Here is a 461,373-nt window from a genome sequence, read left to right as displayed (position 1 = left end):
AGGCATTTTTATCACACCTCGTAGTTATTCGTAACATTTAGCCCGCATACGCATCTTGTGTGTTATTTTTAGCGACAAATTGTGTGTAAATGTTAATTTCAATATTTATACCTGAATTAACATGTTAATTAAATTATTTTTAGAATATATAACTGAACCACAACTCGAAATATTAGTTAAGCTACATATAAAAAACATAACCTATTGATATCAATTGAAAATAACAATTTTAAAACTATTTAAAAACCCTAAAAATGGATTTTTCACCGGTTTGACAACCTATATGAGTAGAATTAATATTATCCACGAACTCTGGTAGACAAGAGTTAATTAAATAGACATGAAGATATTTTAAAGTTAAGTTTTTACTTATAAGCTAGTTTAATTTTCATTAAATGGCCGAATAAATATATTTATTTGTTTGGGTTTAATAATGAGATAAATCATATTAAATCTACATTAATAAAATAAAAACTTAATCTGTAATTCTAAAATTTATATACCCATTAATTTAATCTTTAAATTAAGGCGTTCTCACATACTTAGGAATGATTATTATGAAATTGAATAAACTTGCTTTAGTTGGTGCATTCGCGGTTGCTACTCTTTCTTCTCAAGCTTTTGCTGCACAAGATGCAACTGTTAACTTTAATGCACGTTTAGTTGCTGCAACAACTTGTGATATCAGCGCTTCTAAAGATTTAGTTAGCTTAGGTACACACTCAACTGAAAACCTAGACACTACTAAAGCATTATCTGAAGCAAACTTTAACTTAGTTTTAAATAACTGTACTAAAGTTTATGACGATTCTACAAACCAAACTGCTGATGCAACGACTGTTTCTATCTTAGCAACTGGTGAAGCATTAACTGGTCACTCAGATATGTTTGCTGACGCTCAAGCATCACAAATCGGTGTTAAATTAGCTGCTGGTAAAGCAAAAACTGAAGTTAAACCTTAAACCTAACATCGCAACTGAAATTACTGACCTGAAAGTAACCGGTAAAAATGACTACGTCATCCCAGTTGTTGCTGGTCTGTACGCAACGGCTTCTGATGCTGTCGCACAAAACTTAAATGTGCCAGTAACATTCAGCGTAGCATACGACTAATCACCGTCGTGCGTTAATTTAGCTAGTAAAGCAGGCAGTAATTTATTGCTGCCTGCAAATTATAAGAGAAAAAAAGAATGCTAAAATTAAAATCCTTACTTTTTATCTTATTTGCTTTTTCGTTTTCTTCTCAAGCGGGTGTCGGTTTAAGTCAAACGCGTATTGTTATTGATGAAGCAACAAACTCTGCTGCAATTACTGCACGAAATGAAGACAGTAAATCGTATTTAGTCGCCAGTTTTATTACACAAAAATTAGACAGCAAAACACCTTCTGAAGGTTACTTTGTCATTACACCTTCTATTTTTAAATTAGCGCCAAAACAACGTAATATTATTAAAATAAAAGCGCTCACACACAAGTTTCCAAAAGATCGTGAAAGTATGTATTACTTTCACTCAAGAAATGTCCCTGAATCCGATAAAGCGGATGGGGTAAAAGTCGGATTAGAAAGTGTTATTAAAATTTTCTATCGACCGGCTAATCTGCCGATGCAGCAAGAAGAAGCATTTAAAGGCATCAAAACTAAAAGTACCTCCAATGGCGTTAAGGTAGTCAATAACTCGCCTTACTATATCAATTTGGCTGGTTTATCTGTTAATAACAAAGCGATTAAGCTTAATAAACAAAATAATGTTATTGCCCCATTTGCTGAAATGAACTTTGTTTCTCAATCAAAAGTGGGCGCTGTTAAGTGGGCTGTTATCAACGACCTTGGAGGATACAATGAATATCATGGGACTGTTGAGTAAAGGGATATTAGCGCTAAGTGTCATTGTATTCTCAGGCTCAATTATTGCTCAGAATGGGCAAATACAGTTCAAAACCAAAATCATAAAAGGAAACTTGTGAGTTTGATGATAACAGTGAGTTAGATAAATATATTGATTTTAATAAAAGTGGAATGCTAACAGCATCTGATGTTGACGAAAGCCCAATTAATCAACCGATAAAAACTGAAAGTTTTTCTTATACCATTACTTGTCAGAATTTCCCGGCAGGTACTGAAAAGAAAATTAAAATAAAATCTAAATCGGCCGCATCAACAACATTTAATAATGGTATTTTTTTTGGATTAGCAGATACAACTAAAACGGGTTTTTTACTTGAATCCTGCGACAATAACAACCAAAATTGTCAGGCGGTGAAAGATGAAGGGATTTCCACATTTCCTTCCACAACCAGCGATTCAATTGTTGTGAATTACCAAGTTAGCCTTGTCAAACGAGAGAATAACGTTAAGCCAGGCGATGCTAATGCTGCGGTTACTTTTGAATATTATCAGGATTAAGAGCCATGAAAAAAATAAAACAGGGGTTACTGACTTTTTTAATGCTCCTCATGCATTACCCCGTGATGGCGGCAGATGATTACAAAGTAGAATACCAATTTTCTGTTTTATTTTTAGCTAAGACCTGTGAAATCGATGTCCCAAATGAAATTATATTTGGTAATGCATCTGGTGTCACAACCGTCAGTGAAATTAAAAAGGATACAGTGGCAAAGAATTTCTCGATTGGTTTAAGAAATTGTACTACGACGGATCAAAAAACGGCGGCGGTTTATTTAGCATCAGGTAATACATTAAATGGCAGCAAAAACTTCTTCAATGATGACCCAAATGGTGTCATCGGTGTTCAGTTATTAGAAGGAAATCGGGTTATTGATGTTAATCAGAGCTCATTATTAAAGCCAGATGCAGCCTCAATAATTTGGGATAATATTCAAAGTGTCAGTGAAACAAAAATGGTGACAGCCAAATTACGTTGCGCTGAAAGCAATTGTAACCCTAGCGATGGTGATTTCTCTGCAACATTAACTATTGGCTATTATGCCGATTGATATATAGATAATATTTATTGAACATAACCATTTATAATTATATTTCATTATAAATTTCCATTAAGAAATAATCTTGTTATTGATAATAAATTAAAATAGAAAATAGATTTCAACTCGCTATTAATTTCTATTTTAAATATCTATATCGCCTTAAATCGATTAAATAAACAAAAAACTATTTAGCGAAACAAATGAAGTTCACTCGCAAACTGGAAAAATCGAATGGCGATTTACCGATGAATATTTAATGGAGTTACCTCCTCAATCCATAGAATAAACATCGATTGAAACATAAATAACAAGAATAAATAACGAAAGGTGATGCAGTGAAAGGGATGAAAATAAAATTAATTGCATTAGAGGTCTTTATTTGTTGCTATGCAATGGCCCCCTCTTTTATGCATGCCGAATCGTATTTTGACCCCGGCCTATTAATGCACGGCAGTGGGATAGACGTTTCTCAACTCGATTTAAATGACTTTGCGGATAACAATACATTAACGCCCGGCGTCTATGACGTGGTCGTTAATGTTAACATGATCCCGTCAGGGGAATTTAATCTCGCATTTGAAAAACAGCAAGATGGTCATGTTGCCCCCGTCTTTACAGTCGGCGAACTGAAAAAACTGGGTGTTAATACGGCATCTCTGCCCAAGTTAAGAGATTTGAGTGAAGACACGAAGATTGAAAATTTATCCAGTTACATTGCCGATGCTGCCATCACCTTTGATGTACAAACGTTGACGGTGAATTTATCCGTTCCTCAAATTGCCATGGTGCCAAACTTTGCTGGCTATGTACCGCCTGAATTACGCGATGATGGTGTTACCGCGTTAGTGATGGACTATGTCTTTAACTACAGTAATAACCGCCAACTGGGCAAATATCACCAAAAAGCAGGTACCAGTGATTCTCTGTTTAGTAATATCAATGCAGGGATCAACATGGGGCCATGGCGCCTAAGAACGAGCTATTTATATAACTACAGTAAAAGCAGTGGGGTCTTCCAGCACAAGTGACTCCAACTTTTCCAATACTTATATCTATCGCACCATTAATGCGATTAAATCAACGCTAAAAGCCGGGGAAATCTCGACAGGCGGGAATATTTTTGACGCCATTCCTATGAAAGGCGCCACGCTAAAATCAAACCCTCAGCTTGACCCTAGCAGCATGCAAGGGTTTGCACCTATAGTGGAAGGGGTGGCGAACACCAATGCGACTGTCACTGTGCGCCAGAACGGCAGTGTGGTCTACCAAACTTTTGTGGCGCCAGGGCGTTTTATTATTCGTGACATCCCTGCCAGCGGCTTAGCCGGGGATATGGAAGTCACGGTTGAAGAAGAAAATGGCAAACAAACTGTTTTCACTCAGGCTTATTCCTCGCTGCCAATGATGGAGCGCCAAGGCGCTTATAATTATGAAATTTCCGCGGGTCGTTACAATGGCGGAATTGCCGTGGACTCTGAGCGAAAAAACTTTACGCTTGGTTCCTTCAGCATCGGGCTACCACATAACATCACCACCTATGGTGGGGTGTTAGTTTCTAATGGGTATAACTCCTTTGTGGGTGGGGTCGGCTTATCGTTGGGTGTATTAGGGGCGTTATCTACCGATATTACCCACTCGGATGCTCGGTTTTCAGGGAAAAGCCTCAAAGGGCAATCCTATCGTATCCGTTACTCAAAAAGTTTGTTGTCAACGGGGACCTCATTTGACTTAACGGCATTACGTTATACCTCTGAGAACTTCTATTCGTTCTCAGATTACAATAATGCCGGTTATGCAATTAAAGATGACTTAGCGCCTTGGACGGGAGCGCGTCAACGTTATAGTTTCCAAACCTCAATTAACCAATCTTTTGACTCTTATGGTTCCCTTTCTTTAAGAGCGTCAAAAAATACTTATTGGGGCGGCCAAAACTCAAATACCTCGGTTGGGGTGTCTTATAACAATAACTATAAAGGGGTTTCTTATAGTCTCAGTTATATGGTTGACCGCGTGAAGAGCTATAACAATACTTGGCCTGAGAACCGCGTGGTTTCCTTTGATGTGTCTGTGCCGCTCAGCTTATTGACGAACAGTGAAATGGCACAAACCATGAGCGCGCGTTATGGGGTCAGTGTAGATCAGCACGGTGAAACTCGTCATCAAGCAGGGTTAACTGGTAGCGCGATGAAGAGTCGCTTTAGTTATGGTATCTACCAGAACTATGACAGTTACAATAACAACTACGGGGGAAGCCTGAATGGGACTTACTCCGCGAACAACGCAACATTATCAGCCGGTTACAGCTATTCAGATATGAGCCGCTCAATGAACGGTACCCTAAGTGGCGGTGTAGTTGCGCATTCAGATGGGGTCACATTGTCGCCAAACGTGGGGGATACGATTGCGATTATCACCGCAGAGGGGGCAAAAGGGGCGTCATTATCCTCTGGCGCGCAATTTGACCGCTTTGGGAATGCCATTATTCCTCAGTTATCCAGTAACACGGCTAACCAAATTGCGGTTAATGTGAACACATTACCGGATGATACGACCTTTAAAGACACCTCGATGATGGTATATCCAACGGAAGGGGCGGTTATTAAGCGTAAGTTTAAAACCAAAATTGGTTATCAAGCGATTATTAATCTGAAAGCCACGGGGAAAATCCCACCTTTTGGGGCGATCGCGACGTTAGTATCAGAAGACGATGAAAACGATATCAATACCGGAATTGTGGGTTCAAATGGCCAACTTTACATGAGTGGGTTACCAAATACTGGTCGTATTAACGTTAAATGGGGTGGTCAATCGGGTCAGTGTACCATTAACTATTCTGCATTAGACACGATTGCAGTTACTGCAGATTCGCCAGTAAGAACTTTAACGGCGGAATGCCAGTAGTCGCCTAAAATAAAAAAGTATAACCTAATGCAACAATTAAATTCTTTTTTAAAATTATGCAGGTACCGTCATATTAGTGCAAGCTTATGACTTATACCATTTATCAGAGAGATAACCACTGCTGCTTTACAACAAAATTTTTCCTTGAATAACCCTTCGTTATCATTTTAATTCTTAATAGTTAAAAGCTCATTCATATAATGTGAATGAGCTCTTTTTATTAGAAATCAACCTGATACTTTAACTTTATCAGCCGCAGTCTTAGCCATTTCCAATGCTTGTTCAATAGAATCAGCAACAGCTAAAGCAACCCCGAGTCGACGAGTTCCTGCTATTTCAGGTTTACCAAATAAACGTAACTGGATATCCGACCCAAATGCAGTATCAATATGACCAAATACTACATCGCTGCTATGCAATTCAGGTAAAATAACCGCAGAAGCACTTGGCCCATATTGACGAATTGCGCCTATTGGGTACCCTAGGAAAGCCCGAACATGTAAGGCAAATTCAGATAAATTTTGTGAAATTAACGTCACCATTCCTGTATCGTGAGGGCGAGGTGAGACTTCATTAAAAATGATCTCATCTGCGCACACAAATAACTCAACACCAAATACCCCATAGCCTCCCAATGCGCTAACTATTTTTTGGGCAACCTCTTGTGCTTTCCTCAATGCAATATCACTCATTTGTTGCGGTTGCCAAGACTCACGATAATCCCCTTTCTCTTGGCGATGACCAACAGGAGCACAAAAATGAATGCCATCAACTGCACTGACTGTTAACAAGGTGATCTCAAAATCAAAATTAACCATTTTTTCAACAATAACGCGGCCCTGTCCCGTGCGCCCACCTTGTTGAGAATATTCCCATGCTTGTTCTAATTCTGCTGCCGAGCGGATAACACTCTGCCCTTTTCCTGACGAACTCATGACTGGTTTTACAATACAAGGAAAACCGATTTTCTCTGCTGCAGTAATAAAATCCGCTTTATTTTCAACAAATCGGTAATCAGAGGTCGGTAAATGAAGCGTTTCCGCTGCCAAGCGACGTATCCCTTCTCTGTCCATGGTAAGAAAAACGGCTTTCGCAGATGGCACGACTCTTTGCCCTTGTTCTTCCAGTTCAACTAAGGTTTTTGTCGCAATAGCTTCAATTTCAGGGACAATAAAATCAGGTTTTTCTAAGGCAACAAGCTGTTTTAATGCTTCGCCATTAAGCATGTTAATTGTGTAACTGCGGTGAGCAATGTGCATAGCTGGCGCATTATCGTATCTATCAACAGCAATCACCTCAATGCCTAAACGTTGGCATTCAATAGCGACTTCCTTACCCAGTTCACCCGCCCCAAGCAACATGACTTTGGTTGCTGAAGCGCACAGCGCAGTACCCAATTGATTCATGATTAATGACCTTATCCGCAAAAATAATAAATGTGATTATATACGCAATCGTTTGCTTTTACTATCAGAGGAAACAAAGTTCATGAATGCTGAGCCTAGTATCTAGCCTAATGGTGTCTTATCACGCCCAGTAATAAAGGGATCTTTATGAGAGAACTTAGTATATTGCTTGCGCAAAATCGCTAAAATACAGAACATCAAACCAATCCATATTAATGAGAAGCTGACACCTTTTACCCAATCAAATAGCTCATTAAATAAAAATACCGCAAGTAAAAATTGGATTGTGGGTTCTATATACTGTGCTAAACCAATTACAGTCAATGAAGTTCTTTTAATTGCAGCCGTGAAAAATAGCAATGGGATAATCGTTACCGGAGCCGCTAGCATATAAAGAATTTTAACTTGCCAATCCCCTTCTGCTACCGCACTTAAACCATTTGAGTTTAACCACCAAGTTATTCCTATTGCTATTGGCAATAACCAAAGAGCTTCTAAAAATAAAGAAGTAATGACATCAAACCGAATAAATTTACGTATTAATCCATATATCGCAAATGCGCTCCCCATCACTAACGCTAGAATAGGTAGTTCGCCATACTGCCATATTTGATAACCGACACCAGCACATATAAAAATAACGGCCATTTTTTCAGAAAATACAAGTCGCTCTCTGAGAAAGATAACCCCGAGTAAAATTGAAAATAAAGGGTTAATAAAATAGCCCAAACTTGCCGCTAGAACTTGCCCATGAGTTAACGCATAAGTGAATGCAGTCCATGAAATAGCCATAATCGATGAGCTAAAGAAACATAAAACAATTGATTTTTTGTCAGCCCAGACTTGGCTCCATAAAGATTTATTCTTAATAATTAAACGAATAAAAAAAAGTATTGGTACTGACCAAATAAGACGTTCAGCAAGTAGTTCTAAAGGTTCGGCGCCAGGAAGTAAACGGTAAAATAACGGTGTTATACCCCATAGAATATAAGAAAAAATGGCAAGAGCCACTCCTGAACGCAGCAACATAGTTTACCCGCAATAAAAACTAATTAAGTGAAATTAGCTTCGTATCATACGCCAAAATATAGAAAATAAAACTGATTGCACCTCCAATATTGGTCGATTTATATCGAAGTAAATATAAATAAAAGAGGATTAGACAACCATCTTCTATTTACCTTCCATATAGATACTTTTCAAAGGATTTCTCTTTGGGATAATAGTGGTTGCTGTTGTATAAATTCGATTAATTCTTGTTGCGTTGGCGCTGCTGAAATCGCCCCTTTTTTAGTCGTTGCCAAAGCTCCACAAGCTGACGCTTGAGAAATAATTTTCATTAAGCTGTCGCCAGTATTTGACAAACCATATTGAGAAACTCCCGCAAGTAAACCCGCCATAAAAGCATCGCCAGCCCCTGTTGTATCAATGCTATCAACTAAATAGGCACTAACCGCTATAGATGTGTAGGACGTAAATACTTGGCAACCTTTAGCGCCTTGAGTGACTATTTTTAAACTGGCAGGATACTTTTGTAATTTAGAAATCGCATCATCAAAACAGCTCTCCTTTGTTAGCCACAATAATTCATCATCCGATAGTTTTAAAATATCTGCTTGCGTTGCAAAAGTATCGATAACACAATGCATTTCATCGGGATCAGCCCACATTTGTGGGCGAATATTGATATCAAAACTCAGTAATCCCCCTGTTTGCTGTATATTTTTTATTGCTGTTGATAACGATGCCCGACAGGTTTCATGTACCAATGCTAATGAGCAAAAGTGCAAAATATCATTACCAAATTTAGGTAAGTTTTTTGCAGTTAAAAATTGATCTGCTGAAGGGGAAACTAAAAAAGAAAATTCACGTTCACCATTTTCATGTAATGAGACTAAAACGGTACTCGTTTTATATTTGTCATCAAACTCCATCGCACTGGTATCCACTCCTAGTTCAAATAAGGTTTTCTGCATAAAATGCCCAAAAGCCTCTTCCCCTACCCTGCCAATAAAACCACTGTTTTGCCCTAAACGTGCAACGCCAGCGGCGACATTAACGGGGGCTCCACCAGCACAAGCTTCATATTGCATCCCTTTAAGGGGGAGCAAATCAATTACTGCATCGCCTAAAGCCCAGACTTTCATCATATCTCCTTTACTGACTACGTGTTTTTATTATCTATTAATGAATATATACATTACCTACTAATGAAATTTTCACTAGCAAACTGTTAACGTTAACATTAGTATAAATATATCATTAAAGAAACGCACGAGTTATCTCATCTTATTTATCCATTTCGGTATGGGGAAATAACTAAGGAAGCACAATGAAAAATCAACTTGAATTAGCGAATAACACCATTCAAACATCAAGAAAAAACCTAGATTTTCAATTCTATCCTCAATATCATCTCGCTCCTTTTGCTGGCTGGATGAATGACCCAAATGGGTTGATTTATCACCAAGGTCAATATCATGCTTTTTATCAACATCATCCATTTAGCGCTAGCTGGGGGCCTATGCATTGGGGGCATGCAACAAGTACTGATATGGTCCACTGGCAGCACCAACCTATTGCATTAGCACCTAGTGAAGAGTATGACCGTGATGGCTGTTTTTCGGGTTCCGCAGTTAGCCATAACGGTGAACTCTATCTGTTCTACACGGGTCATATTTGGTTGGGTAATCAAGGTGATGACAGCCAAATTATTCAGTCTCAATGCGTTGCGATTAGTACAGATGGTATTCATTTTGAAAAAAAAGGAGTTGTCATTCCGCCAATTGAAGGGTTTATGCATTTCCGTGATCCAAAAGTTTGGCAGCAAAACAATAAGTGGTGGATGGTGGTCGGTGCAAGAGATCCCCATAATCATGGTCAAATACTCTTATTTAGCACTTCAGACTTATTAAATTGGGATCAAAACTACCAAGTGCTGGCTAAAACTGATGATAAGGGTGTTTATATGTGGGAATGCCCTGATTTTTTTCCTCTAGGGAAACATTTTATTGCTTTATTTTCACCTCAAGGGAAAAAAGCTGAAAAGTACCAATATCGTAATCTTTTTCAAAATGGTTATTTAGTCGGGAATTGGTCACCAAACTCCCCTTATACAATTACTCACCAATTTACCGAATTAGATTTTGGGCAGGATTTTTACGCACCACAAACTTTTTTATCGAAAGATGGTCGCCGTATTGCAATAGCTTGGATGGATATGTGGGAAAGTCATATGCCATCCCAAAAAGATGGGTGGTCAGGTTGTTTTACTTTACCCAGAGAGCTTACTCTTAATGAACAAGGCAAAATTATTTCTAGACCTATTGAAGAATTAAAGTCTTTACGGCAATCCACTACGCACTTACCCACAATAAATTTAGAAAAGAACACAACGGTTTTAGTGAATGAAGATGCCTCCAGTTGTGAACTAGAACTTATTTGGGATTTACAACAGAGCCCCGCGGAGAAATTTGGTTTTTGGATTGGTTACGGAGTGCAATTTTATATTGATAACCAAAACCAACGATTAACCTTAATGCGCCATTATCCTGAATATACAATTAGTGATAGCCGCAGTGTTCCATTACCTGAAACCCAGCAGCTAAAAATACATGCTTTTGTTGATCGCTCCAGTCTTGAAATATTCATTAACGATGGTGACGTTAATTTTAGTTGCCGTATCTACCCACATGAAGGGGAGCGAGATTTAAAACTATTTGCAATAAATAACCAAGCAAAGTTAGAAAAAGCAACCTATTGGCATCTCGAAAAAGCTATCGTATAAGTAGAGAAGTTCTGTTGGGAATATTAAGAAGCTGTTACTACACCAGTGGCCAACAACCTCTTGAAATAATTAAATATTCATATATTAAAATGAGTTACGTTCTAACAAGTCGCATGCAACGTATTGAACCCCATCTAACTGGCGTTCTTCTATAATATGTAAAGCGGCTTGTTGCCCCAATTGATAATGCGGTAATACCACAGTGCTTAATGGTGGGTAAAATAATTCCCCAACACCAATCATATTATCATAACCAAGCACCGCAATATCTTGAGGGATGCGTAATCCATGGCTAAGCAACACTTGATATGCTAAGAATGCAATGCGGTCGTTTCCACAAATGACGACATCAAAATCTGGTTTCTTATTTTTAAAGTGACGATTGATTAAATTTATAACATCCAAATAATGTTCATCACCTAGTTCTAAATGATATTGTTTTAAAGATTGTTTAGGTAAATTAGCATTATTCCACGCCGCCTCAACTGCTTCACTGCGAATTTTCCCAGCCAATGTTTCTTGTGGGATATAAAGACACAATGGATGGCGATATCCCTTATCAATTAAACGTTCAACTGCATTATATTGGCCATTAAAATCATCTGGTATGTAGGCCGGAAATTTATTTTCTTTATCTACACAATTAGCTAAAACAAGACGGTTATTATGTAGCGTTTCTGGAATAGAGACTTCTCGAAGCCCCATTGTGGTATAAATAATACCATCAGGACGTTGGGACAATAGTTGGCGAACCGCTCTTTCGCTGTCTTCACTTGATGTGATATTGACAACAAAACTGCTCCAACCAAATTGCCTTGCTGTTTGTTCTATTGAAAGGATCATTTCTACTGAAAATGGAGTTGTCGCTGTGTCGAGCGCTAAAACACCTACTGTAGAAATTTTTGAACTTTTCCCCCTTATCTTCCGAGCAGAAAAATCTGGGACATAATTAAGTGACTCAATAGCTTGTTGAACCTGTTTCAATGTTTCAGGTTTGAGCAAGCCAGGGCTATTAATTGCCCTTGATACCGTCATCAATGAAACATTTGCTAGTCGCGCTACATCTTTTAAAGAAGCCATTAAGTATATTCACTCATTAAAAAAGGTCGAGGATAAATTTTAGCATGTTAGATATAAAAAGCACCCACTGTTAATCAATCTAAAACAAGTATAAATACTTAACAAAACTTCGCTCAGCCCCACATTTTAGACTTTTTATGATTAGCTATTTGCGATATTATTGGAAGAACTTATAAATTTTTTATATATTTTGTTAGGGAAAAAACTCGTTAAACAAGTAAAACCACCTAATATGTTACATAACATTAATCGAATCTTACGCATTGACACAAACTTTAACCATTGTTTCTATTTTTATATTAAATTTAACTAGATGATATTTTTAATATAAATTAAGGTCAGTAATACATTAATAAAAAGAACAACGATCAGTAGAAAATATTACCGTCAAATTCATTTTTCGGTTTATTTATCTACGTATTTTATCAAATTAATATGAATATCAAATCAGTTTAACAGGAGTATGGTGATGAATAACACCATTCACGTAATCATAGATAGTGATAATGTCTTTAAGAATAAGCTGAAATTAATGATGGAATCTTTTGGTTTTATCTTTAAATTTTATAATAACGAAGAAACATTTATGAGTAATTATACCTACCCTTTCGAGAGCAATGTGAAAGAATGTATTTTATTATTCTTAAATAATGATGAGAACCGTATTAATAGATTAAACAATATAAGTAGCAATTTCGGTATTGTGCCATTTATTGTTCTTGCTGAAGAGCCTTCTATCAATCTGTGTCGCGAAAGCTTTAAATCTGGAGCTTTTGATTTTTTCCCTTGTCCTTTCAAAGATATTGAAATTTTGAATGCTATTAGTAATGCAACAGAACTGTTCGTCTCTATGCATGAAGAGCACAAAAAATATACCTACCTATCTGATAAGTTTGCTCGCCTCTCGACTAGAGAAAGAGAAATCATGGATATGATATTAGAAGGTAATACGAGTAAAGAAACGGCAGAAAAACTCTCTTTATCACCTAGAACTGTAGAGGTTCATCGCTCTAATATTTATACAAAACTAGGTATTAAATCACTTCCTCAGCTTATTCAAGAATACGACTATATCAATACCTATCCTAAACATATTTAATCTATATGATATGTTTCCTTTCTTATGTAAATTATTATTTCTGATGGTTTAATATTAAACCATCAGAAATTCTCTCTCTTAAAAATGATTAATCTATATAATCTAAGATAAATATAGATTAAAATCCTGTATATTTAAAAATAATAACTAAAATTCATAAATTACAGAAAAAATATAAATACACTATATTTGACTAAAGAGCCACTTAAGTTAATTAATAATTTCAGTCGTAATGATAACCTTCCGAATTTATCTAATAAGATGATAGAATTAAGCTTTATTAAGCTACTGTTCAAAAATATTTTATATAACATATTTTTATGAAATCTGTTGCTTTTTGCTAACAATTCCTTCGAGCGAAAATATAAAAAAATAAGGCTTTTTACAACATACATACTTCATCTACTTCGTCATAATGAGCTTACTTTTTCATTTCTCTTTATCCCAATACATCTGATAGCAGTACAGAGAGGTAAGCCAAATCTGCCTTTCCATACGACCGATCACAATATTGGCTAATTCTTTTGCGCTTCACTATTTTTATGGCTCATGACTGGCTATAAGAGTAGTCAGAAGCGCACTCTTTTTGGCTTTATGCAATGATACAACTAGGCTATAGATTACTTATATTCTTTAATATTGATCTCATATTGTTTTAGCTTACGCCACAGCGTTGTTCTCCCCATATTGAGCACCTGATGCATCTGTTGGATTTTACCTTTACAGGCTTGCGCGACTTCAATAATCAATTCTTTTTCAACAGATTGAATATCCATGTTAGCAAAACGTTGTTCCCCTTTCGCTTCATACGGTATTTTCTGCAAATAATAGTGACACTTTAGTTTTTCACTTGCTTCTCTAGCAAGAGATTGAGCTAGCGCGAGCAGAAGATTACCGTTATCTCCAACGGTTGAAAAAGCCACGATCAGGAATAGTTCATCGGTAGGCCAATATACAGGGGCTAAATAATAGAATGTACCATGTAACTCAATTGGGCTGGCAAATAACCTTGTTCTCGCACCTTCAGTCATATCCCCTAATAATAGGTTTGCAATTTCAAAAGCGCCTTTCGATTCATTACTTAGCCATAGCGTTTCGCCCCGCGTACTAATGCATGAAACATCGATGTTGAAATTATATAATGGCGATAATCCATCCATGATGGTCCCACTAACAAGGTCCATCATAAAATCATAATCAATTGAATTATAATGATTAAATTTATTCGATATTGCTGTTGGAAATATTAAATGAGCCGACATAGTCATCCTTATTCTTCGATAAGAGTTATTTGATTATGTCAATTTCCCATTTAATTTTTATATTCTAGATCAAGTTATTTATTGATAGTTTTTTCACCATTGATCTACATCAATTTACCACCCGCAATCGAATAGTTCGCCATCAATGAATAAAAATAGCCTGCTTTTTTTATCTTTAAGCAGGCTATAAAATGTACTAATCAATAAGTTATTAATCGGTAACTATCGAGCCCCATAAATCATATTCATCAGCATGTTCGACCTTAACTTTAACAATATCACCGGCCTTAACATTAAACTCACCATTTAGATAAACCATACCATCGATTTCAGGTGCATCTGCCATACTACGCCCAACAGCCCCTTCATCATCAACTTCGTCAATAATCACTAAAATTGTACTGTCAATTTTATCTTGTAAACGCTGCGTTGAAATTTGTTGTTGTAATTGCATAAAACGATGGTAGCGCTCTTCTTTAATTTCTTCAGGTACTTGATCCTCAAGCTCATTCGCTTTCGCACCTTCTACTGGGCTATATTTAAAGCACCCGACTCTATCTAGCTTAGCTTCAGCTAAGAAATCCAATAGCATTTGGAAATCTTCCTCGGTTTCCCCTGGAAAGCCAACAATAAAAGTCGAACGCAACGTTAACTCAGGGCAAACTTCTCGCCAACGCTTAATCCGTTCCAATGTCCTTTCCACTGCCCCAGGACGTTTCATTAATTTGAGGATTTTTGGACTAGCATGTTGCAAAGGTATATCCAAATAAGGTAATACTTTTCCTTCAGCCATCAATGGGATCACGTCATCAACATGTGGATATGGATACACATAATGTAAACGCACCCATACCCCCATAGAAGCAAGTTGTTCACATAAACCAACCATGCTGGTTTTTACTGGCTGCCCATCCCAAAACCCCGTTCTATGTTTAACATCAACACCGTACGCAGAAGTATCTTGTGAAATCACGAGTAATTCTTTTACGCCAGATGCAACTAAACGCTTCGCTTCATTTAATACATCACCAATTGGACGACTATCTAAATCCCCTCTCATTGAAGGAATAATACAAAAAGTACAGCGATGATTGCACCCTTCCGAAATTTTTAAATAAGCATAATGTTTAGGCGTTAGTTTAACCCCTTGTTCGGGAACTAAGCTAAAGAAAGGGTCATGTTCTGGTTTAGGGACATAGTGATGAACATGGTTTAGTACTTGTTCATAGCTATGTGGGCCTGTGATTTCTAAGACTTTTGGATGAACTTCACGAATTTGATTTTCTTTTGCGCCGAGGCACCCAGTCACTATAACTTTGCCGTTTTCGTTTAACGCCTCACCAATCGCCTCTAACGATTCTTGTACTGCGCTATCGATAAAACCACAGGTATTGACGATGACTAAATCTGCATCATCGTAACTTGGCACCACTTGATAGCCATCTGTGCGTAACTCAGTCAAAATACGTTCTGAATCAACTAGGTTTTTCGGGCAACCAAGGGAAACGAAGCCAATTTTAGGCACCGAATTAGTATTTTGCGACATAACTCACTTCTTTTATTATTTTAGAAAAATGGGCGAAATTTTACCTGAAGAAGAAAAGGAATTGTATAAATTTTTAGCGATAATAATGAATTTTTAAAGCTAAAAGAGCCAATCAGAATAGCCCTTTTAACTAGAAAATAAATTGCACTAACGATTGATTGAACGGGCAATTCGCGAGTAAGTATGCCTAACACCACGGATCACAATACCATAATTTAAAATATTTTCTGGTAATGCAATTCCGTTGTAGCCCGAATCGCCAATATGATGTAAATCAGTCCCTGCCATTTTACACATTAACGCAATTTGCCTAATCGTTTGTAAGTCAGCTCCCTCTTGGGAGGTTCCAATTGCTGTCATTGTCATAACCCCTTGAGAATGGCAATAACCAACCATTTTTTGTACAAATTCTAATGAAATCCCAGGGACGGTACCGGGCGCTGGTAATAAAATAATGTCAGCACCACTGGCAATAAATGCCCGAATATCATCTTCCGTAATTAATTGTTCAGCAGAAGCATTCAAAACACCCGCTGCATGCATTTTCCCTGTAATAAGAACAATATCTTCGCCTACCACGGCTTTAAGCTCTTTAAGGCTTTGGTTAATTTCTTCATTAGTAACACCGTTCCCGGGGTTGCCCGTTAGAACAATAATATCAGCCCCCATTTCTTTTAATTTCAGTGCATTTTTTACTGTTGCCAAGCGCCCTTCCGATATTTTCCACTGTGCATCTTGCGTTGGGTTATTAAACCCTGCTGGAACTGGTTCGAGGTTCACACCGATCGCCCGACCCGTTAAATGCTTAAGAGTGCGAATCACCTCCTCAGGAGCCGTTCCTTCTGGTAACCCTTGTAGAATAGGTTGATTAACATCAAAAACATTTAACAGCAAAATATCAGCACCTTGACTCGCGGCTAGCTCCGCATTCGTGACTGTCATTAATACGGGTTGAATAGTGCCAATGGTTTCAGAAACCAATAGCCGCCCCTCACTGGCCTTAATTGACTCTAATAGCGTCTTTTTACTTAGTTTGGCAATCTCTGAGGCTGAACAATCAAGATAACGTTTTTGCATAGTTGCCCCTTTCTTTATCAATCAAAAGAATTTATTAAAAGAACTTTAACTAATTTCATAACAATCAGCGAAATATATCATGTATAAAATTATAAACTGCCTAATAGAACACATTATGAATAAGTTATTTTTTTAAGAATAATAACTTTTTCTAACATATAGATTTTTATAAAAAAAGTGTATTTTTACCCTTTTAATGCCTATTCCATTAAAAATTACTGCTTGTTTTTTACCAATAGTAATGATTATCATTACGACTCAATATTACTTATGGTAAGGACGAAATAATGAAACTCGCATACAAAGCTGCTGTTTCGGGTCTCACGCTATTTTCAATCGCTGCATTCGCTCAAGAATATCCACTTGGCCACCCAGTGATCAAAAATGGAATGGAAATCCAAGGGGTCTATTTACAACCCATCACAATGGATACTGAAGAAGGTCACCATGCAATGTCTCATTTACCCGCAGACAAAGCAGATGTTCATTTGGAAGCTGATATCCATGCTGTTGAAGATAATCCGAATGGCTTCGCCGAAGGCGATTGGGTCCCTTACCTAACAATCGAATATTCCGTTACAAAACTTGGTGATAAACCACAAACGCAAACAGGTACGTTTATGCCAATGGTAGCGAGTGATGGCCCTCACTATGGGGAAAACATCAAATTAGACGGTAATGGTAAATATCGTGTGGTCTACAAAATTTATCCACCTTCACACAATAAAGATGTTGCCTTTGGTCGCCATATTGATAAAGAAACAGGTGTCGCTCCTTGGTTCCAGCCTTTTGAAGTCTCTTGGGACTTTGACTACGCGGGTATTGGTCGTAAAGGTAGTTACTAATTTCTCACCAAATTAGTTAAGGGCTTAACCGGGGAATCTTTCCACGCAAGCCCTTTTTTATTTGCGCTTAAAATGGATAAGCCAAGATGAAAACAATACTGAGCTTTATACTGCTTATTGCTTGCACTATTACGCCACAATATTCACTTGCGGCAGAAAAATTCACAGTCGAATTAGAAATGAAAAATGGAGACCTCATTCCTCGAGTGCTCGAAGTCCCCGCCAAAACAATTATTCGCATTAAAATCACAAATACGGGTACAGAACCTGCTGAATTTGAAAGTATTCAATTGAGAAAAGAAAAAGTTTTAGCGCCAGGCGCAAGTTCTGTTGTTGTCATTGCGCCGCTAAAACCAGGTACTTATAGCTTCTTCGATGACTTTCACCTTTCTCACCCGAAAGGCGAGATCATTGCTAAATAAAAGGATGTAACATGGGGCAAGTTCTCTTTGTTGTGTGGCGAGAAAGTTTTGAAGCGCTTTTAGTTATCGGTATCATCTATGCGTGGATAAAACGTCACCCTGATGCTCGTAATGGCATGAAATACCTATGGGGGGGCGTTGCCCTTGGGCTAGCAATGTCCATATTGCTTGCACTGCTTATCTATGGCGTATTTAACGTCCTCGATGATACAGGCCAATCATTGTTTATGATCTTTATGGAATTACTTGCCTGTGTTCTTATCGTCCAAATGGTTTATTGGATGAATAAACACGGTAGTTCTATGAAAGCAGAAATTGAGTCGGGTATTAACCGCAATGCTGCACACCATAACTGGTGGGGAGCTTCACTCATTATCGCCATCGCAATTGCCCGTGAAGGGAGTGAAATTGTGGTATTCCTTTCTAGTTTTATTATGTCATTAACAACCAATAATGCATCTGAATTCTTTATCGAAGTCGCTGGCGGAATAGCAATTGCTGCCCTGACCCTTTACGCTTTTTTATTGACCAATCGCTTAATCTCTTGGGCTATATTTTTCAAAGTTACAGGGGTGATCCTACTTTTCCTTGCATTATCACTTCTACTAAAAGGGGTGGAAGAAAGTGCTAACCTGCTGATTGAGTATGATTTTGCTATCCCCGAGTTTTTAATTTATCCCGCTTGGGATACTACCGCTTTACTGGATGATTCAGGTATTGCGGGGAATTTTATTTCCTCTTTCTTTGCCTATCGCTCACAACCGATATGGCTAAGTGTAATAACCTTTATTCTCTATTGGGTAATTGTGATACCGCTATTTGCAAGGAGCAAAAAAAATGTGCAGCTTGCTAAGGTATAAATTCAAATGGTTATTTTTTAGCTTAATATTAGGGGTCGTTGTTCCTTCATTAAGTTATGGCAAAGCACTAAGGTCCCCAGTACAGACTGGGGATAACATCATTATTGCTAAAGGGGATATCCCCACTCCAGAGAAATACCAAGATTCAATCCATACCTACATGAATTTTATCACCGCTGAATTAGCAGAAATGGTTATCCAGCTAGAGTTACTACAGCAAAATTTACAACAAGGGAAGCTATCGGCAGCTCAACACGCTTACATCATAGCCCATCAACACTACGAGACTGTTCGTCCAATTATAGTGTTATTCGGTAACACAGATAGAACCATTAACCCTAGGGCAGATTATTTTCTCGATAAAGAAAAAGACTATCGCTTTACTGGGTTTCATCTTGTTGAATACCAATTATTTGCTGCAAAAAATCCAACACAAGCATTAGCGGCTAATGAAGAGTTACTCATTAAAGGGCGCGATTTGCATAAACGAGTCACAACAGAAACTATTGAGATCCCTAAATTAGTACAGGCTTCCGCTGACTTTATTGAAATGATCCTAGAAACAAAATTAGAGGGTAAAGAAAATATCTACAGCTTATCTGATTTAACCGATATTTCTGCTAACTTAAAAGGTTCGCAAGAAATCATCAACGTTATTCAACCTTTTATTGAAAAGAATACACTTAAACAATTACAAGAAAATACTCTACGGATCAATAAAATCATGCAGCCATATTATATGGCTGATAGCACATATCAACCTTATAGCCAGCTAAAACAACAAGACAAAATGGCACTTTATTCATTACTCACTCAACAAGCCGAAACTTTAGCAAAGTTACGGGCTCAGCTCGATGTTGATGTTTACTATAAATATTAAGGCATAAATTTATGCAAGCTAAACCTAGAAGTATTTTGCAAGCAACAGGAATGTCACGAAGAAATGCATTAAAAGCTTTCGCTATTGGTAGCGCGGTTTTAACTATTCCAACTTTAAAAGCTAAAGAAAAATTCGCTGATTGCCAACCCACTTACAATAAAGCGGTTAATTATCTTGGAGAACACCAAGCTGGTGTATTAACACCCGAGCCTAAAAATGCCTCATTTATCGCTTTCAATATTACGTCGAATACTGTTGAAGAACTACAAACTATTTTCGCTTTGTTAACCGAGCGCATTGCATACCTTACCCAACCACAAACAATGCCTTCAACAGAAAATGATAAAATGCCTCCAGCTGAGTCCGGTATTCTCGGGACACATTTGCAACCTGACCTACTCACTATCACTGTGGCACTAGGAAACTCCCTTTTTGATAACCGATTTGGTCTCAACAAAATTAAACCTAAATACCTCAGTGAAATGACGAGTTTCCCTAACGATAGGCTAGAGAAAAAATGGTGTGGTGGGGACTTTTTACTACAAATATGTGCCAACAGCCAAGAAAGTGTTATTTATGCATTAAGGGATATTTTACGCCATGTATCTCCCTATTGCTTCCCATTATGGAAAATTGACGGTTTCTTACCTGCACGAGATATCGACAATCACTCGACTCCAATTAACTTGTTCGGTTTTAAGGATGGAACGGGCAATGCCCCCTCTTCTGACACATCATTGATGAATAAACTGATTTGGATAACAGATGGAAGTAAAGAACCTTCTTGGTGTGATGGCGGTACATACCAAGCCGTGCGCTTAATACGCTTCAATCTTGAATTTTGGGATAGAACGCCATTAGAAGATCAAGAAAACGATTTTGGACGTCATAAAGACTCCGGAGCACCAATAGGGATGAAAAATGAACATGATGACCCAGCCTTTGAAAAAGACCCACATGGCGATCGTATATTGTTTGACTCTCATATGCGCCGTGCTGAGCCTCGTAATCCTGAACGTTATACTGCCAAGCTTAGGCGCAGAAGTTACAGCTATTCTTTAGGCTTAACAGAGTCTGGTGCTCTAGATATGGGGCTAATCTTTGTATCTTTTCAACAAAATTTAAAAACGGGTTTTATTGATACTCAAAAACGTCTCAATGGTGAACCCCTAGAGAGATACATAAAGCCTTTCGGTGGTGGGTACTACTTCGTCTTGCCGGGGGTAAAAAATTCACAAGGTTATCTTGCTGAAAAAATGTTTACAGCATTAAAACAAACCAAATAAAGTGATTTAACTCTCCTATCATGCAAAAAGCCCCTCAGTAGTTAGACAATCAATTACTGAGGGGCTTTTACCATTTACAATTAATATTCTTAATCACTAGCCATTGGCTATATCACCTAAATATTATCTATTCATCACTGTTGTTTAGGCTTTACTGCATTTATTATTTTTGGCGTTCCTTCACATCCGCTTCAACTTCCTGTTTCCAATCCTCTGATATTGGTGCAGACATCTGCTTTGATTCAACCGCTTTATTGACAGCACGATAAGCTTTATCATATCCCGTACCATCTTGGACATACCCCGTCGCATTAGCACCTTTAATGCCAATGTTTTCAGCTTCAGAAATTGCGTCAATATTTGCACCTAAGAAAATAAAATCCCATTTATCTTCCGTTTCCGCTGATTTAATCATCGCTTTAATTTTAGCTTGAGAATATTTACGACTGCTATTTTCTTGACCATCCGTAATAATGATAAATAGAACATTATTATTTTTAGTCACTTTTCTATTTTCACGCATTTTTTCGATGCCTTCCCCAATTGCGTCTAATAGTGCGGTATAACCGCCAACTTGGTAATCATCCAGCGTTAAATTAGCTACTTTATCAATAGGTTCCCTATTGTAGAGCAGGTTTGTTTTATCATTAAATAGCAGTGTCGTAATGTAAGTTTTGGCTTTTTTGTCTCTATTTTCAGCAAGAACACTGTTATAGCCGCCAATAGTATCTGATTCGAAACCAGACATTGATCCACTTTTATCGAGAATAAAAACGAGATCTAAAACATCAGGTTCTTTCTTAATTTCGACAACTGATTTGCTACTTGCAACAGTAGTGAACAACAATAAAAATGCTGCTGATATAACAGCAAAAACAGATTGCTTTGATAGGTTCATTGCCGAGTTCCTTGGTATGGTTGATATAAAGACTTCCATATCCAATGTCTCTTTTCCTACTATTATTTCAAATAAGATTACTCTGCTTACTTAATAAGCATTTTCTTAATTAAGAATGAGACGAACCATTACTAAATAATCAGCTCTTATGTGTAGAAATATCACTGTAATTAGAATAAGTTAAATTTACCTTACCCAAATACCATTTTCCCTGAGTAAATTAATTTGTTGGATAAATTCATTATATTTCACATTTTCAGAAACGGTATTAGATGCAGAACTCTGCGCATATTCATGAACTAATTCAGTTGTCGCTTGATAGAATTCTTCATTCAGCTTTTTATGTATATCAGCATCATCAGAATCTTTCAGCTTTCTAACCAATTTTACTAGTTTTTCTGCTTTTAATTGCACATTAGCATTAGCAAAATCAGCGGTGGGTTCTACATACATAAAATCTATATTCACGGAATCTAAAAAACCATGATGATTTTTCTGAGGTAATAGGTTTTTGTTATATTCATTTTTTATATATTGAATTAATTCAAGCTTATCAAAGCACTTAGATTTAATATTCCCATCTAAATTATCGTCATAAAGGGTAATTGACTCAGGAAATGCTTCCCCTACAGGGTAACTACATCTAAATATATTTGCATCAATGATCGTGGCATTTGAGCTTCGAATAGGCATTTCTAACTCATGACCATTAATGGTCACAGGGTAACTAGCAGGCTGAAACCTATTTTCTTTACCATCAACCGCATACACTTCAGATAAAGTATAATAAACAAACTGATTTGGGTTAATAATCCCACCTGAATTATTTTCAAAAACAAAAAAGTCAGTTATATGCCCTTTTTCATCTTCTAAGTGATGTAACCCACTAGAAATTAGAATAACCCCTTTCCCATCCGGTAAAATATCATAACCTTTACCATCTAACTTAAAGGTCATTGTATCTGTACTAGGATTAGTGTAATAGAATTTACCTTTTCCATCTAACGCCTGAAAATCATCACAAGCAGAAATAGATATGACTGCGGCAATAAACCAAATAATTTTTAGGATGATTTTCATAATATTATTTCCAAATGATAATTTTATAGTTATTCTAAATAATCAGAATGTTACACCTGAATGAGGGGGGTTATCTCTCACTTTAAATATTACCAGCAATGCTAACAGTATATTATTAATTGATATTGATAAAAATAACTTTACGATAAGTGCTTTAACTAACTAATTTACTGTTAACTATCTATTTTGTTGCAATCAACACCCTAAAATAGTTTAAATATTATCCATTATGACCACGTAATACTTTTAATAATACTTGATAAACATCCTCCATCATTGGTGTAAGAGGCTGATTATTACGTATTAAAGCGACTGTACGAGTTAATTCAGGTTGCTGAAGTTGTAATACTTTCAGTTCAGGGTCACGTAAATGAACAGTATAAAGTTGAGGTAGGATGGCAATAGCTAGTTTAGAACGAACTAAACCATATAGAGTTTCAATATAATCAACTTGATAACGAATATTTAATTTGAGCCGATGGCTTTCTACTGTTGCAGCAACTAAACGTTGAATATTCCCTTTAGAAAATACAGCAATGTCGCGATTATTCAGTAATTTCCAAGGTAAATGAAATTCATTGTTCGCTAACCTGTCATCATGATGAATAACAGCAACAAAAGGGTCATCTTGTAATGGGGAAATACTCAGCTCTTGTGGAACTGAACTGTCTAGAACCCCTATGCCAAAATCAACTTCATGATTAATTATCTGGTTCACGAGTAAGTCATTAGTTTGATCATAAAACTCGGTTTTTAATCTAGGAAATAATTGGTTTAATTGTTCAGGAACAGATGGAAATACTAATGAACTCACAGAAGGAACAAGCCCTATACGCACTATACCATCACCACCATCCTCGATGATTTTTTGAATATCACTAAATGCACGATGCGACACACTGAGGATTTGCTGTGCATGAGGTAAAATAGCAGCACCTAGTTCCGTTAATGTGACTGATGATGCCGTTCGATTAATTAGCTTTCCACCTAAAACAGATTCAATTTGCCGTAAAGCACTACTAAGTGCAGGCTGACTTACAGCTAAACGATTAGCTGTTTCAGTAAAATGACGCAACTTTGCCAAAGTGACAAAATACTGTAATTGTTTGAGCGTCAGTGCCGGCAGCCGTTGCCAAGGTTCTGTCATAATCGTTAATTGTCTGCAGATTGAATAATCATGGAATATTCATCCTATCATAACCTTCTCTTATAGCCTGATAAATTTTATCATCTTGGCAAACGTTTGCCTTGCTCATAAAGTAGCAACCATAAATCATATAAATGGTATTTTTATGAACATAACAGAGCAAACTCGGCGTAATGCTATTCAAGCCGCAAAAGGCAATATTCCTTTTGACCTTTTACTCACACAAGCCAATATCGTTGATATGGTAACAGGCGAGATACGCTCCGCAGATATCGGTATCGTAGATAATTTGATTGCAAGTGTCCACCCAACAGGTTCACGCACTGATGCAAAAGAAGTTCATGATTTATCGGGTTATTTTATTTCACCTGGGTTAATTGACACTCACGTCCATTTAGAAAGTTCTCACCTTCCACCAGCTCGTTATGCAGAAATCGTTCTAACTCAAGGGACAACTGCCGTCTTTTGGGACCCCCATGAACTTGCTAATGTATTAGGATTAGAGGGAGTCCGCTATGCAATTGACTCTAGTCGTAATTTACCTTTAGACGTTATGGTTGCTGCACCATCATCCGTCCCATCTACGCCAGGGTTGGAAATGTCGGGGGCAGATTTCGCAGGCAAAGAAATGTCAACTATGCTTAGTTGGCCTGAAGTGCGGGGGGTCGCCGAGGTTATGGATATGCATGGCGTACTCAATGGCAGCGAAAAAATGGAGGAAGTGCTGAATGCAGGGCTCCAATCCGGTAAATTAATAGAAGGGCATGCTCGAGGGTTAAAAGGTGCCGAATTACAGGCTTACCTCGCGGCAGGCGTTACTTCAGACCATGAGTTAACTTCCGCAGATGACGCGCTGGAAAAACTCAGAGCGGGCCTTACTTTAGAAATTCGAGGCTCCCATCCCTACTTACTCCCTGACATTGTGAATGCACTGAGATCATTGCCCCATTTATCATCGCAAATCACAGTCTGTACCGACGATGTTCCACCCGATATGCTGATAGAAAAAGGTGGTATTATCGCTTTACTCAACCTATTGATTGAATATGGCATGCCAGCAACTGATGCACTGCGCTTTGCAACACTCAATGCGGCTATTCGCTTACAACGTAATGACCTTGGTTTAATTGCCGCAGGCAGAAAAGCTAACTTCGTACTCTTTGACTCACTGACAACGTTAAAAGCACAAGCCGTTTATGTAGCAGGTAAAAAAATTGCAGAAAAAGGCAAATTAATACATGCCATTAGTTCTCCATCAGATATTTTACCACCTCGAGATACTATGCATCTTTCCCCAATTACCGCGGATGATTGCCAACTTAAAATTGATGGAGTGAATAATGGAATAGCTAGATTGCGGCATATCCATGGCGCCCGCTTTACTCAATGGGGAGAAGTTGATGTGCAAGTTACTAATGGCATAGTACAACTTCCTGATAATTTTAGTTTTATTCGCGTTCAGCACCGCCATGGGCGTCATGATGCACGACCACAGATTGCCCTGCTCGAAGGTTGGGGTGAATTACGCGGCGCCATCGCTACTAGCTATTCACATGACTCTCATAACCTTGTCGTGCTCGGTCGTGACCCACAGGATATGGCGATTGCCGCCAATTTATTGATAGAAAGCAGTGGAGGCATGGCCTTAGTCCAAAATGGACAAATTTTAGCCCATGTAGCTATGCCAATTGCGGGCATGTTATCGGATTTACCCGCCTCAGAACTCGCCGAGCAGTTCCGTCAATTACGTGAGTTAAGCCATAAAATTGCTGACTGGGAACCGCCTTATCGTGTTTTCAAAGCGATAGAAGGAACTTGTCTAGCCTGTAATGCAGGGCCACATTTAACCGACTTAGGATTAACAGATGGAACAACACGTCAACTTGTTGATGCCGTTCTTCATTTTTCCGAGCACTAATGACCTAAAAATACGAATATACCAAAAATAATGACAGGAGAGCCTATTAATGGCTGAAAATTCAATAAATACGCCAACATCAGGGAGTTGGTTAGAAAAACGCTTCGCATTAAAAGAACGCGGAAGTTCAATTAAAACTGAGTGTTTATCGGGTATCACGGGCTTTTTAGCTGCCGCTTATCTATTGGTGGTAATTCCTGGTTTATTAGCCGCGGGTGGAATGGATAAAGGCGCTGCAACAACAGGGACCATTATTGTCTTTGTGCTTGCCAGCTTATTAATGGCTTTTTATGCAAATTTACCTTTTATTGTGGGTCCTGGAATTGGCGGGTCGGTACTCGTTGGTATTACCCTAGCGGGCAGCGAAGGAATAGATTGGCAAATAGGGTTAGGTATTGCGTGCTGGTCTGGTATTTTATTTTTTCTGTTAACCAAATTCGGCTTACGTGAAGTAGTAACTCGTTCAGTACCCCAATCAATTAAACTCGGATTAACTGCATCAATTGGGCTTTTTGTTGCTGTATTAGGCTTTCGCAATGCTGGGCTAGTATTAGCCAATCCAAAAACTAATGCATTAATGTTAGGTGATTTCCTTTCACCGGGTGCTTTAGTTGCCCTTGCAGGTTTTTTTGTCGCTATCGCATTACAAGCGCGTAAAATTCCCGGTGGAATATTATGGGCCATTTTATTTGCGACTATTTTAGGTATTCCATTTGGTGTCACAAAACTACCTGAAAGTTTTATTGGTGTTCCTCATTCTATCGCACCAGTTCTTGGGCAAGTTGATTTAATTGGTGCGTTGAATATTGCATTTTTACCCTTCTTATTTGTCTTTTTTGCTGCTGAATTTTTCTCTACCATGGGAACAACATTAGCCGTTGGCGGCGAAGCAGGTCTATTAGATAAAGAAGGTAATATGCCGAATATAAACCGCCCATTTATCGTTGACTCAATCGCAGCAGCATTAGGACCAATGGTCGGCATTCCAGCTGCAACAGCATTAATAGAGTCGTCGGCAGCCGCTGAAGCGGGTGGTAAAACAGGAATGACAGCTCTTGCCGCAGCATTTATGTTTTTATTAATGTTATTATTTACCCCTATTGCATTAATGATCCCAGCACAAGCCACCGCGCCCGCATTAATTTTGATTGGTCTAAATATGTTTAGTGGTCTACGTAAAGTTGATTTAGGCAACTTTACTGATGGGTTACCTGTTTTAATGATGGTGATGATCACCTTAATTGCCAATAGCTTTGGAACAGGGATTGCTGGCGGGTTGTTATTCTATATTTTAATTAAAGCTGTTGCTGGTAAATGGCGCGAGATCCCTATCAGTTTATGGATTCTAGCAGTCCCTCTCGTGTATTATTTCTCAACACTAGTAAAACACTAATACTCACTGAATGATAAAAAGGCCAGAGTTTAAATAATGACGTGAACCCCAGAAATTGGTTACCCAATGACTGGGGTCAGCTCATAATCAGCGGCCTTTTTAATTAAGCTAACACTAATTTAATACCGCTTGTGCTTCTATTTCTATTAGCCATTCTGGCAATGAAAGGCCTGTCACAATAATCCAAGAAGAGGCGGGAGGCATTTCACCAAACTTTTCTTTTAATACATTTGTAATAGCAAGCTGCTCTTCGTCACTATCATAACCTGCTTTAATATAGATACGTAACATCACGACATGGGATAAATCCCCACCCGCTTCACGTAATACATGCTCAATATTAATCAGTGACTGAACTGTTTGTTCATACATCCCACCAGTTACAGTCTCTTGTTCAGCATTTACACCAACCTGCCCCGATAAAAATAATTGGCGTGTTCCACTCGTTTCTATTGCTTGGCTAAAGCCATACTGCAAAGAGTTAAATACCGTTTTAGGGTTAATTGATTTTTTTGTCATTTTTTATCCGTTTTAAAATATCAACCAACTGTAAATTATAAAGAAAATTCTATTAAAGTATCTAAGTATCAGACAAATTCTATCTGTTGAAACAAATAACGCATTTAAAGCTACATATATTGATAAAGTTTATTTAAAACTATTCATGACACCGAGTTCCATAAACTTTGCTAGCTTCTGTATTTCAATTTTTTTCTTTATCCAATCAGTTGGGATGCCATTTAAGTAAGCCATTTTGGCACCTATTAGGATGGGTTGTAGTTCATCCGGAACCCGGTTTATGACCCAATCAACGGCTTTATCTTTTGTCACAAACTGCCCAGTTTCCATGGTTTTCCACATTCTAGCCAATGTCAGTAAAACATTTCTCTCATCACTGTCTAAAGATGACAATAAATTAGGGAGAGAATCTAACATCGCTTGCTTTATTTGCTGTTCATTAACAACAGGGAGTTGATATTCTTTTGATTGCCATAAACTAACAGCTTCTTGCTGTGCTTGCGCTAACATCAAAGTAAATTCAGGATCGTAAACTTGACCTTCCAACTGCCCTTGCTCAATACTTTGCCGTAACCATTCCCCATACATTAGTTCACATTTTGCTGGGTATGAAAGAGAGGCTAACTCGCCTGAAACAAAAACAGCTATTTCTAATGGCCGACGCCCTTGAGGATCGCTAGGATAAAGCCCAGAAATTACCATAAAATCAGAAACCAGTAGCGTTCTCTGGTCATGAGTCATTTCTTTATCAATGACAACTAATATATCAATATCACTTGCCGGCTTTAAACCGCCAGACACGCCTGAACCATGAAGATAAACGGCAATCAATGAATCACAAAGATGCCGTTGTAAAATCGACAATGTTTGCGCTACCTGATATGAATTTTTCATAACGCTCTAAAAACCTTTTTATAATGTTTTCTAACTCCACATGAGTGACGCTAATTTAGCTATTATTACAATAAAAGATAGGCAAAAATAGCCCCATTCTAGGGACTATTTTTGTTAATTAGATAAGTGGAGGAATAGACGGTAAAATAGGAACTTCAATCACCGTGGGTCCATTACGATTGAATGCTTCTTGGCAGGCTTTTTTGACTTCATCAACGGTTTGAGCCCTTACCGCGCTGCAACCGTATCCTTTACCCAATGCAACTATATCCAGGTTTGGAATATCAAGCCCCGGTACCCCCGGTGTTTTCTCGAGTACCGCAAATGATTTTAAAATCGCATACTCATTATTTTTAGGTATCACAAAAACAATCGGTAAATTATGTTGAGCTGCGCTCCATAAACCCTGAATAGAATATTGCATTGAACCATCACCAATAATTGCCATCACAGGACGATGCCGCCCACTGTCTCTCTCTGCTAGTGCAATACCAACACTCGCGGGTAAATTCCAACCTAACGAACCACTCGCAAATGTATAAAAAGAGTCGGGTAACGTTATCGGCCATTCTTGGTGTAACTCGCCTAAATTAGACGGGGATTCTTCAACAAGTACAGTATCTTCTGGGGAAACCTCTCTCAGAGCGCGGAATAACTGAGAGGCACTTAATATTTCCGAAGTGTTCTGAGTCTCTGCTGTAGAATGAGGAGCCATACCATGCGGTTGCTTAACCACTGTTTTAGCCATTTTTCTTGGCATCACCAATTGGTGCAACCCTTCCAGCGCTAAAACGGCATCACTTAATAAACTATCACCAACAGGGGCTCTCCCCGCCTCAATAGGGTCATCTGTAATATGCAATAAGCGCATACCATCAGGGATATAGCTTCCCGCAACATAAGGGTAGTAGCGAAAAACGGGTGCACCGACCACAATAGCTAAATCATGACCTTTCAGTTTTTCTGATAATGGCTTTGTCGCAAAAGGCAATCCACCAGCATATAAAGGATGATCCTCAGGAAATGGAGGCCGTTCGGATGCAGGAGCAGACCAGACTGGTACATTGATTTTTTCAGCCAATTGAATAGCCACATCCCACCCTTGTCCCCTTGCAATTGCTGAACCGTAAATCAAAACGGGGTTTTCAGCGTTAGATAAAGCAGTTGCAAATTCCTGTAAACGAAGAGGATCATAACCAATACGCTCCGAAACTGAACGAACAGTTGGCATGGTCATTTGTGTCTCTTTATCCCAGTCATCCAGCGGAATTGATAAAAACACAGGCCCTGCGGGTGGTTGCAACGCCATAGCATAAGCCCGCATAAATGCAGCAGGGACATCTTCAGCACGTACAGGCTGATAGCTCCATTTCACCCACGGTTTCGGAAGTGTTTCGGGTTCGATATTTGTCAGCCAAGGTTCCATTAATAACATTTCTCTCGTTTGGTTGCCGGCAGTAATAATCAATGGTGTCCGGTTCATATAGGCGGTTAATATATTACTCATCGCATTACTTAAACCTGCTGATGTATGTACATTCACCATAGCAACCTTACGCATACCTTGAGCATAACCATCAGCTGCGGCAACAGCCGAAGACTCATGTAAAGTTTGGATGTAACGAAAATCACTCGGAAAATCTTTTAAAAATGTTTCTTCTGTTGAGCCTGGATTGCCAAAAACGGTTGTTACACCTAATTTACGTAATAATTCGAATGTTACTTGCCGAATGGTTTTTTTCATTTAAAACACTCCATAAAAATCATCATAACTAAGTGGGCTACCGAGTAATCTTATAAGCCTTGATCAAACTACATTCTCCATTGATTTACATAAGCTTTAGTAATACATCATAGCAAAAATTTTATTCTCACTATATTAAGAAAAAATAAGACTTTAAAATAAAAATGAGTGTCAACAATCTTTTATTAAGATAAAAAACAAATAGTTAAACTATTAACCTATTATGATAATAATAAAAAGATGCTGAAAAACACTAAATAACAATATACAAACAAAATTAAACTGTGATTTTTGTTAATAATAATGTTGTTTATTTAATTCTAAGCCATAAATTTAAAACCGGTATTGTCACTATTTAAAACGCTAATTTTTTGATACAAACCTTATATTATTCATACAGATTACTATTTTGTTTTCTTACTAGTGGCGGTTTTCTTTTATGTCACACATCACACTTCTTATCATTCCTTTCGATTATCTCTTTACCTTTCTCAGATAAAAAAACACCTCATTTACACCATTATCATTACGATATAAAAACGGCACAAAAACAAAAAAAACCATAAAAACAAATAATTAGTGATATTCTCACAAAAATACTCAACGACGAAAAAAACAATATCTAAATAGTGTTATAGATCATGTTTAACTAAAAGTTATAGATACCCAAACAAAACTCATTGTTAAACAAAAGTTAAGCAAAGTAATTTAATTTGTCGCTAATGTTAAATAACAACAGTGAAAGTTCTGGTAAACTAACTTGAGGTAAAATAATGATCCTAGATGCCAGCTACACTTTATTAGTCGCTTGTTTGGCGCTATTGATTGGTATGTTTGTCGTTAAATACACACCATTTCTTCAAAAAAACCATATTCCTGAAGCCGTTGTCGGTGGGTTTATTGTTGCCATAATTTTATTAATCGTTGATAAAACAGTAGGTTATTCATTTACTTTCGATGCTTCACTACAAAGCATTCTAATGATCACCTTCTTCTCATCAATTGGGTTAAGTTCAGATTTTTCTCGATTAATAAAAGGAGGGAAACCTCTCGTTTTATTAACCATCGCAGTAACCATTTTGATTACCATTCAAAATACAGTAGGAATGGGAATGGCGGTTTTATTAAATGAAAGCCCATTTATTGGTTTAATTGCGGGGTCAGTGACGTTAACCGGTGGGCATGGTAATGCAGGAGCTTGGGGGCCAATACTGGCTGATAAATACGGTGTCACAGGTGCAGTTGAATTAGCGATGGCTTGCGCTACCCTCGGTTTAGTCTTAGGTGGGTTAATTGGTGGTCCTGTTGCTCGTCACTTATTGAAAAAAGTCACTATTCCAAAAGCCACTGAACTTGAAAAAGAAACAATTATTGAGGCTTTTGAACAACCTAGCGTTAAGCGGAAAATTAATGCAAATAATGTGATTGAGACCATTTCGATGTTAATTATCTGCATCGTCGCTGGTGGATATATCAGTGAATTATTTAAAGATACCGTGTTGCATTTACCTACTTTTGTGTGGTGTTTATTTGTTGGTATTATTATCCGTAATGTATTAACCCATGTATTTAAGCATGAGGTTTTTGAGCCAACAGTTGATGTATTAGGCAGTGTCGCATTATCACTATTTTTAGCCATGGCATTAATGTCACTCAAATTTGGTCAATTAGCGAGTATGGCTGGGCCTGTTTTAATCATCGTTGCCGTACAAACTATGGTTATGGTGCTATTCGCTTGTTTTGTTACCTTTAAGATGATGGGTAAAGATTATGATGCTGTCGTTATTAGTGCAGGGCATTGTGGCTTTGGTATGGGGGCAACCCCTACAGCTATTGCCAATATGCAAACAGTTACCAAAGCTTTTAGCCCATCACATAAAGCCTTTTTAGTTGTTCCAATGGTTGGAGCCTTTATTGTTGATATTGCAAATAGCATCATAATTAAGATCTTTATTGAAATCGGTACTTACTTTACTTAACACGATAGTATAACTTGCGAGCCTATAACAAAAAGCTATAGGCTCGCTTCTCTGTTTCTTTTCAGTTACCCACGTTTCCCCTCAAAGACTATTGAACTTTACTGGTTCCTTTGCGCTAAGAAAAACTTGATTAGCGAAAAATAGAGTAATCGCTCACATTCATCGTAACAACGTGATGACTTATCCGGATTAATTTAAATGATTTCGCTAACATAGTGATATAGCGAAAAATAGTAGGTTTTATACAATGAAATTAAGGCATCTTGATATTTTTTATGCAGTCATGACCTGTGGGTCTTTAACTCGTGCAGCAGAAGTTTTACATATTTCACAACCAGCAGCCAGTAAAGCCTTAAAACATGCAGAGCAACAACTTGGGCTAGTGTTATTTCAGCGGATAAGAGGGAAATTGCTCCCTACTGATGAAGCCAATTTGCTGTTTGAAGAAGCCAAAGAAGTTTATCACAACTTAGAAAAGCTAAGAATTTTAGCACAAAACTTATCACGTAACCCTCAAGGTAAACTTGCTGTAGGGTGTCTCCCCAGCTTGGGGTTAAACCTCGTTCCCGAAGTAACGGCTCTGTTTATAAAAAAACATCCCAATATTAAACTGACCATAGGAACACATCACACAACAGATATTATGCAGTTATTAACTCAGCAAGACTTAGATATTGGCATAGGCTTCAACCTAAGTATTGAAGGTGGGATCACAATGCTGCCGATTGCTAATATTCCGTTGGTCTATGTAGACAGTAAACCACCATCACACTCACCTGTTTCTCTTATCGATATTGATCAACAGCGTTGGATACACCCTGGCTCAGATTCATTGGCCCAATTATTACAAGAACGCCATGAGTTTTTAGAGTCAAACATTAGCGTTCATACTTATCATATGGCAGCTGAATTCGTCCAAGCTGGGTTGGGGTGTAGCATCACCGATATTTTTTCAGCTGAGCATACCTTACCCGAATCAATGATTTACCCTCTCAAAGAAGATTTACAGCTCGCAGTCTCCGTCTTTCATCGTGCGGATAGACCATTAACGAAAGCGGCACAAAATTACGTCAATACATTGGCGTTAACTTTGGAAAAAAGGAATAAAACAGTTAACCAAAAGTTATACTCTGGTAATGAAAACTCAATTGTTTAGTTAACCTATTCACCGTTAAATAATAACTCCTTAGTGATTATTGGTTATAGAATATTATGGCTAAACATGTGGTGATTATCGGTGCCGGTGTGATTGGACTAAGTACCGCATATGCATTAATTAAAGCGGGGCAAACTGTCACGTTAATTGAGTCTGAAACAGATGTTGGAATGCACACCAGTTTTGCAAATGGTGGTCAGCTTAGTTATCGCTATGTGTCCCCACTCGCCGATGCTGGTGTGCCTTTACAAGGTTTGCGTTGGATGGGGAAAAACGACTCGCCTTTAAATTTAAAGATAACCCCGTCTGTGCACCAATGGTCTTGGTTAGCACAATTCACATTAGCTTGTAACCGAAAAACCAATAGAATCAACGGAGACCATCTTTTACGCTTATCATTATTAAGCAAAAATATGATGAATTTATGGCGTCAAAAAGGTGATTTAGGCGATTTTGCGTGGGAAAAATCAGGCAAACTGATTATCCACCGTGATTCGAAAAGCTTTCTAAAAGCCAACGAAACCGCCGATAAACAATTCCAAAAAACATTAACACCCGCTGAAATCATCGAACTGGAACCCTCTTTAAAACATATACAGTCCCAATTAGTCGGTGCCATCTATGCCCCTGATGATGAAAGTGCTGATTGTTATTTGTTCTGTAAAAATCTCCTGCAATATTTGCAAACTCAACCGCAATTTAATCTTTGTTTACAACAATCAGTCCAATATTTCATTAAACAAGATAACCGTATTACAGGCGTAGCGACACACCAGGGAATAATTCAAGCCGATGATTTTATTGTTTGTGCAGGTAACGGCAGTCGTGAATTATTGAAGTCGCTCAAAATTAATGTGCCAATATTAGGTCTTAAAGGGTATAGCTTAAGTGTGAAATATCCACAAACAGAAAATACAGTACCTAAAATTAACGTGACTGATTACGGAAATAAGATTGTCTATGCCAAACTTAATGACCAACTCCGTATTGCTGCCATGGTCGATATTGGATATGACACGGCTGGCTTACGCGAAAATAGAATAAAAGCGCTCAAAAAAATCATAAAAAAAACCTTTCCAGAGCTACCACAAGTTGATAGCGCCGAAAGTTGGTTTGGTTTACGTCCATCAACACCTAAAGGACCTCCAATTTTAGGAAAAACTGCATACCACAATTTGTGGCTAAATATTGGTCACGGCAGTTTAGGTTTCACACTCGCTGCTGGTAGTGCAGAAATATTAACTAAACTTATTACAGAACAAAAATCACCTATTTCTTTAACTGGATTCACGAGGTAACTATGCCCATTAAACGTAATAACCCAAAACCACGCTTAGCTGATAGTGTTGAACATGCAGGCATTGTTTATTTATCAGGGCAGGTACCGAATGATTTAACTGGCGATATTACGCAACAAACTGAAGAAGTTTTTGCGAAAATAGATGCTTTATTAGCAGCAAGCAACAGTGATAAAACCCGTATTTTATCTGCTCAAGTTTGGATTAAAAATATGGCGAGAGACTTTTCCGCCTTTAATGCAGCATGGGAAAATTGGATGCCTGTAGAAAATAGCCCTGCGCGTGCAGCGGTTGAAGCTAATATGGCTCGTGACCAAGTACTTGTTGAGATTATGGTTATTGCTTCCCAGTCCTAATATACTTTAACTGTATACCTCGCTATCAATAAAAACAGTGAGGCCTAAAATTAAAGGCTCACTGTTTTTTCATCCAAGCCATGGTTAGGAAACTTTAGTTTTCAATATCACATGCTATTTAAGCTGTCGTCATCAACTTTTTCTTATCACATACCTGATTAGACAAATTCACCCCATTTTTATAAGCAACAATATCCGCCATAATAGCTAATGCTATCTCAGGGGGGGTTTTGCTCCCAATAGGAATACCAATAGGTGCATGAATACGCTTAATTTCATCGACTGACATACCGCCCGTCTCAACTAAACGCTCTCTTCGACGAGCGCTTGTTCTTACAGAGCCCATTGCACCAATATAGAATGCATCTGTATTTACCGCTTCCATTAATGTCAAATCATCGATCCGCGGGTCATGAGTTAATGAAACTATTGCACTATTAGGGGAACACCCCTTTTCTTCTAAATAACGGGCAGGAAATACAGGTATGATTTCTATCTGAGAGGGAATCTGCTGCGAAAAACGTGATAACTCATCATTTCTATGATCACAAATAATCACTTCAAAGCCTAAAGTGAGTGCAAAATTAGCACAATAAGCGCCAACTGTTGAAATGCCAGCAATAATCAGTTTTGGGGGAGCTGCAATGTATAATTGAATATCGTGACCATCTCGTTCTATCTGTGTTGAAAACTCAATATCCTTTACCGTATTAATCATTCCGGGCTGCGGCAATGTCACTTTTTTGATAATTGCAGAATAACCCAATAATGCATTTTGAATTTCGATTAGATAATTAAGTGATTTTTCATTATTTGGTAAATATTCTATTAAAACATCTAAACTCCCCTCACAGGGTAAATTTACTTTGGCTTCGATGCCACCTCGCCCATAACGTACGACTTGGCTGCTATCCGTATATTCAGTCTGTTTAATTCGTTGAATAAAGTCTTCCTCAATACAACCTCCAGAAAGCGAGCCTAAATACTGACCATCACTTCTTGCAACCAAAAGAGAGCCAGGGCTTCTAGGTGAAGAGCCATAAGTATTCAATACGGTACATAGCCAGATAGGCCCTTCTTTTATCCAAACAACCGCTTGAGAGATAACAGAAACATCTTCACGCAACATATTTGCTCCCTATTTGTTATCAAAACTTGGATAGTCAATGTCCTTAATAACATTTTTATCATTTATATCCATTTCATAAACAACATTATGGTGTAATAGCGATTTTGCACCTTCATCCCCCGTCAATCTAATTAAATCTAAATAGTATTTAGCAGATATCCCCACAGGATGACCAGGGCACCCCTGATATATAGGTCTTACTAATGAATGATATTTTAATTCATTAGCTACACATACAAATAACTCACTATTTATATATGGCATATCCGCCAAATGAATCAACCACCCATCTAAGTGCCATGTTTCTTTAACACCTAATGCGATAGAATCACCCAGCCCATCACTATTTAACAATGAAAATGAAATGTTAAATTGTAAGCAATTATTAATAACATCAACATTATTTGGGCGAGTAACCACATGAATCGGAAGCCCACTACCCATTGAATTATATAAAGTTTTCTCAAAAACCGTTTGCTTATCAAGCACGAAATTTAATTTACTTCCTTTACCTCCAGCCTTTTGAAAACGTTCACTTTTTCCTGCTGCTAATATTAAAATGCCAATATTCATAGGTTACGTTATGTGTATATATATTTATTGCGTATCTCATAGATAAGGTATATTCAATAAGATAACAAGCTTTAGTTTTCATTAATTTGCTAATTATTAGTAGTTGAACAATAGTTAAATGGATATAGAATAAATATCAATGCAATTATAAAAATAAAAACACTGATACAGTAAAAATAAGTGTAAGGGTGTATTATGAGCAAAAGCAATGTCGAACTCTCCCGCAGACACTTTCTAAAATGTGCCGTTATTGCTGGGATATCTGTTTATTTAGCGCCTTTGTATAGCCGTGCCTTTGACGTGCTATTCGAGGAAAAAATCCTTCAATCTCCAGATTGGAATCCCATAGATAAGCAAATAAAATTTCGAATTGATGGTTTTTCCAAAGTTCAAGGAGAAAAAGTATTTGCTCGAGATATACGCGCTCGCGATATCCCTCACTGGCCCAAAAAACAGGGTCATGCATTTCTACTTCGAGTTACTCAAGCCGATAAAATCTATCAAGGTTTTGACCTCAGTCGTCTTAAAGATGGGTTAATGCCTGATCGCCTTGTGACGGCAGCAGATTTAGAAAAAGATGGTGTCGCCTTCCCTGACTTTTATGGTGATGACATGTTGTTACCTACAGGGAAAACCCCCGCATATCTAGGTCAAGCGGTCGCTTTATTGATTTATCATGACTTCGCTAGATTTAACTTCGCGAAAGAAACGCTAAAATTCCGTGATGATGTCATTCAATATGGCGCTTATACTGGCCCTCTCGAACGCAATCCTTGGGGAACTTACCGCGGTGTAAGAATTGGCGGAGAAACGCCTTATTCACCAGATGTATACTCTAGTCTAAAAGACATGCCAATTTCCCCTATCGGGATGAAAAAACATCTACCAGTTTGGCCCGAAGGGCGTGAAGGCGGAAAACTGGACGAAGAAGGCATGTTTTATGCTGATGAACTCGCCAAGCAGTTAGAAAACCCACCTGAAGATTGGCTAATTATTAAACGTAACTATTTCTCACAATCTATTGATACCGCAGCACTTGAGCCTGATAATGCTAATGGTTGGTATGATGCAAAAAACCAATCATTCCATTTAGTTATTCCAACTCAATCTCCTCAAGAAGTCGCAGCTTCGCTACCTGAGATGTTGGCAAAATCAAAATTTCCGATTAAACAAATTTTCTTACATCCTTGTTTTACCGTGGGTTATGGTTCCAAAGACCATGCACCATTTCCATACTATGGTGCTATGGCAACACTCTATGGTGATGGTGTACCAATTCGGTTAGCCAATGACCGCTATGAGCAATTTCAATCCAGTATTAAACGCCATGCTTTTGATATGGATTACACGTTAGCCGTTAATAAAAAAACCCACAAAATCGAAGCGCTTTCTGCATCATTCATTGGCGATGGTGGCGGGCGCTGTAACTTTACCCCTTCGGTTGTTATGGTCGGGGCAACTGGCGCCCAAGCAATCTACTACGTCCCTCGTAGTGATCTCTCAGCAGTCGGGATTGCGTCAAGGGCTGTAGATGCTGGCTCAGCTCGTGGCTATGGGACTTTGCAAGCAATGGCTGCCACCGATATGTTGATGGAAGAAGCCGCAAAATTACTGAATGCAGACCCTATAGAGTTTCGAATGAAAAACCTGATTAAATCAGGTATGAAAAATACCCAAGGCGCTATCCCTGGCGGCGCAATTCGTGCCGATGAAGTGCTATCCCGTTGCGCTGAGCACCCCATGTGGCTAGAAAGAGCCAAACGTAAAGCCGACTTTGAAGCAAAAAATAGTGGAAAACTATTTGGCACAGGTATTTCATGTGTACAAAAAGACTTTGGTACAGGAGCTGAATCTTCATTTGCCCGCGTCGAGCTAACTCCTGAAGGTAAAATTGCTATCTATCACAGTGGAGCGGAAATTGGCACAGGTATGTCAACCTCTCAGTCGGTGGTTTGCGCTAAATGGCTAGGTAAACCTGCAGAAGAAGCTCATTTTTCTGTCGTTGATTGGTCTGTATTACCGATGGTTTCGAGTGGTAATCCATTCGCTATGTCACAAGAAGAACAGGAACGCTTAGCACAGAACCCTCTTTGGACACCTAATTATTGTTCACCAGCAAGTGCGAGTAATTCCGCTTATTATTTCACTCAAAGTACGAATGAAGCCGCTCGATTAATATTCGAATATGGTTTATGGCCTGCTGCGATGTCTATTTGGCAAGAAGGTATTGGTAATGGACAAGCCGCTCCTCTCGTTGTTCGACGTGAAGATGCGCGTTGGGTTGAAAATGGCTTAACCGCTAATGGATTAGAAGTACTGAGTTTATCTCGCTTAGTTGAACGAACTTTCCAAATGGGTGGGGTTACAGGCGCCGTTTGCCACGTATTTAACCGCTGGCAATGGGCTGAAGCTGACTTCAAAATTAATGGTGAGACACGTCGTTTATACATTGATGGTCTTTCTTTACGCTTTGCAGATCAAGATTACCAAGTTTGGCATCGTGAAAAAGCCTATTATCCTGACACACAACGTAATAATGCAGGTGTCACCTACTACAGTGCTGTTGCTACACTTTCTGAGCTCTCAATTGATAAGGCAACGGGACATGTTGAACTTCTAGATCATCATACTGTTGTTGAATGTGGCAACCTTATTGTACCTCAGCTTGTCTCAGGGCAGATCCAAGGTGGACTCGCGATGGGGATAGGCCACGCATTACACGAATATTTACCTCTCTATGAAGATGGACCGGGTAACGGAACATGGAATTTCAACCGTTATCATATGCCGTTAGCCAGTGATGTTGCCGTCTGGAAGCAGACAAATGAAATCCTACCGGGGCTTTCAGAAACAGATCCCCCTAAAGGTGTCGCAGAGGTCGTAATGATCCCTGTCGTTTCATCCATCGTTAACGCCATTGCTGACGCAACAGGACATCACTTCCTGCGCCTGCCAGTTCGCCCTGAAGACATCATAGAGGTAATATCATGAGCATAAATTTCCTTCCTCTCACCCTAACTATCAATGGCCAATCCTATGGACCGATAGATGTCCCTGCTGGCCTAATGATGATTGATTTCTTACATGAATACCTAGACCTAACGGGCTCAAGGCTCGGCTGTGGGCAAGGTATTTGTCACGCTTGTGTCGTGATATTAGACAACCCATCCGGTACAAGTGAAGAAATACGAACCTGCATCACAGGGGCTCATTTTTTTAATAATAAAAGTATTCGCACAATTGAAGGCGCTGCAACTAAAGAAGAAAACGGCGACATTACTTTATCCCCAGTGCAACAAGCTTTTGTTGAACACTTTAGTTTTCAATGCGGTTATTGCACCCCCGGCTTTGTTAATGCTGCAACTATTTTTATTGAGCAACTGCAGAAAAACCCAATTGCCGAAGAAGATTTAGAAGAAGCGATTAAACAAGCCCTTAATAATCATATCTGCCGCTGTACCGGTTATGTGCGTTATTACGAAGCCGTACGCGATGTGGTCCTCAGTACTCCAGGGTTACTCAAGGAGGCCATAAAATGATTAAACGCATTCTATTATGGCTTATAGCCATCATTGTTATCGTTTGGGCTGTGCTGTATTGGTACGAAAGCCGTACATTAGATGGCCCAGTGCAAAAAGTTACCGCGACAGCACAAGAAATCGAACGAGGCCATTACCTTACCCTTGCGAGTGACTGCGCTGCATGCCATACAAGTGCCAATGGCGCACCACTGGCAGGCGGTTTCCCTCTGGATACGCCATTCGGGACAATTTACAGCAGTAACTTAACGCCATCCGCTGATTTCGGTATTGGTCGTTGGACAAAAGACGAGTTCTATACCGCTTTGACTCAGGGTATTTCTCCCCCTAGCAAGCACCTTTATCCGGCCATGCCTTATACCTCTTATAAAGGAATAACGCGTGAAGATTCTGATGCTATTTACAGCTACCTCATGAGCCAACCTGCTGTCGATGTCGCTCCTCCTGAGAACGAACTGCCCTTTCCACTAAACCAACGTATGGCAATGATTGGCTGGAATTTATTGTTTTTTAACGATAAGCCCCTACCAAATAGTTCACAAGGTAGCTCTCCTGAATGGTTGCGAGGAAAGTATTTAGTCAATGTGTTAGAGCACTGCGCTGAATGTCATACTCCAAGAGGAAAACTTGGTGAAATGGATTTAGATAACTTTATGAAAGGTGGGTCTTTAGGCCGTTTTATGGCGCCAGATATTACACCTGAAGCTCTCGCAGCTCGCGGTTGGACAACAAAGGACTTGCAACAATTTTTTATGACCGGTATCGCTCCGCAAGGGTCTGCTTTCAGTGATATGCACCCGGTGATTTATCTTAGCTCACAACATCTCACACCTGAAGATAACAAAGCCATTGCGACCTATTTAATGGGCGACAACCCACCCGCAACTTCACCATTAAATATAGGTGAGGGTTCTCCACAGGGCCACCAAATTTACTTGGAAACTTGCTCTGGCTGCCATTCATACGATGGAGAAGGAAAACCTAATGTCGCTGTTGCGCTAAAAGGTAATTCAACGCTTCGTGATGTAGATAGTACTAATTTAATTAATACCATTTTGGATGGTTTACCTGAACAACCATTCCCAAATAACCAAAACATGCAAAGTATGCCTGGATTTGCAGGCCAACTTACAGATGAGCAAATCAGTGATTTGGTAAATTTCCTTCGGGTCCAATGGGGGGGACAACCCGCAGATGTCACCCCAGATAAAATTAAAGCATTACGTCAGTAACAACTAAAAAGCAGCTATCGAGCTTGTAGCAATATTAACAAGCTCGATAGTTCGCCACCAAATCAGCGCATAACAACCGATTCTATATCATTAAATACATGTTGATTTTATGTATTTATTAATAATATTTCATTTGATTTAATTAAATCATACCCTGATAAAACTCAGTGACTTTATTCAATACTGTCATATTAAGATGACTCTAACAATATTATTCACTTTCTTGAATAAATCCCTTTACTCATTCTTGATATACCTCTATAGATAACCTTACTATTTACATAATTTCTTATCTAACTTACTGAGCAATCTGATATTAATCATCAATTTTAGAATAGATATCATCGAAACAAAATAATATTACTATTAACAATTAAGATGAATTATTTATCTCCATCACTAATAAAATCTCCTAAGAATATAATCAGGGAGCACTAAATGTCGGGACAAATTTCTAGACGCAATTTTATCAAACTCGGAACCATTGCAGGTATTGCTGTTATGGTCGGTAAATTACCTTTTGCTAGTGCAATGGAGCTTGATTCAGATTCTCCCCCAACAGATTGGATCGGTCAAAATGGTAAAGCTCGTTTTCGTTGGGACGGTGTGGAGAAGGTAACAGGACGTAAAAACTTTGCACGCGATTACCGAGCAAAAGATATTCCTGGCTGGCCTAAAAAACAAAGTTATGCCTTTATGTTAAAAGCAACGGAAGCGAATAAAACCTTTGAAGGCATCGACATTTCAATGCTAGGGCCAAATCTACAACCCGATAAAATTGTTTTGCAAGAAGACCTTATACGAGATGGTTTAAATATTCCTCAAGATACTAGTATGGGGAAAGGGTTCTATGGCACCAATATTTTAGTCCCTCTTGGTGAGACGCCCCCTATTATCGGCCACCCTGTTGCCATCTTAATTTATCAGGATTTTGATCATTTTAGTGCTGCACAACGAATGCTACGGTTTGCAACGAACACGGTAAAATACGGTGCCGTCACCGGCCCCAAACCGCCAGCTAACTATGGAGCAGCCCGTTACGTTCGCATTGGGGGTGAAACACCACTTTCCCCTTCCATTTTTTCTCCTTACCAAGATTCAGGAATTAAAGGCGGTTTTGATGGTAATACCCCCATTTGGCCCCCTTATGACCCTAAACATGCACTAACCATTCCACCTGTCATTCGAAAAGATCGCGGGGGTGGTTTTATTCAAGCCTTACACCAAGCAGAAAAACACCCCGATAAACAAGAAAAAGCCATGGATTACGCACGGCAAATTGAGCAAGAGGTCGAAGCTGCAAAACAGGACCCCAATAAATTTGTCATTGAACGCCACGGTTTTTCTCAGTCTATCGACCCCTGTGCTATGGAGCCAGATAACTGTAACACTTGGTATGATGCACAAACCAAAACACTGCATATTTTAACCGCGACACAATCACCTGCTGGTGTAGTAAATGCAGCAGCAGAGTTATCTAAAAACAATAAACACTTTTCAGTCGAGAATATTGTGCTATTAACTGGCTCTACGGTAGGTTATGGCTCAAAAGACTATTCGGTTTTCCCGTTCTATTCTATGGTGGCAAGTTTCTATGCCGATGGGCTACCAGTACGTATGGCAAACGACCGCTATGAACAATTTCAAATGGGGATGAAACGCCATTCCATTGAAATGGATGTCACCATTGTGGGTGATAAAAAAACGGGTAAATTTGATGTATTAAAAGGTACTTATAACTGTAATGGCGGAGGTCGTGAAAACCTTTCCGTTGCCGTATCTCACGTTGCTGTCCGTGGAGCCCAATCGATTTATTATTTCCCTAAATCGGACTTAACAGCCTTAGCAATGGCGACCCCTGCAGTTGAAGCCGGCTCTATGCGTGGTTTTGGGTCATTACAATCTATGGCGGTCACCGAGTTAATGGTCGATGAAATCGCCCATGATCTTAACATTGACCCTATCGAGTTACGCCGCCGTAACGCTATTTTAGAAGGTTATCCAAATACTCAAGGTGGTGTTATTGCAGGCGATCCTCGCAATGTAGAAATGTTAAACCTAGCAGAAAACCACCCAATTTGGGTCGAACGTAATAAAAATAAAGCAGAATATGAAGCAAAAAACCTGGGGAAACTCTACGGTGTTGGTTTTGCTCAAGTACAACAAGTTTACGGCTCAAGTGGCGTTCCTACTATCCTCTCCCTAGAATTTGACGCCAATGGCAAACTCACCATGCGCCATTGTATGCAAGAAATTGGTACTGGCGGCACAACCGCACAACAAGTGATGGTATGGCAGGCGCTGAGTAAAGCCCCTGATGTTGTCGAGTTTGGCGTCACTGAATTTGAGGAGTTACCCCTTAAAACCAGTTGGGCAGACCAGAAAAAACAAGATGAGTTATCTAAAACTGATCCTTATTGGACGCCCGCTCTTATCCCTGATATGAGCTCATCTAGTGGCGTTTACTACATTGGTTTCGGTACTCGCCAAGCCGGGCATTTTCTATTGGAAAACACACTCTGGCCTGCCGCAAAAAGTATTTGGAGTGAAGGTCCTGGTGGTGGAGCTTTCAATGGCTTAAATGTCGAATTCGCAGATATCCGAGTAGGGCCTGAAGGTATTGGCGGCGGAGGCATGAAACCAATTCCCTTCGACAAACTTGCAAAAAGAGCTCATGAAATGGGGTTAATTACAGGCGTCGCCGTACATGGATACTCAAGCTGGCAATGGGCTCGTGCAGAATTTGATATTCCTACTGTTGGCTTAAAAAACCTCCCTCTTGATGCGATATCTGTACGTTATGGTGATGGTGCATCACAAAAATTGAAAAAACAAATGACAACAGGCGGTTATCATTTCATTAAACGTAATATTGCCTACTACCCGCCGACACAGCGCGCAAAAGCCGACCCGACTACAGTGACGCCCGCATCCTGTTTAGTTGAGCTCAATGTCAATACCATGACTGGCGAAGTCGAGATCATGCGTCACCATATGATTATGGACCCCGGCACTATGATTGTACCTGAATTAGTATCTGGGCAAATCCAAGGTGGCACCGCAATGGGGATTGGTCACGCATTAATGGAAGAGCTCCCGTTATATGAAGATGGCCCCGGTAATGGAACATGGAATTTTAACCGCTATGTTCTGCCTCGAGCTAAAGATGTCGCCGTATGGCAGCAAACCATCGATTACTTACCGCCCCTTTCTGAGACCTCACCACCAAAAGGTATGGCTGAACTTGGAATGATCCCCATCTTACCAGCGACTAGTAATGCATTAACCCACGCTACAGGCAAGCGTTTCTACGAATTCCCGATTACGGTTGATAAAATTAAAAAGGCCCTCTCATGAATATCAAAAATGCCGTTCCGATTATTGAGCGCAAGCCATTAACACTGACCATTAACGGCAAAAAAATTGGTCCTATTGATGTCCCTGTTGGTATGCCAATGATTGAATTTTTACATGAATATTTAGACCTCACTGGTACTCACTTCGGCTGTGGGCAAGGGATCTGCCACGCTTGCACCATCATGGAAATTCAACCCGATGGCTCAACGATTGAAAGCCGCACCTGCATCTTTGGTGCTCATTACTTTAATCATAAAAATATTGTCACCATCGAGGGGCAAGCTAAACTTGATGAACAAGGCAACGTCATTGAATTAACACCAATCCAGCAAGCCTTTATCGAAAACTTCTCTTTCCAATGTGGGTATTGTGCCCCTGGTTTTGTCACTGGCGCGACGGTATTTCTTGATAAGCTCAAGAAACACCCAATTAAACGCGCAGAGCTAGAACATGCAATAGAAGAAGCTCTCAACGAACATATTTGCCGTTGTACCGGCTATGTACGTTATTATGAAGCGGTGAGAAAAGTTGCTCTCGACACCCCCGGCTGTGTAATAGAATAAGGGGAAAGACAATGACTAAATCTAGCTCCATACGTAAAACGTTCTATATCATCATCGTAATATTCATAGCGCTTATGCTTGCTATCCTATTCGGTGCATTTCGAACCTCAAGTATCGCAACTAATATCGATAAACCACTGACCTCAGAAGAAATCGCAAAATTACTGCCTAGAGGCCAAGAATTGGCAACAGCAGGAGACTGTTTTGGTTGTCATTCTTTGCCTGAGGGGCCGCTAGCGGCAGGAGGACGAGCCATTGAAACGCCATTTGGGACCATTTATTCCACCAATATCACCCCCGACAAACAATTCGGCATCGGTAACTATACGCGTGCCGATTTCCATCGAGCATTAAAAGACGGTATTGGCAAAGAAAGAGGGAACCTCTATCCTGCGATGCCTTTTGTCTTTACACATATGACAACCTCAGAAGATATTGATGCCTTATATGCTTATGTGATGTCACTTCCTCCCATGGCGGTGCCAAACAAAGAAAATACGGGGGTTTTTGTCCTCCCAGTTCGTCCGTTTATGAACTTTTGGACACTACTGAACTTCCCGAAACGAAATGCACCACATGACCCGCAACGTTCTGCCGAATGGAACCGCGGTGCTTATCTTGTCGAAGGGTTAGCTCACTGTGGCGCCTGTCATTCACCACGTAACCTTATGATGGGCGTAGAGTTTTCACGTTCACTTCAAGGTGGAGAGGAAGCAGGTTTGGCAATTCCTAATATTACTGCCGCAGCACTGTCTAAGCATGGTTATGATACTGCCTCACTAAGCCAATTTTTACTCACAGGTAACGCACCACAAGGCTCTGCTTTTGCAGATATGAGCACTGTCACACACTTTTCCACTAGTCAGATGAAAAAAAGTGATGTCGATGATATGGCTATTTATTTAATGACCGATAAACAAGGAAAAGTACTTGGCAAAAAAGAGCCGCCAGCTCCACTTCCTGAAGCTAATAGCCAACAAATGGCTGATACCGCAGGGACTATGGAGCAAGGGCGTCTGATGTATATGTCGACCTGCGCAGGCTGTCACGGCATCACAGGGGAAGGCGTTCCTAATGGCATTCCAGCCTTAAAAGGTAACGCTATTTTAGCAATGGATAGCCCCGAGACTTTTATAAGTGTGGTATTAACCGGTATCCCGACAACAACGTTCCCTAATGGCCAACGTATGTACGCCATGCCAAGTTTTGCAGATGATTTAACATCACAAGAGATAGCCGATTTAATTTCATGGGCGCGAGCCGAATGGGGAGAACAAAGTAACCCTGTTACCGTTGAGCAAGTTGAAAAGCTGAAAAAGGCAGCGCGATAACCAACAAAGCCCCTTAATACGAACTTAAGGGGCTCAAATTGCCAGTCATAAGGGTGAATTCCCATATTGGATACATTTCTTATCTTGTTTATCGCAACCATGACGAAAGCAATTTACTGCCATATGCATAAAAAACTTAAGGCACCCCGATAAGAACAACTTTTATGGGTTAAGCGCTTCAATTCGTGAGTAAGTTAGCTGCACTTTACACGCTAGCATTACATCCCCCATTCCGGTTCCACCGAGTAATGCATCTGCCTGACGTTGGCACTCACTAACTCTAAATGCAAGGAAATCATCCTGCGATTTTTTTAATGATGTAATCGCCTGTGTCGTCGCAGATGAATTCAACTGTTTTAGATGTGTTTCATTGTCGGTAAGTGCTTGCTTCATTAGCTCATCGGCTTTATCTAATTTACTTTGCAAACAAGCTTGAACCGCAGTTCGTGGAGCATCTGCAATTTGCTCATAGCATTCTTTGAGAGGGCCCTCTGTGACTTTAGTATCTGGGGTAGCATCAGCATAAGAGAATGCCGGTATAGCAATTGCCGTAGCGATAATTAGCGCTTTTGATGTGCTAAATTTCATGAAAACCTCTCAATTCGTATATGAATTAACTTTTTAACCCATTCTAATATTAAGGTCTACACAAGTACCTGATTTATGGATTAGTCTTAGTTATTTTTGTGAACCTATATTTAAGCGATTCTTCGTAATAAATCCATTCTGGATAAAGGTCAGCGCCCATCCATAACCAGTTGATTAACATTAATAAAAAAATATTAACTGAGATTTATCGTCTACAAATAACCATATACATTAAATTAATTTAGCTAGCAAAGCTAACTCCTTCCTCTAATATAATTCTAAACTAAATTGTTCTTGAATATAAAACAATCATAAGATATTCACCGGATCAACATCCCGAGAGAATACACACATTTCAGAGCTTTTATTTCCCTATACTGTTGCCCCTGCTCATAACCACGTCATACTATAGCGAATTATGCGACATGTACTTTTATCTACACTCATTTATTACGATCTGTGGTATTTTATTACCTGAATACAATCTTCGAATAAACTCACAGAATTTAGTTAACTCAATACGTTAGAACAGACAATATTATGACTGATAAGCAAAGTTTCGAATCCCACACCCCCATGATGCAGCAGTATTTAAAACTAAAAGCACAACATTCAGACATACTGCTGTTTTATCGTATGGGTGATTTTTACGAACTCTTCTTCGATGATGCAAAAAAAGCCTCTCAATTATTGGACATCTCGCTCACTAAACGCGGGCAATCTGCGGGGCAACCTATACCAATGGCTGGGGTTCCTCACCATGCCGCCGAAGGCTACTTAGCCAAATTGGTGCAAATGGGTGAGTCTGTCGCAATTTGCGAACAAATTGGCGACCCAGCAACAAGCAAAGGGCCGGTAGAGCGCCAAGTCGTACGCATTGTCACCCCCGGCACCATTACTGATGAAGCTCTTTTAAATGAGCGGCAAGACAACTTACTGGCCGCGGTTTGGCAAGACCCACAAGGTTTTGGTTATGCCACTTTAGATATTACCTCTGGGCGTTTTATTATTAGCGAAATTGCCGACGAAGAAGCACTGCAAGCTGAACTTCAGCGCACTCGCCCTGCTGAGTTACTGTACCCAGAAGACTTCGCTAGCATGTCACTTATTGAACATAATAAAGGGTTACGTCGTCGCCCATTATGGGAATATGAACTCGATACGGCAAAACAGCAGCTTGGCTTACAGTTTGGTACCAAAGACTTAGTCGGGTTTGGCGTCGAAAATGCCCACAAAGCCCTTCGTGCAGCAGGCTGTTTACTGCAATATGTGAAAGATACACAACGTACTTCGTTACCCCACATTCGCAGTATTGTGATGGAAAAACAAAATGATAATGTCATTTTGGATGCAGCAACTCGTCGAAATTTAGAGATCACACAAAACCTAGCCGGCGGTACAGAAAATACCCTTGCCGCAATTTTAGATATGTGTGTCACCCCAATGGGTAGCCGCATGTTAAAACGCTGGCTGCATACACCTTTAAGAAACATTCAAGTCTTGAATAACCGCCAGCAAGCTATTGGGGCTCTACAGGAATGTGGTTTTGAACTGCAACCTTTTTTACGTCAAATTGGGGATTTAGAACGTGTATTGGCCCGTCTTGCGTTACGTTCTGCACGGCCTCGTGACTTAACGCGCATGCGCCATGCTTTCCAACAATACCAAGATATTCATCAAATCTTGGGGCAATCCAATAGCGCCTACTTGCAAGATTTACAACAACGGATTGGCCAATTTGACGAACTACAAGCGTTACTTGAAAGAGCCATTATCGATGCTCCGCCAGTCTTAGTTCGTGATGGCGGCGTCATCGCCCCAGGGTATAACAGTGAACTCGATGAATGGCGTGCACTCGCAGATGGTGCTACAGATTACCTAGATAAACTGGAAATTCGCGAAAGGGAAAAACTGGGGATAGACACACTTAAAGTTGGTTATAACGCGGTGCACGGGTACTATATCCAAGTCAGCCGAGGTCAAAGCCACCTAACTCCAATCCACTATGTTCGTCGTCAAACCCTAAAAAATGCAGAACGCTATATTATTCCTGAATTAAAAGAATATGAAGATAAAGTACTGACATCAAAAGGGAAAGCGTTAGCAATTGAAAAAGCATTATATGATGAGCTATTTGATATGTTACTTCCTCATCTTGCTGAATTACAAACCAGTGCAGAAGCACTAGCTGAGCTAGACGTATTAGCAAACCTTGCTGAACGCGCAGATACTTTAGGCTATGCTTGCCCACAACTCACTGAAAAAGCAGGTATTCAGATTACTGAAGGCCGCCACCCAGTTGTTGAGCAAGTACTGAGTGAACCCTTTATATCTAACCCTCTATCACTGTCACCGCAGCGTCGCCTACTGATCATCACAGGGCCAAATATGGGTGGTAAAAGTACTTATATGCGCCAAACTGCATTGATCACATTGCTAGCCTATATCGGTAGCTTTGTGCCTGCGAGTAAAGCGGTTATTGGTCCAATTGACCGGATCTTTACCCGTGTTGGGGCTTCTGATGACCTTGCTTCTGGCCGCTCAACCTTCATGGTTGAAATGACTGAAACAGCGAATATTCTCCATAATGCAACTGAACATAGTTTAGTATTAATGGATGAAATAGGACGAGGGACTTCCACCTATGATGGGCTTTCACTCGCTTGGGCTTGTGCTGAAAACTTAGTGAATAAAATCAAAGCAATGACATTATTTGCTACCCACTATTTTGAGTTAACTACACTGCCAGAAAAGCTCGAAGGTGCTGTCAACATCCACCTTGATGCCATTGAACACGGTGATACTATTGCCTTTATGCATAATGTCCAAGATGGTGCCGCCAGTAAAAGTTATGGCCTAGCAGTAGCCTCTCTTGCTGGTGTCCCTAAGGATGTCATCAAGCGAGCTAAACAGAAATTGAAAGAACTTGAGGTTATCTCCAATAATGCCAATACCAGCCATGTTGATAGTGCGCAACTTAGCTTCTTAACCACAGAAGAAGCCGAGCCCTCACCCGCACTAGCGGCATTAGACAGTATTGACCCGGATAAACTCACACCTCGCCAAGCCCTTGATTGGATTTATCGTTTAAAGGACATGAATATATAACATGAATGAGTATCAACAATTACTGGCGCCAATCCGCCAGTTTTTGCAATGTGAAACACCCGATGCTTGGGTGCAAAAAGCATGTTTACCTGAAAGCTTACCCATTATTTTAAAAGACCACCTATTATGCGAACTAAAAGCCGCGCAAAGTGCCATGTTTTTAATTCGCAAATATGCGGTAGATAAGCAAAGTGCTACTGTATTACTTGAATGGTTTAAACCCTATGAAGCATTCGCTTATGATCGAATTGGCGATATATATACGTTAAAAAATAAAAACCAAATTTCCAAGCAAATACTCGCGAAAAAACAATCGCCTTATAGCCAAGACTTAATTGATAAAATGGTATTGCTTATCAAAGAAGAGCTTCACCATTTTTATCAAGTTCTTGAAATTATGCACCAAAGGAATATTCCCTATGATGGAATAACCGCAGGGCGTTATGCAAAAAGCTTATTTAGCTATATTAGCCCTCATGACCCTAAAACCTTGGTTGATAAACTCATTATTGGTGCTTATATTGAAGCCCGTTCATGTGAACGCTTTGCGAAACTGGCACCTTATTTAGATGAGCAACTGGCTAACTTTTATATTTCATTATTGCGTTCTGAGGCACGTCATTACCAAGATTATTTACACTTAGCGCAATTAATTAGCAAACAGGATATCACTGAACGTATTAATTACTTTGGTATTATTGAAGCTGAACTAATTTCTACCCCTGATGATGATTTTAAGTTTCATAGTGGTGTACCAATCACTTTAACTCGTGCATATTGATATAAAAAAATCCCTATAAACTTTCATCTATAGGGATTTTGAATAACTAACCTAGTTAGTGCTCTACATGTTGAATAATGCTTCTAATGTCAGCTCTTCACCATGTAAAATATCTTTTAACCGCCTTAAACCTTCGACTTGGATCTGACGAACCCTTTCTCGAGTGAGCCCAATTTCGCGCCCAACCTCTTCCAGAGTTTCTGCTTCATAACCTAAAAGCCCAAAACGTCGTGCTAAAACCTCCCTTTGTTTTGGGTTCAATTCAAATAACCATTTAACAATATTCTCTTTTAAATCATTATCTTGAATTGTATTTTCTGGACCTGAATCATTATCATCAGACAATACCTCAAGCAAAGATTTTTCTGAATCCCCTGCAATTGGAGTGTCAACAGACGTAATACGTTCATTTAAGCGCAACATCCGGCTGACATCTTCGACAGGTTTATCTAACTGTTCAGCGATTTCTTCAGGGCTTGGCTCATGGTCCAGCTTTTGGGCTAATTCACGTGCAGTACGAAGGTAAATATTGAGTTCTTTAACGATATGAATAGGAAGGCGAATTGTACGAGTTTGGTTCATGATAGCACGTTCTATCGTTTGACGTATCCACCATGTTGCATACGTCGAAAATCGAAACCCTTTTTCAGGATCGAATTTCTCAACAGCACGGATCAACCCAAGATTCCCTTCCTCGATCAAGTCGAGTAAAGCAAGACCTCGATTATTATAACGGCGAGATATTTTTACAACTAAACGAAGATTACTTTCAATCATGCGTTGACGCGACGCAACATCACCGCGCAATGCACGCCTTGCATAAAAGACTTCTTCTTCAGCTGTAAGGAGCGGTGAGAATCCAATTTCACTGAGATAAATTTGGGTGGCATCCAGAACACGTTGGTTTGTGTTCTGGAGTAAATCCATTTCTTCATCCTGCTCTGAAACTAGATCCTCTTCTTTAAACTGACTCTCATCAAATGCATCATCTAAATTGCTTTCGTCGAGGTCATTATATAACTCGTTAACTTTCAGCGAACTTTGGCTCATCAGTGACTCCTACCCTTGATAATGCGGACAGAATGTCAAAGCATTCCGCCCAGTTTATCGCTGCGGCAAATAGCGCAACGGGTTTACTGATTTTCCCTTGTAACGAATTTCAAAGTGTAATCTAACCGAACTTGTTCCAGTACTACCCATGGTGGCTATTTTTTGACCTTCAGTGACATCCTGTTGATCACGCACAAGCAACGTATCGTTGTGTGCATAGGCACTCAAGTAGTCATCGTTATGTTTTATAATTATTAGATTTCCATATCCACGCAAAGCATTACCTGCGTAAACGACTTTTCCTGGAGCAGCAGCAAGTACAGCTTGACCACGAGAACCTGCAATATCTATCCCTTTGTTCCCGCCTTGAGCATCTGAGAAACTTTCAATCATTTTCCCATCTGCCGGCCAACGCCATTTTATTGACGAATTATTTGTACTACTAGCTGCGGTTGAAGCAGTTGTGGTCGTCGGAGCTGTTGCCGTCGTTGAAACTTGCGTTGCAGGTTTCTTATTATTAGGCAACATCTTACCTGTAGTTTGACCACCACTGTTTTCAGGATACGCATTAGTTGTTCGAAGATCAACCGGTTGCTGATGACTATTTGATGAATTTGAGGCTAATTGAGTGCTCGAGTTCACATTTGTGTTACCAATATTAATAACTTGCCCTACATTTAAGCTGTATGGCTCAGGAATATTGTTTCGAGATGCTAACTCACGGAAATCATTACCCGTTATATAAGCAATGTAAAATAGCGTATCACCGCGCTGAACAGTATAACTATTACCGCTATAACTGCCTTTTGGTATATTGCCGTAGTCACGGTTATACACAATACGCCCTTCTCCATTGGTCGTAACAGGCCCTGAAGATGAAGTACGACTAACCGGTTGTGTATTGGTATTACTTGATAAATTTGGGCGTGCAGACGGCATTGCCGTACTCACCCCCGTATTTGATGACGATACGGGTGCCACTCTTTGCGTCGTTGGCTGGCGAGATTGGCTATCATTCACACTGGAAATAGGTGCTGCCGTATGATAAGGCGTGGAACAGCCTGCCAATAGTGCTCCGCTAAATGAAAAGATGACTGCCCATCGAATTCTGCTTATAGGGCTAACAATTTTCATGCTTCTTCTCCCGTGAAGAAAAATCTGACGTGACAATGCAAAATAATGTCAGTAATAGAGATACCATAAAATATTTCACTTATTAAAACAGAAATACAAAATAGTGAACAAGTTAAATATATCAAAAATATAACAATTTGAGATTATGACTCAATAGTTTGAGCCTATTATCCAATTTAAGAGGGTTAAACTATCATATTTAGAATAGTTTTACTGCTATTTGAGTTAATGAAGTATTCGCAATAGTATTTATGTAGACTAATGATACAAAATTACCCAGTGCGGTGATGGATAAATACCATTGCAAATAGATTAAAGAAGGTCACCCGCAACTAATGGAACAAAACGCACTTTCTCGATGACATTAGCATGGTAATCATTACCACGACGGGTAATTAGCTTTAAAGATTGTTCTTTATCTCCAACAGGTAAAACCATCCGCCCACCATCTTTCAATTGCTCCAGTAACATGGTTGGCACTTCAGTCGGCGCAGCTGTCACAATGATAGCATCGAAAGGGCCCTTTGATTGCCACCCTTCCCAACCATCACCATGGCGAGTTGACACATTATGTAAATCAAGCTGTTTTAAACGCCGCTTTGCGGACCATTGCAAACTTTTCACTCGTTCAACAGAGAAAACATGCTCAACTAAATGAGCAAGTACTGCCGTTTGATAGCCAGACCCTGTCCCTATTTCAAGCACCTTGTCATTCGGTGACAAAGACAGCAAGGCGGTCATTTTAGCCACTATGTATGGTTGCGAAATAGTCTGACCATAGCCTATCGGCAATGGAATATTATCGTAGGCTTTATGTGAAAGAGCTTCATCCACAAAGCGTTCTCGAGGCACGAGTGAAATTGCGTCTAATAGGCGCTCATCGTGAATTCCCTGTTGGCGTAATTGAGCCAAAAGATCTTTCATGAGCCCTGTTATCATTTTACTAGCACTCCTGATTTTTCTAGCCATTCTTCCACTAACGTGTGCGTTTTATAGGCTGTTAAGTCAACTTGCAATGGGGTTATCGAAACATAGCCATGTTGTACAGCTTCAAAATCGGTCCCCGGACCAGCATCTCGAATTTCACCAACAGGGCCTAGCCAATACAGCATATTACCTTTCGGGTCTTCTAAGCTATATACCTCAGATGCAGCATGCCGGCTTCCACAGCGAGTCACTTTGATACCTTTAATATCCTCATAAGGAATATCAGGTACGTTGATATTTAAAATATTACCCGCACGCAGAGGGCTCTTTTGCAGCAACATCAAGATATCACATGTTACCCTTGCCGCACTTTCATAATGAGTATCTCCATCTAATGACACGGCAATCGACGGTAAGCCTAAGTGACGCCCCTCAGTAGCCGCAGCGACTGTACCTGAGTAAATCACGTCATCCCCCAAGTTCGGCCCACAATTGATACCTGAGACCACAATATCAGGCCGTGGGCGCACCACTTTATTTACCCCGATATACACACAATCTGTTGGCGTGCCTTCTTGTACCGAAAGGTCACCATTACTTAACGTTTGAATTCTCAAAGGCTTATCTAATGTTAGTGCATTCGACGCACCACTGCGATTGCGGTCTGGGGCAATCACTTGAACATGATAATATTGGCGTAGCGCAGCCGCTAGGGTTTGGATACCCGGTGCATTTACGCCATCGTCATTACTCAATAAAATCTTTAGCATCGACATTATCCTTTGATGTAATTGAAGTTTATTTTTAAGGTCAAGGATATTGTCCTGCCTGTTGTCCTAAAAATTTTTAGTGACCAATAAAATGACACTGAAAAGCATCAGCATCACGTTTATGATATAACACTATTATGTGATTAGGCTAGTTTGCTATTTTATCAGCCCCTCTCATTTTTGCGTCACAATTTCGGCACAGTTATTAGTTAGTATTGGCGACTCTATCCAAATACCAGACAGTATCTGTTTTTGTTAACGTGACTATTGCAGACCTAACGAAAAAATAAGGTCATTCAAGAACTAAATAATCTGATTAATCAGCGTGAATTGCTCAGCACCCTAGCATCTAAAATGACGATATTGGGCAGAGGGGGAAATACTATTTGAATGCGCTTCAAAAAACTTTAACGCTAAATCGTTAGAACTGATTAAATGGCGTAAATAAGGCGGGGAACTACTCTTTTTCGGAAGGAATAAGGGAAATGTACACGTTCTGGAAAGAAAATGCAGCAGGCCAAAACTCATCAACATATTGATACTCGGGGCTATCCAGCCCCTAACATATCACGCGCTGCCTTTACAGGCATAAACAGTCGATTAGGCTGATTCGGCAACGATTTAAAACCATACCCTTCGTACCACTTTTTCGCTTTAGTATTTTTTGCATCAACGATGATCATCGGCACAGGCATGTCCTCAGCTGCCGCTATTATTCTTTTAACAGCATCAATAAGGACGACTCCTCCATACCCCTTATTTTGCTCAGTTAAGTCTACCGCTAAACGGGATATCAAAGCACAATAAACTTCATTTGGGTATAAAGATGCAAGCTTAGGCGGCAATTCAGTTAATGAAACTTTGGTGATAGCCAAAGCGTAAAACCCAACTACTTTGTTTGGTAGAGTTGGGTCACTCAACACAAAAGTTCGAGCCACCTCTTTTTTAGCATGTTGATTTGCCGTCTGACCTAAATAATTATTTAGGTCAGACTCTCCGCAATCAAACGCAGCTCTATTATGAATGTTCTTATCAAGCTTTACTATTTCCATTACTAATTAATTCCTTATGTCTTTTAGCCGCCCTTATGAATTTCTCATTCATTTCTGTTGGCTTATCAAGTAATTCAACGAATGCTATAGCATCGCGTTGACACAACTTTAATAGCGCATTTTCAGCTATTAGTTTCTTGGCCTCATTAGCGGCGGCCATCGCTATAAAACTGCTTAACGAACTAAAACCAGATAGGGCTAACGCCGTATCTAAAAGCTCTTTATTTTCTTTAGGCATTCTTATTGTGATTCTTTCGTTTTCGATTTTTTCTTTACTTATCATTTTATTAGTTCGATTTTTCATTACCTTAGTATTCATTATTTTAACTCCAGTAGGATTAGAAATTTTTTTTCGATTAGTCGTTGTCACCTTCCTTTTCGGTCTTATTCACTTCATAGGTTAAAATTAGCACAAATAATTACCGGCGTCAAAATGACGCCATCAAAAAAGTAAGCCGATCACTTAATTAAAAAACGCGAGCCCCCCAAATAAATAACAATTAAATTTACCCTACAATACGCCCTAATCTAAATTACCAATAAAATACAAGGCGGCCATCGCTATCAGTGACGTTATACGCTTTGTCTTTTGGTTTGTGGGATTTTATTTTTATATCCGTATGAGATATCAGTACGAGCCATAAAAAAACAGGACAACTTAAGGTTGTCCTGTTTTTTATGGCTATCAATGGATACCTATGGATAAAGATTACTCAATAAAATCTTTAGCATCGGCATTATCCTGCCCATTTTGATTGATAATTTCTCTTACTACACTTGTCGCAAAACTACCTGAGTTTAAGAAAAATGTTAGCTTTACTGTCGTGTTATCTAACCATTGCCACTGCAATCCCTGAGGCTTGATAATAACGGCTCTTCTCACCAAAGATGCGCGTTCACTTTTCATTAAAGCCATAAATGGCTGATAATCTTCTAAGCAATGAATTTCAAACCCTAATGCGTCATCTTGCGAACCTAACTCGCCATCACCAGGAAGAGGGGCAGTAATACTTAACTCTGTTGATAACACACGTTCTTGCAGTGTTAATAACTCATCCGAAGTTGCAACAAACCAACTCCCCCGACCCGTTAGTTGTAATGCATCCCCTAATAGCACTTGATGTACCGTATTATTCGCAATACGTTCACTCGCGATATGGTTAAACATTGCACTGCGAGCCGCAGAAAGATAAAAACTGCGTTTATTCCGCTCACGAACATGAATCTCTTGGTTTGCCCAACGTAATGCTTGGGTCAGATTCTGCCCACCACGACCAAAGCGTTGCTCACCAAAATAATTAGGTACTCCAGATAATGCGACTTTTTCTAAGCGTTGTTCAACATCTTTCGCATCTGAAATATCACGCAAAGTGATTTCAAATTGATTTCCTTTCAAGGAACCAATACGTAATTTCCGTTTTTGCCGTGTAGTGGCAAGCACGCGGCATCCTTCAAGCTGCCATGCAGAAAAATCTGGCGTTTCCTTACCCGGCATTTGTAAGCAAAACCACTGCTCAGTCACCGCATGCCTATCTTTTAAACCTGCATAGCTGACAGCTCTAGCTGAAATTTTAGCAAACTTTGCTAATTGCTCAGCAACAAACAGCGTATTACACCCTGTTTTTTCGACACGAACCATGACATGTTCGCCTTCACCATCGAGCTCAAAGCCTAAATCTTCTTTGACAATAAAATCTTCAGGAACACTTTTTAGCGTGCCAGAAGACAACGGCTTACCATGCAGGTACTGAACATTCATTGCTTTCATTACTATTATCTTTGACTAAAAGAACAACCGCGGCGCAGGCAATGCCTTCTTTACGCCCCACAAACCCCAACTGCTCCGTCGTCGTGGCTTTCGCATTAACATCATCCATATGACACTCAAGGTCTTCAGCAATATTGACCCGCATTTGAGCAATATGCGGCAACATTTTAGGCGCCTGAGCCATAATGGTAATATCAATATTACCAATACGATAACCTTTAGCACGTACATGACAAAAGGCTTCCCTTAGTAACACACGGCTATCAGCCCCTTTAAATGCAGGGTCAGTATCTGGAAATAATTTACCGATATCTCCTAACGCAGCAGCACCGAGTACTGCGTCAGTTAGTGCATGCAATACAACATCACCATCTGAGTGCGCGAGTAGGCCTTGCTCGTAAGGGATGCGCACGCCACCAATGATGATAGGGCCTTCACCACCAAATTTGTGTACGTCAAAACCGTGTCCGATTCTCATTTTTTTTCCTTAATTGTTCATTCTTGAAAGATAAAACTCCGCCAAGGTGAGATCTTCTGGGCGTGTCACTTTTAGATTATCTGCGCGCCCCGGAACTAATACCGGTTGATAACCGCAATATTCAAGTGCAGAGGCTTCGTCTGTGATCACTGCATTTTCTTTCAAGGCTTTACTTAGACAGTCCCGTAATAATAATAGCGGGAAAAATTGTGGTGTCAGCGCATGCCATAGAGCCTCACGTTCAACAGTATGGTCGATTAACTGGCTGGCTTTTAAACTGCGTTTCATGGTGTCACGAACAGGCGCCGCGAGTATCCCACCACAGCAGTTTTGTTCTGTTGTTAATTGAATAATTTTATTTAAATCTGACTGGTGGAGGCAAGGACGAGCAGCATCATGGACTAACACCCAACAATTTGAGAGTTCAGGTTGCGCCGCTAAAAAATTGACACCGGCAAGGACCGAATCTGCACGTTCCTTTCCACCAATAACCGCAGTAATTCGAGGGTTTGTTGAAATAGCTAGCTGCTGAAAATATTCATCTTCTGAGCTTAGTGCAATGATAATATGTTTAACATTATTATTTGCTAGCAATGCACTCAGTGTATGTTCAATGATCGTTTTGCCAGCCACCCGTAGATATTGTTTGGGGCAATCGGCATTCATGCGGCTCCCTATCCCTGCCGCAGGAATTAGCGCAACAATTTGAGGGTCATTGTTTTGTAGGGCTCGGGTTTGTGGGGTATTGTCTGGATTTATCATTATTAGATTCTTACATCAGAAATAATCAGGCTAATGGGCATACCATTTTTGCATCGTTATTATTGTGTGGATTTTTGGTTATTACTTTCTTTAACCACCCGATAAAAAGATTCCCCAGGCTTGATCATCCCAAGCTCACTACGAGCTCGTTCTTCAATCGCATCCTGCCCATCATTTAAATCATTAATTTCCGCAAATAGCTGTTCATTACGCATTTTCAAGCGCGAGTTAACAATTTCCTGAGCAGCAACATCATCTTTGACCTGTACGTAATCATGTATGCCGTTCTTACCTAACCATAAGGAATATTGTAACCATGCTAATATCGCGATTAATAGTAGCGTTAATTTACCCATCTTGCCCCCTGAAATGATTTGCTAATCATCCCATAACTCAACGAATGACGCTACTGTGATACTAAAATAGTGATAAAAAGTCAGAATAAGTCTGGTTTAAATGCACTAAATATTCCCTCTTATTTTACCATTTAATAAAAAAGAGGGATATTTAAAGGCAATTAATAATCCACTTGAATGATTTGATTGCGCAATAATAACGCAATAATTTGAGAAAGGGAGTCTGAAATCGGTTGTTGACCATTAAGCTGTAGCTCCGGATATTGCGGGGCTTCATAGGGGGAGTCAACCCCTGTAAACTGCTTGATTTTACCTTCTCGGGCTTGTTGATATAAACCTTTTGGGTCGCGCTGTTCACAAATACTGACAGGAGTATCCACATACAATTCAAAAAATTGGTTCGGCTCAAATAAATCGCGCACCTTTTGCCGATCATGTTGAAACGGGGAAATAAATGCAGTAGCAACAATTAAGCCTGCATCTACCATTAATTTAGCCACTTCCCCGATCCGCCGGATATTTTCTTGCCGATCCGCTTCGCTAAAACCTAAATCACGACATAACCCGTGGCGAACATTATCACCGTCCAATAAATAGGTTTTATTCCCCATTGAAGCTAATTGATGTTCTATCGCCCCTGCAAGGGTAGATTTCCCTGAACCCGATAACCCTGTAAACCACAATACTGCACCTTTGTGCCCATTATTGCTTTCCCGTAGCTGTCGAGTCACAGCATGTTGATGCCAAACTATATTATTTGCTTTTGTCATCATAGTTATTTTCCACCAAGAACATCACGAGCGCCCCAATGCGGAAAATGACGACGAACTAATTTATTTAATTCAATTTCAAATTCACTAAATTCACTAGTTGGCTCAAAAATAGGGGCTTGTGTCTCGCGAACTAGCCCTGCTCCTACGGTGACATTAGTTAACCGGTCAATCAGGATCATACCGCCAGTATCCGCATTACGCTGATAATTTTCTAACAATAGCGGCTCATCAAAAGAAAACTCCACTAAACCTATTCCATTTAGAGGTAACTCTGTGGCAACTTTTTGCGTTAAATTATTCACATCAACTTGATATTGAATATTTTCAACCTTGGCTCGACTACGCTTACCAGCCACTTTTATATCGAGTTGCTGCCCTTGGACTAAAGGCTGCTCAGACATCCACACAACATCAACTGACGCATGTTGTGTCGCTTGTAAGGTTTCATTTTCTGCAACCAATAAATCACCGCGGCTAATATCAATTTCGTCCGCTAAAACGAGCGTGATAGCTTCCCCCGGAATAGCAAACTCTTGTGGACCAGAAAAAGTCACAATCTGTTTAATTTGAGATGTCGCCCCCGACGGTAAGACTTTAATGTTTTGCCCTACCCGTACAATACCTGACGATAACGTTCCACTGTAGCCTCGAAAATCTAAGTTTGGACGATTAACATACTGCACTGGAAAACGCATTGCCTGTTCTACGGCCTTTTGTTCCACTTGAACATTTTCTAAAATCGATAATAGTGTTTCGCCTTGATACCAAGGTAAGTGATGGCTGCTATTCACAATATTGTCGCCATCAAGCGCTGAAATTGGCACAAACCATACATTCAATTCAACGGGTAATTCTGTTGCAAACTGTTGATAATCCTGTTTGATCTTCTCAAATACAGCTTCGCTGTAACCCACCAGATCCATTTTATTTACGGCGACAACAAGATGGCGTATCCCCAACAAAGTACTGATAAAGCTATGGCGTCGAGTTTGCTCTTGTACCCCTTTTCTCGCATCGATCAACAAAATAGAAAGTGAACATGTTGATGCGCCTGTCGCCATATTACGCGTGTATTGCTCATGACCAGGTGTATCGGCAATAATAAATTTGCGTTTTTCCGTGGAAAAATAGCGATAAGCAACGTCGATGGTGATCCCTTGCTCACGCTCTGCTGCGAGCCCATCAACCAATAACGCAAGATCCAGTTTTTCGCCTTGCGTACCTATACGCTTACTATCACTTTGCAGTGTTGAGAGCTGATCTTGATAAATTTGGCGGGTATCATGTAGTAAACGGCCAATTAAAGTACTTTTGCCATCATCTACATTGCCACAAGTTAAAAAACGTAATAACCCTTTTTGCTGCTGAGCCAGTAAATAAGGTTCCACACCACCTTGCTGCTCAATTTGATGTGCAATTGATTCGTTATAAACGGCCTGTGCCATGATTTTTCTCCTGACCTTGCGTATTGACCCTGACGTTATGTATTAACCTTCCCCACAGGCCTTAAAAATAGCCTTGGCGTTTTTTCAGTTCCATCGATGCTGACTGGTCGCTATCGATTAACCGCCCTTGCCGTTCACTGGTAGTAGAAACCAACATTTCTTCAATAATTTCAGGCAGGGTTTGCGCATTTGATGGTACGGCTCCCGTAAGAGGCCAGCAGCCAAGAGTTCGAAAACGTACTGTTTGCTGGCGAATAACTTCCCCCGTTTGTAAATCAATACGGTCATCATCAACCATCAACAAGGCCCCTTCTCGTTGAATAACAGGCCGCTCTTTTGCAAAATACAATGGAACAATATCGATATTTTCCAAATAGATATATTGCCAAATATCGAGTTCAGTCCAATTTGACAGTGGAAATACACGGATACTTTCACCTTTGTTTATTTGCCCATTGTAATTATGCCAAAGTTCTGGGCGTTGGTTTTTCGGGTCCCAACGGTGAGATCGGTCACGAAAAGAATAGATCCGCTCTTTTGCTCGGGATTTTTCCTCGTCTCGTCGTGCCCCTCCAAATGCCGCATCAAAGCCATATTTATCTAAAGCCTGCTTTAGCCCCTCGGTTTTCATGATATCGGTATGTTTTGCACTGCCATGTACAAATGGGTTAATCCCTAATCTTTCCCCTTCAGGGTTACGATACACCAATAATTCAAAACCATATTTCTGTGCTGTTGCATCACGAAACTCATACATTTCGCGAAATTTCCATCCTGTATCTACATGCAACAAAGGAAAAGGTAATTTCCCAGGGTAAAAAGCTTTCCGAGCTAAATGCAGCATGACAGACGAATCTTTTCCAATAGAATACAGCATCACTGGGTTAGCAAATTCGGCGGCAACCTCTCGAATAATATGAATACTTTCTGCCTCTAACTGCTGTAAGTGAGTCAATGTTTTTTCGTACACAAGCGCCTCCTAAATTAAGCCAATTCCAGTACAGCACTACGCCAACTGATATCTTCAGTTTGTGTGCCAAACCATGCTAATTGTTTATGTAATGCCGCAACTTCACCTATCACGATCAAAGCGGGTGATGGTGCTTGCTGTGCCAATGTTTCCAGCTCAGATAAACTACCTGTAACCACTTTTTGCTCACGCCTTGTCCCACAACCTACAACAGCGACAGGGGTATCACTCGCTCGCCCAAATTTAATCAGTTGTTCACTAATATTGGCTGCTTTTACTGTGCCCATATAAATTGCTAAGGTTTGTTGACCACGAGCAAGTGCCTGCCAATCCAAATCAGCGCCATTTTCACGACAATGCCCAGTAATAAATGTAATACTCTGAGAGTATTCCCGATGCGTCAGCGGGATCCCTGCATAAGCAGTTGCACCAATCGCCGCGGTCACCCCTGGTACCACTTGAAATGGGACCCCTGCCTGAACAGCAACTTGTAGCTCTTCACCTCCGCGACCAAAAACAAACGGGTCCCCCCCTTTAAGGCGAACAACTTTTTTGCCTTGCTGAGCAAATTTCACGATCAATGCGTTAGTTTCTTCTTGAGAAACACTGTGATTGCCAGCTCGTTTACCCACACAAATTTTGTCGGCATCACGACGTACCAATTCCAGAATTTCCTCACTAACAAGGTGATCATATAAAACCACCTCGGCACTTTGTAAAACACGCAACCCTTTTAACGTAAGTAACCCCGCATCACCGGGCCCGGCTCCTACAAGAATTAACTCACCATGGTTATCGGGTTCATAAAGTTGGCGTTCTAATTGCAACTCTGCTTCGCTTAATTGGCCTTTTTCAACTAGTGATGCAAAGCGCCCACTAAAACTTTTTTCCCAAAAGCGCTTTCTTTCCCGCATATTGACCAGCGTTTCTTTGACTTTACCGCGCCAACGCCCAGCAATTTCAGCCATTTTCCCCAAAGAAGCAGGAAGCATTGTTTCCAATTTTTCTCTCAATAAACGGGCTAAAACGGGTGCTGTTCCCCCAGAGGAAACCGCCACAATCACCGGAGAACGGTCAATAATTGAAGGAACAATAAACGAGCATAAAGGTTGATCATCTACTACATTGACAAAAATTTTTCGCTCATTAGCATCGTAAAAAACGGTTTCATTAAGTTTCGTGTCATCCGTCGCCGCAATCACTAAAAAAGCGTCATCCAATAAAGAAGAGCGATATTCCTCAGCTAACCAAATAACATGGTTTTGTTGGCACTGAGCTTGTAATTGAGGACATAACGACGGGGAGATAACCACAAGTTGAGCTTGTGCTTTGATGAGCAATTCAGCTTTGCGTGCAGCCACTACGCCACCGCCAATCAACACTACTTTGCGCGTACGCACATCGACAAATAACGGTAAATAATCCATCTTGCTCACCCATCTTTATATAAACTTATTATATGAAATATAAAATTGACTATATGGTGTAAAAGTTAAGGTTTGAAATGCTAAAAAAACATGACTTGTAACTGAAAGGAATAAGCCAAATATTCATTAACTAGCAAAAAATAATGACAAAAAGTATCAAATCAACCAAACTTAACTAAAACTTTATTTTAAATTTAGTTTTATAAAAATTAAGGGATATCTATTTTTAAAATAAAAGTATCCCTTTGTAATTAAACAAATATTTTATTAAATCTATAACTATTTAAACCCTAAACTAAAACCACGAATTGGGTTACGAATAACCCATACTCTAAATAATTCATGTTGTCGCTAGGCGGCAAGTAAATGAGCCGCTAGGAGCATACATAAGTATGTGACTAGTGCGAATGCACGCAGCCAACAACCTTACCGCTTGAATTATGACCAACCCATACTCTAAATAATTCATGTTGTCGCTAGGCGCATGTTGTCGCTAGGCGGCAAGTAAATGAGCCGCTAGGAGCATACATAAGTATGTGACTAGTGCGAATGCACGCAGCCAACAACCTTACCGCTTGAATTATGACCAACCCATACTCTAAATAATTCATGTTGTCGCTAGGCGGCAAGTAAATGAGTCGCTAGGAGCATACATAAGTATGTGACTAGTGCGAATGCACGCAGCCAACAACCTTACCGCTTGAATTATGACCAACCCATACTCTAAATAATTCATGTTGTCGCTAGGCGGCAAGTAAATGAGTCGCTAGGAGCATACATAAGTATGTGACTAGTGCGAATGCACGCAGCCAACAACCCTACCGCTTGAATTAAGACCAACCCATACTCTAAATAATTCATGTTGTCGCTAGGCGGCAAGTAAATGAGTCGCTAGGAGCATACATAAGTATGTGACTAGTGCGAATGCACGCAGCCAACAACCTTACCGCTTGAATTATGACCAACCCATACTCTAAATAATTCATGTTGTCGCTAGGCGGCAAGTAAATGAGTCGCTAGGAGCATACATAAGTATGTGACTAGTGCGAATGCACGCAGCCAACAACGCGACAGCTTGAATTATGACGAGTATGACGAGTATTTAGTTTTCATGAAGCCCACACTCACGCTTTAAACCAAAGAAACGAGTGTCTTCCTCACTCATCCCTTCCTCCCATTTACGGGTTGTATGGGTATCACCGACTGATAGATATCCCTTTTCCCATAATGGATGGTAAGGTAACTTATACTTTATTAAGTATTCATAAACTTGCTTATTATTCCAATCAATGACAGGTAGGATTTTAAAAATGCCTTTACCAACCCCCAACACTGATAAATTGGCTCGGCTCGTTGATTGCTCACGCCTTAACCCGGAAAACCAACTCTGAGCCTGTAATTCATGTAATGCTCTTTCCATCGGTTCAACTTTATTAAGTTGATTATAACGTTCAATCCCTTCAATACCTTGCGTCCAAAGCTGCCCATAAATCGCTTCTTGCCACGCAGGGGTTCGCTGAGCTCGATATACTTGTAAGTTCAAATTTAGTGTACTGCTTAGGTGCTCAATAAATTGATAGGTCTCGGGAAACAAATAGCCTGTATCCGTTAAAATGACAGGGATATCAGGTACAATTTGTGTCACCATATGCAGCGTTAACGCTGCTTGTATTCCAAAACTGGAAGACAACACAAATTCTGCTGGCAAATGTTCAAGCGCCCATTCAATACGCTGTATTGCACTCATTTTTTCTAACTGCACGTTGAAGTCAGATAAATACGCCGTTTGCTGAGCTTTATCTAAACTTAATACTGCCGCTAGTTGAAGCTGACTCATACTGCCTCCTGAACCTCATAAAAATCGACAGCAGAATTTACAACTGGCTTTACAACGTCAGTGCGGACTAAAAAGTCTCCAAAACCTTCTTGAGTTAAGCGGTTTTTCGACCAATTACCAATTAATTCATCCAAAATAGCCAAAATTTCAGCACTGCTGATATTTTCGCGGTACATGCGTGGAATTCGCGTTCCAATACGGTTACCACCCAAGTGTAAATTATACCTATCAAGCGCTTTTCCAACTAACCCCACTTCCGCCAGCATTGCTCGACCACATCCGTTTGGGCAGCCTGTAACGCGCAAAACGATATGCTCATCAGCCACTTGATGTGATGCCATAATATTTTCAACGTGGCTAACAAACTCAGGGAGAAAACGTTCCGCTTCAGCCATCGCTAACGGGCAAGTTGGAAAAGAAACACAAGCCATTGAATTTTCACGCTGTGGCGTGATTGCATCACTCATTAACCCATGGGCTTTCGCTATCGCTTCAATCGCCTCTTTTTCACTTTCAGGCACACCAGCAACGATCAGATTTTGGTTAGCTGTTAAACGAAAATCACCTTGGTGAATACGCGCTATTTCCGCAACCCCAGTTTTTAATGGTTTATCCGCTAAATCAATCAACCGGCCATTTTCAATAAACAACGTTAAGTGCCAACGATTATCAACCCCTTTAAGCCAACCAATTTTGTCACCGCGTTCCGTGAATTGATAAGGTCGGATTGGTTCGAAATCCACGCCGGAGCGCCTTTCAACTTCCGCCTTAAAGGTATCGACCCCCACTCGCTCTAAAGTGTATTTAGTTTTCGCGTTTTTACGGTCAGTCCGATTCCCCCAATCACGCTGAGTTGTCACTATCGCTTCTGCAATGGCCAATGTTTTATCTAATGGAATAAAACCAAATTCACTGGCTAAACGTGGAAAGGTCGCAGTATCACCATGAGTCATAGCTAAACCACCACCAACCAACACATTAAAACCAATGAGCTCATCATTTTCAGCAATGGCGATAAAATTCATATCATTAGCATGTAAATCCACATCATTGAGAGGTGGAATAACCACCGATGTTTTAAACTTTCTTGGTAAATAAGTTTGCCCTAAAATAGGTTCTTCATCGGTTGTCACAATTTTTTCTTTATCTAACCAAATTTCAGCATATGCGCTGGTTCTAGGTAAAAGGTGCTCAGAAATTTTCTTTGCCCATTCATAGGCTTGCTGATGTAACTCCGATTGCACTGGGTTAGATGTGCATAGCACATTACGGTTAACGTCATTTGCCGTTGCTAATGCGTCCAAGCCGACATGGCTTAACATTTGGTGTGCAGGTTTCACATCCCCTTTAAGGATGCCGTGGAACTGAAATGTTTGCCGGTTAGTTATGCGCACACTGCCATACAGCGTGTGCTCAGTAGCAAACTTATCAATATCTAACCATTGTTTTGGGGTGATAATTCCCCCCGGTAAGCGGCAACGCAACATCATTGCATGACGTGGCTCAAGTTTTTGTTCTGCACGCTCTGCTCGAATATCACGGTCATCTTGTTGGTACATGCCATGGAAACGGATCAATAAAAAGTTGTCCCCATTAAAACCACCAGTTAAGCCGTTTTTCAAATCTTCCTTAATGGTACCGCGCAAATAGTTACTGTCTTGCTTCATGCGTTCGCTGTCAGCAAGTTTGCCTTCGACGATTAAGGGTTTTTGTTGTTGTTCATTGCTCATTAATAAACATCCCTCTGATAACGGCGCATTACGCGCAGCTCACTTAAAAATTCATCGGCCTCCTCACTATCCATGTTGCCGTATTGACCGATGATATCCAATAATGCCTGCTCTACATCTTTTGCCATACGATTTGCATCACCGCAGACATACAGGTGTGCACCTTCTTGTAACCATTGCCAAACAGCTTCGCCTTGTTCACGAAGTTTGTCCTGCACGTAAACTTTTTCTTTCTGATCTCGCGACCAAGCTAATGAAATTTGGGTTAATAAACCGTCTTTAACATAACGCTGCCATTCAACTTGATAGAGAAAGTCATCAACAAAGTGAGGGTTACCAAAAAACAACCAGTTTTTACCTGTTGCACCGTCGTTATCCCGTTGCTGTAAAAAAGCGCGGAATGGGGCGATGCCTGTCCCAGGACCAATCATAATCACAGGTGTTGTTGGGTCAGCAGGTAGGCGGAAGTTATCATTGTGCTCAATGAAAATGCGCAGCTCATCCCCTTCTTTGAGTCTATCTGCTAAAAAACCCGACGCCCCACCAGTGCGAGGACGCCCATCGATGTCATAACGAACAACACCAACGGTAGCATGTACTTCGTCTTCTGATTCCGCTTGAGATGAGGAAATTGAGTACAATCGAGGCGTTAGTGGGCGTAGTAAATCAACAAATTCTTGAGCACTTGGCTGCGCTGCGGCTTGGCGCACCATATCAACGATCGGCGTCGTTTGCGCGTATTGCAAAATAGCTTGTTTATCGCTAATTAATGACAGCAACTCATCATCTTTAGATAGTTGTGCATATTTCTCGACAATTACGTGAGTATTTTGTGTCAGTTCTAATTGATAAATCAGTGCATCACGTAAAGAGTGCCGCTGCGAGCCAATAAAGACCTCTTCATCCCCTTGTAACCAAAGTAAAGCCACCAGCTCATCAACTAATTCGGGGTCATTATCAAACCACACCCCCAGTGAATCCCCCGGTAGATAACGTAAACCAGAGTCACCTAAATCAATTTCAATATGACGAACATCTTTTTGTGAATCCCGCCCTGTAATTTTTTGATTACTGAGTAACGTGGCGGTTAAAGGTGCTGTTTTGGTATAAGGCGATGAGTGAATTTCATTCACACTTCCCGCTTGAGCTGTTAATAATTGACTATCAGTTTGTGCCGGAACTCGTGCCTTTAAGATTTGAGTAAGGTTTTCAACCCATTCATCTGCAATGGATTGATATTCGACATCTGCATCGACTCTCTCAATCAATGACGTTGCGCCTAATAATGCCAATTGGGAATCAAAGTCTTTGCCCGCTTGGCAAAATTTTTCATACGATGAATCGCCTAAAGCAAAAACGGCATAACTGGTTTGTGCCAAATTCGGTGCTTTTTTCGAATAAAGGTATTTATATAATGCGACAGCTTCTTCTGCTGGCTCCCCTTCCCCTTGAGTTGATGCCACAACAACCAGCACTTTCTCTTGGTTTATTTGCTTAAACTTATAGTCACCCGCATTCACTAGATTCACGTTAATTTTTTCGCTAATTAAACGTTCTCTGAGTTGCTCTGATAGGCGGCGTGCATTACCCGTTTGTGAGGCTGAAATAATCGTAACGGTTTCCTGCGCAGCGACTGGCGCACTCGTTGACATGTCAACAGGGGCATTTTGATTTACCATCCCCCATAAATAACCGGAAAGCCAAGCGAGTTGATGTGATGAAAAATCATCAACAACTGTCTGCAAACGTGTTAATTGCTCAACAGATATTGGCAGCGCCGCTAATGGCGGCTGTTTTTTTGTCATTATCCTGTAACCCCAGCGTAGTTCATTTTTGAATTTTAAAAAACAATGCTATGTCACTCACCCAGAAAATACCCACAACAGACTGTTCGCTCATTTACCTAAATAATTAAACTAGTAAAGCAAAAAATACCGCTGTACTTAGAATAAGTAGGGTATGCGATTAGGTTATAACAACCATCAATAGCGGGATAAGAAACTATAGCCATAAATAATAACTAAAAAGCCTAAAGCAATTAGCAGATGGATCATATCCATAAAAGCGGTTAGTAATAATTTGGCAAATAAAGACATTTTTAGCTAAAAATACAGTACAATGCGCTGTTTATTAACAATAAGGAATGATATATGAGCACAACAATCTATAAGGATTTTACGTTCGAAGCTGCACACAAACTTCCCCATGTCCCCGCTGGTCATAAGTGTGGTCGTCTGCATGGGCATTCTTTCATGGTGCGTTTAGAAATTACTGGGGAAGTTGATAAACAGAGTGGTTGGATTATTGATTTTGCTGATGTGAAAGCGGTATTTAAGCCTATTTGGGAACAACTAGACCATCATTATTTAAATGAGATCAAAGGGCTAGAAAACCCAACAAGTGAAGTATTAGCACAATGGATTTGGCAACAAACTAAACCACATTTACCTTTATTAAGTGCAGTCACCGTTAAAGAAACTTGCAATGCAGGCTGCGTTTATCGCGGGCAGGCTTAAAAATACAAGTTCTAAAAAGGTAATAGTATTTCCCGTAACTATTTTGATAGCTGGGTAAAAATAAAATTCATTTATATAGGGATACAAGCCCCTCAGGCTGCTGGTTTAGTGGCAAGCCTAATCGGTTTTGAAAATAAATGAGGGGCAAAAATCTCTATATCCTTCTCTTCGACTTATCGCTAATTATGCAGTAAATAATAATCCCCCTCAGATAAAGCACACCCTAACACACCATATGAAAAGCTTTCCAACCGCTATCAAGTGGCAGTGGTTAGTCTGGTATCAAGACCTAAGATTAAGGTAAGAAGAGTTGGCGCTAAAGTATAAGCAAGAAGTGAAGCAACCACGGGCATTTTCTATCTTCGCAAAAAATGAAGTCACTGAAAAGTTTACATTTTTGCAACAATATAAATAAAAAGAGGCCATTGACGGCTATTTTAAGTTTCCTGGCATAAAGAACATAAAAACTTTAATTTGACATAGTGCATCAAATTATAACCTGATCTATTATTTACCATTATTTACTTTTAATAAGGCAGGGAAAATGAATCTATTTCAACAAACACCCAAATCCAGAAGACGTTATGGATTAGCAGCATTTATCGGTTTAATCGCAGGTATTGTCTCATCGTTTGTCAAATGGGGCGCTGAAGTTCCATTACCGCCAAGAAGCCCAACAGATATGTTCAACGCGGCTTGCTCGCCTGAAACTCTGATCCGCGCAGCAGAACAAATTGACTGCTCACGTAATTTTCTAAATCCACCTTATATTTTCTTAAGAGATTGGTTAGGAATTGCAGACCCTAATTCTGCGGTTTACACCTTTGCAGGGCACGTGTTTAATTCAGTGGGTGTTACTCACATCCTATTTTCTATCGTGTTTGCTGTCGGATATTGCATTGTTGCTGAAATATTCCCTAAAATTAAGCTATGGCAAGGGTTATTAGCGGGTGCACTGGCGCAATTATTTGTCCATATGATTTCATTCCCTCTTATGGGGCTCACCCCTCCACTTTTCGACCTTCCATGGTACGAGAATGTTTCAGAAATATTTGGCCATTTAATTTGGTTTTGGTCTATTGAGATTATTCGTCGTGACTTACGTAACCGTATTACTCACGAGCCCGATCCTGAAGTGCCGTTAAACCAACCATTTAGATAATGTTAAAGCCCCCAATGATTGTTTTTCAACTATTGGGGGTCGATGCAAAGTCATCGTTATTTTTTATTATTGAATATCCAAATACTTATGCGTTTGAATCGATAAACGCCAATTACGCTGTATACAAGTGTCAATACACAATTTCGTTGCTGTCGCCTTTTGGCTAATCGGTTGTAATGCAACGATAGGTGGAGCATCCACAGTACGTAATGCTAAAATTCTTTCAAGCGCTTCAATATCTTTTTCTCGCGCAACTGGGTGCTTAATTTCATTAGCCCTATCCACCGCTTGGCTAAGTACTTTCAATCCGCCTTTCATACCTACTTTTGGTGATACCGTCACCCAAGTCTCTTCTGTGCATTGAACTGGGTAAGTCCCACTCGTTTCAATTTGGCATTGATACCCTTGCTTCTCCAAAGCCTCGGTCAATGATGTTAAATCATAAATACAAGGTTCTCCGCCCGTGATCACAATATGTTTCGCGGTAAAACCACTTTTTTGCATCAATTGGACCAACCCATCCGCATCAGACATCGCCCACCAATCACTATCTTGTGTTTTCAATGCAATATCGCCCAAAGTGGTTTCTTTTGCAGGTTCCTTATCCCAAGTTTGTTTAGTGTCACACCAACTGCAACCAACAGGGCAGCCCTGCAAACGAATAAATACTGCTGGGACACCAGTGAAAACACCTTCCCCCTGTATTGTTTGGAAGATTTCATTAATTGGGTACTTCATACTGCTCCTAGAATAATCCATTTAGCGCATATTATATTGCAGATATCTATCTCACGGGCAATGCACTTTGTGATAATGTAATCACCTTGCGTTCAGGAAAGTACATCAATTAAATCAACGAAACCGAAACTATATTCGGTACAATATATTAAAACAAAGTCAATGACAGGAAAAGACATGCAAAGTAGTGAACAAAATCAACTCAGAAAGGGGCTGAGTGTTCGGCACATTCGCTTTATGGCCTTAGGCTCAGCGATTGGTACAGGGCTGTTTTACGGTTCAGCATCAGCCATTCAGGCTGCTGGGCCTGCAGTATTACTTGCCTATATGTTAGGCGGTGCAGCCGTGTTTATGGTAATGCGTGCCCTCGGTGAAATGGCGGTGCATAACCCCGTCCCAGGCTCTTTCTCTCACTATGCAAGTCATTATATGGGCCCTCTAGCTGGCTTTCTCACTGGCTGGAACTATGTATTTGAAATGCTGGTTGTCTGCTTAGCTGATATTACCGCCTTCGGGATGTACATGGGGTTCTGGTTCCCACATGTCGACCAGTGGGTATGGGTATTAAGTATCGTACTATTTATTAGTGCGCTCAATTTATGTCATGTCAAAATCTTTGGCGAAATGGAATTCTGGCTTTCTATCATAAAAGTCAGTGCCATCATTGGTATGATAGTTGGTGGTGCATTCTTAATGTTCTATGGTTTTGGTCAAGAAACCAACCACGAAGTTGGGCTACAAAATCTGTGGGAACACGGTGGTTTCATGCCAAACGGCATTGAGGGGGTCATCGCCTCTTTAGCTATCGTCATGTTTGCGTTTGGCGGTATTGAAGTCATTGGTATTACCGCAAGTGAAGCCCAGAATCCAGAAAAAACCATTCCTAAAGCCATCAATGCTGTACCTATTCGCATATTACTATTTTATGGTTTAACACTATTTATCCTGATGTGTATTTACCCATGGAATCAAATCGGCCAAAACGGTAGTCCATTTGTACAAATTTTCGATAGCTTAGGTATTCAATCAGCAGCCAATATCTTGAATATTGTCGTTATCACCGCCGCAATTTCTGCGATTAACAGTGATATTTTTGGTGCTGGCCGCATGATGTACGGCATGGCTCAAGATGGGCAAGCGCCAAAAGTCTTTACCAAACTAACAAAAAGTGGTGTTCCATGGGTAACTGTACTGGTTATGTCTGTCGTAATGTTATTGGGCGTTTACCTTAACTACCTATTACCAGAAAAAATCTTCGTGATTATTGCATCTATTGCAACCTTCGCGACCGTCTGGGTATGGCTTATGATCTTACTATCTCATGTTGCTATGCGCCGAAAAATGAGCCAAGAAGAAGTAAAACAACTAAAATTTCCAGTACCTTTCTGGCCTGTAGGCCCTGCTCTCACTATTGCATTCATGGTGTTTGTTATCGCATTGCTAGGCTTCTTTAAAGATACTCAGGTCGCATTAATCGTCGGCTTTGTTTGGGTTGCTTTACTCAGTATTGCTTTCTTTATTATGCGTTCTTACCAAAAGCGCTAACCTAAAAATATAATAGCCCTATATTTATTCCATATAGGGCTATTTTTTATTATGACTCAATAGCTTGACGAATATCGTCTATTAACTCATCCACGTTTTCTAAACCAATAGAAAGCCGAATTAACCCATCGCTAATACCATATTTCAACCTTTCTTCTCGAGTATAGGTCGAGTGGGTCATGCTAGCTGGGTGTTGAGCTAATGACTCACAATCTCCCAAACTCACCGCTCTTGAAAATAGCTTGAGGCGGTTCAAAAACAGTTTACCGGCTTCGATTCCGCCTTTTAACTCGCAGGCAATAATCCCCCCAGCTAACTTCATTTGTCTTTGAGCTAATTGGTATTGTTCAAAGTTCGGTAATCCTGGATACATTATTGACTTTATCTGCGGATGAGACTGCAAATATTCAGCAATTTTATGCGTATTTTGAACAATCCGTTCCATGCGAACAGGTAGCGTTTTCACCCCTCTAAGAATTAAATTCGCATCATGAGGAGATAAGCATGCCCCCGTCATGTCTTTCAATCCAACTAACCTTACTTGTTTCGCATACTCTGCGGAAGTCGCTATTGCCCCACCCATTGCATCCCCATGACCATTCATATATTTAGTCAAAGAATGAATAACAATATCAGCACCAAGTGTAATTGGCTTTTGGATATAAGGCGTACAGTATGTATTATCGACAGCCACCAATACTTTTTTTCGATGAGCAATTTCACTCACGGCTGCAATATCAACTAAGCGCATATTTGGGTTAGCCGGTGATTCGAAAAATATTATCCGAGTTTTATCAGTGATCGCTTTAGCCACATTATTTGGATCGCTCATATCAATATGACGTACTTTTACACCAAATCGAGCTAATCCATGATGAAAAAAAGCATAGGTACAACCGTAAACGGTTAAGTCCACTAGTAGTTCATCACCAGGGTTTAACAATGTCCAAAAAGTCGCTGTAATCGCCCCCATACCTGAAGAGAACACAACAGCAGCCTCTGCCTCCTCAAGAGAAGCGATCCTATTTTCTAGTAAAGTTAGCGTCGGGTTATTAATCCGAGTATAAATATACCCCTCTTTTTCACCACTAAAATAGGCACCTCCCTCTTCCACACTTTTAAATACATAAGTTGATGTTTGATAAATGGGTGCTGCTAATGAACCTAAATGTTGGTTTGCATCATAATGGCTATGAATTGCCCGTGTATCAAAAGAACTTTTTATATCTAAACTCATACCACCTCCTAAAAATCACCCTCCTTGGGATTGAGATAATCGAGATCCGACAATTTGCAAAGTCCGTAAAACCGTACTAATTCCACGTAATGTGTCAGGATCTTTTAATAAAGCATACACTGAACGAAAATTTGGGTTTTTACTATCATATACACCTTCCATTTTAGCCATGTTATATGCTGTACCTAATTCCCATACAGGAACCAAAGTATCTTCAAATGAATTTGACAATCTTTCTACTGTACTGTTATCTAAGATATCAATAAGGTCAGAAACTAATGACAGTAAATCAACAATATTATCTAAGCGATTTAATTGTAATAATGGTGCTAATTTTTCAGCAAGATGATTACCTGATTCTGAGCTAAGTAGCTCAACAAGCTTACTTTGAGTTTCATTATTCGACATTTTAAATTCCTCATTAAACTAAGCCACGAATAGCTGCCCAATAGATACCCCTATTGAAGCCATTTCTCAGTAACCCTCCTAATTTAGTTGGAGGAGTCGGAATAACATCGTGTTTATAATCATATTGCAAAGGCATTCCTGCTGTTAACCCCATTTGAGCAACTGCCTGAACTCGTCCATCATATATAGCCGCCGGATAACCATAAATTAATTCACCACAAATGTTATCTGCAATAATTGCAGCTTGGTTATGGCAACTGCCTCCTGCTTTACTAATCGGTAAATCAACGGTATCCCCTATAACATAAACACCGTCTATACCATATACTTGCATAGTTTCATGGTCTGTAGGTAACCATCCCTCACCATTATTGTGTTCACTTAATCCTGTATTAATTACTGCTTCTACTGCGGTGATTGGCGGCGTACTAATCAATAAATCAAAAGGCTGTTCATCCCCTTCTTTTGAGTATGCAATTTTTTTATCGGGATCGACTTTATTTAATGTAAATCCCCTCTGTGCTTGAATATTTTTAATAGTAAATATTTCTGGAATAACTTCACAAACAGGCTGTTGCATAAATAAACAGTTACGTAATAATTGTGACACGGTTGGGTAGGTATAAACTATTTCAATATTATCCCTAACCCGGCGTTTACGTAAGAACTCATCAATCATCAGTGTTGTCTCCATAGGAGCAATGCCACACTGGTGAGGTACATTCGGCGTTTCAGGAAAAGAAACTGTAATAAAAATACGACCTTTTTCAATTTTACTAAGTTGGTCTGCTAATTTACGAGAAGCATCATAGGCATAAAAGTGATTACCAATATCTTTTAGCCCTTCAATTCGTTCAGGTTTAGGTACACAACCTGTCGCAACCACTAAATAATCATAATGGTATTTTTTATTATTTATCGAATATAATTCTTTATCTTTAAAATTAAATGAATCTACTTTATCAATAACTAATTCAATTTCAGGCCTCAATAATTCACGCTCTGGACGACTTAACTCATCTTTAAAAAACATATTGAAAGCCACATACATAAATGCCGGCTTATAATAGTGTATAGGGTTATCTGTTATTAAGGTTATTTTTATTTTTTTCGAAAAAATTTCTTTATTAAGTTTTCTAGCTAAAATATTAGCTAGCATGGTACCACCTGTACCACCACCCACAATAACTATATTTTTCATGGCATTTAATCCTTAAGAAATAAAACAACTCGACAAATAAAATCGCTTATCACCGTGCTTTACACTTAATAAATATAGTTTAATTCCAATAATAACTTATACAATAAATTGCATATAATTTAAAAAATAACAAGAAAAACTAATTACTTTCATATATTAAATAATCTTATCCGATAAATTCAGATGTTATTAATTGATTGTTTATTTAAATAAACAGTCATCAGTGTCACTAACCATTTTATAAAAAGATGCTAATATGAGTAGTGCCCTACAATCTTCCACTTAAATAACACGTCTTCTGCCACTTGCCCATAACCAATATTATGCATTACCAAATACCGTTGGCTATCAGGTAGCTTAATAGTGGTCACAATTCCAATATGCGGTCGACCATCATCTAAACGCCACGAAACAATATCACCTGGAAAGTAATCTTGCCCATTATTGGTAATTTGTTTTACAGTAGCTTTTCGTGTAAAAAAACGTTCTAAATTAGGCACTCGTCGATGATCAATATTTCTATCTGGCTTGCGTAAACCCCAAATACGCTGACTTGGATATTGATTAAAATTAGTTTTAATATCTTCATGTAATAATTTTTGTAAATCAATTCCGATCTTCCGATAACTACGGATAATCACATCAGAACACACCCCATAATTTTCAGGGACATCACCATTAGGATATTCAATCTGACGATAAGCCGGATCATAAATAACCAAACGGGGTAGTAGTTCTGCTTGTTTCGCTAGCTCGATATTATTTTTGCCCATAACATGGTATGCACAAAATAATAAGGCTATAGGTAATAATCGCTTCAATGAACTATCTCCAGCTATAGTTGATAATAAAATCTACAATAGTTTCAGAGATAAATAAGGTGGGAAACTCTTAAAAAGATCTTACTTAAGCAAATCAAATTGAGTGATGATTGGATTATGGTCAGAAGCATCTGTTTGTAACACTCGACTTTCTTTAAGCTTCAAACCTCTATAAAACATAAAATCTAATGGCCGACCAAAAGCTTTTGTCCGTAAATCTAAATTATAGGTAACTTCTTTTAAGCCAACAGAACGAATAAAGCGTTTTAGTGCATTAATTCGCTGACGACTCCATGCGTTAAAATCACCAGCAAGGAGTACCGGCCCCATATGCTTACTAATATGCGTTCCAAGCTTATTTAGTTGCTTAGTGTAGACATCTACCCCAAAACTAAAATTAATTGCGTGCACATTCGCTACCATCAATTGCTTACCATTCGGTAATGGATAAACCGTAATCAAAGCTGATTTTGCTAAACGTAATAAAGGCTCTTTCTCCCTCAATGGGCAGCAATAAATTGGATGTGATGTTGCCAATGTCATTACACCCGCAGGATGAGGAGAAAAAGGTAAAGCAGGGACTTGGTCAGCGATCAATTGATGTGAAGCAGCAAAAGAAATTAACTCTGGGGACATTTGAGCTTCTTGCAGTAAGATTAGTTTTCTATCGACCACTAACTCACGTAGCATTATTTTCCAATTTGGACGCTGCTGTTTATATATGTTCCAAGTAACGACATCTAAGGTTTCCCCAGCAGCAAATAACGGCATACCAATTGGAAGGGATTCCCCTAACATATGTACAGGTGTAGGTTGAATACGTTTTGCAGGTTCACCTGCAATATATCGAACAGAATAAGTTCTTTTCGCCACGTCTCATATCCCTACATTGCAATGAAATAATCAATACCCTATTACAGCTTGATAAGATATCGCCTACCAGTATATCAAATCAGGCGCATCTTATCTTATCAAATTTGTAGTTTGTACTATTGCGAGGGGTCAACTCGAGACTAAACAATAATACTTATCGCAATCAGGCTACACCGCCTACTAGCTCAATCCCTCAGTGGACTACTGATTACCTTATCACCTTTAACGATAAACACACGATGTAGGCCTCTCTCCCTAAATTGCGTGATTTCGGTTTCCCCAAACGCAAAAAAGCCACCCAATGGGTGGCTTTCTCACTAATTTAATGTCTGGCAGTTCCCTACTCTCACATGGGGAGACCCCACACTACCATCGGCGCTACGGCGTTTCACTGCTGAGTTCGGCATGGGGTCAGGTGGGACCACCGCGCTATTGCCGCCAGACAAATTCGGTTTGTTCCCGTTTAGCACATTTCGTCACTAAACCAGAACTGCAATCTTGAACAAGCTGCCATGTCCCTCGCCTCTCGGCTTCTCACGCTCATTGAATCAACCTCATCTCTCAATCTCTAAAACACCTTCGGTGTTGTCAGGTTAAGCCTCACGGTTCATTAGTATTGGTTAGCTCAACATATCGCTATGCTTACACACCCAACCTATCAACGTCTTAGTCTTAAACGTTCCTTTAGGACCCTTAAAGGGTCAGGGAAGACTCATCTCAAGGCAAGTTTCCCGCTTAGATGCTTTCAGCGGTTATCTCTTCCGCACTTAGCTACCGGGCAATGCCATTGGCATGACAACCCGAACACCAGTGGTGCGTCCACCGGTCCTCTCGTACTAGGAGCAGCCCCTTTCAATCTTCCAACGCCCACGGCAGATAGGGACCGAACTGTCTCACGACGTTCTAAACCCAGCTCGCGTACCACTTTAAACGGCGAACAGCCGTACCCTTGGGACCTACTTCAGCCCCAGGATGTGATGAGCCGACATCGAGGTGCCAAACACCGCCGTCGATATGAACTCTTGGGCGGTATCAGCCTGTTATCCCCGGAGTACCTTTTATCCGTTGAGCGATGGCCCTTCCATTCAGAACCACCGGATCACTAAGACCTACTTTCGTACCTGCTCGAGCCGTCACTCTCGCAGTCAAGCTGGCTTATGCCTTTGCACTAACCGCATGATGTCCGACCATGCTTAGCCAACCTTCGTGCTCCTCCGTTACTCTTTGGGAGGAGACCGCCCCAGTCAAACTACCCACCAGACACTGTCCGCACCCCGGATAACGGGGCAACGTTAGAACATCAAACATTAAAGGGTGGTATTTCAAGGTTGGCTCCATGCAGACTGGCGTCCACACTTCAAAGCCTCCCACCTATCCTACACATCAAGGCTCAATGTTCAGTGTCAAGCTATAGTAAAGGTTCACGGGGTCTTTCCGTCTTGCCGCGGGTACACTGCATCTTCACAGCGAGTTCAATTTCACTGAGTCTCGGGTGGAGACAGCCTGGCCATCATTACGCCATTCGTGCAGGTCGGAACTTACCCGACAAGGAATTTCGCTACCTTAGGACCGTTATAGTTACGGCCGCCGTTTACTGGGGCTTCGATCAAGAGCTTCTCCTTACGGATAACCCCATCAATTAACCTTCCAGCACCGGGCAGGCGTCACACCGTATACGTCCACTTTCGTGTTTGCACAGTGCTGTGTTTTTAATAAACAGTTGCAGCCAGCTGGTATCTGCGACTGGCTTCAGCTCCATGGGTAAACCACTTCACCTAACGCCAGCGTGCCTTCTCCCGAAGTTACGGCACCATTTTGCCTAGTTCCTTCACCCGAGTTCTCTCAAGCGCCTGAGTATTCTCTACCTGACCACCTGTGTCGGTTTGGGGTACGATTAGTGATAATCTAGAGCTTAGAGGCTTTTCCTGGAAGCGGGGCATGAGCTACTTCGCCACCGTAGTGACTCGTCATCAGACCTCAGCATGTAGTGAACCGGATTTGCCTAATTCACCTGCCTACATCCTTAAACCGGGACAACCGTCGCCCGGCCAGCCTAGCCTTCTCCGTCCCCCCATCGCAATTATCACCAGTACGGGAATATTAACCCGTTTCCCATCGACTACGCATTTCTGCCTCGCCTTAGGGGTCGACTCACCCTGCCCCGATTAACGTTGGACAGGAACCCTTGGTCTTCCGGCGTGCGGGTTTTTCACCCGCATTATCGTTACTTATGTCAGCATTCGCACTTCTGATACCTCCAGCATACCTCACAGTACACCTTCACAGGCTTACAGAACGCTCCCCTACCCAACAATATTTACATATCGCTGCCGCAGCTTCGGTGCATAGTTTAGCCCCGTTACATCTTCCGCGCAGGCCGACTCGACCAGTGAGCTATTACGCTTTCTTTAAATGATGGCTGCTTCTAAGCCAACATCCTGGCTGTCTGAGCCTTCCCACTTCGTTTCCCACTTAACTATGACTTTGGGACCTTAGCTGGCGGTCTGGGTTGTTTCCCTCTTCACGACGAACGTTAGCACCCGCCGTGTGTCTCCCGTGATAACATTCTTCGGTATTCGTAGTTTGCATCGAGTTGGTAAGTCGGGATGACCCCCTAGTCGAAACAGTGCTCTACCCCCGAAGATGAGTTCACGAGGCGCTACCTAAATAGCTTTCGGGGAGAACCAGCTATCTCCCGGTTTGATTGGCCTTTCACCCCCAGCCACAAGTCATCCGCTAATTTTTCAACATTAGTCGGTTCGGTCCTCCAGTTAGTGTTACCCAACCTTCAACCTGCCCATGGCTAGATCACCGGGTTTCGGGTCTATACCCTGCAACTCATTCGCCCAGTTAAGACTCGGTTTCCCTACGGCTCCCCTATACGGTTAACCTTGCTACAGAATATAAGTCGCTGACCCATTATACAAAAGGTACGCAGTCACCCTGATAAATCAAGGCTCCCACTGCTTGTACGTACACGGTTTCAGGTTCTATTTCACTCCCCTCGCCGGGGTTCTTTTCGCCTTTCCCTCACGGTACTGGTTCACTATCGGTCAATCAGGAGTATTTAGCCTTGGAGGATGGTCCCCCCATATTCAGACAGGATAACACGTGTCCCGCCCTACTCGTCGAGTTCACAACACTAGCATCTTCAGATACGGGGCTATCACCCTTTACTGCCGGACTTTCCAGACCGTTCTCCTGATACTAATGCTGATTAAGACTCTGGGCTGCTCCCCGTTCGCTCGCCGCTACTAGGGGAATCTCGGTTGATTTCTTTTCCTCGGGGTACTGAGATGTTTCAGTTCCCCCGGTTCGCTTCGTTTGACTATGTATTCATCAAACGATAGTGCAACGAATTGCACTGGGTTTCCCCATTCGGAAATCGTCGGGTATAACGGTTCATATCACCTTACCGACGCTTATCGCAGATTAGCACGTCCTTCATCGCCTCTGATTGCCTAGGCATCCACCGTGTACGCTTAGTCGCTTAACCTCACAACCCGAAGGTGTCTTCTTATCAGACGACACTTAACGTCATGGCTGTGCGTGGTGAACTTCTTCGTTGGGTAGTGCTCGCAATGCTCACGTACTATTGTACGCTGCGCTTGCTGTGCGCTAGCCGCCTTGAATTTCACACTGCTCGCTCATGCCACTCGTTTGTGTGTTTGAAAAACACTTCAAGTTGAGATTTTTGAGAGACTCTCACATTGTTTAAGCGATAAACAATGTGCGTTATTTTCAATTTTCAGCTTGTTCCAGATTGTTAAAGAGCATAATTATTCGCAATAGACTATTTGACTAATCTATTCTGAATAATCAGAAAAATTTATGGTGGAGCTAAGCGGGATCGAACCGCTGACCTCCTGCGTGCAAGGCAGGCGCTCTCCCAGCTGAGCTATAGCCCCATAAAGGTAATTTCAGTATCAATCTCAGTCATTAAAATGACAAATCGGATTTAGGCAAGGCATAAATTGGCGACGTTTACTTTTGAGTAAACGAGCTGATTTATAACGCTGCATCAATTCGATTTTGGTAGGCCTGAGTGGACTTGAACCACCGACCTCACCCTTATCAGGGGTGCGCTCTAACCACCTGAGCTACAAGCCTATTGATACTGCTACTCTATTTCATCAGACAATCTGTGTGAGCACTTCACAAAAACACTTCAATGGTAAGGAGGTGATCCAACCGCAGGTTCCCCTACGGTTACCTTGTTACGACTTCACCCCAGTCATGAATCACAAAGTGGTAAGCGCCCTCCCGAAGGTTAAGCTACCTACTTCTTTTGCAACCCACTCCCATGGTGTGACGGGCGGTGTGTACAAGGCCCGGGAACGTATTCACCGTAGCATTCTGATCTACGATTACTAGCGATTCCGACTTCATGGAGTCGAGTTGCAGACTCCAATCCGGACTACGACGTACTTTATGAGTTCCGCTTGCTCTCGCGAGGTCGCTTCTCTTTGTATACGCCATTGTAGCACGTGTGTAGCCCTACTCGTAAGGGCCATGATGACTTGACGTCATCCCCACCTTCCTCCGGTTTATCACCGGCAGTCTCCTTTGAGTTCCCGACCGAATCGCTGGCAACAAAGGATAAGGGTTGCGCTCGTTGCGGGACTTAACCCAACATTTCACAACACGAGCTGACGACAGCCATGCAGCACCTGTCTCAGAGTTCCCGAAGGCACCAAAGCATCTCTGCTAAGTTCTCTGGATGTCAAGAGTAGGTAAGGTTCTTCGCGTTGCATCGAATTAAACCACATGCTCCACCGCTTGTGCGGGCCCCCGTCAATTCATTTGAGTTTTAACCTTTGCGGCCGTACTCCCCAGGCGGTCGATTTAACGCGTTAGCTCCGAAAGCCACTCCTCAAGGGAACAACCTTCAAATCGACATCGTTTACAGCGTGGACTACCAGGGTATCTAATCCTGTTTGCTCCCCACGCTTTCGCACCTGAGCGTCAGTCTTTGTCCAGGGGGCCGCCTTCGCCACCGGTATTCCTCCACATCTCTACGCATTTCACCGCTACACATGGAATTCTACCCCCCTCTACAAGACTCTAGCTGACCAGTCTTAGATGCCATTCCCAGGTTAAGCCCGGGGATTTCACATCTAACTTAATCAACCGCCTGCGTGCGCTTTACGCCCAGTAATTCCGATTAACGCTTGCACCCTCCGTATTACCGCGGCTGCTGGCACGGAGTTAGCCGGTGCTTCTTCTGTCGGTAACGTCAATCGTTGATGATATTAGCATCAACGCCTTCCTCCCGACTGAAAGTACTTTACAACCCTAGGGCCTTCTTCATACACGCGCATGGCTGCATCAGGCTTGCGCCCATTGTGCAATATTCCCCACTGCTGCCTCCCGTAGGAGTCTGGGCCGTGTCTCAGTCCCAGTGTGGCTGATCATCCTCTCAGACCAGCTAGGGATCGTCGCCTAGGTGAGCCATTACCCCACCTACTAGCTAATCCCATATGGGTTCATCCGATAGCGCAAGGACCGAAGTTCCCCTGCTTTGCTCCTAAGAGATTATGCGGTATTAGCCACCGTTTCCAGTGGTTATCCCCCTCTATCGGGCAGATCCCCATACATTACTCACCCGTCCGCCGCTCGTCAGCGGGAAGCAAGCTTCCCCTGTTACCGCTCGACTTGCATGTGTTAGGCCTGCCGCCAGCGTTCAATCTGAGCCATGATCAAACTCTTCAATTAAAAGCGTTTGATGCTCAAAGAATGTTTACTGACCGTAACGTTCTTTTGTTCGGCTAACGTTGTCGGCTTCACATCGCTTCCCCTCGCCGCACCTAAGTACTGTCTCGGGTTATCTCTGCTTGCCTTTGCGTTATCCTTCCAAAATAAGCGTTACTACCTTATTTCATATATATGAATTAACGTGTTAGTCACTCTTCAAGACTTAAAATCAAATATTTTTTTGATAGTGTCCTGTGAGTGCCCACACAGATTGTCTGATAAATTGTTAAAGAGCGTTGCGACTAAATCTGTTTGATTTTCGACTTCGAGGTCGTTGTCGCGAGGAGCCGTATAATACGTTTTCCTCTGTGAGAGTCAAGCAATTTTTTGCTTTTTCTTTTCAGAATCTCTCGCTGCCGTTTCAGTGTTCATCGCGCTTTGCGTTGTCTTGTTCCCAGTCAGTGGTGGCGCATTATAGGGAGTCAGAAAAATCTGGCAAGTGTTTTTTGAAAAAAAAACCTCAAGTGATTATATTTTATACTTTACGCCCAATTCTCAAGCAAAAAACGCGGTTTTATACGTAATTTGATATAAAAAAGGTGGCTAATATTAGCCACCTTTTGATTCTATAATAATATCAATTACTGCTTAGCAACTATCTCGTCATTTTCTACATCTAAAATGACAGGTTTACCCGGTAATAACCTACCTGACAAAATTTCTTGTGCCAGAGGGTTTTCAATTTCTTGTTGAATAGCACGTTTCAATGGCCTTGCACCGAAGATTGGGTCAAAACCTGCCTCACCAATTTTCTCAAGTGCAGCTGGAGTCGCTGTCACTTCATAGCCGTGTTCTTCAAGACGTTTATATAAACGAGCTAACTGAATATTAGCAATATTCGTAATTTGCTCTTTACCTAATGGATGGAATACAACCACTTCGTCAATACGGTTAATAAACTCAGGTCTGAAACTATGGGATACCACTTCCATTACCATATCTTTCATTTCTGAATAACCGATCATGCCAAACCTTTCTTGGATTAAGTCAGAACCCAAGTTAGATGTCATGATAATTACCGTATTACGGAAGTCTACCGTTCTACCTTGACCATCAGTTAAACGCCCATCATCCAGTACTTGCAATAAAATATTGAAGACATCTGGATGCGCTTTTTCAACTTCATCCAATAAAATAACAGAATATGGACGACGTCTAACGGCTTCAGTTAAATAGCCACCTTCCTCGTAACCGACATAACCTGGAGGCGCACCCACTAAACGCGATACCGCATGTTTTTCCATAAATTCAGACATATCGATACGCACCATTGCGTCATCGCTATCAAACATAAAGTTCGCCAGCGCCTTACACAGCTCAGTTTTACCGACCCCTGTAGGCCCTAAGAACATAAATGAACCTATAGGTCTATTTGGATCAGATAAACCTGCGCGACTACGACGAATCGCATTAGATACAGCAACAACCGCTTCATCTTGACCAATAACACGTTGATGTAATTGCTGCTCCATACGTAACAGTTTTTCCCGTTCACTTTCAAGCATTCTTGATACAGGTATCCCAGTCCAACGCGCTAAAATTTCAGCAATTTCAACGTCAGTGACTTTGTTACGTAAAAGCTTCATGCTTTTATTTTCCGCTTTCGTTGCGGCTTCAAGTTGTTTTTCAAGCTCTGGAATGCGGCCATATTGCAATTCAGACATTTTAGCTAAATCGCCCATTCGGCGTGCTTTTTCCATCTCTATACGTGTATTCTCTAGTTCAGCTTTTATATGCTGTGTACCAGTAAGAGATGCTTTTTCTGCTTTCCATTCTTCTTCTAACGCAGAATACTCACGTTCTTTCTCTGTTAGTTCTTCCTCTAACATTTCAAGACGTTTTTTACTTGCGTCATCAGATTCTTTTTTCAGAGCTTGCTGCTCGAGTTTAAGCTGAATAATCCGACGTTCTAGTCTATCTAAGGATTCAGGTTTTGAATCCATCTGCATACGCAAACTTGCACCAGCCTCGTCAATTAAATCAATAGCTTTGTCTGGCAGCATACGATCGGTAATATACCGATGGGATAATGTTGCCGCTGCGACAATTGCTGGGTCAGTAATTTGTACATGGTGATGTAGCTCATAGCGCTCTTTCAAACCACGTAAAATCGCAATAGTGTCTTCAACTGACGGTTCTGCGACATAGACTTTTTGGAAACGGCGTTCCAACGCAGGGTCTTTTTCAATATATTGGCGATATTCATCTAACGTTGTCGCACCAACACAGTGTAATTCACCGCGAGCTAGCGCAGGTTTTAACATGTTGCCGGCATCCATTGCACCGTCAGCTTTACCAGCACCAACCATGGTGTGTAATTCATCAATAAATAGAATGACATTACCTTCTTGCTTTGCAAGGTCATTCAAAACGCCTTTTAAACGTTCTTCAAATTCACCACGGTATTTAGCGCCAGCAATTAGTGCGCCCATATCGAGTGAAAGTACACGTTTGTTTTTTAACCCTTCAGGAATTTCACCATTAACAATACGCTGAGCTAAACCTTCAACAATCGCAGTTTTACCAACACCGGGTTCACCAATAAGCACTGGGTTATTTTTAGTACGGCGCTGCAACACTTGGATCGTACGACGAATTTCTTCATCACGACCAATCACAGGGTCTAATTTACCTTGTTCTGCTCGCTCGGTTAAATCGACAGTATATTTTTTCAAAGCTTGGCGCTGGTCTTCAGCGCTTTGGTCATTCACTTTTTCTCCACCACGCATCTGTTCTATTGCCTTTATTAAGTTATCTTTATTAACACCTGCTGCTTTGAGCATGTCTGCTAATGTTGTATTGGCTTCTAAAGCGGCGATAAGAAATAATTCTGAGGAGATAAATTCATCCCCATGCTTCTGTGCCAATTGGTCACATAAATTCAAATGACGCATTAAGTCACTTGATGGTTGAACATCCCCCGCAACACCTTGCACCTGAGGCAAACGTTCCAATGCATCTTCAATCTTTTGCTTAAACTGCACAGCATTAACGCCTAGCGTTGTCAGTAAAGGACGAACAGTGCCACCGTCTTGATTAAACAAGGCACTTAATAGATGAATTGGTTCGATAAATTGGTTTTCGCGCCCAAGGGCTAATGATTGGGCGTCAGCGAGAGCTTGCTGGAATTTATTAGTTAAACGGTCCAGACGCATAACACCTCCGATAAATGAGATTAAATTTGCTACTGGTTACTAAATGAGGTCTATTTTTAACTATTCAAGTTTTGCATGGGATTATTTTTATTATATTTGTTAATTTAGATTATAACTCTAAAATTAGTTGGATACCCATATTAGAGAGGCCATTCTGCCCGTTTTTCCTTCACGTCTATAGGAAAAAAATCTGTTTTCATCCGTTACTGTACAAAAATCACCACCATAAATGGCATTAATTCCCATCGTACTCAGTTTTTTACGTGCTAATAAATAGATATCGGCTAAATATTTTCCATTATGGGGAGTAAAAGCTGAGGCCAAATCAGACGATTGATTAACAAATGCGTCTTTCACTTCGCCGCCAACTTCAAATTTCTCAGCTCCGATCGCAGGCCCTAACCATGCCATAATTTCATTTGTTGGGCTGACAAATTGGCTCACCGTATTCTCAAGTACACCATTGCATAAACCTCGCCAACCCGCGTGTGCCGCTGCGACTTCACTACCTGCCATATTACAAAAAAGCACGGGTAAACAGTCTGCGGTCATGATTGCACAAACCTGACCTTTTTGATTGGTATATACCGCATCAGCTTGTTTATTCTTGATTTTACTGCCATCAAGATGAAGCACGCGGGTACCGTGTACTTGCTCAAGCCACACCGGTTGTTGCGGTAATTGAGCAAGTTTAACTAAACGTTGGCGATTTTCACTGACGGCCTCAAAGCGATCCTCAACGTGATCACCTAAATTTAAGCTATCAAAAGGTGGTAGGCTCACACCACCAGCACGGGTCGTACTACAGCTTGATACACTTTTAGGCTGTGGCCAGTCAGGGAAAATCAATATGCTCATTACCAGTCCATATCGTCTTTGTGAAGTTCAGTATCTGCCTTTAAGGCATCAATAAGCTTAACCATATCATCCGGTAACGGTGCATGCCACTCCATTTGAATACCTGAAATTGGGTGATACAGGCGCAACATAGTCGCATGCAGCGCTTGCCTATCAAAGCTACGCATGACTTCGAAGAACTCTTCTGTTGCGCCTTTTAATGGACGCGGACGACCGCCATATAAAGGATCTCCAATTAAAGGATGATTAATATGAGCCATATGGACACGGATTTGGTGAGTTCGACCTGTTTCCAAACGTAAACGTAAACGAGTATGAGCTCTAAAATGCTCCATCACACGGTAATGTGTCACCGCAGGTTTCCCCATTGGATGAACAGCCATGTGGGTTCTTTTGGTTGGATGGCGTGAGATTGGCTCTTCCACCATGCCACCAGCAGTCATGCGGCCTACCGCTACGGCTTCATATTCACGCGTAATTTCTCTGCGTTGTAACGCTTCAACTAAATGAGTTTGCGCAGGAACCGTTTTTGCAACAACCATCAAGCCAGTCGTGTCTTTATCTAAACGGTGGACGATACCCGCTCTTGGTACATCGGCAATTTCAGGGTAACGATACAATAATGCGTTAAGGATCGTCCCATCTGGGTTGCCAGCGCCAGGATGAACAACTAAATTACGTGGTTTATTAATAATTAGGATATCTTCATCTTCATAAATAACATTAAGTGGGATATCTTGAGGCTCCCAGCGATTATCTTCTTCGATAAGGGCATCGATTAAAATTTGTTCGCTACCAAAAACTTTTTCTTTTGGCTTATTGATAACTTTGCCATTAACCTGCACTCTATCAGCTAAAATCCATTCTTTTATGCGTGAACGAGAATAATCAGGGAACAATTCGGCTAAAGCCTGATCTAAACGTTGACCAAGCTGTGATTCAGCGATAGTTGCACTAAGTTGTACTTGTTGAGCCATAAATTAATCTACTTTTTTGGTGTTTGTATTTTGACGGCACAGCCGTTTCATTTAAAATATATGCTATTGTAACTCGAATTTTGCCGGGAGCCTTATGGATAGTCTCCCTCGAAACACTCAGAGGATAACCTACACGTGATGATACGTATGAAAAATCTGGTGGCCGCTGCCACGTTAAGTCTGGTCTTAGTCGGCTGCTCCAGTAACAATGAAGTCAGTCCTGATAGCTCCCCAGCTGAAATTTATAGTACGGGTCAGCAAAAATTACAGGACGGCAACTTTAAAGCTGCTATCAAACAATTTGAAGCACTCGATAACCGTTATCCATTTGGTCCATATGCTCAGCAGGTCCAATTAGACCTCATTTACGCATATTATAAATCAGCAGAGCTGCCAATGGCGATAGCTGCGATTGACCGTTTCATGCGTTTGAACCCAACTCACCCAAATATTGACTACGTCCTTTACATGCGTGGTCTTACTGCTATGGCATTAGATGATAGTTTACTGCAAGGGCTCTTTGGTATCGACCGCTCAGATAGAGATCCACAACATGCACGCGTTGCATTTAAGGACTTTAGCCAATTAGTTCGCTACTATCCTAACAGTTTATACTCAAATGATGCGAGTAAGCGTTTAGTCTACTTAAAAGACCGCTTAGCGAAATTCGACCTTTCCGTGGTTGAATACTACAACAAACGCGGGGCTTATGTCGCGGTTGTTAACCGTGTCCAACAGATGCTAAAAGATTACCCAGACACAGAAGCAACACGTAATGCCTTGGCATACATGGAAATTGCTTATAAAGAAATGGGGTTAAATCAAGAAGCGACTAAGGTTGCGAATATTATTGCAGCAAACCCACAATAATATAACCGAGTAATCTTAAACAGCAGCCTTGGCTGCTGTTTTTCTTTGTTTGCTATTTTGAGACTAACAATACTTTCATTGGCTTAATTTTAACCCAAAAAAAGTTCCGACTATTTGCCGTATCGATAGCCAACTTGACCAGTTTGTCTTAATCTACTCATTTTGGCAATGCTTTTTCACCCCTTTTATACGTGAAATCACACTTCAAATGTACCGACTCCCTCCCCTGAATTAGATGTGATCTATATCAATTTTTTATTAGAGATAATAGGTATTCTGGACTCATCAAAGACGGAAACAATGAGAGGTAACTATATGATAGTGAACATTACTAGCAAACAAATGGATATTACCCCAGCAATTCGCGAGCACATTGAGAACCGTCTAACAAAACTTGATAAGTGGCAAGTCTCACTCATTAACACTCACGTAGTGTTATCAAAAGAGCCACAAGGTTTCATGGTTGATGCAAACATAAAAACAGCGACAGGTAAACTGGTCGCAAGCGCCAAACATGAAGATATGTACGTTGCAATTAATGAACTAATTAACAAACTCGAAAGACAACTTAATAAAGTGCAACATAAAGGAGAATCAAGAAGAGCCAACAATAGTGTAAAAGAAGCGAACCTCGTTACGTTATAATTTTATATTATCTATCAACTTATCTTGAACCTTGTAAACGCGCCTACTATAGGCGCGTTTTTTTGTGTTCTTAACCTTTTTTATTGACATCTTATTAAGTATCGGGTCTATTTAATACAGGTCTAATAATAGGTGTTGCAGATGAATCTTAATTTTGTCTTTTTTTTCTTCTTTTTTAGTGACTCTTAAATAAGGGGCTTTTGTCGTTCGAGAAAAAAAGAAGACAAGATTAGAAAGCCCCCAGCTAGGGGGCTTTTTTATATCATGATATTTACAGGGTGGGCAGAATGGATAACAGTAATAATCTACTGAAAGTAAGAGAGAAAATCAGCCAATTGGATAGTGAATTACTTGGCCTTTTGGCAAAACGTCGTGGTTATGCCGTTGAAGTGGCAGAAACAAAGATTGATGATAACCGCCCCATTCGAGATAAAGATCGCGAACGCCAACTCCTTGATGTTTTGATTAATAAAGGCAAACCCCTTGGACTAGACGGGTTTTATATTACTCGTCTATTTCAGATGATTATCGAGGACTCGGTTCTCACACAACAAGCCATTTTACAAAAACATTTAAATCTAACGCCAAGTGATACGGCTAGGTTTGCTTTTTTAGGCCCTAAAGGTTCTTACTCACACATCGCCGCTCGTCAATACTCTGCACGCCATTTTGATCAACTAGTTGAATGTAGTTGTCATAAATTCCAAGATATATTTTCATTGGTTGAAAGTGGGCAAGCTGAATACGGTATTTTACCGATAGAAAACACCAGTTCCGGTGCAATTAATGATGTTTACGATTTACTGCAGAATACAACATTATCAATTGTTGGCGAAATTCGACTACCAATTAACCATTGCCTTTTAACAACGGGCAATACTGATTTAAGCTTAATTGATACGGTGTATAGTCATCCGCAACCATTCCAACAATGTAGTCAATATTTAGCACAATACCCCCACTGGAAGATTAAATATTGCGACAGCACATCCACTGCGATGCAAATGGTAGCAGAACAAAATTTACCTAACGTCGCGGCGCTAGGCAGTGAAGCTGGGGGGGCTTTATATAATTTAAGTGTAATAGAGCATAGCCTTGCCAATCAACAGATAAATATGACCCGTTTTATTGTAGTCGCTCCACAACCGATTGAAGTAACAGAACAAGTTCCTGCTAAAACCACGTTATTAATGACTACAGGTCAACAAGCAGGTGCTTTAGTTGATGCACTGGTTATTCTAAAAAACAATCAGATAATAATGAGTAAATTAGAATCTCGCCCAATTAACGGTAAACCTTGGGAAGAGATGTTTTACGTTGATGTGCACGCTAATTTGCGTTCAGAAAATATGCAACAAGCTTTAAAAGAGCTATCAGCAATTACACGCTCAATAAAAGTATTGGGTTGTTACCCATCAGAGAATGTTGTCCCCGTTGAGCCAGAAAAGATCACACCTTAATTGTCTATATCAAAATACGTTGGCTGCACTGGTAGTTGTGCAGCCTTATCATCAGATTTGCAACGATTCTATTGTACTAATTAATAGCTTTTATTTTAAAGTAATTCACTAGTTCTTTTAAGTGGAATGCCTGCTCATTTAATGAGTCTGCTGCCACAACAGATTCCTCTACCAAGCTAGCGTTTTGCTGCGTTGTTAAATCAAGTTGCCCGACAGCACTATTAATCTGTGCAATCCCATCACTTTGTTCTCGGCTCGCTTGGCCAATTTCTCGTAGTAATGTGTTCATCTCTTTTACACTGTCAATCATTCCATAAATTTGATCAGTGGCTTTTTCAACTAAATCCATACCGTCTTGAGTTTGGGATGAAGAATTTTCAATAAGCTCGCGAATGTCACTAGCTGATGCCGCACTTTTTTGAGCTAGCAGCCTGACTTCGCCAGCGACGACAGCAAAACCACGGCCGTGCTCCCCTGCTCTAGCGGCTTCAACTGAGGCGTTTAATGCCAAAATATTTGTCTGAAATGCAATTGAATCAATCAGATTAATAATTTCTGTCATTTGTAACGATGATGTATTGATAGCCCGCATTTTATTAGTTACTTGACTCATCATATCACCATTGTTTTGTACTATGATTGCGGCTTGATCAGCCAACATACTTGCTTCGTGAGTATGCTCTGTTGTATTTTGGACTGTTGAAGTAATTTGTTCCATTGAGCTCGCGGTTTCTTCAACAGATGCAGCTTGCTCTTCTGTACGAGACGCTAAATTTTGGTTTCCTGCAACAATTTGCCCTGCCGCAGCCGAAATACTCTCCGAACCTTGTTGAACTTCTTGGACAATTTCTAACAAACGCCCCTTCATGTCGTTGAGTGCTTGCAGCAGCACACCAGTTTCATCTTTTGAGGTTACTTGCATATCTTTAGTTAAATCGCCGCTTGCTATGGCTTGAGCAAAATGGACTGCATTTTCTAGAGGGCGAGTAATAATGGTAGTAATAAACCAACCAACTACACAGCCAATCCCAATACTGAAGAGCGACAATACCGCAAGCAGTATCTTATTACTTTCATAGTCAGCATTCACATTACGACCGATCTCTTGCATTTGTAGGTCTTGAATAGCCATTAGCGTCTGAATTTGCTCACGGTATTCGCGTTGAATACTAGAGGTTTTTGTCATCATTTCATCAATTGCAGCTTGGCGATTATTTTGCTGCAAGAATGTATTCATACGGGCTTGTGATGCATGGAATTGCTGACGAATTCCCCGTAGATCGGCCAATATTTCTTTAGAACGATCATCCGTTACACTACTTTCCAGTTTTTCCAGTAACTCCGTTATCTTAAGTGTAATTTTAGAGAGTTCTTCACGACGTTTATCGCTACCTCTATCATCAAGCAAAATAAGCTCTTGTATCCCAATAAAAGAATAAAAGTTATCCATCATTTGCCCTGCGGTCGATGCAATTGGATAGCTTTCATAAAGCACCTGCTTCATTCCTTCGTTTGCACGGTTCATGTTTGCCAAAGAAAATATTGAGCTCAAGATAATAAGCGCAACAAACCCGCCAAATGCTATCGTTAACTTCATACTGATTTTGAGATTCTTAAAAGACATATGTTTACCACACTAGCCATCATTTAATGATTAGTGTTATCGGTAAAGCCAGCCAAACCTTTATCATTTAAATCGATCGATTTATAAATATCAATTTTAAAAATTGATTAATTTAGAATTAAATAGTGGATAACTTGCTTTTTGAGCAGCTAAGGATATTATTCGAGAGAAACTACAGAAGTAAGTACAATTACTTATTTTAAATAAATAATCAGAATTAGATTGTCTAAAATTAGTATTTGTAAGGCATAACAATGCATTCGCAGAAGAAATAAAGCCTCCTACCGCAAGAAATACGATAGAAGGCGAGGAATGATTATTTACGGTTATCGTTCGCTCTTTGCAATAACGACTGACTTTCTTTCATAAAATGGTGGGCATCTTCACCAAACCATTCACTAACATGATTAAATTGGCGAATAAATTCCGCTTTATCTTTGCTTTCAAGTAAGTCAATTGAGTTTCCTAACAACTGATGGTAACGACGGATCAACTCAACATTTTCTTCAGAAGACATAATGATATCTGCGTATAGCTGCGGGTCTTGCGCGAATAACCGCCCAACCATCGCTAATTCTAAGCGATAAATAGGTGACGATAATTCAAGCAATTGCTGCAAGTCGATATTTTCTTTCGCTAAATTTTGCCCATACGTAAAGGTCGTAAAATGACGTAACGCTTGGATAAAGCTCATGTTTTTATCGTGTTCTTTTGCCGAAATTTCTTTCAGTCTAGCTCCCCAAACTAATAGCTGCTCAAGGAACCATTGATAAGATCCAGCACCACGGCCATGACAATAGGCAAAGACCTGCTTTGCAACACTACCAATATCAGGACCAAACATTGGGTGAAGCCCCAATACTGGCCCATCATGAGCCGCTAACATAGCGTCTAGTGGTTGCTGCTTAATAGAAGCGATATCCACTAAGATTGTGTCTTTGTCTAGTTTGGGTAATTTGTTGATCACTTGAACCGTCAAATGAATAGGTACACTCACCATTACTATACTAGCGCCCGCGACAATCGACTCGGCCTTAGACCAATCATTTTCAGTTAATGACTTAACTTGATAGCCCGATAAAGTGAGGAGACGATGAAATAACCGCCCCATTTTTCCATCGCCACCGACAATGACTATCGGCCCTGCTGATGGGTTCAATGTTTTGAACCCTTTATCATTTTCACGAGCATAGGACTCACGCATGACCCGCCGAAGAATATCCTCGATAAGATCAGGAGGGACCCCCATTCGCTCAGCTTCAGCACGACGAGCAGCTAACATGCTTGATTCACGTTCAGGCACGTATATTGGTAACCCATGTAAGCTTTTTACCTCACCGACCTCAGCAACCAATTGCAGCCTTTTTGCCAATAAATCTAATAACGATTTATCAACCTCATCAATTTTTTCCCGTAAATGGGATAATTCAGCAGACATACCAATACCCTGATCAGCTCACTTTACTCAGTTTTTGTGCGCGTTGTTCTAGCACTGGTAGCAGTGCTTGATGCAAATTGCGCAATACAGTTTCTGTTGTTTGCCAATTAATGCAAGCATCTGTCACAGAGACGCCGTATTTCATCATATCACGTGCTTGTTCAGACGTTTGATTACCTTCATTAATATGGCTTTCTAACATAATACCTGTAATTGACTCATTACCATTAACAATTTGTTCAATAATTGAATCAACAACCTGTGGCTGACGGCGGTAGTCTTTATTCGAGTTGCCATGGCTACAATCCACCATTAACGATGGTGCTAAGCCCGCTTTTTTCATTTCAACTTCACAAGCTGCAATATCTTCAGCTTCATAGTTAGGCTTTTTACCGCCACGTAATATAACATGGCCATTACTATTACCTTTTGTGTGTAATAAACACACTTGACCAGATTGGTTAATCCCCATAAAACGGTGAGGCATAGCAGCAGCTTTTAATGCATTGATTGCCGTAGATAAACTACCATCAGTTCCGTTTTTGAAGCCAACAGGCATAGATAAACCAGATGCCATTTCACGGTGAGTCTGAGATTCTGTTGTTCTAGCACCAATTGCAGACCAGCTAAATAAATCCCCTAAGTATTGTGGGTTATTAGGGTCTAATGCTTCAGTTGCTAATGGCAGCCCCATATTGACTAAGCTGGTTAATAAATCACGAGCAATATGTAACCCCTTTTCCATTTCAAAAGAACCGTCCATGAATGGGTCACTAATTAAACCTTTCCAACCTACTGTAGTACGAGGTTTTTCAAAGTACACGCGCATCACAATATATAAGCTATCACTTAATTCTTCGGCTAATTTTTTCAGGCGCTCACCATATTCAATAGCGGCATCCACATCATGGATTGAGCAAGGACCACATACCACGAGTAAGCGAGGGTCACGTTGGTGAATGATGTCGGCAATCACTTGGCGCGATGTCGCAATGGCATGCAGGCTGCTGTGACTCAGAGGATATTTCTGTTTCAGACTCTCAGGAGTAATTAATACCTGCTCATCTTGAATATTCACATTGTTGAGTACATCTTTTTGCATGATCATTTTTTACCTACTTATTAGCTTATATTTGCTTAGTTTATTGTTTACATATTGTGTTTGGGTGTATGGCTAATAACATACCATGCATCGTAAACAATTCAATCCATTTGTGTAAAATATTTCCATATGTGTAAACAATAATTTACATACATTCAATTTATTGATAATTATATTAATTTACATAAAATTAACATTTACAGTATTTAAATCAGAGTTCAATACCAATTTTTAGTAAATATTTATTTACAGATTAAGAGATTAATCTCTCAGCTATATTCTAAATAGTTCGAGGTGTAGCAAGGCGGCAAAGGAATGAGGCGCTAGGAGCATACACAAGTATGTGACTAGTGCGAATAAGTGCTGCCAACACAACTACAACTTAAGATAAACTCTCTCAGCTATATTCTAAATAGTTCGAGGTGTAGCAAGGCGGCAAAGGAATGAGACGCTAGGAGCATACACAAGTATGTGACTAGTGCGAATGAGTGCTGCCAACACAGCTAGGACTTAAGATAAACTCTCTCAGCTATATTCTAAATAGTTCGAGGTGTAGCAAGGCGGCAAAGGAATGAGGCGCTAGGAGCATACACAAGTATGTGACTAGTGCGAATGAGTGCTGCCAACACAGCTACAACTTGAAATATGACGAATATAGTGACAAATATAAAAAGGCCCGCAAATGCGGGCCTCTCTCATAACATAACTTTCGGATGTAGCGAAAGCGTATTACTTGGCGTTCAGACGCTCTTTGATACGAGCTGCCTTACCAGAACGCTCACGCAGGTAGTACAGTTTAGATCTGCGAACAGCACCACGACGTTTAACAGCAATGCTATCTACGACTGGAGAGTGAGTTTGGAATACACGCTCAACACCTTCGCCGTTAGAAATTTTACGAACAGTGAATGCAGAGTGCAGACCGCGGTTACGAATAGCGATAACCACGCCCTCGAATGCCTGCAGACGTTTTTTAGAGCCTTCAACGACCCATACCTTAACTTCCACGGTGTCACCCTGACGGAACGAAGGTACGTCCTGCTTCATTTGCTCGTCTTCAAGTTGTTTAATAATATTGCTCATAATAACTCTCTTACCCTAGGTAAACTGATATGTTTAGACAATTAATTGTCTGGATTCATTTGTTGCTCGGACTGATATTCATTTTGGAATTCAGTCAGCAACATCCTCTGCTCGTCAGTCAGAGCTAGGCTTTCCAGAAGCTCAGGTCTTCTAAGCCAGGTACGACCAAGTGATTGTTTCATGCGCCAACTATCTATTTTGGCATGATTCCCTGAAAGCAGTACCTCAGGAACTTGCATGCCATCTAACACTTCAGGGCGGGTATAATGTGGACAATCTAACAAGCCATCAGCAAAAGAATCTTCTTGTGCAGAAGCTTGATGACCAAGTACCCCCGGAATAAACCGCGAGACTGAGTCTATCAACACCATAGCAGGGAGTTCCCCACCACTGAGAACGTAATCACCAATTGACCATTCTTCGTCAACTTCGGTTTGAATAATACGCTCATCAATACCTTCATAGCGACCACAAACAAGAATTAGCTTCTCATTGGTTGCTAGTTCGCAAACGCCGTCTTGACTTAATTTGCGCCCTTGAGGTGAAAGATAAATAACCTTTGCACCAACACCGGCCTCAGTTCTTGCTGTGTTGATTGCATCCTTTAAAGGTTGAACCATCATCAGCATACCTGGACCACCTCCATAGGGGCGATCATCGACTGTTTTATGCCTATCATGGGTAAAATCCCTAGGATTCCAGCACTCAACAGTCAGCAGGCCATTTTTCACTGCCCGACCAGTTACCCCGTACTCGGTTATTGCGCGGAACATTTCGGGAAACAGGCTAATTACACCAATCCACATAATTTCGTCCCACTTATCAAAACCGTTCAACCGGAGATTTAAAAACCAGGATCCCAATCCACTTCAATAAGTTTGGCATCGAGATCGACTTTCTTGATAACCTGCCCATCAAGAAACGGAACTAACCGCTCCTTGATGCCAAATGCATCTTTTAAATTCGCCTTAATAACTAGTACATCATTTGAACCAGTTTCCATCATGTCAGTAACAATACCAAGGCCATACCCTTGTAACGTAACAACTTGGCAACCCATAAGGTCTTTCCAGTAGTATTCGTTTTCTAACTCAGGAAGTTGGGTTGAATTCACCGCAATTTCAAAGTTAGTCAAGAGTGCTGCTGCGTCGCGGTCATCGACCCCACCCAGCTTAACAATGATATCCTTGTTATGATGTTTCCAATCTTCAATTTCAATGTGTTGCCATTGACCTGAACGTTGGATAAACCAAGGCTGATAATCAAAAATACTTTCAGCATGTTCGGTGGACGAAAAAACTTTGAGCCAACCGCGAATACCGTATGCTGCACCTAATTTGCCCAATACAATTGGGTTTTCAGGTGGCAGTAACTTAGTTTGCTTGCTCATTGTTACCACCGTGACAGATTAAGCTACTTTCTTAGCTTGTTTGACCAGTTGTGCAACACGGTCAGAAATAGTTGCGCCTAAGCCAACCCAATGCTCAACACGGTCCAGATCTAAACGCAGTTCTTCTGCTTGACCTGCTGCGATCGGGTTGAAGAAACCGATACGCTCAATGAAACGACCGTCACGCGCATTGCGGCTATCGGTTACAACGATTTGGTAGAACGGACGTTTTTTAGCGCCGCCACGAGATAAACGAATTGTTACCATAACATCCTCATTAGTTAACAAAACAACCAGACTCCATCGAGGGATAGAGTCCGGCTGTCATATAAAAAGCCCGAAAAGTTTACTCACTTTGACGCAAAAATCAATCAAAAGTACGTTTTGTTTGAGGCTTTATTGTTTAACGCCCCGGAAAACCCGGAGGCATCATACCCTTCATACCGCGCATCATCTTGGCTAAGCCGCCTTTTTTCATTTTCTTCATCATGCGCTGCATATCATCAAATTGTTTTAAGAGGCGGTTCACCTCTTGTACTGTTGTACCAGAACCTGCTGCGATACGACGTTTACGTGAACCTTTAATAATTTCCGGTTTCTCACGCTCTTTACGCGTCATAGAATTAATCATCGCTTCCATTCGAACAGTGATTTTATCATCCATTTGCGATTTGACGGCATCAGGTAATTGGGACATCCCCGGCATTTTACTCATCATACTCGCCATGCCGCCCATATTACGCATTTGCTTTAATTGGCTCAGGAAGTCATTTAAATCAAAGCTATCACCCGTTTTTAGCTTTTTCGCTAATTTTTCAGCTTCATCACGGTCAACTTTATGTTCGATCTCTTCAATCAGAGAAATCACATCCCCCATACCAAGGATACGGGAAGCGACACGCTCAGGGTGAAAAGGCTCTAAGGCATCAGTTTTTTCACCAACCCCTAAGAATTTAATTGGCTTGCCTGTGATAGCACGGATTGACAGTGCCGCACCGCCTCGAGCATCCCCATCAACTTTGGTTAATACAACCCCTGTCAGTGGTAATGCTTCATTAAACGCTTTTGCAGTATTTGCCGCATCTTGACCTGTCATTGCATCAACGACAAATAAGGTTTCAACGGGTTTGATAATGCGGTGAACTTCTTGGATTTCCTCCATCATCGCTTCATCAACGTGTAAACGACCGGCGGTATCCACTAACAACACATCATAGAATTGTAACTGTGCATGTTTTAATGCTTTTTGTACGATGGCTGCGGGTTTTTCCTGTGCATCGGAAGGGAAAAAATCAACCCCAACAGATTGAGCTAATGTTTCTAGCTGTTTGATCGCCGCAGGGCGATAAACGTCAGCTGAGACCACCAGTACCTTTTTCTTTTGTTTTTCTTTTAAATGCTTACCAAGCTTGGCAACACTGGTCGTTTTACCCGCACCTTGCAAGCCGGCCATTAAGACTACCGCAGGCGGTTGCGCAGATAAATTAAGCTGATGGTTTTCATCCCCCATCGACCTAGTCAGTTCATTTTGAACAATTTTAATAAATTCTTGGCCAGGTGTTAGGCTTTTATTAACATCTTGACCAACAGCACTTTCTTTGACTTTTTGAATAAATTCACGGACAACTGGCAAAGCAACGTCTGCTTCCAGTAAGGCCATGCGAACTTCGCGTAATGTGTCTTTAATATTGTCATCAGTAAGGCGTCCCCGCCCACTGATATTGCGCAACGTGCGCGATAGTCTGTCAGTTAAATTATCAAACATATGTCTTAGCTCAATTCTGTTGATGGGCCGATGCTCAGCCTGATCTGGTTGCTAATACAGCTAATTTCAAGTGTATTGGTTATAACGACTTGAATTATAAGTATCAATCCTTTCATAATTATGAAAGAAAAACCAACGCTAAAATAATTCGGGCAAAATAATTATGCTATTGTAACATGCCCATTGTTTTTTCGCTGCCCCCTGTTTGAAACTGATGATACAGGTTATTATGGTTCTAATTTATGGTGATAAATCAAATCAGTTGGCGCATGAAGTGCTATCAACAACGAATATGCTGTGATTAGCCCGTCCAATGGTTGGAGCCTACACCCGTACAAGTTATACTATGTAATAACTTTCCACTAACCAAGAACAACGACACTATACTATGCCCGTATTTGCAGTCATAGCAGTTTGTACATACATGGTCAGTCTGCTACTGATCGTCCCCGGTCAAGTGCGTAAGCAGCCATTCTATCGTCGCCTAGCGATTTTGCTTGCTGTTATTGCGTTAGTGACTCATGCAATAACACTGAAATTACTTATTTTCAGTGAGGCCGAGGGGCAAAATCTCACACTGTTGAATCTAGGTTCTGCGGTTAGCTTGCTTATGTGTGTGATTATGACCGTTGTGGCTTATTGGGGAAAAGCCTGGTACTTAACTCCGATTGTATATAGTTTTGCTATCATTAATTTAATGTTATCCACCATCATGCCCGGTGAGTTTATTACTCATCTAGAAGCGAGCGTCCCTCTATTCGTTCATATCGGCTTAGCTTTATTGAGCTATGCAACGTTGCTCATTGCAGCGTTATATGCTCTCCAAGTGGCGTTGATTGACCACCAATTAAAAAATAAAACCTTAAAATTTAGCCCAGATATGCCACCCATGATGGTTGTAGAACGCAAGATGTTTCATATCACTCAGGTTGGTGTGATTTTGCTTACATTAACCTTATGCACAGGCTTTATTTATATGGATAATATTTTTGGTAAAGAAAATATCCATAAATCAGTATTATCTGTTATTGCTTGGTTTGTTTATATTACTTTGCTTTGGGGGCATTTCCATGGTGGATGGCGGGGTAAACGCGTGTTGTTTTTCCACGTTGGGGGCTCCATTATCTTAACAATGGCTTTTTTTGGTAACCGCCTTATACAGGAATTTATAATATTTTGACAACTAAACCACCATTAGCCTCATATAAGGAACCTTGTTTTGGATGATGTGTCTACCAGTACGCTAATCATCATATTGATTGTTTTAATTTTTATGTCGGCCTATTTCTCTGCTTCCGAAACAGCGATGATGACATTAAACCGCTATCGTTTAAAACATTTAGCAAAACATGGCAATAGCTCTGCGATCCGCGTCGAAAAATTACTCAAGCACCCCGATAAACTCTTAAGTTTAGTGCTTATTGGCAATAATTTGATCAATATTGTCGCCTCTGCATTAGCGACGATTATCGGCATGCGTTTATACGGCAATGCCGGTGTAGCAATGGCGACGGGGATTCTAACATTTGTGATCCTTATATTTGCCGAGGTTATGCCTAAAACACTCGCTGCGCTGTATCCAGAAAAAATTGCGTTTCCTAGCAGCTACCTTTTAAAGCCGCTACAAGTCATTATGATGCCGATTGTGTTGGCATTTAATACCATTTCAGCCTTGTTGTTACGTTGTATAGGTATACGGTCGCTAACTGCCCGTACGGATGCCGTCAACAAGGAAGAATTGCGGACCATTGTTAACGAATCAAAGCATAAAATTAGCCGTCGCAACCAAGACATGCTGATTTCAATATTGGATTTAGACAAAGTCACCGTTGGCGATATTATGTTGCCAAGAAATGAAATTGTGGGCATTGACGTAAATGATGACTGGAAATCAATTATTCGACAGCTAACGCATTCACCTCATGGACGTATAGTGCTTTATCGTGATTCCCTTGATGATTCCATTGGTATTTTGCGTGTTCGAGAAGCCTATCGTTTGATGATGGAAAAACGCGAATTCAACAAGCAAAATCTGATTAAAGCAGCTGATAATATCTATTTCATCCCGAATAGTACGCCACTTAATATTCAACTTGTTAATTTTCAGCATAACAAAGAAAAGCTAGGCATCATTGTTGACGAATATGGTGAAATTCAAGGTCTTATTACTGTCGAAGATATCTTAGAAGAAATTGTAGGGGACTTTACAACATCTATGTCTCCATCACTAGCTGAAGAGGTTTTGCCACAAAGCGACGGTAGCGTACTTGTAGACGGTTCTGCCAATATCCGTGAGCTAAATAAGGCATTCGATTGGAATCTCCCTATTGATGGCCCTAGGACGGTTAATGGCATGGTATTAGAGGTGATAGGTGATATCCCTCAACCTGAAGAGCAAATCGTGGTAGGCCATTACCTTATCGAGGTATTAGTCATGAGCGAAAATATTGTTAAGCAAGTCAGGATAACCCCTCTGGCATTTAGCTCCCAAATCCCAGACCTTTAATTTAAACTGCCACTCTTAGCTCACAACCTAAAAAGAGCCAGATATTGGCTCTTTTGTTTTATATATAGATCAACTAAAAGATAGATAACTAGACGTGCAGTTGCTCTAGTTTGTCTGCTGGTAACGCTAATTCATCATTTTTATTGATACCAATCTCGGAAGCGAGAACATTACGTGCAATTTGTTGCGCTTCTTCTAATGAATGCATTTTATATGTACCACACTGATATACATTCAATTCAGGAATTTTGTTTTGATCTTCAACCTTCAAAACATCTTCCATTGCCGCTTTCCACGCATTAGCAACACGCTGCTCCTCTGGTTGGCCGATTAAGCTCATATAAAAACCTGTACGGCAGCCCATTGGAGAGATATCAATAATTTCTACACCATCACTGTTGAGATGATCACGCATAAAGCCTGCAAATAAGTGCTCTAAAGTATGCGTTCCTTTCTCTGTCATGGCTTCTTCATTTGGCACGGTAAAACGTAAATCAAACACTGTGATAGTATCATCATTCGGTGTTTTCATGGTTTTTGCCACACGTACAGCAGGCGCTGACATGCGAGTATGATCGACAGTAAAGCTATCTAATAATGGCATTTTGTGACCTCCTCAAAAATATAAAAATTATTTCTAAAAATAAATGAAACTATTTTGAAAATGCAGAGTCTGAAATATTGAAAGACGCGCAATTTGTTATCATCCCTAATTCTCTAAGAGATTTTTATTTGGCCACCTAGTGTGGCCATTTCTTTTAGCGTCCTGCATGGATGCGCAGATAGTCTTCAAAGCTTTCAGTTTCACTTTGCTCCATCTTTGCTTGCTTCTCAATTGAAGCTAACCGTGCTTGTTCAAATTGCTCTTCAGTAATCACTTCATAAGGTTCATTAACTAACTGTTCAAAATACTTCTCAGCTAATTCTAGCCCATAACCACCAATGCCTTTTTCCAACATCTCATCCATAACGAGCGCTGAGTATGTCAGTGTTGGATCTTCAAACATGGCAACAAACTGGTGGCAAGCTTCTTGATACCTTTCATCACAGCAAGTATCAAGCACTTCAGCAACCCGAATTAAATCATTAAATAATTGCTGACCAACCTCAACTAATGGTTTGACTTCACTACCACAACCAAAACCAATCACTTGTCCAGGTTTACGCCCTTCAAGGATCACCCTGTTCCAATTTTGGCGACAGCAATCAAGCTCTTGAGCATTCATTTCAGGTGCATCTGCAAGCACACACCATATTAAGAATAGATCAACAAACCGAGCTTGTGTTTCATTTACCCCAATTGCACTGAACGGGTTGATATCCAGTGAACGAACTTCAATATACTCAATACCACCACGCATTAGAGCATCTGAAGGTGATTCATTACCTTTAGGTACACGTTTCGGCCGTATAGGGGCATACAGCTCATTCTCTATCTGTAATACATTCGTATTTAACTGAACATATTCGCCATCTTTTTTTACTCCTAGCTTTTCAAATTCAGCCGAAGGTTTATGAATGGCTTTTTTCAAGTTTTCTATATATTCATCCAGTTTATTGAACGTAATATTTAGATCACTTTGCGACTTATTTGTATAGCCTAGGTCACTCATGCGCAGTGATGTCGCATAAGGTAAGTAATAGGTGCCACAATCTGTTTTATCAAATGATAACGCTGTGTCTCTATCCTTTAAGAAAGAGCCACAAATGGCTGGAGATGCGCCGAATAGATACGGAATAACCCAACCGAAGCGGTAATAATTTCTGATCAGACGTAAATAGCCCTCTGAAATTTTTTCCTTACCGCTTTCTTCATCTTTTACACCAGCCCAAGCCTGCCAAAATTCAATTGGCAAAGAAAAGTTATAATGCACCCCTGCTATCGTTTGCATTAGCGCACCATAACGATTTTTTAAGCCCTCTCGATACAGGGTTTTAAAACGCCCGACATTAGAAGAACCATATTGAGCAAGAGTGATTCTATCTTCACTTTCAATAAAGCACGGCATACTGAGCGGCCACATTCTTTCATTTTTAAGTTGGCGCGCAGTATAACGATGTAAGTCCCGAAGAAAGGCCAAATTATGGCTGATGCTTTTATCTACAGGAGTAATAAATTCGAGTAAGGACTCCGCAAAATCTGTCGTGATCCATTTATGTGTTAAAGCTTTTCCCAGCCCTTCTGGATGCAATGTTTCTGCTATCGCACCTGTTGGGGACACACGCAATGTTTCGCGCTCAATACCACGTTGAATTCCATTTAGTGCTTCTGGGTGCGCCTCTAACCATGAGAGCGCTTTTGATACGTCCGGGATCAAATCGACCTCCCGCCTGTGATGTTAATTTATTTTATTGAGGCAATTACTTTAGCTTAAATCACATAAATTGTCGCTGTCTAGATGTGTGGTTTATCGAGGATTACATACAAAGATATTAGGTGAATGGCATTTTTTCTAATTTTAGGCAAAAAAAAACTCCTCAAAGTGAGGAGTTTCTAATGATGGTGCATCCGGGAGGATTCGAACCTCCGACCGCTCGGTTCGTAGCCGAGTACTCTATCCAGCTGAGCTACGGATGCAAAATTCTTTCGATTATAAATCGATGTTCCAATAACTTTTTATGAATTAGATTAAAATGTATTATTGATATGCTAAATTTAGCAACTAAGAGATGGTGCATCCGGGAGGATTCGAACCTCCGACCGCTCGGTTCGTAGCCGAGTACTCTATCCAGCTGAGCTACGGATGCATGTTTAGTGCAAGACTGATTTTTATCTCAAAATTTTTATCAACTACTAAAAACTAACTTCTAAGTTACTGCATGTTTTGGTTTCCAATATTCTAGAACCAAAACAAAACCCCATCAGATACTCTTATAGGGTTAAATATGGTGCATCCGGGAGGATTCGAACCTCCGACCGCTCGGTTCGTAGCCGAGTACTCTATCCAGCTGAGCTACGGATGCATATCTAAAATGGCGGTGAGGGAGGGATTCGAACCCTCGATGCAGCTTTTGACCGCATACTCCCTTAGCAGGGGAGCGCCTTCAGCCTCTCGGCCACCTCACCATATTTTAGTTACACACGATTTGTTTTTTCAAACATCTCGTTGCTGTGTGGCGCACATATTACTTTCCTAGACTTAGAAGTCAAACAATTTTTCCAAACTTTTTGCATTCCGTAGTCTGTTTGCACATTTCACAAGCAAGATGATTAGTTTAGCACCGAAAAATATCTTTTTCAGCCCTTATCTCACTAAGTTTATAAACAAAAAGCAGGAAAAAAAATGATGATAGCACTCAACAAAAAGTATATTTTTTAGCCAAGTGAAAAATAGACATGCAATAAAAAAATGAATCGAGCATGATGAAAATTAATGCTCAGCAAAATACAGTCGCTAAACACTAAAAAAACTGCATATTAGATTAACAAAAGGGAATAATAGAATAGGAAAGACAAGCGTCCATTCTTGCTGTGTGGTCAATCATTGGACGCTTCTTTTTTATTATTGATTATCTGGTTGAGTTTTTTCAGCCTGGATCCGTTGATAAATTTCTTCACGGTGAACAGAAACTTCTTTTGGGGCGTTAACACCAATACGAACTTGGTTGCCTTTGACACCCAATACAGTAACTGTTACCTCATCGCCTATCATGAGTGTTTCACCAACTCGACGAGTCAGAATAAGCATTCTTTGCTCCTTGAAATATTAAAAGAGTCGGGTCTTTAGGTATCCCCCGCTATTGTCCATCACACACCGTGAAAACGTAAAGCAATGATATTCACCTAAAGCATTGATGCCATCAATGCAAGCATTCTAATTATTTACAAGCAAAATATAACACTACAAGCGATACATTAACAATGCCGCAACAGCTTAAAGTTGCCTCATATTTTAATGAGGCAACTTTGTCGACGCTTATAGCCGTGATTCAACCCATTCTTCGACACTTGCCATCGCAGCAGGTAATGCATTCACGTCAGTACCCCCTGCCTGTGCCATGTCTGGTCGCCCACCACCTTTACCGCCAACCTGCCCTGCAATAAAGGAAATCAAGTCACCTGCTTTAACTTTAGCAGTTAAATCATTAGTCACCCCAACGATCATACTGACTTTATCACCACTTGTTGTTGAAAGCACGATAATCGCAGATTTCAGCTGGTTCTTGAGATCATCTACCATAGTTCTCAGTAGCTTAGGATCAGTATTGCTCAATTGAGTCACTAACAACTTGATGCCTTTCACATCTTTCGCTTTACTACCTATTGAAGCACTTTCTTGCGATGCTTGCTGATCTTTTAGTTGCAAAATTTCTTTCTCGAGCTGACGAGATTTGTCTAATGCAGCTTTAACTTTTTCCACAAGACTATTGGAGTCACCTTTTAATAGGTGAGCAATTGCTGAAAGTTGCTCGGATTGATTGTGAATATTTTCAATCGCCATCGCCCCCGTTGTTGCTTCGATACGACGAACGCCAGCAGCAGTGCCTGATTCGTTAAGAATACGGAATAAACCAATATCCCCAGTTCGACTAGCATGTGTACCACCGCATAATTCAATAGAAAAATCACCCATACTCAAAACGCGTACACGTTCTTCATATTTTTCACCGAATAATGCCATAGCGCCTTTCGCTTTAGCTCCCTCTAAATCCATCAACTCAGTTTCAATTTCTGAGTTTTTTCGGATTTGAGCATTCACAATATCTTCTACCTGACGTAGCTCTTCCTGTGTCATCGCTTCAAAATGGGAGAAATCAAAACGGAGATATTTATCGTTAACCAATGAGCCTTTTTGTGACACATGCTCACCCAATACCTGACGTAATGCAGCATGAAGTAAATGTGTCGCTGAGTGATTTAAGCGGATAGCATCACGCCTCGCGCTATTAATCAAAGCAGTAATACGATGGTTAACAACTAATGTACCTGACTCTACTTTACCTATGTGACCAATCGCTTGGCCGTATTTTTGAGTGTCTGTTACATTAAAGCTTGCACTGTCACTATTTAAATAACCAGTGTCACCCACTTGCCCACCGGACTCTGCATAGAATGCAGTTTTATCTAGGATAACCAACCCTTCTTCACCCTCTTTAAGGGTATCAACAGGTTGACCATCTTTATACAAAGCCGTGATTGTTGCTTGTTGCTCATCGTATTGATAACCAGAGAATTCGCTACGCTTATCAACTTTGATTAATGAGTTATAATCTGCGCCAAAACCGCTCGATTCTCTAGCACGACGACGTTGGTCTTCCATCGCATGCTCAAAACCTTGCTCATCGACTTTAATATTGCGTTCACGGCAAACGTCCGCCGTTAAATCGATAGGGAAGCCATAGGTATCATATAAACGGAATGCAGCCTCACCATCAAGTGTATCGCCTTTTAGGGAAGCAAGTTCTTCGTCTAATAATTGCAAGCCGCGTTCTAAAGTACGAGCAAATTGTTCTTCTTCAGTTTTAAGAACTTTTTCTACCATTGCTTGCTGACGTGCAAGCTCATCCGCAGCAGAGCCCATCACGTTAATTAGTGGAGCAACTAATTTGTAGAAGAAGGTATCCTTTGCACCAAGCATGTAACCGTGACGCACTGCTCGGCGAATAATACGCCGTAAAACATAGCCACGCCCTTCATTTGATGGAATGACACCATCACTAACAAGGAATGCACAAGAACGAATGTGGTCAGCAATAACACGCAATGATTTATTTTCCAAATCAGTTGCCCCTGTTGCTTTCGCAGCAGCAGCAATGAGTTCGCGGAAAATATCAATCTCATAGTTAGAATTTACGTGTTGAAGTACCGCGGAAATGCGTTCTAAACCCATCCCTGTGTCGACTGAAGGTTTTGGCAGTGGCTCCATAGTACCGTCTGATTGACGGTTAAATTGCATGAAGACAAGGTTCCAGATTTCAATATAACGGTCACCATCTTCTTCAGGGCTCCCCGGAGGACCACCCCAAATATGCTCACCATGGTCATAGAAAATCTCTGTACATGGACCACAAGGGCCTGTATCACCCATTTGCCAGAAGTTATCTGACGCATATGGTGCACCTTTATTGTCACCAATACGAATAATACGCTCAGCTGGAACACCAATTTCTTTGTTCCAGATATCATACGCTTCATCATCTGTCGCGTAGACAGTTACCCACAGCCTTTCTTTTGGTAAATTAAACCACTCTTCGCTAGTTAATAGTTCCCAAGCAAAGCGGATAGCATCATGCTTAAAGTAATCACCGAAGCTGAAGTTACCTAGCATTTCAAAAAATGTATGGTGGCGAGCGGTATAACCCACATTTTCTAAGTCGTTATGTTTACCACCTGCTCGAACGCAACGTTGCGCAGTTGTCGCTCGGGAATATGCTCTCTTATCCAGGCCAAGAAATACATCTTTGAACTGGTTCATCCCTGCGTTTGTGAACAGTAGTGTAGGGTCATTATTTGGCACTAGCGAACTGCTGGTGACCACTTGATGACCTTTCGTATGAAAAAAGTCGAGAAACGCTTGACGGATCTCAGCGGTGCTTTTACTCATATTTATCCCGATATCAAGCTGGAAACAGAATTACGAATTGTTGAGATGGTATGTAACATCACCTCTAATCAACTCTCCGATTAAAAAGTGACTGATAAGATAAAGTCTCTTTATGCAGAAGTAAAATATAGATACATCCATTAGCAGCTTTCATTGTAAAGCGTCTAGATATTTTCTGAAAGCATGTTTATACCCCGCGCTGGGGTATTTTTCCACAGAAAAACTGTTCGATAAACTATTAATGTAATAGGCCAAAATAAAAATGGCGCCCCCTTATGAAAGGTGCGCCACTAATTTAGATGATAATCAAATAGTTACACTTGAATTAAATTTCTTCTGGTGTTTCTTCTTCATCAGAACCACTGACGAAATCTTCCGCAGCGCTACTAAATTCACCAGTATGATTTAATAACATTTCGCGTAGTTTCGTATCAATTTCCTGTGCTATTTCAGGATGCTCTTTTAAATAAGTTGTTGAGTTAGCTTTACCTTGACCGATTTTGTCCCCGTTATAGCTATACCAAGCACCCGCTTTTTCAATTAATTTATGTTTTACACCTAAGTCAATAAGCTCACCGAAGGTGTTAATCCCTTCACCATAAAGAATTTGGAATTCAGCTTGTTTAAATGGTGCTGCGACTTTATTTTTCACAACTTTAACACGGGTTTCGCTACCTACAATTTCTTCACCGTTTTTCACCGCACCGATACGGCGAATATCTAAACGGACAGATGCGTAGAATTTCAATGCGTTACCACCTGTAGTGGTTTCCGGATTACCAAACATAACACCAATCTTCATACGAATTTGGTTGATAAAGATCAGTAAGGTATTTGACGTTTTTAAATTCCCCGCCAATTTACGCATTGCTTGGCTCATCATACGGGCTGCTAGGCCCATATGAGAATCACCAATCTCGCCTTCAATTTCAGCTTTAGGTGTTAACGCAGCAACAGAGTCAACGATAATGACATCAACCGCCCCTGAGCGTGTTAATGCATCACAAATTTCAAGAGCTTGTTCACCTGTATCGGGTTGTGAACATAATAAGTTATCAATATCTACGCCTAATTTTTTCGCATAGATAGGGTCTAAGGCGTGCTCTGCATCGATAAATGCGCAAGTTTTACCACTGCGTTGTGCCGCAGCAATAACCTGTAAAGTTAATGTTGTTTTACCCGAAGCTTCAGGACCGTAGATTTCAACAATACGACCTAATGGCAAGCCACCAGCGCCTAATGCAACATCAAGGGATAAGGAGCCTGTTGAAATCGTTTCAACATCCATAGAGCGGTCTTCACCAAGACGCATAATGGAGCCTTTACCAAATTGTTTTTCAATTTGGCCTAATGCTGCTGCAAGTGCTTTTTGTTTGTTTTCATCAATAGCCATGATTACTCCCTAAGTGCAATGGCTTGACCACTGCGAATAAAACGATTGAATTGGGTTTGTTAAAATTAATTATACTGTATAATCATACAGTATCAAGAAAATTTTTCATTTAACAACTTTAAAAGTGTTTCTAGGACATAACCCGTTGATTGTAAACGAACTTGGTTTCTATCCCCTTGGAATACACAGTGCTGTGTTGTTACGGTTATGGTTTTATCAGCCTGTTTTTTAGCAAAACCAAACCAGACTGTCCCAACAGGCTTTTCTATACTACCGCCGTCGGGGCCGGCAATTCCACTGATTGAAACAGCAAAATCGGCCCTCGCTTCCCGCAATGCCCCTAAAGCCATTTCTGCGACAACTTGTTGGCTTACTGCGCCATATTGTTGTAAAGACTCCTCTTTAACACCAATCATTTGGTGTTTGGCTTCATTGCTATAAGTGACGAAGCCACGCTGGAAGTAAGCTGAGCTCCCTGCGATATCGGTCAATACCTTAGCAACCCAGCCACCAGTACAAGATTCAGCAGCGGTGACTGTTTTACCTTGTTCTGTTAGTTTCTGACCAATTTGAATACTCAATATTTCGAGTTGCTTCTCATCTATCATGATGCTACCTACCTTTACTTCATTTTTTTACGAGCGCGATCCCAAACCCACAAACCCGCAATAGCTATCGCAAATACAGCACCAAAACCAATCCCTGCATTCACTACTGACAAACCAGCTTTAATTGCCAAAGAGTACAAGCCTAACATAATTAGCATTGCACTGTTTTCGCCTAAGTTTTGCACAGCAATGGCATTCCCTGCTCCAACAGTCTCTTTCCCCTTTTCTTGAAGTAATGCATTAAGTGGAACCACAAATAAGCCACCAAATACCCCAAGTATTATCAGAATAAAATATGCTGGAATAATATTAGTTTGCAATGAGAGTAAAACCACCATGATACCGATGATAACCCCAGCAGGAGTACAACGATAAACCGTTTTTAAGGTAATAAATTTAGCAGCAAGCCCCGCTCCAACGACAATCCCTATAGCAACCATCGCATTGAGGATTGTTGGGGTTGTATTGTCTTGTAAGCCTAAAGCGACAGGTACCCATGCCACTAATAAAAAACGTAAGGTGACACCCGCCCCCCAAAATAAACTGGTCCCCACAAGTGAGAAGCGACTTTCTTGGTTAGACCATAGAATACGGCAAGCACCGAAAAAATCAGTCACTAATAGTTTAATATTCCAGCCTTTGCCTGGCCGTGCAGCCACTAGCGGTGGGATAAAGAAATTGGCAATAACAGCTAATGCATACAATACAGCACAAGTTCCGAGCGCTAATATAAGGTTAATATCGGAAAGCACCCCACCGACCACTGAGCCCACTAGAATAGCCGCGATTGTCGATGCTTCCATAACTCCATTTGCTTTAACAAGGTTATCTCCCCCTGTTAATTCCCCTAAAATACCGTATTTAGCAGGGGAATAAGATGCAGCGCCTACCCCCACTAGACCATAGCAAAGGAAAGGGTTTAACCCCAAACAAATACCAAGAGCCCCAATAAATTTAAAAATGTTAGAAAACAACATTACGCGCCCTTTTGAGAACCTATCGGCGATTTGCCCTACAAAAGGTGCCAGTACAATATAAGTAAATACAAACACCATTTGCAGAATAGGATGGCTCCATTCAGGGTAAAACTCTGCTTTAAGCTGTGCAAGTATTGCAAATAATAATGCATTATCAGCAAATGCAGAGAGGAATTGAGACGCCAATACGGCTTTCATTCCTCGGCTCATTAATGGCGCATTTTGCATGCTTTCTTGCATATTATTCATCCTTTAACGCCATCTGTTTTAGTGTAACAAAGTCCGTTTTACCACTTCCCAAAACTGGCAGTTCTTTTACTAAACGAATGTCACGCGGGACAGCTAATTCAGTTAAGCCTTTGCTTTTCGCTGCCGCAGACAATGCGCTGCGGTCTAATTCTTTATCTGTCGTGAATAAAACAAGCGCCTCACCCTTACTACTATCAGGCTTAGTGACAACGCCATGATTCTCATTTGGTGAAATACCCGCGACCATTTGTTCAATACTTTCAAGAGAAACCATTTCCCCTGCAAGTTTTGCAAAACGCTTAACACGACCTTTAATAGTACAGAAGTTTTGATTGTCTAAAGTAACGATATCACCCGTGTCATACCAGCCATCTTCTAATTCACCTTGCTCATTTTCCGCTTTAGGCGTTTCTAAGACACCAGGGGCTTCAACACGTAAATACCCCTTCATGATATTTGGCCCTTTTAGCTGTAATTTCCCCCCCTGTTCAATACCTGGGATAGGGATAATCCTCGCCTCCATTTCGGGTAAAATTTGACCTACTGAACCTTCTTTAGCGGCCATTGGTACGTTAATTGAAACGATAGGAGCACATTCAGTCACCCCATACCCTTCAAGGATACGAATACCAAATTTATCAAACCAGATTTTTTTAGTTTTATCAGAGAGCTTTTCAGCGCCAGCAACGACATAGCGCAAACGTGCAAAATCATACTGATGCGCAAAACGCGCATAATTACCTAAAAATGTCGAAGTCCCAAAAAGCACTGTACAATTTTTGTCATAGACCAATTCCGGAATGACTCGATAGTGCAAAGGGCTTGGATAAAGAAACACTCGGCTTCCTGAAAATAGAGGAATGAACAAACCAACAGTTAGACCAAATGCATGGAATAATGGTAATGATGACATAAAACGGTCTCGAGGAGTGAAGTCAGCAATGGTCTTAATTTGCTCAACATTCGCCATTAAGCTCCCGTGGCTATGAACCACCCCTTTCGGTGTTCCCTCTGACCCTGAAGTGAATAGCACGATCGCTTCATCTGTCGTTTTGCGCGGGATAACGGCTTTACGTGGATTAAATAAATGCTTAACAATCCAAAGTTTATCTTGCCATGTCACTGTATCTTTTAAATCTTCAAGGTAAATCCAGTTAGCTTCAGTAACTTGCTCGGGAATATGCGTTAAATGACCTTTTTCTAAAAATTGGCGAGAGGTAAATACGACAGTGGCTGCAGATGCTTTTAATGCATTACTGATCCCATGGCTTCCCGCAGTATAATTCAGCATCGCAGGGACTCGTCCCCTCATTAGGGCCCCAAAAATAGCCGCAGCCGTAACTGTTGTATTTGGCAATAATAAGCCTACACGCTCATTTTCATGGGTATAACGTTCTATAATACGCCCGACTCCCAGAGCTTTTTTCAATAAGCTTTGGTAGGAGTCTTCTTTAAAAGCGATATCTTCAATACAGGGCGTATATCGACCAAACTTATGAACACTTTGAATAAACTCTTCGACCAATGTGACTTGGGGCAAACAAGCCATACGCGCAGATTTCATAATTTGGTACAAATGCTCTCCAGCTAAGGCTCGGCGCTCAACAGCTCGAGGGGCTTGAGGCATAGGAATACTTTGTGCAGGCAAAATATGTAATGTGATTTTTGGGAACCATTTTAATGGAATAATGCCTTTTAACCGACCAAAGTGACTGCGCTCCGCACCTTCAATACGAATAGGAACAACTTTTGCCTCCGACTTTGCAGCAACAAATGCAGCCCCTTCATAGATTTTCATTAAAGAACCATGCACAGTAATACGCCCTTCTGGAAAAATGACGATTGGGCGCCCTTTTTCCACCTCTTTAACAAGGTGACGTATCCCTAAAGGGTTAGCAGGGTCAAGAGGAACAATATCCGCATAAGGTTTAAGACGCTTCACCATTTTTGGTGTCGCAAATGATGAATACACAGCAAATACAGGTTTTACAGGTAAAAAAAGTGCAATCAAAACACCATCAAGGAAAGAAACATGATTGGGTGTAATCAAGCATTTATCTTGATTAAATTCTTTTGCATCACCGGTAACTTGGACGCGAAATAAAAATTTAAGTATTGCCTTGATGATGTTTGCCAACATAATGAATCCCTATATTATGATTATGTTTTATATGCAAATAAGTGAAGTATTTCCGTTATCATACCTATCTTACTTAGCTCTGCTCTTTCTACTAAGCGGTATATTCCGAAAACGTACTTTACTGATACCTAATTAGTTTAAGTCAAATCATTAAGTTGCGCGATAATATCATCAATGGATTGTGTGGCATCAATAACATGGTGTGCCGTCGCACGGTAGATAGGTTCTCTTTGCTGCATAACTTCTTCAATTTCTTCAACTAATGATTTGCCTGTTAAGCTTGGCCGCTGGTCAGCTTGTGGCTCTGCGGCTAGGCGTTTAGCTAAAACGTCAGGCTTAGCATTTAAATAAATCACTGTCCCGTTATCACGCATGATCTTCTGGTTTTCCTCAGCAAGAACCAGCCCGCCCCCTGTTGAAACAATCGTTTTATCTTGAAGAATTGATTTTAACGTTTCCGTTTCTAATTGACGAAAATATTCCCATCCGTACTGTTCAACAATTTCTGCTATCGTTTTACCCGCTCTTTCGAGTATCAATTTATCTGTATCAACAAACTGGTAGCCTTTAGATTCGGCCAATTTTTTACCAATTGTCGTTTTACCCGAACCTCTTGGACCGATAATGTAAAACATTAATTTCCACCCCATCATCATGAATACTAAGCAAAACTGGTTATGTATCTGCTTATGAAAGTTGCCTAATGCGGCAAATAATAAAAAATAAAGCCACACAAGTGTGGCCTATTAATCTATTTTAGTCTTTATGGGCGATTTAAAAAATCGCCATAACCAACCCATTTATAGGTTGTTAAGGCATCTAGCCCCATAGGGCCTCGAGAATGTAATTTCTGAGTGCTAACCGCAACCTCTGCCCCTAAACCAAATTGCCCACCATCTGTGAAGCGAGTACTCGCATTCACATAAACAGCCGCCGAATCGACACACTGTACAAAATAATCTGCTTGGCGGATAGACTCGGTCAAAATAGCATCAGAATGCGCAGTACCATATTGGCGAATATGGTTAATAGCGGCGTCAATGTCATCAACAATCTCTACGTTGAGGTCTAAGGATAACCATTCATCAACCAAATTTTCAGGTTTTACATCAACAACTGTTGCTGGGCCTTGTTCCAATAATGGCATTGCTTTTTCACTAGCGTGCAGTGTGACTTGCTGTTCAGCCATTTTCTCACTTAAAAATGGTAAGAAATTACCCGCAATATCTTTATGAACTAGCAAAGTTTCCAGTGAGTTACAAGCACTTGGGCGCTGTACTTTTGCATTGATGATTACGTTAATCGCTTTATTAAAATCAACTGACTCATCGACAAAGGTGTGGCAAACACCTATACCGCCGGTGATCACAGGGATCGTTGATTGCTCACGACATAATTTATGTAACCCCGCACCACCACGAGGGATCAGCATATCAATATAACGATCTAATTTTAATAATTGAGAAACTAATTCACGATCAGGGTTATTGATAGCTTGTACAGATTCTTCTGGCAACCCACTATTTTTGAGTGCTTTTTGGATAACACTCACCACAGCAAGGTTCGTATTATGGGTTTCTTTACCACCACGTAGAATGACTGCGTTACCGGTTTTTAAACATAACGAAGCCACATCGACAGTGACGTTTGGACGCGCTTCGTAAATCACCCCGACAACACCTAGAGGTACGCGTCGGCGCTGTAAGTTTAAACCGCTATCAAGCTGGCTACCATCAATGATTTGCCCAACAGGGTCAGCAAGCTGACAAACCTTTCTGACATCATCAGCAATGCTTTTCAAGCGTTCTGGAGTCAGCAATAGACGGTCTTGTAAGGCTTCTGCCATACCACTGGCTTTTGCTTGTTCCATATCCTGCTGGTTAGCAGATAATATCACTGCGCTTTCTTTTTCTAGTAATTCAGCAATTTGCAATAGTGCCGAGTTTTTTTGTTTGGTGCTTAGCTGAGCTAATTGCCATGACGCTGCTCGTGCAGCCTTACCCATTGTTTCTAACATAATTAACTCACTATCATATCGTCACGATGAACAGCGACTGAGCCGTGTTCATAGCCAAGTATTCTGCCAATTTCTTGTGAATGATGACCTGCTATCATCCTTAGTGCATCACTATTATAGTGACTAACACCGTGTGCAAGGTCTTTCCCCGCCATATTTAGAATGCGGATCACGGCGCCTCGGGAAAAATCACCTTCAATCTTTTTAATTCCTTTTGGTAACAATGAGCTACCTTTTTCTATAATTGCTAATTGTGCACCATCATCAATATACACATCACCCGCAGCTGGCGCCCCGAAAATCCAACGTTTACGATTTTCCATGGGGTTTTTCTGCCCATAAAAACGAGTCCCCACTGGAATATTTTCAATCACAGCGCTAATGACATCAGGTTTATTACCTGCTGCGATAATAACATCTATCCCTGCGCGGCCAGCAACATCAGCCGCTTGTAGCTTAGTTGCCATGCCCCCCGTACCTAAACCGCTGACACTTCCTCCTGCCATTTGACGAAGCTCGTCGTTGACACCATAGACTTCAGGAATTAATTTCGCATTTGGGTTGCTACGGGGGTCTGCATCATATAGACCTTCTATATCAGTCAGTAGCAACAGTTTATCAGCATCACCAAGAATAGCGGCTAATGCGGATAAATTATCGTTATCACCGACTTTTATTTCTGCTGTCGCAACGGCATCGTTCTCATTAATAACGGGAATAATGCCATTATTCAGTAATGCTTGTAAGGTGTCTCGAGCATTTAGAAAACGCTCACGGTCTTCTAAATCTGCACGTGTTAACAGCATTTGCCCTATGTGGATCCCGTAAATGGAGAACAACCTTTCCCACAACTGAATAAGACGACTTTGGCCGACTGCCGCAAGCAACTGTTTAGATGCAATGGTAGCCGGCAATTCGGGGTAATTTAAGTGTTCGCGACCCGCGGCAATTGCCCCTGATGTCACAATGATAATACGGTGCCCTTTTTCATATTGCTGCGCACACTGCCTGACTAACTCAACAATATGAGCTTGATTCAAACGGCGCGAGCCCCCTGTTAGCACACTGGTTCCTAGCTTAACAACCAGCGTCTGGCTATTTTTCATCATTTTTCTGCCATTAGGATTAAGAAAACAAAAAAGTAGATACCATTTTTATCAGGAGAAGCGCGTTATGCCAACAGGCATAACGCAAAATTCAACAAAAGTTGGTTTAAAACAAATTTATGCGCTTAATTCCAGTTTTAATTCTGCCATTAGTGGCGAAGGGAAGAGGCTTAACTCAAGCTCAAGTAATTGCTTAGTAAGTGCTTGATGAAATGATACTAAATTTTTTTCAACGGCTTCAGTGGTAGCCGCATCTTTGAATGCTTTGACTTGCCAACTACCATGGCTATTATAAATACCAAAATGATAAGTGAACTCAAAGCCTTTTTCAGTTGCAACTAATTTTAACCACCACCCCCAAAATTCACGTTTCTCAGGCGCAATACTCGCATTAATACAAACAACAAGGCTATCGAATATATAACAGCCATTGATACATTGTTTTTCGCGTAAATAAGGCCCCATTGCAGCAAATTTCTTTAAATACTTTCCATTTGAATAATCAGTCGGTAAAGCCATGTTAAGGATCTCCTTCTTGGGTAGACCCCTTTTTAACAAATGGGAAAAAATAAGCAAGATATTAAATATAATTAAAGTATTTTTGCTTTCAGCCAATTAGTAGTTTCACTTAGTGCCTTTTCAAAATTAGCAAAAACAGGCTGACTTGGTAGTATTATTGTATCTGCATCCATTGATGAACGCCGAATTAGATCCGATTCTGCTTTCGGACTATAGATATCATCTTTTAAGCTTACCGATAACATCGGAACTTTGCTTCTTTTTCCTAAAAGGCCCTGATTTTTAAGTGAATAACAACTCAACTCATGGCGTAAAGCGGCACCATCAACCTGATAAATTCCCAAACGACTCGCGAACACATCCAAAACTACCCGAGGAATATCTTGTTGATATTTCTCTTCGTGCAATAAACTATGCACAATTGGACCTATGACAGCGACTGCTTTAATTTTTTCTGGGCACATATAAGCTAATCTTAAGGCTATATTGGCACCAAAGCGCATCCCGACGATACCGAAGCGGGTATGGTCAATCCATGCAATATCCTCAAGCTGGCGAACAATTTGCTCATGCAGTGTTGTTGTTTCTTGTGTCAATTTATGTTTTATCGAATAACCAATAGAAGGCATATCGAGCGTTAGCATCGCAATACCTAATGGTTCGAGATAATCGCGAAAATAGCGACAAAAATCGATTTGTAAGCTGTCTAACATGCCGCAAATCATGACGGTAGGATAAGGCCCCTGACCGTGGGATGGGATATGTAAAAAGCCACAAACTTCTTTCCCATCATCCACTTTGAATGCAACTTTCTTTAACCGATATTCTGAAAATTTGGCAGCATTATCATAGGCTTTACACGCTAATAAAATAGCTTGGTCTGCTAGTTCATCCCCTTTAATAAAAGGGTATGCTGCAATACTGTATAAATTTGCGGCTCGCAACCATGCATTACCCGCGTCCGGCCCTTGCTCGAATTCCAAAGCTTTCTGTTGCCAGCGCATAGCCTGCTGTGACCATTCGAAGCACCAATTCCCACGCCTATTACCAATGACGGTATCCAACTGGGTTTCATTACTGCGTGGCGCATCGGAAACTGCTATTCGGCTAAGTACCTCTTCAATTTCTAGTGCATCAATACCACGCCAAATCCAAATTAGCCGGTTGATCATACGATACCAGCCAACATGATGAGAACCACTTAGAACGCTATGAGCTTTTATCAGAGGAGTCGTTTCTGACGAGTAGGATACAAGTGTCGACGTTTCAACTTGTCTGACTCTAGGTTTGAAAAGTTTTTCTGAAAGGTTTTGCTGAGTCATCCCTATTTCCTTGTCTACCTGAGCTGAATTGTGCCAAAAAACCAAAAATAAGGGGAATGCAAAAATGCACTCCCCCGAGATTATATCGCGTTTGACTCAAAAATTTTAGGTATTTATGTGTTATGCCTATGAGGAAAAAACCCAAAGGCTGTTAATGACAATCTATTACCAGAAAATAAGTTTAACTTCGATTTATTTGTCTTGTTCACACAATGGCTTTATAAAAGCAACGCCCATATCCCAAGGCTGCTCTATCCATGTGTCTTGCGGGATATCAACCACATAGTCATCAACTAATGGACGACCAGCTGGCTTAGCGAAGATAGTAACAAAGTGTGCTTTTGGATACATATCACGAATAGCTTGCGCTGTACCACCGGTATCGACCAAATCGTCAATGACGATATAGCCTTCGCCATCACCTTCAGCGCGCTTTATAATTTTTAATTCGCGTTGATTATCATGGTCATAGCTAGATATACATACGGTATCAACGTTACGAATGCCCAGTTCACGTGCAAGAAGCGCGCCTGGAACAAGACCACCACGGCTAACCGCGATAATACCGGTCCATTGTTCTACTGGTAATAAACGTTGTGCGAGTTTACGGGCATGTATTTGCAACATATCCCACGTTACGACATATTTTTCGCTCATAAAATTCGGGTCCCGACTGCTGAGTAAATCTGAAATGTGTCTTGCGGAAAAAAGGTTGCGCGAGATTATAGTGATTTGGCGCGTTAAAAACCAGTAAAAAGCATCATTCGCCATTAATTATTATCATTTACACTATCCATTCTTCAAAAGAAAGTGTTATCCTGAGATTATAAAAGATGCAGCCTTTAATTCGAAACTTCAGGCTGTTAGGTCATAATTACAGCAATATTCCTTTTAAAAATTGAAGCTGAAATTAACGTTGGTTGCCAATCAGTTCCTACATGGGTTATTCAGGATATTATTCCTAAATAGTTCAATTTGTAGCTAGGCGGCAAATGAGTAAATCCTTTGAGGATACATAAGTATATGCTTGGAGTTTACGAGTGAAGCCAACAATGCTACAGATTGAAATATAAAGGGAAAATAAAAGGAGAGAAACGTGTCTGAACTAGCTACATTATCCCCCCAACCGCTATGGGACATCTTCGCTACCATCTGCTCTATTCCGCACCCTTCATATCATGAAGAAGCTTTAGCTGCGCATATTATCGACTGGTCAAAACAAAAAGGTTTTCATGTAGAACGCGACGAAGTTGGTAATATTTTGATCCGTAAACCTGCAACAACGGGTTACGAAAACCGCAAAGCAGTAGTCTTGCAAGCACACCTAGACATGGTGCCACAAAAAAATAATGACACCGTGCATGACTTTAAAACAGACCCAATCCGCCCATATGTTAATGGTGAATGGGTGACCGCTGAAGGTACAACTTTAGGCGCAGATAACGGTATTGGTTTAGCTTCTGCATTGGCGGTTCTGGCTGATGACAGTGTCGAGCATGGGCCTATGGAAGTTTTACTCACCATGACTGAAGAAGCTGGCATGGAAGGTGCGTTTGGTCTAAAAGCAGGTTGGCTACAGGCGGATATTCTGATTAACACCGACTCTGAAGAAGAAGGTGAGATCTATATGGGTTGTGCTGGAGGGGTTGATTTCACAACAACATTTGATCTACTGCGTGAACCTTTACCACAAGGTTATCAGACGTTTACTTTAACCCTAAAAGGGTTAAAAGGTGGTCACTCCGGTGGTGATGTTCACTTAGGCTTAGGTAATGCGAATAAATTACTCGCACGCTTCCTTGCTGGACATGCGGAAGACTTAAGCCTGAAATTGTTAGAATTTAGAGGCGGTACCGTACGTAATGCTATCCCACGTGAAGCGCATGCAATTATCTCTGTTCCGACAGAAAAAATTGCTGAACTGACAGCATTAAGAGAACGCTACGAAGGTATTTTAAAGAATGAGTTAGCCGTTATAGAACCTAACCTTGTTCTACTCTTAGATGAAACACAAAGTGACTTGAAAGCACTGTCTGATGATTGCCAAAAACGTTTTACGTTCTTCTTAAATGCTGCACCTAATGGCGTAATTCGCATGAGTGATGTCGCTGTAGGTGTCGTAGAAACATCGCTTAATGAGGGCGTTGTTCGCATGACAGAAGACCAAGCGGAGGTTATCTTCCTTGTTCGCTCACTGATTGATAGTGGCAAAAACTATGTTGTTAACATGCTCACTTCTATTAGTAAATTAGCACAAGCACAGTACCGCGCTGAGGGGAGCTACCCAGGTTGGCAACCAGATGCCGATTCAGCCGTAATGCACTTAGTGAGTGAAACTTATAACAAGCTATTTGGTAAAATCCCAAATGTGATGGTGATCCACGCAGGCCTTGAGTGTGGCTTATTCAAAAAGCCTTACCCAGATATGGATATGGTTTCAATTGGGCCAACCATTCGTGGTGCTCACTCTCCTGATGAAAGAGTGCATATTGCAAGTGTTGGTGAATATTGGAAACTGTTGACCGCTGTTTTAAAAGCAATCCCGGTTAAAGGTTAAAACCTGATCATAACTGAAACATCTGCCATTCATTATGGTAGATGTTTTATTTATAGTTCTAATAACAATTGCCTTTCCAATTGAGGGCTTTGTAACATAACATGCAACCCAACTAATCGTACCCCTCGCTGTTCACGTCGATTAACCCAAACTTGTTTTGCCAACTGGACTAAATCTTGCTTATTAAGCATTGGGTAAACATGCTCTTGTGTTGTTTGTTGAAAATCATCAAATTTAAACTTTACGCCTTGGCGCGCAATGCGTAAATCAGGCTTCACTTTAGCTAAACGCGATTGCAGTTCATCATAAAGTTTATCTAATAATAAAAGGCAATCATTCCATTCATGAATATCTTCAGCAAGAGTCCGCTCAACACCAACGGATTTCCTTAGTCTATCTGGGTTTACAGGCCGTTCATCGATACCGTGACAACGCTCCCATAGTACCTGCCCAAACTTCCCCATGCTTTTAATCAGTGTAACAACGTCATAGTTTTGCACATCAGCACAAGTCGTTAGCCCCATATCTGCTAGCTTTTGTGCGGTGACTTTTCCCACTCCCGGAATTTTTCTTAGTGGTAAAGTCAGAATGAATTGATCAATATTTTGCGGGGTGATCACAAATTGCCCATTTGGTTTATTCATATCAGAGGCGATTTTAGCAAGGAACTTGATAGGGGCTATCCCCGCTGAGGCTGTCAATTGTAATTCATCAAAAATTTGCTGACGAATTGCCTCTGCGATTAACGTAGCTGAACCATGTAATTGTGAGCAGTCAGTCACATCAAGATAAGCTTCATCGAGGGAAAGTGGCTCGATTAAATCTGTATATCGCGCAAAAATCTTACGTATATGAATGGACGTTTCTTTATATAACGCCATTCTCCCTGAAACGACTTTAAGTTGAGGGCAAAGCCTTAGAGCAATAGCGGTAGACATGGCACTATGTACGCCATAACGACGGGCTTCATAGTTTGCGGTGCTGATCACACCACGGCGATCGGCACTTCCTCCTACCGCAATAGGGATACTACGCAAGCTTGGGTCATCACGCATTTCGATGGCTGCATAAAAGCAATCCATATCAATATGTATAATTTTACGCACAAGTTAGCCCACACAATCAATCAACTGATTAAATATACAGTATTATTATTAGCCGTGCAATCTGGGCCTATTCGCTGACATCAATTCTAAAATAGCAGATAACCTAATGATAATAAAAATAATTAATATTATTGAAATAATAGTCTGCCACACTATATAACAGCATTTGTTATTTAAAGTTTGTCTTAAAAACAATCGTAAATACTTACTTTACCGTGAAAATGTAATAAAACAGATGCGTCCTTTTCACTCATTATATTTTATAAAAAATTCTTTTATGGATGATACCTATGGCAATTCTATCAACATCAAAATATGTTAAAACTATGGCGTCAGTTATTCTACTTCTTGCAAGTCAAACTGCTTTAGCATTATCACCACAAATTGTTGCACACAGAGCCGGTACTGCTGATGCACCGGAAAATACAATTTATGCAATTGATTTAGCAAAAGAAAATAAAGCCGATGCTATTTGGCTAACAGTACAATTAAGTAAAGATAATCAATTAGTTTTATATCGCCCAAGTGATTTAGACTCGTTAACAGAAAAAAAAGGGCCAGTATCTGCTTATACCGCAGAGCAATTAAGTCATATCAATGCTGCCTATAAGTTTAGTAAAAAACATAACCAACAATTCCCTTTGCAAAAAACAACAATTAATACATTAGAAGCTGTTCTACAGAAATACCCTAATACCACTTTCTATATTGACTTAAAATCCCCTGATGCCGACCCTGCTCAGCAAGCACAAGCTATCCTTACATTATTAAATAAGACTAAGGCATTTAAACAAGTCCGTTTTTATTCAACTAATGATGCCTTTTTAACGGCATTAAAGTCTCTTTCACCTCAATTCCAATTATTTGAAAGCCGTGATGAAACAAGAACAATGCTAGCGAATAGTGTTATGAGTCGCCAATGCCCTATAGAAAATGATAAAGATAATACTCGCTGGTATGGTTTCGAGCTTCATCGTAAAGTTGAAGTTGTTGAAAAGTATACTTTAGGTGAAGCTCGTTCACCTGCAACCTTATCATGGGATAAAAACGCTATCGATTGTTTTAGAAAAAATGGTAAAGCGTATATTATTGTATTTGGTGTTAATAACGAAAAAGACTATCAACTCGCAAAAGAAATTGGTGTTGATGCCGTAATGGTTGATTCCCCAAAAAACTTCAAAAAATAATCTAATAATTAAGCTATTTTATTTTGAATTATGTTTAATCAAATAAATTAGCTTAATTTCCTCACCTAAACTACCTCCTATTTTATTTTTATAACACTTTAATGTTAATCATTATTTACATCTACTTTAAATAAAACCAATATTAAAAAGTGCAATATTTTCTTGAATTCTATTTTTAGAAAAAATTAAAAATACTAGTTTATAATAATACTATTTTTTATTTAAACTACTAATTTAATTTCAATAATCACCTTTAAAAACTAACTAAGCCTATTCTTACAAAATGAACTTTCATTATAAATATCAAGAGGATAAAATGTCAAAATCAAAAGGAACAATCTCTATTGAAAATAAATGGGATGAAGACTTTAAAAAAGTCGAAATTATTTATCAAAGCAGTGAAGATGATGTAGATAAGGCTTTCATTACCTATAATATAAGGGCTCAACAAACGCATAATGATGTATTTGATATCGAATACTCATCCACGGGGAAAAGTTCATGGATAGGGACAGTTACCACTTCTAGCGGCCAAAAATGGAGTAGTGGAAGTCCCCTAAAATGTAATGCAAACAAAGCCGAGAACTGCAAAATTATCATTAAATTTGATGGATACCGTAAAGAAATGGGTGTCATATATACCCCAAAAAATTCATGCCATAAGAAAATGAGTCAACTAAAATCTATATAATAAAATAGAAGAGTAATGCTGTTTAAATATTATTCGAATAGTATATTCGGCTATTATTGCTGTCATTCATACTAGAAATAAAACCGCATTGATATACCTTAACTCCCTTCCGTTATAGCTAGTTATACGACAAAAATGCGGATACCGTTTTAACTGGCTAATGCTATAAAAAAACCTTAGCCATATACTTTATATGGCTAAGGTTTAGAAAACAGATAGATTAAATACTAAAGTATGCGGTTTTTTTCCAGCATCTTTTGGCGAGCTTCTTCACGTGCCATGCGTTTTTTGCGGGCGTCACAAGGCTCAGGGCAATCGCATACTTTATCAACCCCGATACTACTTAAGCCGCCACAACTACCTTGAATACTTTTACGCTTGAAAATATACCCAAGAGACATTCCTAAAAACGCCAGCAAGAACAGTGCAAAGGCGGCAATAAAAATATTTAGCATTCCTTTATCCTCCCCGAATTACTGCTTCTTGGTTAAAAATGGTTCGAATGCTTTAGTATAACGCTCTTCAAAACCTTTATCTGTCTTAACAATCATAAAAACAGGAATATTCATTTTCTCAGCTAAGGCAAAGCCAGCTTCAGGCCCTAGCACATTTAGCCCTGTTGATAGCCCATCGGCACTCATACAGTTATCTGCAATAACCGTAATAGAAACTAGATTATGGGTAATTGGTCGCCCTGATTTTGGGTCAATAGTATGAGAAAAACGAACTCCATCCTGTTCAAAATAGTTACGGTAATCCCCAGAGGTTGCAATTGAGCTATCTCCAGGCTCGATAACTTCTTGCGCTGTTTGGCTTACACCATCTGCCGCAGGTTTTTCAATGGCAATACGCCAAGGCGCCTCTTTACCATTGGTACCTTTAGTACGCACTTCACCACCAATATCAACCATGTAGTTGTTGATACCCGCTGACTCTAAGTATTCAGCAACAACGTCTACACCATAGCCTTTCGCAATTGATGAAAGATCTACATATAGTTCAGGAATGGTTTTGACTAGGTTATTGTCTTGAACGGATAATTTGTCAATCCCTACCCATGCTCTGCGCTTGGCCAATTCTTCATCTGAAGGGGCTTTAGTGACTCTCCCTTCTGGGCCAAACCCCCATAAGTTAACTAAAGGCCCAACAGTTACATCTAAAGAGCCATCTGTGATTTTATTAATCTCAATAGCTTTTTTAACAACTGTTGCAGTTGCTGCGGAGACAGGGAATGGTGTATTTATGTCTTTAGACTGGTTAAAACGACTTAACTCAGAGTCAGGTCGGTAAGTTGACATCTGGTCATTAACTTCTTCTAAGCGCTTATCTATCTCAGCTTGAATCGCTTCAGGTTTTGCCCCTGAAGAATCCGTAACATATTTAACCGAGTAATAAGTGCCCATTGTTTGTCCCTGAAGATTTTGTTGCTCTGGCCCACCACAAGCAGCAAGAAACAGGGTCGCGACAAACAGAAGTATTGGGGTATAAATTCTTTTACTTAGCATCGTTTTCTCCGCGTCAATCATGAGCGAGTCTGTAGAAGTCGCTCAGACTATTAACACACTTTACATCGTCACCCATGCAGAGAATGTTTCAGTCAAAATAATTATTAACTTACTAATTACCAATTAGATAATTAGTAATTAGCCATCATTGTTAAATTACAAAGAGGGAAGTAGCTTCCCTCTTTAAAGTGTTATCACTGTACTAACCTTGTTAAGTACAATAAACCTAATAACTTAACCACCAAAGTCATCTAGTAAGATGTTTTCATCTTCAACACCAAGGTCTTTAAGCATCTTAATTACAGCAGCATTCATCATTGGAGGCCCACACATATAGAACTCACAATCTTCTGGTGCTGGGTGATCTTTTAAGTAATTGTCATACAGAACATTATGGATAAAGCCGGTATAACCATCCCAGTTATCCTCTGGTAAAGGATCTGAAAGTGCAATATTCCATGTAAAGTTTTCGTGTTCCGCGGCAAGTTGGTCAAAATCTTCTGTATAGAACATTTCGCGAACTGAACGAGCCCCATACCAGAAACTAATTTTACGCTTAGAATTTAAACGGCGCAATTGGTCAAATATGTGGGAACGCATTGGCGCCATACCCGCACCACCACCGATAAACACCATTTCAGCTTCAGTTTCTTTTGCAAAGAACTCACCAAATGGACCGGAAATTGTCACTTTATCCCCTGGTTTTAATGACCAAATATAAGAGGACATAATTCCTGGTGGAACATCTGGGTTACGTGGCGGAGGCGTTGCTATCCGCACGTTTAACATAATAATGCCGTATTCTTCAGGGTAGTTGGCCATTGAATAGGCACGTACAGTAGGCTCTTTAACCTCTGAAACATAACGGAATAGGTTAAATTTATCCCAGTCTTCACGATACTCTTCAGGTACATCGAAATCTTCATATTTAACAATATGTTCAGGGCATTCAATTTGAATAAAACCACCGGCACGGAAAGGAACAACCTCCCCTTCTGGTATCTTCAATCTCAGCTCTTTAATGAAAGTGGCTTTATTGTCATTAGAAATAACTTCGCACTCCCACTTTTTCACACCAAAGATTTCTTCTGGAAGCTCAATTTTTAAATCTTGCTTAACGTTAACCTGACAAGCTAAACGACAACCTTCTTTTGCTTCTCGCTTATTAATGTGGGAAAGTTCTGTCGGCAGAATATCACCACCACCCTCTTTGATTGTCACACGGCACTGGCCGCATGAACCACCACCACCACAAGCAGATGAAACAAAAATACCTTGGTTAGATAGCATACCTAACAGCTTATCGCCAGCTGGAGCCTCAAAGCTTTTGTCAGGGTCGCCATTTACTTCAACTTTGATGTTCCCTGTATTGACTAACTTGGATTTTGCAAACAGGATTAAGCCTGTAAGCACCAAGACAATCAGGGTAAACATCACTACACCTAAAATAATAATTTCCATGAATTCTTCTCGCCTTTATAGCTGCACACCGGAGAAGGACATAAAGCCCAATGCCATCAAGCCGGTTGTCACAAAGGTGATACCTAACCCTTTTAGACCCGCTGGAATATCTGAGTACTTCATTTTCTCACGGATAGCTGCCAACAAGACAATGGCAAGCATCCAACCGATCCCCGAGCCAAACCCATACACTATCGATTCGCTAAAGTTATAATCGCGTTGAGCCATGAAAGAAACACCACCGAAAATTGCACAGTTAACAGTAATCAATGGCAAGAAGATACCAAGTGCGTTATACAGTGATGGGAAGTAACGATCCAAAATCATCTCAAGGATCTGAACCAATGCAGCAATAACCCCGATAAAGGTGATGAAGTTCAAAAAGGATAAATCAATACCCTCTGCTATTGCCCCATCACGCAACACTAAGTTATACACCAAGTTATTAGCTGGAACAGAGATACCAAGAACGACAGTTACTGCGATCCCCAGTCCAAAGGCTGTTTTAACATTCTTTGAAACAGCGAGAAAAGTACACATACCTAAAAAGAATGCTAACGCCATATTTTCAATAAAAATGGATTTAACAAATAGGCTAATATAGTGTTCCATGTGATTAGTCCTTCTCTACCTGAGCTGGTTTCAGGATACGTAGTCCCCAAATCAGCATACCGATGATAAAGAATGCACTTGGCGCGAGGAGGAACAAGCCATTAGGCATGTACCAGCCACCGTTTTGCAGTGATTCAAAGACAGTGATACCAAACAGTTTGCCGGAGCCAAATAATTCCCTAAAGAAACCGACTAATACAAGGATCACACCATAGCCAAGACCATTACCGATACCATCCATAAAGCTTTCTATTGGTGGCGCTTTCATTGCATAAGCTTCAGCACGCCCCATTACGATACAGTTAGTAATAATCAAACCAACGAATACTGAAAGTTGCTTTGATATTTCATAGGCATACGCACGTAAAATTTGGTCAACCACGATGACGAGAGAAGCGATGATTGCCATCTGTACAATAATACGCACACTGCTTGGAATATAATTTCTAATCAGTGAAATAAAGAAGTTAGAAAATGCCGTAACTAATGTTACCGCAATGGTCATAACCAATGCTGTTTCTAACTTAGTTGTTACTGCTAATGCAGAACAGACCCCCAGTATTTGCAAAGCAATTGGGTTGTTATCTAATAGTGGTCCAAGTAGGACGCGTTTTATTTCTTTTGAATCAGCCATTATTCAGCGCTCCTTCACGTACTTTTTTCAGGAACGGACCAAAGCCGTTATCCCCTAACCAAAAATCAAACATATGTTGAATTCCGTTTGACGTTAGGGTTGCACCTGAAAGGCCATCGATACCGTATGGGCTATCTGTGGCACCACCACGTACGATTTTAATTGCCGGAATACCCTGTTCATTGAACAGTTTTTTACCCGGCCATTGGGCTTTCCATTGTGGGTTATCGACTTCGCCACCTAAACCTGGTGTTTCACCATGCGAGTAGTAAGTGATACCGCGTGAGGTTACCCCATCAACATCGATTGCCACAAACGCATACATTACAGACCACAAACCTGAACCATAAACAGGTAAAATAATTTGTGATACTTTGCCGGCATCATCTTTCACTAAATAGATTTCAGCACTATTGGCGCGACGGCGAATTTTTGCGATATCCTCTGCTGGAGAAAGGGCAATACTGGTTTCATCGCTACGTAGCTCAGCATTTAGGTCATAACGGCTAGTGCTGTCAGATAGTTCATTCGTTTTGAAATTCAAAAGCTTAGGTTCGATGCGCTCCCCATAAACTTTTTGGATTTCTTCTGCGGTCATTTTAGGCTGCATTAAACCTGCCACGCTTAAAATATTACGCTGAGTATCTAACTGAATTTGTTCTTGCTGCTTCGGCTTCAAACCAACTGCAGCACCTGCGACAACAACAGAACAAACTAGACAAAGGATAAAAATGACTAGAAATGTTCTACCGACGCTATCTTTATTAATTGGTTTATCATTAGCCACGAGCTTTTCTCCGCTTAATATTTGCTTGAACGACCAGATAGTCAAACAAAGGAGCAAACAGGTTGGCGAACAGAATAGCCAGCATCATCCCTTCAGGATAAGCCGGATTTACTACCCTGATAAGTACACACATTACGCCGATCAGAATGCCATATGCCCATTTACCTTTATCAGTGAATGAAGCGGATACTGGGTCTGTCGCCATAAAAATCATACCAAATGCAAAGCCACCCAGAACCATATGCCACCACCAAGGCATGGCAAATAACGGATTGGTGTCTGAACCAATAGCATTAAATAGGTAAGACATGGCAATCATACCAACCATGACACCCGCCACAATACGCCATGATGCAATGCGGAAGAACATGATGAGTGCGCCACCAATAAACAACATCAGCGTCGAAACTTCACCGATCGAGCCTGGCATATTACCTAAGAACGCTTGCATCCAAGTGATAGGCTCACTTGTTACTGTGTTCATTAGCGCGTGTTCGCCACCTGAAGCCCACTGTGATAATGGAGTTGCTCCCGAGAAACCATCCGCTGCAGTCCAAACCAAGTCACCGGAGATTTGAGCAGGGTAAGCAAAGAATAAAAATGCACGACCCGCTAACGCAGGGTTTAAGAAGTTACGCCCTGTACCACCGAAAATTTCCTTAGCAATCACGACACCGAAGGTAATACCAAGAGCCGCTTGCCATAAAGGAATTGTTGGAGGCACAATCAAAGCAAACAAGATAGAGGTTATAAAGAAGCCTTCGTTGATTTCATGACCACGGATCATGGCAAACAACACTTCCCAGAACCCACCGACAAGGAAAACAACGGCATAAATAGGAAGAAAATAAACTGCACCAAGCAGCATTTTACTTCCCCAACCAGCATCCATTGACAGCGAGGCACCTAAAAATTGTGCCAAACTATAATGCCAGTCACTCGCGAGCACTTGCTGTAGCTCTGCTCCACTATACAGTTGATGAAGTGCAGGGATAGCTTGGTTGCCTACGTTGTACATCCCCCAGAACATTGCAGGGAAAACAGCAAGCCAGACTAAAATCATCATGCGCTTCAGGTCAATAGTGTCCCTGACATGAGAACGACCTTTCGTCACCGTTCCCGGTGTATAGAACACTGTAGAAACTGCTTCATACAATGCATAGTATTTAGCGAGTTTTCCACCGGGCTCAAAATGGTGTTCATACTTTTCAAATAAATTTTTCAGACCCATGGAATCACCCTTCTAGCTCAATCTTGGTCAGAACATCACGTAATACAGGACCATACTCGTACTTCGCTGGGCAAACATAGGTACATAAACCTAAATCTTCTTCGTCCAACTCTAAACAGCCCAATTCTTGTGATGTATCGGTATCTCCAGCGAGGAGATCGCGCAACAAATGAGTGATCATGATGTCAAGAGGCATAACACGCTCATAGTTACCAATTGGTACCATTGAACGCTCACCGCCGTTCATTGTTGTCGTAAAATTAAAGCGCTTATTTTTCAGGAAATGCCCGATCGTAGTACGAGTGATCGTAAATTTATTAACACCAGGCATAATCCAGCCAAATAGTTCTTTATCGCGACCTTCGGCTAATACAGAGACTTGATTGTGAAAACGGCCAAGATAATGATGGGTATCATCACAAGTTACGCCCCAAAGGACAGAGCCTGAAATAATACGGTTTTCGCCCGCTTTAAGCTGGCCTTGAGTTAATTCATATAAATCAGCGCCAAGGCAAGTGCGTAATAAACGCGGCTTTTCAACCTGTGGCCCTGCCAATGAAACGATACGGTCAGTATAAAGCTGCCCAGTGACAAACAGCTTACCAATCGCAATAACGTCTTGGTAATTAAGGCTCCATACCTTTTTCTTGATGCTTACTGGCTCCAAGAAATGGATATGAGTCCCCGCTAACCCAGCAGGATGAGGACCCGCAAACTGGGTGTATGAAATCTGGCTATGAGCCTCAACTTTTGGTAAATCCCCCTCTCCATGACATACATGGATTTTACCTTCTGTTAAATGGCTAAGGACTAATAACCCATCGTTAAATGCCTGTTCTTGTTCACGAATAACCAAAACGGCATCAGCAGCAAGAGGGTTTGTGTCCATTGCAGTAACAAAAATAGCGCTAGGTGAAGAACCTGGTTGTGGCGAACGACTAAATGGACGCGTTCTTAAAGAGGTCCACAAACCTGATTTAATCAGATTATCTTCGACTTGTTCTCTGGTTAATGCAGATAACTCAGTACGAGTATAAGCTGCAAAGTTTTCCTGTTCATCACCGTCAATTTCAATGACAACAGATTGAAGCACACGACGCTCACCACGATGAATAGCAACAATTTTACCACAGGCTGGACTTGTAAAAACAACCCCCGGATTCTTTTTATCTTCAAAAAGAACCTGCCCTTTTATGACACGTTCACCTTCTTTAACCAGCATCGAAGGACGCATTCCGACATATTCTTCACCTAGCACAGCTACGTGTTGAATTTTCGGGCCGTCTTCTATCACTTGGGCTGGCTCACCTGCGATGGGAAGGTTAAGGCCTTTTTTAATTTTAATCATAAGATCTGCACAAGTTTATCAGTTAAACCCTAAGCTAACGATTCAGCAATGAATGATAGCGACTCAGTAATAAAAACAGCTCAAGCCACTTTCGCCACTTAAGCAGGTATTTTCACATAATTGTTACTAAATTTTTTCTTCTGCCGGACGTAATTTTATCAGTTCCCACTCACTATGTCCGTCTATAGAAGTGACATAGTTCAAGCAAATTGCATTAATATTTAAATTTTTCTGTTAACAATTCGAAATTGCCGAACTATAACATCACCTTTATCGATTGCTGATTACTATTTAACCGATAAAGATTCATCTAAAAACTATTAACAAGCTATATTAATTTTCTATTTACTCGTCTAAAATGCATAAATTCTGTATTCTTTTTAATCAGTGAAAACTTCTACATTTGGCCTTAGTATGAAATTAAGTAAATTTTTTAGTGCAATTTTTCCATTTGTACTCATATATCCACCTGTAATTCAGGCGAGCAACTCTTCATTTATACTTAAGAATAATGCTTTGGATAATCAAAATTCATCTATTTTTATTCAAATATTTAAGCAAGAGGGTTTACTCGAACTCTATCAAAAAACCCCTTCTGGAAAATATAAGCTGACCAAAACTTACCCAATTTGTAAGTTTTCTGGGGGCCTTGGCCCGAAAAAAATAGAAGGAGACCTCAAAAGCCCTGAGGGATTTTATCAAATTACCGCAGAACAGCTCAACCCAAATAGTCGGTATTACCGATCTATCAATATTGGATTCCCTAATGAATACGATAAAGCACAAGGTTACAGCGGTAGTTACCTAATGATCCATGGCAGTTGCGTTTCTGTAGGATGCTATGCCATGACAGATAAATATATGGGTGAAATTTATCAAACCGTCGAAACTGCCTTATTAAATGGCCAGCCAACCATCAATGTCAGCATCTACCCATTTAAGATGACAAATGAAAATATGACGCGCTACAGAAACTCAAGTCACTATTCATTTTGGAAACAGCTACAGCCTGCTTACGAATACTTTAACCAAACAGGAAGACCCGCAGAAATTTCAGTGACATTAGGTAAATACGCGGTAGTTAGCTTACCAGATACCCCAACGAAATTATTAGGATCTAAATCACAATATGCGCTCACCAAGATGGAATAATACAAAGTTACCTGGCTCGATCCGCTGCCAATTTTCATTTCCCGTTAAAGGTTGAGTTGCAATAACAGAAACAATATCAGTGGGTGTGGTGCATTGCTCGAAATCAATTTCAATATCTTGATCTAATAATTTCGCTTTACCAAAGGGTGCTCTACGCGTCAGCCAATGTAAATTCGTTGAACTAAACGCCATCAAATATTGCCCATCAGAGAGCAACATATTAAACACCCCTTTATGACGTAGCTGATCCGCCAATGTCGCGACAAAACGAAACACGCTTTTCCAATTGGAGGGTTTTCGTGGGTACTTTTCACTTAACTGATGTAAAATCCAGCAAAATATCCATTCGCTATCAGTTTCACCGATAGGCCAATAACGCCCTGTTTTCAATGAACGATAGCCCTTTAATTGGCCATTATGAGCATAAGTCCAATTGCGCCCCCACAATTCACGCGTAAAGGGATGTGTATTGACTAATGATACATCACCTTGATTTGCTTGCCGAATATGCGCAACAATCGTTTCTGATTTAATAGGATATTCCTGCACAAAGCGGGCAACGGGTGATAAAAAACTTGGTTGAGGATCTTTAAATGTGCGACATCCCAAGCCTTCATAGAACGTAATTCCCCAGCCATCTTTGTGTGGACCGGTATGCCCACCTCGAGAAATTAACCCACTAAGACTAAACGTAATATCAGTTGGAACATTGGCACTCATGCCAAGTAACTCACACATTTAAAGGCTCCTAAACCGGTTAAAACTTTACTTCACCATCTCTTTTTCAATCAACTGAATTAAGATATGGATAACTTTAATATGAATTTCTTGAATGCGATCAGCATAACCAAAGTGTGGGACACGGATTTCAATATCTGCGGTACCTGCCATTTTCCCGCCATCTTTACCTGTTAGCGTGATTACTTTCATCCCTTTCTCACGAGCAGCGCTAATCGCTTTGATAATATTCCCTGAATTACCAGATGTTGAGATGCCCAGTAAAACATCACCCTTCATCCCTACTGCTTCAATAAAACGTGAAAAAACATATTCATAACCGAAGTCATTACTGACACAAGACAGATGACTAACATCTGAAATTGCAATCGCTGGATAACCGGGACGATTTTCACGATAGCGCCCTGTTAACTCTTCAGCAAAATGCATCGCATCGCAGTGTGAACCACCATTACCACAAGACAATACTTTGCCACCAGCTTTAAAAGAATCGGCTAACAATACGGCTGCTTTTTGAATAGCTTCAATATTTGCGTCATCGCTAAGGAAATTTGATAGCGTGTCGGCAGCTTCTGTTAGCTCGCCACGGATCAGGTCTTGATACATGAGGTTTCCTCTTAATTAAGAACATGTTACAGAGAGTATGATTAATTTATATTTAAATAGCCTAAATAAAAATGCCATCTAATGACAAAGAGCAGATAGGTATCCACAATTAACCTTTAATACTCAGATTGTTGCACAGGGATTGTTTTGTTTCTACTTTTGATTGTGCTGTCTTAGCTTCGTAGAAAAAGACCTCCTTTTTCCTTACTAGTAACCATAATTTTTTAATGGCCTTAATGTAAATTACCTTAACCATTTTCATAATTTGGTGTTTTTGTGAGCCAAGTTGTAATTAGGATGTAAATACATTGCTAATTCTTTATTAATGGGTATAGATTAAGATAACAACAGGTCAGACCTCTTACAAGTGGACAGGAGCTTAACTATGATCCTTCTCAGCATTGTGTTATTCCTAGCCTTAATTGGCGTACTTTGTTATCACAAAACATCGTTGGTTTTTAGCGCAATATTATTATTGGCTTATACTGCTGTTATGGGTGTGATAAATATTTGGAGCTACTGGATGTTATTGCCAGTCGCCTTAGTATTATTTCCATTTGTTTTCAGCCCAATACGCCAATCATTATTTTCCGCCCGCACTATGAAAATGTTTCAAAAAGTCATGCCACCAATGTCAAGAACAGAAAAAGAAGCCATTGATGCAGGGACAACTTGGTGGGAAGGCGACCTTTTCCGAGGAGCCCCTAATTGGAATAAGCTTCATGACTACCCAAAACCACAATTGACTGCCGAAGAACAAGCATTTATTGATGGTCCCGTTGAAACAGTTTGTGGCATGGTCAATGATTTTGAAGTGAGTCATGAGCTCGCAGACCTCCCTCCTGAAGTGTGGCAATATTTACGCGATCACCGTTTCTTTGCCATGATCATCAAAAAAGAATACGGAGGTCTTGAATTTTCTGCCTATGCTCAATCACAAGTATTACAAAAACTTGCCGGAGTTTCGGGCATACTGGCAATAACTGTCGGTGTTCCTAACTCTTTAGGTCCTGGTGAACTCCTACAACATTATGGTACCGATGAGCAAAAACAGCGTTATTTGCCGGGTTTAGCTACTGGTGAAGAAATTCCATGTTTTGCTTTAACAAGCCCTGAAGCAGGGTCTGATGCAGGTGCGATCCCAGATACTGGCATAGTTTGCATGGGTGAATGGCAAGGTGAACAAGTCCTTGGTATGCGTTTAACATGGAATAAACGCTACATTACCTTAGCACCAATCGCGACCGTGTTAGGGCTAGCCTTTAAATTATCTGACCCAGATAAACTATTAGGCGGAGAAAAAAACCTTGGTATCACTTGTGCTTTAATTCCAACCAATACACCGGGGGTCGAAATTGGCCATCGCCATTTCCCTCTTAATGTGCCATTTATGAATGGCCCGACTCGCGGTCAAGATATCTTTGTTCCTATTGATTACATCATTGGTGGGCCAAAGATGGCGGGGCAAGGTTGGAGAATGCTTGTCGAGTGTCTCTCTGTCGGACGCGGTATTACATTACCATCTAACTCAACAGGAAGTCTGAAGAGCATCGCTATTGCAACAGGGGCTTATTCCTATATTCGTCGCCAGTTCAAATTATCAATTGGTAAAATGGAAGGGATTGAAGAACCATTAGCACGCATTGCTGGTAACACTTATTTGATGGATGCAGCAGCAACTTTGATTACGTCAGGGATTATGTTAGGCGAAAAACCCGCGGTTCTCTCTGCTATCGTAAAATACCATTGTACTCATAGAGGTCAACGCGCCATTATTGATGCAATGGATATCACTGGTGGTAAAGGAATTTGCCTTGGCGATTCAAACTTTGTCGCCAGAGCCTACCAAGGTGCGCCAATCGCTATTACGGTTGAAGGGGCCAATATTCTCACTCGTAGTATGATCATCTTCGGCCAAGGTGCTATTCGTTGTCATCCATTTGTATTAGACGAAATGGCTGCTGCAAAAGATAATAATTTGCATAAATTTGATAAAGCTGTATTCGGGCATATCGGTCATGTGATTAGTAACCAGTTCCGGAGTTTCTGGTTAGGCTTGACTAACGGTCGTGGCAGTAGCGCGCCAACAAAAGACGAAACACGCCGTTATTATCAAATGTTAAATCGTCAAAGTGCTAACTTAGCTTTATTGTCTGACGTGGCAATGGGGGTGTTAGGCGGAAGCTTAAAACGCCGTGAGCGTATTTCGGCACGCTTAGGGGATATTTTAAGTAACCTGTACCTTGCCTCTGCAACCCTAAAACGCTATGAGGATGAAGGTCGCCAAAAAGCAGATTTACCGCTAGTAAAATGGGCTGTTGAAGATTGTCTCTATCAGTCAGAAAAAGCCATGGATGATTTATTGAAAAACTTCCCTAATAAAATGGTAGCGGCGATAATGCGAGTGACACTCTTCCCTGTTGGCCGTTCTATGTCGATGCCATCTGACCGACTTGACCACAAACTGGCGCAGCTACTGATGGAACCTTCTGAAACACGGGATAGATTAGGTCGTGGTCAGTACTTAACGCCAACAGAAAACAACCCGCATGGCTTAGTAAACCAAGCACTACTCGATATTATTGCTGCTGAGCCAATCTTCGACCGTATCTGCCGTTTAAAAGAGCGTAAACTCAGCTTTACTCGCTTAGATGAACTAGCAGACCAATTACTCCCTGAAAATGTAATTACGCAAGAAGAAGCTGATATTTTACGTAAAGCGGAAGCTAGCCGGTTACGGACTATTAATGTGGATGAGTTTGAGTTTGATGACTTAGGGGTACTTCCGTCAAAAAAGTCTCCTGACGAACCTTCAAGTGAAGATACAAGTAAAAAAAAGAAAGCAGCTTAATTTATAAAGTAAATTATAAAAGGTTATCTTCTTAGAAATGAGTTTAAGGGTAACAACAAAAAGCCAGCTAGTTATTATAGCTGGCTTTTTGTATGTAAATTATATTTAAAACTTATAATTCCAATTCTAATGCTAATAATTCTTCAATCGTTTGGCGGCGACGGATCAGCGTTGGCTTGCCATCTACAAACATGACTTCCGGTAATAATGGACGACTATTATAATTCGAAGACATAGATGCACCATAAGCGCCAGTATCGTGGAAAACTAAATAATCCCCTACTTTGACCTCAGGTAATGCGCGTGTAACAACTAAACCACCCTCTAATTGAGTAAATACATCCCCTGACTCACATAGAGGGCCTGCAATAATAGTATCGATGAGTTGAGAGCTATCAGCACAACTGCCATCCGCAGTTAGAACAGATACATGATGATAGCTGCCGTACATCGCAGGGCGCATTAAATCATTAAAACCGCTATCCACTAACACATAATGGCGGCTCCCCATATCTTTAACCGCACGGACTTCCGCCAGCAAAACACCGGATTCAGCCATTAAATAACGCCCCGGTTCTATCTCAAGTTCGACTGAGTGCCCTAAATGCTGCTCTATACGCTGACGGGCGTTATTCCATAAACTATAATAATGTTGTACATCAATTAATTCATCGCTTTCACGGTAAGGGGTTGATAACCCTCCCCCTGCCGAAATCGCATGCAGGTCAACCCCAGCGGTGGTGACCAATGCCACCATTGAATCACACACATCAGCAAGATGTTGGTAATCAACGCCAGAACCAATATGCATATGAATGCCCACTAACGATAAATTATAATGACGAATTTTTTCTAACGCGGCTGGTAAATCTTCATGCCAAATACCGTGCTTGCTATTCTCACCACCCGTATTAGTCTTTTGGCTATGGCCATGACCAAACCCCGGGTTAATCCGCAACCAAACTGGGTGACCAGATTTTTTCTGACCAATCTGGTCTAACATGTCAATCGACCCTGCATTTACCGGAATATCCAGAGCCGTCACTTTTTCTAATGTTGCTCTGTCCAATACATCTGCGGTAAAAACAATTTCTGAGTTTTCACGCCCTGCTTGGAAGCCAGCGACCAGCGCACGCTCTATTTCACCTAAAGAAACAGAATCTACTTTGACCCCTTGCTCTTTCATTAAACGGAGGATATGAATGTTAGAGCTTGCTTTTTGTGCAAACCTAACAGTATCAAAGACTTGTAATTGCTTAATACGCTCAATGATTACAGCGCTATCATAAACCCAAACAGGGGTCCCATACTGGGCTGGTAATCCACGCAAATGTTCAGGTGTTAAATACTGGCTTGTCGTAGTTGCGAATGAAGTCATTGTCTTTCTCGTTTGCAAATTTTTATGGTCTTAATAATTTATTGTATTGAAATCTATTATTCAGAGAAAAAACGGGAAAAAAAATATCCATTTTGCTAAAGTCTATTCATATTTGATATAGCATTTATTTAGAGGCTAAACATGCAAGCTATCTCTTGGCGTCATATTGAAATATTCCGTGCCGTCATGACTACCCCAAACTTAACGGAAGCTGCTACATTACTGAGCACATCACAGCCCACCATCAGTCGTGAACTTGCTCGCCTTGAATATCTATTACAATTTAAATTATTTGATAGGGTAAAAGGCCGCTTACAACCAACTGCGCAAGGCTTACGTTTTTTAGAAGAAGTCGAGCGTTCTTATTATGGATTAGAGCGGATCAAAAATTCGGCTAAAACTATTCGGCGTTTTGAACACGCACAAATATCCATTACTTGTTTACCGGCTTTTGCCCAGTCTTTATTACCTCAGGTTTGTCAGTCATTTATGGAAAGTTACCCTGATGTAAATATCACGGTGATCCCACAAGAATCCCCAGTTCTGGAAGAATGGCTTTCTGCTCAGCGTTATGACTTTGGCTTAACAGAACACCTTCAACTACCACCCGGCACTGAACAGCAAACGTTAGGCTGTTTAAATGAGGTGTGTGTGTTACCTGCAGGGCACCCCCTTGAACTAAAACAGGTTTTAACGCCTACTGACTTTCAACATCAACGGTTTATCAGTTTGTCATTAACAGACAGTTACCGCCAGTTAATTGATTCAACCTTTACAGAACACCATATTGAACGAAAAATGGTGATGGAGACACACTCTGCATCATCCATATGCGCTATGGCATTAAAGGGGATCGGGATATCCATTGTAAACCCATTAACAGCGTTAGACTTTCATCAGCAATCTGCAGGGAAATTGGTGATCCGTCCCCTCAGTTTTTCCATTCCATTTACAGTGAGTTTAATTCGCCCCATTCACCGCCCATCTTCTCAACTGACAGATATTTTCACCCAATCACTAAAAAGTACCTTCAGCCAAATAGAAGAGAGCTTAGCGTCGGCCTTGTTGCATCAACGCTAACCAATATGGTGACGTTTTGAACCAGTCTGTAAGGAAATCAATCACAGCACGTAATGGTGTAGGCATTTTTTGTCGACTGGTGTATACCCCGTAAATACCTAATGGCATTGGTTGATAATCAGGTAATAATTGAATTAACTCACCACTTGCTAAATACTCTGCGACGGAATAATAAGGTTGCATGGTAACCCCTGCACCATTTAAAGCGCCTTGGGCAAGAAATACGGACTCATTGGCGCTCAACCGCCCGCCAACTAATACCGTATGCTGTTCCCCTTGTTTTTCAAAACGCCAAATGCTGCGCCCAAAAAAGCTATATGTAAGACATTCAAGTAACACTAAGTCTTCAGGTTTAGTGGGCATTTTTTTCCCCGTTAAAAACTTTGGGGAAGCACAAATTACAGAGTGGCAGGTCGATAAAGGCTTAGCAATTAAGTTAGGTTCTAGCTGGTTAGTAATACGGATCGCTAAATCGATACGTTCTTCGATAAGATTAATCGATTTATTAGATATTTGCATATCTATCGTCATATTTGGGTATTGCTGCAAAAATTCTGCCATAGCAACGGATAATGCACTTTGGGCTATCGATTGTGAACAGCTAATACGTACCAAGCCAGATAGCTCTTTTGCATCATGATGTTGTTGTACAGGTACTAATTGTGAAATCGCATTGAGCTGTAATGATTGCTGATACACCCCCTCACCAGCGGAGGTTAAACTTAAACGCCTTGTTGTTCGATTAAGTAACCGTACTCCAGCCCATTGTTCCATTTCAGATAAATAACGTGTCACCATCGCACGCGACATATCTAACTTTTCAGCAGCACCAACTAAACTGCCTTGTTCCACTATCGTGATAAACACTTGTGCTGCCTTTAACCTATCCATTTACACCCCATTCGTCCGGTTTATGCAACAAACTTCACCTAATTATGGTGTTTTTCCGTTAATCATTGCAACTTAATATACATACCAAGCAAAAACGCCTAGTTCATTCTCAGACAATTCAATTTTAGGACTCAAAATGAAATTAACTTTTTTAGCAGCAACAGTATTCATCGCAACATCATTTCAAGTAGCACAAGCCGAGAAATTAACACTCGATATCTATAACCCAGGTAACAACAGTGTATTCCCTGTGTCATCTGAAATTATTAGTGGCCCTAATGAAGTCGTATTAATCGATGCTCAGTTTCAAAATAATGATGCTCAACAACTGGTCGATAAAATTAAAAAACTCAATAAAAAATTAACCACTATTTATATTAGCCACTCAGACCCTGATTATTATTTCGGCTTAGAGACAATTACAAAAGCCTTTCCTGAAGCTAAAGTAATTGCAACATCTGAAACCGTTGCCGCTATTAAAGCGACTAAAGATGGCAAGCTCGCTTATTGGGGAAATGAGTTAAAGGGTGAAGCTCCGACCCATGTGATAGTCCCCGAAATCATCAAAGGGAATAGCTTTACTGTTGATGGCGAGAAACTAGAGATAAAAGGCCTTGACGGTGCTTCGCCAGATAGAACTTATGTGTGGGTTCCATCGCTAAAAGCCGTTGTCGGTGGTGTGATTGTTTCAGACAATATACACGTTTGGGTGGCTGATACACAGACTAAGGCATCACGCCAAAATTGGCAGCAAACGTTAGAAAGTATCAAAGCACTGAACCCGACGATTGTCGTCCCTGGTCATTTCACGGGAGCATCTAAATTGGATATTGGTACGGTGACATTTACTCAGCAATACTTACAAGATTTTGAAACCGCCGCGCAATCGAGTAAAAACTCGAATGAATTAGTACAGCAGGTTGCAGCTAAATACCCACAACTGGATGATAAATCAAGTTTAGAGCTAAGCGCTAAGGTTATTAAAGGCGAAATGCAGTGGCCTCAATAAATTAGTATCACTCCCTTATAACAACCATTTTGTATATTTAACATACTGAATAATATGCCTAGAAATACAACCGCGAGTATAAGGGAGATTGTTGTATATAACTGTTGATAATAATGATACAACTTAACTCAAATTAACCCCAAATTATTACTGAGGATCAATAATGAAAAATATAACCCTACACTATATTTATGACCCTTACTGCGGCTGGTGTTATGCAGCAGCCCCTTTAGTGGAAATTGCAACCAAACACCCCAGTACCAATGTTGAGATGCATGGTGGTGGCATGTTAGCCGGTGATGCGCGTTTGCATCTTGATGATAATTTTCGCCAATATATTATGCAATCAGATAAACGTATTGCAGCGATGACAGGGCAAGTTTTTGGTGATGACTATATAAAAATGCTCCATGAACCTAATTTAGTCATGGACTCCCTACCACCACAAACCGCTATTTTAGCTGCAACCAAGCAAGGTAAAGGCTTTGAGATGCTTAAAACCATTCAAAAAGCCCATTATATTTCTGGGCGTCATATTAATGATACGGCAGTGCTTACTGAATTAGCCCAAAAGCTTAACTTGAATGCTGAGCAGTACACCAGTGATTACACGCAATGTGAACAAAATGAAACTGCAAAACACATACAGAATAGTAAAGCATTGCTCGCCCAGTCTGGTGCGTCAGGTTTCCCTACGCTGTTAATTCAGCAACAAGGGAAATGGTTACGGGTTCCTTTACAAAATTACCTTGGGTCACCAGACAAATGGCAGCAATTTTTAGACTCGTTGGTCGCTGCTGCGTCTTAACCCTTACATTTAGTTGTCGCTAACCAATACGCAGTATAGATAAATACAGCAAGATACTTGCACTAATGATAATTGTAGGCCCGAATGGTATGGTTTGGGCTATTTCATTTACTAACGGCTTAGCACTTACACAACTTGGAGAATGACCCCCTTGGCTTATTTTCGGCAATACCCAATGAGCGAATGCATAATGTAACAGCCCTAAACAAGCCGCAAGCCCTATAAAATAAGGTAATAACCATACCCCTAACCATGCAGCACACGCTGCAATTAATTTTAAGTCCCCTCGCCCCATCTGTGGTTGTTTTTTAATTTTTTCCACGAGTGTAACGGTAATTAGCATCATAAAATAACTCAATATAACTGCATAGATAGCCGAAATGACATTGCCTTGAGGTAAGTTAATTTGATATAGCAAACCAGACCACAATAAAGGATAGGTTAGTACATCCGGCAAATAACCCATTTTATAATCAATAATAAATAACGGTGTTATTAAATTAATAAAAACCACTAAAAACAACATTACCCATAAACTATTAAATGACCCAATAATAATACAACCGAACACCCCATATAGAATAAGTAAAGTATGAAGTTTAATTGTTATTTTGTTTTTCCCAAAACACCAAACAGGGAGATAAATAAGTAACTTTTGAGTCATTAAAACGGATAAAAACAACACAACAAGAAATATAACATCTTGTTTGCATAGATGAAATCCAATTGACTCAATAAAAAAAAGCCTTTCATCCCCCTGCCAGGAAGATATCATATTTGTCATATTATCAATAAATGATTTAATATATGATAATAAAAAATAAAATAATTCCTTCATTTTATACTTCCTTCCATTACGGAGCCAAAATAAATATACTCGCTATTCTGGCTTATCCCAACACTTTAATTCCGTGTTATTTCGTCGGTTTATTCGACATTTTCAGGTTTTATTTTTTTGAGTAATTATTGATAAAATTGCCACCGCACAGACGTACTACAATTAGCATTTTTTTCGTTATAAACTAAGCGCTAGTGCTTGTGTTTAGAGATTCAATCCCCATATTCATCAAAGCTATCTTATTTATTAACCTAGTCTGTACTAAGGAAAAGCTATGCGCATCCCACGCATTTATCACCCAGAGCCTCTTAAAACGAATATGACAATTTCTCTTGGTGATGACGCCACAAACCATGTAGGGCGAGTACTACGCATGACTGCGGGGCAAAAACTCGAACTTTTTGATGGTAGCAATCAAACGTTTGATGCTGAAATTACTGAAGCGACTAAAAAGAATGTATATGTTCGCATTGTAGATAGCCGTATTGATGATAGAGAGTCCCCTCTCGATTTGCATTTAGGGCAAGTGATGTCCCGTGGAGAAAAGATGGAATTTACCATCCAAAAATCCGTAGAGTTAGGGGTAAATATCATTACACCACTGTTATCAGAGCGTTGCGGCGTTCGCTTAGAAGGTGAGAGGTTAGCGAAGAAATTACAACAATGGCAAAAAATTGCTATTGCGGCCTGTGAACAATGTGGGCGCAACCGTATCCCAGAAGTCCGCCCCGTACAAACACTTGAAGATTGGTGTGCAGAAGATGATGGCGCATTTAAAGTTAATCTTCATCCTAGGGCAACAGAAAGCATCAATACACTGCCAACTGAATTGAAAAAAGTCAGGTTGTTAATTGGCCCTGAAGGGGGGTTATCAGCCGATGAAATCGCAATGACAGCAAATTATCAATTTACCGATATACTGTTAGGGCCTAGAGTATTACGAACAGAAACGACTGCGCTAACCGCTATCACTGCACTGCAAGTGCGCTTAGGTGATCTGGGTTAAGGAGAAAAAATGATCAAGCTCGGTATAGTGATGGACCCAATTTCATCCATCAAAATCAAGAAAGACACCAGTTTTGCGATGATGTTGGAAGCTCAGCGTCGTGGTTACGAAATCCATTATATGGAAATGAATGACCTGTATTTACACCAAGGTGAGGCTAGAGCACAAACTAAAATAGTCACTGTCGAAGAAAACCCTGACAAATGGTATGAGTTTCATGGTGAGCAAGACATCGCACTTGGTTCACTTGATGCTATTTTAATGCGTAAAGATCCGCCTTTTGATACCGAATTTATTTACGCTACCTATATTTTAGAGAGAGCAGAACAAGCGGGCTCTTTAATTGTCAATAAACCGCAAAGTCTGCGTGACTGTAATGAAAAATTATTTACCGCTTGGTTCCCTGAGCTGACACCAGATACGTTAGTCACTCGTAGCCCACAAAAACTGAGAGAATTCCACCAGCAACATGGGGATGTTATTTTCAAACCTTTAGATGGCATGGGTGGCGCTTCCATTTTCCGTCTAAAACAAGATGACCCAAATGTTGGTGTCATTATTGAAACGCTAACCGAACATAGTTCCCGTTACTGTATGGCTCAGAACTTTTTACCATCAATTAAAGACGGTGATAAACGTGTATTAGTTGTCGATGGCGAACCTGTTCCATATTGCTTGGCACGTATCCCTGCACAAGGTGAGACTCGTGGTAACCTTGCCGCTGGTGGCCGAGGTGAAGCTCGTCCTCTTAGTGAAAGTGATTGGGCCATCGCACGGGCTGTCGCGCCAACGCTGAAAGAAAAAGGCTTAATTTTTGTTGGTCTTGATATTATTGGTGACCGTCTGACTGAGATTAACGTTACTAGCCCAACCTGTGCGCGTGAAATCGAAGCAGCATTCGATATTTCTATCACGGGTATGTTGATGGATGCGATTGAACGTCGCCTAAAAAAATAAGCCATAAATGGTTAAAAAGGCCTGTTTAGGTCTTTTTAACTGGTTGTTTTAAAGTTGTTATTAAATTCAATGGAGCCTTAGTTTGAATCTGCAAAACCATTTTCTTATCGCCATGCCATCCCTAACAGACCCTTATTTTGAACAGTCTGTTGTTTATGTGTGTGAGCACAATGAAAAAGGGGCGATGGGGATAGTAATTAATAAGCCTATTGATGATTTTTCCGTCGATACAATGCTCAAAAAACTTGAAATTACGATATCTGATAAAGTTAATAACCGTAACTTAGAAAGGCCTGTAATTGCTGGTGGCCCTGTGGCAGAAGAACATGGGTTTATCTTACACACACCAATAACTGGTTTCTTATCTAGCCTACACTTAAATGAAGATGTCATGGTCACCACCTCCAAAGATATTTTAGAAACGCTTGGTGGTGAGGATTCCCCCGAGAACTCCCTCGTAGCACTCGGCTATTCAAGCTGGGAACCGGGCCAACTTGAACGAGAAATTATGGAAAATAGCTGGTTAACGGTGGAAGCTTCCCCTAAGCTCATTTTTGATACCCCTATTAATGAACGCTGGGCTGCTGCTGCAAAATTAATCGGTGTTAATATTCATACTATTTCAATGCAAGCGGGGCACGCTTAATGTCTGGAAGAACTTTGCTCGCCTTTGATTTTGGAACTAAAAGTATCGGTGTTGCTATTGGGCAAGAAATTACGGGCACTGCTCGACCGTTGGCTTCTTTAAAAGCCAACGATGGTCGCCCTGATTGGCAACAAATCGAAAAATTACTTAAAGAGTGGCTTCCTCAATTGGTCATTGTCGGCCTGCCACTTAATATGGATGGAACCGAGCAACTCGTCACAAGCCAAGCTCGTAATTTTGCCAACCGCATTCATGGTCGCTTTGGTGTCAAAGTCGAATTGCATGATGAACGGCTATCCACTGTAGAAGCAAAAGCTGGTCTTTTTGAGCAAGGTGGTTACCGTGCATTAAGCAAAGGAAAAGTAGACTCGGCGTCTGCTGTTGTTATCCTTGAAAGCTGGTTTGAGCAAAACTAAGTGGGGCTCCCTTACTGAGAGCCCACTAAAAGTAGAGGACTAACTGCCCCCTAAGATAGTCTTTAATATCACTGGGCTATTTTTATTTGGTAAGTTACTGATTTTGTATCTTGGCTTTTTACTTGCAAAGGATACTCAGTTCCCCATAAAAATGTTGCTGATTTATCTGTATTATGGGGTAATATCAAATTCATTTCTAATGGTATATCCGACACTATACGGTAATTATTTTTCGGCTGTGGGTATTCATGGTGCGCCGAAATATACCCCGTAAATATATCAATATTTCTTTCATTACCAATATCTAAGTAAGGAGCATCTTTGTGCTTTTGAAAGTACGGTGCGTACTTACTCGCAACAATAATAAATGAGTCTGTATCGACCACTTCTTTATTGTTATAGCGAATATTCGAAATTCTCCCTACCGTAGCCCCTTCATTTTTCTTACCGTATAAATCATATAACGGTAATTTGCTAATATTTACATCATAGGTTAGCCCCATAATTGGGTAAAATAAAAAGCTATGGGCATTAGTATTAATTAATGGTGTAGACTCATCTATTGGCATATTATAAATATTTGAGCTCATTTCCAACCATTCGATTAATTGTTGCTTGTTTACCTTTAATGCAGATAAAGAAGCGGGATAAAAAATCTTGTTTAAATCCCTATTGGTTATTTTCCTGTCTTGTATGTCAACAAAAAAACTTGCATCATTTAATGAATAAGATGGTGAAATAGAAATTAACACCTTATCGCTTTCACTCGTAAAATTTCGCATATAATAACGAAGGGAGTCCGCAAGTACAGTTGTTAGGCTTTCATTTCCAATCAGATTAAAATTATTATTGATTTTAAATTTGTCTTGGCTTACTTCTTTGTCTAAGTCACTTTTTAAGTCTTGTTCTGTATCATTTATGCACAACGATATTTTCTCAATAGTACTCTCTTTAGCAACAGAATTTTTTCTATCGACTTGATATCCTTTACTACTTTTTATATCCCACTTATCATTATTCTTTTCTAGAACAAATTTAATAGCGGATAGTGACTCCCCCCACTTACCCGGTTGAGCCGCTGGCTTGCCAAACATTTTCCCATCCTTAACATTAATGTTTTCATTAGCTGTTATTTTTTCAGAAGGAAAAACTTCATGAGTATGACCAAATAAAATACCGTCTATATTCGGATTTTTGGCAAGATAAAATGCGACATTTTCCATACCATGTTCAACTTGTGATACATCAATACCTGAATGAGATAAGGCAATAACCAAGTCAGCCCCATCTTTTTTCGCCTGAATAGCAGTACTATTTGCAGCATCTAGCATATCAGTAAATGTAATCTCACTTTCAAGTTTGCTTTTATTAAAAAGCATTGTTTGCATAGGAACTAACCCTAAATATGCGATTTTCAGTAAATGCTTATTACCCGCGTCATCTAAAACCTCTTTTTCCTGAATAATATACTCAGGATAAAGGCTTTTTTGTGACGTATTATCAATAACATTACTTAAAACTACTGGAAAGTTCGCTCCAGAATAAGACCATTTCAAAAACTCAGCACCATTATCAAAATCATGATTACCAGGGGTTGCTACATCATAATTAAGTGCATTTAAACTACAGATAACAGGAGATATACGATAATAGCTTTCATTTTGGTTATAGCGTTTAATAATATGATTCCCTAATGGGTTGCCAGATAATAAATCACCAACATCAACTAAATAGGTGTTTTTATTATCATGCCTAAAATTTTCAATCGCACCAACTAGCGATTTCAAACCATATTTTTCACTTTTTAGATTATTAAAATAATCCTCATCACTTATGAAAGAGTGAATATCAGACGTACCAAGGATATTAATTTCCACTAGGTTATCAGCATAAGACAATGGGATGATAATACTTAAAAGTAATGCAACAGAAAATTTATTCTTCATATTAGTCACTCAAAGTTAATTCCTACAAAAAGCGCTAATCACACCAGCTTCTTATAAGACAATATACTCTTAATAATTCAATATACATGTAGGCAATAAGCAAAGTTAGACCTGGAGCTTAGATAAGCTAAACGACTCAGCAAACTCAGTATAATCAACACAATGTAACTTGAAGTATGTACAAGTAGCTTAATGCGTTATCCAGTTATCACACGCAAGTTGTGCTACTTTCATTTCTATATCAAAAGGAACAGGTTGCGGAATATTTTTTAATGCTTTGCTATCTAAAGCAATTTTTTCTAAACTTAATGTTTGTAAAGCGAGGCCTAAATCCATAACTTCAATAGGATTACCATTTCCTGCAGACAAATTAACAAGGTTTGCATCCGACATTAGGAATATATTTTTACCCGTTTTCAATTGGTATTTATTAATTTTAGGTATGACCTCTTCACTATTATTACTTAAATTCTTCAATGCATTCACATCAATTTCACGTTGGAAATGCCCCGCATTAGCCACAAGCACATTATTTTTCATTGCAGAAAAATGTTCTGTAGTAAGTATATTATCTCGCCCAACGACACTCACAACAAAGTCGGCATCCTGTAACGTACTGATTAATTCAGCAGTTTGAAAACCTTCTAAATGAGCTTCTAATCGAGTAAGCGGATTTGTATCTACTACCGTAACATGTGCCCCCATTCCCCTAAAACGCTGTGCCACACCAGAGCCACAATAACCATATCCAATCACCACTACTTTTTTACCGTGTATCATTACATTAGTTACATGAGCAATACTTTCCACAACAGATGAGCCAACACCATATCGATTCTCTATAATTCTTTTAGACTGAGTATCATTAATAATTAATGTTGGCCAAAGCTGAGATGTGAAATCTTCCCTTAACCTATTTGCTCCTGTGGTTGTTTCTTCCGTCGCACCAATAATTACTTTTTGTAATGCCTTAAATTTAGGATCGGTAAGAACCAGCTCATGTAAATCTGCACCATTATCGGCGATGATATCCGGCTTCATTTCCAAGACATTTTTGCAATAGGCTATATGGTCTTCAAAAGATTCATCTCTCCTCGAAAAAACACTCACATTCATATATTTTACTAATGCTGCCGCTGTTTCATCTTGTGTAGAACCAGGAGAACCTGTAATAGCAATTTTTGCGCCACCTTTTGTCAAGGCTTCAAGCCATACCCCTGTTTTTGCTTCAACATGTAAACAAATACCAATTGTCAGACCTTTAAATGGTTGTTCTTTTTCAAGTCTTTCAATTAAACTTTGCATAATAGGCATATGTGCTTTGGCCCAATTAATACGTTTTATTCCTTTATCTGCTAAATTAATATCAGCAATAGAGTATTGATGAGTATCTAACATAATATATACCTCAATATTTTTACATTTTTATGAATAAGCATGCTGTTTTTTTCTATTTGAAAAAAACATGTACAGTACATAAATAAATGTGAATGTAATCGTATAGCTAGTGAATACAATCCAAAACATTTTCCAATCTACAACCCCATTTATCGTATTAAGATCTAATACCCAGCCACTCAATATGGCACCTAAGAAAGTACCAAATCCATTAACTAAAGTAGTAAATACGCCTTGTGCTGTAGAACGAAATTCAGGTGCTATTTCTTTTTCCAAGAATAAAGAACCCGAAATATTAAAGAAATCAAAGGCGCAACCATATACTAACATTGAAAGGAATAATGCTATTGTTCCTATATAGGTAAAATCACCATATGCAAATAACCCGAAGCGTAAAATCCAAGCTATCATGCTCAACAATAAAACTTTTTCTATCTTGATATACTTTAATAAAAAAGGAAGTAACAATATAAAAATCACTTCTGAGAATTGCGATATTGATAAAAAAATTGTCGGGTAGGTTGAAAAAATAGAGTTTTGAGCCTCTGGTGCGGCAGCCAGATCCTGCAAAAAGGGTACACCGAGAGTATTCGTGATTTGTAAAACAGACCCTAGCAGCATAGAAAAAAACAAGAAAACAACGACTTGAGATTTCCTAAATAAGACAGCCAAATCACTAAATTTAAATGAATGAGGATCACATTCCAAATTATGGTTATCTTTATTTACCGATATAAAAATAACAGAATAAAGGCTTAAAGCCACGGAAGCTATTGCTGCTATATACAATTGATAATAACTCATTTCTAACTTTAATAAGCTAATAATCCACATTGCAGCTATAAAACCAACAGTTCCATACACCCTGATTTTTGGGAAATAATTTTCTGATTTTAATTTTTCCCTATCCAGTATTTCAAAAATTATACTATTACAGATTGACATTGTTGGCATATAAAAAATCAGATGAACTAATGTCATGGCGAAAAGCAAACTAACCGAAGTACTATGTGCCATTGCAATCAAAAAAAACGCCGATATTAAATGAATGGTAACATAGACGAATTTTCTATTATTAATTTTATCTGCAATTAGCCCCATTAAAATAGGTGAGCATAGTGATGCAATGCCTAAAGAACTAAAGACTAACCCAACATCTCCACCTGTAAAGTGGAGTGTATTAAACATATATGAAGCAAATGTAACTAGCCAAGAGCCCCATATAAAAAACTGCATAAACGAGACTATTTTTAATCGAGTAATTGTGCTCATAATAATTTATTTACCTCACTCAATATTACGTAAACACGTTTATATACAATGTACATTCGGTATGGCTAATAAAAACATTGATTCTACTACTGAGCATTTTCCTCTAAGGCATTTCTTGGTTTTAATTAATGTACTGGGTATTAAACAAGAATAAAGTGATATACTTCACAGCAAGTAATACGTATGACTCGACATGGATCACATAAAAACATAAAGCTTGCAAATTAATAAGCCCAAACAAAATTTATCATTTAGTATGAGCGTATTAGATCATTTTTAATTCGTTTAGAATAACGCATCCATCTGTTTATAAAGTATTTTTTATGTTTTCACTCTTGATATGGAGAAAAAATGTCTACTGTTAACAGTAAAGATGTCGCCCGTTTAGCTAACGTCTCACAGTCGGCTGTATCTCTTGTATTTAGTGGTCGTTACCAAGGCCGAGTATCTGAAAAAACCCGTGAAAAAATCCTCTGTGTGGCAAAAGAGCTAGGCTATCAGCCTAATATCAATGCGCAAATTTTACGTAGTGGAAATTCACGTACCGTTGCATTTATTGTCCCCGATATTCAACAACCCTATTTCGGAAAAGTCGTTCATGCTGCAGAGCTTTCAGCAACCAAATCCGGGTATTCTTTAATTCTTTTAGATAGTTATGCCAACAAACAATGGTCTGAACATTTATTTTCATTATTTCAAAGTAAACTAATTAGTGGCTGCATTATTTATTCATGTGAAAAAAAACATATCGAATTATTAGAAAATTACCGAGATAAGCTGATATTCATAGAGTCTGATGATGAAAAAAATAATGACATTCTTTTAGATATTGATAAAACGATCAAATCTGCGTTCTCTATTACGCATAAAATGAAACGGTTTAAGGTTGGTTTTTTTAGATCTGATATCCCAAGGCAACATTTTCTAAATCGCCATAAATTATTTAACAATGAATTCGAGTCATTAAACTATGTAGAAAAATCTAAATGTGTCATTTACTCATCCTTTAACCTTGCTGAAGCAACCCAAAATGCAGCATCTTTACTTCAGCAAAAACCCAATATTGTATTTTGCGATGATGACTTATTAGCTGGTGCGCTTTATCGAGCAGCAAAGCAGCTTAACATCACGATTCCTAAAGATGTTGCCGTGATCGGATTCAATGATACTGACCTTTGCAATTATTTAAACCCCGAACTGTCTACGGTTAAAATACCCACTCAGTATATAGGCGAATTAGCGATAAAAATGCTTTTAGATAAAATTTCTGACCGGAAAGAACCAATAAAACAAGAAGTTATTAAATTGGAAATCATTACAAGGGGTTCAACACAGTTTTGATTATCGAGTTCGGGTTGCCGTTATCTTTTACTGCTGTCACTAGTGTGCCTATTTTGTCAGCATCACCGTCTGTTATGAATCAATCGGCCTTTTGCTATTATCTGGGAAAGCAGATTTAAGGACACTGTTAGAAAATGCTTTTTTATCAAGCTTAACCAGTATTTTTTTGAATTCCCCCTATGCAAAGGTGCCGTTCTGACGCGATTTGCTTTACACTATGGTCAATAACCGCAATTCATCTACTTGGTAAATAGACCTGTATGTGAATACACCAATATTGAATTAAACTATATTGAATAAAACAATGACCATTCAAAATAATATCTCTGATGTCACAGCACGTATTGATCTTGCCGCCGCAGAGTGCCAACGCTCACCACAAGACATTACGCTGCTTGCTGTAAGTAAAACCAAACCTTGTGAAGCTATTTCAGAAGCCATTGAGGCTGGTCTTTTCCAATTTGGTGAAAATTATGTTCAAGAAGGTGTTGAAAAAATTCAATATTTTTCAAATAGGAATGACCTTGTTTGGCATTTTATCGGCCCATTACAATCCAATAAAAGCCGCCTAGTTGCCGAACACTTTGATTGGTTTCACACCCTTGACAGGGCAAAAATCGCTCAACGATTGAACGACCAACGTCCTAGCGATAAAGCCCCTTTAAATGTTCTCATCCAAATCAATATTAGTGATGAGAATAGTAAATCGGGGATCACCTTAGCGGAATTAAACGAACTAGCCGCCCAAGTCGCCACTATGCCTAATCTGGTATTACGTGGTTTGATGACAATCCCTGCCCCCGAAACAGATTACGAACGCCAGTGTGCCACATTTCGCAAGATGGATGCTGCATTTAAGCAATTACAAACAAATTACGCTACCGTCGATACACTTTCTATGGGTATGACTGATGACATGCGCGCAGCAATTCATTGCGGCTCTACTTTGGTACGTATAGGAACCGCTATTTTTGGCGCTCGCCAGTATCACCAATAAATAAGGAGAACAGAATGCAACATCGTAAAATTGCCTTCATCGGTGCCGGAAATATGGCTCAAGCCATTATTACAGGTTTGGTTAACCACGGTTACCCTGCATCCATGATCACGGTTTGTTCTCCAACCCCTGTACGCCGTGACAAACTCGCCGAACAGTACGGTATAATCAGTCGCCATGACAACCTAGCCGCAGTGCAAGCCGCCGATGTGATTATGCTCGCAGTCAAACCACAAATGATGAAAGAGGTCTGTGAGCCACTGCAACAAGTTACCAATTTTGACCAAAAATTAGTCCTCACCATTGCTGCGGGCATCCCTGCTGAACGCTATAACGAATACCTCGCACACCCGCTTAATTTAGTGCGCATTATGCCAAATACGCCATCATTAGTGGGTAAAGGCGTTAGTGGGTTGTTTGCTCAAGGGCAAGTATCAGAGCAAGACAAAAAATTCGCACAAGAACTCATGCAAAGCGTTGGGACAACAATTTGGTGCCAGAAAGAGCAAGAGATCAATAATATTATTGCGATTACAGGCAGTTCCCCTGCTTATTTCTTCTTATTTATGGAAGCAATGCAGCAAAAAGCGCAACAACTCGGTTATGATAGTGTGCAAGCCCGTGAATTAGTCCTCAATGCCATAGAAGGCTCTGTGGAACTAGCTAAATCACAAAGTGATACAGCCTTTTCAACATTACGTGAACAGGTCACCTCTAAAGGCGGTACTACCGCGATGGCTTTAGAACAATTTTATAATGGAAATCTTCCGCAAACTGTTGCCAATGCAATGCAAAGTGCAATTGACAGAGCCGAAGAGATGGAAAAACTTTTTTAATTTAATCGCGGAATTTGCCATGAAGACTATCGTTTTTGTTGTCACTACCCTGATCCAGCTGTACATTTTTGTTTTACTACTGCGTGTTTGGATGCAATGTGTACGTGCCGATTTTTATAACCCATTTTCAAAATTTGTCGTTAAGGCAACTCAACCCATTGTTGGGCCATTACGTCGAGTGATCCCCGCTATTGGCTCAGTCGATACCGCTTCAGTTGTTGTCGCTTTTGTGCTGGCATTAGCTGCAATTATTTTCGGTATGTGGGCAACTAATTTACTGCCAATTTTAGGTGTTACGATCCTACCTATGGGGGTTATTTTATTATTAACCTACGCAGGTAAATTGATTTTCTGGATGATTTTAATCCGCGCTATTTTAAGCTGGGTCAGCCAAGGCCGTAACCCTGTTGACTATTTATTGTACCAATTAACAGAACCATTAATGGCACCAATCCGTCGTATTATTCCAGCAATGGGCGGGTTAGACTTCTCAGCCATGATTGTGATGTTTATCTTGATTGCGCTTAACTATTTGCGTGTAGATATTTCCTTATGGATTGACCCATCACTCACAGCAATGATGTATTCCATTGGTATTATGTAAAAATGAGTTCTAAATGATGCAAAAAGTTGTTTTAGCCACCGGCAATCCGGGAAAAGTGAATGAGTTAGCCGACTTACTCCGTGATTTTGGTATGGATATTGTCGCGCAAACTTCATTAGGTGTTGAATCTGCTGAAGAAACAGGTTTAACCTTCATTGAAAATGCTATCCTGAAAGCCCGACATGCTGCGGCGCAAACGGGCTTACCCGCAATTGCCGATGATTCAGGGATCTCTGTTGATGCACTGGGAGGAGCTCCGGGTATCTACTCCGCACGTTATGCGGGGGAAGAGGCGAATGATGAGCAAAACCTTATAAAATTACTTAATGCAATGGAACATGTGCCTGATGGCCAACGTCAGGCACAATTTAACTGTGTTTTAGTGTATTTACGCCATGCAGAAGACCCGACCCCCTTAGTATTCCACGGTCGTTGGCAAGGCATTATTACTCGTGAACGTAAAGGCCAAGGGGGTTTTGGTTATGACCCTATTTTCTATATTCCTGAATTGGGTTGTACTTCAGCGGAGTTAACTAAAGCAGAAAAACAAGCCATTTCACATCGTGGTAAAGCCCTAACAATGATGTTGGAAGCATTAAAAAATGCTTAAACAACCACCATTGAGTTTATATGTTCATATTCCTTGGTGTGTGCAAAAGTGCCCATATTGTGATTTCAATTCACACACCCTCAAAGGGGAAATTCCCCAAATGGAATATGTTGAGCACCTATTGGCAGACCTTGATATTGATGCGCAATTAATTGGTGAACGCCCTGTCAAAACTATTTTTATTGGTGGGGGAACCCCGAGTCTGTTAACTGCCGAGTCCATGCAAGCCTTGATGGATGGTATTCGCCAACGTATCCAGTTAGATGTACAAGCTGAAGTTACCATGGAAGCTAACCCCGGAACGGTAGAGGCAGACCGTTTCGCTGGCTATCAAGCTGCGGGGATCAACCGAATTTCCATTGGTGTGCAAAGCTTTGGTAATGATAAATTAATAACATTAGGCCGCATTCATGGCGCTGATGAAGCAAAGCGTGCCGCTCAATTAGCGACAAATTTAAATTTGAGAAGCTTTAACCTCGATTTAATGCACGGCCTCCCATCTCAAACTCGCAATGAAGGTTTATCTGATTTACGTCAAGCTATTGAGCTTGCCCCACCGCATTTGTCTTGGTATCAGTTGACCATTGAACCTAACACTCAATTTGGGTCACGCCCTCCCACGTTACCTGACGACGATACTCTGTGGGATATCTATACAGAAGGTCATAAATTATTGAGTGCAGCTGGTTATCAGCAATACGAAACGTCAGCTTATGCCAAACCGGGTTATCAATGCGAGCACAATCTTAATTATTGGCGATTCGGTGATTACCTTGGTATTGGCTGTGGAGCACACGGTAAAATCACGTTTGAAGATGGAAGAATTTTACGTACAGTAAAAACCAAGCACCCTCGTGGCTATATGGAAGGTCATTACATTCATCAATCCTATGATGTTGACACCAAAGATAGGCCATTTGAATATTTTATGAACCGTCTCCGCTTACTTGAAGCAATGCCTCGTGATGAATTTACCCAATATACTGGGTTACCCGAATCAACAGTTAGACCAGCTATTGATGAAGCATTAACAAAGGGTTATATCACTGAGACGGATAACGAATGGCAAATTACAGAACATGGAAAACTGTTTCTCAACTCGTTGTTAGAATTGTTTTTAGATGAGGAATGATTTTTAAGCAAAAAATCGTTTGTTAAGCGAAGGTATATTTTCTCGTTCATTGAAAGCCCGCATCAACACCTGATGCGGGCTTTTTATTTAGAGATAAAAAAGAAATAAACGACAATAACAATGAGGATAGTAAATATTGCCGTAGCCAATAAGACAACGGCAGATATTAATTATAGGGCATTAACGACAGCATTCACTTGTTCAGTTAAGCTGACTAAACCACCACCTGACAAGTACCACAAATCAGATTGTAAATAGGTAATCTTGCCATCTTTATAAGCTTTCGTTTCTTGAATGTTTGTATCTTCAAAAACGGTTTTATCTAATTTTCCTGCGCCAATCGCTTCACTACGGTCAATAATCAGGATCACATCAGGATTGGCTTGTGCGATGGCTTTGCTATCAACCACACCGCGTTTTGACTTATCGGCATTTTCATCAATAGGTAATTCAGCACGCTGTGCTTTCACTACGTTATAGACAACAGCTTGGTTATTTGGGATCAGCTTGCCATCATTATGCATTAACACTAATACTTTTTTATTTGAATCAGCTGCTTTTTTCTGGGCATCAGCAATGGTTTTATCTAGTTCAACTAGTTGTTCATCAACTGATTTTTGATTGCCATACAATTCACCAATTACCCCAAGATTTGCCTTTACTGACTCCATATAATGTTTACTATCGGAGCCTAGATTGATCGTTGGTGCAATATTTGATAGCGCCTCATAAGATTTGCCTTGGCGACCCGTGATCACAATAAGATCAGGTTTTAACAGTGCAATTTTTGCTAAATCGGGCTGTTTCATCCCACCTGCATTTTCCATTGATGCTGGAATATTGCCTTTAACATAAGCAGGGGCATTTGCTGTTGGTAACGCAACGACTTTATCACCTAGGCCTAGTTTTTGCATTGAGTCATAAACACCGAAATCAAATAAAACCACCTTTTGTGGTTTTTTGGCCACCTCAGTTTCACCTGAAAGATGTTTAATCGTGACTTTTTCAGCACCTTGCGCTGTCACCACATTGGGTGTGAAAGCAGCCGGTTCTGCGCTAAAAGCCAAAGGAGCAGAGAATGACAATACAGAAACAAGTACTGCAGGAATGAACTTTTTCATTTAAACGATCCCAATTTAGTCATTAAGCCAAACCCGCATTGTAAAGAGAGTGACTTAGATGTCAACTAAATAAGAATCAATTTCATTTTCATTACCATTAATGATGCGAATATCACATTTATAATGAGAAGTTACAGAGAATGAAATAATAAAACAGTAAGATGATTTTATATCTTACTGTTTTTATACGGGATTAACTATTTATTTAGCTTTGAGCGAGTTAAGTAGTGAAACGCGTTGTTGTTCCATTGAAGTCACTTTAGCACAGACTTGCTGCCCAAACTGCTGGAAGCTTTTTTCTTGTGTTTTCCATTCGGACTCAAGCTCTTGCTGCAACCCACCTAGATTACCCAACATCCCTTGCAAGGCCTTGCTTGCATCGCCCCCAGATAACAATTGTTTGCGCCCCATTTCATTGATGCTATCTTGCAAAATACCACCTAAGCTTTCATTAACCAGCTGACGCCCTTTTGTTTCTACTGTTTTCATCGCTTCATGATGGAATACATAACCGTTAGGGCGAGTCTCAATGATTTGATCAATTTGCCCATTCAGTTCTTTTTCTAGTTTAGTCAACCGGTTACGAATATTGCTATCCCCCCCAATGACTTTAACAACCACTTTATCAATGGTTTCCCTTGAAGTAGATAATTTTTTTTCTGATTCTTGTTTTATCCAAGGTAAATCACTACGGATCATCGATTGATAACGGATAGCTTGCTGTTTTTGCGTTTCTGTCGCGGCAATATTGTTACCATTGAGTGTGATATCGCCGTCTGGGGTAATTTTTAAATCACCGCTACGGCCAATGACCTGTACGCTTTCTGGCGTCATAAAGATGTCATCTTTCGGAGTGACAGAGCAATTATAATCTGCAGCTTGGCTTGTCGCGCAGGCAAGGAGTGAAAATGCAATTAATGTACGACGTAACATAAAATCTCCTAGTAAAACGTTATATCAACGACTAATGGCTTCAACCAGTGGCGTTAAAAAACAGAACGTCCAATTCGCTTTGATAATAACTCTAAGGCAGCACAACCAGCCAGAGAGTTCCCCGCCGCATCGAGTTCGGGGGACCAAACTGCTACAGTGAATTGGTTTGGTACCACACAAACGATACCACCGCCAACACCAGACTTGCCGGGCATTCCTATCCGAAATGCAAATTCGCCAGAGCCATCATACATACCACATGTCATCATCAACGCATTGATTTGCCTTGATTGTAGTGGAGTGATGATTGGGTCAATGGAACAAGATGACATTCCTTGTGATGTTAAATAGGAAAAACATTTCGCTAATTCAACACAGTTCATACTTAGAGAGCAATAATGAAAATAAGTTTCGAGAACGGTTAAAACATCGTTCTCAAAATTACCAAAGGATTTCATTAAATAAGCAATTGCGGCATTACGGCTTGCATGTTCCAGTTCTGAGCGGGCAACCACTGTGTCATAGCTTATATCAGGTTCACAAGACAATTTTCGAACAAACTCTAGCATCCGTTGCTTAGGCGCACTTAAACGAGATTGCAACATATCGGCGATCACTATCGCTCCCGCATTGATAAATGGGTTTCGCGGGATGCCTTTTTCCATTTCAATTTGAATAAGGGAGTTAAATGGTAACCCAGAAGGTTCTTTACCAACGCGACTCCAAATTTCATTTTCTTCATAGCGTGTCATCGCCAAGGTGAGGCTCAACACTTTAGAAATGGACTGTATTGAAAAGCGCTGATATGCCTCGCCCGCAGTAAAAATATCACCATCTATAGTGGAAACAGCAATACCTAATTGATGAGGCGGCACACAGCCCAAAGCAGGGATATAGTTTGCAACGCAGCCTTTTCCAATAAGTGGGCGTACTTGGTCTAGGATATCGTTGAGTAGCTGGTTAGAAAACATGGCGCTCAAAACGTTGACTCCAGATAATGTTTACTACAGAAAATAAAGGCACCCAATTTTGGATGCCTCTTCAAACTAGTGAAAATTGAGTTTATTCATTGAGATAAACCCAATAAAATCATTCCCACCAAACATCAAACAACTCAGAAACAACGACGTCGTTCATGCCTTTTGATTTTAGCCAGTTTTCAACAATTTGACGGTGCTCTTCGGTACACTTACCAATTTTTTGTAAGCAAACGATCCCTTCCCAACTCATGTAGCCACTTGCTTCAAACGCTAAACCATTCGGCTCAATCGCTTCTGCAATCAGTTGGTCAACGGTGCTGTCAACTTCCTCAATCGGCGTACCTTCTTTAAAGCTCCATTTAACAGTGAAGCCTAACTCTTGGAATTCATCCAAGCGCATTTTTTTACGTAAACGACGACTACGTGGTTGTTTAGCCATTATTTGATCCTCTCAAACATTAAATCCCATACACCGTGCCCTAACCGCTGGCCTCGCTTTTCAAACTTTGTTTCTGGCCTTGTTGCAGGACGAGGAACGTAATCACCTGATGATGATAAATTATTATAGCCTTCGACACTCGTCATGACTTCAAGCATATGCTCAGCATATGGCTGCCAATCAGTCGCCATATGGAAAACACCGCCAATTGTTAATTTACTGCGAATTTTTTCCGCAAAAGGGACTTGAACAATACGACGTTTGTTGTGCTTGGCTTTATGCCATGGGTCAGGGAAAAACAACTGAACCATTGCCAAGCTACCACCAGGGATCATGTAATCCAATACTTCGATAGCATCATGGCACATCACGCGTAAATTAGTGACATTCTCTTCTTTTGCTGATGCTAAACATGCCCCAACCCCCGGCGCATGAACTTCAATACCTAAAAAGTTTTTATCTGCATTTTGTGATGCCATGGCCACCAATGAAGCGCCCATGCCAAACCCAATTTCCAATGTCACTGGATTTGAGTTCTTGAATACTTTGGCAAAATCAAAAGGCTGATTGATAAAATCAATGCCTTTCTCTGCCCATTCTTTTTCTAATGCGTCTTCCTGACGTTTTGTCAGACGCCCTTGACGGCGGACAAAACTACGGACTCGGCGCATAACCCGCCCTTCTTCATTATATTCGGGGGAGATTACATTATTGATCATAATAAAGGTTCTAAAAAATAGTTGCCCAATTAAGTTAATGTGCCAACAATCAAGTGATATTAAGGTGATTCATTATCAAACCTATCAATTCCTACCCTAAATACCCCAAATGGGAGCCTTTAGCCCCTTTGAGACACAAAGGATATCGGAGTTTAGCAAAACTTCTGCAAGGTTGCAGTTGATAATTAGCTAACTTTACACTAAACCACACAATAGCGGTTTACAGCCCCCGTAGTCTATGTTGCAATTCCTACCATGACTGGCAATATCAATAAAAATAAAATTATCAATGGAAGCTCAACAATTTTCATCTGCAGTGCTCGGCTGGTATCACAAATACGGCCGTAAAACCTTGCCTTGGCAACAGGAAAAATCATCCTATCATGTGTGGTTGTCAGAGGTTATGCTGCAACAAACCCAAGTAAGTACTGTCATTCCGTATTTTGAGAAGTTTATTGCTCGTTTTGAGGATGTCACAGCCCTTGCCAATGCGCCGCTTGATGAAGTATTACACTTGTGGACAGGTCTTGGCTACTACGCACGGGCTCGTAACCTGCATAAAGCCGCACAAATGGTCGCCACTCAATATAATGGCCAATTTCCCCGTACATTCGATGAAATACTTGCTCTACCCGGTGTTGGGCGTTCAACAGCAGGGGCGATTTTGTCATTATCACAACAGCAGCACTACCCTATTTTAGATGGTAATGTTAAACGCGTGTTAGCTCGTGCCTATGCGGTTGATGGCTGGCCGGGGAAAAAGGAAGTGGAAAACCGCCTGTGGGATATTAGCACTGACGTCACGCCAAAAGTTGGGGTCGAGTTTTTTAACCAAGCCATGATGGATTTAGGGGCTATGGTCTGCACCCGTAGTAAACCTAAATGTGAAATTTGCCCTGTTAATTTTGGCTGTATTGCTTATGCGAATCACTCATGGTCGAACTACCCCGGAAAAAAACCGAAACAAAAGATCCCTGAAAAAAGTGCTTGGTTCTTAATTATGCAACACGAAGATAATGTATGGTTAGAACAACGACCGCCATCAGGCATCTGGGGTGGGCTATTTGCCTTCCCTCAATTTGAGTCTTTAGAGCAACTTAATCAATGGTTAAAAGATTCTGGCCTTGAATATAACTCGCCAGAGCAATTAATTTCCTTCCGTCACACATTTAGCCATTTTCATTTAGATATTATCCCTGTAAAAGTTAATATTCAGGCATTTAATTCTGCCATGGATGAAGGCAAAGGACTCTGGTATAACTTACACTTAGGTGCAACTATCGGTCTTGCTGCCCCAGTTGAAAATTTATTAAAGCAGCTTGCCTTACTACCTGAAATTTGAGGAAAAAGTTAATGAGTAGAACCATTTTTTGTACATTCTTACAACGTGATGCTGATGGGCAAGATTTTCAGCTTTACCCAGGTGAGTTAGGAAAACGTATTTTTAACGAGATATCGAAAGAAGCATGGAGTCAATGGATGGCTAAACAAACCATGCTCATTAATGAAAAGAAACTCAATACCATGAACCCCGATGACCGTAAAATGTTAGAACAAGAAATGATCAAGTTCTTGTTTGAAGGTCATGATATTCATATTGATGGTTATACGCCTGAAAAATAATCTGTTTGTCTACCTACTCAGTAGGTAGACTCTTGCACCAAGACTGTGAATCGTATGAAAAAACTATTTGCGCTGAGCTTATTGATCCCTCTAATTGTTTCATGTTCTAGTAATCAAAAGTCTGACTTTAACCCTAATCATGTCAAAGACACCAATGGGTTCGATATTTTAATGGGGCAATTTGCCCATAATATTGAAAATATTTGGGGCATTAAAGAAGTGCTGATTGCAGGTCCAAAAGACTATGTGAAATACACAGATGAATACCGTACCCGCAGCCATATTAACTTTGATGCAGGGACTATCACCGTCGAAACTATTTCAGCAATAGAGCCGTCTGAACACTTAAAAAAAGCAATTGTCACCACATTATTGATGGGTGATGACCCCAACTCTATCGACCTTTACTCTGATATTAATGATATTCCCCACAGTAAAGAGCCATTCTTATTTGGCCAAGTACTCGATAACACTGGGGAAGCTATTCGTTGGGAATGGCGTGCAACAAAGTTTGCTGATTATCTAGTCGAAAATAAAATGCAGCGCCGGCAGTCTGGTATGAATGTTGTTTGGTCAGTGACCATGCAATTAGTCCCGAATCATTTAGACAAACGAGCTCATAAGTATTTGCCATATATTAAAAAATCAGCCGCAAAATATGGTGTTGATGAATCACTAATTCTGGCGATTATGCAAATTGAATCAAGTTTCAACCCTTATGCTGTAAGCCGTTCGGATGCTATGGGGTTAATGCAAATAATGCCAAATACTGCGGGTAAGGATGTTTTCCGCTCACAAGGTAAATCCGGTGTTCCTAGCCGTAGTTATTTATTTGACCCTGAAAAAAATATCGATACTGGTACAGCCTATTTGGCGATATTACAAAACAGTTATTTAGGCGATATCCGTAACCAAACATCACGCCGATATGCCGTTATAACGGCCTATAACGGCGGTGCTGGCAGCGTATTGCGTGTCTTTCACAGTGATAAAAAACAAGCAGCACAACGTATTAATAATTTAGAGCCAGGTGAGGTATATGAAACATTGTCCACTAAACACCCTGCCGCTGAGTCACGTAATTATCTAATTAAAGTGAATAAAGCTCAGAAAAATTACTTACGCTAAAAGCCGATAAACATCAACGCCAGCCAACCCTAAAGCCATTTCAGGCTGGCGTTGACTAATAACCTTAGTCTTTTTATGTGTTTTCGGTTAAAAACTAGCTAACATGTTGAAAAAAAGCGCATACAGTCAAAAGTTTATTGAAAGCGCCTTGACTCAACCAATGAAATCAGGTTTAATACGCTCCGTTGCCCGGATAGCTCAGTCGGTAGAGCAGGGGATTGAAAATCCCCGTGTCCTTGGTTCGATTCCGAGTCCGGGCACCACCTCATTATTAACAGACGTCAATCGACGTCTGTTTTCGTTTGTAAAGCTCGCTAATTTCAACACTCTCCTAAGTTCCAATTCAACTCGACTCTATCTATTATCAACTTCATTGTCCGAGTGTTGTTTAAGAGTACTCGATATTGTACTCACATCCCCCTCAGGAAGCTCACTATAACTGTGACTGATATATGTGATATTGCCAGCGTAATGTCATTAGGTAAAAATTGACGCTTACCTATGTGAGGCCCATACCTATGTGAGGCCCATACCGATGCTCTCTAGTTTATCGTGGGCTGCAACAATTTTTATCTGTTAAAAAACCTACTCAGTTTTAGGAACCAACAGAATAACCACCAATTAAGTTTACCAATTAGTTAAAATTTACATAAAAATTAGCTTAATATTATTTTAATAATCACCTCTGCATATAAAAACAATACATTTTCCGACTATATAACTTCACTCCAAAATATGATACAAATAACTTAAAAATGAAATGAGTGAGCAATATGAAAGATATTAATAAAAAATTAAAATATATTAATTTTAGAAATAACGGAACATTTTTGATTGCCGCAATAGTAAACTCAACTATCTGTTTTTCTTTATTTGGCACCATTGGTGGAGTATTTGGAGTTATAACAACATTATTCTCTAATATCGTCTATGATGCAAAACCTGATAGCAGTAATATTTTTTACATCTTTTTTCTATTATGTTTGGTTATCGTTGGTGGGGGTATTGGTTTTCTACTAAAGCTAACCATTTATTTTTATATCTATTTATTTATCCTATCATATTGTTATTACCTTTTTTACAAAAAAGATGATTATTTAGATCGCACATTTCCATTTTTAATTATTTTTTCCTGTATGGGAACAACGTTAGACTCTATTAGCATTGACTTGCCAATGGCATATCTCTCGGGGGTTGCCGTTAGTTTAGTCATTTTTAGCCTACTGAAACATAAAAACAATGAAATTCATGCGTTTAAAAATGGGTTATTTTCAAAAGCAATTTATCATAGTGACGAAAAAATATATATAAGAGCCTTCTTTTTCAGCTTTTTTCTATTCTTAAGCCTTTCAATACCCGACTATCTAAATCTATACAAACCTTATTGGGCTCCTCTAACATTCATTATGTTACTCCACCCAAAAGAAATGAATATAATAAAAGTTACGTTACTTAGGTTTTTAGGAAGTCTATTAGCAGCAGCTTTTGTCATCACTATGTTTAGTATAACAAAATCAAAAGAAACTTATATTTACTTATCTGTATTAGCTTTAACCATATTTTTTATCCCTACATTTTTCCGTTTAAATTACATGCTAAAGACCTTCTCTATTACTGTATTTGTTTTACTTCTTCTTGAGGAAACGCTATTTTTACATAACCCAACTTATTTACTTCCCATATCAAGGGTATATGAGACATTTATAGGTGGGGTTGTAGCAATCCTTGCTAGCTTGGTTTTAAACATTATAAGGATTATAAAGAAAAGGAAAATCACAAGTTAATAGTAAGGAAAAACAGGGAAGCTTCTTCTTTATAAACCATGAAGCTTCCTCTCTTTTTAGACCACAACAGACGCTAGTTATGACAAAAAAGCAAATGTAGCTTTATCAAATTTTTGTATATCTATGCACTTATTTTTCACGTCTATTACAATACCAATGGCTAAACCAACGTGTAATGTAAATATAAATCAGAATAACTAATGTAACAATAAAAACATCCATATCTAGAGTTTTAGTATCAAAGCCAATTATACTTATGAAGATCACAGGTGATAATATTAAAAGTATTATATCAAAAAATAATTGTAATCTATAAGGCTTTGAAGTGATCCCATGCCATATTGATTTACCTATTTTCATTTCAAAACCTCTTATTCTCTTATAAATTTAAAAATATTAGTATGATAATTAACTATATTGCTTATTACCTACTGAGTATCCGATATAAATCGCAACAAACCCGATAACGACACTTAAAACCAAATAGCTTATTGCAACTAAGAAGAACTGTGGGTACTTCATTATTTCCACTGCTCCATACACAAAGCTGGAAAATGTCGATAACCCTCCCATGATCCCTGTAGCTAAAAAAGCATTCATCCCTTGGCTTATTTTATTTCTCATAAGTAAGCCTGCAACAATACCCAACAATAAGGATGCGACGATATTTGCTATAAATATGTCAAGAGGGAAATGGTCATTCATGGTTGGAACAGATATCATCAATAACTCGCGACAAATTGCACCAATTGCACCACCAATAAAAACTAAGATCATGATATTCATTTTTAGCCCCTGTTAGTTTGCTAACCAAGCACCAGTAAATGCCGCAGCTAACCCAACTAAAACCGAAAGTAATAAATAAAATAAGGCGAGCAATTTTTGTCTAGTTTGAGTTAACTTCAAGGCATCAAGCTGCATACTACTGAACGTTGTATACCCCCCCAGTAATCCAGTTAAAATTGCTGATTGTAGAAATGCACCATAACGGTCATCCCAATCGATCGCAAAATAACGGCTTAAAAAACCAATAACAAATGCTCCTGAAATATTAATAATGAATGTTGATAATGGGAATTTCCCATGATAACGCTCCCCCACTAAGCGACCAATCCACCACCGCAGTAATGAACCAATACCGCCGCCAAAACCGACTAATAAAATATCAACAGCTACCATTGCAACGCCCTCTATTTAATATCATAGATATAAAGACATCGTTTTTAGAATTTAAATTAAAGCACACACATTAATTGAACATCGTTAATCAATAATCGTTAAATGACGATATTAAATAGCCAGTAATCTTATTTAGCTTTATAAGATAATTCATTCTGATATTGCCATATTCCAAACCAATGTACACACCTTTTCCAATAGGAACTTATTATGACTAAAAACAATCATCGATAATGGTCTTTCTTCCGAAAGTTGAATTAAAAACTGCCATATATCTTTCTGTAAATGCGCATCTAACTGTGCGGTAATTTCATCCGCAATTAATATTTTTGTTCTTGGGTCTAAGGCTCTTAATAAGGCAATTCGAGCAAGTTCACCACCAGAAAGCTCACTTGGCCTTCTAACCAACCACTCTGATTTAATGAACAACCTTTCAAGGTAGTATGGGTCTGGCTCCCAAGCATCCCTAACACTTTCCCCTACTGTCCGGTACGGGTTAAAACATTTTTCAGGGTGCTGAGGAACTAACTGAATAGGACAATATTCTTTTTGAGATAAACTTTTGCCATTAAATAATACATTTCCTTGGGTCGGTATTTGCCATTGTGCTAATACACGCCCCAAGGTTGTTTTACCAAAACCACTCGGTGCTGAAATCCCTAATCGCTCATTTTTATCCAGTGAAAAAGAAAGCGAATCCCATAAGGTTCGGTTATCTTGCTTTATACATAAGTTTTTAACTTCTAACATATTTTCAGCTCTCTATAAGCTAATAGATGGATAACCAAACAACAGCAATAAAAATACAAATGATGGAAATAATACCGCCAGATCTAGTGAACTCTAAAAACGATATTTTAATGCCGTGGGCTGAAGATTGTTCAACGGCAATAATTCCAGCAATACTACCGAATATAAATATATTACCTGCAAAACAAGCACCTAAAATTAACGCTGCACCGAGTAGATCAACATTGCCATGAGGGTAAACAAACTGGATCAATAAAATAACCGTTGGTGTGGTTCCGACAAAAATACTCATCACGATAGTGACTAAAAATAACGTAATCGGGCTATTTAGGTCGATACCTTTACCCAATAAGTAATGTAGTATCTCTTGAGGAATACCCGTATTTGAAAATGCGGCATTAATAATAAATAGCCCCATCATTAGCAGAATTAAGTCACCATCAACATGCTTTAACATGTCACTGGACGCTATTTTTCTGTTTAACAATAAAAAGCATGCTGCCGATAATGCAACAAGCTCACGCGGCAAATCACTGAATAAAAAAGCCAAAATAACAGCAAATAAAACTGTAGCGGCCTTTATTGTTTCCCACCAATTAAATTCAATAACTGAAGGCTCACCACTAGACATTAATGATTTTTTATCTTCAGATAAATACCAGCGGTTACGATAAAGTAAGGAGATCACACACCATACAATTGGAATTGAAAATAATACTGGAATAGCCGTAATATTGAGTATTCCAATAAAAGATAAGTCCAATCCTTGTGCAACAACCATATTTTTAGGGCTACCAATTAAAGAACCGGCGGCACCATTATTGGCAGCAAAGCAAAAGCCAAGTAAAAAAGGAATAGGGTTAAGGCCTCGAGATAACGTGATAGACACCAATAAAGGCGTCATTGCAACGACAACAATATCGTTTGTAAGTACTGAAGCAAGAAGTGCCCCAACAATAATGAAAACCGCCATTAATTTGGGTGGGCTAATATTTAAGCTAGCGACTTTTTGAGCCGCTTGGTGATAAAAACCTGATACCGTAAATGATGCGGATACCACCATTAAACCAAATAATAGCCCAATTGCACTGTAATCAATAGCATCCCAAGATAATTTTGGCGAGATAATCCCAAACCCTATCATGGCCAATGCACCCGCTACAGATGCGCCAGTTCGGTCAATTTTAATCCCAGGGAAAGTCCCAAAAGCCATTGCGACGTACACTAAAATAAAAATAATAACGGTTAGATCCATAATAAATTCTCTATCTCTTATCTATATTTTTATTTCTTCGTATAAATGATAAAGCTGTAGATATTCCATAACAGCAATTATACAATTGAGACCCTTGCATACTATGAATCTAAGATGTTGTTTGAAAAGATAATATTTTCCATCACTTGGTTATTAATATTTTCTCCAAAAATCATTTTAATCAACACTTCACTCCCTAAAGATGAGAGAGAAATAAGCAAGTCTGCATGCAATAACTGCATGTTTTCGTAATTTTTATCATCATTGACAGCAATAACACTTTTAATGTTTCCGCCAACAATTTCTTTCGCCGCTAACATAGAAATAGTATTTTCAGAATCAGAGCTACCTAGAATAAATAATGCTTTAGCCTGGCCTAAATTAGCGCTATTTAATGTATGTTTATTTATTTTCTCCGTGGCAATAACTTGCGCATTATCTGGATAGTTCTTTTTCTGTTCTTCATGGCAAAGTACCATGACGTCTAAGTCGCGTTTTCTTAATCCGTGGTAGGTGTTTAAAGCTAAAGGGCTTGCGCCAACAATAATGTAATGGTTTTTCATACGAAATAATCTCTTCTTAACAATTTCTTGTGTGCTCTTTGCAAATACCCCTAGGAAATAGACAATAGAGGTTGTAAAAATTGTAATACCTAAAATAACAATCGAAATTGTAAATAACCTAGCTTCAACACTAATCGGAATAATATCGCCAAACCCGACTGTCGTCATACAAACTAAAGCGAAATAGAATGCGGATGAGATATCAGTAACATGAGGTTGAAATTGTTCGCCTAAATACAAAGTCCCAAATACAGAATAGCCCAGTAGGACGCTTAAGCTCATAAAAGCAACAAAGCCAGCGCCAGATAAGCTATGGCGATTAAATGCTTTCCAATTTGCAATGGCAATAATCAACACTATTAGTGAAAAGGTTCCAGTCAGCGCATTTTCTCTCGCTAATACCAAGTTAATTAACATAATAATGAACAGCATAAAGCAGCTAAATAACCAACCTATACGTAGTCCTAAATAAACAGGAATAGCAAGAATAATGAGCACTACACCAATAGCAAACCTTGGAATATCTAATAATTTAACTAAACCTAAAGATTGTAGCCAATCAACAAAACCTAGATGCTGCGAGTATAAATGGAAATCATAAGTTGAAATGATGGGGGAAATAATCAAGCCCCCATCAGCAAGTATTAATAATGAGAGCACTATGCGTAGCATTCTCATATTTTGAATATATTTATATATTGCATTTTTTTTCATAATTGAATACCAAAAAGTTTTATTGCAATATTATTGCCGATGCTTAGGCATAATATCTTGGTTCGGTACTAAAAATAGCCATGATGCTAGAACAAATGGCATCGTTAAAGTCGGGATACCAAATGGTTCAAGAATAATGTCGAGTGCGCCTTGAACAAATACGGTGAATATCACACCAACGATGGCATAAACCACCACCCGATAGCTCGGTTTATTAAACGTAGAACCTAGAGCAATCGCGGTTAATACAGCGCTAAATGAATATAAACCAGTGTGAATACTCGCAAAATCACCTTTTAAAAAGGTCGCAACGATAAAAGCAAGAAGAGAACCAAATACGGCAAATATCGCCGCCCACATAGAACTCACCGCTAGACCAATTACAAAAATGATACCAACAACCATGCTGCTAAGTAAAAATACTTCAGAAACACCACGAAAAATATCAGCGATTAGGTCACTGTGAGGAATTGACCCAATAGGTTCAATAAGTTGTTTTGGCAGAGCAGGAGTTGGTAACGCAACGCCTTCAATACCTAAGAAGTTATAACTCGCGAGCAGAATAATCCATGATACTAAAACAAAAGGAGCAGTTAATGCTGCGACTTTCCAATTTTTTAGAAAATCCATTAAAGAGATAGTGGCTATAACGGAAACAATGCTCCCTAATACGATAGTTAACCAAACAAATGGGGTATTCTCTAAAAAAGTCGGTAGTGCAACTCCAACTAAGCAGCCATTATAACCATAAAGCCCTGAACGCAACGATTCAGTATCTAACTTACTAATATAAGCGGTAAGTGTAGCGACAACGGTGCCTAACAAACAACCTAGAGCGACTTGCGGCATCCCTTCTAAAAAAGCACCGATGAAAATCGCAATAAAAAATAGAAGTCCGGTTAGTGCGTTATTTTGAAACATAACTTGAGCACAGCCACGCAAAACGATATCAATAAATTGTATCGCTATATTTTCGCTGGCCAACTTATTCCAAGCGTTCTGGTTTATTGTTTTTTCCATCGTGAAATTCCTTAATAGGAATATCAGTAGAGAAATTATAAAAATCACTCTACTGATAATATATTAATAAATTACCTTGATAACCCAAAAGGTTATTTCAGTCACTTTATGACTACTGTGTATCTCATTGCTAAAAAATATTTAACGCCATAAAAAAGGTTCTTGTAGCGAAATACCTAATATTTCTTCTCTCGCTATTTGCCAAAAATACCTGACGGCATCCTTCACTTTTGGACTATCAACCCCCAATGCTTTAAATATTAACCCACACTCATTCGGTAATTGAGTTGCCCCAAAAGCAATTTCATTTTTCGGGTCATATATCGCATCTAACCGTTCTAAAATGCGTTCATGATGAATTTTAGGTGTCAGTAAAATCACATTGCCAAAAGTATCGAAGCTATCCATAACCGCAGTAATGTTTAGCGGTGCCTTTTTGGGCTCTAAAATATATTTTTCAACAAACAACTCTTTATTTAACGATGACTCTGCTCGAATATGTGATGAAAAAACATCAAACCCAAACTGCTCATCTGGGTGATGATATTTTCGACCTGACATCAGTATTTCTGAGTAAATCATCGTTGCACTTGGATGAATATTAATCCGCGTGTCAGTAATAAACCGAGAATTACGGTGAGGAATGATTGGGTCTGGTAAATATTCTAAATACCCATCTTCCTCAACGACAATATTCTGGTACTGTGTGGCGTAGTTCGCTTCCATCATATGAACTTTGGTCGCAGACTGCGTTGTCACATGAGCACAAGCCCCCTTTTCAACAATAATATCAAGGGCTTGTCGGTCACCTTGTAATAGGCTACCTGAAGTTGAAATCATCGTGACACAAGGCAGTTGGGGCATCAGTTCATCCCAATAAAGTGCTTTTTGCACTAATGAGGGAACACGACGCTCCATTTCCACCAGCTCACTACGATATTCACCTTGAGCAAACCTTAATTTTAAGTAACCACTTTTACCAACAGCACCACTTTGCATTTGTTTCGGTTCATCTTGATATGCGGCGAGTTCAGGTGCATTGCTGCCTAAAATATGAGCTTTAACACGCGTTGGAGTATTTGCTATATCTGCCCTGAAATTCGTCATCTTTACCCCCTTGGAACTTGGTGCGTAAAGAGGAATTTATCCATGATCATATCAACCAACTCAATAACCCCTTCCCCTGTTTTACAGTTGGTTAGTACATAGGGACGGTCGCCACGAACGATTTTCGTGTCGTGTTCCATCACTTCAAGGCTAGCACCAACATAAGGCGCTAAGTCAATCTTATTAATAACTAAAATATCAGCTTGTACTAAACCTGGGCCATTTTTACGTGGAATTTTTTCACCTTCAGCTACATCAATGACATAGATGTAGAAGTCTGCTAGTGCAGGACTAAAAGTTAAAGTAAGGTTATCGCCACCACTTTCAATCATGATCACGTCGCTATCAGGGAAACGTTCTTCCATATCTTCAACTGCAGCAATGTTCATGCTTGGGTCTTCACGTACCGCGGTGTGAGGACATGCCCCCGTTTCAACACCTAAAATTTTCTCTTCATCAAGAATACCTTTCAAGGTACGTTTTACTTGTTTCGCATCTTCGGTCGTCACAATATCGTTTGTGATGATTAGCGGCTTAATGCCTCTTTCAATAAGGATCGGGGTGATCACTTCAATAATTGCAGTTTTTCCTGAGCCAACAGGCCCACCAATTCCGATCCGAGTCATTTTTTTCATCGTTTTTCCCCAAAATTTTTAGTTGTTCGTTAGTTCATAAACAAACGGACAAATGATTTAGTGTGTACCGCAGCTAAGACATCAATAACAGGAACATATGAGGACATTTGTTCTATGTCACCACAGGCTGCGATGTCACAAAAAACCTTAATTTCTTCATTTAATTCAAAAAGAATATGCTGAGTTTCATAGTGAGTGATACGCATTAATCGCATCGCCGCACTTAAAATTGTCATGGCAATACCATATTGGTGCATCACGACAACATCTCTTTCTGTTATTCCTTGTACTGCCATAACCATGGCTTGTATCACCGGCTGGGTTCCCGGAACCTCATTCGCTTTGATTTTTGCAAGCCATCCACTCACTAGTGGATCTTCAAAAATATGAACTGAGATTTCAGCGAGTTTTTTCCCCATTCGGGTTGTCATTATTCGTGCTTCTTCATTCAGCTTGCGGTTATTTACAGCCCAATCAATTTTCGCCAATGTGTCGCTATCTTGAGCAAGAGTGGCGCGATGTGCAGCCACAATAGCAATGCAATCTGAATGTGCAGCAACCTTCAAAGACGTGTGAACAAAGGATTTCAGCGTTTCTTTGTTGTGGACAACACTTTTTTGAATGGCGGATTCAACCCCATTTGAAAATGTAAATGCACCAATTGGCAATGCTGAATCACCAAACTGCATAATTCTAATTAGGTCAGATGCTTCCATATCACTTTCCTTACTCATTAACACGAACGTTATTTGTGTGTATGAGAGTGCCCATGGTCATGATGATGATCATGGTTGTGATCGTGGCTGTGCCCATGACTATGGCTGTGTCCGTGGATCTGCCCTAATTCCACATGAACATGCGTATCCGTTTCTTCTGCCCCACCAAATAATAAACGCGCTTCAGAGTGGCTCAATTCAGGTAAAATAGTTTCGCCCTTCACGAAGGTAAAGGTGTCTTCACCAAAACCATGCGTTCGCATGACCGACCCCATTACCTTTTCACTTACCGTTAGCGGTACGTAAACAAGGTCTCCCTTTAAAACGGCTTTCCAGTGTTGGTTACCTAATGCATGCCCTAATTCGAAGCTAATACGAATATGTTCTTCTGTACTTAGATTTTTTAGGTGGGATAAGTTGACCATCATGACGTCACGTAAGGAGATCTGAACTATCGTCATTGCGTTGGTAGCTTCATCAAATAGCAAAACGTCGCCATCAGATAACAAGACATTCCTGTCCAGCGCGATACCTAAATCTTGGCCTTTTTCGGTATTTTTACGGCAGCGGCTTTTCTGAGCTTCTCGTTGATCGAGGATCAAAATATCAACATCAGCATTTTTCTGACGTGCTTGCCACACTGGGTCTTTTTTAACATTGCCAAGAATATGTTCAATAATGATCATAATATTACCTTTTATGTTAATTCTGCCCACCACCGGCGGGCAGATAATCCAAACATGTACTGATTAGCTAAAGAAATAACGTTGGTTCATTGCAGCTTCGCTAATCGGCTGGCAAGTTGCGTGTTCACCATTCACTTTTACAGCAAAAGTTTCAGGATCAACTTCGATATTTGGTGTTTCACCGTTACGCACTAAATCACGTTTCCCGATAGCTCGGCAGTTATTGACTGCAACCACTTGGCGCTCAAGATCGGCTTTTTCTTTAATGCCATCATCTAATGCTGCTTGTGAAACGAAAGTCACACAGGTGTCATTGACAGTTTTACCCATCGCACCAAACATTGGACGATAGAAAACAGGCTGAGGTGTTGGCAAGGATGCATTTGGATCACCCATTGCAGCCCAATTGATCATGCCACCTTTAATGACCAGTTTTGGTTTAGCCCCAAACATACGTGGGTCCCATAATACGAGATCGGCCATTTTGCCAACTTCAATCGAGCCTAAGATATGGCTGATGCCTTGAGCAATTGCAGGGTTGATAGTGATTTTTGCCACGTAACGCAGAACACGGAAGTTATCATTACCCGGAGCATCTTCAGGTAGCTTGCCACGGGAAGCTTTCATGGCGTTCGCAGTCTGGACAATACGTAGCCAGTTTTCCCCCACACGCCCCATCGCTTGTGAGTCACTTGAGAACATCGAAATAGCGCCCATATCATGCAGCACGTTTTCTGCTGCAATGGTTTCAGGGCGAACACGGCTTTCCGCAAATGACACATCCGAAGGGATATTTGGGTTCAGGTTATGACATACCATGATCATGTCAAATAGCTCTGACTGGCTATTCACGCCAAACGGTAACGTTGGGTTGGTTGAACTTGGTAATACGTTAGGTTGGCTAACAACTTTAATGATATCTGGAGCATGTCCACCACCCGCACCTTCTGTATGGTAGGTGTGAATAGTTCTACCTTCAAAGGCCTCGATGGTGTCTTCAACATAACCACCTTCATTTAAGCTGTCTGTATGCACTGAGATTTGTACATCAAATTCATCAGCAATACGTAACGCATGACGAATAGCGTTCCCTGTTGCGCCCCAGTCTTCGTGAACTTTCAGCCCCGCAGCACCTGCAACTAATTGTTCGATAAGTGGCTCACGTGTATACGAGTTACCTTTCCCTAAAATACCCACGTTAATAGGTAAACCTTCGATAGCACGTAACATAGAGCGCATGTTCCAAGGGCCTGCCGTCACTGTTGTACCGTTAGTTCCATCAGTTGGGCCAATACCGCCACCAAAGAAAGTTGTCACACCATTTGATAACGCGGCATAGGCTTGTTGCGGAGAAATCAAGTGGATATGGGTATCAATACCGGCAGCCGTTAGGATTAAATGTTCACCAGAGATAGCATCCGTAGATACCCCGACAACCATGCCCGGTGTGATGTTATCTTGAATATTTGGGTTACCACTTTTCCCTACACCAACAATTTTACCCGCTTTAATCCCCACATCGGCTTTAATGACACCTAAACGTGCATCCACGATGGTGACGTTAGTGATAACTAAATCCAAAACGCCATTGTCGCTGGTAAAAGTGTTATTTGCTCCCATACCATCACGTAAAGATTTACCTCCACCATAGACAGACTCTTCGCCATATCCACGTAAATCTTTTTCGATTTCAATATATAAGTCGGTATCGCCTAAACGAATTTTATCGCCTACTGTTGGCCCGAATAAACCGTTGTATTCTTGTCTAGAAATTTTTGGCATGTTATTTACCTTTAATGTTAAGAAGGTGCATTGTTATTCATCATTACTGACATCTAACGCGCTTACTGTTCCTTATGCTTAAAACCACGAGCAATTGCTTTATTTAAGGCGATTGCTTTAGCAGGACGTTCAGTAGCGGCAACGTTGTCACCCGCCCAACCATCAACAAGGTTATTAAACCCATAGACACTTTGTTTTCCGCCATAAGGGATCAGTGAAACTTCTACTTCATCACCTGGCTCAAAACGAATTGCCGTTGTAGAGGCAATATTTAAACGCTTACCGTAAGCCGCTGCACGGTCGAACTCTAATGCATGGTTAACTTCAAAAAAATGAAAGTGGGAACCAATTTGCACAGGCCTGTCACCGGTATTACGGACTTTAATTTTTGTTTCAGGTTTGCCAACGTTGAACTCAATAGGCTCATCTGCAAAAATAACACCACCTAAAGGAGTCGGGGCTTTAATGTTTGTTTTTGAATTACTCATATTTCACCTCATCCTTCATTTATTTAATCGGATTATGGACGGTCACTAAACGAGTACCATCAGTAAAAATAGCTTCTACTTGAACATTTGGAATTAAGTCTTCCACGCCATCCATAACGTCTTTTTTTGTTAAAACAGTCGCTGCTTCTTTCATCACATCCTCAACGGTTTTACCATCACGGGCACCTTCAAGTGCAGTAACCGTGATAATGGCAACGGCTTCGGGATAATTTAATTTCACGCCACGTGCGCGGCGTTTTTCAGCCACATCAGCAAGTGTGTAAACCATCAATTTTTCAATTTCTCTTGGGGTTAACTGCATAACGCCTCCTCAATTGATAAAGCTTAGTGTTAATACTGATAAGTAATCATTTTATGAGCGAATAACTCATTTTATTTTTAAATATAAATTGAGTTAAATATCTAATAACGACGAGTTAAATAAATAAAATTCACACCAATAAACATTCAAATTAAGATAATCGAAATAAGAGTTTTTATTTATTGATGACTTCCTACATTTAATTTTTAAATAATATTTATTCACTGAGTCCAATTCATAAACTGTTGTTCAGGCAAAGAATTCCATAGAGATTGAAACCACTTCCCTCCTCCGCCTTGCTTTAATATTTCACTGCTGAGTACTTCTTCTAAAACACCATTACGCAATAACGCAATGCGATCAGCAAAACGCACCGCCATTGCAAGGTCGTGAGTAACCCATAAAACACCTTTACCAGCAAAGCAAAGAGATTTGATATGTTGTAGAAGTTGTATCGCATGTTCATCATCTAGCCATGATGAAATTTCATCCGCAAGAATATATTCAGCTTGGGAGAGCGTCGCGCTACAAGCGAGAACGCGTTTTGCCATTCCCCCTGAAAGCTTATTGGGATAACTATGAATTAAATCTGCTTGTAAATTGTATTGCTGTAAGTGCAATGCAACGTCATGCATTTTAATATGCTGCCCACTTAATACCGCAGCACGTTCAAGTTGAGGACCTATCTTAATGAGTGGATTTAATGCACTAACCCCTTGTGGGATATAGCACAGTGAATTACCGCGATATTGTTGTTTTGACTTTTCTGTCAACTGGCACCCATTTAATACAATATCACCGCGACAACGCATATTTTCAGGTAATAAACCTAAACTACTTTGTAGAAGTAAACTTTTCCCTTCTCCACTTCCTCCTACCAATGCAACCATTTCACCTGGCGCAATATCCAATGAGATATCTTGTAAAAGTGGAGACCAACGCTTTTTGCCTAGCCAGCGAAATTTCGCAACATCAATCGTTAGGTTATCAAAACTTAGCATCAATCGCTCCTCAACCATAATTGTTGTACCGCTTTAGCAAACTGATCAAATAACAGCACTAACCCAACTAATGCGACGCCCGGAAACATGGCTAACCACCACGCACCAGTACTTAAGTAACGCAATGCATCGGAAAGTAAAATACCTAACGATGCTTCATGTGGAGACAAACCAAAACCCAAAAAACTCAATGCCGCACTGTGTAATATCGCATGTGGGAACATCAATAACGTCCCTACTAACCATTGTGAAAGGATCATCGGTAAATAGTCATATCGGCATCGGTAAAGCGCACTATTTCCAATCCGTTTCGATAACATGATGTAATCTGTTTGTTGCACTCGAAGCAACTCGGAACGTAAGACCAACGTTAGCTTTGGCCAGTGAGTCAAAGCAACAGCCCAAATTACGCCCACTTTTCCACCACCTAACGTAAAGCAAATCAATATCAATAATAGCAAGTGAGGCAAGGCTAACAGGGAGTCAATACAGCCACGAATAACATAATCCATCGTCCTACTGAACGAAGATAAACTTGCCATCACAAGCGCTATCACTCCACTCGATAATGCTGCGGTGGTGCCAATTTGTAAGCTGGTCGCTATTCCTTGAAATACTCTGTCCCACAAGTCTCTACCTAAATTATCCGTACCGAATAAATGTGCCCATGAAGGCGCTTGTCGACGGTCGAGTAAATTCACATCCACATCAGTTTGAGAAAGCCATGCGGCATAAGCCCCTAAAACCAATAAACATAACAATGAAATAACTAACTTAATTAAGGCTTTATTTGGGTTATAAGTCATGGCTCTCGGAGTACCCCTTTATTCACTCTCTTAAGCATCATGTCAGAGATACTATTACTAAAGAAAATCACTACCGCACATAGCATCACGATCCCCATTAACAAAGGGATGTCACCACGTAAGCCAGCATCAATGGTTGCTTGGCCTAATCCAGGATAAGCAAACACTTTTTCTGCTAGTAATGCTCCGCTGAGCAACTCACCAATAGAGGCGAACTGTAAACATATTGCGGGTGTAATCGCATGTTTTACCACATGAAAGCTTATCATCGACCACCCTTTATCCCCTTGAGCTTTCGCGTAGTGGATAAACTCACTGTTCATCACCTCAGCAACTTTCGAACGAGTATGCAGAGCTATATTACCAATGCCTAACATCCCTAGAGCCACTACAGGTAACACAAGATGGTGCACTTTTTGTGACAGTGTGGATGATTGTTCATCTAAGCCAATCGGCCAAGCGCAACAAATCGGTGCCCACTGTAGTGAAACAGCAAAAAGTGACAATAACAGTAAACCAACCCAAAAAACGGGGATCGACGCCAATAAATAAGATAGCGTTGAAATAATTTTATCTGGCCATCTATTTAGGTAGCGCCCTGCTATCAGCCCCAAACCAAAACCAATCACCCCAGAAAACAGCCACGCCGATAATAACAAAGCTAACGATGGCGCTAACCTATCGGTAATCACCTGTGATACAGGGATGTTATAGAGCATGGAGTACCCCATATCACCTTGTAACAACTGAGAAAACCAACGCCAAAACTGCATCCACAATGGTTGGTCAAGCCCCCAGCGAGCCGCAATCAACGGATACTGGTCTGGGGGAACATGCATTAAATCATTACCAATATAGGCTTTAATTGGGTCTATAGGTGAATAGCTAAGGAGAATAAAAACCCCAAATGCAGTCACCACTAATAAACAGATAAACCTGAACAAAAGCCCTATGGTTGTCCGCATTACTTGCAGGTCCAAGCCCAGTCATCAACATTATTCAACACTGACCATGAACCGTGGATTTCAGGTGCCCCTTTACCTAGCTCAACACAGTTATTCAATAAATAAAGGTGTTGTACGTTCATTAACCAAGCCCAAGCGGCGTCACCTTGAATACCAGTTCCTGTTTGTCCATCCCAATCCACTTTTTGCCAAAATGGAATAGCTGCATCTTGATCTGGTTGGCGAAGTGCTTCTTCTATCACCTTATCAACTGCGGGATTTTTATAGTAACCTGCGTTATAAAACCCGACACCCGCCGCTTTGCTGCTGTAGTTATGCACCAGTTCCATTGGGTCAAGGCTCCCCCACCCAAATAATGTTGGGTTGGCATGCATGTACTTTTCCACGGTTTCCCAACTGCCTGATTTTAAATCCATCTCAATGCCAATCGGCTTTAAGCTAGCCCTTACGGCTTGCGCTAAATCACGACGAGTGCTATCACCACTGGCATACCACAGTGTCAATTTCGCAACCTTACCGTCTTTTTCTCTTAAGCCGTCTTTATTAATTTTCCAGCCAGCGTCTTCCAGTATAGATTTCGCTTTTTCAATATCTCCATCTTTAAACGAAGATTGAGGGTTATTCCAAGGCAAGCCTTCAACGCCCGTATAAGCAGGAATAGCAAAGCCTTCTAAAACAGCATCTGCTAATAGTTTGCGGTCAATGGCGTAATTGATCGCTTTGCGAATAGCAACATCAGAAGTAATGTCGTTACCAATTGGGTCGCCTGAGGCATTTTTCTCGCCCGCTGGCGGAATTGGGAATGAAATCCCTCGGTTTTCAACACTATGGCGTTCAATTAGTTTCATACTTTTGACATCTTTAGCATTACTCGCGACAGCTGCGGGAATGCGTACAATATCTAGTTCACCACTTTGAGCGGCAGCAAAAGCGCCATCTTCATTGAGAAAGACAAAAACCATTTTATCGAAATCGTTTTTAGGCCCCGCATAGAAAGGGTTTCTTTCTACGATTAATTGCTGGCCCGGCTGGAAATTCACTAAACGGTAGGGGCCTGCTCCGATAGGGTTATGTGCATATTTTTTTGCATCATATTTATCTGCTGAAACAATGCCTAATGAGCCCAAAACGTTAATAAAGGTGCTTTGGGGTGCGGATAATGTGATTTTAACGGTTGATGGGTCAATCTCCTGCGCTTTAGCAAAGTTCCCCATATCCACTTTTCCACCACTTGCTGCTGCATTGTTATAGGTAAAAACGACATCTTTTGCCGTTAAAGGGGAGCCATCGGAGAATTTAAGTCCATCCTTTAATTTTAATGTCCACTCTTTACCATCATCTGAATGTTCATATTTCTCAAGCATGTAACTATGCCATGACAAATCCGCTTTTTGCTTGAGTAATGGGCTATGTAAAAGTAAATAGCTGCCGTGGCTCCAACCTAACATTGGGTCAAACCCCTCGGTTGGTTCAGAGCCAATCGCTAGACGCAAAGTTTGTGGTTGCTGTGTATCGGTCGCAGCATTTGCACCCATCGATAGCCCCATAAAACAAATAGCCTGAATAGCTATTGCTATTTTCTTTTTCATATACCCATCCTAAATTACCAGCTGTATTTAGCAGCTACCCCAACCGGTGGTTCAAATAAACCCACCAATTAGGATAAACTGCAAGAAACAATATATTTGCTAACTAATCTGCTTTTTCTCGGTACGCGTCTTCGTCAAATCCAACAATATCTAAATTGTCACCAACCGCATTTTGGTCGACTCTAACTGGCGTAAATTTATTGATTATCCAAAGAATTAAGATTGTAAAGACAAAGGACCAAATACTGGTAAAGACAACAGCTACAGTTTGCTTCACAATTTGCATGCCGTTACCTTCAATTAACCCCGCGGGACCTTTCGCATTCCAAACCGTTGATGCAAATACACCGACTAAAATTGAGCCTGTAATACCACCGACACCGTGCACACCGAAAACATCTAATGCATCATCTAAATGGCGTCGGACTAAGAAAACACAGGTATAGCAGACGATACTGGCAATAACCCCAATAATTGCTGCAGAACCTATTGAAACATACCCCGAAGCCGGTGTGATAGTAGCTAACCCTGCTACAGCCCCTGTTAAAAAACCGACAAGTTTAGGTTTTCCTGTATGGAAGCGTTCAATAATAAACCAAGTAATTGCTGCAAATGCGGCGGCGATATCTGTAGTAATAAACGCTGAAACAGTTACAGTATTGACTTGCAATTCAGAGCCCGCGTTAAAACCATACCAACCGAACCACAATAAAGCCGCGCCAAGTGCAATATACGGAATATTGTGAGTACCATCCGATTTAACGACTCTTTTACCGACATATAACGCTGAAGCAATTGCAGCGAAACCTGCTGTTGCGTGAACGACAATACCACCCGCAAAATCAACAACCCCCCATTTAGCGAAAATACCATCTGGGCTCCAAACCATATGAACGAACGGTGCATAGACAAATAATGTCCATAGGGTTAAGAATACGAGATAAGCAGGGAAATTAACTCTATTTGCGAAAGCTCCGGTAATTAAGGCTGGAGTAATAATCGCAAACATCATTTGATATCCAAAATGAACCAGTATTGGTAAGCCGCCATCATTACCGGTATACATCGTTTGAGGGCTTATGTTATTCAAGAATGCATAATAAAATGGGTCACCGACAATCCCATTAATCGAGGGACCGAACGATAATGAATAACCAACAACAAACCAAATAATTGCCACCCACCCCATAGAAAAGAAACTCTGGGACATAATGGTAATAACGCTTTTACGAGAGACTAATCCACCATAGAAAAAAGCAAGTCCAGGAGTCATTAGCATAACAAGGCTCGTACAAAGCAGCATAAATGCAGTATTTGGGACATCCAAAATTGACAATATATTCTCCATGGATACTCCTAAATTAACATAACAATATTTAAATATTAGAAATGATTTATAATTGAAACTATACTCATAATAGAGTGATCAGTAAGATTATCAATAAAAAAATCGAAACTAAATTCAATAAAAACAATTAGTTCATTTTTCAATTGTCAATAAATGATATTCCTCTGTTTTTTAATATCCAAATAAAAAGCACCTACTATATTTTTAAATTTTTCGTTAGCATTAGCAAATAACTACTCGACTTATCCGGCAAGCTTTTTCATCCCAAGCCTGCTACTTCACAACATATCGATAAAAACAAACCCTTTAATTACAGATGGTTATATAAAAACCAAAGCTTACCCTAATATATGAGCAGCCCCTAAGGGAAAAAGCTATAGCAAAAATTACCTATAACAGTAGGCTGATTTTGCCATATCACAGATATGTAAAAGCTTAGTATTTAATACAGTTCCGATAATCAATTTTTAAGTAAAGTCAAAACTTATTGACGCTCATTCTCATTTTTAGCTAACGCTGAAGAGAATACATTAATAATATTTTGTCTATTAAAGTACTTTTTTCTTTTAACCACAAATAACCAATCCAAATAAGACAATCTAAAAGAGAGTAAATTAAAGTTTTCTTTAAAGAAACCTAAACATGTTTTCCAAATAGGTGTTGGTCACACACCCAAAAATACTCCCTCAGCAACGATAAGCTTAAACATTCACTAAAAACTAAAGCTATTTTCCAGGGTAAGACCCCAAGCGCTGATAATCATTGACGGAATACAAGCTAAAATTAAGGCTACATAATTAATCTGACTACCTGAATAGAGGTCTTTTATACACCTTATGACTTAATTACCAGCTAAGACCCCATCAATATCATCGTAGGATAACGCTCAATATATCCAGATGTTATGTATCATAAATTATTCCTTTTCCATTACAAATGCCGTAAATCTTCTGGAATATTTTTCTTTAAAATACGCCAAAAATCCTCTGCTGTTTTATTCAAGCGAGTATCCATGCGGTAAATGTAAGCTTGAATAGGTATCGTTAATTCTGGGGTGTTGAGACAGACTAGTTTTTTTTCTTTTAACTCATTAACTACCGAGTAAATCGGCAACCATGCAATTCCATGACCATCCAATGCCATATTTTTTAGCAATTCGCTCATTGATGACATAAAGAGTGTTTTAGAGTTAATCGCACCAAACTCACTTAATCGACGATTAACTAACCTTCCCATATAAGAAGCACTGGTGTAGTTCAATAACGGTACTTGAGGTTGGTAGATATCAAATAACGGTTTGCCAAACTCATCCGCTGCACAAATTGGGTACAACTCGGACTCAAACACATTTAAACAAGAAAATGGCGACTGCATTAAATCCTCATCATAAAATGAAATGATAAAATCGCTCTTCCCTTCTCGCAACGTATTTACCACTTGAACCACATCAATGGCTTCAACATGATAGACAAATTCTTCCCCATAACCTGATAATGCATGAACTAACTTAGGCAATAAGCTTAATGACAGCGAATGCGCCGCAGCAATTTTAATATTGGGCAAACTCAGCACATTGTGCCCAGATAATTCATTTAAGTTACATTCTAATTGCTGCAATAAGCTACGAGCTTGGGAATGGAATATTTTACCTTCCTCAGAAAGCTGTAAAGGGGATGTGGTTCTATCAAACAATTCAACGCCTATTGCTTCTTCTAATGCCTTGATTCGGCGACTAAAAGCGGGTTGAGAAATATTTCGTTGTTCTGCTGCATGAGAAAAATGCCGACATGACTCCAGTGTTAAAAAATCATATAGCCACTTTGTTTCTATATTTTTCATGTTATTAAGCCTTAAGTGGACTTGCTGTTAAAATATAAAACATTAAAAGTTTTTTTATTGATATCTTAAGTTAATTGTTAGTTAAAATATTAAGCTGATATTGTAGATTCATTATTTGTATTATGCATAAGCCTACCATTTAAAACATTAACAAAAATCAAAAACTAATTTTATTTATTTCATATCTTTTCCACAAAGCCAATGCTACTCAGCCTTTCAGCTTACATTATTAAAATAATTTAATTTTAGAATTAATTTTTAATGCGTATCTTGCATCAAACCATACTTACTTGCATTTCTCTTCCTAGATAAACATTGATAAATATTACCCACAGATTAATCAGGGATAAATAAGTTAATAGCTAATTAAATATTAACTTATATGTTAAATAATTTAAGTAATATAACATCTCACTACCCTTATTTTATAAATTAAGGTGTATGAGGCAGGAGTATTAAAATGAAAGGTTTAATTGGAGTGTTAGGAGGAATGGGGCCTGCTGCCACCGTCGATTTATTTAATAAATTTGTGAACTATACTGTCGCAAATAAAGACCAAGAGCATATCCCTTTAATAATATCATCCATTCCTGATATTCCAGACCGTACTGAAGCGTTATTAAACCATGGCGTATCCCCCTTACCCTTAATGACTGATTATTTAAAAAAACTCGAAACTGCTGGTGCTGAATGTATTGTTATCCCTTGTAATACTGCACATTTTTGGTTTGACGAGCTAAAGCAGGCCTGTCACGTCGATATGCTAAGTATTGTTGAAACGACAATGATGGAAGTACTAGCCACTAAGAAAAAACATATCGGTTTATTAGCAACCAATGCCACTATGCTTATGGGGTTATATCAAAAAAATATAGAGAGTGAAAAATTAAAGTGTATTACTCCAGATATTAAAAGCCAAGAAATGGTAATGAAAAGCATTTATTTATTAAAGTCGGGAAATAAAAAAATGGCGGAATCCATCATGAAAGAACAAGCCGAATTATTATTTTCTCTAGGTGCTGAAATTATTGTTTTAGGTTGTACTGAAGTTCCCGTCATTCTAGAAAATGAAACAAATAAATACCCTGAAAAATACATTGACTCAACCAGCTCATTAGTCAGAGCCAGTATTCATTGGTATGAAAATAGAGTTGGACGACAAAATCTAATGATAAATAGAAACGCATAAAAACATTTATAACTCATATTAATTATCAAAAATTAATTTTTATATTACTAATGACAATATATTGTCTATTGGAGACGATTATGGTTTGGCTAGAAATCATTGTGGTATTAGGCGCAATTTTCTTCGGTATACGTATGGGAGGAATAGGTATAGGGCTATGCGGTGGATTAGGTTTAGCCGTCTTAACGATTGGATTTGGTTTACCTATAGGCTCTCCCCCTGTCGATGTTATTTTAATTATTATGACCGTCGTAGTTGCAGCGTCCGCATTACAAGCTGCTGGAGGTATGGATTACTTGGTACGCCTTGCCAGCAAATTTATGCGTAAAAACCCTAAGTATTTGAATATTATAGCACCAATTACAACTTGGGTAATGACTATCATGGCAGGAACCGGCTTTATTGTGTTCTCCATGCTCCCCGTGATTGCTGAAATTGCGAAAGATTCGGGTATCCGCCCATCCAGAACCTTAGCAGGCTCAGTTGTTGCATCCCAAATCGCCATTTCTGGTTCGCCAATCAGTGCGGCGATGGCTGCCATGTTAACCATTATGGAAGGGAATGGTGTTACCTTTATTGTGGTTATGTCTGTTTGTCTACCTGCCTCTTTCGTCGCAGCAATGGTCGCAGCATTTATCGCATCACGCCAAGGCTGTGAACTAGAAGATGATGAGGTTTATTTAGAACGCCTACAAAAAGGGTTAGTTCATAAATACGAAGAGAAAAAAGGCGAGAGCACTACAAGAGAAAAATTCTCTGTCGTCCTATTTATTATTGCGACGTTTGCTATCGTTATACTAGCTGCATTCCCTCAATTGCGCCCTGGTTTTGATATTGGTAAACCCATGGGAACTCGAGATATCATCATTATCTGTATGCTCAGTGCTGCGTGTTTAATGGTTGTTTTTTGTAAAACATCGCCAAATTCAATTGTTTTAGCGCCAACTTTCCGTTCAGGAATGAGCTCCCTCGCGGTCATATTAGGTATCGTGACTTTAGGAACTACATTTGTCGATGCGCATATGGACCAAATTAAAGCCATCGCTGGAGATGTATTATCCGCCTACCCTATTTTGTTAGCTTTAGTGCTATTTTTTACCTGCGCATTACTCTACTCACAAGGTGCCACCACACCATTAATTATTCCTTTAGCCATTGCCTTAGATGTTCCAACATGGGCTATATTGGCATCTTTTGTCGCCGTCACTGGGGTTTTTGTTCTGCCTACCTATCCAACGTCTTTAGCCGCAATAGAGTTTGACTCAACCGGTTCTACACGCGTCGGAAAATACATTTTAAATCACCCATTTATGTTACCAGGGCTAGGCGGAATAATTGCAGGTGTCGCCTTCGGTTTTATCATTGCACCGATGGTCGTTTAACCTTCTGCTTTCGGTGCGAGAGAATCCCCCTCGCACCACTTTATTTAATAGTAGTTCGACAGTTTCCTTAACAAAATGAAGTTAAATATTGGCTCTAATTGGCTTTATGCTTTGCTTGATAAATTACAACAAAGTATAAAGCTCTTTTTTTTTGTAAAAGTCATTCTTAAGAAAAATAGTAGCAATAACCAATCAAAATTATCTATTACTCTGTTTAGTCTTTTTAAATAAAATTTTATTTCTTAAAATAATGGCTATTTCACCAATATAGATCACTTTATTTGATAATCATTAAAATTATTTTCATTGAAAAATGTGAGCTGAAATGTTTTTGCATACATTCCCCTCTTCTGAAAATAGTTAAAATAATTATACTCGGCGTTACATTCATTTCTTAAAAAGAAGTAAATCGAGAAATGAGAATTTTTTTATGTTTAATTTCATTGCATTACAAACATCCATAGCGTTCCCATTTACTAATGAAAACACTTAGAGAGACGACTAAAATTAGGATTTAAATCACAAATTTTAGTTTTTTAAATACCTAGTTTCAAAAATGACGACGTCGTCATATTAAAAAAAATTTATTTTATCTATAACATTAAATAACCATTTTTCTTACATTCGTACCGTTATTGATAGTTAAGCGTTAAAAAATCAAGTCATGAGTTATAAAAAAAACGCTTAATGTTGACGTCAACATTAGGGCTAACAACTAGAAAGAGGTTTTAGAACATGAGTAAGCTACCTGAAAAAATGAAAGCCGTTGTTTGTCATGGTCCCCATGATTACCGATTTGAAAATATAAAAAGACCAATACCAGGATATAGAGAAGTTGTTATCAAAGTCGATGGGTGCGGGATCTGTGCTGGTGACTGTAAAGCGAATGATGGTGCTCAAATGTTCTGGGGAGATGACCCGTGGATCAAAGCACCTGTAGTGCCAGGCCATGAATTTTATGGTCGTGTCGCTGAATTAGGTGAAGGCTCTGCCGAAAAATTTAAATTAAAGGTAGGTGACCGCATACTAGCAGAACAAATCGTTCCTTGTTGGGAATGCCGTTTCTGTAAATCTGGTAAATACTGGATGTGTGAAACCCATGATATCTATGGCTTCCAAAAAGAAGTTGCCGATGGTGGTATGGCTGAATATATGCGGTTTTCTGAACGTGCAATTATTCACAAAATCCCTGATGAACTTTCGGATAAAGATGCCGCTTTAATTGAGCCAATGGCTTGTGCTATTCACACGGTACGCCGTGGTGATATTGACTTAAATGACGTCGTCGTCATTGCCGGTGCTGGGCCTCTTGGATTATGCATGATCCAAGTTGCTAAACTGAAAACTCCGAAAAAACTGGTCGTTATCGATGCTATTGATGAACGCCTTGAGCTAGCAAAAAAATTTGGGGCTGACGTGGTGATCAACCCGCTTAAAGAAGACGCCATCAAACTAGTTAAAGAGATGACCGAAGGCTACGGTTGCGATGTTTATATCGAAGCGACAGGCGCACCTGTTGGCGTTACTCAAGGCCTAGAAATGATCCGTAAATTGGGGCGTTTCGTTGAGTTTAGCGTCTTTGGTAAAGAAACAACCGTTGACTGGTCGATTATTGGTGACCGTAAAGAATTAGATATCCGCGGAGCTCACTTAGGCCCATACAGCTATGAAGTCGCTATCGACCTATTTAGCCGTGGTTTAGTCAGTGCCGATGATATCGTTACCCACTTCTACTCCATCGATGATTGGGAAGAAGCCTTTGTTATGGCCAAATCGGCAGACTCAATTAAAGTCGTCATTAAACCATAAATATATTAACCGTTTGTCGCAATTGATAATTCAAATAAACATTAAACAAAGTAATACCCTACATATAATTAAACGCTCGTTTAGGAGAACATCTTATGTTGAGTAAATTCAAAAAGTTAGCTGTAGCTGCAAGTGTACTAACCTTAGGTATGGCGTTTAACGCTACGGCTAAACCAGTTTCCGTTGGCATGTCGTTTCAAGAGCTAAATAACGAGTATTTTGTCACCATGAAAGAAGCCTTAGAGAGCGCAACAGGCGATATGGGTGCACAATTATATATTTCTGACGCCGCTCATGATGTCTCAAAACAAACCAGCGATATCGAAGATATGTTACAGAAAAAAATCGATATTTTGCTAATCAACCCAGCCGATAGTGTCGGTGCTGAAACTGCAGTACTTGCAGCGAAGAAAGCCGGCGTCGTTGTCATCGCTATTGATGCGCAAGCAAATGGGCCAATAGACTCTTTTGTAGGTTCTAAAAACTACGATGCGGGCTTAATGGCAGGTAAACGCCTAGGTGAAGCACTTGGTGGTAAAGGTGAAGTCGCTATTTTAGATGGTATTCCAGTAGTCCCAATTCTAGAACGTGTTCGCGGTTTCGAAGCCGCCATGAAAGAATATCCAAATATCAAGATTGTGACTAAATTGAACGGTAAGCAAGAGCGTGATACTGCAATGAATGTCACAGAAAACATGCTACAAGCTAACCCTACACTAAACGGGATCTTCAGTGTTAATGATGTCGGTTCTTTAGGTGCATTAGCCGCAATTGAATCCTCTGGTCGTGATGTGAAATTGGTCAGTGTTGATGGTTCACCTGAAGCTGTTGCTGAAATTGCAAAAGGTAACTCTCCGTTTATCGCAACTTCTGCGCAGTTCCCGCGTGACCAAGTCCGCATTGGCTTAGCAATGGGGCTAGCAAAATATTGGGGCGCTAACGTACCGAAAGAAGTCCCTATTGATGTTAAGTTAATCGACAAAACTAACGCTAAAGATTTCCACTGGTAATCGTTCGTTTTATAAATAATGTATTGCACCCATATCCTATGTATAGGTGCAATACATCTCCAATAACAATTAATAATAAAATGCATATTGGAATATTTATCTTCCAAATGACTTTGTTACCCATTTTTAAGCGGTGAAGAAAATATAGGGAAGCAATATGATGCAATTATTAGCATTAAAAGATGTCAGCAAAACTTTCCCTGGGGTTAAGGCGTTAGATAATATCAATCTCTCTTTGGAAAAAGGAGAGGTTCACGCATTATTAGGTGAAAATGGCGCAGGCAAATCAACGCTAATGAAAGTTTTATGTGGAATACATAAACCTGATAGCGGGCAAATTCTGATTGAAGGTAAGGAACATACGTTTCATAACTACAGAGACGCCATTAAAGCGGGTGTGGGTATTATTTTCCAAGAGTTTTCACTAATTCCTTATTTAAATGCTTTTGAAAATATTTTTTTAAATAGAGAGTTAAAGAATAAACTTGGTTTATTAGATAGAAAATCAATGCGTAAAAAGTCTCAGGAGATATTAGCTGAGCTAGGTGTGAATATTAATATTGATGAACCTATTAGCCATTTAAGTATCGCAGAACAACAATTTGTCGAAATTGCAAAAGCACTTTCTTTAGATGCAAAAATCCTCGTATTAGATGAGCCTACAGCGACATTAACACCAAATGAAGCCAATCATTTATTTGATGTGATGCGTGATTTAAAAGCTAAAGGGGTTGGGATGTTTTTTATTTCTCACCATTTAGAAGAAATTTATGAGATCTGTGACACTATCAGCGTATTACGCGATGGTCAATACATCGGTTCGCGTAAAGTCGATGATACCGATTTAGATGTGATTATCGAAATGATGGTCGGTCGTGAAGTAGAAAATATTTACCCTCATAAGCGCCAATTTGATCAACAAGAGGTCATTTTAGATGCTGAGGTCCAGCGTTTTGCTAATAGCCCTGTAAACCATATTCAGTTAAAAAAAGGGGAGATATTAGGGTTAGCTGGTTTAGTCGGCTCAGGCCGTACCGAAACCATTCTTGCCATGATTGGTGCTGATAAATCCTATAAGAAAAAAGTTATTTTAGAAGGTAAAGAAGTCAAAATTAAATCAGCTGCGACGGCTTTACAATTAGGAATTGGTTTATTACCTGAAAGTCGAAAAACTCAAGGACTTGTTTTGCCTTTCTCTGTAAAAGAGAATATTTGGTTAAATAACCACGCTCAAAAATTATTTTTAATCCAAAATAAAAAAGAACTCACTTTATCTATTGAATTAATTTCTCAAGTAAAAGTTAAAACACCAGAGCCTCACACTGCCGTTTCCACTTTAAGTGGTGGTAATCAGCAAAAAGTTGTTATTGCTCGCTGGCTAAATAAGCAAGCTAAAATTCTTATTTTCGATGAGCCTACTCGAGGAATTGATGTTGGTGCGAAATCAGAAATCTATCAGTTAATGCGCTCTCTGACTGAAAAAGGGATTTCTATCATTATGATTTCATCAGAGTTGCCAGAAGTTATCGGTGTTAGTGACCGAGTTTTAGTTTTTCGAGATGGTGAAATTGCCGCTGAGTTAAATGGGGACGATATAAACTCAACTCAGATCATGGTACATGCAGCCGGCAATATTATATAGGATAATGACTATGTCTAATCAAAGTGCTATTCCATTAACTAAAAATAAATTTAGTTTTTCTAAGCTAACAAAAATACCTGCATTTTTACCACTCGTTGGTTTAATTCTTTTATTTACATGTATGTCCATTTTTAATGAGCATTTCTTAACGGTAAATAATCTTTCAACGATTGCTCGTCAGGTTTCAATTAATGCCATTATTGCTATTGGTATGACATTTGCTATTTTGACCGGGGGGATTGACCTGTCAGTCGGTGCTGTTATGGCTCTTTCTGGAACTTTAATGGCGGGTTTAATGAAATATTATGGCATGGACCCCTATGCCGCAATCGCTCTTGGCCTATTATCAGGTATTGCATTCGGTTTTATTAATGGAATATTAGCCGCTTACGGTAAAATGCCACCTATCATTGTCACACTTGGTGCCATGATAATCGCCAAAGGCTTAGCATTAATTTATACCGGTGGCTATCCTGTTTCAGGGCTCCCCCAAGAATTTGCTTTTTGGGGACGTGAAGAATTAATGGGGATACAAGTTCCTATTTTATTAATGCTGGGGCTGTACTTAATTTTTTATGTTGTTTTAAACCACGTTTCATTTGGTCGCTATATTTATGCTATCGGAGGTAATGAAGAAGCCGCTCGTCTTAGTGGTATCCGTGTCGAACGCTATAAAATGTTAGTTTATGTGATTAGTGGTTTTACCGCGGCATTCGCTGGCCTTATTTTTACTTCCCGTGTTATGAGTGGCCAACCTAATGCAGGTGTAGGCTTTGAATTAGATGCTATTGCCGCCGTTGTGCTTGGTGGTGCATCCATAGCTGGTGGCCGAGGAATGATTATCGGAACCTTAATTGGAGCAATGATATTAGGTGTTCTCAATAATGGCTTAAATTTACTCGGTATTTCCCCTTATGTACAATATATTGTAAAAGGCTTAATTATCTGGGGAGCAACATTAATTAGCTCAATGAAACGCTAAGCTAAACTTTTATTAAAATAATATAATAAAAAAATTAAAGGGCCTCTAAACGAGGCCGCTTTAATTAGTAAACAACCAGTTTACCATCTACAAATATTTGCTTTGTTTGGTGATTTTTATTTGTTTCACGCTCTATTTCAGAAAATAATAAATCTGTAGTTAACTCACCAAGGTAAACAGAGTCATGATGAACACCTGAAATAGACAGGTGATAAGTATCAGCATATGGCGGTAAATCGACTGAAAAATAACGGCAAGACAAGCCTAATTCTAAAATAATTTTATACATACCTGCTGTGATAATACCATTAAGCCCCACAATATACATATTAGGTGTGTATAGTTCTTGAACCTTTTCCCTTAAATAAGCTTCATCATTTTTATTAAACATATAGCTACTGTATAATACATGAATGTTCCCCCTATTTGGAAAGGCCTCATATATTCCTGATAAACGCGATAAACTAATTTCTGAGTCTTTAGGACCAGAAACAATTAACGTATTATCACAATCTTGCTGACTCAAAAACTTACCTGTTAATGCCCCAATTTCAAAGTTTTTCAAAAATAAACCCGAGTATTTATTTTCATAGCCATAAATTGCACGGTCTACAAAAACTAAAGGTACATTGTGCTGGTCAATTAAAGAAAGGTAACTTGGTTGATAGCCTTTATCATCGCGAACAGGAGATAGCAGAATCCCACTAGCCTTATAGCTAACTAAGGTCTCAATAGCCGTTTTCTCTGCTTTTTCATCGCTATCCGAGTCAAAGATCATCACCTGATAGCCTTTTTCTTTCGCTAAACGAGAAACTGTTTGAATTAATACAACATAAAATGGGTTAAATGTGCTATCAGTAACCACACCAATTATGCGGCTATTTTTATTCTTCAAATTCCGAGCGAAAAGGTTAGGAACATAATTTAGCTCTTGAGCTATTGCCAATATTTTATCTCGAGTTTCTTTCTTTACCATTTCTGGATGGTTAAATGCCCTTGAGACTGTAATATCCGTTACATTAGCACGCTTAGCTATATCTATTATCGTTGTTGAGCTATCTTGCTTTGCCATAATTATATTAGTTAACCTTTAATGACCACCCCGATGAATATAATATTAGTTCATATCAATCTTTATCAGGGCAGAAAAAATGCGATTATTCATTATACCTATTTGCGGATGAAGATAAATCGATTTTATGCCATTATGATAGGTTAAACTACGGTTTATCAAAAATAGTGGCATACCACATAGATTAATCGATTACCTATTAATCCCTTAATAAATCAAATGAAATTCAACTCACTTAATGATGAAATAAACAAGACTAATGCAACAATAATGACCAATATTGAAAATATCGTTTTAATCATTTTAGCTGAAAGATAATTAATTATTAACCTCCCTATTAATAAACCAATAATACAAGAGACAATAAAAATAGAGCTAATTTCTTTTGGATAGGGGAATCCATTTAATACATTAATAAAAATACTAATACTACCAATACAAAAAATCACCAGTAATGATGTTGCGATAATACTCTTCATATTTAAATTGGTAAACTTCCGTAGTGCTGGGACTATCACAAAACCCCCCCCACCCCGAGCAACCCTGTCAATAACCCAGAAATTATACCAATACCACCAAGTACAGCAGCAGTTTTCATATTCCAAATAAACTTTCCTGTTTCTTGATTAATTTGGCAAACTGAATGCGTTAACTCACTTGGTTCGCCCAAAAAACCTCGATAAGCCACATAAAACATAACCATGCTGAAAGTGAGCGTTAACCAAACCGGAGAGATAATATGGGAAAGATAGATACCATATTTAGCCGTAGGTATGCTTAATAACGCAATCCAAATAGCAGCTTTATATCGAATAGTTTTATTTATAAGCCCTTGAATTGCACCAACCAAAGCAGCGAGTGTCACAGCCAAAAGACCAACTGGAGCGGCTAAAGCTACACTCCAGTTCTGGCTTACCATCAGGGCGGGGACAGCAAGAATCCCGCCACCGGCCCCAGTTAAACCAAGTAAGCAACCGATTAATACACCTTCTAAAATAAGTATTAACATTGTGAATGTCTTGTATGAGTAGTTAGAGTTAACTTAACGCAAAAAATCGAATATTACTAACTATCGAGCACCTGCTTCAATACCATTAATACATTATTTAAGGGTACCTCTCCTGCAATCGTGTGAACTAACCGAGTGTTCTGAAAAATTGCGATAGTGGGTACAGTTTTTATCCCGTACTTAGGTGCTAAAGTTGGTGATTGTGCAATATCGACAACCCCAAAAACTATTTTTTTATCATCAATGTGGTTCGCGACTTGTTGGAAAATAGGTTGCATGTTCTTACATGGTACACACCAAGAAGCCGAAAAATAAACAATAACGCACTGCCCAGGTTGTTGTTCAGGCTGATAAAGCATACGTGAAAAATTGTCGCTATCTAATAACAAGATATTAGACATTATTTCCTACCTTTTGTTATGTATTATTTTGTTTAATTAGAATATCGTGGTTGTTTTATACTATTACTGACTTTGAGCATTACCTGAAATTTAAGGGTAACTCACTTACTCATCATAGGGAGAAACCTATGTTACACCAACATTCAGATTCTAGTTTAGCGTTAAATTTAGATTCAGGTCACCATCTAGAAATTGATTCATTAATTTCATCGCCATTTTCCTATAGTGTTATTAGTGCATATAACAATAAGTTAGCGGAGTTCCCATCATTAATAACCCAATGTAAATCATTAAAAGTCCTTAACTTATCTTGTAATGAACTTAAATCAATCCCTACTGACATAGCAAGCCTTTGTTATCTTGAGATGCTAGATTTAGGGCATAATAGCATTAATGAGGTCATTACCGAAATTGGTAACCTAAATAAGCTACAATTTCTTTATTTAAGCGATAATGGTATTAAAAAGCTTCCTGAATCATTATCAAACCTACACGACTTGTTATATTTTAATGCCACTGATAACCAATTAAAAAAACTTCCTGACCAATTTTCTAAGTTAACAAATTTGAAAGAATTAAGATTATATAACAATCAAATTATAGATTTAACAAACTCGATCACGCAGCTATCAGGTGTCCATGAGGTTTATTTAATGAATAATTCAGTAACTCATATACCCGATGATATTTTAGGTTTAGCTGCAATAAGAATACTCGACTTAAATAATAATAAAATTGATAACATATCTTCAAAGATATCAAGTCTTAAACATCTTCACACTCTTAATTTAAGGTTTAATAAACTATATTCACTACCGAGCTCTATTGGGGAAATTGAGTCACTTCAATATCTAGATTTACGTGCTAATCAGCTTAGTAATTTACCCGATAGCCTAGTAAATATACCAAAACTAATGAAGCTAGACTTACGATGGAATAATTTTAGTATAGAACCTGCGATTGTAAAAATACTAAGAAGCCGAGGTTGTACTGTTTTTATATAAGCTTGTTCATATTATGAGTTTGCAAAGATAACCATTGTGTATATTTATGATGTTTTAATAAATTTTGCCATCTGAGTAGAGGTATATCTTGCTTCTGATTAGCCTTGTCACGAAGGATTATCTCACCTTCCGATACCGCAGCATGCGTGGTATTGCTGTCTTTCCCTTTGTTATTCACATTGGTCAGCAGCGAACCCACCACTTTGATAGTGCCCATTGCTCTCATGTTTTACACGATGGACTCAAAAATCATGTAAATAGCTAAAAGCCCAAAGGGCAAAGGGCAAGATATGATTGGTTATTTTTTAGATTTGGCGAGCGCCTAAGAGAAGAGCATACCGATGATTGGCATGACGGGGAGTAGCTACACCTCCGTGAGCCGCTCCAGTAACGTCAACTCGTTTCAAAATCATACCGTTAGAGTCATAGGTCGCATAGCTTGTAATATTCCCTTGGTTATCAGCTCGATAAACAGTACCGTTTTTAGGTCCATTTTCAATTTGGAACCTTCCACTTACTTGTTGAGCCCTTTCTAAAGGACCACCTGCAAGGCTAGTCGCGTTTCGAGGTGGTCTCTGGTGATTATTACCTGTATTTTGTGGTGGCTGAGAGCTATTTTCTGAATCTTTTTGTTTTCCACCTTTATTACCACTTCCCTTAATCCCAGCAACCGATATTCCCGCGCCCGGCACTGCGCCACCAATTCCAATATTTTCACCCGCTTCTTTGGCGAGCAATGCTCCTTTAGCCGTTATCGATAATGAATCATAAATCGCTTGGGCACTTTGTGCATTTTCCGCTTTCACAAAATTAACAAGTTGAGCACGATCTTCACTACTCAAATCATCAACAAGGGCAGCCCATTTCAGACCGTCAGCAACATCAATACCGCCATTTAAATCAGACCACGCACCGATAGCATCAAACGAATCCCCATTTTTAACTTCAGCAACAGTTTTATCTCTGTTGTACTCACTGATTTTGCCGTATTTAGCATAAATGCCTTTTTTATCTGCGCCGGTTCTATCCGCTTCTTCAAGTTCTCTCACCATATCAATGACATTTTGAGAGCTCAGATAGTTATTCTCAACAACAACTCATTCCATTGCGATTTAGCCAGATAAAAACATAACTCAGTCAGTTAAAAGCCGACTTCTCCAGTGCATTTTTACCATCAGAGACGATTTTCCCGACGTGCGTTTTATAGCTCTGTCGCTGATTTAGGTAGGAATAAAAACACAGATAGCTCAAAAATAAGTGGTCAAAACTAGTCAATATTCAGTAGGTTACTTACCGAATAGTGGTAAAGCCAACCCCAGCCCGCAACTGATTGCTATAGGTAATTTATTGAATTGTATGGTATTTTAGACGGTTAACCACTACACCCTCACTCGCCAAGCCGGACAGTTGATTATCCGATTGGCTGAGGAGTGAGGTAGATAAAATAGATCCCAGTGTGGCGCTGGTTTTTTTTATAAAAACAATAGGGTTTTATTTAACTATTTTTTCTTTAAAAAACTAGACAGCCAAATACCTATAGCTCCTATGCTTCCACCAACAATGCTCATCTTCATTATTCCCCATATTTCAGCTGAGTCTAGGCTAAAGTCAGTTCCTTTAATTATGGTGAGTATAAAATTAATTACAGCGATAGAAATAATACTAGCAACAAATACACCAGCGATTAATAGCAGCAAGAAGACAAATAAAAATTTCAATTTCATTTTTCATTGCCTTCTTTTAGCTTATCATTGATTTTACTATTAGTATTTTCAGTAACGACAGAACTAGTAATATTACCAGCGACCCCAGGTAATTCGGCAGGTGATAGATCTTTTGATAAGCCTAATTGCCCTTTATTTGCGCCACCTTGTAACTTCGGATTATATTTAGGATCAAAACCATCGGAGACCCAATATCCCCACTTATTAGTACCTAGCTTAATTAACTTGCCTGCTCCATAGCCAACCCCGGAACTAAGCCCTGATGTCAGCCCACCTTCTAATGGATCCTCATCTTTCAGTACACTTGATGTTGCGCCACCTAATCCATTGATTCCCACCGTTCCAACTAAACCTGTGTTAGCTGTAAACCCACCGACATAGGAAGCAATAAGTACGTCATCTGGATTGATATTACCAGTCAATATGTACTGAATACCTGCATTCGAGGTTCCACCTATAACCGCTGTCATCTGCATTCCACCCGGCAAATAGACTAAACCGCCTGCTGCTAACACTTTTGCATAAGCTCTGTTCATCGCCATACCGCGACGACAAGATTCTGAAGCAGGATTATCAGCGCACGACATCACATCTTTTCCGTGCTCTTGAACATATTGGGTATGTGTTATTTCATTTCCACCGAATAAGTTATTCTCAACCGTGGTCTTCCCTGCCTCGGCGGCATTGCCTGCGCTCGATGTATCGCCACCCACTAATCCGCCGGCTATTCCCGCAGCCAAACTCGCAAAGGCGCTCACTGTCGCTTTTTCGTCTTCCGTCAGCTCACCGACCGTTTTACCGTACAGTTCTACCGACAGCATCCCCATCGCTTCACCCGTCATGGCTCCCAGCGATTGTGCCCCTGCATTTTCACCTTTTGCCAGCGCTAATGCAACATTCGCAATACCATGGGCCGCTAAACGCCCTGCTTTATTTTCCTCTCCAATATTCTTGGCTATCTGATTGGCGATATACGGTGCACTCGCATTCGCCACCGCTTTATTCACATCACCACTCACCAAGCCTTGGATTAACGCCGTCCCTGACTCCACGATACGGCGATTATCACCACCAACGCCCCATTCTGACCCTTGAACCGCTTTCTCTATACGATCATTTAATACCGCGTTCCGAATGGCCGTTTCATCCCCTTTTAAGTTCGGATCTTTGATAGAAGCAATGGCTTTCTTACGCTCATCGTCTGTCATTGGCGTTTTATCAAAGTTTTTCCTTTCGTTCTTAGTGGCTTCTATCCTTTCATTCGTCACCGCTATATCAGTAATCTGCTTACCTAACTCACCCACTAACTGCGTTTTCTCTATCCGCTTTTGCTCTTTCTCTTTATCAAAAATCGTATTGAGTTTTTCATGAGCATTGTCTGTATCTCGGCTTAATTCGCTGACATCTTGTTTCTGATTGTCTTTATCGCGAATAACAATGTTACCCTCCGATACCGCAGCATGCGTGGTATTGCTGTCTTTCCCTTTGTTATTCACATTGGTCAGCAGTGAACCCGCTGCATTCCCCATTAACTGGTCTTCAAATGGTGTGCCTCCTGTACTGAAACCACCACTTTGGCTATCCACCTTGTACTCCGCTTTGTTTTTAATATCACCAAAGCCCAGAGTACCTGTATCCAATGTGTTTTTATCCGCCTCTGCCGTACTGCTTATGACCGCACCATCAAGTTGTGTATGCTCACCCACCGTAATATCAAAACCGCCTTTGCCTGCATTGATACCCGTTTGCTTATCTACCGATTGATAATCGCTGTGCATTTCGGTTTTATTGGCATTCACGGAAGCTGTGGTATTCAACCCTGACCCAATACTGCCAGATACACTGCCACTTTGTTGCTTCGAGTCATATTTGTCCGTCGCTTGTTGGCTAGATAGGGTCAAATCCCCACCCACATTGGCTTTAACGCTTTCACCGCTCACTTGCGCACCGGTTAGCGTGGTGTCTTTGCCACTGTTCAGCGTCAGTTGTTTACCCGCATTAACCTCTGTATCGGTATAGAACTGGCTATTGCCTTTCTCAAAACCATTGCCTTTATTCACGCTCGCATTAACATTCCAACCGCCCGTACTAATACCTGCACCGATTGAACTGCCTTTACTTTCGTTCTTACCATTCACGGTTTGAGTGTTGGTGGCACTGGTCAGGTTAATATCATTTTTCGCAGTTAAGGTTATGTTTTTACCTGCATCCACTTGGCTGCCTTGTACCGTCAGGTTGCCTTGGCTACCCTCTTTTTTACCTGTGGCTGTAAGGTTGACATTGTCCCCAGCACTTAAGCTGCTACCTGATGCGGTATTTTGCTGTGTTTTCGTGGTGGATTTTGAAGAACTACTGCCATAAGACACATTGACGCCAAAGGCATCTGCCACACTACCACCTTCTTTCAGTCCAGCCAACTCACCGGCTTGCTGAGCTTGTACACCCTGTAAGCCCGCTTTCATTCCTTTAAGTGCAGCTAACTGACCATCATCTTCTTGTTTCGCTGATTTTGCAGTCTGCGCCATACCATCTAACAGGCTACCCGCTGTACCGCCTAACGATACCGTCAACCCACTGGATTTACTTTCCACCGTGGTGATATCCGTACGGCTATTTTCAGCCGCGGTGATACTCACATCACTGCCCGTTACATTGATATCTTTCGCCGCAATCACATCACTGCCGTGAATATTTGCACTGCCACCAGCGGTTAAGTTTACATCTCCCGCCGTACTGCCAATCACACTGCCTTTTTTCTGGTTGCTATCGGTTTCGGTAGTCACTTTTTGTGAAGTTGAACCAACCGTGAAACCTAAACCGCCACTGCTCATTAACCCTGATTTTTTGGTTTTCGACACATGAGTTTCATGCAGTGCTTCGTCAGAAGTGGTTACATTCAATTGATTGCCAGCATTGACGGTAACATCGTTAGTTCCGAGTATATTACTCCCCTCGATATTCACGTCATTCCCTGCCGTCATTTTCACACTATCGCCACTGAATATACTACTGATGGCTGTGCGCTCATTCACCTCATCATGGGTTTCTTTGGTGGTACTTGATAAGAAGCCTTTATCCTTGTGTTTGGTGTGTTTCGCATAATCACTTGTTTCAATACCGGAAGTAATATTGATGTCACGCCCAACATTGATCGCTAACTCCCCACCGCTACTCACGTTTGCTGCACGGGCAGACAGGTCTTGCCCCGCAGATAAGGTTAAATCCCCTTGAGTTTGGATTTGTGTGCCAACCTCTGTGCTGTTAGCGCCACGATAGTAATTGCTTGAATTATGGGTGTAATCAAATGCCGAGCTAACATCGCGAGTTTCTAAACTAATATCACGCCCTGCAATTATCGATGTTTTGCCATCAACCCCTAAGTTGCCGATATCTGTCGCGATTAGGTTTATATCTTGCACCGCTTTTAAGGTAAGCTGACCATTATCACCCGTGACATAGATACTGGCAGGACGATCGAGCCATTGTGATTTGCCATCCCCACGCTGCGCCGTTTCACTGAGAATATCGCGCCCCGCTGATAACGAAACATTGTCTAAACCACGGATTTCCCCACCAACATTTTTAATATCTTTTAGGGCATCAAGCTGTATGTCTTTGCCTTGGATGCGGCCGCTATTTTCGATATTTTCAGCACGTAAGTCCGTCAATTCACGGCTACTAATTTCGCCGCTATTAAGGATATTGCCAGTCATATTCGCAGAAACATTGCGCCCCGCCAGTAATGCTCCATTGCCGTTTAGATCCCCTTGGCGAGCACGAACGTACACCTGCGGGACACTCACTAGTTCAACACGTCCATCCGGCAACGTGACTTCCTTATTCACCATCCACACAATATCTGTGGTTAAATTCGCCATCTGTTCTGGCGTTAAGGCGATACCCGGTGTCAGGTTAAATTGGTTACCGAATGCCACACCATTGGTTAACAGTGCACGATACTGTTCCTCGTCACTACTGTAGTTACCCAGTAAACGCTGCCCAGTAGTTTCAATCAGTTGGTCACGCACTAAACGCTGCTCATAGTAACCATCACCTAACCGCTTATGCAGTTGTTCATTCGTGACAATATCAATACTCGACAACCATTTTTTATAGTTAGTGAAGCGTGGGTCTGTTTCAATCAGGAATTGGCTATCACTGTTAGGTGTTAGATTAAATAGACTGTTGTCGGGTAATTGGGTATTTGGTCCAACGGTTCTGATCACTGTATCGAGGTTATCTTTACCTTGAGAGCCAGTCTCTGCTGTGATGTTTTCCCCTTTACCTGCGTCATTTTGCCCTTGAATGTCAGTGCCGTTACCCACATTGGCATTTTCGACTTGCAATGATGAGTCAACTGATTTGTCATCTTTGACATCCACTTTGGCTGAAATCGACGGTAATTGCGTCACTTCCATTTGTTGACCTGGTAACAAGTCTAATGGCGTATTTTTACCCTCTTTTAGCGTTTGTTCAGTGATAGCTGAACCTTGGTTATCTTGTAGGCTTGCAGCAGAAACCCCCTCCGCTTGCCCGTCAAGTTTATTCACTTTCACTGAATCGAGCTGAGTTTTATTGATACCACCCGCATTTTCGGTGACTTCTAATAAATGTAATGCTAAATCTTCTTCGCTATTAACCCCTTGGTATTTTGACGTGCTAGTACGCGTTTTCCATTTTTTACCGCCTTTATAGCGATAAATCGTGTTTCCATCCTCAAAAATACGACGAACACCTTGCGCTTCTTCGTTGTTTAGTTCGTAGCCTGTTAAGATCAGGTTTTGCCCTGCCACAACACGTGAATTTTCATTGTTCAGTTGCTGCCCATCAATCGTCAAATGCTTACCACTGGTGATCAGTGCTGCATCGCGTTTGATAACTTGTGTTTCATAAATAATACGGTCGTAATCATATTCATAAAAATATTTTGTCCAGTTTCCGTATTCAAACATCCGCCAGCGATTGGATTTTTCATAATGAATACCCACTTCTTTATTGAGCGTGCCATCTTCATTAATCGCATAACGAGTTTGATTACCATTTCTTGGTTGCAACTTATAACGGTTACCATTACCCGCATCATACCAATCAAAGTGCTCACGACTGACCTCCACTGCATCGTCAGTCAGTTGCAAATGAATATCTTTGTTTTCAAGTAAATCAGTTTTCAGTGTGAGGTTGCCTGACGCTTCAATATTTGCACTGTGGTTTTTCACACTTTTGGCATGACCAGTGGCTTGTAGTTGGTCATTTAATTGCTTACCGATAACTAAATCACCGTCACTGTAAATCAAACCATGGTCACGGTTTAATAGCTCAGAAACCGCAAGGTTAACCTCTTTACGCCCTGCAATAACGGCCGCTTTATCCCCTTGCTTATCATTCAAGAGGGAATTGACCGCTATTGCTAGGAAATCTCCGTAAATACGCCCTGTGCCTAGATTATCTAAAGAATTCGCAACAATGTGTGTTAATACACCGTCTATAAGCCCAGTATTAATCACCTGACCGCTGGCTTTAATTCGGGTATTTTGCCCACTGATCTCGCCGGAAAGTTGGTTGATAACGGCCGTAGTGGTTAACGCCAGTTCGCCAAGGCTAGAAAATAACCCTTTATTGGTAAAGCCTTGTGCAAAATTCGCGGTTAAGTTCTCGCCAGCTTGAATGCGCCCTGTATTTTCAAATAACTGGTTAAGTGTCAGTGATAATGCTTTTTGTGCAATCACCTTGCCTTCGCCCGTTAATTGGTCCGCAGAAATAGCGGCTGAGCCATTACTAACCATCACCCCTTGTTGGTTCGATAATACTAAGGCTTTACCTTGGGCATTATCAGTTACATTCAACTGAGTTCCCGCTGAGAGCATCCCTTGAATATTATTCAAGCTTTGTGCCACATTCGCTTCAATGGCTTGCCCTGCACGGAGTGCACCGCTTTGGTTATCTAATGTCGTGGTTTTCAGGGTGATATTCTGCCCTTCCAAACCTTTACCTGTTTTAGCTGTATTTTTGTTATCAATAGATTGAGCTGAAATATCGAGGTTTTCATTAGCCTTGATCCAGCCTTGTTGGTTTTCAATTTGCTGTTTTACTGCCAATTCAACATTATTGAGGCCTTGAATAACACCACTCGCATTATTGAGCTGTTGCGTATTCACGTTCAAGTTTTGACCAGACAAAAGCTGCCCTTGCTGGTTTTCAATCCGTTGATGAATATCCAGCGTTGCATTTCCCTGTGACTGAACAACCCCTTGAGTATTATCTAGGTTCTTTCCTGTCACGTTTAACGCCGATTGGCTCAGTAATAACCCTTTTTGATTATCAATCTGCTCAGCATTCACGGTAAGTCCAAGTTTTCCTTGAACAGTACCTTGGGTATTAGTTAAATCCCCTGTATTCAGTTCGAGCTTGCCATTACTCGCTAATGTGCCCTGTTGGTTTAATAGCACCTGTTGCTGGGTATTGATATCCATTGACTGACCCGCAAAAATTTGGCCATTCTGGTTTTCAATACCTGTGGTGGTGAGCGATGCCGCTTCCGAACTTTGAATTTGTCCTTGCTGGTTAAGAAGCTTGCCACTGTCAATGGATAAGCCTCCACCACTTAATATGCCACCATTTTTTTGCGTGTGGCTATTATTCACCACTTCACCATGGGAATTCAGAGTCAGCTGATGGCCTGCTTGCAGTCGGCCTTGTTGATTATCCAGCGCTCCCGTATTCGCCGTTAAATCATTGGCGGCAAGAATTTCACCTTCGCTATTATCAACACGCTTTTTCTGGCTATTGAGTGAAATTTGACTAGCTTGAATTTTCCCTTGGCGGTTAATTAACTCTCCAATGGTTAATGCTAAATTTTGGCTAGCAAAAATCCCCTGTTCATCTGTTTTAGCTAGGTTAGTTAAACGCTGTCCTTGGGTATCAATATTAATGGATTGCCCTTTGATCACCCCTTCGCTGTTATCCAATTGTTGGATATTCATTGTCAGCTCGGACTGACTTCCCACCAAACCTTGCTGGTTATTAACCCCTTGGCTGTTCAATGTCAGTGCATTTTTTGCCACAATACGGCCCTGCTCATTATTGAGCTCACCGGTAGTTAGGGTTAAACCACCTTGCGCATAAATCCCTTTGTCATCACCGCTTTGGGTATTAATCAGTTGCTCACCATGGGTATCAATCAGCATCTCACTGCCTGATTGAATTGAGCCTTGCTGGTTGTCTAGTTGGCCGCTATTTAATACCAGTGTTTGCTGAGCTAACAGTGAGCCCTGTGTATTATCAAACCGCTGGTTATGGGTATTAATATTGATAGCATTGGCTTGTAGGTAGCCCAACTGGTTTTGCAGCGCCTGATTGCGCATCTGTAAAAGGCGTTCTGCGGCAATTAACCCAGCTTGGTTATTGATATTATTAGTAATGTTCAGTTTTGCATTACCATGACGAGCAACCAGTTTACCTTCTCGGTTATCAACGCTATCTGCGCTAATATTCAGGTTATTTTCACCAACAATAGCCCCATGTTGGTTCAATAACTCACTCAGCAAATTAATAGTGAGCTCACCGTTCTTCGCGGTAATAATTTGCCCATCGTTGTTATTCAAAGAATCAGCTTGTAGAGTAAAATTACCGTTACTCCCTATTTCACCCGCTTGATTGTTCAAATAACCTTGTAACGTAATTTCCCCTGCTGTATCGCCAGTTTGCAATAATTTCCCACCTTGGTGGTCAAGGGTATTTGCCGTTATTAAGATTTGTTCGGCCTGAGTGATAGCCTGATTCAGTGAAACAGCACCCGTTTGAATATTCAACGTATTTGCGGCCAGTATTTCGCCTTTATCGCCATCCAGTGACTGGCTGTTTAATGTCACATTCCCCATACTGGCGATCACTTTTCCCGTACGGTTGATCAACGATTGGGCTTCCATAAACACGCCTTGGCGGCCTGTTAGCGTTCCACCTGTGTTATCCAGAGCATGCTGAATTTGTAAGTCTAACTTACCCATTTTTGCGCTGAATATGTGACCTTGTTGATTATCAAGGGTATTGGCTTTGATCAGCCAAGAACCATTACCACTGATATCCCCTGTGTTATTATCAAGATGTTGGGATAGGTTAATAGTACCTTGCTGCTCACCCAGTTGGGTCATCGTCCCTTGTTGATGCGTTAAATTATTCGCTGTCAATTGGATGTGTTGTGCTTGCGTAGTCGCTGCACTTAGGTCAATGTCTTTACCATTAAGTGATAAGTCACCTTGTGCAACCATCTCCCCACGTTGGCCTTGCAGGTTTTCAGTCGAAACCGACATATTGCCTTGTTTACTAATCACTTTCCCATCGGTATTCGTGAACGAGAGCGTGTTGAGCATAAAATTTTGCTCGGCAAACAATGTCCCTTGGGTGTTATCTATGCCCTGCTTTGCATTTAAGATCAAAGCCCCTACTTTTGATGCCACTACCACACCTTGCTGGTTAGAAAGCTTAGCCACATCCAAGCTTAATGTGCCTTGGCTACTAATATTTCCTGATTGGTTATCAAGGTGTTGAGCTAGTTTAATTTCCCCTTTTTCACTACCTGTTTGTAGCATTTGGCCACGTTGATGGGAAAGGCTTTGCCCATCAATTTGGATATTATCGGCTTGTGTCACTGCATCATTGAGGTTCAGGTTATCTCCTGTTAAGGCGAGTTTACCTTTCGAAAGGATTTCCCCTTTCTCACCATCCAGTTGTTTTAACGCCAGATGATTATCACCAAAACTGGCAATAACTTTGCCCGATTGGTTAATTAAATGCTCTACTGCGAGCTGAACCCCCTGATTACCTAATAATATTCCTTGCGTATTATTCAGCGCCTGTTGAATACTCAGTGTCAATTGCCCCTGTTTGGCGGCAATGATTTTCCCCTCTTGGTTATTCAACTCGTTTGCCACAATATCAACTTGACCATTACTGGAGATTTCCCCTTTCTGGTTATCAAATTGATTTTGAATATGCAGCTTGGTTTTTCCTTCCCCTGTTTGCAATAAGGTTGCGCTCTGATGGATGAAGTTATTGGCTAAAATAGAAATTTGATCCGCTTGGGTTAAACCTTGGTTTAAGTTGATATCAGCGCTTTCGATGCCTAATGTGTTTTTCGCAAAAATAGTGCCTTGTGCACCGTCTAAACTATTTGCTGTCAATAAAGCTGCACCCGATAAACTGCTGATTTTACCTTGTTGGTTAATCAGTTTATCCGCTTTGATCATCAAATACTTATCGGTTTGGACAACACCACGGGTGTTATCAAACACCTTTGCAGACGTAACATCTAAGCGATGGTTCGCCCCCGTTAGTAATTTACCGTCTGTATTGTCGACTTTTTCTGCCTGTAAGCGTAAATCACCTTTGGATGTGATACTTCCTTGGTAATTATCAAGCTCATTAGTCACATTAAGCCCCATGGCTTTACTCCCCGTCTGCAACATATTGCCTTGACGGTGAGATAATGTATTCGCTTGTAACGTGATTTGCTCTGCTTGGGTGGTGGCGTTATTTAAATTCACTGATTGTGCAGTTAAATTCAATGCACCATTGGTGAGGATCTCCCCTTTTTGCCCATCTAGTGAATCCGCTTTGATAGTTAGCCCTTGCTTACCAGAGGCTAACAACGTGCCTTGCTGGTTGTTCAGGCTTTGGCTTTGAATATCCATTTTGCCATCACGGCTTAATAACTGACCCGATTGGTTATTCAGCTGTTGCGTGATAACGGAAGTCTCTCCCGCTAGATTGACCTCACCTTGTTGATTACCTAATACCTTAGTATGTAAGGTATTTTTTGAATTTCCTTTTTGAACGAGCTTACCCTGTTGGTTGTCGATAAACTCGGGAGCAGATAAAGTGAGTTGGTGAGCAACAATCTCCCCTTTTTGGTTATCAATGCCGCGTTTAGCAGTCAATGTCGCGTTGTTCGTTGCCAGTAAATGCGCTTCTTGGGTGCGAATATCCGTTGCGGTAGACGTCAGCGCGATATTTTTGGCTTGGGTATTGGAATGGGATAGATCTACCCCGCTGCCTGTTACTGTTAATGAGTCTTTAGCAACAATATCCCCTTGTAATGCTATTTCTTTCTCGCCTTTAACCGTTAATGAACCCGCTGATGTAAGCTTACCTTTACTATCGACCCCCGCGGCTAATAATGCGGTACGGTCACTATTGATTTGCTCAGCACTTAGCGTTGCATCGCGCCCTGCGACGATTTGGCCTTTATCGGTGTTGGTTATTACCTGTTTCGCCTTAAGTTGGATATCATTTTGCGCCAGTACGGTGCCTGTGTTATTGATAGCTTTCTGGCTATTTATTGCAATATTGTGACTGGCGGTGATCACCCCAGAGTTACCCACTTTACCATCAGCAGAAAGTGTAATATCCCCGGCTTCTGCACCAATATGCCCTGCATTTCGTACCCCAACACCATGTTCTGTACCACGCATTTTGATGGTATTGGCATACATCCCCCCTAATGCAGCCACATCTAGAGCAAATTCAGGCTTATCATCAATAGAGGAGTTATCCGTTTTAAGAATGGTTTTCCCATCCGCCGCAACAGTATTTTTTCCTGTCGTAATCGCTAAATCTTTCGCATGTAATTTGGCATTAATATTCACTGAGCGAGCGATCAACGCTGTGTAGTTAGTCCCATTGCCGTTATAGCCTTTACCGACAATATTGATACTGCCTTTATCAACGTCAAAGCCCTTAATTTTGCCATTTTCAATCAATGTTTTACCGGCAGAAAGTAACGCCTTGTCCGCATTAATAAAACCACAACCATTACAGGTGATCCCTGCTGGGTTGGCGATGATCACATCGGCTTTTTTCCCTGCAACTTCAATAAAGCCATTGAGCTGGCTAGGGTCGCGGCTATTCACCTCATTAAGGATGATCTTAGCTTCCCCTTTGGCGAGCCAATCATTGCCTTGGATCATGCCACCGAGTTGCGTATTGACGTTGGTACTACTGTTGTTGAGGATCGCCCCTTTATGATCAACATCGAATTGGCTGTATTGGTTACGAGATACACCATCGCGATTTGGCGCTTGAATGTTGACTTGTGGCAAACCATTTTGTGTATTCACGACAGTGGGTTGCTGGTTACCCGGCGCTTTACCATCCGCAACAATCGTTGACGAAGAAGCGCTAAAGCTCACCATTCCCAATGTTAGCCATAGGGAAGTGACAATCGGCTTGATTGACCAACGTACGCGGTTATTTGCGGTTTTCTCAACACGGTTTTCACTTGAACAGGCAGGGCCCGCACGATGACTGCGCGTAATATCCGCCACCACCATCACCATTTGGCGGGCAGTATTAAAAATTAAGCGATAAAATAACTTGTTCATCCTGAGAGTCCTTAATAATTCCAGTTAACCGAAAACGCAAATGTAGCAGGGTCTGTTTTAAAACCATCGGGTTTAGAGAATGGGGTGCCAATTGAAAGGTCATAGCTTAAGTTGGCAGGGTTGATTGCACCACGTAGGCCAATCGCGCCGCCTGCAAGGTGTGTACCTAAATTAATGTCAGTTCCACGCCCGCTAATTTTGCCATAATCGACGCCCACATATAGCTCTTGAGCGGGGACAGGTAATGCCCATGATAAGGTGTTACGTAGCGTCCAGCCTTCATCCGCACTGAGAGTACGTTCGCCATCAAACCCACGGACTGTCCAACGGTTACCAATACTGAACTGGTCTTGGGGGGTCAGCGGCCGGTCACTCCGTTGGCGTAAATATTGCGTATCAAAACGCAAGGTTTGGTCAGCTACGCTGAAAGGCACGCTCGCTGAGGCTGAAAACTGCATAATAATGGCCAGTGCCGTCGCATAATCTTGGGAGTCTTTACTGCGAAACTCTTCAAAAGCAGGCATCGCACCAAACCAACGCGTACCGTGTTGATAACTTGCCCCTAAATTAATAGTTGATTGCCCCACATATTGGCGGTGATTTAAGCCCAATTTCCATGCGGTAGTGCGGCGCTTTTGGTTTTCAATTTCGGTGTTTTGTACAAAGTTACGGGTTTCACGCAAATTCACATCATAGGTGGCGGTCGTTTTAGCCGTCGCATCACGGTACAGCACATTACTCAGTTGCAGGTTCAGGCTTTTGCTTTTACCGCGATATTCAATATCACTGTTTGCACCAGCGATGGTTTGGGTGTATTCATAATCACTTGCGGTAGTGGCAAATTGCCAATACCCAAAGGGTACCGAATAATGAGCGCTGTAGTTGGCAGTATCTTTATCGCTGGAAAAACTTAAATCCCGCGTTGCCGTAATGTAGAAAAGGTCACTAAGCGAAGTCGGGTTATCCAGTGCCAACATCACCCCTGCTTGGTTTTTACCGGTACTTTTTGAGCCTGTATTGTCCACCCACGCACCTGCATGCCAATAGCGTGACTGCTGCCGATTAATTACGATTTGGGTTTCCCCTGGGCCATCCCCCGGCACCATTTCCATTGAGGCTTGCACAGTAGGTAAACGTTGTAGATTTTCTAAACCTTGCTCGATATCACGCAAATCTAATAAATTACCTGAATGCGCTGGCATCGCGGTATACAGCGTACTGTATTGTGATGAGTCATCCGTAAATATGACTTTTTGCACTTTTCCGGGCATCACAACCAACTGGAGAACGCCAGTCGATAAATCTTGTTCGGGAACCAATACGCGACTGGTGATCCAGCCATGGCTAATTAATCTATTTTGGACATCTGTCACTAATAAATTAATGCCATCAATACCAATACAGTGACCCACTGCCTGATTCGCTAGCCTTTCAATAGGCACCCAATGGGGAAATGCCTCTTGCCCACTGACAGCAACTCGTTCAATTAAGAAACAGGGATTCTCTTGCGGAAATTTTAACCGTGTTTTTGCTATAGCCGCGGATAAATTTACATCAGGGGATTTCGCATCAAACTGTTGTTGTAAAGTTTGTTGTTGATGCGTTTGACGATTGAATAAGTTATCGGTGTTATCCGGCTTCAATAACTGTTCTTTTGCTAAAACAGGAAAACAAAAGGTAGAAAAAAGAGTTCCGAGTAGTAAGGTACGTACATTAATCATTAGCTTTTTTTAATTATTTACATTTAAGTTAAGTCAATATACGTAACTTTACATTTTTTTGTTTAAATGACAATCCTAATGTTTATTATTTAATGTTAATTATTTAATTAAAATGTAAATACAGAATTTTCTTACAAAGATAAATTTATCAAATGGATAGCAAATACAATATCCATGATAGTTGTACTCAATATAAATTTTCGGCTTAGTTAACCCCAAGTAAATGCACTTAGAATGAAAATTTAAGTAAATTAGAATCAAATAGTTGCAAGGTACACTCAATTAGAGGGTAAAGAGAATCTAATTAATTACATTTAAAATAGTTTGTTACACTTTTTTATCAGGAAGGAGGAAAAAACTTATTCGAGTTTTTAAAACCCTCTTTTCTCCCCTCGAACTAAAAAGACGAAGGTTTCAGAGGGCTTTTTGATGAATATAGATGAGATAAACCAGTTAGCTATTACTGATATTGATTTTTAATGCCGCAGCAATCGCTAAAGGGGAAAAAGTGATACTCGCAGCGAATAAAGCCGCTAAAATAGCAAAATAGCCATCTAATGGCATTTTAAAACTATGGGCTTCCATCGTCCCTGTCGCATAAATAAGTACTGGGATATATAAAGGAAGAACTAGCAGGCTCACTAAAACACCGCCCTTCTTCAATGAAACCGTTAATGCGGCCCCAATCGCCCCAATAAAACTCAGCACTGGTGTCCCTAATAGTAACGTCCCCACAAGCACTAAAAGTGTATCAGCACTGAAAGACAGCATTAATGCGGCAATGGGAGATAACAGGATCAACGGCAGACCAGTCACTAACCAATGGGCGATAACTTTAGCGAATACGCTAATAAATAAGGGGTGTGGTGCGAGTAACAACTGTTCAAGGGAACCATCAAGATAGTCGTCTTTGAATAAGCGTTCTAATGATAAGAGTGACGATAAAATTGCAGCCACCCAAAACACCCCTACGGAGATACGCGCTAATAACTGGGGCTCAGGCCCGATACTTAGCGGAAATAATGTGATAACAATTAAGAAAAACCACAACGGGTTCATCAGTTCAGAAAAACCACGAAATGCAATTTTGAGTTCTCTATTAATTAATAACCAAAACATGATTCAACCCCACCAGTCAGTTTTAGTGACCCAAATTGCCCCGACATGGCTTGATGAGAGGTAAATAAAATGATGCCCCCCTGTTTTGCATGTTGATGAAAACGCTCTGTTAAGCGTTCCACACCAGCTACATCAATCGCAGTAAACGGCTCATCTAATACCCATAATGGTGCATCACTTAGCCATAACCTAGCTAAGTTCACTCGGCGCTGTTGCCCTGCTGACAGTTGGCTAACAGGGATATCTTCATAACCAATTAAAGAAACTTCCTCTAAAGCAGACCAAATCTGCTCTCCAGCATCCCCTTTATGATGCATTTGATGATAAAACTTTAGGTTTTCGTAAGGGGTCAATAAGGATTTAACTGCCGGTTTATGCCCTAAATAAAGTAGGTGACGGGTAAACTCCTCTTTAAGTTTATCAATCGGCTGATTATTCCAACAAATAGCCCCCTCATCAGGTTTTAATAGCCCAGCCACCATGCGTAAAAGGGTGGTTTTCCCCGCCCCATTTGGCCCTTCGACCTGTAAAATTTCACTGGGCTGCACCGTAAAATCTAGCTGGTGAAATAACACTCTATTTTGCCGATGGCAACTCACCTGTTGAGCACTTAGCATGAAGCAGAATTCCTGTTTTGATTTAGAGGTTAGCTTTTTGCAACTTTATTCAACAGCATATCACTAATCGAGTCATTGGATATTGCGTCACCGCAAAGCACTTGCATCAAAACTTCAGAGCCTAGAGTCGATAATGAAAACAGCATATCCGGCTTCAATAAACGAACTTTATCCATATTGTTTTCTTGGTTGATCAAAACCACAGTTTTAACTGGGTTATCACTCCCTGCTAACTCTTTCACGCCCAATAAAGCAAATGTACTGAGTGAATCACTGTCTGTCATAATCAGCACACACTTAGCATGCTTTACATTGGCTGCAGCGAGTAATTCACTACTCGTTGGGTCCCCAGTTACAATGTTATCTTTTTCTGGATAGTGACTTCGATGGTTTTCTTGGCAAATAACTGCAACAGGTAATTCACGTTTTTTCAGGCTTTGGTAAACATTCACAGCCATTGGGGTACTGCCAATCACCACATAATGATTTTTCATATAAGAAAACCTCTTACGCACAATTTCTTTTGTGCCTTTCGCTAATACCCCAACGATATAAACCACTGAAGTGGTAAAAATCGTGATCCCTAAAAGAATGACTGTCACTGTAAATATCCGTGCATCCACGGTGACTGGGACAATGTCGCCGAAACCGACTGTTGTCATACAAACCAAAGCAAAATAAAAAGCGGTCGTGCCATCTTTAACGACAGGTAAAAATTCATCACCAATATACAAAGTACCAAAAATTGAATAGAGCAATAATGCAATAATACAGGTAATGGCCACGAACCCTGCACTGGTTAAGCTATGGTGATGATATAGCTTCCAAAATACGCAAAGTGCCACTAACAAAGCGAGGGAGAAATAGCCTTGGTGAATATTTTCTTGCACTAATTTTAGATCAACAAATGAAATGATCCCGAGTAAAAACAACGAAAACACCCAGGCGATCCGCGCACCATTGACCATAAATAACGAAAGGAAAATCAATGAAATCCCCAATAGGAAACGCGGGATATCCAGTAATTTCATAAAGCCTAATGATTTTAACCACTGTGTTAGCCCTGATTCACGCCAATCAATGTAGTCTGTATAAGCGCTTAAAACAGGTTTTAAAATCATTGCACCATCAATAATAATCAGTAAAGAAAGTAATACCCTGATTGATAAGGATGATTTCAGAAAAGCCACAAATGAGTTGTCTAACATGAGTTGCTCTCACCCTTTATTGATAAAATTTGCAAATTTTTGATATACCATAAATATATCAAAGGATAATATCAATTCGCTAAATGCGATAACACATAATTATCCGTCATCATAGTATTTCTATAATAACCTATAAAACATCGTCTATAATTGAATGTCACCTTATTTGGCTATTTGCTAACATGAAAAAAACAAAGAAAAATTAAGAAATCCTTATTGATAGATAACATATTTTTGAACTTAATTTACACCTTTTTATCTAAACACCGATTTCCCAATTATTTTTCAATGTGACTTAACGATAATAGAAAACAAGAGTTTACAAAACTATGGTTAACACTACACGCTCTGCAAGGTTTAGCTGGATCTCTTTGTTCTGGTTATTAATCTACTTTTGGTATTTTTCGTCATTATTACAGCTATATGTGCTTGTTACTGGGCAAAGCAACTCTATCGGCTTAAGGGACTCATTACTTTACAGCTCCCTTTGGCTAATCCCCGCCTTACTTTTTCCAAAAAAAATTAAGCTGGTTGCAGGGCTGATAGGTATCGTCCTGTGGCTATCTTCTGTGGTTGCTCTCGCCTATTTTGTTGTTTATGGGCACCAAATATCACAAAGTGTTATGTTTGTGATGTTTGAAACCAACACCAATGAAGCTGGGGAGTTTCTTAAACAATATTTTAGTTTCAAAGTGGTTGGTGTAATACTGGCTTATACTGTCGTTGCTATTTTTCTTTGGACACGCCTAAAACCAGTTACACTTCCAAAATCAGGGCGAATCGGTATCTCATTACTGATTTTAATTATTCTGTTTGGTATCCCTTATTATAATAAAGGAATTAAGCAAGACCGCCCAATAGCCAATGTCGCCTCTTATGTGAATAGTAAACTGGCATACGCAGCTCCATGGCAGTTTGTGAGTGGTTACTTATTATATAAGAACCAACTTGCGAATATGGAAGAGCTCATTCGCGATAATAGCAAGATCCCACCATTAGAAAACTTCGTCGATGCGAATGGTAACACTCCTCGGACATTTGTGTTGGTTATCGGTGAATCCACCAGCCGTGATAGAATGAGTTTATACGGCTACACACGCCCAACAACGCCTGAATTAGATGAGCTCGCTAGGGATTACCCAACAAATTTGTCAGTATTTAATGATGTCGTGACATCGCGTCCTTACACCATTGAAGCATTACAACAAATTCTCACCTTTGCAACTCAAACAGAACCGGAGCTATTTAATTCCCGCCCCTCCATCATGAACATGATGAAACAAGCAGGTTTTAAAACGTTCTGGATCACCAATCAGCAAACGATGACCGAGCGTAATACGTTACTTACAGCGTTCTCTCGCCAAACGGATAAACAGTATTACCTCAATAATGATATGGCACAAAGCTCGCGTATATACGATGACGTGGTCTTTGCTCCGTTTAAAGAAGCGCTCGCTGATCCTGCTGAGAAAAAATTCATTGTTGTACACCTATTAGGGACGCATATGCGCTATGAATTCCGCTATCCGGAAGAAAAAGCCATATTTAAAGGGAAAGACGATGTTGTCCCCAAAAACCTTAATGAAGATGAAGTAAACGATTATAACGCTTATGATAATGCACAACATTATAATGATTATGTTGTTTCAACATTAATTAAAGACTTTGATTCTTCAAAAGAAAATGGCTTTTTAGTCTTTTTCTCCGACCACGGTGAAGATGTCTACGATACACCGCCACACAAAATGCTAGGGCGTAGTGAAGGCAAACCAAGTAAAGTCATTTACAATGTTCCTTTCCTTGTTTGGCAGTCCCCTGAGTGGTTGAATACCCATCAATTTGATTTAAATGATAAAACAACTCGCCCATTTAGTACTATGGATTTTATCTATGCATGGTCTGACTTAGCTGGGTTAAATTATACTGGGTTTGAATCTCAAAAAAGCTTATTTAACAATGAGTTTAAACCGCAACCCCGTTATATAGGCGACCCTGAAAATAAATCATCACTGATGCTTTATGATGATTTGAAGAAATAATATGAGGGTAAGTAGATGAGGTTTGCTTCATCTACTTACTTGCTTTATGCAATAATTTTTAATTCATGGCTATTTTTACGGTTTATCTTACCATCTCGTAAAATAAAACTAACTTCTCCGCGCCAAAATTCAGCTAAGAAAATATCATCGACAGAAGCAATTCCTTGTAATTCAATTTGCTGCATTAGCCATTCTTCATCCCTTTCAATAGAATCTAACTCGCTATTTCTAACGATGCCATCTTTCATCAAGATCACCGAAGGCATATTTTTTTCATCACAAATAACCGTTAGCTGCCCATCAGGCTCTATTTGTGCATAATAAATTTCTTGAAATGAGTGAATACCTTGGGCGTGTATCCGTGAAGAAATATTAATAATGTCGATTTTATTTCCTTTTTTTAAGATATTTTCCATAATGAACTGCCCTTTTTTGATGATTGGTATGGGATTACCAATTGCAACATTACGAAAAAAATTAAACTTTTTTGTTAGAAAATTCAAAGAGCTAATAAATAAAACACCAATTATTAAAATAGTAATATACTGATAAAGAGGGATAGTATCACTGTAAATGACCCCACCAATTATTCCCCCAAGCACAAAATTGCCAATAAAATCAATTGGTGTCATCTGGGAAAGCTGAGTCTTTCCTGATAAATTCATATGTGTGATAACAATAGCGAAACCAATAATAAACTTCAAAATGATAAACGAATAATAGTACGTCATATTGCTATCCCTCTATTATCTCAATTAAAAATATATTTTTATCGTTTGTAAACCGACAGCTATTCATCATTTTAGCTGGTTTGCTTACTTATATGTCTACATGACCGACTTAACCATTAAAATATTTTATTTGCCTTTCAACCAAGTCGGCCATCAAGTCTCTTTATCTACCCTAATTTATATTAACCTTTCAAAAAATCATTAATTTGTTTTATAACAATTTTACTTTCAACTATATTTAAATATGAGCATTATGATTAATGCATTTGCATGATTTCAATCACCCCTTTAATACTAAGGATATGTTTATGAATACGAAAGTTATCGCCTCACTATTTTTTGCTGGCATTATGACGGCCATAGCAGGCTGTGATGACGCATCCAAAGGGAATGATACGGTTAAGCAAGCTGAAGAAAAAGCACAACAGCTAAAAGAAGATGGTCAGCAAAAAGCAAATGAACTCTCTGAAGATGTAAAAAATAAGACCGAGGAATTAAAGCAAAACACGGCTGAGTTTGGCCAAGAAGTCAAAACAGATGCTATCAATAAAGCGGATGAAATGGCCACCGATGTGAAAGAGAAAACGGAGTCACTCAAAGCCGAAAACGATGCTAAAACAGATGAGAAATAAGTTTTAGTAACGCTAAAAACAGGAATAAGCTTTGATTAATCAATAAATCAAACGCCTATACTCTCACCTTATCTGCAACCTTAAATGCAGGCTTAAATGCCTGCATTTCCCATTTTTTATTTTTCGTAACAATAAAAGTACTAAAACCTTCCTTACTTAATGGTTATCTCGTTATATAGTGGGGTTTCTTTTATAACGTCGATATCAGGATTTTTCATGCAAATTAAATATAGCCTTGGACATGCAATCCCCAAACTCGTGGAAGATGCATTTGACCTACGCCAACAAGTCTTTACCCACTAACAAGGCTTCCCTGCTGACATCGATGTTGATGAATATGATGATACTGCCTTGCATGTCGTTTTGTACCTTAATCAACACCCAGCAGCAGTGTTACGTTGCATTCTGTTTGAAGAGACCGGGTTAGTCAAAGTGGGCCGTGTTGCGGTACAAAAACAGCATAGAGGAAAAGGGCTAGGCCGCGAACTCATGAAATTTGTTGAGCATTACGCACAACAACATCATTTCAAAAAAATAGGCCTTTCTGCACAACATACTGCCATCGAGTTTTATCACTCTTTAAAGTACCAAACAGAGGGGGAAATGTACGATGAAGACGGAATGGACCACATCTATATGACTCGCTCTTTAGAACAATAATTGACCTTGAATTTAATTTTCTCGCCTCTATATTAATATTAGGTCAATAATTAAACAAATAGAGGTTTCTTATGGCGAATGGCTGGGCAAATGAAAATGCCGTTCAAGAACAAATTGATGCAACATTAGATGACGCAATCACCAAAGCTCGTAGCCAGTTACATTCAGGTGAAAGTGCTGAGATTTGTGAAGAGTGCGGCGAAACCATTCCTGAAGCCCGTCGTTTAGCCTTACCAGGGGTCAGGTTGTGTATCAGCTGCCAAAATGAATTGGATAAAAAAAACGCTGCGTATAGCGGCTATAACCGCCGTGGAAGTAAAGACAGCCAGCTACGATAATTCTGTTAATCTCACTGCTAACTTATCGTTTTTACGTAAAAAACCGCTTGTTTTATCTATTTCGATTAACTTCTCCATAAAGAATGTAAATATTACATTATAACTTATTAATAATATGATAATTAACATGATATTTTTATTACATCCTTATTTTATTTCCCGCTGTTGTTGATCATTTATCCATATCGTGGCAGTATGTCCGCCTGATTTTTTACACTAAAGAGGGTTCAAGGCTCAAAATTAATCACTGCTTTTAGCCGTTTTTACTGCTATTAACACGATGTATTTATTGTTCTTTCTACTTTGTTTCCTTAGGAAACCTTTCACAATTATCCATTGTTTCATTAAGAAGGACAGCAGGTTGCATACTTTGTCTCTATTGGTATGCCAAAAATAAAATAAAACAAAAGAAGGTTGTTATGAGTCAAATAAATGATGATTCTAAAAAAGTTCGCTCCAAAATTAGTCCCCCAGTATTTTATAGCTCCGCAATTGTTATTTTGGTCATTGTTGGCTTTGCTGCCTTAATGCCCCAAGTTGCAGAATCTCATCTAAGTCATCTTCAACAAAATTTATTTAATAACGCCAGCTGGTTCTATATCCTTGCTGTTGCGATTGTTCTATTGAGTGTGACTTATCTGGGACTCTCTCGTTATGGGCAAATAAAATTAGGACCGGATCACGCACAGCCAAATTTTAGCTATGTTTCATGGTTTGCCATGCTATTTTCCGCTGGTATGGGTATTGGTTTGATGTTCTTTGGTGTTGCTGAACCAGTAATGCATTATCTGAACCCACCTATTGGTGATCCCCAAACCGTTGAAGCCGCTAAAGATGCCATGCGATTAACCTTTTTCCATTGGGGGTTACACGCTTGGGCGATTTACGCCATAGTTGCATTAATTTTAGCCTTTTTTAGCTATCGCCATGGGCTTCCTCTTACTTTACGCTCCGCTCTTTATCCTATTATTGGCGAGCGTATTTATGGCCCAATTGGTCACGCTGTCGATGTTTTTGCGGTTGTCGGTACCGTATTTGGTGTCGCCACATCGCTCGGTTTTGGTGTTTTACAAGTCAATGCGGGGATGAACCACTTATTTGGTCTGCCCGTTAATGAAATGGTGCAAGTTGGGTTAATTATTGCTTTTACAGGCTTAGCGACTATCTCGGTGGTCTCAGGGTTAGATAAAGGTATCCGTATTTTATCTGAACTCAACCTTGGTTTAGCCTTCCTATTGTTGCTCCTTGTTCTTATTTTAGGCCCAACAGTATTACTGTTGAAATCGTTTGTTGAGAACACAGGTGGCTACCTATCAGAGATCGTCACTAAAACCTTTAATCTTTACGCTTATGAACCCAAATCAAGTAGTTGGTTAGGGGGATGGACTCTCTTGTATTGGGGTTGGTGGTTATCATGGTCTCCATTTGTAGGGATGTTTATCGCTCGTATTTCTCGTGGGCGTACTATCCGTGAATTTGTTACTGGAGTACTGTTTGTTCCTGCCGGTTTCACTTTAATGTGGATGACGTTCTTTGGTAATACTGCGATTGATTTAATTAAAAATCAGGGAGCTACTAAGTTAGCGGAAACCGTACAATCTGATGTTTCTCTCGCCTTATTTGAATTTTTAACTTACTTTCCTTTTTCTACTGTATTGTCATTTTGCGCCATGCTGATGGTCATTGTGTTCTTTGTGACTTCGGCGGACTCAGGTGCAATGGTTGTTGATACCCTTGCCTCAGGTGGTGATTCAAATACCCCTATTTGGCAGCGTATCTTCTGGGCAGCCCTGATGGGTATTGTTGCTATCACTATGCTACTCGCTGGTGGTTTACAAGCCTTGCAAACGCTGACGATTGCGAGTGCATTACCATTTGCTATGGTCTTGTTAGTCTCTATTTATGGTTTGTTTAAAGCATTGCGTGTCGATGCCTACAAACGCGATAGCCAACAGCTCGCAACGATCGCTCCTACAGCAAGCCGTAATCCTATACCGTGGCAGCGTCGCTTACGTAATATCGTTTATTTCCCTAAGCGTTCACATGTTAAGCGTTTTATCGAGGAATCCGTGAAACCTTCAATGGAAATGGTATCAGAGGAACTCGAGAAGCAAGGGACGGTTTGCCATATCCACACCGACAGAGATGACCGGATCGGGTTTGAAGTGGATTTAGGTAATGATATGAACTTTTTATATGAAGTTCGCCTTCGTTACTATATTCAACCTTCTTTTGCCTTAGCAGGTATGGGGGATGAAATTGATGAAGAGAAAAATGAAGAACAACGTTACTACCGTGCTGAAATCCACCTAAAAGAAGGTGGGCAAGATTATGATGTGATGGGTTGGGCTAAAGAACAAATCATTCACGATATTCTTGACCAATATGAAAAACATATTCATTTCTTACACTTATTGGGTAAGTAGCATTAAAAAAGAACTTAGTCATTAGAGACTAAAGTTTATACCGCAGTAACCGCCATCTTTACGTAAAGATGGCGGTTATTTATAATACTTTCCTAACTTTAATCATGGTACATACGAGGAAAATATTCACTAATTTTGTCGTTATCGAATAACTGGTCTACAGTGAAATCAATGGTATCAGATACCGCAATTCCATGGCGCAACTCTTTGGGAAAGTCTTCAACTGAAGCATAAATAGTCGGCATCAAATAACGGAAATAATCTCCCATCTTAGTTTCACCATCATAGCCGACAGGGTAATCATCTCCAGGGTTATTGCCTTCTATAGCTTGATAAATAAAAAAGCCTTTATTGACTGACAGATTAGTATCACTGTAATGCCCCGAAGTCATTAACTCGCTTTCTATACACTCTTCAACTTCTTTTTTCGAAGATAGATGTCGATAAAGACATGATGAATATAAATCTAAAATAGCTAAGCCACCTTTATCAAGGGGATAGTTTACAAAAGTTGCTGATTCTTCCCACATAAATTCATTTAAATTATTCAATAGTTCTGTAACATTACTAATCGCCAGTAACGATTTAGGTAAATCACCAAAACCATTATTAATCATGACTGCGATTTTTCCATTTTTATCCATGGCAAACCAAGTAAAAACCGAACCAAAGCTAGGTTTCCAATTAATATCTAACATACTCATTTATCTACTCCTGTTGGCCATGTAACTAAGCAATTATCACATGTTTCTTTTATTGCTTTTAGCGGAATTGTATCTTTTCCCCAAACCTCTCTTGGCCTGACTGCTTGGGTAAATCGGATATTTTCTGGCTTAACTCCTTGGCGAATCAACGAGTCCGCGGCTGATACCTCAGCACAAGAGCCAACTGTATTTTTACAAAATGTTGTATATTCACCTATTTTAACACCGAGTTGGTTCTCAACATAAATTACAGTGTCCTTATTCAGCATTTCAGCTGAAATTTTACCATCGCTATATCCAATAGCTATCTTCCCCGTCACAGGATCATACGCACCTATCATGGTGGCTGTATTTGCAGCCTGAGTCTTAGACGGGAGTCTATTAATCTCTGCGATCAGTTTGTTAGTCGCAGAGGCGTGCAACTGCTCTTTTTCTATGATGGGGGTTAATTTCGAGATATTAAGCTTACCTGAAGTCAATAGCTCTTTTGAGGTGGTTGGTATTATATTTTTTAATGATTTAAGTGCCTCTTCAGAATTCACTACGACTTTATAGCCCGCTCCTCCAATTGCGGTTGTCGATATAGCAGCTTCAGGTGCTGCTATATCGGCTGCTACCAAGCCTAGCTTAGTCGCGCAGAAACTGACGCTAGCTTTACATCCAGCAAAGCCTAATTTTAACCCTTCCGCAATTTGTGGAGTCGCGGCAACAACTATTTCACCTCCGAGTATGATGACAACCCCGCCGACGGCAACTAAACCCACTACTCCAGCTGCTTGTTCTCTTGCAGCAACTCTTTGTGCGGCAGCTTTATCTCCTTTAGCTGCTGCCATCATATCCAGATTGTTCTCTATAATTATTTGCTGTAGTTGATGCTCTGTATAATTGTACGTATAAACCAGCTCAGCAGAATTAGCGGCAGAAAAAGCCCCTTCTGGCTTATGGGTAATTAATGCCCCTGCAAATCCACCTAATACTTTAGTGAATTGAGTTTTGGCATCATTCCCCTTAATAGCATCTTGTAGTAATGCGATTTGTCTTTCTTGCTCATTGATATATTTTGGCTCAAACAATTTACTGTTTAATGTTATTGCAGCCAACTCTGCTGCTAGTGCACCAACAACTGCACCTTTCGCATCTCCACCAGCAATTTCAGCACTTACACCCGAAACAACAGAGTGACTTAATAGTTTTCCTGTATGGCCTAGAATCTCCCCATTGTCGCCAATAAGTCGAGCACCCTCAGCATTAATCTGATTTCCAATATTACTGAGTAAGGCAGTCTTAAAGTTATCAGTAAAACTGCCACCTTGTATTGTGGTATTCACTGTTGAGCTAATTACCGATTGAGCTGCAACACGCTGGGCAACTTTACCCCAATCTCCATTGCTTAATAGCGGTAATTTAGCATCTGCTGGATTACCTTTAGTCCACCCCATTTTTATATCTAGGCCATTGAGCGCTCCTGAAATCACCATCTGGGTGATGATTGATTTGACGACATCGCTTTTGCCCAATGAATTCAGAGTTTTGGATAGATTCCCTTGGTTTTCAGCCAATGCGACTGCGGCTTGTGTGGAAAGTGCTGTCATGCCTGAATAGGCTGCGCCGGAAATGACTGTTGCAGTAGTTCCGCTAGATCCAGACGCTGCCCAAGCTGCAAACTGTGATGCCGTACCTGACGTCATCGCCGCAACGGTTATCATGATTAACGCTGACGCCACTGGATTTAAGCTTTGGCTTTTATAATCCCAACTGTCATACGCATCTTGAACCAATCCCCATTGCACATCCTTGCGGTCTTTTAGACCCGCTAACCATTTGGTGCCTTCTGTTTGACCTAGAGCATTCAGGGCATTTTGTTAGCTTTGATTATTTTTGGTTTTAACATCCGCAGTAATCCCTTTATTCGCATCAACAGTCAGTTTTCCACCAATATGCAATGCAGGTAAAACCCATTTATCTGAGGTATACCCTTTGTTGCGTTGAGTGATATAAAACCCTTTAGAATTTGTAATTACCTGTTCAAATTGCGAATTTTTGACAGCTTTAAAATTGACCTTGCCTGTTTGGCTGGTGATTTTGGCATTCTTGCCCGCATTAATTTTAGTGGCTTCTAACGTCACATCATCTTTGGCGTACAAATTAATATCGCCGCCTGCGGTAAATTCAGTGACTTTATTGGTTTTATCACTACGTGTTTTTCTAACTTCCTTTTTAGTAATACAAAGCGTCCATCGATTGCATTTCTTTTTATACTCTTCGAAGTAACTAGTTTCCTCCATCGCTTGCGCATAGAGATATCCGCCTTTTGCTGCAATATCCATTGCCCCTTTGGCGACGAGGCGAGACGCTTGGAAAAGAATGCTCCCCTCAGACAAAATGGTCAGGGTTTTACCGCTGTTAATTTCAGTACCTATCTGGCGATATAACTCTTCAAATCGTTTACCTGATTGTTTTCGATAATTCGTTTTGACAGACTCTAAGCGTACATTTCCCCCACTTGAGAGTGTGATGTCACCTAGGGATTTAATTGTGCTACCTTGTGCGGTCAATGCACCATTGGAGGCTAGTGTGACACCTTTATCACCGGAGAGTGTCGAGGTCACATAACGTACATCTTGATTGTCTTCGTTGGGGTTGGGAATGGCGGAATAAGCGGTAGCCGTTAATTTAATATCACGGCCTGAAATTGCAGTAATTTTATCTTTTGATTGGAGATTGGCGGATTGCAAGTCAATATCACGTGCCGCATTTAACGTAATATTACCATTCGCAATAAGTTGAGAGCGCAGCTCTGGGTAGCGATTGGTTTTAAATATATTATCAACATCTTTAATAGATTTTGAGCCTAATAAAATATCTTGTCCTGCATTGAATGACAGTGATTTTCCACTGTTGAAGGCAATGCCACGCGCTTCAATATTTTTACCTGCGGTGAGGTTTATTTCCCCCGAACTAGCCCAGTTTCCTATTTTTGTGAGTAACGCATTGATATTGGCAGCAGGCTCTGAAGCTGCGAGTTTCATTAAATTGGATTCATCGCGACGAATAATAATATTGTCATTGGCACTGATAGAGAGTTTATTCGTTTTGGCTAACTGCACATTATCAAATGTAACGTTTTTACCGGCTTGTATATTTAATGAGTTCGATGCGTTAAGGACCGGGGGCGATAACACATTCCCCTTAAAAGCAGAGATAGGATTCAAGTTATACTGAATACTGCCATTTCTCGCAATTAAGGTACCGTCTTTAGCGGTTAAGTTGACTTGTTTAAGATTAAGGTCATTATTCGCAATTAGGCTTTGTGATTGTTTTGCAGCGAGCTGTGCATTATGAATATTGATGTTTTGACCTGCGATAATAGACAGATCATTTTCAGACTGTAAGTTAGAGGAAATATTTATATTATTAGAATTTAAGATAATATTTTTGGCAGTAATAGCAAAAGAAGGATTCCCTATTTGTACTATTTTTGCAACGGGCTTATCAGTATTAGGAAGTTTACTTTCAAGATTAATAGTATTTTTAAAATCAAGGACAACATTATTTCCAGCTGATATCGTTTTATAGTTTAAAGTTTCAGGCGCCCAAGAATAAAATTTATCGATTAATTTAAAATCTACTGGCTCACTAACATAAAAAATATCATAAGTTCCATTATCCTCACTTTCATCTGCAAATTTTCCTAAATCTGCATTAGATGTATCGTATTTATACCAAAGATCTAATTTCCCTGAATCAAAAGAGGATATTGATGCATTTTGCCCAGTCAATATCACATTGTTTTTTGCAGCAATTTTTCCAAAGTCACTAACTAAATTATTTGCGTTAATATAGGTATTCTTTCCTGATGTTATAGTCCCAATGTTTCCTAGACCCAAATACTGTTTTCGCTCAACATTAATGCTGTCACTGTTGATAAAATCCATTTCCCCAAACCATTTTTTATAGGGAAAACTTTCTAATCGAGGATAGAGTGAAATAATTGATACAACTCCCTGCCTAGTACCAAAAAAAGAAGATACATAAGTGCCATTTCTATCACTGGTAGTTGCATCGATATTGGAAATTTTTATGGGGGATGCCATTACTGTATTCGTTAGTTTCTTAGTTCTAACAACCAAATCCCCCGCATTGGTCTTTATTGTCCCTGACTTATTCTCAATCAGGGTACTCAAATCCCCTTTGGCATTTTTTTGCATCCACAGATTATCTTGTGCCTGAATCAGTGCGTTATTACCCGTATTACTGACTTTGTCAGCAAAGACACGTATATCCTTACCGGCGATAACTTTCCCATTATTGGTGAGGGTGTTGGTGGCTAATGTGATGTCCTTGATGGCATTCACTTTAGCATTGGTGTTAATTTGCAGATTTTTGGTGCTGACATTAATGTCTTTTTTACCTTGGATATTGCCTGCAAGGGTAATTTTGCCATCGACAGTTAACGTTAGGTCATTTTGATTAGTTTGCACATTGCTGAGGTTAACCCCCACCCCTGCCTCCGTGCTGACCAATTTAACTTGGTTAGCATACATCCCCCCTAGCGCCTTAGTATCGATTGAGACACTCGGTTTTGCCCCTTCACCGGCAATCGGTGTCACGGTACCTTTTTGAAAATCAATACGGTTAGCACCTTGCATCAAGGTCAGGTTTTTGGCTTTAATTTGCCCATTCAGTTCTGTGGCACGGCTAATAATATCGGCATAGGTTTGCGCTTGCGCATTCATGCCATTTGCCCCGATAACCACACTACCTTTTTTCACCTCAACCGCAGACAATGCGCCCTTGTTATCCAGAATGGGTTTCCCCGTGGTCAAAGTGATCGCAGGGGTATTCACAAAACTACAACCATTACAGGTAATCCCATTCGGGTTGGCAATGACGACATTCGCCCCTTTACCAGCCACTTCCAACTTCCCTTGTAATTCAGAGCGGCTACTGCCAGTGACTTCGTTGATAATCAGATTGGCGGCGTTTCCCTTTAAATTCGCATTAGCTTTAACCTGCCCTGCGATTTGGGAATTCACATTAGTGGTGGCGTTATTGAGTACCGCGCCTTGTTTATCGACATTAAATTGTTGGAATTTATTATGCGATACCCCCGCCCCATTCGGCGTAGCAATATTAATAATCGGGACGTTCTTTTGTTGAGTGACTTGGGTGTTTTTATCTGCCGCAGTCATAGCGGCTCCCCAAGCGGGATGCAAAGGGTAGACAGCGGTTAAGAAAATAATGGTGTAACTTAATAACCGCTTAGGTCGTGAAGGCAGTTGTTCATTTAGCATAAATAATCCTTTAAAAACGTAAAGCTACAGAGAGAATGAAACCGACCAGTAGGTCGACCAATGGTCTGGTTTAAGTTGTGAGGGATAATGCAAAGGTTTACTAAGTAGAAACTGAGAATAAAACAGGCTATTACCGGTAAAAGAGAGGCCAACGGCTCCCCCCGCTAAGGTGTTATGTTCAACGTGGTATTTATCTGAGGCGATAAAACCATAATCTAAGGCGCTGATTACACGAAACTGCCCAATGCTAGTCGTCGAGATATCTTTATGAATTTCATTGCGCCAATACCCGCCTCGGTTACCACTTAAAGACTGCTCATGGTAGCCACGAACAGAGTACTGACCCCCAATACTTATGCGTTCAATGCCGTATAAGTTATCAGGTGAATATTGACCGTAAAATGAGGTTAAATAAGTCATACCATTGGAAAAATAATACTGGTAGCTGCTGCTTAGAGTGAATTTTCGGTAATGGCTGCGCGGCGAGTCTTTCGCGAGAGTATCAGGTGAGGCACCAAAGGCGGATACCCCCCATTCAGCGACAGGGTTAAACGTGAAATAACCTTGCCCGAGCATGGTGCTGTACTGCGGAGTAAATGAGAGTGAGGTTAAGGTTGGGCTACTGATACTCAGGGTTTGGGAAGCTAACTGAGTATTGGCGTTTTTATGTTTTAAACTGCCTTGCAGGGTTAGGCGCTGTTTGCCATCGCGATAAACTAAGCGGTTTATATCAAATTGTTGATTAGTATTTTTTCCTTCATAACGGTATTGCTGACCCGATGTATAAAATGGCTGTAACGTATTATTACGATAAAATTGATAACGATAAGACCAGTAGCCATAAGGAACATTCAGATTAGCAACGATATAACGATTATAGTGGAATGCACTTCCATCCAGATCTGTATTGGCCGAGGCTGACCACTGTTCACCAAACCCTAAAGGGGAATCTACCGTTAAACTCCCCGTAATCAACTGTTTTCCCATTGCCTTCATACCTGAGTTATCGAGGCTCAGTTGGCTAGTGATAGGCCATTTATTCCCTTGCTGATGAATAATAATCCGAGAGTAGCCATTTTGGGTTCCTGGCTGAATATCGATGGTGTATTTGATAGATGGTAATCGGTTGAGTTGCTCCAGTCCCTGTTCAATATCCCGTAGATTTAATATTTTGCCTTGTTGATGAGGAAATATTTGCTGAACTAAGCGCTCAGGGGAATTTTCAATCTCAATAGTTTCAATATGCCCTTCAATAACTTGTAATAGCAATTGATGTGAGGATAAATCTTGCTCTGGAATGATGGCTTGAGAAGTAATAAAACCCTGTTCTATATAGTAATTAGTCACATGCTTGGCAAGCTTATATATTTCACCTAGCGTGAGGCAACGTTTTAAGTAAGGTGAGGTTAATTGGGTTTGTATTGTGCTGCTAAGGCGTGTTGAGCCGACAAATTGGATCCCATTGATAGGGAAACATATTTTATTTTTATTAGGGGGAAGCGATGCATCCTCAATAGGGATTGTACTTTGTTTTTCTAATAGGCTACGTTGGGTTAACTCCGATTCCAATCGTTGTTTCTGTTCAAATTGAATGCTTTCCTGTGCAGAGGATAGCAATTGATTTTCTGTGTAGCCATAAGGCGAAATGATGAATAACGATAAGTATAATAAACGCCGCATAATTTGATGATTTGTCATGTTATCTAAATTTTCGTTATGAATAGTAAAGTTATAGTAATGTAACTCATTCTCATTAACTGTTTTTAGATAAAAATATCCACCATGAATAAAATTTAATATTTTTATTTTTATTTTTATTTTTAATGCGTTTTTTTGTATTTTTTTATTTTATTGCTTCGATTAATTCTTCATTAACGGTAAAAATTATTGTTATATGCTGACAATCAATCGATTGATTTTATTGATAGTGATTTTACTGATGAGTTTGGCACTAGTAAGTAGAGCCATCGAGGTAATTTCACAATTGCAAAAAAGAACATGACAGTGAGGAATTGACTACCTATCTAATAAGTATCAGTGAAGTTCGACTTCAGTGAATCTACAGGGAAAGTGAATCATTTAAGTATCTAAATAATTCAAATTGCAGGAAGGGGACAATTGAGGATAGTTTGGGGAGAATATATCAGTATGTGACCCAAATAGCCGAAAGAAGCCAACACAGCTAGAGCTCGAAATATAACGAATACAGGTTAATTTTCTAACTAGTTCGAACTCTAGCAAGGCGGCAATTGAGGATAGTTTGGGGAGAATATATCAGTATGTGACCCAAATAGCCGAAAGAAGCCAACACAGCTAGAGCTCGAAATATAACGAATACAGGTTAATTTTCTAAATAGTTCGAACTCTAGCAAGGCGGCGATTGAGGATAGTTTGGGGAGCATACATTAGTATGTGACCCAAATAGCCGAAAGAAGCCAACACAGCTAGAGCTCAAAATATAACGAATACAAATTAATTTTCTAACTAGTTCGAACTCTAGCAAGGCGGCAATTGAGGATAGTTTGGGGAGAATATATCAGTATGTGACCCAAATAGCCGAAAGAAGCCAACACAGCTAGAGCTCGAAATATAACGAATACAAATTAATTTTCTAACTAGTTCGAACTCTAGCAAGGCGGCAATTGAGGATAGTTTGGGGAGCATACATTAGTATGTGACCCAAATAGCCGAAAGAAGCCAACACAGCTAGAGCTCGAAATATAACGAATACAAATTAATTTTCTAAATAGTTCGAACTCTAGCAAGGCGGCGATTGAGGATAGTTTGGGGAGAATATATCAGTATGTGACCCAAATAGCCGAAAGAAGCCAACACAGCTAGAGCTCAAAATATAACGAATACAAATTAATTTTCTAAATAGTTCGAACTCTAGCAAGGCGGCGATTGAGGATAGTTTGGGGAGCATACATTAGTATGTGACCCAAATAGCCGAAAGAAGCCAACACAGCTAGAGCTCAAAATATAACGAATACAAATTAATTTTCTAAATAGTTCGAACTCTAGCAAGGCGGCGATTGAGGATAGTTTGGGGAGCATACATTAGTATGTGACCCAAATAGCCGAAAGAAGCCAACACAGCTAGAGCTCAAAATATAACGAATACAAATTAATTTTCTAAATAGTTCGAACTCTAGCAAGGCGGCAATTGAGGATAGTTTGGGGAGCATACATTAGTATGTGACCCAAATAGCCGAAAGAAGCCAACACAGCTAGAGCTCGAAATATGACGAAAATTTAGGCGCTCTTTCTCTTATCAGCAGAAATATTACTATAATCTGGGCTCTCTAATGCAATTAACTCATCTAATAGCTCGGTTAAACGTTGCATTTTTTCCTGAGAAAAGGCCTGCTCTATTTTTTGATAACCCTCTTCCACTTCTTGGCGCGCTTTGTCATATAGCTCTTGCCCTGCGGGCGTCAAAGAGACATACAATTTACGTTGGTCATTCAACGGTTTTAAGCGGAAAATTAAGCCCTCACGTTCCATACGGGTTAAGATCCCCGTTAAACTTGGACGAAGAATACAGGTTTGGACTGATAATTCATGAAAATCAATTGAACGTTTATCAGCTAAAACCCGAATGATACGCCATTGCTGTTCAGTCAAATTATACGACTTCAATATTGGCCGAAAGAACCCCATTGCGGTTTCCCTTGCCTGCAACAATGCAATTGTCAATGATTCATGCATAAGCTTAAAACTCACCACTCAATTAAAGTTATTTAATCCAATTTAGGTGCTTCACGGTGACTACCATTTTGCTGTATTGGACGTTATTTTGTTCAATCGCACACTGTCTATACTGACTTTTACACGACCAATTTACTTATTACCAAGAGTAGCACGGTCAAATAACAATCTCAAAGAAAAACCCTAAAATATTAATGAGTAAATAATTTAAAAAACAACATACAAGTTAAATATTTGTAAACCATAAAAAATAGCAAAAATAATAAACCATACAATAACAATGGGTTGCATCATTGCCATCTGATTATGTTAATACGATCACAATTAAAATTAACATTTCCATAAACCTATTGCTAATTTTAAAATTATACTTTATTAATATATTAATAATTACTCGAAAGTTAAATTCTTTTCATAAGGAGTTGTCAATGAAAGGCACTGTTTTTGCCGTTGCCCTCAACCACCAAAGCCAGCTTAATCACTGGCTAGAGGCATTCCAGCAAGCCCCTTATAAAACCCCACCTAAAACACCAGTGTGGTTTATTAAGCCGCGTAATACGCGTATTAACTCAGGTGAGCCAATCATCCATCCTATTGGAGAAGAAGTTCAAAGTGGTGCAACGCTAGCGCTAGTCATTGGTAAAGAAGCACGTAAAGTGAGTAAAACCGATGCACATCAGTTTATTGCAGGGTTTGCACTAGCAAACGAAGTGAGCTTGCCAGAAGACACCTTCTATCGTCCTGCCATTAAAGCTAAGTGTCGCGACACCTTTTGCCCAATAGGTGAAATGGCGACAACTTCGCTAAATGCTCCTGTCGATATCATCACTCAAGTAAATGGTAAGGAAGTGGATCGTTGGTCAACAAAAGATCTGATCCGCGATGCTAGCGAGTTAGTGGCAGCACTAAGCGACTTTGCCACCCTAAAACAAGGGGACGTGATCCTAATAGGCACGCCACAACAACGTGTCACTATCAAACCGGGTGACGAAGTGGTCATCCTAGCAGAAGGCTTCCCTAGCCTGAAAAACACCGTTGTGGCAGCAGGAGGAAAATAATGTCTACTATCACTAAACGCGCAAAAGTTCTGTTTAAAGGCACTGAATATTCCGTCACTGTTGGCGACAACGAAGAAATAACCTTACCAAACGGGGATGTTATTGCTGGTGATTCTTCCGATATCGTGTGGTTACCTCCTGCACAAGGGACTTTATTTGCCCTAGGCTTGAATTATGCGGATCACGCAACAGAATTAGAGTTTAAGCCACCTGAAGAGCCGCTAATTTTTATTAAAGCTGAAAATAGCTTAACGGGCCACCGCCAAGTCTCAGTCCGTCCAGATAATGTTGAATATATGCATTATGAGTCTGAATTAGTGGTCGTAATTGGTAAAGCTGCCCATAAAGTATCGAAAGAAGACGCGATGGATTATGTCGCAGGTTACACCGTGTGTAATGACTATGCGATCCGCGACTATCTTGAAAACTATTATCGTCCAAATTTACGTGTTAAAAGCCGCGATACCTTAACACCAATTGGTCCTTGGATCGTCGATAAAAGCGCAGTTAAAGACCCTCACAACCTAGCTTTATATACCTATGTTAATGGTGAACTTCGCCAAAAAGGGACAACTGCTGACCTAATTTTCGATATTCCATTTTTAATTGCTTACCTCAGTGACTTTATGACACTGCAACCGGGGGACATGATTGCCACAGGGACACCAAAAGGGCTGTCTGATGTGGTACCGGGCGACGAAGTCATTGTTGAAGTTGAAGGTGTTGGCAGACTAGTCAATACCATTATCAGCGAAAAAGAATATGAGGAACGAGTGTAATGACTAAGATTAACCATTGGATCAACGGAAAAAACGTTGCTAGCAAAGACTATTTTCAAACCACCAACCCAGCAACTGGCGAAGTATTGGCTGAAGTCGCGGCTGGTGGGCAAGATGAAATCAATCAAGCCGTTGCTGCTGCAAAAGATGCCTTTCCTAAATGGGCCAATACCCCGATGAAAGAGCGCGCTCGCTTAATGCGTCGCCTTGGTGAACTCATTGATGAAAACGTCCCTCAAATAGCGGAAATGGAAACCCAAGATACTGGTTTACCTATTCATCAAACTAAAAATGTGTTGATCCCTCGTGCCTCACATAACTTTGAATTCTTTGCCGAAATTTGCCAGCAAATGAATGGTCGTACCTACCCAGTTGACGACAAAATGATGAACTATACCTTAGTTCAACCTGTTGGTGTTTGCGCACTGATTTCCCCATGGAACGTCCCATTTATGACGGCAACATGGAAAACAGCCCCTTGTTTAGCGCTGGGTAATACCGCTGTGTTGAAAATGTCTGAATTATCACCATTGTCCGCTAACCGCCTTGGGGAGCTGGCACTTGAAGCAGGTATCCCTGCGGGTGTTCTTAACGTGGTTCAAGGTTACGGTAGTACTGCCGGTGACGCGTTAGTTAAACACCATGATGTACGCGCGGTTTCCTTCACAGGGGGTACCGCCACTGGCCGCACCATCATGCAAAATGCAGGCTTGAAAAAATACTCAATGGAATTAGGCGGAAAATCCCCGGTTCTGATTTTTGAAGATGCAGACATTGAACGCGCATTAGATGCCGCACTGTTCACTATTTTCTCAATAAATGGCGAACGTTGTACCGCAGGTTCTCGGATCTTCATTCAAGAAAGCATTTACCCTGAGTTTGTAAAACGCTTTGCTGAACGTGCAAACCGCCTCATCGTCGGCGACCCGAACGATCCAAAAACACAAGTCGGTGCATTAATCAGCGAACAACATTGGAACAAAGTATCTGGTTACATTCGCTTAGGTATGGAAGAAGGTGCAACCCTATTAGCTGGTGGCCCAGATAAACCAACTGACTTACCTGCACACCTAAGAAACGGTAACTTCTTACGCCCAACTGTTCTGGCCGATGTTGATAACAGCATGCGTGTCGCACAGGAAGAAATTTTTGGTCCAGTTGCTTGCTTAATTCCGTTTAAGTCAGAAGAAGACGGTTTACGCATGGCAAATGATATCGAATACGGTTTAGCTTCCTATATTTGGACACAAGATGTGAGCAAAATCTTACGTTTATCTCGTAATATCGAAGCCGGTATGGTGTTTGTTAATACCCAAAACGTACGTGACCTACGTCAGCCATTTGGTGGTGTTAAAGCATCCGGTGTTGGCCGTGAAGGTGGCGAGTATAGCTTCGAAGTCTTCGCGGAAATGAAGAACGTCTGTATCTCCTACGGAGACCATAACATCCCTCGCTGGGGTGTGTAATAAAAAGCAAAATTATTCAGTAGCAAGCTACACCATTCTTTATTCTAAGTAATTTTGAATCAATGATAATTAATTTGGCTACTTATCCTAAATAATTCGTATTGTAGCTAGGCGGCAAGTGAAGTTATCCCTAGGAGCATACTGAAGTATGTGACTAGGGTAACTTTATGAAGCCAACAACGCTACGGCGCGAAGTATGACGGATAAGCGAAGGAGGAAGGAAATGGGTAAGTTGGCACTCGCCGCAAAAATAACACACGTCCCATCCATGTACCTATCAGAACTACCGGGTAAAAATCATGGATGCCGCCAAGCCGCTATCGATGGTCATAAAGAAATTAGCCGTCGTTGTCGCGAATTAGGCGTTGATACCATCATTGTTTTTGACACGCACTGGCTGGTCAATAGTGCTTACCACATCAACTGCGCCGATCATTTTAAAGGTATATATACCAGTAATGAACTCCCTCATTTTATTCGTGATATGGAATATGAATATGATGGAAACTCAGTCCTAGGCCAAATGATCGGCGAAGAAGCGCGCAAATTAGGTGTTCGAGCTCAAGCTCATGAAATTCCAAGCTTAACTCTCGAATATGCGACTTTAGTTCCTATGCGCTATATGAATAGCGACCGCCACTTTAAAGTGATTTCTATCTCCGCATTCTGTACTTCTCACAGCTTTGAAGACAGCCGGAAATTAGGCGAAGCCGTACTGACCGCGATCGAAAAATACGATGGCACCGTGGCTGTATTGGCTAGTGGTTCTTTATCACACCGTTTTATTGATGACCAAAAAGCCGAAGATGGTATGAATAGTTACACCCGCGAATTTGATGAGCAAATGGACAAACGTGTTGTGAAACTATGGCGTGAAGGTCGTTTCCAAGAGTTTTGCAAAATGCTGCCTGAATATGCTGATTATTGCTATGGTGAAGGGCATATGCACGATACGGTAATGCTATTAGGCATGCTGGGTTGGGATAAATACGCGGAAAAAGTGGAAGTGTTAACGGATTTATTCGCCAGCTCGGGGACAGGGCAAATTAACGCCGTATTCCCTCTTCCAAGTTATATTACTGAAAAACAAACCGCTACTGTATAAGGAATTGTTATGCCTCATTTTTATGCAGAATGCACAGAAAACATTCGTGATGAAGCCGAGCTCCCAGCGTTATTCGCTAAAGTGAATGATGCCCTTGCTGAGACGGGGATTTTCCCACTAGCTGGAATTCGTAGTCGCGCTATTTGGCTAGATACTTGGCAAATGGCCGATGGTAAGCACGACTATGCGTTTGTCCATATGACGTTAAAAATTGGTGCTGGTCGTTCCCTTGAAGATAAGCAAAAAACAGGGGAAATGATTTTCGACCTCATCAAAAACCATTTTGCTGATTTAATGGCAAAACGCTACTTAGCACTATCTTTCACCATGGAAGAGCTAGACCCTGTATTAAATTACAAACAAAACAATGTGCACGCCCTATTTAAAGGGTGAGGGTTTAGGCAGTAACTAATCGTTGTATTGAGAGGGCAAGATGGTTAAAAGTTTCGATAAACACATACCGCACTACCTAATCCCATTATTGGGGTCATTAGTGGCATTCGGCCCATTGTCTATCGATATGTATCTTCCTGCCCTACCTCAGATGGGGGTTGCTCTTCAAGCCTCTCAAGGGCAAATGCAGTACACACTAGGCGCTTTTTTTGCTGGCTTTTGTGTCGGGATGCTGTTTTACGGGCCACTGAGCGATTTGCTGGGCCGCCGTAAAATGTTGTTAAGTGGCTTGGCAATCTTTACCGTAGCAAGCTTATTATGTGCTCAAGCCTCTGATGCCAATACGTTAATTATTTTCAGGGCGCTACAAGCTTTTGGCAGCGGTGCTGCAATCGTGATGGCGAGGGCAATTGCTAGGGATGTGTATCCCGCAAATGAATTACCTAAAGTGTTGTCATTAATGACACTCGTCACCATGATTGCTCCATTACTTGCCCCATTACTAGGTGGTTTTCTACTTATCCACTTTCAGTGGCAAGCTATTTTTTATTTGTTGGCGCTGATTGGCCTATCTTCCGTGGCGGCAATTTTTTTCTTGCTCCCTGAAACATTACGCCACCAGCGGGGCACTGAGAATATTATTTGCGTTGCTTTTAAAAACTACGCTCAGGTGCTCAGCGACAAAGAAGCACTGAGTATTATCGGTACCATGGCGTTCTCTTTCGCAGGGATGTTCGCCTTTATTAGTGGCTCACCATTTGTTTACATCAGCTATTTTGGTGTTTCTGAACAGCATTATGGCCTGTTATTCGGCTGCAACATCTTGGGGATGATTGTCATGCTGTTACTCAATGTTAAGTTGCTAAAAACCTATAGTTTGACGCGTATATTGACCATGCAAAGCGGTTTTCAACTTGCGTTTGGCTTATTGTTGTTACTTTTTTATCAACAAAGCCTCTCCATAATTGTTATTCTGGTGGTACTGTTCCTATCGATGGTAAATGCTATCGGCACTAACAGTTTGTCACTGTTACTGCAACATCGCGGAAAAATTGCAGGTAGCGCCAGTGCACTCGCAATTTCAATTCAATTTGCATTGGCTGCTCTGGCTAGTGTTGCAGTTTCTGTATTACAGGATGAATCCCCATTTGCTATGACACTCGTTATGGCTATCTGTGCTGGGTTAAGTTTCACAAGCCAATATTTATCGGCTAAAAATCCCCACTCACAGGTGCAATCAGTGTCTTCGGAGAAAAACGAAAAATGAGCATAAATACCAATTCTACATTATTCCGCCAACAGGCTTATATCAACGGTCAATGGGTTGACGCACAAAACAACAACGTGTTTGAAGTGACAAACCCTGCGAATAACCACGTTATCGCCAAAGTGAGTAATGTAGGGGCGTTAGAAACTCAGCAGGCTATTGAAGCTGCTGAAAAAGCCCTCCCAGCATGGAGAGCTAAAACAGCGAAAGAACGTAGCCAGATTTTAAATAAATGGTTCCATTTGATGATGGAAAACCAAACAGAATTAGCGCAATTGCTCAGTGCAGAACAAGGCAAGTCGATAACCGAATCGATGGGAGAAATTGCCTACGGAGCCAGTTTTATTGAATGGTTTGCTGAAGAAGGTAAACGCATTTACGGTGAAACTATTCCGTCACCACTCCCAGGTCGCCGCCTTGTAACAATAAAACAACCTGTCGGTGTGGTTGCGGCAATTACGCCTTGGAACTTCCCTAATGCGATGATCACACGCAAAGTCGGTCCAGCTCTAGCAGCCGGTTGTACTATGGTACTAAAACCCGCCGCAGAAACACCACTCTCTGCGCTTGCACTCGCGGCATTAGGTGAACAAGCAGGTATCCCTGCTGGCGTATTTAACATCGTCCCAGGCACAGATGCCCAAGCCATTGGCGGGGTAATGACCTCCAGCCCTATTGTCCGTAAATTGACTTTCACAGGTTCTACCCGTGTTGGCAAATTATTGATGGAACAATGCGCTAATACTGTGAAAAAAATGTCCCTTGAGTTAGGTGGTAATGCGCCATTTATTGTCTTTGATGATGCGGATTTAGACGCAGCAGTACAAGGGGCTTTAGCCGCAAAATTCCGTAACAGCGGGCAAACCTGTGTATGCGCTAACCGCATCTTAGTTCAAGAAGGTGTCTATGATGAATTCGCCGCTCGCTTAGCAAAAGCTGTAAATGAACTAAAAATTGGCCCATCAACCCAAGCAGATTCACAGCAAGGCCCGCTGATTAACCAAGCCGCTGTCGATAAAGTGACAGAGCACATTGCTGATGCTGTTTCTCATGGTGCGAAAGTGATTGCAGGTGGTAAACCAGCGTCGTTGGGTGGTTTGTTCTTTGAACCTACAGTGATCACCGGTGTAACCGAATCCATGAAAGTCGCTAAAGAGGAAACATTCGGTCCACTCGCGCCTTTATTCAAATTCCGTGATGAGCAAGAAGCCATTGCACTAGCGAATGACACTGAGTTCGGCTTGGCATCCTATTTCTATTCAAAAGATATCGGTCGAATCTACCGTGTTGCTGAGGCTTTAGAAAGCGGAATGGTCGGTATTAATGAAGGCATTATTTCAAATGAAGTGGCCCCATTTGGTGGCATTAAGCAGTCTGGTCTGGGGCGTGAAGGCTCACGCTACGGAATTGAAGATTATCTGGAAGTGAAATACCTCTGTTTCGGTGGTCTTTCTAATTAGAAAGACACATTAGCTGGCGGTATTCGCTTTTAAAATCTTAGCTCTAAATAATTCGAGTTAGAACAAGGCGGCAAATGAGACTAATCCCTTAGGAGCATACCCGTGTGACTAGGGGATAGGCGCAAGCCTATCGTGAAGCTAACGCAGTTATAGCTCGAAGTATGACGAGCTGAGGTGCAAAAGGAGAATAAGATGTTACAAAAAGATGTCATATTGCAAATAGCCCAACGCCTTAATCAGGCTGAAAAATCACGTGAGCAGATCCGCCAGATTTCGTTGGATCACCCAGAGATGACGATTGACGATGCTTATGCCATCCAAAAAGAATGGGTTGGTTTGAAAATTGCTGAAGGACGTATACTCAAAGGCCATAAAATTGGGCTAACCTCCAAAGCAATGCAAGCAAGCTCACAAATAGATGAACCTGATTATGGCGCGCTACTTGACGATATGTTTTTTGATGACGGTTGTGATATTCCCACTGACCGCTTTATTGTCCCTCGTATTGAAGTAGAGCTTGCTTTTGTTCTCGCAAAACCCTTACACGGCCCCAACTGCACCATCTTTGATGTCTATAACGCAACTGATTATGTGATCCCTGCTCTTGAGCTAATTGACGCACGTTGCCATAACATAGACCCAGACACTAACCGTCCCCGTAAAGTATTCGACACAATTTCGGATAATGCGGCTAATGGTGCAGTGATTTTAGGCGGCAGACCTATCAAACCACGCGACTTAGATATGCGTTGGATTAGCGCACTGTTATATCGCAATGGCGTGATTGAAGAGTCTGGTGTCGCTGCCGCAGTTCTCAATCATCCCGCTAACGGTGTTGCTTGGTTAGCCAATAAATTAGCGCCGCATAATGTCCAACTTGAACCGGGCCAAATCATTCTTGGTGGTTCATTTACCCGACCTGTTCCTGCACGTAAAGGCGATGTGTTCCACGTCGACTACGGCAATATGGGTTCTATTAGCTGCCGTTTTGTATAAGGAAATACTATGGATCTGTTAGAAAATAAATTTAAAAAAGCCTTAAAAAGTGGTCAACCGCAAATTGGGTTATGGCTTGGGTTATGTAGCCCATACAGTGCTGAACTTGTTGCTGGTGCTGGCTTCGATTGGCTATTGATTGACGGTGAACATGCACCGAATAATGTACAAACTATATTATCTCAATTACAAGCAATAGCCCCTTATCCATCACAGCCAGTCGTCCGCCCACCGTGGAATGACCCGGTGATCATCAAACAATTGCTGGATATTGGTGCTCAGACACTTTTATTACCTATGGTGCAAAATGCTGAACAAGCAAAACAAGCCGTCCGTGCGACTCGCTATCCACCAGCGGGAATACGCGGTGTTGGTAGTGCATTAGCGCGTGCGTCACGCTGGAACCGTATCCCCGATTATTTAACTCGTGCAAATGATGAAATGTGCGTAATCGTGCAAGTAGAAACTCGTGAAGCAATGAATAACCTGCCTGAAATTTTAAACGTTGAAGGAGTGGATGGCGTATTTATTGGCCCAGCAGATCTCAGTGCCGATATGGGTTTTTCTGGTAACCCTAATCACCCAGAAGTTAAAGCCGCAATAGAAAAAGCTATTGTACAAATTCGTGAAGCCGGTATCGCCCCTGGGATCTTAATGGCGGCACCAGACGTTGCCGAACACTACCTGAAACTCGGTGCCCTGTTTGTGGCAGTAGGTGTGGATACCACATTACTTGCTCGTACCGCTGAAGCGCTGGCAGCTAAATTTGGCAAAACCGTCTCAGAGGTCACTCCAAGTACACCAAGCGTTTATTAACAATAAGTATCGCTAAATAGGTCAATTTTAACCCTACAGACAATTACCCTATTTAGCTAAATAAAAAAGCAATATCACAATATAGGGCAGACAGCACCATGACTGCCTACTAGTCCCTTGTACCTATAAAATCTTCAAAAGAAAGAATTGAGGGCCCTACAATATGAGTAATCAACAACTTGCAAGCACTAACCCTGCTGAGCAACATAAAAATTTAACTGAGCCACAGCAACGGGTAATTAATAAACTATTCAAACGGCTGATAGTATTCTTATTCGTACTATTTGTGTTTTCATTCTTAGACCGGATTAATATCGGCTTTGCCGGCCTAACTATGGGAAAAGATATCGGCCTCACTTCCACCATGTTTGGCTTAGCGGCAACCTTATTTTATGTCACTTATGTTATTTTTGGTATTCCAAGCAATATCATGCTCAGTATTGTGGGGGCTCGCCGTTGGATAGCCACCATCATGGTGCTTTGGGGAATTGCCTCAACCGCAACCATGTTTGCGACCGGGCCAACCAGTTTATACATCTTACGGATGTTAGTGGGGATAGCAGAAGCAGGTTTCCTACCGGGCATTTTAGTGTATTTAACCTACTGGTTCCCCGCTTATTTCCGCGCTCGTGCTAATGCCTTATTTATGATAGCCATGCCAGTTACCATGGCATTTGGTTCACTCGCATCTGGCTATATCCTTGGTTTAGATGGCGTTTTAAACTTAAAAGGCTGGCAGTGGTTGTTCCTACTAGAAGGTTTCCCATCAGTGATCCTTGGGGTACTCGTTTGGTTCTATCTGGATGATTCTCCGAAAAAAGCCAAATGGCTGACCCAAGAAGATAAAGACACGCTTCAAGAAATGATGGACCAAGACCAACTGGAATTAGTGCAACCCCATGGCTCAAAAAGCCATACAGCAATGCAAAATACCAGTTTATGGAAAGAAATATTCACCCCTGTTGTCTTGATGTATACCGTCGCTTATTTCTGTTTAACCAATACATTAAGCGCAATTAACATCTGGACACCTCAGATCATGCAAAGCTTCAATGAAGGCAGTAGTAATGCCATGATCGGCCTGTTAACTGCAATCCCACAATTTTGTACCATCTTAGGGATGATCTACTGGAGTCGGCGGTCAGACCGTTTGCAAGAACGGAAAATGCATACTGCCTTACCGTATTTATTCGCCGCCGCAGGCTGGGTACTTGCTGCCATGACGAGTCACCCAATTATCCAATTGATTGGTATTATCATGGCCTCGACAGGTTCTTTCACTGCCATGGCCGTATTCTGGACGACCCCTGATCAATCCATTAGTTTACGTGCTCGAGCTATCGGTATTGCGGTTATCAATGCAACGGGTAATATAGGCTCAGCCGTCAGTCCACTATTGATAGGTTGGCTAAAAGACCAAACAGGTAGCTTTAATTCAGGCCTCTATTTTGTGGCAGGTTTGCTGGTCGTCGGTGCACTATTAGTTATCGCTATCCCAATGAAGAACTCAAGACCAAGAGCAACACCTTAATATTTTGATGGTTTGAATGATTTGAAGGTTTTGAATGTTTTAATAATTTATGCTGCAAATAATTATTAAAGGGTGTTACCCAAAATAATTTGGTTTGCAGCTAGGCGGCAAGCAAGTTAACCCTTAAGAACATACTGCGGTATGTGACTAGGGTTGGCTTGTGAGGCCAACAACGCTGCGAGCCGAAGAATGAAGGGTAACTCAACTTTAATTACGAATATCGACATCAGTACAGACTACGACGAAACCCAAGGTAACGATGACGTTCACTACCAAACCTTTGGTAACATGGCGGCTTTCTTTGGCCGTGATATGCAAGCCCATCGCCATGACGGTTTTTTCCAATTACACTATTTGGTTACTGGTCATATCACCCTACAACTTGATGAATCTCGTTATTCGGTTCAGGCACCTTTATTTATTCTAACGCCCCCATCTGTCGCCCATGCCTTCTTTACCCAAGAAGACACTGATGGCCACGTACTAACTGTACGGCAAGATTTAATTAGCCCACTATTGGGTTCGCTTTACCCTGCTAACCCTGACTTAGTCAATATTCCAGCAATTTGTTTATCTGTTGCAGACAAACCCGAAGATATTGACACCTTCAATCATTATTGGGCGCTAATGGCTCGTGAATCGGCAAATAACGCTGTAGGGAAAGATCAGGTTTTATCCTCTTTAGCACAGGCTTTTTTTGCTTTTCTACTAAGGTCAATCCCTCTTGATGAGCACCCGACCACAGGTGTTCGAGGGGAGCATCGTTTATTCCAACGCTTTAATCAACTCATTGACTTACATTATCATGAGCACCTAGCAGTACCTGAGTATGCAAAAAAACTCGGGGTCACTGAATCTCGATTGAAAGATATGTGCCGCCGTTTCGCGAATAGGCCGCCTAAACGGCTCATTTTTGATAGGATATTAAGGGAAGCAAAACGTATGCTGCTATTTTCTGATAGCCCAGTCTCTGAAATTGCCTACCAGCTTGGTTTTAAAGACCCCGCTTATTTTGCCCGCTTTTTTAACCGATTAGTGGGTTGTTCCCCAAGTTTATGGCGCGAACAAAATATCCACTAGTACGGGTAGTTTTATCACAAAAATAACACATGTATTGCATATTAAGAATGCAATACATTTTCATGCTTCCTGATAGCCTATCTTTTCCCACCACCACACTTTTATTTTACATTTTAAAAACATTTTGATGTTTTATTGATTTTGTTTCAACATTATCAACAATGTCAAACTGATTAACAAAAAGTGAATGTAAAGATTAAAAAACAACCACCAAAAACCAAAATAACAAATATATATTAATATATAAATAAAGTATAATTGATTGATATACATTGTTTTTACATTTAATCTGATAATTACATTAACATCAAAACATCGAAGTGATCACAATTCTTTCATAAAAAACCATTTCCAACGAAAAGTACCCGTTAACCTTTAAAAAGTCTCTTTAAAACTTACTCAGAAAGCGATTCAATTAATAAACACAAAAGAAACATAAAATTAACATAATTTAGCTTGCAACCTTTGTACCCCTATCATTGCAAGCCCTCATTGTGAGATAACGAGGTAGACATGAAACCAGAAGATTTTCGTTCAGATGCTAAACGCCCTTTTAATAGCCAGGAATATCTAAAAAGCCTACAAGATGGCCGTGAAATCTATATTTATGGCGAGCGTGTGAAAGATGTCACCACTCACCCTGCTTTTCGTAACTCCGCCGCTTCTATAGGACAATTATATGATGCGCTTCATGATAAAACGACTCATGACCAACTTTGCTGGAACACCGACACCGGTAATGGGGGATACACACATAAGTTCTTTCGTTTCGCCACAAGTGCAGATGAATTGCGCCAACAGCGCGATGCAATCGCAGATTGGTCACGCCAGAGCTATGGATGGATGGGACGCACTCCAGACTATAAGGCGGCATTCGCCAGTTGTTTAGGTGCTAACCCAGAATATTACGGCCAATTTGCTGATAACGCCCGTAACTGGTATAAACGCATTCAAGAAAGTGGGCTTTACTTTAACCATGCTATTGTTAATCCACCTATCGACCGCCATAAACCCGCAGATGAAGTAAAAGATGTTTATATAAAACTAGAAAAAGAAACTGATGCAGGTATTATCGTCAGCGGTGCAAAAGTCGTTGCAACTAACTCTGCGTTAACGCACTACAATTTTATTGGTTTTGGCTCTGCGCAAGTCATGGGTGACAACCCTGATTTCGCACTGATGTTTGTCGCCCCTATGGATGCTGATGGCGTGAAACTGATTTCACGTGCATCTTATGAATTAGTCGCAGGAGCTACTGGCGCACCATTTGATTACCCATTATCAAGCCGTTTCGATGAAAATGACGCAATCCTCGTGATGGATCATGTGTTAATTCCATGGGAAAACGTGTTGATCTACCGCGACTTTGATCGCGCTCGTAACTGGGCAGTACAAGGTGGTTTCGCTCGCCTGTTCCCGTTACAAGCTTGTGTACGTTTAGCGGTGAAACTCGATTTCATCACCGGTCTTCTGCAAAAAAGCTTGGAGTGTACTGGTGTTATCGACTTCCGTGGTGTACAAGCAGACTTAGGTGAAGTGGTTGCATGGCGCAATTTGTTCTGGTCATTAACTGATGCAATGACCTCTGAAGCAAAAGCTTGGGAAGGCGGTGCATTCTTACCTGATACTCAAGCAATTCAAACGTATCGTGTTATGGCACCAATGGCCTACACCAAAATCAAAAATATAATAGAAAGTAACGTCACCAGCGGCCTGATTTATCTACCATCTAGCGTTCGTGACATGAATAACCCAGAGATTGATAAGTATTTAGCAAAATATGTTCGTGGCTCCAACGGTATGGATCATGTTGAACGTATTAAGATCTTAAAACTTATGTGGGATGCAATCGGCAGTGAATTTGGTGGCCGTCATGAGCTGTATGAAATTAACTATGCTGGTAGCCAAGATGAAATTCGCCTGCAATGTCTGCGTCATTCATACGGTTCTGGCAATATGAAAGCCATGACAGATATGGTTGATCGTTGTTTATCCGATTACGATCAGCACGGATGGAAACGTCCACACCTGCATAACAACAATGATATTAATCAGTTAGATTCGCTGCTAAAATAATCGGCAGCAGGAGGTCAAAATGTCTTTAGAAAATGAACATCGCCTGCGTTTCAGAGATGCGATGGCAAGTCTTGGTGCAGCAGTTAACATAGTCACCACGGATGGTACTGAAGGTCGCTGTGGGATCACCGCAACCGCAGTCTGTTCAGTTACAGATACGCCACCAACTTTGATGGTATGTGTCAACCGCAATAGCGCCATGAATGCGGTATTTCAAAAGAATGGCCGCCTGTGTGTAAACGTACTAAGCCATGATCAAGAAGAACTCGCCTGCCACTTCGCAGGTATGAAAGGTTCAACCATGGAAGAGCGTTTTAGTTGGAATGTGTGGGACAACGGTATTTTACAACAACCTTTACTGAAAAATGCCCTTGCCAACCTCGAAGGTGAAATTACGCAAGTCCAAGATATTGGTACTCACTCAGTGTATATGGTTGAAATGAAACAAATCATTGTCAATGACACAGGGCATGGTCTGGTTTACTTTAAACGCAAGTTCCACCCTGTTATGCACCAAATACTTGAACCAACAGCGTAAGTAGCGATACAACTTGAAATATAACGAGTATATCTGACTGAAATAGCCTCTAATTTAAGAGGCTATTTTGTTATATATACTAAACTGTTACAGAAACACTTTACGATATTCCTTTTCTTTTTATATTACATTCCCTTTCACTCTTTTCTGATTGCATAATTAATAAGACTCTTATACGTTTAGCTAAAATCAAATTAAATAAAAACCGCTGACTAAAAGGCATTAATATGACCATCACTCTTATCGTTGTAGCTGTTTTATTATTATTGGCTGTTGGCTGGGGGATATCTATTTATAACCGCTTAATCAATGCGCGTAACCAAGTGATTAACCAATTTGCTAATATCGACGTGGTTTTAAAGCAGCGTGCCGATCAAATTCCACAACTGGTCACTATTACAGAAAAAGCAATGGAACATGAAAAAAGCCTTTTTATCTCATTAAGTGACGCACGCCAAAGCTACTTTAGTGCCCAAAATATGGCGGACAAGATCACCGCTTCAAATGAAATGAACCGCGCACTGGGTAACCTTATAGCTATCGCAGAAAATTACCCTACCCTCATTTCTGGTGAGCAATTCACACAATTACAATTAGCCCTAAGCGATGTTGAAAATAAAATAGCCCAACGCCGTGAAAGTTTTAACGATGCAACAACAGAGTATAATACTGCAATACAAATGTTCCCTGACAACCTGATTGCTAATGCCTTTCGTTTTACACAATTACCATTACTTGATATTTCTGAAGATGATAAAAAATATCATGGTATCCAGTTTAAATAATATCAACGTAAAGGGTATTAGTCTGTGAATATGTATTTTTTACTCGGGGCAGCGATTGGTGCTTTAATTTTATTTATCGATAATAAGTTTTCGATAAATAAAAGAGTAAATTGGGGGATCATCCCTTTTATCAGCATTGCCTGCGGTATGTGGTACTCGCTATCACCTACTCAAGGGGATTACGGCAGTATCATTTATTATATTGTGATATTGACCATTTCCTTTTTTATTATTCGTCATATCGTCAAAGCCAGTAAAGCCGGCTTTCAGCGGTATCAGCGATTACAAAATGAAGGTTCATCAAAGTTTAGCGCTTTTCTTAAAGTACTCGTGGGGACTTTACTAGCAAGTTGCTTATTTGTAGGCTTTTTTATCGACATGCGAGTGTTTTTCATCGCATTTGTCTTAGCCTTCGTATTTAAGTTTATTGAAAATACACCAACCAAGCGCTTCTTAAAATTTCAAAAAAACCTCGCGACATCCAAAATACGCTCAATAGCTATAGGGCTTGTCGAAGTTGAAGGTGAAATAACCACAGGTACTGAAATTAAAAGCCAGTTAGGTAATAAAACCTGCTATGGCTCCTTTTATTTTGAGTATTCCATATCGAAAGATAAAGATGGTAAAAAAAGTTATACATTACAAAATAGTAAAAGCCGTATGGAGAGTTTTATCCTGACCGATGATACAGGGTCAGTAAAGGTAGAATGTGACCCCGATTACTTTGTTTATCCAGGGCTACAAGCGCATATGGATATTGAGCAAGGCAACCGTCGTTATACTGAATATTTGCTTGAACCAAAAACCCGTTATTTACTGATTGGCACCGCTGACGCGAATGAAAAAGGTGAGCCCGTTATTATCCGCAAAGCTCCTCATATGCTATTAGGTGTTTCTCCAGCTGACTATGTTGTACATTGGAATAAAACCGGGCCATTACGTCGGAATTTATCCATTACCGCCATTATTGCACTGTTATTGATTGGGGTTATTTTGGTTACCCCGATAAATTACCGTAATGGGCAATTAAATCTGTATTTTGACAAAATATCATTATTCGGTGATAACTAGCATGGAAACGCTTATTTTCTTCATTATTATTGTTATCATTGGCTATATAATCATTCGCTATCTAATTAATATTTATAACAATATTGTCTTTTTGAAAAATAATTGCCTCAAAGCATTTGCCAATATTGATGTGCTATTAATGAAACAAATTGAGTTAATACCAGCGCTGACTCAAGTGGCAGATAAAGCTATCGCGTATGAAAAACAGCTTATTAATGAAATAGTTGAAAGCCGACAGCGCTATTTATCCAATACGGCCATTGAAATCAAAATTGATACTGCAAACCAACTATCGCCAAAAATAAAGCCATTAATTGCTATCGCAGAAAACTATCCCGCGCTTATCAGTAAGGCGGTACTATTGGAATTACAAACACAAGCAAAGCATATTGAAGAGCAAATTGCCGACAGACGTGAATTTTTCAACCAAACGGTCACACTCTACAATACCGATATTCACATCTTTCCAAACCTAATTTTTGCAGCGTTATTTCGCTTTAAAGCTATTCCTCTGCTATACGGTAAACAGGAGCCTTCACAATGATCAGCATTCCTTTTTCTTGGTTTGGTTTTACTGATTGGCTTCTTGAGCAAGAAGCTGGGTTAGTCATTATGTTTGCCACGTTCGGCACATTGTTTTTATCTATTGCCACCCTTGTCGTACTAAATATACTCGGGTTAAAAAAACTCTCACTCTATATTTCAGGGGCTTTATTTTGCTCAGTTTTTATTAGCATGATTGTGATGATCCCACTATTACTGCTTTTCAGTATTGAAGACTCAATCAAGTTACAACTTATCTGGGTCATTATTGTTGCCAGTTGCCTAATTTCATTTTTAAGTAACCGACATTATTTGGAGATCTATTTTAATTCCATTGAAAATAAAATTGAAAAAGAAACCAAAAAACAAAAATCCAAACGGAAAAACAAAAAATAGAGGACAAATAAAAGTCCTTTTTATGGTTTCAATGCAAAAATCTTACTGTAATTTTTAGGGTTTAAACGTAAATAAAGCAACAATGTCACTAATACAAATGCAATATGCATTGCCCACACCCATGTAAAATTATGGCTGACTTGGTGTAACCAAGCTGCACATAGCGGGCCAAATGCGGCAATAATAAAGCCCCCCGCTTGCATTAAAGACGTAAGAGCTCCAGCACTAACAGGGTGCGATATATGGTCTAATGCAGTGATAATACTCAGTGCAAAACACCCACCAAGCCCTAGGCCGAGCAAAGCAACCCATAACAACGGGAAAGCATTCGCGAATAACATTAACCCTAAAAATCCAATTGCTTGGCTACTAAGCGTTACCATTAGCCAAAATCGCCGATCAATATTATGTGAAGCCAGTACAGGGATCATCAATGCAGATAACGCTTGAAACACCGTTAATATGGCAACAAAAGAACCGCTTTGTGCAGCACTGATCCCTTGTTGTTGGAAAAATGGCGCCAACCAAGTCACCACAGTGCCATAGCCTGCGTTGATAAGCCCAAACCCAGCCATTAACAACCAAGCTCTGGGTTTACGTAAAAAGCGCCATAAAGAAACCTGCTCGGCTTTTGGCGTACGAGCCGTACGAATGTTCAGAAAAACAGCAACCAAAGCCAACAGCGCAGGGAATGCAAGCCAAGCTAAAGCCGTTTGCCAATGCCCCGTTGCATTTTCTAATAGTGGCGTTAATTGCGCCCCGATCGCACCACCAGCCATTAAGGTTGCAGAATACAGCCCTGTCATCATCGCCATTTTTTGTGGGAAGTTAGCTTTGATAAGCCCCGGAAATACCGACTGAATGTACGCCGCCCCTACACCACATAAAAAAGCCGTGAACAGTAAAGAGGTGCCATCCTCTACAAAATAGCGCCCTAATGAGCCAACGAGCAGCAATAACATCGCTGCACTAATCCCTAACCGTTCTCCTAACTGTTGATTTAAGATAGGTACAATTAATGCGCCAATGCCCATCAACAACATAGGTAATAAAGTGAGCAAAGAAATACTTTGATAGCTCATCCCTGTCGTTTGCATAATACTATCAATAACGGGCCCTGGGCCGGTCATGAATGGCCGTAAATTGACCCCCACTAACACAATAGTGAGTATCAAGGCAAAAGAGGATGAGGCTGTTTTACCCATTATTTCTGTTGTTCCGACCATAACTGATACAGTGAAGAACAAGCGTCATTATCAGGTTTCAACTGTTCAAAACGCAAACCGGATTGGTGTTCAGGTTCAACTCGTAAAGCCTTGGCAATCCCTTCTGTTGATAGCCCAAAGGGCTCTGCATCTTGGTTTGAATAAGCGTACACAACCCGGCTAACCCCTGCCATTCGCATAGCGGCAAGGCACATAGGACAAGGTTGCCCACTGGCATAGACCACACAATCTTCCAGTTTAACGCGGTTCAATGTTTTCCCTGCTTGTCGCAAAGCCATCAATTCGGCGTGTGCTGTTGGGTCACTTAATTCAAGCATTTGGTTCACACCAGTCGCCACCACTTGCCCGTCACACACCACGACAGCACCAAATGGGCGACCACCAGCCCGTACATTTTCTGCCGCTAAAGTGATAGCTTGCTGTAAAAATTGCCTATCTGACATTATTTAGCTCCTGATTTTTCAAGAATTTCAATAAGGTTACGATACCCTTTACTTTTTGCCAGCGTCAACGGCGATGCACCCGTACTATCCGCTAAATTGACATCCGCGCCACCGTTAATCAATAGTGTCACAATCTGCGCGTACTTATCACTACCATCACCCAAAATAATAGCTTCAATTAGAGCAGTCCATCCTAGGCGATTAACATGGTTAACATCCACACCAGCGTCAATCAACGTCTTAACTGTCTGCACATGCCCCCGCTCTGCCGCTGGGATCAGCGCCGTACCACCATAACGGTTGGTACTCGTTAAATCAGCCCCATTTTGTAAGGTTAATAACAAAATCTCCTGCAAGCCGCGGGCACCTGCATATAAATAAGGGGAATCTTGCATTGCATCCCGTGCATTCACATTTGCACCTTGTTCAATCAGGTAACGAGCAACTGCAATTTGGTTTTTATGTGTTGCTGCCATCAATGGTGTACGCTGACGCAGATCTCGCTGTTCAATATCAGCCCCCTGTTCGACCAAAGATTGCAACTGATGAAGGTCGCCTTGCTCCGCAAGTGCGACAAGTGGACTCTGTTGTGGATTTGCCATCCCTTTCACCATAAATATCAAAGAAATAGTCAAAATACCCAGTAAAGAAACCAACCACTTAATAGATAAAAAAGTTATTTTCATGATTTATCTCCTATAAGCCCTTTAATCTACTCAAAAAATATGCTATTTAAAAATTAAATAACTTAATGATAGGTATTAAAAAAATGAATCCACTACTCAACTTTGTATTATTAAAAACCTTTGTAACGGTTGCTGAAACAGGGAATTTTACTGTTGCTTCACAGCACCTAAATTCGACGCAGTCAACATTAAGTCAACAAATACAACGTTTAGAGGCACTTGTGGAGCACCCTTTATTTATACGTGGGCATCGAATACTCACACTCACAGAAACAGGGGAGATCCTACTTAGCTACGCTAAAAATATTTTAGCCCTAAATGATACTTTCTTTATGAAAATAACAGGTAATGCCGTCATCCAAACTATTCGGCTAGGTTTCCCTGAAGATTTAGCATCAGGGCAAGTCACTCCCACTTTAGCTGCTTTTATGCAGGCAAACCCGAATGTGCGCTTAGAAGTCACTAGTGGATTAAGCCGCCAATTACACCAACGTTACCAACATGGTGAACTGGATTTGATCATTGTTAAGCAAAAAAAAGGCGAGTTTAAAAGCGACTATCACTGGCCAGAGCCTTTATGTTGGTTAACCAGCAGCCAAGCAAAACGGTTAAATATTGACTCCGTGCCACTGGTGGTTTTCCCTGAAAATGGCCTATACCGCAATGATATGTTTAAACTATTGGATAGTGAACAACGCCCTTGGCACATTACCTATACCTGTTCCAGCCTTGCTGGTATCCAGAGCGCTATTGCTGATGGGTTAGGCGTTAGTTTATTACCTCTACGTGCGAAACTCCCGCAACATCGGGTTTTAACAGAAGAAGAAGGTTTTCCTGTTGCTCAAGAAATGGAAATCGCCATGCATTTTCACACTAATACCTCCGATATAATTAATCAATTAGCCGAAAAACTGGCTCAACAATTAGGGGAGCGCTAGCTATGGATGCATTATTTAATAAATTAATTGATGTAGAAAAAAAGCTACATCTTTCAGCTAACCGGCAGAATATTAATTTCCTTCGTGAGGTGCTACATGAGGATTTTTTTGAATTTGGACGCTCAGGGGGGACGACAAATAAGACCAATACTTTATCCGTACTTGTTGATGAACAGCCTAAAACAATTTATTCAGAAGATTATCATTGCACGTTATTGAGTGATAATACGCTGCTAATGACCTATACCAGTTTTGAGCGACAACAAAATATTAAAATAAAGTTAACCCATCGCTCATCTATTTGGCTGAAAAACTCAAAAAACCAATGGCAATTAAGGTTTCATCAAGGGACGCCGACGGGCGGTCAATAAAGTGGGAAAATATCTCCCACTTTATGATGAGTACGATATTAGTTCGTTGAGTTATTTCTTATCAAAATACCCTGCTCGAATCGATGCGCCAATTAAATTCACGACAAAACGCCCCGCGGTCACCCCTGTTAATTTCGAGGGTATATCCTTAGCTGGGGTGATTTCGACGATATCCATCCCCACAACTCGGCCTTTTTTCACTAAGCCGTGAATTAAGCTACGCGCTTGTAAGTAAGTCACTCCGCCCGGTGCAGGGCCATCAACCCCCGGCATAATGCTTGGGTCGATACCATCAGCATCAATACTGATATAGTAATTTGAGTTATCTGGAATACGGTCTAAAATTGCCTGCATCCCCACTTCATGCAATTCGTAGGCAGGAATAACATGGGCTCCATGGTCTTTGGCAGCTTGGTAATCTGCGGGACGACCACTTCCTTGAGCACGCAAACCAATTTGGAATATTTCACCAATATGTTTCATTTCAGATGCGCGACGAATAGGGCTCGACAGGCCAGTATCTACCCCATTAACCTCTTCGCGCCAATCTAAATGAGCATCAATATGAACCAAAGTAACAGGGCCTACCTCGTCAAAACCTTGCAAAATAGGCGTGGTAATTCCATGGTCTCCACCTAAAACAATCGGTAGTGCATTTGCTCTTAATAATTGCCGAATAGCTTGTGCTGCTCGTTGGTGATGCTCTCCCAATGGTTTTGATAAGTCAGGGATGACATCACCGCAGTCGACAAATTTGATGTCTTCCCGCCCTTGTAATAATGGTCCGTCAATATCAAAATCATAATGATCTGGGTGTCTCACAATCCTATCACTCATATCACGTAGATATTGTGGAGCCCTCGACTGATCATTGGTAAAAGCATGGGCACTGTAAGCTGAGCTAAATGGCATCCCTAGTATGGCAATATCCGCTTCAATATTGGTCAAGTCAGTCACAAGCTCTGAATATAAAAATGTTTTATGACCAACATGAGGAGGTGTCGTTAATTTTTTCATATAACATAATCCTTATTAAATTTATTTTTATTTCTTAATTAGCTGCCAAATGTATTGGCTAAAAAGACAAATAATGGAACTCCGACAATATCTGTTAATACCGTTCCGGCAATAGGGATAATGATGAAGGCTTTTCGCGAAAACAGCCCATATTTATTACAAATTGCATCCATTACGACTAACCCATTTGGTGTCGCACCTAACCCATGACCAATAAACCCTGCTGACATGACAGCAGCATCATAATTTCGCCCTAATGCACGATAAACAATAAATATAGCAACGAGCACTGTTGCAATAACCTGAGTGATTAATATTATGGTTAATGGCAATGCTAATTCGTAAAGTTCCCAAAGCTTTAATTTCATCATCGCCATAACTAAAAACATTTCTAACGATATTGTTGAAATTAATACCACTGTACTACGCGATATTTTGATAATTGGTTTTCTTTCATTAAATGAATGGAAAATAACACCAACAAATAAACTAAAAATATGTCCTGGAATAGTAAACCCTGTAGCTTCACTGATCCATTTAGCTGTTGGCATACCAATAGCAAGTATTGATAAAATAACGGCCCCAGTGACGATACACTGCTGAGGCGTGACCTTATCTTCCTTACTTTCCTTTTCAGTTAAGTCATCTAAATCAATATGATCGGTTTCAATTTTTAAGTTATTTCTTTTTATCAACCAGTTTCCTACTGGCCCACCTAATATTGAGCCGGCGATCAGCCCAAATGTTGAAGCGGCGAGTCCGACATTCAGTGCTTGGTCGTAACCAAAAGATTCGATAAGAGGAGCCAAAGAAGCCGCCATACCGTGGCCACCTTGCATGGAGGCTTGGCCCGCCATCATCGCAATTAATGGTTCGATATCTAAAACATAAGATAAGCCAAGGCTAACACCATTTTGGGCGAACGCTAGCCCCCAACAAATAACCATATACAATAATAATATCTTACCGCCACTAACAAGTAATTTAACCCCCGTCATCAAACCGATAGTGACGAAAAACACATACATAGATAAATCATATAATGTATTATCAAAACTTAGTTCTACAATATTAAATTGGTATGCTAACCACATAATGACGGAAAATATAAACCCGCCAATAACAGGGCTAGGAATCGAATACTTCATAAAAAATGGAAACTTTTTTATAATTACATTGCTCGCAATTAATAATAAGGCCCCTAATGCTGTAAATGTAATCATATCCAGTTTTATTGTTAACATTTCATCTGTGACCATAAATTAGAATCCTTTTGTATTTATATATATTTGGATTAATTATTATTTTGTGGCGCCACTTTGGTAATAATTTATTAACAACTACAACTTTAAGATATACATATCTGCTAAGAATAAAAGTGATATTTTTGATCCTATGGTTTCATAAAATGAAACCTTTTCTGAAATAAAAAATAATTTTAAAAATTAAAATAAAAACATATCAATTATGTTATTTGTGTCTCAATAGAAAGTAAGTTAAATTAACAATTAGTGATTGATTTCACGTAATAGGTATAAATATGCATAATAAAAAATTAACTGAAAAAGATTTAAAATCATTGCGGGTTTTTATTTCCGTTGCTGAGGCAGGGGGCTTTTCTATCGCAGAGAAAAAACTCAGTATGTCTAAAGCCTCAATAAGCCGTCACATCCGTGAAATTGAAGATAAATTGGGAGTACAGCTCTGTGAAAGAGGCCCTGCAGGCTTTAAACTCACAGAATCGGGTTTGTTAGTGATTGAAAAAGCTAACATGGCCTTGACAGCTTTGGATAATATTAAGACAGAAGTAGATGAGTTACATGGAATTTTATCTGGGACACTTGTGATTGGTGTTATCGAACATATCTTGATTGACCCACTTTGCCACCTTTCATCCACCATTTCTCAATTCACCCAAGCGGCTCCCAACGTTAAATTAGAGCTGATTATACTCAACCATAACCAATTAAACCGAGCACTTAGTGATAGAACTATTCATATTGGTATTAGGGGGCAATATCATGAAAATAGCCGTTTTAATTACCAATTTTTATTTATTGAAAAACATAAGCTGTATATTTCGGCTAAAAGCGCTCCAAATAAGCACAATCTAGCATTAGTCTACCGCCCTCACCCATTCACAGAAAGTATTCTAGCTTCAGGTGAATTTAATAAAGGCCCTGAAGCTGCGGGGCTTGAAGCTGTCGCAACCTTTATTGCATCAGGTCACTATGTCGGAATATTGCCTGAAAATTACGCATCTCAAATTAATTTTCGCCATTCTCTTATAGAAGTGGAACACTCTCCCGTTTTTCATAACCGAATTTGTGCTATCACTGAAGCCAGCAAACCCCTCACACAAAGTGAGTCATTATTTTTAAAATTACTCTCACATTCAGGTGAACAACTTGATTAAACAAATAAAAAACCCCCAATAAGTCACCTTACCGGGGGTTTATTAAAAATTAAATCAGTATTAATTATAGAACATCAATACAGTTTAATTCTTTAAATGCCTGCTCTAAACGAACAACCATTGAATCTTGTGCTTTACGCAGCCATACACGTGGGTCATAGTATTTTTTGTTAGGTTTATCAGCACCCTCAGGGTTACCTAACTGACCTTGTAAATAGCCTTCGTTCTTTTTGTAGTACTGTAAGATACCATCCCAAGTAGCCCATTGGGTATCAGTATCGATGTTCATTTTGATCACACCGTAGCCTACAGCTTCTTTGATTTCTTCAGCGCTTGAACCTGAACCGCCATGGAATACGAAATCTAAACTGTTGTGTGGCAGGTTATATTTCTCAGAAACATAGTCTTGTGAATTACGCAGAATTTTTGGCGTTAACTGTACGTTACCTGGTTTATAAACACCATGGACGTTACCAAATGAAGCCGCAATAGTGAAACGAGGGCTAATTGCGCTCAGTTTCTCATAGGCGTATGCAACATCTTCTGGTTGAGTATACAGTTCTGAGCTATCCATACCAGTGTTATCAACACCGTCTTCTTCACCGCCAGTACAGCCTAATTCGATTTCCAGAGTCATATCGATTTTAGCCATACGCGCTAAGTATTTAGAACAGATTTCAATGTTTTCTTCTAAAGATTCTTCTGATAAGTCAATCATATGGGAAGAAAACAGTGGTTTACCTGTTTTCGCATAGTGTTTTTCACCTGCATCCAGTAAACCGTCAATCCATGGCAGTAATTTACGTGCGCAGTGGTCGGTATGCAGAATAACTGGAACACCGTAATGTTCTGCCATTTGATGTACGTGATAAGCACCTGAGATTGCACCTAAAATTGCTGCTTGTTGCCCTTCTGCTTTCAGGCCTTTACCTGCGATAAATGCAGCACCACCATTTGAAAACTGAACGATAACTGGTGCACGTACTTTTGCTGCTGCTTCAAGTACCGCATTAATTGAATCAGTACCAACACAGTTCACTGCTGGCAATGCAAAGTTATTTTCTTTGGCAACTGCGAAAACTTTCTGTACATCATCACCCGTGATAACACCCGGTTTAACAAAATCAAAAATTTTAGACATGTGAAAAGGTCCTGTGGTGAACAGGCAGCCTACGCTGCCTGTTGTGTATGAAAAAATTAATTACGATTTAGCTCGTTCTTCTAGCATCACAACGGCAGGGAGTTTCTTACCTTCAACGAACTCAAGGAAAGCACCACCGCCCGTAGAGATATATGAAATTTTGTCAGCGATACCGAATAAATCGATAGCTGCTAAGGTGTCACCACCTCCTGCGATAGAGAATGCGTCGCTATCTGCGATTGCTCTCGCCACAATTTCAGTTCCTTTGCGGAAATTAGGGAACTCAAACACGCCAACAGGGCCATTCCATAAAATGGTTTTTGCATTTTTGAGGATTTCGGCCAAACGCTCTGCTGACTTATCACCTAAATCCAGAATTTGCTCGTCATCTTTAATTTCAGTGCTTGATTTTAATGTTGCTTCTGCGGTTTCTGAAAACTCGGTTGCAACACGGACATCAGTCGGCACTGGAATTTGGCAGTTAGCCAGTAATTTTTTCGCTTCTGGGATTAAATCATCTTCATACAAAGAGCGACCAACATTGTTCCCTTCAGCTGCGATGAAGGTATTTGCAATCCCCCCACCTACAATCAGTTGGTCAGCAATTTTAGACAGAGAATCTAATACTGTCAGTTTAGTGGATACTTTAGAGCCACCCACAATCGCCACCATTGGACGTGCAGGGTTATCCAACGCTTTACCCAGCGCTTCCAGTTCATTGCTTAACAGTGGACCCGCACAAGCAACTGGAGAGAATTTTGCAACGCCATGAGTTGACGCTTGCGCACGGTGAGCCGTACCAAATGCATCCATGACATATACATCACATAGTGCTGCATATTGTTTTGATAGCGTTTCATCGTCTTTTTTCTCGCCTTTATTAAAGCGAACGTTTTCCAGAACAACTAATTCGCCATCTGCGATTTCGACGCCGTTTAAGTAGTCTTTAACTAAACGAACAGGGTAATCAATTTTGTCGGCCAGATAGTCAACAACAGGTTGCAGTGAAAACTCTTCGTTGTACTCGCCTTCGGTCGGGCGACCAAGGTGAGAAGTGACCATGACTTTAGCGCCTTGTTTAAGAGCAGCTTCAATGGTTGGTAATGAAGCACGAATACGTGCATCAGAAGTAACTTTGCCATCTTTTACAGGGACGTTTAAGTCAGAACGGATGAAAACACGTTTACCCGCTAAGTCTAAATCGGTCATCTTAATTACAGACATGGTGAATCCTCTTGTTGATTCTCTATAAAGTTGCTATTAACTACTGCGCGGAAGCTATCTAGGATAGTGTCCGTTGTCTGTCAGTAGCCAATTAGTTTAAACCTGTTCGCCGAAACCGACGGCTGCCATCGCTAGTGTAGTATCTAGCATCCGGTTAGCAAACCCCCATTCGTTATCACACCAAACCAGGGTTTTAATTAAATGTTTTCCGCTAACTCGCGTTTGCGTACCATCAATGATAGCACTGTGCGGGTCATGATTAAAATCCATCGACACGAGCGGTAATTCTGTGTAGTCCACTATACCACGAAAATGCCCTTGTGCAGCGCTTCGCAATAGTTGGTTCACTTTTTCGACGCAAACATCGTCATGTACGGTAACACTCAAATCAATCGCTGTCACATTGGTCGTGGGTACACGGACGGAAATCGCTTCAAAGTGATCTTTAAATTTAGGGAAAATACGGGTAATCCCCGCAGCTAATTTGGTGTCAACTGGAATAATCGACTGGCTTGCCGCACGTGTTCTGCGTAAATCTTTATGATAAGCATCGATAACGGGTTGGTCATTCATGGAGGCGTGGATAGTGGTCACAGTGCCCGATTCAATGCCAAAGCTGTCATCCAGTAATTTGATAATCGGGATAATGCAATTTGTCGTACAAGACGCGTTAGAAACAATGTTATCGCTTGCCGTTAAGCTTTCATGATTAACCCCATACACGATCGTGGCATCAAGGTCATCCGTACCGGGGTGTGAAAATAATACTTTTTTTGCCCCTGCGGTTAAATGTTGCAAGCCATCATCCCGCGAGCCATAAACCCCACTACAATCAAGAACGATATCAATGCCTAATTCTTTCCAAGGTAGCTCACCAATATCGGCTTGGTGAAATAAGCGAATGTTGTCATCACCAACCTGTAAAAGTTCACCACTAAGCCTTACATCCCACGCAAACCGCCCATGACTAGAGTCATACTTTAGCAAGTGCGCAACCCCTTCCGGTTCAGCGAGTTCATTAATTGCGATAACTTGAACTTCGGCTCGGCGGCTAGTTTCATATAACGCCCGTAATACACTGCGACCGATTCGGCCAAAGCCATTAATTGCTACCCTGATAGCCATTGCGTACCTTGTATATAAGCAAAATCATACGGTTGCTAAAGACTGCTGACGCATGTGAGTCTATTTTCAACTTACCCCGTAAACAGACTTTAGTCATGATATTTAAACCTGTGATTTGAAGTCATTAGCTGCTAACTATTTAGTATAAAACATAAGCACTTACTACATTCAAACCTGAAGTGAGTCACTAAAATAACCAGAGAACTTCAGCAGGCCATAAGGATAACTGACTCACATTAACTCTACTGCTCATTTTAACAGTCAAACATCAAAAATGTGCTACAACCGACATTTTTTGAAAAAATTTTCATTCTACGCCACTCAACTGAAACGCTTCAGCTTATCTAGAGTTAGATTAAGGGATATATTTACAGAACGCAATAGAAAAGCAGATATTCATGCACAAAAAAACAACGCCCAACTCATCGTCAGGCGTTGTTAAGTCACATAACCGGAATTAGCCGTAACCCCCTGCTAATTCCTTAACATTTTTATTTCAATAAAGACTTAGCCGCTTCAACCGCTTTTTCTACGGTAATGCCAAACTCTTTGAATAGCTCTTCAGCCGGTGCAGACTCACCAAAAGAATGCATACCGATGATGGCGCCATTTAAGCCTGTATATTTGAACCAGTAATCGGCAATACCAGCTTCAATAGCAACACGTGCGCTAACATTTGCAGGTAATACCGCTTCACGGTAAGCCGCATCTTGTTTATCGAATGCATCGGTAGAAGGCATGGATACAACACGAACTTTACGGCCTTCTGCTGACAGTTGTTCTGCCGCTTTAACCGCTAATTCCACTTCAGAACCTGTCGCAATAAAGATTAGCTCAGGAGTGCCCGCGCAATCTTTCAGGATGTAAGCACCTTTCTCGATATTCGCTAGTTGCTCAGCAGTACGTGGCTGTTGCTCTAAATTCTGACGAGAGAAAATCAGTGCGCTTGGGCCATCTTTACGCTCAATGGCATATTTCCATGCAACCGCAGATTCAACTTGGTCACAAGGACGCCATGTGCTGAGGTTTGGAGTAACGCGCAGGCTAGCTAACTGTTCAACTGGTTGGTGAGTTGGACCGTCTTCCCCCAGACCAATAGAATCATGTGTATAAACGAAGATGCTGCGAATTTTCATTAACGCGGCCATACGAACAGCATTACGTGCGTATTCAACAAACATCAGGAATGTTGCACCGTAAGGGATGAAACCACCATGTAATGCAATACCATTCATGATAGCTGACATACCAAATTCGCGTACACCGTAATGAATGTAGTTACCTGCAAGGTCAACATTCAATGCTTTCGAACCTGACCACATGGTCAAGTTACTTGGCGCTAAGTCCGCAGACCCACCCATAAATTCAGGTAATACTTTACCAAACGCTTCTAAAGCATTTTGTGATGCTTTACGGCTTGCAATGTTCGCTGGGTTTTGTTGTAGTTTTTCAACAAACTGTTTCGCTTCAACATCAAAGTTTGCTGGTAATTCACCGTTCATACGACGAGTAAACTCAGCCGCTAACTCAGGGAACTGAGCGGTATACGCTGCGAATTTTTTATCCCATGCGCTTTGTTTTTCTTTACCTGCAACACGCGCGTCCCAAGCTTCATAAATATCTTTAGGGATTTCGAATGGGCCGTAGTTCCAACCTAATGCTTCACGTGTTGCTGCAATTTCTGCATCACCCAAAGGTGCACCATGGACAGACTCAGAACCCGCTTTATTTGGCGAACCAAAACCAATAATGGTTTTGCACATAATCAGCGTTGGTTTGTCTGTTTGGTTTTTCGCTTCATTAACAGCCGCATTGATTTGCGCTGCATCGTGACCATCAATATCACGGATCACATGCCAGCCATAAGATTCGAAACGTGCTGCTGTATCATCAGTAAACCAACCTTCAACTTCACCATCAATCGAGATGCCGTTGTCGTCATAAAAAGCGATCAGTTTATTTAATTTGAGAGTACCCGCTAAAGAACAGGCTTCATGAGAGATACCTTCCATCATACAGCCATCACCCATGAAAACATAAGTATGGTGATCAACAATATCATGGCTAGGACGGTTGAATTGCGCTGCTAATGTGCGCTCTGCGATAGCAAAACCGACTGCATTTGCAATGCCTTGCCCTAAAGGACCTGTCGTAGTTTCAACACCTGGAGTATAACCATATTCAGGGTGACCCGGTGTTTTAGAATGTAATTGGCGGAAGTTTTTTAACTCTTCAATAGGTAAATCATAACCTGCAAGATGCAACAAGCTATAAATTAACATAGAGCCATGACCATTGGATAATACAAAGCGGTCACGGTTCGCCCAGTGTGGGTCTGCTGGGTTATGATTCATATGGTCACGCCACAGCACTTCAGCAATATCAGCCATGCCCATTGGCGCGCCAGGATGCCCTGATTTTGCTTTTTGAACCGCATCCATACTTAGAAAGCGGATAGCATTAGCAAGGGTTTTACGAGTCGTCATCAGTATACTCCAGGTAGGATAAAAACGTACTTAAACCAATTTTTACAACGCGATATAAATACTTCTACTTCTATTAACACCTACACACCAACCATTCAGTTTATCAATGCATAACAACTTTTTCAGTCTTTTAACTGATACCATTAGCCACAAGAGCTTACACATGACAACTTGAATATTATGAGCAGAGTGATTGAAAGTAACGTAATTCCATTCATACCGCAATATTTGCTATGTTCATGGCAGCAGATCGAAAAAAATTAAACTGCTGCAAAGCTGAATCCATTCCATTGCGCAAAATATCCCTTAGGGCTTACATTTTTGCGCAATTGACTAGTCTTATTAAACCTGAGTTCACGGTCTGGGATCAAGGTGATTTATCCATCTTAAGCATTTAGCTGCCACAATAGTGATAATAGGCAAAGTTTTAGGCAAAAAAAGTATGAAAAACTACCGACTGCTTCCGAGTGTAAACCTAAGCAAGGTTGGCTCCAAAAGGGGTTATATTTCAAATCATAAGAAAAAAGCCAGAGACTGGCTAATCTCTGGCTTATCATTGGCCCATACTGAAAAATAGCCCGCTTGATGAGTGGCTTTCTTACTCTACTTAGCCCCTTCGCAGTTACCAATTGAATAATATTTATTAAAAATAACGATATACTTACGGCTTTTCTTTTTCATACTACTATCACGAAACTCTTGCTGAGGTAGTAGATACAGCATTAATGGCACCTCATTTTCATCAACCTCACAGCTTTGATGAATCAATACACGAAAATAAGTATTTCCTGTATTTTTCAATACGCCGCTATCACTATTTATTTCATATTTAAAATCAATATTTTTAGGCCTTACCACAAAGTAAGTTTCCAAACTGACTGTTGGATAAAATAAAGATTGTCGGTTTTGCCTGCTATCACTTTGAACATCAAGGGCTGTTTCACTAATCACAATCTTATAGTAACGTTCTTTATTATCTTCTTGACCACGATAAAAAATTTTAAAATATTCCTGTTCTCCTGGTAGTAGGACTTTTTTCAATGGAGTGAAAATAATTTCCCCATCCTTAATCGCGTTTCCTTGTTCTTTTTCGTTTGGTTTATCAATTTGATAAGCACTAAAAGTATATAAATTTACCTTTTTCGTATCATTAACATACGGTTTTGAAAAAAAACTATTATTAGGTTCTAATGAAGAAATATCCGAACTCAAATAAAGCGCATATGCCTTTCCAAAAAATAAAAGCAATAGTAACAACAAGCTACTGAATAATTGTTTTCTACGTACTTTCATTATTATATTAGCGGACAGGAGCATCGACTTAATATTACAAATGTACATCTGGCCCCGTCCAAGTCGCTTTTACAGCCACAGTTCCACTTGCCGATACCGTTCCTAGCCAATCAATACCATCTAACGTAAACAAAGAGTTTGAATCATTCATTGGGAACCGTAAATCTAAGTTGGTACGATAAAAAGAGCCTAAATCTTGATTGGGAATATCCCATGGAGTTTCCGTCCATAATGCATTATCCATAGAGACTTCCGTGCCATCGCAACTTGAACGATAAGACTCCTCAACTCCCGATGCGTTCTTAAACGAAAGGTAAGCTGGAAAAGGGACATGAAACTTATCATCATCCGAACTAAATAAGCAGTAAGCTTGCCCACTCACATTAACCGCAGGCCCCTCTACTCTAGCGGTAATTGAGTCGGCCTGCCTTGGACCACTTGTTGTTACAATATAATTAAACTCAATTGCAGGTTCATTAGCTCCAACTTTACCTGTCTTTGACGGATTTGGAATAAAATCAGAAGGAACAATACTGATACTATAGTCACGAGGCTTAATCACTAACTGATTTGAGGGGGTAAATTCATAATATCCCGATTGTGGCGCTGCAGCTGGGTTAGTAAATGAAAAAGTAAAGAAATCCTGGCTATTAGTAAAATCGACGTTGTTCGTAATTAACTGCTTAAAAAACGTATTGGAAAAAAAGATAGATACGGAATCATTCGAAGTTTTGAAATAAGTGCTTGCTGCGTAAGTAGAATTATAATTCCGCCAAATATTTGACCCATCATCAGGACCAATTTTTATTGATGCACCCGCTGGCGTAAATGGAATTAACGTTGAGTTAACTTTTAAACTCAATAAGATATTTGCAAAAATATCCCCTGATGTCTCATGCTTAACAACTTGGCATATCAAGCCATTCACATTAGCAACAATGCCAATCCGGCAAAATTGAGCCCCTGGCCCCAAACTTGGATTACCATTGCTATCAATATAAACCTCTTGCATCGCACCTGTTGAGCTCAACTTTATATGCCCTGACTTCGTCATCGTAAATTCATGGGAAGCAATAATCTTTCCACCGACTCCTTGGCAAGTCTCGCCCTTAGAAGGGTCATAATCAATATTTGTCATGCAGGCACGATAACTATATGTCTCAACCGCACCAACAGGGAGTTTCTGAAAATATTGGTAAGTCGACTCACTAAATATACCACGAGCATAAATGCCTTCACCTAAGGTGTCAGATTGCACTATCTTATATGCACCGTTTTTTCCAATATATTGAGCTGGCCAATAACCGCTATCACGATGACAGTAATTACGCATACAGCGGTTACCAATAAACGGGCTGTCGATGGGGGAGTTTTCAAACCAAATATCTACATTTTGGTTTGCTCTAATGGCAGTATTGGTATACCCCATATAACCTAAGCTCTCCTGTGATTTAGCTGAATAACGGGAAAACTTATTCGCTCCTGTAAATCGAGGGTCTAATGATCTGGGAGTAACGAAGTATTCATCATCTACTCCATTTTCAATAAAAACATAAGAGTTACTGAGAGCTACCGCTATGACTGAGGAACTATAAAAGCCACTAAGCAATGCTAACACCGGAAGTAATGTATACATTATTTTATTTATCATAAAATTCTCATTGTCTTAATGCGACGGTTTTCTGTGGATCACAGGTTACATCACCTAACCATAACGCCCCTCTGGCTCCCTCTAAATTCAAATCAGCTTCGCAAATTGTTTGCTCATCTTCTTGTAAAAGAGAAATAACGGGGTAACGAATATCGACATCCATCGAAAATTCGCCATTATGATCTGTTTTTGTTCGGCCAATATGATTGCGGATTGATGCATATTTTATAAACTCACCATCAGGGGATTTAAGGCGACCAAATACCGTGACTAATTGCCTGACCTCTGGTTTATAAAAAGCGATATTTCCAGGGTATAAAGTGACAGATTTATTTCGTCCAGAAACAATATCAAAACTATCTTTAGACTTAGCGTCATTCATTAATTGAATGTCATAATCAGAATAAGGTGATAATGGGATAAATGTGTTCGTACCACTAATTGGATAACTTTGCCCATTAACACGAGCTGTCATACTCCCCGCGCCATGTATATCCGAATGGATAATAACACCCGACTTCCCTTGTTGACCGCTCGGCATAACTGTTCCATTGCTATATGCAACAGCACCTCTTGAGGTAAAATTACCATTTATTCTATTGCTGTCAGGTCGGTTAATAGTCACCATGCCCGAGTTATATTTAGTTTCATAAGAGGCGTAACCCATGGTTGAGAAATCAGACTCCCCATTATTTTTATCTCTAACCAACTTAGAAACTGAGCCGCCTATATTCGTAATTGCCGAATTTTCAAAATTTTTATTAGCATAAATATTTGCTTTCATGTTGCCATTACTTGATGAAAGCCCAGTGCTTAACCATGTTGATAAAGGTAATGAAAAATCAAGGCTAATAAATTTTTCATTCATACTTTTTTGGTCATCATAGTGGTAACGCTGTACGCCTGTTCTTAAGCCAACCGTACCATAGCGGCCTGAAAATAGCGTATTTGCATACTCATAGTTGATAGAATCACCGCCAATACGTTTATCTGTTGTACGACTAATGGTAAATGACCCTGCTCGCTCAAAGACTTTATCAATATTTAATGTTGCACCGTAAGAGTAGCTATTTGAGTCATAGATAGGTAATTCGCCTTTTACTACCGCTTTTTCTTTTGATGCCCAAATAGAACCGTAACCATCAGGAATACTTGACGATAGGGTAGCAATATTCCGATGACTACCATGATTCTCAAACATCCCCTGCCAAGACAATGAGATATACTGATTTAAAGAAAGGTTAATGCTACTTTCATTAATCAAAAAATCATCATAGCCGTAATTAGACATCTGAATGTTAACCCCAGATAAGACAGGGAAACTTTTTGCTGCAGAAACCCCGAATAAATAACTTTGCTTGAGCGGCTCACGTTGAGTGTATTTCCCTCTCACATAACGCTTCTTATCAAAATCAACATATCCCCCGTAAATCTCCCAGTTGAGTTTGTCAAAATTGACACCTCTTCCCCCGAAAGATTTATTAATAGTTTGATGTTGAGTTGTCACAATCTTGCCATCCACAACCGTTTCAATAGTAACGTCATAGATACCAAATGGTAGAATACTGGTGTCTACTTCAAAGCTTCCCATTGGGAAATTTTGAATGTTTAATAATTTTCCATCGCGATATATACGTACTTCACCAGGGCTATTCAAAAAGACGTAAATAGGGGTTAACGAATATTTTGAATTGACCACGACACTCGAAGCATTATTACCAACTGAAACCGCATAAATTTTGCTGCTATTTAACGTTGTTAAACTAGCGATAGACTGTAAGTTCCATGTACTCATTAACCCGAGAGCGAAGCGTAACCCATTAAAATCACGCTCATACATTGCTCGATAGAGCTCAGTATTAGAGTTTGACTTTCCAATACTGTACGCCGAAGCATTAATATTGATATGATGCTCTGCGATCGCAAATAGGGTATCTAAATTAAAATAACTACTAGATGAATTTTTACCTTTTTTTATCTGACTCTGAAAAATACCGAAGTCATAATTAACAACGGAAGAGAAAGCATCAACAGACGAATTTCCAAGAGAAAATTGGCGTATTTTTTCCTGAGGAGCAAATGCATCACTATCCACATCTAAAGATAGATTAAATGAAGATACATCGAGTTGTAACCATGCATTTTTATCAACTTCAATATTATTTGTCTCATTGAAGAATGACTCTTTCTTACTTTCTAATTTTTCAATTAATAATTGGTTTAATTTTGGTCCTTGACTAGCATCAACTAAATGAATGTTCGCAAGCTTAATCTTTCCTTGTTCTACAACTATAATAGCATCTGCTATCTTATCTTCACTTTGATTCTTCTCTATATCGCTATTTAGACGTAAAAATACAGGGACAGACATACCTTCTTCCAACGCAATAACAAAAGCAGGAGGAATAATATACCCTCCAACTTTAATACGCTTTATGTCCCTAGCATAAATAGCATTTGAAAAAATAAAGCTTATTATTGATAACGTAATAATACTTTTATGCATAATTAAGCCCTAACCCTGCTATTTGACAACAATGAAATTCCCTTTGTGCCAAATACCAATACTTGTTTTTTTATTATTTACATTGACTAATTGAAGTTTCACTGCCAAGTTTGGCATCAAGTAATAACGCTCTCGACATATACCTTCAATTCCAAAAGTTATTTTTTCTGTTAAGCAAGGGCCAGATGCAACAACACGGAAAGAAGTATTTCCTAAATTAGCAACTTGGTACTTTTCATATTGATATCGAAAGTTTTCCACCCTAGGAGCGACAACAAGTATCGTGCTTATCGTCGCTGATGTTGTTGCAGAGGCTGATTTTGAACTTTTCGTTATTCCGCTTTCACTTATTGGGTCATCTTTCCAATTTAATCGGTAGTAACGTTCTTGATCATCTTTAGGACCATTATAAATAATTTTAAATATGTCTCTTGCTTTGCCCGGTAGAATAATATTCGCTGGTGTTGACAATATCTCATTAGGGTCATTAACGGGAATAACTTTTCCATTCTCTAAAGGAGAATCTATTTTTTCAATGCTTAAATTTACCAACCTTGCTGCATCGACCGTATTTTCAATTTCCTTTGACAAGGTGTTTTCTTCAGAAGAAATAATTTCTGTTATATTCCCAACATTAACAGCCAAACTATTTTTCAGTGGAATAATTGATAATAAAATGAGCGCAAGAATTGTTTTTTTCATAATAAAACTCAAATAAAAGACGATAAAGATACTATTTCCTTATATTATCTTTATCGTAATAAAGGATTTGTTATTTAATTAATGAAATAACTTATGGTGTAACAAAAGTTCCTTCCCAATTTGCAGTAAATTGAACTTTTACATCACCATCCCAAACGCCATCAGCAAGATCTTTAAATTCAGCTGCCGCACCTGCAGATTCTGCACTTGCAATAACGAACGTAAATTCACCACGGTCTGTTGCGCGGTCAGAACCATTATAAACACCATCAGCAGCTAAATTATCTAAACCAGACGTTAAACCACCAGCAACATCAATTAAAGTTGTCTCCGTTGCCGTATCTAAGTCAGTTCCATTCCATTTAACACCCACTTTTAATGTGGAGTTATCAGTAGTTCTTGATAATGTATTAGCAATCACTTTTGAGGTTAATTTAAAATCTGTAGCACCTGACTGCCCTTGAATAGCAACATCAAATGCCCCATTTTGCTGATTAAAACTTTGTTGGCCTTCGGCATAATTAAATGTCAGGCTTTTTAACGGAGTAACAACTAACATACTTGTTGTATCTTTAATTGCGGTTGCTTGCCATGTTGCGGTCGCTTGTGCAGTGCGCGTATCCGCATTCGCAACAGTAGCAAAAGAAGCAGCAATAATCCCAGATAATAGTACAGACGATATTCTTTTATTAAACATTGTTATTCTCTCTAATTAAAATTAAATACATACCAAATAAAAATTACATAGTATAAAAAACACTTTTAGTTGTGTTTTTTATAAAATATAATCTTGACCACTAAAAATGTAATTAAAAAATATTTTTATTATTATTTTTTATTTAAAAAATTATCCATTAAGTAATTACTTAACAAGTAATTTTTTTTATTAGATTCTTCCTTAGCCATTTTTATATCAAAGTCATGTTCATTTTGAACAAACATTATTAGTTCAACCCAATTTTTATCGAGTATATTCAAAAGTTGACTTAGTTGATCTATGGTCAAAGATGTTTTTCCAGTTTCATAGCGTGAAATTTGTTGCTGGCTGACATGCATTAACTTTGCTAGTTGCTTTCCCGTTAGATTTTTTTCTTTTCTGGACTTTCGTAAAAAAACCCCCGCATAATAACTTAAGTTATTTACTTCCATAAGCATTTCCAAAATTTTCCCGATGACAAAATTCAAGTAAAATCATTCAATAAATGATAATCATTAATATATTTATATTTAATAGGATAAATTATTTGATAATAATTCTCTGACTATTAATTTATGCTTAATAATATAAATTGATTAAAAAACGTGTAAAAATGTTTAAACCTATCAATGTTAGAAAATCAATAGATTAACTCTATTTAGGTGTTTTTTATGAACCACATTTCAGTTTTATCACCAGATAAAACACGTAGTCAGAGTAGAAAAATGATAAGTAACTATGTGATAAGTAAATTATTTTTTGATGTGAAAATATTGTTTTTTATATTAGTAAAATAAGTTGCAAAAATTATTTTAATTAAAACATAATATATTTAATGGACATTTAAATTAATACTATTTTTCATTTTGTTACAATTTGGCATGTAATGTATAAATAAATTATTACAATAACACATAATATGAGTATTAAGGATTTATCTCTACGAAGAGATCATTATTTAGCGTTAAGATCGAGTATGATATATTTATTGATGTAAATCAAAAATGTATTCAGTTAATTTTACTCTTTTGAAGAATTTAAAAAATAAAATAATAACTAGAATAACAATCGTAACCGAAACAATTCATCAATGATATAAAAAGTACACACCCTCAATTCGCCAAATACAGCATAAAAATCGACCTATTTTAGCCCATTAAATTAATAACCAAATAAAATAGTTTCAGTAAAAAAATTGATTAACCTACCACAAAATAGGTAACCATTTGCTAAAAAACAGCTCTTATTAATAAACTGATTGTTATCTATTTAGTCATTTAGCCTTTCAATGATACAGCGCAGTTGATAGTGACAGCTCTCCATCCGATTGAACAAAGGTCTAAAATTAAACTTTTTTAGTCTAATATACAGATGGTTAAGCAACTGATAATGAAATAAAACTATTTTGACAAGATGAGATGATGAGACAAAAAAAAGCCCCGAGTTAAAAACTCAGGGCTTTAATATTTGGCGGAACGGACGGGACTCGAACCCGCGACCCCCTGCGTGACAGGCAGGTATTCTAACCAACTGAACTACCGCTCCGGATGTTCCCTTCTGGGAACGCCAAGCATATTACGAATACTTTGCAGCCCCGTCAATACTTTTTCTTGGGAAATCGCGCAGTTGAGCAGTTTTTAGCCTTAAATAGCACACTTAATTTGCATGCCATCATTTGTACCAATACATTCTATATATCAATGTAAATTTTCAGCCTCATCAGAAGACTGCCGCCAAAGACAAGGTTTTCCCCCTTTCTTATCGACAATGTCTAATCGCGCTTCGTGGGCAATGACCTCTTCATCGGAAGCATAGAGTACTTTCAAGCCTGTTGTCGGTCGTTCAATTCTTTGTATTTCATTGGCTTGCTCATTATCGGCGGACTCAGACTCCATCGAAAATGACAACGATGTTTGCCCACCCGTCATTGCTAAATAGACGTCAGATAAAATCTCCGCATCGAGCAATGCCCCGTGTAAAGTACGCTTAGTGTTATCAATTAGATAACGATCGCACAATGCATCTAAGTTGTTTCTCTTTCCGGGGAAAAGGCGACGAGCTAAAACCAAGCTGTCCGTGATCGTACAAAAGTCAGCCGTTGGTGGAATACCTTTATTGAGCTTACGAAATTCATGATCCATAAACCCGATATCGAAGGGGGCATTATGAATGACTAATTCAGCGCCACGAATAAATTCAATAAATTCATCCGCAATATCTGCAAAAACGGGCTTATCTTGCAAAAACTCATCGCTGATCCCATGCACTTCAAATGCTTCAGGGTCCACTAAGCGATCGGGTTTAATATACACATGAAAATTACGCCCTGTGAGTCGGCGGTTAATCACTTCAACTGCACCAATCTCAATTATATTGTGCCCTTCATAATGAACACCGAGTTTATTCATACCGGTTGTTTCAGTATCAAGAACAATTTGTCTGGTTATCACCGTGCTCATAATGTTTTTTTGTGTCAAACTAGAAAGGAACGAATAATATAGAGTGTAACAGAAATGACAAAGCAGGTAGAAATTTTCACGGACGGTTCCTGTTTGGGTAACCCTGGCCCGGGGGGATATGGTGTTGTTCTACGTTATCAACAGCATGAAAAAACGTTGAGTGATGGGTATTTTTTAACCACAAATAACCGGATGGAACTACTTGCGGCTATTGTCGCCCTAGAATCACTGAAACGGCCTTGTGATATCATATTAACCACTGACAGCCAGTACGTCCGCCAAGGGATCACCCAATGGATCCACGGTTGGAAACGCAGACAATGGCGTAAAGCGGATAAGTCTCCTGTTGTCAATGTAGACTTATGGAAGCGCCTCGATGAAGCTATCCAACGTCACACTATCGACTGGCGCTGGGTTAAAGGGCACGCAGGTCACCCAGAAAACGAAAAATGCGATGAGCTTGCTCGCGCGGCGGCGTCATCTCCAACCAAAGAAGATACCGGCTACCAACCTGCACAAGATTAACGATTATGGTTAACTTTAGTGCGTTCACTCAGCTCTTTTGCCGCACCTAAAGCCGTGCCTATTTTAACTTTCGGCTGCTTAAATTTTAACGGCGTTGGCGTGAGCGGATAAGTCCGTTTTCGCGCCACAATAACACTTAGTACCCCTATACCACCGCCATGTTTATTAATCCGTCTGTGTGAATTCATCCAAGGGATAACATGACAATTACGATGATATAAAACTTCATAGTTTAATAAACTTAGCCAATCAAATACCCTTAAAGCAGGAAAAAACCGGCTACAATAAGGTTGCCGTTTACGTAGAACAGGTACTAACTTTGCTAACCCTGCTAAGCTAAAGGGGTTAAACCCTGAAATAACTAGCCACCCATCATCAATTAATACACGGTCGACCTCCCTTAGAAGCCAATGTGGGTCGCTATCATAGGCTAAACAATGAGCCATTAAGCATGCATCAATTGATTTCTCAGTAAAGGGCAACGCCCCCGGTTGAGCAATAAGATTAAACCGCGGGTCATTATTCCCAACATTGAACTGATGAGAAATTAGGCACTCTTGGGTCTGGATTTCAGTACTTAAATGGCCTAACTTAAGGAGATGAAAACCAAATATCTTTGGCCACCAAGGCCTTAATTGGTTTTCTATAGACTGCCGGTATTGCTCTCCAAAAGGAATATCACACCAACTAACGGGCATTTGGAGCTTTTTATCAATACGTGCAGGCTTCATGAAATTCCCCTATTAACAAGTATCGAGGTCGTTATGGAGTTAATTCGAGTCCCAGCTTTAAATGATAACTACATTTGGGTTTTAGCTGATAACCAGCAGTGTATCATTGTTGACCCTGCGGAGGCAGAGCCTGTGCTCGAAATAATTACCGCACAACATTTAACGCCAGTCGCTATCCTCTTAACTCACCACCATAATGACCATACCGGTGGTGTAAAAGGCATTTTAAACAAATTTACATCGCTACCTGTTTTTGGACCTAAAGAAACTGAAAATAAAGGTGCAACAGAATTAGTCGAAGAAGGTGATACTGTCATTATTAACCAATTTAAATTCCAAGTAATTGCTTTATCTGGGCATACCCTTGGGCATATTGGTTTTTACCAAGCGCCTTATTTGTTTTGCGGTGATACTTTATTTTCAGCTGGTTGTGGGCGTATTTTTGAAGGTACACCAGAACAAATGTGGCAATCTATTCAAAAAATTGCAGCGCTCCCAGACGAAACATTAATATGCTGCGCCCATGAATATACCTTGTCGAACCTTAAATTTGCTCACCATATCTGGCCTGAAAATGAAGCGATTACACAATATTTACAAAAAATAACGCAAATGCGTGACAAACATCAAGCAACAGTTCCTACCCTATTGAAAGATGAGAAGAAAATAAATATTTTCTTGCAATGCGACAATCAACAATTACAAAAAAAACTCGAAATTAATATGCAAAATCCCCCTTTGAGAGCAGTTTTTACCCTTTTACGTCAATTAAAAGATCAATTTTAAAGTTTAATGATTGTCATCATGGGGTGGGATAAGTATTATTGTTCGACTTTTAAACATTGCAACGAAGAACAATAGAATAAAATGAAGAAAATCGCGACACTCATCGCCATTGTTCTGCTGGCAGGATGCCAAACCGCCCCAAAAAATGTTAAGCAGAACAAACCTTCAGCCAATCACACAATTGAAACTGTTGCCTCTCACAACCAAGCAGCAAGTAGACAACTTCCAAAGGTAGATTATGACCTTTGGGGTTACATCAGTGATGAGCTAAAAATGGATATACCTGATAACCCACAAATCAGGGAAATGGCTAACAGTTACCTAAACAAACAACGTTTTGTCTACGATGTGGCATTAAGAGCAGAGCCCTATATGTACCTCATCGTAGACGAAATTAACGAACGTAACTTGCCGATGGAATTAGCATTAATTCCGATTATTGAAAGTTCTTTCAACCCTAAAGCAACTTCACCAGCAAAAGCCGCAGGCCTGTGGCAAATCGTTCCAATTACAGCGCGTTCTTATGGGCTAAAACAAACCCAATGGGTTGATGAACGTAGAGATGTTGTTTCATCAACTAAAGCTGCATTTGATTTACTTGAAAACCTAAATATCATGTTTGGCCATGATTGGGAGCTCACGTTAGCTGCGTATAATTGTGGTGAAGGTTGTGTGCTAAATGCTATTAAAAAGAATGAGGCTGCTGGGTTGCCGACTGATTTCTGGTCCCTTTCTTTGCCAAAAGAAACTAAACAATACGTACCCAAAATTCTAGCTCTCAGCCAAGTGCTAAAAACACCAGAAAAGTACCAAGTTAACCTGCCAACCAGTAATAAAAATAGGGCGTTAACTCAAATTGATGTAGGCCAGCAAATTACACTATCCCAAGCCGCTGAGCTAGCAGGGCTTACTGTAGAATCAGTGAAAACCTATAATTCAGGCTATACTCGAGGCATCACATCGCCAACAGGCCCACATTATATTATGTTACCAACAGCAAAAGCGGAGCAATTTAAAACATCGTTATCTGATCAAGACGTTTTAGAAACCATCCGCCTTGCCGCAATACAAAATCAACAAATTAAAACGGCACAACCGACGGCAATTTCAACAGCTCGCCAAAATCGAGCAAAAATTACGACTTATAAAGTACGTAAAGGGGAATCAGTCGCCAGTATTGCTAAAAAGTTTAATACCACAGCCAAAAATATTCAGAAGCTAAATGGGTTAAAAACGGCGAGTGTGATAATGCCAGGGCAAACATTAAAAGTTTCTAGCCCAATATCGGCAGCAAACAATCGTAAAACGAAAACCTATAAAGTCAGAAAAGGCGATTCCTATTATAGTATTGCAAAACGCCACGGTATCAAGCTCAATGATTTAATGACTTGGAACTCAGGCGTAAAAATGGCTGATTTAAAACCAGGGGTAACCTTAAACCTTTACCTCTAAGTTACCTCCATGAAAAACCTCCCCAATTTTGGTCGAGGTTTTTTCTTATTTAATTATCTTATTTCATTGGTAAAATTAAACTATTTAAATACTCTGAATGGAGTAATACTTTTTATAACATCTTTTGTGTAAACATTTCATATTAGCCGTACTAAAATAACCAAATGGTTAAACGTAATTTAAACATTTTATAAAATTGAGTTTAAGTCGAGCATTTATAGCTCTATTTTAGTCACTTACTAATAAAAATGAAAAAAGTAGTTGATTGGTGGTGACTTATGTAATAATAATGCTATTATTATATCGCGGCTAAACTAGTCCAAGCTGCCAGTCCGTGTTCGAATGTCACTTATGTATAATATTAATAATCTTCGAAAACTTAACGAACTAGCAATAACTTTATATTTTTCAATATATTACTGCTTTATATATGTATATTGAACATAGGTGCTTTTAATTAGTTAACGTGACATTATTATTGATATAACAATACACATAGCAAAAGTCAGATTCGCCCGCGGAGGTGATTATGGATGAATACTCACCCAAAAGACATGATATAGCAGAACTAAAATACTTATGTAACAGTCTCAATAGAGACGCTATCTTAAGTTTGCAAAAAACCAATACACATTGGATTAACGATCTAAGCTCTGCACAAAGTGCAGCTCTAAATGAACTCATTGAACATATCGCAGCTTTTGTCTGGCGATTTAAGATCAAATATCCAAAAGAAAATCTCGTTATATCATTAATTGAAGAGTACCTCGATGAGACTTATGACTTATTTGGTAGCCCAGTCATCACATTAAGTGAAATTATAGATTGGGAAACTATGAATCAAAATCTAGTTTCAGTGCTGGATGATGACCTAAAATGTCTGACCAGCAAAACATAAAATCATTATTTATCTTTAATCAAACAATAACATCGTATGTTACTAAGTTATATTCCATATAAAGAAAGGGCGTTATGACCAAATCTGATTATCTGATGCGTTTGAGAAAATGCACAACAATTGAAACACTTGAGCGTGTCATTGAAAAAAACAAGTATGAACTATCTGATGATGAACTAGAGTTATTCTACTCAGCGGCAGATCATCGTCTTGCTGAACTCACTATGAATAAGCTCTACGATAAAATTCCACCTTCTGTATGGAAGTTTGTTAGATAATACTGTATTAACACGCGCAGATAGTGAATGGTTATAGCCGGTAAATCCACTTATCGGCTGAACTTAATACAATTTTATTTTTAGCACTAATATAGTGCTAGTAGGTTTTTTATTTCTAATTTCCCTGCCTTCTGTTTTTTATCACCATTATAATTAACAATTAATGCGATATTTTTAACTTTATTCGATTTTAATATTAGATATTATTTTAAAGAATAAAAATAAACTTCATATTTATAAATACAATTAAATACAGAACACAAAACTAGCCAATTAATTTGATATAAAAATAAGGGGATTTTTTCTAGTTTAGATGAAAGCAGTGGGATAAATTGGGTGGGAGCCCTGCCAGCGACATCCCGGCACACACGACCCCTGCTATGGCTGCTTCCTTCCGGACCTGACCAAGTTAACAAGTTAGCGTTGCGGGAGAACCAACAGAGCCCCCATTGATTGCTTCTTTCAAAGCAGGGGCATTATGCTTGATAGTCACTAAAATAGCAAGAAAGCCACAGCCAAGTGCTGGTTTATTACACAAGAACCAACATAAGAGATAGAATACTGAAAATTAGCTGCCATCAAATTAGTTTGCTGGTACCATCAGCAACTCCACATCTTTAGTTATACCATTATTGATAACTTCAGCATCAGAATCAGCAATGTATAATAGCTTCCCGTCAGCTTTAATCGTCGCATTGACGGTCAGGGTACCCTCTTGTCTAACTTCATTTTTGAGATAAGTTAGCTCAAATGGAATTGTCGGTCGATTATTCAATGAATTGTAATATTTCTGCGATAATATCAATGCAGGCAGATCTACAACAGATGTATCTGCAAGAGTTACCGTGACAATCGCACTTTCTGGTAAAACAGAATCTTGCAAAATCACCACTCGCCCTTCAATTTTCCCTGAATCAACCGTTTGGTTATTGTGGCTACTTTTAGCATTAAGTGTTTTTGCGCTTGGCTTTGTGCTATTCCCTTCACAGCCAATCAACGTCAAAACGACCAATAAGCTAACTATATGGCGAAAGAAACTCATAGATATTACCTGTAAGCCTATGTTTTATTTAAAACATTTATGGTAGAGAAATAAACACATCATTTTTAGACATGGGAATAGGGTGAAGTATAACCAATATAAATAAAATAATAAATTAATATTTCAAAATGTAACATTAAGTGAATTAAAATTTTCTACGCACAATCATCCTACCTATTTAAAGTAAATAATGGGAAAATACCAATATCTAATTATGTCCAAGTGAACCGAAGATAACTATGAGCCCAGAATTAAAGAACTTAATTAGCCTAATTGAGCTTGAAAAGATTGAAGAAGGTATTTTTCGAGGACAAAGTGAAGACCTTGGTTTACCACAAGTTTTTGGCGGACAAGTTGTCGGACAAGCTATGTATGCTGCGAAGCAAACCATACCAGAAGATAGAGCTATTAACTCTTTCCATAGCTATTTTCTACGCCCTGGTGATAGCTCGCGCCCTATTATCTACGATGTTGAGATACTGCGTGATGGTGGAAGCTTCAGCGCCCGACGTGTCAGTGCTATCCAAAATGGAAAACCAATCTTCTTTATGACTGCCTCATTCCAGTCTGAGGAAACAGGCTATAATCATCAAAACCTAATGCCAGACGTTCCACCACCAGAAAAATTAATTTCTCAAGACGATATTATACAGCGCTTAGCGGATCAACTCCCCGAATCAGTTAAGAAATACGCCCTTCGCCCAACGCCTTTTGAGTTCCGTCCAGTGGAATTTTATAGCCCATTTGATGCACCACCTCAGGAGCCATTTCGCTATATTTGGTTTAAAGCCAAAGGGCAACTGCCCGACTTACCCTCACTACATAGCTATTTACTTGGCTATGCTTCTGACTATAACTTTTTACCTGCCGCTTTACAGCCACACGGTCGAGGGTTTATGGAACGCGACTTACAAGTAGCGACTATCGACCACTCAATGTGGTTTCATCGCCCATTTAAGATTGATGATTGGTTGTTATATGCCGTAGAAAGCCCTTCGGCATCAGGTGGGAGAGGTTTTGTAAAAGGCCAAATCTATAGTCCCCAAGGGGAGCTAGTCGCAACAGCGGTTCAAGAAGGTGTGATACGTCACAGGCAACCTCGTTAATCCGCAGTAAAAAAGTAAGTGAATACTTACAGACTAAAAAAGAAAAGGTAATGGCAGCAAACAATAAACTGCCATTATCAATTCGAATAGAACACAGTATTTATCCTGTTTTCAGCATTATCATATCGTGCCGTACTTGTTTAATTGTAAGCACTTTCACCATGAGAAGTTATATCTAAACCTTCCCTTTCTTTCTCTACTGTAATTCTTAGACCGAATGTTTTAGCTGCTATCTTAAAAGCAATAAAGGCAACAATCGCAGTCCAAACCACACAGACTAAAATGCTAACAGCTTGAATACCAACTTGTTTCATCATAGTAATTCCTTCTGCATAACCACTTCCGCCTAATGTGCTGGCAGTAAATACCCCTGTCAACAAGCACCCTAAGATACCGCAGACCCCATGAACACCAAAAACATCACAAACATCATCTACTTTTAACCAACGTTTAAGAATGACCACGCCCCATAAGCCGGCGATCCCAGAAAGCAAACCGATGATTAGCGCCCCACCAACCCCGACAGTTCCTGCGGCAGGAGTCACACCAACCAACCCCGCTAAGCAACCAGAGCAAGCACCTAACAATGAGGGCTTATCCCTAAAAATCCACTCGGCAAATGTCCAAGACAGGATTGCTCCAGCCGCTGCCGCAATCGTATTGATAAATGCCAGAGCAGCAATACCATCTGCACTTCCCGCCGACCCTGCATTGAAGCCAAACCACCCAACAAATAAAATAGATGTCCCCATAAATACCATCGGTAAGTTATGAGGTTTAATTGCTTCCTTTCCTAATCCTGTTCGATGCCCAAGTAAGTAAGCACCAACTAAACCTGCAACAGCGGCATTAATGTGTACAACAGTGCCCCCTGCAAAATCAAGCGCACCATCTTGAGAAAGAATACCGCCTCCCCAGACCATGTGAGCCATAGGTAAGTAAGCAAATGTAGTCCAAATAACGGTAAAAATGAGAATGGCAGAAAATTTAATGCGTTCTCCTAATGCGCCAACAACTAATGCAACAGTTAAACATGCAAATGCACCTTGAAACGCCACATGCACAAACTGGGGAATTGAACCGGATAAACTTTCTACTGAAATGTTTTTAAGTAACACTTGGTTAAAACCACCAAAAAAAGCATTTCCTTCACTAAAAGCCAAACTATAACCATAAACAATCCAAATAACAGATACCAATGCAAAGATCACCGTTGTTTGCGCCATTAAAGAAAGCACATTTTTACTTCTTAATAACCCGCCATAAAACAGTGCAATACCCGGTACAATCATAAAAATAACCAATGCAGTAGCTATCATCATAAAAGCATTATCGGCTTTATCGACTTCTTTTGGCGAAGCAAACACGCTCATTGGAAAACCCATTAATACCCATATATATACGACTAGGAACCATTTACGCATCGTCATTCTCCTACAGTGCTTCATCTTGTTTTTCACCCGTACGGATCCGTACAGCTTGTTCTAGAGGCAAAACAAATATTTTTCCGTCCCCTACCTGTCCGGTACAAGCAACACCCTCAATGGTCTCAATGACCTGCTCTAACTGTTCATCTAACACCGCTATTTCCATTCGTACTTTGGGCAAAAAATCAACAGTATATTCAGCTCCTCTATATAACTCTGCGTGCCCTTTTTGCCGCCCAAACCCCCTAACTTCAGTAATGGTAAGCCCTTGAATACCGACATCAGACAGCGCTTCTCGAACCTCATCTAATTTAAATGGCTTAATAATTGCGATGATGTATTTCATATTTACTCCTATAAGTCATACCAATAACCCACTCAATTTAGCGAGCAGTACTGACGTCAGAGCAAAACTTATGCCAAAATGTTTTTTTGCTTAAAAATCAAAAAGAAAAGACAAAATAAAAAACCACTCGGCTGAGTGGTTTTAAGGTGTGCATTATAATGGTGCAGAATAATTAACTGGTTACAACTTCTTTTTCAGCATCACTGAGGGCATTCAACGACTCCCCAACTTGTTGTAACTGGTACATTTGATAATAACGCCCTTTTTGTTGTAAAAGTTGTAGATGTTGACCTTGCTCAACAATTGCACCACGATGTAACACAACAACTTGGTCGGCATCAACTATCGTTGATAAACGATGGGCAATCACCACCAGTGTTGTATGTTGACGGATCACTCGAAGCGCTTTTTGTATCGCTTGCTCTGTCCCTGAATCTATATTTGCAGTTGCTTCATCTAGGATTAAAATTTTCGGGGTCACCACCAGCACCCTAGCCATCGCTAATAACTGCCTTTGACCTACAGATAAGGTATTTCCTTGTTCACCTAATACTGTGTCTAACCCCTCAGGTAAAGTGCGAACTAACTCTGCAAGTTGAACAATTTCAAGAACATCCCAGACTTTCTCTTGATTAATATTACGCCCAAGCGCCACATTGTCAAAAAATGAAGCTGCAAGTACGACAGGGTCTTGCTGTACCATCGCAATACCATTTCTTAATACATGGTGAGACAATGAATTTAAATCTCGCCCATCTAATAGGATCTCACCTTTTTGCCATGGGTAATAACCCATAATTAAATTAGCAATAGTACTTTTACCACTTCCTGTGTGACCAACTAAAGCTATAAAATTATTATCAGGTACGTGTAAGTTGATATCTTGCAACACTATTTTGTCATTACGATAGGCAAAAGATAGGTGGTTAATGGTAATTGAGCCACCTTGCAATGGGACAAGGCTTTCGCCATAACCCTGTTGTGGGCTATCCATTAATTCAAAAACTCGCTCACCTGATACAACCGCTTGCTGTAGCATGGATTGTTGAGAGGTTAATTCAATTAATGGTTCGTTTAATCGCCCCAAATAATTAATAAATGCATATAAAACACCAACACCAATCGTCGTTGTTCCTTCAAACCCAAACAGTAGCAACAACCCACACAATACTGATGCAGAAAATAAACTCAGTAATGGTCTTAGTAACAAACCATCTAATTTTAAAGCTTTCATCCGTGCAAAATAGTGGTCTTGGTTGACCTCTTGCATTTTTGCCCCGAACCTTGCTTGCTGTAGAAACTGCTGAATAACGGTCATTCCATTAATCACTTCATTAAAACCGTTGTTAATATCAGCAAGGTAAGACCTAACACGACGTACTATCGGTGTGCTCAACCTCTGATAAACAATCATCACCACAAATACAGCAGGGAAAATCATCACAGCAATAGATGCCATTCTCCATTCTAATGAAAACATCGCAACTAACATGGCACAAATCAGTGCTAAACTGCGAAAAACCGTTGGCACGACCATGACAAACAGGTCTTTAATCACCTCGGTATCATTAGTCACTCGTGAAATTAGCTGGCCAACAGGCTGTTTATCAAATGCACTTAGTGGCTGTCGCAAGGCAGCATTCATCACATCAGTTCGTAATGTTTGCACAACCCCCACTGATGCTTTGTTAAATAAAATAATCTGATAATAATGTAATAACGCAGCAATAACTTGAAGCAATATAAAGCCAATAGCCATATATAACGTCAATGGCATAATGATTTGCTTTTTCGCGACCATATTATCAATAAAATAACTGATCAATAGCGGCCCACTGACTTCTGCAATCGCGGCTAACCATAGCATAGCAATGGCAATTCCCATTGTACCCCGGTATGCTTTGCCATAAGATAATAAGCGCTTCAATGCTGGCCAAAGTGGTTTTTTCTGGCTCATAAATCACCATCCAAAGCAGCTTCAATTTGTTGATAATGATACATATCTTTATACCAACCAGTCTGGCTAATTAACGCCTCATGCCTACCTTGAATAACCATAGCTCCTTGGGATAACACTATAATATTGTCTGCTTCAACCAATGCAGATAAGCGATGAGCACTAATAATTAAGGTTCGCCCTTGTCGCCAGCGGCTTAAATTTTGCAAAATAGTAAACTCTGTTTGCCCATCTACTGCTGAAAGCGCATCATCCAATATAAGTATTTCTGCATTTTGTAAGATAGCCCGTGCTATTGAGATCCGTTGCTTTTGCCCTCCAGAAAGCATCACTCCACGCTCACCGACTTGGGTTAAGTACCCCTCAGGCAGACGTAAAATATCATCATGTACACAAGCAATCCGAGCCGCCTGCTCTATTTCTTCTTGGCTAGCTTCTGGTCTTCCTAGAGCAATATTCCCTGCGACAGTTTCTGAAAATAAAAATGGAGATTGGTTTACTACCGATAGCCTTGCGCGCCATTCATCTAGTAATACTTCAGACAAGGGCTGCCCTTGATAACAAATAGCCCCTTCAGTGATATCAAACTGACGTTGTAATAATGCCAGCAATGTTGATTTCCCCGCCCCCGTTGGCCCACAGATACCTAAAAACTGCCCTGGTTGCAGGTTAAACTGAATATCATGTAATGCGACTCGCGTTGTTTCTGGGTAACTAAACCTTATTATGTTCACATCCAACGGCCCTTTTTCAGGCTGTAATGAATGGGAACCATCTTGAATAACGAGAGGCTCATTTAATAAACTTAAGATACGGCTGTAAGCCGCACTTCCTCGTTCGACAATGTTAAACATCCAAGCAAGGGCTAACATTGGCCAAATCATCAACCCTAAATACATCACGAAACTAGTTAACTCACCTAAAGTCAAAGTGCCATTTAGCACCATCCAACTTCCGCCACCAATAGCGAGCAAATTTGCCATGCCTATCGCTAAAAAAATTGTTGGATCAAAACGAGCATCGACTTTCGCAACATGCATATTACGACGCCCCGCTTCCGTTGCCACTTGTTCAAATTGATTCGACTGATGATCTTCAAGGCCAAACGCTTTGATCATACGAATACTGGTTAAGCTCTCTTGTGCGTGATTGTTCAAAGATGAAAACGCACCTTGAGCGTGCTTGAAACGATGATGGAGCTGATCGCCGTAACGCTTAATAACCATTGCCATGATCGGCATCGGAATAAGCGCAAGCAATGTGAGCTGCCAACTAATTTCAACGCTCATCATGATTAATACTGCACACCCCATAACCAATGAGTCTACTAGCGTTAAAACACCCTCTCCAGCAGCAAATACCACACGATCCACATCATTTGTTGTACGAGCGATTAGATCCCCAGTTCGATATTTAAGATAAAACTGTTGATTTTGTAAGCTTAATTGTCGATAAAATTTTTGGCGCAATTGAACTGCCAGCTTATAAGATGCCCCAAATAGCCATAGTCGCCAAACGTACCTCAGGCCATAAACAACCAATGCAATAAGCAGCATTAATAAGATATATGTCACCAACTGTTTTTTAGGCATAGTATCTTTACTTATGCCATCAACCACGACACCCACGATGCGCGGCGGAACCAGTTGTAGAATTGCAATAATAATTAAAAAGCAAACTGCGCCAAAATAGCGCTTCCATTCGCTCAAAAAATACCAACTTAGTTGTGAAAATAATCGCACGTATTACTGCCTTGGATAATGTTAATTTATTTATACATAACTGAAACGCTCGTGTCGTTTACCAACAAAATTGCGCTAATCGGGGATTGGCAGCACCGTAGTATATTTAATTTTTTCCATCGCAAAGCTGGACGTTACATCAATTAAGCCATGTACCCCATTAACCAGTTTTTTGTAAAACAAATCGTAGGATTTCATATCGTGAACTTCTACCTGCATAAGATAGTCATATTCACCAGCCATGCGATAAAACATTAGCACTTCAGGAAGTTGACTCACGAAAGACACAAACTGTTCATACCATTCACTATTATGGTGCTGTGTTTTAATTGTTACGATGACAGTTAAACCTAACCCAAGTTTCTCACCATCTAATAACGTTACTCTACCCCGAATATAGCCATCATCCTCGAGTCGTTTTAGTCTTTTCCAGCATGGTGTAGAGGTTAAATTGACAGCTTCTGCCAGGGTGTTTAAAGATAGACTACTGTCATTTTGTAATAAAAAAAGCAGTTTTTTGTCTATTTTATCTAACATAATTGCCCTCATGGCTTAGGTGGAAATGCTCTTTTATCTTTCTATTATTTGAATTACCAATATTAAGCAAAATCTCATCATTTAAAAACAATAAAAATGTTACCAATTGACATTATTATAGAAGAATTTTACCCAGATAACCAAATAAGAGTACAAATAGCACGCTAATCAATGGAAATTTATAAAAATAGAACTGTTAATTAAATTACAGTGTCGCTAACATGAAAGCAGAGAATTAATACTCTTTTTAAGCAACGTGATATCACCAAGGAGTCCCTATGAAACGTGCAGTGGTGGTCTTTAGCGGAGGGCAAGACTCAACAACCTGCCTCATTCAGGCCTTACAAAACTATGACGAAGTGCATTGTGTTACTTTTGATTACGGGCAGCGTCATCGCTTTGAAATCGAAGTTGCACAAAAGTTAAGTGTATCACTTGGTGCCAATGCTCATAAGGTTTTAGATGTGACCTTACTCAATGAGTTAGCGATCAGTAGTTTAACTCGGGATAATATCCCTGTGCCTGATTTTACAGAAAGCGAATCGAGCAGTCTGCCAAGTACTTTTGTACCCGGTCGTAATATTTTATTTCTCACATTAGCGGCAATATATGCTTACCAAGTACAAGCTGAAGCCGTCATTACTGGTGTTTGTGAAACTGACTTTTCCGGTTACCCTGATTGCCGAGATGAGTTTGTCAAAGCCCTTAACCACGCGGTTGACCTTGGGCTCGCTAAAAATATACGTTTTGAAACCCCATTAATGTGGCTGAATAAAGCCCAAACATGGGCTCTTGCCGACAGTTATGGCCACCTTGAGACCATTAGGAAGCAAACACTCACTTGCTATAATGGGATTCAAGGTGACGGATGTGGTGAATGTGCTGCATGCCACCTACGAAGCAAAGGCTTACATGAATATTTAGATGACAAAGAAGCTGTCATGCTCTCTCTAAAACAGCAGCAACAAAAAACAAACTAAACCGAACAGAGATACGCCTGCCTAACCACTTTTTAGGTAGGCTAGTTCTGAATGAAATCATCAGTCCCTGATTTGAACGATGCTAGTTTTTCACGTAACTCATCATCTATAACAATGGCTTTATTAGTTATATTATCGATAAAAACAAACGTAACATAAGCGTCAGATACCACTTCTGCTCCCCCCGCGTTATTACGGATAATTTGCTGATAGCACACCGCACTCTTAGAGCCTATTTTATCCATACGCGTTACAACAGTAAGCTCATCACCTAACAGCACTCCTTGGATATAATTTACGTTAATATTCACCGCAGCCATAGTTAGATTATTTTTTATCGCCCAATTAATGAAATTACGCTTATTCATCCATTCCCAACGGTCTGCTTCGTAAAATTCCAAATAACGTGCATTATTAACATGTTGGAAAACATCAATATGGTAACCATGGATCTTGACATGTGTTGTCATTCTAACTACTCCGACCAGTTTAATTTTAGATAACATAAAAATAACAAATGTACGGAAAATATGCTGAATGAATACCAGAAATAAGATCTAGCTCCCAAATTATTTACAATAAATTAATATTACAGCTCAATTACCCACCATTAAAATGGTATCCCCATACAATTGAATGAACCACAATGTATGGGGAATATTCAACTACAGTACAATTTTATCTTTATTTTTCTCTAAAAATGCAGGCCCTATCCCCTGAACTTCTAGAATATTTTCAATTGAATTAAAAGCCCCATACTTTTGCCTATATTCAACAATTGCTTTCGCTTTTTGCTTGCCGATGCCACTCAGCTTTTGTGCTAGCTCATCTACACTTGCTGAATTAATATTGACTTTGTCTGATTGCTCTGAAGATATGAGTTGTGAATTTTCATTTGACGCTTTTTTTTGCACAAGTGCTGTTGTGGGTTTTTCCGCTTCAATCTTCTTCGCTAAAGAAAAAGAAGTAAAAGCCCCTAATAGAGAAAGAAGAAGTACGGTATTAGCCCCATGTTTCATCACTGTATTCCATAACATAATGATTCTCCTGTGTGTGTTGAGAAGTAACAATGACAAAGAAAAACAATGAAAGCTTTCAGAGGGTTATTTAAATGCGAAAGGCCACCCAAAGGTGACCTTTCATTTATAATGTTGCAAATTAAATTGCGAAGCTTCTCGCAATTATTCCATATTCAACACTTCAATTTTTGCATTTTCACGTAAGTTAAGCATCAGAGCTTCGTTAACCGCAGAGCTCATCGCCCCTTGGTATTCACGTGACAGCTGTTTTAACTCATCTTCCGTTGGTTGGCCTAAAGTGACTTTATCTAACTGAATAATCACATAATTATCAGATTCATCACGTGCAATGGCATAGTTTGGTTTACCTTCAGCCGGTTCAGCCATTTCCATTGATGCATTGATAATCGCAGTCTGTGGCATCAAACGTGAAACTGTTTGAACATCCGTAAATTTAATGCCTGCTGCATTCAGAGCTTCTTCGCCTTTACCTGCTTTCAGCTCAGCCAGTAGTTTCTCACTCGTTGCTTTAAGTTCTGCTTCTGCTTTTTGACGTTTAACTAAAGCTTCTATTTCAGGCTTAACAGTGTCAAAAGGTTCAATGTTTTCAGGCTTATACTCTGTAACACGTACAACAAATGCACGGTCACCTTCTACGTTAATAACGTCTGAGTTAATACCTTTAGAACCATTTTTATCAACTAAGCGATCACTAAATACCTCGTTAATCACTTTCGGGAAGTTAAGTGCCGCCGGAGGATTATTGCGGTCAAACCAATCCGTTGTGATTGATTTCAAACCTGAAACAGATTCAACTGAAACTAATGATTCCATATCATTTGTTGCTGCTTCACTAACCTTTTGTTGTAAGTCATAGAACTGTTTGATGTTTTTATCTTGCAGTAAACTGTTTTTGATACTTTCTTTAACTTGTTCAAAAGGCTTAGTTAATTCTGGTTTAATATCATCTAAGCGGAAAATAATATAGTTATTTTGTGACTTGATTGGGGCAGAAAGTTGGCCTTTCTCAGTTAATTTTGCATCAGCAATCTCACTTGGTGTTGATGATGCTTCCATCCAACCAATAAGACCTTTTTGTTTAGCGCTGAATATATCCGTCGACTTTTCAGCTACAATGGCAGCAAAATCAGCCCCTGCTTTCAGTTCGTTTAGGATATCATTTGCTTCTTTTTCTGAAGCTACTTGGATCATACTATATTGTTTTTGCTCAGCCTGAGTATAGTTTTTCAGGTTTTGCTCATAATATGCTTTCACATCTTCATCAGATACTGTTGCTGCTGGCATAGATGCCGCATCCATTTCAACATAGCTTACTTTCACTTTTTCAGGTGAAATAAAGCTATCTTGGTTAGCATCGTAATAAGCTTTTAATTCATCGTCTGAAACGGTTTGTTTACCTTGAACATCAGCTAAAGGTAACGTTGCCGTACGAATTTCACGTTCTTGCATATACAGTTGTGCATATGCTTTAACCTCAGATGGCAAAGCAAAATCTGTACCGGTAAAGGTTTTACCTAACTGTGCGCGTGTAAGGTCTTGGCGAATTTGTGCTGCAAAGCTATCTGCATTGATATTGTAACGCTGTAAAATCTCACGGTACTTTTCGCTATCAAATCGACCATCTGTTTGGAAAATTTGCATTGAGAATATAGATTGCTCAATTTGCTGATCGCTTGCTGACAGGTTTAGTTCATTAGCATATTGATTAATCAATTCATTGTTAATCAAGTTATCAAGTGCTTGGCGGCGCAGCAAATTCATGCTTTCTTCGTTACTAGCCACTTCTGAGAATTTATCTCCCAGATATTCTTGCAATGACTGACGTTCCTGCTGAAAGGCCTGCTGCAACTGTTCCCTGCTAATTGGCTGACCGTTAACTTCGGCTGCATTATTTGCACTATTGCCTCCGATGCCGCCCATCATAACGCCACCTAACACAAATGAAAGGATTATCAGCGCTAGTATTATTTTGAGCAAAGGACTATTTGCCTTTGTGCGTAAATTTTCCATCATAAAAAGGCTTAACTCCGCTTTGTTGAATTCAATTTCCTGATAATACGCTAATCTTAACTCAGAAAGAAAAAAAAGCGCACCATTTACATGGTGCGCTTATATATTAGCTGATTAAAGACATTCCGTCAGTTTGAGTTTTCGCAAAAATGCAAGAAAGACAAACTTAAATACCTAATTAGCTATTAACAGCGTCTTTAAGACCCTTGCCTGGACGGAAAGCTGGAACTTTCGCCGCAGCGATTTTAATTTCTTTACCCGTTTGAGGGTTACGGCCTGTACGTGCTGCACGCTCACGAACAGAAAAAGTACCAAAGCCAACTAGAGCAACATCGTCCCCTTTACTAAGAGAGCCCGTTACAGTAGCGACGAACGCGTCAACAACACGACCTGCTGCAGCTTTAGAAATATTCGCATCAGAAGCGATTTGATCAATCAGTTGAGCTTTATTCACTCTTATCATCCCCATATTAGTTGGACTATAAATCTCTTAATTAACTCTAACGGTTATTAGTATAGTTAATTAATGATGCAGTCGTTATATCAATCCTGATTACCAATGGCAAGAGAACAGATTACATACAAACAATTATCAGAATCATCGCTAAAGTAGCTATGAAAAAAAAGGCTGACAAGCCCTAAATTAGCTATCAGCCTTAATTTTATACAAACTTCTTGATTCAGCTCACTCTTTTAGCTTTATTTTTTACAACTTCAGCCCCAAATGGAGGGTTAACTAAAGCCAAAGAAAGCACTTCTTCAATAGTTTTTACTGGATGAATTTCCAGATCAGCGATCACATTTTGAGGAATTTCTTCTAAATCACGTTCGTTTTCTTTAGGGATTAATACGGTTTTAATCCCTCCACGGTGTGCCGCCAATAGTTTCTCTTTTAAGCCACCGATTGGGAAAACTAACCCTCTTAATGTAATTTCCCCTGTCATAGCCACGTCTGCTCTAACAGGATTACCCGTTAAGCAAGATACCAATGCCGTTGACATGGCAATCCCCGCACTTGGACCATCTTTCGGTGTCGCGCCTTCAGGAACATGGACATGAATATCGCGTTTTTCATAAAAATCGCTATTAATACCCAATTTTTCTGCACGAGCTCTAACTACGGTTAATGCCGTTTGGATAGATTCTTGCATCACTTCACCTAAAGAACCGGTATAAGTTAACTTACCTTTACCTGGAACACAGGCGGTCTCAATGGTAAGTAAGTCACCACCAACCTCAGTCCAAGCAAGACCAGTAACTTGCCCTACACGGTTTTCAGTATCCGCTTGGCCATAATCAAAGCGACGAACGCCCAGATAGTCTTTCAGGTTGTCTGCATTAATTTCAATATGCTTAAGCTTTTTATCCATTAATAAAGCTTTAACTGCCTTACGGCACAGTTTTGAAATTTCACGCTCTAAACCACGTACACCAGCTTCGCGAGTATAGTAACGAATGATGCTCATTAGGGCGCTATCATCAATAGTAAGCTCACCCTTTTTCAAAGCATTACGTTCTATTTGCTTAGACAATAGATGTTTTTTCGCTATGTTCAGTTTTTCATCTTCTGTATAACCAGAAAGACGAATAACTTCCATACGGTCTAATAATGGCGCCGGAATATTCATCGAGTTAGACGTCGCAACAAACATAACATCGGACAGATCGTAATCGACTTCTAAATAGTGATCATTAAATGCAATATTTTGTTCTGGATCAAGGACCTCTAACAATGCAGAAGCGGGGTCGCCACGCATGTCAGATGACATCTTGTCAATTTCATCCAATAGGAATAGCGGGTTTTTCACCCCAACTTTAGCCATTTTTTGGATAAGTTTGCCCGGCATAGAACCAATATAAGTACGGCGGTGACCACGAATTTCTGCTTCATCACGTACCCCACCTAAAGCCATGCGAGTGTACTGACGGCCTGTTGCCTTCGCAATGGATTGCCCCAATGACGTTTTACCAACGCCCGGAGGCCCAACTAAGCAAAGAATTGGCCCTTTAATTTTGCTAACACGGCTCTGTACTGCCAGATATTCTAAAATCCGATCTTTCACGCGCTCTAAGCCGTAGTGATCGGTATCTAGCACTTCTTGCGCTTTAACTAAATCTTTTTTAACTTTGCTACGCTTATTCCATGGTACTTGTACCATCCAATCAATATAGCTACGAACAACTGTAGCTTCTGCAGACATCGGAGACATCATTTTCAGCTTCTGCAACTCAGCTTCGGCTTTTTCTTGTGCCTCTTTTGGCATTTTCGCTTCTTCAATCTTACGTTTTAGCGATTCATACTCGTCTGGCGCATCGTCCATTTCACCAAGCTCTTTCTGAATAGCTTTCATTTGCTCATTCAGATAGTACTCACGCTGGCTTTTTTCCATCTGTTTTTTAACGCGATTGCGGATACGTTTTTCTACTTGCAGCAATTCAGTTTCTGATTCCATCATTGCCATCAAGAATTCAACGCGTTCAGCAATATTTGCCATTTCCAAAACACGCTGCTTATCAGCTAATTTCAATGGCATGTGAGACGCAATGGTATCCGCTAGTTTATCTAGCTGATCTTGCTCTATCGCATGCAATGCCGTTAGTACTTCAGGTGGTATTTTCTTATTTAATTTTATGTAGCTTTCAAACTGACTAACAATAGTACGATATAAAACTTCGTTTTCTTTTTCATCAAGTACACTTGATGACTGAGAGCCCGCGGTTGTTTCGTCATAAACTACGTTTTCAGCTTGTGTATCTTGTTCTGGGGCTAAATATTCCGCTTGTGCTAAGAAATATTCGCCATTATCAGTCAAGCTCGTAATACGTGCGCGTTTTAGCCCTTCAACGAGGACTTTAACGGTGCCATCAGGTAGTTTCAGCATCTGAATAACGGATGCAACAGTACCTACAGCAAATAAATCATTCACCCCTGGCTCATCAGTCGAGGCTTCTTTTTGCGCAACCAGCATCACTTGCTTGTCATGATCCATCGCTGCTTCCAGACTGTGAATGGATTTTTCACGTCCAACAAACAGTGGGATCACCATATGTGGGTATACCACTACATCACGCAGAGGCAATACTGGTATTTCAATGCGTTCGGAACGCTCAGGATTCATAAAGCTCTCTCTTCGTTTAGCTCACGCTAGTTTAAGGGTTTCTGTTTCTTATTCTAAAATTACTTTCTAAAACAAGGAAACCACACCTCAGAATATAAACTATATGGGGACAAGATTTTAGCATTCAATAGCTAGTTGAACATAAAAAACAAAATGAGGGAAACCCCTCATTTTGTTTGATTAATTATTGAACGTTTATTAAGGATTAGTTATCGCCAGAAGCTTGAGCCTCAGGTTTACTGTAAATCAACAAAGGTTCAGACTGTTCGTTAATTACATTTTCATCGACAACAACTTTCTCAACATCACTCATTGAAGGAAGGTCATACATAGTATTCAGCAATGCCGCTTCAACAATAGAACGTAAACCACGTGCACCCGTTTTACGTGCCATTGCTTTTTTCGCAATTGCCTTTAATGCTTCTTCACGAAACTCGAGTTCAGTCCCTTCAAGGCTAAATAACGCTTGGTATTGCTTGGTTAAGGCATTTTTTGGTTCTTGCAGAATCTGAATTAATGCTTCTTCGCTTAGTTCTGTCAGCGTTGCAACAACTGGCAGACGGCCAATAAATTCAGGAATTAAGCCAAACTTAATTAAGTCTTCTGGCTCTGCTTGAGTCAGCAATTCACCTTCCGTTGCTTTCTCTGATTCACCTTTAACTTCCGCAGCAAAGCCAATACCAGAACGCGTGTTTAAACGTTGCCCAATGACTTTGTCTAAACCGGCAAATGCACCACCACAGATAAACAGGATTTTTGATGTATCAACTTGCAAAAACTCTTGTTGAGGGTGCTTACGACCACCTTGTGGTGGTACCGCCGCAACCGTCCCTTCAATAAGTTTCAGTAACGCTTGCTGCACACCTTCACCGGAAACATCACGAGTAATTGATGGGTTATCTGATTTACGTGAAATTTTATCAATTTCATCTATATATACAATTCCACGCTGTGCTTTTTCAACATCATAGTCACATTTTTGCAAAAGCTTTTGAATGATGTTTTCAACGTCTTCACCAACATAACCAGCTTCAGTTAATGTTGTTGCATCAGCCATTGTAAACGGTACATCCAAGTAACGAGCTAATGTCTCAGCTAAGAGAGTTTTACCGCTACCTGTTGGCCCTATAAGCAAAATGTTACTTTTACCTAGTTCAACACCATCACTGGTTTTATCACCATTACGTAGGCGCTTGTAGTGATTATATACCGCAACAGCTAAGACTTTTTTTGCCTTTTCTTGGCCAATAACATAGTCATCAAGATGTTGCCTAATTTCATGTGGAGTCGGCAATTCACTACGCTCGCGATGCGGTGCAAGTTCCTTGATCTCTTCACGGATGATGTCGAGACATAAATCTACACATTCATCACAAATATAGACTGACGGACCGGCAATCAGCTTACGAACTTCATGCTGACTTTTTCCGCAGAAAGAACAGTAAAGCAGTTTGCCTGTCCCCTCTTTGCGTTTCTCTGTCATCAGTTGACCTCACTTTTATCTATACCGCTTTGTTTTTCTTAATTAAAGCTAAAAACAAAGCCGCAATTTCTTAAAATAGTTTATGGTATAAACTAATTATACCAAAAGTTGACCCATTAACGGCTACTATAAATTTGGTCGACTAAACCATATTCTTTTGCTTCATTAGCCGATAAGAAACGGTCACGCTCCGTGTCACGGTTAATTTCTTCAATAGATTTCCCAGTATGTTGAGCCATTAGCTCATTCATACGTGCTTTCACTTTGAGGATTTCTTGAGCATGAATTTCAATATCTGTCGCTTGGCCTTGGTAGCCACCCAATGGTTGGTGGATCATGACTCGTGAGTTAGGTAAACAAAAACGTTTACCTTTCGTACCTGCTGTCAATAAGAAAGCCCCCATGGAACATGCTTGCCCCATACAAATAGTACTCACATCAGGCTTGATAAATTGCATTGTGTCATAAATTGACATTCCTGCTGTAATCACACCACCAGGTGAATTAATATACAGATGAATATCTTTTTCAGGGTTTTCTGCTTCAAGAAATAACATTTGAGCGACGATTAAGTTCGCCATATGGTCTTCCACTTGACCTGTCAGGAAGATAATCCGTTCTTTTAATAGACGTGAGTAAATATCATATGAGCGCTCACCACGGGAGGTTTGCTCTACGACCATTGGCACAAGTGCCATTTGGGATGCTAATTGTTCCTGACTGCCAAAATGTGACATCGAAATCTCCTATTAAAAACGTTCTGGTGCTTGCGCCTAATTTGCTTTCTGTCCGCTATATAGAGCAGAGATCGTGCCACAAACAACTGTCTTTAAAACATCTGCCTTAAAAAAAGACCGTGCCTGCAACCTGTTGCGATCTTCTTATTTTTAGTTTAGCTAAAATTTAACCGCGTCACAGATAAAAATTAAGAAGAAAATGCAGCTAAATATGCTGCAGTAAACAAGACGCTGTTGAAAATAGTTTAACACAAGTTAATTAGGTTACACGGATTATCCCATTAGAAAACCTTACCTGATTTTCAAAATTTGCGAAATAACCCGTTAGGCTGATATCAGCACTTTCTTCAATGTTAAGCTATTTAAAATAATTCAAATCTCAATTAAAGCTTTTCGCAAATCAAAAACTATACTCTAAATCATTCACGTGGTAGCTAGACCACAAGCCAATCAGCCTCTTAGAGTGCACATTTGTATGTAACTAGTATGTATAAACATAATCAACCACATTACAGCTTGAAGTATAGTGAGCACATTCATGCTACTTGAAGTATAGATAATATAATTAGGGTTTAAATGTGATTTTCAAGGCTAACCTAGCTAAATTCACAAAAGTGTTAATTTAACGGCTTTAATTGACAAAAAACCCGCAGTAACACACTACGGGTTTTTTATTTTCTACAGCAAGAAAAAAATTAACCAGCTTGAACTTGGTTCATCAGCTCAGTAAAGTTAGTTTCTTTTTCTGTCACTTTAGCAACCGCCAGTACAGTTTCAACGGCTTGTTCTTCTAAAGCTAAGTTACGAACGCTGTTCATTAACTCTTCGTTTTTGCTATAGTATTCGATAACTTCAGCTGGATCTTCGTATGCAGATGCCATCTCTTCGATTAGCGCTTTAACGCGATCTTCGTCAGCTTTCAGCTCATTTTTGTTGATCACTTCGCCTAACAGCAGGCCGATAACAACGCGACGTTTAGCTTGTTCTTCGAACAGTTCACGTGGTAATTCCATCGCTTGTTTTTCATCACCACCAAAACGCTGTGCAGCTTGGCGACGCAGAACATCGATTTCACCATCAACAACCGCTGCTGGAACTTCGATGTCATTAGCTTTGATCAGACCTTCTAATACTTGAGCCTTCACACGGTTACGAACTGCATTTTTCAGTTCACGTTCCATGTTTTTACGCACTTCTGCACGCAGACCATCTAAAGAACCATCAGCGATACCGAAACGCTTAATGAATTCTTCAGTGAATTCAGGTAATTCGCGCTGTTCTACTTTCTTCAGAACGATAGCAAATTTTGCTGCTTTACCTTTCAGGTTTTCAGCGTGGTAATCTTCAGGGAAGTTAACTTCAATCTCAAACTCTTCGCCAGCTTTGTGGCCAACAACGCCTTCTTCAAAGCCTGGGATCATGCGACCTTCACCCATAACTAATGCGAAGTCTTCTGCTTTACCACCTTCAAACTCTTCACCATCAATAGAACCAGTGAAGTTGATAGTGATACGAGAATCAGCTTCTGCTGCTGCTTCAACTTCTTTCCACTCCGCTTGTTGCTTACGCAGAGTTTCTAACATGCTTTCCAGATCTTCATCTTTTACAGATACAGCCGGTTTTTCAACTTCAATCGTTTCTAAACCTGTTAATTCGATTTCTGGGTAAACTTCGAATTCAACTGAATAGACAAAATCTTTACCGTCTTCGAGTTGCTCTGGTTTGTAACTAGGCGCACCCGCTGGGTTGATTTTTTGCTCAATAATAGCGTTAATGAAGTTGCGTTGCATAACATCGCCCAGAACGTCTTGCATAACTGACGCACCGTAACGTTGTTTAACAATATTCATTGGTACTTTCCCTTTACGGAAACCATCAATACGCACTTTTTTAGCAACGCTGACTAGCTCGCTATTTACTGCTTTTTCAATATCAGTGGCAGGAACGGTGATTGTTACACGACGCCCAAGGCCTTGAGTCGTTTCAACAGAAACTTGCATCTTCTTACCTCAAAATAAATCTTAGTGATCGGTCTACTCCAGAGTTATGCCATTAAATCATATTGGCTGTCTCCCTTCCAGAACCGGGGGCGTTACTTTCATAACGGTCATCCCTGATATCAGAAGCGTCCCGAAACCTTACTGAAAATTAGACGCAGCATTATACCGATGCATGCGCCCTGAGTCGAGAAAAGCTGAGAAAAGAAGCGATTTTTCCTCTTTATTTGTGACTTTTCTGACTAAATTTTTTATTTCCCTTCAAAATTTGAAGAAAAAATACTCATCAAACCCATCATAGGAATGATAAATTATCAAAAGAATAGTTTCAGTCTATTAACTGAAACTAAAAATTACCGGTTTACTCCACCAACACCACGACAAGCTGGCGATTTTAATGCCGTATTGGCAAGCTCATCCCATTCTTTTTGTGTATAAGTGTGCAAAGCAAGAGCATGGATGCCCCCCGCTAATTCATCGGCTAAAATAGCATAAATTTCACGATGACGAGCAAGCATTCGTTTATTCTCAAATTTATCGCTGACTAAAACTACCTTAAAATGGCTTTCTGAACCCGGTAATACATTGTGTTGATGACTTTCGTTGATCACATCTAAATGTGAAGGTTCAAAAGCAGTTTGTAATTTTTGGCTCACTCGATCTTGCATACTTTGCGATGCATTAGCGACCATAAAATACTCCTTAAATTGTGATTCTCTCTAGTATTGGTAAGTTCAGTAAACTATATTGCACATCTTAATTAATGTTGTCTTCTTATTATAGAAATACCCGATTATGATTTGGCAATGTTATGATAGCGATACGTTAGTGCGAATTTTTTTAAAAAATGTTGTCTAACCGTTCAGGGAAAATAAACCACAACATTCTATATTGTATAACGGTTACCCGCACCATAACGAAACATTTTCAATTAGGAAAGATGAACTGGGAAAAATTATGTTAAAAAAACTGTGTTTTCCACTTGTTGCGTTGTTCCTGCTCGCTGGATGTGCAACTAGCAGCAACACGCTATCACTTGAACCGAAAATTGCTTTACCTGCTAAAAACCCGACATTAAATGCAACATCGATTAGTGTCAGTAGTGTTGATAACCGCACTAATAAGTCCTTAGCAGAAGTGAATCGTAATGGTAGCTTAGTCGTGCTTAACCCATCGCGTGACCCGCGTTACCTCATGCAAGAAGCAGTAGAAAAACAAATGGCAGCGCGCGGCTTCATGGTGACATCGCCTGCAAATGTGAATTTAGTGGTTCAATTGAATAAATTAGAGACTAAAGTTGCTGAAGGCAGTTTACGCCACAATATTACCGTCAACTCTAGCGTTAGTATTATAGCTACAGCCCCGAATGGTTCGACCAAAACGCGTTCATTCACACGCAACTTTAATACGCAAGAATTGTTGGCTGCGAGTAATGCCAAAATAGAAACTGCTATCAATAGTGCATTGGCTGATTTAATTGCAGATATGGCTACAGACCAAGAAATCACCGATTTTATCAGACAGAATTCACGCTATTAATCGGGCAATCTACACTATAACGTATTAAGCTATCCAAGTTTTAATCACCATGACTTGGGTAGCCTAGCGCGGCGACTAGCTCCGCAGTGCAATGTCTCCCCAGTCAATGTATTGCAGCAATATAACATTAGGCCTAGAGGGGATTATGCCTCGTTTTACACTACCCAATAATATTACTTTAATTCTTTTAGGCTTTGTCTCAGGGCTGCCTTTAGCACTTACTGCGGGTACTTTACAGGCTTGGTTAACTGTTGAAAATGTTGATATCAGAACCATTGGTTTCTTTTCATTAGTCGGTCAAGCTTATGTATTGAAGTTTCTGTGGTCCCCTATGATGGATCGCTATACCCCGCCATTCCTCGGCCGACGCTGTGGGTGGTTATTAACAACTCAGATTTTGTTAATTATCAGTATTGCCGCGATGGGTTTCATGAACCCTTCTGAACACTTATGGTATCTTGCTGCGTTAGCTGTCACTGTTGCATTTTGCTCTGCCTCCCAAGATATTGTTTTTGACGCATATAAAACCGATTTACTCAGTGCAGAAGAACGTGGAATTGGCGCTGCGACCTCTGTGATGGGCTATCGGATCAGCATGCTCGTTTCTGGTGGGCTTGCACTTTGGTTAGCCGATAAGTTTTTAACCTGGAAACAACTCTACCTACTGATGGCAGGGTTAATGGTTATTGGTGTTATCGCAACACTGCTAGCCAAAGAACCTGAAGAAGATACTGCTCCTCCCACATCCCTAAAAAAAGCCATCTACGAACCCTTAGCTGAATTCTTTAGCCGCAACAATGCTTGGCTGATTTTATTACTGTTAGTGTTTTATAAACTCGGCGATGCCTTTGTAATGGCGTTGAATACTAACTTTTTATTGAATGCATTAGGCTTTAGCTTAAGTGAGGTTGGCACTGTCAATAAAACGGTTGGGATGGCAGCAACCATTATTGGGGCGCTTTTAGGTGGGTACCTAATGAAAAACATGAGCTTATTTAAGGCTCTGTTTCTTTTTGGGTTACTGCAAGGCGGGTCAAATATAGGGTATTGGTTTTTAGCAATCACACCTCCACACATTCTCACCATGGGTTCAATTATTTTTCTTGAAAATATTTTCTCTGGTATGGGAACAGCTGCATTTGTTGCCCTGTTAATGACATTGTGTAATAAATCATTGTCAGCAACGCAATTTGCACTGCTTTCAGCGCTTTCTGCTGTAGGGCGTGTATATATTGGGCCAATTGCTAGTATTTTTGTCAGTAATTATGGCTGGCCGCTTTTCTACCTAATTTCAATTGGTGTGGCTGTTCCTGGGGTTTTACTATTATTAGCTTGCCGAACCTCTTTGGTTTACACACAGACTACAGGCTTATTTCAGCGCCGTGAGTTATATGCCAAAGGTTACCGCTTTGCCGTATATGCTCTAATTACTGCGGTCAGTTTTCTATCTATTTGGCTGCTTTCGCTACTTGTGTTCTCATTTAGTGGCATGAAACTGTATTTATTTACAACACAAATTGAGTTTTGGTTGGCTCTCCCTAGTTATCAAAATCTAATATTTAATACAGGTATTAGTATTGGCGCTATCAGTTTAATTATAGGTGGTAGCTTAGATTTTCTAGCTGTCCGTAAAACGTCTCAATCCTAGTCCTTCATTAAATCCCCCTCATCCATTAAATCAATTCCCTAAATAGAACTTATTAGTTTAGGGAATCTGATCTGTTGATTAAATTAGACCCAAATAGCAAATTTAACTAAATCCAATTCAATATCGTGATTACGATCACCATAACACTGAAATATATTTCTTAATTGCAATTTTAAAGACTAATATATCACAAGTTAAAGGCGGACTGTCTAATGCGTTAACAGATAGCGTACAACCCAACCTTATTAATCATTAAACGAAAATAATCTATTATGAAAAAAATCATTTGCATAGCAACCTTAGCATCTATAGCCGGAACGGCATATTCTGACGATTTTATTGGCTATCAAAATGGCTTTGCTGATATCAATGTAAACTATTTAGATTGGTCACATCGTACTGAAACAAAAACAGAAACGACTACGCGTAAAAAAGACTTTGCTTATATTGAATTAGAGGGAGGAGCTAATTTTAATTGGGGTGAATTATATGGTTTTTTTGATCTAGAAAACCCGTTCCACTCTCAGCACACCGATTCCGGACGTAATCGCCGCTATACCATTAAAACAACTGGTCGTTACTATTTAGGTGATACGGGTTTTAATTTGTATGGTCATGTTTATGGAACTTGGTCATTGCCGGGAGCTAAATATGGTGGCAACTTCCATGACGTCAATACGCTATATGGTATCGGTTATAACACCGCATTTGGTGACTTGTGGTTTAAACCGTTTATCGCATTGAATTATACAGACCAAACATTCTATTCCGGAAATAATGGCTATGTCGCAGGTTGGGTTGCCGGTTATAATTTCAACGTGTTAGAAGAAAACTTTATGATCACCAACTGGCACGAAATGGAATTTGCAAGAAATAAACGCTATAACGGTGGCAAACGCGATGGCATAAATGGGGCGATCGCTTTTTGGTGGAATGCAACCAAGCACTTATCTGCGGGTGTGCAATATCGCTATGCTGACAATAAGTTAGGGGATACTTTTTACCAAGATGCAATCATTTATACATTAAAGTATACATTCTAACGCGCTCCAGAAAATTGCATTAGCATTTAATTATTTTTCTTTTTTTATCAGTAAAGTAATAATTTTTCTTTACTATTTTGCTGATAAAACCATAAAAATGGTTTTATCAGCAATAAAAACCGTAACTTCCCTTAGCATTTTACTTATCATTCATATCAGTTCGCTTGTTTTTATGCTTCTTTTGTATATATTTTTCTTTGAATAATTACTAAGATAATTTAGTATTAGCGGGCTTTTATCAATATATACTTATAATACGTATCAATTTTAACTTTTTCTTTATAAGTTCTTTACATGTGATCATATTAACATAAAGAGCTAACAATTCCGTTTCTTTGCCTTACAATCATTTACACTCGCATAACCTTACCGTAAAATGCCCGCACTGATGAAACGACAATTAGAATCTTTGTCATTTGGGGTCGTGGATGAGACTTATGAACTACAAAAAAAGTATCGGAGCAATCTCACTCGTTGTAGCTGCCTTATTATTAGGTGGATGCGATATGGTGTTGATGGATCCAAAAGGCGCCGTTGGCGTTAAACAAAAAGAGCTAATTCTTATTGCAATTGGCTTAATGCTTCTTGTTGTTATTCCTGTTATTTTCATGACGATCATCTTCGCTATGAAATATCGTGAATCCAACAAGTCAGCTACGTACCGTCCAAACTGGGCTCACTCAAATAAAATAGAGTTAGTCTGCTGGACTGTTCCTATCATCATTATCATTATTCTAGGTACTATTACTTGGAAAACAACACATGAGCTGGACCCATATCAGCCATTAGTTAGTGATCAGGAACCTGTCACAATCGAAGTTATTTCGGCTGACTGGAAATGGATATTTATTTATCCAGAGCAAGGTATTGCTACAGTTAACGAAATTGCATTCCCTACGGGTGTGCCAGTCAACTTCAAAATCACGTCAGATTCGGTGATGAACTCTTTCTTCATTCCATCATTAGGTGGCCAAATCTACGCGATGGCGGGTATGCAAACTAAGCTTCACTTAATCGCTAATGAACCAGGTACTTATAAAGGCTTCTCTGCAAGCTATAGTGGCCATGGCTTCTCTGATATGAAGTTTAATGCTATTGCAACTCCTGACCGCCAAGGTTTTGATGAGTGGGTACAAAAGGTAAAAGCTTCTCCTAAAACAATGGATACCATGCAGGCGTTCGACGAAGTCGCTAAGCCAAGCATGAACGTTCCTGTTACCTACTTCTCAAGCGTGAAACCTAAACTTTATGAAGATATCGTTCTGAAGTTTGGTCATGAGCACCATAAAGGTCACGCTCCTGTAGAAAATGAAGGTCATTCAATGACTGATCATAAAGAAACTACAGGCAATTCAATGCAAATGAGCCACAGTGCTCATGCAGCAGGCGCTGAGGAATAAGGGCATGTTCGGAAAATTAACACTAGATGCAGTTCCGCTCCATGAGCCAATTATCGTTGTCACACTGATTGGTATTGTCCTTGGTGGACTCGCACTGGTCGGTGCGATTACATACTTTGGTAAGTGGAAATGGTTGTGGAAAGAATGGTTGACTTCTGTTGACCATAAAAAAATTGGTGTCATGTACATCATTGTCGCTATGGTCATGTTGTTCCGTGGCTTTGCGGATGCGATTATGATGCGTGGTCAGCAAGTACTTGCTTCTGCTGGCCAAGAGGGCTTCTTAAACCCTCATCACTATGACCAAATCTTTACCGCACACGGCGTTATCATGATTTTCTTCATGGCAACTCCATTTGTTGTCGGTCTGATGAACCTCGTTGTACCTCTGCAAATTGGTGCACGCGACGTTGCCTTCCCATTCCTTAACTCATTGAGCTTCTGGTTCTTTGTAGTCGGTGTTGTTCTTATCAACATCTCTTTAGGGGTAGGTGAATTCGCACAAACAGGTTGGTTAGCTTATCCGCCACTATCTGGCTTGGAGTACAATCCGGGGGTCGGGGTCGATTATTGGCTCTGGAGTCTCCAGATATCCGGTATTGGTACACTATTAACAGGGGTTAACTTCATCGCAACTATTATCCGTATGCGTACGCCGGGTATGTCGATGATGAAAATGCCTGTATTCAGCTGGGCTGCGTTATGTACTAACGTATTGATTGTTGCTGCATTCCCTATCTTAACTGTGACGCTGACTCTTCTGACGTTAGACCGTTATTTAGGTACCCATTTCTTCACCAACGATATGGGCGGCAACATGATGATGTACATCAACCTGATTTGGGCATGGGGTCACCCTGAGGTGTATATCCTTGTTCTGCCTGTGTTCGGTGTATTCTCTGAAGTTGCAGCAACTTTCTCGAAAAAACGTTTATTCGGTTATACCTCATTAGTTTGGGCAACAATCGTTATCACCGTTATGTCCTTTATCGTTTGGTTGCACCACTTCTTTACGATGGGTTCAGGCGCGAACGTTAACGCCTTCTTCGGTATCGCCACGATGATTATCGCAATCCCAACAGGGGTTAAGATCTTCAACTGGCTGTTTACTATGTACCAAGGCCGTATCGAATATAAATCTCCAATGCTGTGGACTATCGGTTTCATCATCACCTTCTCTGTAGGTGGTATGACCGGCGTTCTGTTAGCCGTACCTGGTGCAAACTTCGTTCTGCACAACAGCTTATTCCTGATTGCCCACTTCCATAACGTTATCATTGGTGGTGTAGTATTCGGGTGCTTCGCAGGTATGACTTACTGGTTCCCGAAAGCTTACGGCTTCACGCTGAATGAGAAATGGGGTGTTCGTGCCTTCTGGTTCTGGATCATCGGTTTCTTCTTAGCCTTTATGCCGTTATACATTCTGGGCTTTATGGGTATGACCCGTCGCTTAAGCCAGAATATTGACCCGACTTATCATACAATGTTAGTCGTTGCCGCAGGCGGTGCTGCTTTAATCGCACTCGGTATTGCATGTCAAGTTATCCAAATCATTGTGAGTATCCGTGACCGCCATGAAAACCGTGATCTAACTGGTGACCCATGGGGTGGACGTACTCTTGAGTGGGCAACCTCTTCTCCACCACCATTCTATAACTTCGCGATTGAGCCACATGTTCAAACTCGTGATGCTTGGTGGGATCTAAAAGAAAAAGGTCTTGCTCATAAGAAACCAACTTCATATGAAGAAATTCATATGCCGAAAAATACAGGCGCAGGCGTTATTATCGCCGCATTTAGCTTGATTTTAGGTTTCGCAATGATTTGGCACATCTGGTGGATGGCAATCATTGGTTTCGGTGGAATGATCGTAACTTGGATTGCAAAAAGCTTCGACGAAGATGTTGATTACTACGTACCTGTGGCTGAAATCGAAGAAATCGAGAATAAGCACTTTGAAGAATTACGTAAGGCAGGTGTGAACGATGTCAACTAATACAATGACTAACCAAAATATCGCCCATGCTGAGCATGGGCACCACGATGCAGGTGGAACAAAAGTATTCGGTTTCTGGCTCTATATCATGAGCGACTTGATTCTGTTTGCTTGTTTGTTTGCTACCTATGTTGTTTTGGCCGATGGAACTGCTGGCGGTCCAGCTGGTAAAGATATCTTCAGTCTGAAGTTCGTATTAGGCGAAACTTTCTTACTCTTGGTAAGTAGTATCACTTATGGCTTCGCAATGATTGCGATGCATAAAGGTAAGATTGCTGCCGTTAACTTATGGCTGTTTGCAACGTTTTTGTTAGGCCTTGGCTTCGTTATCATGGAAGTTTATGAATTCCATGAGCTGATTGCTGAAGGTTTTGGTCCTGACCGTAGCGGTTTCTTATCTGGCTTCTTTGCACTAGTTGCAACGCATGGTTTACACGTAACTGCGGGTCTCATTTGGATTATTATCATGATGATCCAAGTTACTCGTCGTGGACTGACTGATGTAAACAAAACACGTTTGAATTGTCTAAGCCTGTTCTGGCACTTCTTAGACGTGGTTTGGATTTGTGTATTTACCGTTGTTTATCTTCTGGGGGCTATTTAAATGAGTCATGCAAAAGATGCTCACACTGGAGCAAGCCACGGTAGCGTTAAAACATACCTGATTGGCTTTATTCTATCAGTTATCCTGACCGTCATTCCGTTCTGGATGGTGATGGAAGGCACGGCGTCAACATCAACAATCCTCTGGACTGTTGTTGGCATGGCAGTTGTGCAAATACTGGTTCACTTAGTATGTTTCTTACATATGAATACCTCATCAGATGAGCGTTGGAACCTGGTTGCATTTCTGTTCACCATGCTAATTGTCGGCATTGTTGTTGTCGGCTCGCTGTGGATTATGTACAACCTGAACATCAATATGATGCTCGACTAAAGAGTTGCCGATATGTTTAAGCAATACCTGCAAGTGACCAAACCAGGAATTATATTCGGAAACTTGATTTCTGTGATCGGCGGTTTTTTATTAGCCTCTAAAGGCTCGATAGATTACCCGCTGTTCGTTGCGACTTTGCTGGGTGTATCACTGGTCGTGGCTTCTGGTTGTGTTTTTAACAACTACATCGACCGTGATATCGACCGTATCATGGAAAGAACAAAGAATCGCCCGTTAGTTAAAGGGCTGATTGACCCGAAAGTTAGCCTGATTTACGCAACTGTATTAGGTATTGCGGGTATGCTGCTACTACTTGTAGCAGCCAATGCTTTGGCAATGCTACTTGCAGTTATCGGTTTCATTGTTTATGTAGGCGTTTATAGCCTCTATATGAAACGTAAATCAGTTTATGGCACGTTGATTGGTAGTCTATCTGGTGCAGCACCACCAGTTATCGGCTACTGCGCTGTCACAAATGAATTTGATACAGGTGCATTGATCCTGCTATTAATTTTCAGCTTGTGGCAGATGCCTCACTCTTATGCCATTGCTATTTTCCGCTTCAAGGATTATAAAGCCGCAAACATTCCTGTGTTACCGGTTATCAAGGGAATATCTGTCGCTAAGACACATATTTTCCTATATATCCTAGCATTCATGGTCGCAACACTAATGTTAGCTATCAGTGGATATGCGGGCTATAAGTATTTAATCGTAGGTGCAGCAGTTAGCCTGTGGTGGCTCGGTATGGCTATTTCCGGTTTTAAAACCGAAAATGACGACCGTGTTTGGGCTAGAAAATTATTCATCTTCTCAATCGTAGCTATAACCTCATTGAGCGTGATGATGTCTGTTGATCCTATTGTTTCAAGCGATACTGTTATAGCTCTCGTCAGATAACTTTTCTAGTTACTGATGATAACTATGCCTAAACGGCGGGGTTTCCCCCGCCGTTTTCATTTACCATTCCTTGCGTTAATGACCCATTTTTACTTATTCTGCCTACCCTTATGACGCAATTTTATGGTTAAATAGCCCCTTGCTATTATAAGCTAGATATAAAACGCACTATTAAAAGCTATAATCCATTGATTTTATACATTAAAAATATCAGTTCTACTTATAAAGATTCAAAATAGATTGAATTATAGAAAAGCGACAAACGAAGATATCCTTGAGAACGTACATCAATATGTGACCTAGGTAGCTAAGAGATGCCAGCACCGCTACAACTCGAAATATGAAGAATATTATTGCAAGGCGGCAAACGAGGGTATCTTAGGGAGCATACATCAGTATGTGACCTAAGGAGCCGAGAGAAGCCAACACCGCTACAGCTAACATACTGATAGTTTGGTTTAAATTATTTTGCTACAACATCACTTTTTTATTCAAAATAGTTCGTGTTGTAACAAGGCGGCAAACGAGGATATCTTAGGGAGCATACATCAGTATGTGACCTAAGGAGCCGAGAAAAGCCAACACCGCTACAGCTAACATACTGATAGTTTGGTTTAAATTATTTTGCTACAACATCACTTTTTTATTCAAAATAGTTCGTGTTGTAGCAAGGCGGCAAACGAGGATATCTTAGGGAGCATACATCAGTATGTGACCTAAGGAGCCGAGAGAAGCCAACACCGCTACAGCTAACATACTGATAGTTTGGTTTAAATTATTTTGCTACAACATCACTTTTTTATTCAAAATAGTTCGTGTTGTAGCAAGGCGGCAAACGAGGATATCTTAGGGAGCATACATCAGTATGTGACCTAAGGAGCCGAGAGAAGCCAACACCGCTACAGCACGAAATATGAAGAATAAAAATGAATGATAATAAAATGACATCCACAGAGCTTAGATCCACTTGGGGGTTAGGTTCTGTTTTTTCCTTGCGCATGCTTGGAATGTTTATGGTTTTACCCATTTTGACCAGCTATGGGATGCATTTACAGGGCGCTAGCGAATTTTTAGTTGGTGTTGCTATCGGTATTTACGGCCTTAGCCAAGCCATTTTCCAAGTTCCTTTTGGCTTAATGTCAGACAAAATAGGCCGTAAGCCACTCATTATTATTGGGTTAGTGATCTTTATTCTCGGTAGCATTATTGCTGCATTAAGTGATTCTATTTGGGGAATTATCATCGGTCGGGCCCTTCAGGGAGCTGGGGCGATTTCTGCGGCTGTAATGGCATTACTTTCTGACTTAACCCGCGAACAAAATCGAACCAAGGCTATGGCATTTCTAGGCATTAGCTTTGGCTTAACATTTGCCATCGCATTAGTTTTGGGCCCTATTATTACCCATATGATTGGGTTAAATGGCCTATTCTGGGGGATCGCACTTCTCGCTGTCGGCGCTATCGCACTCACTATTTTTGTTGTTCCAGACACCAATACCCATGTTTTAAACCGTGAGTCAGCCTTTGTTCAAGGTAACTTAAAAACCGTTCTTGCTCAGCCACAATTACTGAAATTGAATATAGGTATTTTATGTTTACATACCTTGTTAATGTCGAGTTTTGTTGCCTTGCCACTCATTATGACAAAAGCTGGTTTTTTAGCCCCCGATCATTGGAAAGCCTACCTAGTTACCATGCTAATTGCCTTTGTAACAGTACTGCCTTTCATTATTTATGCTGAAAAATACCGCAAGATGAAGCAAGTCTTTCTATTTTGCATCGTACTGCTCGCTGCTGCTGAAGTGACATTATGGCTTTCAGGTAATCACTTATGGGTTATTTTCTTAGGTATCCAACTGTTTTTTATTGCCTTTAATATTATGGAAGCCATTTTACCATCACTGATTAGTAAGGAAGCTCCCGCTGGTTACAAAGGAACCGCAATGGGTGTTTACTCCACTAGCCAATTTTTAGGTGTCGCTATCGGTGGTATTGTCGGTGGGTGGTTATACAATTTTGAAGGGGCAAGCACTGTCTTTATTGGTGGCTTAATTTTAACGGTTATCTGGTTTGTTATTAGCTTAACAATGCAACAACCGCCTTATGTCAGCAGTATTCGCATCGAATTACCAAAACACATTGAAGATAGTCGCGCTCTTGAGCAAAAATTACAGGCACAAAATGGAGTCATGGAAGCGCTCGTTGTAGATGAAGAGTTAAGTGCTTACGTTAAAGTTGATAGAAAGATTATTAACAGGGAACAACTCGAAGCGATTATCAACTCACAATAAGCAATAAATAGTTAGCCCATAATAAATGGGCTAACTATTTAACATGTAAGTTTCACAATGATTAATCGCGAAAATTATTAAACTGGAAAGGTTGACCTAAATTACCACCACGCACGAGCGCCATAACCGATTGTAAGTCATCGCGAGCTTTACCTGTCACACGAACTTGGTCGCCTTGAATTTGCGCTTGTACTTTTAGCTTGCTGTCTTTGACCAATTTTATTATCTTCTTAGCAATAGCAGCGTCTATCCCTTGTTTGAATGTCACTTCAACACTATAGGTTTTCCCGCTATGTACAATATCATCTGGTACATTTAATACCGCACCATCAATACCGCGTTTTGCCATTTTTTCTCTTAAAATATCGACTAACTGAAGTACTTGGAAATCAGACTCACTGGTGATTTTCACTGACTCATTTTTGTCATTTAGTTCAAAGCTGGCTTCAACATTTTTGAAATCCCAACGGCTTGTTAGCTCACGCTGTGCATTTTCCACTGCGTTGCGCACTTCATTCATTTCAACTTCAGATACAATATCAAACGATGGCATAACTAAAACCTCGACTAATTATTTTTTAGGTTGCCCGCATAATACCGTCTTTGCTCCCCCTACTTCAAGTTATCAAGGACCACTAGATTTCGTTTACTACAACTCAACGTATTAACAGTATATACTAAGAAAAAATCACTTCCGCCTTACCTTATAAGACGTTAGAGATCCGATATGAAAGGGGAAACAATGAAAATAACCCTAATTGGTTGTGGTGCAATAGGTAAATTGTGGCTTTCCTCACTAACCTTGCAAGGGCACGAAACACAAGGTTGGTTACGTGTTGCTCAGTCTGATTTATTTGTCGATGTTAATGACCCCAGTGGGCGTACTTTCCGAGAACTTATTCCTTGCAATAATATTAACCATCTGCAAACAAGTGAGCTTGTTATCGTGTGTTTAAAAGCATGGCAAGTTTCCGATGCCCTACTCCCCTTACTCGGTAATATCCCTGAGAATACGCCAATTTTATTGCTCCACAATGGAATGGGAACAATCGAAGAACTCGCCCCTATACGCCACCCAATTTTAGCGGGTGTCACAACACACGCTGCTTGGCAAAAAAATAACCAAGTATTCCATGTCGCTCATGGTATTACGCATATCGGTGCAATTAATTCACAAGCACAAGCTTACTACCCAATTGCAGATATTTTACATGAAGCTTTACCAGACGTCGCTTGGCATAACCATATTCAAACAACCTGTTGGCGCAAACTTATCGCAAACTGCGTGATTAACCCGCTTACGGTTGAATATGACTGTAAAAATGGGCAGCTAATTGATTACCCGAAACAAATTTCACAAATCATAGATGAAATCTGCGCTGTTATGGAAGCAGAAGGGCTACATACCGATAAATCAGAGCTAACCGAGTATATATACAGCATTATTTATAATACTTCGGCTAACTATTCTTCTATGCTGCAAGATGTGCGCAATAACCGCCGTACCGAAATTGATTACATTACGGGTTTTTTAATCAAACAAGCGCGAGCTCATGGGCTTAATACTCCTGAAAATGACCGCCTTTATCATTTAGTCAAAAATAGAGAACAACAATATGACGATTTCCGTTCTAATTTGCATCGCTCATGGTAGTGAAGAAATAGAAACCGTGACTAGCGCAGATTTATTAGTCAGAGCCGGTATTAATGTTACTTTAGCCAGTGTAACTGAGGATAGCTCCTTACAGGTTACTGCTTCTAGAGGAATGAAAATTGTCGCAGACACACCATTAATTAAAGTCGCAGATGAACCTTTTGACGCAATCGTACTTCCAGGAGGGCTTGCTGGCGCTGAGACTTTCCGTGATAGCCCTCTGGTTGTCGAAAAGGTTCGCCGCATGCATCTTGATGGCAAAATTGTCGCAGCTATTTGTGCAGCGCCAGCCATTGTATTGGAGTACCATCAACTATTCCCACTTGGCAATATGACGGGTTATCCTGCCATGAAAGATAAAATTTCAGCCAATAAATGGGTTGACCGCCGAGTTTATTTTGATGAGCGAGTTAATTTGCTAACGAGCCAAGGTCCCGCAACATCTTTTGATTTCGCCTTAAAATTAATCGAACTCTTAGTTGGTCGTGAAATTGCAGGGAATGTTGCCAGCCAGCTAGTTTTGCCGAATGGGATCAACGATTATTTAGAAGATTAAATGGAAATTTATAACATCGCATAATAGGTTATCAGCTAACATTAACCCACTGAATAATAATGATTATCAAATAAAATCATCAGTAAAAAGACTTCGTTTATAGCCCTTTTTTGCTATTATCATAGTGGGTGCTTGGATCATTTTGGTTCAAGCATTTGCCAAAGCCAAAAAGACGAAAGCCCCGAATTTAGATGTTAATCTTAATCCGAGGCAGTTTCCAAACTCACAATTTGATTCTGTCTCCTTTTAGAAAAGGAGTCAAGAGGAATGGCCAAAATTGCCCTTCTGGGGCTAGTTACCGTGTGTCTTACGGTATTGTGTTTTTCATTGTTAATGCAAGAAAGGCTATGCTCTTTCAGTATCAGCAGCGGAAGCACGCTGGTTCAAGCGACGTTATCTTGCGATAACTAGTCTTGTGGGGGAATTTCCCCCACATTTCTCTCTAATTGTGCGTTGGTGATACAAGCACCCTGTTTTAAGTTATGGGCGATAAACCTTTATATTTTCATAACCTTGCTCTTTTAGGTATAGTGCTTGCAAGCGGCTCATTACCCCACGGTCACAATATAATAAATAGGTTTTATCTTTTGGTAAGTCACCAAATTGCGTACTCAATTTATAGAATGGAATGTGCTTAACTTCCATTCCATCTACATTCAGTGGCTTGTCTTCAAATTCATCAATTGAACGAATATCTAAAATCACTTCATTTTCAATTGAAAGTTCACTCACCATTTCAATTTCAGGGACTTTTTCAAGGCTTTCTTGTGCAATTTGTCGAATATCGATATTTTGCGCTTGCTCCACAACAGACTCTAAAATAGCAAAATCAAAATTGGCCTCTTCTGCTTCAATTCGTGCTTTAACAGCTTTCACTGTTGGGCTTTTTGAAATCACACCACAATATTCCGGCATGGTTTTCGCAAAATCTTCAGTCCCAATTTGCCGAGCTAATTTGATTATGTGTTCTTTGTCATGAGAAATCAGTGGCCTTAGCACCAAAGTATCAGAAGCATTATCAATAAGACGCAAGTTAGTTAAAGTTTGGCTAGACACTTGACCAAGCGCTTCACCCGTAACAATTGCCTGCACACCATAACGCTCCGCAACTTTAGACGCAGCTCTCACCATCATACGTTTAAGTACAACGCCCATTTGGCCATCATCGACTTTCTCTAAAATTTCAGCCACAACTGGCTCAAAGTTTACAGCAATAAAGCGCACTTTATGGGAGCTACCAAAACGGTTCCATAGATAATGTGCAATTTGCTTCACGCCAATTTCATGTGCCGCACCACCTAAATTAAAAAAGCAGTAATGAACACGGCAACCACGGCGCATCAACATATAGCTAGAAACACCAGAGTCAAACCCACCGGAAATTAGCGATAAAACATCTTCTTGCGTCCCTATAGGAAACCCGCCAATACCTTCAATACGTGATTTAACTAAAATCAGTTTGTCATCTTCAATTTCCAAATGTACGGTTGTATCTGGGTCTTTGAGCTTAACTTTAGCCGAAGGAATATGTTGGTTTAAACCACCACCAATGTAACGCTCAGCTTCAATCGATGAAAATTCGTGCTTACCGCGGCGTTTCACCCGAACACAAAAAGTTTTGTTTTCGAGAGACGCACCATAAGATTCATGGGTCATTTCATAAATATGGTGCAGGCTAGTAAACGGTTTTTCTTCCACTTCAAGGATATGGTGGATACCGGGAATACGACCTAACATGTCACAAATTTCGTCGTGCTTCGTTTCCCCTTTCACACGCACTTCAATATTATCCCAATTACGGACAACCGAAATTTCTTCGCCAAGAGGTTTTAGCACGTTACGGATATTGCTAGTCAGAATTTTAATGAAACGTAGCCTAACAGTTTGGCTTTTGATGGTAATTTCTGGGAATAACTTAATGATAAACTTCATAATAGCTGCATGTTCATGGTTGTGGGGCAAACGAACGTGTCTTAACAAGGACACACGTATAGGTTACCAATTGTCAATAAAGAGGCGTATTATAACACTATCTTGCGGACTGAATCTAAAAACACCAATAATAAATTGTAACCATGGCAAGACTACGTTAGTCTGCTAAATATTTAACATTCCCCGAATTAACTAATTTAACATTAGTGGCTAAAGAATATGGCTAAAGAAAAATCTCAGCAAGTTGCACCTGTTAGTTTTGAAAACTCGCTTCAAGAGCTAGAGCAAATCGTCGCTCGTCTTGAATCCGGTGACCTCCCTCTAGAAGACGCTCTGAATGAGTTTGAACGTGGCGTTCAAATTGCCAAACAAGGTCAAAAAGTACTGCAACAAGCTGAGCAGCGTGTACAAATATTGCTCAGTGATGACGAAAATAAACCTCTTGCCGATTTTTCACCTGATACTGAATAAATTATGTCTGAACAACATTTAGATAGCTTCACGCTGCAACAAAAACAAACCTATGACAGAGTCAATCAATACCTTTTAGATGCCCTAAATGCGATGCCTTTTGCAAACCTTCCTCTTGCACGAGCAATGCGATATGGCACGTTATTAGGCGGGAAACGTTTACGCCCATTTTTAACTTATGCGGTAGGCTCTATGCTTGGTGTGAACCAAGAAAACCTTGATGCACCAGCTGCCGCTGTCGAGTGCATCCATGCCTATTCATTAATTCATGACGACCTGCCCGCTATGGATGACGATGATTTACGCAGAGGTCAACCAACCTGCCATATAAAATATGGTGAGGGTAATGCTGTCTTGGCGGGAGATGCATTACAAACGCTGGCCTTTCAATTACTTGCTTGTGCCCCAATGCCAGATGTCGCTGATAAAGACCGTATCGCAATGATAGCCGAGCTATCCTATGCAAGTGGCCTTGCTGGGATGTGTGGTGGGCAGGCTCTGGATTTAGACGCCGAAGGGAAATACGTCGACCTTGAATCCTTAGAACGTATTCATCTGCATAAAACTGGTGCACTCATTCGTGCAGCTATTCGCCTTGGTGCTTATGCCGCTGGCGAAAAAGGGCATCAATTACTACCTGTTTTAGATAAATACGCACAGTCCATCGGGCTTGCCTTTCAAGTTCAAGACGATATCCTAGATGTTATCGGGGACAGCACGGTAACAGGTAAGCGCCAAGGGACTGATGCTGAGCACGAAAAAAGCACTTACCCATCTTTACTCGGCCTTGAAGCGGCTCAACAAAAAGCACGTGAGCTATATCATGATGCAATAAGCGCTTTAGAGACGATCCAGTCATATGGGTATAATATAGAAATGCTAAGCGCTTTAGCTAATTTCATTATTGAGCGTAAAAACTGACAATATGCTTTGCCTTTTGGCAACAAGAAGGTCGATAATTACGGCATTTATTACCTTGATGAATCTTCAGAACATTCTATAACTCAAAAAACAGACAGACTATTGCTTACACTAAGCGAGTTATAGAAAGGCAATCAATGAGGATCACCCACAATATGCGTAGATAAATTTACGCACCGCAATACTTAGATAACTGTTTCAGTACCGAGTATTCAATATGTGGGTTTTTTATTAATTATAAGTGAGTACCTAATGAGTATTGATATCGCTAAATATCCAACGCTAGCATTGGCAGAGACACCAGATGAGCTTCGTCTGTTGCCCAAAGAAAGTTTGCCTAAGCTGTGTGATGAACTCAGACAGTTTTTGCTGAGTAGCGTTGGCCGTTCTAGTGGTCACTTTGCTTCTGGTCTCGGTGCAGTTGAGCTTACCGTCGCATTACATTACGTCTACAAAACCCCGTTTGATAACCTTGTTTGGGATGTCGGTCACCAAGCCTACCCACATAAAATTTTAACGGGTCGTCGTGACCGTATTGATACTATTCGTCAAAAAAATGGTTTACACCCTTTTCCATGGCGTGAAGAAAGTGAATATGACATTTTAAGTGTTGGCCATTCATCCACATCGATTAGTGCGGGTTTAGGAATGGCTATTGCGGCAGAAAAAGAAAAGCAAAACCGTAAAACCGTCTGTGTGATTGGTGATGGAGCTATCACCGCAGGGATGGCATTCGAAGCCATGAACCACGCAGGGGACGCCGCACCCGATATGCTTGTTATCTTAAATGATAATGAAATGTCTATCTCCGAAAATGTTGGCGCGTTAAATAACCATTTGGCTCACCTGCTTTCTGGCAAGCTATACACCACATTACGTGAAGGTGGGAAAAAAGTTTTCTCTAACTTACCGCCAATCAAAGAATTGCTGAAAAAGACCGAAGAACATATCAAAGGTATGGTTGTTCCCGGTACCATGTTTGAAGAATTAGGCTTTAACTATATTGGCCCTGTTGATGGACATGACGTCGTCGCCTTAGTTCAAACCTTAAAAAACATGCGTGATTTAAAAGGCCCACAGTTTTTACATATCATGACTAAAAAAGGTCGTGGTTATGAACCTGCCGAAAAGGACCCGATCAGTTGGCACGCAGTACCAAAATTTGACCCAAGCACATTCACTTTACCCAAAAGCAAAGAGACGGGACCGACATTCTCTAAAATCTTTGGGGATTGGCTGTGCGAAGAAGCCAAAGATGATGACAAGCTAATGGCAATTACGCCAGCTATGCGCGAAGGCTCTGGTATGGTTCGGTTTTCTAAAGAATTCCCTGATCAATACTTCGATGTCGCGATCGCAGAGCAACATGCTGTCACCTTTGCAGCTGGTCTTGCTATTGGGGGCTATAAACCCATCGTCGCTATCTATTCGACCTTCTTACAACGGGGTTATGACCAAGTCATCCATGACGTGGCTATCCAAAAAGTACCGGTGATGTTTGCTATTGACCGAGCCGGCATTGTTGGCGCTGATGGCCAAACCCATCAAGGTTCATTTGATATTTCATTCCTACGCTGTATCCCTACTATGGTGATCATGGCACCAAGTGATGAAAACGAATGCCGCCAAATGCTACATACTGGCTACCATTACCAAGATGGTCCAAGTGCTATTCGTTACCCGCGAGGTACGGGGACAGGTGCACAGCTACAGCCTTTAGCTCCACTAGAAATTGGTAAAGGAGTTATCCGTCGCCAAGGGGAAAAAGTTGCTATTTTGTGTTTTGGTACGTTACTTAGTCATGCATTAGAAGCCGCTGAGCAATTAAATGCGACTGTGGTTGATATGCGCTTTGTTAAACCATTAGATGAAGCCTTAATCCTTGAGATGGCAAGCAGCCATGATGTGCTCGTTACACTCGAAGAAAATGCAATTAAGGGTGGTGCGGGTAGTGGTGTGAATGAGTTCCTAATGCAGGAAAAAAGAATCATTCCTGTTTTAAACCTTGGTTTACCAGACTATTTTATTTCTCAAGGTAGCCAAGAGGAACTTATCGCTGAGCTCGGGTTAGATGCAACGGGTATTATTAAGTCAATTAATACCTACTTAGCCAAGTAATAGGTTAACGAAAAAAGGCATTACCATGATAATGTAATGCCTTTTTAAATAACAAAGTTAATCACTCTCATTTTCTTTTTATATACACAGTAATAGAGTGTTAACTTTAACTCTATTATTTCATTTCCAATGCAACTTTTAAAAAAAACACTTTTAAACCCTGCTTTTACATCTTAACTATATTTTTATATCATAATAATAAATAAAAAAACCAAACATAATAAACTTATATACAATGATATTTATTCTATTCACTCTAAAACAGAATATATACAAAATATTTATCTTGAATGTAAATTTTGAAAATAAAAACATGCAAATTATTTTTAAATCCATTAATATGAACTATGTCACTGTATGACAGTGTAACTTAAGCTCTGACTTATATTGGTTTTTCATTGCATTATGCAATAAAGCTTTTCCTATTATATTTCAAAGCGTAACACTGAATAATAACGACTATATGATTTTAACAATTTTAACCAGGCTTTAATATTTAATTATTTTGTTTTCTTAATTTAAAAACCAGGAAACAAATAAACGCATTCCAACTACAATTTGCATATAGTTTCTCTTTATTTAGCCAATTTTAATAAATATATTTGGGAGCGCTTATGTGTGGACAATATATTAATGAACCTTTGTATTTATCCATTGCTAACTGGGTAATGAAACAAGGGCGCTGGATCACCGCCAGAGAAATATCTAATAATTTTGATATCCCTCACCCTAATGCGGTTAATATTGTTTCTTATATTTTATCTGACGTAGCTGAAATTCAATGTGAAGTTAAAATGATCCCGAATAAATTATCGGGTCGTGGCTGTCAGTGCCAAAGGCTGATTAAGGTTACAAAAATTGATAATCAACTTTATGCACGTCTTAGAAACCACCAATCTGAAAAAGTCACTATTGATTCTCCAGTGAAAGCGGCATCTATGCCACCGAGTGAATTAAATCGAGAGCAAAAATGGCAATGGATGCTATCAAAGGCACAACGCCGTTAACATAATGATCACATCAAAAAAACACGGGCTCAAGTCTGCGTTAAGGCTGTCGACAAAGCGGGATAAAAGCGTATTTTTCCCGCTTTGTATTATCAGCCGAAAATCAACAAATTAATTTTCTTCATATACTTTCAATAACTTATACAACTCAACAAATGAGATGCAAAGCTAGCTTTATAATTCTAAAAATATATTATTTATGGCATGATAGCCATCTATGGGAAAAATAAGCCTGTATAGTATTGCCTATCCAAGAGGAGAAATATTTACTGAATATTGGTTTAGGTTAAAAGGTTGCTAAGAAAACTTAACTTTCATAGCAGAAAATGGACGCTATTTATCACCTATAATTAATATGAAAAATAAATTATTTCTAATCGCGCTATTGTTAATAACGGCAAGCCATGCATATTCAAACCCAGAGTTAAATAATGATAACTTTGAGCAAACAAAAATATTAGCAGAACAAGGCAATATTGAGGCTCAAAATCAACTCGCGATCATGTATTTCAACAGTTCTGGCTCCAAGCAAGACTATGTTAAGGCGATGGAGTGGTTTCAAAAAGCTGAACAGCAAAAAAATAACTAACCTCATTTTTTCATAATAATCACTGTCGATAATGAAAACGCCCAGCTTTTAACTGGGCGTTCAAAGATTAATTACTGGCCTTTAGGTTTGACATCCGTTGTCCCCATGAGCCTTGGCCTATTCAACTCTATTTCTATCAAGGGTAACGTTTCATGTAATCCTTGTCGGTATCGAATGGCTAAGTCTTGATATTCTTTCGTATTGAGCTGCTTCCAATGCAATTCTTCCTCACGAATATGACGAGCAAAACGTGCAGGGCTGCCAACCAGTAATTGGCGAGCTTCGCCTTGAAACCCAGCTTTAACAAAGCTCATCGCCGCAACAATACTTTGTTCACCAACCAGGGCTCCATCCATAATCACACTGTTCATTCCCACTAATGCATCACGACCAATAATACATCCATGCAAAATAGCTCCGTGGCCTATATGCCCACACTCGTGGACAATGGTTTCGACATCGCTATAACCATGCATAATGCAACAATCCTGAATATTGGCGCCTTTTTCTATGATCAAACGGCCATAGTCTCCACGTAAAGAAGCGTTAGGCCCAACAAATACCCCTTCACCGATAATCACATCACCAATCACCGTCGCTGATGGATGTACATATGCGGTAGGGTGAACAACTGGGATCACCCCTTCAAAAGCGTAAAAACTCAAAATTCACCTCTTTGCTAAATGAACTAGCGCCCTTTCCAACTTGGTGAACGTTTTTCGGCAAACGCCAGCGGACCTTCTGTTGCATCTTCGGAGTGTAAAACCGCGGGGTAGTTTGTCAGCACACCGCTGCGCATAAGCTTATAACCCTCTTCAACAGTAAGCTCTCCGGTTGCGCGAAAAATTTCTTTCAAGGCCGCAACCGCAAGTGGTGCACTTTGAGTGATTTTTTCTGCGAGTTCACGTGCTTTTTCCATTAAACTTTCCATTGGTACTACTTCATTAGCGATCCCCCAGCGTAATGCTTCCTGAGCATCCATACGCCTTCCCGTCATCACCATTTCATTCACGATCGGTGCTGGTAAGATTTTAGGTAAACGCAAGACACCGCCGCTATCAGGCACAATACCAAGTTGGGCCTCTGGTAAGGCAAAACTGGCATTTTCAGAGCAAATGATCATATCTGCCGCTAAAGCTAGTTCAAAGCCTCCACCAAACGCATAACCATTAACAGCAGCAATCACTGGTTTGTTTAAATTGAAAATTTCAGTGAGTCCGGCGAAGCCACCGGGACCAAAGTCGGCATCAGGTGCTTCACCTTCTGCCGCAGATTTTAAGTCCCAACCCGCAGAGAAAAATCGCTCTCCTGCTCCTGTTATAATGGCGACACGCAGCGAAGGATCATCGCGGAAATTAAGGAAAACTTCCCCCATTTTAAAACTGGTTTTTGCATCTATCGCATTTGCTTTAGGTCTATCAAGTACGATTTCCAAAATGGAGCCATTACGGGTAATTTTTAATGATTCGCTCATAGTGCAATCCTTTAGTCATCATGCGCTGCCATTTTGCCTACAGAAAGTTGCAGCCAAAACGTTCGCGTAATTAATAGAGTTATTCGATTATTGCAGATGTTTTTTCAGCACTTTTCCAGAACAGTTACGCGGTAAATCCTTACGTACCTCAACCCATGATGGCACTTTAAATTTCGCCATTTGCTTTTCACAAAAAGCGAAAAACTCTTCCTGAGTTAATGTTTCACCCTCTTCTAACACAATAAAGGCTTTAATCGCTTCATCACGGATCTCATCAGCAACACCAATCACCGCCACGTCAACAATCAAAGGATGTGAAGCAATAATATTTTCAATTTCACTACATGAGACGTTCTCACCGCCTCGTTTGATCATATTGATGCTTCTGTCCACAAAATAGAAAAATCCATCTTCATCTTGGTATGCATAGTCGCCTGTGTGCATCCAATTTTGCTCATCAAATGTTTTTTCTGTGGCTTCAGGGTTGTTGTAATACTCTTTAAATAAAGTTTTACCTCGTTCTCCCTTCACACAAAGCTCACCAATCACCCCAGTGGCAACAGGTTGATTGGTTTTATCCCTAATTTGCGCTTTATAGCAAAAACCAGGACGACCAATGGATGGCCAACGGCGGATATCACCAGGTCTATCCCCAATTAGCCCCACAATAGTTTCCGTCATGCCATAAGAAGTCAGAAAACTTTTCACAGCAAATCGAGCCATAAACTGCTCTTTTTCCTCATCACTCAAGTTGAGGTAAAACATGGCTTCACGTAAGCAATGGTCTTTTTCATTATCCGCCAGCGGCTGGCTTAAAAGCGTACGGATCATCATGGGGATCAGCTCAACAACAGTGGCTTGGTGCCTCACAACTTGCTGCCAGAAACGTCTCGCACTGTATCTCTCAAGTAAGACAAATGTTGCACCCACTGAAAATGCCGCCATCGATGCTGTACATTGGCAATCGATATGAAAGACTGGCATTACCGTAAGGTAAATATCGTCGGAACGTAACGTGTTCTGCCAAGAAGAGTAATAACCCGCAAAGCGTAAGTTGTAATGGGTAATAACCACCCCTTTCGGTTTGGAAGTGGTACCTGAGGTAAATAAGATTTCCGCAGTATCACCCACACTAAGCTCAATAAGTTGGGTTAACTCTGTCGGTTTTTGTGCTTGTTCAAGCAAAAAGTTTGAAATGCCTTCCTGCGGTTTAAACGACATATCTGAAATTAAAAAAATGTGCTCAAGGCTGGTACTTTTATCATCAAGTACACGTTGATAAATATCTAAAAAAGACGCACAAGTGACCACCATACGAGGTTGGCAGTTTTGCATAATCCAAGCGGCTTCATGGTATTTATAGCGTGCGTTAACTGGGACCATAATCGCCCCAATTTTCGCCAAGCCAAACCAGCAAAAGAAAAACTCTGGGCAATTATCTAAATGTAAAGCAACCTTATCCCCTTTTTGTATTCCATAATCTAAAAAGAGATTTGCTGTGCGATTAATTTGCTGATTCATTTCTATATAACTGAATTCACGAATATTTCCATCGCAGGATTCAAAGATAAGCGCCTTATTATCCCGATGGGTCAACGCTAGGTCATCCCACATTTGGCGCAAATTTTGTTTACCGATTACATCCATTAATTGTTTCCCATCATTTCCCTAATGAATATCAGGCCAGTTGGATTAATTGACCTGACTATCCATTCAATTAATCAACTATTTTGGCTAATCCTTTGTCGACTAACCCCCGAATATCAATTTCGCTATATCCAATATTTTTTAGTATCTCTGTCGTATCCATGCCATGTGATGGCATACCACGCCAAATTTGCCCTGGATTATTTTTGAATTTTGGCATCACATTTGGGCCACGACAGGTTTTTCCATCCATAGTCTGCCAACTGGTGATCGACTCACGAGCCAGATATTGTGGGTTGGTTTCTAATTCAGGAATGGTTAAAACTTTGGCGCTTGCAATGTTGAGTTCGGCTAATCTCGCTAGCACCTCATCAATTGAGCGAGCACCTAACCATTCATCAAGTTTTTCTTCCATTAAAGGCCCATAGGGGCACTCAATACGATGAATAAGCTGTGTGCCTTCCGGTATTTCTGGTGTACCAAGAAGATGAGCAAGGCCAATATCTTTAAATATTTCTTGGATTTGTGTGATACCGACGATTTCCATCACAATATAGCCATCATTACAACTATAAAGGCCGCAACCTGCGTAATAGGGGTCTTTCCCCTTGGTCATCCGCGGGCAGATTTCACCACCATTGAAGTAATCCATCATGAAGTATTGCCCCATTCGTAGCATGACTTCATACATGGCAATATCAATACTTTCCCCTTTCCCCGTTTCACGGGCTTTATACAATGCAGCTATAGCCGCTGTTGTAGCTGTCATGCCTGAAAAATAATCAGCAGTATAAGGAAAGGCTGGCATTGGCTGGTCTTTATCACCATTTTGGATAAGATAACCACTAAAAGCCTGTGCAATAGTATTGTAGGCAGCTAGGTTAGTGTATTGAGGGTCACCGTATTGCCCAAAGCCTGATAAATGGGCGATAACCAGTTTTGGGTTATGTTGCCAAAGTACTTCATCGGTGATCCCTCTACGGGCAAATGCAGGTCCTTTACTCGCCTCAATGAATATATCCGTTGTTTCCATTAATTTTAGAAATGCCTCACGCCCTTCATCCTTAAAAATATTCAATGATAATGCGCGTAAATTACGCCTTGATAGCTGTGGGTAATTGGGTTGAACACGGATAGTGTCTGCCCAAGCTACGTTCTCTATCCAAATCACTTCCGCGCCCCATTCTGCAAACATTTGCCCTGCAAATGGACCGGCTATTTCAATCCCTGAAAACACCACTCTGACCCCTGCTAATGGGCCAAATTCTGGCATTGGTAAATGCTCTGCCATGTTCTAATCTCCTGTTAAATTTGGCTGGCCTTCTTAAAAAGCCAACCAATAAACATTCAGCTATTAGCGGTACTGTTTCAGTACACTGCGGCCTAATGTCAGTATTTGCATTTCATCTGAACCACCAGATACACGGTCTACACGCAAGTCACGCCAGAAACGTGCGATTCGATGCTCACCAGCAATACCTACACCACCCAGTACCTGCATCGCAGAGTCTACGACTTCAAATGCCGCATTCGCACAGAAGTATTTACACATTGCTGCATCACCTGAGGTAATCAATCCGTTGTCACTCTTCCAAGCAGTTTCATATAACATGTTACGCATTGAATTGAGCTTGATCGCCATATGTGCAAATTTTTCTTGAATTAATTGATAACGGCCAATTGCTTCACCAAACTGAACACGTTGATTGGCGTAACGGGCTGCATCTTCAAATGCACACATTGCAGTTCCATAGTTAGTCAATGCGACTAAGAAACGCTCATGGTCAAACTCTTCTTTCACACGGTTAAAGCCGTTACCTTCACGGCCAAACATATCTTTTTCATCCAGTTCAACGTTATCAAAGGTAATTTCGCAGCAGCTATCCATACGTAGGCCCAGTTTCTCAAGTTTATTGACCTTGATACCGGGTTTGCTCATATCTAAAAACCACTCGGTGAAAACAGGTTTATCAGGAGAATCTGCATCACGACTCATCACCACAATGTATGGTGTGTAAGCACTACTGGTGATAAAACATTTGCTACCATTGAGATAAACTTTGCCATTACGGCGTTGGTAAGTTGTTTGTAAACTCCCTACATCAGAACCCGCGCCGGGCTCCGTAATCGCAGAGTTCCACATTTGTTTACCTGTACCGCGAAATGCCATAATTTTATCAATTTGTTCTTGGGTCCCTTCTCTGAGTACGGTATTAAACCCCCCCGGTAATTGGTACAACACATACGTTGGTGCGCCAAGGCGACCCAGCTCCATCCATACCGCAGCGACTGTAATAAACCCAGCGTTTAAACCGCCATGCTCTTCTGGGATCAACAGGTTATCAATTTCCATGTCCGCCAAGGCTTTAACAAAACGTTCAGGATACATACTGTCGCGGTCGCATTGTGCAAAATAGCTTTCCCAGTTTTCACTGGCCATCAGCTCACGGATCCCTGCGACAAACAGCTCCTGCTCATCATTCAATCTAAAATCCATATTAATAACCTCTTAAATGTTGTTTCTGAATAAATTAATCATTTTTCCAATGCACTTTTGCATCTTTAATAAAGGAGAGCGTTACCATAATGTTGACGAAAAAAAGTGGGCATCCTCCGGCAATTATCGCTGTTTGAATCGGTTTCAATCCGCCTAGAGCCAGTAATACGATACCGATAACACCGACTAAAACAGACCAACCGATACGCACCAATAACGGTGGCTCATCGCCATCTTTCACTGCGCGACAAGTCGACATAGCGAGAGTGTATGAACAAGCGTTGATGAGTGTGACGGTGGCGATAAAGCAGAGGATGAAGAAGCCCCAAATTGTTGCAGTGCTCAAAGGTAAGGCTGCCCATGTTTCAATAATGGCGCGTGCAACGCCGAATTCTTCAATCAGCTTTGGAATGTTAATAATATTTTGGTCAACGAGTTGTAATGTATTACTGCCTAGGATGGTCCAAATTAACGTTGTCCCTGCCGTCAAGCCTGCTACCATGCCGATACACAGCTCACGGACAGTACGGCCTTTAGAGATACGGGCGAGGAAAATACACATTTGGATGGCATAGATTACCCACCACGCCCAATAGAATACGGTCCAACCTTGTGGGAAACCGCCTTTACCCACTGCATCTGTATAAAACAGCATGCGTGGCATATACATCATTAAAACCCCGATAGAATCGGTGAAATAGTTCACAATGAAGCTGGCGCCGCCAACAATAAATACCCATCCCAGCATCAAGAAACTCAAGTAACTACGGACGTCACTGGCAATTTTCACCCCTTTTTGCAAACCAAAAGCCACGCAGATTGCATTTAGGATGATCCAGCAGAAGATAATGATGGCATCAAGTTGTAAGGTATGAGGAATACCAAATAAGTATTGAATACACTCAGTAACGAGTGGTGTAGCTAACCCTAAGCTGGTCCCCATGGCTAATATCAAAGCGACCAAGTAAAAATTATCAACGATGGTACCGAACCAGCCATTTACATGTTTTTGACCCACTAATGGGACAAGGGTGCTACTTGGGCGGATAACATCCATTTTGCGAACAAAGAAAAAATAACCGAATGCAACAGATAAGAAACTATAGGTTGCCCATGGTAGTGGTCCCCAGTGGAATAAACTGTATGCAAGCCCAATATTTTTGGCCTCTGTTGAATAGGCTTCAAAACCAAAAGGAGGTGCAGAGACGTAATAATAGATTTCAATAGAACCCCAAAATAGTACCGCAGCAGAGGTACAGGAGGCGAACATCATAAAAATCCAGCTCGCGCGGCTAAATTCAGGTTTTTCATCCCCCAAACGCTTTTTGGCGTAAGGACCCAATATTAACCAAAACCAGCCACCAAACATTATCACCATGTACCACTCAAATGCCCAGCCCCATACATTAGTGACATAGCTGAATACTTGATTGATAACTTCGTTAGAAGCATCAAGGTCACGGACGGTTAACCAACACAATAGTCCAACAATGATCAATGGCGGAAAAAAAACTTTTGGTTCTATTCCACCCTTTTTATTTTCTTTGCTCATAGTTCGATCCCAATTTATTATTTAATATATAAGCTTTTAAATAGATATTAGTCTCAACACCTCATCTCACTTATTTATTACTAAACTCAATAAATTTAATTAAGTATTAATCCAATCACTATTCAAATCATGTCGAGTCCCCATTAACAATTCTGTTATTAAGGTCACAATATTATTCGTGATAAATATTTGTTACTAATACCTGACGCTTTAATAATTAAAATAACCAATAAATACATATAGATAAATTATCTTGTAATATTAATGTTATTAAATACCTTCAGTATTGGTGATTAGCATAACAATATTGAACATTACATTGATAAGTTGATGATTTTTACAGTATTGGTGAGTAGTGTATCAGTATGAATATTTAAACCGACTTTAATTCAAGGTTTTCAATATTGGTGACTTAGGTTTTATTTTTAAATATCCAGTTCATGATAATTATATAATCCGAAACAAAAACGGATCATATTTATTAATTATATTTTAGGAGATGTAATGAATATTATTACATGCTATAAATCTGTTCCCGATGAACAAGATATTATTGTAAATAGCTCAGATGGTTCTTTAGATTTTTCACGTGCAGATACCAAAATTAGTCAATATGATTTAAATGCGATTGAAGCAGCTAACCAAATTAAAGCGCAACAAGCAGATAGTAAAGTTATTGCGTTAAGTGTTGGTGGTAAAGCACTAACCAATATGAAAGCACGTAAAGATGTATTATCTCGTGGTCCAGATGAACTTGTTGTCGTTATTGACGATCAACTCGAACACGCCTTACCACATCAAACTGCACTTGCCTTAAGTTCTGCGGCTCAAAAAGTTGGTTTTGATTTAATTATCTGTGGTGATGGTTCCGCAGACTTAAACGCTCAACAAGTTAGTATCTTAATGGGTGAAACCCTGCAAGTTCCCGCTATCAATGGCATAAAGAAAATTGTCTCCATCACACCGGATACGCTCATTGTAGAACGCGAATTAGAAGATGAAATTGAAACATTGTCCATTTCGTTACCTGCCATTATCGCAGTGACCTCCGATATTAATGTCCCTGTCATCCCATCAATGAAAGCCATTTTAGGTGCCGCTAAAAAACCCGTTCAAGCTTGGGCAATAACCGATATTGGCTTGGATAACGTTACAGCATTATCCGCACAATCTATCGCAGCACCTAAGCAAAAAGTTCGTCAACGCATCATCATTGAAGGTGATGGCGAAGAGCAAATTGCACAATTTGCTGAACATTTAAGAAAAATCATTTAATCGGAGGAGTTATGAGCAAATTATCAACCGTTTGGGTATTTAGTGATATGACTTCCCGTTTACCTGAACTTATCGGTGGGGCCCTCACTCTCGGCGAACAAGTCAATGTATTAACGTTAGATGACGCACAAAGCTCACAAGCCTTTCAACTTGGCGCAACCCACGTTTTTCAACTGTCTGGTAAGCCTGACGACCGTATCATCGAAGACTATGCTGATACCATTGTCACGACAATTAAACAGCATGGCGATAACGGGCTATTACTGCTACCTAATACCCGTAGAGGTAAATTACTGGCTGCACGCTTAGGTGCAAGACTGCAAGCTGCTGTGTCTAACGATGCGGCAACTGTGACAGTAGAATCAGGAAAACCTGTAATAAAACATATGGTTTATGGTGGGTTAGCCTTTGGCCAAGAAACCTTAAACAGTTCATTTTCAGTCGCTACACTCACCACCGGCACGTTTGAAGCTGCGCAAAATAATGCATCACTCAGCGGTACTGCTCAAACTGCACCATGGGTCGAACCAAAACAATCTATTGTACGTACCTCGATTCAGAAAAAAGCAGGTAACTCCGTTGAACTAGATAAAGCACGTCTAGTGGTCAGTGTAGGTCGGGGGATTGGAAGCCAAGAAAATATCGCTATCGCGAAAAAACTCGCTGATACCATCGGCGCTGAAATTGCCTGTTCTCGCCCTGTCGCAGAAAACGAAAAATGGATGGAGCATGAGCGCTACGTTGGTATTTCCAACCTGATGCTGAAACCTGAGTTATATCTCGCAGTAGGAATTTCTGGTCAAATTCAGCATATGGTTGGCGCAAACGGCGCACAAACTATCGTCGCCATTAATAAAGACAAAAACGCCCCTATTTTCCAATTTGCAGACTATGGGATCGTTGGCGACCTGTTCAAAATTTTACCGGTTTTAACGCAACAACTGGCTAAATAAATTCAATAGCAGTGGGGTTTTCCTCACTGTTTCAGTGACCTTTGGAGAAACTATGTCCGATGATATATTTGATGCAATCATTGTAGGCGCGGGTCTAGCTGGTTCAGTGGCTGCATTGGTGCTTGCCCGTGAAGGTGCGCAAGTTCTCCTAATCGAAAGGGGAAACTACGCAGGCGGTAAAAACGTCACTGGTGGCCGCATGTATGCTCATAGCTTAGAGCGTATCATTCCTGAATTTACCCAAAATGCCCCTATTGAACGTATGATCACGCGTGAAAAGCTGTCATTTATGACAGAAACAGGTGCAGTAACAGTCGATTTCCAAAACGGAGCAGAGCACCCCCCAGAAGAAACCTCTTGGTCAGTGCTGAGAGGCAAGCTTGACCCGTGGTTAGTCGAACAAGCTGAAAATGCCGGCGCACAATGTATTACAGGTATTCGCGTTGATAAGTTAGTGGAACAGGATGGCAAAGTTGTAGGTGTTGAAGCCGATGGTGATGTGCTAGAAGCCAAAGTGGTGATCCTCGCTGATGGTGTGAACTCCATACTGGCTGAACAACTAGGAATGACCAAACGAGTGAATGCTGAGCATGTCGCTGTTGGGGTAAAAGAATTAATTGAATTGCCAAAAGATATTTTAGCTAACCGATTTAATCTTAAGGAAAAAGAAGGGGTTGCATGGCTATTTGCGGGGGCTCCTACCGATGGCTTAATGGGGGGAGGCTTCCTTTATACCAATGAAGATACTATTTCTTTAGGTTTAGTTTGTGGCTTACATCATATTAAAGATGCCAAAAAATCGGTTCCACAAATGCTCGAAGATTTTAAACACCACCCAGCGGTCGCCCCATTAATTGAAGGGGGCAAAATGATTGAATATGCCGCTCACGTTGTCCCAGAAGCGGGCTTGAAAATGCAATCAGAGTTGGTCCGTGATGGTGTGCTAATCGCAGGGGATGCAGCTGGGATGTGTATGAATTTAGGCTTTACCATCCGCGGAATGGACTTAGCCGTTGCTTCGGGTGAAGCCGCGGCAAATGCAGTAATTAACGCTATGAAAAAAGAGGACTTTAGTAAACAAGGACTCAGTGAGTACCTCAAATTACTCAACGAAGGCCCTCTTCGTGATATGAAAATGTACCAAAAAATGCCTGAGTTTTTAGATAACCCACGCATGTTTTCCGCTTATCCAGAAATGGCTGTCGGTATTGCTAAAAAACTCTTCACTATTTCAGATGAAGCACCTGTGCCACTGCGTAAGACTATGCTACAAGAGGCAAAAAAAGTCGGCTTCATCAATTTAATCAAGGATGGAATTAAAGGAGTGAGGGCAATATGAGTGATCCAGTCAATGTTGATGTCAAGTTAGGCATTAATAAATTTAATGTCGATGAAGAAAATCCACATATTGTTATCAAAGAGCACCCGGATATGAAAGTGCTCGAAATATTAACCAAAGCCTGCCCTGCTGGCTTATATAAAAAACAAGAAGATGGCTCCGTACGTTTTGATTATGCCGGCTGCCTTGAATGCGGAACCTGCCGTATCCTAGGCTTAGATAGTGCATTAGAAAAATGGGAATACCCACGCGGCACATTCGGCATTGAATTTCGTTACGGCTAATTTAATTAGCATAACCCTAAAAGCCATTAACTTTTAGGGTTTTTAAGCGCATATTTGCGCTGACACTGGGATGCACAATGAAACCAAGAAGTTTTGACGATGTCCAATTTTCTTCCGTTCATCGGCGGATCATGCTCTGGGGGAGTGGTGGGCCTTTTCTGGACGGTTATGTTTTAGTCCTGATCGGCGTCGCTTTAGAGCAACTCACTCCAATATTAAGTTTAAACAGTGAATGGATTGGCTTACTAGGTGCCGCAACGCTTGCGGGTTTATTCATTGGTACCTCACTGTTTGGCTACATTTGCGACCAAGTCGGTCGCCGCAAAATGTTCTTAATCGATATAGTGGCCATAGGGGCAATCTCTGTTGCAACTATGTTTGTTTCAACCCCTTTAGAACTACTAATAATGCGTTTTTTAATTGGCATTGTCATTGGTGCTGATTATCCCATCGCAACCTCGATGATCACCGAATTTTCCAATACCAAACAGCGTGCGTTTGCGGTCGGGTTTATTGCAGCCATGTGGTACGTTGGCGCAACTTGTGCCAATCTTGTTGGCTATATGCTTTATGATGTTCAAGATGGTTGGCGCTGGATGCTAGGCAGTGCCGTCATTCCATGTATCGTTATTTTAATTGGCCGTTTTGATCTACCTGAATCGCCTCTTTGGTTAATCCGCAAAGGACGTATTCAAGAATGTGAAAAAATGATGGAAAAACTGTTTGGCCAACCTGTGGTTTTTGAAGCTGAGGAAGCGAAAAAAACACATTTTCATCAACTGTTTAATAAACGACATTTTTCTTTCGTATTATTTACTGCGATTATTTGGACCTGCCAAGTGATCCCAATGTTTGCCATCTATACTTTTGGCCCACAAATTGTTGGGCAACTAGGTTGGGATCAAGGTAAAAATGCGGCTTTAGGCAACGTAGTTATCAGCTTATTTTTTATGTTAGGTTGCTTACCAGCGATGTACTGGCTAAATAAAATGGGAAGACGACCACTGCTAATTGGTAGCTTTGCCCTAATGACTGCAGCGCTAACTATACTCGGGTTATTTTCTAACCTTGGTATCTGCCTCGTCATTATCATGTTTGGTATTTATGCATTCTTCTCTGGGGGCCCAGGGATTTTACAGTGGCTCTACCCTAATGAGTTATTTCCAACAGATATTCGCGCATCCGCCGTTGGGGTCATTATGTCCATCAGCCGTATCGGAACCATTTTTCCACATGGGCACTACCGATTTTTATCACAAAATACGGTGTTAGCACGGTGGTATTGATGGGGGCAGGGGTTTCTTTACTTGGGTTAGTTGTCTCAATTCTATTTGCGCCAGAAACCAAAGGATTAACCCTAGCACAAACCTCAGTGATGGGTATTCGGCGCAAAAAGAAGTAAAAGAAGTAAAAGAAGTAAAAGAAGTAAAAGAAGTAAAAGAAGTTACTACGATAAGCAATCACATCCAATACGCTAAATAGTTTGAGTTGTGGCTAGGCGGCAATCGAGGTTATCCCGATGAGCATACAGAAGTATGTGATTCGGGTAACCGAGTGCAGCCAACAACGCCACAGCGCAAAATATGACGCGTATTTAATTGGTTGAGAATGGCATAATGTCATACCAAACCAACAACCAAATTGTCACATAAGCAAATATCGCCGCAATAATATCATCAATCATGATACCAAAACCGCCGCTGACCTTTCGGTCAAAAATACGTATTGGCCATGGCTTCCACATATCATAAATGCGGAAAATAAAGAATGCGGTAATGACCCATTCATAATCGACCACTGGGATTGCCATTAAGGTAATCCACATCCCGATAAACTCATCCCACACGATGCTACCGTGGTCATGAATTTTCATATCATCAGAGGTACGTTGGCAAATTAGACAGCCAATCCAAAAGCCCGCCACAATGAGCACCCATATGCTCCACACTGGCATATTTGCCATCAATAACCAAAAAGGTATTGCCGCAAGGGACCCCATAGTCCCAGGTACAATTGGCGATAAACCGCTGCCAAACCCCGTTGCTAGCAAATGCCAAGGGTTACGCATATTCAGCCGTTTTTTTGCTTCTGCTTTTTCTTGGCAACTTGCCATGCTACGCACCTTCCGAAACAAAATGATCGAAACCTTTTAGGTTTACATCAACTTCTTGGTTATTGCAAAAGTAGCTGATCCCTTCAGATTGCGGCTTAATTTGCCCAATACAAGTAAAACCAGACCCTGTATGAGCTAAAGCCATTTCTAATGCCCCGCGATTAATTTCCGGTACAGTAAAGCATAACTCGTAGTCTTCTCCACCACTCAGGGACCATAAACGGCTTTGCTCAACGCTACAGTTCTGTACTAAGGCCTCTGACTGCGGCAGTGCATCCAAATTAATTCGAGCGCCACAGCCACTTGCCTTCAAAATATGATTAAGATCAGAGACTAGACCGTCTGAAATATCAATCGCAGAAGACGCTAAGTTCCTAAGGGCTTGACCTTGTAAAATACGTGGCTGTGGACGTAAATGACGCATAATTAGCCATTCTTTATGCGCGGTATTTTTGATATTCAGCCTATCTTGTAAAATAGCAAGACCTGCTGCGCTATCCCCTAATGTCCCTGTCACATAAATCCAATCCCCATTACGTGCACCAGCCCGAGACAATGCTTTACCCTGTGGTACTAACCCATGGACAGTATAAGTCAGGCTCATTGGACCACGAGTGGTATCACCGCCAATTAGCTGCATCCCGTAATAATTTAATTGCTCAAATAAGCTATCACTAAATGATTGCAACCAATCACAATCAACGCAAGGTAATGTAATAGCTAAAGATACCCATGCGGGGTCTGCCCCCATTGCTGCAAGGTCACTTAAATTAGATGCTAATGATTTATAGGCTAGGTCAGCAGGTGAAATCGTAGGGAGGAAATGCACACCAGAAACAAGGGTGTCAGTACTCACAGCAAGTTGCTGTTTTTCTGGGATGGTCATCAACGCACAGTCATCTCCAATACCGATATTTACATCACGTCGGTTCGTTGTTTGACGGTTAAAATAACGTGCGATGAGGTCAAATTCGCCATAGGACATGGTAGATTTTCCGTTTTCGCTATAACTATTTTCGTTTTAAATAAAACAAATAATTTATGCTCTTAATAATACAAGTGGCAAATAACTAGCTGAATCAATATACCTGAAACTTAGAGTACCACGAATATATAAATACAAAGGTAGACTGGAACCCAGCCTACCTATTTACTACTGTAGTGTTACAGGAGGGAACCCTGATTTTTTATTTTTTGCGACGAACTACTGGTGCAGCTTTATCCAATACACCATTAACAAATTTATGGCTATCTTCCGCACCGAACACTTTAGCAAGCTCAATACCTTCATTGATTGCCACTTTGTAAGGAACATCTTCACGGAAGCTCAATTCAAACATTGAAACGCGCAAAATCGCTTTTTCTACCTGCCCTAACTCTTCGAGCTGACGAGATAAATAAGGCGCCATTAGTTGATCAAGTTTAGCTGCATTAGTAGCAACACCAGATAACAGTTCACGAAAATATTTTACGTCAACGTCTGACATGTCCTGATCAGCAATAAACTCATATTCGACTTCGGCAATTGGATTGCCAGATAATTGCCATGAATAAATGGCTTGAACAGCACACTCACGAGCGCGGCGACGAGCAGCAGGTTTCACAAGATTCCCCTTAAAATAAAAAACGATACACAAAATTATTCGGGCATATAAAAAACTAAGCTAATCAATACACTCAGTGGTATTAGTTAACTTCACTACAGTCTATAGCCCGAAGTAAAATGTGTATTACTTGCCTTTAATGGCTTTAATTACATTGATCATTTCTAATGCAGTCAGTGCAGCTTCAGCACCTTTATTACCAGCTTTAGTCCCTGCTCGTTCAATGGCTTGCTCGATATTTTCAGTGGTTAACACACCAAAAGTAACGGGCACTTCGCTATTCATTGCGACATGAGATAAGCCTGAGCTGCATTCACCAGCGACATATTCAAAGTGAGCTGTACCACCACGAATAACAGTACCTAATGCGATAACGGCATCATATTTTTTTGTTTCAACCAGCGCTTTTGCCGTTAACGGTAGTTCATAGGCACCTGGAACCCAAACAATGGTAATGTTGTCATTCGAAACTTGACCAATACGTTCTAACGCATCAACAGCGCCATCCAGCAGACTATCATTAATAAAGTTGTTAAAACGAGCGATAGCGATAGCAATACGCGCTTGTGGCGCAGCAACAACACCTTTAATTACGTCCATAGCCTTCCTCTAATATTAATTATAACCCGCGGGGCGCGGATTTTATCACATTCTTTCATGTACCGTATGTATGATTTTCAAAAAACACACTTACCATACGGGACGAAGCCTGACGCGCAGGTCTTCACCGACCTTTTCTACATCAGTAAATTCAAATTTTGGCGCTTCAATTAATGAATCGAGGGGAGGTAAATCAACCAAACCTCGGGCACTGTTCCCAAGTAATTTAGGGGCAATATACACAATTAATTCATCAACTAAGCCTAGTTTCAACAATGAGCCTGCTAATTTTGCACCTGCCTCTACCCAAATACTATTCACATTCCGTTTGGCAAGTTGCATCATCAATATGACGAGGTCTGTACCATTTTCATGTGCAGGGATGCTAATTTGCTCGACATCCCCTTGCCATGAGCAGCCGATATCGGGATTAGAACGCACCAACCAACATTCACCTGCTAATTGAGTGACTTTATGGTTAGCGGTGACACGATTATGGTTATCCAGCACAATGCGAATAGGTTGACGTAATTGGTCTTCTGGGTAGATTTGCTGAACGTCCGTTGGCAGTTCGTTCCAACGAACCGTTAAAGAAGGGTCATCGGCGATAACCGTACTACTAGTGGATAAAATAGCGCTCGCTTGTGCGCGAAACGCCTGCACATCTTTGCGAGCCGCAGTACTGGTAATCCACTTACTTTCCCCTGACTCAAGGGCTGTTTTACCATCCAATGACGCTGCTAGCTTTAATTGGATATAAGGAAAACCAGTACGCATACGTTTCAAGAAACCACGATTCGCAGCTTCAGCTTGGTCTAAAAGCACGTTACTACGCGTTTCAATCCCTGCCTGAGATAACATATACAAACCACGGCCAGCAACTTGTGGGTTTGGGTCTTGCATCGCAGCAACAACGCGACTGACCCCTGCATTAATTAATGCTTCCGCACAAGGCGGTGTACGACCATGGTGGCTGCATGGCTCAAGGGTGACATAGGCTGTTGCCCCCTGAGCTTTTTCTCCGGCCATCCGTAATGCATGTACTTCTGCATGAGGCTCACCCGCTTTTTGGTGGTAACCCTCACCAACAATTTCACCGTCACGTACAATTACACACCCAACATTCGGGTTCGGTGATGTTGTAAAGCGCCCTTTTCGTGCAAGCTCAAAAGCGCGAGCCATATAGATGTCATCTTGTTCTATCATTTGCGTTAGTCCTGTAATTTAGCGATTTCTTCGCCAAACTCACGCACATCTTCAAAACTACGGTAAACAGAAGCAAAACGAATGTAAGCGACTTTATCGAGTTTTTTTAACTCATCCATGACTAAGCTACCAATAAGTTTAGAAGGAACTTCACGTTCTCCTGTAGCACGAAGCTGGGATTTAATTGAAATAATCGCTTGTTCAATGTCATCAGAGCTGACGGGGCGTTTTTCTAGCGCTTTTTGCATACCGCGATTAAGTTTTTCTTCATCAAACGGTTCGCGTACATCGTCACTTTTAATAACCCGAGGCATCACGAGTTCAGCCACCTCAAAGGTCGTGAAACGTTCATGACAAAGCAAACATTGGCGGCGCCTACGGACTTGTGCGCCTTCACCAACCAGACGCGAGTCGATGACTTTCGTATCTACAGCTGAGCAGAATGGACAATGCATAACGTTTCCTGAATCTATTTACGGAGACATAGTTTACCCTACTATGCAATAAAAAACACCCTAGAAGATGCCTCCTAGGGTGCTCGTAACTCTTCATATTTCGTGCTGTGAGGGTGTTGTTAGCTGCATTGCGCTATCCTTAGTCACATAGTTTATTATGCTCCTCGAGATATCACTCGTTTGCAGCCAACTCACGGCACCAACTATTTGAAGTGCTAATTGGCTTAGCCAGTTTTAAATTAAGGCAGTAATGACTCTTGGTCTGCACCTTCTTTTTCGACTTTCGCCTGCATCAAGTGCTCGCGTTTCATTCCCATCTTCAGTGCTAATGCAGAAGCCACATAGATAGATGAAATAGTACCGATGGTTACACCGATTAACATAACCAATGAGAAGCCTTCCAGCATAGTGCCACCGAACAGATACAGCATCAGAACCACTAACAACGTTGTGGCCGATGTCATGATGGTGCGGCTCAATGTTTGTGTTAAAGAGACGTTCATGATTTCGTACGGCGTACCACGACGAATTTTACGGAAGTTTTCACGGATACGGTCAGAAACAACGATACTGTCGTTCAGTGAGTAACCAATTACTGACATCAGTGATGCCACGATTGTCATATCTATTTCGATATGAAACAGAGACAAAATACCTAATGTGATCACCACGTCATGAGCGAGAGACAATACAGCCCCCGCGGCTAATCGCCATTCAAAACGAAAGCCGACATATACCAAGATACAAATTAGTGCAGTTAACAGTGCTAAAGCCCCTGTTTGCGCTAATTCGGCCCCGACACTCGGCCCAACGAATTCAATGCGTTTTACCGTCGCTTTATCATCTACACTCTGGTTAATGATGGTGATAATTTCTTTACCAACCTCTTGACCCGCAGCGCCTTCGATTGGCGGGATACGGATCATGATGTCACGGCTGCTACCAAAGTTCTGGATTAATGGATCTTTATGAGCCGAGTTAGACAAGCTGTCTCGAATTTTATCCAAATCAGCAGGCTGACTTAAGTTGATCTCGATAACTGTCCCCCCAGTGAAATCTAACCCCCAGTTAAAACCTTTGAGGCCGATAATCACAAAAGAAGCGATCAGTAATACGATAGAAATACCAAAGGCAACGTTGTCCCAGCGCATAAAGTCATAGACTTTACGACCATAGTTCAATTGTTCAACAGAATAATCCTGTGCCACAACGTGCTCCTTAAATTGACAGCTTGTTAATACGTTTACCACCATAAAGCAGGTTCACGATTGCACGTGTACCAACAATAGCTGTAAACATAGAGGTTGCGACACCAATCGCTGTCGTAATCGCAAAGCCTTTAATCGACCCTGTACCCACTGCATAGAGAATAATAGCCGTGATTAATGTCGTTAAGTTTGCGTCTGTAATACTTGAGAAGGCGCCTTTATAACCTTCATGAATTGCTTGTTGAACAGACCTTCCGTTCCGCAGCTCTTCTTTGATACGTTCGTTGATAAGAACGTTGGCATCGACTGCAACCGCAAGGGTGAGGACGATACCAGCAATACCTGGCATAGTTAGTGTCGCCCCCGGTAACAGAGACATAACCCCAACAATTAATACCAAGTTCGCCATCAGCGCACTACTGGCAATCAAGCCAAATTTACGATAGTAAATAATCATAAATAGAATTGATGCTAATAGACCCGCGATACAAGCTTTCAGGCCTTGTTCGATATTTTGCATACCCAAAGTTGGGCCGATGGTACGCTCTTCGACAATTTGGATTGGCGCAATCAACGCCCCCGCACGTAACAATAATGAAAGTTGACGAGCTTCTGTACCATTGTTGATGCCTGTGATACGGAATTTGCTACCAAAGCGAGCCGAAATACGTGCCGCGTTGATGACTTTTTCATCTTTCACTAAAATTGAACGGCCTGCTGCATCTTTTTTACCACTGTCTTTGTATTCAACAAACAGGGTTGCCATCAGTTTGTCTTGGTTATCACGCGTAAAATCGGACATGATAGAACCACCAGAACTATCAAGGCTGATGCTTACTTGTGGTGCACCATTTTCATCGGCTTCAGATGTTGAATCCGTAATATGATCCCCCGTTAAGATAACACGCTTATACAGTACATAAGGCATGCCTTCACGGTCATATTTCACTTCTGAATCACCTGGCACACGGCCACGTTCAGCAGCGGATGAATCAACACTGGTATTCACCAAACGGAATTCTAATGTTGCTGTAGCACCTAAAATCTCTTTTGCTCGAGCGGTGTCTTGAATTCCGGGTAATTCAACAACAATACGGTCAGCACCTTGACGTTGGACAAGTGGCTCAGCAACCCCTAATTGGTTTACTCGGTTGCGGATGATGGTAATATTCTGAGAAACCGCATAGTTACGAGCTTCACGTAAGCGCTCGTCGGTCATCACAGCGATCATCGTGTTGTCGCTACCATCACTAAACACTAAGTCTGGATATTTACGTGCTAGTGCTTTTTCTGCTTGGCTACGATCATCTGCGTTACGGAAACGGACTTCAACGCTATAATCATTGCCTTTACGAATAGAAGAGTACGCAATGCCTTCTTGACGCAGGTCATTACGTAAACCATCCATGTTTTGTTCCTGCAATTTACCTAATGCAGTGTCCATATCAACTTCCATCAGGAAGTGAACCCCACCACGCAAGTCAAGGCCGAGTTTCATCGGCTCACCGCCGATCATTTCAAGCCACTTAGGCGTCGCAGGTGCAAGGTTTAATGCAACAACATACTGATCACCTAGTGCATTCATGATCACTTCACGAGCACGTAACTGAACATCAGAGTTGTTGAACCGGGCTAAAATTGCCCCATTTTCCAGAGAGATTGATTTGCTCTGAATTTTATCATCTTGTAACGATTTTTGGATTTGGATCAGCGTTTGTTCATTGGCGGCGGTTCCCCGCACGCCAGTGATCTGAACAGCCGGATCCTCACCATATAGGTTTGGAAGCGCATAAAGCAGACCGATGAGGATCGCACAGATCAACATCAGATACTTCCACAAAGGATAACGGTTTAGCACGGCAGTTCCCTTCGGGAGAATCAGAATTAAATTGCTTTCATTGTGCCTTTAGGTAAAACAGCAGCAACGAAATCACGTTTGATGGTTACTTCTGTGTTCTCACTCAGTTCAAGAACCACATAACCGGTTTCAGATACTTTAGTCACACGCCCGATTAAACCGCCAGTTGTTAAAACTTCATCACCTTTAGTGATAGATTCCATCAATTTACGGTGTTCTTTCGCACGTTTTTGCTGTGGACGCAAAATCATGAAATAGAAGATCAGAGCGAAAACAACAAGCATGATAACCATAGTATATGGGCTACCTTGCGCTGGCGCACCTGCTGACGCTGCTGCTTCAGAAATAAAAAAACTCATTCAACTTTCCTCATTGTTTTATTGAAAGCAATTTAAAAATATACTCTATAAATACTTCGAATTACATAAAGCTAATAAGCGCATGCGCCTCAAAGTATGGTAAGTATCAGATTGATATGCTACACAGATTAGTAGCATTTCGCACTTAAATTCACTCGATATTTAATGAAGGTTCGGGTTTACCAATCTTCTGGTAGAAATCTTTCGCAAACTCTTCAAATTTTCCATTTTCGATTGCTTGGCGAATACCGGCCATCAAACGTTGATAATAACGTAAATTATGAATGGTATTGAGCCTTGCACCAAGAATTTCATTACACCTATCAAGGTGATGTAAATAAGCGCGGCTATAATGGCGACAAGTATAGCAGTCACAATCGGCATCCAGTGTCGATGTATCTGATTTATACTTAGCATTACGAATTTTTACCACGCCATGTGTGACAAATAAATGCCCATTACGTGCATTTCGTGTCGGCATCACACAATCAAACATATCAATGCCACGGCGAACACCTTCCACTAAATCTTCCGGTTTGCCCACCCCCATTAAGTAACGTGGTTTATCTGCCGGAATTTGAGGGCAAACATGCTCTAAGATGCGGTGCATATCTTCTTTTGGTTCGCCTACAGCTAGGCCGCCTACAGCGTACCCATCGAAGCCAATTTCCACCAGCCCCTTAACTGAAATATCTCGTAAATCTTCGTAAACGCTGCCTTGGATAATGCCAAATAGTGCATTTTTATTGTTCAATTCGTCAAAACGTTGGCGGCTACGAGCAGCCCAACGTAACGACATTTCCATTGATGTCTTTGCGTAATCCCAATCTGCCGGATATGGCGTACACTCGTCAAAAATCATCACAATATCTGAACCGAGGTCGTACTGAATTTCCATTGATTTTTCAGGGCTTAGGAAAATTTTCTCACCATTTATTGGGTTACGAAAATGCACGCCCTCCTCTTTAATTTTGCGCATTGCGCCAAGACTAAAGACTTGGAACCCCCCTGAATCCGTCAATATCGGCCCCTGCCATTGCATAAAATCATGAAGATCACCATGGAGCTTCATGACCTCTTGCCCTGGACGCAGCCACAGGTGGAAAGTATTCCCTAGAAGAATTTGAGCACCCGTTTCTTTTACTTCTTCAGGTGTCATGCCTTTTACAGTACCGTAGGTGCCTACTGGCATAAACGCGGGGGTTTCTACCACACCACGCTCAAATACTAAGCGACCACGACGTGCATTGCCGCTAGTCGTTTGTAATTCATATTTCACGTTTGCCTCCAAGCATCAGAAAAACAGTCTGATGCTGTCGATAATATTAATTTGCTAAGCTAGCAGCCAACGCCACCGCTCGAACTGATTATTCCCCAATTTTTTCGAATGGTGCATTCGCATTGGGTGTGATGAACATAGCATCACCGTAACTAAAGAAACGATACTTTTGTTCAACCGCCTCTTTGTACGCATTGATAGTATTTTTATATCCCGCAAACGCAGAAACCAACATAATTAATGTTGATTCTGGTAAGTGGAAATTAGTGATAAGTGCGTCTATCACTTGATATTCATACCCGGGATAAATAAAAATCTGGGTATCATCAAAAAATGGAGCAATCAAGGCATCTTGGCTAGCTTTAGCCGCACTTTCCAGTGAGCGCACAGACGTTGTCCCTACAGCAACAACGCGATTGCCACGCGCCTTACAGGCTAATACCGCATCAACCACATCTTGTGGCACTTCCGCATATTCGGAGTGCATAATGTGATCTTCGATAGTATCAACACGAACAGGTTGGAAAGTACCTGCGCCGACATGTAAGGTAACAAATGCCATTTCAACGCCTTTTTGGCGCAAAGCTTCAAGTAAAGGCTCGTCAAAGTGCAAACCCGCCGTTGGCGCTGCTACAGCCCCCGGTTTTTCACTATACACAGTTTGATAAAGCTCTTTATCCGCTTCTTCATCAGGCCGGTCGATGTAAGGGGGTAATGGCATATGACCAATTTGGTTTAAAATGCTCAAAACATCCCGTTCATCATCAAAACGCAGTTCAAATAAGGCACCGTGACGCGCCATCATCGTGGCTTTGACACTTTCATCTTCACCCAACAACAGTTCAGCCCCCTCTTTCGGTGCTTTTGATGCGCGAACATGGGCCAATACACGGTGTTGATCTAACATACGCTCAATGAGAACTTCAATTTTACCGCCGCTGACTTTGCGACCAAACAACCTTGCTGGGATCACGCGGGTATTATTGAATACCAGTAAATCCCCTTTCTCCAATTTTTCTAGAACATCTGTAAAAACACCATGCGTTAGCTGCCCCGAGCTTCCATCCAGACTTAATAAGCGGCAAGCGCTACGTTCCGCCTGTGGATAGTGGGCAATCAGTTCTTCAGGTAATTGAAAAGTAAAATCAGAAACACGCATTGTATTGACATCAATCTAAAAAAACAGGCGACTAGTCTAGTGCCGCACCGCCTTTGGCGCAAGAAATAAGCGCAAAATAGTATAAATATTCGCCATTATTTAACAAATATTTTGTTAGCAAAAAATTCTGCGTACTATTTATCCATTCAAAGAATGAATTATTTCTGTTTTGCTAAGATTTCATGACAAATTTATTTCAATCTTTTTTCTTTTGTTTCTCAATACTGATACCTATAAGCTGCAAATTAAGAAAGGTTTTTTACTCCATTTCAAGTCATGCCCTGTAAGTTTCGAATTAAACGTAATTACTGCTATAGTTTGAGCAATCAAAAAGTTAGCTACGCTGCGCTACATGTCCTATGGGTTTCGAATCACAGGTAGGCAGCAAGTAAAGATATCCCGATGAGCATACATGAGTATGTGATTCGGGTGGCTTTACAAAGCTAACACCCCAGTGGTTTGAAAGACGACGGACATTTTAAAGTGAATTATTTAGCACACCTACACCTCGCTCATATCGCCCATAGTTCCCTATTGGGTAACATCATGGCTGACTACGTCCGCGGTAACCCTACTGGGCGATACTCACCTGAGATTGTCGCGGGTATATTTATGCACCGAACCGTCGATAGGGTCACCGACACTCACCCGCTAGTCAAAGAAGCGAAAGGCCTATTTCGTGATGAGTACCGCCGTGTTGCCCCTATTACATTAGATTTAGTCTGGGATCATTTTTTATCGCTACATTGGTCAACTCTTGAACCGACTCTGCCACTAGTAGATTTTGTGCGCTATTGCCGAAAAACAATTGAACCTCAACTGTGTCATACTCCTGAAAAATTCCAAGAGTTAAATGAATACTTGTGGCCACAACACTGGCTAATTCGTTATGCAGATAAAAACTATATAGGCAAATCACTCAATGGTATGGCCAGAAGGCGGCCAAAACTGGGGGCGCTAAGTGGTTCATTTGATGATTTTTTATTGCAATATAATCAGCTTGAAAATATTTTCTTCCAATTCTACCCACAAATGATGGCAAACGCGCTGCAACATTTTTTTGTACAAGATGTCACAATTAATACAAAGTAATAAATTAAAGCTTGCACTTTAATGGAATAAAACTATCTTATTGATATTAATTTCATAAAGCATTATGATTGATAGGTAAAACCTATCACAATAATTGGTTTAAATGCCTTTATTATCAAAAGATAATTCCTTATTCTTTTGGAAGTCTATGTCCTAAATATCCGTTTAGATTAAAAATGGATAAGGGCAAAAAACCTTTAATTCAAACTCATAGGAGTAAATTATGGTTCTGGTAACACGTCAAGCCCCTGACTTTACTGCTGCTGCTGTTTTAGGTAACGGTGAAATTGTTGATAACTTCAACCTGAAAAACCACCTGAACGGTCGTCCAGCTGTCATCTTCTTCTGGCCAATGGACTTTACTTTCGTTTGCCCTTCAGAGCTGATCGCATTTGACCACCGCTACGAAGAATTCAAAAAACGTGGTGTTGAAGTGGTTGGTGTTTCTTTTGACTCTGAGTTTGTTCATAACGCATGGCGTAAAACCCCTGTAGATAACGGTGGTATCGGTGAAGTTAAATATCCGATGGTTGCTGATATCAAACGTGAAATCATTAAAGCATACGGCATCGAACACCCGGATGCAGGTGTTGCACTGCGTGGTTCTTTCCTCGTCGATAAAAACGGTATTGTTCGCCACCAAGTAGTTAACGACCTACCATTAGGCCGTAACATCGATGAAATGATCCGTATGGTTGACGCTTTACAATTCCACGAAGAGCACGGTGATGTATGCCCAGCTCAGTGGGAAAAAGGTAAAGAAGGCATGAATGCATCTCCGAAAGGCGTTGCTGATTACCTGACTAAAAACTCTACCAAACTGTAATCAGTGATATGAGTTTTTAAAAAGCGGGCAGATGCCCGCTTTTTTATTTGCCTAAAATCCCCATTATTCGCTACATATCATTACGTCAGAAAGTTCCCAAATCACGCCAAAACCCCACTTTCCCCCCTCATTCTTACTGTAAACCCTACTCCATTTATAATATGGTTACATTTAACGACATTTAGTTACAAATTCATCATTTTTAGATGCTCCAATTAAACTACCGCATCTTTAATTTAAATAAAAATAACGAAAACTAGGTATAGGAAAATGAACTTAAAACTCGCAGCCTCAGTGGCTATTATCAGTGCATTGCTTGCTGGCTGTGACAACAGCCAAACCGCATCTGAAAGTAACTTCAAAAAATCCATCCAAGACTACCTTGATACTAGAAAAGTTATTTGCATCAATGTCGGTCAAATGCCAGCAGGCTTTATCACGAAATTTAGCGCTCGTAATATTGAACAACTCGATACCTTAGTTGATGCGGGCTTGCTAGCTAAAGCTGAAAAACAAGTCACCATGAAAGACATGTGGAGTGGGGAACATACTGGCGAAGGGGTTGAATATACGCTGACTAGTGAAGGTGAGAAATTCTACGACGAAAAACAATCTCAATTTTCGGGACGCGGTAGCTTTTGCACTGGCAAATTAGTCGTCAATGAAGTCACAAACTTTACTGAACCCGCTGAACGCGGTGGGCAGAAAATCTCTATAGCCAACTATACCCAAAAACTGGAAGATGTGGCTCCATGGGCTAAAAATGAAAAAGTGATGGCGGCTTACCCGCAAATTCAATCAGCACAAACACATGCTGAGCGTGCACAACAAAGCCCTCTCATTTTAACCAATAATGGCTGGGTCCACATGTCGTTGTTTAACAAAAAATAATATACTTTACGGGCTCTTTTTGAGCCCTTTTCCTATCCATATTTAATCCCTGCTTATTCATAAATAACCCTACCAAGTTAACACTTATTAACTCAAATATTCAACATTCCGCACTATTGTATGCTATACATTAAAAACACAAATAATTAACAAATCATTCATATTATTAATTTGTGTTACATCAAACCTTACCTTAACTGGGAGATACTAATGATCAGAACATCATTACGCCCTGCTGCTTTATTACTTTCCTTATTATTTTCAACTCAACTCTTTGCCGCATCAGAACCTGCCGTTGAAGCCAAGAAAGGCATGGTTGTTTCATCCCAACATTTAGCCTCGCAGATTGGTGCGGATATCCTCAAATCTGGTGGTAATGCGATAGATGCAGCTGTTGCTGTCGGTTATGCCCAAGCGGTTGTGAACCCATGCTGTGGTAATATTGGCGGCGGCGGCTTTATGACCATTCATTTGGCAGATGGAAAAGATTTATTTATCAACTTTAGAGAAACCGCTCCTGCCGCAGCAAGTGCTGATATGTATCTCGATAAAGAGGGTAAGTTAATCAAAGATGCCAGCCTGTATGGCTACCTAGCCTCCGGTGTACCGGGAACGGTCAAAGGCTTAGACTACGCCTTAGAAAAATATGGCACAATGAGCCGTCAACAGGTGATGGAGCCTGCTATCAAATTAGCTAGAGAAGGTTTTGTACTAACCCGTGCAGATACCGATGTGTTAGACACAACCACTGAGCGTTTTAAACAAGACCCAGAAGTCGCACGTATCTTCTTAAAACCTAATGGTAGCCCTTATCAACCAGGCGATTTATTAGTGCAAAGTGATTTAGCCAATACCCTAGAAAAAATTGCTAAAAATGGGCCTTCCGCCTTCTATGAGGGAGAAATCCCCAAAATTATCGAAGAAGCCTCAAAGAAAAATGGTGGTATTTTGACGGCAAAAGACTTTGCAGATTATACCATCACAGATACAACCCCTATTAGCTGTACCTATAGAGGTTATAAATTCATTTCGGCGCCACCCCCAAGTTCTGGAGGCGTTACCATTTGCCAAACCCTCAATATTTTAGAAGGCTATGACCTCAAAGAAATGGGCTTTAATTCTGCGGATTATATCCATACGCTAACTGAAGCTATGCGCCATGCTTATATGGATAGAAATACCTTCCTTGGTGACCCTGAATTTGTAGATAACCCAACAGAAAAACTACTGAGTAAAACTTACGCGGAAGAATTACGTAAGGAAATAAAACCTAACCAAGCAACACCATCAACTCAAGTTCAACCGGGTATGGGACCACACGAAAAACCAGAGACGACGCACTATTCTATCGTTGATGAAAAAGGTAACGCAGTTTCAACTACTTATACTATCAATGGTCGCTTTGGTTCTGTCGTGATCCCACCGGGGACAGGCTTCTTTCTAAACGATGAAATGGATGATTTTACGACTAAAGTGGGAGAAAAAAATCTATATGGTTTAGTACAAGGTGAGCGCAATTCTATTGCTCCGGGTAAACGCCCCCTGTCCTCAATGAGCCCAACCATTGTGACCAAAGATGGCAAGGTATTCTTAGTATTAGGCTCGCCTGGTGGCTCAAGAATTATTTCTATCACCTTACAAACAGCATTAAATATTATTGACCACGGTATGCCACCACAAGAAGCTGTTAATGCACCGAGGGTCCATCATCAATGGTTACCAGATGAAGTGTATTATGAGCAAAGAGGTGTCTCTAAAGATAGCTTAGCCCTGCTTGATAAAATGGGTTACAAGATGGTTGAACAAACCCCTTGGGGCGCAGCTGAGCTGATTATGGTCGCCATTCCAGAAGGGGCTGGCGTCAGTGCCAAATCATCAGGCAATGATTCTGCTGTTTCAGGAAAAGTACGTGAAGGCTTTATTTATGGCTCTAACGATGTCCGACGCCCTGCTGGGAGTGCCGTTGGGGTTGACTAATACCTGAAAAAAATGCCCCCCCATAATGACGGGGGCATTTAAACTTGCGAACAAAGAAGGATAAAATGTATTTTCCTCTTTGTCTTATTAGCTAAAAATCAGATGTGAATTAGATTACGCTTGTTTATGTTGCGCCGCCGGTGACACAAATTTATCACACAAAATTGCAACCACTAACACAACAATTGTTGGCAATACCCATACTAAATCTTGCTTATACAGTGGCATTGCTGTCATCCACTCAGGGATATACACTTTTAAGTGATCAGAGGCTTTAACTGCGCCAATTAAACCAACAACAAAACTAACTAACATGGTTGGGGCAATAACCACGGTCGGATTCTTCCACCATTTCAGAGTAAAACTCAATAAAATCAAAACAATACATGGTGGATAAATAGAGACCAACACGGGGTATGAAAACGCAATTAGTTTACTTAAACCAAGGTTTGATATCACCATGGAGAAAACCCCTAGGATCAAAACTAATTTACGATAAGAAATAGATACATAGCGGCTAAAAAATTCTGCACATGCACAGGTTAAACCAACCGCAGTAACCATACACGCCACAAAAATTAATACGGCTAAGAAGAAACTGCCATAGTTACCGAAAGTGTATTGTACATATGTATGCAGAATATCTGCACCATCTGCTGGGTTAGGGATTAAAGAACCGCTATTTTCGCCCAGTTTAAATAAGGATAAATAAACCAGCGTTAATAATACCCCAGCAATTAAACCTGCCCACATCGTATAACGCGTCAATAACGAAGAGTTTTCAATCCCCCTTGAGCGGGCGGCATTAACAATGACAATACCAAATACCATGGCACCAAGAGTATCCATGGTCAAATAACCATTAATGAAACCATTGGAGAAAGCCATTTCACGGTAATCTACCGTTGAAGGGATTGGGTCGCCTGCAGGCCACATTACCGCAGCCACGCCTAAAATAGCTAAAGCAAGCATTTTTACAGGGGCCAAGATGTGCCCTACGCTATCTAGTAATTTACCCGGATACAGTGAAATACCAATAACTAAGACAAAGTACACTAGGCTGTAGATCAGTAACAACATGTCAGATTCACCACCAAATAATGGTGCGATACCGACTTTATAGGACACTGTTGCCGTTCTTGGTGTAGCGAAAAGAGGGCCGACAGATAGATAAGCAATAACCGCGAGTAGTAACCCTGCTGTTTTCCCCACTGGGGTACTAAGGGCTTCAATCCCCCCACCCACTTTAGCAAGGGCAATAACGGTTAAAACGGGTAGACCGACACCTGTAACAAGAAACCCAAGTGCTGCCGTCCAAACTTGTTCCCCTGCCTGCAAACCAACCATAGGCGGGAAGATAATATTCCCAGCCCCAACAAATAACGCAAAGGTCATAAAACCTAATGCGATGATATCTCTAGATGATAAACGATGAGCCATATTATGTTAATTTTTAGTGACGAAAATAGAAAGTTATGGGTTTACACTTAGCAACCCTTTGAAATATATATAGCGAGATAGAATTCTGAGAAACATACTATTAACAATACAAAAAGGTATGTTCTTTTGCATTTGACAAAATGAAAAATTAATAAACAGAAAAATTCGCCAATAACTGACAACAAGTAGAACTTTTATAGGGCAAAAAGGCAATAGCAAACGTGAAAACAAGAGTAAATCACTAAACTAATTTTCAGAACCAGTGATTCCTTTCAGTAAAATCACAATCCCCGCTATATGATTTGCTCGAAAAATAAACAACCCATCATTTTGTCACCCCCATATTTCGATAATTTTCAGGATATATTTTTTCAAAATGAACAGTTGGTGGGATAAAATATAAAAAAAATGAATTAATAGAATTAATCAATCGATTAATAAAAAGAATCCACTTTATTAATATTTTGATTCTATTAATAAAGTGGAGTTATTTATGACTTTTTAAGGTTTTTATCATCAACAATTAACACCGTTGGTAAAGTAAATGAAAATTCACTCCCTTTACCAATCTGGCTAGTCACCACTAATTGGCTACTATGATGTTGAACCGCATGTTTGACGATAGCTAACCCAAGACCTGTCCCACCGCCACCTTGCCGTGAACGCGCTTTATCTACCCGATAAAACCGCTCAGTGAGGCGTGGAATATGTTCTGCAGGGATACCTGGACCATTGTCCCTCACGCTAAAACGTGCACCACTATAATTTCTTTGCCAATCAACCCAAATCTTTGACCCTTCCGGTGTATGACTTATTGCGTTATACACTAAGTTTGCAACCGCGCTACGTAACTGCTCTTCATTGCCATGAACCCGCAGTTTTTCATCAATATTAAACACAAACTGATGACGCCCCTGACTTAAACTCAGGGCTTCTTGCTCAATCATTTTGAGAATCAACGGGATATTAACTTGTTCATCAAGGTTGATTTGTGGGGCAATTTCAATACGGGATAACTGCAACAGTTGCTTAACTAAATTATCCATCCGCTGCGTTTGCTCTTGCATAACATGCAAGGCTTTTTTATTAACCGCAGGTACCCCTTCTTGGTCATCCATCACTTCAAGATAACCCTGAATAACGGTAAGAGGAGTACGTAATTCATGGCTTACATTCGCAAAAAAATCCCTACGAGCCTTTTCCAAACGGCGTTTTTCTGTGACATCTCGTGCCACCATCAATAACTGCCCTTCGGTATAAGGTAAGATACGAAACTCAACAATCTCACCACTATTAAGCTCAATAGTTAGCGCTTGCTCGTAATTTTTAATGGAAAAATAACGGCTAAAATCAGGGTAACGCAACAAATTAAAAATATGTTGACCATTATCTTCTGGCCAGCGAAAACCCAGTAAAGCTTGGGCGTGACGATTACACCAAAAAATCGTCCCTTCGGTTGTCATCATGACTACCGCATCAGGTAAGGATTCAGCACCACTTCGAAAACGTTTAATTAATTGGCCTAATTCACGACGGCGCTTACGGTTACGTTGCTGCATCTGGTAGATACCGTAAAAGATAGGCTCCCAACCTCCACGCCCTTCCGGTGGCAGCATACTTTTATCTAACCAGAGCCAATAGGAAAGTTTTAATAAATTATACCCATGCCAAACTAGCGCGGCCAGCAGTGATATCACCAATAGCCAAGGTAAGTGGCCAATAAAAACTGATAATATCAGTGCTGGTAAGATAAATAAAAACAGCCCTAAAATCAGCTGTTTAATGGATAAGCGTTCAAGCACGCATGCCTCTCTTTAGGTAGTTTTCAATAACGAACCGAGAAACGATAACCTGTACCGCGCACAGTTTGAACCATTTTATCATGCCCACCAATTTCCAACGCTTTTCGCAAACGCCGAATATGCACATCTACAGTTCTATCTTCCACATACACATTAGCCCCCCAGACATAATTCAATAACTGTTCACGGCTATATACACGCTCCGGGTGGGTCATAAAGAAATGTAAGAGCTTATACTCTGTCGGCCCCATATCAATAGGCGTCTCATTACTGGTCACACGATGGGAAGTTGGATCTAGCGTTAACCCATTCATTTCAATAATATCTTCTGTTGCCATTGGTGAAATGCGACGTAAAATCGCCTTCACTCGGGCAATTAATTCTTTTGGGGAAAACGGCTTAATCAAATAGTCATCAGCGCCAACTTCTAAACCCTTTACGCGATCTTCCTCTTCTCCCCGAGCCGTCAACATCATGACTGGAACATCACGCGTGGCGCTATCACGCTTCATGTGTTTAATCACTTGGATACCAGAACCACCGGGGATCATCCAATCAAGTAATACTAAATCAGGTAAAGGGTCGACCATCTGAGCGATGGCACTGTCATAATCATCAGCTTCAATAGGCTGAAAACCATTCTGTTCTAACACAAAACAAACCATTTCTCGGATGGGCGCTTCATCTTCAACAACTAGAATGCGTCTTGCCATGATTGTTCCTGTAAACTAAGAAGACATTTTTAATGTGAACGCATTATGCGTCACTTTTATGACAGAATTATGAATATCAATCTATATAGTACACATTCCTCTATATTTTAGCGGTTAAATGTCATCTAAGTGAAATATTTCCGCAATAGATGAGAAATTAATTGACTTTCCCCTATGAATTAGCGGGATCAGGTATACTGATTTGTAGAATATTCATAGCTCTTAATGATGATAGGAACTGATTACTCATGCGCATTATTCATACTTCTGACTGGCACCTTGGTCAGTACTTTTTTACCAAAAGCCGTGCGCCTGAGCACCAACACTTCTTAAATTGGCTCGTTGAACAAGTCGAATTATACCAAGTTGATGCCATCATTGTTGCTGGCGATATTTTTGATACAGGCTCACCACCAAGCTATGCACGTGAGTTATACAATAAGTTTATTGTTAATTTGCAAAAAACAGGGTGCCAATTAGTGATATTAAGTGGCAACCACGATTCCGTCTCTGTGCTCAATGAGTCTAGCGCATTGCTTAGCTATCTTAATACTCACGTTATAACTTCAAGTAGTGAACCCAATGTTATTACCTTGTGCGATAAACAGTCACAGCCAGCCGCTTTAGTGTGTGCAATTCCATTTCTGCGACCACGCGATATTCAACTAAGTATTGCGGGGCAAAGTATTGAAGAAAAACAACAATCATTGCAAACAGCGATCCATAACCATTACCAAGTCAGTTATCAACTAGCCCTTGAACAGCGTACAACAATGGGGTTAGATCTTCCTATTATCGCAACAGGGCACCTAACCGTTGTCGGTGCCGCTTTAACGGATTCTGTTCGTGATATTTATATCGGTACTTTAGATGCTTTCCCATCTGGGGCATTTCCCCCCGCAGATTATATCGCTCTTGGGCATATTCATCGCCCTCAGGTTATTGGCGGGAACCAACATATTCGTTACTGTGGTTCCCCCATCGCACTAAGTTTTGATGAGACATCCCAGCAAAAAAGTATTTGTTTGGTCGAATTCAATGGCGCTAAACTCACTCAAATCACACAACTAGAAATCCCTATTATTCAACCACTGCAAAGCATTAAAGGGTCATTAAAAGACATAGAAAAACAACTCGAAGCATGGGGAAATTACCAAGGCGATAAGCCCGTTTGGCTAGATATCGAGGTCGCTTCCCAAGATTACCTTGCTGATATTCAACAACGTATTGAATCTCTAACACACAACCTACCCGTTGAAATTGTTTTGCTACGTCGCGCTCGTAAACTACGACAAGGGCAATCAACCACTTTAGCTAATGAAACTCTGAGTGAACTCAGTGTCGAGGACGTTTTCTTACGTCGTCTGGCTGAAGGGGAATTAGACGACCCTGAACGTGAGCAGCGTCTTATCCAACTATTTAAACAATCTTACGACGCATTACGCCAAGAGTAGCAAGGAGCAATATGAAAATTTTAAGTTTACGCCTAAAAAATATTAACTCCCTCAAAGGTGAATGGAAAATCGACTTTACCCAAGAGCCTTTTGCTAGCAATGGGTTATTTGCGATCACCGGCGCTACAGGTGCAGGTAAAACCACCCTACTTGATGCAATTTGCTTAGCTTTATACCACCGAACTCCTCGCTTAAAGACCATTTCTAACTCACAAAATGAACTAATGACCCGTCATACTGGAGAGTGCCTAACAGAGGTCGAGTTTGAGGTAAAAGGCAAAGCTTATCGTGCCTTTTGGAGCCAACGGCGGGCAGGAGGCAAACCCGATGGGAATCTACAACAACCAAAAGCAGAACTCGCTACCGTTGCTGACAACCAAATACTGACAGTAAAAATAACTGAAATAAAAGATTTAATCGCCCAAATTACAGGCCTAGATTATGAACGCTTTACTAAATCTATATTGCTCTCCCAAGGGGATTTTGCCGCCTTTTTAAACGCATCTGAAAAAGAACGAGCCGACTTACTCGAAGAAATTACTGGCACTGAAATCTATAGCCAAATCTCGATATATATTTTTAATCAACATAAGCAAGCCAAAATTGATTTAGACCTACTGAAAGCTAAAGCTCAAGCTATTAATTTACTTAGCGAATCTGAACATCAATCACTGCTAGAAAAACAAACAGGGCTATTACAACAAGAAACGCAACTCAAACAAAAGCGTGACCACCACCAGCAAGCCATTAATTGGTGGAAGCAATTCCATCAGCTCACTCAACGAATGCAATCATTAGACAGCGAATTAAAAAATGCAGAGTTGGCGCTAGAGAATGCACAACCCCAATTGAAAAAATTAGCTGACAATAGCCCAGCAGAGCTTCTTCGCCCCTTATGGCAAGATATCGAGCGCCAACAGCAACTACTCACTGAACAAATGGAGAAACAAACTCGTCTGCATAATGCCTTAACGATAAAACAAGGTGAACGAACCCCTGTTCAACAAAAATTAATACAAGCCCAAAATGATTATCAACAACATATTAATTTCACGAAACAACAGCACCAACTCATTGAGGAAATTGTTCGCCCACTTGACAATCAAATTGCGCAATTAAAGCAGCAACAGGTTGAATTTACTAAACAAATAACAGAGCAGCAGGCTTCTTTTACGCTGAAGCAACAACAAGTCATTGAAGCGCAAAATCATATTCAAAGCGCAACCCAAGAATTAGCGCAGTTGCATATATTTTTAGAAGAAAAACATAAAGATGCCGACATTCATACGCAAATAGGTAGTTGGAAACAACAGAGCCAGTTTGTCTTTGAATTAGCCGACAAACGGGCTAATTTAACTCAAAAACAACAAACGCTCGCACATGAAACTCAGCAATTACAAAAAAACAACCAACAGCACTCACAACAACTAACCCAAAAACGTGCCGAACTAGAACAACACACGGCGGTATTTCGTCAATTAGAAGAACGCTACAAAAATAGCAAACAAGAACAAGACATTAAGGTTAACACTCAACGCATTGAGCAAATACAGAACCGCCTACAACACGCTAAGTTGCTGCCATTAATGTTATCCCAATACCTCGCAACTCAGGCACAGTTCCAGCAACACCACCTACAGCAAGCTGAAATAGCACAAGCTCTCGCTCAATCTGAAAAAGAGCTAGATATAACCAAGGTAAAAATTAATGAGTTAACCCCACTCATTAAACTAACAAATGAAAAGTTGCAGCTAGAGCGGAAAATTGTCAGTTTAGAAAATGAACGCCAACACCTTATCGCCGGTGAACCTTGCCCATTATGTGGAGCAACTGAACACCCAGCAGTCGATAAATATAAATCTATTCATCTGAGCGAAACACAAAGCCAGTTGAACGAGTTAACCGAAAAACTGGATAACCTCAAACAACACCATGCTGGGCTGGTATCATTATTAGCAACACAAAACCAACGCCAAAGCGAAAACATACAGCAACAGCAGAAAGTTAAAACGCAATTAGAAGAACTTACTCACCATTGGCAAAAAACATGTGAGCAAGCACTTACACCAAAACTTGCTCAGAACGAACAATCCGTAACCAAATTAATTGATGAGTTGACTTGCCAACTGGCCTCCCAACAAAAAATCGTTGCCGATTTTGCGACGTTGGAACACGAATACCAACAAGCAAAACACCAGCAACATGAACTACAAGCCAGTTTTAACCAATTACAGGCTGACCAATTATTAATCGAGGAACGCCTGAAATACCAAACACAGTTATTTGATGAAACCCAAAAAGAACAATGCCAGATACAACAGCGCGAACGCGAACAAATAGGTCAACTACAATTAGCATTAGCTCCTTTTGACCTCAACTTACCGGAAAGCGAAACATTTGATACATGGCTAACTGAAGTCACTCAACGGGGTGAGTTTTTTAATACTCAAAAAATGTTGGCACAAACACTCAGCCAACAAATTGATGTTAGTAATGCGACATTACAATCAGAGTCCAACCAGCTAAACAAGCTTAACCAACAGCTCGATAACGATAAACATCAATTAAAACGCATTGAAATCGATTTAGAACAGAAATCTACTTTGCGAAAAACACACCTTTCAGGGCTCCCTGTGAGTCAATATATTCAGCGATTGAATACAAAACAGGAAATGCTTTCCCAAGCACAGGAAGCACTGCATAAGCAACTCAATGAGATTGATAATGCAATTTCTGTAATGAATGGAAGTTACCAAGAATTAATTGAAATAACCCGTAAGACCACCACAGCGCGGGATCAGGCTGAGTCGCAATTCACACAAGCGCTGGAGAACAGCCCATTTAGCAGCCAACAAAAATTCCTCGATGCTTTATTAACCTCAGAGGAAAAACAACTGTTAGAAGAATTAAAGCAACGCGTCAATCAAAACCTTTTACAAAATCAAACACGCCATAAAGAATGCCAACTCGCGATAGAAGCGCTAAAGCAACAAGTGATTACGGGTTTTTCTGATATCCCTGAAGAGCAAATACACACCACTATTATTGCTCTTGATGAAGAAATTAAACAGTTAAACCAAGAACAAGGCCAAATTATTAACCAGTTAGGGATGGACAAGCAACTACGCCAGCAGCAGCAAGGTTTGCTACAGGAAATAGAAAAAAGCCAATTAAGCTATGATGATTGGAGCTACTTAAGTGGGCTGATTGGTTCCGCCGAAGGGGATAAATTCCGTCGTTATGCACAAGGGTTGACTTTAGACTGTTTAGTGTCTCTTGCTAATCAACAACTTGATAAACTACATGGCCGCTATTTGTTACAGCGGAATCATCAGTCTAACCTTGAGTTGCAAGTCATCGATGGCTGGCAAGCTGATACCGTGAGGGATATTAAAACCTTATCTGGTGGGGAAAGTTTCTTAGTCAGTTTAGCGTTAGCTCTAGCGTTATCGGACATGGTGAGTAACCGCACACAATTAGAATCACTCTTTTTAGATGAAGGCTTTGGCACTTTAGATGCTGAAACCTTAGATATTGCTCTTGATGCATTAGAAAGTTTAAACGCATCTGGTAAAACCATCGGTGTAATTAGCCATATTGAAGCAATGAAAGAACGCATTCCCGTTCAAATTGCAGTAAAAAAGGCCAATGGGCTTGGCTTTAGCGAACTCCCTGCACAGTACCGGGTAAATTGACTGCCTTTATGATAGTGAGTACACACTTAATTTGTTGAAATCCTAGGCTAAGCCATACAGAGAGAGCATGACAAAACAATTAACCATAGTATCAGCTTATTGGTTGTAACAACGAGCAATAAGCTGACCTTAAATTTGCTAAACCAACAAAACTGTACCACACTGAATGAGTCAAAAAATATATCAATGATAACTTTGGTGGCTCAAAATTTTAAATGACCAAAGGCCTTAACTAGCTAGATTGAGCTTAATTATTTATCACTTTACCTAGTGGGGTCTTACGCCACCCCATTGGGTTTTTCTTTTGAACTTATATATTATTGATGGTCTTTCTACTCTCTCAATTTTTTTCTTTCAATTTAATTTATTTTTCCTATTTATATTCCATAATATTCCTACGACCAACAAAAATAACACCTAATCAATTGATATTATTGAAAATAATAACATTTAAAACTTAAATCAAAATTTTGAACCTTATCGTTAAATTTTTTTTCTATGATTTTATCTCTAGCCCGTTATAGTAATAACCATTGAAACAAACTACGGCTTCTTAAATTTATTCCATAATAATGCCGTGCGCTAATGAAAAGCTAGGAGACCAAAATGTCTAATGCATTTATCGAAATGATTAAAAATCGCCGTACTATTTATAACCTTGGCGATGCTTTGCCGGTGTCTGAAGAGCATGTTACAAAATTGATTAAAGAAGCAGTAAAACATTCTCCATCATCCTTTAACTCCCAAACTTCACGTGTTGTGATTTTATTTGGTGCGGAACATAAAAAATTATGGAACATAACTAAAGAAGCATTACGTAAAATTGTTCCTGAACAGGCTTTTGCTGCAACAGAACAAAAAATTGATAGTTTTGCTGCTGGTGCGGGGTCGGTTCTTTTCTTCGAAGATCAAGATATTGTGACTGGTTTACAAGAACAATTCCCATTATATGCAGATAATTTCCCCATTTGGTCTGAACAAGCTAGCGGTATAGCACAATTTGCAGTATGGACGGCATTATCACAAGAAAATATTGGTGCTTCATTACAACACTACAACCCGTTAATTGATAATGATGTGCAAAAAACGTGGAATGTGCCAGCTAACTGGATATTACGTGCACAACTTGTTTTTGGCTCAATTAATGCGCCGGCTGGTGATAAAGACTTTATGGCTGACGAAGTGCGTTTTAAAGTTTTCAAATAATATACAAAACTTTCAAATAACCTTCCTACTGCATATTTTTGTGGGAAGGTTATTTTTCAATCTAATTTAAGTTAATACATTTTCGTCATCATCAGGGATACCTAATAATTCTAAATGTGTCAAAAATATTAAATGGCAACTTAATCCAAACTAACTAGATTTATCAATGATTATTGAAAAACTATTAATAACATTTAACTAAAAGATACATTTTCAATTCTACTCTCCTCCTTCATCTTTCATTGCCTTTTAACCCCCAATTAGAATGAAATACAAAAACACATAATTATCAATCACATATAAAATTCAATAAAAAAACATTCAATATATTCTCATTTTTTATTTTGCATTGCCGATATTTGAACTACACTGAAATAAGAACACAAAAGCACTAATAATAGTGGCTTGTGTTATTAAGGGGGGTGGACTATGAAATGTTTATCTTTGCTAACATCTGCTATTGCTATAATCCTTTCAAGTTTTTCTTTCACCTATGCTAGTAATAATTATTCAGGAGGTGCAATTACATTTACAGGCTATGTCTATGAACCTCAATGCTCTATAAATATGGAAAGTAAAGAGCAAGTCAATATTAAGTGTTATCGAAAAGGAAAAGATATATCAATAACAGGTTCTTTACGTGGAGGCAAAACTGTAGAGTCTGATTATGTTAAAGTCGAATATGACAAAAATACAAAACTACCGATGTTGAATGTTTTTTATGAATAATTTATTTTTAATATTAAAATAGCTCGGAATATTTAATTTAAATACAGTCATAATATTCCGAGCATTATTTATCCAAAATAACATTTTCGTAAGACTCATTTTATCTAGCAACACTTCAAGCATATTATCTCTATATTAACCAATTTATAAATATAAAAAAGCCCACCAAACGGTAGGCTTAAACTCAGATAACTACTTGAATAATTACTTAGCTGTTAAATCAACTTGGTAAATAGCAAAGCCAATCTCATCAGTACCAACCTGTTTCATTGGGTACTGAGCATTTTCTTTGATAAAGTTTGCTGCTTTTTCACTTGGCGCAGTTTCAAAGCGTACATCCAGCTTTTTGTCTGTTTTAATTGGTGTAAATGACCAATTATTAGCTGCCTTGGTAGCGATTTGCCCTTTATCTTTAGACTCTTTAGCGATATATGCAGCTAAAATAGAACGGTTTTCATCAGGGGAAGCAAATGCAATATTATTCTCACCTGTTCCCGCAAATTTACCGCCGTAGCCACGATAGTTATTCGTGGCTACTAAGAAAGTTGCTTTAGGATCAATTGGTTTACCTTGATAGGTTACATTTTTGATTCGGTTAGCATCTTTATTAATCGTTTGGCAATCAACATCATATTTTGCAGGCTGCGTCAGGTCGATTTGGTAATTTACACCGCTGATAGTATCAAAATTATAAGTTCTGAAACCATTCCAATTTAGTAAGCTTTGTGGTGCTGTTGATTGTGGGTCAATTTGATTAAACATCCCCGCAGAACATTCTAACCATTCCACAACATCTGCACCAGTTGCTTTAACAACAACAAGTGTGTTCGGATATAAATATAAATCTGCCGCATTACGGAAGGTTAAATCCCCTTTTTCAACTTCAATAAACTCAGTTGGAGAATTTTTACGTCCACCCGCTTTAAATGGTGCAGCAGCTGCTAAAACAGGTAAATCAGCAAGGTCTGGGTCACCCTGAATAAAGTTTTTGGTGTAATCAACTTGGGCATCGTTAACAATTTGTACAGTTGGGTCACTTTGAACCAACGCTAAATAGCTGTACATATTTTCAGATGCTTTACCGATGTGTTTACCAACAAATTTACGCGTATCTTGGTGTTCTTTATCGATAATTTTAGCGAGAGATTCATCTCGCTCAACAAGGGCTTTCTTATTAGGCTTATCATAAACAGGGCGCGCGTGAGCTGTCGCATCGACAACTTTCCAACCGCCATCATCATTATTTACGACTAAATCAACGACACCTAAATGATCGCCCCATTGACCTGGCATTACCGCAGGTACACCATTGACTGTACCTTTTGTAACGTCAACACCTTTAATATCGCTAAAGTCTTTGCTTGGGAATACACCGTGTGAATGGCCAAACATGATGGCATCGATACCTGGAACTTCACTGAGGTAATACACTGAGTTTTCAGCCATTGCTTTATAAGGCTCTTGAGAGAAGCCTGAGTGAGGAATAGCAACGACTAAATCGGCTCCCTCTTTTTTCATTTGAGGAACAAATTTTTTCGCAGTTTCAGTGATATCATTCACTAAAACCTTACCTTCTAGATTTGGCTTATCCCAAATTAGAATTTGTGGTGGTACAAAGCCGATGTAACCAATTTTGATGGTGTGTGTTTTACCATCCCTATCTTTAACAGGTGTATCAACAATAATGTATGGGTTAAAGTAATTTTCACCTGTTTTTGCATCAATAATATTCGCATTGATGTATGGGAATTTAGCACCTTTAATTGCTTTATGCAGGAAATCTAATCCAAAGTTGAATTCGTGGTTACCAAAATTACCTACTGTGTAACCCATCGTATTTAATAGTTTATGTGCCGGATGCGACTCACCCTCTTTTAAACCTTCGCCAACAATATAGTCAGCCAGTGGACTACCTTGGATTAAGTCTCCGTTATCGACTAATACAGAGTTTGTTGCTTCTTTTTTTGCGGCATTAATCAGTGTTGCCGTACGTACATATCCAAACTGTTCGGTTGGCTTGTCTCTATAATAATCAAAATCAATCAAGTTACTGTGAACATCTGATGTTTCCATCACTCGTAAATCAACCGTTGCGGCATTCGCATTAAATGCGACTAGCATAGCAAGCGTTGAAAGCTTCAATACTTTATTCATGTAATCCCCTTCGTTGCCATTACTGAGAGAAAATCGCCTCTCAAATTTGTATTTTCATCCCGCGCTATTGAACAATTAACAAACAAAAATAGCGTTAAAAATTCACACTATGTGCATAGCATCAATCTTTAATGATAATACACTGCAAACAGTAACCATTTTTTGTGACTAAATCACGGTTTTCATCTTTTTATCAAGCCTGATTTTTATATCGGTCACAAAAATGAATTAATAGTGACAAATTCACATAAAATAATTGAAGTTATTTTGCTGAATCTATTTTTTGAAGAGAAAGAGAACTGTGATTTAAATCACTCCCTATTTTCTATACATAATAGGCATTAAAATATTATTAAATTTGATAAATAAAATAATTAGCCATGTTACCTACGTGACTTAATAAGTATCACAACTTAAATAGTATTTTAAATAACCTAAATTTAATTTAAGTAATATAAAAACTATTTAAATACTGAATTATAATTAATCCTCTAAATTATTTGCTGAAATTTTGCTTTATCGTTAGGCGACAAAAGAGGATAACGTGGGCCATATACTAATGTATATGGCCCGATTCGCAGAGTGTAGCCAATAACACATATTGGAATTAGGCGGAAAATAGCCATGCAGCACCGCGCACGCCACTAGAATCGCCATGCGCGGCTTTACGAATTGGTGTATCGAACTCCCGACCAAATACCCACTGGCGTATTTTTTCAGGCAAATTGACATACAACGCATCCACGTTGCTCATCCCCCCACCTAGCACAATAACATCAGGGTCTAACATGTTAACAGCTTGAGCCAAAGCTTTCGCGAGGCGATTCTGGTAATTTTCAAATGCTTTGATGGCGTGCTTGTTACCATTTTGCGCCAACTGAATAATTTCTATTCCAGTCTTAGATTCTCCAGCTAACTTTTTATAATCAGCGATAAACCCCGTCCCTGAAACAAACTGCTCTGTACAGCCATTTAGCCCACAATAACAATGCTCTTCAGCAATAAATAGCCTATCTTGGTCATCTTGCCAAGGTAGAGGATTATGCCCCCACTCCCCAGCTACACCATTGCCGCCAGAGTGAACTTGCCCATTGATTGCCACCCCTGCACCACACCCCGTACCAATAATCACCGCAAAAACAACTTTTCCGCCAGCTCCAGCCCCATCAATCGCTTCTGATACCGCTAAACAATTCGCATCATTAGCAATTTTAACGGGTCGTCCTAGTAATTGACCTAAATCTGCATCAAAAAATTGACCATTTAACCATGTTGAATTGGCATTTTTAACCCTTCCTGTCACGGGGGATAATGTTCCTGGGATCCCAACGCCAACGCTCCCTGACTGCCCTGTCGCAGTTTCCGCATCACTCACTAAACTTGCAATGGCCCTAAGTGTCGCATCATAATCCCCCCTAGGAGTAGGGACCCGCTTACGAAATAGCGTTTCACCGTTATTATCTAGTGCAATCACTTCAATTTTTGTACCACCAAGGTCAATACCTATTCTCATAATGATGCTCTCTAATGTTTTTTTCATTTATCTGGTTATCATGGCTTGTCTTCATCAATATTTTCAAGGCTTAGACATTAAAATTGTGGACGACAAGGCCTAAACACATTTTTTTTCGCTTAATAACGGACAATTCGCTATCATAGCCCCTTGCTCTAATTGGCTATTTATCAACAAAGGTAGGTTTTTCATGTGGTTCAAGAATATATTAGTCTATCGCCTGAATCGGGATTTGGCACTCTCCGCTGATGATCTGGAAAAACAGCTTGCCTCACTTGCCTATCACCCTTGTGGCAGCCAAGATATGATGCAAACAGGCTGGGTAGCACCGATGAATGGCGCAGACGCCTTAACCCATGTAGCAGGCAATCAAATTCTCATTTGTGCAAAAAAAGAAGAAAAAATGCTGCCATCTCCTGTAATTAAGCAAGAAGTACAGGATAAAATTGAAAAACTAGAAGCAGACCAAGGCCGCAAATTAAAGAAAACAGAAAAAGACGCCTTAAAAGATGAAGTCGTGCATACTCTGCTTCCCCGTGCATTCAGTAAGTTTAGCAAAACCTATATTTGGATCGACACCGTCAATCAATTAATTATTGTTGATGCCGCCAGTGCAAAACGTGCAGAAGACAACCTTGCTTTGTTACGTAAAAGCTTAGGGTCTTTACCCGTAGTTCCACTTACATTTAAAGACCCAATAGAACTCACACTAACCGAATGGGTTCGTTCTGGCTCATTACCACAAGGTTTCGCGGTAATGGATGAAGCAGAACTTAAAGCCATCCTAGAAGAAGGCGGAATTATCCGTTGTAAAAAACAAGATTTAATTTCTGATGAAATTACAACTCATATCGAAGCGGGCAAATTAGTCACTAAGTTAGCGTTAGATTGGGAAGAAAGAATTCAGTTTATGTTATCTGATGATGGCTCACTAAAAAGGTTAAAATTTAGCGATACATTAAAAGATCAAAACGATGATATTGCGAAAGAAGATTTCGCCCAAAAATTTGATGCGGACTATGTGTTAATGACCGGCGAACTTAGCGCTTTGATCGCCCGTTTAATTGATGTGTTAGGTGGCGAAGCCGAGCACTAATTTTCCTTCAGGTTCCCTTTCATCTCACGGTGGCAACTTATTACCTAACTAAGTTGCCATTTCTTTTTAGACCCTGCTTACATAGCCACAATTAAGTCATTGACTGCTCACTCAATCTCTGGTTGATTAAATTACATCCACACCACCAATTTATTTGATACTTAGTTTGTTAAATAAAAATAATAAATAATAACCTCCATCATTGGAGCTATGGTCAATATTCTATCGAAGGAATTGTTATGAAAGAGCTCATCGAACCTGAAGTGGATGAAAATTCACTGGTCACCTTGCAAAAAATCACTGCTGATAATTTCTCTGAAATTTGCTTACTAAGTCATACCCTTAGTGAAGCACAACGTAATATGGTGGCAGACAATGCTTATTCGATGGTCGAAGCACAATTTTCTAGTTGTGCGTGGTACCGAGGAATTTACGCAGATGATGTCCCTGTTGGCTTTATCATGCTTCACTCTGGTTTAGATGATGATGAATTAGAATATGATGGCATTATGCTGTGGCGCTTTATGATTGCGGAACCCTATCAAAAACTAGGGTTTGGTCGCGAAGCATTACTTCAAGTCATTGCTTATCTAAAAAAGAAAGGCTATCCGCGCCTTTATAACAGTTGTGGCGAAGGGGAGGAAAGCCCATTCGAATTTTACAAAAAGCTCGGTTTTGTCCCTACAGGGGGATATATTGACGATGAGTGTGAATTAGTCCTTGATATTACAAATTGGCAAGAAGATTAACTGAACATCTGTCGATATTTTACTCATAAACCCATCTGCAATTTAAATATTTTAATAAATTGAATGGTAAGTCACTAATATACCTTAAATAATTTGTGCCGTAGCTAGGCGACAAGCGAACCGAACCCTAGGAGCATACAAAAGTATGTGACTAGGGGCGGTGAGAGCGGTCAACAACGCTACAGCGCGAAGTATGACGGGTATCTGTTATTTTTGGATAAGATAACGAATAGTCGGCCCATCCTGTTGAATATCCAACACCGTATAACCATAATTTTTCGCATCTAGTGGGATATTATTAATTGACTGGGGGCAGTCACTTACCACTTCTAAGATTTCACCGCTTTTCAGTGATGGCATAGCCTCTAACGTTGCTACAGCAGGATATGGACAAGGTTCTCCAACCATATCTAAGCGGTAATCAGGGATAATGTCTTTCTTGTTCATACTGCCTCCACGGATGTATTCGATGACTTTTGCTCTCGTTTACGGAAAAAGTGTTTTTCCCATAACAGCATCAGCACAAACGCTACCGCTAATAATGCATAAGTAACCAATAAACCACCTTCTGGCCCAAAAGTTTCTAATAGATTAACTTTATCAAAATCAGTGGCCAACCAAGGGCCCAAATCATCCCAATAATAAGCAAGAACTGTTGCGCCAATAATATTACCGAAGCCAACCCACCAATAATGAACTTGGCCTTCAACAGCACGATACATCCAGCCCGTTTCACAACCACCAGCAAGAACAATACCAAAGCCAAATAATAAACCACCAATTACTGCATTCGGGCCTGCCCATAGGATTTTAGGTGTAGCACCTAATTGTACGTAGCTAAAAATCCCCACGGCACTAACCGCCATGCCGATAATAATTGCTTTCGCCATATGCGTACGCCCCGTGATCCAAAGATCACGAAATGCAGAAGTAAAGCAGATCTGAGCTCGCTCAATTAATAAACCAAAACCTATCCCACATAAAATCGCGAAACCCATCACTGGAGAATCAAGCAACGTATAAAAACCCCAAGCAATGGCTAAAGTAAAAATCACCATACCAAGTTTAAAACGTCTTTTCGCCACATCATGGTTTTGGGTTAGTGGGGATGCAGTATTGACCTTTTTGAGCTTCACGGGGATCCGAAACATTGGCATCAGTGTAAACTTGGCGCCAAAATATGACCCAGCAGCAGTGGCAACGGCAAAGTACCACGCATGTAATGAAAATTGAGGTATCCCAGTAAAGAATGCGGCTAAATTACAGCCCATAGCTAAACGAGCCCCAAACCCCGCAATAATACCGCCTAATATTGCTTGGAAAATACGAATTCGGTGTTGAGGCATACGTAATTTGATGTTATTGGCCCAAAGGGCTGCCGCAAAACACCCTGCAAACATACCAATAATCATAACACCATCAATACGGTCTAATGGCGTGCCTTCAAAGCCAATAACTTTAAAATATCCCCAAGTTTCAGGCTCCGCACCAAAAAGTTGCATGACATGTCCGCCCCAGCGAGTGAACTCGCCAGTCACAGCCCAAAATGTGCCCGTTAAGCCAAAATAATAAGTTGATAAGATCCCCGCAGCAATTACTGCAGGTAATGGTTTCCAAAAACCGATGAGATAGTGAGATTTAAAATCAGACCAAGTCATTGTTACTTCCAATTCGTTTCACGCCAGATCCTGGCAGAGAAATTCGCCGTTGTATAATTATCTTTATAAGTAGTTATATCGATACCCCACAGCGAAGAGGCAATATCATACTCTGATAAATTTTTTCGTGAAGCCATTTCATCATAAAACACAGAAAAGGGTGATGCTTCTCATATCTCACCCCCTTAGCTATATCAATTCATTCTTTAGTTAACTTGTATTGTTTTCTTTATGTTATCCCAGAAAGAGATGAGAGCTTAAACTGCGAAATGAATACAAAAAAAAAGCGTTATCGAAATGATAACGCTGGAAGTGTAGTCTTATTTTATCTATAGAGGTGTATAATATGAAATTGCCGTATTACGGCGACGCTTGCTATGCGTAGTCTGTAGTCAGCCCATTTGACTCCAGTAATAACACTTATCTCACTATATAAATACGCCCGCTATTCGAATTATCTAACTAAGTAATTATAGTTATTTTTAAGATAAAGCCTAATAACTTGCTAAATTTAAAATTCAAAAATTAGCGATGGCTTTATTAACCCTAGCGTAAGTAAATTTTAAATAAACATTTCAATATAACAAGGTATTTAAAAGTGTTTCTAAATGTTATTGATTGCATTATAACGTAATACATTTGTTGCGCAAGCATTTTTTTGTTCGAGTCCCTACGTGAAAATAAAAAAATATTCTCATTTAAAATCAATTGGTTATGTGGGTTCACAGAAAAACAACAAAATAATAATCTTATAGTTAAGATATTACAGACAATTTACATTTATTAGTTAAATATATATTTTATATATTTAAAATAATTTCCAATAAATAACTTTAATATTATTTAATCACTACAGATAATTACTTAAATATATTATTTAAGATTTCAAACCCCATATAAACATTAATAATACTTACATATAAAAAAACAAAAGAAATAAGCAAATATACTTATCTGTGTATTTTAAATTTACATAATAAAACTAATAGCTACTATTCCTATGATTAACAATCATTTTTTGTTTTTTTAAAACAATAAAATAGCCGCAATATATATATGGTTATTGATATTAACAGGTAAAAAAGATAAAAACATAAAACCTTATTAACAAAATGGTTTATTTTTTATTATATATAACTTATCTTTAAAATCGTTTTTAACAAAATAAAAAGCATTTACAACCAGACAAACTCGCATTTTAAAACTAAAAAACCAACTCAATAATCAACATTTCTTATGCGTATTCTAGAAAAATAAAGCTATCACTTACCGTTATCATCAAAAATCAGATGCCAAGTAACACCTATTCATTATAAAATTTAATGTTCCCCCCTTATTTTTTTATTACTATAACCAACGCCCCGCCTAAAAATCGGCGAAAAAACATGAAGAACAAACTATAGCCCCATAAATTTAACGAAAAAATAGTGTGAAATAAGAATAAAACGCTTTAAAAATAAGTTAATCACTAAAAAATATGATTAAGCACAAGAGAAATACTATAAAGAGGTTAGCTCAAAACACTACATAGCTATTTTTGAACAATTAATTTTATACATAAAAAAACGCGTTCCATCCCAAAGGATAAAACGCGCCGGAAAGATTTGATGCTCTCCTTATTTAGAAGAGGATGTCGCTTCCATACCAACTAGACCGATTTTTAAATACCCTGATTGGCGTAATGCGTTCATTACATCCATCATAGTTTCATAATCTACACTCTTATCAGCTTGAAAAAAGATTGTTGTATCTTTATTCGCACTAGTGGCTTGGTCAAGCATTGCTGAAAGCTGATCTTTTGATACCGCTTGATCACCAATAAAGAGTTGGTTGTCTGCTTTAACAGTTAGAAATACGGGTTTTTCTGGGCGTGGCTGCGGCTTCGCAGTCGAAGCAGGTAAGTTGACTTTAATATCAACAGTTGCCAACGGTGCCGCAACCATAAAGATAATCAATAAAACTAACATAACGTCAATAAAAGGCGTTACGTTAATTTCATGCATTTCACCACTATCGTCTTGTTCGTCACCTAAACGCATTGCCATAATAATTACCTTGCTTTGCTATTTGCCAGATCGAGATCACGTCCCAATAATAATGCAGATTGAGCAGCGACATCCCCTACTTGACCACGGTAGTTGTTGATCATCCGAGCAAAAATATTATAAATCACAACGGCTGGAATTGCGGCGATAAGACCAATTGCAGTCGCTAGCAATGCTTCTGCTATCCCTGGTGCAACGACGGCAAGGTTAGTGGTCTGTGAGTGAGCAATTCCAATAAAGCTGTTCATGATCCCCCAAACTGTGCCAAATAAACCGACAAATGGAGAGATCGCGCCAATCGTTGCCAAATAACCATTTCCGCGCCCCATATAACGGCTAATTCCAGCGACAGCTCTTTCGAGGCGGAACGAAGTACGCTCTTTAGTCCCTGATAAGTCAGTACTATTGACAGAAAGTGTTCTTTCATTAACAGCTTCATTTAATAGCATACGGGTAACACTATTAGCTTTGAAACCATCTGCAATGCTGACAGCTTCATCAAGTGATTTTACCTCTGCAATCGCTTTGGCTTCTTCTTTTAAGCGGCGACGTGCAACTAAGATTTCTAACCCTTTTGAAAAGAACAGTGCCCAAGTAATAATTGAAGCAATGACTAAACCTATCATCACGGTTTTAACCACATTATCTGCATTTTGGTACATCCCCCAAACAGATAAGTCTTGATCAAACCCGCCAGTTGGTGCCTCTGTTGCCAGCTCAATATTTTCGCTAACCGCTGATGTATTTCCACCTTCCCCTTGAATGGGCTCTGCGGGTACTGATGCAACCTCAGCATTTGGTGCCGTTGTGGTTGGCGTAGCAGAATTTTCTACCGATGGTGTTGAGGATGTATTTTGAGACGCCGCTGGTGTTGTTGCAGGTGTGGTTTCAGCGACTGCCGTCCCCATCAAGCCGAACGCCAATAGAATAGAAGCTGTTAGTTTACGCATCAGTTGGCCTTTACTCTCTTTTTAGTGTTGTATAACAAAATTTATATCGATGATTGTGCCATTCATCGACTAACCATTAAAAGCGAAATTTGACTCGCACTGTCCATTCTTTTCAAAAAGACGCTGCTGATAATATCAAACACAGCGCGAATTGATAGTAATTATCATTAGTATTTGCAATTTTTTTATGTTTTTTTGCTCTTCGACAAAGAAGCCCTCTTCTATGATACGGTTATTTATCTTCAGCTTTGAGTTAACAATTTAGCTAGTTCACCATCGGCCTTGGTTGCTTTCACTCGGTAGATTACCCACAAATTTACTTCATCCCCATATTTAAAATGAAAGTTGAAGAATACTCAGGTTACATTTCCTTCGAGATCATTTAACGTCTTAGTATTAATCACCTTAGAATTCGGCAAATCACATTCTGTGTAGGGAAAAATCATGGCAGAGAGTAAACCTGAAACTCAATTAGTACATATTGGTCGAAACCCTAAGTACACACAAAAAGGGGTAAACCCAGTTATTCAGCGTGCATCATCTATTATTTTTGACACTCTGGAAGAAAAACGTCACGCAACCCGCCACCGTGCGGGTAACACTTTATTTTATGGGCGACGGGGTACACAAACACATTTTGCTTTTCAAGAAGCAATGACCGAATTAGAACAAGGGGCTGGCTGTGTGCTTTATCCTTCGGGTGCAGCCGCAATTACCAATGCTATTTTGTCTTTTATTTCAGCGGGAGAGCACATCCTTGTTACCGGCTCTGCCTATGACCCTACGCAGAATTTTTGCGACAACATTTTAACTAAGCTAAGCGTTCAAACGACTTATTTCGACCCATTAATTGGGGAAGATATCGCTGAGTTAATCCAGCCAAATACTCGTATCGTCTTCTTAGAATCACCCGGCTCTATTACAATGGAAGTTCATGATTTACCGGCTATTGTTCATGCAGTCCGTGCCAAATCACCTGAAATTATTATTATGATTGATAATACTTGGGCGGCTGGCGTATTGCTTAAACCCTTATTATTCGATATTGATATATCCATTCAGTCAGCCACAAAATATATTAACGGCCACTCTGACGGCATGTTAGGTCTTGCTGTTGCCAATCAACGTTGTATCGAAACATTACGTGAAAATTCTTATCTATTAGGCCAAACCGCAGATCCTGATACCGTTTATATGGCAAACAGAGGGCTTCATACCCTAGCAACTCGATTAAAACAGCACCAAATTAATAGTTTGCAGATTGCACACTGGCTACAGCAACGGCCAGAAGTCGACCAAGTTTTTCATCCTGCACTTCCATCATCGCCCGGTCATGAATACTTCATACGCGATTTTTCTGGCTGTAATGGCTTATTCTCTTTTCAACTAAAATCTCGATTATCTCCTGAGCAATTCACCATATTTCTTGATAACTTTACTCATTTCAAAATGGGGTATTCATGGGGTGGGTTTGAATCACTGATTTTGGGGTATCAAAAAGAGGATTTACAAAACATGCGCCAATATGATTTTTCACCTAAAGAGGGGACATTTTTCCGAGTGCATATCGGCTTAGAGCACCCTGATGATTTAATTCATGATTTACAATTAGCTTTCGAGCGAATTTGATTTCCATTAAAAATCAATAAATTAATTATTTTAAATTGCAGGTTTCCATTTGCTTGTTGCCTGCAATTAATTTGCTAAATCACTAATTCATCAAACAAATCAAACTCGACGCACATTTTTCCTGTAATATAGTTAATAAAGAAATTCGCTTTTACGCAAATACAGGAACGATTATGGAAGTCCTACGCGAAATCGTACTGGCACTTTGGAACCACGATTTCCTTAAACTCTCCAACCCTGAAGTGCTTTGGGTTATTTATACCGTGCTTTTTGTTGTCATTGTTTTAGAAAATGGCGTTCTTCCCGCTGCATTTTTACCGGGAGACACCTTGCTTATCTTGTCAGGTGCACTAATAGCCAAAGGTGTATTACATTTTATTCCAACCATATTATTGTTAACGGTGGCGGCAAGTTTAGGGTGTTGGCTAGGTTTTCTACAAGGAAGATGGCTAAGCGAGACCACCGTTGTCAAACGTTGGTTATCCCAGATCCCTGAGGAATATCATACTAAAGCAAACAATATGTTTAACAAACAAGGGTTATATGCGTTACTTATAGGCCGGTTTCTTGCATTTGTTAGAACAATATTACCATTGCTCGCGGGGCTATCCGAACTCAGTCACCGTCGTTTCCAATTTTTCAATTGGTTAAGTGGCTTATTATGGGTTGGCTTAATTGTGAGCTTAGGTTACGCCCTCAATCAAATTCCTTTTGTAAAAGAACATGAGCAAATTGTTATCAGCGCACTGATGATCATCCCTGTTGTTTTACTCGTGAGTGGGTTAATTGGTTCAATTGTCGTGTATTGGAAACACCGTAAGGCCCTGTCAAATAACAAATAAAATTGATAACAGCAATGGCCGCTAAATAGCGGCCATTCAGACTGTTGACAAACATATCATGTTTGGCGACAGTCGTTAGGGGTTCTGAAATAAACGAGGAAAATCAATTTATTGATTTTCGGCTGATAACACGGAGCGGGGAAAACCACGCTTTTATCCCGCTTCGTCAGCAACTTCAATGGCCGCTAAATAGCGGCCGTTTCACTTATTGCGCCATCAAAACAGTGATAGCTGAAAACAAATACTGACCAATTTCTGGGGTCATCCACGTCCCTTGAGAAATCCTTGGTTCTTCTCGATATACCATACGGATCTTTTCCTGTAGTTCAGGGTCTTTCCCCGTGAATTGATTAAACATCGCTAACCAGGTTTTCGCCAACTGCTGAACTTCCTCTGAGTCTGGGGATTTACGTGCTTTCATTGCATTATATAAACCTGCAATTAATTCGGGCCACACCTGCCCCGAAGCAAAATAATGCTGCCTAACCAAAGCAAATTGTGCAGCCGTTAAATGTGGTCTAAACAACGACAATTGGTATTCACTAAAACCCTCTGCAACATATTGGATCATTGCAACGGAAATCCCCGATGAATAAGCTAATGTATTATCGGATAAATGAATTTGATTCAGCCGAGCAAAGAAATCAGGGTTCCCTCCGGTATCTCTTTCTAGTGCAGTCATCCATTCATGTGCAATTTGTTGCACCTCTGTAGATTGCGGTGCTGCACCTTGCTCCATTAACTGACTTACTGTTGCTATACGCTGTTGCCATTCTTGGTTTTTCAGCGTATGTGCTGTATACAATGGCAATTGTTCCAACTCTTGGGGGGTAAAATATTTATCAAACATCGACATCATCTCCAATACAGAAAACCAATCAGCCTGAGTTAAAACATCTCCTGTTTGCATTTGCCTATGTAATTGCTCTAATCGATAACGTAACGTTGCCATTTGTTCCATTTGTTCCGTTAATAATGCAATACGTTCTTGCAACAAACTTGCGATATCCCCACTCTGGCCATCGAGTAATTCACCGATGTCTTTCAGTTTGACTCCAACTTGCCGTAACAATTGAATTTGCGTTAAACGCTCTATACATTGCATGTTGTAAAGCCGATAACCCGCATCGGTCCTTGCAGTTGGAAGCAACAAGCCAATCTCTTCATAATGATGAAGTGTACGGATGGTTAACCCTGTTTTTTCCGCGATTTCACCGACTTGAAATAGCATACATTCCTCCTGTAATTGCGACTAAGGTTAGTGCCTCACGTTACGTGAGAGTCAACCAGCATTTTGCATTTTTTTATTGAAATTGCATATTATCCCCAGATAAACAAAAAAGCCCCAGCAGACTGAACTGCAGGGGCTCATTAATGGCTAATGAATAATTTACTTAATTAACGCATGCATTTCTTGAACTGAAATCACTTTTTCTGTTGGGTCAGCGCTCAATGACATAGTCGTTGCAAACCCACCGTTTAACGTTGTGTCATAATGTACTTTATACTGCAAGGCACTACGGCGAATTAATTTAGAATCTTCAATGGCTTGGCGCCCCGCGGTTGTATTTACAATATAATCGTATTCACCATTCTTAATTCTATCTTGAATATGTGGACGACCTTCATGAACCTTATTCACCAACCTAGGGTTAATCCCAGCTTCCCCTAATACAATCGCTGTTCCGTGCGTCGCATCTAATTCGAAACCATGTTTTAGCAATTTTGCGGCTAAATCCACGACGCGCGTTTTATCACCTTCACGGACAGACAGGAGCGCTCGCCCTGATTTTTTCATGGTTGAGCTACTGCCTAACATTGCTTTAGCGAATGCTTCTGCAAATGTCCGCCCGACGCCCATGACTTCACCCGTTGAACGCATTTCTGGCCCAAGGATCGGGTCTACGCCTTGGAATTTATTAAATGGAAGAACAACTTCTTTCACTGAGTAATAAGGGGGAATGATTTCTTCTGTAACACCTTGTTCAGCCAATGTTTGCCCAACCATCACACGTGCTGCCACTTTAGCTAATGGCACACCGGTTGCTTTCGACACAAATGGGACGGTTCTTGCTGCTCGAGGGTTAACTTCAATCAAGTACACCTCATTATTTTTCACCGCAAACTGTACGTTCATTAAGCCACGCACACGTAACTCAAATGCAAGGTTACGAACTTGTTCACGCATGACATCTTGAATTTCTTGGCTTAAGGTATAGGCAGGCAACGAACATGCGGAATCGCCAGAATGCACACCGGCTTGCTCAATATGCTCCATAATACCGCCAATCAATACCATTTCACCGTCACAAATCGCATCAACATCCACCTCGACTGCATCGTCTAAGAAACGGTCAAGCAGTACTGGTGCATCATTCGATACACTCACCGCGGTTTGGAAATAACGGCGTAAATCCACCTCATCATACACGATTTCCATCGCACGACCGCCTAGCACATAAGATGGGCGAACTACCAGTGGGTAACCAATTCCCGCAGCTTTTTCAACCGCTTGTTCAATAGCAGTTACCGTTGCATTCTGGGGTTGTTTTAAATTTAAACGATTAACTGCTTGTTGGAATCGTTCACGGTCTTCAGCGCGGTCAATGGCATCAGGGCTAGTACCAATAACAGGAACACCTGCTGCCTCAAGTGCTCTCGCTAATTTAAGCGGAGTTTGACCGCCATATTGCACAATCACACCTTGTGGTTGTTCAATACGCACGATTTCAAGAACATCTTCCAATGTCACTGGCTCAAAGTACAGGCGGTCAGATGTGTCATAATCTGTTGAAACCGTTTCAGGGTTACAGTTAACCATGATGGTTTCATAACCATCTTCACGTAGTGCTAAAGAAGCATGTACACAACAGTAGTCAAACTCAATCCCTTGGCCAATACGGTTCGGGCCACCGCCTAACACCATTACTTTGGGCTTATCATTATTTGGGTTTGATTCACACTCATCTTCATAAGTGGAATACATATAAGCCGTATCTGTTGCAAACTCTGCTGCACAAGTGTCTACTCGTTTATAAACAGGGTGTAAGCCATACCCTTGGCGTAATTTACGTAGCTCGGCTTCGGAGACGCCAACTAAGCTAGCAAGACGTGCGTCTGCAAAACCTTTGCGCTTCAATACCCGTAAAAAGTCTTTTGTCAGGCCATTTACACCTAACTCTGCAACTTTCTCTTCTAAACGGACTAACTCTTCAATTTGTACTAAGAACCAACGGTCGATATTCGTTAGGTTAAAGACACCATCTACCGAAAGACCTGCGCGGAAAGCATCTGCGATAAACCAAATTCGCTCTGCTCCCGCATCTTTTAATTCACGGCGGATCCGAGTTAATACTTCAGGGTCTTCTTGAGAGACTTTTGGGTCAAAACCAGTCGCACCGACTTCTAAACCACGTAGGGCTTTTTGCATTGATTCTTGGAATGTGCGACCAATTGCCATCACTTCACCCACAGATTTCATCTGAGTCGTTAAGCGGTCATTCGTGCCTGCAAATTTCTCAAAGTTAAAGCGTGGTATTTTTGTCACAACATAGTCGATAGAAGGCTCAAATGAAGCTGGTGTACGGCCTCCAGTGATATCATTCATCAACTCATCGAGGGTATAGCCGACCGCTAATTTGGCAGCAATTTTGGCAATAGGGAACCCTGTCGCTTTTGATGCTAGCGCCGATGAACGAGAAACACGCGGGTTCATTTCAATAACAATTAAGCGCCCATCTTTAGGGTTTACAGCAAATTGAACGTTAGAGCCACCTGTTTCCACACCAATTTCACGTAAAACAGCCATAGAGGCATCACGCATGATTTGGTATTCTTTGTCCGTCAAAGTCTGCGCTGGTGCAACGGTGATAGAGTCACCGGTATGAATCCCCATCGCATCAAAGTTTTCGATTGAACAGACAATAATGCAGTTGTCTTTTTTATCGCGGACAACTTCCATTTCATATTCTTTCCAACCAATTAATGACTCATCAATTAATAACTCATTCGTTGGTGATAAATCTAAACCACGCGTACAAATTTCTTCGAATTCTTCACGGTTGTATGCAATACCGCCCCCCGTTCCGCCCATAGTAAACGATGGGCGAATAATACATGGGAAGCCAACATCATCAGCAACTGCGTAGGCTTCTTCCATATTATGTGCGATACCAGAACGCGCTGTACCCAAGCCGATTTTTTTCATTGCTTTATCGAAACGCTGACGGTCTTCTGCTTTATCAATCGCATCTGCAGTAGCCCCAATCATTGTTACACCAAATTCGGCTAAAACCCCTTTTCGTTCCAATTCAAGTGCGCAGTTTAGTGCCGTTTGCCCACCCATCGTCGGCAATACCGCATCAGGGCGCTCTTTTTCGATGATTTTGCGAACCACTTCCCAATGAATTGGCTCAATATAAGTAGCATCAGCCATCTCAGGGTCAGTCATGATCGTTGCAGGGTTCGAGTTAACTAAAATAACGCGATAACCTTCTTCACGTAACGCTTTACATGCCTGTGCACCTGAATAGTCAAATTCGCATGCTTGGCCGATAACGATTGGGCCCGCACCTAAAATCAGAATGCTTTTTATATCAGTACGTTTTGCCATTTTTCTGCTCCCGATTATTTTGCGTTTTGACGTGGTGTGTTTTGACGGTATTCATTGATTAAATCAATGAAATGGTCGAATAAGTTCGCCGCATCATGTGGCCCTGAGCTTGCTTCAGGATGGCCTTGGAAACTAAATGCTGGTTTATCCGTACGGTGAATACCTTGCAATGTCCCATCAAACAGTGACTTGTGCGTCACACGCAGTGTATCGGGGAGTGTTGATTCATCGACAGCAAAACCATGATTTTGCGCGGTGATCATAACAACATCGTTGTCTAAATCTTTCACAGGATGGTTAGCACCATGATGACCAAACTTCATTTTCATGGTATTTGCACCACTAGCCAGAGCCAATAATTGATGCCCTAAGCAGATCCCAAAAACAGGTATATTGGTGGTTAAAAATGTTTCAATTGCATTGATTGCGTAATCACAAGGGGCAGGATCACCAGGCCCGTTAGATAGGAAAATACCATCCGGCTCCATCGCTAGAACCGTTTCTGCCGAGGTCGTTGCGGGAACAACTGTTAAGCGGCAACCGCGGTCAACTAGCATTCGTAAAATATTACGTTTAGCACCAAAATCATAGGCAACGACATGTAAAGGAAGCTGTTCAGCGGCTTTCGCACCTTGCTGACCATTTTCTAGTGTCCAAGATCCTTGAGACCAACTATAAATCTCTTTAGTGCAGACTTCTTTTGCTAAATCCAATCCATTCAACCCAGAGAAACTACGTGCTTTTTCAAGTGCCAATGCGGCATCTGGACTATCCCCTGCGATAATGCAGCCATTCTGAGCCCCTTTTTCTCTCAATAAGCGGGTCAATTTACGTGTATCGATATCTGCGATAGCCACAACGTTGTGGCGTTTCAGATACTCTGACAACCCTTCTTGCCCACGAAAGTTGCTGTAAACCAATGGTAAGTCACGAATGATTAGGCCTTGAGCATGAACATTTGGAGATTCTTCGTCATCAGCATTTGTGCCGACATTACCAATATGGGGATAAGTAAGAGTAACAATTTGGCGGGAATAGGAAGGGTCTGTAATTATTTCTTGATATCCGGTCATTGACGTATTGAAAACGACTTCTCCAACTGCGGCACCTTCTGCGCCTATGGCATGCCCGTGGAATTGGGTTCCGTCTTCCAGAACCAATATAGCTGACTTAATCAAAACACCCTCCGGAGAATAATAAATCACGTTTTTTGCATATTAATTCAGATTTTGCGATCTAAATCAATGCCAAAATGAGTTTTTAAGCAGATTTTTGGCAAATTGCGCGCATTCTAATGATGAGATAGGGTCTTGTCTAGAAAAAAATGCATTTTTTACAATTTTACCTTACTTTTTTGCCAAGCTACCCTGAATTTATCGTTATGACCACCAAAAATGATAGCCAATATGAATAAGTAAACGGTTGCAACGTAAGATAACTGTAAAAATGATAATAACTCAGCTAAAAATCAGTTTAAAGAGAAATTAGTGATAAAAAAAGCATTAAAAAACAGGAAGACAAATAGAAATAATTACTTGAAAAGGTAAAAACACCGAACATTAAATATAATCAGATTGATGACTGTATCAATCTGATTATAAACAAAAATTATAATTTAAAAATTAAATATCATCTAAACACAATACATCTTTCATATCATATAAACTTGGTTTTTTAGCGACTACCCAGCCTGATGCCCTTATTGCGCCATTTGCAAACGTCATCCGGCTAGACGCTTTATGAGTGATCTCAACTCGCTCACCAATATCGGCAAACATCGCGGTATGCTCTCCCACAATATCACCAGCTCGAATAGTTGCAAAACCGATCGTCCCAGCTTCACGCTCACCAGTATAGCCTTCTCTTGCATATACCGCACAATCTTTTAAATCTTTACCAAGTGCACCAGCAATAGATTCTCCCATTGCTAAAGCTGTGCCTGATGGCGCATCAACTTTATATCGATGATGGGCTTCAACAATTTCAATATCGGTGTAAGTTCCCATCACTTTTGCGGCTTTTTCTAGTAATTTGAGTACTAAATTAACACCAACACTAAAGTTTGCCGCGAAAACAATTGGGATCACCGTTGCAGCATCTGCAATAGCCTGCTTACCTTGTTCATCGAAGCCTGTCGTGCCAATGACCATCGCTTTTTGATTCTCTTTACAAAATGCTAAATAATGTAATGTGCCTTCTGGGCGTGTAAAATCAATCACAACATCAAAATCATTTACCACTTGGTTGAGTGAATCAACAACAGAAACACCTAGTTTACCAACCCCTGCAAGCTCACCGGCATCAGCTCCAATGAGTGATGAGCCTTCACGTTCAATGGCTGCGCCTAGTTGAATACCTTCTTGCTCTTGTGCCGCTTGAATTAATTGCCGCCCCATGCGACCACCTGCGCCGACTACCGCAACACGTACCACTGAATTTGCCATGGTTCATCCTTTTTTCATTATTAATGCAAGAAATTGAATCTAAACTGCTTTAGGCTGCAAAATTAATATATTGCCCGCAGTCTGAAAAATGATTGTGATACAGATTAACCATCATAGCGGCAATCCGCTAGCAAAAATGCATTGATATTAACAAAAGCATAGAGAGCGCGTTGATTATCAGAAAAAGTTTTAATAGGAGGAAAAAAACAGGAAATGAATGTTTAAACAAAATAAAAATAGCAGCTACTTTATGAAAATGTAGCTGCCTTATTTACAGCAAATAATTAATTGATTTCTTTGACTTCAACTCGTAATTCTTTAGGTACTTCAAAGACGATATTTTCTTCCCGTCCCTGTAATTCCACAACAGAATCTGCACCTAGCTCTTTAAGTCGATCAATAACTTGCCTAACTAGAATATCGGGTGCTGACGCCCCAGCCGTTAGGCCAATAATATTTTTACCTGCTAGCCATTCTGTTTTGATATCCTCTGCGCCATCAATTAAAAATGCAGGTTTTTGCATTCTAGATGCTAATTCAGCAAGGCGATTTGAGTTCGAGGAGTTTTTAGAACCGACAACTAAGACAATATCAGCACGTTCAGCAAGCTCTCTCGCAGCTTCTTGGCGGTTGGTTGTTGCGTAGCAGATATCATCTTTACGCGGCCCGACAATGCTTGGGAAACGCTTTGTCAGTGCATCGATTACATCTGATGTATCATCGACTGAGAGTGTTGTTTGGGTCATAAAAGACAAATTATTTTCATCTTTCACGGTTAACTTCCAAACGTCTTCAGGGCTTTCAACAAGGTACATACCACCTTCAGGGTTACTGTATTGCCCCATAGTACCTTCAACTTCAGGGTGGCCTGCATGCCCAATTAAAATAGCCTCTTTACCTTTGCGGCTTGCACGTGCAACTTCCATATGAACTTTAGTGACCAATGGGCAAGTTGCATCGAATAACATGGTTAAATCACGTGAACGAGCTTCCTGACGAATAGCTTGTGATACGCCATGTGCCGAGAAAATTAAAATTGAACCATCAGGCACTTCAGAAATTTCTTCAATAAAAATAGCCCCACGCTGCCGTAGATCATCCACAACATAACGGTTATGAACCACTTCATGACGAACGTAAATAGGTGCGCCGTAAATTTCCAACGCCCTTTCTACGATACTAATTGCGCGGTCTACACCTGCACAAAATCCACGAGGATTAGCCATTAATATTTGCATTGTGATCCTCCAATTGCGGGTCTACTTCAAGCACTTCTATTTCAAAGCTAATCTGCTGCTCTGCCAGAGGATGATTAAAATCGACTGTGATAGATTCGCCTTCAATCGATTTTACTACCCCTGGCATTTCACTGCCATTCATCGCGCTAAATAACATGATAGTACCAATTTCAGGTATACCTGTTTCAGTAAAATCACGCAATGAAAAGTATTGCACTAAATCAGGGTTATGTTTCCCAAAAACAGTGTCTCCGGGTAATGAAAAGTTTTTCTTTTCACCTTCATTGAGGCCAATAAGCTGGGCTTCAAGTTCTGGAGATAAAGAATCATTCCCTAAGACAAACAACGCAGGCTTTCCTTGTGCGTGTGAGGAATCTGCGGTAGAGCCATCTTCCAATTTCAATGTGAAATGCAGTAAAACAGAGCTCTGCGCCTGTATTTGAGTAGACATAAACCAAACCTATTTTGTCATAAAATTCAGCCCAGAAAATCTGGGCTGTGAGTTATTGCATTGTAACCTATTGTGTCGCCAATTTATTTAGCTTTTTCTTGCTTTGGTTTATCTGGCAAAAAACCTTCAAAAATGACGAGTGCTGCACCAATACAAATGGCCATATCAGCTAGGTTAAATGTTGGCCAATGCCAATTACCGACGTAAAAGTCAAGGTAATCAACAACAAAGCCATGAACTAACCGGTCACTCAGATTACCAATTGCACCACCAATAATTAATGCATAAGCAATATTCGATAAGCGCTTTTGTGCACTTTGGCGATACATCATAACCATTAAAATAATGGAGATCCCAACCGCTATCCCAGCGAAGAACCAACGCTGCCAGCCGCCTTCATCCGCTAAGAAACTAAATGCAGCACCAAAATTTTGGGCATACATGATGTTGAAAAACGGCATTACAGGATGCGGTTCGTACAGATTGAGATCTTTTAGCACTAATTGCTTGATCCCTAAATCCGCAACGATGATCACAATGGTTAACCATAACCAACGCAGACCGGTCGAACAAATTGGCGCCTTCATTAAGCAAACTTACGGGTTTCGCCGTTGCCGGCTACGTTAGTCACACAGCGACCACAAATTTCAGGTTGCTCGCTTGAAGAACCAATATCACTCGCATAGTGCCAGCAACGTGGGCATTTTTCACCCACAGCTTTGCTGAAAGCAATTTTCAGGCCGCTTAATTCACTTTCTTGCGCATCCACTGGCGCTGTTGCAATATCTGCAACTGTAGCTTGTGATGTCAGTAGCACAAAACGTAGTTCGTCACCTAAGCTTTGCAGTTTACTTGCTAATGCTTTATCAGCATACAGTGTGACCGCCGCTTCTAATGAACCACCGATGTGTTTATCTGTACGAGCTTGCTCTAACACTTTATTCACTTCGCCACGAACAGCTAACAACTCAGCCCAGAAACTGTTGTTCATTTCGTTTGACGCATCTAAACCAAATAAACCGTCATACCATTCTTCGGTTAAAACAAACTGTGAGCGCTTACCTGGTAACTGGTTCCAAATTTCATCTGAAGTGAAAGAAAGAACAGGTGCAACCCAACGTACTAATGCTTCAACAATGTGGAACAGAGCAGTTTGACAGCTACGACGCGCTAAGCTATCACTTTTCGCTGTATACTGACGGTCTTTGATGATATCTAGGTAGAACGACCCCATTTCAATGGAGCAGAAATGCATTAAACGCTGAATGACTGATAGGAAGTCATACTCATCATATGCTTTAGTAATTTCAGCTTGAGCTTCAAGCGCACGGCTAACCGCCCAGCGGTCTAGCAGCACCATATCTTCAGGCTTAACCATGTCTGTTTCAGGATTGAAGCCATTCAGATTAGCCAATAAGAAACGGGCCGTATTACGAATGCGGCGATAAGAATCAGCGGCACGTTTTAAAATTTCATCAGAAACAGCGATTTCGCCCGTATAATCCGTTGATGCCACCCATAAACGTAAGATATCCGCACCCAGTTTGTTCATGACATCTTGTGGGCTCACTGTATTGCCTAACGATTTAGACATTTTGCGGCCTTGGCCATCAACAGTAAAGCCGTGTGTCAGAACTTGGCGGTAAGGTGCTTTACCTTTCATCGCAGTTGATAGCATTAATGAAGACATAAACCAACCACGATGTTGGTCTGAACCTTCAAGGTACATATCCGCTGAATTACCGTGGAACTCAGGGCGAGCATCAACCACTGCAAAATGTGTCGAACCAGAATCAAACCACACATCTAATGTGTCAGGGACTTTTCGGTAAGTCTCCGCTTCAGCGCCTAATAGCTCTTCTGGGTCAAGATCCCACCATGCTTGAATACCATCGACCTCAACACGCTTAGCAACCTCTTCCATTAATTCTAATGTACGAGGGTGCAACTCTTCAGTGTCTTTATGAACGAACAGAGACATTGGTGTGCCCCATGTACGCTGACGAGAAATACACCAATCAGGGCGATTTTCAACCATTGCCTCAATACGAGCACGACCCCAGCCAGGAATCCATTGAACAATATCAATTTCCTTCAATGATTGTTCACGTAAGCCGTTTTTATCCATACCGATAAACCATTGAGGTGTCGCACGGAAAATAACAGGAGTTTTATGGCGCCAACAGCATGGGTAGCTATGTTGAATTGCTTGTTTATAGAGCAATGCCCCTTTTTCATCGAGTAATTCAACGATCAGGTCATTCGCTTTAAAAATAAATAGCCCATCCAATGTTGGGTAGGTATTTGGTAGGAAACAGCCATCTGGACCCACTGGGTTCGCTGTTTCTAAACCATATTTTTGACCAACAATGTAGTCTTCAGGACCGTGGCCTGGCGCCGTATGAACGGCTCCTGTACCGGCGTCTAATGTCACGTGGTCGCCCAAAATTGCTGGAACATCAAAGCCCATAAATGGATGTTGGAAGCGCAGCAATTCCAGCGCAGTGCCTTCACACTCACCTAACACTTTCCACGACTCGATACCGGATGTTTTCATCACATCTTCTACGAGGTCGGCAGCTAAAATGACTAATTCGCCATTTGCTTCAACTAAATTGTATTTGAATTCAGGATTCAAAGAAATTGCACGGTTAGCAGGCAAAGTCCAAGGGGTCGTCGTCCAGATAACTAATGAAGGTATTTTTTCACTAACAATGCCAAATTTTTCGCATACGGCTTTGCCATCTACCGCAGGGAAGCGTACGTAGATAGAAGGGGACGTTTTGTCATAATATTCCACTTCAGCTTCTGCAAGTGATGAACCACACGCAGTACACCAGTGAACAGGTTTAGCCCCTTTCACTAAATGGCCATTTTCGATGGTTTTTGCCAATGCCCTAATGATATGAGCCTCAGTTTTAAAATCCATCGTTAGGTAAGGTTTATCCCACTCACCTAAAACCCCTAAACGTATAAAATCAGCTTTTTGCCCTTCAATTTGCTCTTTTGCATATTGACGGCATTGTGCACGAAATTCAGCGGCAGAAACTTTTTCGCCCGGTTTACCTACGATTTGTTCAACTTTATGTTCAATAGGTAATCCGTGGCAATCCCAACCAGGAATATACGGGGAATCATAACCCGACAACCCTTTGGATTTAATAATAATATCTTTGAGAATTTTGTTAACTGAGTGACCAATATGAATACTACCGTTCGCATATGGAGGGCCATCGTGCAGAATAAACGTTTTCTTGCCCGATTTTGCTTTACGGATTGCCTGATACAAACCTTCTTTGTACCAGCGCTCTAACATCTGTGGTTCGCGTTTAGCGAGATCGCCACGCATTGGGAACCCTGTTTCTGGTAGATTCAGGGTATTTTTATAATCACTCATCGATTCTCAGTTCCAATTTTCCGCTAAATTATCTGATTCCTATTGCAGTAAGATATTCTCTCGCTGCAATTACATCATTAGCAATTTGCTCCTTAAGCGCTTCCAACGAAGCAAACCGCTGCTCATCACGTAATTTTTTACGTAACACTACATCAATATGACGCCCGTATAAATCCATACTTGCATCAATCAGATGAACTTCTAACTGCGTTCCTTTTCCAGATACAGTCGGTCGTGTGCCGATATTCGCCACACCAGGTAAAGGCTTATCGCCTAAACCATAAACTTCTACAGCATACACACCTGTAACTGGTGTGACTAAACGTTTTAACGGCAAGTTAGCTGTGGGAAAACCGATTGTCCTACCGAGCTGGTTACCATGTACGACCCGCCCGCTAATACGATAAGTATGCCCTAACAGATTTTCTGCCAATTCAAGGTCATTGTCTTGTATCGCTTTTCTAATAGCCGTGCTACTGATACGAAGACCCGAATCACAAAAGCTTTCTGTATCTGCAACCTCAAAACCGAATTCATGACCCGCTTGTTTTAAAAAGGTAAAGTCACCCATACGATTTTTCCCAAAACGGAAATCATCGCCAATAGCAAGGTACTTCACGCCTAGTTTGTTGACAAGTAAGTCCAATACAAACTCAGCCGGAGTCAATGACGCAAAGTGCTGGTTGAATTCAACACATAAGAGGTAATCAATACCACTATCTGCAAGATATTTCACTTTGTCTCGCAAACGTGTCAAACGCGCAGGCGCTTTGTCACCAATAAAAAACTCAAGAGGTTGTGGTTCAAAAATCATCACTACCGTTGGTAGCCCTAACTCCGCACCTTTGAGCTTCAAATTTTGAAGTAAAACCTGATGCCCACGATGGACACCGTCAAAATTACCAATAGTCAGCACGCAACCATGATGGCACGCCCGGATATTCTGTATACCGCGAATTAGCTCCATAACAGGCTCAATACCGAGGAAATTGCAGGATTATACCTTGTACGACGCCTAAGGTTAACCTTAGTTCGCAAAAGGTTTCATTAAACCCTATTTTTTTGATCTCTACACGATTTATTACCGACCCATTTTATGTGATTAGTCGGTTATAATGCTACCCAAACAGAGCTGTTAGGCACGAATATCAAAAACGTTGGGATAACCAATGGATTATCAATACAACAAATTTGTTCCGAGGTCTCTAAAAATATTAAATTTTTATCGTTTTCTCATCAATGCCTATAGCTAAACATAGATTACGATTAATAAGCAACCAATAACCGGGTAAATTTCATACTACCCACTGATTGATAGGCCAAATTTTTTTTTAGTTTTCATTTTTTTCAAATATCTGCCATCAATTACGCATTTTTTCACGCTAAGATCTGTATTCTTCTCATATTTGCTGATAGAATCTTGCACCATTCACAACGCATTAGCATCGAAGTACACGATGTTTATTTGCACAAATCCATTGACAAATGAAGGGCGAAAGGGCATATTCCTCGACCTTTGAATTGTCCTCAATAGAATACATTTGGGAGTTGGACCTTGGCTAATATCAAATCAGCTAAGAAACGTGCCGTTCAGGCAGAGAAACGTCGCCAGCACAACGCTAGCCGTCGCTCTATGGTACGTACTTTTATCAAGAAAGTTTACCTTGCTATCGCTGCTGGCGATAAAGAAGCTGCTCAGAAAGCATTCAATGACATGCAACCTATTGTTGATCGCCATGCAAGTAAAGGCCTGATCCACAAGAATAAAGCAGCACGTCATAAAGCTAACTTAGTTGCTCAAATTAAAGCAATGTAATTTTGCTTCTTGATTAGCTAAAAAAACCGGCTTTTGCCGGTTTTTTTGTCTGCTAAGCTTTTTTCTCTACGCTATTAAATGGAACCGAGAATAGATCAGAAAAATCTTTATTACAGACACGTTGTACCGCAGGGTGCTGGATCATCCTTTCGGCAAAAATAACATAATACTCTTCTTTTACACTTTCTAAACGCCCTAACTCCACAATATCATCACCACCTAAAAGATCAGGTGTATATTGAGATGGAGCGACAAAAATTGCATTATAATGCATACCAAATGCTTTCATTAATGCAGCATCATCAAACTCACCTAACACTTCCACTTGTAAATTTTTATTCCGTATCCAAGCGAGTATATGCCGACCTAATAGATAGCGCCGTCCCGGTATTAGTAAACGACGTTCTTCTAAACATTCAGGAAAGGGTTTTTTAGGGATAGGCTGACGGCAAAAGAAGCTCATGCTGCACTCCCCGAGTTTTACCGAGAACAAGCCTTCTTGTTGAGATGAGTCAACAGGGCAATCCGATAAAATCATATCGAGCTTATGTTGACTAAGTTGTTCTAATAGCAGCTCATGCGTTGACTCAAAGCAGCGCAAGTGAATTTGCTCATGCTCAACAACTGTAGTTTCTAATATTTTACTGACTAACTGTTTTGATAGTGTATCTGCCACTCCTACATCAAACAGTAGATTAGATTCCCGGCTATAATTGACGATATCTAACATTTCTTGGCTAAGCATAAACATTTTGTCTGCATAGCGAAAAATTAATTGCCCAAGCTCGGAAGGAACTAACCCACGCCCCTGCCGCTTAAACAATTTCCCCCCTAAACGCTCTTCTAGTGCTTTTATTTGCCCTGTAATTGTTTGAGGAGTCAGGTAAAGTGCTTCCGCTGCTCCAACTACAGAACCTTCTTTGCATACATGCCAAAAGTAGTAAAGGTGGTTAAAATTAAGATGTGAAACCCGCATATCTATTCCTTTTGCACCGCCAACAGTAATCATCCGCGCTGCTGGTTATACACGTTTACCTGTACCCCATAACTCAGGAGCTTTCATTTAAATGCCGCAGTATATTCACAATATACTGCGGCATATCATAGAGTATTAGCTCGGAAATTCTTACTAATAATTTGAAAAATTATTTCGATAGTATGAACTATACTGACTCTTTTTGCTTCGGTAAGACTACCCTTAACATAAAATAACCTAAGAATGCTGCTAATGTAGAGCCAATTAAGATCCCTAGGCGTGAATAGGTACTATACACCTCATCAAGCCCATCAAATGCGAGACCCGTTATAAAAATAGACATAGTAAAACCGATCCCACATAGAACCGAAACAGCAAAGACTTGCTTTAAGTTAATCGACTCAGGTAATTTTGCAAACCCAAGTTTTACCGAAACCCAACTAAACAGAAAAATCCCAATTGGTTTACCGAGAATAAGCCCCGCAGCGACACCTAATGGCAATGGGCTGAGTAACCCTTCAAAAGTGACGCCTTGTAGCTGAACGCCCGAATTCGCAAAAGCAAATATAGGTAAAATTAGATAGACAACCCATGGGTGTAAAACATGCTCTAATTCTTCAGAAGGCTTAGTCTTATTCGTACCATGTAATGGAATTAAGAAGCCAACAATAACACCCGCTAATGTAGCATGAACACCTGATTTTAATATGCACACCCACAGTATGATACCAATAACCAAATATGCGGCAGTATTCTCAACCCTACGCCAATTCATTACACATAACAAGGCGATACATAATGCTGATAAACCTAAGGCAATCAGAGATACAGAACTTGTATAGAAAAATGCAATAATAACAATGACACCAAGATCATCAATAATGGCTAGTGCTAATAAGAACACTTTTAATTCTGTTGGTACACGCTTTCCTAATAGCGCCATCACTCCCAATGCAAATGCAATATCAGTTGCAGCAGGTATCGCCCAACCTTGTTGAGTAACACTGTCTCCGCCATTAAATAAAAGGTAAATTAATGCAGGTGCTAACATTCCTCCAAGTGCTGCAATTGCAGGAAATATGGCTTTATCTCGTCCAGCAAGAGATCCTTCTAATAATTCACGCTTTACTTCAAGGCCAACAACCAAAAAGAAGATCGCCATTAAGAAGTCATTAATCCATAATATCAATGGCTTATCCAAACCAAACTCTGATATTTTAATGGACACGGGGATATCTAAAAATTGCTGATAAGCCCCTTGTAATGGTGAATTAGCCATTACTAAAGCGACTATGGCAGCAATAATCAGAAGTAAGCCCCCTGCTGCTTCTAACCTTAAAAATTTACGAATAATTGCTGTCATATATATAACCCCAGTATTTTTTTGAATGTTAATACTATGCTAATTATTAATTCGTAAAAAATCGTTTATTTATCCATTACCACTCGGAATAGACGATGTTTTAAGGGCGATGATCACGCTAAATGATAAAAAAACGTTAATTTTACTATAGACAATTTTTATAAAAACAAATAATAACTTTTGTTAAAAATAAACTTTATAAATTCAACTTTTATTACAGTACAAAATCTACATTTCTTTATGTCCTGATAAAAGCTTCCTCCTTTCTTTATTCGATTCCTTTCGCAAAAAAGTTAAATGTGGGAGACTGCTAATAAAATAGTTGCCAAGCGCTTCTCAAAAACGATGTGGTTAATTTGCCAATAAAACACTAACGATTACTATTTAACGATGACAACTTACGTACTATTTGCCGTACTTTTCGCTGCTTTTTGCCATGCGACTTGGAATGCCCTAGTTAAATTTGGCAGTGACCGTTTCTTCGGCCTTGTGATGATTTCTTTTTTTTCAGGGGTATTAACCATACCTGCAATACTTTGGCTTGGTTTACCTTCGCCTGAGGCCATCCATTGGCTTGCGTTATCGGTACTGTTTCATATTGGTTATACCTACTTTTTGAGTCAGGCTTATACATACGGCGATCTAGGGCAGATTTACCCAATATCTCGTGGGTCTGCACCTTTAATAACGGCTCTACTTAGTGCTTTATTATTCAATGAGTTAATACCATTAATGGGGTTTATTGGCATCCTATTAATTATAAGTGGTGTTGTCTTAATTGCTTTTGCAGGGAAAAAATTCACCTTAAATATCAATGGGAAGGCGCTCACCTTCGCTTTATGTACCGCTTTTTTTACGGCTTGCTATACCCTATCAGATGGTCATGGTTCTCGATCTAGCGAAGACCCTGTGGTGTATACACTTTGGTTATTTTTATTAAATGGGGTCGTATTAATCGTACCTGGCATCATTAAATACCGTCGTCGTTTATTGAGCGGGGTTCAGCAATATTGGCGTTCAGGGCTATTAGGTGGGTTAATGCAACTTATCAGTTACGGGATTGCAATATGGGCAATGAGCCAAGCACCTATTGTCGTCGTTGCTGCCATTAGAGAAACCAGCGTTCTGTTTGCCATGTTTTTATCGATTGTTTTTCTGAAAGAAAAGTTCAATATGATGCGGGTCATTGCCTGTGTCGTTATTTTATTTGGTGTCTTACTCGCTAAACTCAGCACCTAATATACTAATACACTGATATTACTAATAAAATAACTATTAGTTTTTATAATAGTCTCTGTAAACTATCATTGGTATATCAAAATACCCAGAGTGATTGCAATTAACTTCACTCTCAAACACCCTGAAACGATATATAAAAAACGCAGCTAATTTTTCATTTAGATATGAGGCAATAATGTCATTCTCAAAATCCTTACTAGCACTAACTGTTATCAGCGCTTCTTTCACCAGCTTTGCTGCTACGCCCGCTGATATCATGATTGTTGATGGTACTGTCCTCACTATGGATAATAAAAAACAAGTTATCGACCACGGAACCGTTGTGGTTAAAGACAACAAAATCATAGCTGTTGGGGGGCCTGAGCTAGCAAAAAATTATCAAGCATCAGATGTTCTAAATGTTAATGGTGATATTGTTATGCCTGGGCTAATTAATACCCATACTCACGCCTCTATGACTGTATTTCGCTCTTTAGCCGATGATGTGCCTGACCGCTTACATCGCTATATTTTCCCATTAGAAAGCAAAATGGTATCTCGTGAGATGGTACGTATTGGGGCAAATCTCGCCAATATCGAAATGATTAAAGGTGGTGTTACCACATACGTTGATATGTATTATTTTGAGGATGAAGTCGCTAAAACAGTAGATAAAATTGGTTTAAGGGCGGTACTAGGGGAGTCAGTCATCAAATTCCCTGTGGCTGATGCGAAAAATGCCGATGAAGGCATTGAATATGCCGTTAACTTTATTAACCAATATAAAAATCATCCACGTATTACACCAGCTTTCGCCCCTCATGCTCCCTATACCAATTCAACTGAACATTTGCAGAAAATTGCTAAGTTATCTCAAGAACTGAATGTGCCAGTGATGATCCACCTCGCCGAAACAGACCGTGAACAAGAAGAAATTGCGAAACGCACTGGTGGTAAAAGCCCTGTTCAGTACATGGCTGATATTGGCGCATTGAATAATAAAGTTATCGCCGCCCATGCCATTATGGTCGATGAAAAAGACATGGATTTATTAAAGCAATATGATGTAGGTGTCGCACATAATATTAGTGCGAATACTAAATCAGCTAAGGGAGTTGCTCCCGTAACAACTATGCTAGAAAAAGGAATTCGGGTAGGTCTAGGGACCGATGGGCCGATGTCGAGCAACACGCTAACCACCTTAAATGAACTCAATTTGGTCGGTAAAATTCACAAACTCGAAAATAAAGATAGAGCTGCTATGCCACCTATTACCGTTGTTGAAATGGCAACAATGGGTTCTGCTCGAGCACTACATATGGAAGACAAATTAGGTTCCCTTGAAGAAGGTAAGTTGGCAGACATTATTGTTATTGATACTAAATCACCAAATATGGTTCCTATGTATAGCCCATATGCTGCTTTAGTGTATGGAGCCAATGGCTCGAATGTTCGCCATACTATTGTTGATGGTAAGCTATTGATGAAAGATCGCCAATTACTGACCGCAAATGAGGGGTCAATTATTGCAGAGGCCCAAGATTTTGCTAACCAAGTACGTAAAACGGTGATTGCTAGCGGAGAAGTTGTTAAATAAGGTATAAAAATGGCTGACTTCACCATATGTAAAGTCAGCCATCCAGCTTGATTTATTATTAACTAATTATTTATTTAGTTAAATCATCAAAGAATTTTTTAACACCATCTAAAAAACTTTTAGAACGAGGGCTATTCTTTTCTCCCCCTTTTCCACCTAACGACTCACCAAACTCTTGCAGTAATGCTTTTTGTTTCTCATTCAGTTTGACTGGTGTTTCGACCACAATGTGGCACATTAAATCACCTTGTAAGCCCCCACGAACGGATTTCACCCCTTTCCCTTTCATGCGGAAAATTTTACCGGTCTGAGTTTCTGCCGGGATTTTTAGTTTCACACGCCCATCAAGAGTTGGGACTTCAATTTCCCCTCCAAGTGCAGCGTCAGCGAAGTTAATAGGCACTTCACAATGCAAGTTATTACCATCACGCTCAAAAATATTATGAGGTAATACATGAACCTGAACGAATAAATCCCCTGATGGCGCCCCATTTTCACCGGCCTCACCTTCGCCAGATAAGCGAACGCGGTCACCTGTATCAACCCCTGCAGGAATTTTTACTGATAAGGTTTTATACCTTTCAACTCGACCATGACCATGACATTTATTGCATGGGTCTTTAATCACTTTACCGCGACCATGACAGGTTGGGCAAGGCTGTTGTACTGAGAAAAAGCCTTGGCGCATATGTACTTGCCCCATCCCATGACAGGTTGAGCAGGTATCTGCACTGGTCCCTGGTTTAGCACCATTTCCATGGCACACATCACAGGTTTCCAGTGTTGGAATACGAATTTCTTTGGTCACTCCACGGACGGCTTCTTCAAGAGTCAGTTCCATGTTGTATTGCAGGTCAGAACCACGGCTTGGGCGTTGCTGTCTGCGGCCGCCTCCAAAAATATCACCGAAGACGTCACCAAAGATATCGCTAAAGTCAGCACCACCGCCGAAACCACCGCCGCCCATTCCACCTTGTTCAAACGCCGCATGGCCATATTGGTCATAAGCTGCACGTTTTTGATCATCAGATAGAACTTCGTAAGCCTCTTTAATTTCTTTAAATTTGACTTCGGATTCGTCTTTATTCCCCTGATTACGGTCAGGGTGATACTTCATTGCTAAGCGCTTATAAGCCCGCTTAATATCTTTTTCGGAAGCATTTTTCTCGAGGCCTAGAACCTCATAAAAGTCTCTTTTTGCCATTCTCTATTTACCCTTAACATGCGGAACGGGCGTAGAGTTTCCTCGACGCCCGTATCCGGTATCAGTAACTATCATTTGCTACAGCTACTGCGCCCGCTAAGGGCATTATTTTTTGTCTTTGTCGTTAACTTCTTCGAATTCAGCATCAACAACATCATCATCTTTCTTAGCTTCAGCGCCAGTTGCATCTGCGCCACCAGCTTGAGCTTGTTGTTGTGCAATTTCTAAAAGTTTCGCAGATGCAGTTACTAAGGCTTGGATTTTCGCTTCAATATCTGCTTTATCTTCACCTTTAGATGCTGCTTCTAACTCAGAAGTTGCTTTTTCGATATTCGCTTTATCTTCCGCTGGGAGTTTATCACCGGCTTCTTCGATTTGTTTACGAGTACCATGCACCAGTTGGTCAGCTTGATTACGAACTTGAACCAACTCTTCAAATTTACGGTCAGATTCAGCGTTCGCTTCTGCGTCACGTACCATTTTTTCGATTTCCTCGTCATTCAGACCAGAGGAAGCTTTAATAGTGATATTTTGCTCACGACCACTGTTTTTATCTTTCGCAGAAACATGCAAGATACCATCAGCATCAATGTCGAAAGTAACTTCAATTTGTGGCATACCACGTGGTGCTGCTTGGATACCATCTAAGTTAAACTGACCCAGTGATTTGTTATCACTTGCACGTTTACGCTCACCTTGCAGAACATGGATAGTTACTGCAGCTTGGTTATCTTCAGCGGTTGAGAATACTTGGCTGTGTTTCGTTGGGATAGTCGTGTTCTTCGAGATTAACGAAGTCATCACACCGCCCATAGTTTCGATACCTAAAGACAGAGGCGTTACGTCAAGTAACAGAACGTCTTTAACATCACCCGCTAAAACACCACCTTGGACTGCTGCACCCATTGCCACTGCTTCGTCAGGGTTCACGTCTTTACGTGGCTCTTTACCGAAGAAATCAGCAACAACTTTTTGTACCATTGGCATACGTGTTTGACCACCAACTAAAATAACGTCGTTGATTTCACTCACGCTTAAACCTGCGTCTTGTAGAGCAACTTTAACTGGCTCCATTGAACGCTTAACTAAATCTTCTACCAGTGACTCTAATTTCGCACGAGTCACTTTGATATTCATATGTTTAGGACCTGTTGCATCCGCAGTAATATACGGCAGGTTAACATCAGTTTGTTGTGCAGAAGACAGCTCAATTTTTGCTTTTTCTGCAGATTCTTTCAGACGTTGCATTGCTAACGGGTCGTTACGCAGGTCAACACCTTGTTCTTTCTTAAATTCTTCAACTAAGTAATTGATTAAACGAGTATCGAAGTCTTCACCACCTAAGTGAGTATCACCGTTGGTTGCCAGTACTTCATATGTTTTTTCGCCATCAACTTCATCGATTTCGATAATTGATAAGTCGAATGTACCACCACCTAAGTCATAAACCGCAATAGTACGGTTACCAACTTCTCTATCTAAACCATAGGCCAGAGCAGCAGCTGTTGGTTCGTTAATGATACGTTTTACTTCTAAACCAGCGATACGACCCGCATCTTTAGTTGCTTGACGTTGCGCATCATTAAAGTATGCAGGAACAGTGATAACAGCTTCTGTTACAGGCTCACCTAAATAGTCTTCTGCTGTTTTCTTCATTTTTTTCAGAACTTCAGCTGAAACTTGTGGTGGAGCCATTTTTTGGCCTTTCACGTCTAACCAAGCATCGCCGTTATCAGCCGCAATAATTTTATATGGCATGATAGAAACGTCGCGTTGAACTTCTTCGTCTTGGAAACGACGACCAATCAAACGTTTGATTGCAAATAAAGTATTTTCAGGGTTAGTCACAGCCTGACGTTTTGCTGGCTGACCAACTAAAATTTCACCATCTTGAGTGTACGCAATGATGGAAGGAGTAGTTCTATCACCTTCGCTGTTCTCCAGAACACGAGCTGTAGTACCATCCATAATTGCAACGCATGAGTTTGTTGTACCCAAGTCGATACCAATAATTTTACCCATCTAAAACGCCTCCAAAGGAATTCTTTTCACTATGATTTCGATATCAATCTATATGTGGCTCAATATTTCATTTTCAAGGGAGTTTTCACTCTGAGCTCAAAATTATTTTTAAATACGCAATAATTCTGATTGATATCCGTCGATGTCTTAAAGATGGGGTCACAAATCCATTCATCAAGGGGGGAATTAAAAAAAATTTGCATTTATTGCAAAAAAACCTGTCTTGTGATCATGGTTTGAGCAATTGAAACTGCGTATGATCCGCCGTTGCTGCCAACCAGGCAGCATTAATCAACTTATATCCACTTGAATTTTATATATTTTACTAGAGGTTATATGCAGCCTAGCTCTCTTGCAAATCCAGGCCCGCTTGGTTTACTCGGCTTTGGTATGACAACCATCCTGCTAAATATCCATAATGCAGGTTTCTTTCCTCTTTCATCTGTTATTTTAAGTATGGGGATTTTCTACGGTGGGCTTGCTCAATTTATTGCTGGATTGATTGAGTATAAAAAAGGCAATACATTTGGTGCAACCGCATTTACCTCCTACGGCATGTTTTGGATTTCATTAGTTGGTTTATTATTTTTACCAACATTAGGGTTAGCCGAAGCAACTTCCCCTGAGTTTTTAGGCGTCTTTCTCGCTATTTGGGGAGTCTTTACCTTTTTTATGTTCTTAGGAACCTTCAAAGCAAACTTAGCACTGCAATTTGTCTTTGGTAGCTTAACGGTTTTATTCGCGCTATTAGCCATTGGAAATATAACAGGCAATGCCACATTACTGAAATTTGCAGGTTTTGAGGGCATTATCTGCGGCGCCAGTGCATTTTACTTAGCTGTTGCTGAGATTTTAAATGAACAATATGGCAAAACAGTATTACCTATTGGGCAGCGCAGTTAATGATAAGGAATAGTTTTTAATTATTTACCTTAAATCGTTTTAATCAGGTGGGGAACACTCACCTGATTACGTTCAATGACACTTCTCACGATAACTATTCTGACCGGATCGCCGATTTAGGCCTAAAAGCTTTGACTATTGCAGGGTCAGTTTCCACATATGGGCCGTCAAGTAATTGAATGCAATATGGAATACTGGCAAAAATCCCAGAGACTAATACATTACCGTCTTTATCTTTTAACCCCTCAAGAGTCTCGGCAATTGCTTTCGGCTGCCCTGGCAAGTTCAAAATTAAAGCTTGATTACGGATCACACCAACTTGGCGGGATAAAATCGCCGTAGGGACAAACTTCAAACTAATTTGGCGCATTTGTTCACCAAACCCGGGCATTTCACGGTCTGAAACCGCAAGAGTTGCATCTGGAGTCACATCACGGCGAGCTGGCCCAGTACCACCTGTTGTTAGAACCAAGTGGCAAGCAAATTCATCCACCAGCTCACACAGTGTTTGCTCAATCATGATTTGCTCATCAGGGATCAGGCGAGTTTCAATACGAAAAGGCGTTGTCAGCGTTTTTGCTAACCACTCTTCTAATGCAGGAATACCTTTATCTTCATAAATACCACTCGAAGCACGATCAGATACTGAAACCAGACCTATGCGCAATTCATTCATATAAACCTCAAAAAATTGATCAATCAGAAGCTGTTTACTCATGGGTAAACAGGCTCTTATCATATCATGATGCGTTTTTTCATACAGCGCCCTCAATTTTATATATTGAAATTGAGAACTAACTCAATGAAAAATTTCCATAAAAAAACCCAGCTCGTAAGCTGGGTTTGAATAGAAAAAGGTAATATTACAGTAAATCTGCAATCATTTTTTCCAGTTTTTCTTGGTCTACCGCAAACTTACGAATACCATCAGACAGTTTATCAACCGCCATTGGGTCTTGGTTATGCTGCCAGTAGAACTCAGCTTCAGTCAGTTTTTCACCTGGCTCTTGAGTTTTACCCGCATCAGTCAGTTTACGAACTAATTCACCTTGTGATTCAGATAACTCTTTCAGTAAGCCCGGAGAGATTGTTAGACGGTCACAACCTGCTAATTCGATGATTTCACCAACATTACGGAAGCTTGCACCCATCACTACTGTTTTATAGCCATGAGCTTTGTAGTAGTTATAGATTTCAGTCACAGAAATCACACCTGGGTCTTCTTGTGGCGCAAATTCTTTTTTATCCGTATTGGCTTTGTACCAGTCAAGGATACGGCCTACAAATGGGGAAATTAGGTAAACCCCCGCTTCCGCACAAGCACGAGCTTGAGCAAAAGAGAATAATAAGGTTAGGTTACAGTTAATGCCTTCTTTTTCTAGTTTCTCCGCAGCACGGATACCTTGCCAAGTTGAAGCGAGTTTAATCAGAATACGGTCATTGCTGATGCCAGCATCGTTGTACATTTTGATTAAATGGCGAGCTTTAGCAATACAAGCTTCTTCGTCATAAGAAAGACGCGCATCAACTTCAGTAGAAATACGACCCGGAACTAATTTCAGAATTTCCAGACCGATATTAACTGCCAGTTTGTCACAAGCATCAACAATTTGTTGCTCGCGGTTGCTGCTTTGCTTACGCGCCCACTCTACCGCTTCATCGATTAGTTTGCGGTATTCAGGCATTTGTGCAGCATTTAAGATCAGCGACGGATTAGTTGTCGCATCTTGTGGTTTGTATAGCTTCATCGCTTCGATGTCGCCAGTATCAGCAACAACGGTTGTCAGACTACGTAAGGAGGTTAGTTTATCGGTCATTTCTTTAATCTCGTTGTTATACCCGTCATACTTCAAGCTGTAGTGGTGTTTGCTTACCACCTACCTACAATTTGAATTACTTTGCGTATTATAAAGGAATTGTGGCTATAGCCGCACCGTATACAGATAATATCATGCATCCACATTGCTGCAAGCAAGGAAATCCAGTCAGAAGCAACTATTTGATTGGCAATCGGTTTCGCCCCTTGATATAAAACTGAATCCTTTTAGCTAAACATCATTGATTAAAGAATAACAAAAAACAATATTGGTTTGGCTTATTATATCAATTAGCCATTAAGGATGAATTTTTGCTAAAGTAACGGCTATCATTGTTTAAAAAGGGTCAAGTCATGCTGATTACTATTTCACCTGCAAAAACATTAGACTACGAAAGCCCCCTGGCAACCCAGCAATTCACACAACCCGAGCTATTGGCTGAATCACAGAAACTGATTAATGTATGCCGTAAGCTAACCCCCGCTGATATTGCAAGTTTAATGAAAATTAGTGATAAGCTAGCAGGGCTCAATGCCGCTCGTTTCGCAGAGTGGCATGCTGATTTTACACCTGACAATGCAAGGCAAGCTATTTTAGCGTTTAAAGGTGATGTCTATACTGGCATGCAAGCCGAAAGCTTTTCTCAAGCAGATTTTGAATTTGCCCAATCTCACTTGCGTATTTTATCTGGTCTGTATGGCGTATTAAGGCCTTTAGATTTGATGCAGCCATATCGCTTAGAAATGGGCATTCGTTTAAAAAACACCCGTGGCAAAGACTTGTATGAATTTTGGGGAGACATTATCACCAAACAGCTTAACCAAGCACTTGCAGAGCAAAAAGACCAAGTGCTCGTCAACCTTGCATCCGATGAATATTTTAAATCAGTGAACACTAAAAAACTGGATGGCGAAATCATTAAACCTATTTTTCTTGATGAAAAAAACGGTAAATATAAAGTCATCAGTTTTTATGCAAAGAAAGCTCGTGGTTTAATGAGCCGGTTTATTATCCAAAATAAATTAACGAAAACAGATCAGCTTTCTGATTTTAATTTAGATGGTTATCAATTTGATGAAAGCCAGTCTAAAGGTAATGAGTTAGTCTTTACCCGCTCAGAACAGCCTTAAAACTCAAATTCAGGTATTGCTATAAGGTCAATACCTGATTATTTCAAGATGTTTTATTTTTTCGTACCCCATCACAGTTTAATAATAAAGCCTGCATACTCACAAAAATTCGCATCGATTACTCAGTTTACGGTTTCAGTTTATGACAACATAGGTTAAGTTTTACCCACTATTTTGGAGGTAAAGTATGCCTTATGTTGCATCATCAAAGCGCTATACTGAAATGGAGTATCGTTCATGTGGCCGTAGCGGGTTACGTTTACCAATGATTTCATTAGGGTTATGGCATAATTTCGGCGATAACAAACCTTTTGATAATTGCCAAGCCATGCTTCGGCACGCATTTGACCTTGGGATCACCCATTTTGATCTCGCCAATAATTATGGCCCACCACCCGGTGCTGCGGAAAGCAAATTTGGTCGGATCTTACAACAAGATTTCCTACCTTATCGTGATGAAATGATTATTTCTTCAAAAGCAGGTTATACCATGTGGGATGGCCCTTATGGTGATTGGGGAAGTAAAAAATATCTTATTGCAAGCCTAAATCAAAGTTTGAAACGGATGGGACTTGATTATGTCGATATTTTTTATCATCACCGCCCTGATCCAAACACCCCTTTAGAAGAAACCATGGGGGCTCTTAACCTCATTGTGCGCCAAGGTAAAGCATTATACGTAGGTATATCTAATTATCCTACAGATGTAGCAAAGGAGGCCATCAGTATCCTCAATAAATTAGGTACTCCATGTCTTATCCATCAACCTAAATATTCCATGTTAGAACGCACGCCCGAAGAAGGACTCCTTGATTTACTGGAAGAAGAAGGGGTTGGCTCTATCGCTTATTCACCACTGGCTGGTGGAATTTTAACTGACCGCTATTTAAACGGTATCCCTGCCGATTCACGGGCTGCCGGTAACCCTTCACTACCGCCAGAAAGGCTCACTTCAAGTGTTTTATCTAAAGTCAAACAGTTGAACGAACTTGCGGAAAAAAGAGGTCAAAAACTCAACCAAATGGCCTTAGCATGGCTACTTCGTCATGACCGAATCACCTCGGTATTGATTGGTGCTAGTCGCATTAGCCAAATTGATGATGCTATGGGGATATTGAAAAATCGCGCTTTTACGCAACAGGAACTTAAAACTATTGAATTGATTTTAGAGGATTCAATATAAATTGCTTCTTAAGGCAAGTTGCAGAGTATATCTGCAACTTGATAATAATAAAAACTAACGGTATTCACCATTCGCTTTAAATTGGACGACGGAATATGGCTGGGTTCTGCCATCCGGTTGTTCCATCCCTAAACTGCCAATTGGCATCCCCGGCACCGAAATGCCAACGACATCCGCGGGGAGTGATTCAATAGCGTCAAGACTACTTACAGGGACATGACCAACAATCACTTTCCCTTTATATTTCGCAATATGGCAGCTACGTAAATTATAAGGCACCTTTAATTTATCATTTAACTGGCTTAATTCATCATAACTTATCTCATTAATAACAACATCATAGCCCGCTTTATTAATTGCTTCCCCCCATAACTGGCAGCAGCCACAGTTTGCATCTTTATACAATTGTACGCTTTCTGCTTGCGAAAAAGCCGAAAATGACAGTAATAACATTCCACTTAAAATTAGTTTTTTCATCCAGTTCACCTTTTAAATAATCACTAATAATATTTATAAAAATCTATTTTTTATTGCTCGCCTGACAAATTAGTTTGTATGCAGCAGGAATAATAAATAACGATAATAATGGTGCAGTGATCATTCCTCCAATCATGGGGGCTGCAATCCGACTCATCACTTCAGAGCCAACTCCAGTACCTAATAAAATAGGTAATAAACCTGCTAAAATTACCGCAACCGTCATGGCTTTAGGTCTGACTCTAAGTACTGCACCTTCATATAATGCACTATCTAAATCTTGTTTTGATAACTGGTTAATTCCTTGCACTTTTTCTTTATCTTCAATAGCATGTCTTAAATAAATCAACATAACAACACCGAACTCAGCGGCTACGCCCGCCAATGCAATGAACCCCGTTCCCGTCGCAACGGATAAATTAAAATTCATCCAATAAAGGAACCAAATAGCCCCGACTAAAGCAAAAGGTAGGCTGAGTAAAATAAGTAATGCTTCACTGAAACGCCTAAAAGCTAAATACAACAACACAAAAATGATCATAATAGTTGCGGGTACCATTAGCATAAGCTTTTGGTTAGCTCTTTCTAATAATTCAAATTGCCCTGTAAATGAATAACTCAACCCCGGCTTCATTTGGATGTTATCTTTTATTGCGGCATCAATATCTTTAATAACAGAAACCATATCGCGGTCTCGTGCGTCAATATAAATCCAACTTGTTGGACGTGCATTTTCTGTTTTCAACATAGGTGCCCCCATATTGACAGCCACATCGGCGACATCACTCAGTACAATTTGTTGCTTACTTGGCGTTAAAATCGGTAATAATTTCAATGCGGAAACACTATTTCGATGATCCTGTGGATATCTTAGACTTATGGGATAACGTTCAATACCTTCTACCGTTTCACCAATCATTTCCCCCCCTGTCGCCATCGATATATACACTTGTACATCGCTAATACTCATTCCATAACGGGCGGCTTTTTCTCTATCAATCTTGACATCAATATAGCGGCCACCAACCAACCTTTCTGCTAATACAGAAACAACACCGGGCACAGATTTAGTTACTTTTTCAATTTCTTGCGCTAAAGCATCAATTTCTTGGAGATCTTTACCTGAAACTTTAATCCCGATAGGGCTTTTTACCCCCGTTGAAAGCATATCGATCCGGTTACGAATTGGTGGAACCCATAGGTTTGCAACCCCTGGTAAACGAACTGTTTCATCTAATTCGTCAATGATTTTTTCAAGCGTCATCCCTTCTCGCCACTGTGATTGTGGTTTCAAACGAATTGTCGTTTCAATCATTTCCATAGGAGCGGAGTCTGTTGCCGTCTCAGCTTTACCAACTTTGCCAAATACAGTGTCTACTTCAGGAATGGTTTTTATAAGCTTATCGGTGTTCTGTAATAAAAATGCAGCTTGAGCGGGTGAAACCCCCGGCAATGTTGAAGGCATATATAACAAGTCGCCCTCATTAATTGATGGTAAGAATTCACCGCCTAAATGCTTTAACGGCCATATCACGGTAAATAGTGTTAAAAAACCGATTAATAATGTCGTTTTCGGCCATGCTAAAACCTTAAGCAAAATAGGGCTATACAGTGAGATAAGCCAACGGTTGAGTGGGTTTTTATTTTCATTTGGAATATTACCGCGGATCCAATACCCCATTAAAATAGGGATCACTATTAACGCTAAGGCAGCTGCCCCAGCCATTGCATAGGTTTTTGTAAACGCAAGTGGTCCAAATAACCGTCCTTCTTGCCCTTCTAACGTAAAAATAGGGATAAAAGAAAGAGTGATAATTAATAAACTAATGAATAAGGCAGGCCCAACTTCCACAGCGGAATCAGTTATAAGTTTCCAACGCTGAGCATTATCGAGTATTTTACTTTCATTTTGGTGTTGCCATTTTTCTAATTTTTTATGGGCGTTCTCTATCATCACGATTGCAGCGTCAACCATCGCACCAATCGCAATTGCAATCCCCCCTAACGACATAATATTTGCATTTATTCCTTGATAGCGCATTACAATAAAAGCAATAAATAAACCAAGCGGTAAAGAAATAATAGCCACTAATGCCGAACGAAAGTGCCATAAAAAAACGGCACAGACGAGGGCTACAACAATAAATTCTTCCAGTAATTTATAACTTAAATTATCTATAGCATTATCAATTAATATGCTTCTATCATAGGTTGTGATGATTTCAATACCTTCGGGTAAGCTAGCTTTTAAATCATCAAGTTTTTGTTTTACATCTTGGATAACATCACGTGCATTTTCACCTGAGCGAAGTAAAATTATTCCACCAACAACTTCCCCCTCACCATTCAGCTCCGCGACCCCACGGCGCATCTCAGGGCCTTCTTGTACTCGAGCAACATCTTGTAAATAAATAGGAATGCCACTTTCAGATGTTTTCAGGTAAATTTTATTAAAATCATCCAGTGACTGAAGATAGCCACTAGCTCTAACCATATACTCAGCTTCAGCAATCTCAATTGAAGAGCCCCCAGCTTCTTGGTTAGCCATCTCTACCGATTGTTTTATCTCAGGTAAAGTAATTGAGAACTGGGCAAGCTTCAGAGGGTCAACCACTATTTGGTATGATTTCACCACACCACCAACGGTTGCTACTTCCGAAACATTAGGCAGCGCTTTTAATTCATACTTCAAAAACCAATCTTGTAATGAACGTAATTCAGCTAGATTATGCTTTCCAGTTTTATCGACTAAAGCATATTCAAAAACCCAGCCTACCCCTGTCGCATCTGGTCCAATCGATGCGACTGCCCCTTTAGGTAACTTAGTTTGAACCTGATTTAAATACTCCAAAACCCTTGAACGAGCCCAGTACAAATCAGTATTATCTTCAAAAATAACATAAACATATGAATCGCCAAATGCAGAAAAACCTCGTACTGTTTTGGCACCTGGTACAGATAACATCGTGGTAGTTATTGGGTAAGTAACTTGGTTTTCAACTAACTGTGGGGCCTGACCCGGATAGGTCGTTTTAATAATGACTTGAACATCGGATAAGTCAGGCAAGGCATCAACTGGTGTATGGCGAATACTCCAGAGGCCTGCAATAACTAAAAAAACTACCCCCATTAATACCAAGAACCGATTAGCTACTGAGCGTCTTATAATCCATTCCAACATAGTCTACTCCTGAGATTTATGTGATGAATGATTAGATGGTGTGGCTTGCTCAGAAAGTGCTTCCATTCGTGCTAATGCACCAGCAATATTGGCTTCAGAATCAATAAGGAAAATACCTTGAGTCACTATAGGCTCTCCAACTTGTAAACCTTCAGATATGGCTGTCATTTGTTGAGATTCCTTGATGACCCGGACTTTTTTCGGGATAAACTCACCGTCTTTCCCTACCGCAATCACATGTTGTTCTTTACCTGAATCCACTATCGCCTGAGAAGGAATTAACAGACTTTCTTTATCTTCAGCGACTAAATTTAAATAAGCAGTCATCCCAGGTTTTAATAAATTTTCTCCATTTGTAATTTCTGCACGAATATTAATAGTCCGGCTAGCCGCATCAGCACTCGGTAATATCAACCAGTTATTTACTTTAAATTGGTGATTAGGATAAGCAGGAATAGCAACAGAAAATTGAACCTCTTTATTCAACAATTCTGCTGTTGATTGTGAAATAGATGCATTCAACCATAATGGAGTTGTTCCTTGAATTTGAGCAATAACTCCTTCTTTTGTCACATTCATTCCAAGGCGTAGGTTTAGTGCTGTAATCACCCCTGAAATAGGCGCTTTGATGATAAAACGAGTTTGTACTTTGCTACTTTTAATAAATTGAGCAATTGAATTTTCTGGCATGCCATTTAAACGTAGGCGTTCAAGCACGCTATTAAGATCTGTTTGTGGAACGCCCATCTGCTTCAAGGCGAGATATTCACTTTGAGCTTCGACCCATGCAGGGATGGTTAACTCAGCGATAGCTTCTCCTTTTTGGATCTGCTCGCCCACCGTAAATGGATAAACTTTTTCGACAAAACCACTTTCCCGTGCTTGTACGATGGCAAATTGGTGGTCATTAAATACAATTTCAGCAGGAAATGTTAAGTCATAGTTTAATTTTCCCCATTTCACAGCCACTGTTTTTACACCTAAATTTTGCGTTTGTGTTGGGTTAATAGTGACCCCTTTACTATCTGCTGAAGCTAAATTCTCATCCGCATATTTAGGTACTAAGTCCATATCCATAAAAGGAGACTTACCCGGCTGCTCAAATTTAGTATTTGGGTACATCGGGTCATACCAATATAAAACGGTGCGCTCTTGTTTTTCAGTTTCCTGTACCAGTTTTTCATCTACAAAGAAATAACGGTAAAATAAAATTGAAATCGCACTCGATAAAATAACCACAAGCAGTAATTTGGCCAGGTTGACTAATGACATAACATCTCTCTATCTATTTAATTTATCTTTTCGATTGATTTCAATATGGAAAGGTTGCCTTTTTGAGAAAAAGAAAACGTTAGTTCATCATTCTCTTGTAAACCTTTAATCATATTTTCATCTTCATAGGTAAAACGCATAGTCATTGGTGGCCAACCAATACTTTCAATTGCTTGGTGGTTAATTGTTAGTTTTTTATTCGCTTTATCAATCGCAATTAACTTACCTTCTGTGTTAATAACCGGCTCAGCAACTTTTTCTGGGTAAACAGAATGATCGTGCTCCGCTGTATTTGCGTAACCTATCGTTGTGAACATCCCTATCGAAAGGGCAAAAATAACTTTATTCAAATTTTTCATGTTTACGATCCTATTTGTCCGCCACCTAATGCAGAGAATAAATTCACTTCATTCTTCTGCTGCTCTATTTTCAACATCAATAAATTCTGTTGCTCTGTAAATAAAATTCTTTGTGATTCAAGAACATCTAAATAGCTTAAACTGCCATATTGGTAACTAGCTTGTTTTTGAGCCAATACATGTTCTAACGTTTTGACATACTGCTTTTGAGAGAATATTTGTTTTTCTAAACTAGACTTAATCGCCAACGCATCTTTCACTTCACGAAAAGCCACTTGGATATTTTTCTCGTAATTAACAATTGCTTTATTTTTGCGAATAGTCGCTAGCTCTAAATTTCGGCTATTTGTACCACCAGTAAAAATAGGGAGTGTAATTTTAGGAATAAAATTCCAAATACCATTCGAGGAATCAAATAGTCCCGACAAAGAGTCATTACTATTCTCAATGCCAGTATTGAAAGAAATAGAAGGGAAGAATGCCGCTCTTGCTACACCAATATTCGCATTTTCTGAAATAATATTTTGCTCTGCCGCCATAATATCAGGCCTTTTTAATAACATTTCAGAAGGTATATTTGAGGGGGTTATAATAAGTGGATACTTTGGCTCATAGCTCGTTGAGGCTATTTTTATTTTCTCAGCGTAATCATGCGTCAAGAAATTGACTAAGTTTTCATTTCTTACTATTTCACTATTAATTTTTTCTATACTAATTTCAATGGATTGAACTTGCCCTTTCGCTTGCTCTAAATCTGATAGTGTCGCATTTCCTGCTGCAACTTTTTGCCTCACAATAGATTGGCTGTTGAGATAACTGTTTTTTGTTTCTTTAGCAATTAATAAAAGTTGTTGGTTGTATACCACATCTAAATATGCGTCAGCGACAGCCTTAATCGTTAAAATTTGTGTAGCTCGGCTCATTTCTTTAGAAGAAAGGAATTTTGCTTTATCAGCTTCTGATAAATTCTTAATACGACCAAAAAAATCGAGCTCATAACTAATATCAATACCCGCACTGTATTTTTTATTTAGAGATGAATCAGAATTCAGTGACTGGTTATAATCACCACTCGCTGATGAGCTAATTTGTGGGTACTTTTCAGCCTGAGACAAGCCAAAACGAACACGAGCTTCTTCCACATCTAATGCGGCAAGATAAAGGTCACTGTTCTTTTCAAGGGCTGTCTGTATCACCCTTTTCATTTGCGGGTCTTGAATAAACGCTTGCCAGCTAGGTATAGAAAATGTCGATTCCCTTGTTCTGCTAGCGGCCGTTAAATCAGAATGTAATTGTTCTGGTACATTAGACTTTGGGCGCTGATATTCAGGAGCGAGAGAGACGCACCCTGTTAAAATTAGAGCATGAGCTATCAGTAATATTTTTGGTGAAAACATGGTATAGCCACGCCCCTAGTAATTAAAATTATTGCTATGGTAAAAAACACCTCCTGTTAGATTCATGACATGAAAATGACAAATTTGTCATTTTACATTTGTTGGTTTCAATGCTTAGAATAAAGCTGGATAAAATAGCTCCAACTCAGCTTTGAGGTACTTGTGAAATTACTTATTGTAGAAGATGAACATAAAACCAGAGAATATTTATCAAAAGGGTTAACTGAATCTGGTTTTATTGTCGATGCGATAGAAAATGGTATTACGGGGCTTCATATGGCAACAACAGAAGAGTATGACCTCATCATCCTTGATGTCATGTTGCCTGATATTAACGGTTGGGAAATAGCGAAAAACCTACGTACTATTGGCAAAAACACTCCTATATTAATGTTAACTGCATTAGGTAATGTTGAGCATCGAGTGAAAGGCCTTGAACTTGGCGCTGACGATTATCTTGTAAAACCTTTCGATTTTTCTGAATTACTTGCTCGTGTTAGAACTCTTTTACGTCGAGGAAATAATAATATTCAAAAAACTCAATTTTCTATTGCTGATTTGCATGTTGATTTAATTAAAAGACGAGTCACTCGGTCTAATGAAAAAATTAATTTAACGAGTAAAGAATTTGCTTTGCTTGAGCTTTTTGTTCTACATCAAGGCGAAGTGCTATCACGCTCTTTAATTGCATCAAAAGTATGGGACATGAATTTTGATAGCGACACCAATGTTATTGATGTCGCGATTAAGCGTTTAAGATCAAAAATCGATCATAATTACGAACCGAAACTGATCCATACCATTAGGGGTATGGGGTATTTACTTGAGATCCCAGAAAATGAATAAGCTATTTCGCTCCCCGATCTCTATTTCTGCTCGGCTTATTTTCTTGATCAGCATCACCCTTTCCCTTGCATTGTTATTATTTAGCTGGCTTATGATCAACTCTGTCGTTTTGCATTTTAAACAGCAAGATGAATATACACTCAACCAAATTAATTTAACGATCCACAGTTTATTAAACGAAAATGCTGGCTCACAAGATGAGCAATATACACTGATCAGAACTATTATTAATGAACATCAAGATATTGTGGTTTATTTGAGTGACAATAATGGAAAGGTATTAACATCACCGAATGCAACAACAGAACTTATTTCCCACTTAAAAAATTATGACCCTAGCAAAAGCAATAAAGACCTCTACCTTAAAAATTACCGCCTGTCAGAAAGCTATATTAAAATCAGTGGCCCTTCAGAAGCAAAAAAATATCGGCTAGTAACAGCTTTATCCTTAAATTTCCATCATGATTACCTTAATTCACTAATAAATAATTTAATTATCAGTGCGGTTTTGCTATGTTTTTTAACCGTTTCTATTGTTTATTTTCTTGTTATCAAAGGGTTGAAACCACTTAAAGATGTCAGTGATGAAATAAAAAATGTCACCTCAGAGAATTTAAGTATTCGCTTAGACCCAACCGCTGTCCCTAAAGAACTAAAACAATTAACTATTTCATTTAACCAAATGTTGGTTAAAATTGAAGATGTTTTTGTCAGGCAAACCAATTTTTCAGCGGATATAGCCCATGAAATGCGCACTCCTATCACTAATTTAATGACTGAAACACAAATATCTTTAAATAAAAATCGAACAAAGGAAGAATTAGTCGAGGTGCTTTATTCAAACTTGGAAGAATATAATCGACTATCACGGATGATCTCAGACATGTTATTTCTGGCGCAAGCCGATGATAACCGATTGATCCCAGAGAAAAAACAGATCAATCTTAAGGAGGAAATAACTTTAATTCTTGATTACTTTGAGTTTTTAGCAGAAGACAATGAAATTCAATTAAAACTTATTGGTGAAGCAAACCCTATTTTTGCAGATAAAAACATGCTTCGTCGAGCAATTACCAATTTAATTTCGAATGGCATCCGCTATACGCCAAAAGGTGATTCCGTCAGTATAAATTTGGCAAATGTCAAAGGTGGAATTGAGATTATCATTAGTAACCCAGGTAAAAAAATCCCTGAAGAACATCTCCCTAAGTTATTTGATCGCTTTTATCGGGTGGATAAATCAAGGCAAAGAAAAAATGAGGGAAGTGGAATTGGTTTAGCGATTGTGAAATCAATTATACTTGCACATAAAGGATCTATTCAGATTACTTCAGATGAGTATTCTACCCGTTTTACAATTTTCCTTCCTAATAATATATAAAATTTCTCATTTAGAGTTAAAAAAGAAAAATGGCAGATTTGTCATTTTTCTGTCAGGTATTAGACAGAAATAAACCCTTATTATAACCATATAGAAAGTTATTCTGTTTTATTTTAATAAGGATTTATCATGAAAAAAGTTATTTTGACTTTAGGGCTTATCGTTGTCACTGCTAATATGGCTTACGCAAAACCTGAAAATAATATACATAAAAATGCGGCAACGGCGCTTTCATTTACTGAGAATAGCACATCTGCATCGACTCAAAAGGCGATTAATAACCACCTTAATCAAGCTGGAATTAATACAAAAAAAGCCATTAACCAAGGATTAAGTTTTTCTGAATTAGATAGCCATGCTAAAGCGGCTGTTGCCCTTAGTTTTACTAAAAATAATACGTCACCAACTATGAGGCAAGCAATTTTAAATCACAAAAGCCAATCTAAAGATTTTCAACAATCAAAACCTTTGAGCTCAACATTATTTACCGATATGAATGAACATGAGAAGGCAATTACTATTCTGAAGTTTAATAAAAATAGTTCCTCAGCGAATATTCAAAATGAAATTAACCGTCATTTAGAGCAGCTCAATTAATAGATTAAATTTACTTGTTCATTCACTTGAATAAATAACGGAGGCCAGAGCCTCCGTTATTTATTAATATGCTATTTACTCTTATTGCTTAGGTGCTAATTTCATCAAGAATGTACGCAACTCTGCAAAATCAGAAGGTAAGAAATGCGATAACAGCGGAAGTTCAGCACGCTCAGCAAGCTCTTTTGGTAAAGGGATCTGTTTACCTAAGATTTCCTCGACACTTTCTTTAAACTTAGCTGGGTGAGCCGTTCCTAAAAATAGTCCGTATTCCCCTTGTTGTAGCTGATCACGTAAAACACGATAAGCAACAGCAGCATGTGGTTCTGATAGATAACCTTTTTTATCCAATTCACGTACGGTTTCTTTTGTCACATCATCATTAACCGTGCCATAACCAAGATCTTTCAGTGACCAGCCTTTACGACGGAATAATTCCTCAATGCGTGGCCAGTTATTTGGTTGGCTAACATCCATAGCGTTCGACAAAGTAGCTACGGTTTGATGTGGTTTCCACTCGCCTTCAACAAGATAGCGTGGGACAGTATCATTCACGTTAGTCGCTGCAATAAAACGCTTAACAGGTAACCCCATTGATTTAGCTAATAAACCTGCGGTTAGATCCCCAAAGTTACCACTTGGTACAGAGATCACGAGTTGATCACGTTTTTCAGCTGGGATCTGTGCAACGGCTTCAAAATAATAACAAATCTGAGCCAGTAAGCGGCTAATATTGATCGAGTTAGCTGAGTTAAGGTATAGGGCCTTTTTCAGTGCTTCATCATCAAATGATTGTTTGACTAATGCTTGGCAAGCATCGAAATCATCTTTGATAGCAACGGTATGAATATTGTCACCCAGTGTACAGAATAGCTTTTCTTGTAACGGGCTGATTTTCCCTTCTGGGTATAAAATAACAACCTGCACATTTTTTAAACGATAAAATGCATGTGCAACTGCTGCCCCTGTATCACCGGAGGTTGCCGTTAAGATAGTAACTGGTTGGTCACCTGCGACTTGCCCTAAAGCTTGAGCCATAAAACGCCCACCAAAGTCTTTAAATGCTAGCGTAGGGCCGTGATAAAGCTCTAAAGTCGCGATATCTTCCTCAACCTTAGACACTGGTGCAGGGAAGGCAAATGCGGCTTTCACGCGTGCAGCTAATTCTTCTTGAGGAATTTCATCACCAATAAAGGCATTTAAAATACGGCTACTACGTGTCACGAAATCTAATTTTAATAGTTCTTCAATTTCGCTTGCACTAAACTCTGGCAGATCTTGCGGAAAAAATAAGCCTTGTTGTTTACCAAGCCCCTGCTTAACTGCCTGTGCAAAACTTACTTGTTCGTTATTATCTTTTAAATTATACAGTTTCATTATTTACCCTATTGTCCTTGCCCCTGCGAGATCCAAACGGCAGATATGCACAAAGCCTTCATCATTCTGAATATAATGTTGTTGCAAGTAATCCGCCATATTTTCAGCGATTTGTTTATCATCGCAAATGGCAAACAGTGTCGGCCCCGAACCGGAAATACCACATGCTAACGCACCAATTTCTTTGGCATTTTTACGTGCCTCTGCAAACCCTGGCAGTAGCTGAGTGCGATAAGGCTCAGCCACGACATCTTGGATCATTGTTGCAGCAAGTAATGGTTGGTTAGTATGGCATGCATGGATAAAACCAGATAAATACCGGCCATGATTTACAATGTCATGGCGTGGGTAGCTATCAGGGAGAATAGCACGCGCTTCTGCTGTCGATACTTTAATTCCCGGATACGCCATTACCCAATACCAGTTTTCAAATGCAGGCACAGGTTGGGAAATAATGCCATTTTGTTCGATGATCAACTGTAGCCCACCTAAGAAACAAGGCGCTACATTATCGTAATGCACGCTACCAGAAATTCGCCCTTCTAATTCGCCCATCATGCCTAATAATTGCGTATCATCAAATGGCTTGTCCGCAAACTCATTTAATGCCATTAACGCAGCAACCACGGAACATGCACTTGAACCAAGACCAGAACCTATTGGCATATTTTTTTCAAGGGTCATTGCAACATTCAACTGTTTGCCAAGGCGTTCACAAAACAGCTGCCAACATTGGTAGACAATATTGTGTTCGTTCTTTTTCGGTAACTTAGCAACGAATTTACCTTTGTTCGTTAGCGAGAAAGTATCCGCAGCTTCAACGGTGACACAATCACCTAATAATGAGCCATCCGCAGGGGAGACCGCCGCTCCAAGGACATCAAACCCAACGCTAACATTACCTATTGAAGCTGGTGCATAAACTTTAATCACTTCTTAAACTCCCAATTTCCATGAAAGGGTACGCAGCATATCTGCAAATACACCAGCAGCAGTAACATCATTACCTGCGCCATAACCCCTTAAGACTAAAGGAATTGGTTGGTAATAGCGTGTATAGAAAGCCAGTGCATTTTCGCCATTTTTAACCTTGAAGAGTGGGTCATTGCCATCAACAGCAACAATTTTAACCTGACAGCGCCCTTCTTCAATTAACCCAACATAGCGTAACACTTTTTCTTCTGCTTCTGCGGCTTTTATACGCTGAGCAAACTGTACATCTAATTGTGGTAAACGAGCCATAAATTCAGCAACAGAGCCGCTGCTATCGAAATCCATAGGTAAAACAGGTTCAATTTCAATATCTTGTAGCTCTAAGTCATAACCTGCTTCGCGGGCTAAAATCAATAATTTACGTGCTACGTCCATACCGGATAAATCATCGCGAGGGTCTGGTTCTGTAAAGCCTTTCTCTTTTGCCAGCGCCGTTGCCTCAGATAAAGACATGCCCTCATCAAGCTTACCAAAGATAAAGGACAGTGAGCCCGATAAAATACCACTAAAGTGAACTAATTCATCCCCTGCATTGAGCAAATTTTGTAAATTTTCAATAACAGGTAAGCCCGCACCAACGTTTGTATCGTAGAGAAATTTACGTTTCGAGCTTTCTGCTGCGCCACGCAATTGGTGGTAGTAATCCATGGATAATGTATTGGCTTTTTTATTTGGCGTGACGACGTTAAAACCATCTTTTAAGAAATTCACATATTGCTCTGCAATTTCTTGATTGGAAGTACAATCGATAATCACAGGGTTTAAGAAATGATACTCGCGTTCTAAACGGATCAAACGGCTTAAGCTAAAAGGTTCTTTTGCTTCCGCTAATTCAGCTTTCCAGTTAGCTAAATCAATGCCTTGCATATCCGTTAACATTGCACGTGAGTTTGCTATACCACACACACGCAGGTCGATATGCTTTTGCTTCAACCATTGTTGCTGACGGTGTATTTGTTCAATCAATGCATTTCCCACCCCACCGACTCCGATGATAAAGGCTTCAATCACTTGCTCTGCATTGAACAACATTTGGTGACAAAGACGTACCGCCGTGGTTCCCGCCTCGTTCGCAATTACGGCTGAAATAGAGCGCTCAGATGAGCCTTGTGCAATAGCAACAATATTGATATTGCCACGGGTCAATGCAGAGAAAAAGCGCGCTGAAATACCTTTCAATGTACGCATGCCATCACCGACTACAGAAATAATCGCTAATTGCTCCATCACGCCCAGTGGGTCTAATACGCCATCTTTCAACTCTAAATAGAATTCATCTTCTAGTGCAGCGCGAGCACGCTGTAGTTCATTATGTGGCACACAGAAACTGATGCTGTACTCTGATGAAGATTGGGTGATCAACACGACTGAAATGCCTTTACGTGACATGACAGAGAAAATACGTGCAGCCATGCCCACCATTCCTTTCATACCAGGCCCCGATACGTTGATCATTGCCATGTTATTTAAGTTAGTGATCCCCTTAACTGGTGTGCTGTCATCCGTTTGACCATCCCCAATCAGAGTACCGGGAGCACTTAGGTTAGTGGTATTTTTAATTAGGCAAGGTATTTGGAATTGGGCGATAGGAGCGATTGTACGAGGATGGAGAACTTTGGCGCCAAAATAAGATAACTCCATGGCTTCTTGATAAGACATCCCCTTCAATAAGCGTGCGTCAGGTACTAAACGCGGGTCACAAGTATACACACCATCAACATCAGTCCAAATTTCACAACAATCTGCACGTAAGCAAGCTGCCAATACCGCGGCGGAGTAATCAGAACCATTGCGGCCTAACACTACTAGTTCGCCTTTATCATTCCCAGCGGTAAAACCAGCCATTAAGACAAAGTGATCTTTGGGAATATTTAAAGCAGCAATACGTTTTGTCGATTCATTTATATCAACAGTAGATTCAAGGTAATGCCCTTTTGCTAATAGGCTTTCAACTGGATTAATCACTGTCACATTATGACCACGAGCTTTTAATACAGATTCCATAATAGCAATAGAGAGCTTTTCACCACGGCAGATAATTGTAGCGTTGATGCTATCAGGGCATTGACCTAGGAGAGTAATACCATGCAGTACTTGTTTGATTTGTGCGAATTCTTGTTCTGTAAGTTTTTTCAGCTTGTCATATTCGAAACCAGGCTGTTTTTCTTTCAATCCTTTTAAAAGGTTAGCAAAAATCATTTCGGCATCATTTACATGCGTGATGACATCTTGACCTGCAACCGTTTTTTCAATCATAGCAACCAGATGGTTAGTGATTTTTGCTGGTGCTGATAGCACCAGTGCCACTTGCCCATCTGCTAATTTACTTTCAGCGATGTCAGCAACATTTAGTACCCGTTCGTCATTTGCAACCGAAGTACCGCCAAATTTAAGCACACGCATGGTATTTCTCTCCTGAATTAACACCAAAAAAAAGCCCGCATCTTATGGGGATGCGGGCTTTTTCATTTTTATTTTTTGGATGCGTCAGCCCGCCCCGTTTCCTGTGGTTACGGTGGTGGTGGTAATAATAATAGTCAGGCTGATATTACGCATAAATTCTGTCTGTCTCTTAGATCTTTTGGGTTTCTCCCTATACGGTTAAAGCAATCGGCATAATTTGTCAAATTTATTTGATTCCAACCCCTTTAACAAAACAGTTTTTCAATAAAAACCCCTCTAGGAAAAGGGAAAAAATCTTCATAAAAAAACAAAAATCCCACCAGCGCCAGCTTTAACAACCAAAATAATTTAAATTACCAGATGAATAATTTTTTGCGATTTTAATGGCTTATTTGTTTATTAAATAAGCAAATAAATACAATGATGGGATTTGATAAAAGTTATGTACCACTAAAAATAAGCAGGAATTTCCACCAAGATGAGTCAGAAAAAACCCATGTTCCAATTAACCTGATAGAGACTTATTTCTAGTTGTAGATCAATGCATGGGGTTTTGTGATTTACCGAGAAAGTTGATCGTTATCATATGGGCTTAATCTGAAAATATCTGATATCACTCTCTACATTTACACTCATATTCGTTGTTTAGCATAATCTCCACCAATTTATGCTTTATTTAAATGTAAAAATATTGTTAGTAAATTTCTTCACCCTTAAAATAACATAAGTATATTTACTTATTTACAGTCATAAACGACTCATCATATTACTGCATAGACACTTTACTTCTAGTTTAGAAGCGTTTGCTCTCTATCATTTAAACAAAACAACCTGTCAAAATTCGAGATGAGTCACAAATCAGACATTATTTTTGATGGTATATTGGGGGAATTGCAGATTAAATTCTTTAATTTCAAGTCAAAGCAACAATCCTCATATTCGTCTTCTGCATTTTGACCGACTATCTGATATCTAAATCGCATGTTAATTTATATAATTATGTACCTAACAATTTTTGTTAACGTGCTACAATTGATTTTGATATGTATCAACAAAAGTTAGTTTTTTAGGTGGTAAATGCAGTATTAGCTGTTATATTGCTGTTAACAGCCCAATATTGGGAAAGTGCTTATATTTTGGCTAGTTTTTTAGAGCCATTTGCTGCAAAAGCAACATAATGTCACTGTTGGATTTTGAAACAAATTTATACTCATAAACGTGTTTTTTCAGAGAAAAATATAATAACCACCTAACTGAAAACGGCTTGTGAGTTCAGTATTTTTATTTTAATACTTTAGGTAGCAACTATGCAGACCCCACACATTTTGATTGTTGAAGACGAAATAGTCACACGCAATACGCTGAAAAGTATCTTTGAAGCTGAAGGCTATGTGGTTCATGAGGCAACTGATGGCGAAGAGATGAACAACGTTCTCTCCGAACATGACATCAATTTAGTCATCATGGATATTAACTTACCAGGTAAAAATGGCTTATTACTTGCTCGTGAATTACGTGAGCAAGAAAGTATTGCGTTAATGTTCTTAACTGGCCGTGATAACGAAGTTGATAAAATTCTCGGTCTGGAAATCGGTGCTGATGACTATATCACCAAACCATTTAACCCACGCGAATTAACTATTCGTGCGCGTAACTTACTGTCACGTACCATGAATTTGGCTGGCGGTACTGAAGAGCGTCGTTTGGTTGAAAGCTATAAATTTAATGGTTGGGAATTAGACATTAATAGCCGTTCATTAGTTAGCCCTGCTGGTGAACACTACAAATTGCCGCGCAGTGAGTTCCGTGCAATGCTGCATTTCTGTGAAAACCCAGGGAAAATTCAGACTCGAGCTGATTTACTGAAGAAAATGACTGGCCGTGAATTAAAACCTCATGACAGGACTGTTGACGTGACTATCCGTCGTATTCGTAAGCACTTCGAATCTACACCTGACACACCAGAAATTATTGCCACTATCCACGGTGAAGGTTACCGTTTCTGTGGTGATTTAGACGAATAATTAACAACCTAATTATTTGCATTATAGTTATCGAAATCCGCTGTCTTTTAAGCAGCGGATTTTTTTATGAGTGGCATCCATACTATCAGAGGATTGCAGCCCAAACACTCGTCATAATCACCACGGCATGATCGGTACAGCACTTAACGCATTTTTCGGTGAGCCGTCGATCATTTTGTCTGAATACGTTAAATAAACCAGTGTGTTACGTTTCGGGTCATAAAAACGAACCACTTGCAGTTTTTTGAAAACTAACGATGTGCGCTTTTGAAAAACAACTTGGCCTTTTGTTGGTTTACGCTTTACACGGTCGCTCAGTTCAATCGGACCAACTTGCTGACATGAAATAGCAGCATCAGAAGTATCTTCCGCTAACCCCAACCCCCCTTTGATACCACCCGTTTTTGAGCGACTCAAATAACAGGTAACGTTATCAACATCAGGGTCATCAAATGCTTCCACGACAATTTTATGGTCAGGGCCGAAAATCTTAAATACAGTATCGACTGAACCGATTTCTTCAGCGAAAGTAATACAAGGCAACGCTGATAATAATGACGCGAGAACAATATTTTTTAATCTGGAACAACGCATACTGGGTTTCCTATTCAACTCACAATCGGTAAACCTCGTATCAATACAAGGTTAATTATTCACTTTTCTAACTAATTCTCAAATACAACTCATTTACTATAAACGAAAAAGGTAACTTGATATAGAATAGCGATTCATTGATAGATTATATCTGTACTATAAGTCGCATTGGCTGGGGATATACATGGATCAAACTAATATTATTCGCGACTTGCTTCGCTGGATAGATGACAACCTTGATAAACCACTCTCGCTGGATAATGTTGCCGCAAAAGCAGGCTACTCTAAGTGGCATTTACAAAGAATGTTTAAAGAAGTCACTGACCAAGCGATTGGTGCTTATATTCGAGCCAGAAGACTTTCTCGTGCTGCGGTTGCATTACGCTTAACAAGCCGCCCAATTCTTGATATTGCGCTACAGTATCGCTTTGACTCGCAACAAACTTTTACGCGCGCATTTAAAAAACAGTTTAACCTGACACCGGCTTTCTACCGCCGTAGTGAGGAGTGGTGTGCTACTGGGATTTGCCCACCGATTATCTTAGATAATCATATAAATATTGAACATGAATTTATGCAAATGCCTGAACTGCAATTGGTCGGTTTGGAGCAAAGCTGTTCTTATGCTTTAGAGGAATGGTCAACCGCATGTTCAGAAATGCGCCAAACGTTTTGGCATTATTATTTAGATAATACCACCAAGATTGCTTCCGAGGTGTTCGGGCTGCATCATGCAATCCATAACCCTGAAAAAGAAGACGAGCAAACTGTGTTCTATACCACCGCAGTTAGGCCTGAAGATGCAAGTTTCAATACTAATCAGTATACCAATTTGACATTACCGAGTGGTAAGTATGTGAAATTTTCATTTAATGGCGTGCCTACCCGAAATGCGTTACAGGAGTTTTTATACCAAATTTATGGTGTTTATTTACCCAAACTCAATTTAACGCGTCGCCCTGGGTATGATATTGAACATTACCGACTAAAAAATATCGACTTGCATAATATCACCCCAGAAAGTGATGACCCTAAAACGCATATCGATACGTTTGATTATTATGTTCCTATCAAAGCAGACGGTACTAAAGCACGCTAAGCTGAGGGAGTTTCATTACATTGAAACTCCTTACTTTTCAATAATTAGCCTTGTTGTTCATCAAGGGCTGGCTGCGTTAAATGAGTCACTTCCCCCGCAGTTTCGACTATCCACCCATTCGCAAGCCATGGGCTGTTTTGGTAGTCTACTCGAGATAATGAGCAATTACGTAAACGTAAGCGGCGCTCTGAATACGCAGGAACCCCCATAATACGGCTAATTAAAGTACTTAGTGCGATGCCATGGCTTACAAGCAGGGGTCGACTCCCTTCGGGGAGATCTAAGCAACTATTTAATGCCGCAAACATACGCGTATAGAGTTCTTCCATCGATTCCCCCTCAGGGATTCGACCACCACGAGTGCCGTCAATCAAGCTTTTACGCCACTGTTCTTCTTCTGAGGTTAACGACTCAATCGCTCTTTGTTCAAGAACCCCCATATTTAGTTCACGTAGACGCGGTTCTGTGGTAATTTCACATCCGCATACACTTGCAATTATTTGTGCAGTTTCCAGTGTGCGTCCCATATCACTAGTGATAATATGGGTAATGCCTTCTGATTTTATCCTTTCAGCCACCTGCCTTGCTTGCAGTCGTCCAGTGGCTGTCAGAGGGCTATCGGATTGTCCCTGGATGCGACGAGCTAAATTCCATTCAGTTTCGCCATGGCGAACAAGATAAACCTGTAACATAGATGTGTTCCGTTATTACTTTTCGAAGTATGTGTTCAAAGGAAAATAATTAATGTACCAAGTTATAGCTGCAACGACTAATCCTGCCAAAATTAAAGCGATCCATCTAGCTTTCGATGCTGTATTTGGGGCTGGCAGTTATCAAATTGAAGATATTAATGTCGATAGCAGTGTTCCACAGCAACCTATCGGTAATAATGAAACCCGTACAGGGGCTAGACAACGCGTAATGGCTTCAAGACAAGTTCGCCCTGAAGCAGACTTTTGGGTCGGTATCGAAGCAGGCATTGAAGATGATATGACTTTTGCTTGGATAGTTATTGAACATAAGCAAATACGCGGCGAGTCTCGCTCTGCGAGTATTATGATCCCAGAAAAAATTCTGGCAGGTATTCGTGAAGGTCGTGAACTTGGCGATGAAATGGCCTTTTTGACCGGTATTGATAATATCAAACAACAAGGTGGCGCTATTGGTTTTTTCACCGACGGGGTATTAACCCGCACAAGTGTTTACCAACAAGCCTTAATTTTGGCCTTAGTTCCCATTAAGCATGAAATTTATAAAGAGCTAAACCAAGTAGAAGACTAATTATACTTAAAATAATTAAAATTGCATGTGCGATTAAACATCACGCTTTTCACACTAAAGTATGGGAAACCATACTTTTTTTGTGTCTATTAATTTTAAAAATAGATAAATGCCAATACTCAAAATAGTTCGAATTGTAGGTAGGCGGCAAGTTGCGCTAAGCCCTAGGAGCATACATAAGTATGTGACTAGGGTTAGCAAATGCAGCTAACACCCCTACAATTTTAAAATAGATAAATGCCAATACTCAAAATAGTTCGAATTGTAGGTAGGCGGTAGGTCGCGCTAAGCCCTAGGAGCATACATAAGTATGTGACTAAGGTTAGCAAGCGCAGCCAACACCCCTGCTATTTTAAAATAGATAAATGCCAATACTCAAAATAGTTCGAATTGTAGGTAGGCGGCAAGTCGCGCTAAGCCCTAGGAGCATACATAAGTATGTGACTAGGGTTAGCAAATGCAACTAACACCCCTACAATTTTAAAATAGATAAATGCCAATACTCAAAATAGTTCGAATTGTAGGTAGGCGGCAAGTCGCGCTAAGCCCTAGGAGCATACATAAGTATGTGACTAGGGTTAGCAAGCGCAGCCAACACCCCTACAATTTTAAAATAGATAAATGCCAATACTCAAAATAGTTCGGATTGTAGGTAGGCGGCAAGTCGCACTAAGCCCTAGGAGCATACATAAGTATGTGGCTAGGGTTAGCAAATGCAACTAACACCCCTACAATTTTAAAATAGATAAATGCCAATACTCAAAATAGTTCGAATTGTAGGTAGGCGGCAAGTCGTGCTAAGCCCTAGGAGCATACATAAGTATGTGACTAGGGTTAGCAAATGCAGCTAACACCCCTACAATTTTAAAATAGATAAATGCCAATACTCAAAATAGTTCGAATTGTAGGTAGGCGGCAAGTCGCGCTAAGCCCTAGGAGCATACATAAGTATGTGACTAGGGTTAGCAAGCGCAGCCAACACCCCTACAATTTGAAATATGAAGAGTATTTTAGAGAAGTTGAGACTCGAGCCAAGCCTTCACATCCAATGGAGCCGACTTTAAACTATTCGAACCTCGCGTTATGGTCGCTATCCCCACTCCGAGTTCATTTTTAAGTTCTCTTTGGCTCATTTCGCCGCGCATTAGCTCTTGCACTATTTTAACTCGGGTCGATAAGGCTGTACGCTCATCTGGCGTAAGTAATAACTGAAGAACTGGCAAATGGATATCTTGTTCAAATGCCAATTGTAATAAATTCACAAAGCGCAGCCAGTCAGCGTTCTCATCCGCGGTCAAAGCCGGGTCATATTGTTGATTTGCTGTCATCGTCTATCCATCCATACTATTTAACTAGTACAGATAATAACACACTCTTATTAGAAATCATCAACCAAACACAAAGCGATTGCCAAGATGCCAAATAATGTGAGTTATACGCTAAAGCATTCGTACTGTAGCAAGGCGATCAGCGAGGATAGCTCGGGGAGCATACACCTGTATGTAACACGAAGCCCCAATAAAACGAAATATAAAAAATATGAATACTCAAAATAGTTCGGATTGTAGGTAGGAGGCAAGTGATGCTAAGCCCTAGGAGCACACACAAGTATGTGACTAGGGTTAGCAAACGTAGCCAACACCCCTACAATTCGAAATATGAAGAGTATCTTTAGTATTTCATATTCCATTCATTAGGAAGCAAAATCTTCATACCTTTTTGCCCCATAAAATGGCGATAAAACAAGTCATAGGATAAAACGTTTTTCACATAACCACGGGTTTCAGAAAACGGAATACTTTCAACAAATGCAATTGCATCAATGCGTCCGCCACTATTACCTAACCAACGAGTTACCCTTGAAGGGCCTGCATTATAGGCTGCGCTGGCTAAAATACGGTTATTTCCAAACTGCTGGTATACATCTTCAAGATAGGCAGTTCCTAACTCGATATTGGTAGTTGGATTAGTCAACTGACTCGTATTCACATAATTAATACCTTGCTTTTTAGCGGTATGTTTCGCTGTTGCTGGCATTAACTGCATTAAACCTGTAGCCCCTACGGGTGAGCGTGCTTGTGGGTTCCAAGCGCTTTCTTGGCGAGCAATTGCCATGGCATAACTCTTTGGAATATCTTTTGATTTTGTATAGAGGCTAAATTCTTTATCCCACGCCAATGGGAAGCGCTCTTCCAAGTGATCCCACAATTTTGCTGTGATCGTAGCTTGAACGCTAAGATCGGGCCACTTGTTATCAAATGCATAACGCGCAAGCTGTTCTTGTTGATTAGCAGGGAGAGAAGCCACTAAGCTAACCCATTCAGAACGCGCAAGATTTTCCAGTTCCCAGTACATTAACTCACGCACGCGTTGCACTTCAGGTAACTGATTAATACTGGCATCAGGCTTAGCGGCAGTATTGACATAGACAGGGTATTCAATATTTAAAACCTGCGCAGCAACCATTGGGTAAAAACCACGTTTCTTGGTTAATTCACGAAGCTTTGCTTCACCCTCGGCTTTCTTACCCGCATCAATGAGCGTAATAGCCTGCCAGTATTGCCATTCTTCTTTATTTTTCACATCAGCAGGTAATTGCCTCAGCCACGCGGCTACTCCGGTTTTATCCCCTGCCCCTAAAGCAAGGCGGACTCGGCGTTCTTTCAGTGATGATGAATGACTTTCCTGAATAGTTTCATCGCGCCATTGCGCCTGTTCTGGCGTGACATCCCCCATATATTGCCATGCGATACTATCTTTAAGCGCTTGGCTTTCTGTCATATTCATTTTTTGTGCAGAACTTACCGTATTTAATACTGCACGAGCTGCATCTGGGGATTGACGTGCATAGCGGCTAAAGCCTGCTGTCGTGGCTTGGCGAGTAAAGTCGGTAGGAGTTACTGTTTTAGCAAAAGTGACAACAGACGCTGGGTCATTTTGTAGTTTAATCAGCGCATCGCCTATCGTTTTATAACTCGGTGGTAAACGTTTAGCCAAATAGCTCGCAATCGAAGTATTCCCTTCTTTAATTGCCAAACTAATACGCTCAAGGGTCATTTCAGGGGTTAAATAACCTTCTTTTTCCCATTCATTGAAAAGCTTATCACACGCTGATGGCATAGAACGGCCGTTTAACCACGCTTTCTCTGCACCTTGCCAAGCAACTTGCTTGTTACCTACTGCCCAATTTGCAAAATAAAAATTACATTGTGCTTCAGCCGGCTTTGGAGCTTCAGGACTAAATTCCAACAATGATTTCCATTCTTGGCGGCGTGCTAATTCATTAACAAAGCGAGTTTTTAAATTTTTTGCGACAGGTAGCGTCGGGTAAGTGTTAATAAATTCCTGAACTTGGCGAGGTGATACAATATCTAAGTCTTGAGTTAGCTCACGATAAGCAAGATAAGGGTAAAGTGGATAATCATGCAAGGTCGGCAGTAAGCGCTCGACTTCATCCATTTTATTGGCATCCCATGCAACCTTAATTGCCTGATAGCGCTCCCGCTGCGCTTGTAAGGAATCAGCCCATACGGTGCTGGAAACCAGCAACATTGTTACTGGTACTGCCGCTAACCAACCTTTCATATTCACTCGCTCCATCGCTAAACTAAAGTCAAACTACAGGGAAAACCTTAACCTATATATACACATATCCCAAATAATTCGAGTTGTAGGTAGGCGACAAGCGAAGATAGACAGAGAGCATAGATAAACTATGTGACTCGGCTAGCTGAGCGCAGTTAACACCACTGCAACTTGAAGGATTACGGGTATATTAAGCATATATCAATACTATGAATGCTACCGAAAGTTTTTATTTAGTAACAGCGGAGAGTTCTTGATTATTTCGACTTTACAGTCTTTTACGTATCAGCCACTTTATGAATAATTTAAAGTCTTTGCCCCTCGGCAATATTCAGCGCAATCAGTTGTATTCGTAACTTTGTTATGTGTTTCGATTAAATACCTGACGTAACGCCCATTTTAAAAAAGTATTCAATTCCTTTATGTTTATCATGGGTAACTCCCTGTATAGCGCATCACATCACTACATCCCCATGAGTTGATAATAGAAAGTCATCAAGCTTGTCTCACTGAGAGGGAGGGATGGATGATCTCCTGATGTTCAGGTATAGTTCTAGAAAATTATATGGCTGTTTATTAAATGCTTTTCAGCCTAAGCTTGTTAAAGCAAAATAAACTAAAAAACTAAAGTTCCCTTTATAAATCAAAAGGTAAATAAATTGGCTCAATACGTTTATAGTATGTATCGGGTTGGAAAAATTGTTCCACCGAAACGTCATATTTTAAAAAATATCTCTCTGAGCTTCTTTCCGGGGGCTAAGATCGGTGTTTTAGGTCTAAACGGGGCGGGTAAATCAACATTACTGCGTATCATGGCAGGTATTGATACCGATATCGAGGGTGAAGCGCGTCCTCAACCAGGTCTAAAAATTGGTTACCTACCACAAGAACCAAAACTCAACCTTGAACACACAGTGCGTGAAGCCGTTGAAGAGGCCGTTGGTGAGGTTAAACGTGCATTGACCCGCTTAGATGAAGTCTATGCGGCTTATGCAGAAGAAGGCGCGGATTTTGATAAACTGGCCAAAGAACAAGGCGAGTTAGAAGCCATTATTTCTGCGCAAGATGGCCACAACCTTGATAACCAACTAGAACGTGCTGCTGATGCATTACGTCTTCCCCCTTGGGATGCAAAAATAGAGAATCTATCTGGGGGGGAGCGCCGCCGAGTGGCGATTTGCCGCCTGCTGCTAGAAAAACCAGATATGCTGTTACTCGATGAGCCAACCAACCACTTAGACGCAGAGTCTGTGGCGTGGTTAGAGCGCTTCTTACACGACTATGAAGGTACCGTCGTAGCTATCACGCATGACCGTTACTTCCTTGATAACGTAGCAGGTTGGATCCTTGAGCTTGACCGTGGTGAAGGCATTCCTTGGGAAGGTAACTATTCTTCTTGGCTTGAACAAAAAGATGCTCGTTTAGCCCAAGAGGCCTCAACTGAAGCGGCTCGCCGTAAGTCTATCGAGAAAGAGCTTGAGTGGATACGTCAAAACCCTAAAGGCCGCCAATCGAAAGGGAAAGCGCGTCTGGCGCGTTTTGAAGAACTTAATAACGTTGAATATCAAAAACGTAACGAGACCAGTGAGCTATTTATTCCACCAGGTCCACGTTTAGGTGATAAGGTTATTGATGTTGAAAACCTAAGCAAATCATATGGCGACCGCGTTCTGATTGATAACCTGAGCTTCTCCATTCCTAAAGGGGCAATTGTTGGGATTATCGGGCCGAACGGTGCGGGTAAATCAACACTATTTCGGATGATTTCAGGGCAAGAACAGCCTGATTCTGGCTCCATCACTGTTGGTGAAACCGTGAAGATTGCCTCTGTTGATCAGTTCCGTGATTCCATGGATGACAGCAAAACTGTTTGGGAAGAGATTTCTAACGGTCAGGACATCATGCGTATCGGTAACTTTGAAATTCCTAGCCGTGCTTATGTTGGCCGCTTTAACTTTAAAGGCATTGACCAAGGTAAGCGCGTCGGTGAGTTATCTGGTGGTGAACGTGGTCGTTTACACTTAGCTAAACTACTGCAAGTGGGCGGTAACGTCTTGCTACTCGATGAACCAACCAACGACCTCGACGTAGAAACTTTACGTGCGTTGGAAAACGCCCTATTAGAGTTCCCGGGCTGCGCAATGGTTATTTCCCATGACCGTTGGTTCCTTGACCGTATTGCAACACATATCATTGATTATCAAGATGAAGGGAATATCAGCTTCTTCGAAGGTAACTTCTCTGAATATGAAGATTACAAGAAACGCACATTAGGTGCCGAAGCGCTGCAGCCACATCGTATGAAGTATAAGCGTATGACCAAATAATCCTTGTCATAATTTAGAATTATAGCGGTGTTGGCTGCTTTTGTGAGACCTAGTCACATACTGGTGTATGCTCCTAGGGACTCACTCTCTTGCCGCCTACCTATAATTCAAATTATTTAAGGGATCGATATCATATAGATAGAATCAAAACGGCATCATTCGATGCCGTTTTTTATTGGGTGACTTTATTTATAAGTCATCCAACATCAATAACTGCTGAACGAGGGTTACACATTCTAAGAAACGCGTATCGTAATCAGAGGACTCTACACGTACAAACTCAATATTATTTTTCTTAAGCATTTCAATGAGTAAGTTTTGGAAAGCTTTGCGGTCTTTATCGCTTCCTAAACTTCTTAAACCATCAGCCACCCACGGCGTGTTATTTTCCAGTACTATCACCAAATCAAATCGGTATTCATCGATCAGTGCCTGAACGAATGGATGCTCTTTGCCTTCATAGCGTAAACAGAAGGCTTGCGTTGTCACAAAGTCCGTATCAATAAACGCCACTTTATTGGCATATTTTACTGCAAAATCAATATATTGTGCATGACCCAAGGCGATTTTATCGTAATCTGAATATTGCAATGCCATTTCGTCACCACCTAAATGGCTAAAAACATAATCGCGCCCATACTCCCATGCACTACTGGTATTAAAAATGTTGGCTAATTTGTTAACTAAGGTAGATTTCCCACTTGATTCGCCTCCTAAAATCGCCACCTTCCGGACAAAGAAAGGTTTAACTTCCGTTGGAATGTAATCCCAATAGCGAAACGGTGCCTGACGAATTTGGTTACCACTGATATTCATAAAGGTGCGCTCAGGGTCAACCAAAACAGTTTCAATACCTAAATATTTTTTGTAGCGAGGAGCATCGTTTGCCTCCCCCGAATAAATAAAACTAGGGTGGATATTGTGCTTTTTCAAAAAGCCTTTCATACCATCGCTCCACACTTCCCAGCCGTGTGGATAAGGCTCTATGCCATTTTCATCAAATGAATGAATGTGAATGTTTTTTTGATATTTAAAGGTTTGCAGTAACCAACGCAGCCGGTCACTGACAGTTGGTTGTTGTGACATTGAACTATTAATAAACAGGTCTTTATCACGAGGTTCATCATGGCAAAGGATTACATGCAGTTCATCCACTTGGCTGCAAGCACGTTGGATCAAATAAATATGCCCTGTGTGTAGTGGGTAAAATTTGCCAAACACCACGCCGATCGTTTTTTGCTTATTGGGATATTCAAGGCCTAAAAAACGATGAAGAGCCGCTATTTTTTGGGCACTTGGGCTCTTGATTTTATCGTTTATCAACTGGCTGAGGTAGCCTTTGGTCATATCTGTCGCATCAGCCACTTGCTGGAGAGTGTAACCCGCTCGTTTGATTGCGTTTTTAAGATAGTCAAATTCAGCCATTTATTTTCCTTTTTACTCTTAGTAATAAGCGTTATAGCTCATCTAAAATGCTGAGCGCATCCGCCAACTTTTTCACCCCGTAGACTTTCATGTCTGGCGGCGATTTTTTGGGCATATTAGCATGAGGCACAATCGCACGTTTAAAACCGTGTTTTGCCGCCTCAGAGATACGCTCTTGCCCGCTTGGAACCGGACGGATTTCCCCTGCTAGCCCAACTTCGCCAAACACCACAAGATCCCTAGGTAACGGCCGGTCTCGAAAACTTGAAACTAAAGAAAGCAATAACGCCAAATCAGCACTGGTCTCAGTCACTTTGACGCCACCCACCACATTCACAAAAACATCTTGGTCCGACATTTGTAAGCCACCATGACGGTGCAACACGGCCAGCAAAATCGCTAAGCGGTTTTGTTCAAGCCCGACAGCAACCCGACGTGGATTAGACATCATCGAATGGTCAACTAGGGCTTGGATCTCCACCAGCAATGGCCTCGTCCCTTCCCAGACCACCATAACGGAACTGCCAGAGGTCACTTCATCACCGCGACTTAAGAAAATTGCCGATGGGTTATTGACCTCTTTAAGCCCTTGCTCCGTCATAGCAAATACCCCGAGTTCATTAACGGCACCAAAACGGTTTTTATGGCTACGTAACGTGCGAAAACGGTTATCGGCATCACCATCAAGCATGATAGAACAGTCAATACAGTGCTCAAGGACTTTTGGCCCCGCAAGTGAACCATCCTTTGTGACATGGCCTACCATAATAATCGCAACACCGCGGGTTTTCGCAAAGCGAGTCAGATACGCGGCTGTTTCACGAACTTGCGCCACACTGCCCGGTGATGATTGGATATCGGCCATATGCATCACTTGGATGGAGTCTATTACCATTAGTTTCGGCTGTTCTTGTTCCGCGGTTAAACAAATTTGTTCAATACTGGTTTCGGATAGCATATTGAGCGAATCTGTTGGCAAACCAAGTCGATGCGCACGCATCGCCACTTGTTGCAATGACTCTTCCCCAGTGACATAGAGGGTTTTCATTTCACGTGAAAGCAAGCACATGGTTTGTAGCAATAATGTACTTTTACCCGCCCCCGGGTTCCCGCCAATTAAAATGGCACTACCCGGCACAACGCCTCCGCCTAGCACCCTATCAAATTCTTTAAAGCCTGTAGTAAAACGAGGAAGTTCTTCGAGGCTGATTTCAGATAATTTCTGAACCTTACTTACCCCAGCCGCATTCCCTGCATAGCCCGTTAAACGGTCATTACGCGATGAAGAGCTTGTTGAGGCCAGACGCACTTCTGTAATGGTATTCCATGCATGGCAAGCACTACACTGCCCTTGCCAACGTGGATAATCCGCCCCGCATTCATTACAGACAAACGCCCTTTTTACCCCTTTCGCCACAGCAAACTCCTCTTGATAATTAACTTAGTTTTAGATTATTGCTATCTCACAAACCATAAAATATCGATATCAATATTCAAAATAGTTCGGGTTGTGGCTAGGCGGCAAAAGAGGATGTCTTGGGGAGCATACAAAAGTATGTGACCCAAGCAGCCGAGTGCAGCCAACACCGCTACAGCGCAAACCATAAAATATCGATACCAATATTCAAAATAGTTCGGGTTGTGGCTAGGCGGCAAAAGAGGATGTCTTGGGGAGCATACAAAAGTATGTAACCCAAGCAGCCGAGTGCAGCCAACACCGCTACAGCGCAAACCATAAAATATAGATACCAACATTCAAAATAGTTCGGGTTGTGGCTAGGCGGCAAAAGAGGATGTCTTGGGGAGCATACAAAAGTATGTGACCCAAGCAGCCGAGTGCAGCCAACACCGCCACAGCACGAAATATAACGAATATTTAGCGTTCCTCGTGCTTCAAGCCCCCGCTCAACACACACATCACCCCCATGAGATCCGCGTGACGAATAGCCACCTTCGCCCTTGCATACACCTTTGGTTTCGCATGATATGCAATACCCAGCCCTGCTTTACGGATCATCTTCAAGTCATTTGCCCCGTCGCCGATTGCCACTGTTTGTTCGATAGGTATTTCCAGTTTTTCAGCTAGTTTGACCAACGTTTGGGCTTTATATTTTGCATCGACTATTGGCCCTTTGACTTTACCAGTCAGTTTGCCATTTTTAACTTCGAGCTGGTTAGCAACTGCGGCTGCGAGTTTTAACCGCTGCTGCAAATCATTAGCAAAGAAAGTGAACCCACCAGAAGCTATCGCAATATGCCAATTCATGGCTTGAAGTTTACGCACCAAATTAGTCAACCCTGGCATCAAAGGCAATGTTTCCAATACTTGGTCAAGAATTGACGCATCTGCACCTTCTAGTAAGCTAACGCGTGCGCGCAAGCTTTCGGTAAAATCTAGCTCCCCTTGCATTGCACGCTCTGTCACCTCTGCGACTTGCTCACCAACACCGGCTAAACGAGCAATTTCATCAATACATTCAATTTGAATGGCAGTTGAGTCCATATCCATCAATAACAGACCTGGTGAACGCAAACGTGGAATTTGCCCTAGCGGTACCACATCTAATAAACATTCATCAGCGAGCTTTTTAATCCTAGGGGTAATACTCCCAGCGATTCTGACAACTTGGTAATCATCAATACGCCATGAGGACACAATCACAATCGCGATCCCTAATCGCTGTTGGAAATTACTGATCCTAGCTTTATCTAATCCACGGCCATATAGTAGCCACCCACTGTCACCTGCACGGTAATCCAGAGGCATCACTTCTTCACCACTCAAAGAAAGTGGCAAACCGGGCCATTTTTGGATCTCGTCGGGTAAATAACAATAGGTCAAACTCGTTGACATGAAAATTAGCTCCTGTAATCGATGTAATCTTTATTTTAATGATGAGTTGCGAGTAGCCGAACGAAGCCACTATACTTAACGCCAACGCCTTAGTTTTTGCGCCGATTAACTATGTATACTATTTAAATCTTATATACCGCTGCAATTTATACCTTAAATCACTCATTTTAGGTAGTGAAGTGCCGCTAACAATACGATAACCTGAAGTATGACGGATATACTGACAAAGAGCATCAACTAACCAAATGAAACAAACTTTTAGGCTACATAAAACAGTCATTATTGTTATCTGCATTGCGCTGGTAACCTTACTTATGCATGGTGTTTCATATTTGGGTAATAGCCAAAACCAAAACCGAATTGAACAGTTTAAACAATTGACCTACGTGCTCGCAGAACAAGTCGCTTTCAGCTTATCCGATTATATTGTCCCCGGCAGCAAAGATTTTAATTTAGACCGAATTAATGCCAATTTAAATAACATTGCAAAAGATAAGTATATTTTAGATGCCAGCATCTACACTGCCAATGGCGTTCTTGTGACACAAGTCGGCGAACCTGCCACCGTAAAAGAACGGCTAGCTATCGATGGCAATTCATCACTACAAAACTTTCAATATCAATTAGTTGTACCAATCCAAGGGGCAAAAGAGCCAAAGGGCTATTTGCGTTTAACTATCGATACCGAGTTACTTTCTGCTGAAATTCAGCAAGCAGATAACAGTACGAATGTATTAAGGATTTTTATTCTGTTCGCTTTATGTATCGGTTTTGTTTTAGCCAATACATTATTGCGTTTAAAGAAAAAGAAAGGCCACAAACAGCCACCGCCATTAGTGGTAAATACTGAAGATAACCCTGAAGAAAACGAACCTGATGACCTTACTAGCAAAACAACAATAAAACCTAAACCAGCCCGTCTGAGACGAAAAAAAGAACCTAGGCCTTACCGTCCAAAGCGGCCTGCCCCCAAAAGCAAGCCTCCTCAGGCCGATAAATAACTGTTAATTTTAAATCGAAGTAGTATCAAACACGATTGGTGCAACAAATTCGACTCGCCCATCCACCAACAGTGTTTCTGGTGGCATAGGGAAAGGTGCTGCACGTGAAATTGTGGCTAAGGCTTCTTTGTCCAATATTTTAGTTCCCGATGAATTAAATAAACTGGCAGTAATAACCTCACCTTTACTGTCCACAACCACTTTTACCTGAGAAACCCCAGTTGAACGGAAACGCAGGGCCGCACGTGGGTAACGTTTTGACTTTGCAATACGCTGATGGACTTCACTCTGCCAGCCTTGGTGACCGCTTAGTGCAGCAGAGGCATTACTGGAAAAATTTGCCCGACTACTCGCTTCACTCCCCGACGCGGGAGCAGAGGTTACTGTAGACTCTTGATCTGCAGTAGGAACCTCTTCAAGCACTTTTTTCTCTTGTACTGTTTTCTTTTTCGGTGGGCGCTTTTTCTCACTAACTTTGGTTAACGTCCCATTATCTACGATGGCAGTTTCTGGTAATTTTTCCGTTTTTTCAACTACCTCTGGCAAGACTTCTTCATGCGTTGTGACTTGCTGCTTTGGCGCATGGTTAACCTCAGGCTCAGCCTGCTGCTCTAACTGGTATACCCCGAGTTGTAGTGAAATTGCAGGTGGCAATACCCCTGTTTTCGGGATTGAAGTAGTAAACCATCCGATGAAAATGACTGCCAGTGTTCCATGGAAAAGACAACTTAAAAACAAACCGCCCAGTGGACGGAAAATCGGGCGCTCGAACTTGCCCGTCATACTGCTCATATTCTGCCTCACGACTTTATTTTTTGTTAATTATAGGCATAATACAAACAAAAATGATATTCATTATTATTAGTAAAAACACAGTCTGAAAAATAACCCATTGATTTAATTACAAAAGTAATCTGAGCAGATTATTAATCAGCACAATTCATCGGTCCCCACTCCTTGTTTGTGCATTTTATGATATTAACACCAGCAAAATGACTATTGATAAATCCCTTGCCCGCAAAATTAGCGGAGCATATCAGTCAACATATAGCCAGCTTGTGCGCTTTTTCCGCAATCGGCTAGATAACAGCAATGATGCTGATGATTTATCACAGGATGTGTTTACACTATGGCTTAATCGCAAAGAAAAAACACCAGTAAAAGAGAGCCGAGCTTACCTATTTAAAATTGCTAATCATGTTTTAATTGATCACTGGCGACGCAACCAACGTCAAACGACATCAGAAACCCCCATTGATGAAGTCATACATGAATTCAATCTTGAACAAAGGCAAGCTGATCCCAGTGAAATTCTGGAACATCAGCAACGTATCCAGCTGTTAAGTGACGCTCTCGAAACATTACCCCCTCGCCGACGAGAAGCTTTTTTACTTTATCGTTTTGATGGGTTATCTCAAAGTGAGATTGCTGAGCGAATGGAAATTTCAATCAGTATGGTGGAAAAACATATTGCGGCAGCACTAGTTCATTGTAAAAAACACCTTGATAATCAGGGCAATAACCCGTAATGACACATAATTCTTTGCAAACATCAGATGATGCAAACCGTATTGATGAGGAAGCGGCGCTGTGGTTTACTCGCATACACAGCCAACGCATCAGCGCACTTGAAACCGAGCAATTTAAGCAATGGCTCGCGGCTTCGTCTGAACATGCCAAAGCTTATGATGCGATTGCCGCTGTTTGGCGGGAGTTTGACATGCTCCCCCGCCCTGCCAGTGTCGAATTTACAGAGAAAAAACGCCCCTTTTTTCGCCTTTGGCGCCCTTTGGGGAATACCTTAGCGGCTTTTTTTATTGCTGCTGTTCTATTCTTACCCTACAGCCACCTGCCTTCAATGTTACTTAATAACATGACTTTAGTCGCTACAGACTCCCCTAAAGAAGTCACATTACCAGATGGCTCCCAGTTATTTCTTAACCGTAATACCCGTATTCATGTGGCCTACGAAACCCCAGTCCGTAATATTTTACTTGAAAAGGGAAACGTTTATTTTAAAGTAAAATCAAACCCTTACCGCCCATTCATTATCCAAGCGGATAAAAGACGCATTCAAGTCGTTGGCACTGAATTTGAAGTCAATAAAGTCGCACAGCAAGTTTCAGTGAATGTTAGCCAAGGCATTGTCAGCTTTGAAAATACTGACAATGGCCAGCCTATTTTTTTACTGGCGGGGGATAGCGCCGTTAGCCCTACGCCAAATAGCCAAATTACGCGCCAACATATTGACGCGTTAGAAGTTGCCCGCTGGCGTTTTGGTGAATTGGTATTTGTCGATAAACCGCTATCTGAGGTACTTGATGAATTAAGTGGCTATTCGTCAGCCCATGTCGAGCTTTCGCCAGCAAGTTTAGCCAAGAGTAAAATCTCTGGTCGTATTAATTTGCGCCACCCTGAACAGTTCTTTCAAGCTCTCCCATCATTATTACCCGTACAAGTCGTGTATCAAGATAAAAATAACATATTGATTATTCAGAATAAAAAAAATAAATGAAAAATATTTTCATTTGCAGGTGAGGATAATTCTCATTTCACCCTCTTCTTAAGTAGTCATTCTTTTAATGACGCATTTTTCGCACACTTTTTGTGCAGCTTAAGAATAAGGGATATCTATGTCAATTCAGTTTACTCAAAGCCGATTAAGGCCGCTCGCTCTTGCTGTCGCAGTGAGTAGTGCCATTGTTTGTCAATCAGCTTCTGCGCAAGAACTTACCTTCTCTTTGCCAGAGCAACCCCTTGCTAAGTCTGTTGCTGAAATTAGCCGCCAAGGGCAAATCCAGTTGCTATATGATAAGAGCCAACTTAATGGCCTACGAGCACCTGCATTATCGGGCGACTACTCCGCACAAACCGCATTACAAAAAATACTTATCGGTAGCGGCTTAGAACTTGTCAATGAAAATGGTGTTTTTGTTATCCACCAGCAGAATTTAAACCAAGGCACATTGGTTTTACCGGAAACCCAAGTGTCTGGTGTGATACAAAACCACCCTGCGACCGATGTTATGTCAGCACCGCAATATGTGACTTCTGAAGAAATTAGCCAAAAAAATACGGGCGATGGCAATATCACCGATTTAATGAAGACTAATCCAGCAGTGCAATTTGCCAACAATGACAGTAATTCAATGAACCAAGGGGAAATCAAACCTTCCCGTATCTCAATCCACGGCTCAAGCAGCTACCAAAACGCCTATCGCCTTGATGGAGTAAGCTTTAACAACGATTTTGACCCCGCGGACAATGGTCTTGGTGAAACCTCAACCCGTTTGAGCAGTAGCGACCAAGGGATCTACATCGATAGCCGTCTTATCGACAGTATGACGGTGTATGACAATAACATTCCTGTCGAATTTGGTGGATTTACGGGGGGAACGGTAGAAGTAAATAGCCGCCGCTGGCAAGGGGAAAATAGCGCTCACGCGTATTATCGCTTAACCCGCTCCGGTTGGAACAACCTTTTCCACGATTCCACTCAAGGTATTGATACATCAAAAAATGACACATCCAATCCTGCTCGTTTCCAAAATCGCTATGATAAAAGTGACTTTGGTGGCTGGTTTGAAGCGGGTGTAACCGATAATTCAGGTATCGTATTTTCTGCCTCTCGCCGTAGTTCTACTATTCCAATGACTGTCGTTGGTGGTGAAGCTTATGTGCTTGAAAATAACCAAATCGTACCTTTTGACGGTTTTTACGGTAAAAAAAACCAGCGCCGTATCTCTGATAACTACTTTTTAAAATATTCGATAGATTTATCAGAGAAGAGTTCATTAGATTTGTCTGCCAATTATGCTAATTACGATAGCCGCCTCTTTTCATCAACGATTGCCAATTCAGGATATGACTCAACCCATGATGGGCTTGGCTTCACTGCTGTGTACAAACAAAAATTTGACCTCGGCCAGCTTGAAGTTACCGCAAGTACACAAGACCTGAAAGATGATCGTAAAAATGATCAAAAATACTCTCTAACAATACGTGCATTCGATGACAACTGGAACATGGTTGAACAAAACAGTGGCGGTTTAGGAGACTTGGAATCAAAACAAAAAACTCACGGCTTAAAAACCGTGATGCGCTTTGATCCTAAAGAAGATGCTTTAGGTTTAACTCATACTTCCACTTTAGGGGCTGAGGCGAATTATACCAAAGGGACTTATGTCCGAGATCGTGATTATTTCCGTTATACCTATACCGGAGAGATTGGGCTAGACAACATGTACTCAGGGTACCTTAGCAACATAACGCGTTTCCGCCAAGGCTCATATTCTGCAGATTATACCAACTATGCCATTTTTCTTGATGACAGTATTCAATATGGCAAATTAACGCTACGTCCTGGAGTTCGTCTCGATCGTGATGATTTTGTAAACCGTACCAATATTGCTCCTCGTTTAAGTGGGATCTACGATGTCTTTGGGGATGGCAAAACCCAAATTATTGCGGGGGCTAACCGTTATTATGGCCGCTCAATGCTGACTTATGCGCTATATGGTGCACAGAATGACGGTATGCAAAACTGTATGGCATATAGCGAATCAATGGCTTGTTCTCTAAATCCAAACAAAAATGATTGGGATAACCAAAAAGATTATGAGGGGCTGGAGTCATTAAAAACACCGTATAACGATGAACTTACTCTTGCATTACAACAAGATATTTTATCCACCACATGGCGTTTACAATATGTGCATCGTGAAGGTTATGATGAAGTCAGAAACCGTACCAAGTATGACAATCCCCGAGATCCAAATACACGCAGTATCCGTACTTTTGATAATGGCGGTCGCAGCTCACACGACACCGTAACCCTTTCCGTTAATAATAGCCAACCTTGGGAATGGGCTGATGCGTCTCATGTTATGACAGCGTCTTTCACATGGCAGCAAACAGAAAGTAATACGCCAAAAGATGCGGGTTACAGCTCATATGACCCTAGCAATCGCGTTAACCTCGATAAAGTCTCTTACAACGGCAAAATTATCGATGCATCAAAATTACCGTCTACCAGTTTTAACTCACCAATTAAACTTAATCTAGAGATGACCAGTGTTTGGGATGACTACGACGTCACTTGGTACAACCGGCTGCAATGGTGGGGATCTCGCTCTCAAGCCGTTCGCTATGACAATGCGTACGATTTTGACCCTGAATATGGTCAAGTTCGTAAATACACCAAACAACACTTCGCAAGTAAATACACATGGGATACTCGTCTAGGCTGGAAACCTGACTTCGCTTACGGTTTTGGCGTTTCAGTTGAAGTCAACAACGTATTGAATAATAGAAATATATCAGATCGCTTTACATACGATAACCGTGTCATTAAAGCCTATGAGCCGGGTCGTCAATTCTGGTTACAAGTGAATTATGATTTTTAAGTCATAGCTGCAATGTGAGCAATTAACACAATATTAATCATTAAATTAAAACAACAAATGAATAAAACGTCATGAAGACACTGAAACAATTTTTCTATTTAGTTAAACCTTTTTGGGGGCAGCGTGCTGCCCTTTTGTGCTGGATACTCCTGTTTGCCTCACTTGGGCTCACACTGTCCTCAGTTTGGTTCAACGTCAAAATGAATATGTGGAATGGGGACTTTTATAACGCCCTACAAAAACTCGACGGCCAAGCGCTGTATGGTTTATTGCAATACTTCGTGATCTTAGTCAGTGGACTAATTTTTGTCGTCGTGATGGGTAACTACCTAAAGCAAATGTTAATTATCCGTTGGCGCAAAGGCATGACCGAGCAAATACTTAGCCGTTGGTTGTCACCGAACAGTAAACACTACCTACTAAGACTAACATCCCAAGAGCCCGATAACCCAGACCAACGTATCGCCGAAGATATTCGTTTACTGATTGAATCGACATTAAATTTAGTAGTGACATTCCTCCACTCAATGTTAACGCTGATTTCATTTGCTGCGATTCTTTGGACATTGTCTGGCAGCCTATCGTTTAATTTTGCCGATAGCGACTGGACCCTACCCGGCTATATGTTCTGGGCATGTATTATTTATACCCTAATTGGTATCGCGCTTACTCAATGGATTGGTTTTCCACTACGCCGTTTACATATGGATAAACAACGCCGTGAAGCCGATTACCGTAGTGCATTAATTAATTGTCGCCAACATGGCGATGCCATCGCAGGGCAACGTGGTGAGACCCAAGATAGAAAAGAACTGATGGGGCGCTTTGGTGAAATTATTAGTAACTGGAACCGCCTGATCCGCTGCGAACGAAACTTATCTTTCTACACTGTTGGTTACCAACAAGTCACCGCTTTAGCACCTGTATTACTCGCTCTTCCTAAATTCCTTGCGGGTGAAATTATGTTGGGTGGCTTAATGCAGCTACGCCAAGCGTTTACCAGTGTTGCCACTTCACTCGGTTGGTTTATTTTTGCCTATAAAGAAATCGCAGCATGGCAGGCAACGGTCTCCCGTTTATATAATTTTGTTGTTTTATTGGAAAACGATAACAAGGCTATAGTGACTCTCGACGAAAAATCGCCACCACTGCAGGCTAAATTATCAGTTTCTACCGCAGACAACCGCTGCTTAATTAATTCTGTGAATATAACTGCCAAGCAAGGCGAATTAACCTTGATTAGTGGCCGTTCCGGTATTGGTAAATCGACTTTATTACGTACACTTAGCGGACATTGGCCATTTTTTAACGGTACCATTACCCGAACAGAGCAAGTTATGTGGGTTCCACAGCGCCTTTATCTGCCCATAAGTCGTTTGGATAACCTACTGGCTTACCCTAAAACGACATCTCAATTCAGTCAGCAAGATTTTCAATATGCGTTAACTTTAGTTGGCTTAGAAAAACTGCATCATCAACTAGCACTCGAAACCGATTGGAATAACCGTTTATCTGGTGGGGAACAACAGCGGATTATGTTTGCGCGTTTATTGCTCAACCGACCAAAACTACTTTTATTAGATGAAACAACCTCGGCCCTTGATGACAACAGTGCTTTAGAGCTAATCGCCCTATTAAAAGCAGAGTTGCATGACAGTGCCATTGTCTTAGTAAGCCATCAAAGCTTTGTTGCTCAGTTTGCAGAACAACAACTGCATCTCACCGAACCTGTGAGTAAAGACCTTTTGAATACAGGAACACCTGAATATGCTTCATAAAATAGCCCTCACCATAATAGCCAGCCTAACGGTTATCGGTTGTGTATCCACCAACCCAACTTCAAACAACCGCTTACCAGTGCGCAATGACCTTCAGCACTATCAGCTTGAGAATGGACTGCAAGTTTACCTTCTACAACGTAATCAACCGGGCGTTGAGCTGCGTTTATTAGTCGGCAGTGGCTCATTACAAGAAAATGAACAGCAGCTTGGCCTTGCGCACTTTACTGAACATATGGCCTTTAAAGGCACCAAACACTTCCCGGGCACGACCGGTTTCAAGCAGCTTGAGCACCAAGGGTTAAAACTTGGTAGTCATGTTAATGCGATCACCAGTTTAAATTCCACGCTATATAAATTATCACTACCAGAAGCCTCGACAGCACAAGTTGCCATTGGCTTACAAGTAATGGCAGATTGGGCGTCAAATATGACATTTGACCAAGATGCTTTTGAAAAAGAACGTCCAGTGATTATCGAAGAATGGCGTTTACGTCAAGGAATGGGCTATCGCATCAACGATAGTTTAGAAAAATTACGTTACCACGGTAGCCGTTACGCTGAACGCAACCCCATTGGTTCATTAGATATCGTACGCAATGCACCGATTGAGCAAGCGAAAAACTATTATCAAACATGGTATCAACCTCAACGAATGTCGCTATTAATTATTGGTGATTTTAATAGTTCATCAATACGCAATCAGGTTGATAATTTATTTGCACTCCCTAAACCCGAAAAAGTGGCAGAAGATAACCCACAATGGAAACAATTCGCCCATTCAACCAATATGTTAGTGCAAGGAGTGTTTGATAAAGAGCAAGGGGCGCGTTATGTGCAATTTGCGTTACAAAAGGATGTCAGCGCACCGCTAAATACGCGCTTAGGACAATCCGAAGATTTACTAGATAACCTCTGGTTAGCCATTTTAAATCAACGCTTTTCCGTCATAGTCGATAATGGCATCTTGCCCTCCATTAGTATCAATGAGCAAGGGTCGATGCTGGATAACCGACGCCTTCAACAGTTGATGATTATTCATCCAAAGGGTAACGATTACATCGGGGCAACCCAACTGTTATTCACTGAATTGCAGCGCTTAGCCACAGAGCCTGTAACTCCTGAAGAACTGGAAACGGCCAAACAAGCCATGCTGAAAAAATTCAGCCTGCAAGCGGCTTCAGAGCAACGTTATAGCAATGAATATATAGCAGGGCAACTGACAACGGCACTTGAATACGACATGCCAATGTGGAATAAACGCCAGCAGTTAGATAACAGCTACCAGTTGATAAAATCTGTCAAACCGCAGGACTTACAACAACATGTCGCTAAGTTCCTACAAACTGCCTCCCCGCGTTTAGCATTAATTGGCCCCGATACTGATGCCACGACAATGGACAAATCGGCATTTAATCAGCAATGGGTTAAAATACGCCAAAGCACACCAGGACCATTTACGTTGCGCTCCAAAGCGATTCAATTACAGCTACCTCAAGTTCCCAAAGGTGATATTGTTGAGCAATCTAAGCTGCCCGTTGAAAAAACAGAACATTGGACATTAAGCAATGGCATTCAGGTAATTGTTAAGGCAGATAAAAACCTGAAAGATGATATTCAGTTTAATTTGCAGCTTCCGGGAGGGCGTTCTTTAGAAACGGCTCAAACTTCGGGGTTAACTGATTGGGCGTTGAAGCTGCCAGAAAGCAGTGGCTACGGTAACTACAGTGCTCGTGATTTGGCTTTATTTGCTAAACAAAACCAAATTTCTCTGCGCCCTTATAGTGAATTACTGACTCACGGTTTTCGTGGTAAAGCGCCAGCTGATAACTTAGAAACCGCATTGCAATTGTTGCATTTAAAATTAACCGCACCGCAATTTAGCGGTGAGAAATTAGAACAACAAAAACAATCCTTAACATTGAACCTATCCAAAACCCCCGTAGAACGTACTTTCCTCGATAATATTAATCAAGAAAGCTATCACCACGGCGAACTATTAGTCATCAAACCACAAGGAAGCTGGCAACAATTTACGGCGCAACAGTTACAAAAAACCAACCGCCAACTAGTGACCTCTACAGCAGATATGACGTTGGTTATCTCAGGGGCCATAAACAGTCGTGACCTCAAACCAATATTAGAAAAGTGGTTAGCGTCTCTCCCTGCGAGCGACCAAAAACTAAAATCTCGTGACCAAGGCATCATGCCAAAAATGGCCAGTTTTAATAAAACTTATCCCATCAGTAGTAGTGATAAAAGCATGGTCAGCATTCAATTCGCCTCACCTGCGATGTGGTCACAGCAAGACCAACTTGCAATACAACTGATTGATACGATTGTTAGTCAGCGTTTACGTGGTGAGTTAAGAGAAAAAGCCAGTGGTATCTATGCGCTCGGTTTTTCACAAATGTTAGCGAAAAAACCACAGCCTTATTACCTTGCTCGCTTGAATTTCACCACCTCTCCAGAACGTGCTGAGGAAATGACGCAAATTGCCCAAAAAACGATTGGGCAAATTCGTCAAATGTGGGCGGACAATAAAGTCTTAAACTGAACAAAATAGATCTAAACTATGACAATAAAGTCTTAAACTAGACAGAATAGTTGTAAACTGAAATCAGTCCAGTTATGCTGTGAAAAAGCATACTGGACTTTTGTTATGGCTAAAGCAAACTCTTCATTTTCTGAAGTGCAAATTGCCCGTCGTATTAAAGAGGGGCGTGGCCAAGGGCATGGTAAAGACTATATTCCATGGCTAACAGTACAAGAAGTTCCTTCTTCAGGTCGTTCCCACCGTATTTATTCTCATAAGACGGGACGAGTCCATCATTTGCTATCTGACTTAGAGCTTGCTGTTTTTCTCAGTCTTGAGTGGGAGAGCAGCGTGCTAGATATACGCGAGCAGTTCCCCTTATTACCTAGTGATACCAGGCAGATTGCAATAGATAGTGGTATTAAGCATCCTGTTATTCGTGGTGTAGATCAGGTTATGTCTACTGATTTTTTAGTGGACTGCAAAGATGGTCCTTTTGAGCAGTTTGCTATTCAAGTCAAACCTGCAGCAGCCTTACAAGACGAGCGTACCTTAGAAAAACTAGAACTAGAGCGTCGCTATTGGCAGCAAAAGCAAATTCCTTGGTTCATTTTTACTGATAAAGAAATAAATCCCGTAGTAAAAGAAAATATTGAATGGCTTTATTCAGTGAAAACAGAAGAAGTTTCTGCGGAGCTTTTAGCACAACTATCCCCATTGGCCCATATCCTGCAAGAAAAAGGAGATGAAAACATTATCAATGTCTGTAAGCAGGTTGATATTGCTTATGATTTGGAGTTAGGCAAAACATTGAGTGAGATACGAGCCTTAACCGCAAATGGTTTTATTAAGTTCAATATTTATAAGTCTTTCAGGGCAAATAAGTGTGCAGATCTCTGTATTAGCCAAGTAGTGAATATGGAGGAGTTGCGCTATGTGGCAAATTAATGAGGTTGTGCTATTTGATAATGATCCGTATCGCATTTTGGCTATAGAGGATGGCCAAGTTGTCTGGATGCAAATAAGCGCTGATAAAGGAGTTCCACAAGCTAGGGCTGAGTTGTTGCTAATGCAGTATTTAGATGAAGGCCGCTTAGTTAGAACTGATGACCCTTATGTACATCTTGATTTAGAAGAGCCGTCTGTAGATTCTGTCAGCTTCCAGAAGCGCGAGGAGGATTATCGAAAAATTCTTCCTATTATTAATAGTAAGGATCGTTTCGACCCTAAAGTCAGAAGCGAACTCGTTGAGCATGTGGTCCAAGAACATAAGGTTACTAAGGCTACAGTTTATAAGTTGTTACGCCGTTACTGGCAGCGTGGTCAAACGCCTAATGCATTAATTCCTGACTACAAAAACAGCGGTGCACCAGGGGAAAGACGTTCAGCGACAGGAACAGCAAAGATTGGCCGAGCCAGAGAATATGGTAAGGGTGAAGGAACCAAGGTAACGCCCGAGATTGAACGCCTTTTTAGGTTGACCATAGAAAAGCACCTGTTAAATCAAAAAGGTACAAAGACCACCGTTGCCTATAGACGATTTGTGGACTTGTTTGCTCAGTATTTTCCTCGCATTCCCCAAGAGGATTACCCAACACTACGTCAGTTTCGTTATTTTTATGATCGAGAATACCCTAAAGCTCAGCGCTTAAAGTCTAGAGTTAAAGCAGGGGTATATAAAAAAGACGTACGACCCTTAAGTAGTACAGCCACTTCTCAGGCGTTAGGCCCTGGGAGTCGTTATGAGATTGATGCCACGATTGCTGATATTTATTTAGTGGATCATCATGATCGCCAAAAAATCATAGGAAGACCAACGCTTTACATTGTGATTGATGTGTTTAGTCGGATGATCACGGGCTTTTATATCGGCTTTGAAAATCCGTCTTATGTGGTGGCGATGCAGGCTTTTGTAAATGCTTGCTCTGACAAAACGGCCATTTGTGCCCAGCATGATATTGAGATTAGTAGCTCAGACTGGCCGTGTGTAGGTTTGCCAGATGTGTTGCTAGCGGACCGTGGCGAATTAATGAGTCATCAGGTCGAAGCCTTAGTTTCTAGTTTTAATGTGCGAGTGGAAAGTGCTCCACCTAGACGTGGCGATGCTAAAGGCATAGTGGAAAGCACTTTTAGAACACTACAAGCCGAGTTTAAGTCCTTTGCACCTGGCATTGTAGAGGGCAGTCGGATCAAAAGCCATGGTGAAACAGACTATAGGTTAGATGCATCTCTGTCGGTATTTGAGTTCACACAAATTATTTTGCGTACGATCTTATTCAGAAATAACCATCTGGTGATGGATAAATACGATCGAGATGCTGATTTTCCTACAGATTTACCGTCTATTCCTGTCCAGCTATGGCAATGGGGTATGCAGCATCGTACAGGTAGTTTAAGGGCTGTGGAGCAAGAGCAGTTGCGAGTAGCGTTACTGCCTCGCCGAAAGGTCTCTATTTCTTCATTTGGCGTTAATTTGTGGGGTTTGTATTACTCGGGGTCAGAGATTCTGCGTGAGGGTTGGTTGCAGCGGAGCACTGATATAGCTAGACCTCAACATTTAGAAGCGGCTTATGACCCAGTGCTGGTTGATACGATTTATTTGTTTCCGCAAGTTGGCAGCCGTGTATTTTGGCGCTGTAATCTGACGGAACGTAGTCGGCAGTTTAAAGGTCTCTCATTTTGGGAGGTTTGGGATATACAAGCACAAGAAAAACACAATAAAGCCAATGCGAAGCAGGATGAGTTAACTAAACGCAGGGAGCTTGAGGCGTTTATTCAGCAAACCATTCAGAAAGCGAATAAGTTAACGCCCAGTACTACTGAGCCCAAATCAACACGCATTAAGCAGATTAAAACTAATAAAAAAGAAGCCGTGACCTCGGAGCGTAAAAAACGTGCGGAGCATTTGAAGCCAAGCTCTTCAGGTGATGAGGCTAAAGTTATTCCTTTCAACGCAGTGGAAGCGGATGATCAAGAAGATTACAGCCTACCCACATACGTGCCTGAATTATTTCAGGATCCACCAGAAAAGGATGAGTCATGAGTGCTACCCGGATTCAAGCAGTTTATCGTGATACGGGGGTAGAGGCTTATCGTGATAATCCTTTTATCGAGGCCTTACCACCATTACAAGAGTCAGTGAATAGTGCTGCATCACTGAAATCCTCTTTACAGCTTACTTCCTCTGACTTGCAAAAGTCCCGTGTTATCAGAGCTCATACCATTTGTCGTATTCCAGATGACTATTTTCAGCCATTAGGTACGCATTTGCTACTAAGTGAGCGTATTTCGGTCATGATTCGAGGTGGCTACGTAGGCAGAAATCCTAAAACAGGAGATTTACAAAAGCATTTACAAAATGGTTATGAGCGTGTTCAAACGGGAGAGTTGGAGACATTTCGCTTTGAGGAGGCACGATCTACGGCACAAAGCTTATTGTTAATTGGTTGTTCTGGTAGTGGGAAGACGACCTCTCTTCATCGTATTCTAGCCACGTATCCTCAGGTGATTTACCATCGTGAACTCAATGTAGAGCAGGTGGTGTATTTGAAAATAGACTGCTCGCATAATGGTTCGCTAAAAGAAATCTGCTTGAATTTTTTCAGAGCGTTGGATCGAGCCTTGGGCTCGAACTATGAGCGTCGTTATGGCTTAAAACGTCATGGTATAGAAACCATGTTGGCTTTGATGTCGCAAATAGCCAATGCACATGCTTTAGGGTTGTTGGTTATTGATGAAATTCAGCATTTAAGCCGCTCTCGTTCGGGTGGATCTCAAGAGATGCTGAACTTTTTTGTGACGATGGTGAATATTATTGGCGTACCAGTGATGTTGATTGGTACCCCTAAAGCACGAGAGATTTTTGAGGCTGATTTGCGGTCTGCACGTAGAGGGGCAGGGTTTGGAGCTATATTCTGGGATCCTATACAACAAACGCAACGTGGAAAGCCCAATCAAGAGTGGATCGCTTTTACGGATAATCTTTGGCAATTACAGCTTTTACAACGCAAAGATGCGCTGTTATCGGATGAGGTCCGTGATGTGTGGTATGAGCTAAGCCAAGGAGTGATGGACATTGTAGTAAAACTTTTTGTACTCGCTCAGCTCCGTGCGCTAGCTTTAGGCAATGAGCGTATTACCGCTGGTTTATTGCGGCAAGTGTATCAAGATGAGTTAAAGCCTGTGCACCCCATGCTAGAGGCATTACGCTCGGGTATCCCAGAACGCATTGCTCGTTATTCTGATCTAGTCGTTCCCGAGATTGATAAACGGTTAATCCAACTTCAGCTAGATATCGCAGCGATACAAGAACAAACACCAGAAGAAAAAGCCCTTCAAGAGTTAGATACCGAAGATCAGCGTCATTTATATCTGATGCTGAAAGAGGATTACGATTCAAGCCTGTTAATTCCCACTATTAAAAAAGCGTTTAGCCAGAATCCAACGATGACAAGACAAAAGTTACTGCCTCTTGTTTTGCAGTGGTTGATGGAAGGCGAAACGGTAGTGTCAGAACTAGAAAAGCCCTCCAAGAGTAAAAAGGTTTCGGCTATAAAGGTAGTCAAGCCCAGCGACTGGGATAGCTTGCCTGATACGGATTTACGTTATATCTATTCACAACGCCAACCTGAAAAAACCATGCATGAACGGTTAAAAGGGAAAGGGGTAATAGTGGATATGGCGAGCTTATTTAAACAAGCAGGTTAGCCATGAGAAACTTTCCTGTTCCGTACTCGAATGAGCTGATTTATAGCACTATTGCACGGGCAGGCGTTTATCAAGGGATTGTTAGTCCTAAGCAGCTGTTGGATGAGGTGTATGGCAACCGCAAGGTGGTCGCTACCTTAGGTCTGCCCTCGCATTTAGGTGTGATAGCAAGACATCTACATCAAACAGGACGTTACGCTGTTCAGCAGCTTATTTATGAGCATACCTTATTCCCTTTATATGCTCCGTTTGTAGGCAAGGAGCGCCGAGACGAAGCTATTCGGTTAATGGAGTACAAAGCGCAAGGTGCGGTGCATTTAATGCTAGGAGTCGCTGCTTCTAGAGTTAAGAGCGATAACCGCTTTAGATACTGCCCTGATTGCGTTGCTCTTCAGCTAAATAGGTATGGGGAAGCCTTTTGGCAACGAGATTGGTATTTGCCCGCTTTGCCATATTGTCCAAAACACGGTGCTTTAGTCTTCTTTGATAGAGCTGTAGATGATCACCGACATCAATTTTGGGCTTTGGGTCATACTGAGCTGCTTTCAGACTACCCCAAAGACTCCCTATCTCAATTAACAGCACTAGCTGCTTATATAGCCCCTCTGTTAGAGGGGGAACCGCAGAATTCGGAAAAAATCGTACGCTAAGCTAACGGTGTTCTCGTGACAGCTCTTTGACTAGGCTTTCTAAGGCCATTCTGATAGCCCTGACTTCCTGAAAAGCCATGGCTAAAATTTGTGCGGCTAAAAGGGATAACCGATGGTAAAGTAAGTTATCCCTGTCGAGATACTGAAAAGCGTTATCCTCGTTTTTCCCAAAACTGTTTTGCCAGTTCGCTCAGAGCGCTAGTTAACTGAGCGACAGATTTCGCACTTTGCAAATTATTCTGCCCGGTCTGTACATTGGTATCAGCAGCATCGCGTATATTGATAATACTGCGGTTTATGTCTTCACTTACTGCTCCCTGCTGCTCGACCGCAGTCGCTATTTGCGCGTTCATGTCGGTAATTTCGTTAACGCGTTGGCCAATTCCATCAAGAGCTGTAGCTGCTTCCTCTGCGTGAGCTACACTCGTGTGCGCTTGCCGACTACTTTGCTCCATGACTGTAACAGCGGATTGCGCTCGCTCTTGTAGAGCGCTGATCATGCTTTGAATATCCGTTGTCGATTGCTGTGTGCGAGCAGCAAGACTGCGAACCTCATCGGCGACAACAGCAAAACCACGCCCCTGCTCACCAGCACGCGCGGCCTCAATTGCTGCGTTGAGTGCCAACAAATTCGTTTGCTCGGCGATCCCTCGTATAACGTCAAGAACTTTTGATATCTCGTTACTTTGACCTTCAAGCTCATGAATAACCTGAGTGGCTTGCCTAATTTCACCTTCAAGGGCAGTGATTGACTGGCTTGTGTGGGCTACCAGACGCTGGCCAGATGCCGTCTCAGTGTCTGCTCTTCCGGCCGCATCTGCAGCATGCTGTGCATTGCTCGCAACCTCTTGAATGCTTGCCACCATTTGGTTTACTGCCGTTGCTATTTGATCTGTCTCTGCCTGCTGCTCAACTGTAAGTACATTGCTTGACTCAATATCCTTTAGTAGGCCTCGGGTGTGTTCGCTAAGCCGATTTGATGCATCACCTATGCGACCTACTATGGCGCCTGTTTCAGCTTGCATCATTCGTAAAGCAAACTCTATTTGGCCAAACTCATCGGTGCGCCCAGTGTAGAGGGATTGACTTAATGGGTTATTGGAAATATTCCTGGCTCTTTCAACCAGTCTTCCAAGAGGAGAGAGAATAGCCAAAACACTAACAGAGCTTAAGCTTCCTGACATTAAAGTGGCTAACAATAAGCTGCTTATTGATGTATCAGTAAGCATGCCGGCAGCCATTGCGCTTGATATAATACTACCCCATATGAGCAAGAGTATTTTCACGGAAAAGCTAGCAGCCAATTTCGGCCTCGCGGCCTTCCCGCTTCTCAATTGAGCATATAATTTTTCCGCAGCCAAAACCTGCTCAGGTTCAGGCTTGGTCCTTACAGACTGGTATTCAACAATCGAACCATTCTTAGCTATTGGCGTTACATAAGCACTTACCCAATAGTGGTCGCCATTTTTACAGCGATTTTTTACTAGCCCCATCCATGAGCGGCCAGATTTTAATGTACTCCACATATGCTCAAATGCAGCAGGCGGCATATCTGGGTGTCTTACGATGTTGTGAGGCTGGCCTAATAGTTCTTCCTCAGTGAAACCACTGATTTTAATGAAGTCAGGATTAACGTACGTGATATGGCTTTGAGGGGAGGTAGTCGAAAGAATATTGGCATCTTTTGGGGCACTGTTGCAAATAGTCGGTGGTGATAAACTTATCATCCCCTTTTGCTGATGGAGCTGCACATGAACCCATTCAAAGGCCGGCATTTTCAGCGTGACATCATTCTGTGGGCCGTACGCTGGTACTGCAAATACGGCATCAGTTACCGTGAGCTGCAGGAGATGCTGGCTGAACGCGGAGTGAATGTCGATCACTCCACGATTTACCGCTGGGTTCAGCGTTATGCGCCTGAAATGGAAAAACGGCTGCGCTGGTACTGGCGTAACCCTTCCGATCTTTGCCCGTGGCACATGGATGAAACCTACGTGAAGGTCAATGGCCGCTGGGCGTATCTGTACCGGGCCGTCGACAGCCGGGGCCGCACTGTCGATTTTTATCTCTCCTCCCGTCGTAACAGCAAAGCTGCATACCGGTTTCTGGGTAAAATCCTCAACAACGTGAAGAAGTGGCAGATCCCGCGATTCATCAACACGGATAAAGCGCCCGCCTATGGTCGCGCGCTTGCTCTGCTCAAACGCGAAGGCCGGTGCCCGTCTGACGTTGAACACCGACAGATTAAGTACCGGAACAACGTGATTGAATGCGATCATGGCAAACTGAAACGGATAATCGGCGCCACGCTGGGATTTAAATCCATGAAGACGGCTTACGCCACCATCAAAGGTATTGAGGTGATGCGTGCACTACGCAAAGGCCAGGCCTCAGCATTTTATTATGGTGATCCCCTGGGCGAAATGCGCCTGGTAAGCAGAGTTTTTGAAATGTAAGGCCTTTGAATAAGACAAAAGGCTGCCTCATCGCTAACTTTGCAACAGTGCCTAAAATAAGCCTTATATCCAAGCATAAAACAAGGTTGTCTAGACTTCTTTTAACAGTAAAGTTATCATAAAACTGAATTTTATTTTTTAGGTAAGTTTATGCATTCTATCCGCATTCGTTAAGACACAACTATTTGCATAGTGACACTATTTTATAATGGTGGGCTTTTGTTGTGTCTTTAAGAATATATGCGGATATATAAAGTAAAAGTATGCTTAATTTATAAGTATGCTTTTAGTGCATAGTTTCCAGTTATAACTTAATTGACTAGCTATTTGTCCACCCTGTGGATGAATAGCTTTTTTTTTGGGAGGACACTGTGATGCTAGCTTTTGTTTTCACCTAAATCCTGTTTGCTGCATAAAAAATTTCAAGAGCTAAACAGGAGTAAATAAAAATGAGTTTAATTATTAAAGCGAGAAACATACGCTTGGATTATGCTGGGCGTGATGTTTTGGATATTGATGAATTGGAAATTCACTCTTATGACCGTATTGGTCTTGTGGGTGATAACGGAGCAGGAAAGAGTAGTTTACTCAAAGTACTTAATGGCGAAATTGTTTTAGCCGAAGCGACATTACAGCGTTTTGGTGATTTTGCACATATCAGCCAACTGGGCGGAATCGAAATAGAAACGGTCGAAGACCGGGCAATGTTATCTCGCCTTGGTGTTTCCAATGTACAAAACGACACAATGAGTGGCGGAGAGGAAACTCGTGCAAAAATTGCTGCCGCATTTTCCCAACAAGTACATGGCATTCTAGCGGATGAACCAACCAGCCACCTTGATCTCAATGGAATAGATCTACTTATTGGTCAACTTAAAGCATTTGATGGAGCATTACTTGTTATCAGTCATGACCGATATTTTCTTGATATGGTTGTAGACAAGATATGGGAGTTAAAAGACGGTAAAATTACGGAATATTGGGGTGGTTACTCGGATTACTTGCGTCAAAAAGAAGAAGAGCGACAACACCAAGCCGTAGAATATGAGCTGATGATGAAGGAACGGGAGCGATTAGAATCTGCTGTGCAAGAAAAACGCCAGCAAGCTAATCGATTAGACAATAAGAAAAAAGGAGAAAAATCCAAAAACTCTACCGAAAGTGCTGGACGACTTGGGCATGCAAAAATGACTGGCACCAAGCAAAGAAAACTGTATCAGGCAGCTAAGAGTATGGAAAAGCGTTTGGCTGCATTAGAAGATATTCAAGCACCAGAGCATTTGCGTTCTATTCGTTTTCGTCAAAGTTCAGCCCTAGAACTGCACAATAAGTTCCCGATTACGGCAGATGGTCTGAGCTTAAAATTTGGTAGCCGTACTATCTTTGATGACGCTAACTTTATAATACCGCTTGGCGCTAAAGTCGCTATAACTGGATCGAATGGAACAGGGAAAACGTCCTTGTTAAAAATGATATCAGAACGTGCTGATGGATTAACCATATCTCCAAAAGCTGAAATTGGCTACTTTACACAAACAGGATATAAATTTAACACGCATAAATCTGTGCTCTCCTTTATGCAGGAAGAGTGCGAGTACACAGTTGCGGAAATTCGTGCAGTATTGGCTTCAATGGGGATCGGAGCGAATGATATTCAAAAAAACTTATCCGACTTATCGGGAGGTGAAATCATCAAACTGCTTTTATCCAAAATGCTTTTAGGAAAATATAATATTTTGCTTATGGATGAACCAGGAAACTATCTTGACCTAAAAAGTATTGCCGCATTAGAAACAATGATGAAGTCCTATGCAGGAACTATTATCTTCGTATCTCATGACAAGCAATTGGTCGATAATATTGCTGACATTATCTACGAGATCAAAGACCACAAAATCATCAAGACTTTTGAGAGAGATTGTTAATGATAGCCAATCTAATCCGAACATTAATTATTGAACTCTTTAAAGGAAATTAAAAATGACAATTCAAGATATTCAATCACTTGCTGAAGCACACGGCTTGTTGCTTACGGACAAAATGAATTTCAATGAAATGGGCATTGATTTTAAGGTCGTTTTTGCTCTTGATACAAAGGGGCAACAATGGTTGCTGCGTATTCCTCGTCGTGATGGCATGAGGGAACAAATCAAGAAAGAAAAACGCATTTTAGAATTGGTAAAAAAACATCTTTCTGTAGAGGTTCCTGATTGGAGAATTTCATCTACAGAATTAGTGGCTTATCCCATACTTAAAGATAATCCTGTTTTAAATTTGGATGCTGAAACCTATGAAATAATTTGGAATATGGACAAAGATAGCCCGAAATACATAACATCTTTGGCAAAAACCTTATTTGAAATCCATAGTATTCCTGAAAAAGAAGTTCGGGAAAATGATTTGAAAATTATGAAACCTTCAGATTTAAGACCTGAAATAGCAAACAATTTGCAGTTAGTAAAATCTGAAATTGGTATAAGTGAGCAATTGGAAACCCGCTACAGAAAATGGTTGGATAATGATGTTCTATGGGCAGATTTCACCCAATTTATACATGGCGATTTATATGCTGGGCATGTACTAGCTTCAAAGGATGGAGCTGTTTCAGGCGTTATTGATTGGTCAACAGCCCATATAGATGACCCAGCGATTGATTTTGCTGGGCATGTAACTTTGTTTGGAGAAGAAAGCCTCAAAACTCTAATCATCGAGTATGAAAAACTAGGGGGTAAAGTTTGGAATAAACTATATGAACAGACTTTAGAAAGAGCAGCGGCCTCTCCTTTGATGTATGGTTTATTTGCCTTAGAAACTCAAAATGAAAGCCTTATCGTTGGAGCAAAAGCTCAGTTGGGAGTTATATAATTTAAAAATATGATTGCTGAGAACTGCCTTGTTTTGAAACTTGGTTGGCTTTAATTAGTTTTTAGTATTCTTTATAGAAAATGCCTCGATCAAGGGGCATTTCTAACAATCATTTAACATAAAATTTCTTATGTGAAGTAACCTGAATGCAGCGGTGCCCCATTGGGGGCGCGTTGAGATAAGCCTCTTTTAGATAACTTTAGCAACTCGATAGACAGTTGCAACTCCACAATTCACTGCTTTGGCAATTTCTTCCTTAGTCATATTGCCAACTACTAGCAATTCTTTTATTCGTTTATGTTTAGCCTCATTTGCCTTCTTGCCTGTTGGTTTGTAACCCGAACGTGCCAGGCCCTGCTTAATACGTTCTATACGTTTCTCATTGTCTAGGCGGGCCATTGTTGCCAGAAGATCAATCAACATATTGTTGATGAGTTCCAAGATTGAATGAGTAATGCTGTCACTGGTTTGAAGGCACTGTTGCAAATAGTCGGTGGTGATAAACTTATCATCCCCTTTTGCTGATGGAGCTGCACATGAACCCATTCAAAGGCCGGCATTTTCAGCGTGACATCATTCTGTGGGCCGTACGCTGGTACTGCAAATACGGCATCAGTTACCGTGAGCTGCAGGAGATGCTGGCTGAACGCGGAGTGAATGTCGATCACTCCACGATTTACCGCTGGGTTCAGCGTTATGCGCCTGAAATGGAAAAACGGCTGCGCTGGTACTGGCGTAACCCTTCCGATCTTTGCCCGTGGCACATGGATGAAACCTACGTGAAGGTCAATGGCCGCTGGGCGTATCTGTACCGGGCCGTCGACAGCCGGGGCCGCACTGTCGATTTTTATCTCTCCTCCCGTCGTAACAGCAAAGCTGCATACCGGTTTCTGGGTAAAATCCTCAACAACGTGAAGAAGTGGCAGATCCCGCGATTCATCAACACGGATAAAGCGCCCGCCTATGGTCGCGCGCTTGCTCTGCTCAAACGCGAAGGCCGGTGCCCGTCTGACGTTGAACACCGACAGATTAAGTACCGGAACAACGTGATTGAATGCGATCATGGCAAACTGAAACGGATAATCGGCGCCACGCTGGGATTTAAATCCATGAAGACGGCTTACGCCACCATCAAAGGTATTGAGGTGATGCGTGCACTACGCAAAGGCCAGGCCTCAGCATTTTATTATGGTGATCCCCTGGGCGAAATGCGCCTGGTAAGCAGAGTTTTTGAAATGTAAGGCCTTTGAATAAGACAAAAGGCTGCCTCATCGCTAACTTTGCAACAGTGCCAATTTATGAGTAAAGGATTATGTCCACGATAAGCACCTGGGTCGATTCCTGGGAGGCGGCCATGAGGGTAGGGAAGCGCCGTCCCGTCAAGTCAGCGTAATGCTCTGCCAGTGTTACAACCAATTAACCAATTCTGATTAGAAAAACTCATCGAGCATCAAATGAAACTGCAATTTATTCATATCAGGATTATCAATACCATATTTTTGAAAAAGCCGTTTCTGTAATGAAGGAGAAAACTCACCGAGGCAGTTCCATAGGATGGCAAGATCCTGGTATCGGTCTGCGATTCCGACTCGTCCAACATCAATACAACCTATTAATTTCCCCTCGTCAAAAATAAGGTTATCAAGTGAGAAATCACCATGAGTGACGACTGAATCCGGTGAGAATGGCAAAAGCTTATGCATTTCTTTCCAGACTTGTTCAACAGGCCAGCCATTACGCTCGTCATCAAAATCACTCGCATCAACCAAACCGTTATTCATTCGTGATTGCGCCTGAGCGAGACGAAATACGCGATCGCTGTTAAAAGGACAATTACAAACAGGAATCGAATGCAACCGGCGCAGGAACACTGCCAGCGCATCAACAATATTTTCACCTGAATCAGGATATTCTTCTAATACCTGGAATGCTGTTTTCCCGGGGATCGCAGTGGTGAGTAACCATGCATCATCAGGAGTACGGATAAAATGCTTGATGGTCGGAAGAGGCATAAATTCCGTCAGCCAGTTTAGTCTGACCATCTCATCTGTAACATCATTGGCAACGCTACCTTTGCCATGTTTCAGAAACAACTCTGGCGCATCGGGCTTCCCATACAATCGATAGATTGTCGCACCTGATTGCCCGACATTATCGCGAGCCCATTTATACCCATATAAATCAGCATCCATGTTGGAATTTAATCGCGGCCTCGAGCAAGACGTTTCCCGTTGAATATGGCTCATAACACCCCTTGTATTACTGTTTATGTAAGCAGACAGTTTTATTGTTCATGATGATATATTTTTATCTTGTGCAATGTAACATCAGAGGGCACTGTTGCAAATAGTCGGTGGTGATAAACTTATCATCCCCTTTTGCTGATGGAGCTGCACATGAACCCATTCAAAGGCCGGCATTTTCAGCGTGACATCATTCTGTGGGCCGTACGCTGGTACTGCAAATACGGCATCAGTTACCGTGAGCTGCAGGAGATGCTGGCTGAACGCGGAGTGAATGTCGATCACTCCACGATTTACCGCTGGGTTCAGCGTTATGCGCCTGAAATGGAAAAACGGCTGCGCTGGTACTGGCGTAACCCTTCCGATCTTTGCCCGTGGCACATGGATGAAACCTACGTGAAGGTCAATGGCCGCTGGGCGTATCTGTACCGGGCCGTCGACAGCCGGGGCCGCACTGTCGATTTTTATCTCTCCTCCCGTCGTAACAGCAAAGCTGCATACCGGTTTCTGGGTAAAATCCTCAACAACGTGAAGAAGTGGCAGATCCCGCGATTCATCAACACGGATAAAGCGCCCGCCTATGGTCGCGCGCTTGCTCTGCTCAAACGCGAAGGCCGGTGCCCGTCTGACGTTGAACACCGACAGATTAAGTACCGGAACAACGTGATTGAATGCGATCATGGCAAACTGAAACGGATAATCGGCGCCACGCTGGGATTTAAATCCATGAAGACGGCTTACGCCACCATCAAAGGTATTGAGGTGATGCGTGCACTACGCAAAGGCCAGGCCTCAGCATTTTATTATGGTGATCCCCTGGGCGAAATGCGCCTGGTAAGCAGAGTTTTTGAAATGTAAGGCCTTTGAATAAGACAAAAGGCTGCCTCATCGCTAACTTTGCAACAGTGCCATTTCAAGTGCGTGAAGTGCCGGGTGAAGCCCGTCCACTCATCGACTTCGAGCAGCAGTTCGGTGATCTTGACGTGCGGCAGGACCATGGCTGTCTGGTCTATCAGCGCCTGCGCGGTGTCGGGCACCGCCGCATCCAGCGGCGTGATCTTCAAGCCCGACTCGGTGATGATGGCATCCGGCAGGTCGTTGGCTGCCGCCATGCGGTTGACGGTGGCAAGTTGTGCTTCCAGCAGCGTCAGCCGCTCATGCAGATATTGTTCGCAGTCGGTGGCCACGGCCAGCGGCAATTCGCTGGACTGCTTGAGGCTGGTGAACTTCTCGGGCGGTACCAGGTAGTCCTCGAAGTCCTTGAACTGGCGTGAACCCTGCACCCAGATGTCGCCCGAGCGCAGGGAGTTCTTCAACTCGGACAGCGCGCACAGTTCGTAGTAGCGCCGGTCGATGCCGGCGTCGGTCATCACCAGTTTCTGCCAGCGCGGCTTGATGAAGCCGGTCGGTGCATCGGCTGGCAGCTTGCGGGCGTTGTCGGTGTTCATGCCGCGCAGCACCTCAATGGCATCAAGCACGTTTTTGGCGGCGGGCGCGGCCCGCAGCTTGAGCACGGCAAGGAATTCCGGTGCATAGCGGCGCAGGGTGGCGTAGCTCTCGCCGATGCGATGCAGGAAATCGAAGTCATCGGGTTGCGCGAGCTTCTGCGCCTCGGTGACGCTCTCGGCAAAGGAATCCCAGGACATGACGGCCTCGATGGCGGCAAACGCATCGCGGCCTGATTGCTTGGCGTCGATCAGCGCCTGACCGATGCGCCCGTACAGACGTACCTTGGCGTTGATGGCCTTGCCTGACGCCTGGAACTGCTGCTGATGCTTATTCTTGGCAGCGTTAAACAGCTTACCCAGGATGCGGTCGTGCAGGTCGATGATTTCGTCGGTGACGGTGGCCAGCGCCACGAGAGTGGCGTAGCGCCGTTGCGGCTCGAATTTGGCCAGGTCGGCGGGTGTCATCTGGCCGCCCTCGCGGGCAATCTTGAGCAGGCGGTTCTGGTGAACCAGCCGCTCGATGCCGGTAGGCAGATCGAGTGCCTGCCATGCCTTGAGGCGTTCGATGTGTTCCAGCATATGCCGCGAATTTGGCTTGGCCGGAGACTGGCGCAACCAAGCCAACCAGGTCGTCTTGCCGTTGTCCCGGCGCTTGAGCAGATCGTCGAGGCGGCGGCGATGCGCGTCCGCCAGTGGTTCGGCCAAGGCGTCGTAGATGCGCCGGTTAGCACGGGTGATCGCCTCGGCACTCGCCCGCTCGACGGCGTTGAGGGCGGGCAGAATGACCGACTGCCGCCGCAGGTGCCCGATCAAGGCGCTGGCCAGCACGATGCCTTTGTCGGTTTGCATCGCCAGCTCGGTCAGCATCTGGACGGCCTGCCGGTAATGGCTCATGGTGAAGGGCCGGAAACCGAACACGGTTTGCAGCTCGCTCAGGTGCTCGCGCCGGGTCTGCTCCCGCTGGCCGTACTCGTTCCAGCTTTCGACGCCGACCTTGAGCTGGTCGGCGACCAGCTTCAACAAGGGCGGGAACGGTAGTTCATCGACGCCCAGGATGACGCCGGGAAAGCGCAGGTAACAGAGCTGCACCGCGAAGCCCAGCCGATTGGCTGGCCCGCGCCGCTGTCGGATGATCGAGAGGTCGGTATCGTTGAATGTGTAATGTCGGATCAGGTCGTCCTTGGAGTCCGGCAACGCCAGCAGGCTTTCCCGCTCGGCGGCGGACAGGATGGAACGACGTGGCATATTTACTGATCCGTTCTCAAGTATTGATACAGGGTTTCGCGACTGATTCCGAATTCACGAGCAAGCTTGGTCTTTTGCTCGCCAGCCTCGACACGTTGGCGCAGTTCGGCAATACGCTCAGACGACAGGGATTTCTTCCTGCCACGGTAAGCCCCGCGTTGCTTGGCGAGCGCAATACCCTCGCGCTGACGCTCGCGGATCAGGGCGCGCTCGAACTCGGCGAACGCGCCCATCACCGAGAGCATCAGGTTCGCCATCGGAGAGTCTTCGCCAGTAAAACTGAGGTGTTCCTTGACGAATTCGATATGCACGCCGCGTTGTGTCAGCGTTTGCACGATCCGGCGCAAATCATCGAGATTGCGCGCCAGGCGATCCATGCTATGCACCACCACGGTGTCGCCGGTGCGGGCGAAGCTTATCAGCGCTTCCAGTTGCGGACGCTTGACATCCTTGCCGGATGCCTTGTCGCTAAAAGCGCGATCAACCTTGACGCCTTCCAGTTGCCGTTCCGGGTTCTGGTCGAAGGTGCTGACCCTGATATACCCAATGCGCTGTCCAGTCATGGAATTCCCTGCAAAATGTCAGGGAAGACTCTATGACCTTCAACGAGATATGTCAATAAATTCAAAATTCAATCCTATCCTGACGCAATTTACACATGGCATCTGACATCAGGTTAGGGTATGCCTCAACCTGACGGCGGCGAATCACAAGCGTCCGGTTTGACGCTGGTTTCGGTCGCAGTGCTGGCCCGCGCCTGGAAGCGCTGATAGCACTCCAGCCCGCAGAAATGCTCCACGTACTCGGCCCCTTCCGGCGTGAAGGCGGCATCGAGCGGGATTTCCTTGCAGCACACGCAGCAACTGGTGCTCGGTTCATTGGCGTTCATGGTGGTGTTCCTCCATTGGTTGACGAAGCCAACGAAGGCCGCCGCCGGCATCGGCCTGGCGAACAGGAAACCCTGCACCGTGTCGCAACCCGCCTGCCGCAACCACGCAAGGCAGTCGGGTGTTTCCACACCCTCGGCTACCACCTCCATTGTCGTTTTCAGAAGACGGCTGCACTGAACGTCAGAAGCCGACTGCACTATAGCAGCGGAGGGGTTGGATCCATCAGGCAACGACGGGCTGCTGCCGGCCATCAGCGGACGCAGGGAGGACTTTCCGCAACCGGCCGTTCGATGCGGCACCGATGGCCTTCGCGCAGGGGTAGTGAATCCGCCAGGATTGACTTGCGCTGCCCTACCTCTCACTAGTGAGGGGCGGCAGCGCATCAAGCGGTGAGCGCACTCCGGCACCGCCAACTTTCAGCACATGCGTGTAAATCATCGTCGTAGAGACGTCGGAATGGCCGAGCAGATCCTGCACGGTTCGAATGTCGTAACCGCTGCGGAGCAAGGCCGTCGCGAACGAGTGGCGGAGGGTGTGCGGTGTGGCGGGCTTCGTGATGCCTGCTTGTTCTACGGCACGTTTGAAGGCGCGCTGAAAGGTCTGGTCATACATGTGATGGCGACGCACGACACCGCTCCGTGGATCGGTCGAATGCGTGTGCTGCGCAAAAACCCAGAACCACGGCCAGGAATGCCCGGCGCGCGGATACTTCCGCTCAAGGGCGTCGGGAAGCGCAACGCCGCTGCGGCCCTCGGCCTGGTCCTTCAGCCACCATGCCCGTGCACGCGACAGCTGCTCGCGCAGGCTGGGTGCCAAGCTCTCGGGTAACATCAAGGCCCGATCCTTGGAGCCCTTGCCCTCCCGCACGATGATCGTGCCGTGATCGAAATCCAGATCCTTGACCCGCAGTTGCAAACCCTCACTGATCCGCATGCCCGTTCCATACAGAAGCTGGGCGAACAAACGATGCTCGCCTTCCAGAAAACCGAGGATGCGAACCACTTCATCCGGGGTCAGCACCACCGGCAAGCGCCGCGACGGCCGAGGTCTTCCGATCTCCTGAAGCCAGGGCAGATCCGTGCACAGCACCTTGCCGTAGAAGAACAGCAAGGCCGCCAATGCCTGACGATGCGTGGAGACCGAAACCTTGCGCTCGTTCGCCAGCCAGGACAGAAATGCCTCGACTTCGCTGCTGCCCAAGGTTGCCGGGTGACGCACACCGTGGAAACGGATGAAGGCACGAACCCAGTGGACATAAGCCTGTTCGGTTGGTAAGCTGTAATGCAAGTAGCGTATGCGCTCACGCAACTGGTCCAGAACCTTGACCGAACGCAGCGGTGGTAACGGCGCAGTGGCGGTTTTCATGGCTTGTTATGACTGTTTTTTTGTACAGTCTATGCCTCGGGCATCCAAGCAGCAAGCGCGTTACGCCGTGGGTCGATGTTTGATGTTATGGAGCAGCAACGATGTTACGCAGCAGGGCAGTCGCCCTAAAACAAAGTTAGATGCACTAAGCACATAATTGCTCACAGCCAAACTATCAGGTCAAGTCTGCTTTTATTATTTTTAAGCGTGCATAATAAGCCCTACACAAATTGGGAGTTAGACATCATGAGCAACGCAAAAACAAAGTTAGGCATCACAAAGTACAGCATCGTGACCAACAGCAACGATTCCGTCACACTGCGCCTCATGACTGAGCATGACCTTGCGATGCTCTATGAGTGGCTAAATCGATCTCATATCGTCGAGTGGTGGGGCGGAGAAGAAGCACGCCCGACACTTGCTGACGTACAGGAACAGTACTTGCCAAGCGTTTTAGCGCAAGAGTCCGTCACTCCATACATTGCAATGCTGAATGGAGAGCCGATTGGGTATGCCCAGTCGTACGTTGCTCTTGGAAGCGGGGACGGAAGGTGGGAAGAAGAAACCGATCCAGGAGTACGCGGAATAGACCAGTTACTGGCGAATGCATCACAACTGGGCAAAGGCTTGGGAACCAAGCTGGTTCGAGCTCTGGTTGAGTTGCTGTTCAATGATCCCGAGGTCACCAAGATCCAAACGGACCCGTCGCCGAGCAACTTGCGAGCGATCCGATGCTACGAGAAAGCGGGGTTTGAGAGGCAAGGTACCGTAACCACCCCATATGGTCCAGCCGTGTACATGGTTCAAACACGCCAGGCATTCGAGCGAACACGCAGTGATGCCTAACCCTTCCATCGAGGGGGACGTCCAAGGGCTGGCGCCCTTGGCCGCCCCTCATGTCAAACGTTATGCAGCCAAATCCCAACAATTAAGGGTCTTAAAATGGTAAAAGATTGGATTCCCATCTCTCATGATAATTACAAGCAGGTGCAAGGACCGTTCTATCATGGAACCAAAGCCAATTTGGCGATTGGTGACTTGCTAACCACAGGGTTCATCTCTCATTTCGAGGACGGTCGTATTCTTAAGCACATCTACTTTTCAGCCTTGATGGAGCCAGCAGTTTGGGGAGCTGAACTTGCTATGTCACTGTCTGGCCTCGAGGGTCGCGGCTACATATACATAGTTGAGCCAACAGGACCGTTCGAAGACGATCCGAATCTTACGAACAAAAGATTTCCCGGTAATCCAACACAGTCCTATAGAACCTGCGAACCCTTGAGAATTGTTGGCGTTGTTGAAGACTGGGAGGGGCATCCTGTTGAATTAATAAGGGGAATGTTGGATTCGTTGGAGGACTTAAAGCGCCGTGGTTTACACGTCATTGAAGACTAGTCCTTTGCATAACAAAGCCATCAAACCGGACGCCAGAGATTCCGCGCCTGTTGCGCATGGCTTCGCCATTTTATGCGCAATAGGCGCGCCACCCTGTCGCCGTTTATGGCGGCGTTAGATGCACTAAGCACATAATTGCTCACAGCCAAACTATCAGGTCAAGTCTGCTTTTATTATTTTTAAGCGTGCATAATAAGCCCTACACAAATTGGGAGATATATCATGAAAGGCTGGCTTTTTCTTGTTATCGCAATAGTTGGCGAAGTAATCGCAACATCCGCATTAAAATCTAGCGAGGGCTTTACTAAGCTTGCCCCTTCCGCCGTTGTCATAATCGGTTATGGCATCGCATTTTATTTTCTTTCTCTGGTTCTGAAATCCATCCCTGTCGGTGTTGCTTATGCAGTCTGGTCGGGACTCGGCGTCGTCATAATTACAGCCATTGCCTGGTTGCTTCATGGGCAAAAGCTTGATGCGTGGGGCTTTGTAGGTATGGGGCTCATAATTGCTGCCTTTTTGCTCGCCCGATCCCCATCGTGGAAGTCGCTGCGGAGGCCGACGCCATGGTGACGGTGTTCGGCATTCTGAATCTCACCGAGGACTCCTTCTTCGATGAGAGCCGGCGGCTAGACCCCGCCGGCGCTGTCACCGCGGCGATCGAAATGCTGCGAGTCGGATCAGACGTCGTGGATGTCGGACCGGCCGCCAGCCATCCGGACGCGAGGCCTGTATCGCCGGCCGATGAGATCAGACGTATTGCGCCGCTCTTAGACGCCCTGTCCGATCAGATGCACCGTGTTTCAATCGACAGCTTCCAACCGGAAACCCAGCGCTATGCGCTCAAGCGCGGCGTGGGCTACCTGAACGATATCCAAGGATTTCCTGACCCTGCGCTCTATCCCGATATTGCTGAGGCGGACTGCAGGCTGGTGGTTATGCACTCAGCGCAGCGGGATGGCATCGCCACCCGCACCGGTCACCTTCGACCCGAAGACGCGCTCGACGAGATTGTGCGGTTCTTCGAGGCGCGGGTTTCCGCCTTGCGACGGAGCGGGGTCGCTGCCGACCGGCTCATCCTCGATCCGGGGATGGGATTTTTCTTGAGCCCCGCACCGGAAACATCGCTGCACGTGCTGTCGAACCTTCAAAAGCTGAAGTCGGCGTTGGGGCTTCCGCTATTGGTCTCGGTGTCGCGGAAATCCTTCTTGGGCGCCACCGTTGGCCTTCCTGTAAAGGATCTGGGTCCAGCGAGCCTTGCGGCGGAACTTCACGCGATCGGCAATGGCGCTGACTACGTCCGCACCCACGCGCCTGGAGATCTGCGAAGCGCAATCACCTTCTCGGAAACCCTCGCGAAATTTCGCAGTCGCGACGCCAGAGACCGAGGGTTAGATCATGCCTAGCATTCACCTTCCGGCCGCCCGCTAAATATCTCCTTTTGGGTTGTTAATAAAACATCCAATAAGTTGACTGTGCGTGAAAAAGAAAGTTTTGTGTGATGGCGTTGAAGATCGCACCGTTAAGCTCTTATGTGGGATGGTGCAGAGCTCGACGACTACCGATAAAACGCAACCGCCGCAAACAGACAAGAAAAAGCCCCAACTGATAACAGTTGGGGCTTCAGTATTGTGATTGGTGGAGCAATAGCACCCTGAACCCAAAACCTTCTCGCTCAACCGGTAGTGGCTGATAACAACTCGTGAGGGCTATTGCGGGTTAAGCATTTAGCGATGTCTAGGGCCAGACTGGACGTCTGAACGCAAGCCGCTGATACTGTACATAACCACAGTATCAGCGGAGGATACCCATGTCGCTGGCAAGGAACGCCACGGCGAGTCAATCGCCCACTCAAACAAACGGTTACGAACGCCACCAACCCGACCAGACGCTGCTCTACCAGCTGGTTGAGCAGCACTACCCAGCCTTCAAAGCCTCACTCGAAGCCCAAGGTCAACACCTGCCTCGCTACATCCAACAAGAATTCAACGACCTCCTCCAATGTGGCCGTCTGGAGTATGGTTTCATGCGGGTTCGCTGCGAGGATTGTCATCACGAGCGTCTGGTCGCCTTCAGCTGTAAACGACGCGGCTTTTGCCCTAGCTGCGGTGCCCGCCGGATGGCCGAGAGTGCGGCGCTGCTGATAGACGAAGTCTTCCCCAAGGAGCCCATTCGCCAGTGGGTGCTCAGCTTTCCTTTCCAGCTACGCTTTTTGCTGGCTCGCCATCCCCAGCTGATGGGCCAGGTCTTGAGTATCGTCTATCGTACACTCTCAACTCATCTGATCAAAAAAGCCGGTTACACCAAAGCCTCTGCACAAACTGGCTCAGTGACTCTTATCCAACGCTTTGGCTCCGCGCTAAATCTCAATGTCCACTACCACATGCTGTTTCTCGATGGTGTCTATGCCGAAGATGACTATGGCAAGCAACGCTTCCATCGTGTCAAGGCACCCACTTACGATGAGCTGAATACGCTCGCTCACACCCTCAGCCATCGCATCGCTCGCTGCATGGAAAAGCGTGGGATTTTGGAGCGTGATGCCGAGAATACGTGGTTGACACTGGAAGAGGGCGAAGACGATACGCTGACTCAATTACATGGTGCTTCGGTTACGTATCGCATTGCCGTCGGCCCCCAGCAAGGGCGCAAAGTCTTCACCCTGCAAACCTTGCCAGGGCGTGAGGATAAAGCCGACTCAAGCAGTCGAGTAGCCAACCATGCTGGTTTCTCGCTACACGCCGGTGTGATGGCCGAAGCGCATCAGCGGGATAAGCTTGAGCGCTTGTGTCGCTACATTAGTCGGCCAGCGGTTTCAGAAAAACGTCTGGCATTAACCGCCAATGGGCAGGTGCGTTACGAGCTCAAAACTCCGTACCGCAATGGCACCACCCATGTGATCTTCGAGCCGCTGGACTTCATCGCCAAACTCGCTGCGTTGGTACCTAAGCCGCGAGTCAACCTCACACGCTTCCACGGCGTCTTTGCACCGAACAGCAAACACCGAGTTCAAGTAACACCCGCCAAGCGGGGCAAGAAGCCCGACAAATCGGAAGGTCTCGATACTAACTGGCGTGACAAGAGTCCTGCAGAGCGCCACCGCGCCATGACCTGGATGCAACGCCTCAAGCGAGTCTTCAATATTGATATTGAAGTCTGCGAACACTGCGGCGGTCACGTCAAAGTGATTGCCAGCATCGAAGATCCGAAGGTCATTGAGCAGATTCTCAAGCATCTGAAACAGAAAACAGCCAAGGCGAATGCCGCCAAGCAGCGTGAACTGCCACCAGAACGAGCGCCGCCACTGACTCCCAGCCTGTTCGATCCATCACAGAGTCGTCTCTTTGACTGACGACCCCAAATCCAACACTGCTCAACACTGCCAACTTTTAAACGGGGCGGTGGGGCAGTTTGTATCTCTCGAGCTATCAGGCTAGAGATTTTACCGCCAAATCGAACCTTATTAGAGCGGTTTAGGCTGGACCGGCAGTTAAAATTGGGGCTTGAGCGGTAAACGAGTGAGGGAATTTCAGGTAAGATACTTCGGATGAGGAGCAAAAAGGTGGTTTATACTTCCTATACCCCCGATCTGCCTGCCCGTCTTGCACCGAATGCATAACGACGAGTTTGGCAGATGATTTCGCCAATTGCGGATAGAACGCAGCGTCTGGAAAACCGCGAATATCATTGAGATAGGCCACACCACGCGACAAGGCATAGGCTTGCGTCGCGGGTTGATAACTGTCGAGCGAGACGGGAATGCCATCTGCCTTGAGCGCGTCCAGCACCGGCGCGATACGCGCGATTTCTGTGTCGGACGAAACAGGCGCGGCGTCGGGATTGCTGGATGCCGGACCGAGGTCGATCACATCTGCCCCCTCGGCCATCAGCTTACGCGCCTGCGCAATGGCTGCGTCTGGCGCCAGATACCGGCCTCCATCGGAGAAACTGTCCGAGGTTATGTTGACGATGCCGAAAATGATGAGCGATTTATTCATGGGGGCTTCTATAATAATCTCTGTACACGACAAAAATAGATAACTCATTGAAATAATGTCACAATAATTGTTTTCTAACGACGAATACTATGACACATCTCAATGAGTTATATCTTATCTTAAACAAATCTCTAAAATGGAACAAGTCACATTTAAAGTGCTTTGCGCTCATCATGCTTGTGATTATTTTAAAGCAAACATGTAATCTTTCTTCTGCATCTAAAGCCTTGCCCATCAAGTGTTTACCACAATCATTTTATCGACGTATGCAGCGCTTCTTTGCAGGTCAGTATTTTGATTATCGTCAAATTTCTCAGTTGATTTTCAATATGTTTTCATTCGACCAAGTGCAACTGACTTTAGATAGAACCAATTGGAAATGGGGAAAACGAAATATTAATATCCTGATGCTCGCAATCGTTTATCGTGGAATAGCGATACCTATCCTTTGGACATTGCTTAATAAACGTGGAAATTCAGATACGAAAGAGCGTATTGCTTTGATTCAACGCTTTATAGCCATTTTTGGTAAAGACCGTATTGTGAATGTGTTCGCAGACAGAGAGTTTATCGGTGAGCAGTGGTTTACATGGTTAATTGAACAAGACATCAACTTCTGCATTCGTGTTAAAAAAACTTCATTGTCACCAATCATTTAGGAAAGAATCATAAAATTAGTGATTTATTTCGCCATCTTAAAGTTGGTCAAATTGAATGTCGTAAACGACGGATTTTGGTTGGTCGGGTGAAACTATATATAAGTGCACTACAGTTAGAAAATGGAGAGCTTTTACTCGTCGTTTCTCCTCAGTTTAATGCCAATGCTATTCAGGATTATGCATTACGCTGGGAAATTGAAACCTTATTCAGTTGTCTCAAAGGACGCGGGTTTAATCTTGAAAATACGCGCTTGACAGACCCTAGACGAGTGAAAAAATTGATTGCGGTGTTAGCTATAAGCTTCTGTTGGTGTTACTTAACGGGTGAATGGCAACATAATCAAAAAAAAGCGATAAAAATAAAGAAGCATGGACGACTCTCAATGAGTTTATTTCGCTATGGTTTAGACTATGTTCAAATGGCGATTCAGCGTTTAATTGGTTTTGGGAAAAAAGAAGAGTTTAAGGAAATTTTGGCAATTTTAAGAAAGCAGAATCCTGATAGGATAAGGGTTCTGTGAAATTTGTCGTGTACAGAGTATAATAATAATAATCGAGCATGAGTCTCATACGGATGCTCGGGTCGAAAGGGAATCCCCAGGCGAGTAACCTGTTTGCGGTGATCCATTAGCTGCAGGAGCAGAAGAGCATACATCTGGAAGCAAAGCCAGGAAAGCGGCCTATGGAGCTGTGCGGCAGCGCTCAGTAGGCAATTTTTCAAAATATTGTTAAGCCTTTTCTGAGCATGGTATTTTTCATGGTATTACCAATTAGCAGGAAAATAAGCCATTGAATATAAAAGATAAAAATGTCTTGTTTACAATAAAGTGGGAGTAGTAATTTCGTTACTTTGTTTAGAATTTCTTCAGAAATATTTCTTAATAAATCGTGTTTTTCAACAAGCGTAAAATTACTTTCTAAAATCTCTTGTTGTTTAGCTCGAGTTTGGGTATAAGCCCCATAATAAAATTGACGAGGATCTTTAAGCACGTACCAATCTTTCATTTGGATTACAGTACGGCCCTTATCGTAAAGATCAAATTCAGGCTGCCATAAAGGTTTGTAATGAAAATTAATTTCTTCCTGAATATCGTAGGTCGCTTCTTGATAACGTGAAGCTGGTTTATCACCAAATCTTTTTTCAATATAAGCATAAGTATTTCTTAAAGGCTTAACTGAAGATGTTTTAATATCAATTTGCATATAAATCTTCCTGATTTTTTAATAAAGACTAGAGTTTTTATTCTCTAATACCGGCCTGTCCAAATCGCCACTTCATGCGGTCATATTCAATCTTTGCAAAATCATCCGTACTTAGGTGCTGTACTTGATGGTGTGCGCAGAATTCTTCAAAAGCCTTGACTGGCATAATCATTTCTACAGCTAACTCTGGATGGGGTCGTTTGCGGGAGGGGGCGGAATCCTACGCTAAGGCTTTGGCCAGCGATATTCTCCGGTGAGATTGATGTGTTCCCATCCGAGCGGCGAAACATGGGCCAAGAGATCGGGCGATAGCAGCTTTCCATCGCGTTTCTGGTTTGCAACGACCTCGCCGAGCTTCATGGTGTTCCAGAAGATGATGATGGCGGCGAGCAGATTCATGCCGGCGATGCGGTAATGCTGGCCTTCGGCGGAACGGTCGCGGATTTCACCGCGGCGGTGGAAGCTGATTGCCCGCTTCAGCGCATGATGAGCTTCGCCTTTGTTGAGCCCGATCTGGGCACGCCGTTGGAGTTCGGCATCCAGAATCCAGTCGATCATGAACAGGGTGCGCTCGACGCGACCGACTTCCCGCAGGGCTGTCGCGAGCTCGTTCTGCCGCGGATAGGAGGCGAGTTTCCGCAGAATCTGGCTTGGCGCGACGGTCCCGGCAGCAATGGTGGCGGCGATGCGCAGGATGTCGGGCCAATTGCGCTCGATCATGGCTTGGTTGACCTTTCCGCCGATCAACGCTCGCAGGTGCGCCGGGGCGGCCGACGGATTGAACGCGTAGAGCCGTTTGGATGGCAGGTCGCGGATGCGCGGAGCGAACCGGTAGCCGAGAATGGCACATGCGGCAAAGACGTGATCGGTGAAGCCGCCCGTGTCGGTGAACTGCTCGCGGATATGGCGTCCAGCATCGTTCATCAGCAGGCCATCGAGGATGTAAGGCGCTTCGCTTGCCGTTGCAGGAATCACCTGGGTTGCGAACGGCGCATATTGGTCGGAGACGTGGCTATAGGCTTTCAGGCCCGGGGTATTGCCATAT

General features: G+C 40.8%; 381 protein-coding genes, 8 tRNA genes, 3 rRNA genes, 1 other RNA gene, 9 pseudogenes and 2 other annotated features (1 of these 404 running past the window's edge). Of the genes and pseudogenes, 166 read left to right on the top strand and 236 right to left on the bottom strand.

Features of this window, described 5'->3' with window-relative positions:
* The first annotated feature begins 557 nt into the window (after nucleotides 1–557).
* The 6 genes from ABE954_RS05275 to ABE954_RS05250 all read left to right on the top strand — a co-directional run bounded on the left by ABE954_RS05275 (nucleotide 558) and on the right by ABE954_RS05250 (nucleotide 5,847).
* Complete coding sequence (locus ABE954_RS05275; protein ID WP_371025754.1) at nucleotides 558–962, top strand: fimbrial protein; 405 nt, start codon at nucleotides 558–560, stop codon at nucleotides 960–962.
* A 228-nt stretch (nucleotides 963–1,190) separates the two neighbouring features.
* Complete coding sequence (locus ABE954_RS05270; protein ID WP_048609192.1) at nucleotides 1,191–1,865, top strand: molecular chaperone; 675 nt, start codon at nucleotides 1,191–1,193, stop codon at nucleotides 1,863–1,865.
* A gap of 152 nt (nucleotides 1,866–2,017) precedes the next feature.
* Complete coding sequence (locus ABE954_RS05265; RefSeq protein WP_369110920.1) at nucleotides 2,018–2,404, top strand: hypothetical protein; 387 nt, start codon at nucleotides 2,018–2,020, stop codon at nucleotides 2,402–2,404.
* Between the two features lie 5 nt (nucleotides 2,405–2,409).
* On the top strand, nucleotides 2,410–2,955 hold the full coding sequence (locus tag ABE954_RS05260) for a fimbrial protein (RefSeq protein ID WP_042848885.1): 546 nt from the start codon (nucleotides 2,410–2,412) through the stop codon (nucleotides 2,953–2,955).
* A gap of 335 nt (nucleotides 2,956–3,290) precedes the next feature.
* On the top strand, nucleotides 3,291–3,974 hold the full coding sequence (locus ABE954_RS05255; protein ID WP_371025753.1) for a FimD/PapC N-terminal domain-containing protein: 684 nt from the start codon (nucleotides 3,291–3,293) through the stop codon (nucleotides 3,972–3,974).
* Nucleotides 3,952–5,847, top strand: coding sequence for a fimbria/pilus outer membrane usher protein (locus tag ABE954_RS05250; protein WP_371025752.1), 1,896 nt, complete (start codon nucleotides 3,952–3,954; stop codon nucleotides 5,845–5,847). The genes ABE954_RS05255 and ABE954_RS05250 overlap by 23 nt, the downstream gene beginning before the upstream one ends.
* A 227-nt stretch (nucleotides 5,848–6,074) precedes the next feature.
* On the opposite strand, the gene purT is transcribed toward ABE954_RS05250, so the two are convergent.
* The 3 genes from purT to ABE954_RS05235 form a co-directional block, all read right to left on the bottom strand.
* Nucleotides 6,075–7,253 (bottom strand): formate-dependent phosphoribosylglycinamide formyltransferase, encoded by a 1,179-nt coding sequence (gene purT, locus ABE954_RS05245; RefSeq protein WP_129467161.1) that lies wholly within the window; start codon nucleotides 7,251–7,253, stop codon nucleotides 6,075–6,077.
* Nucleotides 7,254–7,355: 102 nt separating this feature from the next.
* Nucleotides 7,356–8,282 carry an EamA family transporter RarD gene (rarD, locus tag ABE954_RS05240; RefSeq protein ID WP_129467160.1) on the bottom strand — a complete coding sequence of 309 codons (927 nt, stop codon included), beginning with the start codon at nucleotides 8,280–8,282 and terminating at the stop codon, nucleotides 7,356–7,358.
* A gap of 170 nt (nucleotides 8,283–8,452) precedes the next feature.
* Nucleotides 8,453–9,400, bottom strand: coding sequence for an aminoimidazole riboside kinase (locus ABE954_RS05235; protein ID WP_042848892.1), 948 nt, complete (start codon nucleotides 9,398–9,400; stop codon nucleotides 8,453–8,455).
* Nucleotides 9,401–9,585: 185 nt separating this feature from the next.
* Between ABE954_RS05235 and ABE954_RS05230 the strand changes: the two genes are divergently transcribed.
* Nucleotides 9,586–11,040, top strand: coding sequence for a glycoside hydrolase family 32 protein (locus ABE954_RS05230; RefSeq protein WP_071548548.1), 1,455 nt, complete (start codon nucleotides 9,586–9,588; stop codon nucleotides 11,038–11,040).
* Between the two features lie 84 nt (nucleotides 11,041–11,124).
* Here the strand turns inward: ABE954_RS05230 and ABE954_RS05225 are convergent, their stop codons facing one another.
* Entirely contained in the window at nucleotides 11,125–12,120 is a 996-nt protein-coding gene (locus tag ABE954_RS05225; protein WP_042848894.1) for a LacI family DNA-binding transcriptional regulator, read from the bottom strand.
* Nucleotides 12,121–12,589: 469 nt separating this feature from the next.
* Here ABE954_RS05225 and ABE954_RS05220 point away from each other — a divergent pair, with 469 nt between their 5' ends.
* A complete protein-coding gene (locus ABE954_RS05220) occupies nucleotides 12,590–13,219 on the top strand; it encodes a response regulator transcription factor (protein ID WP_129467158.1) in 630 nt (209 codons plus the stop codon).
* 620 nt (nucleotides 13,220–13,839) lie between these two features.
* On the opposite strand, the gene ABE954_RS05215 is transcribed toward ABE954_RS05220, so the two are convergent.
* The 3 genes from ABE954_RS05215 to ABE954_RS05205 all read right to left on the bottom strand — a co-directional run bounded on the left by ABE954_RS05215 (nucleotide 13,840) and on the right by ABE954_RS05205 (nucleotide 17,104).
* Entirely contained in the window at nucleotides 13,840–14,481 is a 642-nt protein-coding gene (locus tag ABE954_RS05215) for a helix-turn-helix domain-containing protein (protein WP_166696565.1), read from the bottom strand.
* A gap of 211 nt (nucleotides 14,482–14,692) precedes the next feature.
* The gene (gene rimO, locus ABE954_RS05210) at nucleotides 14,693–16,027 is read right to left on the bottom strand and encodes a 30S ribosomal protein S12 methylthiotransferase RimO (RefSeq protein ID WP_042848896.1); all 1,335 of its coding nucleotides are present in this window, start codon (nucleotides 16,025–16,027) and stop codon (nucleotides 14,693–14,695) included.
* 147 nt (nucleotides 16,028–16,174) lie between these two features.
* Nucleotides 16,175–17,104: a haloacid dehalogenase-like hydrolase gene (locus ABE954_RS05205; protein ID WP_129467155.1), complete on the bottom strand. Its 930-nt coding sequence runs from the start codon at nucleotides 17,102–17,104 to the stop codon at nucleotides 16,175–16,177.
* A gap of 287 nt (nucleotides 17,105–17,391) precedes the next feature.
* Between ABE954_RS05205 and ABE954_RS05200 the strand changes: the two genes are divergently transcribed.
* From ABE954_RS05200 to efeB, 5 genes are all read left to right on the top strand, one after another.
* Nucleotides 17,392–17,949 carry an iron transporter gene (locus ABE954_RS05200; RefSeq protein WP_042848899.1) on the top strand — a complete coding sequence of 186 codons (558 nt, stop codon included), beginning with the start codon at nucleotides 17,392–17,394 and terminating at the stop codon, nucleotides 17,947–17,949.
* 86 nt (nucleotides 17,950–18,035) lie between these two features.
* Nucleotides 18,036–18,371 carry a cupredoxin domain-containing protein gene (locus tag ABE954_RS05195; RefSeq protein WP_042848900.1) on the top strand — a complete coding sequence of 112 codons (336 nt, stop codon included), beginning with the start codon at nucleotides 18,036–18,038 and terminating at the stop codon, nucleotides 18,369–18,371.
* Between the two features lie 11 nt (nucleotides 18,372–18,382).
* On the top strand, nucleotides 18,383–19,231 hold the full coding sequence (locus ABE954_RS05190; protein ID WP_042848952.1) for an FTR1 family protein: 849 nt from the start codon (nucleotides 18,383–18,385) through the stop codon (nucleotides 19,229–19,231).
* Nucleotides 19,209–20,111: an EfeM/EfeO family lipoprotein gene (locus ABE954_RS05185; protein WP_206227403.1), complete on the top strand. Its 903-nt coding sequence runs from the start codon at nucleotides 19,209–19,211 to the stop codon at nucleotides 20,109–20,111. The genes ABE954_RS05190 and ABE954_RS05185 overlap by 23 nt, the downstream gene beginning before the upstream one ends.
* A gap of 11 nt (nucleotides 20,112–20,122) precedes the next feature.
* Nucleotides 20,123–21,397: an iron uptake transporter deferrochelatase/peroxidase subunit gene (gene efeB, locus ABE954_RS05180; protein ID WP_129467153.1), complete on the top strand. Its 1,275-nt coding sequence runs from the start codon at nucleotides 20,123–20,125 to the stop codon at nucleotides 21,395–21,397.
* Between the two features lie 163 nt (nucleotides 21,398–21,560).
* On the opposite strand, the gene ABE954_RS05175 is transcribed toward efeB, so the two are convergent.
* From ABE954_RS05175 to ABE954_RS05165, 3 genes are all read right to left on the bottom strand, one after another.
* A complete protein-coding gene (locus ABE954_RS05175) occupies nucleotides 21,561–22,295 on the bottom strand; it encodes a VWA domain-containing protein (RefSeq protein WP_371025751.1) in 735 nt (244 codons plus the stop codon).
* 186 nt (nucleotides 22,296–22,481) lie between these two features.
* Complete coding sequence (locus tag ABE954_RS05170) at nucleotides 22,482–23,375, bottom strand: hypothetical protein (RefSeq protein ID WP_042848902.1); 894 nt, start codon at nucleotides 23,373–23,375, stop codon at nucleotides 22,482–22,484.
* A 220-nt stretch (nucleotides 23,376–23,595) separates the two neighbouring features.
* Nucleotides 23,596–24,522 (bottom strand): LysR family transcriptional regulator, encoded by a 927-nt coding sequence (locus ABE954_RS05165; RefSeq protein ID WP_166687237.1) that lies wholly within the window; start codon nucleotides 24,520–24,522, stop codon nucleotides 23,596–23,598.
* A gap of 145 nt (nucleotides 24,523–24,667) precedes the next feature.
* On the opposite strand from ABE954_RS05165, the gene ABE954_RS05160 reads away from it, so the two are divergent.
* Nucleotides 24,668–26,440 (top strand): adenine deaminase, encoded by a 1,773-nt coding sequence (locus tag ABE954_RS05160; RefSeq protein ID WP_371025750.1) that lies wholly within the window; start codon nucleotides 24,668–24,670, stop codon nucleotides 26,438–26,440.
* A gap of 49 nt (nucleotides 26,441–26,489) precedes the next feature.
* Entirely contained in the window at nucleotides 26,490–27,833 is a 1,344-nt protein-coding gene (locus ABE954_RS05155) for an NCS2 family permease (RefSeq protein WP_042848905.1), read from the top strand.
* A 114-nt stretch (nucleotides 27,834–27,947) separates the two neighbouring features.
* Here ABE954_RS05155 and ABE954_RS05150 read toward each other — a convergent pair whose 3' ends face one another.
* From ABE954_RS05150 to mdlC, 3 genes are all read right to left on the bottom strand, one after another.
* Nucleotides 27,948–28,352: a RidA family protein gene (locus tag ABE954_RS05150; protein ID WP_371025749.1), complete on the bottom strand. Its 405-nt coding sequence runs from the start codon at nucleotides 28,350–28,352 to the stop codon at nucleotides 27,948–27,950.
* Between the two features lie 129 nt (nucleotides 28,353–28,481).
* Nucleotides 28,482–29,246 (bottom strand): aminoglycoside adenylyltransferase family protein, encoded by a 765-nt coding sequence (locus tag ABE954_RS05145; RefSeq protein ID WP_129467149.1) that lies wholly within the window; start codon nucleotides 29,244–29,246, stop codon nucleotides 28,482–28,484.
* A gap of 118 nt (nucleotides 29,247–29,364) precedes the next feature.
* A complete protein-coding gene (mdlC, locus tag ABE954_RS05140) occupies nucleotides 29,365–30,990 on the bottom strand; it encodes a benzoylformate decarboxylase (protein WP_071548554.1) in 1,626 nt (541 codons plus the stop codon).
* Between the two features lie 773 nt (nucleotides 30,991–31,763).
* On the opposite strand from mdlC, the gene gltS reads away from it, so the two are divergent.
* The 4 genes from gltS to ABE954_RS05120 all read left to right on the top strand — a co-directional run bounded on the left by gltS (nucleotide 31,764) and on the right by ABE954_RS05120 (nucleotide 35,779).
* A complete protein-coding gene (gltS, locus tag ABE954_RS05135; protein WP_042848909.1) occupies nucleotides 31,764–32,969 on the top strand; it encodes a sodium/glutamate symporter in 1,206 nt (401 codons plus the stop codon).
* A gap of 247 nt (nucleotides 32,970–33,216) precedes the next feature.
* Nucleotides 33,217–34,125 (top strand): LysR family transcriptional regulator, encoded by a 909-nt coding sequence (locus ABE954_RS05130; RefSeq protein ID WP_129467147.1) that lies wholly within the window; start codon nucleotides 33,217–33,219, stop codon nucleotides 34,123–34,125.
* 56 nt (nucleotides 34,126–34,181) lie between these two features.
* Nucleotides 34,182–35,423: a D-amino acid dehydrogenase gene (locus ABE954_RS05125; RefSeq protein WP_371025748.1), complete on the top strand. Its 1,242-nt coding sequence runs from the start codon at nucleotides 34,182–34,184 to the stop codon at nucleotides 35,421–35,423.
* Nucleotides 35,424–35,425: 2 nt separating this feature from the next.
* The gene (locus ABE954_RS05120; protein WP_042848912.1) at nucleotides 35,426–35,779 is read left to right on the top strand and encodes a RidA family protein; all 354 of its coding nucleotides are present in this window, start codon (nucleotides 35,426–35,428) and stop codon (nucleotides 35,777–35,779) included.
* Between the two features lie 118 nt (nucleotides 35,780–35,897).
* Here ABE954_RS05120 and ABE954_RS05115 read toward each other — a convergent pair whose 3' ends face one another.
* Entirely contained in the window at nucleotides 35,898–36,908 is a 1,011-nt protein-coding gene (locus ABE954_RS05115) for an XdhC family protein (protein ID WP_206227348.1), read from the bottom strand.
* A gap of 9 nt (nucleotides 36,909–36,917) precedes the next feature.
* Nucleotides 36,918–37,481, bottom strand: coding sequence for an NTP transferase domain-containing protein (locus ABE954_RS05110; RefSeq protein ID WP_371025747.1), 564 nt, complete (start codon nucleotides 37,479–37,481; stop codon nucleotides 36,918–36,920).
* A 195-nt stretch (nucleotides 37,482–37,676) separates the two neighbouring features.
* Here ABE954_RS05110 and ABE954_RS05105 point away from each other — a divergent pair, with 195 nt between their 5' ends.
* The 6 genes from ABE954_RS05105 to ABE954_RS05080 all read left to right on the top strand — a co-directional run bounded on the left by ABE954_RS05105 (nucleotide 37,677) and on the right by ABE954_RS05080 (nucleotide 47,503).
* Nucleotides 37,677–40,472 (top strand): xanthine dehydrogenase family protein molybdopterin-binding subunit, encoded by a 2,796-nt coding sequence (locus ABE954_RS05105; RefSeq protein WP_371025746.1) that lies wholly within the window; start codon nucleotides 37,677–37,679, stop codon nucleotides 40,470–40,472.
* Nucleotides 40,469–41,020 carry a (2Fe-2S)-binding protein gene (locus tag ABE954_RS05100; RefSeq protein WP_129467145.1) on the top strand — a complete coding sequence of 184 codons (552 nt, stop codon included), beginning with the start codon at nucleotides 40,469–40,471 and terminating at the stop codon, nucleotides 41,018–41,020. Before ABE954_RS05105 ends, ABE954_RS05100 begins: the two co-directional genes overlap by 4 nt.
* Nucleotides 41,017–42,252 (top strand): cytochrome c, encoded by a 1,236-nt coding sequence (locus ABE954_RS05095; RefSeq protein WP_042848917.1) that lies wholly within the window; start codon nucleotides 41,017–41,019, stop codon nucleotides 42,250–42,252. The genes ABE954_RS05100 and ABE954_RS05095 overlap by 4 nt, the downstream gene beginning before the upstream one ends.
* A gap of 438 nt (nucleotides 42,253–42,690) precedes the next feature.
* Complete coding sequence (locus ABE954_RS05090; protein ID WP_371025745.1) at nucleotides 42,691–45,609, top strand: xanthine dehydrogenase family protein molybdopterin-binding subunit; 2,919 nt, start codon at nucleotides 42,691–42,693, stop codon at nucleotides 45,607–45,609.
* Complete coding sequence (locus tag ABE954_RS05085; RefSeq protein WP_217008431.1) at nucleotides 45,606–46,172, top strand: (2Fe-2S)-binding protein; 567 nt, start codon at nucleotides 45,606–45,608, stop codon at nucleotides 46,170–46,172. The genes ABE954_RS05090 and ABE954_RS05085 overlap by 4 nt, the downstream gene beginning before the upstream one ends.
* A gap of 11 nt (nucleotides 46,173–46,183) precedes the next feature.
* Nucleotides 46,184–47,503 (top strand): cytochrome c, encoded by a 1,320-nt coding sequence (locus ABE954_RS05080; RefSeq protein ID WP_272656599.1) that lies wholly within the window; start codon nucleotides 46,184–46,186, stop codon nucleotides 47,501–47,503.
* A gap of 162 nt (nucleotides 47,504–47,665) precedes the next feature.
* Here ABE954_RS05080 and umoC read toward each other — a convergent pair whose 3' ends face one another.
* Nucleotides 47,666–48,091, bottom strand: a complete 426-nt coding sequence (gene umoC, locus ABE954_RS05075; RefSeq protein WP_048608137.1) for a lysozyme inhibitor LprI family protein — start codon at nucleotides 48,089–48,091, stop codon at nucleotides 47,666–47,668.
* 540 nt (nucleotides 48,092–48,631) lie between these two features.
* Between umoC and mutS the strand changes: the two genes are divergently transcribed.
* Nucleotides 48,632–51,199 carry a DNA mismatch repair protein MutS gene (mutS, locus tag ABE954_RS05070; RefSeq protein ID WP_042848921.1) on the top strand — a complete coding sequence of 856 codons (2,568 nt, stop codon included), beginning with the start codon at nucleotides 48,632–48,634 and terminating at the stop codon, nucleotides 51,197–51,199.
* Nucleotide 51,200: 1 nt separating this feature from the next.
* Nucleotides 51,201–51,980, top strand: coding sequence for a tRNA isopentenyl-2-thiomethyl-A-37 hydroxylase MiaE (gene miaE, locus ABE954_RS05065; protein ID WP_042848923.1), 780 nt, complete (start codon nucleotides 51,201–51,203; stop codon nucleotides 51,978–51,980).
* Between the two features lie 63 nt (nucleotides 51,981–52,043).
* Here the strand turns inward: miaE and rpoS are convergent, their stop codons facing one another.
* From rpoS to cysJ, 17 genes are all read right to left on the bottom strand, one after another.
* Nucleotides 52,044–53,030, bottom strand: coding sequence for an RNA polymerase sigma factor RpoS (gene rpoS / locus ABE954_RS05060; RefSeq protein ID WP_129467095.1), 987 nt, complete (start codon nucleotides 53,028–53,030; stop codon nucleotides 52,044–52,046).
* A gap of 54 nt (nucleotides 53,031–53,084) precedes the next feature.
* On the bottom strand, nucleotides 53,085–54,164 hold the full coding sequence (nlpD, locus tag ABE954_RS05055; protein ID WP_042848926.1) for a murein hydrolase activator NlpD: 1,080 nt from the start codon (nucleotides 54,162–54,164) through the stop codon (nucleotides 53,085–53,087).
* A gap of 312 nt (nucleotides 54,165–54,476) precedes the next feature.
* Nucleotides 54,477–55,103 (bottom strand): protein-L-isoaspartate(D-aspartate) O-methyltransferase, encoded by a 627-nt coding sequence (locus ABE954_RS05050; protein ID WP_042848927.1) that lies wholly within the window; start codon nucleotides 55,101–55,103, stop codon nucleotides 54,477–54,479.
* On the bottom strand, nucleotides 55,100–55,861 hold the full coding sequence (surE, locus tag ABE954_RS05045) for a 5'/3'-nucleotidase SurE (RefSeq protein WP_042848928.1): 762 nt from the start codon (nucleotides 55,859–55,861) through the stop codon (nucleotides 55,100–55,102). Before surE ends, ABE954_RS05050 begins: the two co-directional genes overlap by 4 nt.
* Nucleotides 55,862–56,409: 548 nt before the next feature.
* Complete coding sequence (locus ABE954_RS05040; RefSeq protein WP_166687241.1) at nucleotides 56,410–56,913, bottom strand: GNAT family N-acetyltransferase; 504 nt, start codon at nucleotides 56,911–56,913, stop codon at nucleotides 56,410–56,412.
* Nucleotides 56,894–57,232, bottom strand: coding sequence for a DUF1778 domain-containing protein (locus tag ABE954_RS05035; protein ID WP_226619145.1), 339 nt, complete (start codon nucleotides 57,230–57,232; stop codon nucleotides 56,894–56,896). Before ABE954_RS05035 ends, ABE954_RS05040 begins: the two co-directional genes overlap by 20 nt.
* Before the next feature lie 390 nt (nucleotides 57,233–57,622).
* Nucleotides 57,623–58,681, bottom strand: a complete 1,059-nt coding sequence (gene truD, locus ABE954_RS05030; RefSeq protein ID WP_071548560.1) for a tRNA pseudouridine(13) synthase TruD — start codon at nucleotides 58,679–58,681, stop codon at nucleotides 57,623–57,625.
* On the bottom strand, nucleotides 58,647–59,159 hold the full coding sequence (ispF, locus tag ABE954_RS05025; RefSeq protein ID WP_042848930.1) for a 2-C-methyl-D-erythritol 2,4-cyclodiphosphate synthase: 513 nt from the start codon (nucleotides 59,157–59,159) through the stop codon (nucleotides 58,647–58,649). The genes truD and ispF overlap by 35 nt, the downstream gene beginning before the upstream one ends.
* Before the next feature lie 9 nt (nucleotides 59,160–59,168).
* Nucleotides 59,169–59,921 carry a 2-C-methyl-D-erythritol 4-phosphate cytidylyltransferase gene (ispD, locus tag ABE954_RS05020; protein ID WP_071548561.1) on the bottom strand — a complete coding sequence of 251 codons (753 nt, stop codon included), beginning with the start codon at nucleotides 59,919–59,921 and terminating at the stop codon, nucleotides 59,169–59,171.
* Between the two features lie 59 nt (nucleotides 59,922–59,980).
* Entirely contained in the window at nucleotides 59,981–60,277 is a 297-nt protein-coding gene (gene ftsB / locus ABE954_RS05015) for a cell division protein FtsB (protein WP_042848932.1), read from the bottom strand.
* A 161-nt stretch (nucleotides 60,278–60,438) separates the two neighbouring features.
* Complete coding sequence (gene cysC / locus ABE954_RS05010; RefSeq protein WP_094301238.1) at nucleotides 60,439–61,047, bottom strand: adenylyl-sulfate kinase; 609 nt, start codon at nucleotides 61,045–61,047, stop codon at nucleotides 60,439–60,441.
* 5 nt (nucleotides 61,048–61,052) lie between these two features.
* Complete coding sequence (cysN, locus tag ABE954_RS05005) at nucleotides 61,053–62,495, bottom strand: sulfate adenylyltransferase subunit CysN (protein WP_042848935.1); 1,443 nt, start codon at nucleotides 62,493–62,495, stop codon at nucleotides 61,053–61,055.
* 61 nt (nucleotides 62,496–62,556) lie between these two features.
* A complete protein-coding gene (gene cysD / locus ABE954_RS05000) occupies nucleotides 62,557–63,465 on the bottom strand; it encodes a sulfate adenylyltransferase subunit CysD (protein ID WP_371025744.1) in 909 nt (302 codons plus the stop codon).
* A gap of 14 nt (nucleotides 63,466–63,479) precedes the next feature.
* Entirely contained in the window at nucleotides 63,480–64,892 is a 1,413-nt protein-coding gene (cysG, locus tag ABE954_RS04995; protein WP_131680846.1) for a siroheme synthase CysG, read from the bottom strand.
* A 1,102-nt stretch (nucleotides 64,893–65,994) separates the two neighbouring features.
* Nucleotides 65,995–66,729: a phosphoadenylyl-sulfate reductase gene (locus ABE954_RS04990; RefSeq protein ID WP_048608205.1), complete on the bottom strand. Its 735-nt coding sequence runs from the start codon at nucleotides 66,727–66,729 to the stop codon at nucleotides 65,995–65,997.
* Nucleotides 66,726–68,459, bottom strand: coding sequence for an assimilatory sulfite reductase (NADPH) hemoprotein subunit (gene cysI / locus ABE954_RS04985; RefSeq protein WP_048608207.1), 1,734 nt, complete (start codon nucleotides 68,457–68,459; stop codon nucleotides 66,726–66,728). Before cysI ends, ABE954_RS04990 begins: the two co-directional genes overlap by 4 nt.
* A complete protein-coding gene (gene cysJ, locus ABE954_RS04980; RefSeq protein ID WP_131680847.1) occupies nucleotides 68,459–70,264 on the bottom strand; it encodes an NADPH-dependent assimilatory sulfite reductase flavoprotein subunit in 1,806 nt (601 codons plus the stop codon). Before cysJ ends, cysI begins: the two co-directional genes overlap by 1 nt.
* A gap of 345 nt (nucleotides 70,265–70,609) precedes the next feature.
* On the opposite strand from cysJ, the gene queD reads away from it, so the two are divergent.
* Nucleotides 70,610–70,975 (top strand): 6-carboxytetrahydropterin synthase QueD, encoded by a 366-nt coding sequence (gene queD / locus ABE954_RS04975; protein WP_042848941.1) that lies wholly within the window; start codon nucleotides 70,610–70,612, stop codon nucleotides 70,973–70,975.
* Between the two features lie 544 nt (nucleotides 70,976–71,519).
* Nucleotides 71,520–72,137 (top strand): YagU family protein, encoded by a 618-nt coding sequence (locus ABE954_RS04970; RefSeq protein WP_042848942.1) that lies wholly within the window; start codon nucleotides 71,520–71,522, stop codon nucleotides 72,135–72,137.
* 66 nt (nucleotides 72,138–72,203) lie between these two features.
* Here ABE954_RS04970 and queE read toward each other — a convergent pair whose 3' ends face one another.
* Nucleotides 72,204–72,875 (bottom strand): 7-carboxy-7-deazaguanine synthase QueE, encoded by a 672-nt coding sequence (gene queE / locus ABE954_RS04965; RefSeq protein ID WP_042848943.1) that lies wholly within the window; start codon nucleotides 72,873–72,875, stop codon nucleotides 72,204–72,206.
* 177 nt (nucleotides 72,876–73,052) lie between these two features.
* Here queE and ABE954_RS04960 point away from each other — a divergent pair, with 177 nt between their 5' ends.
* Nucleotides 73,053–74,420, top strand: coding sequence for an amino acid permease (locus ABE954_RS04960; RefSeq protein ID WP_042848944.1), 1,368 nt, complete (start codon nucleotides 73,053–73,055; stop codon nucleotides 74,418–74,420).
* 49 nt (nucleotides 74,421–74,469) lie between these two features.
* Here ABE954_RS04960 and megL read toward each other — a convergent pair whose 3' ends face one another.
* From megL to rluD, 13 genes are all read right to left on the bottom strand, one after another.
* Nucleotides 74,470–75,657, bottom strand: a complete 1,188-nt coding sequence (gene megL, locus ABE954_RS04955; protein ID WP_042848945.1) for a methionine gamma-lyase — start codon at nucleotides 75,655–75,657, stop codon at nucleotides 74,470–74,472.
* 15 nt (nucleotides 75,658–75,672) lie between these two features.
* On the bottom strand, nucleotides 75,673–76,065 hold the full coding sequence (locus ABE954_RS04950) for a hypothetical protein (protein WP_048608213.1): 393 nt from the start codon (nucleotides 76,063–76,065) through the stop codon (nucleotides 75,673–75,675).
* Nucleotides 76,066–76,078: 13 nt separating this feature from the next.
* Nucleotides 76,079–77,266 (bottom strand): FAD/NAD(P)-binding oxidoreductase, encoded by a 1,188-nt coding sequence (locus ABE954_RS04945; protein ID WP_042848947.1) that lies wholly within the window; start codon nucleotides 77,264–77,266, stop codon nucleotides 76,079–76,081.
* Between the two features lie 251 nt (nucleotides 77,267–77,517).
* Nucleotides 77,518–78,039 (bottom strand): DUF1287 domain-containing protein, encoded by a 522-nt coding sequence (locus ABE954_RS04940; protein ID WP_094301239.1) that lies wholly within the window; start codon nucleotides 78,037–78,039, stop codon nucleotides 77,518–77,520.
* 129 nt (nucleotides 78,040–78,168) lie between these two features.
* Nucleotides 78,169–78,960: an endonuclease/exonuclease/phosphatase family protein gene (locus tag ABE954_RS04935; RefSeq protein ID WP_042848949.1), complete on the bottom strand. Its 792-nt coding sequence runs from the start codon at nucleotides 78,958–78,960 to the stop codon at nucleotides 78,169–78,171.
* Nucleotides 78,961–79,287: 327 nt separating this feature from the next.
* Nucleotides 79,288–79,403: ribosomal RNA gene (gene rrf / locus ABE954_RS04930) — 5S ribosomal RNA — on the bottom strand.
* Nucleotides 79,404–79,549: 146 nt separating this feature from the next.
* Nucleotides 79,550–82,456: ribosomal RNA gene (locus tag ABE954_RS04925) — 23S ribosomal RNA — on the bottom strand.
* Between the two features lie 336 nt (nucleotides 82,457–82,792).
* A tRNA-Ala gene (locus ABE954_RS04920) sits at nucleotides 82,793–82,868 on the bottom strand.
* 125 nt (nucleotides 82,869–82,993) lie between these two features.
* A tRNA-Ile gene (locus ABE954_RS04915) sits at nucleotides 82,994–83,070 on the bottom strand.
* Between the two features lie 65 nt (nucleotides 83,071–83,135).
* Nucleotides 83,136–84,675 (bottom strand): 16S ribosomal RNA (locus tag ABE954_RS04910).
* The 16S, 23S and 5S rRNA genes sit together here with 2 tRNA genes alongside, the layout of an rRNA operon.
* A 620-nt stretch (nucleotides 84,676–85,295) precedes the next feature.
* A complete protein-coding gene (gene clpB, locus ABE954_RS04905) occupies nucleotides 85,296–87,869 on the bottom strand; it encodes an ATP-dependent chaperone ClpB (RefSeq protein WP_042848669.1) in 2,574 nt (857 codons plus the stop codon).
* A 123-nt stretch (nucleotides 87,870–87,992) separates the two neighbouring features.
* Nucleotides 87,993–88,727, bottom strand: a complete 735-nt coding sequence (gene yfiH, locus ABE954_RS04900; RefSeq protein ID WP_042848670.1) for a purine nucleoside phosphorylase YfiH — start codon at nucleotides 88,725–88,727, stop codon at nucleotides 87,993–87,995.
* Complete coding sequence (gene rluD / locus ABE954_RS04895; protein WP_042848671.1) at nucleotides 88,727–89,704, bottom strand: 23S rRNA pseudouridine(1911/1915/1917) synthase RluD; 978 nt, start codon at nucleotides 89,702–89,704, stop codon at nucleotides 88,727–88,729. The genes yfiH and rluD overlap by 1 nt, the downstream gene beginning before the upstream one ends.
* Before the next feature lie 138 nt (nucleotides 89,705–89,842).
* Here rluD and bamD point away from each other — a divergent pair, with 138 nt between their 5' ends.
* The 3 genes from bamD to pheA all read left to right on the top strand — a co-directional run bounded on the left by bamD (nucleotide 89,843) and on the right by pheA (nucleotide 92,679).
* Nucleotides 89,843–90,574: an outer membrane protein assembly factor BamD gene (gene bamD / locus ABE954_RS04890; protein WP_042848672.1), complete on the top strand. Its 732-nt coding sequence runs from the start codon at nucleotides 89,843–89,845 to the stop codon at nucleotides 90,572–90,574.
* A gap of 315 nt (nucleotides 90,575–90,889) precedes the next feature.
* Nucleotides 90,890–91,219: a ribosome-associated translation inhibitor RaiA gene (gene raiA, locus ABE954_RS04885; protein WP_042848673.1), complete on the top strand. Its 330-nt coding sequence runs from the start codon at nucleotides 90,890–90,892 to the stop codon at nucleotides 91,217–91,219.
* A gap of 140 nt (nucleotides 91,220–91,359) precedes the next feature.
* Nucleotides 91,360–91,481 (top strand) — a sequence feature (Phe leader region).
* Nucleotides 91,482–91,506: 25 nt separating this feature from the next.
* A complete protein-coding gene (gene pheA, locus ABE954_RS04880; RefSeq protein ID WP_042848674.1) occupies nucleotides 91,507–92,679 on the top strand; it encodes a bifunctional chorismate mutase/prephenate dehydratase in 1,173 nt (390 codons plus the stop codon).
* 76 nt (nucleotides 92,680–92,755) lie between these two features.
* On the opposite strand, the gene ABE954_RS04875 is transcribed toward pheA, so the two are convergent.
* The 8 genes from ABE954_RS04875 to ffh all read right to left on the bottom strand — a co-directional run bounded on the left by ABE954_RS04875 (nucleotide 92,756) and on the right by ffh (nucleotide 101,081).
* A complete protein-coding gene (locus ABE954_RS04875; protein WP_129466806.1) occupies nucleotides 92,756–94,303 on the bottom strand; it encodes a methyl-accepting chemotaxis protein in 1,548 nt (515 codons plus the stop codon).
* Nucleotides 94,304–94,619: 316 nt separating this feature from the next.
* Nucleotides 94,620–95,741, bottom strand: coding sequence for a bifunctional chorismate mutase/prephenate dehydrogenase (gene tyrA, locus ABE954_RS04870; RefSeq protein ID WP_042848676.1), 1,122 nt, complete (start codon nucleotides 95,739–95,741; stop codon nucleotides 94,620–94,622).
* A gap of 13 nt (nucleotides 95,742–95,754) precedes the next feature.
* Entirely contained in the window at nucleotides 95,755–96,849 is a 1,095-nt protein-coding gene (locus ABE954_RS04865; RefSeq protein WP_042848677.1) for a 3-deoxy-7-phosphoheptulonate synthase, read from the bottom strand.
* Between the two features lie 723 nt (nucleotides 96,850–97,572).
* Nucleotides 97,573–97,926, bottom strand: coding sequence for a 50S ribosomal protein L19 (gene rplS / locus ABE954_RS04860; RefSeq protein ID WP_042848679.1), 354 nt, complete (start codon nucleotides 97,924–97,926; stop codon nucleotides 97,573–97,575).
* A 41-nt stretch (nucleotides 97,927–97,967) separates the two neighbouring features.
* The gene (trmD, locus tag ABE954_RS04855) at nucleotides 97,968–98,732 is read right to left on the bottom strand and encodes a tRNA (guanosine(37)-N1)-methyltransferase TrmD (protein WP_042848680.1); all 765 of its coding nucleotides are present in this window, start codon (nucleotides 98,730–98,732) and stop codon (nucleotides 97,968–97,970) included.
* 38 nt (nucleotides 98,733–98,770) lie between these two features.
* Nucleotides 98,771–99,316 carry a ribosome maturation factor RimM gene (rimM, locus tag ABE954_RS04850; protein ID WP_042848681.1) on the bottom strand — a complete coding sequence of 182 codons (546 nt, stop codon included), beginning with the start codon at nucleotides 99,314–99,316 and terminating at the stop codon, nucleotides 98,771–98,773.
* An 18-nt stretch (nucleotides 99,317–99,334) separates the two neighbouring features.
* On the bottom strand, nucleotides 99,335–99,583 hold the full coding sequence (gene rpsP, locus ABE954_RS04845; RefSeq protein WP_042848682.1) for a 30S ribosomal protein S16: 249 nt from the start codon (nucleotides 99,581–99,583) through the stop codon (nucleotides 99,335–99,337).
* A 136-nt stretch (nucleotides 99,584–99,719) separates the two neighbouring features.
* A complete protein-coding gene (gene ffh / locus ABE954_RS04840) occupies nucleotides 99,720–101,081 on the bottom strand; it encodes a signal recognition particle protein (RefSeq protein ID WP_042848683.1) in 1,362 nt (453 codons plus the stop codon).
* Nucleotides 101,082–101,469: 388 nt separating this feature from the next.
* Between ffh and ABE954_RS04835 the strand changes: the two genes are divergently transcribed.
* Together ABE954_RS04835 and ABE954_RS04830 are read left to right on the top strand one after the other, a co-directional pair.
* Nucleotides 101,470–102,261, top strand: a complete 792-nt coding sequence (locus tag ABE954_RS04835; protein WP_042848684.1) for an inner membrane protein YpjD — start codon at nucleotides 101,470–101,472, stop codon at nucleotides 102,259–102,261.
* A 39-nt stretch (nucleotides 102,262–102,300) separates the two neighbouring features.
* Nucleotides 102,301–103,587, top strand: a complete 1,287-nt coding sequence (locus tag ABE954_RS04830) for a CNNM domain-containing protein (RefSeq protein ID WP_042848685.1) — start codon at nucleotides 102,301–102,303, stop codon at nucleotides 103,585–103,587.
* An 88-nt stretch (nucleotides 103,588–103,675) separates the two neighbouring features.
* On the opposite strand, the gene luxS is transcribed toward ABE954_RS04830, so the two are convergent.
* The 18 genes from luxS to gpt form a co-directional block, all read right to left on the bottom strand.
* Complete coding sequence (gene luxS, locus ABE954_RS04825) at nucleotides 103,676–104,191, bottom strand: S-ribosylhomocysteine lyase (protein WP_042848686.1); 516 nt, start codon at nucleotides 104,189–104,191, stop codon at nucleotides 103,676–103,678.
* A 154-nt stretch (nucleotides 104,192–104,345) separates the two neighbouring features.
* Nucleotides 104,346–105,905: a glutamate--cysteine ligase gene (gene gshA, locus ABE954_RS04820; RefSeq protein WP_042848687.1), complete on the bottom strand. Its 1,560-nt coding sequence runs from the start codon at nucleotides 105,903–105,905 to the stop codon at nucleotides 104,346–104,348.
* Between the two features lie 183 nt (nucleotides 105,906–106,088).
* Nucleotides 106,089–106,165: transfer RNA gene (locus ABE954_RS04815), tRNA-Arg, on the bottom strand.
* A 93-nt stretch (nucleotides 106,166–106,258) separates the two neighbouring features.
* A tRNA-Arg gene (locus tag ABE954_RS04810) sits at nucleotides 106,259–106,335 on the bottom strand.
* Between the two features lie 139 nt (nucleotides 106,336–106,474).
* Nucleotides 106,475–106,551, bottom strand: a tRNA-Arg gene (locus ABE954_RS04805).
* Between the two features lie 10 nt (nucleotides 106,552–106,561).
* Nucleotides 106,562–106,654, bottom strand: a tRNA-Ser gene (locus tag ABE954_RS04800).
* Between the two features lie 436 nt (nucleotides 106,655–107,090).
* Nucleotides 107,091–107,276 (bottom strand): carbon storage regulator CsrA, encoded by a 186-nt coding sequence (gene csrA / locus ABE954_RS04795; protein WP_004264815.1) that lies wholly within the window; start codon nucleotides 107,274–107,276, stop codon nucleotides 107,091–107,093.
* A 228-nt stretch (nucleotides 107,277–107,504) separates the two neighbouring features.
* Nucleotides 107,505–110,132, bottom strand: coding sequence for an alanine--tRNA ligase (gene alaS / locus ABE954_RS04790; protein ID WP_371025743.1), 2,628 nt, complete (start codon nucleotides 110,130–110,132; stop codon nucleotides 107,505–107,507).
* 325 nt (nucleotides 110,133–110,457) lie between these two features.
* Nucleotides 110,458–111,525 carry a recombinase RecA gene (gene recA / locus ABE954_RS04785; protein ID WP_048608224.1) on the bottom strand — a complete coding sequence of 356 codons (1,068 nt, stop codon included), beginning with the start codon at nucleotides 111,523–111,525 and terminating at the stop codon, nucleotides 110,458–110,460.
* Nucleotides 111,526–111,617: 92 nt separating this feature from the next.
* On the bottom strand, nucleotides 111,618–112,133 hold the full coding sequence (gene pncC / locus ABE954_RS04780; RefSeq protein WP_048608226.1) for a nicotinamide-nucleotide amidase: 516 nt from the start codon (nucleotides 112,131–112,133) through the stop codon (nucleotides 111,618–111,620).
* 14 nt (nucleotides 112,134–112,147) lie between these two features.
* On the bottom strand, nucleotides 112,148–113,350 hold the full coding sequence (gene lplT / locus ABE954_RS04775; protein WP_371025742.1) for a lysophospholipid transporter LplT: 1,203 nt from the start codon (nucleotides 113,348–113,350) through the stop codon (nucleotides 112,148–112,150).
* Nucleotide 113,351: 1 nt separating this feature from the next.
* Nucleotides 113,352–115,499 (bottom strand): bifunctional acyl-ACP--phospholipid O-acyltransferase/long-chain-fatty-acid--ACP ligase, encoded by a 2,148-nt coding sequence (aas, locus tag ABE954_RS04770; protein ID WP_042848693.1) that lies wholly within the window; start codon nucleotides 115,497–115,499, stop codon nucleotides 113,352–113,354.
* 137 nt (nucleotides 115,500–115,636) lie between these two features.
* On the bottom strand, nucleotides 115,637–116,134 hold the full coding sequence (aroL, locus tag ABE954_RS04765; RefSeq protein ID WP_042848746.1) for a shikimate kinase AroL: 498 nt from the start codon (nucleotides 116,132–116,134) through the stop codon (nucleotides 115,637–115,639).
* A gap of 128 nt (nucleotides 116,135–116,262) precedes the next feature.
* Nucleotides 116,263–117,516 (bottom strand): glutamate-5-semialdehyde dehydrogenase, encoded by a 1,254-nt coding sequence (gene proA, locus ABE954_RS04760; protein ID WP_042848694.1) that lies wholly within the window; start codon nucleotides 117,514–117,516, stop codon nucleotides 116,263–116,265.
* 2 nt (nucleotides 117,517–117,518) lie between these two features.
* Nucleotides 117,519–118,622, bottom strand: coding sequence for a glutamate 5-kinase (gene proB, locus ABE954_RS04755; RefSeq protein WP_042848747.1), 1,104 nt, complete (start codon nucleotides 118,620–118,622; stop codon nucleotides 117,519–117,521).
* A 117-nt stretch (nucleotides 118,623–118,739) separates the two neighbouring features.
* Nucleotides 118,740–119,141 carry a sigma factor-binding protein Crl gene (gene crl / locus ABE954_RS04750; RefSeq protein ID WP_042848695.1) on the bottom strand — a complete coding sequence of 134 codons (402 nt, stop codon included), beginning with the start codon at nucleotides 119,139–119,141 and terminating at the stop codon, nucleotides 118,740–118,742.
* A 71-nt stretch (nucleotides 119,142–119,212) separates the two neighbouring features.
* The gene (gene frsA, locus ABE954_RS04745; RefSeq protein WP_131680470.1) at nucleotides 119,213–120,463 is read right to left on the bottom strand and encodes an esterase FrsA; all 1,251 of its coding nucleotides are present in this window, start codon (nucleotides 120,461–120,463) and stop codon (nucleotides 119,213–119,215) included.
* A gap of 192 nt (nucleotides 120,464–120,655) precedes the next feature.
* Entirely contained in the window at nucleotides 120,656–121,120 is a 465-nt protein-coding gene (gene gpt, locus ABE954_RS04740; RefSeq protein ID WP_042848748.1) for a xanthine phosphoribosyltransferase, read from the bottom strand.
* Between the two features lie 439 nt (nucleotides 121,121–121,559).
* On the opposite strand from gpt, the gene pepD reads away from it, so the two are divergent.
* On the top strand, nucleotides 121,560–123,020 hold the full coding sequence (pepD, locus tag ABE954_RS04735) for a beta-Ala-His dipeptidase (RefSeq protein WP_371025741.1): 1,461 nt from the start codon (nucleotides 121,560–121,562) through the stop codon (nucleotides 123,018–123,020).
* Between the two features lie 50 nt (nucleotides 123,021–123,070).
* Here the strand turns inward: pepD and dinB are convergent, their stop codons facing one another.
* On the bottom strand, nucleotides 123,071–124,126 hold the full coding sequence (dinB, locus tag ABE954_RS04730; RefSeq protein WP_264403533.1) for a DNA polymerase IV: 1,056 nt from the start codon (nucleotides 124,124–124,126) through the stop codon (nucleotides 123,071–123,073).
* Nucleotides 124,127–124,416: 290 nt separating this feature from the next.
* Here dinB and ABE954_RS04725 point away from each other — a divergent pair, with 290 nt between their 5' ends.
* Nucleotides 124,417–125,313, top strand: coding sequence for a glycerophosphodiester phosphodiesterase family protein (locus ABE954_RS04725; protein WP_048608232.1), 897 nt, complete (start codon nucleotides 124,417–124,419; stop codon nucleotides 125,311–125,313).
* A gap of 316 nt (nucleotides 125,314–125,629) precedes the next feature.
* Nucleotides 125,630–126,004, top strand: a complete 375-nt coding sequence (locus ABE954_RS04720; protein WP_042848700.1) for a hypothetical protein — start codon at nucleotides 125,630–125,632, stop codon at nucleotides 126,002–126,004.
* A 227-nt stretch (nucleotides 126,005–126,231) separates the two neighbouring features.
* Here ABE954_RS04720 and nqrM read toward each other — a convergent pair whose 3' ends face one another.
* From nqrM to ABE954_RS04680, 8 genes are all read right to left on the bottom strand, one after another.
* The gene (nqrM, locus tag ABE954_RS04715) at nucleotides 126,232–126,459 is read right to left on the bottom strand and encodes a (Na+)-NQR maturation NqrM (protein WP_042848701.1); all 228 of its coding nucleotides are present in this window, start codon (nucleotides 126,457–126,459) and stop codon (nucleotides 126,232–126,234) included.
* An 18-nt stretch (nucleotides 126,460–126,477) separates the two neighbouring features.
* Nucleotides 126,478–127,509 carry an FAD:protein FMN transferase gene (locus ABE954_RS04710; protein WP_048608233.1) on the bottom strand — a complete coding sequence of 344 codons (1,032 nt, stop codon included), beginning with the start codon at nucleotides 127,507–127,509 and terminating at the stop codon, nucleotides 126,478–126,480.
* 234 nt (nucleotides 127,510–127,743) lie between these two features.
* Entirely contained in the window at nucleotides 127,744–128,970 is a 1,227-nt protein-coding gene (gene nqrF / locus ABE954_RS04705; RefSeq protein WP_042848703.1) for an NADH:ubiquinone reductase (Na(+)-transporting) subunit F, read from the bottom strand.
* Nucleotides 128,971–128,985: 15 nt separating this feature from the next.
* Nucleotides 128,986–129,582: an NADH:ubiquinone reductase (Na(+)-transporting) subunit E gene (gene nqrE / locus ABE954_RS04700; protein ID WP_042848704.1), complete on the bottom strand. Its 597-nt coding sequence runs from the start codon at nucleotides 129,580–129,582 to the stop codon at nucleotides 128,986–128,988.
* Nucleotides 129,583–129,586: 4 nt separating this feature from the next.
* Nucleotides 129,587–130,216, bottom strand: coding sequence for an NADH:ubiquinone reductase (Na(+)-transporting) subunit D (locus tag ABE954_RS04695; RefSeq protein WP_042848705.1), 630 nt, complete (start codon nucleotides 130,214–130,216; stop codon nucleotides 129,587–129,589).
* Nucleotides 130,209–131,003: a Na(+)-translocating NADH-quinone reductase subunit C gene (locus ABE954_RS04690; RefSeq protein WP_048608237.1), complete on the bottom strand. Its 795-nt coding sequence runs from the start codon at nucleotides 131,001–131,003 to the stop codon at nucleotides 130,209–130,211. The genes ABE954_RS04695 and ABE954_RS04690 overlap by 8 nt, the downstream gene beginning before the upstream one ends.
* Complete coding sequence (locus tag ABE954_RS04685) at nucleotides 130,996–132,234, bottom strand: NADH:ubiquinone reductase (Na(+)-transporting) subunit B (protein ID WP_042848707.1); 1,239 nt, start codon at nucleotides 132,232–132,234, stop codon at nucleotides 130,996–130,998. Before ABE954_RS04685 ends, ABE954_RS04690 begins: the two co-directional genes overlap by 8 nt.
* 4 nt (nucleotides 132,235–132,238) lie before the next feature.
* Nucleotides 132,239–133,582, bottom strand: coding sequence for a Na(+)-translocating NADH-quinone reductase subunit A (locus ABE954_RS04680; RefSeq protein WP_042848708.1), 1,344 nt, complete (start codon nucleotides 133,580–133,582; stop codon nucleotides 132,239–132,241).
* A gap of 414 nt (nucleotides 133,583–133,996) precedes the next feature.
* Between ABE954_RS04680 and ABE954_RS04675 the strand changes: the two genes are divergently transcribed.
* Nucleotides 133,997–134,734 carry a murein L,D-transpeptidase family protein gene (locus tag ABE954_RS04675; RefSeq protein WP_042848709.1) on the top strand — a complete coding sequence of 246 codons (738 nt, stop codon included), beginning with the start codon at nucleotides 133,997–133,999 and terminating at the stop codon, nucleotides 134,732–134,734.
* On the opposite strand, the gene ABE954_RS04670 is transcribed toward ABE954_RS04675, so the two are convergent.
* Nucleotides 134,705–135,472: a class II glutamine amidotransferase gene (locus ABE954_RS04670; protein WP_042848710.1), complete on the bottom strand. Its 768-nt coding sequence runs from the start codon at nucleotides 135,470–135,472 to the stop codon at nucleotides 134,705–134,707. The genes ABE954_RS04675 and ABE954_RS04670 overlap by 30 nt on opposite strands.
* Before the next feature lie 27 nt (nucleotides 135,473–135,499).
* Nucleotides 135,500–136,078, bottom strand: a complete 579-nt coding sequence (lpcA, locus tag ABE954_RS04665) for a D-sedoheptulose 7-phosphate isomerase (RefSeq protein WP_042848711.1) — start codon at nucleotides 136,076–136,078, stop codon at nucleotides 135,500–135,502.
* A 385-nt stretch (nucleotides 136,079–136,463) separates the two neighbouring features.
* On the opposite strand from lpcA, the gene fadE reads away from it, so the two are divergent.
* The gene (gene fadE / locus ABE954_RS04660) at nucleotides 136,464–138,929 is read left to right on the top strand and encodes an acyl-CoA dehydrogenase FadE (protein ID WP_371025740.1); all 2,466 of its coding nucleotides are present in this window, start codon (nucleotides 136,464–136,466) and stop codon (nucleotides 138,927–138,929) included.
* 112 nt (nucleotides 138,930–139,041) lie between these two features.
* On the opposite strand, the gene lysA is transcribed toward fadE, so the two are convergent.
* Entirely contained in the window at nucleotides 139,042–140,307 is a 1,266-nt protein-coding gene (lysA, locus tag ABE954_RS04655) for a diaminopimelate decarboxylase (RefSeq protein ID WP_042848713.1), read from the bottom strand.
* A gap of 141 nt (nucleotides 140,308–140,448) precedes the next feature.
* Here lysA and ABE954_RS04650 point away from each other — a divergent pair, with 141 nt between their 5' ends.
* Nucleotides 140,449–141,387, top strand: coding sequence for a LysR family transcriptional regulator (locus tag ABE954_RS04650; RefSeq protein ID WP_048608240.1), 939 nt, complete (start codon nucleotides 140,449–140,451; stop codon nucleotides 141,385–141,387).
* Here the strand turns inward: ABE954_RS04650 and ABE954_RS04645 are convergent.
* A complete protein-coding gene (locus ABE954_RS04645; RefSeq protein WP_042848715.1) occupies nucleotides 141,358–142,278 on the bottom strand; it encodes a LysR family transcriptional regulator in 921 nt (306 codons plus the stop codon). The two genes, ABE954_RS04650 and ABE954_RS04645, sit on opposite strands and share 30 nt — an antisense overlap.
* Before the next feature lie 136 nt (nucleotides 142,279–142,414).
* Here ABE954_RS04645 and ABE954_RS04640 point away from each other — a divergent pair, with 136 nt between their 5' ends.
* Entirely contained in the window at nucleotides 142,415–143,287 is an 873-nt protein-coding gene (locus ABE954_RS04640; protein WP_042848716.1) for an MBL fold metallo-hydrolase, read from the top strand.
* A 163-nt stretch (nucleotides 143,288–143,450) separates the two neighbouring features.
* Nucleotides 143,451–144,095, top strand: coding sequence for a DsbA family protein (locus ABE954_RS04635; RefSeq protein WP_166696871.1), 645 nt, complete (start codon nucleotides 143,451–143,453; stop codon nucleotides 144,093–144,095).
* 19 nt (nucleotides 144,096–144,114) lie between these two features.
* On the opposite strand, the gene ABE954_RS04630 is transcribed toward ABE954_RS04635, so the two are convergent.
* A complete protein-coding gene (locus ABE954_RS04630; RefSeq protein WP_226619186.1) occupies nucleotides 144,115–144,933 on the bottom strand; it encodes an A24 family peptidase in 819 nt (272 codons plus the stop codon).
* 274 nt (nucleotides 144,934–145,207) lie between these two features.
* On the opposite strand from ABE954_RS04630, the gene rsmE reads away from it, so the two are divergent.
* From rsmE to ruvX, 4 genes are all read left to right on the top strand, one after another.
* Complete coding sequence (gene rsmE / locus ABE954_RS04625; protein ID WP_042848719.1) at nucleotides 145,208–145,939, top strand: 16S rRNA (uracil(1498)-N(3))-methyltransferase; 732 nt, start codon at nucleotides 145,208–145,210, stop codon at nucleotides 145,937–145,939.
* A gap of 9 nt (nucleotides 145,940–145,948) precedes the next feature.
* On the top strand, nucleotides 145,949–146,896 hold the full coding sequence (gene gshB, locus ABE954_RS04620) for a glutathione synthase (RefSeq protein ID WP_166685463.1): 948 nt from the start codon (nucleotides 145,949–145,951) through the stop codon (nucleotides 146,894–146,896).
* Between the two features lie 82 nt (nucleotides 146,897–146,978).
* The gene (locus ABE954_RS04615; protein ID WP_042848721.1) at nucleotides 146,979–147,542 is read left to right on the top strand and encodes a YqgE/AlgH family protein; all 564 of its coding nucleotides are present in this window, start codon (nucleotides 146,979–146,981) and stop codon (nucleotides 147,540–147,542) included.
* On the top strand, nucleotides 147,542–147,958 hold the full coding sequence (gene ruvX / locus ABE954_RS04610; protein ID WP_042848722.1) for a Holliday junction resolvase RuvX: 417 nt from the start codon (nucleotides 147,542–147,544) through the stop codon (nucleotides 147,956–147,958). Before ABE954_RS04615 ends, ruvX begins: the two co-directional genes overlap by 1 nt.
* A 68-nt stretch (nucleotides 147,959–148,026) precedes the next feature.
* On the opposite strand, the gene ABE954_RS04605 is transcribed toward ruvX, so the two are convergent.
* The 3 genes from ABE954_RS04605 to ABE954_RS04595 form a co-directional block, all read right to left on the bottom strand.
* Nucleotides 148,027–149,904, bottom strand: a complete 1,878-nt coding sequence (locus tag ABE954_RS04605; protein ID WP_166687057.1) for a metallophosphoesterase — start codon at nucleotides 149,902–149,904, stop codon at nucleotides 148,027–148,029.
* A gap of 189 nt (nucleotides 149,905–150,093) precedes the next feature.
* Nucleotides 150,094–151,302 (bottom strand): adenosylhomocysteinase, encoded by a 1,209-nt coding sequence (locus tag ABE954_RS04600; protein WP_166687056.1) that lies wholly within the window; start codon nucleotides 151,300–151,302, stop codon nucleotides 150,094–150,096.
* Nucleotides 151,303–151,329: 27 nt separating this feature from the next.
* Nucleotides 151,330–152,574, bottom strand: a complete 1,245-nt coding sequence (locus ABE954_RS04595; protein WP_166687055.1) for an MFS transporter — start codon at nucleotides 152,572–152,574, stop codon at nucleotides 151,330–151,332.
* A gap of 351 nt (nucleotides 152,575–152,925) precedes the next feature.
* Here ABE954_RS04595 and ABE954_RS04590 point away from each other — a divergent pair, with 351 nt between their 5' ends.
* The 6 genes from ABE954_RS04590 to hemW all read left to right on the top strand — a co-directional run bounded on the left by ABE954_RS04590 (nucleotide 152,926) and on the right by hemW (nucleotide 158,094).
* Entirely contained in the window at nucleotides 152,926–153,915 is a 990-nt protein-coding gene (locus ABE954_RS04590) for a LacI family DNA-binding transcriptional regulator (protein WP_042848727.1), read from the top strand.
* 304 nt (nucleotides 153,916–154,219) lie between these two features.
* Nucleotides 154,220–154,912, top strand: a complete 693-nt coding sequence (locus ABE954_RS04585; RefSeq protein WP_048608256.1) for a YggS family pyridoxal phosphate-dependent enzyme — start codon at nucleotides 154,220–154,222, stop codon at nucleotides 154,910–154,912.
* 14 nt (nucleotides 154,913–154,926) lie between these two features.
* The gene (proC, locus tag ABE954_RS04580; RefSeq protein WP_042848729.1) at nucleotides 154,927–155,748 is read left to right on the top strand and encodes a pyrroline-5-carboxylate reductase; all 822 of its coding nucleotides are present in this window, start codon (nucleotides 154,927–154,929) and stop codon (nucleotides 155,746–155,748) included.
* Between the two features lie 19 nt (nucleotides 155,749–155,767).
* Nucleotides 155,768–156,352, top strand: a complete 585-nt coding sequence (locus tag ABE954_RS04575; RefSeq protein ID WP_042848730.1) for a YggT family protein — start codon at nucleotides 155,768–155,770, stop codon at nucleotides 156,350–156,352.
* A 16-nt stretch (nucleotides 156,353–156,368) separates the two neighbouring features.
* Nucleotides 156,369–156,962, top strand: a complete 594-nt coding sequence (gene rdgB / locus ABE954_RS04570; RefSeq protein ID WP_042848750.1) for an RdgB/HAM1 family non-canonical purine NTP pyrophosphatase — start codon at nucleotides 156,369–156,371, stop codon at nucleotides 156,960–156,962.
* Complete coding sequence (gene hemW / locus ABE954_RS04565; RefSeq protein ID WP_272656429.1) at nucleotides 156,955–158,094, top strand: radical SAM family heme chaperone HemW; 1,140 nt, start codon at nucleotides 156,955–156,957, stop codon at nucleotides 158,092–158,094. Before rdgB ends, hemW begins: the two co-directional genes overlap by 8 nt.
* A 170-nt stretch (nucleotides 158,095–158,264) precedes the next feature.
* On the opposite strand, the gene ABE954_RS04560 is transcribed toward hemW, so the two are convergent.
* From ABE954_RS04560 to trmB, 5 genes are all read right to left on the bottom strand, one after another.
* Entirely contained in the window at nucleotides 158,265–159,215 is a 951-nt protein-coding gene (locus tag ABE954_RS04560) for a siderophore ABC transporter substrate-binding protein (protein WP_371025739.1), read from the bottom strand.
* Between the two features lie 201 nt (nucleotides 159,216–159,416).
* On the bottom strand, nucleotides 159,417–160,148 hold the full coding sequence (locus tag ABE954_RS04555) for a DUF2884 family protein (RefSeq protein WP_210846925.1): 732 nt from the start codon (nucleotides 160,146–160,148) through the stop codon (nucleotides 159,417–159,419).
* A gap of 53 nt (nucleotides 160,149–160,201) precedes the next feature.
* The gene (gene glsB / locus ABE954_RS04550) at nucleotides 160,202–161,128 is read right to left on the bottom strand and encodes a glutaminase B (RefSeq protein WP_042848734.1); all 927 of its coding nucleotides are present in this window, start codon (nucleotides 161,126–161,128) and stop codon (nucleotides 160,202–160,204) included.
* A gap of 109 nt (nucleotides 161,129–161,237) precedes the next feature.
* Nucleotides 161,238–161,567, bottom strand: a complete 330-nt coding sequence (locus ABE954_RS04545) for a YggL family protein (protein WP_042848735.1) — start codon at nucleotides 161,565–161,567, stop codon at nucleotides 161,238–161,240.
* The gene (trmB, locus tag ABE954_RS04540; RefSeq protein WP_371025738.1) at nucleotides 161,567–162,286 is read right to left on the bottom strand and encodes a tRNA (guanosine(46)-N7)-methyltransferase TrmB; all 720 of its coding nucleotides are present in this window, start codon (nucleotides 162,284–162,286) and stop codon (nucleotides 161,567–161,569) included. Before trmB ends, ABE954_RS04545 begins: the two co-directional genes overlap by 1 nt.
* A 289-nt stretch (nucleotides 162,287–162,575) precedes the next feature.
* On the opposite strand from trmB, the gene mutY reads away from it, so the two are divergent.
* From mutY to ABE954_RS04515, 5 genes are all read left to right on the top strand, one after another.
* A complete protein-coding gene (mutY, locus tag ABE954_RS04535; RefSeq protein WP_048608261.1) occupies nucleotides 162,576–163,628 on the top strand; it encodes an A/G-specific adenine glycosylase in 1,053 nt (350 codons plus the stop codon).
* Between the two features lie 11 nt (nucleotides 163,629–163,639).
* Entirely contained in the window at nucleotides 163,640–163,909 is a 270-nt protein-coding gene (locus ABE954_RS04530) for an oxidative damage protection protein (protein WP_042848738.1), read from the top strand.
* Nucleotides 163,910–163,963: 54 nt separating this feature from the next.
* Entirely contained in the window at nucleotides 163,964–165,037 is a 1,074-nt protein-coding gene (mltC, locus tag ABE954_RS04525; protein ID WP_042848739.1) for a membrane-bound lytic murein transglycosylase MltC, read from the top strand.
* A 187-nt stretch (nucleotides 165,038–165,224) separates the two neighbouring features.
* Nucleotides 165,225–165,300, top strand: a tRNA-Phe gene (locus ABE954_RS04520).
* 510 nt (nucleotides 165,301–165,810) lie between these two features.
* Nucleotides 165,811–166,821 (top strand): FUSC family protein, encoded by a 1,011-nt coding sequence (locus tag ABE954_RS04515; RefSeq protein WP_042848760.1) that lies wholly within the window; start codon nucleotides 165,811–165,813, stop codon nucleotides 166,819–166,821.
* Nucleotides 166,822–167,229: 408 nt separating this feature from the next.
* Here ABE954_RS04515 and ABE954_RS04510 read toward each other — a convergent pair whose 3' ends face one another.
* The 19 genes from ABE954_RS04510 to hypT form a co-directional block, all read right to left on the bottom strand.
* Nucleotides 167,230–167,607: a CrcB family protein gene (locus tag ABE954_RS04510; RefSeq protein WP_198861159.1), complete on the bottom strand. Its 378-nt coding sequence runs from the start codon at nucleotides 167,605–167,607 to the stop codon at nucleotides 167,230–167,232.
* A 12-nt stretch (nucleotides 167,608–167,619) separates the two neighbouring features.
* Nucleotides 167,620–168,000, bottom strand: a complete 381-nt coding sequence (gene crcB / locus ABE954_RS04505; protein WP_042848763.1) for a fluoride efflux transporter CrcB — start codon at nucleotides 167,998–168,000, stop codon at nucleotides 167,620–167,622.
* 150 nt (nucleotides 168,001–168,150) lie between these two features.
* Nucleotides 168,151–168,750: an ATP-binding cassette domain-containing protein gene (locus ABE954_RS04500; protein WP_071547770.1), complete on the bottom strand. Its 600-nt coding sequence runs from the start codon at nucleotides 168,748–168,750 to the stop codon at nucleotides 168,151–168,153.
* A gap of 19 nt (nucleotides 168,751–168,769) precedes the next feature.
* Nucleotides 168,770–170,005: an SLC13 family permease gene (locus tag ABE954_RS04495; protein ID WP_042848765.1), complete on the bottom strand. Its 1,236-nt coding sequence runs from the start codon at nucleotides 170,003–170,005 to the stop codon at nucleotides 168,770–168,772.
* A gap of 101 nt (nucleotides 170,006–170,106) precedes the next feature.
* Nucleotides 170,107–171,282 (bottom strand): ion channel, encoded by a 1,176-nt coding sequence (locus tag ABE954_RS04490; RefSeq protein ID WP_042848766.1) that lies wholly within the window; start codon nucleotides 171,280–171,282, stop codon nucleotides 170,107–170,109.
* A gap of 30 nt (nucleotides 171,283–171,312) precedes the next feature.
* Nucleotides 171,313–172,302: an urea transporter gene (gene yut, locus ABE954_RS04485; protein WP_042848767.1), complete on the bottom strand. Its 990-nt coding sequence runs from the start codon at nucleotides 172,300–172,302 to the stop codon at nucleotides 171,313–171,315.
* Nucleotides 172,303–172,443: 141 nt separating this feature from the next.
* On the bottom strand, nucleotides 172,444–173,409 hold the full coding sequence (locus ABE954_RS04480; RefSeq protein WP_042848768.1) for an urease accessory protein UreD: 966 nt from the start codon (nucleotides 173,407–173,409) through the stop codon (nucleotides 172,444–172,446).
* A gap of 2 nt (nucleotides 173,410–173,411) precedes the next feature.
* On the bottom strand, nucleotides 173,412–174,044 hold the full coding sequence (gene ureG, locus ABE954_RS04475) for an urease accessory protein UreG (protein WP_042848769.1): 633 nt from the start codon (nucleotides 174,042–174,044) through the stop codon (nucleotides 173,412–173,414).
* A 29-nt stretch (nucleotides 174,045–174,073) separates the two neighbouring features.
* A complete protein-coding gene (locus tag ABE954_RS04470) occupies nucleotides 174,074–174,760 on the bottom strand; it encodes an urease accessory protein UreF (protein ID WP_282554404.1) in 687 nt (228 codons plus the stop codon).
* Nucleotides 174,761–174,789: 29 nt separating this feature from the next.
* The gene (gene ureE, locus ABE954_RS04465) at nucleotides 174,790–175,446 is read right to left on the bottom strand and encodes an urease accessory protein UreE (RefSeq protein ID WP_042848771.1); all 657 of its coding nucleotides are present in this window, start codon (nucleotides 175,444–175,446) and stop codon (nucleotides 174,790–174,792) included.
* 63 nt (nucleotides 175,447–175,509) lie between these two features.
* The gene (locus ABE954_RS04460; RefSeq protein WP_042848772.1) at nucleotides 175,510–177,228 is read right to left on the bottom strand and encodes an urease subunit alpha; all 1,719 of its coding nucleotides are present in this window, start codon (nucleotides 177,226–177,228) and stop codon (nucleotides 175,510–175,512) included.
* A gap of 62 nt (nucleotides 177,229–177,290) precedes the next feature.
* Nucleotides 177,291–177,716: an urease subunit beta gene (locus tag ABE954_RS04455; protein WP_042848773.1), complete on the bottom strand. Its 426-nt coding sequence runs from the start codon at nucleotides 177,714–177,716 to the stop codon at nucleotides 177,291–177,293.
* A 19-nt stretch (nucleotides 177,717–177,735) separates the two neighbouring features.
* Nucleotides 177,736–178,038, bottom strand: coding sequence for an urease subunit gamma (locus ABE954_RS04450; protein WP_042848774.1), 303 nt, complete (start codon nucleotides 178,036–178,038; stop codon nucleotides 177,736–177,738).
* A 221-nt stretch (nucleotides 178,039–178,259) separates the two neighbouring features.
* Nucleotides 178,260–179,039, bottom strand: coding sequence for an ATP-binding cassette domain-containing protein (locus ABE954_RS04445; protein ID WP_042848775.1), 780 nt, complete (start codon nucleotides 179,037–179,039; stop codon nucleotides 178,260–178,262).
* A complete protein-coding gene (locus ABE954_RS04440; protein WP_042848776.1) occupies nucleotides 179,039–179,845 on the bottom strand; it encodes an ABC transporter permease in 807 nt (268 codons plus the stop codon). The genes ABE954_RS04445 and ABE954_RS04440 overlap by 1 nt, the downstream gene beginning before the upstream one ends.
* The gene (locus ABE954_RS04435) at nucleotides 179,842–180,825 is read right to left on the bottom strand and encodes an ABC transporter permease (protein ID WP_370661901.1); all 984 of its coding nucleotides are present in this window, start codon (nucleotides 180,823–180,825) and stop codon (nucleotides 179,842–179,844) included. The genes ABE954_RS04440 and ABE954_RS04435 overlap by 4 nt, the downstream gene beginning before the upstream one ends.
* Nucleotides 180,810–182,399 carry an ABC transporter substrate-binding protein gene (locus ABE954_RS04430; RefSeq protein WP_166685457.1) on the bottom strand — a complete coding sequence of 530 codons (1,590 nt, stop codon included), beginning with the start codon at nucleotides 182,397–182,399 and terminating at the stop codon, nucleotides 180,810–180,812. Before ABE954_RS04430 ends, ABE954_RS04435 begins: the two co-directional genes overlap by 16 nt.
* 103 nt (nucleotides 182,400–182,502) lie before the next feature.
* Nucleotides 182,503–183,747, bottom strand: a complete 1,245-nt coding sequence (locus ABE954_RS04425) for an ammonium transporter (protein WP_131680461.1) — start codon at nucleotides 183,745–183,747, stop codon at nucleotides 182,503–182,505.
* A 930-nt stretch (nucleotides 183,748–184,677) separates the two neighbouring features.
* Complete coding sequence (gene hypT / locus ABE954_RS04420; protein WP_042848780.1) at nucleotides 184,678–185,586, bottom strand: hypochlorite stress DNA-binding transcriptional regulator HypT; 909 nt, start codon at nucleotides 185,584–185,586, stop codon at nucleotides 184,678–184,680.
* A 460-nt stretch (nucleotides 185,587–186,046) separates the two neighbouring features.
* On the opposite strand from hypT, the gene ABE954_RS04415 reads away from it, so the two are divergent.
* The 6 genes from ABE954_RS04415 to ABE954_RS04390 all read left to right on the top strand — a co-directional run bounded on the left by ABE954_RS04415 (nucleotide 186,047) and on the right by ABE954_RS04390 (nucleotide 193,600).
* Nucleotides 186,047–186,775, top strand: a complete 729-nt coding sequence (locus tag ABE954_RS04415) for an aspartate/glutamate racemase family protein (protein ID WP_166696876.1) — start codon at nucleotides 186,047–186,049, stop codon at nucleotides 186,773–186,775.
* 80 nt (nucleotides 186,776–186,855) lie between these two features.
* The gene (locus ABE954_RS04410; RefSeq protein ID WP_042848782.1) at nucleotides 186,856–188,157 is read left to right on the top strand and encodes an anaerobic C4-dicarboxylate transporter; all 1,302 of its coding nucleotides are present in this window, start codon (nucleotides 186,856–186,858) and stop codon (nucleotides 188,155–188,157) included.
* A gap of 735 nt (nucleotides 188,158–188,892) precedes the next feature.
* Nucleotides 188,893–189,966 (top strand): zinc-binding dehydrogenase, encoded by a 1,074-nt coding sequence (locus tag ABE954_RS04405; RefSeq protein ID WP_129466838.1) that lies wholly within the window; start codon nucleotides 188,893–188,895, stop codon nucleotides 189,964–189,966.
* Between the two features lie 149 nt (nucleotides 189,967–190,115).
* Nucleotides 190,116–190,976, top strand: coding sequence for an ABC transporter substrate-binding protein (locus tag ABE954_RS04400; protein ID WP_370661211.1), 861 nt, complete (start codon nucleotides 190,116–190,118; stop codon nucleotides 190,974–190,976).
* 157 nt (nucleotides 190,977–191,133) lie between these two features.
* Nucleotides 191,134–192,618, top strand: coding sequence for a sugar ABC transporter ATP-binding protein (locus ABE954_RS04395; protein WP_042848784.1), 1,485 nt, complete (start codon nucleotides 191,134–191,136; stop codon nucleotides 192,616–192,618).
* Between the two features lie 4 nt (nucleotides 192,619–192,622).
* Nucleotides 192,623–193,600 (top strand): ABC transporter permease, encoded by a 978-nt coding sequence (locus tag ABE954_RS04390; protein WP_370661210.1) that lies wholly within the window; start codon nucleotides 192,623–192,625, stop codon nucleotides 193,598–193,600.
* 64 nt (nucleotides 193,601–193,664) lie between these two features.
* Here ABE954_RS04390 and ABE954_RS04385 read toward each other — a convergent pair whose 3' ends face one another.
* The 3 genes and pseudogenes from ABE954_RS04385 to ABE954_RS04375 all read right to left on the bottom strand — a co-directional run bounded on the left by ABE954_RS04385 (nucleotide 193,665) and on the right by ABE954_RS04375 (nucleotide 196,082).
* The gene (locus tag ABE954_RS04385; protein WP_048608281.1) at nucleotides 193,665–194,672 is read right to left on the bottom strand and encodes a LacI family DNA-binding transcriptional regulator; all 1,008 of its coding nucleotides are present in this window, start codon (nucleotides 194,670–194,672) and stop codon (nucleotides 193,665–193,667) included.
* A 215-nt stretch (nucleotides 194,673–194,887) separates the two neighbouring features.
* A pseudogene (locus ABE954_RS04380) lies at nucleotides 194,888–195,681 on the bottom strand (sulfite exporter TauE/SafE family protein).
* A gap of 56 nt (nucleotides 195,682–195,737) precedes the next feature.
* Complete coding sequence (locus ABE954_RS04375; protein WP_166687307.1) at nucleotides 195,738–196,082, bottom strand: co-chaperone YbbN; 345 nt, start codon at nucleotides 196,080–196,082, stop codon at nucleotides 195,738–195,740.
* A 128-nt stretch (nucleotides 196,083–196,210) separates the two neighbouring features.
* On the opposite strand from ABE954_RS04375, the gene ABE954_RS04370 reads away from it, so the two are divergent.
* Entirely contained in the window at nucleotides 196,211–197,086 is an 876-nt protein-coding gene (locus ABE954_RS04370; protein WP_166687306.1) for a leucine-rich repeat domain-containing protein, read from the top strand.
* Here ABE954_RS04370 and ABE954_RS04365 read toward each other — a convergent pair.
* From ABE954_RS04365 to ABE954_RS04330, 8 genes are all read right to left on the bottom strand, one after another.
* On the bottom strand, nucleotides 197,079–197,303 hold the full coding sequence (locus tag ABE954_RS04365; protein WP_042848790.1) for a hypothetical protein: 225 nt from the start codon (nucleotides 197,301–197,303) through the stop codon (nucleotides 197,079–197,081). The two genes, ABE954_RS04370 and ABE954_RS04365, sit on opposite strands and share 8 nt — an antisense overlap.
* Before the next feature lie 88 nt (nucleotides 197,304–197,391).
* A complete protein-coding gene (locus ABE954_RS04360) occupies nucleotides 197,392–198,138 on the bottom strand; it encodes a polymorphic toxin type 24 domain-containing protein (RefSeq protein ID WP_042848791.1) in 747 nt (248 codons plus the stop codon).
* Between the two features lie 447 nt (nucleotides 198,139–198,585).
* Nucleotides 198,586–198,810 carry a hypothetical protein gene (locus ABE954_RS04355; protein WP_042848792.1) on the bottom strand — a complete coding sequence of 75 codons (225 nt, stop codon included), beginning with the start codon at nucleotides 198,808–198,810 and terminating at the stop codon, nucleotides 198,586–198,588.
* Nucleotides 198,807–210,185: a hemagglutinin repeat-containing protein gene (locus tag ABE954_RS04350; protein WP_371025737.1), complete on the bottom strand. Its 11,379-nt coding sequence runs from the start codon at nucleotides 210,183–210,185 to the stop codon at nucleotides 198,807–198,809. Before ABE954_RS04350 ends, ABE954_RS04355 begins: the two co-directional genes overlap by 4 nt.
* A gap of 11 nt (nucleotides 210,186–210,196) precedes the next feature.
* On the bottom strand, nucleotides 210,197–211,906 hold the full coding sequence (locus tag ABE954_RS04345) for a ShlB/FhaC/HecB family hemolysin secretion/activation protein (RefSeq protein WP_042846835.1): 1,710 nt from the start codon (nucleotides 211,904–211,906) through the stop codon (nucleotides 210,197–210,199).
* A gap of 453 nt (nucleotides 211,907–212,359) precedes the next feature.
* Nucleotides 212,360–213,025 carry a heme exporter protein CcmB gene (gene ccmB / locus ABE954_RS04340; RefSeq protein WP_042846836.1) on the bottom strand — a complete coding sequence of 222 codons (666 nt, stop codon included), beginning with the start codon at nucleotides 213,023–213,025 and terminating at the stop codon, nucleotides 212,360–212,362.
* The gene (gene ccmA / locus ABE954_RS04335) at nucleotides 213,010–213,642 is read right to left on the bottom strand and encodes a cytochrome c biogenesis heme-transporting ATPase CcmA (protein WP_042846837.1); all 633 of its coding nucleotides are present in this window, start codon (nucleotides 213,640–213,642) and stop codon (nucleotides 213,010–213,012) included. The genes ccmB and ccmA overlap by 16 nt, the downstream gene beginning before the upstream one ends.
* A gap of 29 nt (nucleotides 213,643–213,671) precedes the next feature.
* Nucleotides 213,672–214,850 carry an ion channel gene (locus tag ABE954_RS04330; protein WP_042846838.1) on the bottom strand — a complete coding sequence of 393 codons (1,179 nt, stop codon included), beginning with the start codon at nucleotides 214,848–214,850 and terminating at the stop codon, nucleotides 213,672–213,674.
* 329 nt (nucleotides 214,851–215,179) lie between these two features.
* On the opposite strand from ABE954_RS04330, the gene cptA reads away from it, so the two are divergent.
* Complete coding sequence (gene cptA / locus ABE954_RS04325; protein WP_042846839.1) at nucleotides 215,180–216,889, top strand: phosphoethanolamine transferase CptA; 1,710 nt, start codon at nucleotides 215,180–215,182, stop codon at nucleotides 216,887–216,889.
* A 44-nt stretch (nucleotides 216,890–216,933) separates the two neighbouring features.
* On the opposite strand, the gene ABE954_RS04320 is transcribed toward cptA, so the two are convergent.
* Nucleotides 216,934–217,620: a DUF421 domain-containing protein gene (locus ABE954_RS04320; RefSeq protein WP_042846840.1), complete on the bottom strand. Its 687-nt coding sequence runs from the start codon at nucleotides 217,618–217,620 to the stop codon at nucleotides 216,934–216,936.
* A gap of 308 nt (nucleotides 217,621–217,928) precedes the next feature.
* Between ABE954_RS04320 and ABE954_RS04315 the strand changes: the two genes are divergently transcribed.
* From ABE954_RS04315 to ABE954_RS04300, 4 genes are all read left to right on the top strand, one after another.
* Nucleotides 217,929–218,252, top strand: coding sequence for a hypothetical protein (locus ABE954_RS04315; RefSeq protein WP_042846841.1), 324 nt, complete (start codon nucleotides 217,929–217,931; stop codon nucleotides 218,250–218,252).
* A 351-nt stretch (nucleotides 218,253–218,603) separates the two neighbouring features.
* Nucleotides 218,604–218,912 (top strand): GNAT family N-acetyltransferase, encoded by a 309-nt coding sequence (locus ABE954_RS04310; RefSeq protein ID WP_371025736.1) that lies wholly within the window; start codon nucleotides 218,604–218,606, stop codon nucleotides 218,910–218,912.
* A gap of 71 nt (nucleotides 218,913–218,983) precedes the next feature.
* Nucleotides 218,984–219,250: a DksA/TraR family C4-type zinc finger protein gene (locus ABE954_RS04305; protein WP_042846843.1), complete on the top strand. Its 267-nt coding sequence runs from the start codon at nucleotides 218,984–218,986 to the stop codon at nucleotides 219,248–219,250.
* A 419-nt stretch (nucleotides 219,251–219,669) separates the two neighbouring features.
* Nucleotides 219,670–221,676: a choline BCCT transporter BetT gene (locus ABE954_RS04300; RefSeq protein ID WP_042846844.1), complete on the top strand. Its 2,007-nt coding sequence runs from the start codon at nucleotides 219,670–219,672 to the stop codon at nucleotides 221,674–221,676.
* A gap of 98 nt (nucleotides 221,677–221,774) precedes the next feature.
* On the opposite strand, the gene ABE954_RS04295 is transcribed toward ABE954_RS04300, so the two are convergent.
* From ABE954_RS04295 to hpaR, 5 genes are all read right to left on the bottom strand, one after another.
* Nucleotides 221,775–222,380 (bottom strand): hypothetical protein, encoded by a 606-nt coding sequence (locus tag ABE954_RS04295; protein ID WP_048608298.1) that lies wholly within the window; start codon nucleotides 222,378–222,380, stop codon nucleotides 221,775–221,777.
* Nucleotides 222,377–224,170, bottom strand: coding sequence for a DUF637 domain-containing protein (locus ABE954_RS04290; RefSeq protein WP_371025735.1), 1,794 nt, complete (start codon nucleotides 224,168–224,170; stop codon nucleotides 222,377–222,379). The genes ABE954_RS04295 and ABE954_RS04290 overlap by 4 nt, the downstream gene beginning before the upstream one ends.
* A gap of 72 nt (nucleotides 224,171–224,242) precedes the next feature.
* Nucleotides 224,243–227,674 (bottom strand): filamentous hemagglutinin N-terminal domain-containing protein, encoded by a 3,432-nt coding sequence (locus ABE954_RS04285; protein ID WP_371025734.1) that lies wholly within the window; start codon nucleotides 227,672–227,674, stop codon nucleotides 224,243–224,245.
* Between the two features lie 24 nt (nucleotides 227,675–227,698).
* Nucleotides 227,699–229,372, bottom strand: coding sequence for a ShlB/FhaC/HecB family hemolysin secretion/activation protein (locus ABE954_RS04280; RefSeq protein WP_210814536.1), 1,674 nt, complete (start codon nucleotides 229,370–229,372; stop codon nucleotides 227,699–227,701).
* Nucleotides 229,373–230,929: 1,557 nt separating this feature from the next.
* Entirely contained in the window at nucleotides 230,930–231,385 is a 456-nt protein-coding gene (hpaR, locus tag ABE954_RS04275; RefSeq protein ID WP_042846846.1) for a homoprotocatechuate degradation operon regulator HpaR, read from the bottom strand.
* A gap of 428 nt (nucleotides 231,386–231,813) precedes the next feature.
* Between hpaR and ABE954_RS04270 the strand changes: the two genes are divergently transcribed.
* The 17 genes from ABE954_RS04270 (at nucleotide 231,814) to ABE954_RS04190 (ending at nucleotide 248,745) form a co-directional block, all read left to right on the top strand.
* Nucleotides 231,814–232,443, top strand: a complete 630-nt coding sequence (locus ABE954_RS04270; RefSeq protein WP_042846847.1) for a fumarylacetoacetate hydrolase family protein — start codon at nucleotides 231,814–231,816, stop codon at nucleotides 232,441–232,443.
* Nucleotides 232,443–233,222, top strand: coding sequence for a fumarylacetoacetate hydrolase family protein (locus ABE954_RS04265; RefSeq protein WP_042846848.1), 780 nt, complete (start codon nucleotides 232,443–232,445; stop codon nucleotides 233,220–233,222). The genes ABE954_RS04270 and ABE954_RS04265 overlap by 1 nt, the downstream gene beginning before the upstream one ends.
* On the top strand, nucleotides 233,222–234,688 hold the full coding sequence (gene hpaE, locus ABE954_RS04260; RefSeq protein ID WP_042846849.1) for a 5-carboxymethyl-2-hydroxymuconate semialdehyde dehydrogenase: 1,467 nt from the start codon (nucleotides 233,222–233,224) through the stop codon (nucleotides 234,686–234,688). Before ABE954_RS04265 ends, hpaE begins: the two co-directional genes overlap by 1 nt.
* Nucleotides 234,689–234,911: 223 nt before the next feature.
* On the top strand, nucleotides 234,912–235,793 hold the full coding sequence (gene hpaD, locus ABE954_RS04255; RefSeq protein WP_042846850.1) for a 3,4-dihydroxyphenylacetate 2,3-dioxygenase: 882 nt from the start codon (nucleotides 234,912–234,914) through the stop codon (nucleotides 235,791–235,793).
* A gap of 9 nt (nucleotides 235,794–235,802) precedes the next feature.
* Nucleotides 235,803–236,186, top strand: a complete 384-nt coding sequence (locus tag ABE954_RS04250) for a 5-carboxymethyl-2-hydroxymuconate Delta-isomerase (RefSeq protein WP_042846851.1) — start codon at nucleotides 235,803–235,805, stop codon at nucleotides 236,184–236,186.
* A 40-nt stretch (nucleotides 236,187–236,226) separates the two neighbouring features.
* Nucleotides 236,227–237,453, top strand: coding sequence for a Bcr/CflA family multidrug efflux MFS transporter (locus ABE954_RS04245; RefSeq protein WP_080750906.1), 1,227 nt, complete (start codon nucleotides 236,227–236,229; stop codon nucleotides 237,451–237,453).
* The gene (locus ABE954_RS04240) at nucleotides 237,450–238,913 is read left to right on the top strand and encodes an NAD-dependent succinate-semialdehyde dehydrogenase (protein WP_042846852.1); all 1,464 of its coding nucleotides are present in this window, start codon (nucleotides 237,450–237,452) and stop codon (nucleotides 238,911–238,913) included. Before ABE954_RS04245 ends, ABE954_RS04240 begins: the two co-directional genes overlap by 4 nt.
* Before the next feature lie 192 nt (nucleotides 238,914–239,105).
* Nucleotides 239,106–239,909 carry a 2-oxo-hept-4-ene-1,7-dioate hydratase gene (gene hpaH / locus ABE954_RS04235; protein WP_129466846.1) on the top strand — a complete coding sequence of 268 codons (804 nt, stop codon included), beginning with the start codon at nucleotides 239,106–239,108 and terminating at the stop codon, nucleotides 239,907–239,909.
* 9 nt (nucleotides 239,910–239,918) lie between these two features.
* Nucleotides 239,919–240,725: a 4-hydroxy-2-oxoheptanedioate aldolase gene (hpaI, locus tag ABE954_RS04230; protein WP_129466847.1), complete on the top strand. Its 807-nt coding sequence runs from the start codon at nucleotides 239,919–239,921 to the stop codon at nucleotides 240,723–240,725.
* A gap of 163 nt (nucleotides 240,726–240,888) precedes the next feature.
* Nucleotides 240,889–242,256, top strand: coding sequence for a 4-hydroxyphenylacetate permease (gene hpaX / locus ABE954_RS04225; protein ID WP_042846855.1), 1,368 nt, complete (start codon nucleotides 240,889–240,891; stop codon nucleotides 242,254–242,256).
* A 189-nt stretch (nucleotides 242,257–242,445) separates the two neighbouring features.
* Nucleotides 242,446–243,336, top strand: a complete 891-nt coding sequence (gene hpaA, locus ABE954_RS04220) for a 4-hydroxyphenylacetate catabolism regulatory protein HpaA (RefSeq protein WP_042846856.1) — start codon at nucleotides 242,446–242,448, stop codon at nucleotides 243,334–243,336.
* A gap of 513 nt (nucleotides 243,337–243,849) precedes the next feature.
* Nucleotides 243,850–245,412, top strand: coding sequence for a 4-hydroxyphenylacetate 3-monooxygenase, oxygenase component (gene hpaB / locus ABE954_RS04215; protein ID WP_042846857.1), 1,563 nt, complete (start codon nucleotides 243,850–243,852; stop codon nucleotides 245,410–245,412).
* A 19-nt stretch (nucleotides 245,413–245,431) separates the two neighbouring features.
* The gene (gene hpaC, locus ABE954_RS04210) at nucleotides 245,432–245,950 is read left to right on the top strand and encodes a 4-hydroxyphenylacetate 3-monooxygenase, reductase component (protein WP_042846858.1); all 519 of its coding nucleotides are present in this window, start codon (nucleotides 245,432–245,434) and stop codon (nucleotides 245,948–245,950) included.
* 227 nt (nucleotides 245,951–246,177) lie between these two features.
* Nucleotides 246,178–246,735 (top strand): LemA family protein, encoded by a 558-nt coding sequence (locus ABE954_RS04205; RefSeq protein ID WP_371025733.1) that lies wholly within the window; start codon nucleotides 246,178–246,180, stop codon nucleotides 246,733–246,735.
* Nucleotides 246,736–246,765: 30 nt separating this feature from the next.
* The gene (locus tag ABE954_RS04200; RefSeq protein ID WP_371025891.1) at nucleotides 246,766–247,806 is read left to right on the top strand and encodes a hypothetical protein; all 1,041 of its coding nucleotides are present in this window, start codon (nucleotides 246,766–246,768) and stop codon (nucleotides 247,804–247,806) included.
* Nucleotide 247,807: 1 nt separating this feature from the next.
* Nucleotides 247,808–248,350 (top strand): LemA family protein, encoded by a 543-nt coding sequence (locus ABE954_RS04195; protein WP_042846862.1) that lies wholly within the window; start codon nucleotides 247,808–247,810, stop codon nucleotides 248,348–248,350.
* On the top strand, nucleotides 248,347–248,745 hold the full coding sequence (locus ABE954_RS04190) for a hypothetical protein (RefSeq protein WP_042846863.1): 399 nt from the start codon (nucleotides 248,347–248,349) through the stop codon (nucleotides 248,743–248,745). The genes ABE954_RS04195 and ABE954_RS04190 overlap by 4 nt, the downstream gene beginning before the upstream one ends.
* Before the next feature lie 20 nt (nucleotides 248,746–248,765).
* Here ABE954_RS04190 and ABE954_RS04185 read toward each other — a convergent pair whose 3' ends face one another.
* The 3 genes from ABE954_RS04185 to ABE954_RS04175 are packed head-to-tail and all read right to left on the bottom strand — an operon-like array spanning nucleotide 248,766 to nucleotide 251,100.
* Nucleotides 248,766–249,950, bottom strand: coding sequence for a cyanate transporter (locus ABE954_RS04185; protein WP_042846865.1), 1,185 nt, complete (start codon nucleotides 249,948–249,950; stop codon nucleotides 248,766–248,768).
* Entirely contained in the window at nucleotides 249,950–250,414 is a 465-nt protein-coding gene (locus ABE954_RS04180) for a nucleoside deaminase (RefSeq protein ID WP_048608315.1), read from the bottom strand. The genes ABE954_RS04185 and ABE954_RS04180 overlap by 1 nt, the downstream gene beginning before the upstream one ends.
* Nucleotides 250,414–251,100, bottom strand: coding sequence for an ankyrin repeat domain-containing protein (locus ABE954_RS04175; protein WP_042846869.1), 687 nt, complete (start codon nucleotides 251,098–251,100; stop codon nucleotides 250,414–250,416). The genes ABE954_RS04180 and ABE954_RS04175 overlap by 1 nt, the downstream gene beginning before the upstream one ends.
* Before the next feature lie 83 nt (nucleotides 251,101–251,183).
* Between ABE954_RS04175 and ABE954_RS04170 the strand changes: the two genes are divergently transcribed.
* Together ABE954_RS04170 and ABE954_RS04165 are read left to right on the top strand one after the other, a co-directional pair.
* Nucleotides 251,184–252,038 carry a LysR family transcriptional regulator gene (locus ABE954_RS04170; protein WP_048608316.1) on the top strand — a complete coding sequence of 285 codons (855 nt, stop codon included), beginning with the start codon at nucleotides 251,184–251,186 and terminating at the stop codon, nucleotides 252,036–252,038.
* A gap of 2 nt (nucleotides 252,039–252,040) precedes the next feature.
* Nucleotides 252,041–252,409 (top strand): DUF4440 domain-containing protein, encoded by a 369-nt coding sequence (locus tag ABE954_RS04165; protein WP_131680454.1) that lies wholly within the window; start codon nucleotides 252,041–252,043, stop codon nucleotides 252,407–252,409.
* Between the two features lie 51 nt (nucleotides 252,410–252,460).
* Here the strand turns inward: ABE954_RS04165 and ABE954_RS04160 are convergent, their stop codons facing one another.
* Nucleotides 252,461–253,426: an agmatinase gene (locus ABE954_RS04160; RefSeq protein ID WP_048608319.1), complete on the bottom strand. Its 966-nt coding sequence runs from the start codon at nucleotides 253,424–253,426 to the stop codon at nucleotides 252,461–252,463.
* A 38-nt stretch (nucleotides 253,427–253,464) separates the two neighbouring features.
* The gene (locus ABE954_RS04155) at nucleotides 253,465–254,685 is read right to left on the bottom strand and encodes a sodium/glutamate symporter (protein WP_048608321.1); all 1,221 of its coding nucleotides are present in this window, start codon (nucleotides 254,683–254,685) and stop codon (nucleotides 253,465–253,467) included.
* A gap of 281 nt (nucleotides 254,686–254,966) precedes the next feature.
* Here ABE954_RS04155 and ABE954_RS04150 point away from each other — a divergent pair, with 281 nt between their 5' ends.
* Nucleotides 254,967–255,842, top strand: coding sequence for a LysR family transcriptional regulator (locus ABE954_RS04150; RefSeq protein ID WP_042846876.1), 876 nt, complete (start codon nucleotides 254,967–254,969; stop codon nucleotides 255,840–255,842).
* A 64-nt stretch (nucleotides 255,843–255,906) separates the two neighbouring features.
* On the opposite strand, the gene fbaA is transcribed toward ABE954_RS04150, so the two are convergent.
* The 12 genes from fbaA to dnaQ all read right to left on the bottom strand — a co-directional run bounded on the left by fbaA (nucleotide 255,907) and on the right by dnaQ (nucleotide 271,126).
* Nucleotides 255,907–256,983 (bottom strand): class II fructose-bisphosphate aldolase, encoded by a 1,077-nt coding sequence (gene fbaA, locus ABE954_RS04145; protein WP_042846877.1) that lies wholly within the window; start codon nucleotides 256,981–256,983, stop codon nucleotides 255,907–255,909.
* 60 nt (nucleotides 256,984–257,043) lie between these two features.
* Nucleotides 257,044–258,207, bottom strand: coding sequence for a phosphoglycerate kinase (gene pgk / locus ABE954_RS04140; RefSeq protein ID WP_048608323.1), 1,164 nt, complete (start codon nucleotides 258,205–258,207; stop codon nucleotides 257,044–257,046).
* A 96-nt stretch (nucleotides 258,208–258,303) separates the two neighbouring features.
* Nucleotides 258,304–259,332, bottom strand: coding sequence for an erythrose-4-phosphate dehydrogenase (gene epd / locus ABE954_RS04135; RefSeq protein WP_042846879.1), 1,029 nt, complete (start codon nucleotides 259,330–259,332; stop codon nucleotides 258,304–258,306).
* Nucleotides 259,333–259,823: 491 nt separating this feature from the next.
* Complete coding sequence (tkt, locus tag ABE954_RS04130) at nucleotides 259,824–261,818, bottom strand: transketolase (RefSeq protein WP_206227136.1); 1,995 nt, start codon at nucleotides 261,816–261,818, stop codon at nucleotides 259,824–259,826.
* Between the two features lie 603 nt (nucleotides 261,819–262,421).
* Nucleotides 262,422–263,111 (bottom strand): fimbrial protein, encoded by a 690-nt coding sequence (locus ABE954_RS04125; RefSeq protein WP_198861148.1) that lies wholly within the window; start codon nucleotides 263,109–263,111, stop codon nucleotides 262,422–262,424.
* A gap of 34 nt (nucleotides 263,112–263,145) precedes the next feature.
* Nucleotides 263,146–264,762 (bottom strand): fimbrial protein, encoded by a 1,617-nt coding sequence (locus tag ABE954_RS04120; protein WP_226693373.1) that lies wholly within the window; start codon nucleotides 264,760–264,762, stop codon nucleotides 263,146–263,148.
* A gap of 7 nt (nucleotides 264,763–264,769) precedes the next feature.
* Nucleotides 264,770–267,268: a TcfC E-set like domain-containing protein gene (locus ABE954_RS04115; RefSeq protein WP_166687275.1), complete on the bottom strand. Its 2,499-nt coding sequence runs from the start codon at nucleotides 267,266–267,268 to the stop codon at nucleotides 264,770–264,772.
* A gap of 18 nt (nucleotides 267,269–267,286) precedes the next feature.
* Complete coding sequence (locus tag ABE954_RS04110; RefSeq protein ID WP_048608337.1) at nucleotides 267,287–267,970, bottom strand: hypothetical protein; 684 nt, start codon at nucleotides 267,968–267,970, stop codon at nucleotides 267,287–267,289.
* 91 nt (nucleotides 267,971–268,061) lie between these two features.
* The gene (locus tag ABE954_RS04105) at nucleotides 268,062–268,667 is read right to left on the bottom strand and encodes a common pilus major fimbrillin subunit EcpA (protein WP_042846883.1); all 606 of its coding nucleotides are present in this window, start codon (nucleotides 268,665–268,667) and stop codon (nucleotides 268,062–268,064) included.
* Nucleotides 268,668–268,798: 131 nt separating this feature from the next.
* A complete protein-coding gene (locus tag ABE954_RS04100) occupies nucleotides 268,799–269,119 on the bottom strand; it encodes a helix-turn-helix transcriptional regulator (RefSeq protein ID WP_042846884.1) in 321 nt (106 codons plus the stop codon).
* A gap of 1,016 nt (nucleotides 269,120–270,135) precedes the next feature.
* A tRNA-Asp gene (locus ABE954_RS04095) sits at nucleotides 270,136–270,212 on the bottom strand.
* A gap of 152 nt (nucleotides 270,213–270,364) precedes the next feature.
* On the bottom strand, nucleotides 270,365–271,126 hold the full coding sequence (dnaQ, locus tag ABE954_RS04090; RefSeq protein ID WP_042846885.1) for a DNA polymerase III subunit epsilon: 762 nt from the start codon (nucleotides 271,124–271,126) through the stop codon (nucleotides 270,365–270,367).
* Between the two features lie 54 nt (nucleotides 271,127–271,180).
* On the opposite strand from dnaQ, the gene rnhA reads away from it, so the two are divergent.
* A complete protein-coding gene (gene rnhA, locus ABE954_RS04085; RefSeq protein ID WP_042846886.1) occupies nucleotides 271,181–271,651 on the top strand; it encodes a ribonuclease HI in 471 nt (156 codons plus the stop codon).
* Here the strand turns inward: rnhA and ABE954_RS04080 are convergent.
* Nucleotides 271,648–272,382, bottom strand: a complete 735-nt coding sequence (locus tag ABE954_RS04080) for a class I SAM-dependent methyltransferase (protein ID WP_042846887.1) — start codon at nucleotides 272,380–272,382, stop codon at nucleotides 271,648–271,650. The genes rnhA and ABE954_RS04080 overlap by 4 nt on opposite strands.
* 33 nt (nucleotides 272,383–272,415) lie before the next feature.
* Between ABE954_RS04080 and gloB the strand changes: the two genes are divergently transcribed.
* The 4 genes from gloB (at nucleotide 272,416) to ABE954_RS04060 (ending at nucleotide 275,796) form a co-directional block, all read left to right on the top strand.
* Nucleotides 272,416–273,168, top strand: coding sequence for a hydroxyacylglutathione hydrolase (gene gloB, locus ABE954_RS04075; RefSeq protein WP_042846888.1), 753 nt, complete (start codon nucleotides 272,416–272,418; stop codon nucleotides 273,166–273,168).
* A gap of 81 nt (nucleotides 273,169–273,249) precedes the next feature.
* Nucleotides 273,250–274,620 (top strand): murein transglycosylase D, encoded by a 1,371-nt coding sequence (gene mltD / locus ABE954_RS04070; protein ID WP_048608373.1) that lies wholly within the window; start codon nucleotides 273,250–273,252, stop codon nucleotides 274,618–274,620.
* A gap of 529 nt (nucleotides 274,621–275,149) precedes the next feature.
* The gene (gene tomB / locus ABE954_RS04065; RefSeq protein ID WP_042846890.1) at nucleotides 275,150–275,518 is read left to right on the top strand and encodes an Hha toxicity modulator TomB; all 369 of its coding nucleotides are present in this window, start codon (nucleotides 275,150–275,152) and stop codon (nucleotides 275,516–275,518) included.
* Between the two features lie 74 nt (nucleotides 275,519–275,592).
* The gene (locus ABE954_RS04060; protein WP_042846891.1) at nucleotides 275,593–275,796 is read left to right on the top strand and encodes an HHA domain-containing protein; all 204 of its coding nucleotides are present in this window, start codon (nucleotides 275,593–275,595) and stop codon (nucleotides 275,794–275,796) included.
* A gap of 343 nt (nucleotides 275,797–276,139) precedes the next feature.
* On the opposite strand, the gene ffs is transcribed toward ABE954_RS04060, so the two are convergent.
* An RNA gene (ffs, locus tag ABE954_RS04055) (signal recognition particle sRNA small type) lies at nucleotides 276,140–276,236 on the bottom strand.
* A gap of 143 nt (nucleotides 276,237–276,379) precedes the next feature.
* Nucleotides 276,380–276,838, bottom strand: a complete 459-nt coding sequence (locus ABE954_RS04050) for a YbaY family lipoprotein (protein ID WP_042846892.1) — start codon at nucleotides 276,836–276,838, stop codon at nucleotides 276,380–276,382.
* 239 nt (nucleotides 276,839–277,077) lie between these two features.
* Here ABE954_RS04050 and tesB point away from each other — a divergent pair, with 239 nt between their 5' ends.
* Nucleotides 277,078–277,944 (top strand): acyl-CoA thioesterase II, encoded by an 867-nt coding sequence (tesB, locus tag ABE954_RS04045; RefSeq protein ID WP_042846893.1) that lies wholly within the window; start codon nucleotides 277,078–277,080, stop codon nucleotides 277,942–277,944.
* 140 nt (nucleotides 277,945–278,084) lie between these two features.
* Here tesB and amtB read toward each other — a convergent pair.
* The 5 genes and pseudogenes from amtB to ABE954_RS04020 form a co-directional block, all read right to left on the bottom strand.
* Nucleotides 278,085–279,299, bottom strand: a pseudogene (amtB, locus tag ABE954_RS04040) (ammonium transporter AmtB); the annotation flags it as partial.
* Between the two features lie 79 nt (nucleotides 279,300–279,378).
* The gene (locus ABE954_RS04035; protein ID WP_042846895.1) at nucleotides 279,379–279,717 is read right to left on the bottom strand and encodes a P-II family nitrogen regulator; all 339 of its coding nucleotides are present in this window, start codon (nucleotides 279,715–279,717) and stop codon (nucleotides 279,379–279,381) included.
* Nucleotides 279,718–279,889: 172 nt separating this feature from the next.
* Nucleotides 279,890–281,674 carry a SmdB family multidrug efflux ABC transporter permease/ATP-binding protein gene (locus ABE954_RS04030; RefSeq protein ID WP_210814450.1) on the bottom strand — a complete coding sequence of 595 codons (1,785 nt, stop codon included), beginning with the start codon at nucleotides 281,672–281,674 and terminating at the stop codon, nucleotides 279,890–279,892.
* Entirely contained in the window at nucleotides 281,671–283,416 is a 1,746-nt protein-coding gene (locus ABE954_RS04025; RefSeq protein WP_071547717.1) for a SmdA family multidrug ABC transporter permease/ATP-binding protein, read from the bottom strand. The genes ABE954_RS04030 and ABE954_RS04025 overlap by 4 nt, the downstream gene beginning before the upstream one ends.
* Before the next feature lie 75 nt (nucleotides 283,417–283,491).
* On the bottom strand, nucleotides 283,492–283,953 hold the full coding sequence (locus ABE954_RS04020; protein ID WP_042846899.1) for an Lrp/AsnC family transcriptional regulator: 462 nt from the start codon (nucleotides 283,951–283,953) through the stop codon (nucleotides 283,492–283,494).
* 278 nt (nucleotides 283,954–284,231) lie between these two features.
* Here ABE954_RS04020 and queC point away from each other — a divergent pair, with 278 nt between their 5' ends.
* The gene (queC, locus tag ABE954_RS04015; protein ID WP_042846900.1) at nucleotides 284,232–284,933 is read left to right on the top strand and encodes a 7-cyano-7-deazaguanine synthase QueC; all 702 of its coding nucleotides are present in this window, start codon (nucleotides 284,232–284,234) and stop codon (nucleotides 284,931–284,933) included.
* 41 nt (nucleotides 284,934–284,974) lie between these two features.
* On the opposite strand, the gene ABE954_RS04010 is transcribed toward queC, so the two are convergent.
* The 9 genes from ABE954_RS04010 to bolA form a co-directional block, all read right to left on the bottom strand.
* Entirely contained in the window at nucleotides 284,975–285,403 is a 429-nt protein-coding gene (locus ABE954_RS04010; RefSeq protein ID WP_129466855.1) for a thioesterase family protein, read from the bottom strand.
* Between the two features lie 195 nt (nucleotides 285,404–285,598).
* A complete protein-coding gene (locus tag ABE954_RS04005) occupies nucleotides 285,599–285,970 on the bottom strand; it encodes a ComEA family DNA-binding protein (protein WP_071547714.1) in 372 nt (123 codons plus the stop codon).
* 144 nt (nucleotides 285,971–286,114) lie between these two features.
* Complete coding sequence (ppiD, locus tag ABE954_RS04000) at nucleotides 286,115–287,986, bottom strand: peptidylprolyl isomerase (protein ID WP_042846904.1); 1,872 nt, start codon at nucleotides 287,984–287,986, stop codon at nucleotides 286,115–286,117.
* Between the two features lie 175 nt (nucleotides 287,987–288,161).
* Nucleotides 288,162–288,437 carry a nucleoid-associated protein HU-beta gene (gene hupB, locus ABE954_RS03995; protein WP_004914513.1) on the bottom strand — a complete coding sequence of 92 codons (276 nt, stop codon included), beginning with the start codon at nucleotides 288,435–288,437 and terminating at the stop codon, nucleotides 288,162–288,164.
* A 226-nt stretch (nucleotides 288,438–288,663) separates the two neighbouring features.
* Complete coding sequence (lon, locus tag ABE954_RS03990) at nucleotides 288,664–291,102, bottom strand: endopeptidase La (RefSeq protein ID WP_042846905.1); 2,439 nt, start codon at nucleotides 291,100–291,102, stop codon at nucleotides 288,664–288,666.
* A 205-nt stretch (nucleotides 291,103–291,307) separates the two neighbouring features.
* A complete protein-coding gene (gene clpX, locus ABE954_RS03985; protein ID WP_042846906.1) occupies nucleotides 291,308–292,585 on the bottom strand; it encodes an ATP-dependent protease ATP-binding subunit ClpX in 1,278 nt (425 codons plus the stop codon).
* 116 nt (nucleotides 292,586–292,701) lie between these two features.
* The gene (gene clpP, locus ABE954_RS03980) at nucleotides 292,702–293,322 is read right to left on the bottom strand and encodes an ATP-dependent Clp endopeptidase proteolytic subunit ClpP (RefSeq protein ID WP_042846907.1); all 621 of its coding nucleotides are present in this window, start codon (nucleotides 293,320–293,322) and stop codon (nucleotides 292,702–292,704) included.
* Nucleotides 293,323–294,017: 695 nt separating this feature from the next.
* Entirely contained in the window at nucleotides 294,018–295,322 is a 1,305-nt protein-coding gene (tig, locus tag ABE954_RS03975; RefSeq protein ID WP_042846908.1) for a trigger factor, read from the bottom strand.
* A 350-nt stretch (nucleotides 295,323–295,672) separates the two neighbouring features.
* The gene (bolA, locus tag ABE954_RS03970) at nucleotides 295,673–296,011 is read right to left on the bottom strand and encodes a transcriptional regulator BolA (protein ID WP_071547712.1); all 339 of its coding nucleotides are present in this window, start codon (nucleotides 296,009–296,011) and stop codon (nucleotides 295,673–295,675) included.
* A gap of 265 nt (nucleotides 296,012–296,276) precedes the next feature.
* Between bolA and ABE954_RS03965 the strand changes: the two genes are divergently transcribed.
* The 9 genes from ABE954_RS03965 (at nucleotide 296,277) to ABE954_RS03925 (ending at nucleotide 307,073) form a co-directional block, all read left to right on the top strand.
* Nucleotides 296,277–296,858: a YajG family lipoprotein gene (locus tag ABE954_RS03965; RefSeq protein WP_042846912.1), complete on the top strand. Its 582-nt coding sequence runs from the start codon at nucleotides 296,277–296,279 to the stop codon at nucleotides 296,856–296,858.
* 145 nt (nucleotides 296,859–297,003) lie between these two features.
* Complete coding sequence (locus ABE954_RS03960) at nucleotides 297,004–298,506, top strand: MFS transporter (RefSeq protein ID WP_371025732.1); 1,503 nt, start codon at nucleotides 297,004–297,006, stop codon at nucleotides 298,504–298,506.
* A 272-nt stretch (nucleotides 298,507–298,778) separates the two neighbouring features.
* Nucleotides 298,779–299,549, top strand: a complete 771-nt coding sequence (locus ABE954_RS03955; RefSeq protein WP_240133471.1) for an outer membrane protein OmpK — start codon at nucleotides 298,779–298,781, stop codon at nucleotides 299,547–299,549.
* A 428-nt stretch (nucleotides 299,550–299,977) separates the two neighbouring features.
* On the top strand, nucleotides 299,978–300,949 hold the full coding sequence (gene cyoA, locus ABE954_RS03950; protein WP_042846918.1) for a cytochrome o ubiquinol oxidase subunit II: 972 nt from the start codon (nucleotides 299,978–299,980) through the stop codon (nucleotides 300,947–300,949).
* A gap of 4 nt (nucleotides 300,950–300,953) precedes the next feature.
* Nucleotides 300,954–302,945 carry a cytochrome o ubiquinol oxidase subunit I gene (cyoB, locus tag ABE954_RS03945; protein ID WP_042846919.1) on the top strand — a complete coding sequence of 664 codons (1,992 nt, stop codon included), beginning with the start codon at nucleotides 300,954–300,956 and terminating at the stop codon, nucleotides 302,943–302,945.
* Complete coding sequence (locus ABE954_RS03940; RefSeq protein WP_042846920.1) at nucleotides 302,935–303,549, top strand: cytochrome o ubiquinol oxidase subunit III; 615 nt, start codon at nucleotides 302,935–302,937, stop codon at nucleotides 303,547–303,549. Before cyoB ends, ABE954_RS03940 begins: the two co-directional genes overlap by 11 nt.
* Nucleotides 303,550–303,882: a cytochrome o ubiquinol oxidase subunit IV gene (locus tag ABE954_RS03935; RefSeq protein ID WP_042846921.1), complete on the top strand. Its 333-nt coding sequence runs from the start codon at nucleotides 303,550–303,552 to the stop codon at nucleotides 303,880–303,882.
* Nucleotides 303,883–303,894: 12 nt separating this feature from the next.
* Nucleotides 303,895–304,782, top strand: coding sequence for a heme o synthase (cyoE, locus tag ABE954_RS03930; RefSeq protein ID WP_042846922.1), 888 nt, complete (start codon nucleotides 303,895–303,897; stop codon nucleotides 304,780–304,782).
* A gap of 926 nt (nucleotides 304,783–305,708) precedes the next feature.
* Nucleotides 305,709–307,073, top strand: a complete 1,365-nt coding sequence (locus ABE954_RS03925) for an MFS transporter (RefSeq protein WP_042846923.1) — start codon at nucleotides 305,709–305,711, stop codon at nucleotides 307,071–307,073.
* 61 nt (nucleotides 307,074–307,134) lie between these two features.
* On the opposite strand, the gene ABE954_RS03920 is transcribed toward ABE954_RS03925, so the two are convergent.
* On the bottom strand, nucleotides 307,135–307,626 hold the full coding sequence (locus ABE954_RS03920; RefSeq protein ID WP_166696901.1) for a YajQ family cyclic di-GMP-binding protein: 492 nt from the start codon (nucleotides 307,624–307,626) through the stop codon (nucleotides 307,135–307,137).
* 189 nt (nucleotides 307,627–307,815) lie between these two features.
* Here ABE954_RS03920 and panE point away from each other — a divergent pair, with 189 nt between their 5' ends.
* From panE to ABE954_RS03905, 3 genes are all read left to right on the top strand, one after another.
* Nucleotides 307,816–308,727, top strand: a complete 912-nt coding sequence (panE, locus tag ABE954_RS03915; protein ID WP_206227204.1) for a 2-dehydropantoate 2-reductase — start codon at nucleotides 307,816–307,818, stop codon at nucleotides 308,725–308,727.
* Complete coding sequence (gene yajL / locus ABE954_RS03910; RefSeq protein WP_042846926.1) at nucleotides 308,690–309,283, top strand: protein deglycase YajL; 594 nt, start codon at nucleotides 308,690–308,692, stop codon at nucleotides 309,281–309,283. The genes panE and yajL overlap by 38 nt, the downstream gene beginning before the upstream one ends.
* Before the next feature lie 267 nt (nucleotides 309,284–309,550).
* Nucleotides 309,551–309,694: a Hok/Gef family protein gene (locus ABE954_RS03905; protein WP_004914564.1), complete on the top strand. Its 144-nt coding sequence runs from the start codon at nucleotides 309,551–309,553 to the stop codon at nucleotides 309,692–309,694.
* 69 nt (nucleotides 309,695–309,763) lie between these two features.
* On the opposite strand, the gene thiI is transcribed toward ABE954_RS03905, so the two are convergent.
* On the bottom strand, nucleotides 309,764–311,215 hold the full coding sequence (gene thiI, locus ABE954_RS03900) for a tRNA uracil 4-sulfurtransferase ThiI (RefSeq protein ID WP_042846927.1): 1,452 nt from the start codon (nucleotides 311,213–311,215) through the stop codon (nucleotides 309,764–309,766).
* 219 nt (nucleotides 311,216–311,434) lie between these two features.
* Between thiI and xseB the strand changes: the two genes are divergently transcribed.
* The 5 genes from xseB to ABE954_RS03875 all read left to right on the top strand — a co-directional run bounded on the left by xseB (nucleotide 311,435) and on the right by ABE954_RS03875 (nucleotide 316,321).
* The gene (gene xseB, locus ABE954_RS03895) at nucleotides 311,435–311,686 is read left to right on the top strand and encodes an exodeoxyribonuclease VII small subunit (protein ID WP_042846928.1); all 252 of its coding nucleotides are present in this window, start codon (nucleotides 311,435–311,437) and stop codon (nucleotides 311,684–311,686) included.
* 3 nt (nucleotides 311,687–311,689) lie between these two features.
* The gene (ispA, locus tag ABE954_RS03890; protein ID WP_187550661.1) at nucleotides 311,690–312,607 is read left to right on the top strand and encodes a (2E,6E)-farnesyl diphosphate synthase; all 918 of its coding nucleotides are present in this window, start codon (nucleotides 311,690–311,692) and stop codon (nucleotides 312,605–312,607) included.
* A 252-nt stretch (nucleotides 312,608–312,859) separates the two neighbouring features.
* On the top strand, nucleotides 312,860–314,725 hold the full coding sequence (gene dxs, locus ABE954_RS03885) for a 1-deoxy-D-xylulose-5-phosphate synthase (RefSeq protein WP_129466857.1): 1,866 nt from the start codon (nucleotides 312,860–312,862) through the stop codon (nucleotides 314,723–314,725).
* A 614-nt stretch (nucleotides 314,726–315,339) separates the two neighbouring features.
* A complete protein-coding gene (gene caiF / locus ABE954_RS03880) occupies nucleotides 315,340–315,732 on the top strand; it encodes a carnitine metabolism transcriptional regulator CaiF (protein ID WP_042846931.1) in 393 nt (130 codons plus the stop codon).
* A gap of 355 nt (nucleotides 315,733–316,087) precedes the next feature.
* Nucleotides 316,088–316,321 (top strand): SEL1-like repeat protein, encoded by a 234-nt coding sequence (locus tag ABE954_RS03875; protein WP_187550662.1) that lies wholly within the window; start codon nucleotides 316,088–316,090, stop codon nucleotides 316,319–316,321.
* A gap of 71 nt (nucleotides 316,322–316,392) precedes the next feature.
* Here the strand turns inward: ABE954_RS03875 and caiE are convergent, their stop codons facing one another.
* From caiE to caiT, 6 genes are all read right to left on the bottom strand, one after another.
* Nucleotides 316,393–316,986, bottom strand: a complete 594-nt coding sequence (gene caiE, locus ABE954_RS03870; RefSeq protein ID WP_264403488.1) for a carnitine operon protein CaiE — start codon at nucleotides 316,984–316,986, stop codon at nucleotides 316,393–316,395.
* A 23-nt stretch (nucleotides 316,987–317,009) separates the two neighbouring features.
* Entirely contained in the window at nucleotides 317,010–317,795 is a 786-nt protein-coding gene (gene caiD, locus ABE954_RS03865; protein WP_129466860.1) for a crotonobetainyl-CoA hydratase, read from the bottom strand.
* 87 nt (nucleotides 317,796–317,882) lie between these two features.
* Nucleotides 317,883–319,442 (bottom strand): crotonobetaine/carnitine-CoA ligase, encoded by a 1,560-nt coding sequence (gene caiC, locus ABE954_RS03860; protein WP_042847027.1) that lies wholly within the window; start codon nucleotides 319,440–319,442, stop codon nucleotides 317,883–317,885.
* 70 nt (nucleotides 319,443–319,512) lie between these two features.
* Nucleotides 319,513–320,733: an L-carnitine CoA-transferase gene (gene caiB / locus ABE954_RS03855; RefSeq protein WP_371025731.1), complete on the bottom strand. Its 1,221-nt coding sequence runs from the start codon at nucleotides 320,731–320,733 to the stop codon at nucleotides 319,513–319,515.
* 63 nt (nucleotides 320,734–320,796) lie between these two features.
* Nucleotides 320,797–321,939, bottom strand: coding sequence for a crotonobetainyl-CoA dehydrogenase (gene caiA / locus ABE954_RS03850; protein WP_042846935.1), 1,143 nt, complete (start codon nucleotides 321,937–321,939; stop codon nucleotides 320,797–320,799).
* A 34-nt stretch (nucleotides 321,940–321,973) separates the two neighbouring features.
* Nucleotides 321,974–323,491: an L-carnitine/gamma-butyrobetaine antiporter gene (gene caiT / locus ABE954_RS03845; protein ID WP_071547710.1), complete on the bottom strand. Its 1,518-nt coding sequence runs from the start codon at nucleotides 323,489–323,491 to the stop codon at nucleotides 321,974–321,976.
* A 504-nt stretch (nucleotides 323,492–323,995) separates the two neighbouring features.
* Here caiT and fixA point away from each other — a divergent pair.
* The 5 genes and pseudogenes from fixA (at nucleotide 323,996) to ABE954_RS03820 (ending at nucleotide 328,744) form a co-directional block, all read left to right on the top strand.
* On the top strand, nucleotides 323,996–324,766 hold the full coding sequence (fixA, locus tag ABE954_RS03840) for a putative electron transfer flavoprotein FixA (protein WP_042846937.1): 771 nt from the start codon (nucleotides 323,996–323,998) through the stop codon (nucleotides 324,764–324,766).
* Nucleotides 324,767–324,777: 11 nt separating this feature from the next.
* Entirely contained in the window at nucleotides 324,778–325,719 is a 942-nt protein-coding gene (locus ABE954_RS03835; protein WP_129466861.1) for an FAD-binding protein, read from the top strand.
* Nucleotides 325,720–325,771: 52 nt separating this feature from the next.
* Complete coding sequence (gene fixC / locus ABE954_RS03830; RefSeq protein ID WP_210786963.1) at nucleotides 325,772–327,058, top strand: FAD-dependent oxidoreductase FixC; 1,287 nt, start codon at nucleotides 325,772–325,774, stop codon at nucleotides 327,056–327,058.
* Nucleotides 327,055–327,342: a ferredoxin-like protein FixX gene (gene fixX / locus ABE954_RS03825; RefSeq protein ID WP_042846940.1), complete on the top strand. Its 288-nt coding sequence runs from the start codon at nucleotides 327,055–327,057 to the stop codon at nucleotides 327,340–327,342. The genes fixC and fixX overlap by 4 nt, the downstream gene beginning before the upstream one ends.
* A gap of 77 nt (nucleotides 327,343–327,419) precedes the next feature.
* Nucleotides 327,420–328,744, top strand: a pseudogene (locus ABE954_RS03820) (MFS transporter).
* Between the two features lie 192 nt (nucleotides 328,745–328,936).
* On the opposite strand, the gene pgpA reads toward ABE954_RS03820, so the two are convergent.
* The 11 genes from pgpA to queA all read right to left on the bottom strand — a co-directional run bounded on the left by pgpA (nucleotide 328,937) and on the right by queA (nucleotide 339,183).
* Nucleotides 328,937–329,455, bottom strand: coding sequence for a phosphatidylglycerophosphatase A (pgpA, locus tag ABE954_RS03815; protein WP_042846942.1), 519 nt, complete (start codon nucleotides 329,453–329,455; stop codon nucleotides 328,937–328,939).
* Between the two features lies 1 nt (nucleotide 329,456).
* Nucleotides 329,457–330,440, bottom strand: coding sequence for a thiamine-phosphate kinase (gene thiL / locus ABE954_RS03810; RefSeq protein ID WP_042846943.1), 984 nt, complete (start codon nucleotides 330,438–330,440; stop codon nucleotides 329,457–329,459).
* Nucleotides 330,441–330,642: 202 nt separating this feature from the next.
* Nucleotides 330,643–331,059 carry a transcription antitermination factor NusB gene (nusB, locus tag ABE954_RS03805; RefSeq protein WP_042846944.1) on the bottom strand — a complete coding sequence of 139 codons (417 nt, stop codon included), beginning with the start codon at nucleotides 331,057–331,059 and terminating at the stop codon, nucleotides 330,643–330,645.
* 126 nt (nucleotides 331,060–331,185) lie between these two features.
* Entirely contained in the window at nucleotides 331,186–331,659 is a 474-nt protein-coding gene (ribE, locus tag ABE954_RS03800; RefSeq protein WP_042846945.1) for a 6,7-dimethyl-8-ribityllumazine synthase, read from the bottom strand.
* Nucleotides 331,660–331,749: 90 nt separating this feature from the next.
* A complete protein-coding gene (gene ribD / locus ABE954_RS03795; RefSeq protein ID WP_042846946.1) occupies nucleotides 331,750–332,865 on the bottom strand; it encodes a bifunctional diaminohydroxyphosphoribosylaminopyrimidine deaminase/5-amino-6-(5-phosphoribosylamino)uracil reductase RibD in 1,116 nt (371 codons plus the stop codon).
* A gap of 5 nt (nucleotides 332,866–332,870) precedes the next feature.
* Nucleotides 332,871–333,320, bottom strand: a complete 450-nt coding sequence (gene nrdR, locus ABE954_RS03790) for a transcriptional regulator NrdR (protein ID WP_042846947.1) — start codon at nucleotides 333,318–333,320, stop codon at nucleotides 332,871–332,873.
* A gap of 239 nt (nucleotides 333,321–333,559) precedes the next feature.
* Nucleotides 333,560–334,528, bottom strand: a complete 969-nt coding sequence (secF, locus tag ABE954_RS03785; RefSeq protein ID WP_042846948.1) for a protein translocase subunit SecF — start codon at nucleotides 334,526–334,528, stop codon at nucleotides 333,560–333,562.
* A 10-nt stretch (nucleotides 334,529–334,538) separates the two neighbouring features.
* Nucleotides 334,539–336,386, bottom strand: coding sequence for a protein translocase subunit SecD (secD, locus tag ABE954_RS03780; RefSeq protein ID WP_071547706.1), 1,848 nt, complete (start codon nucleotides 336,384–336,386; stop codon nucleotides 334,539–334,541).
* A gap of 26 nt (nucleotides 336,387–336,412) precedes the next feature.
* Entirely contained in the window at nucleotides 336,413–336,745 is a 333-nt protein-coding gene (gene yajC, locus ABE954_RS03775; protein ID WP_004905542.1) for a preprotein translocase subunit YajC, read from the bottom strand.
* Nucleotides 336,746–336,896: 151 nt separating this feature from the next.
* Nucleotides 336,897–338,024: a tRNA guanosine(34) transglycosylase Tgt gene (gene tgt / locus ABE954_RS03770; protein ID WP_042846950.1), complete on the bottom strand. Its 1,128-nt coding sequence runs from the start codon at nucleotides 338,022–338,024 to the stop codon at nucleotides 336,897–336,899.
* Nucleotides 338,025–338,112: 88 nt separating this feature from the next.
* A complete protein-coding gene (gene queA / locus ABE954_RS03765; protein ID WP_042846951.1) occupies nucleotides 338,113–339,183 on the bottom strand; it encodes a tRNA preQ1(34) S-adenosylmethionine ribosyltransferase-isomerase QueA in 1,071 nt (356 codons plus the stop codon).
* Between the two features lie 483 nt (nucleotides 339,184–339,666).
* Here queA and ABE954_RS03760 point away from each other — a divergent pair, with 483 nt between their 5' ends.
* The 4 genes from ABE954_RS03760 (at nucleotide 339,667) to ggt (ending at nucleotide 343,969) form a co-directional block, all read left to right on the top strand.
* Complete coding sequence (locus ABE954_RS03760; protein WP_042846952.1) at nucleotides 339,667–340,275, top strand: ACP phosphodiesterase; 609 nt, start codon at nucleotides 339,667–339,669, stop codon at nucleotides 340,273–340,275.
* 223 nt (nucleotides 340,276–340,498) lie between these two features.
* Complete coding sequence (locus ABE954_RS03755) at nucleotides 340,499–341,101, top strand: peroxiredoxin C (RefSeq protein WP_042846953.1); 603 nt, start codon at nucleotides 340,499–340,501, stop codon at nucleotides 341,099–341,101.
* A gap of 270 nt (nucleotides 341,102–341,371) precedes the next feature.
* The gene (locus ABE954_RS03750) at nucleotides 341,372–341,992 is read left to right on the top strand and encodes a hypothetical protein (protein WP_042846954.1); all 621 of its coding nucleotides are present in this window, start codon (nucleotides 341,372–341,374) and stop codon (nucleotides 341,990–341,992) included.
* 210 nt (nucleotides 341,993–342,202) lie between these two features.
* A complete protein-coding gene (ggt, locus tag ABE954_RS03745; RefSeq protein ID WP_071547704.1) occupies nucleotides 342,203–343,969 on the top strand; it encodes a gamma-glutamyltransferase in 1,767 nt (588 codons plus the stop codon).
* 114 nt (nucleotides 343,970–344,083) lie between these two features.
* On the opposite strand, the gene brnQ is transcribed toward ggt, so the two are convergent.
* From brnQ to phoB, 3 genes are all read right to left on the bottom strand, one after another.
* Complete coding sequence (brnQ, locus tag ABE954_RS03740) at nucleotides 344,084–345,409, bottom strand: branched-chain amino acid transport system II carrier protein (RefSeq protein WP_048608400.1); 1,326 nt, start codon at nucleotides 345,407–345,409, stop codon at nucleotides 344,084–344,086.
* A gap of 491 nt (nucleotides 345,410–345,900) precedes the next feature.
* Nucleotides 345,901–347,211 carry a phosphate regulon sensor histidine kinase PhoR gene (gene phoR, locus ABE954_RS03735; protein ID WP_166685952.1) on the bottom strand — a complete coding sequence of 437 codons (1,311 nt, stop codon included), beginning with the start codon at nucleotides 347,209–347,211 and terminating at the stop codon, nucleotides 345,901–345,903.
* A 23-nt stretch (nucleotides 347,212–347,234) separates the two neighbouring features.
* Nucleotides 347,235–347,924 carry a phosphate regulon transcriptional regulator PhoB gene (gene phoB / locus ABE954_RS03730; RefSeq protein ID WP_042846958.1) on the bottom strand — a complete coding sequence of 230 codons (690 nt, stop codon included), beginning with the start codon at nucleotides 347,922–347,924 and terminating at the stop codon, nucleotides 347,235–347,237.
* Nucleotides 347,925–348,172: 248 nt separating this feature from the next.
* Between phoB and sbcD the strand changes: the two genes are divergently transcribed.
* From sbcD to ABE954_RS03710, 4 genes are all read left to right on the top strand, one after another.
* On the top strand, nucleotides 348,173–349,378 hold the full coding sequence (gene sbcD / locus ABE954_RS03725; protein ID WP_048608403.1) for an exonuclease subunit SbcD: 1,206 nt from the start codon (nucleotides 348,173–348,175) through the stop codon (nucleotides 349,376–349,378).
* 11 nt (nucleotides 349,379–349,389) lie between these two features.
* Nucleotides 349,390–353,073: an SbcC/MukB-like Walker B domain-containing protein gene (locus ABE954_RS03720; RefSeq protein ID WP_166686976.1), complete on the top strand. Its 3,684-nt coding sequence runs from the start codon at nucleotides 349,390–349,392 to the stop codon at nucleotides 353,071–353,073.
* Nucleotides 353,074–353,679: 606 nt separating this feature from the next.
* Complete coding sequence (locus ABE954_RS03715; protein ID WP_042846961.1) at nucleotides 353,680–354,279, top strand: nitroreductase family protein; 600 nt, start codon at nucleotides 353,680–353,682, stop codon at nucleotides 354,277–354,279.
* Between the two features lie 429 nt (nucleotides 354,280–354,708).
* The gene (locus ABE954_RS03710; protein WP_048608407.1) at nucleotides 354,709–355,008 is read left to right on the top strand and encodes a hypothetical protein; all 300 of its coding nucleotides are present in this window, start codon (nucleotides 354,709–354,711) and stop codon (nucleotides 355,006–355,008) included.
* A gap of 204 nt (nucleotides 355,009–355,212) precedes the next feature.
* On the opposite strand, the gene ABE954_RS03705 is transcribed toward ABE954_RS03710, so the two are convergent.
* Together ABE954_RS03705 and mak are read right to left on the bottom strand one after the other, a co-directional pair.
* Nucleotides 355,213–357,162 carry a bifunctional 2',3'-cyclic-nucleotide 2'-phosphodiesterase/3'-nucleotidase gene (locus tag ABE954_RS03705; protein ID WP_042846963.1) on the bottom strand — a complete coding sequence of 650 codons (1,950 nt, stop codon included), beginning with the start codon at nucleotides 357,160–357,162 and terminating at the stop codon, nucleotides 355,213–355,215.
* A 607-nt stretch (nucleotides 357,163–357,769) separates the two neighbouring features.
* Entirely contained in the window at nucleotides 357,770–358,675 is a 906-nt protein-coding gene (mak, locus tag ABE954_RS03700; RefSeq protein WP_042847028.1) for a fructokinase, read from the bottom strand.
* A gap of 190 nt (nucleotides 358,676–358,865) precedes the next feature.
* Between mak and rdgC the strand changes: the two genes are divergently transcribed.
* Together rdgC and ABE954_RS03690 are read left to right on the top strand one after the other, a co-directional pair.
* Nucleotides 358,866–359,771, top strand: coding sequence for a recombination-associated protein RdgC (gene rdgC / locus ABE954_RS03695; protein WP_048608409.1), 906 nt, complete (start codon nucleotides 358,866–358,868; stop codon nucleotides 359,769–359,771).
* A gap of 239 nt (nucleotides 359,772–360,010) precedes the next feature.
* On the top strand, nucleotides 360,011–360,520 hold the full coding sequence (locus ABE954_RS03690; RefSeq protein ID WP_042846965.1) for a GNAT family N-acetyltransferase: 510 nt from the start codon (nucleotides 360,011–360,013) through the stop codon (nucleotides 360,518–360,520).
* 207 nt (nucleotides 360,521–360,727) lie between these two features.
* Here ABE954_RS03690 and yedF read toward each other — a convergent pair whose 3' ends face one another.
* The 4 genes from yedF to exbB all read right to left on the bottom strand — a co-directional run bounded on the left by yedF (nucleotide 360,728) and on the right by exbB (nucleotide 365,173).
* Nucleotides 360,728–360,967 carry a sulfurtransferase-like selenium metabolism protein YedF gene (gene yedF, locus ABE954_RS03685; RefSeq protein WP_042846966.1) on the bottom strand — a complete coding sequence of 80 codons (240 nt, stop codon included), beginning with the start codon at nucleotides 360,965–360,967 and terminating at the stop codon, nucleotides 360,728–360,730.
* Nucleotides 360,964–362,178, bottom strand: coding sequence for a selenium metabolism membrane protein YedE/FdhT (gene yedE, locus ABE954_RS03680; protein ID WP_042846967.1), 1,215 nt, complete (start codon nucleotides 362,176–362,178; stop codon nucleotides 360,964–360,966). The genes yedF and yedE overlap by 4 nt, the downstream gene beginning before the upstream one ends.
* A 1,616-nt stretch (nucleotides 362,179–363,794) precedes the next feature.
* A complete protein-coding gene (gene exbD, locus ABE954_RS03675) occupies nucleotides 363,795–364,223 on the bottom strand; it encodes a TonB system transport protein ExbD (RefSeq protein WP_042846968.1) in 429 nt (142 codons plus the stop codon).
* Between the two features lie 5 nt (nucleotides 364,224–364,228).
* A complete protein-coding gene (exbB, locus tag ABE954_RS03670) occupies nucleotides 364,229–365,173 on the bottom strand; it encodes a tonB-system energizer ExbB (RefSeq protein ID WP_042846969.1) in 945 nt (314 codons plus the stop codon).
* A gap of 444 nt (nucleotides 365,174–365,617) precedes the next feature.
* Between exbB and metC the strand changes: the two genes are divergently transcribed.
* Nucleotides 365,618–366,802, top strand: coding sequence for a cystathionine beta-lyase (metC, locus tag ABE954_RS03665; protein WP_129466865.1), 1,185 nt, complete (start codon nucleotides 365,618–365,620; stop codon nucleotides 366,800–366,802).
* 173 nt (nucleotides 366,803–366,975) lie between these two features.
* Nucleotides 366,976–367,644: a DedA family protein gene (locus ABE954_RS03660; RefSeq protein WP_042846971.1), complete on the top strand. Its 669-nt coding sequence runs from the start codon at nucleotides 366,976–366,978 to the stop codon at nucleotides 367,642–367,644.
* Nucleotides 367,645–367,849: 205 nt separating this feature from the next.
* Here ABE954_RS03660 and ABE954_RS03655 read toward each other — a convergent pair whose 3' ends face one another.
* The 9 genes from ABE954_RS03655 to ribF all read right to left on the bottom strand — a co-directional run bounded on the left by ABE954_RS03655 (nucleotide 367,850) and on the right by ribF (nucleotide 380,753).
* Nucleotides 367,850–368,875 (bottom strand): MerR family transcriptional regulator, encoded by a 1,026-nt coding sequence (locus ABE954_RS03655; protein ID WP_217008459.1) that lies wholly within the window; start codon nucleotides 368,873–368,875, stop codon nucleotides 367,850–367,852.
* A 159-nt stretch (nucleotides 368,876–369,034) separates the two neighbouring features.
* Nucleotides 369,035–372,256, bottom strand: a complete 3,222-nt coding sequence (gene carB, locus ABE954_RS03650; protein WP_217008460.1) for a carbamoyl-phosphate synthase large subunit — start codon at nucleotides 372,254–372,256, stop codon at nucleotides 369,035–369,037.
* Nucleotides 372,257–372,270: 14 nt separating this feature from the next.
* The gene (carA, locus tag ABE954_RS03645) at nucleotides 372,271–373,434 is read right to left on the bottom strand and encodes a glutamine-hydrolyzing carbamoyl-phosphate synthase small subunit (RefSeq protein ID WP_048608414.1); all 1,164 of its coding nucleotides are present in this window, start codon (nucleotides 373,432–373,434) and stop codon (nucleotides 372,271–372,273) included.
* A 444-nt stretch (nucleotides 373,435–373,878) separates the two neighbouring features.
* Nucleotides 373,879–374,700, bottom strand: a complete 822-nt coding sequence (gene dapB, locus ABE954_RS03640) for a 4-hydroxy-tetrahydrodipicolinate reductase (RefSeq protein ID WP_042846976.1) — start codon at nucleotides 374,698–374,700, stop codon at nucleotides 373,879–373,881.
* Nucleotides 374,701–374,984: 284 nt separating this feature from the next.
* On the bottom strand, nucleotides 374,985–375,938 hold the full coding sequence (gene ispH, locus ABE954_RS03635; protein ID WP_042846977.1) for a 4-hydroxy-3-methylbut-2-enyl diphosphate reductase: 954 nt from the start codon (nucleotides 375,936–375,938) through the stop codon (nucleotides 374,985–374,987).
* Nucleotides 375,919–376,389, bottom strand: a complete 471-nt coding sequence (fkpB, locus tag ABE954_RS03630; protein WP_042846978.1) for an FKBP-type peptidyl-prolyl cis-trans isomerase — start codon at nucleotides 376,387–376,389, stop codon at nucleotides 375,919–375,921. Before fkpB ends, ispH begins: the two co-directional genes overlap by 20 nt.
* Nucleotides 376,390–376,472: 83 nt before the next feature.
* Nucleotides 376,473–376,976: a signal peptidase II gene (gene lspA, locus ABE954_RS03625; protein ID WP_042846979.1), complete on the bottom strand. Its 504-nt coding sequence runs from the start codon at nucleotides 376,974–376,976 to the stop codon at nucleotides 376,473–376,475.
* Nucleotides 376,976–379,786: an isoleucine--tRNA ligase gene (gene ileS / locus ABE954_RS03620; protein ID WP_371025730.1), complete on the bottom strand. Its 2,811-nt coding sequence runs from the start codon at nucleotides 379,784–379,786 to the stop codon at nucleotides 376,976–376,978. The genes lspA and ileS overlap by 1 nt, the downstream gene beginning before the upstream one ends.
* Before the next feature lie 28 nt (nucleotides 379,787–379,814).
* Entirely contained in the window at nucleotides 379,815–380,753 is a 939-nt protein-coding gene (gene ribF, locus ABE954_RS03615) for a bifunctional riboflavin kinase/FAD synthetase (protein WP_042846981.1), read from the bottom strand.
* A gap of 588 nt (nucleotides 380,754–381,341) precedes the next feature.
* Here ribF and rpsT point away from each other — a divergent pair.
* Nucleotides 381,342–381,602, top strand: coding sequence for a 30S ribosomal protein S20 (rpsT, locus tag ABE954_RS03610; protein WP_042846982.1), 261 nt, complete (start codon nucleotides 381,342–381,344; stop codon nucleotides 381,600–381,602).
* A 52-nt stretch (nucleotides 381,603–381,654) separates the two neighbouring features.
* Here rpsT and nhaR read toward each other — a convergent pair whose 3' ends face one another.
* Nucleotides 381,655–382,578, bottom strand: coding sequence for a transcriptional activator NhaR (nhaR, locus tag ABE954_RS03605; protein WP_048608452.1), 924 nt, complete (start codon nucleotides 382,576–382,578; stop codon nucleotides 381,655–381,657).
* Nucleotides 382,579–382,765: 187 nt separating this feature from the next.
* A complete protein-coding gene (nhaA, locus tag ABE954_RS03600; protein ID WP_048608421.1) occupies nucleotides 382,766–383,941 on the bottom strand; it encodes a Na+/H+ antiporter NhaA in 1,176 nt (391 codons plus the stop codon).
* A 390-nt stretch (nucleotides 383,942–384,331) separates the two neighbouring features.
* Here nhaA and ABE954_RS03595 point away from each other — a divergent pair, with 390 nt between their 5' ends.
* Both ABE954_RS03595 and ABE954_RS03590 read left to right on the top strand, forming a co-directional pair.
* Complete coding sequence (locus tag ABE954_RS03595) at nucleotides 384,332–385,180, top strand: EamA family transporter (RefSeq protein ID WP_129466869.1); 849 nt, start codon at nucleotides 384,332–384,334, stop codon at nucleotides 385,178–385,180.
* 175 nt (nucleotides 385,181–385,355) lie between these two features.
* Complete coding sequence (locus ABE954_RS03590; protein ID WP_048608426.1) at nucleotides 385,356–386,756, top strand: amidohydrolase; 1,401 nt, start codon at nucleotides 385,356–385,358, stop codon at nucleotides 386,754–386,756.
* A gap of 70 nt (nucleotides 386,757–386,826) precedes the next feature.
* Here the strand turns inward: ABE954_RS03590 and dnaJ are convergent, their stop codons facing one another.
* On the bottom strand, nucleotides 386,827–387,960 hold the full coding sequence (gene dnaJ / locus ABE954_RS03585; protein ID WP_042846986.1) for a molecular chaperone DnaJ: 1,134 nt from the start codon (nucleotides 387,958–387,960) through the stop codon (nucleotides 386,827–386,829).
* 105 nt (nucleotides 387,961–388,065) lie between these two features.
* On the bottom strand, nucleotides 388,066–389,982 hold the full coding sequence (gene dnaK / locus ABE954_RS03580) for a molecular chaperone DnaK (protein ID WP_048608428.1): 1,917 nt from the start codon (nucleotides 389,980–389,982) through the stop codon (nucleotides 388,066–388,068).
* Between the two features lie 336 nt (nucleotides 389,983–390,318).
* Between dnaK and satP the strand changes: the two genes are divergently transcribed.
* The gene (gene satP / locus ABE954_RS03575; protein WP_042846988.1) at nucleotides 390,319–390,885 is read left to right on the top strand and encodes an acetate uptake transporter; all 567 of its coding nucleotides are present in this window, start codon (nucleotides 390,319–390,321) and stop codon (nucleotides 390,883–390,885) included.
* Nucleotides 390,886–390,979: 94 nt separating this feature from the next.
* Here satP and mog read toward each other — a convergent pair whose 3' ends face one another.
* Together mog and tal are read right to left on the bottom strand one after the other, a co-directional pair.
* Entirely contained in the window at nucleotides 390,980–391,561 is a 582-nt protein-coding gene (gene mog / locus ABE954_RS03570) for a molybdopterin adenylyltransferase (RefSeq protein ID WP_042847030.1), read from the bottom strand.
* A gap of 187 nt (nucleotides 391,562–391,748) precedes the next feature.
* Complete coding sequence (tal, locus tag ABE954_RS03565) at nucleotides 391,749–392,702, bottom strand: transaldolase (protein ID WP_042846989.1); 954 nt, start codon at nucleotides 392,700–392,702, stop codon at nucleotides 391,749–391,751.
* Nucleotides 392,703–393,055: 353 nt separating this feature from the next.
* Here tal and yaaA point away from each other — a divergent pair, with 353 nt between their 5' ends.
* Complete coding sequence (gene yaaA, locus ABE954_RS03560) at nucleotides 393,056–393,832, top strand: peroxide stress protein YaaA (protein ID WP_048608432.1); 777 nt, start codon at nucleotides 393,056–393,058, stop codon at nucleotides 393,830–393,832.
* A gap of 187 nt (nucleotides 393,833–394,019) precedes the next feature.
* Nucleotides 394,020–395,015: an aldo/keto reductase gene (locus ABE954_RS03555; RefSeq protein ID WP_042846991.1), complete on the top strand. Its 996-nt coding sequence runs from the start codon at nucleotides 394,020–394,022 to the stop codon at nucleotides 395,013–395,015.
* Between the two features lie 54 nt (nucleotides 395,016–395,069).
* On the opposite strand, the gene ABE954_RS03550 is transcribed toward ABE954_RS03555, so the two are convergent.
* Genes ABE954_RS03550 through ABE954_RS03530 form a run of 5 tightly spaced genes read right to left on the bottom strand, consistent with a single transcriptional unit; the run spans nucleotide 395,070 to nucleotide 401,701 of the window.
* Nucleotides 395,070–395,492, bottom strand: a complete 423-nt coding sequence (locus tag ABE954_RS03550; RefSeq protein WP_042846992.1) for a DUF411 domain-containing protein — start codon at nucleotides 395,490–395,492, stop codon at nucleotides 395,070–395,072.
* A gap of 43 nt (nucleotides 395,493–395,535) precedes the next feature.
* Nucleotides 395,536–398,673, bottom strand: a complete 3,138-nt coding sequence (locus ABE954_RS03545) for an efflux RND transporter permease subunit (RefSeq protein ID WP_371025729.1) — start codon at nucleotides 398,671–398,673, stop codon at nucleotides 395,536–395,538.
* Nucleotides 398,674–398,676: 3 nt separating this feature from the next.
* Nucleotides 398,677–399,945 carry an efflux RND transporter periplasmic adaptor subunit gene (locus ABE954_RS03540; protein WP_042846994.1) on the bottom strand — a complete coding sequence of 423 codons (1,269 nt, stop codon included), beginning with the start codon at nucleotides 399,943–399,945 and terminating at the stop codon, nucleotides 398,677–398,679.
* Nucleotides 399,946–399,962: 17 nt separating this feature from the next.
* A complete protein-coding gene (locus ABE954_RS03535; protein ID WP_042846995.1) occupies nucleotides 399,963–400,304 on the bottom strand; it encodes a copper-binding protein in 342 nt (113 codons plus the stop codon).
* A 2-nt stretch (nucleotides 400,305–400,306) separates the two neighbouring features.
* On the bottom strand, nucleotides 400,307–401,701 hold the full coding sequence (locus tag ABE954_RS03530; protein WP_187550677.1) for an efflux transporter outer membrane subunit: 1,395 nt from the start codon (nucleotides 401,699–401,701) through the stop codon (nucleotides 400,307–400,309).
* Between the two features lie 162 nt (nucleotides 401,702–401,863).
* On the opposite strand from ABE954_RS03530, the gene ABE954_RS03525 reads away from it, so the two are divergent.
* The 3 genes from ABE954_RS03525 to ABE954_RS03515 all read left to right on the top strand — a co-directional run bounded on the left by ABE954_RS03525 (nucleotide 401,864) and on the right by ABE954_RS03515 (nucleotide 404,525).
* The gene (locus ABE954_RS03525) at nucleotides 401,864–402,547 is read left to right on the top strand and encodes a heavy metal response regulator transcription factor (protein ID WP_048608439.1); all 684 of its coding nucleotides are present in this window, start codon (nucleotides 401,864–401,866) and stop codon (nucleotides 402,545–402,547) included.
* A complete protein-coding gene (locus tag ABE954_RS03520) occupies nucleotides 402,540–403,928 on the top strand; it encodes a Cu(+)/Ag(+) sensor histidine kinase (RefSeq protein ID WP_371025728.1) in 1,389 nt (462 codons plus the stop codon). The genes ABE954_RS03525 and ABE954_RS03520 overlap by 8 nt, the downstream gene beginning before the upstream one ends.
* 129 nt (nucleotides 403,929–404,057) lie before the next feature.
* Nucleotides 404,058–404,525 (top strand): hypothetical protein, encoded by a 468-nt coding sequence (locus ABE954_RS03515; RefSeq protein WP_166686983.1) that lies wholly within the window; start codon nucleotides 404,058–404,060, stop codon nucleotides 404,523–404,525.
* An 81-nt stretch (nucleotides 404,526–404,606) separates the two neighbouring features.
* Here the strand turns inward: ABE954_RS03515 and thrC are convergent, their stop codons facing one another.
* The 4 genes from thrC to thrL all read right to left on the bottom strand — a co-directional run bounded on the left by thrC (nucleotide 404,607) and on the right by thrL (nucleotide 409,451).
* Nucleotides 404,607–405,902 carry a threonine synthase gene (gene thrC / locus ABE954_RS03510; protein WP_048608444.1) on the bottom strand — a complete coding sequence of 432 codons (1,296 nt, stop codon included), beginning with the start codon at nucleotides 405,900–405,902 and terminating at the stop codon, nucleotides 404,607–404,609.
* Between the two features lie 3 nt (nucleotides 405,903–405,905).
* Entirely contained in the window at nucleotides 405,906–406,835 is a 930-nt protein-coding gene (gene thrB, locus ABE954_RS03505; RefSeq protein WP_048608446.1) for a homoserine kinase, read from the bottom strand.
* 3 nt (nucleotides 406,836–406,838) lie between these two features.
* The gene (gene thrA / locus ABE954_RS03500) at nucleotides 406,839–409,298 is read right to left on the bottom strand and encodes a bifunctional aspartate kinase/homoserine dehydrogenase I (protein ID WP_042847001.1); all 2,460 of its coding nucleotides are present in this window, start codon (nucleotides 409,296–409,298) and stop codon (nucleotides 406,839–406,841) included.
* A 24-nt stretch (nucleotides 409,299–409,322) separates the two neighbouring features.
* Nucleotides 409,323–409,444, bottom strand: a sequence feature (Thr leader region).
* A complete protein-coding gene (gene thrL, locus ABE954_RS03495; RefSeq protein ID WP_071548816.1) occupies nucleotides 409,383–409,451 on the bottom strand; it encodes a thr operon leader peptide in 69 nt (22 codons plus the stop codon). Its footprint overlaps the feature before it by 62 nt.
* 1,154 nt (nucleotides 409,452–410,605) lie before the next feature.
* Here thrL and arcA point away from each other — a divergent pair.
* Entirely contained in the window at nucleotides 410,606–411,322 is a 717-nt protein-coding gene (arcA, locus tag ABE954_RS03490; protein WP_004905684.1) for a two-component system response regulator ArcA, read from the top strand.
* 117 nt (nucleotides 411,323–411,439) lie between these two features.
* Here arcA and creA read toward each other — a convergent pair whose 3' ends face one another.
* Nucleotides 411,440–411,916, bottom strand: coding sequence for a protein CreA (gene creA, locus ABE954_RS03485; protein WP_042847002.1), 477 nt, complete (start codon nucleotides 411,914–411,916; stop codon nucleotides 411,440–411,442).
* 184 nt (nucleotides 411,917–412,100) lie between these two features.
* On the opposite strand from creA, the gene robA reads away from it, so the two are divergent.
* The gene (gene robA / locus ABE954_RS03480; protein WP_042847003.1) at nucleotides 412,101–413,015 is read left to right on the top strand and encodes an MDR efflux pump AcrAB transcriptional activator RobA; all 915 of its coding nucleotides are present in this window, start codon (nucleotides 412,101–412,103) and stop codon (nucleotides 413,013–413,015) included.
* 44 nt (nucleotides 413,016–413,059) lie between these two features.
* Here the strand turns inward: robA and gpmB are convergent, their stop codons facing one another.
* The gene (gene gpmB, locus ABE954_RS03475) at nucleotides 413,060–413,707 is read right to left on the bottom strand and encodes a 2,3-diphosphoglycerate-dependent phosphoglycerate mutase GpmB (protein WP_042847004.1); all 648 of its coding nucleotides are present in this window, start codon (nucleotides 413,705–413,707) and stop codon (nucleotides 413,060–413,062) included.
* A 52-nt stretch (nucleotides 413,708–413,759) separates the two neighbouring features.
* Here gpmB and yjjX point away from each other — a divergent pair, with 52 nt between their 5' ends.
* Nucleotides 413,760–414,296 (top strand): inosine/xanthosine triphosphatase, encoded by a 537-nt coding sequence (yjjX, locus tag ABE954_RS03470; protein WP_004914743.1) that lies wholly within the window; start codon nucleotides 413,760–413,762, stop codon nucleotides 414,294–414,296.
* 1,010 nt (nucleotides 414,297–415,306) lie between these two features.
* Here yjjX and trpR read toward each other — a convergent pair.
* A complete protein-coding gene (trpR, locus tag ABE954_RS03465) occupies nucleotides 415,307–415,624 on the bottom strand; it encodes a trp operon repressor (protein WP_042847005.1) in 318 nt (105 codons plus the stop codon).
* A 343-nt stretch (nucleotides 415,625–415,967) separates the two neighbouring features.
* Nucleotides 415,968–417,881, bottom strand: a complete 1,914-nt coding sequence (gene sltY, locus ABE954_RS03460; RefSeq protein ID WP_042847006.1) for a murein transglycosylase — start codon at nucleotides 417,879–417,881, stop codon at nucleotides 415,968–415,970.
* 659 nt (nucleotides 417,882–418,540) lie between these two features.
* Between sltY and ettA the strand changes: the two genes are divergently transcribed.
* The gene (gene ettA, locus ABE954_RS03455) at nucleotides 418,541–420,208 is read left to right on the top strand and encodes an energy-dependent translational throttle protein EttA (protein ID WP_042847007.1); all 1,668 of its coding nucleotides are present in this window, start codon (nucleotides 418,541–418,543) and stop codon (nucleotides 420,206–420,208) included.
* A 189-nt stretch (nucleotides 420,209–420,397) separates the two neighbouring features.
* Here the strand turns inward: ettA and nadR are convergent, their stop codons facing one another.
* The 3 genes from nadR to serB all read right to left on the bottom strand — a co-directional run bounded on the left by nadR (nucleotide 420,398) and on the right by serB (nucleotide 424,487).
* Nucleotides 420,398–421,633 (bottom strand): multifunctional transcriptional regulator/nicotinamide-nucleotide adenylyltransferase/ribosylnicotinamide kinase NadR, encoded by a 1,236-nt coding sequence (gene nadR / locus ABE954_RS03450; protein ID WP_042847008.1) that lies wholly within the window; start codon nucleotides 421,631–421,633, stop codon nucleotides 420,398–420,400.
* Nucleotides 421,634–421,664: 31 nt separating this feature from the next.
* Nucleotides 421,665–423,050 (bottom strand): DNA repair protein RadA, encoded by a 1,386-nt coding sequence (gene radA / locus ABE954_RS03445; RefSeq protein WP_042847009.1) that lies wholly within the window; start codon nucleotides 423,048–423,050, stop codon nucleotides 421,665–421,667.
* Between the two features lie 459 nt (nucleotides 423,051–423,509).
* Nucleotides 423,510–424,487: a phosphoserine phosphatase gene (gene serB, locus ABE954_RS03440; protein ID WP_042847010.1), complete on the bottom strand. Its 978-nt coding sequence runs from the start codon at nucleotides 424,485–424,487 to the stop codon at nucleotides 423,510–423,512.
* Between the two features lie 245 nt (nucleotides 424,488–424,732).
* Here serB and ABE954_RS03435 point away from each other — a divergent pair, with 245 nt between their 5' ends.
* On the top strand, nucleotides 424,733–425,488 hold the full coding sequence (locus tag ABE954_RS03435) for an AhpA/YtjB family protein (protein WP_042847011.1): 756 nt from the start codon (nucleotides 424,733–424,735) through the stop codon (nucleotides 425,486–425,488).
* Nucleotides 425,489–425,497: 9 nt separating this feature from the next.
* Here ABE954_RS03435 and ABE954_RS03430 read toward each other — a convergent pair whose 3' ends face one another.
* Nucleotides 425,498–426,280 (bottom strand): energy transducer TonB, encoded by a 783-nt coding sequence (locus ABE954_RS03430; RefSeq protein ID WP_042847012.1) that lies wholly within the window; start codon nucleotides 426,278–426,280, stop codon nucleotides 425,498–425,500.
* A gap of 200 nt (nucleotides 426,281–426,480) precedes the next feature.
* Here ABE954_RS03430 and ABE954_RS03425 point away from each other — a divergent pair, with 200 nt between their 5' ends.
* The 9 genes and pseudogenes from ABE954_RS03425 to ABE954_RS03385 all read left to right on the top strand — a co-directional run.
* Nucleotides 426,481–427,017, top strand: coding sequence for an RNA polymerase sigma factor (locus ABE954_RS03425; RefSeq protein ID WP_048608459.1), 537 nt, complete (start codon nucleotides 426,481–426,483; stop codon nucleotides 427,015–427,017).
* Nucleotides 427,017–428,003, top strand: a complete 987-nt coding sequence (locus ABE954_RS03420; RefSeq protein ID WP_371025727.1) for a FecR domain-containing protein — start codon at nucleotides 427,017–427,019, stop codon at nucleotides 428,001–428,003. Before ABE954_RS03425 ends, ABE954_RS03420 begins: the two co-directional genes overlap by 1 nt.
* Before the next feature lie 118 nt (nucleotides 428,004–428,121).
* Nucleotides 428,122–430,893 carry a secretin and TonB N-terminal domain-containing protein gene (locus tag ABE954_RS03415; RefSeq protein ID WP_206227084.1) on the top strand — a complete coding sequence of 924 codons (2,772 nt, stop codon included), beginning with the start codon at nucleotides 428,122–428,124 and terminating at the stop codon, nucleotides 430,891–430,893.
* A gap of 71 nt (nucleotides 430,894–430,964) precedes the next feature.
* A complete protein-coding gene (locus ABE954_RS03410; protein ID WP_206227083.1) occupies nucleotides 430,965–432,671 on the top strand; it encodes an ABC transporter ATP-binding protein/permease in 1,707 nt (568 codons plus the stop codon).
* The gene (locus ABE954_RS03405; RefSeq protein WP_371025726.1) at nucleotides 432,661–435,228 is read left to right on the top strand and encodes a M16 family metallopeptidase; all 2,568 of its coding nucleotides are present in this window, start codon (nucleotides 432,661–432,663) and stop codon (nucleotides 435,226–435,228) included. Before ABE954_RS03410 ends, ABE954_RS03405 begins: the two co-directional genes overlap by 11 nt.
* Nucleotides 435,229–435,333: 105 nt before the next feature.
* Nucleotides 435,334–436,155 (top strand): TnsA endonuclease N-terminal domain-containing protein, encoded by an 822-nt coding sequence (locus ABE954_RS03400; RefSeq protein WP_001029679.1) that lies wholly within the window; start codon nucleotides 435,334–435,336, stop codon nucleotides 436,153–436,155.
* Nucleotides 436,142–438,250 (top strand): DDE-type integrase/transposase/recombinase, encoded by a 2,109-nt coding sequence (locus tag ABE954_RS03395; RefSeq protein WP_000267723.1) that lies wholly within the window; start codon nucleotides 436,142–436,144, stop codon nucleotides 438,248–438,250. The genes ABE954_RS03400 and ABE954_RS03395 overlap by 14 nt, the downstream gene beginning before the upstream one ends.
* A complete protein-coding gene (locus ABE954_RS03390; protein WP_001276994.1) occupies nucleotides 438,247–439,914 on the top strand; it encodes an AAA family ATPase in 1,668 nt (555 codons plus the stop codon). Before ABE954_RS03395 ends, ABE954_RS03390 begins: the two co-directional genes overlap by 4 nt.
* Before the next feature lie 2 nt (nucleotides 439,915–439,916).
* Nucleotides 439,917–440,528 (top strand): annotated as a pseudogene (locus ABE954_RS03385) (TniQ family protein); the annotation flags it as partial.
* A gap of 188 nt (nucleotides 440,529–440,716) precedes the next feature.
* Here ABE954_RS03385 and ABE954_RS03380 read toward each other — a convergent pair.
* Complete coding sequence (locus tag ABE954_RS03380) at nucleotides 440,717–442,291, bottom strand: PAS domain-containing methyl-accepting chemotaxis protein (protein WP_071538080.1); 1,575 nt, start codon at nucleotides 442,289–442,291, stop codon at nucleotides 440,717–440,719.
* A 24-nt stretch (nucleotides 442,292–442,315) separates the two neighbouring features.
* Between ABE954_RS03380 and ABE954_RS03375 the strand changes: the two genes are divergently transcribed.
* The 3 genes from ABE954_RS03375 to ABE954_RS03365 all read left to right on the top strand — a co-directional run bounded on the left by ABE954_RS03375 (nucleotide 442,316) and on the right by ABE954_RS03365 (nucleotide 445,885).
* Complete coding sequence (locus tag ABE954_RS03375) at nucleotides 442,316–443,020, top strand: IS6-like element IS26 family transposase (protein WP_001067855.1); 705 nt, start codon at nucleotides 442,316–442,318, stop codon at nucleotides 443,018–443,020.
* Nucleotides 443,021–443,469: 449 nt separating this feature from the next.
* Nucleotides 443,470–444,945, top strand: a complete 1,476-nt coding sequence (gene msr(E) / locus ABE954_RS03370) for an ABC-F type ribosomal protection protein Msr(E) (protein WP_000052512.1) — start codon at nucleotides 443,470–443,472, stop codon at nucleotides 444,943–444,945.
* Between the two features lie 55 nt (nucleotides 444,946–445,000).
* Nucleotides 445,001–445,885 (top strand): Mph(E) family macrolide 2'-phosphotransferase, encoded by an 885-nt coding sequence (locus ABE954_RS03365; protein WP_000155092.1) that lies wholly within the window; start codon nucleotides 445,001–445,003, stop codon nucleotides 445,883–445,885.
* A gap of 189 nt (nucleotides 445,886–446,074) precedes the next feature.
* On the opposite strand, the pseudogene ABE954_RS03360 reads toward ABE954_RS03365, so the two are convergent.
* Nucleotides 446,075–446,365 (bottom strand): annotated as a pseudogene (locus tag ABE954_RS03360) (helix-turn-helix domain-containing protein); the annotation flags it as partial.
* A gap of 56 nt (nucleotides 446,366–446,421) precedes the next feature.
* Between ABE954_RS03360 and ABE954_RS03355 the strand changes: the two are divergent.
* Complete coding sequence (locus ABE954_RS03355; protein WP_001067855.1) at nucleotides 446,422–447,126, top strand: IS6-like element IS26 family transposase; 705 nt, start codon at nucleotides 446,422–446,424, stop codon at nucleotides 447,124–447,126.
* A gap of 189 nt (nucleotides 447,127–447,315) precedes the next feature.
* Here ABE954_RS03355 and ABE954_RS03350 read toward each other — a convergent pair whose 3' ends face one another.
* Nucleotides 447,316–448,131 (bottom strand): aminoglycoside O-phosphotransferase APH(3')-Ia, encoded by an 816-nt coding sequence (locus ABE954_RS03350; RefSeq protein WP_000018329.1) that lies wholly within the window; start codon nucleotides 448,129–448,131, stop codon nucleotides 447,316–447,318.
* A gap of 150 nt (nucleotides 448,132–448,281) precedes the next feature.
* Between ABE954_RS03350 and ABE954_RS03345 the strand changes: the two genes are divergently transcribed.
* Nucleotides 448,282–448,986: an IS6-like element IS26 family transposase gene (locus ABE954_RS03345; protein ID WP_001067855.1), complete on the top strand. Its 705-nt coding sequence runs from the start codon at nucleotides 448,282–448,284 to the stop codon at nucleotides 448,984–448,986.
* A 53-nt stretch (nucleotides 448,987–449,039) separates the two neighbouring features.
* Here ABE954_RS03345 and ABE954_RS03340 read toward each other — a convergent pair.
* The 4 genes and pseudogenes from ABE954_RS03340 to intI1 form a co-directional block, all read right to left on the bottom strand.
* A pseudogene (locus tag ABE954_RS03340) lies at nucleotides 449,040–450,821 on the bottom strand (Tn3-like element TnAs3 family transposase); the annotation flags it as partial.
* 2 nt (nucleotides 450,822–450,823) lie between these two features.
* Nucleotides 450,824–451,384: a recombinase family protein gene (locus ABE954_RS03335; protein ID WP_000147567.1), complete on the bottom strand. Its 561-nt coding sequence runs from the start codon at nucleotides 451,382–451,384 to the stop codon at nucleotides 450,824–450,826.
* Nucleotides 451,385–451,509: 125 nt separating this feature from the next.
* A pseudogene (locus ABE954_RS03330) lies at nucleotides 451,510–451,860 on the bottom strand (DUF3330 domain-containing protein); the annotation flags it as partial.
* A gap of 202 nt (nucleotides 451,861–452,062) precedes the next feature.
* Complete coding sequence (gene intI1 / locus ABE954_RS03325; protein ID WP_000845039.1) at nucleotides 452,063–453,076, bottom strand: class 1 integron integrase IntI1; 1,014 nt, start codon at nucleotides 453,074–453,076, stop codon at nucleotides 452,063–452,065.
* On the opposite strand from intI1, the gene ABE954_RS03320 reads away from it, so the two are divergent.
* From ABE954_RS03320 to ABE954_RS03295, 6 genes are all read left to right on the top strand, one after another.
* Entirely contained in the window at nucleotides 453,075–453,233 is a 159-nt protein-coding gene (locus tag ABE954_RS03320) for a hypothetical protein (protein WP_002015823.1), read from the top strand. The genes intI1 and ABE954_RS03320 overlap by 2 nt on opposite strands.
* Before the next feature lie 134 nt (nucleotides 453,234–453,367).
* Nucleotides 453,368–453,922: a fluoroquinolone-acetylating aminoglycoside 6'-N-acetyltransferase AAC(6')-Ib-cr5 gene (locus tag ABE954_RS03315; protein WP_063840321.1), complete on the top strand. Its 555-nt coding sequence runs from the start codon at nucleotides 453,368–453,370 to the stop codon at nucleotides 453,920–453,922.
* A 96-nt stretch (nucleotides 453,923–454,018) separates the two neighbouring features.
* Nucleotides 454,019–454,471, top strand: a complete 453-nt coding sequence (locus tag ABE954_RS03310) for an NAD(+)--rifampin ADP-ribosyltransferase Arr-3 (protein WP_001749986.1) — start codon at nucleotides 454,019–454,021, stop codon at nucleotides 454,469–454,471.
* A gap of 222 nt (nucleotides 454,472–454,693) precedes the next feature.
* On the top strand, nucleotides 454,694–455,041 hold the full coding sequence (locus tag ABE954_RS03305; protein WP_000679427.1) for a quaternary ammonium compound efflux SMR transporter QacE delta 1: 348 nt from the start codon (nucleotides 454,694–454,696) through the stop codon (nucleotides 455,039–455,041).
* Nucleotides 455,035–455,874, top strand: a complete 840-nt coding sequence (gene sul1, locus ABE954_RS03300) for a sulfonamide-resistant dihydropteroate synthase Sul1 (RefSeq protein ID WP_000259031.1) — start codon at nucleotides 455,035–455,037, stop codon at nucleotides 455,872–455,874. Before ABE954_RS03305 ends, sul1 begins: the two co-directional genes overlap by 7 nt.
* A 404-nt stretch (nucleotides 455,875–456,278) precedes the next feature.
* Nucleotides 456,279–457,820, top strand: a complete 1,542-nt coding sequence (locus ABE954_RS03295; protein WP_000050481.1) for an IS91-like element ISCR1 family transposase — start codon at nucleotides 456,279–456,281, stop codon at nucleotides 457,818–457,820.
* 232 nt (nucleotides 457,821–458,052) lie between these two features.
* On the opposite strand, the pseudogene ABE954_RS03290 reads toward ABE954_RS03295, so the two are convergent.
* Nucleotides 458,053–458,466, bottom strand: a pseudogene (locus ABE954_RS03290) (dihydropteroate synthase); the annotation flags it as partial.
* 89 nt (nucleotides 458,467–458,555) lie between these two features.
* On the opposite strand from ABE954_RS03290, the gene ABE954_RS03285 reads away from it, so the two are divergent.
* Nucleotides 458,556–459,646 (top strand): IS4-like element ISAba1 family transposase gene (locus ABE954_RS03285; RefSeq protein WP_085940648.1). Its coding sequence is split into 2 segments (ribosomal slippage): nucleotides 458,556–459,096 and nucleotides 459,096–459,646, totalling 1,092 coding nucleotides; the frame shifts between segments, so codons are not numbered across the junction.
* Between the two features lie 196 nt (nucleotides 459,647–459,842).
* Here ABE954_RS03285 and ABE954_RS03280 read toward each other — a convergent pair.
* The 3 genes and pseudogenes from ABE954_RS03280 to ABE954_RS03270 form a co-directional block, all read right to left on the bottom strand.
* A complete protein-coding gene (locus ABE954_RS03280; RefSeq protein WP_006581703.1) occupies nucleotides 459,843–460,328 on the bottom strand; it encodes a hypothetical protein in 486 nt (161 codons plus the stop codon).
* A gap of 37 nt (nucleotides 460,329–460,365) precedes the next feature.
* Nucleotides 460,366–460,494, bottom strand: coding sequence for a hypothetical protein (locus tag ABE954_RS03275; protein ID WP_032073144.1), 129 nt, complete (start codon nucleotides 460,492–460,494; stop codon nucleotides 460,366–460,368).
* A 59-nt stretch (nucleotides 460,495–460,553) separates the two neighbouring features.
* Nucleotides 460,554–461,373, bottom strand: a pseudogene (locus tag ABE954_RS03270) (Tn3 family transposase); its annotated part runs 680 nt beyond the window's last position; the annotation flags it as partial.

The organism is Providencia sp. TYF-12 (genome assembly GCF_041344805.1).
In the GTDB taxonomy this organism is placed as follows: Bacteria; Pseudomonadota; Gammaproteobacteria; order Enterobacterales; family Enterobacteriaceae; genus Providencia; species Providencia huashanensis.
Note: the sequence above shows the minus strand (reverse complement) of the source record. Positions and strands in the feature narration are given on the sequence as shown.

Excerpts from the sequence above, each read along its gene's own strand:
- ABE954_RS05275 (WP_371025754.1), top strand. The coding sequence starts at position 558 with ATGAAATTGAATAAACTTGCTTTAGTTGGTGCATTCGCGGTTGCTACT.
- ABE954_RS05270 (WP_048609192.1), top strand. The coding sequence starts at position 1,191 with ATGCTAAAATTAAAATCCTTACTTTTTATCTTATTTGCTTTTTCGTTT.
- ABE954_RS05265 (WP_369110920.1), top strand. The coding sequence starts at position 2,018 with ATGCTAACAGCATCTGATGTTGACGAAAGCCCAATTAATCAACCGATA.
- ABE954_RS05260 (WP_042848885.1), top strand. The coding sequence starts at position 2,410 with ATGAAAAAAATAAAACAGGGGTTACTGACTTTTTTAATGCTCCTCATG.
- ABE954_RS05255 (WP_371025753.1), top strand. The coding sequence starts at position 3,291 with ATGAAAATAAAATTAATTGCATTAGAGGTCTTTATTTGTTGCTATGCA.
- purT (WP_129467161.1), bottom strand. The coding sequence starts at position 7,253 with ATGAATCAATTGGGTACTGCGCTGTGCGCTTCAGCAACCAAAGTCATG.
- rarD (WP_129467160.1), bottom strand. The coding sequence starts at position 8,282 with ATGTTGCTGCGTTCAGGAGTGGCTCTTGCCATTTTTTCTTATATTCTA.
- ABE954_RS05235 (WP_042848892.1), bottom strand. The coding sequence starts at position 9,400 with ATGAAAGTCTGGGCTTTAGGCGATGCAGTAATTGATTTGCTCCCCCTT.
- ABE954_RS05230 (WP_071548548.1), top strand. The coding sequence starts at position 9,586 with ATGAAAAATCAACTTGAATTAGCGAATAACACCATTCAAACATCAAGA.
- ABE954_RS05225 (WP_042848894.1), bottom strand. The coding sequence starts at position 12,120 with ATGGCTTCTTTAAAAGATGTAGCGCGACTAGCAAATGTTTCATTGATG.
- ABE954_RS05220 (WP_129467158.1), top strand. The coding sequence starts at position 12,590 with ATGAATAACACCATTCACGTAATCATAGATAGTGATAATGTCTTTAAG.
- ABE954_RS05215 (WP_166696565.1), bottom strand. The coding sequence starts at position 14,481 with ATGTCGGCTCATTTAATATTTCCAACAGCAATATCGAATAAATTTAAT.
- rimO (WP_042848896.1), bottom strand. The coding sequence starts at position 16,027 with ATGTCGCAAAATACTAATTCGGTGCCTAAAATTGGCTTCGTTTCCCTT.
- ABE954_RS05205 (WP_129467155.1), bottom strand. The coding sequence starts at position 17,104 with ATGCAAAAACGTTATCTTGATTGTTCAGCCTCAGAGATTGCCAAACTA.
- ABE954_RS05200 (WP_042848899.1), top strand. The coding sequence starts at position 17,392 with ATGAAACTCGCATACAAAGCTGCTGTTTCGGGTCTCACGCTATTTTCA.
- ABE954_RS05195 (WP_042848900.1), top strand. The coding sequence starts at position 18,036 with ATGAAAACAATACTGAGCTTTATACTGCTTATTGCTTGCACTATTACG.
- ABE954_RS05190 (WP_042848952.1), top strand. The coding sequence starts at position 18,383 with ATGGGGCAAGTTCTCTTTGTTGTGTGGCGAGAAAGTTTTGAAGCGCTT.
- ABE954_RS05185 (WP_206227403.1), top strand. The coding sequence starts at position 19,209 with ATGTGCAGCTTGCTAAGGTATAAATTCAAATGGTTATTTTTTAGCTTA.
- efeB (WP_129467153.1), top strand. The coding sequence starts at position 20,123 with ATGCAAGCTAAACCTAGAAGTATTTTGCAAGCAACAGGAATGTCACGA.
- ABE954_RS05175 (WP_371025751.1), bottom strand. The coding sequence starts at position 22,295 with ATGAACCTATCAAAGCAATCTGTTTTTGCTGTTATATCAGCAGCATTT.
- ABE954_RS05170 (WP_042848902.1), bottom strand. The coding sequence starts at position 23,375 with ATGAAAATCATCCTAAAAATTATTTGGTTTATTGCCGCAGTCATATCT.
- ABE954_RS05165 (WP_166687237.1), bottom strand. The coding sequence starts at position 24,522 with ATGACAGAACCTTGGCAACGGCTGCCGGCACTGACGCTCAAACAATTA.
- ABE954_RS05160 (WP_371025750.1), top strand. The coding sequence starts at position 24,668 with ATGAACATAACAGAGCAAACTCGGCGTAATGCTATTCAAGCCGCAAAA.
- ABE954_RS05155 (WP_042848905.1), top strand. The coding sequence starts at position 26,490 with ATGGCTGAAAATTCAATAAATACGCCAACATCAGGGAGTTGGTTAGAA.
- ABE954_RS05150 (WP_371025749.1), bottom strand. The coding sequence starts at position 28,352 with ATGACAAAAAAATCAATTAACCCTAAAACGGTATTTAACTCTTTGCAG.
- ABE954_RS05145 (WP_129467149.1), bottom strand. The coding sequence starts at position 29,246 with ATGAAAAATTCATATCAGGTAGCGCAAACATTGTCGATTTTACAACGG.
- mdlC (WP_071548554.1), bottom strand. The coding sequence starts at position 30,990 with ATGAAAAAAACCATTCGGCAAGTAACATTCGAATTATTACGTAAATTA.
- gltS (WP_042848909.1), top strand. The coding sequence starts at position 31,764 with ATGATCCTAGATGCCAGCTACACTTTATTAGTCGCTTGTTTGGCGCTA.
- ABE954_RS05130 (WP_129467147.1), top strand. The coding sequence starts at position 33,217 with ATGAAATTAAGGCATCTTGATATTTTTTATGCAGTCATGACCTGTGGG.
- ABE954_RS05125 (WP_371025748.1), top strand. The coding sequence starts at position 34,182 with ATGGCTAAACATGTGGTGATTATCGGTGCCGGTGTGATTGGACTAAGT.
- ABE954_RS05120 (WP_042848912.1), top strand. The coding sequence starts at position 35,426 with ATGCCCATTAAACGTAATAACCCAAAACCACGCTTAGCTGATAGTGTT.
- ABE954_RS05115 (WP_206227348.1), bottom strand. The coding sequence starts at position 36,908 with ATGTTGCGTGAAGATGTTTCTGTTATCTCTCAAGCGGTTGTTTGGATA.
- ABE954_RS05110 (WP_371025747.1), bottom strand. The coding sequence starts at position 37,481 with ATGAATATTGGCATTTTAATATTAGCAGCAGGAAAAAGTGAACGTTTT.
- ABE954_RS05105 (WP_371025746.1), top strand. The coding sequence starts at position 37,677 with ATGAGCAAAAGCAATGTCGAACTCTCCCGCAGACACTTTCTAAAATGT.
- ABE954_RS05100 (WP_129467145.1), top strand. The coding sequence starts at position 40,469 with ATGAGCATAAATTTCCTTCCTCTCACCCTAACTATCAATGGCCAATCC.
- ABE954_RS05095 (WP_042848917.1), top strand. The coding sequence starts at position 41,017 with ATGATTAAACGCATTCTATTATGGCTTATAGCCATCATTGTTATCGTT.
- ABE954_RS05090 (WP_371025745.1), top strand. The coding sequence starts at position 42,691 with ATGTCGGGACAAATTTCTAGACGCAATTTTATCAAACTCGGAACCATT.
- ABE954_RS05085 (WP_217008431.1), top strand. The coding sequence starts at position 45,606 with ATGAATATCAAAAATGCCGTTCCGATTATTGAGCGCAAGCCATTAACA.
- ABE954_RS05080 (WP_272656599.1), top strand. The coding sequence starts at position 46,184 with ATGACTAAATCTAGCTCCATACGTAAAACGTTCTATATCATCATCGTA.
- umoC (WP_048608137.1), bottom strand. The coding sequence starts at position 48,091 with ATGAAATTTAGCACATCAAAAGCGCTAATTATCGCTACGGCAATTGCT.
- mutS (WP_042848921.1), top strand. The coding sequence starts at position 48,632 with ATGACTGATAAGCAAAGTTTCGAATCCCACACCCCCATGATGCAGCAG.
- miaE (WP_042848923.1), top strand. The coding sequence starts at position 51,201 with ATGAATGAGTATCAACAATTACTGGCGCCAATCCGCCAGTTTTTGCAA.
- rpoS (WP_129467095.1), bottom strand. The coding sequence starts at position 53,030 with ATGAGCCAAAGTTCGCTGAAAGTTAACGAGTTATATAATGACCTCGAC.
- nlpD (WP_042848926.1), bottom strand. The coding sequence starts at position 54,164 with ATGAAAATTGTTAGCCCTATAAGCAGAATTCGATGGGCAGTCATCTTT.
- ABE954_RS05050 (WP_042848927.1), bottom strand. The coding sequence starts at position 55,103 with ATGATAACAGGGCTCATGAAAGATCTTTTGGCTCAATTACGCCAACAG.
- surE (WP_042848928.1), bottom strand. The coding sequence starts at position 55,861 with ATGCTAAAGATTTTATTGAGTAATGACGATGGCGTAAATGCACCGGGT.
- ABE954_RS05040 (WP_166687241.1), bottom strand. The coding sequence starts at position 56,913 with ATGGAAATAGTAAAGCTTGATAAGAACATTCATAATAGAGCTGCGTTT.
- ABE954_RS05035 (WP_226619145.1), bottom strand. The coding sequence starts at position 57,232 with ATGAATACTAAGGTAATGAAAAATCGAACTAATAAAATGATAAGTAAA.
- truD (WP_071548560.1), bottom strand. The coding sequence starts at position 58,681 with ATGAAAGCAATGAATGTTCAGTACCTGCATGGTAAGCCGTTGTCTTCT.
- ispF (WP_042848930.1), bottom strand. The coding sequence starts at position 59,159 with ATGAGAATCGGACACGGTTTTGACGTACACAAATTTGGTGGTGAAGGC.
- ispD (WP_071548561.1), bottom strand. The coding sequence starts at position 59,921 with ATGATAAATCCAGACAATACCCCACAAACCCGAGCCCTACAAAACAAT.
- ftsB (WP_042848932.1), bottom strand. The coding sequence starts at position 60,277 with ATGGGTAAATTAACGCTACTATTAATCGCGATATTAGCATGGTTACAA.
- cysC (WP_094301238.1), bottom strand. The coding sequence starts at position 61,047 with ATGACAAAAGCAAATAATATAGTTTGGCATCAACATGCTGTGACTCGA.
- cysN (WP_042848935.1), bottom strand. The coding sequence starts at position 62,495 with ATGGCACAGGCCGTTTATAACGAATCAATTGCACATCAAATTGAGCAG.
- cysG (WP_131680846.1), bottom strand. The coding sequence starts at position 64,892 with ATGGATTATTTACCGTTATTTGTCGATGTGCGTACGCGCAAAGTAGTG.
- ABE954_RS04990 (WP_048608205.1), bottom strand. The coding sequence starts at position 66,729 with ATGAGTCAGCTTCAACTAGCGGCAGTATTAAGTTTAGATAAAGCTCAG.
- cysI (WP_048608207.1), bottom strand. The coding sequence starts at position 68,459 with ATGAGCAATGAACAACAACAAAAACCCTTAATCGTCGAAGGCAAACTT.
- cysJ (WP_131680847.1), bottom strand. The coding sequence starts at position 70,264 with ATGACAAAAAAACAGCCGCCATTAGCGGCGCTGCCAATATCTGTTGAG.
- queD (WP_042848941.1), top strand. The coding sequence starts at position 70,610 with ATGAGCACAACAATCTATAAGGATTTTACGTTCGAAGCTGCACACAAA.
- ABE954_RS04970 (WP_042848942.1), top strand. The coding sequence starts at position 71,520 with ATGAATCTATTTCAACAAACACCCAAATCCAGAAGACGTTATGGATTA.
- queE (WP_042848943.1), bottom strand. The coding sequence starts at position 72,875 with ATGAAGTACCCAATTAATGAAATCTTCCAAACAATACAGGGGGAAGGT.
- ABE954_RS04960 (WP_042848944.1), top strand. The coding sequence starts at position 73,053 with ATGCAAAGTAGTGAACAAAATCAACTCAGAAAGGGGCTGAGTGTTCGG.
- megL (WP_042848945.1), bottom strand. The coding sequence starts at position 75,657 with ATGAGTTTAGATATAAAAAGTTCTTTTGATACACGGGCAATTCATAGC.
- ABE954_RS04950 (WP_048608213.1), bottom strand. The coding sequence starts at position 76,065 with ATGTCGAATAATGAAACTCAAAGTAAGCTTGTTGAGCTACTTAGCTCA.
- ABE954_RS04945 (WP_042848947.1), bottom strand. The coding sequence starts at position 77,266 with ATGAAAAATATAGTTATTGTGGGTGGTGGTACAGGTGGTACCATGCTA.
- ABE954_RS04940 (WP_094301239.1), bottom strand. The coding sequence starts at position 78,039 with ATGGGCAAAAATAATATCGAGCTAGCGAAACAAGCAGAACTACTACCC.
- clpB (WP_042848669.1), bottom strand. The coding sequence starts at position 87,869 with ATGCGTCTGGACCGTTTAACTAATAAATTCCAGCAAGCTCTCGCTGAC.
- yfiH (WP_042848670.1), bottom strand. The coding sequence starts at position 88,727 with ATGAGCATATTGATTTTCCCTGACTGGCCACAGCCTAAAAGTGTATCA.
- rluD (WP_042848671.1), bottom strand. The coding sequence starts at position 89,704 with ATGGCTCAACAAGTACAACTTAGTGCAACTATCGCTGAATCACAGCTT.
- bamD (WP_042848672.1), top strand. The coding sequence starts at position 89,843 with ATGATACGTATGAAAAATCTGGTGGCCGCTGCCACGTTAAGTCTGGTC.
- raiA (WP_042848673.1), top strand. The coding sequence starts at position 90,890 with ATGATAGTGAACATTACTAGCAAACAAATGGATATTACCCCAGCAATT.
- pheA (WP_042848674.1), top strand. The coding sequence starts at position 91,507 with ATGGATAACAGTAATAATCTACTGAAAGTAAGAGAGAAAATCAGCCAA.
- ABE954_RS04875 (WP_129466806.1), bottom strand. The coding sequence starts at position 94,303 with ATGTCTTTTAAGAATCTCAAAATCAGTATGAAGTTAACGATAGCATTT.
- tyrA (WP_042848676.1), bottom strand. The coding sequence starts at position 95,741 with ATGTCTGCTGAATTATCCCATTTACGGGAAAAAATTGATGAGGTTGAT.
- ABE954_RS04865 (WP_042848677.1), bottom strand. The coding sequence starts at position 96,849 with ATGATCATGCAAAAAGATGTACTCAACAATGTGAATATTCAAGATGAG.
- rplS (WP_042848679.1), bottom strand. The coding sequence starts at position 97,926 with ATGAGCAATATTATTAAACAACTTGAAGACGAGCAAATGAAGCAGGAC.
- trmD (WP_042848680.1), bottom strand. The coding sequence starts at position 98,732 with ATGTGGATTGGTGTAATTAGCCTGTTTCCCGAAATGTTCCGCGCAATA.
- rimM (WP_042848681.1), bottom strand. The coding sequence starts at position 99,316 with ATGAGCAAGCAAACTAAGTTACTGCCACCTGAAAACCCAATTGTATTG.
- rpsP (WP_042848682.1), bottom strand. The coding sequence starts at position 99,583 with ATGGTAACAATTCGTTTATCTCGTGGCGGCGCTAAAAAACGTCCGTTC.
- ffh (WP_042848683.1), bottom strand. The coding sequence starts at position 101,081 with ATGTTTGATAATTTAACTGACAGACTATCGCGCACGTTGCGCAATATC.
- ABE954_RS04835 (WP_042848684.1), top strand. The coding sequence starts at position 101,470 with ATGCCCGTATTTGCAGTCATAGCAGTTTGTACATACATGGTCAGTCTG.
- luxS (WP_042848686.1), bottom strand. The coding sequence starts at position 104,191 with ATGCCATTATTAGATAGCTTTACTGTCGATCATACTCGCATGTCAGCG.
- csrA (WP_004264815.1), bottom strand. The coding sequence starts at position 107,276 with ATGCTTATTCTGACTCGTCGAGTTGGTGAAACACTCATGATAGGCGAT.
- alaS (WP_371025743.1), bottom strand. The coding sequence starts at position 110,132 with ATGAGTAAAAGCACCGCTGAGATCCGTCAAGCGTTTCTCGACTTTTTT.
- recA (WP_048608224.1), bottom strand. The coding sequence starts at position 111,525 with ATGGCTATTGATGAAAACAAACAAAAAGCACTTGCAGCAGCATTAGGC.
- pncC (WP_048608226.1), bottom strand. The coding sequence starts at position 112,133 with ATGATAGATGAGAAGCAACTCGAAATATTGAGTATTCAAATTGGTCAG.
- lplT (WP_371025742.1), bottom strand. The coding sequence starts at position 113,350 with ATGCAAGAAAGCATGCAAAATGCGCCATTAATGAGCCGAGGAATGAAA.
- aas (WP_042848693.1), bottom strand. The coding sequence starts at position 115,499 with ATGTTGGCAAACATCATCAAGGCAATACTTAAATTTTTATTTCGCGTC.
- aroL (WP_042848746.1), bottom strand. The coding sequence starts at position 116,134 with ATGTTTTACATTATCGGTCCAAGAGGTTCGGGTAAAACGACAATTGGT.
- proA (WP_042848694.1), bottom strand. The coding sequence starts at position 117,516 with ATGTTAGAAACAATGGGTAAGGCTGCACGAGCAGCGTCATGGCAATTA.
- proB (WP_042848747.1), bottom strand. The coding sequence starts at position 118,622 with ATGAAAAATAGCCAGACGCTGGTTGTTAAGCTAGGAACCAGTGTGCTA.
- crl (WP_042848695.1), bottom strand. The coding sequence starts at position 119,141 with ATGGCTTTACCGACTGATTATTCAAATGGAAAGTATTTAAAGAAATTT.
- frsA (WP_131680470.1), bottom strand. The coding sequence starts at position 120,463 with ATGACTCAGCAAAACCTTTCAGAAAAACTTTTCAAACCTAGAGTCAGA.
- gpt (WP_042848748.1), bottom strand. The coding sequence starts at position 121,120 with ATGAGCGAAAAATATGTCGTAACGTGGGATATGTTGCAAATACATGCC.
- ABE954_RS04725 (WP_048608232.1), top strand. The coding sequence starts at position 124,417 with ATGGCAATTCTATCAACATCAAAATATGTTAAAACTATGGCGTCAGTT.
- ABE954_RS04720 (WP_042848700.1), top strand. The coding sequence starts at position 125,630 with ATGTCAAAATCAAAAGGAACAATCTCTATTGAAAATAAATGGGATGAA.
- nqrM (WP_042848701.1), bottom strand. The coding sequence starts at position 126,459 with ATGCTAAATATTTTTATTGCCGCCTTTGCACTGTTCTTGCTGGCGTTT.
- ABE954_RS04710 (WP_048608233.1), bottom strand. The coding sequence starts at position 127,509 with ATGCTAAGTAAAAGAATTTATACCCCAATACTTCTGTTTGTCGCGACC.
- nqrF (WP_042848703.1), bottom strand. The coding sequence starts at position 128,970 with ATGGAAATTATTATTTTAGGTGTAGTGATGTTTACCCTGATTGTCTTG.
- nqrE (WP_042848704.1), bottom strand. The coding sequence starts at position 129,582 with ATGGAACACTATATTAGCCTATTTGTTAAATCCATTTTTATTGAAAAT.
- ABE954_RS04695 (WP_042848705.1), bottom strand. The coding sequence starts at position 130,216 with ATGGCTGATTCAAAAGAAATAAAACGCGTCCTACTTGGACCACTATTA.
- ABE954_RS04685 (WP_042848707.1), bottom strand. The coding sequence starts at position 132,234 with ATGGGTCTGAAAAATTTATTTGAAAAGTATGAACACCATTTTGAGCCC.
- ABE954_RS04680 (WP_042848708.1), bottom strand. The coding sequence starts at position 133,582 with ATGATTAAAATTAAAAAAGGCCTTAACCTTCCCATCGCAGGTGAGCCA.
- ABE954_RS04675 (WP_042848709.1), top strand. The coding sequence starts at position 133,997 with ATGAAATTAAGTAAATTTTTTAGTGCAATTTTTCCATTTGTACTCATA.
- ABE954_RS04670 (WP_042848710.1), bottom strand. The coding sequence starts at position 135,472 with ATGTGTGAGTTACTTGGCATGAGTGCCAATGTTCCAACTGATATTACG.
- lpcA (WP_042848711.1), bottom strand. The coding sequence starts at position 136,078 with ATGTATCAAGACCTGATCCGTGGCGAGCTAACAGAAGCTGCCGACACG.
- fadE (WP_371025740.1), top strand. The coding sequence starts at position 136,464 with ATGATCCTTCTCAGCATTGTGTTATTCCTAGCCTTAATTGGCGTACTT.
- lysA (WP_042848713.1), bottom strand. The coding sequence starts at position 140,307 with ATGACTTCATTCGCAACTACGACAAGCCAGTATTTAACACCTGAACAT.
- ABE954_RS04650 (WP_048608240.1), top strand. The coding sequence starts at position 140,449 with ATGCAAGCTATCTCTTGGCGTCATATTGAAATATTCCGTGCCGTCATG.
- ABE954_RS04645 (WP_042848715.1), bottom strand. The coding sequence starts at position 142,278 with ATGGATAGGTTAAAGGCAGCACAAGTGTTTATCACGATAGTGGAACAA.
- ABE954_RS04640 (WP_042848716.1), top strand. The coding sequence starts at position 142,415 with ATGAAATTAACTTTTTTAGCAGCAACAGTATTCATCGCAACATCATTT.
- ABE954_RS04635 (WP_166696871.1), top strand. The coding sequence starts at position 143,451 with ATGAAAAATATAACCCTACACTATATTTATGACCCTTACTGCGGCTGG.
- ABE954_RS04630 (WP_226619186.1), bottom strand. The coding sequence starts at position 144,933 with ATGAAGGAATTATTTTATTTTTTATTATCATATATTAAATCATTTATT.
- rsmE (WP_042848719.1), top strand. The coding sequence starts at position 145,208 with ATGCGCATCCCACGCATTTATCACCCAGAGCCTCTTAAAACGAATATG.
- gshB (WP_166685463.1), top strand. The coding sequence starts at position 145,949 with ATGATCAAGCTCGGTATAGTGATGGACCCAATTTCATCCATCAAAATC.
- ruvX (WP_042848722.1), top strand. The coding sequence starts at position 147,542 with ATGTCTGGAAGAACTTTGCTCGCCTTTGATTTTGGAACTAAAAGTATC.
- ABE954_RS04605 (WP_166687057.1), bottom strand. The coding sequence starts at position 149,904 with ATGAAGAATAAATTTTCTGTTGCATTACTTTTAAGTATTATCATCCCA.
- ABE954_RS04600 (WP_166687056.1), bottom strand. The coding sequence starts at position 151,302 with ATGTTAGATACTCATCAATACTCTATTGCTGATATTAATTTAGCAGAT.
- ABE954_RS04595 (WP_166687055.1), bottom strand. The coding sequence starts at position 152,574 with ATGAGCACAATTACTCGATTAAAAATAGTCTCGTTTATGCAGTTTTTT.
- ABE954_RS04590 (WP_042848727.1), top strand. The coding sequence starts at position 152,926 with ATGTCTACTGTTAACAGTAAAGATGTCGCCCGTTTAGCTAACGTCTCA.
- ABE954_RS04585 (WP_048608256.1), top strand. The coding sequence starts at position 154,220 with ATGACCATTCAAAATAATATCTCTGATGTCACAGCACGTATTGATCTT.
- proC (WP_042848729.1), top strand. The coding sequence starts at position 154,927 with ATGCAACATCGTAAAATTGCCTTCATCGGTGCCGGAAATATGGCTCAA.
- ABE954_RS04575 (WP_042848730.1), top strand. The coding sequence starts at position 155,768 with ATGAAGACTATCGTTTTTGTTGTCACTACCCTGATCCAGCTGTACATT.
- rdgB (WP_042848750.1), top strand. The coding sequence starts at position 156,369 with ATGCAAAAAGTTGTTTTAGCCACCGGCAATCCGGGAAAAGTGAATGAG.
- hemW (WP_272656429.1), top strand. The coding sequence starts at position 156,955 with ATGCTTAAACAACCACCATTGAGTTTATATGTTCATATTCCTTGGTGT.
- ABE954_RS04560 (WP_371025739.1), bottom strand. The coding sequence starts at position 159,215 with ATGAAAAAGTTCATTCCTGCAGTACTTGTTTCTGTATTGTCATTCTCT.
- ABE954_RS04555 (WP_210846925.1), bottom strand. The coding sequence starts at position 160,148 with ATGTTACGTCGTACATTAATTGCATTTTCACTCCTTGCCTGCGCGACA.
- ABE954_RS04545 (WP_042848735.1), bottom strand. The coding sequence starts at position 161,567 with ATGGCTAAACAACCACGTAGTCGTCGTTTACGTAAAAAAATGCGCTTG.
- trmB (WP_371025738.1), bottom strand. The coding sequence starts at position 162,286 with ATGATCAATAATGTAATCTCCCCCGAATATAATGAAGAAGGGCGGGTT.
- mutY (WP_048608261.1), top strand. The coding sequence starts at position 162,576 with ATGGAAGCTCAACAATTTTCATCTGCAGTGCTCGGCTGGTATCACAAA.
- ABE954_RS04530 (WP_042848738.1), top strand. The coding sequence starts at position 163,640 with ATGAGTAGAACCATTTTTTGTACATTCTTACAACGTGATGCTGATGGG.
- mltC (WP_042848739.1), top strand. The coding sequence starts at position 163,964 with ATGAAAAAACTATTTGCGCTGAGCTTATTGATCCCTCTAATTGTTTCA.
- ABE954_RS04515 (WP_042848760.1), top strand. The coding sequence starts at position 165,811 with ATGAAAGATATTAATAAAAAATTAAAATATATTAATTTTAGAAATAAC.
- ABE954_RS04510 (WP_198861159.1), bottom strand. The coding sequence starts at position 167,607 with ATGAATATCATGATCTTAGTTTTTATTGGTGGTGCAATTGGTGCAATT.
- crcB (WP_042848763.1), bottom strand. The coding sequence starts at position 168,000 with ATGGTAGCTGTTGATATTTTATTAGTCGGTTTTGGCGGCGGTATTGGT.
- ABE954_RS04500 (WP_071547770.1), bottom strand. The coding sequence starts at position 168,750 with ATGTTAGAAGTTAAAAACTTATGTATAAAGCAAGATAACCGAACCTTA.
- ABE954_RS04495 (WP_042848765.1), bottom strand. The coding sequence starts at position 170,005 with ATGGATCTAACCGTTATTATTTTTATTTTAGTGTACGTCGCAATGGCT.
- ABE954_RS04490 (WP_042848766.1), bottom strand. The coding sequence starts at position 171,282 with ATGAAAAAAAATGCAATATATAAATATATTCAAAATATGAGAATGCTA.
- yut (WP_042848767.1), bottom strand. The coding sequence starts at position 172,302 with ATGGAAAAAACAATAAACCAGAACGCTTGGAATAAGTTGGCCAGCGAA.
- ABE954_RS04480 (WP_042848768.1), bottom strand. The coding sequence starts at position 173,409 with ATGACGAATTTCAGGGCAGATATAGCAAATACTCCAACGCGTGTTAAA.
- ureG (WP_042848769.1), bottom strand. The coding sequence starts at position 174,044 with ATGAAAAAAATGACTCGGATCGGAATTGGTGGGCCTGTTGGCTCAGGA.
- ABE954_RS04470 (WP_282554404.1), bottom strand. The coding sequence starts at position 174,760 with ATGGAAGCATCTGACCTAATTAGAATTATGCAGTTTGGTGATTCAGCA.
- ureE (WP_042848771.1), bottom strand. The coding sequence starts at position 175,446 with ATGATCATTATTGAACATATTCTTGGCAATGTTAAAAAAGACCCAGTG.
- ABE954_RS04460 (WP_042848772.1), bottom strand. The coding sequence starts at position 177,228 with ATGCCAAAAATTTCTAGACAAGAATACAACGGTTTATTCGGGCCAACA.
- ABE954_RS04455 (WP_042848773.1), bottom strand. The coding sequence starts at position 177,716 with ATGAGTAATTCAAAAACAAACATTAAAGCCCCGACTCCTTTAGGTGGT.
- ABE954_RS04450 (WP_042848774.1), bottom strand. The coding sequence starts at position 178,038 with ATGCAGTTAACCCCAAGAGAAATTGAAAAATTGATGGTTTACACACTT.
- ABE954_RS04445 (WP_042848775.1), bottom strand. The coding sequence starts at position 179,039 with ATGCTAAGTTTTGATAACCTAACGATTGATGTTGCGAAATTTCGCTGG.
- ABE954_RS04440 (WP_042848776.1), bottom strand. The coding sequence starts at position 179,845 with ATGACTTATAACCCAAATAAAGCCTTAATTAAGTTAGTTATTTCATTG.
- ABE954_RS04430 (WP_166685457.1), bottom strand. The coding sequence starts at position 182,399 with ATGAAAAAGAAAATAGCAATAGCTATTCAGGCTATTTGTTTTATGGGG.
- ABE954_RS04425 (WP_131680461.1), bottom strand. The coding sequence starts at position 183,747 with ATGGAGAATATATTGTCAATTTTGGATGTCCCAAATACTGCATTTATG.
- hypT (WP_042848780.1), bottom strand. The coding sequence starts at position 185,586 with ATGAAAAATATAGAAACAAAGTGGCTATATGATTTTTTAACACTGGAG.
- ABE954_RS04415 (WP_166696876.1), top strand. The coding sequence starts at position 186,047 with ATGAAAGGTTTAATTGGAGTGTTAGGAGGAATGGGGCCTGCTGCCACC.
- ABE954_RS04410 (WP_042848782.1), top strand. The coding sequence starts at position 186,856 with ATGGTTTGGCTAGAAATCATTGTGGTATTAGGCGCAATTTTCTTCGGT.
- ABE954_RS04405 (WP_129466838.1), top strand. The coding sequence starts at position 188,893 with ATGAGTAAGCTACCTGAAAAAATGAAAGCCGTTGTTTGTCATGGTCCC.
- ABE954_RS04400 (WP_370661211.1), top strand. The coding sequence starts at position 190,116 with ATGGCGTTTAACGCTACGGCTAAACCAGTTTCCGTTGGCATGTCGTTT.
- ABE954_RS04395 (WP_042848784.1), top strand. The coding sequence starts at position 191,134 with ATGATGCAATTATTAGCATTAAAAGATGTCAGCAAAACTTTCCCTGGG.
- ABE954_RS04390 (WP_370661210.1), top strand. The coding sequence starts at position 192,623 with ATGACTATGTCTAATCAAAGTGCTATTCCATTAACTAAAAATAAATTT.
- ABE954_RS04385 (WP_048608281.1), bottom strand. The coding sequence starts at position 194,672 with ATGGCAAAGCAAGATAGCTCAACAACGATAATAGATATAGCTAAGCGT.
- ABE954_RS04375 (WP_166687307.1), bottom strand. The coding sequence starts at position 196,082 with ATGTCTAATATCTTGTTATTAGATAGCGACAATTTTTCACGTATGCTT.
- ABE954_RS04370 (WP_166687306.1), top strand. The coding sequence starts at position 196,211 with ATGTTACACCAACATTCAGATTCTAGTTTAGCGTTAAATTTAGATTCA.
- ABE954_RS04365 (WP_042848790.1), bottom strand. The coding sequence starts at position 197,303 with ATGGGCACTATCAAAGTGGTGGGTTCGCTGCTGACCAATGTGAATAAC.
- ABE954_RS04360 (WP_042848791.1), bottom strand. The coding sequence starts at position 198,138 with ATGGTGAGAGAACTTGAAGAAGCGGATAGAACCGGCGCAGATAAAAAA.
- ABE954_RS04355 (WP_042848792.1), bottom strand. The coding sequence starts at position 198,810 with ATGAAATTGAAATTTTTATTTGTCTTCTTGCTGCTATTAATCGCTGGT.
- ABE954_RS04350 (WP_371025737.1), bottom strand. The coding sequence starts at position 210,185 with ATGAACAAGTTATTTTATCGCTTAATTTTTAATACTGCCCGCCAAATG.
- ABE954_RS04345 (WP_042846835.1), bottom strand. The coding sequence starts at position 211,906 with ATGATTAATGTACGTACCTTACTACTCGGAACTCTTTTTTCTACCTTT.
- ccmB (WP_042846836.1), bottom strand. The coding sequence starts at position 213,025 with ATGTTTTGGTTATTAATTAATAGAGAACTCAAAATTGCATTTCGTGGT.
- ccmA (WP_042846837.1), bottom strand. The coding sequence starts at position 213,642 with ATGCTAAGTGCTCAACAGGTGAGTTGCCATCGGCAAAATAGAGTGTTA.
- ABE954_RS04330 (WP_042846838.1), bottom strand. The coding sequence starts at position 214,850 with ATGTTAGACAACTCATTTGTGGCTTTTCTGAAATCATCCTTATCAATC.
- cptA (WP_042846839.1), top strand. The coding sequence starts at position 215,180 with ATGGTTAACACTACACGCTCTGCAAGGTTTAGCTGGATCTCTTTGTTC.
- ABE954_RS04320 (WP_042846840.1), bottom strand. The coding sequence starts at position 217,620 with ATGACGTACTATTATTCGTTTATCATTTTGAAGTTTATTATTGGTTTC.
- ABE954_RS04315 (WP_042846841.1), top strand. The coding sequence starts at position 217,929 with ATGAATACGAAAGTTATCGCCTCACTATTTTTTGCTGGCATTATGACG.
- ABE954_RS04305 (WP_042846843.1), top strand. The coding sequence starts at position 218,984 with ATGGCGAATGGCTGGGCAAATGAAAATGCCGTTCAAGAACAAATTGAT.
- ABE954_RS04300 (WP_042846844.1), top strand. The coding sequence starts at position 219,670 with ATGAGTCAAATAAATGATGATTCTAAAAAAGTTCGCTCCAAAATTAGT.
- ABE954_RS04295 (WP_048608298.1), bottom strand. The coding sequence starts at position 222,380 with ATGAGTATGTTAGATATTAATTGGAAACCTAGCTTTGGTTCGGTTTTT.
- ABE954_RS04285 (WP_371025734.1), bottom strand. The coding sequence starts at position 227,674 with ATGCTAAATGAACAACTGCCTTCACGACCTAAGCGGTTATTAAGTTAC.
- ABE954_RS04280 (WP_210814536.1), bottom strand. The coding sequence starts at position 229,372 with ATGACAAATCATCAAATTATGCGGCGTTTATTATACTTATCGTTATTC.
- hpaR (WP_042846846.1), bottom strand. The coding sequence starts at position 231,385 with ATGCATGAATCATTGACAATTGCATTGTTGCAGGCAAGGGAAACCGCA.
- ABE954_RS04270 (WP_042846847.1), top strand. The coding sequence starts at position 231,814 with ATGAAAGGCACTGTTTTTGCCGTTGCCCTCAACCACCAAAGCCAGCTT.
- ABE954_RS04265 (WP_042846848.1), top strand. The coding sequence starts at position 232,443 with ATGTCTACTATCACTAAACGCGCAAAAGTTCTGTTTAAAGGCACTGAA.
- hpaE (WP_042846849.1), top strand. The coding sequence starts at position 233,222 with ATGACTAAGATTAACCATTGGATCAACGGAAAAAACGTTGCTAGCAAA.
- hpaD (WP_042846850.1), top strand. The coding sequence starts at position 234,912 with ATGGGTAAGTTGGCACTCGCCGCAAAAATAACACACGTCCCATCCATG.
- ABE954_RS04250 (WP_042846851.1), top strand. The coding sequence starts at position 235,803 with ATGCCTCATTTTTATGCAGAATGCACAGAAAACATTCGTGATGAAGCC.
- ABE954_RS04245 (WP_080750906.1), top strand. The coding sequence starts at position 236,227 with ATGGTTAAAAGTTTCGATAAACACATACCGCACTACCTAATCCCATTA.
- ABE954_RS04240 (WP_042846852.1), top strand. The coding sequence starts at position 237,450 with ATGAGCATAAATACCAATTCTACATTATTCCGCCAACAGGCTTATATC.
- hpaH (WP_129466846.1), top strand. The coding sequence starts at position 239,106 with ATGTTACAAAAAGATGTCATATTGCAAATAGCCCAACGCCTTAATCAG.
- hpaI (WP_129466847.1), top strand. The coding sequence starts at position 239,919 with ATGGATCTGTTAGAAAATAAATTTAAAAAAGCCTTAAAAAGTGGTCAA.
- hpaX (WP_042846855.1), top strand. The coding sequence starts at position 240,889 with ATGAGTAATCAACAACTTGCAAGCACTAACCCTGCTGAGCAACATAAA.
- hpaA (WP_042846856.1), top strand. The coding sequence starts at position 242,446 with ATGAAGGGTAACTCAACTTTAATTACGAATATCGACATCAGTACAGAC.
- hpaB (WP_042846857.1), top strand. The coding sequence starts at position 243,850 with ATGAAACCAGAAGATTTTCGTTCAGATGCTAAACGCCCTTTTAATAGC.
- hpaC (WP_042846858.1), top strand. The coding sequence starts at position 245,432 with ATGTCTTTAGAAAATGAACATCGCCTGCGTTTCAGAGATGCGATGGCA.
- ABE954_RS04205 (WP_371025733.1), top strand. The coding sequence starts at position 246,178 with ATGACCATCACTCTTATCGTTGTAGCTGTTTTATTATTATTGGCTGTT.
- ABE954_RS04200 (WP_371025891.1), top strand. The coding sequence starts at position 246,766 with ATGTATTTTTTACTCGGGGCAGCGATTGGTGCTTTAATTTTATTTATC.
- ABE954_RS04195 (WP_042846862.1), top strand. The coding sequence starts at position 247,808 with ATGGAAACGCTTATTTTCTTCATTATTATTGTTATCATTGGCTATATA.
- ABE954_RS04190 (WP_042846863.1), top strand. The coding sequence starts at position 248,347 with ATGATCAGCATTCCTTTTTCTTGGTTTGGTTTTACTGATTGGCTTCTT.
- ABE954_RS04185 (WP_042846865.1), bottom strand. The coding sequence starts at position 249,950 with ATGGGTAAAACAGCCTCATCCTCTTTTGCCTTGATACTCACTATTGTG.
- ABE954_RS04180 (WP_048608315.1), bottom strand. The coding sequence starts at position 250,414 with ATGTCAGATAGGCAATTTTTACAGCAAGCTATCACTTTAGCGGCAGAA.
- ABE954_RS04175 (WP_042846869.1), bottom strand. The coding sequence starts at position 251,100 with ATGAAAATAACTTTTTTATCTATTAAGTGGTTGGTTTCTTTACTGGGT.
- ABE954_RS04170 (WP_048608316.1), top strand. The coding sequence starts at position 251,184 with ATGAATCCACTACTCAACTTTGTATTATTAAAAACCTTTGTAACGGTT.
- ABE954_RS04165 (WP_131680454.1), top strand. The coding sequence starts at position 252,041 with ATGGATGCATTATTTAATAAATTAATTGATGTAGAAAAAAAGCTACAT.
- ABE954_RS04160 (WP_048608319.1), bottom strand. The coding sequence starts at position 253,426 with ATGAAAAAATTAACGACACCTCCTCATGTTGGTCATAAAACATTTTTA.
- ABE954_RS04155 (WP_048608321.1), bottom strand. The coding sequence starts at position 254,685 with ATGGTCACAGATGAAATGTTAACAATAAAACTGGATATGATTACATTT.
- ABE954_RS04150 (WP_042846876.1), top strand. The coding sequence starts at position 254,967 with ATGCATAATAAAAAATTAACTGAAAAAGATTTAAAATCATTGCGGGTT.
- fbaA (WP_042846877.1), bottom strand. The coding sequence starts at position 256,983 with ATGTCTAAAATTTTTGATTTTGTTAAACCGGGTGTTATCACGGGTGAT.
- pgk (WP_048608323.1), bottom strand. The coding sequence starts at position 258,207 with ATGTCTGTAATTAAGATGACCGATTTAGACTTAGCGGGTAAACGTGTT.
- epd (WP_042846879.1), bottom strand. The coding sequence starts at position 259,332 with ATGGCTATCAGGGTAGCAATTAATGGCTTTGGCCGAATCGGTCGCAGT.
- tkt (WP_206227136.1), bottom strand. The coding sequence starts at position 261,818 with ATGACGACTCGTAAAACCCTTGCTAATGCTATCCGCTTTCTAAGTATG.
- ABE954_RS04125 (WP_198861148.1), bottom strand. The coding sequence starts at position 263,111 with ATGAAAGTACGTAGAAAACAATTATTCAGTAGCTTGTTGTTACTATTG.
- ABE954_RS04120 (WP_226693373.1), bottom strand. The coding sequence starts at position 264,762 with ATGATAAATAAAATAATGTATACATTACTTCCGGTGTTAGCATTGCTT.
- ABE954_RS04115 (WP_166687275.1), bottom strand. The coding sequence starts at position 267,268 with ATGCATAAAAGTATTATTACGTTATCAATAATAAGCTTTATTTTTTCA.
- ABE954_RS04110 (WP_048608337.1), bottom strand. The coding sequence starts at position 267,970 with ATGAAAAAAACAATTCTTGCGCTCATTTTATTATCAATTATTCCACTG.
- ABE954_RS04105 (WP_042846883.1), bottom strand. The coding sequence starts at position 268,667 with ATGTTTAATAAAAGAATATCGTCTGTACTATTATCTGGGATTATTGCT.
- ABE954_RS04100 (WP_042846884.1), bottom strand. The coding sequence starts at position 269,119 with ATGGAAGTAAATAACTTAAGTTATTATGCGGGGGTTTTTTTACGAAAG.
- dnaQ (WP_042846885.1), bottom strand. The coding sequence starts at position 271,126 with ATGAGCACGGTGATAACCAGACAAATTGTTCTTGATACTGAAACAACC.
- rnhA (WP_042846886.1), top strand. The coding sequence starts at position 271,181 with ATGACAAAGCAGGTAGAAATTTTCACGGACGGTTCCTGTTTGGGTAAC.
- ABE954_RS04080 (WP_042846887.1), bottom strand. The coding sequence starts at position 272,382 with ATGAAGCCTGCACGTATTGATAAAAAGCTCCAAATGCCCGTTAGTTGG.
- gloB (WP_042846888.1), top strand. The coding sequence starts at position 272,416 with ATGGAGTTAATTCGAGTCCCAGCTTTAAATGATAACTACATTTGGGTT.
- mltD (WP_048608373.1), top strand. The coding sequence starts at position 273,250 with ATGAAGAAAATCGCGACACTCATCGCCATTGTTCTGCTGGCAGGATGC.
- tomB (WP_042846890.1), top strand. The coding sequence starts at position 275,150 with ATGGATGAATACTCACCCAAAAGACATGATATAGCAGAACTAAAATAC.
- ABE954_RS04060 (WP_042846891.1), top strand. The coding sequence starts at position 275,593 with ATGACCAAATCTGATTATCTGATGCGTTTGAGAAAATGCACAACAATT.
- ABE954_RS04050 (WP_042846892.1), bottom strand. The coding sequence starts at position 276,838 with ATGAGTTTCTTTCGCCATATAGTTAGCTTATTGGTCGTTTTGACGTTG.
- tesB (WP_042846893.1), top strand. The coding sequence starts at position 277,078 with ATGAGCCCAGAATTAAAGAACTTAATTAGCCTAATTGAGCTTGAAAAG.
- ABE954_RS04035 (WP_042846895.1), bottom strand. The coding sequence starts at position 279,717 with ATGAAATACATCATCGCAATTATTAAGCCATTTAAATTAGATGAGGTT.
- ABE954_RS04030 (WP_210814450.1), bottom strand. The coding sequence starts at position 281,674 with ATGAGCCAGAAAAAACCACTTTGGCCAGCATTGAAGCGCTTATTATCT.
- ABE954_RS04020 (WP_042846899.1), bottom strand. The coding sequence starts at position 283,953 with ATGTTAGATAAAATAGACAAAAAACTGCTTTTTTTATTACAAAATGAC.
- queC (WP_042846900.1), top strand. The coding sequence starts at position 284,232 with ATGAAACGTGCAGTGGTGGTCTTTAGCGGAGGGCAAGACTCAACAACC.
- ABE954_RS04010 (WP_129466855.1), bottom strand. The coding sequence starts at position 285,403 with ATGACAACACATGTCAAGATCCATGGTTACCATATTGATGTTTTCCAA.
- ABE954_RS04005 (WP_071547714.1), bottom strand. The coding sequence starts at position 285,970 with ATGTTATGGAATACAGTGATGAAACATGGGGCTAATACCGTACTTCTT.
- ppiD (WP_042846904.1), bottom strand. The coding sequence starts at position 287,986 with ATGATGGAAAATTTACGCACAAAGGCAAATAGTCCTTTGCTCAAAATA.
- lon (WP_042846905.1), bottom strand. The coding sequence starts at position 291,102 with ATGAATCCTGAGCGTTCCGAACGCATTGAAATACCAGTATTGCCTCTG.
- clpX (WP_042846906.1), bottom strand. The coding sequence starts at position 292,585 with ATGACAGAGAAACGCAAAGAGGGGACAGGCAAACTGCTTTACTGTTCT.
- clpP (WP_042846907.1), bottom strand. The coding sequence starts at position 293,322 with ATGTCACATTTTGGCAGTCAGGAACAATTAGCATCCCAAATGGCACTT.
- tig (WP_042846908.1), bottom strand. The coding sequence starts at position 295,322 with ATGCAAGTTTCTGTTGAAACGACTCAAGGCCTTGGGCGTCGTGTAACA.
- bolA (WP_071547712.1), bottom strand. The coding sequence starts at position 296,011 with ATGGTCGCTAATGCATCGCAAAGTATGCAAGATCGAGTGAGCCAAAAA.
- ABE954_RS03965 (WP_042846912.1), top strand. The coding sequence starts at position 296,277 with ATGTTAAAAAAACTGTGTTTTCCACTTGTTGCGTTGTTCCTGCTCGCT.
- ABE954_RS03960 (WP_371025732.1), top strand. The coding sequence starts at position 297,004 with ATGCCTCGTTTTACACTACCCAATAATATTACTTTAATTCTTTTAGGC.
- ABE954_RS03955 (WP_240133471.1), top strand. The coding sequence starts at position 298,779 with ATGAAAAAAATCATTTGCATAGCAACCTTAGCATCTATAGCCGGAACG.
- cyoA (WP_042846918.1), top strand. The coding sequence starts at position 299,978 with ATGAGACTTATGAACTACAAAAAAAGTATCGGAGCAATCTCACTCGTT.
- cyoB (WP_042846919.1), top strand. The coding sequence starts at position 300,954 with ATGTTCGGAAAATTAACACTAGATGCAGTTCCGCTCCATGAGCCAATT.
- ABE954_RS03940 (WP_042846920.1), top strand. The coding sequence starts at position 302,935 with ATGTCAACTAATACAATGACTAACCAAAATATCGCCCATGCTGAGCAT.
- ABE954_RS03935 (WP_042846921.1), top strand. The coding sequence starts at position 303,550 with ATGAGTCATGCAAAAGATGCTCACACTGGAGCAAGCCACGGTAGCGTT.
- cyoE (WP_042846922.1), top strand. The coding sequence starts at position 303,895 with ATGTTTAAGCAATACCTGCAAGTGACCAAACCAGGAATTATATTCGGA.
- ABE954_RS03925 (WP_042846923.1), top strand. The coding sequence starts at position 305,709 with ATGAATGATAATAAAATGACATCCACAGAGCTTAGATCCACTTGGGGG.
- ABE954_RS03920 (WP_166696901.1), bottom strand. The coding sequence starts at position 307,626 with ATGCCATCGTTTGATATTGTATCTGAAGTTGAAATGAATGAAGTGCGC.
- panE (WP_206227204.1), top strand. The coding sequence starts at position 307,816 with ATGAAAATAACCCTAATTGGTTGTGGTGCAATAGGTAAATTGTGGCTT.
- yajL (WP_042846926.1), top strand. The coding sequence starts at position 308,690 with ATGACGATTTCCGTTCTAATTTGCATCGCTCATGGTAGTGAAGAAATA.
- ABE954_RS03905 (WP_004914564.1), top strand. The coding sequence starts at position 309,551 with ATGGCCAAAATTGCCCTTCTGGGGCTAGTTACCGTGTGTCTTACGGTA.
- thiI (WP_042846927.1), bottom strand. The coding sequence starts at position 311,215 with ATGAAGTTTATCATTAAGTTATTCCCAGAAATTACCATCAAAAGCCAA.
- xseB (WP_042846928.1), top strand. The coding sequence starts at position 311,435 with ATGGCTAAAGAAAAATCTCAGCAAGTTGCACCTGTTAGTTTTGAAAAC.
- ispA (WP_187550661.1), top strand. The coding sequence starts at position 311,690 with ATGTCTGAACAACATTTAGATAGCTTCACGCTGCAACAAAAACAAACC.
- dxs (WP_129466857.1), top strand. The coding sequence starts at position 312,860 with ATGAGTATTGATATCGCTAAATATCCAACGCTAGCATTGGCAGAGACA.
- caiF (WP_042846931.1), top strand. The coding sequence starts at position 315,340 with ATGTGTGGACAATATATTAATGAACCTTTGTATTTATCCATTGCTAAC.
- ABE954_RS03875 (WP_187550662.1), top strand. The coding sequence starts at position 316,088 with ATGAAAAATAAATTATTTCTAATCGCGCTATTGTTAATAACGGCAAGC.
- caiD (WP_129466860.1), bottom strand. The coding sequence starts at position 317,795 with ATGAGCGAATCATTAAAAATTACCCGTAATGGCTCCATTTTGGAAATC.
- caiC (WP_042847027.1), bottom strand. The coding sequence starts at position 319,442 with ATGGATGTAATCGGTAAACAAAATTTGCGCCAAATGTGGGATGACCTA.
- caiB (WP_371025731.1), bottom strand. The coding sequence starts at position 320,733 with ATGGCAGAGCATTTACCAATGCCAGAATTTGGCCCATTAGCAGGGGTC.
- caiA (WP_042846935.1), bottom strand. The coding sequence starts at position 321,939 with ATGGATTTTAGATTGAATGATGAGCAGGAGCTGTTTGTCGCAGGGATC.
- caiT (WP_071547710.1), bottom strand. The coding sequence starts at position 323,491 with ATGAGCAAAGAAAATAAAAAGGGTGGAATAGAACCAAAAGTTTTTTTT.
- fixA (WP_042846937.1), top strand. The coding sequence starts at position 323,996 with ATGAATATTATTACATGCTATAAATCTGTTCCCGATGAACAAGATATT.
- ABE954_RS03835 (WP_129466861.1), top strand. The coding sequence starts at position 324,778 with ATGAGCAAATTATCAACCGTTTGGGTATTTAGTGATATGACTTCCCGT.
- fixC (WP_210786963.1), top strand. The coding sequence starts at position 325,772 with ATGTCCGATGATATATTTGATGCAATCATTGTAGGCGCGGGTCTAGCT.
- fixX (WP_042846940.1), top strand. The coding sequence starts at position 327,055 with ATGAGTGATCCAGTCAATGTTGATGTCAAGTTAGGCATTAATAAATTT.
- pgpA (WP_042846942.1), bottom strand. The coding sequence starts at position 329,455 with ATGGCAAGTTGCCAAGAAAAAGCAGAAGCAAAAAAACGGCTGAATATG.
- thiL (WP_042846943.1), bottom strand. The coding sequence starts at position 330,440 with ATGTCCTATGGCGAATTTGACCTCATCGCACGTTATTTTAACCGTCAA.
- ribE (WP_042846945.1), bottom strand. The coding sequence starts at position 331,659 with ATGGACGTAATTAAAGGTGTTGTTGCTGCGCCACAAGCGCGTATTGCT.
- ribD (WP_042846946.1), bottom strand. The coding sequence starts at position 332,865 with ATGATAGAACAAGATGACATCTATATGGCTCGCGCTTTTGAGCTTGCA.
- nrdR (WP_042846947.1), bottom strand. The coding sequence starts at position 333,320 with ATGCATTGTCCATTCTGCTCAGCTGTAGATACGAAAGTCATCGACTCG.
- yajC (WP_004905542.1), bottom strand. The coding sequence starts at position 336,745 with ATGAGTTTTTTTATTTCTGAAGCAGCAGCGTCAGCAGGTGCGCCAGCG.
- queA (WP_042846951.1), bottom strand. The coding sequence starts at position 339,183 with ATGCGTGTTTCTGATTTTACTTTTCAATTACCTGAAGAACTGATTGCC.
- ABE954_RS03755 (WP_042846953.1), top strand. The coding sequence starts at position 340,499 with ATGGTTCTGGTAACACGTCAAGCCCCTGACTTTACTGCTGCTGCTGTT.
- ABE954_RS03750 (WP_042846954.1), top strand. The coding sequence starts at position 341,372 with ATGAACTTAAAACTCGCAGCCTCAGTGGCTATTATCAGTGCATTGCTT.
- ggt (WP_071547704.1), top strand. The coding sequence starts at position 342,203 with ATGATCAGAACATCATTACGCCCTGCTGCTTTATTACTTTCCTTATTA.
- brnQ (WP_048608400.1), bottom strand. The coding sequence starts at position 345,409 with ATGGCTCATCGTTTATCATCTAGAGATATCATCGCATTAGGTTTTATG.
- phoB (WP_042846958.1), bottom strand. The coding sequence starts at position 347,924 with ATGGCAAGACGCATTCTAGTTGTTGAAGATGAAGCGCCCATCCGAGAA.
- sbcD (WP_048608403.1), top strand. The coding sequence starts at position 348,173 with ATGCGCATTATTCATACTTCTGACTGGCACCTTGGTCAGTACTTTTTT.
- ABE954_RS03720 (WP_166686976.1), top strand. The coding sequence starts at position 349,390 with ATGAAAATTTTAAGTTTACGCCTAAAAAATATTAACTCCCTCAAAGGT.
- ABE954_RS03715 (WP_042846961.1), top strand. The coding sequence starts at position 353,680 with ATGTCTAATGCATTTATCGAAATGATTAAAAATCGCCGTACTATTTAT.
- ABE954_RS03710 (WP_048608407.1), top strand. The coding sequence starts at position 354,709 with ATGAAATGTTTATCTTTGCTAACATCTGCTATTGCTATAATCCTTTCA.
- ABE954_RS03705 (WP_042846963.1), bottom strand. The coding sequence starts at position 357,162 with ATGAATAAAGTATTGAAGCTTTCAACGCTTGCTATGCTAGTCGCATTT.
- mak (WP_042847028.1), bottom strand. The coding sequence starts at position 358,675 with ATGAGAATAGGTATTGACCTTGGTGGTACAAAAATTGAAGTGATTGCA.
- rdgC (WP_048608409.1), top strand. The coding sequence starts at position 358,866 with ATGTGGTTCAAGAATATATTAGTCTATCGCCTGAATCGGGATTTGGCA.
- ABE954_RS03690 (WP_042846965.1), top strand. The coding sequence starts at position 360,011 with ATGAAAGAGCTCATCGAACCTGAAGTGGATGAAAATTCACTGGTCACC.
- yedF (WP_042846966.1), bottom strand. The coding sequence starts at position 360,967 with ATGAACAAGAAAGACATTATCCCTGATTACCGCTTAGATATGGTTGGA.
- yedE (WP_042846967.1), bottom strand. The coding sequence starts at position 362,178 with ATGACTTGGTCTGATTTTAAATCTCACTATCTCATCGGTTTTTGGAAA.
- exbD (WP_042846968.1), bottom strand. The coding sequence starts at position 364,223 with ATGGCAATGCGTTTAGGTGACGAACAAGACGATAGTGGTGAAATGCAT.
- exbB (WP_042846969.1), bottom strand. The coding sequence starts at position 365,173 with ATGCGTAAACTAACAGCTTCTATTCTATTGGCGTTCGGCTTGATGGGG.
- metC (WP_129466865.1), top strand. The coding sequence starts at position 365,618 with ATGGCAGAGAGTAAACCTGAAACTCAATTAGTACATATTGGTCGAAAC.
- ABE954_RS03660 (WP_042846971.1), top strand. The coding sequence starts at position 366,976 with ATGGAAGTCCTACGCGAAATCGTACTGGCACTTTGGAACCACGATTTC.
- ABE954_RS03655 (WP_217008459.1), bottom strand. The coding sequence starts at position 368,875 with ATGCTATTTCAAGTCGGTGAAATCGCGGAAAAAACAGGGTTAACCATC.
- carB (WP_217008460.1), bottom strand. The coding sequence starts at position 372,256 with ATGGCAAAACGTACTGATATAAAAAGCATTCTGATTTTAGGTGCGGGC.
- dapB (WP_042846976.1), bottom strand. The coding sequence starts at position 374,700 with ATGGCAAATTCAGTGGTACGTGTTGCGGTAGTCGGCGCAGGTGGTCGC.
- ispH (WP_042846977.1), bottom strand. The coding sequence starts at position 375,938 with ATGCAAATATTAATGGCTAATCCTCGTGGATTTTGTGCAGGTGTAGAC.
- fkpB (WP_042846978.1), bottom strand. The coding sequence starts at position 376,389 with ATGTCTACTCAAATACAGGCGCAGAGCTCTGTTTTACTGCATTTCACA.
- lspA (WP_042846979.1), bottom strand. The coding sequence starts at position 376,976 with ATGAAGGCGCCAATTTGTTCGACCGGTCTGCGTTGGTTATGGTTAACC.
- ileS (WP_371025730.1), bottom strand. The coding sequence starts at position 379,786 with ATGAGTGATTATAAAAATACCCTGAATCTACCAGAAACAGGGTTCCCA.
- ribF (WP_042846981.1), bottom strand. The coding sequence starts at position 380,753 with ATGGAGCTAATTCGCGGTATACAGAATATCCGGGCGTGCCATCATGGT.
- nhaR (WP_048608452.1), bottom strand. The coding sequence starts at position 382,578 with ATGCGGGTTTCACATCTTAATTTTAACCACCTTTACTACTTTTGGCAT.
- nhaA (WP_048608421.1), bottom strand. The coding sequence starts at position 383,941 with ATGACAGCAATTATTCGTAAATTTTTAAGGTTAGAAGCAGCAGGGGGC.
- ABE954_RS03595 (WP_129466869.1), top strand. The coding sequence starts at position 384,332 with ATGACAACTTACGTACTATTTGCCGTACTTTTCGCTGCTTTTTGCCAT.
- ABE954_RS03590 (WP_048608426.1), top strand. The coding sequence starts at position 385,356 with ATGTCATTCTCAAAATCCTTACTAGCACTAACTGTTATCAGCGCTTCT.
- dnaJ (WP_042846986.1), bottom strand. The coding sequence starts at position 387,960 with ATGGCAAAAAGAGACTTTTATGAGGTTCTAGGCCTCGAGAAAAATGCT.
- dnaK (WP_048608428.1), bottom strand. The coding sequence starts at position 389,982 with ATGGGTAAAATTATTGGTATCGACTTGGGTACAACAAACTCATGCGTT.
- satP (WP_042846988.1), top strand. The coding sequence starts at position 390,319 with ATGCAGCCTAGCTCTCTTGCAAATCCAGGCCCGCTTGGTTTACTCGGC.
- mog (WP_042847030.1), bottom strand. The coding sequence starts at position 391,561 with ATGAATGAATTGCGCATAGGTCTGGTTTCAGTATCTGATCGTGCTTCG.
- tal (WP_042846989.1), bottom strand. The coding sequence starts at position 392,702 with ATGACCGATAAACTAACCTCCTTACGTAGTCTGACAACCGTTGTTGCT.
- yaaA (WP_048608432.1), top strand. The coding sequence starts at position 393,056 with ATGCTGATTACTATTTCACCTGCAAAAACATTAGACTACGAAAGCCCC.
- ABE954_RS03555 (WP_042846991.1), top strand. The coding sequence starts at position 394,020 with ATGCCTTATGTTGCATCATCAAAGCGCTATACTGAAATGGAGTATCGT.
- ABE954_RS03550 (WP_042846992.1), bottom strand. The coding sequence starts at position 395,492 with ATGAAAAAACTAATTTTAAGTGGAATGTTATTACTGTCATTTTCGGCT.
- ABE954_RS03545 (WP_371025729.1), bottom strand. The coding sequence starts at position 398,673 with ATGTTGGAATGGATTATAAGACGCTCAGTAGCTAATCGGTTCTTGGTA.
- ABE954_RS03540 (WP_042846994.1), bottom strand. The coding sequence starts at position 399,945 with ATGTCATTAGTCAACCTGGCCAAATTACTGCTTGTGGTTATTTTATCG.
- ABE954_RS03535 (WP_042846995.1), bottom strand. The coding sequence starts at position 400,304 with ATGAAAAATTTGAATAAAGTTATTTTTGCCCTTTCGATAGGGATGTTC.
- ABE954_RS03530 (WP_187550677.1), bottom strand. The coding sequence starts at position 401,701 with ATGTTTTCACCAAAAATATTACTGATAGCTCATGCTCTAATTTTAACA.
- ABE954_RS03520 (WP_371025728.1), top strand. The coding sequence starts at position 402,540 with ATGAATAAGCTATTTCGCTCCCCGATCTCTATTTCTGCTCGGCTTATT.
- ABE954_RS03515 (WP_166686983.1), top strand. The coding sequence starts at position 404,058 with ATGAAAAAAGTTATTTTGACTTTAGGGCTTATCGTTGTCACTGCTAAT.
- thrC (WP_048608444.1), bottom strand. The coding sequence starts at position 405,902 with ATGAAACTGTATAATTTAAAAGATAATAACGAACAAGTAAGTTTTGCA.
- thrA (WP_042847001.1), bottom strand. The coding sequence starts at position 409,298 with ATGCGTGTGCTTAAATTTGGCGGTACTTCGGTTGCAAATGACGAACGG.
- arcA (WP_004905684.1), top strand. The coding sequence starts at position 410,606 with ATGCAGACCCCACACATTTTGATTGTTGAAGACGAAATAGTCACACGC.
- creA (WP_042847002.1), bottom strand. The coding sequence starts at position 411,916 with ATGCGTTGTTCCAGATTAAAAAATATTGTTCTCGCGTCATTATTATCA.
- robA (WP_042847003.1), top strand. The coding sequence starts at position 412,101 with ATGGATCAAACTAATATTATTCGCGACTTGCTTCGCTGGATAGATGAC.
- gpmB (WP_042847004.1), bottom strand. The coding sequence starts at position 413,707 with ATGTTACAGGTTTATCTTGTTCGCCATGGCGAAACTGAATGGAATTTA.
- yjjX (WP_004914743.1), top strand. The coding sequence starts at position 413,760 with ATGTACCAAGTTATAGCTGCAACGACTAATCCTGCCAAAATTAAAGCG.
- trpR (WP_042847005.1), bottom strand. The coding sequence starts at position 415,624 with ATGACAGCAAATCAACAATATGACCCGGCTTTGACCGCGGATGAGAAC.
- sltY (WP_042847006.1), bottom strand. The coding sequence starts at position 417,881 with ATGAAAGGTTGGTTAGCGGCAGTACCAGTAACAATGTTGCTGGTTTCC.
- nadR (WP_042847008.1), bottom strand. The coding sequence starts at position 421,633 with ATGGCTGAATTTGACTATCTTAAAAACGCAATCAAACGAGCGGGTTAC.
- serB (WP_042847010.1), bottom strand. The coding sequence starts at position 424,487 with ATGTCAACGAGTTTGACCTATTGTTATTTACCCGACGAGATCCAAAAA.
- ABE954_RS03435 (WP_042847011.1), top strand. The coding sequence starts at position 424,733 with ATGAAACAAACTTTTAGGCTACATAAAACAGTCATTATTGTTATCTGC.
- ABE954_RS03430 (WP_042847012.1), bottom strand. The coding sequence starts at position 426,280 with ATGAGCAGTATGACGGGCAAGTTCGAGCGCCCGATTTTCCGTCCACTG.
- ABE954_RS03425 (WP_048608459.1), top strand. The coding sequence starts at position 426,481 with ATGACTATTGATAAATCCCTTGCCCGCAAAATTAGCGGAGCATATCAG.
- ABE954_RS03420 (WP_371025727.1), top strand. The coding sequence starts at position 427,017 with ATGACACATAATTCTTTGCAAACATCAGATGATGCAAACCGTATTGAT.
- ABE954_RS03415 (WP_206227084.1), top strand. The coding sequence starts at position 428,122 with ATGTCAATTCAGTTTACTCAAAGCCGATTAAGGCCGCTCGCTCTTGCT.
- ABE954_RS03410 (WP_206227083.1), top strand. The coding sequence starts at position 430,965 with ATGAAGACACTGAAACAATTTTTCTATTTAGTTAAACCTTTTTGGGGG.
- ABE954_RS03405 (WP_371025726.1), top strand. The coding sequence starts at position 432,661 with ATGCTTCATAAAATAGCCCTCACCATAATAGCCAGCCTAACGGTTATC.
- ABE954_RS03400 (WP_001029679.1), top strand. The coding sequence starts at position 435,334 with ATGGCTAAAGCAAACTCTTCATTTTCTGAAGTGCAAATTGCCCGTCGT.
- ABE954_RS03395 (WP_000267723.1), top strand. The coding sequence starts at position 436,142 with ATGTGGCAAATTAATGAGGTTGTGCTATTTGATAATGATCCGTATCGC.
- ABE954_RS03390 (WP_001276994.1), top strand. The coding sequence starts at position 438,247 with ATGAGTGCTACCCGGATTCAAGCAGTTTATCGTGATACGGGGGTAGAG.
- ABE954_RS03380 (WP_071538080.1), bottom strand. The coding sequence starts at position 442,291 with ATGATAAGTTTATCACCACCGACTATTTGCAACAGTGCCCCAAAAGAT.
- ABE954_RS03375 (WP_001067855.1), top strand. The coding sequence starts at position 442,316 with ATGAACCCATTCAAAGGCCGGCATTTTCAGCGTGACATCATTCTGTGG.
- ABE954_RS03365 (WP_000155092.1), top strand. The coding sequence starts at position 445,001 with ATGACAATTCAAGATATTCAATCACTTGCTGAAGCACACGGCTTGTTG.
- ABE954_RS03355 (WP_001067855.1), top strand. The coding sequence starts at position 446,422 with ATGAACCCATTCAAAGGCCGGCATTTTCAGCGTGACATCATTCTGTGG.
- ABE954_RS03350 (WP_000018329.1), bottom strand. The coding sequence starts at position 448,131 with ATGAGCCATATTCAACGGGAAACGTCTTGCTCGAGGCCGCGATTAAAT.
- ABE954_RS03345 (WP_001067855.1), top strand. The coding sequence starts at position 448,282 with ATGAACCCATTCAAAGGCCGGCATTTTCAGCGTGACATCATTCTGTGG.
- ABE954_RS03335 (WP_000147567.1), bottom strand. The coding sequence starts at position 451,384 with ATGACTGGACAGCGCATTGGGTATATCAGGGTCAGCACCTTCGACCAG.
- ABE954_RS03320 (WP_002015823.1), top strand. The coding sequence starts at position 453,075 with ATGGCTTGTTATGACTGTTTTTTTGTACAGTCTATGCCTCGGGCATCC.
- intI1 (WP_000845039.1), bottom strand. The coding sequence starts at position 453,076 with ATGAAAACCGCCACTGCGCCGTTACCACCGCTGCGTTCGGTCAAGGTT.
- ABE954_RS03310 (WP_001749986.1), top strand. The coding sequence starts at position 454,019 with ATGGTAAAAGATTGGATTCCCATCTCTCATGATAATTACAAGCAGGTG.
- ABE954_RS03305 (WP_000679427.1), top strand. The coding sequence starts at position 454,694 with ATGAAAGGCTGGCTTTTTCTTGTTATCGCAATAGTTGGCGAAGTAATC.
- sul1 (WP_000259031.1), top strand. The coding sequence starts at position 455,035 with ATGGTGACGGTGTTCGGCATTCTGAATCTCACCGAGGACTCCTTCTTC.
- ABE954_RS03295 (WP_000050481.1), top strand. The coding sequence starts at position 456,279 with ATGTCGCTGGCAAGGAACGCCACGGCGAGTCAATCGCCCACTCAAACA.
- ABE954_RS03280 (WP_006581703.1), bottom strand. The coding sequence starts at position 460,328 with ATGCAAATTGATATTAAAACATCTTCAGTTAAGCCTTTAAGAAATACT.
- ABE954_RS03275 (WP_032073144.1), bottom strand. The coding sequence starts at position 460,494 with ATGCCAGTCAAGGCTTTTGAAGAATTCTGCGCACACCATCAAGTACAG.